This window comes from Streptomyces sp. NBC_00057 (assembly GCF_045041165.1).
GTDB lineage: Bacteria > Actinomycetota > Actinomycetes > Streptomycetales > Streptomycetaceae > Streptomyces.
Genome location: NZ_CP108256.1, coordinates 1,256,533 through 1,717,905, shown reverse-complemented (window position 1 = coordinate 1,717,905; position 461,373 = coordinate 1,256,533). Strand labels below are relative to the sequence as shown.

Here is a 461,373-nt window from a genome sequence, read left to right as displayed (position 1 = left end):
CCGACGACGGCGATGGTGCTGAGCGGGGTGTCCATCACGGGACTCCAGTAAATGAGTGACGACTGTGAGGAGCATGGCGCGCGCTGAAGAGGCGAACTGGCGCAGGGCGTGCGGGAATTGCGTGTCGTGGTGCTCAAGGCCTGGGCGCGATGGGCACGCCCGGACCGGGAAGGGGCGACGGACTCTGTCCCGGAGTCACGTCTCGCAAAGCTGCCGAACCGACAAGCACTCCGGGTGGCTGCGTCACCAGGCCACCCGAGCCGGCGGGGAGTGTGTCCCGCTCACATGAGCTTAACCGGTGAGTAACGAGCACGCCAGCCCCGAGTTGCTGTGGCTCGGCTCACACTCACTGTCATCGCCGATACGCTGACGGTCATGGATGAGGAGTTCCGGTCGCTGACGGACCGGCTGGCGGACGAGGCGGGGGAGTCGGCGGCGTACCGCAGACTGCTCGCCACCGACGACGACGAGGAACTGGCCCAGGTCCTCATGGAACGCGAACGCCCGCTCTGGGCACGGGAGATCGCCGCGTTCAGGCTCGGCTGCGGCGGTGACCGACGGGCCTTCGAGGCGCTGGTCCTGCTGCTCAACCACAGAGACCCGGAGCGTTGCGTCTCCGCCGCCCACGCCCTGGTGCGCCTCGGCGACCCCCGCACGCCCCGGGCCGCCGCCGCCCTGGCAACGAACAGCCTGCGCACCGCGTACGCCCTGCACCCGGTGCGGCTGCTCACCGCGCTTCGGGCCCCGGAGTCCGTACCGGCGCTGATGAGCACCCTGGAGCGGCTCCTGACCCCGGACGATCCGCACTGGCGGGTGGCGCTCGCCTGCGTGGAGGGGCTTGGGCAGCTCGGGGACGAACAGGCCCGCCCGCTCCTGGAGTCGGCGCTGCCGCACCCCAGACTGGGCGGCGCGGCACGGGATGCGCTCAGCCGCCTGCGGGGGGCCTGAGAGCACGGACCTCTGCCGGCCGGTCCGGCGCCGACGCGTTCAAGGGGTGCCGAGGGCGCGCACGTACCGCACCTCGGGCACGAGTACGCCGTCCACCTCGAAGGGCTCCTCGGCGCCGTCGGGGAGGAAACCCGAGAGCTCGTAGAAGCGGCGGGCCGGGGCATTCTCCTTCAGCACCCAGAGCGCCAGGTCCGGGAAGCCGTCCGCAGCGGCGCGGGTGAGCATCTGCGCCATCAGGGCGCGGCCGGCCCCGGTCCCGATCTGCTCGGGCAGCACATAGATCGCGTACAGCTCGCCCCGCGCCGGCCGTCTGCCGTTCTCGCGGTACGGGCCGTAGCAGGCCCAGCCGATCACACCGAGGTCCGCCCGTTCGGCCACCACATTCACGACCGGGTTGCCCTCGGTGAAGAATTCACGGCGCCGTTCCGCGTCCTCGGCGATGTCCATGGCGTCCAGATGTGAGTGCGGCATCAGCCCGGCATACGCGGCCTGCCAGCCGCGCACCCGGACTCTCGCGACCGCCTCGCAGTCGTCGACAGTCATGTCCCGTACGAGCACATCGGGCGTGATCCGTATCGTCATACGGGTCATCCTGACGCATGCGTCAGGATGACCCGTACGGGAATTCGGCCCGGGTTCGTGGGCTGTCAGCCGCGGAAGCCGAGCAGGCCGTGCAGGATGCTGCCCCTGCTGCCGGAACCCGTTCCCCCGGCCGACTCCACCGCCGCCCTGCCGGTCAGCGGTTTCGGGTCGGGAGACTTGGCGCAGACCGCGTCCGCGTCGGCCCCACTGCCTTTGCCGCGCGGGACGGTGCCCTTGTCGAGATAGTCCGCCAGATAGGTGTCCAGGCAGTCGTTGCCGCTCAGTGTGATGCCGTGATTGCCCCCGCCCTGCTCGACCACCAGGCTGGAGTCGCGCAGCTTGCGGTGCAGGATGACTCCGCCCTCGTACGGCGTGGCCGCGTCCTCGGTGGCCTGGAAGAGCAGCGCCGGCGGCAGGCTGTCGTTGGAGACGCGTACCGGGTTCAGCGGCTCCACCGGCCAGTCGACGCACGGGGCGTTGTACCAGGTGTTGTTCCAGGTGAAGAAGCGTGCCTTGTCGTGCACCTTCCAGCTGTCGTCGCGCCAGATGTTCCACCGACGGGGCCACTGGGTGTCGCGGCACTGCACGGCCGAGTAGACCGAGTACCCGTTGTCGGCCTTCGCGTCGACCGCGCCGAACTTCTCGTACGCCTTCACGAGCGCGTCCTGGTCCTGGTCGTTCACATACGCCGCGAACGCATCGGCCAGATAGGGCCAGTAGCCGTTGAAGTAGCCGCCGGGCAGGAAGGTGTCCTCCAGCTCGCTCGCCCCGACCTTCCCGCCCGCGGGGTGCGCCTTGAAGGCGGCACGCATCGCGTACCAGGCATCCTCGACCTTCGCCGGGTCGCTGCCGAGCCGGTACGTGGTGTCGTGCTTCGCGACCCAGGCGGCGAACGCCTTGTGGCGGGCGTCGAAGGCGTAGTTCTGGCCGATGTTGTCGTCGTACCAGACGCCCTCCGGGTCGACGTTCGAGTCGAGGACCAGACGCCGCACCCGCTCCGGGAACAGCTTGGCGTACACCGCGCCGAGGTAGGTCCCGTACGAGTACCCGAAGTAGTTGAGCTGCTGGGAACCGGTTGCCTGCCGGATTACATCGAGGTCCTTGGCGGCGCTGACCGTGTCCATGTAGGGCAGCAGATCCGGGTACTTCTCGCCACATGCCTGCGCGAACGAGCGGGCCCGGTTGCGGTTGGCCTCCTCGACCGCGGGCGAGTTGGGCACCGAGTCGGGGCGCAGTGGATCGAAGTATTTCGGTACGCAGTCCAGCGCGGGCTCGCTCTCGCCGACGCCGCGCGGGTCGAACCCGATCACGTCGTACTGCGCGGCAACCGACTTCGGCAGCGAGGACGCCACGAAGCCGGCCATCGAGAGGCCGCTGCCCCCGGGGCCGCCCGGGTTGACGAGCAGGGGACCCTGGAAGGTCTCCGCGGTGTGCGGGATCCGGGACAGGGCAAGGGTGATCTGCCGACCCGACGGATCGTCATGATCGAGCGGCGTGCTGACCGATGAGCACTGCAGACTCGGGTACGACTCGGTGCCGCAGTCGGTCCATCTGAGCTCGGCTGCGGTGTACTGCGCACCGTTGTCGGCGGTCGCCGGGGACGGTGCGGCGGTCACCAGACCGGCGACCGTCGCACCGACGGCGAACAGAATTCCTGGACGTTTCGTCATATGGCCTCCCGTGGTGGGGGAAAGACGGCTGCGCGTGCCGCAGCCCCCGCCGCATGCTCCCCACATTCGCGCCCGGAAGGACATGTTCTGTTGAGAGTTGACCCGTTTGCCCGCGTTGGATGCGCCAGGCCTGCCCGTGTCGGATCCGCCGGGTCAGAGCAGGGTCAGCTGGGCGGGCTCGGGGCTGTCGAGCGGTGACCGCTGCTCCTGGCGCACGGGGAGCCGGCGGGCCGAGCCGCGGTGCGAGGGGCCGATGCCGAACTCGGTCGCCAGTTCGTGGACATACCGCGTGATGCGCCGCTGGTACCACTTGGGCGCATAGGCCCCCTCGGCGTACAGCCGCTCGTAGCGCCGTACCAGATGGGGGTGGTGCTGCCCGAGCCACCGCATGGTCCCAGCGCATGGACGCCTCCTCGGTAGCACTGGACAGAGAATGGAACACTTGTTCCCTTGATCGTTTTCTCCCCTTCGTCCCGGCCCGGATTTTGAGCGGCGTCCCGGAGGTGGTTGGCTCAGCACACCCCCGAACAACCGAGTGCTGGAGGAACAGCCATGGCGCAGGTCGAGGCAACGACGGAGCGAGTCATCGCGGCGGACGCGGAGACGGTGTTCGACGCGCTGGCCGACTACGAGGAGGTCCGGGGCAAGGTGCTGCCCGGACACTTCAGCGAGTACGAGGTGCGTGAGGGCGGCGACGGCGAGGGCACCCTCGTCCACTGGAAGCTCCAGGCCACCAGCAAGCGGGTGCGCGACTGTCTGCTGGAGGTCACCGAGCCCACCGACGGCCAGCTCGTGGAGAAGGACCGCAACTCCTCGATGGTCACCACCTGGACCGTCACTCCGGCCGGTGAGGGCAAGTCGAAGGCGGTCGTGTCGACCGTCTGGAACGGCGCGGGCGGCATCGGTGGATTCTTCGAGAAGACCTTTGCGCCCAAGGGGCTCGGGCGGATCTACGACGAGCTGCTGCAGAACCTTGCCGCCGAGGTCGAGAAGTAGCTCCAACCTCTCTTGACCGGCCTCACCGGTTCGGGTGGTTTTCTCGGCACGTCGGTTGTGCGCCGTAGTGGCTCCCACCGGCGGCTAAGCCCCCCAAGTGCGCCGTCAGCGCCCCCCGTTGCGTTTGCCCTCCCTTGTCGCGCAATGCGAGAAATGGGCGGCGCAGATGCGACGAGGGGAGCGGCACGTGGTGGGTGGGATCACTCTGTTGGAGGACGAGCCGAGCGGTGCGGGGGCCGCCGAGGCGGCGACCACGCCGCCCTCGCCGCTCCCTGTCGCGAAAGGGACGGAAGGGACGGAAGAAGCCGCAGCCATCGCGCCTTCCGCCGTACCGGAGACCACCCCCCGCCACATCCGGCTGGTCTTCCTCGGGCTGATGCTCACGCTTCTGCTCGCGGCGCTCGACCAGATGATCGTCGCCACCGCACTGCCGAAGATCGTCGGCGAGCTGCACGGCCTGGAGAAGATGTCCTGGGCCGTCACCGCGTACCTCCTCGCCTCCACCATCGGCCTGCCGATCTACGGAAAGCTCGGCGACCTCTTCGGCCGCAAGGGCGTCTTCCAGTTCGCCATCGTCGTCTTCGTCATCGGCTCCGCGCTGGCCGGCTGGTCCCGCACCATGGACGAACTGATCGCCTTCCGTGCCGTCCAGGGCATCGGCGGCGGCGGGCTCATGATCGGTGTCCAGGCGATCATCGCGGATGTCGTACCGCCCCGGGAACGCGGCCGGTTCATGGGGCTCATCGGCGCGGCCTTCGGCCTCGCCTCCGTCGCGGGCCCGCTGCTCGGCGGCTTCTTCACCGACCATGCCTCCTGGCGCTGGTGTTTCTACATCAACGTCCCGTTCGGCCTGATCACCCTCGCCGTCATCACCGTCGTACTGAAACTCCCCAGGCCCACCGTCCGGCCCCGCCTCGACATCCTCGGCGCGCTGCTGCTCGCGGCCGCCTCCACCTGCCTGGTGCTGCTGACCAGCTGGGGCGGTACGGAGTACGCCTGGGGATCGCGCACCATTCTGGGGCTGGCCGCCGGAGCCGCCGGAACGGCCCTGCTGTTCGTCGTCGTCGAGCACCGGGCGGCCGCACCGATCATTCCGCTGCGGCTGTTCCGTGACTCGATCTTCAATGTCACCGCGCTCGTCGGCGCGGTCGTCGGGGTCGCACTGTTCGGCGCCGCCAGCTATCTGCCGACGTTCCTGCAGATGGTCGACGGCGCCACGGCCACCGAATCCGGGCTGCTGATGCTCCCGATGATGGGCGGCATCGTCGGCGCGTCCGTCGTCTCCGGTCAGCTGATCTCCCGCACAGGCCGCTACCGCGTCCATCCGATTCTCGGCGGCGCCGTCTCGGTGGTCGGCATGTGGCTGCTATCCCGGCTCGAAACCGACACCCCGCGGTTCGAATACAGCATCGCGCAGGCCGTGCTCGGCATCGGGATCGGCCTGGTCATGCCGGTACTCGTGCTTGCCGTGCAGAACTCCGTGGAGCCTGCCGACCTCGGCGCCGCCACCAGTGCCAACAACTACTTCCGGCAGATCGGCGGCAGCGTCGGCGCCGCCGTCTTCGGGACGCTCTTCGCGGGGCGCCTCGCGGACGCGCTCGCCGTCCGTCTGCCGTCCGGTGCCGACCTCCCCGACCCCGAGTCGATCACCCCGCAGCTGGTCCATGCCATGGAGCCCGCGCTGCGCGACAGTTACATCCAGGCATACGCCGACGCGATGCCGCGGATCTTCCTCTACCTCGTGCCGGTGCTCGCGCTCGGCCTGTTCTTCGCCTTCTTCCTCAAGGAGAAACCGCTGGTGTCCCATCACAGCCCCGAAACCGCCGCCGAGTCCGCACCGATCCCCGCCGCCCGCACCACCGCCGCTCCGCCGCCGCCCGTGTACCTGTCGGGTGTGCCGGTGTGCGGCAGCGTCCAGCACCCCGACGGTACGAAGGTTCCGCGCGCCGCCCTCACCCTCATCGACGTCCAGGGACAGCAGGTCGGACGGGGCGCGAGCGGGGACGACGGGCGGTACGCGCTGAGCGTGCCCGGCGCCGGCTCGTACGTCCTCATCGCCGCGGCCGGCGGCCACCAGCCGCAGGCCGTCAGCGTCACCGTGGGCGAACGGCCCGTCGAGCTCGATGTGGTGCTCGGCGGTGCGGGACGCCTTGCCGGGACCGTCGTCACCGCCGACGGCATCCCGGTGCGCGACGCCGCCGTCACCCTCACCGATGTACGCGGCGAAGTGGTCGCGTCCACCCGCAGCGGCCGCGAAGGCGGCTATGTGATCACGGAGTTGGTGGCCGGCGAGTACACCCTCGCCGCCAGCGCGCCCGCCTTCCGGCCCGCCGCGCTGCCCGTGAGCGTGCAGGCGGCCAGGGAGACCCGGCAGGACATCGAACTCGCAGGCGGAGCGGTGCTGCGCGGCGTCGTACGGGCCAGCGGTGGCCGGCCCGTCGAGGACGCCCGGGTCACGCTCCTGGACGCGGCGGGCAATGTGGTCGACACGCTCACCACCGGGCCCGACGGCGCATTCCGGTTCGTGGACCTGTCCACCGGTGAGTACACGGTGATCGCGGCCGGGTATCCGCCGGTGGCCACCGTCCTCCAGGTCGCGGGTGGCGGACGGACCGAACGCGACCTCCAACTGGGCCACGAGGACTGACCGTTCCGAGGATCGGGCCGGCCGACGACTTCACCGGCCGGCCCGGCGCCGCAGCGGGGCCGTTCCGGGACGTGCCCGATCGGTACGGCTCCTGGACCACTTTGCGCACCCGGTTCCGGCGCTGGGCCAAGGACGGCACATTCGACGGCGAGTGGCCGACCGGCTTCGGCCTGGCCCGGCGCCACGCGACGAACATGCTGCTCGCTGGCGTCGGTATCGGCTTACTGATGGCGCTGTACGGGACGGTGTGGACTTGCGGCGCGGCCGCTCACCCGGAACGCCGCCGTGAACTCACTTGCCCGCCTCATGTGTTGAGGAACTCCGTACACCGGTAGGGGCCCAGCGCGGCGCCTTCGGACGGCCGCAGGGTGACTTCGACGTCGTCGGTCCTGACCTTCGGGTCGAGTACGGACTGGGCGCGCGCCAGCGTGCACACCAGCTGGCCCGTGCCCTGGTCGCGTCCCGACTCCGCGTAGGGGCCGTCGAGGTGCACCGTGACGCGGGTGCCCGTTCCGGTCACCGAGTAGGCGCCGAGCTGCTGGACGAGAGAGGTGAGCCCGTCGCGCTGCTCGGCGGGCGAAGGCCCTGCGGCGAGCAGCTTCACCACCGCGTTGAGGTCCTTGACCTCCCTGTCGAGCAGGGGCACCCCGCGCAGTCCGCTGTCGGACGCGAAGTACAGCCGCATGCCGCGCGTCAGCCCGGACGCGGGCTCGCCCGCGCCTATCACTCCGGTCGGCTGGACGCCGCAGCCCATGAGGGCGATCCCCAGCGCGGCGACCACGATCCCCTGCCGGACCTTCACTCCGTCCCCTCTCCTGTACGTCGCAGGGGCAGCCGCAGCGTGAACACCGCGCCGCGCTGCGGTCCATCGGCCACGTCGGCCACGTCGATCGTGCCGCCGTGCAGCCGCGCGTTCTCCAGCGCGATCGCCGTGCCGAGACCACTGCCCTGTCCGCTGTCGTCGGCCGCGCCACGCGTGCGGGCCGCGTCCGCCTTGTAGAACCGGTCGAAGACCCGCTCCCGAGCCCCCGGCGGCAGCCCGGGACCGTGGTCGGCGACCTCCAGCGTCACCCACTCCCCGTCCGCATCGAGGGCTGTCTTGAGGGTCACGGTGACCGGCGGGGCTCCGTGCCGCAGCGCGTTGCCCACCAGGTTCGCGACGATCACGTCGATGCGGCGCCGGTCGACCACCGCCCGTACGCCCTCATGGAGGTGTGTCTGCACCCGGTCCGTCCAGCCGCGCAGCGCCAGCGACGCCCGTACGGTGTCGGCGAGGTCCGTCTCGGCCGCGTTCAGCCGTACCGCCTTGGCGTCGAAGCGGGAGATCTCCATCAGGTCCTCGACCAGCCGGGACAGCCGTGCCGTCTCCGCGCCGACGGTACGGGCCGCCCGCGCGGCGTCCGGCGGCAGCTGGTCGGCGTCCTCCTCCAGGACGGTCGCCACCATCGTCATCGCCGCAAGGGGCGTGCGCAGTTCGTGCGACACGTCCGCCACGAAGCGGCGTGCCTTCGCCTCCTGCTCGCGCAGTTCCGCGTCGGAAACCTGGAGCGCGTCGGCGGTCTCGTTGAACGTCGCCGCCAGGTCGGCGAGTTCGTCGTGCCCGGTGACGGCGACCCGGCTGCCGAGGTCTCCGGCCGCGAGCTCGCGGGTGGCCCGGCCCAGCTTCCGTACCGGACGAAGGACCGTCCCCGCGGCCAGCAGCGCCAGGACGGCGGCCAGCAGCACCACCGGCACGATGCCCGTCCGTACGGAGTCCAGCAGGGCAGCGGTGTCGTCGCGCTCGGCCCGCAGATCGGTGATCGCGAAGACCTCCAGATCGGAGGTGCGGTGGTCCCCGTCGGCGTACGTGACAGGCGTGCCGACGACCAGGTAGGGATCGCCGTGCCACTGCACCCGCTGGAACTTGGCGTCGTCGCCGGTCATGACGGCGCTGCGCAGCTCGACGGTGATCCGGCCCTCCGTCTCGGCGAGCGAGTCGGAGACCGCGGTGAGGTCCTGGTAGCGGGCGACCACGATCTTTCCGCCGATGCCCTCCGACACCTTCGCCGCGAACCGGGACAGCGACTGCTGGTCGGGCGGTACGTCGAAGTCGGCGGCCACCGCGCCGACCCGCTCCCGGAAGTCGTTCACGGCCGCGTTCTGGGCGCGCTGGAGGACGGCGGTACGGGCGTCCCGGTAGGCGAGGGCGGTCGAGGTCACCGCGCTGATCAGCGCGACGACGACGAAGGTGACGACGAGCCGGACGCGCAGCCCGCCGACGAGCCGCCGGGAGCGCCGCTTCGAGGCGGCGCCGCGCTTGCCTTCGTCCGTACGGTTCACAGTGGCCCGAAGCGGTAGCCGAAGCCCCGCACCGTCTGTACGTACCGCGGCTTCGCCGGTACGTCCTCGAGCTTGGCCCGCAGCCGTCCGACCGCCGCGTCCACCAGCCGGGAGTCGCCCAGGTAGGTGTGGTCCCAGACGGATTCGAGGAGCTGCTCGCGGCTGAAGACCCGGCCGGGGGAGGCCGACAGCTCCAGCAGCAGCCGCAGTTCGGTGGGCGGCAGCGCGACCGGTGTGCCGTTCTTGGTGACGGTCAGCCCGGCGCGGTCGATACGCAGGCCCCCGAGGTCGGGGGTGCCGTCCGCCTGCCCGGCAGCGGACCCGGACGGCGACGGCTCCGCACGGCGCAGGGCGGCCCGGATGCGGGCCTCCAGGACGGGCGCGGTGACCGGCTTGACGACGTAGTCGTCGGCGCCCGCCTCCAGGCCCGTCACGATGTCCGAGTCGTCGCCGCGTGCGGTCAGCATGATGACCGGCAGGGTCGCCGAGCGGGCGCGGATGCGGCGGCACACCTCGAAGCCGTCCATGCCGGGCAGCATCAGGTCCAGTACGGCCAGCTCGACCCGCGCGCCCCGCTCCCCGGCCAGCAGGGCAAGGGCCTGCTCGCCGGTGGCGGCAGTGTCCACGCCGTACCCGTGACGGCGCAGCACGAGCTCCATTCCGTCCCGTACGGACGCGTCGTCCTCGATGAGCAGTACATGCGGCATGGGGCCGATTATGGGCACACGGGGACCGTTTCCGCCTACTCCGGCTGGGGGCGAACGCGCAGGTCGGGGGCATTGTTACGTTCCCATCATGTGGCCATGGACGGGCCATCATCTGCGGCGGCGAACGTGAAGCGCATGAGCTTCCTCAGGACGAACCCCCGAACCACCGCCCGGCTGCGCATGGCCACCCTTGTGGCCGTGCCCGTACTCGCCTTCTCCGTCGCCTGCGGAGGCGGTGACGGCAGCGCCGGCGGAGCGAAGAAGGACGACGCGATCGCCGACGTACCGGACTCGCCGGCCGCGAGCGCCGCGAAGGGCGAGAGCAAGCCGAACACCCAGCCCGCGGGCAAGAGCGCCTTCTACGACGCCCAGATGAAGTACGTCCAGTGCATGCGCGTCAAGGGCGGCTACAAGGACTTCCCCGACCCCAAGCTCAGCGGGCACCTCGACTGGACGAAGGTCGACGAGATCGGCTCCCAGCCCGGCCGCAACGAGGGCATCAAGGGCGGCAAGGACGGTGTCTGCGTCCCCGAGTTGCAGGCCGCCATGACGGCCGAGCCCAAGCGCGACCAGCAGAAGGACTACGAGTCGATGCTCACGCACGCCAAGTGCATGCGGGACAACGGCGTCTCCACGTTCACCAACCCGACCATGAGCGGCGGCAACGCCCAGCCGGGCGGCGACCCGAACCCGGCGTCCCCGTCCATCGACACGAAGTCGCCGTCGTACAAGCAGGCCCGCGAGGCGTGCAAGTCGAAGCTGCTCGACGGTCTGGACGGCATGCAGTGAAGCGCCGCACCATCCTCGCGCTCGGCGCGGTGACCGTCGCCGCCGCCGTCACCGGGGGAGTCCTGTTCCTCGGCGACGGCGGCGACGCGGGCGTCTCCGGGAGGAGCGGCAACCTGCCGCCCGCCACCGCGACCGTCGTACGCACCGACCTCGTGCAGTCCAAGACGGTCGACGGCAAGCTCGACTTCGCGCAGCGCCGCGCAGTCAAGTCCGCCGTCGAGGGCACCGTCACGGTGGCCGCTTCCGAGGGGAAGACGCTGACTATGGGGCAGGCACTGTACGAGCTGAACGACAAGCCTGTCACCCTCCTCTACGGGCCGGTCCCGATGTTCCGCGAGATGAAGGCGGGCGATCGGGGCAGCGACGTGCTCCAGCTGGAGCGCAATCTGCGCGACCTGGGGTACGGAGCGAATCTCTACGTCGACGCGCGGTACGACGAGGACACCGAGGCCGCCGTCAAGCAGTGGCAGAAGTCGCTGAACCGTGAGACCACCGGCAAGGTCGGCAGGGGAGATGTCGTCTTCCAGCCCGACCGGGTCAAGGTCGTCACCGCGGACGCGGCGCTCGCCGACCAGGTCGGCCCGGACACGTCCGTACTGACGGTCGCCTCGACCACGCCGGTCGTCCGCGCGCAGCTCGACCAGGGCGACGGCGCGCTCACCTCCCGGGGCACCGAGGTCGAGGTCACCCTGCCGAGCGGGAAGACCGCGACCGGCAAGGTGGCCCGGACGGTGCGCCCCGAGGCGTCTGCCGGGGAGAGCGATGCCGCGCAGAACGGCATCACCGTCGAGGTCGTCCTGGACGGCGGGGTGAGCGCCGCGTCCGGCGAGGACGCCAAGGCGTCGGCGAGCGTGAAGTTCGTCAGCGAGGCGCGCAAGGGAGTCCTCGCGGTCCCCGTCGAGGCGGTCGTCGCCCTGCGTGGCGAGAACGGCGGCTACGGCCTCCAAGTGGTCCAGGGCGCCACCTCGAAGATGGTGCGGGTGGAGACGGGCATGACCACCGACGGGCAGATCGAGGTCAGCGGCCCGGACGTGCACGAGGGCATCAAGGTCGGAGTGGCGAAGTCATGACGTCGGCCCCGGTGATCGAACTGCGGGACGCCACCAAGTCCTACCCCGGGGGCGTCCACGCCCTGCGCGGAGTGAACCTCACCGTCGAGGAGGGCGAACTGGTCGCCGTCGTCGGCCCGTCCGGCTCCGGCAAGTCCACGATGCTCAACGTCATGGGCACCCTCGACAAGCCCACCACGGGCACCGTCCGGGTCGCAGGGTACGACGTGTCCGAGCTCTCCGACTCCCGGCTCTCCGTGCTGCGCGCCCGCCACATCGGCTTCGTGTTCCAGCACTTCCACCTGGCGGCGGGGCGTGACGCGGTGGACAACGTCGCCGACGGGCTGCTGTACGCGGGCGTCCCGCTGAGGGAACGGCGCGCGCGTGCGCGGGAAGCGCTCGCCAAGGTGCGACTGGACCACCGCTACTCGCACACGCCGAACGAGCTGTCCGGCGGCGAGAAGCAGCGCGTGGCCATCGCCCGCGCCCTGGTGGGAGACCCACGGCTGCTGCTGGCGGACGAACCGACCGGGGCGCTGGACACCGCGTCCGGCGAGATCGTCATGGAGCTGCTGCACGAGCTGAACGCGTCCGGCACCACCATCTGCGTGATCACCCACGACAACGAGATCGCGGACTCGCTGCCGCGCCGGGTCCGCTTCAAGGACGGCGAGATCGTCTCGGACTCACGTTCCGGCGCGTGCTCCGCCTCCCGTACGGCAGAGGTCGGTTCATGAAAAACGACCTCAAGCCCTCCCGTCTCTCCCCCCGCGACATCCTCCGCGTCGGTGCGGTCGGCCTTCGCGCGCGTCGCGCGCGCGTGGTGCTCTCGGCGCTCGGCATCGCCATCGGTATCGCGACCATGGTCGCGGTCGTCGGCCTGTCCGAGTCGAGCCGCGCGGACCTGATGGCCCAGCTCGACCGCCTCGGCACCAACCTCCTCACCGCCGAGGCGGGTGAGGACGCCATGGGGCAGCCGATCAAGCTCCCCAAGAACGCGGTCGCGATGGTCGAGCGCGTCGGCCCGGTGCAGCACGCCACGGCCACCGCCGACGTCGACGCCCGCATCCGCCGCAGCGACGTGGTACCCGAGGAGCGCACCGCCGGCGTCACCACCCAGGCGGCCCGCATCGACCTGTTGTCCGCGCTCGGCGGCGAGGTCGACAAGGGCGTCTGGCTGAATCCGGTCGGCGAACGCCTCCCGACGACGGTCCTGGGCGCGGTGGCGGCGGACCGCCTCGGCATCACCCGCACCGGCGAGACGATCATGATGAACGACACGCGCGTTGTCGTCGTCGGCATCCTCAAACCGCTCGAACTGGTCCCCAACCTGGACCGGGTTGCCATGGTCGGATTCCCCGCCGCCGAGCGTTACTTCGGCTTCGACGGCCACCCCACCACCATCTTCGAGCGCTCCACGGACGCCTCGGTGGAGGACGTACGGGCCATCCTGGCCCGCACCATCAGCCCCGGCAACGAGGGGAGCGTCAAGGTCTCCCGCCCCTCGGACGCGCTGGCCGCCAAGGCCGCCACCGACGAGGGACTGACGACCCTGATGCTCGGCCTGGGCGCGGTGGCCCTCCTGGTCGGCGGTGTGGGCGTCGCCAACACCATGGTCATCTCCGTCCTGGAGCGCCGCCAGGAGATCGGGCTGCGCCGCTCGCTGGGCGCGACCCGCAATGCGATCCGGCTCCAGTTCCTGACCGAGTCGCTGCTGCTGTCGGCGCTGGGCGGGGCGACGGGCGCGCTGCTCGGCGCGGCGGCGACGTACGGCTTCGCGCGGGTCCAGGGGTGGACGGCGGTGGTCCCGCTCTGGTCCCTGGCGGGCGGCCTGGCCGCCACCCTCCTGATCGGCGTGGTCGCGGGCCTCTATCCGGCGATCCGCGCCTCCCGTCTCCACCCGACGGTGGCTCTGAACGCGACGTGAGGCGGCGGCGTACGGGGTGCCCTCTTGAGGCGGCGCCCCGTACGCCCCACGCCGCCCTTTCCGTCCCCCAGTCGCCGAAGTCGTCAAAGAGCACGGCCCTCTCGTATTCCTCCAGCCGCGTCGCGACCGGTGTGAGGATGGCTGCCATGACATGGACGGCACCCCGCATCGAACGTACGACAGCCGACGGCGACCAGCTGAACGTCCCGAGCACCGCGGACGAGCGAGCCATGCTGGAAGGCTGGCTCCGATGGCACAGGGAGACGCTGCTCACCAAGTGCGCCGGACTCGATCCGGCGCAGCTGGCGCACACCGCCGCCGAACCGTCGAACCTCACTCTCCTCGGCCTGGTACGGCACATGGCGGAGATCGAACGCTGGTGGTTCCGGCGGAGTTTCTCGGGTGAACCGATCGGTGACGTCTTCAGCGGTCCCGATGACGGGGACGAAGGCATCGACGGCGTCGACGCCGCGTACGCGGAACGCGACTTCGCCGCGTACCGCGCCGAGGTCGAGGCGTGCCAGGCCGCCGTTTCGGGGCGCGGTCTCGACGAGACATTCATGTCGACGACCCGTGGCAGGCTCGTCAGCCTTCGCTGGGTGTACCTGGTGATGATCCAGGAGTACGCCCGCCACAACGGCCACGCGGACCTGCTGCGCGAACGGACCGACGGTGCCACGGGCGACTATCCGGCACTGGGCTGAACGCGGTTTCGTACTCCTCGGTGCGAGGAGTACGAAACCGCCCCTCAGCCGTCCGTCTCGGACGGATACACCGCCGCAAAGGCCGAGCGGAACAGGGCGGTGGCCTCCTGGCCGCTGAGCCCCTGAGACCGTGCCTCGTCCAGCCACTGGGCGAGCGAGGCGCGCAACGGGGAGTCGGGGCCCTCCTGGGCCGGGGCGAGGGAACGGGTGATGAAGGTGCCCGCCCCCTGCCGGACCTCGGCCAGGCCCGCGCGTTCCAGCTCGCGGTACGCCTTGAGGGTCGTGTTCGGGTTGACCTTGGTCTCCGCCGCGACCTGCGCGGCCGTGGGCAGCCGGTCGCCCTCCTCCAGGGCACCCATCCGCAGCGCCTGTTCGACCTGTCGCACGATCTGGAGGTACGTCGCCACTCCGCTGCGTCTGTCGATTCGGAATACGACCACCGTCATCACCTCCCTTTGAACTGCCGAAACGATACGTACCTGCGGCGGTTTGTCCTAAAGGGGGCCCCGGGACACCCGCCACAGGGTGAACACGGTGAGCACGGCGGTGGCCGCGAGCAGGATGCCTGCCCCGGTCCACTGCATGGACGGCATCTGGTCGTAACCGAGGTACTCGACGACGTTGTTGACGATGCCGTGCTCCTTGATGCAGGCGTCCGAGGCCGCTTCGGTGGTCTTGGCGCACAGCCCCCAGCCGTAGAGATGGCCGTCGGCGGAGCCGATCCAGCGGTCCAGCTCGTGCGACTCGTTCAGCCGTGCGGGCATGTCGCCGTTGAGCGGGTAGGTGAGCATGCGTGACGGCGCGAGGCGTACGCGCATCTCGCCCCAGACGACCTCGACGATCGCGGCGAAGACGAACGTGACCAACATGGACGCGAGGACTCGGCGCAGCAGCATGCCGATGGTGATGCCGGCGGCGGTCAGGAAGAGGCAGAGCGCGGGGAGTACCGGACCGGTGTTGTCGAAGACCGGCCCCTGCGGCCACAGGCTGGGGAACACCGAACGGTAGGGCTTCCACCACCAGGTGAAGAACGCCGAGAGCACCGTGCCGGACACGACCACGGCCGCGTAGCACCAGACGATCTTTGTCGTCAGCCAGCGACGGCGGGACACGGACTGGGTGGTGACCAGCTGCGCGGTGCCGTGCTCCTGATCGCCCGCGATCAGCGGGGCGCCGAGGAAGACGGCGAGGATCACGGGCAGCGAGCTCAGGGCCGTGACGGTGAGACCGAGTCCCGTCGAGGCGAATGTCGGCTGCGCCAGCTCCTTCTCCGGCCAGCCCGCGGCTTCGAGCGTCTGGCCCATCCGGCCGCGCTGATACGCGATCCAGATCGAGCCGAGGACCGTCGCGGCGAGCACGGTGAGCAGCGCGGCCCGGTGCTGACGTACGACGAGCCAGTTCAGCCCGTGCAGCAGACGGGGTCCGGGCGCCCGTCCGGTTCGGGGCGTCTCGGTCGGAGTGGCGCTCATGAGGTGTGGATCCCTTCGGCCTCGATACGGGCACCGGGTGTGAACAACGGGGGTGCGTCCGACGAGCGGAGATGCGCCAGCAGCACTTCCTCCAGGCTGGGTTCGGCGACCACCCAGTCGCCCGACAGCGGGCCGTTCGGTCGCACCAGCGCGTGGAACTGCCTGCCCTGGACACGGGCTTCGACCACCGTGTGGGGAGCCAGCGAGGCGGCCGGGTCCCCGCCGGTGGCGAGCCCCGTGACCAGCACGTGGGCCGGGACGAGGGCGTCCGCGTCGCCCGCCATCCGGATTCTGCCCTCGGCGAGGACCAGCAGGTAGTCACACATGTCCTCCAGCTCGGACAGCATGTGCGAGGACATCACCACCGTGGTGCCGCGCTCCACGGCCTCCGACATCAGGAGGGTGCTCATGTCGTGGCGGGCCAGCGGATCGAGGTCGGACATCGGCTCGTCGAGCAGCAGCAGGTCGGGCCGCTTGCCGAAGGCGAGCGCGAACGCGACACGGGTGCGCTGACCACCGGAGAGAGTGCCGACACGGGCGTGCATCGGCACCTGGCCCGACCGTACGATCCGCTCCGCCGCGGCCATGTCCCAGCCGGGGTTGAGCTCGCTGCCCAGACGCAGCGTCTCGGCCACGGTGAACCGCTTGAACAGCGGTTTGTCCTGCCCGAGGAAGGCGAATCTCGGCATCATCGCGGGATCGTCCACCGGCACGCCGAAGACGTGGAGTTCACCCTCTGTCGGCTGCACCTGCCGGGTCGCGAGTCCCAACAGGGTGCTCTTCCCAGCCCCGTTGGGGCCGACGAGACCGCAGATCCGCCCGGCCGGCAGCCGGAACGAGCAGTCGCGCAGCGCCCAGCCGCGACGGTAGTGCTTACCCAGGCCGCGGGCCTCCAGCGCCCATGCGCCGGACGCGCCGCCCGGAGTGAATGCGTCTGCCATGCACTTCGCCTCAATTCCATTAGTCAATTAATGGAATCATGGTCTTGGTGAAGGAGGGCTGTCAAGGAGCCGCAAGCGGGCCTGCGCGCCGACCGGGCGCGCGGCGTCCGGAATGCACCGGTTCGGGGTGCGGGACGCGCTCTCTTCGGAGGACTGGACCATTGAACGTATCTGTGGCTCTGGCCTGGCGGTTCTTCGGCGCGTAGCGTGAGCCCGCATGAAGATCCTGATCAGCGCGGACATGGAAGGCGCCACCGGCGTGACGTGGCCGGCCGATGTGCTGCCGGGCACCCCGCAGTGGGAGCGGTGCCGTTCCATGTTCACCTCCGACGTGAACGCGGCGGCGCTCGGTTTCTACGACGGCGGCGCCGACGAGGTGCTCATCAACGAGGCCCACTGGTCCATGCGCAACCTCCTGCTGGAGCAGCTCGACGACCGGGTCCAGATGCTTACCGGCAGGCACAAGTCCCTCTCCATGGTGGAGGGCATTCAGCACGGCGACGTCGATGCCATCGCCTTCGTCGGCTACCACACGGGCGCCGGTGCGGAAGGGGTCCTCGCCCACACGTATCTGGCGAATTCCATCACCGGGGTCTGGCTCAACGGCGCCCGCGCCAGCGAGGGGCTCCTCAACGCGCATGTCGTGGCCGAGTACGGCGTTCCCGTCGTCCTTGTCACCGGCGACGACCTGACCTGCGTGGACGCGGACGGGTACGCCCCCGAGGCCCGCAAGGTCGCCGTGAAGGACTATGTGTCGCGGTACGCGGCGGTGTGCCGCACCCCGGCCCGTACCGCCGCGGACATCCGAGCGGCGGCCAAGGACGCGACCGCGCTCGCCGTGCGGCACACCCCGGTGGAGGGCGGCCCCTTCACCGTCGAGCTGGAGTTCGACGCCGAGCATCTGGCCGCGGCGGCCACCGTGGTCCCCGGCGTGGCGCCCAGCGGTGAACGGCGCGTCGCCTACACCAGCGCGACGATGTACGAAGGTATCCGCACGTTCAAGGCGGTGACGACGATCGTGTCGTCCGCCGTGGAGGAACAGTATGGCTGAGGCGGCCGACCCCCAGGAGAGCGTCGACGACCGGGCGCTCGACGAATCGGTGACGTTCACTTCCGAACTGATCCGGATCGACACCACCAACCGCGGCGGCGGCGACTGCCGGGAACGGCCGGCCGCCGAGTACGTCGCCGAGCGGCTCGCCGCCGCCGGACTGGAACCCACCCTGCTGGAACGCACCCCGGGGCGCACCAATGTGGTGGCCCGGATCGCGGGGACCGACCCGTCCGCCGACGCCCTGCTCGTCCACGGCCACCTCGACGTCGTCCCGGCAGAGGCCGGCGACTGGACCGTGCACCCCTTCTCCGGGGAGGTCCGCGACGGTGTGGTCTGGGGGCGCGGAGCCATCGACATGAAGAACATGGACGCGATGGTCCTGGCCGTCGTCCGGGCCTGGGCGCGGACCGGTGTCCGGCCCCGCCGCGACATCGTGATCGCGTACACCGCCGACGAGGAGGCCAGCGCCGAGGACGGCTCCGGCTTCCTCGCCGACCGGCACGCCGAACTCTTCGAAGGGTGTACGGAGGGCATCAGCGAATCCGGCGCCTTCACCTTCCACGCCGGTCAGGACATGTCGCTCTACCCGATCGCCGCCGGTGAGCGCGGCACCGCCTGGCTGAAACTCACCGCGCACGGCAAGGCGGGGCACGGCTCCAAGGTCAACAAGGCCAACGCGGTCAGCGCACTCGCCGCGGCCGTCGCCCGGATCGGCCAGCACGAATGGCCGGTCCGGCTCACCCCGACCGTGCGCGCCGCGCTCACCGAGATCGCCGCGCTGCACGACATCCGCCCCGACTTCGACGCCCCCGGCTTCGACGTGGACGAACTGCTCGGCAAGCTCGGACCGGCCGCCGCCCTGGTCGAGCCGACCGTCCGCAACAGCTCCAACCCGACCGTGCTGGAGGCCGGGTACAAGGTGAATGTGATTCCGGGCCACGCCACCGCCTTCATCGACGGCCGGATGGTGCCCGGCGGCGAGGACGAGTTCCACACCACCCTGGACCGGCTGACCGGACCCGATGTCGACTGGGAGTTCCACCACCGCGAGGTCCCGCTGCAGGCCCCCGTCGACTCGCCGACCTTCACGAAGCTGCGCGCGGCCGTCGAACGCTTCGACCCGCACGGCCACGTCGTGCCGTACTGCATGTCGGGCGGCACGGACGCCAAGCAGTTCTCCCGGCTCGGCATCACCGGTTACGGCTTCTCACCGCTGAAGCTGCCCGTCGGCTTCGACTACCAGGCGCTGTTCCACGGCGTCGACGAACGCGTCCCCGTCGAGGCACTGCACTTCGGCGTCCGCGTCCTCGATCACTATCTGCGCACGGCCTGACCCGGTACGGGGGGAATTGATCATGATGTCCACAGCGGCCCACGGAACGTGGCCGTCACCGATCGACGCACGACTGGCCGCCTCCAACGACGGCCGTCCGGAATACGTCGGTGTGGTCGGCGACGAGGTGTGGTGGACCGAACCGCGCCCCGCCGAGGCGGGCCGCCGCGCCCTGATCCGCCGCCGGGCGGACGGGACCAGCGCCTCGGTCCTGCCCGCTCCGTGGAACGTACGGAGCCGGGTCATCGAGTACGGCGGACAGCCCTGGGCCGGGGCCGCACGCGCCGAGGGCGGCCCGCTGATCGTCTTCGTCGACTTCGCCGACCAGCGGCTGTACGCATACACCCCCGACGGGCCCGGCGAACCCTGGCCGCTCACCCCGGTCTCGGCCGTCGGCGGCGGACTGCGCTGGGTCGACCCGCAGCTCCACCTCGACCGGGGCGAGCGGGGCGAAGTGTGGTGTGTCCTGGAGGAGTTCACCGGCGAGGCACCCACCGATCTGCGCCGGGTGATCGCCGCCGTACCGCTGGATGGCTCGGCGGCCGACGACCGCTCCGCGGTACGTGAACTCACCGACGACAGCCGCCGCTTCGTCACCGGACCGAAGCTCTCGCCCGACGGGCGACGCGCGGCCTGGATCGCCTGGGACCATCCGCGGATGCCGTGGGACGGCACCGAGGTGATGCTCGCGGACGTCGCCGACGACGGTACGTTCCACCACACCCGCCGTTTCGGCGGCGGCCCCGAAGAATCGGTGCCGCAGATCGAATGGGGCGCCGACGGACAACTCCTCTTCGCCGGCGACCGCAGCGGCTGGTGGAACCTGTACCGCGCCGACCCGCACCGGGGCGCGGTCGCGCTCTGCCCACGGGAGCAGGAGTTCGCCGGACCGCTCTGGAAGATCGGCCTCAGCTGGTTCCGGCCGCTGGAGAACGGCCTGATCGCCTCCGTCCACGGCCGGGGCACCACCACGCTCGGCATACTCGACCCGGAGACCGGCGAACTCGTCGACGTCGCCGGGCCCTGGACCGAATGGGCCGAGTCGCTCGCCGTGCACGGCAGCCGGATCATCGGCATCGCCGCGAGCCCGTACAGCGCCTACGAGGTCGTCGAGCTGGACACCGCGACCGGCCGCACCCGGATCATCGGCACACCCCACGAGGACGCCGTCGACCCCGCCTATTACCCGCAGCCCGAGAACCGCACCTTCACCGGGCCCGACGGCCGGGAGATCCACGCCCACATCTACCCGCCGCGGAACCCCGACCGGACCGGCCCCGACGGCGAACTGCCGCCCTATGTGGTCTGGGCGCACGGCGGCCCCACCGGCCATGCCGCACTCGTCCTCGACCTGGAGATCGCCTACTTCACCTCGCGCGGTATCGGCGTCGCCGAGGTCAACTACGGCGGCTCCACCGGCTACGGCAGGACCTACCGCAACCGGCTGCGCGAACAGTGGGGCGTCGTCGACGTCGAGGACTGCGCGGCCGTCGCCGAAGCGCTGGCCGCCGAGGGCACGGCCGACCGGCAGCGGCTCGCCGTCCGGGGCGGCAGCGCCGGCGGCTGGACCACCGCCGCCTCGCTGACCGGCACCGATGTCTACGCCTGCGGCACGATCATCTACCCGATCCTCGATCTGACCGGCTGGGGCACGGATGAGACCCATGACTTCGAGTCGCAGTATCTGGAGTCCCTGGTGGGCCCGCTCGCCGAAGTCCCGGCGCGCTACCGCGAACGGTCGCCGGTCACCCGCACCGACCATCTGACCACGCCCTTCCTCCTGCTCCAGGGGCTGGACGATCCGATCTGCCCGCCCGTCCAGTGCGAGCGGTTCCTGGCCGAGATCGAGGGGCGCGGAATCCCGCACGCGTATCTCACCTTCGAGGGGGAGGGGCACGGGTTCCGGCGCGCCGACACCATGATCCGCGCCCTGGAGGCCGAACTCTCCCTGTACGGCCAGACTTTCGGCATCGACTGTCCCGACGTACCGCGGCTGGAGCTGAAGAAGTGACCCTCGCCCCCCTGACCCGCCCCGCCCGACTGCGTCCGGGTGCCAGGATCGCCGTCGTGTCACCGAGCGGGCCGGTGCCCGCCGACCGCCTGGAGGCAGGCCTCGACGTACTGCGCGGCTGGGGTCTCGACCCCGTCGAAGCACCCCATGTCCGCGATGTGCACCCGGAGTTGGACTACCTCGCCGGTACGGACGAGGCGCGGGCCCGGGACCTCCAGGAGGCCTGGTGCGATCCGTCCGTCGACGCGGTTATCTGTGCCCGCGGCGGGTACGGCGTGCACCGCATGGTCGACCTGGTCGACTGGGCGGCGATGCGCGCGGCCGGGCCCAAGGTGTTCATCGGCTACAGCGACATCACGGTGCTCCACGAGGCGTTCGCCCAGCGCATGGGGCTTGCCACCCTGCACGGCCCGATGGCCGGCACCGAGACCTTCCTCAAGGACCCGGACACCCAGGAGTCCCTGCGGGCCACCCTGTTCGAGCCCGAGTCGGTACGCACCCTCGGCCTGCCCACGGCGCGGGTGCTGGTCCCCGGCAGGGCCCGCGGCATCACCTACGGCGGCTGTGTGAGCCTGCTCGCCGCCGACATCGGCACCCCGCACGCCCGGACGTCCGCCCGGGGCGGGCTGCTGGTGATCGAGGACACCACCGAGGACCCGTACAACATCGACCGCATCCTCACCCAACTGCTGAGGGCCGGGGCGCTCGACGGGATAGCGGGCGTGGCCTGCGGTTCCTGGGCGGGGTGCGGCCCGTACGAGAAGGTGCGGGCGGTCCTCGCCGACCGGCTCGGCCCGCTGGGCGTACCCGTTGTCGAGGAGCTGGGCTTCGGGCACGGACCGACGGCGCTCACGATTCCGCTCGGCGTGCCTGTCGTGCTGGACGCGCCGGCCGGCGGCGGTCCCGCCACGCTCACCACCGAGGTGCCCGCGTTGGTCTGAACGGCCGTGAATCGCGTAGAAGTTGAGCATCCTTCAGGAAACTCCGCCCCGAGCGTTGACATCACTGTGACGCGTGTCACAGCATGAGCGCGGTCCAGTTACTTACTGGTCGGTAAGGCGCCCTCGGTGTGGAGGTCTTCGTGCCGCGTGCTGTTTCCCGCCCTCGGTCCGGGTCGACGTGGCGCCGGACGGTACGAGGACACTGGTGAACCGGCTCGTCTCCCCGGTGCGCGCACCCGACGTCACCCGCTCGTTCACTGTGCAACTGCCGGGCATCGTCCACCGGTACGAGGCGGGGCACAGGATCGAATTCGTGATCGCGGCGAGCGACAGCGCCTACTCGGGCAACCGCGGCATCAAGCCCGTCACGATCGTCAGCGCCCCTGAGGACACCGGTGTGCTGGAGCTTCCGGTGGTCGGCGGCCGGGTGGAGTGAGGCGCCGAGGGGATGATCGGCCCAGGTCGACACCCCTAGGCTGGCCGGATGTCTGAAACCCACTGTCTGGCCGAGGGGCGGCGCACGGCGATCCGCCCCTACACCCAAGCGGATGCGGAAGAGTTCACCACCCGTGCGAGGGAGAGCAGGGGCATACACAGCCCCTGGCTCTTCCCGCCCGACGACGCCCGCGCGTACGCCGCCTACGCGGGCCGGCTGATCGAAGACCCCACAAAGGCGGGCTTCCTGGTCTGCGAACGAGAGGGCGGCGAGAGCGGGGCCGGCGAGGGTGGGGCCGGTGACAGGATCGCGGGGTTCATCAACATCAACAACATCGTCGGCGGCGGGTTCCGCTGCGGCGCGCTCGGATACGGGGCCTTCGCCCATGCGTCGGGGCGCGGCCTGATGAGCGAAGGGCTGGGACTGGTCCTGAGGTACGCCTTCGGGCCGCTCGGCCTGCACCGTCTCGAAGCCAACATCCAGCCCGGCAACGAGGGTTCGCTCGCCCTCGTCAAACGGGCCGGATTCCGCCTGGAGGGGTTTTCGCCGGACTTCCTCTTCATCGACGGAGCCTGGCGCGACCACGAGCGGTGGGCGATCACGGCCGAGATGCTGAGCCAGGACGGCGTCTAGGACCCGGGCCGGTCCGTACCCACGGTCGCGGACACCACAGCGGCGGGCTCCGGCCCGGCCTGCACGGCCGGGGTTCCGTCCGGTGACCAGATGCCTGAGCAACCCGATGTGAGGGCGTACACCGTTCCTGGGCAGTGAGCAGGCATGAGTCCTGTCTCACCGGCACGCCCCGAACGGTGTTGGGCGCACTGGTCCTCCGCTTTCGCGTCCTGGGCGGCGACGCATATCACGTATGCGGTCCGTCCCAGGTGGGCGGAATCCCTACGACCTGGCCATGTGGGTGTGGCCAAAGGCGACGGGGAGGCCCCGAACCATCACTCCGGTGATACGGGGGCCCCGACTGCTGACACCACACCCGGCGTCCCAGATCGCGTGAAACACGTTACGCACACCCAGTCAGGCACACCCACAGACCGGAACACCGTTCACTCAATCGTGTCCATGTTCGCCAAAACAAGGTACTGGACCAGCAGCTGTGAACCCCACTCGGTCCCGCCGCGGTGGCCAGCACTGGCCAGACACCATGGGCGAGCGCTGCGCGGTAAGTCGTGGCCAGCCTGCAGAGCAGCACAACCTGAGCAGTCGGTCGGGTCCGTCGGACGGAGCGGTCAGCCGGGCCGGTCACCCGGACCGGTTCAGCCGGGGTGGTTCAGCAGTGGCCGGGTCTGGCGTACACGGTGATGCGCGCCTGCGTGACCGTTCGGCTCGCGCACTCCTCGAAGTACGCGTCGAGGGTGGAGCGCTTGACCGCCTCACGCGCGTTCGCGTCCAGCGGCCGGCCCTCCAGGTCGCGCACCGCGATGACGCGTGCGCCGGTCAGGATGCGCTCGCGGATCCGGTCCGGTGGCAACTCCCTGCCGAACAGTGTGCTGGAGGCGACCGGGGGCTGCTCCAGGGCGCGGTCGGACAGGGACCGGAAGTAGCCCGGCCGGGCCGGCGTCCATACGCGTCTGCGTGACTGCATGAACAGCAGCCCGTCTCCCGGCTCGGCGATGTCCTGGACCGCCCGGGCGATCGCGACTGCGCGTCGTGTTGATGGGCAGCCCCCGCAGGCGGTGCCGATCAATTTCATCTGCGCTGCTCAGCGTCGGCGCGCAGCCGCCTCCTCGGAGTCGGCAGCAGCCGAGGAGCAGGGGACGCAGGCGTGCCATACCCGGTGCCGGCTCCGCGTCACCACCCCTGCACCGCCCTGCGTACCTACCCGCTCGCTCCGTCCCGGGCGGCCGCCGTCTGCTCACGCTCCCGGGGCGGTCTCTCGAAGGAGGAATGGCAGGCGCATCTGCCCGATGTGGGGTATCGGACCATCTGCCGACCAGCCGGGTGCACTCCACTGGCCCACCCCGGATTGGGCAAGTCTTTGCCCGTGGCCGATTCGGGCTGCCCGCCGCGCCCGCGGGCCTTTCCCGACGGGCTGCGGAGCGCAGCACCCCGTACAGGGAGGGAAAAGCGGCGGCCGAAAGTATGAGGGGCCGGTCTGCGTCGATGTGACGACCGTGTTGACCGTACGCAATCGCAGGCAGAGGCTCGTTACATAGCTGCTAAATACAACTGGTTCTGCCGGGCCTTCGCTTTCGGCACGCCGCCGGGGGACGGCACCGTGCGTACGACCGCTTTCCCGGCCGGGACCGAATCGGGAGGACGCGTATGTGTGGCATCACCGGCTGGGTCTCCTTCGACCGTGATCTGCGGGCAGCCGAGGACGTCGCGACGCTGGACGCGATGACGGAGACCATGTCCTGCCGGGGCCCCGACGACCGGGGGACCTGGATCGCCGATCACGTGGGGCTCGGACACCGGCGGCTCGCGATCATCGACCTGCCCGGCGGACGCCAGCCCATGACCGTCGGCACACCCGAGGGGGAAGTAGCCCTCGTCTACTCCGGTGAGGCGTACAACTTCACCGAACTCCGTACCGAACTGACCGCCCGCGGGCACCGCTTCATCACCGACTCGGACACCGAGGTCGTACTGCACGGCTATCTGGAGTGGGGCGAGTCCGTCGCCGAACGGCTCAACGGCATGTACGCCTTCGCCCTCTGGGACAGCCGCCACGACAGGCTCGTCATGATCCGCGACCGGATGGGCGTCAAGCCCTTCTACTACTGGCCGACGCCCGACGGAGTGCTCTTCGGCTCGGAACCCAAGGCCATCCTCGCCAATCCCGTGGCCCGGCCCCGGGTGACTCTCGACGGGCTCCGGGAGCTCTTCACCCTCGTCAAGAACCCCGGCCACGCCGTATGGGACGGCATGTACGAGGTGGAGCCCGGCACGGTCGTCACCGTGGACCGCGGCGGCCTGCGCAAGCACGTCTACTGGCAGCTCAGGACCCGTCCGCACCCGGACGACCGGGACACCTCGATCGCCAACGTACGGTCACTGCTCGACGACATCGTGCGCCGCCAACTGGTCTCCGACGTACCCCGCTGCGTCCTGCTCTCCGGCGGCCTCGACTCGTCCGCGGTCACCCTGCTCGCCGCCCGGCAGCTCGCAAAGAGCGGCGAGAAGGTCCGCACCTTCGCCGTCGACTTCGTCGGACGCACCGAGAACTTCGTCGCCGACGAACTGCGCACCACCCCCGACACCCCGTTCGTACACGACGTGGCCGAGCAGGCGGGCACCCTCCACCGTGACATCGTGCTCGACCCGAACACCCTCGCCGACCCCGACGTACGCGCCCGGATGATCCGGGCCCGGGACATCCCCATGGGCCTCGGCGACATGGACGCCTCGCTCTATCTGCTCTTCCGGGCCATCCGCGAACACTCAACCGTCGCGCTGTCCGGCGAGTCGGCCGACGAGGTCTTCGGCGGCTACCTCCAGTTCTTCGACGAGGAGGCCCGCAGCGCCGACACCTTCCCCTGGCTGGTGCGGTTCGCCGAGCACTTCGGCGAGGACGCGGGCATGCTTCGCGACGACGTGAACCAGGCCCTCGGCCTGGAGAGGTACATCCGCGACAGCTACGACTCCGCCGTCGCCGACATCGAACGGCTCGCCGGTGAGAGCGACTTCGAGTACCGCATGCGCAGGATCTGCCATCTCCACCTGACGCGGTTCGTACGCATCCTGCTCGACCGCAAGGACCGCGCCAGCATGGCCGTCGGCCTGGAGGTCCGGGTGCCGTTCTGCGACCACCGGCTCGTCGAGTACGTCTACAACACCCCCTGGGCCCTGAAGTCCTTCGACGGCAGGGAGAAGAGCCTGCTGCGCGAAGCAACCGCGGATCTTCTTCCCCGGTCCGTGTACGAGCGGACCAAGAGCCCCTATCCGTCGACCCAGGACCCCAAGTACGCCGTCGCCCTTCAGGAGCACGCCCACGACCTCCTCGCGCGCCCGGCCCACCGGGTCTTCGACCTCATCGACCGCGCCCGGCTGCAGCGGGTCGCCGACCACGACGCACCCCGGATCACCTCGGCGTCCCGCCGCGGCCTGGAACGCACCCTGGACCTCGCGATGTGGCTGGACATGTACGAGCCGGAGGTGGACCTCGGCTGAGAGCCTGTCGGGTGACCTCTGACCGGGCGGCCACGGCCTGGCACGCACTCCCCCAAGGCCTTAAGGGCCAGGGGGGACCCCCTCCGGCGTTGCCGAAATGCCCTCGCAGCGTTGAAGATCGTGACCAGGTCGCGGATGCGCTTGCGCGCGAGCCACCGGTCCAGCCACTCGCCCACGGTGAGGCTGCCGACGAGGTCCTGGCCGGCCTAGAGACGCCGCCTCGTCTCCTCCACGTCGTGGAGAGGCAGCGCCGTTGGCGGTCGGGAGGGACGTCTCGCGCTCCGCTCACAGTCCGGGTGCCTGGAAGCCGTTCAGGTACCAGAAGGCGGCGGCGTACCAGATCAGGGCAATCGCGGTGACGAGGGTGCCGCCAGCCAGGGGGAGTGCCCAGCCGGGCCAGTGGCGGTGGCGGACCACGATGACCTTGGCGACGAAGGCCCCGTAGAGGAAGCAGCCGGTGAGCGAGTGCAGCGCCAGGCGGGTGTCGGTCAGCTGGACGCCGTAGGCGGTGATGCAGTGCCGGGCGATGGGGAGGGAGAGGAGGAAGGCGGTCAGGCCGATGAGGCGGTGCGTGGTGTGGACCCGATGTGGTGCGGCTCGCAGTGTGGGCAGGCGGCCGTACATCCAGAGGGCGAGCAGTAGCTGAATCAGCGCCAGGCACAGGAGTGCGGAGCCGAGTTGGGCTTTGAGCAGTCTGGCGTCGTTGCCGCGCTGCCCGAAGAGACTGCTCTCGTAGTTGGGGGTGTGTACCCGGCCGTACCAGTAGAGGCCGACCGCCACTGCCACGGGCAGGAGCCACCACAGGACGTCGTGGAGCCGTCGGTGGTTGGCAGGGTGAGCGAGGCGGTCCACGTGATCAACCGCTCCCGCTCTCGATTTTGCCGCCATGGAGCTGGACGGCACACCACGTGGTGCCGAGCGCGGCGGTGGGAGTTCCGGTGGCGCGGGCCGATGGCCGGGAGGCGAGGTGAGGATCGGTGCGGGCGGATGCGACCGCCGGTGCGGGCTGCCGGCTCACGCCGATCGTCGCCCTTCTGCCGCCGGAGCAACCGTTGCGCACCGTGGCACGCATGGCGCCAGCGGCGACCGAGGCGGTCGCGAGGCGAGGGTTTCTCAACAGGTTCTCCAACCGTTGCGGGCCGATCTCGCCAGTACGTCCGAAGAGTCCCTGCCGGGTCCGGTCGGCGCGCCAGCAGGTACGCGAATCGAGAAGAGCGGTTGGGCCGGACGGCCGATGAGAGTGACATGTCGACCCAGGTGAAGGACGGGCCGTGTTCGTAGAGCCATGGGTGACCGGGTGTTCGGATCGCCTACGGCATCGGCCCGGACGACGAGGGCGAGCGGGCGGACATCGCCGAAGTGCGGTTCTTCGCAGGTGCACGACGGCGATCGGAGCGCTTCGAAGCGGGCCCCGGCGCGGACGACCGGGCACCTTCAGGTGCGCCGCCGCACGCCCCTGGCGACGCGGCCATGCTCGTCGCCCGCAGCCTGGTGACCGGTGCGCAGCCCGTCGCGAGCTGCGGGCACCACACGCGCGGATGACGTGGTGCACTGTCTCTTCCGCCAAGCGCTCGATCACATGCCAGGCCCTGCTGCCGGCGATCCGTGCCTCCTCGACCCTGCCTTCGTCCCACAGACCGGCGACGTAGCGCAACCAGAGGCGGGCGGTGTCGATGTGGACCGCCATGCTGCCCACCGCTGCTGCACATGGGGATCACGTGAGTTTCTTGTCCTTGACGGCCAGTGCGTGGCTGCCCTGCCGGTAGTTGACGGTACGGATGCCGAGTGCGTCCTTGAGGCGTCCGGCGGGCAGCACTTGCGGAATGGGGCCGGGGCCCTGGCCGGGTTTGGGAAACGGGTAGCAGGTGGGGGCGGCCGAGTGGAAGGTGATGTTGCCCTCGGTCTTGGTGAACAACTGGTGGACGTGCCCGTTGAGGCACGTGACTGAGGAGAAACGGCGCAGCATCGACAGCACCTGCACCGCATCGTCGGTGCCCCAGCCCCACTTCGGATACATCGCAAACAACGGGATGTGACTGAAGATGACGATTGGGGTGTCCGACGACAGGCCGGCGATGTCCTTGCGGACGAAGTTGATCTGATCGCTGCCCAGGTGGCCGAGTCGCTCAAGGTGCAGGGTGTTGACCAGCGCGATGAAGTGCACACCATGGGTGTCGAAGCTGTACCAGCCGTCGCCGAGGGTGTTTTTCGCGAAAGTTTGCCGGTATGCGCGTCCGTTGTCTCCGATCGAGTCGTGCTCGCCCGGGACGGTGAAGATCCGGTCCGTGCGCAGCTGCGACAACATCTGCTTGACCTGGTCGAACTGGGCGGGGGTGGAAAGGTGTGTCAGGTCGCCGCTGTGCATGACGAAGTCGGGGCGGAATCCGAGTGAGTTGACCTGGTTGAGCGCTGCTGTGAACGTTCCGGTGACATTCATGTTGGGCGGGCCATGGAAGCCGATGTGGCTGTCGGAGACCTGCACGAATTGCAGGTCTGCGCTGCCTGCCGGGGTGGGGTCCGGCGAACCGGCGATATGGCTGATCACTTCTCCCCCGGTGACTGTCAGGACTACGACGCCACCGAACCAGGCGGAGTGCCGCATGAGCTGACGGCGAGTCATTCCGTTCTCGCCGTCGCCGTTCGAGTCGTGTGTGGGCTCGGTCATGGGGTCACCTCCACGGTGGCGGTCATGAACGGGTGGATGGAGCAGTAGTAGGCGTAGGTGCCGGGTTTGGTGAAGGTGTAGCTGTAGGTGGCGTTGGTGGCTAGGCCCGCCGACTTCAGCGGCCCGCCCGATCCTTGCTTGCTGGTGACGGTGTGAGTGTCGGGGTCGGTGTTGGTCCAGGTCACCTTCGTGCCCACCTTGACCGTCAGTTTGGCCGGGGAGAATGCAAAGTTCTTGATCGTCACCGCGTTGGCGGTCGCCGGAGCGGACGGTTGGCCGGTGGTAGGTGAGGTCGAGGGCGTGACTGGTGGTGGGCTGACCGTACCGCCCGTTCCGGAGACACCTGGCGTTCCCGGCAGGGTCTGGCCGGGTCCGGGACTCAGTGCGCCCGCGGGTTTGGGGTGTGACGATCCGCCGCACGCGCTGAGTAGTCCCAGTGCTCCGACAACGGCGACAGCGGCCAGGCACGCCGTACGCGACCGCCGGACCGGCCGAGAGGAGTTCGCATTCATGGGCATCGTTCCTTCTACGCGTCCCCAGCCGCACGGGCGGGTGTGATCCAAGACCGATCCGTGATCGGCCTGTTTCAGGCAGACAGACGACCGCGTTATGCCCCTGCGGGGCATTTGAAGGGGCATAACCCGGTGGGTTACGTTATGTGAGTGGACAGCAGCTTCCATTCAGCGAAACGAATCCCACAGCGAAGTCTTCGTTGTTTCACTGTGACGGCGGGTAGCAGCCCGGACGCCTGGAGCCAGGGGAGTTTTTGCGGTGTCCGTACTGGACCGCAGGCGAAGACGGACAAGCACCGCACTTCGGAGCCGACCGAATACCTGCTGCTCCGTCAACCGAGCCCGCACTGGTGCGTCATGGGCGCCGGAGCCGCGATCGCCTGTCGGTCCGCCGCACCCCGTCCGTAACGGCAACGCCGGTATCCGTCGGACCTGACCGATGCGGGGCTGGCTGAGGCACCGAGACCGGCCGGAGCGAGCGGGCATGAAACAGGAGACTCAGGCTCGCTGGGGCATCGTCGGCTTGCCCATCCCTGCGGGCGGGCGCCCGACGAGCCCGTGAAGCGGCCCGCGGCCGTACGTCACCCGGCAGCCGGCTGTTCCAGCGGCACATCCGGGTCGGCGAGCCTGTCCCGGTCGATCTGCTTGCCGGAGCGGACCAGGTGCTGGATCGCGTCGTTGACGTCCCAGATGTTGACGTTCATGCCGGCCAGCACGCGACCGTCGGCCACCCAGAAGGCGATGAACTCCCGGCTTGCCAGATCGCCGCGCACCACCACGTCGTCGTAACTGCCGGGCTCGGCGTAGCCCGCGTACTCCATGCCCAGGTCGTACTGGTCGGTGAAGAAGTACGGGACGCGGTCGTAGAGCGCACGCTCGCCCAGCATCGATCGCGCGGCCGTCCCAGGCTGGTGAAGGGCGTTGGCCCAGTGGTCCACGCGGATGTGCTTGCCCAGCATCGGGTGAAGGGCGTTGGCCACATCGCCGGCCGCGTAGATGTCCGGGTCGGAGGTCCGCAGGGAGGCGTCGACCACGACGCCGTTGTTGACCTGCAGACCGGATTCGGCGGCCAGTCGGGTGTTGGGAGTGGCGCCGACGCCGACCACGACCGCGTCCGCGTCAATGCGGGTGCCGTCGGCCAACCGAACGCCCGCGACCTTCTCCTTCTCGCCGACGATCTCGGTGAGCCGCGCACCGAGCCGCAGGTCCACGCCGTGCTCACGGTGCAGGTCGGCGAAGACGGGCGCGATCTGCGGGCCCAGGACGCGCATCAGTGGCAGTTCGCCTGCCACCAGCACGGTGGCCTCGATGCCTGCCTCCCGTGCCGCGGCGGCCACCTCCAGGCCGATCCAGCCCCCTCCGACGAGGACGATGCGGGACGCGGAGCGGAAGGTGCGCTGGATGCGCTCGCAGTCGCCGACGCGGCGCAGGTAGAGCACGCTGTCGAGGTCCGCACCCGGTACGGCCAGGCGGTGCGGGGAGGCGCCGGTGACCAGCAGCAGCTTGTCGTAGCCGATCGTCTTGCCACCGGAGACGGTGACTGCCTTCCGGTCGCGGTCGATGGCCGTGACCATGGTGTCCAGCCGCAGGTCGATGCCCTGATCGGCATACCACTGCGACGGGTGGACGAAGATCGTTTCGCGGTCCTGCTTGCCCATGAGGTAGCCCTTGGACAGCGGCGGACGCTCATACGGTGGGTCCGGCTCGTCCCCGATGAGCAGGATCCGGCCGTCGAAGCCGTTCCCGCGTAGCGCTTCAGCGGCCTTGGCTCCGGCCAGGCTCGCCCCGACGATCACGAACGTGGATTGCGCCATCAGACCTTCTCCTTGCTGCGGTCTGTGCGGTGGGACTGGCCGCTGTCGGATCGTGCGGGCTGACCGCGAGTTTCTCAACCAACTCATTCCACCTGGCGCCACAGGTGTCGCGGATACTGCCAACCGGAACCGCGCCGTGCTCGGCGACAGCGTTCAGTGTCGCCTCTGCCATTGGTGCTGACCACGCCCGGGGCGAGCAGGTCCACGACGTACCGCGTGGCGTCGTATGCCGGGGCCTTCACGCCCGTGGACGCCCACAACAGCCGCTGCGGTCTGGCGCCAGCCGCTTCCACCGCTCGGTGGCGAGCATGCGTTCGTAGTGCTCGTACGCGATGCGGGCGTTGGTGACGGCCTCGCGCCCGCGCAGCGCGGCGGGCTGACCGCCGCCCAACCGGTCAAGCCGCCGGTCGGTCTCGGTATCCACCCGCGAGACGATCTCGACGAATCACCATGTGCCTCCTTACCCGGGCACGGGCGTGGCGCTACGTGAAAGGCTCCTTGCCTCAAGGCTCACCCATCAAGCGGGGCGGCGCACGTCGATCGTGTCCCCTGTCGTGGTGTAGGGGATCAAGGTGGTGAGCCTGGGCCGGCGCGCCCTGCAGGTGCTTCCGCTGCTCCGGTTCGTGCCTTCTGAACAGGCAACGGCCATCGTGCAACGCTCCGGGAAAACGGCTAAGTCCAACCCGGGGAGTGCACGATGGCCTTGTCCCAGTCTGACCTGTTGCGGCTGCTGGAGTCACTACGTGCGGCGGATGGAGTCGAGACGATCCGCGCGGTGTGCGAGCGCATTCTGCAGGAACTGATCGAGGCGGAGGCCACCGCCCGGATCGGCGCCGAGTGGAACGAGCACACGGAGTCCCGCACCACCTGGCGCAACGGGCACCGCGAGAAGACGCTGACCACGCAGGCCGGCGATGTGGAGCTGGCGATCCCGAAGATCCGGGCGGGGAGCTTCTTCCCCTCGCTGCTGGAGCGCCGCCGCCGGATCGACCGGGCCTTGTATGCGGTGGTGATGGAGGCATACGTGCTCGGGGTGTCCACCCGCAGCGTCGATGACCTGGTCAAAGCCCTGGGTGCGGACACCGGCATCTCCAAGAGTGAGGTCTCGCGGATCTGTGCCGGGATGGATGCGGAACTGACGGCTTTCCGTACCCGGCCGCTGGATTACACCCGCTTTCCCTATCTGTTCTTGGACGCCACATACGTCAAGGGCCCGGGTGAACCACCAGATCGTCTCGCAGGCCGTGGTGATCGCCACCGGCGTCAGCGAGCAGGGAAACCGCGAGGTGGTCGGGGTGATGGTGGATGACAGCGAGAGCGAGGCGTCCTGGACCGCGTTCTTACGCAGCTTGCGCGAGCGGGGGCTTTGCGGGGTGCGGCTGGTGGTTTCCGACAGCCATTCGGGGCTGGTCAAGGCCATCCGCAAGGTCATGTTCGGAACGCAACACACACTCCACCCCTAGCGGGTTCCGCAGGCCGCGTGCGCGACCGATGGGCTCAAGAACTCATGCCGTACCCTGGCACGGAGTTTGAACGCGTTCAAGTCGTAGTTGTCGGCGGCCACTCTTCGCGAGGCGTGAGGCGGTACGGCAGCGAAGTACCGCAACCACAGTGGCCGATCGCGGTCGGCCGCAAATAGCCCATGGATCACCTTCTTCGCGAACCGCTTCCTGGCCCGGCGCACGCGGCGGTCTCTGCCATCACCACTTGACGCGACGGGCACCGCGACAGGTTGCTGACCACCCAGGGCAGAGAACAGCTGCCCGCCACTACACCACACCAGGGGGCATAACCGGCTGACGAGGCATCATCGGGGGTTCACTTGCGTTCGCCCGTCCGGCCTTCCCCTCGCCCGGTTGCTCCCCCGGACGGAGCGGGGGCCCTTGGGCTTCTTCCCTGGGCGCACCCTCACAAGCGGGACCTGTGAACGCACGCCAGGGCGGGGACTGATCTCGAACACTGATCAGGAACTGCGCATCCGGTCTATAACCGGCCCCCAATCTGCGAGTTCACTCGAAATGCGCGACTTCGTGTCGCACCGATCAACTTCCACTGTTCGTCGGTGAGTTGCCTGCGCGTCGCGATCGTCTTCCCACCGGATCCGGATCTGCAAGATTGATCACGACATCGCACAGGCCCCATTCAGGGGGGCCGACCCCGTTGCCTCGCTCGAGGTCAGCCCTGCTCTGCGGCGCTCACCCGACGCTGCGCCAAAGTGCGTTGCCGATGCAGCCGCAGCCCCGCCTTGGCCATCTCCGCACGGCCTCGCTCAGCGAGATGGTCGGCACCACATCGGTCCGCCAGCTCGATACCCTCGAACAGCAGCTCGGCTACCCTGTCGGTGCGGCCGTCGCGCCTGAGCTCCGCGCCGAGGTCAATCAGCGCCTCAGCGTACGCGTGCCGGTTGGGGGACCGGCTCAGTACCTTCACCGCGCGCTCTCGCTGGGGCAGCGCCTGCCCGTCCTCGTCCACCGCCGCGCCGAAGCACAGCGCCTCACCGATGGCGGTGGGCGTGCCATAGCGCTCTGCCCGACGCAGCATCTCCGCTGCGAGGGCGCGGGCGCCCTGGGGGTCCTCCTCGGCGATGGCGATGGCGAGGTATCCCGCCCAGGGACACCAGGTCGGGTTGAGGATGCCCTTGGCTTCCAGCCGTTTCCCGGCCGCGGCGAGTTGTGCCACGGCCTCCTCGCGCAGACCACGGGCGAGAAGCAGTCGTCCGTAGACGGTTTGGGAGTCGGGAAAGGCCACCGCGTTCGGGTAGGGGGGCGCGAAGTCGTACGTCTCGGCGACGCGAAGCGCCTCCTCGACGCGGCCCCGGGACAGCAGGACGTCCAGCAACAGTCCGACGGCATACCATTGGGCGGGCACCCGGGGGCCCACCCGCTCGGCCAGGCGCACTCCCTCACGCGCGCAGTCCTCTGCTTCGACGAGCATCCCGCGCCGGAACCAGACCAGGCCGAGGAGAGTGAAGCCGAAAGAGAGGTGGGCACCACTCCACCCGACCTGCTCGCACTCTGCGATGGCCGAACTGAACAGTTCTTCCGCGCGGTCGCACTCGTCGGCGTACATGTAGCTGAGCGCGGTCAGGCTCGGGAGTTCGAAACCCCAGTCCGGGTCGGTGTAGCTCAGTCCCAGGGCACGTGCGGCGATGGCCAGCGTGTTCGCGGTCGGCTCCCCGCGCAACATCGCGTCCCAGGTTCGAACGCACAGCAGGGCCCGCTCCTCGATGTCCTTTCCGGGCACGTGCTCGGCAAGCCGTACGAGCCGACGGGAGCGCTCGGACGCCTGCGCCTCGTGCGCGTCGAAGGCCAGCCACAGATAATGCGCTGCCTGCAGGCGCAGCCGCGCTCGAGCGGACTTTGCCTGTGCTGCCTCGGCGCCCGCGACGGCGGCCGCTCTGGCGGGCTGGTCGTTGTGGGCGAATGCCTGAGCCAGCCGGAAGGTGGCGTCCTCCCTCAGCGCGGGGTCCAGGAAGGGCTGCTCCAGGGCTGCCGTGAGGTGATTGACGGTGACGGCCGGGGCAGTGAGCAGGGCAGAGCAGCCGAGTTCGTAGAGCACGCCCGCGCGATCCTCGGGCGCCGGCGGTTCGCGCAGCGCACGTTCCAGACAGCGTCGAGCCGCGTCGGGCGCGCCAAGACGGAGATTCTCGCGCGCGGCAGCGCGCAGTTGAAGGACGGTGTGTGGGTCGTCCTCGGGATGGGTCTCGAGCAGATGCCGAGCGGCGGCTGTGACGCCCAGGCCCGCGTCGGCCACCGCCCAGGCGGCCTGACCGTGCAGCGCGGTGCGGGTGGTCGGCGGGATGGCCTGGTACACAGCGGTGGCGACGAGTGGATGGATGAACTCGAGTGTCCGGCTGCCGGTGAGAATACGGGCGACGCGTAGCCGGTCCACGGCGTCCTGGGCCTCGGCCGGTGGCAGTCCGGCCACTGCTGCGGCCAGCTCCGGGGAGATCTCGGTGCCGAGCACCGCGGCGGCCCAGGCAAGCCGGACAGAGGCGTGGCCGAGCCTCTCCAGCCGCTTGACCAGTCCGGCGCCGCGTGCGCTCGCAGCGAGTTCGCGCAGCAGGGAGGCCGACTCCGCGTTCGGGGCGAGGCTGCGGTCCTGGACCTTGGCGATGAGCTCGACGGCCTCGTAGGGGTTGCCGCCGGTGACCGCCCAACACTCGCGGCAGAAGAGGTCGTCGGCTTCCGCTCCGAGCGAACTTCGCACCAGTTCGCCCACTGCCTCCGGGCTGAGAACGTGCAGGGGGATCGGGCGTCCGCTGCGGCCGTCGATCAGTTCGCGGAACGTCGCGGCCTCGGTGGGCACTTCGTCCGGGCGGTAGCCGAGGACCACCAGCACGGGAAGTTCCTGCGCTCTCACCGCGAACGCGGCGAGCCAGGCGAGTGACTCCAGATCACCCCAATGGGCGTCGTCGAGAACGATGACTATCGGTGCCCGTCGCACGGCCAGCTGGGTGACGACCCAGTCCAGACCGTCCCTGACGCCCTGCGGGTCCGGGGCGGCGGTACCGGTCTGCTGAGCGAACAGACCAACGGCCGGGCCGGCGATCTCGTACCACCCGCCGAATATCTCGCGACGCTCGGCCTCGGTGCAGGAAGCGAGGACGGGCTGCAGCAACTGGCGTACGACATGGAAGGGGACGGTATGCTCCTGCTCGCTGCCTCGGGCAGACAGTACAGTGCAGCCGCGGGCAGTGGCGATGCGCCGGACCTCGGCCAGCACGGTCGTCTTGCCCAGCCCGGCGGCAGCGCTGAAGAACAGCAGCCCACCCTGCTTGCCTTCGCCGTCCCCGCCGCCCGCGCAGATCCCCTCCACCGCATTCCGAGCAGCGACCACCTCGTTTTGGCGCTCGTACAGGGGCTTACCCACCCGATCGCGTCCGTCCACGACGGTGGTCCTCCCGGTGCGGTAACGTTCCGACACTTTGTTCCCCCTGCTCTGCCAGCATGCGGGGAAGCCTAGCGAAACACACATATACACGGCAGAGATGTTGGGGGATTGGATGCGGGCGATCGTGCGGTGGCATCTCGCAACGCCGGCGTGGGGTTCGGCTTCACGGGCCATCGTCGCCGGGGTCTCCCGACTTCATCGGTAGGTAGACACACATGATCGGCGGATTCGTGGGTTGACCTGGGAGAACGGTGTGCGGGACCGTCGGGGGCATGCCCACGGCTCCGACGGCCGTTTTCGTTGTCGTCCGGGTCGAGGCGGAACGTCGTGCGGTACCAGGCGACCCCCTGGCGGGTCCAGTCCCGCGGCAGGTCGACGGGCTGCCACTGGTGTCGGGGAAGCCGGGCAGATACCACCCGGCCCGGTTCTTAGTACATCCACCGGCGTTGAGCGGTCCGCGGACGGGTTCGTCCCCGGTCCCGCCCTGGATGCGCCAGGCAAGCACGGTGGCGTCGCCGTCGAATCCGGCCGCGGTCAGCCAACGGGCCGACTTGAAGGCGTCGTTGGCCCAGGAGGGTGCTCTTCGCGCGCCACCTGTGGGACGTGGTGAGGTCGCAGAGCCGCCAGGACGAGTCGTCGAACCCGGCGTCGGCCTCGGGGTTTTCCGGGGCGTACCGCCAGCCGGTGAAGGGCCGGCAGCAGGACCGGGGGCGGTCCTGCTGCCAGTGCGCTCAGGACGCTTCCCGAGCCGGTCGGGCGGACATCGATCGGTCGCCCGTTCCAAAGCAATTCTGGCTCACAACCGCAGCCCCGCCGTTGCTGGGGGAACGGAGGCCTCGGCGTACCGTGCCGATTCCTGGCTGTATTCGAGAAACCCACGCGCCCATGCGCGGATCCCGTCCACGTACCGGTCAACTGCGGCCTGTTCCTGCACCGTCAGGTTCATGGCGAGGGCGGTGGTCTGCAGACTGACTATTGCGGCAGGCAATTCGATGATTCGCAGGGAGAGTCGGCGGTGCACCTCGTTGACAGCGTCCTGCAGCGTCAAGTGGTGATGGTGCTGCAGTATCACGACGAGGTTGCTGGTTTCGCCGGTGCGTAGTTCTTTGCCGAGGGAGTACAGGTCGTTGGTCCAGCAGATGATGTCGGCGGCGGTATCCCGCAGCTGTCGGCAGGCCGGCGAGGACCACACCAGCTCGGTGAGTTCCGCATCCTGTGCGTATTCGGTGAGGTCGAAGCACCAGCCGACCGCTCCGGAGACCCGGCGCCAGGCGACGTAGGCATGAGGCGTGGGTACGCTGCGTTCCACCCGGCGCCGGATCATGTCCCGGTTGGTGCGTATCCATTCCGCCAGATGCCGGCGGAAGCGATCGCTCCATGCGGGGCTCATCTGATCGGCCAATCGGGGCACGACCTCTGCCAGGACGCGTACGGTCCCCGGCGCCTTTTCGGGCACAACATCCTGTGCGCAGGTGACGATGCGCATCATGGCTTGCAGCTCTGTGTCGACCGCTCCGGAATCGTCCCCGCGGGCGTCACTGCGGTCATCGACGACGAACATCCACAGGGCCAAGCGAGACAGCTCTGCCAGCCGCTCCGGGGGTGCCCATGGCCAGACCCGTCCGGCGAAGGCAATATGACGCTCCCTGCGGGCCTGCTCAGCCGCTTCCGCAGACAGCAGCCCCACTTTCTGCGCCCACGCCGTGACGTGCGGCTCTACGTGGGGAAGGCCGGGGTTGAGCAGCGAGAGGTCCCGGGTTTTGCACTGCAGGGGGGCAAACCATTGCCCGCCGTCCCCTGGGATGGCCCACCCTGCGATCTCGGTGCCTGCGTTTGCAGGCGTTCGTCTCACGAGAACTCCCCTCCAGCCCGCTACAGCACGGGTAAGGACCGCGCCTTGTCATCTTTCCCTACGGACCGGCTTTTACCCGCCCCGCCGGGACACGGCGCCCTCTCTTCATGCATCGCGCCCTCGACGCGAAACCCAACGACGTGACTCTGCTGGTGATGTTGGGCAGATCATACGGTGGCTGAGCACAGAGTGCGGAAGTGCGTGGCCCGGCGTCGTGTTCTGGGTGCGGTGTCGAGTAAGAATCGGCCAGCTTGAATGCGACAGGACAGTGGACGAGAGGGCCCTGCACTCCCGAAGCTGCCGCGAAGTGACAAGTAGCTCTACGTAACCAGCGGAGCTCGGTACTCGGTTCCTGTGGTCGAGCACCGCATTTGTCATGTCAGCACCCTTGCTGCCATCAAGGTTGTTTATGGCTGTTACGGTCCTGCCATGACTCGCCGTGATCGCGCCTTGGAGCTTCTGCGTCAACACTCGGAGCTGGCTGGTGTCGCGGCATTCCCGTTCGACTTCGACCTCGATCGCGCCGACCACGGCGAGGCAGTGCGGCTGGCATCCGGGACGGCTCTGAAGGTGGTGGCTGGAGACGACACCGGTGGGAGCTACTTCGTGTGCTCGAACGGTGAAGTCCTCTATGCCAGCTCCGAGGGCGAGGCCGGCCTGGTCGGCGACAGTGTGGACGAGGCCCTCGAAGTATTGATCGGTCTACCGGGCTGGCGGGACTACACAGACCTCGACCTCCAGGCCGACATTGCTGAGCTGGAGGCTGCTGTTGCCCGCACCGAGGAAAGCATCCGTGGCTCCTACGCCTCGCAGCTCGATCTCGATCGCAGCCGACTCCTGGCCGGGCTTGGACTTCGCCAGCTCCCGCAGCTGGAACTGATTCGGCGGCTGCACCGGTCACTACTTCGCACTGAGCCGGACTTCATACTGCTCAATGCGGACGAGGGGTGCGCCTATGCCCTGCTTGACCGGCTCCCGCGCCGGCCTCTTTGGAAAACCGCCCTCGCTCCAGGGCGAGCAGATCTCGTCATGCTTCGCTCGGACCGCACCCGCTGGGCTGAGGTCGCGGACGATCCGGCACGCCGCGCAACCTTGCTCCGAGCGGCCCAGTACGACCGCCAGACCACCGACCTCCCGTTTCTGCGGGAGGTGCTCCGAGCCGAAGCCCAGCTCGGCCACACCGAAGAGCTACGTCTGGCTGCGGTTCTGGTAGGTCTGCACGGGCACGCCCAGGACTACGAGCTGATTCAGTCGCTCCGTATGGCCAACTCGGACGTCTACTACGGGCTGGGAGGCTTCCCGGAGGCGGCACAGGACTTGAGCGCGTGGGCGACCGCGTTCGATGTCTCCAACCATGGTCAAGACCCGGCGGAAGAGGATGAGCTCGCTTGGGCCGAGTTGGCCCGTCGCCAGGGCCGAACTGAGCTGTCCCGCAGCATCCTGCTACGACTGCTGGATGAGGCGGGACAGCGTGACGCACCGCTCCTCGGGCACCTCGCCGGACAGTTCACGAGGCTCGGGGACTTCATCCAGGCTGCACGCGCGCGGAAGCTGCATGCCTCCCTCCAGGACGACCCGCAGCAACGTGGGGCCTCGATGCTCAGCCTCGCCACGCTGCAACGACGGGCTGGCGATGTCGAAGCGGCCTGGAAGTCGTTGCAGCGTGCCGTCGCGGAGCTCGACGGTCCTCCGCCAACGCCCCCTACCGACCAACTCGCACTGGACCTGAACCTCCATGAGCAGGAGCGCCACACCGTTGCCTGGCGCGGCCTCCAGCTTGGCCATAGGGCTGCTGAGGAGCACTTCCTTGTCGCACGCGCCGCAGCAGCAGCGACGGGGCTGTCCGCAACCGCGCGTGCAGCACTGGCGGCAGGCATTGCCGTACTGGGCACACTCATGCGCCCAACCGATGATCTCCGCGGGCTAGCCAATGCGGTGACAGAGGAGTTGGAGGGCCGGTAGGAACGGCGCAGAAAAATGGCGTTGCCGTTAGGTTCGGCGAGCGGTGATCTGGGCTGTGCGCTACATCCAATGCGTTCCCCTGAGCTCCGCTGAGGGGGCGCGCCACCGGGCCACTGCGTCATGGTTCATCAGATCTTGTACGCGCCCGGTGGTACTCCGTTGGCGGTTCCGTACTCGGTGAGGGCCAGTACCCCTGTTCCGCGCATCGGGACGTCGAAACCGATGGTCAGGGGGCTGAGGCCGATGGCCTGGGCGAGAGCCGGAGCCATATCGAACACGGCCCACTTCCATTCGTCTTCCTCGGCTTCCGAGGCGTGGGCCGCGTCCCATTCGGGAGACAGCCCCAGTCCGACGCGGCGATCCCGCTCGTACGGCAGGGGGTCGCCGATGGTCAGCAGGTGGTCCTCGCCGTCGCCGGTCTCGCTGTAGCGACGGATGACGACACCGTTCTCGGCGACGACCCACGCGGATCCGTCCCCCTGGGCGCCGTAGTAGTACGCCTGTGCTTGGCCGTAACGGGTACTGAGTCTCTCGCACGTCCGGAGTACTTCGTCGGCGCGTTCGTTGTCGATCGGGTCGCACCATCGGCCGGCCACGAAGGTCCAGCCGTCGAGCTCGGGGCTGACGAATACCCGGGCGAAGCACCCGGGGCCATCTGTCGGACCGTCGTGGCTGTCGGCGTCAACGACATCGTTGGCCAGCGCGAAGGTGACTGGTCGCGGCTGGGTCAGGCCGAGGAGATCCATGATCCCCTGCTGATCTCCGGCAGGGACTGCGATCCAGTGGATCCAGCAGCCCGACAGCGGCTCGGGGCGGTCGGCGAGAACCTTGATACGGATCAGACGTTCGACGGCTGCCCGGTCTCGGGCTGACAGGCCGCCCTCGCCGGCAATCTCTGCGAGGACGGTCAAGGCTGCAGCACGCAACCGCCCGGGCCCCGTGCGACGGATCTCCTGCAGCAACGGCACGATGGACTGGCCCCAGGCGGTCAGGACGTACCGAGCCCAACTCCCGGTCCGGACGTCGGGGTCGCTGAGGAGGGGAAGCAGAGCTGTCACGGCCCGGGGATCTCCTGCCCCGTGCGACTGGATGCCGCCCACAGCGTTCCTTCGGACGGTTGCCTCAGAATGGGACAACGAGGCCAGGTGCAGGGCCAACTCATCCGGCTCGGCACCGGACTCGGACTCCTGCTCCTTGCGCGTGTGGGCAGCCGGTTCGTCAGGAATGGCGATCTCCCTCATGGCGGGTCGTACGGGCCTGCGTCTGTGACAAGGCAATGCGACGCCGTGCGAGATCGACATCGATGATCTTCACGGTAAGGGCGTCGCCGACCTCGACGACGTCTCCGGGCGATTCATCCAGCTCGCTGGTGTGCACGAGCCCCTCGAAGCCGTCCTCTCGGTCTTCGATGCGGACGAAGACGCCGAACGGCACGATCTTGGTGACCGGTCCGGTGACCACCTGCCCGATCCGCTGCGCTACCTGCGGCCACGGGTCTTCCTGTACTGCTCGGAGTGACAGCGGTACCCGTTCCCGGATCATATCTACGTCGAGGACTTCGGCTGTGATCTCCTGGCCGACGCTGACGACGTCGGACGGGTGGTTGATCGGACGCCAGGACAGTTCCGGAATGTTGATCATCGCGGTGAAGCCGCCGATGTCCACGAAGGTGACGCCGAAGCCGGCGATGGTCGTCACCGTGCCAGTGACGACCTGGCCGCGCCGAAGGGTTTTCAGGAAGGCCCAGTCCCGGTCGCTGGGCGTCGGCTCGGTCTGCCAGCGTGCGCGGAGAACACCGTCGCTGTCGGGTAGCACGGCGGTGAACAGCGGGTGCCGCTCATCGGTATACAGGGATACGACGCCGACAGCACACGCGCTGGCGAGCTGGGAGGTCACTGCGCCGAACTGGGTCTCGTCCACGACCGTGCTGGGGATCCGCCCGTCCTCGTCCTCCCAGACGATTTCCACCAGGCCCTCGTCGGGCAGAGAGGCCAAGGCTGCATCGACGTCGGTGAGCAGGTCCGGCCAGACTTCCAGCTGGGCGCGAGGTGCCAGCTGGGAGCGCACCGCCTCGATGTTGTCGCGGGTGAGGCGGTGCCACCGGGAGGCGTTCGCGGCGTAGGTCTCCTCCAGGAACGTGGCGCGGTGGGCGCTGACCGCCCAGTGCAGGCGAGCCCAGAAGTCGGCGTCGGCCGGGCGCTGTACGTGCTGGGGGTCGTCGGGGGCGAAGTCGTAAGGCGAGGCGTCCAGGCGTTCGGGGAACAGCTCGAGCGAGCGGGTGCGGGCCAGCGCCGCTTCGCAGGGCTGGCTGCTGCCGACGTAGAGGTACTGGTCCCAGCCGACGTGCACCGCGAATGCTCCCTCCGCCTCCAGACGGCACCAGGCGCCGTTGTCGCGGAGCATGGCCCGAACGAGTTCCAGGCCGACGGCGATCGGCACCAGCGCACCGTCGTGGAACCCGGCGAGGCCAGCAGGGAACAGGTCGGCCAGACCGTAGCCGTCGACCGGTGGCTCCAGACCGAAGTGGACGAAGCCTCCGATCTGCGGCTCGCGGATGGCCAGCTGGTCGATGCCGGTTTCCTCGGCGAGGGCGGCAACGGCCTGCAGGTAGGCGGCTTCGACCGGTCCGTGGTCGCTGGTCGCGGGCTCGGCGCCGGTGTAGTGGCCGTGCTCATCGCGGTCGGCGGGGTCGTACTTGGTGACCTGGTAGACGTAGGGCAGCACGTCACTGCCTGCCGGAAGTCGAAGGTGCCGCTGCACTCTCGTGGCGTTCGAGGACGCGGTAGACCGTGGCGCGGCTGACGGAGAAGAGCTCGGCGAGGTCGGCGATGGTGTGCTCGCCGGACTGGTGCTGCTGGACCAGGCGCGTCTGTTGGCGGGCGGTGAGCTTGGGCTGCTTCCCCTTGAGTTTGCCCTTGGCCCGCGCCACCGCCATGCCCTCGCGGGTGCGCATGCGCAGCAGATCGACCTCGAACTCGGCGAAGGTGGCGAGGATGTCGAAGAACATCTTGCCCATCGGGTCGGCAGGGTCGTAGAGGGTGCCGCCGAGCGAGAGTTTGACGCCGCGGGCGGTGAGCGAGTCGCCGATGTCGCGGGCGTCGGGTACCGAGCGTGCGAGTCGGTCGAGCTTTGGGACGACGAGGGTGTCGCCGGCGCGCACCGCCGCCAGGGCCTGGGCCAGGCCGGGCCGGTCGCGCTTGGTTCCGGTCAGCCCGTGGTCCAGGTAGATCCGGTCCTTCGGGACGTCCAGGCCGAGCAGGATCTCGCGCTGGGCGGTGAGGTCCTGCTTGTCCAGACTGCATCTCGCGTAGCCGACGCGTTCACTCATGCCCGGAGCGTACGGTAAGCCCCCGCTCAGCGTACAGATCACCGGACAGCACGGGTCAGCACCGAACCAGCGCGGTGGACCCGAACGGACGCCAACGGAACCCAGCACCGGGTCAGCACGGGTGTATCTGCGCTTGATACGTCTCACGCGATCCGCGCCTGTGACCTGCATGTTTGTGTGGGAGCGTGTCGCGTGGTAAGCGACGCCCTCCCATTTGGAGACGATCTGGCTGCGCACCGGGCTACGGCGCGAACGGCCGGGGCAGGGGCAGAGATGAAGCCTGCTACGCCTCATGGCCCGCTGGGCTGGTGCGGAGTCAGCGCCAAGTGCTGAGGTTGCTCTACATGCCCGAGAGCAGTGATGACCAAGGTCGCTCGCCCCTGGGTAGTGACAGCAGCTCCATTTCCGTGACCCGGATCTCGATATTCGTGCTCCTGTGGAGTGGCGAGACTTCAGGTGACAAGCGGTCCCTGCGCCACGAGGGCCAGTGCTGCCGGAGGTGTCCAGAGGGCTGCGGAGTCGTTGTTTCCACCTCGATCGCGGTACCCAGAAGCGGGCTGAGCCAGGGACTTTTCAGGGACTTTCAGCTCTTTCAGAGGGACTTTCGCGGGACGATCCGGCGTGCAAACCGGTAAGCCCGTGACAGAGCTGAAAGTAGAGAAATACCTGGTCAGCGCTCCTGTCGCAGCCATCGGCCCGCCGTCACGCCGCCCCTGACGGCCGCCGCCCCTTGTAGTTGATCTTCATGGTGTCCATGTCCGTCGCACTGGACCGGAGTTCGCCATGGCTGTACCCCTGCTCCTTCAGCAGCGTCTCAGCCCGGTCCTCGGCGATCGCGGATGCCATCTCCTCGCCGTCCTCGGCGTCCGACACGACCACGAACCGGAAGCTGAAATGCTTGAGCACGCGGTCGTACGTCAGCGAGCCCTCCTCGGTGAACTGCATCGCGCTCAGGCCGTGCAGGTCCACCTCGGACAGGAGCCGGGCGCGCGCCTCGTCCGTCAGACCGTCCCAGGTACCGCGCACGATCACTCGGTAGGTGTGCTGCGTGCTCATGGTGTTTCCCGCTCCGCATTCCGCTCGTGAACCGTCGAGGGCCAAGGTTACGGCGGTGAGGACGGGGCGCACGGGAATTACCGCGGGGGCGGCGGCCCCGGGTCATTGCCGGGAGGGCGACCCCGGCCGTCGCCTCCGTGGTCTTTTGCCGAAGTCTGACGGCGACGCCCCTGGCCGGGCCGCTGTCCAGCGTGTTCCATGGTCATCGGGGGCGCCCGGACCTGCGGCGGCCCGTGTGAGGGAGCGAGGTTGCCTTGGCCACGACCGTACGACGCGCCGTACTGACTCTGCCTGCCGCACCACTGGGCCCGGAGAACCCGCTGCCCGCACTGCGGCCGCTCGACGAGATGCATGTCGTCGACGACCGCGACCGGGCCGGACTGCCACGTGACATGGCACGCCAGATCGGCTACGAACCACTGGCCACCGTGCTCCCGGTCCGCATCCTCGACGGGTACGGGCGCGAACGCGTCCCCACCGGACTGGACGCGATCATCATCGAGAACGACCGGCTGCGGGCCACCGTCCTGCCCGGGCTCGGCGGCCGCATCCACTCCCTCCACCACAAGCCGACCAGCCGTGAACTCCTCTACACCAACCCCGTCCTGCAGCCCGCCGACTTCGCGCTCAACGGCGCCTGGTTCTCCGGCGGCATCGAATGGAACATCGGTGCCACGGGCCACACCACACTGTCCTGCGCCCCGGTCCACGCCGCCCGGGTGCCCGCACCCGACGGCGGCGAAATGGTCCGCCTCTGGGAGTGGGAGCGGCTGCGCGACCTGCCGTTCCAGGTGGACCTCTGGCTGCCCGAGGACTCCGACTTCCTGCACGTCGGCGTACGGATACGCAACCCGCACGAACACACCGCACCCGTCTACTGGTGGTCCAACATCGCCGTACCCGAGGGCGAGCGCACCCGCGTCCTGGCCCCGGCCGACGAGGCATGGCACTTCGGTTACGAGCGGACCCTGACCCGGGTCCCGGTCCCCGAGACCGGCTCCGTCGACCGTACGTACCCGCTGCGCGGTGACTTCCCCGCCGACTACTTCTACGAGGTGCCCGAAGGCGCCCGCCGCTGGATCGCCTCCCTCGACGAGGACGGCCACGGACTCGTCCAGACGTCGACCGATCTGCTGCGCGGCCGAAAGCTGTTCCTGTGGGGCAGCGGCCCGGGCGGGCGCCGCTGGCAGAAGTGGCTCACCGAGCCCGGCACCGTCGGATACGCCGAGATCCAGGCCGGACTCGCCCGTACCCAGCTGGAACACATCCCCCTCGAACCGGGCGCCGAGTTCAGCTGGCTGGAGTCGTACGGACCGCTGTCCGCGGACCCCCGGGCCGTGCACGGCGACGACTGGGCGGCGGCCCGCGCCGAGACCGAGCGGCGGCTCGCCGAGGCGCTGTCGCGCGCGGATGTCGACGCCGCGTACGCCGCCTGGCGACCCTGCGCCGACAGCGAGCCCGGTGAGCCGCTCGCCACCGGTTCCGGCTGGGGTGCTCTCGAAGTCCGGCGCGGCAAGTACAAGCTTCCCGGCACACCGTTCGCCGAGTCGACCCTGGGTGAACAACAGTCACCCTGGCTGGAGTTGCTGGACCAGGGTGCTTTCCCCGAACCGCCCGGGGCGGTCCCGCCCGGCCCCTCCCTGGTCTCCCCGCACTGGCGCGACATGCTGGAGACGGCCTTGGCCGAACCCCTCACGGAGTATCACCTCGGAGTCGCCCAGTGGCACGCCGGCGACCGCGCCCAGGCGGTCCGCAGCTGGGAACGCGGACTGGCCCTCGCCCCGTCCCGCTGGCCGCTGCTGCGCTGCCTCGCCGTCGCCGCCGAGGAGAGCGGCCAGTGGGACCGGGCGGCCGACCTCTACACCGAGGCGTTCGACGACCTGTGCGCGGAACGTCGCGACGACGGCGACGTCTGGACGTCCGCCACAGCGGCGCTCGGCCGTGAGGCGATGGAGGCGCTGCTGACGGCAGGGCGCCCCGAAGCGGCCCGGACGGTGTGGGCCGGCCTGCGCCCGGCGGTCCGGCAGCGTGGCCGCTTCCGCCTGTTGGAGGCCCGGCTGCTGATCGCCGAGGGCGACCGTGCCGCCGCCCGGGCCGTCTTCGACGAGGGCTTCGAGGTCGCGGATCTGCGCGAGGGCGCGGAAATCCTGGACGAGGTGTGGGCCGAGCTCACCGACGAGCCGCTGCCGGACAGATACAACTACCGGATGCGCCCCAGGACTTGATCGCGAAGGCCGTCCGGCCCGCGCCCACCTCCACCGGCGCGGCCCGGACGGCCGCGGGTCAGACGGTCAGGTTCCGGTCGACGTACTCGAAGACCGAGCCGTCCGGATGCACCGCGATCAGATTGCGGCCCACCGGCGTCGGTACCGGGCCTGCGAGGATGCGGGCGCCGACGCGGGTGAGGGAGGCGTGGGCTTCGTCGACATCCTTGACCGCGATCGTCGCCGTTACCTTGCGCAGGATCTCCAGCTCCGACTCCGGGCCGCTCATCAGCAGAAAGCAGCTGATCGCGGCGACCGAGACTCCGCCGCGCTCGAAGCGCAGCGCAGAACTGGCCGTGAGGTCCTCGTAGAAGGCCACCGCGGCCTCCAGGTCGTCGACGCAGATACGCAGCGTGGTTCCCAGAATGTCCATGCGGACAAGGGTAGTTGGCGGTGATCAGGCCCGGCAGAGCACCTCGCCGTGCGGGACCATGAACCAGGCGTCGCCCTGTGCGCCCCACTCGCGCCAGGCCGCGGCGATCGCGGCCAGCTCCTCGGTGCTCGCGTGGCCGCCGTCCAGGGCCAGCTTCGCGTACACCGAGCCGACCGTACGGTCCGCCCACAGGCCGCTCCACCAGGAACGGCTCTCCGGGGTGGCGAAGCACCAGTTGCCGGCGGTCGGGGCGATGTCGGTGAAGCCGGCCCGGCGGGCCCAGGAGAGCAGCCGACGGCCGGCGTCCGGCTCGCCGCCGTTGGCGCGGGCCACCCGTCCATACAGTTCCTGCCAGGCGTCCATGCCCGGTACCTCCGGGTACCAGGTCATCGCCGCGTAGTCGCTGTCGCGGGCCGCGACGATTCCGCCGGGGCGACAGACGCGCCGCATCTCGCGCAGCGCCTGTACCGGGTCGCCCACGTGCTGGAGCACCTGATGGGCATGGACGACGTCGAAGGAGTCGTCGGGGAAGTCCAGGGCATGGACATCGGCAGTGGTGAACTCGACGTTGTCCAGGCCGCGTTCGGCCGCGACCTCGGCCGCCCGGTCCAGGATCTCCCGAGTGGTGTCGACGGCGGTCACCCGGCCGGGGGCGACCAGCGCGGCCAGATCCGCGGTGATGGTGCCGGGTCCGCAGCCGACGTCCAACACGACCATGCCCGGGCGGAGTTCGTCGACCAGATACGCCGCGGAATTGGCGGCGGTGCGCCAGCGGTGCGAGCGCAGCACCGACTCGTGGTGGCCGTGGGTGTAGACGGCGGTCTCCTTCGGCATGACCGTGGATCCTTTCTCGAAACGCAGAACGCGACATGCGAACCGCGAAGCGCTGATCGGTACGGTCACCGTACGCTCGAATGCCGAATGCTGAGATGTGCGTCTTGATATTTGGACGTCTTTGAGTTGACCGGCGTACGGAAGGGCGGCCAACCGGCAGTCGGCCGACCCTTGTTCGCGCGCGTGGCCGATTCCCGGACGCTCCTCTACACCGGCATCGGGCAGTACACCGTCAGTGCCTCCGGAAGCTTGTCGATCACCAACTCGCTTCGGCTGTACGCCACCTCGCCGTCGTACGCATAAGGTGTGCCGGGCTTCAGAAATAAGCCGGTGTTGCATCCACTGGTTGAACCTGGTCGGTGTAGACGCGGGAGGCGGCGACGGACAGGGCGAGCGGCGCGACTACCGCACCCCAGCCCTTCGATTCGAGGGCGACACCCGTGGCGAAGGCCGCGGCCGACGCGGCGTGCCCGGAAGGGAAGGACGTGGTGAACGGCTGATGCTTGAGCCGGCGGATCACCGGCACGGCGTCCAGCAGCGGACGCTCCCTGCGCACCGAGCCCTTGCCGATGGTGTTGATCGCGGCCGACGCCACGGCCAGCGAGGCGATCCCGCGCAGCGCGGCCCGCCGGGCCCGGGCACTGCCGCCCAGCGCCGCCAGGCCCGCCGCGGCACCGAACCACAGCAGCCCGTGATCGGCGCTGCGGCTCAGTCGTGGCAGCACGGGCTCGGCGCCCGGCCAGTTCCGGTGGGCCAGGCCATGGAACACGGCGAGATCGCGGCGGTGCAGCCAGTCGCACAGTGCGGTGGACGACCGGCCGGTGAACGGGGTACGGCGTGGTGCGGACATGGGACAGCGAATACCCCGCCCGGACGTGCCGAACCAGGAGGCGCGCTCGCGCACCCGTCACGGGCCGGGGAGAGTGGACCCCATGGCATCTGTCCCCACCAGCGAAATTCTCGACCGTCACGGCGAGGCGCTCCGGCTCTTCACGGACCGGGTGCATGCCGTACGCGACGACCAGTGGTCCGCACCGACGCCGTGCACCGAATGGACCGTCCGTGATCTGGTCACCCATCTCGTCTCCGAGCAGCTCTGGGTGCCGCCCCTGCTCACCGAGGGCCGCACCGTCGCCGAGGTCGGTGACGCCTTCGACGGCGATGTGCTGGGCGACGACCCTGTAGCCGTGTGGGACCGGGCGGCGGACGGGGCGCGCCGGGCGTTCGAGGCGCCCGGCGCCCTGGAGCGGACGGTGAACCTGTCGTACGGGAACAGCGCCGCCGACGCCTACTGTGCGCAGATGGTGGCCGACGCGGTGGTGCACGCCTGGGACCTGTCCCGGGCCATCGGCGCCGACGAGCGGCTGCCCGCACCACTGGTCGCGTTCACGCGCCGCGAGGTCGGACCGTATGCGAAGGATCTCTCGCAGAGCGGCCTGTTCGCTCCGCCCGTCGGGACCCCCGCGGACGCCGACCCGCAGACCGAACTGCTCGCGCTCCTCGGCCGACGGGCCTGATCTCACCCGCGGTCACCGGCATTGTCGCGGCAAGTGCCAACCGATTACCCTGTGTTCGTGATTCCGGTCATCGGCCGGAGTGTCGAACGCGAGAGATGGGTGCACGACCATGGGGCGACTCGTCCCCGCGGTGACCAGGGCTCCGGACGTACTCGAGCTCTTCCTCCGCGGCGACCGCGCACTGCACCTCCGTGGGCAAGGTGCTGCTTTCCGCCCTGCCGCCGAGGGAGCTCGACGCGCGGCTCGACGGCCGCGAACTCACCGGGATGACCCCCGACAGCATCACGGACGAAGAGGAGCTGAGGACCGTGCTCGCTTCGGTGCGCGCGGGGAGTCGCGGTGGAGCGCCGTGAGTCCGACCCCGATGTCGGCTGTGTGGCCGCGCCGGTACGGGACCGTACGGGCAGCATCGTCGCCGCGCTCTCCATATCCGTACCCATGATCCGCTGGACCGAGGAGCGCGAGGAGGAACTGGCGGGCCTCGCTGTCGGCGGTGCCGATACGCTCTCCGGCCGGCTCGGACACCATGAGGGGCAGCAGTGACCACCACACGCCTGAATGTAGCCGTACATGAGCATGCCGAGCTCGGCGAGGGACCGACCTGGGATCCCGTCACCGGCCGGCTGATCTGGGTCGACATCGTCTCCGCTCGTGTGCACACCTACGACCCGGTGAGCGGCCGCCGTACGGTGATGGCCACCGAACAGCACATCGGAGCCGCCAAGCCGCGCGCCGGTGGCGGACTTGTGGTCAATCTGCGCGACGGCATCGGCCTGTACGACCCCGACGGCGCCTTCCGCTGGCTGGTCCACGACCCAGAACCCGGACGCCGCGGCAATGACGCAGCGGTCGCTCCGGACGGGGCGCTGTGGGCGGGCACCATGCGATACGACGGCGCGGAGACCGGCGGCAGCCTCGCCCGCGTCGCACCCGACGGTGCGGTCACCCCGGTACTGCCCGTCGTGGCCTGCGGCAACGGCATCGGGTGGAGTCCGGACGGGCGGCTGATGTACTTCATCGACACGCCCACGCGCCGTATCGACGTCTTCGACTTCGACGGTCAACACGCCGTGAACCGGCGCCCGTTCGCCACCGTCGAGCAGGGTGCGGGATTCCCCGACGGGCTGACGGTCGACGCCCGGGGAGCCGTCTGGGTCGCTCTGTGGGACGGCGCTGCGGTGCGCCGCTACACGGCCGACGGCGCCCTGGACCGGATCGTCGAACTCCCCGTACAGCGCCCGACGGCCTGCGCCTTCGGCGGCAGGGACCTGCGCGACCTCTACATCACCTCGGCCCGCACGGGGCTCGCCGCTCCGCATCCGCTGTCCGGTTCGCTGCTGGTGCTGCCGGACGCGGGGCACGGGATGCCCGGGGCGGCCTTCGCGGGCTGAGCCCGCCTCCCTCGGCCGTTACCGACGGCCCGCTGCCGGGCGGGCACCTCGACGGCTCCGCTGGGCGGGCGCGGTCGGCCGAACCCTCGTATAAAGGGCCCTGAGCGTGAGACGACGGGACGGGGCGGCGGCGAAGGAGGCCCGGATGGTGCGGAAGCGGACCGAGCGGACCGAGCGGACCGGACGGGCGGGGCGCAAAGAGAAGGACGGCAGTGGTGCGAGTTCCGTACGGGAGGACCGCGGCCCTGTCCGGTACGGGCCTCCCGCCCCCGATCCCGGTCTGCCCGTCCTGCCCGAGCTGGCCGAGGTGCTCGCCGCCGCGGCCGCCCGCCGTGAACCCGAACCGACCGGCGGCGGCGACGCCCTGCGCGAGGCCGCGACCGCCTACTGGGAGCGGCGTGGACTGCACGGCAGCCCGGAGAACATCGCCGCCGCCCCGGGCGCCTCGCCGCTGCTGCTCGCGCTGATCGCCGCGCACGGCGGCGACGTGCTCATGCCGCGCCCCTGCCCAGCCACCTGGATTCCACAGGCCAGGCTGCTGGGCAGGCCCGCCTATCGTGTGCCGACCCCGGCCGAGTGCGGCGGCGTGCCCGATCCGTACGCGCTGCTGGAGACCGTACGCAGGGTGCGCGCCGAGGGAGGCAGGCCCCGGCTGCTGCTGATCTCCGTCGTCGACGACCCGACCGCCACCGTCGCACCGCCGGAACTCGTGCGCGAGGCGTGCGAGGCGGCGGTCGCCGAAGGGCTGCACATCGTCAGCGACGAGACCTGGCGCGACACCCTGCACCGGCCGCACGACACGGTCCTGCTCAGTCCGGCCGAAATGTGCCCCGACGATGTCACAGTCCTCTGTGATCTCGCCGGTGCGCTGACCCCGTCCGCCTGGCCGGTCGCGGTCGCCCGGTTCCCGGACACCGAGCGGGCGGCGGTGCGCCATGCCCATACCCTCGACAGCCTCACCGCACTGGGCGCGCACGTCGCGGGGCCCGTCGCCATGGCCGCCGCCCACGCGCTGCGCGAACCGGACTCCGTCACGGACCGGGTCCGCCGGGCCGCCGCGCTCCAGGCGCAGGTCGCGGCAGCGGCCCACCGCGCGGTCCTCGCATCGGGCGCGCTGGCCAGACCCCCGCAGGCCGGCCGCCATCTCTACGCCGACCTCGGGCCGCTCAGATCCCGGCTGGCGAACCGAGGTGTCACCGACTCGCTCGAACTGGAGGAGTACCTGACGGAACGCCTCGGCGCACCGGCGCCGGGCGGCCACCGGTTCGGCGATGAACTGGGGGCGCTGCGTGTACGGCTGGGCACCGGGACGCTCCTCGGGTCGACCCCGGAACAGCAGATGGAGTCCCTCACCGCTGTGGCGCCCCTGGAATTGCCGCATGTGGCTCAAGCCCTGAGCATTTTCGGAGCAGCCCTCGACGAACTCCGATGACGAACCGAGATGCCGGACTGACCCAGGACGACTCCGAATCACCCGATGACCCCGGACGACTCCGGTGCCGAACTCCGAGACGGGAGTCTCTCGATGACGGAACAGACCGAGCGCTCCCTCACCGGGACCGCGCACCCGCACCAGGTCTCTCGCGGCGAGGTCGTCGAACCACGTCCACTCGGCGAGCTCCGGGTCTGGCCGAAGACCTTCGCCGACCGGCTCACCGCACCACTCCCGGGTGTCATGGGCATGTCCCGGCTGGCCCGTGACCGTGCCCTGCGGCCCGACACGGAGGGACTGCGTGGCATCCACCGGCTCCCGTACGCCCCCGAACCCCTGCCCGCCATCGCCGCAGGCACCACATCCGTGACCTGGGCCGGGCACGCCAGCTGGATCGTGCGAACCGGCGGGCTGACCGTCCTCACCGACCCCGTCTGGTCCCGTCGCATCCTCGGCACCCCGGCCAGGATCACACCGGTCGGCGTCCGCTGGGAGGACCTGCCGCCCGTCGACGCCGTCGTCATCAGCCACAACCACTACGACCACCTCGACGCCCCCACCCTGCACAGACTGCCCAAGGACACCCCGCTGTTCGTCCCCGCCGGGCTCGGCCGCTGGTGCCGCCGTCGCCGTTTCACCTGCGTCACCGAACTCGACTGGTGGGAATCGGCCCAGCTGAACGGCGTCCGCTTCGATTTCGTGCCCGCCCACCACTGGTCCAAGCGGACCCTCACCGACACCTGCCGCTCCCTGTGGGGCGGCTGGATCATCGGCACCGCCGGCCGCGACGGGCAGCGGATCCACTTCGCCGGGGACACCGGGTACGGGCACTGGTTCGGCGAGATCGGCCGCCGGTACCCCGGCATCGATCTGACCCTGCTGCCGATCGGGGCGTACGAACCGCGCCGGTGGCTCGGTGACGTACACACCGATCCGGAGGAGGCCGTGCAGGCGTACGAGGACCTCGGCGCCCGCGCGATGGCGCCCATGCACTGGGCCACCTTCCTGCTCTCGGCGGAGCCCGTACTCGAACCGCTGGCCCGACTGCGTACCGCCTGGCAGCGGGCCGGACACCCCCGCGAACGGCTCTGGGGCCTGCCGATCGGCGGCTCCCGCGTGCTCGAACCGGAACCCCGCACGATCAGTGGCTGAGGCGGTGGCCCCGCACGATCAGTGGCTGAACCGCGTCCGCATCCGGCGCCACACCGCGGGCGTCCCGCTGATCAGCAGCGTCAGACCCACCGCCGCGACCACACCCTGCCACGGCTCGGGGAAGAGTGAACCCCCCAGAATGCCGATCAGCTGATACGTCGCCGCCCACGCCAGACAGGCCGGCACATCCCCACGGGCGAACCGGTGCAGCGGCATCCGCCCCAGCAGGCAGGCCAGCATCACCGGAATCCGCCCCGCCGGTACCAGTCTCGACAGCACGAGCACCACCGCACCGTGCTCGTCCAGCTTCTGCCGTGCCTGCGCCAGCCGCTCCGGGGCGGCCCGGTCGCTGATCACCTGCAGCCACTTCGAACCGTTCTTCGAGCGCACCCCGCGCTGACCGAGCCAGTACAGACAGATGTCGCCGAGGAATGCCGCGGCCGACGCCACCCCGAAGACGATCAGCAGCGAGAACGGCGACGACTGATGCAGCGCCACCACCGCGGCCGAACTCACCAGCGCACCCGTAGGCACCACGGGCACCAGCGCGCCCAGCGCCACCAGCAGGAAAAGGGACGGATAGCCCACCGCCTGCTGAGTCGACTCCGGGGGCAGCTGTCTCACGACCTCCTGGATCACCTGGCGGCCTCCGGCCGCACATGTTCGCCGTGCGACAGCCGGTGCACCGCCACCTCCGGCGCCAGCAGTGCCGCCTTGCGGACGAACTCGTCACCGGGTGCGTGGAACTCGTGCGGCCTGACTCCGTCCATTCCGATCGGCCAGTACGTGCCGTAGTGCACCGGCACGGCCGACGGCGGCGCCAGCCGGGCCAGCGCCTGCGCGGCCCGGCCCGCGTCCAGATGGCTGTGGCCCAGATACGGACCCCAGCCGCCCACCGGCAGCAGCGCCACATCCACCGGACCGACCGCCCGGGCCATGTCGTCGAAGAGCCCGGTGTCACCGGCGAAATACGTCCGTGCCTCGCCCTCGACCACATAGCCGAGCGCAGGGGAGCGGTGCGGGCCCACGGGAAGGCGCCTGCCGTCGTGGAGTGCGGGAACCGCCCGTACCCGCACCTCGCCGACCCGGACCTCGTCGCCCGGTGCCACCTCGGTGATCCGCAGCCCACGCACCGAACGCAGCACCCGCAGCCCCGGGACGGAGCGCACCGCACCCACCGGCACGATCAGCCGGCTGCCGGGGGCGAGCCGGGCCAGTGACGGCAGATGCAGATGGTCGGAGTGAAGATGCGAGACGAGCACCACATCGGCGACCGTGGCCTCGGGGCCGGGCAGCTCGCCGCGGCGGCGGCGCAGATGCGCGAAGCGCCGTACGAAGAGCGGATCGGTCAGCACACGGACCCCGGAGTCCTCGATCGTGCAGGTGGCATGACCCCACCAGGTGACTTCCACCGGCACGCGGTGCCTCCTTGCTCCCGGGTCCTTGTTGCGGCCCTGGCATCGAGCCTAGTGCCGTGACCGGACCGGGTGACCCGGCTCCGTCCGGTTGTCGCCTCCGGCTGGTCACTCTCAGTCGCTGAGGCCCAGCGCCCCCGCCGCCTGGATGGCCGGCCAGACCTCCGCCAGGGCGCTTGTGGATGCCATGTCGTGATCGGTCGGAGCGTCGAACCGGCGCAGCCGGTAGGCGAGGGTGTTGGGACGGATGTGGAGTGCGGCCGCCGCCGTCTCCGTGCGGCGGTTCCGCTCCATCCACGTGCGGACCGAGACCAGCACCTGCGAGTCATGGGCCTCGTCGTAGCGCAGGACCTCGCCAAGTACATGCTCGACCAGCGCGGTCAGGACCGCAGGTTCGTCGGACAGCCGGCGGCCCCGGGAGTCGTCGCCGTAGCGGACCACGGAACGGCCCGAATCGGCGGCCTTCGAGACCGCCCAGAGCGCCTCGCGCCGCGCCACCCGCAGCGCGGCACCCGGCAGGAACGTGCGGCTCATCCCGGCCGCATCCGGTAGTTCACCGATCTCCACGGCCAGCTGCGGTGCCCCCAGGACATAGCGGTCCGTTCCCCAGGTGAGCAGCAGATGCGGATGGCCCCGGAGGCAGCGCAGCAGCGCTTCGTCCGTGGTCTGCCGCACCACGATCAGCACGGTGTCGCCCTCGCCGAGACCGCCGCCGACACCAGGACGGGGCAGCCGGACGACGAGGACGTGCTGTACGGCCCGCTCAACAACTCCGGCCGGCTCGCCCAGGTCAGCGGCTTCAGCGACCGCCTCCCGGAGCACGCCGAGGTCGAGGCGGGCGGCCACCGGGTCGGCGACAAGGGCTACTTCTACGCCCTGACCGTCGTCTCCGGTCTCCGCCAGGACGACGAGATCGTCCAGAACGAGGTCTTCGGCCCCGTCATGACCGTCCAGTCGTTCACCGACGAGGCCCAGGCGGTCGCGTACGCCAGCGGCGTCGACTACGCCCTCGCCTCCTCCGTACGGACCAAGGACCACGCGCGCGCGATGCGGATGTCCAAGAACCTCGACTTCGGCTGTGTGTGGATCAACACACACATGGCGCTCGTCGCCGAGATGCCGCACGGCGGCTACAAGCAGTCCGGTTACGCCAAGGACCTCTCCGCGTACGGCTTCGAGGACTGCACCCGCATCGAGCACGTCATGACCTCGCTCCGACCCACCCGTCCCATGCGCGCTCCCGCCCCGGCTCCGTCCAGGGGCGGGGGCGCACCGGCGTTCCGTACTCCGCACTCCTCCCGTCCCGACATACGCCTTTTTGTACGGGAGCCGGAGCGGTAGGGTCACCCGTACGCCTAGCACGGGGGGAACGGCCATGGGGGACGCAACGGACGTACGGGTGGCGGCCATCGCCAGTCTCACGCCGCTCGAAGAGCTCGACAGCGATCCGTTCCTCGTGGACACCCGCAGCCAGCACGACATGTGCGCCCGCTGGGCAGCCGACAAGGGATACGTCGTCACCCGGCAGCTGCGCTTCTACGGGCTGCGCCCCGACCACCACGCCCTGTGGACGGATATCGAGAGCGGCGATGTCGAACTCTTCGTCGCCGCCAACGACCGGGTGCTGGCGCGGGCCCTCACCTCGGTGCCGGAGTTCGCCGCGGAGTGCGAGCGGCGCGGCGTACGGCTGGAGATCGCGGGACTGGACGAGCCGCCGTACAACGCCCGTACGAAGGCGAGTGTGCACCGCAGGCTCTCCATGCCCACCGCCGGATACGACGGCTGCTGACCGGCCTCCTGCCCGCTGCCGGCAGTGGCCCGCGGCCGCGCTGTGAAAAGCTGGGGGACAGGACCCGGAACGGCAGGGTTCGGACGTGAGGTGGAGCGGCGTGGGTGACGGGCGATGGCGAACAGCCGGCAGCGCCCTGATGCGAGTGGTTGTGGTGTGGGCGGTCTCGACGCTCACGATGCTGGCACTCGCCGGGATTCTGCCGGACTTCCAGCTCCAGTCGGACGACGGCGACAGCATCACCAAGATCGCGTTCACCGCGGCCTGGGGCGCCGGAGCGTTCGGTCTGCTCTCAGCGCTGGTCTGGCCGGTCCTGGTGCGGGCACTGCTCATCGTGCCCGCACTCGTCCTGGGGATGCTCGTCTTCTTCCTGAACGGCTCGCTGCTGCTGGTCGCCCTGCGACTCATCCCGGACGGGCGCGGCGCCGCCAACCCGGAGACCGCGGTCGTCGTCGCGGCCGTGATGTCCGCCGTCGCCTCCGCAACCTCCACGGCGCTGGCCGTCCGCGACGACAACGCCTACCGGCGCCGGCTCTCACGGCTCGCCGACCGCCGCCGTAGACGCAGCGGTGCGGACAGCAGGCGCAGCGGACCACCGGGCACCGTCTTCATCCAGCTCGACGGCGTCGGCCACGATGTGCTCGCCCGGGCCGCCGACTCCCGCCTGATGCCGACCGTCGCGAACTGGCTCGCCGACAAGAACGGCCACCGGCTCACCCCGTGGCGCACCGACTGGTCCAGCCAGACCGGCGCCAGCCAGCTCGGCATCCTGCACGGCAGCAACCACGACGTCCCCGCCTTCCGCTGGTACGAGAAGGAGACCGGCGACGTCATGGTCTCCAGCCGCCCCGCGAGCGCCATAGAGCTCCAGCGCCGGGCCATCGCACGCACCCAGGACGGCGGGCTGCTCACGCTCGACGGTGCCAGCCGCGGCAACCTCTTCAGCGGCGGCGCCGACCAGCTGGCGCTCGTCCTGTCCATGGCGGCCCGGCTCGGCAGGGGCCGCCGCTCCAGGGCGGGGTACTTCGCCTACTTCTCCGATCCGGCCAACGCCGTGCGTACGGCGCTGTCGTTCGTCGCCGAGGTCTGCCGCGAGATCGGGCAGTCGACCCGGGCGCGGATACGGAAGGACACGCCCCGGATCAAGCGCGGTGGGCTCTACCCCTTCATCCGGGCCTTCGCGACCGTCATCGAACGCGATGTGGTGGTCGCCGCCGTCATCGGGGACATGTTCGCCGGACGCACCGCCGTCTATGCCGACCTGGTCGCGTACGACGAGGTGGCGCACCACTCCGGACCGCACAGCCGTGACGCGGACAAGGTACTGGCGCGCTTGGACCGCTCGCTCGCCCTGATCGTCAAGGTTGCCGAACACACCCCGCGCACCTACCGGATCGTGCTGCTCTCCGACCACGGGCAGAGTCCCGGCGAGACCTTCGCGGGGGCGTACGGGCTGACGCTCAAGGACCTGGTGCGGGCGGGCTGCGGGCTGCCCGTGCCCCGTCGGGCGCAGCGCACCCCCAGCGGTTCGGAGGCGCGTGACGCGGTACGGATCGCCCTGCACCGGCCGGTCGAGGAGGGCGAGGTGGAACACCGCGCGAAGCCTTCCGACCCGGTCGTCCTCGCCTCCGGCAACCTCGGCCTGATCTCCTTCCCCGACATCGAGGGACGCGCCTCGCGCGAACAGCTCGACCGGAGCCGTCCCGCACTGCTCGGCACCCTCGCCAACCACCCCGGCATCGGCTTTCTGCTGGTCCGCAGCGAGCGGCACGGATCGGTGGTGCTGGGCCGTGGCGGCACCGAGGTCCCGGTGTCGGAACTGAAGGACGGGGAAGGGCCGCTGACCCCCTTCGGCCCGGGCGCGGCTGCCGCGGTGCGCCGCACCGACACCTTCCCGCACGTCGCCGACATCATGGTCAACTCGATGCATGACGGGGCCACGGGCTGCGTGCACGCCTTCGAGGAACAGATCGGCTCGCACGGCGGTCTGGGCGGCGAGCAGTCCCGGCCGTTCCTGCTGTGGCCGGCGGATCTGTCCGCGCCGGTGGCGGAGAGCACGGAGCTGGTGGGGGCCGAGCAGGTGCACAAGGTGCTGCGGCGCTGGCTGCGGGAGTGCTCGGGACCGCAGATCCCGCTGGCACCGCCGGGCGCGGTGGGTGGCGCCGACGAGGCGGGCGGGACGGTTCGGGCGGCCGGCTGAGGGGTGTTGTCAGTGGTGGGCGGCAGGATGGGGGCCATGACGAACTCAGCTGTTGTGCTCGCCGATACCGCCGCCTACGCCGCCGCGGTCGAAGAAGCGTCGCAGGCCGCCGCCGCGTACTACGCCACGGGCGAGAGCACGCTCGACGACGATGCGTACGACCGGCTGGTACGGGGGATCGCCGCATACGAGCGGGAGCACCCGCAGGAGGTGCTGGAAGCGTCCCCGACCGGCAAGGTGGCGGGCGGCGCCGCAAGCGGGGACGTGCCGCACACGGTGCCGATGCTGTCCCTGGACAACGTCTTCTCGGCCGAGCAGTTCGCCGCATGGACGGCGTCGCTGGAGCGCCGGATCGGCAGACCCGTCGCCGCGTGGAGCGTGGAGCCGAAGCTCGACGGCCTTGCTGTCGCCGCCCGCTACCGGGCGGGCCGCCTGGAACAGCTGATCACCCGGGGCGACGGCACCGCGGGCGAGGACGTCTCGCATGCGATCGGCACCGTGGTCGGCCTCCCCGAGCAGCTCGCCGAGCCGGTGACGATCGAGATGCGCGGCGAGATCCTCATGACGACCGAGCAGTTCGACCAGGCCAACACCGTGCGCACCGAGCACGGCGGCGCCCCCTTCGCTAACCCGAGGAACGGCGCGGCGGGCACACTCCGCGCCAAGGACCGCGCGTACACGGTGGAGATGACCTTCTTCGCCTACGGTGCGCTGCCGCTGCCCGAGTCCGGAGAGCTGACCGACACCCTCGCCGAACTCCCGCACAGCGAGGTCCTGGAGTACGTCGCAGGGCTCGGCGTGCACACCGCGGCGGACACGGATGTGGAACCGCGCGCCGTCACCACCGTCGAAGGGGTGCAGGCCCGGGTCGAGGAAGTCGCGACCCTGCGTGCCTCGTTGCCGTTCGGCATCGACGGCATCGTGATCAAGGCCGATCTGGCGGCCGACCAGCGCGAGGCCGGTTCGGGGACCAGGGCGCCGCGCTGGGCCATCGCATACAAGCTCCCGGCCGTCGAGAAGGTCACCCGGCTCCTCGGCGTCGAGTGGAACGTCGGCAGGACCGGCATCATCGCGCCGCGCGCCGTGCTGGAACCGGTGGAGATCGACGGCTCGACCGTCAGCTACGCCACACTGCACAACCCGGCCGACATCACCCGCCGCGATCTGCGCCTGGGCGACCGTGTGATGGTCTACAAGGCGGGCGACATCATCCCCCGCATCGAGGCGCCCGTCGCCCATCTGCGGACCGGTGACGAGCAGCCCATAGTCTTCCCCGAGGCATGCCCGCAGTGCGGCTCCGAGATCGACACCAGCGAGCAGCGCTGGCGCTGTGTCCGGGGTCGCGGCTGCCGCCTCGTCGCCTCCATCTCGTACGCGGCGGGCCGCGACCAGCTCGACATCGAGGGCCTCGGCGCCACCCGGGTCGTGCAGCTCGTCGACGCCGGGCTGGTGGCCGACTTCGCAGACCTCTTCACTCTCGGCCGCGAGCAGCTGCTCGGCCTGGAACGGATGGGCGAGACCAGCACCGACAACCTCCTGGCCGCCATCGAAGCGGCACGGACCCAGCCGCTCTCCCGGGTCTTCTGCGCGCTGGGGGTACGCGGCACCGGGCGCTCCATGTCACGGCGGATCGCCCGGTACTTCGCGGACATGGACCGGATCAGGGCCGCCGACGCCGAGGAACTCCAGCGGGTCGACGGCATCGGCAAGGAGAAGGCCGCAGGCGTCGTCGCGGAGCTGGTGGAGCTGGCCCCGCTGATCGAGAAGCTGGTGGCCGCCGGGGTCAACATGACGGAGCCCGGTGCGACGCCGCCGCCGGAGCCGGGCGAGGAGGGCACGGAAGAGACTGCCGCCGCCGACGGGGAGGGGACCGCCGGCCTGCCGCTGGACGGCATGACCGTGGTGGTCACCGGGGCCATGACCGGCGTGCTGGAGAAGCTCTCCCGGAATCAGATGAACGAGCTGATCGAGCGAGCCGGCGGGAAGTCCTCGTCCAGCGTCTCCAAGCGCACCACGCTCCTGGTCGCCGGGGAGAAGGCCGGATCCAAGCGCACCAAGGCCGAGGACCTGGGTGTCCGGATTGCCGCGCCGGACGAGTTCGCCGAACTGATCGCCGGGTTCCTGCCGTCGGAGGTGTGACGCACGACGGAGACCTCGCCGCGCCCGAGCCCTTGGATTTTGCCTGGGAGTAGCTTTCTTTGCCTCCCTATTGCATAGTGAGGGCTCGGCCATGCCTCGCTATCAGCGGGTCAATGGGTGTGTGAACGGCCGCGTCGGCAGGCCGGTGGGAGGGGCGATGCGTTCGCTGCACAACGGACCGCGACCCGGCCGGTCCGTCCGCCAGGAGTACCGGGGCGTCACCCGTGGCCTCGCCCTCGATCTCGGCAGCTCACGGACCCGCGCCTGGATGCCCGGCCACGGCGTCATCGCCGACACCGACGCCTGCAGCGACTTCGGCGCCGGGCCGGGACACGGCCGCCCGGTCCGGCGAGGGCGCATCGTCGACCCCGTGTCCTGCGGCCGCATGCTCGGCCGTATCGCCGACAGCGCCCTGGGCGCGGACCGCACCGACACCGTGATCGTCCTCAGCCATCCCGTCCTCGCCGGGTCCGAACACCGCGCCGCGGCGAGGGAACTGATCGCCGCACTCGGGCCGACGAGCGTCATCGCCCTGGACAGCGCGAGGGCCGCCGCCGCATACGCCGGACCGCAGGACGGCGGCCCGCTGCTCGTCGTCGACATCGGCGCCGAGCTGACCGAGGCGACCCTCCTGGTCGACGGACTGGTCCGCGACGCCCGCCAGGCCGAGACGGGACTGAGCGACCTCGACCCCTCCGAGCCGCCCACCGCCGCCGTCCGCACCGTCCTGGACATGGTGGACGAGATGTGGAAGCAGGACCGGCACGGCGCCGTCCTCGGGGCCCTGCGCAAGGGCCCGTTGCTCGCCGGGGGAGGCGCCGCCCGCCCCGACATCACCGACCGGGTCGCGGTCCGCCTCGGCGTTCCGGTACGTCTCGCCGACGACCCGGCGACCACGGTCGTACGCGGCGCCGGGCTGATACTCAGCTCCGTGCTCCGCCGAGCCGGCGCGACACCGGCCCTGCCCGGCCGAACGAGGTGACCCCCCTCCCGGGGCCGCCCCCGGGGAATGTGCCCCCGAGGGCACGGCCGGACGCCCCGGCGCACCACAGAACCGCACAGGCGGCCCGGAAGGTCTTCGTCGCCCTCCTTCTCGCCGTACTCACCGTCGTCGGCGGCGCCCCCGCAGCCGCCGGATCCGTACTCCCCGCCCGGCCGTTCGCCGGTGTGCCGCCCTCCGCCGCGTACTCACCCGGCGCCCATCAGCCCACCCCGCACACGGACCGGACCGCCCGCACGGGAACCGTCCACGACACCCGGCGCACCCGCACGGCCACGGCGACCGACCGCCACCGGCCGGCGCCGACCGCACCCCGGCCCAGGGCCGGCACCGACCACGCCCGCACCCAGCACCATCTCCCGCCGCACGGCCCCGACTTCCTGCTGCCCGGCGCACCGGGCATTCGCGTACCGCACCACGCCCCCCAGCGGGCCCCCGCCGCACCCTCTCGTGCCACCGACCGCTTCCGCGTCGCGCTCCCCGCCGTACGCGGGCCTCCGAGGACGACCGTTCACCGACCCCCGGTCCTGCCACCGGTCCCGTCCCACAGACCCGCCGGAACGTCCTCGCCGAGGTGAGGGCGTCCGGCGCCCCCTCGGAGGAAACCCATGACTCGCGCCACCACGGTGCGAGCGGTTCTGGCTGCGGCCGTCCTGCTCGTCTCCGTGCTCATCACACTGACCATGTCACCCAGACTCGGCCTCGATCTTCAGGGCGGCACCAGACTGGTGCTCCAGGCCAAGGACTCCGACACCGCGAAAGCGGACCGGGAGAGCACCGACCGCACCCTTGAGGTGCTCCGCCAGCGCATCGACTCCCTCGGCGTCGCCGAACCCACCCTGACCCGCTCCGGCGAGGACCGGATCATCGTCGAACTCCCGGACGTCCAGGACCCGCGCAAGGCCGCCGAAGTCATCGGCAGAACCGCCCAGCTCAGCTTCCACGCGATCCAGGGTCCCGCCGCGCAGAACGACGACAGGGCGGACGCCGAGGCCGGCAACGGGCCGACGCTCCCCGACGAGCAGGGGCGCTCCCTCGACCTCGGCCCGGCCAGGCTCTCCGGCGCGGGCGTCAAGGACGCCACCGCCGTGTTCGACGCCCAGCAGGGCGCCGGCTGGACCGTCTCCCTCGATTTCCACAAGGAGGCGGGCCGGGACTGGACCCGGCTGACCGGTGAGGCCGCCTGCCACCCGGTCCAGGACGACCGGCGCCGCGTCGCCATCGTCCTCGACGAGCAGATCATCTCCTCGCCGGAGGTCTCGCCCTCGGTGGGCTGCAACGTCGGTCTGCCGTCCGGTTCCACCCAGATCACCGGCTCCTTCAGCGCCGACGAGGCCCAGGAACTGGCCCTGCTCATCAAGGGCGGCGCTCTGCCGCTCCCTGTCGAGATCATCGAACAGCGGACCGTCGGCCCGACGCTCGGCGCCGCCGCCATCGACGCGAGCGCCCAGGCGGCACTCATCGGCGCCGCAGCCACCGCGCTCTTCATCACCGTTGTCTACCGGCTCTTCGGCGCGCTCGCCGCCGTCGCGCTCGCCGCCTACGGACTGATCTCCTACGCGGCCCTGGTAGCCCTCGGCGTCACCCTCACCCTGCCCGGCCTCGCCGGATTCGTCCTGGCCATCGGGATGGCGGTCGACGCCAATGTGCTGGTCTTCGAACGGGCCAGAGAGGAACAAGCGCAGTACCCGGGCCGCTCGCTGCGTTCCTCGCTGACCGCCGGATTCCGTAATGCCTGGAGCGCCGTCGCCGACTCCAACGTCACGACGCTGATCGCGGCCGGGCTCCTCTTCTTCCTCGGCTCCGGGCCGGTGAAGGGCTTCGGTGTCACACTCGCCATCGGTGTGCTCGCCTCGATGTTCTCCGCACTCGTCATCGCCCGCGCACTCACCGAGATCGCCGCAAGCTCACGATTCGTCAGCGACTACCGGGCCATCAACGGCATCGCCGCCCCCGGCCGGGTACGCACCTGGCTGACCCGCCGAGACCCCCAGCTGATGCGGTCCCCGCGCCGCTGGCTGCTGATCTCCACGGCACTGATCGCCGTCGCGGTTCTCGGCATCGTCGTACGCGGCGTCAACCTGGGTGTCGAATTCACCGGCGGCCGGCTCGTGGAGTACTCGACCAGCCGGCCCGTCGACGTGGAACGGGCCCGCACCGCCCTGGCCGACGCGGGCTTCGACGACGTCGAGGTCACCACGGCGGGCGAGGGCGACCTCTCCGTACGTACCGGAAAACTCGACAACGACGGCGAACATGCCCTGCGTGCCGCGCTCGCGGAGGAGGGCGGCAAAACCACCAAGGTCCGCGACGAACTCATCGGCCCCAGCCTCGGCGACGAGCTCCGGCGCAACGCCCTGATCGCGCTCGGCATCGCCGTCCTCGTACAACTGGCATATCTGGCGATCCGGTTCCGCTGGACGTTCGCCGCGGCCTCGGTCGGGGCGCTGGTCCACGACGTCATCATTCTGGTCGGTGCCTTCGCCTGGCTCGGACGCCCCATCGACGACACCTTCCTGGCCGCACTCCTCACCGTCATCGGATACTCCGTCAACGACTCGGTGGTCGTCTTCGACCGGGTACGGGAACTGTGGGCGAAGGCCCGTCGCGTACCCCTCGCCACGGTCGCCAACCAGGCCGTTCTCCAGACAGTCCCCAGAACGGTCAACACCGGATTGGGAGCCCTGTTCATCCTCACCGCACTCGCCGTGCTGGGCGGCGACTCCCTCGCAGACTTCGCGCTCGCCCTGCTGATCGGCATCTGCGTCGGCACGTACTCCTCGGTGCTGACCGCCGTACCGGCCGCGCTCCTCCTGGAGCGGAGCAGCAAGGCCCCGCCGCCCGCCCGGAAGCGGGCTCCCGGACGCCGGTCCGGTACGAAGGCGGCGCGCCGGGACCCGCTCGACAACGGGGCGCGCGTATAGCGGCTCCGGAACGCACATCGCCCCCGCCCCGGGAACCCGAGCCTCCTTCCGGGCGGGGGCGATGTGCGTCGGTCGTGGTGTTCCGTGCGCCCGGGGCGGCACAATTCCGACCACTCACCCCGTGATCGGAGCGTGCCCGTGTCCGTGCCCGTCGTGCTGCGTGAGGCATGGTTCACCGTCGTACCGGACATGAACGACCGGCATGGACCGCTGCCGCCCATGATGCTCGCCCTGACCGTCGTCACCGGGCTGGTCGACGCCGTCAGTTACCTGGAACTCGGCCGGGTCTTCGTCGCGAACATGACCGGCAATGTGGTCTTCTCCGGCTTCGCGATCGCCGGAGCCCCCGGATTCTCGTTCGCCGCCTCGCTCGTCGCACTCGCAGCGTTCGCGGTGGGGGCACTGCTCGGCGGCCTGATCGTGCACCGTTCCCTGACGCATCGCGGCCGGATGCTGTTGTACGCGCTCCTCGTCGAAACCGCCTGTGCTCTGGCTGCGTCGATCGTCACTCTGGCCTCCGGCCATCCGTTCGTGGGCGGGAGCCGCTTCGCCCTCATCGCCCTGCTCGGAATCGGCCTCGGTGCGCAGAACGCCGTCTCCCGGGCGCTGGCGGTCCCCGGCCTCACCACCACCGTGCTGACCCTGACCATCACCGGCATCCTCTCCGACAGCCGCTTCGCCGGCGGAGGCGGCAGCAAGGCCGGACGGCGGGTGCTCTCGGCCGCAGCCATGACGACCGGAGCGTCTCTCGGAGCCGTGGCCGTACTGCACGGGCAACCGAGACTTCCCCTGCTGCTCGCCGTGGCGGTCCTGGCTGTCGTGACCACGGCCGCGATCGTCCTGGCGCGGGCCGACGCCCTTGGGTCCGCCCGATCGTCAGGAAGTGAGGGACCGCAGAAGGTCGGCGGTCGCCCGGTCGGCGGGCAGGAACGTCTCGATGGCCAGCTCGGCCACCGTCACATCCATCGGGGTGTTGAACGTCGCGATGGAGGCGACGAACGAGAGCACCTGCCCACCGTGCTCGATACGCAAGGGCAACGCGAAGGGCAGGGGGGACGTGGGGCCGGCTCCCGCGTTCTCCCCGGCAGTGTTTCCGCCGCCCCCGCCGCTTCCCGCGGTCTCTGCATCCTCGGCCCTGTCCGTACGCTCCGGTGCCGGATAACCGGCGACCTCGTCGTACAGCTCGCGCAGCTCCGCAGAGCGGGCCAGGGCGATCTGACGCTCCATCTGGGCCAGCAGATCGGCCCGCCACTCCCGAAGATTACGGATGCGCGGGGCCAGGCCCTCCGGATGGAGAGTGAGTCGCATGGCGTTCAGCGGAGGCGCCAGCAGATGCCCGGCCACACCCTCCAGCAGCATGGTGATGCCCCGATTCGCCGCCACCACGTTGTACATGCCGTCGACGACGAGCGCCGGGTAGGGGTCATAGCCCTGGAGCAATCGCTCCATGCCCTCGCGCAGCGCGCCCAGCGCCGGGTCGTCGAGCGCGGTCTGGGCGTAACGGGGCGCGTAACCGGCCACCACCAGCAGGGCGTTGCGTTCCCTGACCGGGATGTCGAGATGCTCGGCCAGCCGCAGGATCATGTCCTCGCTGGGGCGGGAACGGCCCGTCTCGATGAAGGAAATGTGCCGGGCCGAGGAATCCGCGCGGAGCGCCAGCTCCAGCTGGCTGATCCGACGCTGCTCCCGCCAGCTGCGCAGCAGCGGCCCTACCCCCGTGTCAAGCGCGACAGTTGTCATACCAAGACCGTAACGTCACCGGCACCGCCGACCGGCACCGATCGCTCGTGAGGGAGTCGCAGCATGCCCGCCGCACCATTGTCGCAGAAGGAGATCGAGGACCGTCTGGGTGATCTGCCCGGCTGGTCGCTGGAGGGAGACCGGATCACCTGCACCTACCGGCTCCGCACGCACTTCGCCGCCGTCGGGCTGACCGTGCATGTCGCCCAGATCCAGGACGAACTGAACCACCACTCCGATCTGACCCTCGGTTACAACACCGTCACCCTGTCCGTGAACACCCACGACGCGGGTGGTGTGGTCACCGAGAACGATCTGAACCTGGCCGCGCGGGTGGTGGCGATCGCCGCCGGGCACGGCGTGAGGCAGCCGGATGGGCGGGCACGCCGCTGAACACCGGGCCGGGGGCCGGCGCGGGCGGGCGACGTACAGCCGCGCTGCGGCGCACGCCGCCCCTGCGCGATGGCATGTCACATCGCAGAGTCGAGACGGGGATGCGCGATGGCATGTCACATCGCAGCGCCGAACCGTGGGTGCGCGGCGAGCCATCGCGTATAGCTCTCGCTGCGCTCCACCGCCTCCGCGTACGCCGCCCGGCTGTGCCCGCTCACCGCTCCGGACGCCGCGGCGGCCGCCGCCGAACGCGGATGCCGGCCCAGCAGATGGCGCCGGCCCAGCGGCGAACCGACGAGCGGGCGCGTCACCGGACCCGGGGTCGGCGGGAATGTCGCGCGGCACAGTCCGACCGCCCCACCTGGACGAGCTGGACGACGGACGCCGTGTCCGTCTCGTACACCGAAACCGGACTGAACCCGGCCCGTGCGCAGGGGCACCCGCTGAGCGCGGCACAGAACGTGCGCGAGGGCTATTTCGCCTCACGCCTGAACCTGCCGGGGACGGCGGACGAGCGACTTGCGACCGTACTGACGTCGCTGCCCGAGCCCGACAGGCCGCGAGCAGATCCGCGGTACCGGCTGCTGGCACTGCGCGCGAGAGACTGAGACGGCGACTGCCTGCCCCGAGCGCGTCCGGGGTATCGGCCCGAGGAGTGCCGGTGCGGCGACTTGCCGAACCGGCAAAGAATCTTGCCAGGGTGCCGATGCGTGGTGAGGCTGTCCCCATGAGCCAGCACACCGACCACGGTCACCAGCACGACACCACCCATGGTCATCACCACGGCAGCACACCGGGACACCAGCACGACACCACCGACATCGACTGGGGCGTCATGGGCCCGCGGCTGGAGCAGAACGCCGAGCTCAGCCGCCCGCAGTACGAAGAGGCGGCCCGTTGGATCGCCGGCCTGCCCACGGCCCCGAAGGTGGGCAGGATTCTCGACATCGGCAGCGGACCCGGCGTGATCGCCTGTCTGCTCGCCGAGGTGTTTCCCGAGGCGGAAGTCGTCGCCGTCGACGGCACCCCGGCGCTTCTGGAACGCACCCGGGCCCGCGCGCAGCGGCTCGGTCTCGGTGACCGGGTCCGTACACAGCAGGCCGACATCCCCGACGGCCTCGCCGAGCTGGGGGAGGCGGATCTGATCTGGGTGGGCAACGCCCTGCACCACATGGGTGACCAGCGCGCAGTCCTCGCCGGGTTCGCCGCGCTGCTGCGCCCCGGTGGGACCGTCGCCCTGGTGGAGGGCGGTCTGCCGCCTCGCCAGCTCCCGCGCGACATCGGCATGGGGCGGCCGGGTCTGGAGGCCAGGCTCGACGCGATCACCGCGGACTGGTTCGAGGACATGCGGGCGTCACTGCCCGGCACCAAGCGGGAGACCGAGGACTGGAGCGCCCTGTTCACCGCGGTGGGTCTGGACCCGCAGGGCACCCGCAGCTTCCTGCTGGACCTCCCGGCGCCGCTCTCCGAGCCGGCCCGCGACCATGTCGTCGCCGAATTCGCCCGTCGGCGCGAGATGTTCGAAGAGTCCCTGACGGCCGACGACATCGCCGTACTGGACCGGTTGCTCGACCCCGAGGACCCGGCCGGGCTGCGCCGCCGCCCCGATGTCTTCCTGCTCACGGTCCGTACGGTGCACCTGGCCCGACGGGGGTGACCTGTGCTGACCTGCTAGGTTCCCGGGACACAGCGGAACGGGCAGACCGGTGCGCGGGGACCGGGGAATGGGAGACGAACGCATGGGCGTATCCCTGAACTGGCTGACCCGCCGCCACGAGCTCGGACTGAGCGTACTTGCGGGCCGCAGTGCACTCGACCGCGAAGTGGTGTGGGCGCACAGCATCGAACTGGCCGACCCCACTCCTTGGCTCAGCGGCGGCGAGCTGCTGCTCACCACCGGCCTGAGGCTGCCGGGGACACCCGCGGGGCAACGTGCCTACGTGGCACGGCTGGCCGGTGCCCGCGTGGCCGCCGTCGCGTTCGGCACCGGCCTGTCCCATGCCCAGGTCCCGGCCGCCGTGGTCGAGGCAGCCGAGGAGGCCGGACTGCCGCTGCTCGAAATACCGCTGCCCACGCCCTTCGTCGCGATCACCAAGGCCGTGATGGAACGTCTGGCGGAGCAGAGTTACGAGGGGGTCGTGAACGCCTCCCGGATCCAGCTCCGGATGACCCGTGCCGCGCTGCGCGGCGCCGCCCAGGCGGTCGTGCGTGAACTCGCTGTCTCGACCGGCACCCAGGTGCTGTACATGGACGGGGCGGGAGCCGTGCGGGCGTCTCATCCACCGGGCTCGGCAGGGCCGGAACCGGTCGTTCTGGCGGAGCTGCGTGCCCCTGGAGCGGGTGACGGGGCCTCGGCGGCAGTGAGCACCGGGCCGCAGGGGAGCGTCGCGGCACAGCAGGTACGCGTCGGGCCCCGGGCCCACGGCCGCCTTGTGCTCGTCGCCGGCCGGGAGCTGACCGCCGTGGACCACCTCCTCCTCGGCCACGCGGCGTCGCTCATCGCCCTCCACGAGGAGAAGCCGCTGCGCCTCATGGACGAACAGCACCACGTCAACGGCCTGTTCCTGCGCATGCTTCTGGACGGGACGCTGCCCGCGACCACGGCCCGCGGTCATCTCACGGAGGCCGGGTTCCCCGTGCGGGACGGAATCAGCGTGCTCGTGCTGCGCGGTGGCAGCCCCCGGCGGGCGCTGGACGCGGCGGGCAGCGATCTCGCCGAGCGAGGTCTGCCCCGGTTCGGCACCGTTCGCGACGGGGGCGCGGTGCTGCTTCTGCCGGGCGACGGGTCGGTGCAGGCCCGTGCGCTCACCGACGGTGCGGCGGCCCGGCTGAGGCCGAGGCCCCATGCCGGGCTGAGCGACACGCACGGTCTGGACGCGGTGCCCCAGGCGCTGCGCGAGGCCACCAACGCCGCCGCGTCGGCCGAGGCACGCAGCGTGCACGAACTCGTCCGATTTGCGTCGTTGGCGGGTCAGGTCCTGGTCACCGCGCCCGAGACCCGTGGTCTGCTGCGCGAGCTGTCCGCGGTCCGCATCGCCCCGCTCGCCGACTACGACCGGGAGCACGGCACGGATCTCATCGCATCGCTCCGTGCGTTCCTGGAGCATCACGGCCAGTGGGGCGCGGCCGCGACGTCCCTGGGAGTGCACCGGCATACGCTGCGCAGCCGCGTCGACCGGATCCACGCGCTGCTGGACGTCGATCTCGACTCCGCCCACGTACGGGCCGAGCTGCTGCTGGCACTGTCGGCCTGGCCGGGGGAGAACGCCGATTCGGGCGGGGTGGTCCGCACATCCCGGTCGTGATGCTAAGCCACCAGTGATACCGCGGCACCGCTCTCACACACCGGTGCCGCACTCCTGCGCGATCACCTCACCGAGCAGCCCCAAGCCCTCGTCAAGGAGTGTGTCCGTGATGGACAGCAGCGGCAGGAACCGCAGTACGTTGCCGTAGCTTCCCGCGGTCAGCACCAGCAGGCCCCGGTTGTGGCAGCGTCGCGCGACACGGGCCGTCAGCTCGGGGGCCGGCCGCGCCGCCCCGTCCGGTTCCACCAGCTCGACCGCAGTCACCGCTTCCCGGCCGCGTACGTCCCCGATCTGCGGATGCGCCGCCCGTAGCTTGCCCAGCGCGTCGAGCATGGCGGTGCCGATGTGCCGTGCGCGGGCCGGCAGCCCGTGTCGGCGGCCTGCTCGGCACAGTGCTCGGGGCCGGAGGGCCAGCGGTAGGGGTAGGCCGTCGGAGCCCGGTGCACCTCGGGTGCGAAGGGCCCGAAGCCCTGCCTGTACGGGCGGTTCTTGGCGGTCAGGGACATCGTCAGCAACGTACGCCCGTGAAATGCGTGGTCGAAGACGACGATGCCGGGCCGGCCGGTGGCCGCGCGGGCGATCTCGACGCGACGGCGTTCTCCACCGCCTCCGCGCCGGAGTTGCCGACCGTGGTCACCGCGATACCGCCGCCGAAGTGTGAAGAGTGGGGTGCCGGCGCACAGGGGCGCGGGCTGCCGAGCCGACCAGTCGTCCGGGCGCACCGCCCATGGACGGATTGGAGTGCTCTGCGGCATCGGAGCGGGACATCTCGTCCACTGCGGGGACGTGCGCCGTGTGCCCAAGATATGGCTTCGCGGTCCCGGCCGTCACCGTCCAGGCACTCGGCAAGTCGCCTCGCGCAAGGACGAGTATCGAGAGGAAGGCACATGCAGCAAACCCCAGCCACCGCCCGCGCGGCGGATCCCGCACCGGATCCCGCGCAGCAGACGCCGTTGCTGCGCCACCTCGTGGCCGGGCAGTGGCGGACCGGTGACGGTGCCGAGCTCATCAGCACCGACCCCGCCCGCCCCGAGGAGACGGTCGCGACGGGGCACCTGGCCGGCCACGCCGAGCCGGATTTCCGCACATCAACTCAGAGACTGCCGGGGCCGATCCGCATGCGCCCTTCGGCGGATCACGGCACACCGGTTTCGGCCCGCGCGAACAGGGACGCGCCGCACGGGACTTCTTCACCACCACGACCACGGTGTACGTACGCGGCTCCCGGACGGTGACCCGATGAACACCTCCGTTCCCGGCCCCCTGTCGGGTGTCGTGGTCGCCGACTTCGGGCGGGTGCTGGCCGCCCCGTACGCCACGATGCTCCTCGCGGACCTGGGCGCCGACGTCATCAAGGTGGAGCGTCCGGGCACCGGCGACGACACCCGGGCCTGGGGCCCGCCGCGCGCCCATGACGAGTCCACCTACTTCCTGTCCGTGAACCGCAACAAGCGGTCCTTCGCCGTAGATCTCGGCACGGAGGAAGGACGCCGCGACGCACACGAGCTGGTGCGCCGCGCTGATGTGCTCTTCGAGAACTTCCGCCCCGGCACGATGGACAAGCACGGGCTCTCCTACGAGGAGGCCCACGCGCTCAACCCCGGCATCGTCTACTGCTCGGTGACCGGATTCGGAGCCGGTGAAGGCGCCTCGCTCCCCGGCTACGACCTGCTGCTGCAGGCGGTCGGCGGGCTGATGAGCGTCACCGGGCCCGCACCTGGGCAGCCCGTCAAGACGGGCGTGGCGCTGGTCGATGTACTGACCGGCCTGCACGCGGCCGTGGGGGTCCTGGCGGCGCTGCGCCACCGCGACGCGACCGGCGAAGGCCAGCACGTCGAGGTCAGTCTGCTGTCGTCGCTGCTGTCGAGCATGGTCAACCAGTCGGGCGGGTACACCCTGGCCGGCCAGGTGCCGGGCATCCTCGGCAACCGTCACCCGTCCATCGCCCCGTACGAGGTGTACGCGGCTGCGGACCGGCCGCTGGTCGTCGCCGTCGGCAACGACCGGCAGTTCCGCGCCCTGTGCCGGGGCCTGGGCGCAGACGCGCTCGCCGCCGATCCCAGGTTCGCCTCGAACGCGGACCGGGTCGCGCACGTCGATGCGCTGGCCGAGAAGATCTCCGCACGGCTCGCCCTGCGTACCGCCGCCGAGTGGTTCGACCTGCTCACCCCGCTCGGGGTGCCCTGCGGTCCGGTCAACGACCTCGCAGGCGCCTTCGACCTCGCCGAACGCCTGGGCCTGTCCCCGCGGGTCACACCGGCCGACGCGGACCCCGACGACCCCATGCGCCTGGTGGCCAACCCCATCGGGCTGTCCCGTACCCCGCCGCGTTACGAGCGGCGCCCGCCGCGGCTCGGCGAGCACACCGAGGACCTCAGGCGCTGGCTGGACAGCTGACCGCCCGGCCGGCCCGCCTCCGCACCCCGCACCCATTCCGATCCACACCGGCAGCACATACCGAAGGAGTTCCCCATGCCCCCGGCCAAGCGCCTCAAGGACCCGCTCGATCTGCTGGACATCGCCTCCCTGCTCACCGACGAGGAGCGCGAGATCCAGGGCACGGTCGCCCGATTCCTGACCGAGCGGGTCCGTCCGCACATCGGCCGATGGTTCGAGGACGCACACTTCGCCCGCGAACTGGCGCCCGAACTCGGCAAACTCGGTGTGCTCGGCATGCACCTGGACGGCTACGGCTGCGCGGGCACGGGCGCGGTCAGCTACGGACTCGCCTGCCTGGAGCTGGAGGCGGCCGACTCGGGCCTGCGCAGCTTCGTGTCCGTCCAGGGATCCCTCTCCATGTTCTCGATCCGGCAGTGGGGATCGGAGGAACAGAAGCAGGAGTGGCTGCCGCGGCTCGCTGCAGGCGAGGCGATCGGCTGTTTCGGGCTGACCGAGCCGGACTTCGGCAGCAACCCGGCCGACATGCGTACCCGGGCCGTCCGCGACGGCAGCGACTGGATCCTGAGCGGCTCCAAGATGTGGATCACCAACGGCGGTATCGCCGATGTCGCCACCGTCTGGGCGCAGACCGAGGACGGGGTACGGGGCTTCCTCGTCCCGCGCGGCACCCCCGGCTTCACCACCAGCGACATCAAGCAGAAGATGTCGCTGCGTGCGTCGATCACCTCCGAGCTGCACTTCGAGGACGTCCGCCTGCCCGGCTCGGCCCTCCTGCCCGGGGCCCGGGGACTGCGCGGCCCGCTGTCCTGCCTGAACGAGGCCCGCTTCGGGATTCTTTTCGGCGCGGTCGGCGCCGGGCGCGACTGCCTGCAGGCGACGCTCGACTACGCCGACTCGCGCATCCAGTTCGGCAAGCCGATCAGCGCCTTCCAGCTCACCCAGCGCAAGCTGGCCGACATGGCGCTGTCGCTCGGCAACGCCGCCCTGCTTGCGGTGCATCTGGGACGCCTCAAGGAACGGGAGACGCTGCGGCCCGAGCAGATCAGCGTCGGCAAGCTCAACAACGTACGCGAGGCCCTGGCCATCGCCCGCGAATGCCGGACCGTACTCGGGGCCAACGGCATCTCGCTGGAGTACTCGCCCCTGCGGCACGCCAACAACCTCGAATCGGTCCTGACGTACGAGGGCACCAGCGAGATCCACACCTTGGCAGTCGGTCACGCCCTCACCGGGCAGGCGGCCTACCGCTGACACACGGGGCTCATGACACCCCGTCCGCCCGGCCGCGCTCCGCCGGCCGGGCTTCCCCTCTCCAGCATCCCGGTCAGAGCCGGCCCAGGAACGCGATGAGCCACGAAACGGAACAGCCGGTCGGGACCGTGGAGCTGAGGCAAGGACTGCGGCAAGGCACCTGACGCCGATCGGTATCGGAGGTGTCGTCGGCGCCGGCCTCTTCGTGGGCTCAGGCGTCGTCAATGACATCGGCCCGGCCGCCGTGCTGACCTACGTACTGGCAGGGGCCCTCATCGTCCCGGTGATCCGGATGCTCGGAGAAATGGCGCCCGCGCAGCCGGCGACCGGCTCGTTCGCCAGATCTCCCGACGAACCGGCCCGGGCCGTGGTGAAGGCGGTGACCGTGCTCGCCATCGTCGCGATCCTGGTCTCGATGTACTTCGGCGCCGACAGCCGCTCACAGCTGCTGATGAGCCTCCTGGCCTGGGGCGTCGCGCTGCTCGCGTACGCCGCGGGCCGGGCACTGCGCTCCGGACGGAGGGACGCACCGGATACGGCCGACGTCGCCGTGGAATGAGCGCTCGCCCGCGGCCACCGGGCAGTCGGCGACCCGAGCAGCGCTCTTCGGCGCGCTCCATCGGCGCGTCACTGCAGGTCAGTGCGGGGGTGGGAGTGCGGATGACGGGTATTCAGGGCAGTGGCGTACAGCTCCTGCCCGGGCCGTGTCAACAAAGACACGCTGCCGTCTGGGGTGAGAGGGCATCAGGAAGTCGCCTGGACAGGCTAATGCCACATCAATTCGCCCACAAATAAGGGTGATTGGAAGCTTGTCAGATTATCTGAAAATGGCATTTGGGTGTCTCGTGTACCCCGATCGGCGCTCCGGAGTCGACCTTCCAACGTGTCCGATATGACAGCTATGGGGACCGTAAGTACGTTCAATCTCGGGTCGGCTGTTCGGTCGGCCTCTCTGAGACAGGAGAAGTGACATGGTTACGCGTTCCACTGGCGTTACCGCCGCTCTCGCGGCTGCCGCGGCCCTGGCCGCCACCGGCATCACGTACGCCTCGGCTGCCTCCACGGAGCCGGCCCAAGCTGCCCCGGTCGTCCAGCAGCAGGCCGCCGCCCCCGTGTCGGCCCTCAACGGCGGCGAGTCCGGCAACGGCAACGAGGGCAAGGGCAACGAGGGCAAGGGCAACGAGGGCTACGAGAACAAGGGTGGTGGCTACGAGAACAAGGGTGGTGGCCGCGAGAACAAGGGTCACCGGCACTTCGAGGGCCGGATCCACATCAACGAGCGCACCTACACCGCCGAAGGCGGCGGCTGCATCACGGTGGTCAGCGGTCTCGGTTCCAAGACCCTCAACATCCGCAACGACAGCCGCCGGACCGTCGAGGTCTTCCGTGGCGCGACCTGCGACAACGGCGCCCCGCTGGCGACCGTCGGTCCCTGGAGCTCCAGCGACGGCGTCCACCCGGGCCGTGTCCGGGGCGGCGTGAAGGTCCACAACGGAGTCGTGGGCAGCTTCCGAGTGATCGAGCGCCACCACGGTGGCGGCAAGGGCGGCGGCGACTTCGGTGACGACTTCGGCGACGACTACTGAAACCGGTGATCGAGCACCATCACGACGACTGGTGACCGAGCACCACTACAAAGGCCGGTGATCGATTCACCCGCCTGGCATAGAACCCCGGCCCGCCGGAATCGGGCCGGGGTTCCAGTCTGGATACTTCTGCCACGCCATACTAGTGCCCCTCCCGGCAAGCTTTGCCCCGTCGCGCCGCCCAGCACGCACGCTCGCTGCGTTGGCCAAAAGCCCTGGTAGCTCCGCTACAAGGACTTCTGGCCGCCTTGCGATCGCACGCACTGGACGACGCTCCTTCCGGGCAAACATTGCCGGTCACGGCACTAGAGCCGGACGGCGAGGCGCTGCCAGCCCAGCTGGACAGCCGTGCCGTACGTGGCCTTCGAGCCTTTGGCAGGACCCGGCGACCGGGGCGGCAGAACGTGGCGCCGGCGCGGCAGACGCCGCCCACGTCCCGGCCGCCGGGAGCCTGGCCAGGCATGGGGCCGGATTCCTGAGGGCTTTACCGGGCCTGCGATTCGAATCCGAACGAAACGGCTCAGACCATGGGGGTGTCCGGCACCGGCTCCAACCGCCACCACTGGCCGGGGGAGTCGGTGTCCTCCCATTGCTGGACGCGAGCACCGTCCACCGTGCTGCCATCGGCCACCTCGAGGACGAGCCCGCTGATGAAACTGACCAGGGTCACCACCCCCGGCGCCTCCAGGTGCTGCTCGATCAGCCATTCCTGGGCGCCGTAGTTGTTGGCCCGCCACTGCTGGACCACGGCACCGTTCTCGGTGGAGGCATTGGCGACGTCCAGCCGCTTGCCGCTGTGGACATTGACCAGGTGGTACAGGGCGGCGCCCTCGTGCACGGGCGTCAGCTCCCAGTGCTGGGCCGCCGAACCGCTCTCCTCACCCTGCTGCACCGGGGCGCCTGCGCCCTTGGCGGAGCCGTACACCTCCAGCAGCAGCCCGCTGCCCACATTGCGCAGCCGGTAGCGACCCGCTGCGACAACGGGTGCGGTGTCCCCGCTCATGTTCCGGTTCCTTCCTGGGCAGCAGACCGCCGCCCGGCTCGGCAGCCGGGCGGCGGTCTGCGTACTTCAACGGTGCAGCGGCACGGCTCAGGCGCCGAGATTGAACTCGCCCGGATTCGGGCCGAGACGCTTGCCCTCGTCCAGTGCGGCGAACGCGGCCAGGTCGTCGGCGTCCAGCTCGAAGCCGAACACATCGAGGTTCTCCACGATCCGGGACGGCGTCACGGACTTCGGGATCACCACATTGCCGGTCTGGATGTGCCAGCGGAGCACCACCTGGGCCGGCGTGCGGCCATGCTTCTGGGCGATCGCGACGACCGTCGGGACCTCCAGGAGGCCCTTGCCCTGACCAAGCGGCGACCAGGCCTCGGTCGCGATGCCGTGCTTGGCGTGGAAGGCGCGCGACTCGGACTGCTGGAGCTGCGGGTGGAGCTCGATCTGGTTGATCACCGGGACCACGGAGGTCTCGCCGAGCAGGCGCTCCAGGTGCTCGGGCAGGAAGTTCGACACGCCGATGGCCTTCGCGCGGCCCTCGGAGTAGATCTTCTCGAAGGCCTTGTACGTGTCGATGTACGCGTCCTTGGCCGGCGCCGGCCAGTGGATCAGATACAGATCGACGTAGTCCAGACCCAGCTTGTCGAGCGAGGTGTCGAAGGCGCGCAGGGTGGAGTCGTAGCCCTGGTCGGCGTTCCACAGCTTCGTCGTGACGAAGAGCTCCTCGCGGGCGACACCGGAGGCTGCGACGGCCCTGCCCGTGCCCTCTTCGTTCTCGTAGATCGCGGCGGTGTCGATGCTCCGGTACCCGGACTCGATGGCTGTCGCGACCGCCTTCGCGGCCTCGTCGTCCGGCACCTGCCAGACACCGAAACCGAGCTGCGGCATCTCGACGCCGTTGTTGAGCGTGATGGAGGGGACCTTGCTCACGAGCGGTCGATCCTTACGTCGTCGGTTGGGATTCTCATGGTCAACGATCACGGGGCGCGATGCATTCCCTGCCGACCTGACGTTCAGCGACGCCTTACTGCCCCGCCCGGGATCGACGCGACACCGACTCGATATTGCTCCGACCTTATCCGTCCGGGCCATTGACCGAGCCCCGTCAAGGCGGGTGGAACGCCCACTCGGACGCGGGGCGGCGGGGTGATCCCGTCGCCCCGCCGGGCTGCCCGCGGTCCTCTCAACCCACCTGCAGCTTCCGGGATTTGGGCCCGCGCGGGGCATTGACAGAACGAGCCCCAGGGAATCCTATGCAGTGTTGGTTAGGAACCTTTCCTAACGTCGAACCGGAAGGGATCACCGTGCACCCTGCCGCACCCCCACGCCGCATCGTGGCCGTCTTCGCCGGACTCAGCTGTCTGCTTCTGCCCCTGTTCGCCCACCTCCCGAAGGCCTCAGCCGCCACGGCCGCGTACGAGGCCGAGAACGCGAGCCTGTACCGGGCGGCGGTGGCGACGAACCACACCGGATTCACCGGCACCGGCTTCGTCGACTACACCAATGTCGCCGGCGGCTACATCGAGTGGACCGTCGACGCCGACACCGCAGGCTCCACCACCATCGACCTGCGCTACGCCAACGGCACCACCACCAACCGCCCGCTGGACATCTCCGTGAACGGCGTCACCGTTGCCGCGGGCAAGGCGTTCAACGGCACCGGGTCCTGGGACAGCTGGGCCACCGCCCCGGTCGCCGTCACGCTGAAGGCGGGTGCCAACACCGTCCGGGCCACGGCCACCACGGCGAACGGCGGCCCCAACATCGACTCCCTGACCACCGCTACGACGGCAGCGGGCCCCGGTGCGATGGCCGCGGCCCCGTACGAGTACCTCGGCTGGGGGAACCCGCAGAAGCCGACCGATGTGATGGCGGCGACGGGGGTGAAGTGGTTCACGCTGGCCTTCATCCTCTCGGACGGCACCTGCAACCCGAAGTGGGACGGCGACCGGGCACTGACCGGCGGCTCGGATCAGGCCGCCATCAACTCCATCCGGGCGGCCGGCGGCGACATCGTCATCTCGGCGGGTGGCTGGAGCGGCAACAAGCTCGGTGAGAAGTGTTCCAGCGCCGCCGCGCTCGCCGGGGCGTACCAGAAGGTGATCAACGCGTACCACCTGAAGGCGCTGGACATCGACATCGAGGACACCGAGTTCTCCAACGCCACGGTGCGGCAGCGGGTGGTCGACGCCCTGAAGATCGTCAAGACCGACAACCCGGGCATCGTGACGTACGTGACCATGGGGACCACCCCGACCGGCCCCGACGCCAACGGCAAGGACCTCATCAAGCGGGGAGCGGCAGCGGGCCTCGCCAACGACGGCTGGGTGATCATGCCGTTCGACTTCGGCGGGCACACCGGCACCATGGGCTCGGCCACGGTCGGCGCGCTCGACGGACTGAAGGCCGCGGTCAAGAGCGCATACGGGTACAGCGACGACGCCGCCTACCGGCACATCGGGGTCTCCTCGATGAACGGGAAGACCGACGAATCGGACGAGACCGTCACCACCACCGACTTCAGAACGATCCTCGGCTACGCGCAGCAGCACCACATCGCGCGCTTCGCCTTCTGGTCCGTCAACCGGGACCGCGCCTGCGGCTCCGGCAACGACGCGGACGCCTGCAGCGGGGTTTCCCAGTCCCCGTACGACTTCACCAAGATCGTCGTCCAGTACAAGGGCTGAGGAGATCCGATGCGTACCACCACGAGAATGCGAATCCTCGGCGGGACGGCCCTCGCCGCCGCCGGACTGCTGCTGCCCCTGCCCGCTGCGCCGCCCGCGGCCGCCGCGGCCACCCGTTACGAGGCGGAGGGCGCGACGCTCTCCCAGGCGGCCGTGGCGACGAATCACACCGGCTACTCCGGCACCGGATTCGTCGACTACACCAACGTCGCCGGCTCGTCGGTGGAGTTCACGGTGAACGCCACCGCGGGCAGCACCTCGCTCGCCATCCGCTACGCCAACGGTACGACCGCCAACCGCCCGATGGACATCAGCGTCAACGGCACGGTCGTCGCCCCCGGGGCAGCCTTCGACGGGACCGGCTCCTGGGACACCTGGGCGACGAAGACCATCACCGCCCAGCTCGTCGCCGGAACCAACACGATCCGGGCCACCGCGACCACGGCGAACGGCGGCCCCAACCTCGACTACCTGGACAGCCAAGCCCCCGCCGCCGGTGGTCCCGCAGTGCCCTTCGGCAGCCACCGATTCCCGTACGCCGCAGGGACGCTGAAGCCGTCCGGCTCACAGTCCGCGCTCGACCAGGCCGTGATCAAGACGTACAACGCCTGGAAGTCCGCGTTCGTCAGGAAGAACTGCGGCAACGGCTGGTACGAGGTCATCTCGCCGGACGCCGACCACCCCTACGTCGCCGAGGCCCAGGGCTACGGCATGGTCGTCACCGCGACGATGGCAGGAGCCGACCCGGAGGCGAAGACGGTCTTCGACGGCATGGTGAAGTACATGCTCGCGCACCCCTCGGTCAACAACGCCAACCTTCTCGCCGCCGAGCAGGACACCTCCTGCAAGAGCGTCGACGGCTCCGACTCGGCGACGGACGGGGACCTCGACGTCGCCTACGGGCTGCTCCTCGCCGACAAGCAGTGGGGATCCACGGGCACGTACAACTACAAGGATCTCGCGGTCAAGCACATCAACGCCATCAAGAAGAGCGAGGTCAACCCGACCACCCACCTCATGCTGCTCGGTGACTGGTCGGACTCCGGCGAGTCCCACTACTGGATGACCCGCTCCTCGGACTGGCTGATCGACCACTTCCGCGCCTTCAGGACGGCTACGGGCGACAGCACCTGGGACACCGTGCGCACGGCCCATCAGAATCTGATCAGCACTCAGCAGTCCAAGTACGCTGCGAACACCGGCCTGTTGGCGGACTTCGTGGTCAACACGAACACCACGCCCGAGCCCGCTGCAGGTGAGGTGCTCGAAGGACCCAACGACGGCGACTACTCCTGGAACGCCTGCCGCGACCCGTGGCGCATCGGCGCGGACGCCGTCACCAGCGGGGACGCGGCCTCGCTCGCCTCGGCGCGCAAGCTCAACTCCTGGATCAAGTCCAGGACTGGCGGCGACCCGAACAGGATCGTCACCGGCTACCACCTGAACGGCACGGCGTTCGACAGCGGCGACGACATGGCATTCACCGCCCCGTTCGTCGTGACCGCGCTGACCGACCCCGGCTCCCAGGCCTGGCTCGACGCGCTCTGGAACAAGCTCGCCTCCACCTCGATCGACCCACAGCTCTACTACGGCGGGAGCGTCCAGCTGCAGTCGATGATCGTCGCGTCCGGCAACTACTGGGTTCCCTGACGGAGGTTCAGATGAAGGTCAGCACACTCACCACGTTACGAGGAAGAGTGGCCGCGCTCGCGGTCATGCTGCTCTGTACCGCCCTGGTGCAGGCGGTGCCGCAATCCGCCTCCGCGGCGGCCACCCGGTACGAGGCGGAGTCCGCGACGATCGTCCTGGGCGCCGCCGAGTCCAATCACTCCGGATACTCCGGGACAGGCTTCGTGAACGGCGACAATGTCGTCGGCAGCTATGTGGAGTTCACTGTCACCGCGGCCTCTGCCGGGACCGGTCAGATCGCCGTCCGGTACTCCAACGGCACGACGGCCGGCCGGCCGGCGGACATCGCCGTGGGCGGCACGGTCGTCTCGGCCGCCCGTGCCTTCAACGCCACCGCCGACTGGAACACCTGGGCCACCTCCACCCTGACCACCCCGGTCAAGGCAGGCAGCAACAAGATCCGGCTGACGTCCACGACGGCCAACGGGCTGCCCAACCTCGACTACATCGACTTCACGGTCACCTCATCGGACACGCAAGCACCCACCGCACCCGGCCGGCCCAGCTGCTCGGCGATTTCCGAGGACAGCTTCACGCTGAACTGGGACGCCGCCACCGACAACGTGGGCGTCGCCGCGTACGACATCTACGAACACGGCAACAAGTTCGCGGAGGCGGCAGGCACCGTCACGACGAAGAACCTGACCGGGCTCACCCCCAGTACCACGTACAACATCACATTGTTCGCCCGTGACGCGGCCGGCAATGTTTCGTCGGTCAGCCCGATCGTGGACTGCACCACGCTGCCCAGCTCCGACACCACCGCGCCCTCGGCACCCGGCACCCTGTCCAGCTCGGGCCTCACCGCGAACAGCGTTGTCCTGAACTGGGGCGCGTCGACGGACAACGAGGCCGTCACCGCCTACGAGGTACGCAGTGGCAGCACCGTCTACAAGACCGTGACCGGCACCCCGCCGGCCACCACGACCACCCTCACCGGGCTCGCCTGCGCCAGCCCGTACAGCCTGGACGTCGTTGCCAAGGACGCCGGGGGCAACATCTCGGCGGCGAGCAACACGGTCACCTTCACCACCCCGGCCTGCGCCACCGACGGCGGCGTACCGTCGGGCATCGCCACCGTCTCCACCGGCTGGTCCATCCCCTGGGGCACCTACTGGATGCCCGACGGCAAGACCGCGCTGGTGACCGAAAGGGACAGCTTCAAGGTCTTCAAGGTCACTTCCGGCGGCACCAGGACCCAGGTCGGTGCCGTGCCGGGCGCCGTCACGACCAACGGTGAGGGCGGCCTGCTCGGTGTCGCCGTCGACCCCAAGTGGTCCACCAATCACTACGTGTACTTCATGCACACCGCGTCCGAGGGCAACCGCGTCGCCCGCATGACATACGACGGCACCTCGCTCGGCGGATACACGGTCCTGCTCCAGGGCATCAAGAAGAGCAGGTACCACAACGGCGGACGGCTCGCCTTCGGCCCCGACGGCTACCTGTACGCGTCGACCGGCGAGGCCCAGACCCCCGACCTCGCGCAGGACAAGAACTCGCTCAACGGCAAGATCCTCCGGATGACCACGGACGGCAAGGCCGCCCCGGGCAACCCGTTCGGCAACTACGTCTACAGCTACGGCCACCGAAACCCGCAGGGCCTCGCCTTCGACGACAGAGGACGCCTGTGGGAGGCGGAGTTCGGCGACAGCAAGAAGGACGAGCTCAACCTCATCAAGCCCGGCAAGAACTACGGCTGGCCCGTCTGTGAGGGCAGCTGCTCCACCGCCGGCATGACCAACCCGAAGAAGACCTGGAACGTCTCCGAGGCCTCGCCCAGCGGGATCGCCATCGTCCGCAATGTCATCTACATGGCCGCGCTGAAGGGCGAACGGCTGTGGCGAGTACCGATCACCGGTGACACCGAGAACCTCGGCACGCCGACCGCGTACTACGTCGGTACGTACGGCCGGCTGCGCACGGTCACCAAGGTGCCCGGCCAGGACCAGCTCTGGCTCTCCACCACCAACTGCGACAACAACGGGGGCGAACCGGACGGTGCGGACAAGCTGTTCCGCATCTCGATCACCTAGCAGGCGCTCAACCGCTGAGGCACGGCCGTGCCTCAGCGGTACAGCGCTTCGACCTCCGCCGCGTACGCCGTCTCGATCGCCTTGCGCTTCAGCTTCAGAGACGGGGTGAGCAGACCGTGCTCCTCGCTGAACGGATGCGCCAGAATCCGGAACGTACGGATCGACTCGGCCTGCGACACCGCTGTGTTGGCGGCCACCACCGCGCGCCGGACCTCCATCTCCAGGTCCGGATCCCGCACCAGATCCTCCGGCCTCATGGGCGGGCGCCCCTGCATGGCGAGCCAGTGGTCCACCGACTCCTGGTCGACCGTGACCAGGGCTGCGATGTACGGCCGGTCGTTGCCGACCACGATGCACTGTGCGACCAGCGGGTGTGCCCGCACCCGTTCCTCCAGACCGGCCGGCGACACACTCTTGCCGCCCGACGTCACCAGGATCTCCTTCTTCCGCCCGGTGATCGTCAGATAGCCGTCCTCGTCGAGCGCCCCCAGATCCCCGGTGGCCAGCCAGCCGTCGCGCAGTATGGCGTCGGTGGCCTTCGGGTCGCCGAGATAGCCCGCGAACACATTGCCGCCGTGCACCCACACCTCGCCGTCCTCGGCGATGTGCACGGTGGTGCCGGGGATCGGCTGCCCGACCGTGCCGTACCGGGTGCGCTCCGGCGGATTGGCGGTGGCCGCCGCGGTCGACTCGGTCAGCCCGTACCCCTCGTACACCGTGACGCCGGCGCCTTCGAAGAACAGTCCGAGCTGCCGCTCCATCCCCGAACCGCCGGACATGGCGTGCCGGAGCCGGCCGCCCATCGCCTCGCGCACCTTCTTGTACACGACCTTGTCGAAGAACTGGTGCTGCATCCGCAGCCCGGCGGACGGCCCGGGGCCGGTCCCGAACGCCCGCGCCTCCGACGCCTCGGCGTACCTCACCGCGATGTCCGCGGCCTTGTCGAACGGCCCGACCCGGCCCTCCGCCTCGGCCTTGCGCCGGGCAGCGTTGAAGACCTTCTCGAAGATGTGCGGCACCGCCAGGATGAACGTCGGCCGGAACGACACAAGGTCCGGCATCAGGGCCTTCGCCGACAACTCCGGCTGATGGCCCAGCTTCACCCGGCCGCGGACCGCGGCGAGCTCCACCATCCTGCCGAAGACATGTGCCACGGGCAGGAAGAGCAGGGTCGCCGCCTCGTCGCCCGGCTTGGAGTGGAAGACCGACTCCCAGCGGGCGGCCATGGTGTCCGTCTCGAACATGAAGTTGGCATGCGTGATCACGCAGCCCTTGGGGCGTCCCGTCGTGCCCGAGGTGTAGATGATGGTCGCCACCGACTCGGGCGTCACCGCGCGCCGGTGGCGGTGCACCACCTCGTCCTCGACACGGGCGCCCGCGTCGACGAGCTCGGTCACCGCGTCGGCGTCCAACTGCCAGAGCCGCTTGAGCTGCGGCAGCCGGTCGATCACCGACGCGACCGTCATCGCATGGTCCTCGTGCTCGACCACGATGGCGGACACATCGGCGTCGTGCAGCATCCAGAGGACCTGTTCGGCCGAGGACGTCGGATAGACCGGTACGGACCGGGCGCCGACCGTCCACAGCGCGAAGTCGAGGAGCGTCCACTCGTAGCGCGTACGCGACATCAGGGCCACCCGGTCGCCGAATCTGACGCCGTGCGCGATCAGCCCCTTGGCGAGCGCCAGCACCTCGTCGCGGAACGTTGCCGCAGTGACATCCTGCCAGCGTCCGCTCGCGTCTTTTCGGCCGAGCGCGACCCGGTGCGGATCTTCCTCGGCGTAGTCGAACACCACATCGGCCAGCCCGCCTACGAGGGGCGCGGCCGCCATGGGGGGGACAGTGAACTCGCGCAATGACCTGCTCCTTGTGGCGCTCCGCACAGCGCCGTGACGCTACCCCACCGGGCGGCGCGGCGGGAGGGTCCCGTAACGGCGGACAACGTGGCATATGCACAGGTCAGCCACCGAAATCCGGCCAGATGGGCAAGGCTCGGGCGCGGCTGGGACCGCGGAGTAAGCGGCCGGCGCCGGAATCTCCACCGAATCTGTACGCCGCTGTCACTTCCGTTTCGAGCGGGTACGAGGGCGTTGGTCCGCAGACGGGCCCAGGGACGGGCCCGCACATGCCCGACCCGGCCGGGCCGGGCGCGGAACTGCGGCTGCCGTCCATTCCCCCCCCGTACAGGCGTGCGGTCATGCGCCGTCCCGGCCACTGATCGAACCGATTGTGCCGACACCGCGGATCAGCCGGTCGCCGCCCGCCAGGATCGCCGCCGCCAGGGCGTCCCGATCCAGTCGTCGATCGCCTTCACCTCGATCGCCCGCGGCAATGTGCCCGCGGCGATCTGTGCGGGCAGATGCAGCTGATGGTCTGCGCGGTGATCGCCAAGCGCCGCTCGCGCGATCCGCAGGAGGAGAACCGGGAGAACAGTGCGGTGTCACGGCAGCCCGTCACGGCGAGCTGAAGGTGCCCCCGGAGCCCCGCCCGGGTGCGACCGGCCGACGCAGGGGCGCTCCCCGCCGGCCGGATCCCTGCCCCGAGCGGACGGGCGGGGCGCCTGAGCTCAGCCCTGGCCGACCGTCGCCTCCAGGGCAATGCGGTGCTCACCCGCGTACACGTTCATGGAAGGACCCCGCAGAAAGCCGACCAGGGTCAGTCCGGTCTCGGCCGCCAGATCGACTGCGAGGGACGACGGTGCCGAGACCGCCGCGAGCATCGGGATCCCGGCCATCACCGCCTTCTGGGCCAGCTCGAACGAGGCCCGCCCCGACACCAGCAGAATCGCCCGGGACAGCGGCAGCCGGTGGTCGGTCAGAGCCCGGCCGACCAGCTTGTCGACCGCGTTGTGCCGGCCGACGTCCTCCCGGACGTCGAGCAGCTCACCCGTCTCGGAGAACAGCGCCGCCGCGTGCAGACCCCCGGTCCGGTCGAAGACCCGCTGCGCGGCGCGCAGCCGGTCGGGGAGGGCGGCGAGCAGGGCGGGCTCGACCCGGACGGGGGGAGCGTCGGCGATCGGATGCCGGGTGGTGGTGCGCACCGCGTCGAGGCTCGCCTTGCCGCACAGTCCGCAGGACGACGTGGTGTACACATTGCGTTCGAGTGTGATGTCGGGGACCGGGACGCCGGGGGCGAGCTTCACATCCACGACGTTGTACGTGTTGACGCCGTCCGCCGTGGCCCCGGCGCAGTAGACGATTCCCTGCACCTCGGAGCCGTCACCGATCACGCCCTCGCTCACCAGGAAGCCCGCCGCCAGGGCGAAGTCGTCGCCCGGTGTGCGCATCGTGATGGCGAGCGGCTTGCCGTTCAGCCGGATCTCCAGGGGCTCCTCGGCGACGAGCGTGTCGGGGCGCGTGGATACGGCCCCGTCCCGGATACGGATGGTGCGGCGGCTCTCGGTGACCCGTCCCATAGCGGTTGAATCCGATTCTGTACGTGTTGGAAGCCGAACCGGCCCTTGATGCAGGGGTTGCCGTGGGTCACCGGATTGTCGTGCGGAGAGGTGACCTCGACGAGCTCATTGTCCTGCACATGGAGTGTGACATTGCAGCCGACACCGCAGTACGCACAGATGGTGGTCTCCGTCCGGGCCTGTTCGTCCCAGGTCCCGGCCGCCCGCCTATCGAATTCGGTCTTGAAGGAGAGCGCCCCGGTGGGGCACACCACGATGCAGTCGCCGCAGTGGACACAGGCCGAATCGGTGAGCGGTGCGTCATGCTCGGTGGAGATACGGGCGTCGAAGCCGCGGCCCGCGACGTCGACGCTATTGATGCGGCGTCCCTGGACCAACGGGCCCGACGCCGTACAGGAGTTGGCCTTGAGCCCGAGAACGCATAGTCGACGGGCCCGACCTCCGACGGATCGTCGGTGGCCGAGGGGCGCGCGGTGATGTCTCCGCGAGGGCTGGGGACGCGGACGCCGTCACGGCGCATCGCGGTCGGATGCGGGCCGCGGGCGATGAGGCGGACCCCGGCGCCGATGCGATGGAGCGCGGCCCCGACATGGGCGCCGATGGCACCGGCGCCGACAACTGCGACTTGCGACTTTCGCAGTGCCCTGTCGACAGAACATTGTCTACAGTATGCCTTCTGTCTGGGTAGGGCTGTTGCCAAGCCTCCAATGAGCGGGTGGTAATCCTGTGGGATCACGTGCCCCCGTACCAGGCAGTAGCGACCAAGACTGGATGGTTCCTGCCATACGTAGCGAGGGGATCTTGTACATGACCGGCTCACGTGTCGTGGCGCTCGGCCACTATCAGCCCGCCAAGGTACTCACCAACGACGATCTGGCGGCCATGGTCGACACCAGTGACGAGTGGATCACCAGTCGCGTCGGCATCAAGACCCGCCATGTCGGAGGCCCTGACGAGCCGGTGGACGAGATGGCCGCGCATGCGGGAGCCAAGGCGCTCGCCGCGGCGGGGCTGCAGCCCGTCGAAGTCGATCTGGTTCTTGTCGCGACCTCCACCGCGATCGACCGTTCACCGAGCATGTCGGCCCGGGTCGCCGCCCGGCTCGGCATGGGCTCGCCCGCGGTGATGGACATCAACGTCGTCTGCTCCGGTTTCACGCACGCCCTCGCCACCGCCGACCACGCGATCAGGGCGGGCGCGGCCGAGCGCGTCCTCGTCATCGGCGCCGACAAGATGGCGGACATCGCGGACTGGACCGACCGCAGCACCTGTGTCCTGCTCGGCGACGGAGCCGGTGCGGCGGTCGTCGTCGCGGACCCGGGCAGCGGTGACCGGCCCGGGATCGGCCCCGTGCTGTGGGGTTCGGTGCCGGAGATGGGGAACGCGGTACGGATCGAGGGGACGCCCCCGCGGTTCGCGCAGGAGGGGCAGTCCGTATACCGCTGGGCCACCACACAGCTGCCGCCCATCGCCCGCAAGGTGTGCGAAAAGGCCGGTGTCGCCCCCGAGGATCTGGCCGCGGTGGTACTGCATCAGGCCAATCTGAGGATCATCGAACCGGTCGCCAGGAAGATCGGTGCGGTCAACGCGATCATCGCCCGGGATGTCGTGAATTCCGGCAATACGTCCGCTGCGTCCATCCCGATGGCCCTGTCCAAGCTGGTGGAGCGCGGTGAGGTCCACAGCGGCGCGCCGGTGCTGCTTTTCGGCTTCGGCGGGAATCTCTCGTACGCGGGTCAGGTGATCCGCTGTCCCTGAGGGGCGTCGTGAGACTGTAGACGATAAGCAATTGCTCATCGCCCGGAGGGGGACCGCGATGTTGTCCACAGGACTGCCGCAAGGGGCTGTGCCGAAGCTGGAACGGCCCGGTCCGCTACGCGAGCGCGTGTACGAGGCGCTGCTCGAGCTCATAACGACGCGTGCGCTCCGTCCCGGCCGGCATCTGGTCGAGAGCGAGCTGGCCGGCCGGCTCGGAGTGTCCAGGCAGCCGGTGCGGGAGGCGTTGCAGCGGCTGAACACCGAGGGCTGGGTCGATCTGCGGCCCGCCCAGGGTGCGTTCGTCCATGAGCCCACTGAGGACGAGGCGGACCAGCTGCTCTCGGTCCGCACCCTCCTGGAGGCCGAGGCCGCTCGTCTTGCGGCGGCCAACTCCGGCACGGCCGGGATCGCCGCCCTGGAGGAGCTGTGCGCCGAGGGCGAGCAGGCCGTCGCCGACGACGACGTGGACCTGGCGGTTGCCACCAACGCGGCGTTCCATGCCAAGGTCATGGAGCTGGCGGGCAATGTCGTCCTCTCCGAACTCGCCGGGCAGGTGGACCGCCGGGTGCGCTGGCACTACACCCCGCTGGCCCGCCGGCGCGGCACCCGGTCCTGGATCGAGCACCGCTCGCTCATCGCGGCGATCTCCTCGCGCGACGAGCAACGGGCCACGGAGATCATGCGGGCGCACACGGAACACACGCGCAAGACGTACCACCAGCGCGAAGAGAGCTAGCGCGCGGCCGGACAGGTCGAACGGCGTCGTGAGGGAAGGGCCCGGGCTTTGAGCCCCGGCCCTTTTCCGCGTTCCGCGCCGCCCTGGTTCCTGGCGCCGCCCGGTTTTCTCACACTCGGATGTTCAATCGAACATCGATGTGTTAGAAATGGGTCATGGGTGTCGCCAATCGTCTGGACCTGACCCTGCGATTGGTGCAGGGCTCCGACCGGGTTTCCGTGTCGGAGCTCTCCCATCGCCTGGGGGTCTCCGAAATGACCGTCCGCCGGGATCTCGACGCACTGGAGCGGCAGGGGCTGGTGCGCAGGGTGCACGGCGGTGCGGTCGCCACGCGTGCACGGGAGGAGGGTGCGGGCTTCTCCGCCCGCGAGCCGTGGCAGGCCGCGACGAAGGACCGGCTCGGTGCGGCCGTGGCCGCGATGGTGGAGCCGGGATCGCGGGTGCTTCTCGACGCGGGCACCACCACCGTGCACGTCGCGGAGCACCTGGCCGAACGGGCGCCCCTGACGGTGGCGGTGGTCAGTCTTCAGGCCGCGGTCCGCCTGGCGGACCGGCCCGGGATCGAGCTGCTGATCGTCGGCGGCCGGTCCCGCCCCGGCGAACAGTCGCTGGTCGGCCCGCTGGCCCTGCGCACCATCGAGGCGCTGGCCTTCGACTGCTTCGTACTGTCCATCGGTGGTGTGCACGCCGAGTACGGCTGGTCGGAGTTCTCGCTGGACGACGCGGCCGTCAAGCAGGCCGCGCTCGCGCAATCGGACCGGACCGTCGCCGTTGCCGACGCGACCAAACTCGGGGTGCGCGCCTTCAGTCAGGTCGCCGCCGTGGGCGCGGTGGACGTGTTCGTCACCGACAGCGCGGCACAGGACGCCGCCACCCACCCCAACGGCCCGCTGACGCTGTCCGCCCTGCGTGATGCGGGCGTCCACACCGTCCTGGCCTGAGAACCGGATCCACCGCGAGGAGCGCACATCATGACCGCAGGCCTGGACACCCCCGACCGCCGCGGACGCACCGGTCTGGACCGGCACGGCCGCGACCTGACCGGCAATCCGCGGGTGCGCATCAGTGATGTGGAGGTGCTGTCCTGCGACTGGTATGTCCTGCGCAGGACGACCTTCGACTACCAGCACAGCGACGGCCATTGGAGCCGGGAACAGCGCGAGACCTACGACCGGGGCGACGGAGCCACGATTCTGCTCTACCACCCCGGTCGCCGCACCGTTCTGCTGACCCGTCAGTTCCGGCTGCCCGCCTACGTCAACGGGCACCACGACGGGATGCTGATCGAGACCGCCGCCGGGCTGCTCGACGGCGACAGCCCCGAGGAAGCCATCCGCAGGGAAGCGGCCGAGGAGACCGGACACCTCGTCGGCGCTCCCGAGCGCGTCTTCGACGTCTACATGAGCCCCGGCTCGGTCACCGAACGCCTGCACTTCTTCGCCGCCCCCTACCGTTCGACGGCAGCCACCGCCGGCGCGCACGGGATCGCGGCCGAGGGCGAGGACATCGAGACCGTGGAACTCCCCTTCGAGGAGGCTCTCTCCATGGTCCGCAGCGGGGCCATCGCCGACGCCAAGACCATCATGCTGCTCCAATGGGCGGCCCTGGACGGCCCGTTCCGGCACCGCTGACTTCCGACCGACCCGCCCCGGTGCACGCCCCGAACATCACCCGCGCCGGTGGCCGGACCATGACCCGGCCGAACGGCTTTGTCCTCGGTGTGGAGAAAGTTGTAGCGGATTCCTGCGCAACTTCTTCCCACTCCCGGCAACCGCTGCTACGTTCCCCTCGAAAGCCCGACGGACAGGCCGATGTGGCGGGGAGGGGCGTGTGAGACGTATGACGGCACGACCCGCGAATGCGCATCAGGCGCGACTGCTCCGGCTGTTGCGCGACGGCGGGCCCAACTCACGGGCACAGCTGGGGGACCAGGTCGATCTCTCCCGCTCCAAGCTCGCCGTCGAGGTCGACAGACTGCTGGAGACCGGACTCGTCGTGGCCGATGGACTCGCCGCATCCCGCGGAGGACGTCGCTCGCACAACATCCGGCTCGCCCCGCAGCTACGCTTCCTCGGCGTCGACATCGGTGCCACATCCGTCGATGTGGCCGTCACCAACGCCGAGTTGGAGGTCCTGGGTCACCTCAACCACCCCATGGACGTACGCGAAGGACCCGTCGCCATCTTCGAGCAGGTGCTGTCCATGGCGGCCAAGCTCCGGGCCTCCGGGCTCGCCGAAGGATTCGACGGCGCGGGCATCGGCGTACCCGGACCGGTCCGCTTCCCCGAAGGTGTACCGGTCGCACCGCCGATCATGCCCGGCTGGGACGGTTTCCCGGTCCGCGAGGCGCTCAGCCAGGAAATGGGCTGCCCCGTCATGGTCGACAACGATGTGAACCTGATGGCGATGGGGGAGCAGCACGCGGGCGTCGCGCGCTCCGTGGGCGACTTCCTCTGCGTCAAGATCGGTACGGGTATCGGCTGCGGCATCGTCGTCGGCGGCGAGGTCCACCGCGGTACGACGGGCAGCGCCGGAGACATCGGCCACATCCAGGTCGAACCCGAAGGACGCGCCTGCGCCTGCGGCAACCGGGGCTGCCTGGAAGCCCACTTCAGCGGTGCCGCGCTCGCCCGCGACGCCGAGGACGCGGCGCGCGCCGGGCAGTCGGCGGAACTCTCGGGCCGGCTGGAGGCGGCCGGAAAGCTCACCGCCGCCGATGTGGCCGCCGCCGCGGCCGCCGGTGACGCGACCTCGCTCGACCTGATCCGCGAAGGCGGCAACCGGGTCGGCCAGGTCATCGCGGGACTCGTCAGCTTCTTCAATCCCGGACTGGTGGTGATCGGCGGCGGTGTGACCGGCCTCGGCCACACGCTCCTCGCCAGCGTCCGGACCCAGGTCTACCGGCAGTCGCTGCCGCTGGCCACCGGCAATCTTCCCATCGTGCTGGGCGAGTTGGGACCGGCCGCCGGAGTGATCGGCGCCGCCCGCCTCATCAGCGACCACCTGTTCTCACCGGCCTGACCCTCGGGCCGGCAGCACGGCACGGACCGGAAACACCCGCACCACCGCATCTGGTACAGCCCTGCCCGCTCACCGGCCTTCCCCCAAGCTCTCGGCTGCGCTCGAGCAGGGGAGACCCCACTCGCCGAGGGGATTTGTCATGGCACCGGAACCACCCCTGCTCACCATGGACGGCATCACCAAGTCGTTCCCCGGAGTACGCGCCCTCGACGGCGTGGACCTGGAGGTCCAGGCCGGCGAAGTCCACTGTCTCCTCGGGCAGAACGGCGCCGGCAAGTCCACTCTCATCAAGGTGCTCTCCGGGGCCCATCAGCCCGACGGCGGCGAGATCACCTGGCGCGGCGAACCGGCCGCGCTCAAGTCGCCCATCGCCGCGATGCGCCTGGGCATCGCCACCATCTACCAGGAACTCGACCTGGTCGAGGGCCTGTCGGTCGCCGAGAACGTCTTCCTCGGCCATGAACCCACCACCGCCCGCTTCGTCGTCCGCACCCGCGAGGGCCGCACGGCGGCCGCCGCACTGCTGAAGCGTCTCGGCCACCCGGAGATCGACCCGGCCAGGGCGGTCGGCGAACTGTCCGCCGCCCAGCAGCAGATCGTCTCCATGGCACGGGCGCTCTCCCACGACGTACGGCTCATCGTGATGGATGAGCCGTCCGCCGCACTCGACCCCGACGAGGTCGACAACCTCTTCCGTATCGTCGCCGCCCTCACCGCCGACGGGGTCGCCGTCGTCTACATCTCGCACCGCCTGGAGGAGATCCGCCGGATCGGCGACCGGGTGACCGTGCTCAAGGACGGCCGGGCCGTCGCCGTGGGGCTGCCCGCCAAGTCCACACCGACACGAGACATCGTTGCCATGATGACCGGCCGCAATGTCGAGTACGTCTTCCCGCCGCGCACCACGGGCAGCGCGGGAGCGGCAGTGGCGGAGCCGGTACTGAAGGTCGAAGGACTGGCCAGGACGGGCGAATTCGACCCGTTGGACCTTGAGCTCCGGCCCGGCGAGATCGTCGGCCTGGCCGGACTCGTCGGATCGGGACGCTCCGAGATCCTGGAGACCGTCTACGGCGCCCGCAAACCGAGCGCCGGACGGGTCACCGTGGCCGGCAAACAGCTCCGGCCCGGCAGCGTCCGCGCGGCCGTCGCCGCAGGCATCGGCCTCGCCCCCGAGGAACGCAAGGCACAAGCCCTGCTGATGCTCGAATCCGTCACCCGCAATGTCTCCGTCTCCTCCATGTCCCGCTTCTCCAGGGCAGGTTGGCTCGACCGGGGGGCCGAACGCCGAGCGGCCCGCACCGCCACCCGCGAGCTCTCCCTGCGCCCCGACAACCCGGACACCCCCGTCCGCACGCTCTCCGGCGGCAATCAGCAGAAAGCCGTCCTGGCCCGCTGGCTGCTGCGCGGCTGCCGGGTGCTGCTGCTCGACGAACCGACCCGCGGTGTCGACGTCGGTGCCCGCGCCGAGCTCTACGCCGTGATCCGCCGGCTGGCCGACGCAGGCCTCGCCGTGCTGCTCGTCTCCAGCGAGGTGCCCGAAGTGCTGGGCCTCGCCGACCGGGTGCTGGTGCTCCGCGAGGGCCGCGTCGTGCATGCGGCGGACGCCCGGGAGCTGGACGAGCACCGCGTACTCGACCTGGTAATGGAAGGGAGCCCGACGTCATGACGCAGCCCGTTTCCTCGGCGCAGCAGGGTGGGCCGGACAAGGGGGCCGCCCCCGCCCCGGTCGCCGAACCCCGTAAGAAGGACGGACCTTCGCGCACCTTCGGCCTGCGCGCGGACGTCCGTAACCTCTCGCTCCTCGGCGTTCTCGTCGTACTTGTCGCCGTCGGCGCATTCACCGAGCCCGATGCCTTCCTGGACACCGGGAACCTTCAGCTGATCCTGACCCAGTCGTCCGTCATCGGCGTCGTCACCGTCGGAATGACCTTCGTCATCACCAGCGGCGGTATCGACCTGTCGGTCGGTGCGATGGTCGCGCTCGCCTCCGTCTGGGCGACCACGCTCGCCACCCAGGAGTACGGCTTCGCGGGGATTCTGTTCACCGCCGTGATCGTCGGACTCGGTGCCGGGCTGGTGAACGGGGTGCTCATCGCATACGGCCGGATGGTGCCGTTCATCGCGACGCTGGCCATGCTCGCCTCGGCCCGCGGGCTCGCCCTCCAGATCACCGACGGCAAGACCCAGATCGTCACCGTCAAGTCGGTCCTCGACCTGGGCCTGCCCGACTCGTACGTCCTCGGCATCCCGCCCCTGGTCATGATGTTCGCCGCGGTGACCGTCATCGGCTGGCTGGTGCTGAACCGCACGACCTTCGGACGGCGTACGGTCGCGGTCGGCGGCAACGCGGAAGCGGCCAGGCTGGCCGGTATCGACGTACGACGGCAGAGGCTCTACCTCTATCTGCTCTCCGGGCTGTGCTGCGGCATCGCCGCCTTCATGCTGATCATCCTTTCCGGCTCGGGACAGAATACCAACGGCAATCTGTACGAGCTCGACGCCATCGCCGCAGCGATCATCGGGGGCACCCTGCTCAGCGGCGGACGCGGCACCATCGTCGGCTCCGTGCTCGGCGTCCTCGTCTTCACCACCATCACCAACATCTTCGCTCTCAACAATCTGCAGAGCGACGTCCAGCAGATCGCCAAGGGCGCGATCATCGTCGCCGCCGTCCTGGTCCAGCGCCGCACATCGGCGCACGGGGAGACCTGAGCCGCCGGGCGCACTCCCGGCAACTCAGCTTCTCCATACCGCCCACCGCCCCGTACGCCACATGTGACATGTCACGCACCGGATGAAGGGTTTGACAGCCATGCCAGAAACCAGCCGCAGAGGACTGCTCTTCGGCACCGCAGCCGTCTCCGCGGGCGCCCTCCTCACCGCCTGCACCAGCAACGAGCCCAAGAAGTCGGAGACCGCGCAGAGCAATCAGCCCGCCGCCGACGACAAGCCCGGCAAGCCCGTCACCATCGGCTTCGCGGGCCCGCAGGCCGACCATGGCTGGCTCAACGCCATCAACGAGAACGCCAAGTCGCGAGCGGCGAAGTACTCCGAGGTGACCCTGGAGATCACCGAGGGCTCCAACGACACCGCGGCCCAGATCGGCCAGGTCAAGACCCTCATCAACAAGAAGGTCGACGTCCTCGTCATCCTCCCCGCCGACGGCAAGGCACTCACCCAGGTCGGTCTGGAAGCGATGAAGGCGGGCATCCCCGTCGTCAACCTGGACCGGATCTTCGCCTCGCCGCAGGCGTACCGCTGCTGGGTCGGCGGCGACAACTACGGCATGGGCCTCAACGCCGGTACGTATATCGGCGAGCAGCTCAAGGACAAGGCGAACGCCAAGGTCGTCGAGCTGGCCGGCATCGACAACCTGGAGCTCACCAAGCAGCGCAGCCAGGGCTTCGCCGACGCGCTGAAGAACTACCCCAACATCAAACTGGTGGCCCGTCAGGCCGCCGATTTCACCGTCGAGTCGGGCCAGGCGAAGATGGCCCAACTCCTGCAGGCCCAGAAGAAGTTCGACGCGCTGTGGAACCACGACGACGACCAGGGCGTGGGCGCGCTGCGCGCCATTCAGCAGGCGGGCCGCGACGAGTTCCTGATGGTCGGCGGAGCCGGTGCCAAGTCCGCGATGGATGCCATCAAGGCCGACAACAGCGTGCTGAAGGCCACCGTGCTCTACCCGCCGACGATGGCCGCGTCCGCCATCGACCTGGCCCGCGCCCTCGGACAGGGCAAGGGCATCGGCGGCCTGGCCGAACTGGAGATCCCGACCGGTCTCACCCTCTACTCGGCCGTGGTCACCAAGGAGAACATCGACCAGTACCTGCCGACGGGCTTCAGCTGATCCGCCCCGCAGGAGGGTGCTGACCCTCCTGCCGCACCCATCGAACGACCGACGAGGAGGAAGCCCGGATGGCCCGTAGGGAAGAGACGGATCAGGAGGCCGCAGCGTCGCCGCCGACGTATCGGCCGATGACGAGTGCGCCGACGCTCGGAGTCGGCATGGTCGGATACGCGTTCATGGGCGCCGCCCACTCGCAGGGGTGGCGCACCGCCGGACACGTCTTCGAGCTGCCGATGAAACCGGCTCTCGCCGCGATCTGCGGACGCGACCGGGCAGCGGTCGAGGCGGCGGCCGCCCGCCACGGCTGGGCGGCGGCGGAGACCGACTGGCGGGCCCTCATCGCCCGGGACGATGTGCAGCTCGTCGACATCTGCACCCCCGGCGACAGCCATGCCGAGATCGCCGTCGCCGCCCTGGAGGCGGGCAAACACGTGCTGTGCGAGAAGCCGCTCGCCAACACGGTCGCCGAGGCCGAGGCCATGACCGAGGCGGCGGAGCGCGCGGCGGCCCGAGGTCAGGTGGCGATGGTGGGCTTCAACTACCGCAAGGTGCCCGCGATCGCGTACGCCCGGCATCTGATCGCCGAAGGGAGGATCGGCACCCTGCGGCATGTCCGGGCCACCTACCTCCAGGACTGGCTCGTCGACCCCGATTCCCCGCTCACCTGGCGGCTGAAGCGGGAGCACGCAGGCTCGGGAGCGCTCGGCGACCTGGGAGCGCACATTGTCGACCTGGCCCAGTATCTGGCGGGGGAGCTGCTGGTCGGGGTGTCGGCGGTCAGTGAGACGTTCGTACGGGAACGGCCGCTGCTCGCCGGTTCGTCGGCCGGGCTCTTTGGCGCCGCGGACTCGGCCGCGCGAGGAGCGGTGACCGTCGACGACGCGGCCCTGTTCACCGGTCGGCTCGCCTCCGGGGCGCTGGCCTCGTTCGAGGCGACCCGGATGGCGGCCGGTCGGAAGAACGCGCTGCGACTGGAGATCAACGGGGAGCGCGGCTCGCTCGCCTTCGATCTGGAACGGCTCAACGAGCTGTCCTTCCACGACCACACCGAACCCGCCACCACGGCAGGGTTCCGGCGCATCCTCGTCACCGAACCCCAACACCCCTACCTGGAGGCGTGGTGGCCGCCGGGCCACGCCCTGGGCTACGAGCACACCTTCATCCACCAGGCCCGTGACCTGGTGCGGACGATTGCCGAAGGGACTGCTCCCGCACCGTCGTTCGCCGACGGACTGCAGGTGCAGCGGGTGCTCGCAGCGGTGGAGGAGAGCGCCGCGAAGAACTCCGTACACACCCCCGTAGTTCTCTAGGAGGTCCTGCGCATGCCCCGTCCCTTCACACTCTTCACCGGCCAGTGGGCCGACCTGCCGCTGGAGGAGGTCTGCCGGCTCGCCCGGGACTTCGGGTACGACGGGCTCGAACTCGCCTGCTGGGGCGACCACTTCGAGGTCGACAAGGCTCTGGCCGACCCCGGCTATCTGGACGGGCGGCGGCAGCTGCTCGACAAGTACGGACTGAAGTGCTGGGCGATCTCCAACCACCTCGTCGGCCAGGCCGTCTGCGACAACCCGATCGATGAACGCCACCAGGGGATCCTGCCGGCACGGATCTGGGGCGACGGTGAACCCGAAGGGGTGCGCCGACGTGCCGCCGAGGAGATCAAGAACACCGCCCGCGCAGCCGCCGCCTTCGGGGTGCGTACCGTCATCGGCTTCACCGGCTCCTCGATCTGGCATCTGGTCGCGTTGTTCCCGCCTGTCCCGCCGCGGATGATCGAGCGGGGTTACGAGGACTTCGCCGAGCGCTGGAACCCGATCCTGGACGTCTTCGACGCGGAGGGCGTGCGGTTCGCCCACGAGGTGCACCCCAGCGAGATCGCGTACGACTACTGGACCACGCACCGCGCTCTTGAGGCCGTCGGCCACCGCGCCGCGTTCGGGCTGAACTTCGACCCCAGCCACTTCGTCTGGCAGGACCTGGACCCGGTCAACTTCCTGTACGACTTCCGGGACCGGATCTACCACGTGGACTGCAAGGAGGCCCGCAGGCGGCTGGACGGCCGCAATGGTCGCCTCGGCTCCCATCTGCCGTGGGGCGACCCGCGGCGCGGCTGGGACTTCGTGTCCGCCGGGCACGGTGATGTGCCCTGGGAGGACGTCTTCAGGATGCTCCGGTCCATCGAGTACGAGGGGCCGATCTCCGTCGAGTGGGAGGACGCGGGGATGGACCGGCTGGCGGGTGCGCCGGAAGCGCTTGCCACGCTGAAGCGGTATGACTTCGAGCCGCCGTCGGCGTCGTTCGACGCGGCGTTCGGGGGCGGGGACTGACGGGCCCTTCCGGAGGCGCTGCGGTATACCCACTTCTCAAGTGGCGAAACCAAGCCCGTCCGGCGATTGACGGCAGGGGCCGGGGCGCTCCCCCCTGCCCTCGCCCACTTTGTCCTGACGCAGGAAGAAGTTCAACAAGACCGCTGCGTAAGGGCTTTCCGTCCTGGATGAACAGGTCTAGCGTATCTAACGTGTACATGACATGACCCTGGTCGCGGGCGCCCCACAGGCCCCGAAAGACCTGCGCGGCAGTCCCCGCGCAGAACGGCACGGCAGCACCCGCCCGTACAACCGGCACTCTCCGGAGGACACTCGTGCACAGAACCAGAAGCAGGAGCAGAACGCGGCTCCGCGCCCGTAAATCCCTCGCGCTGCTCACCGGCGGCCTGCTCGCGGCGGCCACCCTCGCCCTGGGCGCCTCGCCCGGAGCGGCCGCGGCGGGACCGTCCTCGCCGGCCGCCGCCGACGCGGCGGCCGAGGAATTCCAGCAGGTGACCCTCGCCAAGGGCGCAGCCGAGACCGGCGAGCCCATGACCCTCGCCGTCCTCCCCGACCGCAGCGTGCTGCACTCCTCGCGCAACGGCGAGCTGCGTCTCACCGACAGCGGCGGAAACACCCGGGTCGTGGGGGCCGTCCCCGTGTACTCGCACGACGAAGAAGGACTCCAGGGCGTCGCCATCGACCCCGACTTCAGCAAGAACCGGGCCATCTACCTCTACTACGCGCCCCCGCTGGACACTCCCTCCGGAGACGCCCCCGAGAACGGCACGGCCGCCGACTTCGCCAAGTTCGACGGGGTGAACCGGCTCTCGCGCTTCGTCCTGAAGGACGACGGCACCCTCGACAACGCCAGCGAGAAGAAGATCCTCGACATTCCGGCCTCGCGCGGCATGTGCTGCCACGTCGGCGGCGACATCGACTTCGACGCCCAGGGCAACCTGTATCTGTCGACCGGTGACGACACCAACCCGTTCGCCTCCGACGGTTACACACCGATCGACCAGCGCCCCGACCGCAACCCGGCGTTCGACGCCAGGCGCAGTGCGGGCAACACCAACGACCTGCGCGGCAAGATTCTCCGGATCAAGGTCGCCGAGGACGGCTCGTACACCGTCCCCGACGGGAACCTCTTCGCACCGGGCACGGACAAGACCCGTCCCGAGATCTACGCGATGGGCTTCCGCAATCCGTTCCGCTTCTCCGTCGACAAGGCCACCGGCATCCTCTATGTCGGCGACTACGGGCCCGACGCGGGCGCGGCCGACCCCAAGCGCGGCCCGTCCGGGCAGGTCGAGTTCGCCCGGGTGACCAAGCCGGGCAACTTCGGCTGGCCGTTCTGCACCGGCAACAACGACGCCTACGTCGACTACGACTTCGCGACGAAGACGTCCGGTGCGTCCTTCGACTGCGACGCCCCGAAGAACACCTCTGTGCACAACACCGGGCTCGTCGACCTTCCGCCCGCCCAGCCCGCCTGGATTCCTTACGACGGCGGATCCGTGCCCGAGTTCGGCACCGGCTCCGAGTCGCCGACGGGCGGACCTGTCTACCACTACGACGCCGGCCTCGACTCACCGGTGAAGTTCCCCGAGTCCTACGACGGGCAGTTCTTCGCCGGAGAGTTCGGCCGGCGCTGGATCAAAGCCATCGAGCAGGATGCCAACGGCACCGTCCAGTCCATCAACCCCGTCCCGTGGACCGGGACACAGGTAATGGACATGGCCTTCGGACCCGACGGGGCGCTGTACGTCCTCGACTACGGCACCAGCTGGTTCGGCGGCGATGCGAACTCCGCCCTCTACCGCATTGAGAACGCCACAGGTGGGCGCTCTCCCAACGCGGTGGCGTCGTCCAACAAGACCTCGGGCACGGCGCCGCTCAAGGTGAGCTTCTCCTCGGAGGGCACCGTAGACCCCGACGGCGACCCCCTGACCTACACCTGGAACTTCGGCGACGGCGGTAGCTCAACGTCCGCCAACCCCACGTACACGTACAAGAAGAACGGCACCTACACGGCGACTGTCACCGCCAAGGACCCGACGGGCCGGACCGCCTCGGCGAGTGCCCATGTCACGGTAGGCAACACGGCGCCGAAGGTGGAGCTGAAGCTCCCCGGTGAGGGGCAGCTGTTCAGCTTCGGCGACGAGATCCCGTTCGAGGTGACCGTCACCGATCCCGAGGACGGCACGATCGACTGCTCCAAGGTCGAGGTCCGCTTCGTCCTCGGCCACGACAGCCACGGCCACCCCATCACCACCGTCAACGGGTGCTCCGGCACGATCAAGACCGCCGTCGACGGCGGGCACGACCCGAACGCCAACATCTTCGGGGTCATCGACGCCTCCTACACCGACGGCGGAGGCGGCGGCCAGGCGTCCCTGTCCGGTCGTGACCAGTCGCAGCTCCAGCCGCGCCACCGCCAGGCCGAGCACTACAGTGCCTCCTACGGCGTCGCACCGCAGAACAAGGCGACCGCCCACGGCGGCAAGACGGTCGGCGACATCCACAACGACGACTGGATCTCCTTCAAGCCGTACCTGATCGGCGATTCCACCAAGCTGACCGCGCGGATCTCCTCCGGCGGTGTGGGGGGCTTCCTCGAAGTGCGGGCGGGCTCGGCAACCGGCAAGATCCTCGGTTCCGCACCCGTACCGGTCACCGGTGCCTGGGACAACTTCCAGGACATCGACGTACCGCTGCGCGACGTCCCGAAGAAGTCCACCGAACTCTTCCTGGTCTTCAAGGGCGGTGCCGGGGCGCTCTTCGACATCGACGACTTCGAGCTCTCCAACAGCGCCCCCGACAAGACCGCCAAGCGGGTCCTGGTCTTCTCGAAGACGGCCGGCTTCCGCCACGACGCGATTCCGGACGGCATCGCCGCACTGAAGGAACTCGGCAAGGACAGCAACATCACCGTCGACGCCACGGAGGCGGCAGGCCAGTTCACGGCCAGCAACCTGGCGCGGTACGACGCCGTTGTCTTCCTCTCGACAACCGGTGATGTGCTCAATGCCGATCAGCAGAAGGCATTCGAGAACTATGTGGCCACCGGCGGTGGTTACATGGGCGTGCATGCCGCTGCGGACACCGAGTACGACTGGGCGTTCTACGGCGGACTCGTCGGCGCGTATTTCTCCGGACACCCCGCGATCCAGCCCGCCACCGTACGCGTCGAGGACCACAACCACCCGGCGACCGCACACCTCGACGACGCCTGGGACCGTACGGACGAGTGGTACAACTACCGCACCAACCCGCGCAGTCAGGCCAAGGTCCTCGCCACACTCGACGAGACGACCTACACCGGCGGCACCATGAAGGGCGATCACCCGATCACCTGGTGCCAGACCTACCAGGGCGGCCGCTCCTTCTACACGGGCCTCGGCCACACCAAGGAGTCGTACGCCGAACCGGCCTTCCGTCAGCTCCTCCTCGGCGGCATGCGGTACGCGGCCGGTCAGGTGAAGGCCGACTGCAAGCCCGACACCGGCTACCGGTCGATCTTCAACGGCAAGACGCTCGAAGGGTGGAAGCAGGCCGGCCCCGGAAAGTTCAACGTCGTCGACGGCGAACTGCGCTCCGAGGGCGGCATGGGTCTGCTCACCTACCAGGCCAAGGAGCTCGGGTCGTACTCGCTCAAGCTCGACTGGAAGATGGAGGGCGACGACAACTCCGGTGTATTCGTCGGCTTCCCGGAGTCCGACGACCCCTGGTCCGCGGTGAACAACGGCTACGAGGTCCAGATCGACGCCACCGACGCGCCCGACCGCACCACGGGCTCCGTCTACACCTTCAAGGCAGCGGACATCAAGGCCCGCGACCAGGTCCTGCGGCCGCCCGGCCAGTGGAACAGCTACGAGATCAAGGTCCAGGGCGAACGTCTCCAGGTCTTCCTCAACGGAGTGAAGATCAACGACTTCACCAACACCGATCCGGTACGGAGCCTGAAGGACGGCTACATCGGCATCCAGAACCACGGTGCCGATGACCATGTGTCCTTCCGCAACATCGAGTTGAAGGAACTGCCCTCGGCGTAGGGCGCACTCCGGCCGACGGCGGGCGGGAAGGAAATCCTCCCCGCCCGCCGTCACCACCCGGTCCCGCCCCCTCGTCGCACAGCACCACTTGCTCTGCCCAGCCAGGACCCCCAGCCAGGGAGGCAGCCCGTGTCAGCACCCGCCGTTCGTACCGGAGTCTGGTTCATCGGAGCACGCGGCTCCGTCGCCACCACCGCCACAGCGGGGTGCGCGGCGGTCGCAGCAGGGCTCCACCCGGCGGCAGGCATGGTCACCGAAACACCACCGTTCTCCGAGAGCGGGCTGCCCACCCTCACCTCACTGGTCTTCGGTGGACACGACACCGTCGGCTGTCCGCTGCCCAAACGGGCCGAGGCACTGGCCGCCGGGGGAGTGCTGCCGCACGGCCTGCCCTCGGCGGTGCGCTCCGAACTCGCCGCCGCCGACGCGGAGATACGGACCGGCGGGCCACTGCCCGGCGACACCCGCAGCGACGAGGAGCTCATCACCGCCTTCGCCGCCGACCTCGCGGACTTCGGGCACCGGAACGACCTGGCCAGAACGGTCGTGATCAATGTCGCCTCCACGGAACCGGTCCCGGCCCCCGGCGAGCGGCGGTTGCCCGCCAGCTCGCTCTATGCCGCGGCAGCGCTCCGGGCAGGCTGCCCGTACATCAACTTCACCCCGTCCACCGGGCTGCGCACCCCCGCCCTCCAGGACGCCGTCGCGGGCTGCGGACTTCCTCACGCGGGCCGCGACGGCAAGACCGGCCAGACGCTGCTCCGCTCCGTCCTCGCCCCGATGTTCGTGCAACGCGCCCTGCCTGTAAGGGCCTGGTCGGGCACCAACCTGCTGGGCGGCGGGGACGGAGCGGCGCTGGCCGAACCGGGCGCGGCCGCGGCCAAGAACGCGGGCAAGGAACGCGTCCTCGCCGACACGCTGGGAACCGCGCCCGAAGGCGAGGTCCACATCGACGACGTACCGGCCCTCGGTGACTGGAAGACGGCCTGGGACCACATCGCGTTCGACGGATTCCTCGGGGCGCGCATGGTGCTCCAGACGACCTGGCAGGGGTGTGACTCCGCACTGGCCGCACCCCTGGTTCTGGACCTGGCCAGACTGGTGGCCCGCGCCCACGAGAAGGGGCTGACCGGCCCCTTGCCCCAGCTCGGCTTCTACTTCAAGGACCCGGACGGCGGCCCTCCCGCACTCTTCGAGCAGTACATGGCGCTGCTCGCTTTCGCTGAAACGCTGCGGGGGGAGAAGTGACGGTACGGGCCTGGGCGGAGCTGCTGCGGGTGTCGGCGCTGTTCACCGTCCCCGGCGACGCACTCGCCGGGGCGGCGGCGACGGGCAGGCGCCCCGACCGCGGCACCGCGCTCGCCGTCGGCGCCTCGCTCTGCCTGTACGAGGCGGGCATGGCGCTCAACGACTGGGCCGACCGCGACGAGGACGCCGTCGACCGCCCGCACCGGCCGATCCCCTCGGGCCGCATCGCTCCCGGCGCGGCCCTCGCGGCGGCGGGCGCACTGACGGCCGCAGGACTGGGCCTTGCCGCACGGGCCGGCCGACCGGCCCTCGCGGTCGCCACGGGGCTGGCGGCGACGGTCTGGGCGTACGACCTCCGCCTCAAGCACACCCCGGCGGGACCGGCGGCGATGGCGGCGGCACGAGGACTGGATCTGTTGCTCGGCGCCACCGCCACCGGTGCGGCGACGAGGGCGGCGGGCCCGGGGGCGCGTACGGGCACGGGGTTGCGCACGGGCACGGGGTCGCGTACGCCCTCGGGTTCGAGTGCGGCTTCGGCTTCCGGTTCGCGCACGGGCTCGGGAGCGGCTTCGGGTTCGCGCGGCTTCGTCTCCGGCGTCCTCCCGGCCGCCGGAGTGCTCGGGGCGCACACCTACGCCGTCACCGCCGTCTCACGGCACGAGGCGCAGGGCGGATCCACCACCGCACCCCTCGCCGCGCTCGCGGTCACTGCCGCACTGGGCGCCGCGGCCCTGCGCGAGCAGCGCGGACCCGGGGACGCGACCCCGGATGCGGGACGCGGCAGGAAGGGGGAGTCGCACCGGCCACCGGCGACCCCCGCCTCCACCGCCCCCCGCCTCCTGCTCACCGCGCTCACGGGCTCCTACTTCCGTACGGCCGCGGTTCCCCTCCTCCACGCCGCCCTCAACCCGTCCCCGCCGCTCACCCAGCGCGCCGTCGGCGGCGGCATCCGGGCGATGATCCCGCTCCAGGCAGCACTCGCCGCCCGCGCCGGAGCAGCAGGTTCGGGGCTCGCCGTCATGGGACTCGTCCCGCTCGCCCGCACCCTCGCCCGGAAGGTGAGCCTCACATGACGATCCGCCTCGGCTACGGCACCAACGGGCTCACCGACCTCCGCCTGGACGACGCCCTCGCACTCCTCGCCGATCTCGGGTACGACGGGGTCGGGCTGACCCTCGACCACATGCACCTCGATCCCCTCGCCCCCGACGTCGCCGCGCGCACCCGCCATGTGGCGTCCAGGCTCCAGGAGCTGGGCCTCGGCGTCACAGTCGAGACCGGGGCCCGTTATGTCCTCGACCCCCGTCGCAAGCACGGGCCGTCGCTCCTCGACCCCGACCCCGAGGCCCGCGCAGCCCGCACCCGGCTGCTCGTCCGGGCCGTCGGCATCGCCGCCGACCTCGGTGCGCACGCCGTGCACTGCTTCAGCGGCATCACCCCACCGGACACCACCCCCGACACCGCCTGGCAGCGGCTCACCGACTCCCTCGCCCCCGTCCTGGACGCCGCCGACCGCTCCGGCATCCCCCTGGCGATCGAGCCCGAGCCCGGACACCTCCTCGCCAACCTCGCCGACTTCCACCACCTGCGCGTTCTCAGCGGCGATCCACCACCGCTCGGACTGACCCTGGACATCGGCCACTGCCAATGCCTGGAGCCCGCCGCGCCCGCCGACTGCGTCCGCGACGCCGCCCCCTGGCTGCGGCACGTCCAGATCGAGGACATGCGCCGGGGCATCCATGAACACCTCCCGTTCGGTGAAGGCGAGATCGACTTCCCGCCCGTACTCCAAGCGCTCGACGCCCTCCCGGACACCGGCTACCGCGGCCTCACCGTCGTCGAACTGCCCCGTCACTCCCACGCCGGACCCGAACTCGCCCGCACCTCCGTCGAGTTCCTCCGCAAGCACAGTCCGTCGAGCCGCTGAAACCGCCGAAGGGAGCAACGCCATGCCGATGACCCCGACGACCACCCCGCTGCTGACCCGCAAAGAACTCGACGCACAGCTCGGCGGAGCCGCGCGCGCCTGGCTCGACGAGGCACTCGCCGAGGCCGAACACGCCGCCTCCCACGAGGACTCCGAACAGCCCGGCGGCCCGTACGCCGTACCGTCGTGGGAACTGCGGTACGCCGCCGCCGGCCGGTACTGCGGACTCGAACACGCCGACTCCGTACGCGCCCTGCTGCTCATCGAAGCCCGCGCCGCACTGCCTGCCCTGACCCGGCTCTATGAGCAGGGCACCGCCGCCGAACGGCGTGCCGTCCTGCTCACCCTGCACCGGCTGGACCTCGGCCCCACCGCCCTTGTGCTCGTCGAGGACGCCCTGCGCACCAACGACACCCGGCTGGTCGCCGCGGCCGTCGGACCGTACGCCGCCGCCCATCTCGACGCGCACAACTGGCGCCACGCCATTCTCAAATGCCTCTTCACCGGTGTCCCCGTAGATGCCGTCGACCAGCTGGCACGGCGCTCGCGCGGCGACGCGGAACTCGCCCGCATGCTCGGCGACTTCGCGGCCGAGCGCCTCGCCGCGGGCCGCAACGTCCCCGCCGACCTCACCCGGGTGCTCGACCTCACCACGCCCGGCCCTGCCGCCCCCACGGAGGAGTCCTGATGCGCATCTTCGACCCCCACATCCATATGACCTCCCGCACCACGGACGACTATCAGGCGATGTACGACGCAGGTGTCCGCGCCCTCGTGGAACCCTCCTTCTGGCTCGGCCAGCCCCGCACCTCGCCCGCCAGCTTCTTCGACTACTTCGACGCCCTGCTCGGCTGGGAACCCTTCCGCGCCGCCCAGTACGGCATCGCCCACCACTGCACGCTCGCCCTCAACCCCAAAGAGGCGAACGACCCCCGCTGCACCCCCGTCCTGGACGCCCTGCCCCGCTATCTCGTCAAGGACTCCGTCGTCGCCGTGGGCGAGATCGGCTACGACTCCATGACCCCGGCCGAGGACACCGCCTTCGCCGCCCAGCTCCAGCTCGCCGCCGACCACGGCCTGCCCGCCCTTGTGCACACCCCGCACCGCGACAAGCTCGCCGGTCTGCACCGCACCCTCGACGTCATCCGCGAATCCCACCTCCCCCCGGAGCGGGTCCTGCTCGATCACCTCAACGAGACGACCGTGAAGGACGCCAGGGACAGCGGCTGCTGGGCCGGCTTCTCCATCTACCCCGACACCAAGATGGACGAGGACCGCATGATCGCGGTCCTCAGGACCCACGGCACCGAGAAGGTCCTGGTCAACTCGGCCGCCGACTGGGGAAGGAGCGACCCGCTCAAGACCCGCAAGGTGGGCGACGCGATGCTCGCCGCCGGGTTCGGCGAGGACGACGTCGACCAGGTGCTCTGGCGCAACCCCGTCGCCTTCTACGGGCAGAGCGGCCGGCTCCAGCTCGACATTGCCGCGCCGGAACCACTCCACGAGGGCAACTCCATCCTGCGCGGCGGGGAGTGAGGCGATGCGCTTCCGCCACCCCGACGGCTCCACCGTCCACCTCTCGTACTGCACCAACGTCCACCCCGCAGAGACACTCGACGGGGTCCGCACCCAACTGCGCGACCACTGCGAACCGGTCCGCAAACGCCTCGGCCGGGACAGGCTCGGCATCGGCCTCTGGCTCGCCAGGGACGCGGCCCGCAGCCTGATCAACGACCCGTCCCAGCTGCGCTCCCTGCGCGCCGAACTGGACCGCCGCGGCCTGGAAGTCGTCACCCTCAACGGCTTCCCGTACGAGGGATTCGGCGCCGACGAGGTCAAGTACCGGGTGTACAAGCCGGACTGGACGGACCCGGAGCGGCTCGCCCACACCACCGACCTCGCCCGGCTGCTGGCCGGTCTGCTCCCCGACGACGTCACCGAAGGGACCATCTCCACCCTCCCGATCGCCTGGCGCACCCCGTTCGACTCCGACGCCGAGGCGGCCGCTCTCGCACACACCGCGCTCACCACCCTCGCAGACCGCCTCGACGTGCTTGCCGAGCTCACCGGCAAGTCCATCCGCATCGGCCTCGAACCCGAGCCGGGCTGCACGGTCGAGACCACCGCCGACGCCATCGCACCGCTCACCGCCGTCGGACACCGGCGCATCGGCATCTGCATCGACACCTGCCACCTGGCCACCTCCTTCGAGGACCCCGACACCGCCGTCGACGCGCTCGACACAGCGGGCATCCCGGTAACCAAGGCCCAGCTCTCCGCCGCACTGCACGCCGAACACCCCCACCTCCCCGAGGTACGCACCGCACTCGCAGCCTTCGCCGAGCCCCGCTTCCTCCACCAGACCCGCACCAGCACCGCCGCCGGGCTGCGCGGCACCGACGACCTCCACGAGGCGGTCACCGGCCGGGCCCTGCCCGACGGCGCCCCGTGGCGCGCCCACTTCCACGTCCCCCTGCACGCACCTCCCGCACCACCGCTCACCTCCACCCTTCCCGTGCTCCGGTCCACGCTGACCCGGCTGGTCGGCGGCGCACGGCCGCTCACCAGGCACCTGGAGGTCGAGACGTACACCTGGCAGGCGCTCCCGGCCGCACTGCGCCCCCGCACCCGCACCCAGCTCGCCGACGGCATCGCTGCCGAACTCACCCTCGCCCGCGACCTCCTGGTCGACCTCGGCCTCAAGGAGCTCCCATGACCGCAGCCGAGCCGGCCACCACTTCCACCACACCCACCCCGCTTCTCGTTCTCGACGTGGTCGGCCTCACCCCACAGCTCCTCGACCACATGCCGCACCTCAAGGCCCTGGGGCAGTCCGGCACCCACGCCCCTCTCGGCACCGTGCTCCCCGCAGTCACCTGCGCGGCCCAGTCCACCTTCCTCACCGGCACCACGCCCGCCGAGCACGGCATCGTCGCCAACGGCTGGTACTTCCGCGAGCTCGGTGACGTCCTGCTCTGGCGCCAGCACAACGGACTGGTCGCCGGGGACAAACTCTGGGACGCCGCCCGCCGCGCCCACCCCGGCTACACCGTCGCCAACATCTGCTGGTGGTACGCGATGGGCGCCGACACCGACATCACCGTCACCCCGCGCCCCGTCTACTACGCCGACGGCCGCAAGGAACCCGACTGCTACACCCGGCCGCCCGCCCTGCACGACGAACTCACCGAAAAACTCGGCACATTCCCCCTCTTCCACTTCTGGGGTCCCGGCGCCGACCTCGTCTCCTCCCAGTGGATCATCGACGCGACCCGGCACATCCTCGACACCCGCCACCCCGACCTGGCCCTGTGCTACCTCCCGCATCTCGATTACGACCTGCAGCGCTACGGCCCCGACGACCCCCGCTCGTACCGGGCCGCGGCCGATCTCGACCGGGCCGTGGCACCCCTCCTGGACGACGCCCGCCGCGAAGGCCGCACCGTCGTCGCCCTCTCCGAGTACGGCATCACCCGCGTCGACCGGCCCATCGACATCAACCGGGCCCTGCGCCGTGCCGGCCTCCTGGAGGTCCACACCCAGGACGGCATGGAATACCTCGACCCGATGGCCTCCCGCGCCTTCGCCGTCGCAGACCACCAGCTCGCCCACATCTACGTACGTCGCCCCGAGGACCTCGAAGCGACCCGCGAAGCCCTCCAGGACCTCCAGGGCATCGAGCAGCTCCTCGACGACGAGGGCAAGAAGGCACACGGCCTGGACCATCCGCGCTCCGGCGAACTGGTCGCCGTCGCGGACCCGGATGCCTGGTTCACGTACTACTACTGGCTCGACGACGCCCGCGCGCCCGACTTCGCGCAGCTCGTCGAGATCCACCGCAAACCCGGCTACGACCCCGTCGAACTCTTCCTGGACCCCCAGGACCCGTACGTCCGGGTCAAGGCCGCCGCGGCCGTCGCCCGGAAGAAGCTCGGCATGCGCTACCGCATGGCGGTCGTACCGCTGGACCCCTCACCCATTCGCGGCAGCCACGGCCGTCTCCCCATGAGCGACGAAGAAGGTCCGCTCATCCTGTGCTCCACCCCCCACGCGTTCACCGGCCCCGTCCGGGCCACCGAGGTGAAGTCCTTGCTCCTCATGCTTGCCGGCCTCGCATGAGATCGGTCCGTGCACAGCGTTTCGAGCATCTTCGAGAAAGAGAGAGACCGTGACCGCGTACAACGACGAATCCGGAACGGACGGCGCCCTGCGCCGCAGCCTCGGCGTCAGTCGCCGCCGCTTTCTGAGCACCTGCACGGCCGCTGCGGCAGCGGCGATCGCCGCGCCCGCCTTCGGCGCGTCGCCGGCCCTCGCCCAGACCGCCTCCGGTAAGGGGCGGGGCGTCGGCCAGGCTCTGGTCCCGGCGGAGCGACGAGGCATCATCCTGTACACGGTGCGCGACGCCACGGGCCGGGATCCGCTCAGCACCGGCCTTCCCTCGGGCTTCCGTGAGGTCTTCAGGGAGCTGGCCCGCTACGGCTACCAGCAGGTCGAGTTCGCCGGGTACGGCCAGCACGCCAACGCACCCGGCGGAAACAACCTCGAATCCGTGGAAGGCGCGAAGCTGCTGCGCTCGTGGCTGGACGACTACGGTCTGCGCGCCCAGGGCAACCACGGCTTCATCCCGTCGTCCTGGCCGCTGAACCAGAGCGACCTGGACCAGTTCAAGCGCCACCTCGAGATAGCGAACATCCTCGGCATGGAACACATGGGCACCGGTGGCGACCCCACCGGCAGCGCCTACCGCGGCGACTGGGACGTGGCCGCCGACAAGTGGAACACGCTGGGACGGATCGCTCAGGGTGCGGGCATCAAGCTGTACACCCACAACCACGACGCGGCCTACGGCTTCCTGCTCGACGGCGGTCCGCTGGACGCACGGGGCCGTCCCACCCGCAGTTCCGGCATCCGTAAGCTTGAATACTTCCTTCAGGTCACCGACCCGAAGTCCGTATGGCTGGAGATGGACATCTTCTGGGCGCACGTCGCTCAGTACAAGTTCCACACCTACACCGCGCACGACGGATCGCAGCAGGAGAACATCTTCGACCCGGCGGCACTGGTTCGCGGCAACACCAAGCGCTACCCGCTGTTCCACGCCAAGGACGGCATCGTCAACACAACCAGCGGCAACGGCTACGACATGGTCCCCTTCGGTACTGGGGCCATCGACTACCGGACGTTCTTCCGCCGCGTCGGGGCGAAGAATTACCACAACCCGATGGTCGAGCAGGACAACGCACCGAGCTCCACCGTCCCCGCGCAGTCCCTGGACCACGCGCGGATCGGCTACGACAACCTGGCGGCGCTGCGCAAGTAGGAGCATCAGCGGCACCGAAGGGGGCGTCCGCGCCTCCCCGATCTCCCTGACGATCGGGGAACAGCTCAAACGCCCGCCCGGTGACGTCAGACACCGTGCGCTCCACGGCCCTCACCCGGAGCGTACGGTGACTGACCAGCACCCCGAACTGTGCGATCAACCCCGGGGCAGGCCGGGTATCCGCCGGTCGTTCTTCCCGATCCGGCGATGGTGAGCGCGCCCTTTCAGTCCCGCGCCCCCACCACCATGCTGCCCGTACCGGAGCCCACCAGCCCGGAGATCAGCTCCTGCGGCGCCGGGTCGGACGGCTTCCCGGCTGATCGGCGGCGCCTCCTGGCGGGGCGCGTTCGCGGGCGGAGAGCTACTGGTACGCGCGGTGACGGACGGCCCGGCGGGGGAGAGGCTGCCGGGGAACTTCCCCGGCTGTCACCTGATGCCCCGACCGTCGGGCAGCACCATGCGTACGCGCACGGCAACAGACCGTACGCGCGACAGGGTGAAGTGCGCCGGATGGCGCCGGCAGCGTCCGGCGCACCGCACTGACCATCGGAAACGCAGGTGAGAGGCACCCCGAACCCCTGGTATTGTTTTCCATGTCGCCGCGGGAAACCGGGGCCGACCACCTGGTCCGGGTGGCGGAATGGCAGACGCGCTAGCTTGAGGTGCTAGTGCCCTTTATCGGGCGTGGGGGTTCAAGTCCCCCCTCGGACACAATTGAACAACCGGCAACCGTCGACAAGACGGGAGTGAGGGCCTCGACCTTGTGGTCGCGGCCCTCGTTGCGTTCTCGTAGACGGTCGCGATGTCGAGGGCTTCGTAGAGCGGCTTCTTCTGCTCGATATCGGCCGTGTGGATGCTCCGGGCGATGTTTCCCGGAGATCCCCTGCACGTCGGCCCCGGCCAGGCGCGATGCGATGATCGGCAAATGCAGGCTCGAATGTGTGTTTCGGAGGTACGGAGCGCGGCTCACTCCGTACCTCCGATCACGCACCACACATCCTGCGCAACCGCTATTGCCGCGCCGTCACAGCTCCGCGACGGTGACGACCTCGTGGCACACCCTGTAGGGGCGATCCGCCTCGACCTGCAGGACCCAGGTCCCCTCGGATGCCGTGAGCTCGGCGATCATGCCGCCCGTACCGTCTGGGAGCAGTGCTACCGGTTCAGCATCCTCGATCCGCCGACCGGGAGCGGCGAGCCGTGCTCGGAACGTTGTTTCCGTGACGGTCGGGCCGATCGCACGGACGCTGAACGGCTCGCCGGCCAGCGCCAGTTCGGGAACCTCGAGGCCGAAGGCGGTATCACCCGAGAGCATCTGGCGTGTCGACGCACTGCTGCGAATCGCAACCAGTTGGTGCCGGAGGGACTCTGCACCAGCCATGCCGGCGTGGCGCTCGCCGTTCCACAAAGCCTCGTCCTCTCTCTCCAACGTCCAGCGAGCGATGCCCGATCCCTTCGGGACCGTGCTGTCTCCGCTCCAGTCGCCTTCGTTGTCGAAGTGAGTGGGGAACTCCAAGGCCCCGTCGACGCCGACCACCACACCGTGCACGGTCGGGTGGCCTGTCCCCACGAAGCAATGGACCTGGTACGGCGGTTTGGTCAGACCGGCCTGGTTGCGCTCCCAGGCGTCGTTGATTTCCTGGTGGAAGGCGAACGCCTCATGGACGAGATGGCTCGGAAGGTCCGGCACCGGCAGGCTGGTCAGCAGGCGCCTGCGGCTGCGGCCCGCTTCCAGGGCGGCCCGGTACACGGGCAGCAGCTGGGCGACGGAGGGAAAGGTCCGCGCGAGATCGGCCAGCCTCGCGTTGACCGACAGCACGCGCTCAACCGCCTTGGTGGTCACCTTTCGGGGCTCCCACGCATGCCCGGTGAGGACACGGATGGCCTTGGCCGCACCTTCGAAGGGTGTGCCCATGGTGACCAATGCTCGCGTGTGTTCCCGGCCTCCGAGGCATTCCAGGTAGTAGCGGGAGATCAGACCGCCCATGGAGTGAGCCATCAGGACGAGCTTGGGCGGATCGTCGTGGGCCTCCGGATAGACCTCGGGCGCGATGTGCCGCCACTCGTCCAAGGCGGCTTCGACCCTCGCCTGAAGACGCCCAGCGGTGAGTCGGTTCGACAGCCGCCAGTCGTAGGGGAACACCAAGTACTGCTTCGGATGCAGTCCCCGGCCGGCCCTGCTCTCGTCGGCCCAGCCGAGAGCGGTCCGGACATCGGGGTATCCGAGGCAGGACAGGAAGCCCGGGAATGCCTCAGGGCCCTTGATCAGATGATCCGCGTTCAGCGCGTAAGGCTCCTCGGGTGCTTCGTTGCCGATGCCCTCCGGGAGCGCCAGGCCTTGCGCCGCCTTGCCCGGGGTCCGGAGGTTCAGCAGCGCCTGTTTCGACTGATTCCAGACGTCCTTGCCGTCGCGGGTCAGGCGAGTGCCGAGAATGCCCGGCACGAAGACCACCAAGTCATGGTTCACGATGTTTCTCACTTTCTTCTGTTCTGACGTGCCTCGGTGGCCGGCGCGCGCCAACCGCGGACCGGGTTCATCCGAGGGCGGCCTCGAGCCGGTCCCGGGGAATCCTGACCTGGTCACACCCTCTGCGACCCTGGAGGAAAAATGTCAGGCCCTGCCGCGGAGAGTGAATGGCATGCGCCGTGTGCACGTCGGTGCCTCGGTAGGGGATCGCCAGCTCCGGGATCCATGCCTCGCCCACCACGTCCCGGACTGCCACCGTCCCGTCTCCACCGAAGGCCAGCAGCAGCGGCCGGGTGGCCGGTCCTGCGAAGGCGAGCGCGGTGGGTGTGCCATGGGGACCGGTGAACTGGCGGGCCACCCATTGGTCTTCGTCGTACTCGACCAGGTGAATGGCGCCCGCCTGGCTCCACGCGATGAGAGGCAGTTCCTCCCCGTCGTCGTGGCGGGCTGTCAGGGCGATGCCGGCCGGATGGTCGGGGGCGGCGGCACGAGACTTGCGGAATGTGAAACCGCCTTCGCCGCTCTCCCACAGGCTCAGCCTGTCGCCCTCGTTCGCCACGACCCAGGTGCGCCCGGAGGCCGCATGCGCGGCAACTTCGGACACCTTGATAGAGGCGACGTGAAAGCGCTGCTGAGGCATCCATGGGCCGTTCTCCCGGGTACAAGGGACCACATGCTTGCCGTCGGGCACGAACAACCAGGGACTGTTCTCGGGACCGGACACCAGGGTGAGGCTGGTGGTCGTGTCCCCCATGTCGCCGCTCAGTTCAACCGGGGCATTCTCGGCCTGCCTGCTCAGATCCTCGTTCAGCTGCCACAGACGGACCTGACGCCCGGCCGCAGCGGCTACGGTCCATTCGCCGGCGTGCCACAGCGCGGACACAGCGGAGACTCCTGCCCCGGTCCGAAGCACAACGTCGGAGCCGACCTGTCCACGCAGCGGGTCGTGCAGGCTGAGCAGTATCTGCTGATCTCCTGCTCGCGCCAGCAGCACAGGGGTTCCGGGCGCACCCGCTGCGACGGCGATCTTCGCCCGGGAATCGCTGCTTCGGGGCCGCTGCGTGGAATCGGTGCCGGGCAGGGCTGCGGTGTCGATCACCCGGACGTCGTCGCCGTCTCCGACAGCCAGCAGGCCGGTGCCTTCGGGGTCGAACGCCAGTCCGCTGCGCTGGCTGGTCAGTTCCAGGACCGCGTGGACCGTGTCGTCGGTAAGACTCCGGATCCGGACCCTGTGGCCTTCGTGCAAGGCGATCAGCGCCAGCTCGCCCCTTCGGCCGAGGGCGATCTCCCTTGCCGGGGAAGCGATGTGAAGTACCTGGGTGATGTGCGGGTCTTCGCGTCGCTCTGCGGTGACCCTCCAGGCCGTAACCTTCGCACTCCCGGTGCCTCCTTCGGCCACCGCGATGAATCCGCTTTCGGTGTCCTCCGGGAGAGCTGCGGCGGCATAGCGTCGGCCCGGCTCAGTGGGCAACGACCAGCTGGCATGTACCAGCGATTGATCACCATAGAGCTTCACCCGCAGTTCGTGCAGGGTCACCGCGTCCGCCGCAGTGAGCAGGAAGCAGCGATCCCGCAGGCTCAGCAGAGCCACTCGTTCAGCGGGCACCGGCAGGACATCGTGGTGTACGTCCTGGTCATCGGCAGTGTGTGTGGGTGACACGGCCCAGCGCCATGCCCACACGCACCTTCCATCAGCCGTCACTATCTGGATGCCGTCGCCGCAGCGAGCGGCGTCCAGGGCGCTGATCCGGCCGTCCCAGGTGTAACTCCTGCGAGGTTGGCGCTCGTCGCGCCACCACAGGTGCAGCGCCCGGCCGTCGTGGGACACGGTCATGCGTCCGCGCCGCGCGGCCGCCTCGCGGATCTCGGCGAACACGGGGCCCGCTCCATCGCCGTGTGTACGTCTGGTGTGGACGTATGCTCCGGTGTCGGTCCGTCGGCTGACGATCTCACCACGGCCCGCGATGGAGAGAGTACCGCTGCCCATGGGGTCCCAGCTCAAGGCGAGAGCACCGCCGAGCGGGGCAGGCAGCGTCAGTTCCGGCGGTTGAGGCTCCGCGTCTGTCCATACCTCGAGCCACGGCTGCGTCGAGAAGCCCGGCCGGCGGCTGAGTTCGTCATAAATCTCTGGATGACCGATGAATGCCTCGGCCCTCAGAATCGCTCTGCGCCGTGCAGGCGAAGTGTGGTCCCGGAACCTCGGACCCACCCGTCGGTACAGTGCGGCACCGTCGCAGGTACCGATCAACTGCCCGGTCAGCGTCAGCATGACGTCCGGGGCCGTGGCGACGAGGAATCCCGGGTCGCGGAAGAGACGCTCGAGCGGGTGTTCCTCTCCCAGCAGTTCCTCGGCGGCCGTCGGGCTCTGGGCCGCGTGCGCACCCAGATAGGTGAGGGTGTAGTCGTCGGCCTGCTCCCAGTCGTCACAGGACCTGTGGAGGGCCTTGAACACGCGCCGGTGCGCTGCTCCTTCGCCCCAGCGGCAACGCTTCAGGAGAGCGGTGCCGTAACTGGCGTGATCGAGCCGGTAGAGCGGCCGCTGCCCCGGCCGCCGCTCGCTCGTCACCAGCACCCCATTGAGCCGGCGGAGCATGGTGTCCAGCATCTCGCGCGTCATCTTCGGGCTGGGTTCTCTGCGCAGCTCGTTGGCCAGGCGGAGCCAGAGGTCCAGGTCGGCCAGACCGGGGCCCTGGACCACGGCGAGCGGCAGCAGCAGTTCGGCGCAGCGGTTGTGGCCCTCGGGGTCGAGCGCGTTCAACTCGTCGGCCATCCGCTCGTGCAGTTCGCCGCCCCCGTCCTGGATGAACGAGTCGAGTTCTTCGGCAGCGAGCGGCTGGGACTGGCGGGCGAGCTCACGGGCCACCAGTTGGGCCACGAGGAACCTGCGACCGCACCGCCGCGACACGCGGGAGGCCGCTTCCTCCCGCAGCGCCTCGACATCGGGGCCGGCGTAGGGGGAGCCCGAGGTTTCGGCCAGGATTGATGTCACGAGTGCGGCGATGTCGCCCTCGGTCTCCCGGTCCCGGTCAAGGTCCAGGTCGGGGGATGAGCGATCCAGGGCATCGAGCAGCGATTCCCCGGTTCCTCCGCCCGCCGTTCGCCGCGGGTGGGCGCGGGTGCCGACGATCAGCTTCACGCCGGGGCACCGGGAGAGGGGATTGAGCAGTCTTCGGGCGATCTCATGCGCCTGCCCGGGCATCGCCTCGTCGAGTCCGTCCACGATCAGGGTGATGCCGCCGACACGTGGCACCGCCCCACCCATCCGGTCCACGGCCTCCTGTGCGGTGATGGGCGCATCGTCCGGAACATCGACTCCCAGCGGGGCCAAGGCTTTCACGAGGGAACGGGCCAGGGAGTGCAGTGACGCACCGTGGCAGGACACCGCACCGTGGATGGAACCGGGCCGCGGCACAGACTGCGATGGCGGCTCGGGGACCAGCGATGTGGTCAGCCGTGGCACGGACAGCAGCGCGAGGCGGGCAAGGAGTGCTGTCTTGCCGGTCCCGGCCGGGCCGGTCACCACGACCATGCCGCGGCTCTGGGAGGCGATCCAGGTGACCAGCCGACTCAGTGGGCGCACCCGGCCGGAGAACTGGTGCATCGGAGTACCGCCGGTGACCGGGCTGAACAACTCGGGTGTGAGCCAGGGGTCGCAGTTCGGCGGCAGGACGGCGGAGTGGTAGACGGCGTCGTTCGAGTCGTAGTAAGGGTTGTGGAGGAACCTCCGGCTCAACGGGTGTATCTGGACAGACGAAGGTCGCTGCTCCGGGTCCTCGAAACCCGCCTTCGAGGCTCGCAGGTCGATGGCTTCCAGCAGGTCCTCCAGATGGAGGAAAGGTGCGGTCGGCTCGAACGGCCTTACTCTGTCATGGAGTGCAAGGCTCTGGTCATCAAGTACTTCCTGGAGCCAGTCGACCCACAGGCTCTCCTCCATCTGGCGGTCGGCACCTGCGGTGGCCAGGACGACGAAGCCTTTCTGGCGCAGGTTGCGGCTGTCTTTCGGGGCATGGGTCTCACGAAGGGGTCCGAGCAGCCTCGAACTCCCGTGCAGGGTGTTCTGCGACTCGCAAGCGTCGATGATCAAGAGCAGATCAGACTTCTTCGCCTTGGAAAGTTCACCGAGAAGCGCGGTGAACGGCATGGCCCGGTAGGGGTCGGGGTGAGGGTGGCCAGGCGTGTAACTGTTGCGACAGGCAAGTACATAACCCTCGTCCGTGGCATGTCCGTGGCCGGTCCAATAGAAGATCTTCCGGGGTGCGTCATCTTCGACGAATCGCCGGATACCGTCGAGAACTTCGCTCTGGGTGCCGTTTCCCTCCAGTTTCTCCGACCGCCCGAATCCGACGCGGTCGCACAACTGTGTGAACCGGGAGCGGGCCTGGAGGACATGCCTGCGGTCCCGCAGCCCGTCGCGCTCCCCGTACTCGGCTATGGCCACCGTGCCGACCAGAGCGGACGACCGCAGCTCCTCACGTCTGATCTCGAACTCGACCGACATCACCGCCCCCTTCGCGCTTATACTGATCGATCAACATGATGCATGTCGCGGGATCGACAACACAGCCTCGAGAAAGGCGCGTTGGTTACTTCCATGGACCGATTCACCGTCGTCGGACGCAAGACCGACTGCCATGTGCTCGAAGGGGACGGGACTCGGCCGATCGCCGAGGAGAACATGCGGGTGAAGTACGTGCCCGAGCCCGTCGAGCTCCCCGAGGAGATTGCCGAGTGGCGCCGTGAGATCGAAGCGGAAGAGGCCCGCAAGGAAGCTGCCGGGGAGCCGCACCGCTGGAACAACCCCCGTTTCGCGGTGCAACGCCTGGTGGTCACCCGCACCCACACGGCCGAGGATCCGGTCGCGACGCTGACCCTGTGCGACGCCTACTACTACGACTTCCTCAGTACGTCCATCAACCTGGACCGCAAGCAGAAGAACGGGCTGACTCTGCGTCAGCAGTACATGGACGGCAAGGACCCTCTCGACGCGCCGCCGTTCATGTTCTGCAGCTTCGGCGTCAACGTCGCGGTCGAGACGGGCAAGGACGGCAAGATGCTGTTCTCCCATCGGAGCGCCCGCGTCGTGGGACCGAACAAGTCCAAGTGGAACTCGTCCGCGAACGAGGGTCTTGCCAGCAACCACGACCTCTCGCCCGACGGACACGTGAGCCTGCATGCCGTAGCTCGCCGAGCGCTGCGCGAAGAGCTGGCCGTCCTGGACTCCGACGAGATCGATCTCGAACTCCTCGGCTTCGGGTTCGATCTCCGCAACAACCAGTGGGCGGCGTTCTTCCGGGCCGTGCTTCCCGACCTGTCCGAAGACGATTTGCGGGTGCGCTGGAGTCGGGGTGTGGAGGACAAGTGGGAGCATGACCGCCACGCCTTCGTCAGTGCGGACCCCGAGACGGTTCTGCGCTTCATCCGTGACGAGCCGGAGGAGAACTGGACGCCCTGCGCCCCTGCCCTCTTCTATCTCGCTCTGGTTCGCGGAGCGGTCCGTGCCCGCGGCGGGGATCCGGACGCTCGGTACGAAGTCGAGGCGATTGAACGCCGGGTGATGGAGGAGGCCGACGACGGGGACGATGTCGCGTAACAGGCGGGGTGTAGCACGGTCGTGCCGACGCCGAGCCGGGGCGGGCCGGGCGGAGGGCAACTGACCAGCTGGCGCCAGGTTGGAAAAGGCCTGTAGCCACTCGTTTCCGGACGGTGATACGGGATGTGCGCTTCCAGGTGGTAGCACGGGAACGTCCCCCGCGGAATGTCACCGCGGGGGACGTTGCCGTAACCGAGCGGGGTCAGGCGTTCTCGCGCTCCTGTACCAGGTCGTTCACCCGGCCGCGGACGACGAACCAGCCGCCGACCAGCGCCGCCGCGATCAGCGGCAGGCACAGCACGGTCGTACGGCCCACTCCGCCGCCCCACCACATCAGGAACACGACACCGGCGAGGAACGCCAGCGTGACGATCTGCGTGTACGGGGCCCAGGGCAGCCGGTACGAGGGGCGGGTGACCCTGCCGTCCTGCGAGCGGTGCCAGAACAGCAGCGAGCAGAGCATGATCATGCCCCAGGTGCCGAGGATGCCGATCGACGCGAAGTTGAGGACGATCTCGAACGCCTGGCCCGGCATGACGTAATTGAGCGCGACGCCGAGTACGCCGAAACCGGCGGTCAGCAGGATGCCGCCGTAGGGCACCTGGCCCTTGTTCATCCGGCCGGTGAATTTGGGCGCGGAGCCCGCCAGCGCCATGGAGCGCAGGATGCGGCCGGTGGAGTACAGACCGGAGTTCAGGCTGGAGAGCGCCGCGGTCAGTACGACCAGGTTCATCACACCGGCCGCGCCCGGGATACCGAGCTTGTCCATGACGGTGACGAAGGGGCTCTGGTCCGCCGAGTACGAGGTGTACGGCAGCAGGAGGGCCAGCAGCACCACCGAACCGACGTAGAAGAGGCCGACGCGCCACATGATCGAGTTGATCGCCTTGGGCATGATCTTCTCGGGGTTCTCCGTCTCGCCCGCGGCGATGCCGCACAGCTCGACGGAGGCGTACGCGAACACGACGCCCTGGATGAGCATCAGCATCGGGAGCATGCCGGTGGGGAAGATGCCGCCGCTGTCGGTGATGGTGGAGATGCCCGGCGTGTGACCGTCCACCGGGTGCTGGGTGACCACCAGGAAGATGCCGATGAGCATGAAGGCAACCAGGGCGGAGACCTTGATGATCGCGAACCAGAACTCCATCTCACCGAAGTACTTCACCGAGATGAGGTTGGCGGTGAGGACGACTGCGAGGGCGATCAGCGCGAGGATCCACTGCGGGATGTCGCTGAACATCGACCAGAAGTGGGCGTAGGTGGCGGCCGCGGTGATGTCGGCGACGGCGGTGGTCGACCAGTTCAGGAAGTACAGCCAGCCGGCCGCGAAGGCGCCCTTCTCGCCCATGAACTCCCGGGCGTACGAGACGAAGGCGCCGGAGGAGGGCCGGTAGAGGACCAGCTCGCCGAGCGCGCGGACGACGAAGAAGGCGAAGACACCGCAGACCGCGTAGGCAACGGCGAGGGAGGGACCCGCACCGGCCAGTCGACCGCCCGCGCCCAGGAACAGGCCGGTACCGATCGCGCCGCCGATGGCGATCATGTTGATGTGACGGGACTTGAGGTCCTTGCTGTAACCGGCATCGCCGGCGTCCCGGTGGGGGGAGCCCGTCGCCGGTGGGGCGGCGGCGAGCGTATGGGCCGCAGTGGTGCGGTCACTCATGGAGGAGATTCGCCTTTGTGAGGGGGAGGTGGGCGGTCCCGGCAATGGCGGCCAGGGAGTCGTCACCGTGGCACCGCTTAATGCCACATCATCCGGGAATCCTGTGATTCTGGCAGTGCCCCACATCACTCAGGAACAAATCCGAGGTAATCCAGAGGTTACGAGCCGGTATGCAAGAGGGGGGCACACGGGGGACAGGTCGACCCGCTTGCCCGTGTCCCCGAACCCGGCGAACACCTTCTCGGCCTGTGCGAGGAGTCCGGGCGGGGGTGTGGCCCACTCCGTTCTCGCGGCGTGAACCGCGCCGCCATGAGCCCCGGCGGGTTTGCGGACGACCGCCGGGCCGAGACCGCTGCCGCCGGTGCGGCGGTTTCTTGCCCCCTCCCGGCCGGCAATTTCGCGTTGCGCCACGCGATCGTGGCTGCCGCCGCCGCGAAGGCGGCCGGAGTCGCAGCCGAAGGAACTGGGCAGGGTCGCCGTGCAGAAGACGGCGCAGGCAGCAGAGGGCAAGAAGGTCGATAGCATGGTGAAGGTGCCGGTTCAAGGTAGTCACCGAGAAGAATGTCGCCGACTTCTCCCGAACAGCGCCTGAGCGGCGTCCGACCTCGGAAAGCAGGATCAATGCACGTCAACGACCACCACCAGTACGACCTGCTGGTTGTGGGCTCGGCCAACGCCGACCTGGTCATCGGTGTCGAACGCCGGCCAGCACCCGGTGAGACCGTGCTCGGTTCCGATCTTGCCGTCCACCCGGGCGGCAAGGGAGGGAACCAGGCGGTGGCCGCCGCCCGCCTCGGGGCCGTCACTGCGCTGCTGGCACGGGTCGGCGACGACGCCCACGGCCGCCTGCTGCTCGAATCGCAGCGGGCGGCCGGGGTGGACACCGAGGGCGTCCTCGTGGGCGGGGCACCGACCGGAGTCGCGCTGATCACCGTGGACCCCTCCGGCGACAACAGCATCGTGGTGTCGCCGGGGGCCAATGGCCGGCTGACCCCGGAGGACATCCGGGCGGCCGGACCCCTGTTCGAGGCGGCGCGGGTCGTGTCCGTACAGCTGGAGATTCCGCTGGAGACGGTTGCCGAGGTGGCCGGTGCCATGTCACCCGGCACCCGGCTGGTCCTGAACCCGTCCCCGCCCGCACCCCTGCCCGATCACGTGCTGGCCGCCTGCGACCCCTTGGTCGTCAATGAGCACGAGGCGCGCTACATGCTGGGGGAAGCTGCCGGCGCCACGCCTCAGGAGTGGGCGCGAGCACTTCTGAAGCTCGGCCCGCAGTCGGTCGTGGTCACGCTGGGTGCGGCGGGCGCGCTCGTCGCCGACGGCCGTACGGGTGACGTCGTACCCGTACCGAGCCCCAAGGTCAAGGCTGTGGACACGACGGGGGCGGGCGACGCGTTCACCGCCGCCCTGGCCTGGCGGCTCGGCTTGGGAGAGCAACTCGCCGAGGCCGCCGCGTTCGCCGTCAGGGTCGGTGCGGCGGCCGTCACCCGGCAGGGCGCGCAGGAGTCCTACCCGAGCGCAGAGGAAGTCTCCGCGCTGTAAAGAAGGCAGGAATCCTCAACCGTCATCTCGCCGGGGCGCCGGCCGAGTTGGGCCATGGTGACGGGGTACTGATCTGCGACGTGGGTACGCCCATCCCGACCAGGCCCCTGTGAATGTCCGCGGTGGCAACCGGTCACGACGTACGGCTGCCGCCCCGGAGCTCATCAGACCGCGGCGACCAGCGGTGCCAGGAACGGGCTCGGCGTCCCGTGCCAGAAGATGTCCAGGCTGTCACGGGCTCCGGCCGCGGTCATGACGCCGGGTCTCCGGCAGGCTCCCGGGCCCACGCCGGGTCGGCGCCGGGCGGACCGGTGCAGTCCGTCGTGCTGGAGCCGCGGACGAGGAGTTCCGGACCGAGTCGTACCGTGCGGCTCGGGCCTGCCTTCTCTCCGGCCAGCCGCCGGTCCAGCAACCGGGCGGCCTCCGCGGCCAGTTCGGCGACGGGTTGGCGGACGGTGGTCACGCCAGGGTCGGTGAGGCTCGCCATGGGGATGTCGTCGAAGCCGGTGACGGCGATCTCGCCCGGGACATCCACTCCCAGCTGTCGCAGTCGTTGCAGCGCACCGATGGCGATGAGGTCGTTGGCGCAGACGATGGCGTCCGGGCGGTGCGCGAGGACCCGGTCCACTGCGGCCCGCCCCCACTCGACGGAGAATTCGCCGAGCTCGACACGTCCGGGCGCCCGTGGGTCCAGTGCGCCGGCGCCGGACTCGTACGCGGCGCGGCGTTCGACCGCCGCCGATGCGGTGCCCGCCGCCCCGATGAAGCACGGACGGCGACGCCCCGCCGCCGCGAGGTGGTCCAGCACGAGCTTTATGCCGGCGGCGTTGTCGACGACCACGGAGTCGGCGACGCCGGGGCCGCAGCCTCGGTCCAGCAGTACCAGCGGCACCCGGGCCGCCGCGTCGGTCACCGCGGCCACGCTGCGTTTCTCGTCGACCGGGACGACCAGCAGGGCGTCGACCTGCCGGGCCAGCAGGGCGTTGATCCGGGCCGCTTCGGTCATCGGGTCGTCGTCGCAGTCGGCGAGGATCACGGCACGGTCGTGGACATGCAGCGCGCGCGTCAGCTCCCGCACGAGAGTGGGGTAGAACGGGTTGGTGATCTGCGGCAGGACGAGGCCGATGGTGCCTGTCGAGCGGCTGCGCAGGGCACGGGCCACGTGGTTGGGCCGGTAGCCGAGACTGTCGGCAGCCGCGCGTACCCGCCGGGCGGTTTCCGCGCCGACCGGGCGGTTGCCGACGAGCACCCGGGACACCGTGGCGATGGAACAGCCCGCCAGGCGAGCCACGTCTCGCAGTGTTACTTCCGCCACTTCGGATCGCCTGCCCTGTTCGTCTGGTCCGGCCGTGTGAAGCGGGCGGATGTCCGCGGGGAGGCGGCAAACGTTATCACCGGCCTTCCCCCGCGCACAGACTGCGATCCGCCACCCCAAACGGGTCACAACGTGAGATAAGACTTCACCCATTGACATCGTGGGCATCGGTGCGCAAAGTCTTCGGAGAACGATTTCCCAGATCGATTTTCCACCGCGTGATCAAGGAAGAGTGCGCGGTACCTGTTCGTCTCGCTGCCCGCCCGCGGGTCGGCGCCACATGCCGGCGCGGACCGTAACGGCGGTAGGGGACCGTACCGGCGCACTCTGTGCAGTAGCCCTTTTGCGGCGCTGGCCGAGATCCATCTCAATTCTGTTCAGCTGAGCAAAGGGGCTCTTCCGATGGCCAGAAAGATCATCCTGGACTGCGACCCAGGGCACGACGACGCGATCGCCATGCTCCTCGCGTACGGGAACCCGGACGTGGATCTGGTCGCCGTGACCACCGTGGTCGGCAACCAGACGCTGGAGAAGGTGACGCGCAACGCGTTGTCCGTGGCGCGTATCGCCGGTATCACCGGGGTTCCCTTCGCCGCGGGATGTCCGCGGCCGCTGGTGCGGACCATCGAGACGGCGCCGGAGATCCACGGGGAGTCGGGACTCGACGGCCCGGTGCTGCCCGAACCGACCCTGGAGCTGGACCGCCGCCACGCCGTGGACCTCATCATCGACACGGTGATGTCCCATGAGCCGGGTGAGATCACCATCGTCCCCACGGCCGGCCTGACCAACATCGCGCTCGCCGTGCGCAAGGAGCCGCGCATCGCCTCCCGCGTCCGCGAGGTCGTGTTGATGGGTGGCGGATACCACGAGGGCAACTGGAGCGCGGTCGCCGAGTTCAACATCATCATCGACCCGGAGGCCGCGCACATCGTCTTCAACGAGAGCTGGCCGGTCACCATGGTGGGTCTCGACCTGACCCACCAGGCGCTCGCGACCCCGGAGGTGCGGAAGAAGATCGCCGCGGTCGGCACCAAGCCGGCCGCGTTCGTGGGCGAGCTGCTCGACTTCTTCGGCGCCACCTACCTGGAGTCGCAGGGCTTCGAGCACCCTCCGGTGCATGACCCGTGCGCCGTCGCCTACGTCATCGACCCGACCGTCATGACGGTGCGCAAGGCCCCGGTGGACATCGAGCTCACCGGCGGGCTGACCCTCGGCATGACCGTGACCGACTTCCGGGCGCCCGCCGCGCCCGACTGCCACACCCAGGTCGCCGTCAAGCTCGACCACGAGCGCTTCTGGGACCTCGTCGTGGACGCCCTGACGCGGATTGGTGACGGCGCCGAATGAACGTCTTCACCAGTACCGAAGCCGTCCCGGGCGGGCCGCCGCCGGTCACCGACCGGCGTCCGGTCCGAGTGGGCGTGCTGGTCGCCGCGCTTCTCATGGCGTGCTTCGCCTTCCAGCTGAACGCCAGCATGCTCAGCCCGGCCTTGAAGAGCATCGAGGACAGCCTGGGCGCTACTTCGGCCGAGATCGGGCTCACCCAGACCGCGTTCTTCACCTCCGCGGCCCTGTTCTCGCTGTTCCTGCCGAGGCTGGGCGATATCATCGGCCGCCGCCGGGTGCTGGTCGCGATGATGGCGCTCATGGCGGTCGGCTGCGTGGTCGCCGCGCTGGCACAGAACGTGCCGATGCTGTTCATCGGCCGCATCATCCAGGGCGTGTCCGGGCCTACGGTGCCGCTGTGCCTGATCATGCTGCGGGTCGAGGTCACCGAGCCGAAGAAGTACGGCACCCTGCTGGGCGTGCTCACCGCTGTCAACGGTGGTATCGCCGGGGTCGACTCCCTTGTCGGCGGGTTCCTCGCCGACAAGCACGGCTTCGCCTCGGTGTTCTGGGTGATGGCCTTGGTGGCGGCGATCGCCACGGTCCTGGTCGCCACCATGACGCCGGAGTCCAAAGCGGCCACCGCGTCCCGGATGGACTGGCCCGGCGTCACACTGCTGGTCGTCTCCGTCGGAGCACTGCTGATCGCGCTGAACGAGGCCGGAAAGCTCGGCGCCGCGAACTGGCCGCTCGTCGCCGTCCTTGTCGTCGTGGCCGCGATCGCCTTCGCCCTGTTCTGGCGGACCGAGGGCAGGAGCGGGCACCCGCTGGTCGCGACCCGGCACCTGCGGCAGCGCGCGACCTGGGCGACGCTGCTGACCACCGTGCTCACCATGACCGGCGTGTTCGCCGTCATGAACGGGCTGATCCCGGCGTTCGCCCAGGACGCACACGCCGGGCTCGGCATGTCCGCCGAACAGTCCGCATGGTGGACGCTCACGCCGTACGCGCTGGCCGGGCTTGTCATGGGTCCCATCGCCGGCCGGCTCGCCGCCGGCTTCGGTTACCGCCGCATCCTGCGTCTGGGCCTGATCGGCGCGGCCGCCTCCGTCGTCCTGATGATCCTCACCCTGGGCGACCAGTCGCGTGCCCTGCTGCTCGTGGCCTCGCTACTGGTCGGCATCACCTACGCGGGCGTGGGCAATATCGTGCTCAACGGCCTCGGCATCGTGCTGTCCCCGCGCGAGAACCCCGGATTCCTGCCCGGGCTGAACGCCGGCGCGTTCAACCTCGGGGCCGGGCTCAGTTTCGCGGTGCTCTACGCGGTCCAGACGGCTGTCCAGCCCGCCGATCCGGCATCAACCGACGGCTATGTCGCCGGCATGATCGCGGGCGTGGTCCTGCTGGGCCTCGCCACCGTGGCGTCCTTCCTGATCCCCAAGCCAGTGGCGGCGGAAGACGGACCCTGACGGCTGCGGCTGCCCCGGCGTGACACCGTCGACGCCGGGGCAGCGGGAACAGCACGGCAGGTGGACCGCTGGAGTTCCCGGGGCTGTTCACGGCACCCTGAGAGGCGGGCGGATCTTCCCGCTCAGGCCGGAAGGCAGGAATCCACAACCGTCATTGTGAATAACGGACGACGGGTCTGCGCGGTGGTCACCGCGGTCTCTGGTGCAATCACCGCACAGTCCGCACGAACTGATGGGCCGCATTCCTCTTCGAGAGGCGGCCCATCACGCGTATGCGCTGATGCAGACGCTGATGATCCCGGTGAACCGTCGACAGTACTGATGGTCCACTCGCCCAACCCATCCCTCTCGTGACCCCGGGTGCACCCGCGGGTCGGCCCGTGCGCCCCACGATGTCGGCCCCTCAAGACAGATCCGTACTCCGTGACCCGGTGGCGGACTCGGTCGGTGCAGTGCCATTCACTCCGTGACCGCGCCCGACGAAGATCTGTTTGGATGAGGGAACGCACCATCAGTAACACCCGGTGGCGGTTGCTTTGGGGCGGGCGTGACGTAGCGTTGCCCTTTTGGTGGTGTTCGGAAGAGCACCGCAAGGCACCGTTGTGCCCTCATCAGGCATGGGGGCACTAGTAGGGGTATTGGGATGAAGCTCTGCTTCCTCGTCGAAGAGCTGTACCGGCATGACGGCATGCCGCTTGACGTGGTCCGACGACTGTTGTCGTGGGGACACCAGGTGGACGTGGTGCGCCCCGGCGGCTCACTACTGCGGATCTCGGAAGAGGTGCGGGCGGGGACCCATGACGCCTGGGTACTCAAGACCGTGTCCGGCGGCCCCGGGCTCACCCTGCTGGAGGCCGCAGCGGCTGTGGGCCTGACCACGGTGAACGATGCGCGGTCGATCCGCGCGGTGCGCGACAAGGTCCTCACATCGGTCATCGCGCGACAGCACGGGCTACCGGTTCCGGTGACCTATTCGGCACCGAGGGCCACGCTGTTCGCGGATGTTTCCGACGAGCTCTTCCCCCTGGTGGTCAAGCCCGCCGACGGCAGCTCGGGACGCGGGGTGCGGCTCGTGTCGGACCCCCGGCGGCTGGCGGAGGTGGAGCAGGCGGGGGAGGGCCAACTCATCGCACAGCCCTACGTGCCCAACACCGGTTCCGACCTGAAGGTCTACTGTCTCGCGGGCGAGTTCCACGCGACCTTGCGCCGCTCCCCGCTCCACCCGGACGGGCCGGTCGACGAGGGAGCCGTCCCCCTGCCCGCCGAGGTGGCCGCAGCGGCGGCGAAGGTGGGAGAGGTCTTCGGCCTCGATCTGTACGGCATCGACGTGGTGCTCGGCCCCGACGGTCCCGTGATCGTCGACATCAACGACTTCCCGAGTTTCCGTCAGGTCCCCGACGCCGTATCCCGGTTGGCCGGAGCCGTCCTCGACCTGGCCAGGACAGGCGGTACAGCCAGGACGGGCTTGCTCGCTCCTGCTCCGCACATTCCCGCGCAGCCGCACATCCCCCAGGGACGGCCTCATCCGCACCCCGTCCCCGGCCCCGGAGCGGACATGCTGGCAGCCGTGCCGGGAGTCGCGCAGATATGAGGGTGTGTCTGCTGACCGACAAGCCGGATCATCCGCTGCTTGCCGCAGCCTCTTCCGCACTGATCGAGGCGAAGCACCGGGTGACGTTCCTGAACCCGGACACCGGAACCGGTTCCCCGTCGGAACTGGTGACCCCGGACGATCTCGCCGACGTCTACCTCCTCAAGGCTCATACCCCCCGGGCACTGGCGCTGGCCCGTTCCCTCGAAGCACACGGCGCCCGGGTGGTGAACTCCGCCGCGGCCACGGAGCTGTGCCAGGACAGGAGCCGGATCGCCGCCGTGGCGGAAGGCGCCGGCCTGCCGATGCCCCGGACAAGGACCCTGGACGCGCTGTCCGAAGCCCTCCACGGAGCGGAGCAGCTGGAGGGTGGCTATCCGCTCATGGTCAAGAGCCGCCACAGCCGGCGCGCGGACCTGGTCGCCCGGGTGGACGGTCCGGCCGAGCTCCGGGACCTTGCCGCCAAGTGGTCCAACGAGCCTGTCGTCCTACAGGAGTTCGTCGCGAACAGCGGCTGGGACCACAAGCTGTGGGTGATCGCGGGAGAGGTGTTCGCGGGGGTGCGCCCCGCACCGGTGGGCGCCCCGCCGGACGGTGCGCAGTCCGCGCCACTGATCCGTGACCTGCCGCAGGCCTGGACCGAACTCGCCCTCCACACGGGAGAGGTCTTCGGCCTGGACGTCTACGGTGTCGACCTGCTGGACCGCGAGGGGGCGCCCGTCGTCGTCGACATCAACGCCTTCCCCGGCATCCGCGGACCGAAGGGCGCCCCTGCGGCGCTGGCAGCCCTGGCGCTGGAACGCCCCAGTCCCGCTACTCCCGCCTACAAGGCCTGACAGACCCCGGCCTCCACCAGGAACTCGCTGGGGGCGCCCGACCACGACACATGCAGCCCGTCCCGGGCCCGCGTGCACGCGACGAACAGCAGACAGCGTTCCGCCAGCAGGTCCGATTCGTGCTGGAGCCGGTCGATGTCGGCCGGGGTCACCGCACGCGGGTACGGCAGCGCACCGTCGCTCGCACCGGTCCTTGGTTCAGCCCTGCAGGAGATCAGGCGCCGGTACCCGGACCGGGGCGCGATCCGGCACGGTGTCGATCCGGGTACTTCCCGCCCGCGGCGCAACCCGGGCCGCCTCCTGCACAACCCGCGCCCGGTGCGTGCTTCCCCGGATGAAGACAGGGGGCCTAGGTCCCCCCTGGAACCGGGGTGGCAGGCCCAATGATTCCGAAGCCGCCTCACAGCAGACTCATCTGCGACGGGATCGAGGGAGCCCGCAGGAGGAGGCCGGAATGAAGAGGGTCGCATCACCCGCACTGTGGCAGCCGCCGTTGCGCGGGCTCGCGCTGGTCGCGCAGAAAGTGCCGCAGGCGGCCCTCTTCGTACTCATGGTGTTCTCGTCGGCCTCTCTGGGCCTCGGCGTGGGCGTCCTGCTTCTCCCCGTCGTCGTGGCGGCCGTCCGCAAGCTGGCCAACCGTTCCCGCAGGCTGGCCCGCGACTGGTCCGGGGTGACGATCGCGCAGCCGTACCGTGAACTGCCCGAGCCGGGGCCCGGCCTCGCGGGACGCTGGGGGCACTGCCTGCGGCTGCTCCAGGACCCGGCCACCGTGCGGGACACGCTCTGGACGATCGTCGACCCCGTGATCGGCACCGTCCTCGCGCTGCTGCCCGCCGCACTGCTGGTGTACGGACTCGAGGGGCTGGTTCTCCCGTTCCTCTGGGACACCCTCGTCTCCGCCGGCTATCACGACCACTACGCCGGGCTGATCGATGTGAGCGGCGAACGAGGTGTACGCGCCTGGCTGATGCCCTTGTTCGGTCTCGGATTCATATGGCTCGGACTCCGGACGGGACCCCTGCTGCTCACCGCCCACGCCCGCTTCACCCGCAAGCTGCTCGGTCCGCGGATCGATGACGAACTCACCGCACGTGTAGGTCACTTGACCCGCACCCGAGGGGCAGTGGTGGACAGTCAAGCCGCCGAACTCCGCAGGATCGAACGCGATCTGCACGACGGCGCACAGGCCAGGCTGGTCGCGATGGGAATGAACCTGGACGCCGTCGGTCAACTGCTGGACACCAACCCCGAAGCCGCCCGCGCACTGCTGCTGGAGACCAGGGAATCATCCTCCAAGGCGCTCGGTGAACTCCGTGACCTGGTACGGGGAATTCATCCGCCGGTTCTCTCCGACCGGGGACTCGGCGATGCCGTACGTGCCCTGGCGCTGGACAGCCCGCTGCCGGTCGATGTCGCCGTTGATCTGCCGGGCCGGCTCGACGCCCCGGTGGAGTCGGCCGCCTACTTCGCGGTCAGTGAACTGCTCACCAACGCGGCGAAGCACGCCCGGGCCGATCACGTCTGGATCGATGTCCGCCACGAACGCGAGGCCCTGCGCATCAGTGTGGGCGATGACGGATGTGGTGGGGCGACGGTATCGGCGGGAACAGGGCTGGGGGGAATCGAGAGCCGAATTGCCGCATTCGACGGAGTGCTTTGCGTCAACAGCCCTCAGGGCGGACCGACCATGACCACGATGGAGATTCCGTGCGCATTGTTCTCGCCGAAGACCTCTTCCTCCTGAGAGAGGGGCTGGTCCGGCTTCTGACGGCCCACGGTTTCGACATCGTCGCCGCAGTGGACAACGGCCCGGAACTCCTCGACGCACTGGTCGAGCACCGGCCGGATGTCGCACTGGTGGATGTGCGGCTCCCGCCCACCTTCACCGACGAGGGACTGCGCGCCGCCATCGAGGCACGGCGCAGGATCCCCGGACTCCCGGTGCTGGTTCTCTCGCAGTACGTCGAGCAGCTTTACGCCCGCGAGTTGCTGGCCGACGGCACGGGCGGGATCGGCTATCTGCTCAAGGACCGGGTCTTCGACAGCGGCCGCTTCGTCGACGCCGTGCGCCGGGTCGCGGCAGGTGGCAGTGCGATGGACCCGGAAGTGGTGGCAAAACTACTCAGGGGCAACGCCCGGGACGAACCGCTCACCCGGCTCACCCCACGGGAGTACGAGGTGCTGGGACTCGTGGCGGAAGGACGTTCCAACGCCGCCATCGCCGGCCGGCTCGGCGTGAGCGAGAAAGTCGTCACCAAACACACGTCGAGCGTCTTCACCAAACTCGATCTGGCGCCGTCGGAAGACGACAACCGCCGGGTCCTTGCCGTACTCGCCTATCTGAACTCCTGACACCCTGCCAGGTCGGCAGCGAAACAAACGCGGTAGTCGCGGCGTCGCGATGCTGTGGCCATGCCATCCGCCGAACAGGCGCTGCACAGCCGTAACGGCTCGCTGCGCCCGATGAGTCATGCCCGCACCGGGCCGGAACACACGGCACATTTCCCACTCATGGACGAGGATTCCCCCATGACAGCACCACGCAAATGGGCCGGCCGGCTCCTGAGACTGCCGAGCGGACGAAAAGGCAAGTGGCTGACGCTGGTTGTCTGGCTGATCGTCGTGGCGGCTGCGGTGCCGCTCGCCGGACAGCTTTCGGAGCTCGAGAAGGACGGTCTCACCGTCGAACTGCCACGTGGAGCCGAGTCCACCGAGGTGGCCGGGCTCGCCGACCGTTTCGACGAGGGCAGGATCTCGCTCGGCATCGTCGTCTACGTCCGTGACAGCGGACTCACCGCACAGGACCGGGCCAAAGTCGCCTCCGACATCGAGGAGTTCGCCACCCTGGCGGCAGGAAACGTCGAACCGGCCCGGCTCTCCGAGGACGGCAAGGCCCTGACCGCGTTGGTCCCCCTCGACAAGCAGGACAGCACCGTGCTGGCGGACAACGCCGAGAAGGTACGCGACCGCGCCACCAGCGACCGGCCCGACGGTCTGAAGGCCGAGCTGACCGGGCCTGCCGGTAACTCCCTGGACGCCGCGGACGCCCGTGCGTCCACCGGTCGGGCGCTCACCCTCATCACTGTCGTGGTGGTTGCCGCGCTGCTGCTCATCACCTACCGCAGCGCGATCCTGTGGCTGCTGCCCCTGCTCGTCGTGGGCGTCTCCTTCCTCACCACCCAGGCGGTCTCCGCCCTGCTCGCCAAGGTGTTCGGTCTGACCGTCGGCGGCGGGAACGAGATCGTCGTCACCGCACTGCTCTTCGGCGTGGGCACCGACTACGCGATGCTGCTGCTCGCCCGCTACCGCGAGGAACTGCGCATCCATGAGGACCGGCACCACGCCATGCGGACCGCCCTGCGCAGGGCGGTACCGGCCATCGCCGCCTCGGCCGCGACCGTATGCATCGGGCTGCTCTGCCTCACCCGGGCCGACGTCGGGTTCAACCACACGCTCGGCCCGGGCGGTGCCGTTGCGATCGCCTGCGGACTTGCCGCGATGACCACGCTGTTCCCGGCCGTGCTCGTCCTGCTCGGCCGATGGGTGTTCTGGCCCCGCGTGCCGCGCGCCGGGGCCACCGCGAAGAACGCCAACCACCTTCTGTGGGACCGGATCGGCGGCCGGATATCCCGGCGCCCGCGTCTGGTGTGGATGGGCTCCGCCCTCGTCCTCACCGTGCTGGCACTCGGCTCCCTGGGCCTGAGGACCGGGCTGGACGACGAGCACCTCGTCATCGGCAGGCCCGGCTCGATCGCCGGCCAGGAACTCCTCGCCGCCCATTACCCGGCCGGGCAGAGCCGGCCCGCCGAGGTGATGAGCAGGGCCGCGGCCGCACCGGCGGTCGCCGAGGCACTGAAGCACATCGACGGGGTCTTTGAGGTCGTGCCCGCCACCATCTCAACCGACGGTGAACTCGCCTACACCAAGGCCGTGTTGAAGGCGGACGCGGACAGCTCGGCCGCCGCCCGCACCGTGGACCGGATCCGCACCGCCGTCCATGACATCCCAGAAGCCGACGCACGGGTCGGCGGTCCCACCGCCATGGCCCAGGAGAAGGCCGAGGCGCAGGCACACGACCGCAGGGTGGTCATCCCACTGGTGCTCGTCGTGGTCTTCGTCATCCTGATCGCACTGCTCAGGGCCGTGGTCGCGCCGCTACTGCTGATGGCGACCGTGGTGCTCTCCTGCTTCGCCGCACTCGGCATCAGTTGGCAGCTGTTCCAGCACGTCCTCGGCTTCCCCGCCGTCGACACCCAGGTCATGCTGATCGGCTTCCTGTTCCTGGTCGCCCTCGGCGTCGACTACAACATCTTCCTCATCCACCGCATCCGTGAGGACGTCGGGCATCACGGCCACCGGAGCGGGGTCCTGTCCGGCCTCACCTCCACCGGCGGGGTCATCACCGGCGCGGGCGCGGTCCTCGCGGCGACGTTCGCCGCCCTCACCAGCGCTCCACAGGTGGCGTTCATCGAGATCGGCATCGTGGTGGCGACCGGCGTACTGATCGACACCTTCCTGGTCCGCTCCGTCCTCGTTCCGGCGCTCGCCCTCGACGTCGGCCCCGCCTTCTGGTGGCCGGGCCGCCCGGTGGGCCGGGACACAGCAGCGCAGACCGTCGACGACGCGCCCAGGGAGGCGGTCGCGGTCGCCGTCAGCTCCGGGCGGCATACACGATGAGGTTGTCCACGGGATGGCCCTGCGCGTCGAAGGCGCCGTCACAGGTGATGAGACGCAGGACGCGCTCGTCGGTGGCCCCGTAGACCCTCTTGGTCGGGAAGGCATTCTTGCTGACGGTCTCCGTGCCGGTGACCCTGAAGTGGAGCTCCGCTCCCCGGTCGTTGCGGATCGCGATGTCCGCACCCTTGCCGATCTTCTTCAGATCGTGGAAGACGGCCTTCCCGAAGCCGGTGTTGTTGTGCCCGATGAGTACCGCGGCGCCACGTTCGCCGGGGACGGCGCCACCGGTGTACCAGCCGACCGTCATGCCCTTCTCGGCGGGCGGGACCTGGACGGTGCCGTCCTCGTTCAGACCGAGCCGCATCAGCGAGCTGTCCACCCCGATCGAAGGGATGCTGACATGGGTGGGGCTCGCCGCGGACCTCGGCTTCCCCGACTTCTCGGGCTTCTGCGTCCCCCCGGGCCCCGTGTCCTTCGGAGAGTTGAGAGAGCCCGAGGCGCTGGATGAATTGCCGCCGGCGTGTGATGCGGCGGACGAGCCATCCACGGCGCCGGAGGAGCAGCCGGTGAGGGCGAGGCAGGCGAGCACCGGAAGTGTGACATGCCAAAGCGGCATGGGCGTACGGGACATGGGGGCTCCAGAACGGGACGGAGATGGGCAGTGGCGCCGCCCGGGACGGGGCGGCGCCACGAGGGGAGGTCAACTGCTGAGCGCGGTCGGTTTTCGAGCGCGGTCAGTTGCCTTGCATGTCAGTGGCCGTGAAGGGACTGACGTGCCGGCAGTTCAGCGGCCCTGCTGTGCGGCGGTGCGGCGGCGCAGCACGAGCGTTCCCGCTCCCGCGACCAGAAGGGCGGCTGCGGCCGACCCGGCAAGGGCGGTGGTGCTGCTGCTCGAGGTCCCGGCCGGTCGCTCGCCCGCGGCGACGCCACCGCGCGGAGCGGCGGCAGCGGGACGCTCGCCCGCGGCCGAAGGCTCGACCACGGCCGGGGCGGGACTGTCGCCTGCGGCGACACCGCCACGGGGCGCAACCGACGGCTCCGAGCCCCGCGGGGGCGCGCCGGTGACACCGGCCGGGGCGGCTGCGGCGGACCGCTCGACGGACGGCTTCGGTGCGGGCGTGCTGTCGGCGAAGGCCGCGGTCGACGGGACGAGTACCGCGCCGGCCGCGACAGCGGCAAGGACGGCGGTACGCAGGGACAGACGGTGGGGCATGGGCATGGCTCCATTCCAGGTCGGCCTCGGTGTGCCCGGAAGCCGGTTAGCACCGGGCGCAAGGCATGCCGACAGGCTGGCGTGAAGTTATGAAGAAACTGTCAGATCGCTGTGGTCATCGCATCAGGCCTGGCCCGCACCGCTTCCACGGCCGCCCACGGCACGTTCGGGTCCGCCCGCGCCGCTCCCGCGCTCGCAGCCGCCTGCCGCGCTCCCCGACACGCCCGTCGAGGCTCCTGGGGACTCGCCCGGCCCACCAGCCTCTCCCCATTCATCCGACCCCGTCTGCGCAGGATCCGCCGGCAGCCGGAGCGTGAACACCGAACCCTGGCCGTCGACGCTCACCGCACTCACCGAGCCGCCGTGCGCCTCGACGAGTTTCCGTACGATCGCCAGGCCCAGCCCGCTGCCGCCGGTGCGGCGGCTGCGGGACTTCTCCGCGCGCCAGAAGCGATCGAAGACATGGGGCAGATCCTCGGCCGAGATGCCGCTGCCCGTATCGGTGACGTCCACCACGACCTGGTCCGCGCACTCGGACGCGTACGCATGCAAGGTGACATTCCCACCCGCCGGGGTGTGACGCACCGCGTTGGAGACCAGGTTGCCGATGGCCTGACGCAGCCGGACCGGATCGGCCATCAGCTCGGGACCGGCAGCGCCGGCCGTCGCCGTGAGGACGGCCAACGTGACTCCAGCCGTCTCCGCTCCTGCTTGGTGGGCCGCGGCGACCTGGCTCAGAACGTCCTCGATGCGTACCGGCTCGGGGTGCAACCGCAGCGCACCCGCGTCGGCCGCGGCCAGATCCTGGAGATCGTCGATGATGTGCTGCAGCTGAACGGCCTCCGTGTGGAGCGAGGAGATGAACGCCGGGTCGGGCTCCGCCAGACCGTCCTGCGCAGCCTCCAGCCAGCCGCGGATATTGCTCAGCGGGGTGCGCAGTTCATGGGCGACGTCGCTGACCATGTCCTTGCGCTGTCCTTCGAGGCGGGCGCGGTGGGCCGACATGTCGTTGAAGGCCGCGGCGAGCCGCCCGATCTCGTTGTCGTCGGTGACCAGCACCGGCGCGGAGTTCTCCCCGTCCCGCATCCGTTGTGCCGCACCGGTGAGGGCGTGCAGCGGCCGTACGAGCCGGGCCCCGGCCAGCATGGTGGCTCCGACGGTGAGCGCCAGGACGAGCGCCGCGGCACCCGCGATCTTCGCGGTGTTCGCCGGGGAGAGGTCGAAGCCGGGCACGGTCGTGCCGCCCTCGTCGCCGATGAACAGCAGTGCGGGCGAGGCGACATAGGAACTGAGCTGCTCACGGCGGGCCGTGCCCACGCAGGATGCGGTGGCCCGGTCGTCGTCGCCGGTGCGGACGCTCGGCGCGGGAGCGGGCGACGGGGTGAAGACACCGGCGCTGGGCATCGGCTCGGGACCGCCGCCCCAGGACAGGTCCAGATTGAGCTGTACACCCGTGCGGCCCTGACGTTTCAGGCAGGCATCGGCGAGCCGATTGAGCGCGCCCAGCGCCTTTCGCTCGGTCGCTGTCGGTTCGTCCAATGTGTCGGATGCGCACCTGGTGCCCTGCATCCGGTCGGGATCGTTGCCCACGACCTCGATGCGCGGGCGCCCACTCGGGCCCCGGACCACATCCGCCGCGACCCCGGACCTATTCAGGCACGCCACACTCCGGTCGGCGGCACGCTGCAACGCCGTACGCTCGACCGCGGGCAGCCGGAACGGACCGACTGCGCGCGGGTCGACACGGTCGGCCGTGACGCCGGCCCGGCCCACCGTCTGGGACAGCGCCGTGTCCACGGACAGCGGATCCACGATCGCCGATGCCTCGGGCGGCAGCGCGGGCGGGGATGGCCGGGTGGCGGAATCGGCGAGTGGCCGGCGCTGCTCGGTGGTGAGGGCGATCCGCCGACCGGACTGCCGCGCCAGGTCGCGCACGGTGCTGTCGACGCCGTCCCAGGTCGGGTGGGTCGCCGCGTATCCGAGCAGGGTGTTGTAGATCCGGGCATCCGCGGTGAGATTCTGACCCTGTTCCTGCTTGATGGCGCCGGAGGTGGTCTGTACGGCAAGCCAGGCCGTGGCGGCCACCGAACACGCCGCCACCAGCGCCGATACCGCCAGCAGACGGCCGAACAGACTCTTGCGGAGCGGCAGCCGCGCCCGCTGCTCACGTCGAAGGGGCACACCACGCACCCGGCTACGACGACGCACGCGAAGCATTCCTCGCCGGGTCCGTCAGCTTGTAGCCGACACCGAAGACGGTGAGCAGCCGGGCCGGCCGACGCGGTGCGGGCTCGATCTTCTTACGCAGGTTCATGATGTGCACGTCAACGGTGCGAAAGCTGATGTACCGGTCGAAGCCGTGCAGCTCCTCCAGGAGCCGCTGCCGGGTGAAGACCCGCTCGGGCTCGGCCGCCATGGCGGCGAGAATCCGGAACTCACCGGGCGTGCACTCCACGAACCGGCCCTCGACCGACACCTCGTGCCGGACCGAATCGACCACGAGCGCACCCACCGTCAGTACCTCATCCGCGGCGGGATCGATACCTGCCGCAACCCGCCGGGTGCGACGAAGCAGCGTCCGTACGCGCGCCATCAACTCACGCGGGCTGTACGGCTTCGTCACATAGTCGTCCGCACCGAGATCCAGACCCAGCAACAGATCGTCCTCTGTGCTGCGGGCCGTCAGCATCAGCACCGGCAGCTCCCGGTGCTCGGCGCGCAGCACACGTACCACGTCCAGACCGTCGGCCCGCGGCATCATCACATCGAGCACCAACAGATCGGGCTCCCGGTGCCGGACCTCGGCGAGGGCCGCCAGGCCGTCCCCGACGACCGTGACCGCGTGGCCCTCGTGTTCCAGATAGCGGCGTACGAGTTCGGCCTGCTTCTCGTCGTCTTCGGCGACTATGACGTTTGCGCACACGTGGTTGATCGTAGATGAGGTGACGCAGACCCCTCGTGGCACCGGACGGCGCCGGACACCGTGTTCCGCCACGGAGCGGATCACCGGGGTCGTCCGGCAGTTCCGGAGTCACGCACAGTTCCCGCTGTCTCCATCGACGGCCCACGTCGGGGTGAACTACTGAGCGCCCGCCCTGCCGTTCCTCGTGGACGGATCGTCGAGGAGGTCGGTGAGGAGATCGTCGAGGACGGACTCCTCCTCGACACGTACCCCCAGTTCGACGAGCGCAGGGCGCAGTCCGGGGTCCCACGGGGAGTCGACAGGCCGGCCGGTGAGCGGGGCGAGCGGCGTGGTGCGGCCCACGGCCGTACGGTATTCGGTGGCCGTGTACCGCCATGGCAGCCAGGCCACATGCCGCAGCAGCGTCGACGCGATCCGCAGTCCACCCCAGTCGAAGTCGCCGTGGTAGAGCAGCGTCGAGCCCTGTGCGTGGAGCGTGCCCAGCAGGGCGAGCGCGGCGGCTGACGGCTGGCCCTGCAGACAGATCAGTGGGGCGCAGCCCGTGCCGTGGGCGTCGGCCGCAGCGGCCACGACCGCCGGGTTTTCGCAGATCCTTACGGTGGTCGGCCGCGTGCGCGGCGATGAGGGGTGACGAGTGAGCTGGCGCAGCGTCAGCACGACGGGTTCACCCGCGTCGGCGTGCAGGTCGAGAGCCGGTGTGCCGCGCACGTTCAGGGCGAGGACCGTCGACGACAACTCGTCTCTGACCAGCCCCGCCGAGGCCCAGGTCTCCCGTCGCCACTGCGCACCGCTGCCCGGTGGCCGGCCGCTGAGCCGTCGCAGGGCGGACAGTACGAGCGTGGCGAGGGCGGTGCCGTCGTCCAGGGCGTGTGCGTTGCCCAGTGCACGCGCCGCGAAAGCCGGGAGGGACATGGCCGGTTCGACGGGCAGGCCGTCCAGGGCGGACGCCGTGTCGGCGAGCAGGGCCGCGGCCAGTCGTGGCTCAGGAGCCAGGCGTCGTACGAGCCCCTCGCCCCGCATCCGGTCAGCCCACTCCGCCAGCTCGGGGCGGCGCGTCACCAGAGCGTCGAGCGGGGCATACGCCTCGGCCCAGGCCCGCGCCTTCTCGTCCCGCTCGGCCCGCACCGGCACTACGGGGCCGGTCAGCGCGCGTATGGCCGCCGCGAGACCGTCGGGGCTGATGCCGGAACGGCGCAGGACGTGGTCCACCGCCTCCAGCCGTACGGAGAGGGACCGACCGCGACGAGGCGCCCTGCCCAGCAGCCGCTCGACCGCACCACGCCCTGCGGCGTCGGGATCGGCGAGGGACACCGAGCCGGTGAGGGGTTCCTCGCGTTCGAGCCGTCGCCGGATCCGCTCGACGAGCCACGCCAGCTCCGGTGCGCCGAGCAGGCGGCGCAGGCGCACGAGGTCGATCGGCGCCGGACCGGGATGCGTACGCCCGTCGTCCCGGGGCCGGTCCCCTGCGTGTGTTGCCCAGCCCGGGTCCGGTGACGCCGCCTCGCCGGGCGGAGGAGTCACTGCCACGCGCAATCCTGGAGAGTCGCGTTCTGCGCACCGGAGGCGGCGTCGACGGCCGGGCCCGCGACCGCCGTACGGGCCGGAGAGTCCGGCGGCCCCGGAGCCGCCGACACCGGCTCGGCTCCGACGCCCACTCCTTCCGCGCCCGCGGGCCCCGGTGCCGCCGTGTCCGGTTCGGCCCGGGTACCGACCGGTCCGCGGTCCGGCTCGAACCCCCGGGCGCGCTCCGTCCCGTCCCATTCCCAGCGGGTCACCAGTACAGCCGCCACCTCGTCGATACGGGACAGCTGAGCGATCGCCACCCCCGGAACCTGGGGATAGCACGCCCACTCCCGTTCGCTCGTCATGACGACGTCCAGGTCGAAAGCGTGCAGCAGCCCGAGGCACTTGGCGCGCGAGTCGTCGTCGACGCCCGCGAACGCCTCGTCCAGGGTGACGAGCCGGGGTGCGTGCGGACTGGCGGCCGTCGCGTAGTGGGAGGAGGCCGCGGCGAACAGCGGTACCGACACCGCGAGCACCCGCTCGCCACCCGAAGCGGGGCCGGTGGCCGACACCCAGCGGCCGTGCTGATGGCGTTCGATCCCGAACTCGTGCCAGGCCCGGTAGTCCAGCGCCGCGGTCAGCTGCTCCAGTCGGCTGCCCGATACGTCGGCCGACTGCCGCAGAGTGATCTGCGACTGCAGGAACTCGCCGACCGCCGCGCGATCCTCCGGTGACCAGGCGTCGGCGGACTGCCGCAGCTCCTCGCGTGCGCGGGCCAGTCCCGTCGGCGCCTTGCGGGACGACCGCCACACCAGGCGCAGCTTCATGCCCGTGGAGGTGGGCCGCTCCTCCAGTTCCGCGTTCATCGCCCGCACCTGACGCTCGGCCGCGCCGATCAGCTCCTGGAGGGTGCCCGCGACCTCCGTGAGCAGATGGGTCTCCAGGATCTCCCGCTCATGAGCGGACAGGATGCGCTGCAACTCGCCGACCTCGGTGGCGAGTGCCTCCGCCAGCTCGGGTACGGCCCGCTCGCGCCCCTGGTAGACGATGTCGACGACCATCCCGTCCTCCACCATCCGGGCCGACGCGGTATGGCCGTGCCGGGACAGTGCGTCCTGCAGGGACTTGAGCTCCTCACTCAGACGACGCTGCACACGCTCCCAGGATCCGTCCGAATCGTCCGCCGCCGACAACTCCGCCTCGATGCCACGGGCGAGCGCGACGGCCGGAGTGACCGCCCACGCGCCGTCGTTCAGCGGCGGTAGCACGAGCTCGGGGACGGCCACCCCGATCAGTCCCGTGGAAGCGAACCGGCGCAGCGCTTCCACCGCATCCGTCCGTGCGGCGGAAGCGGTGTCGAGATCGGACTCCAGCTGTTCGATGCGTCCCTCGGCGTGGCTGGCACGCCGGTCCGCCGCGGCGCGGGCCGCGGCGGACTCCTTCTGCTGGCGGACACAGCGGCCGAGCTCCCCGGCGGTGTCGGCGAGACGCTGTTCCAGCTCGGCCACCGCCGCTCCCACGGTGGAGCGTAGAGTGCGGTGATGTTCGTCGGCCGCGGCTGCCGCGTGGGATGCGGCTTCCGTACGTTCCGTCAGTTCCGTGACCCGGGCCTGCGTCTCCTCGGCATCCGACTGCTCCTCCGCAAGGGCCTGCCCGGCCTCGGTCCGCTCGCGGAGCGCCGGCCAGACCTCGGCGAGGGCCAGCCGGTGATCGGCCAGACCGTCCCGTACGGAGGCCAGCGTGCGGCGCATCGCCGCCGGAGCGAACGCGGGATCCACGGACATCGGCGGCCCGTCCGCCGTGGTTCCGGCCGTAGCCGGCGTCGGCTGCTCGGTCGCCTGCGGGGAGAGACCGACATCCGCAGCGGTCTCCACAAGTTCACGGACGGCCGCACGGTCGCTGTCGGCCGCATGCGCCAGATCCGCCGACCGTTCGTCACGCCTCAGGACGGCCCGACGGGCGGTCTCGCGGGCCGCGACGGCACGCGCGTGTGCCTGCCTGAGCCCGCCGTCGTCGGGGAGCGCGGCGAGCTCCTCGTCGAGCAGCCCTCGCTGCGCCGCAACAGTCGACCGGTCCTCGGCGAGTGCCGCCGACTCCCTTTCGACCGAGGTCAGTTCGTCCCTGAGCGCGGACAGCCTGACCCGCCTCGCCGCTTCCCGGGCGCCCTCACCGACGTACTCCGCGGCCTCCTTCGACCAGCTGCCGGTCAGCGAGCCCACCCGGAAGCGGCCGTCCACGGCCACCCACGTACCGCCGTCGTACCCGAGCGGCCGCTCCGCGCCCAGTCCGACGGAGACCAGCAGCCGGCCCACCGTCTCCTCGCCCACGGCCCGTGCGCGCTCGTCCTCGTGATCCACGGCCGGCCGCAGCGCCTGCGCCAGCGATGTGCCGGCCACCGGCGCCCCCGGAGCGACCAGGACGTCGTGGTTCCCCGCTGCCGGACCGGTCAGTGCCGACACGGCACTTCCGTCCGGGCACACCCAGGCATCCAGCAGCCCCGAGGCCTCCAACGCCGCCTCCAGCAAGGCGCGTTCCCCCTGCGGTACATGATCGTGGAAGTCCACGAGACGCCACAGCGGTGCACCGGTGGCCCGCTCCCGGACCCCCGGCGTTCTCGTGTACGGGACCTGCGGTCCGCGCCCGCCTCCGGCCTCCAGCGCCGCCAACTCCCGCTGTACCGCGTCCCGGCGTTCCGCCAGCGCCGACTGCTGCTGCACCAGCCGGGCGGACAGATCCGCGAGAGCGGCCGACGCGGCACGATGGGCGTCCGCCGCATCCACCTGTGCCGGGCTCGGCCCGTTCAGGTGCGACAGCCAGTCCTGCAACCGGTCCAGCAGGCCCACCGGGTCGGGAAACCGCAACTGACGGCATTCGCGCACGTGTTCACGCACCTGGGCCAGCAGAGCCTCGCCGGCGGCGGTCACCGCTTCGGCCGTCTGAGCCGCCAGTTCCCCGGCCTGCCCCACCTCGCCCTCCGCATCGTCCAGGCGCCGCGCCGCATCCAGCCGGGCGGCGGCTGCCCGCTCGGCCCGGCCGGTCAGGCCCGCCACCAGATCCACCGTGCGCTGCCGGCGCGCCAACGCCTCCTCGACCGAGCGCCGCAGCTCGGGCTCCGGAACGTCCCGGGTATGCAGCTCCGGATCGATCCGCGCTGTCTGCGCCGCCCGGCGGCCCCGCAGCCGCGCCGACACGAGCCGTCCGTCCGCGGCGCTCAACCGGTTCTGCGCCGTGCCGACCCGGAGCACAGCCCGCCGGTGCGCGGCCACGGCGAGGTCGCGGTCCGCCGCGGCGCGGTCGTGGTCGTCGCCGGTCCGCAGGGCCTCCCTCCCGGCCTGTTCCAGCTCGCGCGCACTACGCATCTCCGGCCCCGCCCGCAGTGCGGCGTCCTGGGCCTTCAGCCGGGCCTCGGCCTCCTCCAGCGCCGCACCGCGCTCCTGTGCCGACGCCCGCTCCTCCAGCGCCTTGCCCCGCTCGGCCTGCGCCGCGGAAAGGTCACGCTGCAGCCGCTCGTACCGGGCGTGCTCGGTACGCGGCAGACGCGCACGACGCCGCGAGGCGATCCGCGCGTACCGCCGGTAGTGCTCCAGGAAGGCCGCGGCCGCGCGTTCCGCCTCGCTCGCCGCGCGGAGCTCCTCCTTCTCCTCGTCCAACGAACGGAAAGCCTCGGCCACATCGGCGATCACCGCCTGGTCCATCGGAGGCAGGGCCTCCGTCAGAGCGCGCGAGAGGGCCGCTTCGTTGGGACGCTTCGACAACTGTGGCTGACGCAGCTGGACGAGCAGGTCCACCAATGCCGCGTACCGCTGCTCGCCCAGGCCGAACAGCGCTTCGTCCACCGCCCTGCGGTACGTCCCGGCCTGGTCGTACACCGTGCCGCGCCCGGCGACGGCGTCGGCCAGCCGGTCCCGTGACAGGGCCGTTCCCGTTGCGTCCAGCAGGCTCAGCTCCGGGCCGATCCGCTGGTCGGTGACAGCGAACCAGTGACGGGCGATACCGCGTCCGGACACGGCCTTCAGCCCGCACATGAGCGTACGGAAATGAGCCTGGCCCCGCTCGTCCAGCCGGCCGAACTCCACCCAGGTGTAGCCGAGCCGTTCCGGGTGCGGATGTTCCCCGCCCAGCAGCAGATTCCACTCCATCCGCTTACTCGGATCGGCATCCGGTTCCACCCTTCGTGCCGACAGGTCGCCGTCGAGCAGGAACGGAAGGGTGAGGGCGAGCACCTTGGACTTGCCGGTTCCGTTGTTGCCCCGCAACAGCAGCCGGCCGTCACGGAACCAGAACTCCTCGCGGTCGTAGTAGAAGAGATCGACGAGCCCGATCCGCAGCGGCTGCCACCGGCTGCGCGCAGGAGCGGGAAGGGCGGTTCCGGCCGTCGTCGGGACGCCTCTTCCCGCCGCCTGCTGGGCGGGAACGAGAGGGGCGGTCGCGGGGTCGTCCGGGAGGATGCTCAACGCTTCGGCGCCTTTCGGGTCGTGGACACACCGGGGTCGAGAACGACGGCCTCGCCCACGGCATAGCGGGCGAGTGCCGGGCGCGGTGCGACGCCGTCGGCCGTACGGGACACGAGCCCCAGGGCGGTCAGCCGCTCCACGGCCTGTTCCACCAACTCCGGTTCGGATCCAGGTTCCCGGGCCGCCTTGGACCAGAACCCGCCATGCACCGCGGCAAGTTCACGTATCCACTGCTGGAGCTCGACGAGTGACACCGGGCCCGCGACGGCTGCCAGACGCTCGGTGAGCAGCAGCGTGATGTGACCACGGGTGCCCTGCTCGGGCATCCGGAGGTCGGCGAGGTCGTCGTACGGATCGACCATGGCGATCCCTTCGGCCCGCACCTCCGCCACCAGCCCGGTGATTTCCGTGATACGGGCCGTCAGAAAGCCGCGTTGCCGGGTGAGATAGGCCAGTTCGGTGTCCGTGAGCTCGTCGTAGTAGAGCACCGGATCGTCCAGCAGCCGACGGGTCAGCGAGCGCCGCAAAGCGCGGAAACGCAGGTCGTCGCTGTCCAGTGCCGTTTCGGCGGTGAGCTCGGCCAGCCGCTCGTCGGCACTCTCGGCGGCCACGAGCGACGGCCCCACACGGGTGGCCAGCATTCCGGCCAGTACCCGGCGCTCCACGTCATAGAGAACATCGCCGGACCCGCTCACATAGGCGTCCTCCTCACCGGCCACCCGGCGCAGCACGCCGTACCGGAGCAGCAGCCGTACCACTGCCGCAAGGTCCAGACGCTCGTCGCGCCGCTCAAGGGTGAAGGCGACACCGGCCGCGACGAGTTGCGGATCGGCGGCATCCAGGACCACCTGCTCGGCGAGACGGCCCAGCGCGATCTGATTCTCGCCGCGTTCCAGACAGGCAAGCGCCAGGCACAGAAGCACATAGCGGCGGCGGGTGAACGGCACTGCGGCGCGGCTCGCCTCGCGCGCCGGATGAGAGGCGTCGTCGAGGGTGCCCGGTGTCCGGTACAGCCGGGCGGTCTCCGCATCCACCTGAAGGCGCCAGCCGGTGTTGCGGTCGAACCATTCCCGCAGTTCGGAGGCGTGCTGTCGGACGAGCCGGAACGCATCGGCACTCGGACCGGCGGCCCGCAGCAGCGGCTCCTTCAGGAGGGCGCGCGCCGCCCGCCTCACCTCGGCGGCACGCTGTCCCTCCAGCACCTCGGCGAGAGGGGTGGTCATCCTGCCTCCCGGGGTGTCGTGGCCGCCGCCGTTACCGGCGGGCCGGCCGCCGGCCGTCGGGACACCGGCATGGTCAGATCGGTGATCTCGACGCCGTGGTCGGGCCCGGTGAAGACCCCGTCCGGAGTCTCGATACGGGCCGTCCGGCCGTCACCCAGGGCGGTGAGCCGGATCTCCATGGAGCCGTCGTTGCTGGTCACCGCAGTCGTTGTCATGCCCGGCCGCCACGAGGCAAGAGCATCGCCCAGCAGCTGGAGGAACAACCGGAAGGAGAGCGGGTCCAGCGTACCGAGTCGTGACAGACGGGTTTCACCTCCGGTGGCGAGCAGCGCACGGGCCGTTTCGGTCTCCTGGGTCTGTTTCCTCGCCAGCGCGGCGAGCAACTCCCGGGCCTCGGTCCTGTCCTCGACCTTGCGTGCCTTTCCACGCCTCTCGTAACTGCCGCTGCGCCGAAGCTGCGGACTGATCCGCAGCGGCTCCGCCTCGGCCCAGGGGGTCGAGGCCGGAGTCGGGGATGCCTGGCGCGAGGCGAGGGAATCCGCGTCGATGCTGAGATGACGGGCGGGATAGAGGCCGAAGGCCACACGCCACAACCGGTGCCGTGTCTCGTCGTCGGGCGCTTCGGCGAACCAGCGGGCCAGAGTCCGGAAGTCCGCGGACCGGTCCGAGCGCCCGGCCCGGCGTTCGGTCAGCGAGCGGACCACGGCCAGCAGCTGCGGAATCGCGCCGAGTGCCCGGCCGCGCAGCAGCCGGGCCTGCGACTCGCGGCCGTCCCGGGACAGGAACCAGGAGGCGAGTCCGGACCAGCGGCTCTCCCACTGCCCGAACGCCCGGGCTTCGGCCTGTTCCGTTTCTCCGGGCGAAGCATCGGCGGCCTCTCGGGCGGCGGCCAGCCGCAGCAGCGGTTCGACCCGGTGCTCCAACTCCAGGACGAGCCGGGCGATGCGTGCGCCGAGCGTGATCAGGTCCTGGATGAAGCGTTCCAGATACTGGATCAACTGGTCCTTGTACGCGAGGAACGTCTCGACTTCGACGTCGTGCAGGTCGATGGTGCGCTGCAGGGAGCCCATGAACGCCCGCGCGTTGTCCGCGAGTGCCGCGAAACGGCTGGTCAACGTGAACAGTGCGAGATGTGTCTTGGCCGGGTCCGGCGCGTCGTCCGCTGCGAGGACGAGCAGGGCGCGCAGCTGCGTGATGATGTCACGCAGGGCGACCGCCTGCAGAGCCCCGGGCCGTCCCAGCGATTCGTCGTAGGCGGCGAGCGCCGTCTCGGCCGCCTCGCCGGACGCGGTGAGCTGGTAGATGAACCGCTTGCGGTAGAAGTCCTCGACAGCGGTCACCCGCGCGGTGTCCGGATCGGCCCGCAGATTTCCCCATTCCACCAGCTTGTCCAGGGCCTTCACCACGGTCTCGCTCTCCGGCGGCCGATGCTCGGACGGCAGAGCGGCGTACACGTCTTCGGGACGCAGATGCACCGCAAACCGCTCCTTCGCGGCGAGGAATGCCGCCATCACCTGCCGGTAGAGAGCCGAGTTCGGGGCGGTGAGGTGAGCGAAGGCGCTGTAACGGCTGGGACCCGGGGGAGTGCCGCTCTGATCGGGGGCCGGTGGTGTCGCTGTCATTACCACTCATTCTGGCCTATGAACCGACGGGACCGTCTCCTATGGCCACGTATGAGCGGAGGGTGATGGTGGGGTGGCGACTCGCAGCAGGGCGGGAGGCATGTCCTACGGCCCGTGCGGTGGCCGGACGAAGGGAGCGATCGGGCGCCGCCGCCGATCGCGGATGCCGGTGTGGACGTGGACCGGCCGCTCCAGGACCTGGTGTCGGCTCTGCCGGCCAAGCGTCCGAAGACCGCCCCGCTTCGGCGGCCGAGGTGTACGCCACCCTGTCCCCGTACCTCCCGCTCCCGGAACACACCTTGGCAACCCGCCGTACACCGCCGGAAGATCCGCGCCGTCCGTTCCTTGTCCCACAGAGGCCGCAGCCCCTGAATGTCCGAGGCGGCAGCCGGTCGCGGCGTACGAGCCGGCGCAGCAGCATCGCCACATCCGTGCCCTGCGCCCCGTCGTACGTATGGAACTCGTCGAGCACCACATACGTGAGATCGGCGCCCTCCCACAACGGCCGGTCCTCGGCACGCTGCAGCAGCAGATCCAGCATCTTTTGGTTGGTGATCAGCACATCCGGCGGCGTCCTGGCTGTGTCGTGCGCCTTGTACACGGCGGCCATCCCGCCCTGGCCGACCTGCTCCTCGATGCGGTAACGCCCGCCCGCCAGTGCCACGCCTGTCCGGATCGGTCCGGTCGCCCCCGCCACTTCGTTCTCCCCCGGTGGCCCAGCCACGAGTCACCGGGCGGCGACGAACGGGCCGACCGGCCAACGAGTATATGGGCGCAACCGCTGGAGGTGCGCAAAGGAGCCAGGTGCTTTGCGGCAGGTGCAGATGACGGGTGTCTACATACGTACCTTCCGGGTACCGTCACCCAGACGGCGACGAGGGCGTCGAGCTCGACAGGGGGTTGTGGTCGATGACGCCCGCGGTCCTGGTGCTCCGGCTCTTGTCGCAGGCCCCGCCACCTGGTCTTGTGTACCGCGGGCACCGTGGGTGATCCGTGACGAGGTCCGCGGCCGGGCTGCGCGCATCCGGCGCACAGACGCGGTCGAGGCGGGGAGAAACGTGGAACCAGTGACCGGACACGACGTACGAGGCACGCTGCCCGAGGGGCTCGGCGAGGCGATACGCGCCACCGCCGAGGAGATCGCCGCGGTGCTGCGCGGGGTTGCCGACACAGGTGTTCCGGTGCCCGGCTCGGAGTGGACCCTCGGGCAGGCGGCAGCGCATCTGGCGCAGGCCAACGAGCTGATGGCCGACATCGCGGCCGGGCAGGAACGCAGCTACGGCGACGGAACGCCGCAGAGTCTCGCCGAAGCCAATGAGCGCGCGCTCGCCGGTTTCGGGGAGCGGGACGCCGATCCGCTGGCCGAGTTGATCGTGACGCACGCGGACGCGTACCTCACGGCGGCGGACGGGTGCACGACGGACACGAACGTGGTCACCCCGTTGGGCCCGATGACCAAGGCAGTGCTGGGTTCGTACCTGCTGACACACATGCTCGGCCATGGTTACGACCTCGCCCGTGCGCTGGGCCGCCCGCACATGCTCGACCGCAGGCGCGTCGAGCTGTCGCTGCCCTTCCTCATTACGGCGATGCCCCGGGTGACCGATGCCGCTGCGATCGCCCGGCTGACCGCCCGCTACACGATCCGGCTGTGGAGCGGCGCCCGCTTCGGCGTCACCTTCACCGACGGCGTCGTATCCGTCACCCCTCAGCCGCCCACCCGCCCGGACTGCACCATCCTCATCGAGCCGGTCACCTTCCTCCTGATGGCGCTCGGCCGGTGCAACCCATGGGGAGCCATGGCCCGCGGCCGTGTCCTCGCCTGGGGTCGCAAACCCTGGCTCGCTCCCCGCTTCCCGGAGCTGTTCAAGGCGCCCTGAGGGGCGGGCCGATTTCCGGCGTCGAGCCAGGACGATCACCATTGCCACGTCCAAGGGACAACGACCCGTCTGACGCTCACTCCGATGCGGCGGATCGCCGTACGCCCTGCGCGCCGCGGCGGACCGGCTCTCCGCCCCACACTTCCACCGCGTCAGGCCGCACCGGACAGCGACCCGGTACAAGGGCCCTCATCCGCCCCGGCCCACCCGTGGGACCCATGTCGCCCACGCGACCGGCCACGGATGGTCAACCAGCGCGACCACCGCGCCGACCACGGGGGCGGAGCAGAGCCGACAGGGGGCGATGGAGCGACGCGCATCCGACGGGACGCCCCGGGCGCCACCCCTCACGCAGCCATCGCAACCGCGGCCTTGCTCAGCGAGTCATCGCGCGAGGGGGCCTGCTTCCGGTCGCCGAAGACGACGACCCGCAGCAGCGCGAACCGTCCGATCCCCGCCAGAGTGGAAGCTGACAGATAGACCGTCTGCTCGATCAGGGCCGAGGGCTCGGACCGCACGGCGTACAGACAGAGCAGCGCCCCCGTCGTGAACGCATAGCTCACGGCGACCGTCACCCCGGACTGAAGATGGACCCCCCACCCCTTCCGCTCGCTCCGGAAGGAGACCCGCCGGTGCAACTCGGTCGCGATGACAGTGGAAACGACGGTGACCAGCGCGTTGGCAACAACCATCGGTATCCGGTCGCTGAGCAGGACGAGCGCCCCGCTCGACGCAAGCCCGACACCGCCACCACACACGACGAACCGCACAAAGGCCGCGACGAACGGGTGAAGGGTGCGCGTCTGCCTGCGCGATGGGGCGGTCACCTGGGGCCTCCGTGGGCTGATCTGTCGAGCGGTGGATCGATTCCACCGCAGAACCTACGGAGTCGGCGTCGCCCGGGCGACCGGATAAACCCCGGACTTCAGTGGGGGACAACCCCGAGAGATCCCTGGGTCCGACACCCGAGCACAGAGACAGCAGGGGCGGGCGCCCGGCGGCGTGGGTTCTGGTGTACCAGCGACCGGATCTTGCAGTGCTCGCTATTCGCGGGCAAGCGCATGACGGGGAATCTGCGCAATGGCCGGTGGTTCGTTCAGTCCTTCGTATCCGAGGTGCAGTTCGATACGGGCGCGCGTGGCCAGTACGTAGTAGGCCATGCGCAATGAAGCGGATGTCGGGTCGGTGGCCGCGTCCGAGTGCGTGTCAGGGACCACCACGGTGTCGAAGCCGAGACCTTTGGCGCTCGCTCGGTTCACGATCACAATGCCTGGGCGGCCGAGATCCAGGTTCCTGTACCGGCCCCCGGCCGCCTGCGATGTGTACATCTGCGGCTTGATCCTCGGAGACCGCCGCGTCAGTCGGGTCAGGAGGTCCTGCTGGTCCCGAGTGGAGTTCAGGATGACTCCGACGCCTCGACCCGGGTGCTGTTCGACCATGCCTATCAGCAGGTCGACGAGTGTGCCCGGACGGGACAGCCTGTGCAGACGTGGCGGCGGTCCCTCGCGCTCCGGAAGTTGTGGTGTGTCCGTCCCGACATGGAAGTAGGCGGCCAGTTCGGCGATCTGCCGGGTGTTGCGGTGATTACCGGCAAGGTGGCGCGGTGCTCCGGCGCCGAGCGCCTTCGCGATCTCCGGCAGAGTCGACTGTGTCTCGGTCAGGCGTTGGCACTCGTCCGCGTAGACGGTCGTCCGGGCCCGGAGCACCCGGCAGAAGCGGTAGAAGTCCGGCGGGAGATCCTGTCCTTCGTCGATGACGAAGGAGAAGCCGTGTGCCGTTTCGGCCACGGCGGCCTGTTGAAAGAACTCGCTCCAGTCGAACCAGCCCGAATCTGTTCGGGAGGGATCGGTGCCCGCACACTCGCGGTACCAGCGGGACAGCCAGGAATGAGCGGTTGCGACCACCACTTTGTCCTGTTGCGGGCCGAGTGCGGAAACCAGAGGGGCGATGGACTGCCGCAGCAGGTAGGACCGGGTCAGCAGAACGGTCGGTCCGCCGGTCAGAGCGAGCATCACAGCACGCTGAGCGGCCAGTACGCTCTTGCCGCTGCCGGGCGGCCCATCGACTACATGGTTGCCGTCGAACGGCAGTGCGTCGAGCGACGCCTGCTGGCTCCGGGTGAGATCCACGTACGTAAGAGTCATCGGGGCAGTCGCTCCATGGCTGCGGCCGCGGCCGACAGGGCCTTTGCGACAACGGACTCGAAGTAGCCGGGTACCTGATCGCCGCCCACGACCAGCGCGCGGTCGAGCAGTGTGTTGCCCGTTTCGCAGCTGGTCTCCGGCAGTAGCGCACAGGCGTGGCAGGCAGCACGGTTGAGATTGTCGAAGCCCTGGCCGGTGTGCTCCGCGCACAGCGGGTCGGCCGAGCACCAGGCAGCTGCCTCCGTCATCCGCAGCAGAGTCTCCGAAAACCTGGGCGGTTCGCCCTGCTGGACGAGGCCGCCGAGGGTGCCTTCCGCGTCTCCTGCCGCCGTGTACACCAGAACGCCGTACTGGTCGTGCTCGGGCCGTGCGTACACACGCTCCCGCAGGCTTGCCGTCGAGTAGCCCGACTCGAACGACAGCTGCCGGATGAGGAGATGAGCCATTGTGTGCAGGAGGACGAAGCGCGGGGAGAGTTCGGCGCCCGTTACGGTGCCCAGCCGGTCCCGCTGGAAGGAGCGGTCGAGGTCGGTGCGCATGCCGGCCACCCGTTGGCGTACACGCTCGTCACCTTCCCACTCCGTGAGCGCGTCCTTGTTCAGCGTGAGGAAGAGTCCTTCCCCGAACACCTCGACGGCAGGGAGCCAGCGCAGCCGACGGGCGGTGTCCGCGGGTACGAAGGCCGAGGTGGGGGAGACGCGGCGGAATCCCTGCAAGGCCCGCACCTCGCGCAGCCGGTCGGCCAGGACGACGCGGCCGATGCGGTACCGCAGCGATGCCCAGGGCTCGGCGTTCTCGTGGCCGAGTCCGAGATCGGTCTCGCGGACGGCGAAGTCGCGGGTGGCGGGTGGCGCGGGCGACATGAAGGCCGCCCATTCCTCCCGGCTCAGCTCTGGGGCGGCCGGCTCGTCGGAGGTGTCGGACACATGGGCCGACGGTGGGGGAGTGCTCCCTGTTTCCTCGGCCAGAAGCGTGTCCAGCAGTACGTCATCAGCACCGGTCTCGTCCTTGACCAGGCCACGGAAGGCGTCCTCGGCAGGTCCGCCGTGAGCCCGGCACAGTGGAACCCACATGTCGCTGGAACGCACCCGCTCCGCAAGGGCCTCGTCGGTGAGTGCGGCGGGGGCGTCGCTCTCCGGGATGTCCAGCGCGGAGCTCACCACCGGGTAGTACAGATTGCCCGCCGTGCGCTGCACCACCTGCACGGGCTTGGTACATTCCGCCGCCTCGTTGCGCCGTTGCCAGGGATTCCGTCCGGAGCACCGCATTCCATGGGTGCCGAGAACATCGAGCAGATCGCGGGTGGCCCCGCAGCCCTTCGCGGTGCAGAGGACGGACAGCGCCTCCAGGCCCGTCGCGCGTTCGGACACGTTGAACCGCAGCCGGTCACGCGTGTCGCAGGCCTGCCGGGCGGCAGTATCCAGCCGGGAGTGTGCCCAGAACCACCAGTCGACGTCGCCGAGATGGCCGCCCGCGCAGATCTGCACGAACCGCATCGGTGCGAGCTGGCGTACGGGCGAACAACTCGGGCAGCGCGGCGGGATGCCCGCCTTCTCATCGGCGATACGCCAGCGGATCATGCGGCGGCACGCTCCGCAGAACAGCCACGAGGGGAACCGGATGTACGGGGCACCTGCCGCGTTCTGCCGGTCGAACCGGTCGTCCGTCGCGGGAGGCGCAGCGTAGAACGCGCTCACCCCGAGCCGGGAGGCCAGCCGAAGCGACTCGACCTCCTGACGCTGCTTGGGCCAGTCACCGATGCCCGTCGCCACGAACGACTCGCCCTGGATGTCGAAGACGGCCCCGACCCCGAACGGAAGTACCGTCTGGGCCTGGCGCACCCGCAGTCGCCTGCTCACAGGTCCGCTCCCTTCACCGTCACCTGGCACTCCCGATCGACGTTGCGCATCGAGTGAGGGGTCTCCCAGAGACCCCCGTACTGCTCGAAGTTCTTCAGCAGATTCATCTGTCCTTTGCCCTGACCGCGGTAGTACAGCTCCTTGCCTTCCTTACGGGCATCGAGCGCCTGCTGCTGCCAGGCGGACAGCAGGTCGTCCAGCTCCTCGTGGACGGCCGATGCCGCCCTCGGATCGCCGGCTGCCGCCCGGAGGGCCAGCTCCTCGGCGAGCGCAGCGGCGGCCGGCAGGCGGTCGACAATCTCACCTGCCTGGTTCTCGGCTGACAGGCCGAGGCCATGGCGTACGAGGATCACCAGCGCGGCATGCAGCGCACGACGCCGCGACGGTGTGGACCACGGGGTGACACTGGTCGGCTCGACGTTCCGGTACAGCGCCCGGTGATAGATGTCGAACGTTTCGTAGTGCGAACGGTCCCGGGGGCGGGTGGCGTTGAAGAACGTCACGACCAGGCCGGGCACCGAGTGACGGCCGACGCGGCTGGTCGCCTGGATGTACTCGGCGGTGGTTTTGGGCTGTCCCTGCATCAGCATCAGGGAGAGCCGCTTCACGTCGACACCGACCGACAGCATGTTGGTGCAGGGGAGGAACGACACGGAATCGGAGTCGGTGTACGGCTTCTCCAGCCGGTCGAGCAGCACGGGCTGCTCGGCACGGGGAAGATTGCTTGTCAGCTCCTGCACCTGACGTTCCGTCAGTTCCCTGGTGCCCTGCCCGTTGTCGAGCCCGGCCAGCTGTGCGGGGATGTCGTCGGCCGCTGCTGTGACGGTGCGGCCCAGTTCGCGGAGACTGTGGTGGTAGGCGACGAGTGTCCAGTAGGCGTCACGGCTCTCCTCGGGAAGCTCCCACGCGCCCTGAAGCATGGCGGCAGCCGTGGCGACGGAGGCACGGCCCGCGGTATGGCCCTGCGCCATTACGCCGACGTAGCGGCGTCCCGGACGTGAGGTGTCCGGTTCGGCGAAGTAGGAGTGGCGCGCGTCGAGCCCGGCGGGTGGGAAGAGCTGCACATCACGCCCGTACAGCCCGCGGACCTGTTCGCCGGAGCGGCGGATCGTCGCGGTGGAGGCGACCACCTTCGGGCCGGTACCGTCCCGCGTGCACAGCCCCAGCACCGCCGACTCGTACAGGCCCACCGTCGTACCCAGCGGACCGGTCAGCAGATGCAGCTCGTCCTGGATGATCAAGGAGGGCGGCAGATGGTCGGACCCGGCTCCGAACAGACGCCCCGACCTCGGTTCCCAGGCCAGGCGCGCGAACTTGTCGACCGTACCGAGAACGAACGTCGGCGGCCGGTCGTACAGGTGCTCGTCCACGACGGCCACCGGTAGCTCGTCATGGAAGGCGCACGCGTCGCTCGGACAGTAGAACGCAAACGAATCAGCCTTCGCACGCACTCCGTAGTCGCCGATGTCCGGGGACTTCCTGCCGGGCAGGATGCGTGTGCCGCACCACGGACACCGGTCCAGGGTGAACACATCCTCGGGCCGCGCCGCCGCGCGTACGTCGTCGAAGGCATCGGCCGCCACCTTGTAGGTGTTGGGAGAAGTCGGCTCTCCCACCCACAGACCGATGGAGAACGGCTCGCTGCCGAGCGTCGCCGGATCCCCGCGGCGGAGCTTTTCCAGGGCGCAGACCGTCGTGGCGGCACGCTGGAATTGCTGTGTGGTCAACAGACTCAGCGTGTAACGGCTCAGAACGGCAGTGCCCCCGCCATGCGGATCACGACGGCGCAGGACCATCACGAACGCCGCGAGCAGGAGATACGCCTCCGTCTTGCCACCACCGGTGGGGAACCAGATCAGGTCGGCCACCTCCCGGTCCGGGTGTGAGGGATCGGCGACCCCGTCGAGAGAGAGCAGGAAGAAGGCCAGCTGGAACGGACGCCATGCCGCGTCGGGTGCGGGAGCCGGCTCGAGGGCGGCCGCATCATGGCGAGCCCGGCGCTCACCGGCCTGGTCGGGCGCCGAGTGCCGCATCTGCAGGGCCATGGCGTGGTTGGCTGTACGGAACGCGGCCAGCAGCTCAGGGCGTTGGGGGTCACAGAGGGTCCGTACGCCCGAAGCGATGCGTCCGGCCACTGCTTCGATACGGTCGAGGATGCGATCGGCTGCATCGCGCCCCCAGCCGGGGATATCCGTGTTCCGCTGCTCCGCGTACCACTCGCGGTACCCGTCTGCGAAGGTCATCAACTCGTCGCGCAGCTGAACGGTCGGCACGTCGGGGTCGGCGAGATGGAGCACGCGCAGGACGGGAAGCCCTACAGGGCCTGCGGCCTTTGTGGCAGGCACCTCGGCCTGCGGCATCACCGTGGCTTTCAGGCCGGTGATCCTGTCTTCCTCGCACACTTCGGTGACCGAACAGCCGTGGCCGACCGCATGGGTGCGGACGTGGCGGTACTGGAGCCGGAGTTCCTGCTCCTCCGGGTCGCGGCTGGCGAGACGCACACTCGGGTACTGCAGAACGTCACCGCCCACCGGGCGGGCCTCGAGGCGGACCTGGAACAGCATCCGGTCCCATTGCGTCGGTCGCCCGCGCCCCGGCTCGGCCGCGGCGGCGGTGCCCGTGTGGGCTGTGTTCACCAGGGCCACGGTGACCAGGTGCCCGGCGCCGAACCGGCGGCGCCGCAACCGGATCTCCGCCCGGCCGTCGAGCACGGTCATCCGCTCGGCGTCCGGGGCGAGCGTGACGATCTCGTCGGGGAGCGCGATGCGCCGCCACCGGCGTCCGCGCTCGCCCTGCTCCGTCTCGTAGCGAGCCGCGCCGCAACTGACTTCCACGGTCGGGGCATCGGTGTAGAAGCTGAACCCGAGCGATGACGGAAGCCAGGAATTCGACTCGGGGATCGGGTCGGCCGCCGGGGCGGTGTCCTCGGCGTCGCTCTCCGTGCCGGGGCCGTCCAGCACTTCGGCCGTCTCCGTCAACCGCCGCTGCAGATCAGCATCCTGGGCGTAGAGAGTGCCCATGAGGTACTGCCGGTCGGGTGGCGCGTCGAGCACCTCGTCCGGGCCCTGGGCCGGTCCGACCAGTTGCCGACGCAGATAGTCGACGAGTTCGTCTCGCGGGGTCACTGCTCGGTTCCTCCACATGGTTGTCATAACGAGGGACGTGTTGGTCCGCTCCGGGGCAATCACCCGCGCCGCCACCAGCGGCGGGGGTCGGGCTGCTGAGGGCCGGCCGGAGACGGGGGCGGAGTCGTGTCGTGGACCGGCGCGAGCTGTGCCTCCAGCTCGGCAATACGCGAGCGCGAGGCGTGCTCCACCTCGGCGACGCGCAGCTCCGCCCAGCGCTCGACTGCCCGGACGCGCTCGGTGGCTTCCTGCTCCATCGCCTGTGCAGCGCGGGCGCGTTCGGTGAAGGCCGCCTCGGCCTGCCGCAGCCGGGCCTCCAGCGCAAGGACTTGCCTACGGGCCGTTTCTTCGACACCGCGGGCCCGGCGAGCGATCTCCTCCTCCATGTGACGCAGCGCCCGCTCTTCGCGGTCGGCGGCTGCACGGTCCATCGAGGCCTTGGCCTGCTGTACGCGCTCCTCGGCGGCCATGTCGGCCTCCCGGACGAGCTGTTCGGTCTCGCGGCGGATCCGGGCGATCTGCTGCGCCGCTTCGGTTTGTGATTCCGCCAGGGCCCTGTTCCGCTCCTCCGCCCTGGCGTTCGCGACCTGCTCGGCCACGCTCGTCTCCAGCTTGTGGAAACGCCGCTCGGCCTCGTACGCGTCCACCTGAGCCTGGGCGCGCGCGTGGTTGCGTTCCGCTGCCCTGGCCCGGGCGACTCGGTCCGCCACGTCGGCTTCCAGTTCTCTGAATCGCTGTGCCGCCTCATCGGCGGCAGCCAGAGCCTCGCGGAGCGCGGTGTCGTCAGTGGTGTCCGTGGCTGCCGCAGGGCCGCCGACCGGGTCCTCATCGATTGTTGCCGGACGGGGCTCAGGGCCAGGAGAGAATCCCTTGAGTGCGTCCGTGAGCGCCAGCCGGGCCTCCGGCTTCGTCAGTGGGTAGGCGGCCAGGTATTCGCGGGGCGACCGGCCGAGCAACGCAGGGGACGGGGACTCGAAGAAGTCCTCCGGGCGCGACTCTCCGTCCTTGAGGCCGTCCACCACACGGACGAGTACCTCAAGGGCCTGGCCGACCGGGCGGTCCGGGAGTTTGCCGCCTTCGGCGACCTCGGCCACGGCCCGTGCCTGGTGAAGGCCCAGGATCTCGCTCAGCAGAACGTGCCCGAGAGCGAGATGGACGTAATGCGCCATCCACCGGACACTCCGGTTGAGCGTGATGGAGAGGGCGATGGCCTCTCCCCAGCGCCCTGCGTACCGCTCGGCTGCGGACACTTCAGGCATGGACACTTCAGGTATGGACGCTTCGGAGCCCTCGGCCGGGGTGTCATCGGGTGTGGCTTGATCGTGTCCGGCGGACGGCGGGGTGTGCGTTCCGCTGTCCGCCGGAGCGGACACAGCGACCCTCTCGATTTCTTGCTCCAGGACCGGCGGAGGTTCCGGTGCTGTGTCCGGCGGCGCCAGAGGTTCGAAAGCCGGCGCTGTGTCCCTCACCGCCGGGAGCACCGGCGCTGGACCGGTGGGCAGCACCGGATTCCCGGAAGGCACGGACAGCGCGGTCTCGTCGGCTGCGGCGGCGCCCCCGTCAGGCTGCGCTGTCGGCGCCACCGGCTCCGCTGCTGCGGTTTCGGGCCCGGTCGGCGCGGGAGCGGGAACCGTATCCGTCGCAGGCCGTGCGAGGTGGCGCGGTCCGGTCGCACGGACCGCCCGCCTGAGGGCACGCCGGGGTCGTCTCCGGTCTGCGTCGGGCCTCGGTGCGGCCCACACCATGCCCACGGTGTCCAGGAGGATCCGCCGGTGCGCCGGAAGACCGTGGCCTCCCGCCTGGCCGTCCATGCGCTGCTGGGTCACCCATTTCCCCAGCGCGAATCCATCCTCTACGTGGTTCGGTCCGGGCATGGCGCGTCCTTCCCGGGCTCGGAACGCGGTGAGCGCCCTGATCCCGGCGCGCCAGTCCGGCGTGCCGAGGTCTCTGCTGATCGCGCCCACCGGGTTGTTCGCCGTGCCGTCGCCCCGCGCATCGGCCAGCATGCTCGACAGCGCGGCATGCGGATTCCCGGCCGGATCCTTGAACGCGACCCGCAGTACGGCGAAGACCTGCGATTCCAGCTGCCGCACGCGCTCACGGGTGATGCCGAGTTCGCCGCCGATGACGTCGAGAGTCGCGGGATCTTCGCCGTCGAGGCCAACGCGAAGGGTCACGACGCGTGCGTATCGCTCCGGCAGGAGGGCGACGAGCGCGTGTGCTTCCTCGTCCGCCAGAGCTGCCATGACCGCAACCTCGACGGACGGAAGAGACGTACGAGCCTCCAGCAGCTCTCCCAAGTGTGTGCTGTCCCCGATGATCCGGTCGGTGGAGTCCGTGACCTTGCTGATTCGGCGGATCTCCTCCACCTTGCTGACCGGAAGATCGCAGGACACCGCTACGGCGGCCGCGCTTCGGGACCTTCCCGCTGCCATCAGATCGCGCTCCGCACGACCCACCTTGCGCACCAGCTCGTGCATGTGGACCGGGATGCGGATGGTGCTGCCCTCGTCCGCCAGCGCCCGGGTGATCGACTGCCGCACCCACCAGGTTGCGTAGGTGGAGAACTTGTTGCCGTGACTTGGATCGAACTTTCGGATTGCGCGCAGGATGCCGAGCATCCCGTGCTGGAAGAGATCGTCCTCATCGAGGCCCTGACCCACGTGTGCTCTCACCTGGGACCAGGCGAGGCCCTGATTGTGGAGGGCGAGGCAGTCGCGTGCGCGGCGACGGATGTCCGTCGCCGGAAGGCTCCTCAGTTCCTCGGCGGTCGGCTCGACGGCGATGTACCGGGGACCGCCGCGCAGGAGCACGCTGAGTCCGACCTCTTCCAGTGCCGTGAGGATCCGCTTCTCGGGCCGCTTGGTGCGGCGGTCCTCCTCGATGACGGCCTGCGCTGCGGCAATGGCCGCCGCAAGGTCCCCAGCGAGCGGCGCGGAGTCCCTGGCCGGGGGCGGCGGAGTCGGAGACTCCGGTTCGGGCATCGTCATGTCGGAGGGCCGTGTACGGGCAGCCTGCGGTTCCGCGACGAGCAGCGAGAACCGCGCCGCCGCACCCGCCCGTAGATCCGCTGCCTCCGACGCAGTCAGGCCCGTGAGCCGGGAGACGCCGGTCACGGCCCGCTCGGTCACGGCCCGTTCCGTGGCGTACCGGCCGAGCAACCTCAGCGCTGTGTTCACACGCGGCTGCAGTCGACCTTCCATTTGTGGGTTTTCTGTGCGCGGTCCTACAACCTTCTTCACTTCTCCTGAGTCGTCAGTAGGTGTGGCAGCAACGGAAGTCGTCTCCAGGCGCAGTCCCAGTTCGGACAGTGCTGAGATCAGCCGTGCGCGTGCGGTGCCGTCCAGTGCCAGTGCGGCCGTCTCCGCCTCGAAGGCCGAGAGCGGTACGACGCCCTGTTTCGCGGCCTGCTGGAGATTGCGGTACAGCACTGCGACCGAGGTCTTGAGTTCCACTGCCACCCAACTTTCACGCGGCGCGACCTGACAAATGCGGACGCGGAGCGCGGCTTGCACGCTCTCCTTTGCGGCATCACCATACGCTCGATGCGTTGACGATGTAAACACTTTCATCAACTCGTTCGATGGGTAAGTCTCGTGTACGCTTCGGGGGGTCGGTTGTCCTCTCTGTGAGGATGGACAGCGCGACAGCCGCCATGGGGAGGCGTGTGTCCTGACCGGGCCGCGCGAGGTGCAGGAGGAGAGCCAGTGGATCGGGAGACGGTCGCGGGACGGTTCCGGCTTCGGGGGGCCATTGACTGCGGCAACATGGGCGAGGTGCACCGGGCCGAAGACCTTCAGGTGCCCGAAGGGGCGGTCGGCCGCATGGTCGCCGTCAAGCTGATCCTGCGCCACCGTTCCGGAGCGATCGTGGACACACGGGCCGACGCGAAGGCGGTGGCCCGGTTCGCGCGCGAGGTGCGGATCATGCGCAGGCTCGAGGACGCGAACCTCACCCGGATCATCGACGGCGGCGTGGACGACGCGCAGGCCGGCCGTCCGTATCTCGCGATGGAGCTCCTCGACGGAGACACCCTCGGCGACCTCATCGATGAGGAGAGCCAGCTTCCCATTTCCTGGGCGGCGGCCATCGGCGCCCAGATCGCGAGCGGCCTGTCCGCTGCTCACAGCGCCGAAGTCATCCACCGCGATCTCAAGCCGCGCAATGTGATGCTGACCCGCGGTGGTGTGGTCAAGGTCCTCGACTTCGGCATGGGCCGGATCGCCGACGACCCCGACGAGGCGCGTCTGACCAGCACCGGCGTGGCAGTGGGCACAGCTCGCTACATGGCGCCCGAGCAGTTCAAGGCAGGCCTTGTCACGCCGGCCGCCGACCTCTACGCGCTGGGCTGCGTGCTGTACGAGATGCTCACGGGTGTGCCCCCGTTCGTCGGTGAAGGGGCGTACGAGCTCGGCGAGAAGCACGTCCGCGACGCCCCGACTCCCATCCGCCTGATCCGTCAGGAAGTACCGCAGGAGCTGGCCCGGCTCGTCGACCGCCTGCTGGCCAAGAACCCGGCGGACCGTCCGGCCGACGCGGCCGCCGTCCGCGACGCGCTCCTGCCGCTCGCCGAGTCCGGCGGCGATGCGGCGCAGCTCCCGACCTGGGCCGCCCTTGACCCGGTACACGGCCTCCGGACGCTCCGGGCCGAACAGTCGGCACAGCCCGCCGCTGCCGATGAGGCTCAGCCCGCAACCGACGACTCCCTCCGTACCGCCCCCGCCTCCGGCATGGACGTCTTCGGCGTCCACCGCACCCTCATCAGGGACTACCACTCCTTCACCAAGGGCGGCACGGTCATCCGTGACGGGCGGATCAACGCGTACGTGGAGGACGACCTCAAGGCCAAGTCGCAGTGGCCCGACCCCTGGCTCTCCCTCAACCCGTTCTTCGCGGGTGGCGGAACCGTCCTCGAACTGGCCGGGCAGAAGGTCCTCCATGACGAGTGCGCCAGAATCTTCCAGGCGAAGAAGACGGAAGGCGGGACGGTCTGCGACGGCCGCCCGCTCACCCTGCATCAGCACCAGCGCGAAGCCGTCGAGGCCGCTCGGTCCGGTGCCTCGTACGTGCTCACCACCGGCACCGGCTCCGGTAAGTCGCTTGCCTACATCGTCCCGATCGTCGACAAGGTTCTCAGGGAGCGCGAAGCCGCGGGCCCCAAGGCCGAGAAGCGGGTCCGCGCGATCATCGTCTATCCGATGAACGCCCTGGCCAACAGCCAGCTCAAGGAGCTGGAGAAATACCTGCGCGACGGCTACGGGGAAGGCCGGGAGCCCGTCACCTTCGCCCGCTACACCGGCCAGGAGGATGACGCACGCCGCAAGGAGATCCGCGACAACCCGCCGGACATCCTCCTCACCAACTACGTGATGCTCGAACTCATGCTGACGCGGCCCGCAGACCGCGCCAGCCTCATCAAGATGGCCCGGAACCTTGAGTTCCTGGTCTTCGACGAACTTCACACCTACCGCGGCCGCCAGGGCGCCGACGTCGCCCTTCTCATCCGCCGTGTCCGCGAAGCCTGCCAGGCAACGGATCTCCAGTGCATCGGCACCTCGGCCACCATGTCGACGGAAGGCACCCTGGAGGACCAGAAGAAGGTCGTCGCGGACGTTGCCTCCACCCTCTTCGGTGCGAAGGTGCGCCCCCAGCACGTCATCGGCGAGACCCTGGTCCGCGCCACGGACCCGGCGCCGGAGACCGTTCCCGCCGAGCGTCTCAGGGCATCGGCGGCCCCCCGTGCCTACGCGGATCTTGTCCGCGACCCGCTGGCGCGCTGGATCGAGACCCGCTTCGGGCTCGCCACGGACGAGGAGACCGGCCGCCTGATCCGGCAGCAGCCCGAGAAGATCGAGATAGCGGCGAAGGAACTCGCTGAGCAGTCCGGAGTCGACGAGAGCGTGTGCATCGACGCGATCCGGGCCACACTGGAGACCGGTTCCCAGGCGCTCCACCCCGTCACCGAGCGCCCCCTGTTCGCGTTCCGTCTGCACCAGTTCCTCTCCAAGGGCGACACGGTCTACGTCACCCTGGAGGACAAGGCATCCCGCGAACTCACCCGCTCCTACCAGGTCGAACAGCCGGGCAGCGGGGGCAAGTTGCTGATGCCGCTGGCGTTCTGCCGCGAGTGCGGGCAGGAGTACGTGACGGTCTGGCGCGACGAGAAGAACGGCGACGTCCGGTACGAGGCCCGCCGCGACACCTCCGCGACCGGCGGCAGGCAGGGGGACGGCTACCTCTACATCGACCACGACCGTCCGTGGCCGGCCAACCCGCAGTACGCCGTCGGCGACCGCCGACTGCCCGAGTCCTGGCTGGAGCTGGACGACAAGGGCCAGGAGGTCATCAAGAAGACCTACCGTGACCGCGCGCCGCGCGCCATCACGGTCGACGCCCACGGCTACGAGGGCCGGGGCGAACTGGCGGCCGCGTTCATCCCCTCCCCGTTCCTCTTCTGCCTGCACTGCGGTGTGGCGTACGAGCAGACGCGCGGCAAGGACTTCGCCAAGCTGGCGACGCTCGACCAGGAGGGGCGTTCCTCGGCGACCTCGCTGATCTCGGCCTCCGTGGTCCGCTCCCTGAAGTCGGTGCCCGAGACCGCCCTCGACAAGGAGGCGCGCAAGCTCCTCACCTTCGTCGACAACCGGCAGGACGCCTCCCTCCAGGCAGGCCATTTCAACGACTTCGTCCAGATCACCCAGCTGCGCGGCGCCCTCTACCGGGCCGCACTGGACGCGGGCGAGGACGGTCTTCACCACGAGGAACTGGCCTCCTCCGTCGCCAACGCGATCGCCCTCGACCCGGTCGACTACACCGGGGAGAGCGAACAGCCGCCGTCGCTCGCCCGCGCCGCCGCCAAGACCCTCCGCGACGTGATCGCCTTCCGGCTCTATCTGGACCTGGAACGCGGCTGGCGCATCACCATGCCCAACCTGGAACAGACGGGCCTCCTGGAGATCGACTACGAGGACCTGGCCTGGGTCGCCGACAAGCAGGACCGCTGGGCGACCACCCACCAGGCCCTGCGCGATGCCGACCCCGCCCTGCGCGCCGAGGTCATGAAGGCGCTGCTCAACGAGATGCGACGCGCCCTCGCCGTCGACGTCTCCTACTTCCGCGACGACTTCGACGCACTCCAGCGGGCCAGCGAGGAGCGCCTGATCGACCCGTGGGTGCTCTCCGCCGCGGACAAGGCCAAGGTCGGCACCGCCTACCCGAACCCGTCCCGCCCGGGCCTGGACCGCACAGCCCTGTTCCTGTCGGCGCGCGGCAAGTTCGGCAAGTACCTCAAGCGCACGGACAAGGCATTTCGTGATCTCGACAACGATGATCTCCAACTGGTCATCGAGGAACTGCTGAAGGTTCTCGCCAAGGCCGGTCTGGTGAAGGAGGTCGCCGAGGCCCCGCAGCGTGGTGGGCGCTTCCGCAGGCCTTCGGGACCCGCTGCCACCGGTTACCGGGTGGCAGCGCAGTCCCTCATCTGGCGCGCGGGCAAGGGCAAGACGGGCGCGCACGATCCGCTGACCCGTACGTACCAGAGTGGAGACGGCCCCCGCGTCAACACGTTCTTCCGTGACCTGTACAAGAACGCGGCAGCCGAGCTGGCCGGCCTGTTCGCCCGCGAGCACACGGCGCAGGTGGCCCCGGAGGACAGGGAGAAGCGCGAAGAGGCGTTCCGTAAGGCCGAGTTGAAGCTTCTCTACTGCTCGCCGACGATGGAGCTCGGCGTGGACATCTCCTCGCTCAACGCGGTGATGATGCGCAATGTCCCGCCCACCCCGGCGAACTACGCCCAGCGCTCCGGCCGGGCCGGCCGCAGCGGTCAGCCCGCCCTCGTCACGACGTACTGCGCGACGGGCAACAGCCACGACCAGTACTACTTCCGCCGTTCCGAGCGCATGGTCGCGGGAGCCGTCGCCCCGCCCCGACTGGATCTTGCCAACGAAGACCTGGTCCTCTCCCACCTTCAGGGAATCTGGATCGCGGAGGCCGGACTGAAGCTGGGCCGCGCGATCCCCGAGGTTCTCGACGTGTCATACGCGGAGACCGGCGACCGCCCCACCCCCGCCCTGGAGCTGCAGTCCGAGATCCTCGCGGCGTCCCTCGACACCGATGCTCAGCGGCGCACGGTCGACGCCTCCCTGCGTGTCCTCGCGCCGCTGCTGCCGCAGTTCGCCGAGACCACGTGGTGGCACGACGACTGGATTCGGGACCGGGTCCGCACCGTGCCCGAGCGGTTCGACCGCGCCTTCGACCGCTGGCGCCAGCTGTTCAAGGCCGCGCTCGACGACCAGTACATCCAGAACAAGCGCCGTCTCGACTACAGCCTGACCGAGGGCGACCGGATCCGCGCCAACGCCCGGCGCCGCGAGGCCGAGACCCAGCTGAACCTGCTGATGAACGAGAGCGCGGACAGCAAGTCCGTCCTTTCCGACTTCAACCCGTACCGCTACCTCGCCTCCGAAGGCTTCCTGCCCGGCTACTCCTTCCCGCGCCTCCCGCTGGCCGCGTACATCCCCACGATCGGCCGCCGCCGGGGCGACGGCGACTACCTCCAGCGCCCCCGATTCCTCGCCATCCGCGAGTTCGGCCCCGGCGCGCTGATCTACCACGAGGGCGCCCGCTACCAGGTCACCCGTATCCAGATCCCGCCGGACGCCTCCGGCGATCTCGCCACCACCGAGGCCCGCCGCTGCGCGGGGTGCGGCTACCACCACGACCCGAAACTGCGGGCCGACCGCTGCGAGATGTGCAACGAGCCGCTCGGCTCGGCCACGTACGGCCTGCTGCACCTGCACACCGTGTACACCACCCGCCGCGAGCGGATCTCCTCCGACGAGGAGGAGCGCCGTCGCGCCGGCTTCAAGCTGGAGACGTCGTACCGTTTCCAGGACCACGGCACCCGCAAGGGCCGCCTGGACGCGAAGGTGTCCGACGCATCGGGTGAGCAGATCGCGGACGTGGCGTACGGCGACTCGGCGACGGTCCGCATCACCAATACCGGACGGGTACGCGCCAAGAAGGACGATCCCGACGGATACTGGCTGGACCTCGCCGACGGCCGCTGGATGAACGACCGCGATGCGGCCGACGCATCCGGTGACTCGACCGAGATGCCGGTCATCGACTCCGAGGGCAACGAGAAGCGCCGCAAGAAGCGCGTCATCCCGTATGTCGAGGACCGCCGCAACATCGTCGTCGTCACCCTCGACGAACCGCTGCCCGAGCCGGTCGCCCTGTCCGTCATGTACGCCATGGAGCGGGGCATCGAGGCGGCATTCGAGCTGGAGGACTCCGAGCTCAGCAGCGAACTCCTCCCGCCGGACGACGGTCCCCGCAACCGCATCCTGTTCACCGAGGCCGCAGAGGGCGGCGCGGGTGTGCTGCGCCGCCTCCAGGCAGAACCCGACGCACTGGCGAAGGCAGCACGCAAGGCACTGGAGATCTGCCACTTCGACGAGGCCGGCAACGACCTCGGCGGCCCGCACAAGGACCGCCGGTGCGCCCGCGGCTGCTACGAGTGCCTGCTGACGTACGGCAACCAGATCAACCACACCGACATCGACCGCCACACGGCACGCGAGTTGCTGTTGCGCCTCGCGTCGGCGACCGCGAAGCGGGAAGACCGCGGGGAGTCGCGGACGGAACAGTTCAAGCGGCTGCTGGAACAGGTATCCGAGACGCCGACTGCCACGGAAGCGGCCGTGGAGGCAGCGGTGGAATCGGCTGTGGCGGAAACCGTCGCCCAGGACAATCTCCTCACATGGCTCAAGGCGAAGGGCCTCAACCTTCCCGACGACGGTGAAACGCTCATCACCGAGGCGAACGCCCAGGCGGACTACGTGTACCGACTGCCCAACGTCAACCTCGCGGTGTTCGTGGACCTGCCCGGCACACAGGCGACGGCCCTGCGCGACGAGGACGCGGAGGAGCGGTTGCTCGACGCCCGCTGGGATGTCATCCGCTTCCCGTACGACGCCGACTGGGACGAGATCGCCGCCGCCCACGCCGGCTACTTCGGAACCGCAGCCAACTAACCGCTCACCGCGAGGACTTGAACACTCACATGGCACTCACATACTCCGCCGGTTCCCTGGTGACGGCCCGTGGCCGCGAATGGGTGGTGCTCCCCGAGAGCGCACCCGACATGCTCGTCCTGCGCCCCCTCGGCGGTTCCGACGACGACATCGCCGCCGTGTTCCCCGCCTTCGAGGACATCAAGGGTGCCGAATTCGCCGCCCCGGAGCCCTCCGACCTCGGCGACCAGCGCGCGGCAGGCCTCCTGCGCACCGCCCTGCGCATCGGCTTCCGCTCCGGCGCCGGTCCGTTCCGCTCCCTCGCCGGGATCGCAGTGGAGCCGCGCGCCTACCAGCTGGTGCCACTGCTCATGGCACTGCGCCAGCAGACCGTACGCCTGCTGATCTCCGACGACGTCGGCATCGGCAAGACCGTCGAGGCGGGCCTCATCGCCGGCGAGCTCCTCGCCCAGGGCGAGGCGACGGGCCTCGCCGTCCTGTGCTCACCCGCGCTCGCGGAGCAATGGCAGGGCGAACTGCGCAGCAAGTTCGGCATCGACGCGGAGCTGGTCCTCTCCTCCACGGTCTCGCGCCTGGAGCGCGGCCTGGACCTCGGCCAGTCCCTCTTCGACAAGTACCCGCACGTGATCGTCTCCACGGACTTCATCAAGTCCACCCGCCACCGCGACGACTTCGTACGGCACTGCCCCGACCTGGTCATCGTCGACGAGGCCCACACCTGCGTCGCCGCCGACGACACCTCCACCTCCTCGCAGAACCAGCTCCGCTACGAGCTGCTGCGCCGCGTGTCCGAGGACATGCGCCGGCACCTGCTCCTGGTGACGGCAACCCCGCACAGCGGCAAGGAGTCCGCGTTCCGCAATCTGCTCGGCCTGGTCAAGCCGGAGCTGGCGACGGTCGGCCTGGACTCGGAGCCGGGCCGAAAGCTCCTCGCCCAGCACTTCGTGGCACGCAAGCGGGCCGACGTACGCCAGTACCTCACCAAGGGGGACGGCCTCAGCGACGACAGTCTCGCCGAGAAGACCGCGTTCCCCTCCGACCGGTACTTCAAGGACGAGACGTACAAGCTCTCCCCGGCCTACCGCGCGCTTCTCGACGACGCCATCGCGTACGCGAGCGAGCGGGTGGAAGAAGCCGGCATCCAGGGCAAGCGGGAAGCCCGGATCGCCTGGTGGTCCGCGATCGCGCTGCTCCGCTCGCTCGTCTCCTCCCCGCGCGCCGCCTCCCAGACCCTCACCACCCGCTCGGCCGCCGCGATCGCCGCCTCCGCCGAGGAGGCCGACAAGCTGGGCGCCCCCCTCAACTCCGATTCGGCGGACAGCGACACGATGGAGGGCCAGGACGTGGCCCCCGGTGCCGAGACCTCCGACCACGCAGGCGCACGTCTGAAGGAACTGGCAGCCAGAGCAGCAGAGTTGGAGGGCGTACAGGGCGACCTCAAGCTCAAGGCGCTCATCAAGCACCTCAAGGCGCTCCTCGCCGACGGCTACAACCCGATCGTGTTCTGCCGCTACATCCCGACCGCGGAGTACGTGGCCGAGGAGCTGAGCGACCGGGAGATCGACGGCAAGAAGAAGCGCGGCCCGCTCGGCGCGAAGACCGTCGTCAAGGCGGTCACCGGCACCCTGTCTCCGCAGCAGCGCATCCAGCGCATCGAGGAGCTGGCGGAGGAGGCCGGCGAGGACGGAGCGGCCCGCCGGGTACTGATCGCCACCGACTGCCTCTCCGAGGGCGTCAACCTTCAGCACCACTTCGACGCCGTCGTCCACTACGACCTGGCATGGAACCCCACCCGGCACGACCAGCGCGAGGGGCGCGTCGACCGCTACGGTCAGAAGCGGGACGAGGTGCGGGTCATCACCCTGTACGGCGACGACAACGGTATCGACGGCAAGGTCCTCGAAGTCCTCATCAAGAAGCACCGGCAGATCAAGAAGGACCTCGGCATCTCGGTCTCCGTCCCCGATGAGACCTCCGCGGGTGTCACCGACGCGATCGTCGAATGGCTGCTGATGCGTGGCCATCGGGGCGAACAGGAGGGCCTGTTCGCGGCCGATGAGGTCATGGACACCAAGGCCGCACAGCTGGAGAAGGACTGGAACTCGGCGGCCGACCGGGAGAAGGCGTCCCGCTCCCGGTTCGCGCAGCGCTCTATCCACCCCGAGGAAGTCGCCCGCGAGGTCGGCGCGGTCCGCGAGGCGCTGGGCGGCGCGGGGGAGATCCGCACCTTCGTACGCGAGTCCCTGGGCGCTCTCGGCGGCGTCCTGCGCCCTGCGGGCGACGACTTCACCGCCGAGGTGGGCGGCACGCCCGCCGGCCTGCGGGACGCTCTCGCGCCGGTGGTCGGCGGGGACATCATCGAGAAGGACCGCCCGATCCCCTTCCGGGCGGACCCGGCGGTGGCGCGCGGTGAGGCGGCCCTCGTCCGCACCGACCCGGTGGTCGGCGCGCTGGCGGCGCACGTCCTCGACGCGGCCCTCGACACCCGGGCCGACGGCGTGCGCCCGGCACGCCGCTGCGGCGTCATCACGACGGACGCGGTCGCCACCCGTACGACGTTGCTCCTGGTTCGCTACCGCTTCCACCTCACGCTCCCGTCGCGCAGCGGCGAGAAGCAACTGGTCGCGGAGGACGCCCGGCTCCTGGCCTTCCGCGGTTCCCCGAAGAACGCGGAGTGGCTGACGCAGGAGGAGGCCACGGCCCTGCTCGACGCGACGGCCACCGAGAACACGGACCCGTACTTCGGTGAGCGGACGATGACCCGCATCCTCGGTCAACTCCCCGAGACGACCGCCCACCTGGAGTCGTACGGCGACGAGCTCGCCGCCGACCTGGACGCCTCCCACCGCCGGGTGCGCACCGCGTCGGGCGAGATCGTCCGAGGCCTGTCTGTCACGGCCCAGAAGCCCGCCGACATCCTCGGCGCGTACGTGTACCTGCCCGCCGCGCCCGCCGCTTCCGCTGGAGAGTCCGCCTGATGTCCGCCACGACCCGCAACCAGGTCTTCTCCGCCGTCCAGACGGTCGGCGCACTCCTTCCGGCGGACATGCTGGTCCGCATCAGCGAGGGCAAGGACGTCCCCGGCTCCAAGCCCGCCGACTACGGTCTGCCGACCTCGCGTTCTGTACGCGACGAGGCCGAGCGCAGCTGGGAGTACCTCAAGCCCCTCTGGCGCGACCTGCGCAAGCGCCTGCCGGAGGATGCTGAGACGGGCGCACCGGCCGCCGACCCGACGGGCCTCGCGGCCAGCGACTGGCTGGCCCCGCTCTGGCGCGAGCTGGGCTTCGGCCCGCTCACGGCGGTGGGCCCGGCGGGCATAGCGGCCGACTCGGACGCGGAGAAGAAGTTCCCGGTCTCGCACCGCTGGCACCACGCCCTGATCCACCAGACTGCCTGGAACGCAGAACTCGACAAGCGCGTCGCCGGCCAGGTCCCGCCCCAGTCCATGCTGCAGGAGTGCCTGAACCGGACCGAGGCCCACCTGTGGGGCGTCCTCACCAACGGCCGCCAGGTCCGCCTGCTGCGCGACTCCAGCGCGCTGGCGACGGCCTCGTACGTCGAGTTCGACCTTGAGGCCGTCTTCGACGGCGAGCTGTTCAGCGAATTCGTGCTCCTGTACCGGCTGTTGCACGTCTCCCGCTTCGAGGCGGGGGAGGGGGCGGCGCCGTCGACGTGCCGACTGGAGAAGTGGCGTACGGAGGCGATCGCCTCGGGGACACGGGCGCTGGACCAGCTGCGTAAGGGGGTCCAGGAGGCCATCACCACGCTGGGTACGGGGTTCCTGCGCCACCCGGCCAACGCAGCCCTGCGTGAGGACACCGACGCCAAGGCCCTGCACAACGCCCTGCTGCGCCTCGCCTACCGCCTCCTTTTCGTCTTCGTCGCCGAGGACCGCGACGCGCTGCTGTCACCGGACGCGAGCGAGCAGGCCCGGACCCGGTACGAGACGTACTTCTCGTCGACCCGTCTCCGCACCCATGCCCGCAAGCGGCGCGGCACGGCGCACGGCGACCTGTACCAGGCCCTGCGGATCGTCCTGGACGCCCTCGGCGACGAGAACGGCCGCCCCGAGTTGGGCCTGCCCGGCCTCGGCGGCATCTTCGATGACACGGGTGCCGACGCCCCGCTGCGTGGCCTGTCCCTGTCGAACGAGTACCTGCTGACGGCCGTACGCCACCTCTCCCAGGTCCGGGACGCAGGCACGCGGCGCTGGCGTACGGTCGACTACCGGCACCTGGACGCCGAGGAGCTAGGCTCCGTCTACGAGTCCCTGCTCGAACTCGTCCCGCAGCACAGCGCGGCCGACCGCACCTTCGAACTGGTCGAGCTGGCCGGCAACACCCGCAAGACGACCGGCTCCTACTACACCCCGTCCTCACTGATCGAGTGCCTGCTCGACTCCACCCTCGACCCGGTCCTCGATGATGCGGTCAAGCGGGGCGAGGAAGCCGCCTCGGCGGCGGGCGAGCCCGACCCGTCCGAAGCGATCGTCCGCGAACTGCTCTCCCTAACCGTCTGCGACCCGGCCTGCGGTTCCGGACACTTCCTCGTTGCGGCAGCCCGCCGCATCGCCAAGCGGGTGGCGGCGGTACGGGAACGCAACCCGGAGCCGACACTGGGCGCGGTCCGCCATGCCCTCCACCAGGTCGTTGCCCGCTGTATCTACGGCGTGGACCTCAACCCGATGGCGGTGGAGCTGGCAAAGGTGTCGCTGTGGCTGGAGGCCCTGGAACCGGGCAAGCCGCTGGGGTTCCTGGACGCGCACGTGAAGCACGGCAACGCGCTGATCGGCGCGGTGCCGAGCCTGCTGCGGGGCGGGATCCCGGACGAGGCGTTCAAGCCCATCGAGGGCGACGACAAGAAGTTCGCCAAGGTCCTGGAGAAGCAGAACAAGGCGGAACGCGGCGGTCAGCGGGGCTTGTTCGACCTGACCGACGAGTCGAAGATCGCGAACACGGTCTTCGCTACGGGCCTGCGTCGCATCACCGGTGCTTCCTCGGACACCCTCGCGGAGGTGCGTCGCCAGGAGGCCGCGTACCGGGACTTCGCTGAGTCGACGGAGTACGTACGCGCGCTGCACGTGGCCGACGCCTGGTGCGCCGCCTTCATGTGGCGCAAGGCTGCGGACGCCCCGCTCGCGGTCACAGAGGAGGTCTTCCGCAACCTCCAGGACCCGACCTCGGACGCGGCCCCTCGGTCCACCCACGATGAGATCGTGCGCCTGCGTAGCCAGTATCGGTTCTTCCACTGGCACCTGGAGTTCCCTGAGGTCTTCGGCGTTCCAGAATCGGGGGCGGGAGTCGACGAGGCGACGGGGTGGGCTGGCGGGTTTGGCTGTGTGCTGGGGAACCCGCCGTGGGAGCACCTTGAGCTCAAGGAGCAGGAGTTCTTCTCAGCGCTTGCGCCTCACATCGCGGAGGCGGCCGGGGCAAAGCGAAAGAAGCTGATCGCTGAACTGCCTGCGGAGGATCAGCAATTGTACGAGACGTACGAAGCGGCCAAACGCGAGGTCGACGGACTGCGTCACTTCGCTAGTGATTCCGGGGTATTCCCGCTGTGCGGACGCGGTCGAATCAAAACCGATCCGGTCTTTGCAGAGCAGGGACGCAAGCTGACGGGCTCGCGGGGACGCATGGGTGTGATCGTGCCGACCGGCATTGCGACGGATGCGACAACGCAGTTTTTCTTCAAGGACCTCGTGGTGAATGGGGCGATCGCGGCGCTATACGACTTTGAGAATGCCGCGCCTGTCTTCCCTGACGTTCACCGCTCGTTCAAGTTCAGCATCCTGTCCCTGACGGGCCGCGCACTGCGCGAACCGGCAGCGCGGTTTGCGTTCTTCCTGCATGACCCGGCCGAACTGGATGACCCCGAAAAGGCGTTCACTCTCACTCCTGAGGAAATTGCCCTTCTCAACCCCAATACGGGCACCTGCCCCGTATTCCGCTCCCGCCACGACGGCGACATCTCCTTGCTTGCGGCTAGTAGATTCGGCCCGCTACGACCCACCAACTCGAAGGGCCCCTATGGCCTGACTATCCGTAGGGTCTTCAACATGGGGTTGGCGGAAGTCGATTCGCTGTGCCCGCGGGAGACTGAACCGCGTCTCGGGAACGTGATGATGCTTGAGTCGAAGCTCACACACTCCTACAACCACCGATACGCAACGTACATGGATGAGGTGACAGAAAGGACCCGGTACGCCGAACCTTTCGAACTGGAAGATCCCACGTGGGGGAACCAGGGTCGCCGATCCATCAGTAAACTGGAAGTGGAAGACAAAATTGCCGCGCTATGGAACCGGGAGTGGCTTTTCTCCTGGGCCGATATTGCACGCAATAGCGACGAGCGCACTCTGATTTCACTCATCGGCCCTCGGGTGGCCACTGACTTTACGCTGAGGGTCGGGTTCCCGAAGGAATTCGAGTATGTAGTGGTGCTGGTGGCGGCATTCAATAGTTTTCCGCTGGACTTTCTACTTCGAATCCGGCAAGGAGGGCTCCACGTCTCGGATTACATCTTGGAGCAACTTCCGGTTCCTTCTCCGCAAGACGTCGAACCTCATTGGAGCTTCGTCCTGCGGAGAGTCCTAGAGCTTACCTTCACTGACATCGAAATGATTCCGTTCGCCCGCGATTTCGGCGACAACGGTGCCCCCTTCCGCTGGGACAAGGGTCGTCGTGCCGTCATTCGGGCCGAGCTCGACGCGCTCTTCTTCCACCTCTACGGAATCAACCGCAACGACGTTGACTACATTCTCGACACCTTCCCCATCGTCAAGCGCAAAGACGAGGCGAAGTACGGCACGTACCGGACCAAGGACCTGATCCTCGCCGAATACGACCGCATGGCCGCCGCCGGGCTCACCCTGGAGAACCCCCTCGTCGACGGCGAGAACTACACCTCCACCCTCGCCCCGCCCCCCGGCCACGGCCCCCGCCATCCGGCACGCTGACCACCTCGCCCTCGCCCTGCCGCCCCCACCGCCAAAGCGGCCGGGCGAGGCCGGCCCGTCGTCACCCAGGCACTTCGCCGTCCCCCACTCCCTTCCCGAATGTCCCGGTCCGCCGCATCCCACGGAGCCCGCCCATGCCTGCTGCATCCGTCCCGGACGAGTACGACACGCGCAAGGTCCAGACCGCCGTGGTGGGCGGGGCAGGCTCCGACTCGCCGGTGTTCCTGCCGTTCGACCATGATGGCTTCGATCGGTTCATGCGTGGACGGGGAAGAGACGACTTCTACTGCGGGGAACTGCTCGGCGGCTGCGGCAAGATCCTGACGGTCCGCCGCAGCGAGGTGAAGAAGTGCCACTTCGCCCACCGCCCTCCCGTGCACTGCCGTCGCACGGCAGTCGGTGAGGAGAGCGCCGACCACCTCTACATCGGGCAGGCCCTGCAGCGGTGGCTTCGGAGGCAGGGGCACCGGTCAGCCACAGTCGACTACCTGAACCTTGGTTCCGGACCCGGTGGTGCCATCGAGCTTCGCTTCGACTCGGATCGGCGGATGATCCGTGTCCAGATGGACCGCCTCTCCCTGCGCGATTGGCAGACGGCACGCGAACAATCAACCGTTGCCCGGCCGGCAGTTCATTGGGTGTACGGCTCCGGCAGCGGGCTCGCCCACAATGAGGCAGCCGAGCATGGGCACGCCATCCGGTTCGAGTGCCGCACCGTGGACGACACGAGGGAGGTGTACGTCGGAACCCAGTTCAAGGACCATTCCGTCGAGTGGGTACCACTCGCCGAAGCACACTTGGACGACACCGGAATCGTCACTCCCCGGCTCGCCGAGCAGGCTGACCGGCGAGCCGATGTGACCGAAGTCCCCGTGGCGTTTCCCCTGCTCCCGGGGTCCATCGCGTTCACCGGGACGGAAGAGGTGACAGCCCCGGGCGACGAGAGCCGGCTTTACGACGCCGACGTACAGCCGAAAGGGTCTGTGCTGATCAGAGCTCGGATCTCGCTGCCACACGAGGCTGTACAACCGCAGCCGCACCGCCTTCACGTCATCGACGGCATTGCGCATCTGAGTACGTTCCCCATCTCGGCCGGGGCCGATGCGAGCTCGCTCATCATCCATGCCGACGGATGCTCACCCCTCGCCGAGCGCACGGACCCGCGCTGGCCGGATCTGACGCCTCCGGAGCAGGCACCCGCACTCACCGCGTCGACGGAGGCCGGACCGGAGCCCGCCATCGCCGCACACTCCGAGCCGAAGGCAACTGGTGATGTGCGAATGGTCCAGGCGTTCCGGGCCAAGCTGAGCCAACTGGCCCGCGCACGGGGGATCATCAACTGGGAGACCCTTGTCAGCAACGCCGGGGCGACTCCCGGCGACTTCACGTCCGCCGACCGCGTCCGGCTGCTCGTTGCCATGGACTTCCCTCGCTCCGATGGCAAACCCGTCCTGTCCGCTCTGGTGAAGCTTCGAGGCGATCGGCCTGGTGTTCCGGCATTCTTCGCGGACGTCCTCGCCGGTCTCGGCCGGGATGACGCACGCGACGAGGGGACGCCCGAGGAGATCCACCGGCGCGAGATGCTCAACGCCTATGCCCTGGCGCGTGGCGAGAGTACGGACGAGGTGGAACGCAGCCTGAGAGCTCAGGAGAAGCGCCGATTCGCGGCCGAAAGGGTCCTTCCTGTACCCCGCACGTCCACAGCCGCTCGTAACGGGACCAGCGAGCCTGGGAGGGTCTTTATCCACAAGGCGGCGGTCAAGGCCGTACGCAAGGCATTGACCGATGCCGCTGAGCAACAGAGGTGCGTGGGATGGCAATCTCTGGCTGCTGCCGCAGGCCATGCGCCCGGGGACTTCGCTGTGGGCGACCGCATTGCGATCCTCGTGGACGTGGACCGCAGTAATTCCGCCTCGGGCGTGCTCCTGTCGTCACTGATCATCGGGCCGGGGCACACGCCAGTGCCGTACTTCGACATCATCCTGAAGCATCTCGGCAGACCGCACGGCCTGCGACCCATCGAACTGGGAACGGTGAGGAAGACGGAGCAGGCTCGCGCGTTCGCCACGTACGGCGGGCATCCGGCGCGGAAATCCTGACGCTCTCCCGCACGCGCTTGGGGGCCGGGGCTGCTCACCCCGGCCCCGCAGCAGCGCTCGTGTCGGCGGTCAGTCGTGCGCGACGGAACGCACGAACTGTGCCCACCCGTCACGCCCGATGGACAGGTGCGGGCGCGTCACGTCTTTGGAGTCCCGTACGCAGACAGCCACTTCGGCGATAGCAACTTCGACGCAGCTGTCTCCCTGGGTGCCGCTGTGGCTGGACTTGAACCAGACTTGGTCATTGATGCTCATAGCGCTCCTCGCAGTCGCTCCAGCAGGTCCCGCGAGTCCTTGGGGTTCAGGGCCTGCGAGCGCATGGTGTCATATCGCTGATGGAGCAGGCTCACCTCTTTCGGGTCGGTGATGAGCCGTCCGTTCTGCTGCCCCTCGGAGTACCCGAGGCGTCGCCGCTCCGGGGTTTCTAGCAGCTGCACAGGACCATCCAGGCATGCATGGAACTCAGCATCCATGGGCACGACCTGAAGCGTTACATTGCGCGGCGTGGTGTGCTCCAGCACGTGGTCGAACAAGCCGCGGGTCACCGCCGAACCGCCGAGCCGGCGTCTGAAGACCGACTCCTCCACGATGAAGCTGAACGGCACGCTCGGGCGCCCGCGCAGCATTTCCTGTCGTTCGAGGCGGGAGGCTACCTGAGCCTCCAACTGCTCGTCCGTGAGTAGCGGGATGCTGTTGTCGAACACCGCCCGCGCATACCCTTCCGACTGCAACAACCCCGGCACCAGCCTGCACTCGTACGTACACAGGCTCACCGCCACCTTCTCCAGCCGCGCCCACCTGCGGAACCACGCAGCCAACCCGGGCTCGCCCCGGGTCAGATGGGTCGACGCCTTCCGTAACGCGCCCGTGTTCCCCAGCGCCTGTTCCGCGCGCTCCACGAAGACGTCGTCCGGCATACGGCGCCCCAACTCCACCGACTCCACGGTGTGCTTGGAGAACCTGACCTGCTCGCCGAAGTCGGACCGGCTGAGTCCCGCGTGTACGCGCAGAGCCTGGACGACAGCCCCGAAGGTGCGCAGGCTGTCCGAGGGGTCGGGTTCCCGCTCGTAGTCGCCCATCGTCACGTCTGCGTCGTCGGTCGTCATACGCGGCCACCTCCAGGTGCATGCGCGTGATTTTCCCGCGCTCAATTCACCCAGAATGAGACATCAAGCCGCGTACCGTCCACCAAACGTGCCCGTACGCTGACTGAGCGTACGGAGTCCGACGGCCGGCGTGCAGTCTGGCGCGGATGGTGAACATGCCCAGGGGCCACGGGCCCGGCGGTCAGCGGAACACACTGCCTTGGCACCTTCCCGAGTGGGAATTGTCCGGCATCAGCGATACGGACCCGGCCTGATGTGACGTCCGTACAACGTTCCGCGCCGGGGCCCCGATCTCCGTACCCCTGTCTGCCGTACGGGAGTAATCCCTGGTCGGAGTCGTCTTACGGGGAAATCATGACGAGGTGAATCCATCGAACCAACTGGCCGAACCATCCCGTCCGGCAACCGAGTTCACACTGCGGCTCAGCAGCACCCGCCGTGGTGCACGACTCGCCCGTACCCTTGCCGTTCAGCAGCTGACCGAGTGGCGCGGCGTTCCACACGACTCGGCCGCCGCACAGGCCGTCGCACTTGTCACGGCAGAGCTCGCCTCCAACGCGATCACCCATGGGCGTCTGCCGGGCCGCGACTTCCGGCTGACGCTGCGGTTGTTGCCCGAGGCCGTCCGTATCGAGGTGACCGACACCCGTCCCGAACGCTTCCTCCCGGCTACAGCTCCGAAGCCCTGCGATCCGGTCGACGAGACCGGGCGCGGTCTGCTGCTCGTCGAGGCGTACGCCAGCCGCTGGGGATGCGTGGTTCTCGATGCCTGCACCAAGTGCGTGTGGGCCGAAGTGCTCTGCTGAGGACGGATGCGGGGGGTTGCGCTTGCCCACTAATGGCCGGGTCAGGGGGACTTGAGCATGCCGCGGAGCTCGGCGACGAGACCGTGTACATCGCGTTCGGCGACGGGTGTGGTGACGTGGCCGGTCATCGGGGCCTGGGCCGGGGGTGTGTCCGGCCCTGAAGCGGGCCGGCGGCAGGCGCGGCGGAACGGCCGCCTGCGCCATACGATCGAAGATTCGTTCACATCCTATGAGGGCAGGCGCTGTGTATTGCCCTGTGAGGTTGAGGACGAGACCGTCGATGGATTCTGGCGGGCAGTCAGTCCTAGGATGACCCGCAACGGGCGTACCAGAATGCTCTGTCTCCAGTGGTACGAACGGCCTTCCGTGGCGCGTCAGTGCTACGCCGTCTGGTCCGCTCTCAGTGCCGCCTGCCACCACCACCACACCTACGAACTGCCGCCTACCCCGCCGAAGTACGGGCCTGGCACCAGGACGTGACCGAGCTGCTCGACGTCCTGTCTGACGCCCGGCTCTGAGCCCCGGGGCGGCCCAAAGCCGGAAAAGCGAGGAAACACACGATGGAAACCCGCCGCTACCGCATGGTGGTCACCAGTGGACTCGACTACGTCAAGACTGGTGCCGGCGTCGACGACCAGCTGAGACGCTGGCTGAAGGAGCCGCCCAAGGGGTACGACATCGACGCGTTCGCCGAAGGACGCAACGAGATAGCCCGGGGCGTGACCCTCGACCACGACTCCACCACAGGGACCACCGGTGCTTACGGACGCTGGCGGCTGCGTGAGACGGCCCCCGGCGGCATCTGGCAGACCACGGTGCTCGCGCGGCAGGTCGGAGGCGGTCCGACCTGGGTCCAGCTGGATGTTGAGCATCTCCCGGACGACGCCGACGCCGTACCCGTGCCGGCGAAGACACCACGGCTCGCGAAGAGCCTCCTCGGCGTCCTGGAGGCGCGTGACGGCCTGGCCGACGTGACGCCCATGCCTCAGGTGGTCGAACCCGACGACGTCGACTCCGTCATTGACGAACTCTGCGACGAGAATCGGCGTCTGCCCATTGTGATGGCGAGTGTGCCGTACGGCGTGGACTTCGACACCTGGTTGGAGCGGACGATCGACCCCCTGCTCCGCCCGCTGGCGGGTCTGGCCATCCTCTATGTGCTTGCCCCCGAAGCCGAACCTCGCTTCAACCGGACCCTGGAACATCATCGTGTCTACGGCGGGGGCGTCCGCACGTACCTGCCCGGCGTGGATCCGGCCTGGCCGGCGGACGGTCAGCGGCACCGCGTGATGTCCCGCCGCCTGATCACGGAGAAGCCGCAGCAGGCCCGCCGTATCCTGGCCCAGCTGCCGCAGAGCCTGGCGACCCGCGTGCCGCTCCCCGAGGAACTCGACTCGGTGCCGGTGATGCGGACCCGGGCCAGGGAAGGCGGGGGCAGCTCCGAACTGGAACGGCTGCGCAATGAGAGCAACGCTCTCCTTGAGATCCTTGAGGAAGCCGGACGTGAACAGCGCGTGCGTGCCGACGAGATCCGAGACCTGAAGCACGATCTGCGGAAGGCGGAGGACAACGAGACGCTGCTCATCATCGACTACGACGAGCAGTACCGGGAGCTGTACGAGGCGAAAGCACAGGTACTGACCCTTCAGAAGCGGTTGTTGGTCCTGGGTGCAGCACAGGATGCGTATGCCCCGGTGGAAAACACCGCCGCCGACCCCACATCGTTCGAGGAGATCCTCACCAGGATCGAGCAGATGCCGCGTGTGCACTTCACCGGGCGCACGAAGGACACACTGGAACTCGACGATCAGGCCTACGGCTCGTCATGGGTGCGCATGGCCTGGGAAGCCCTGCAAGCGCTGGAGGGGTTCGCCGACGCGGCATCTGAAGGAAGGATCAACTGTGATTTCAAGCAGTGGTGCACGGACAGACCCAGCGGTGTACACACGATTTCACCGCGAAAGATTGTCCGGGACGAGTCGAAGACCGTGAAGGCGAAGGCCACCTGGCGCAAGCAGCGCACGTTCCCCGTGCCCGAATATGTGAACCCCGACGGGAAGGTCTTCATGGGCGCACACCTGAGGATCGGCGGAGGCAACACGATCGCGCCGCGTCTGCACTACTACGACGCGGCGTGCGCAGATCACGGGATCTTCATCGGATACATAGGCCCCCACCTGACCAACACGCTGACCTGAGTACGCCCTGGATTCCGGCCGGTTGTCCCAGCTCCCTCCACCGACCAATGGGGCAACCGACCGAGCGCCCGCTTTGGTAGCACTCGTATGATCGACAGGCCCGATCTGCCGGTCCCAAGGAGCTCTCGTGCCTCAACTCGCCTTTGCCAACACCTTCTGGGAGAGCTTCGATGCCCTGGAGAAACAGGTCAAGGCGGGTGTACGCAAGGCGATGGCCAAGTTCCAGAAGCTCACCGTCGCCGAACTGCACGCGGACAAGGGGCTCCACCTCGAGTCGGTCGACAAGGCGCGTGATCCTCGGATGCGCACCATCCGGATCAACGACTTCTGGCGGGGTGTCGTCCTCGCCCCTGACGACGGCAGCGACACCTTCCTGCTTCTCAGTGTCGTTCCGCACGACGATGCCTACACCTGGGCCGCAAAGCGCCTCTACACCGTCAACACCGCGACCCGCGCTCTGGAGGTGCGTAACGTCGTCGCCATCGAGCAGCTCACACCGGCCCTCGAAAAGGCCGCGAACGTGGCGCCCGCGCTGCTGTTCGCCGGCTGCTCGGACACGGTGCTGCGGGAACTCGGCATCGACGAGCAGATCCTGAAGGCTGTCCGCACCGTTATCGACCGTCCCCAGCTGGATGCCTTCGGGACCTTGATGCCTGAGGACCAGTTCGAGGTCCTGACCTTTCTCGCCGAGGGCTTCACCCCCGAAGAGGTCTACCGCGACGTCGTCGCCGTCCGGCGGCCGGTTCACGCAGCCCCGGAACCGACCGAGGACCTGGCGACGGCCATTGCCAACACCAGCAGCCGCATCACCCTGATCACCGAACCCGACGAACTCACCGCCATTCTCGAAAAGCCCTTCGCCGCCTGGCGGGTATTCCTCCACCCCTCGCAGCGGCGTCTCGCCTACCGGGTCTCGTACAACGGGTCCGCGCAGATCTCCGGCGGACCGGGCACCGGCAAGACGGTTGTCGCCCTGCACCGCGTCAAGCATCTGCTTTCGCGCTCGCCCGACACCCGCATCCTGCTCACCACCTACACCAACGCGCTCGCGGCGGCGCTGCGGCAGAATCTCTCACTCCTCCTCGACGACGAGGGACAGCTGGCCCGCGTCCATGTGACCACTGTCAATGCCTACGCCCATCGCATCGTGCGTGAACTGGGCGGACGAGCCCCGGCACCCATCGGGGACCAGGAGGAACGGAAGATCTGGCAGAAGGTCGTCAAGCAGCTCGCCCTGCCGTGGACCGAACAGTTCCTTGCTCAGGAGTACCGGCATGTGATCCTTGCGCAGGGTCTACGTACAGCCGATGAGTACCTCGCGGCCACCCGGCGCGGCAGGGGCACAGCTCTTGGACCGCTCAAGCGTGCACAGCTCTGGCGCGGTGTCGACGCCTTCCACTCCGTGCTCGCTGCGAAGGGCAACCGTACGCATCTGCAGGTGTGCGACGAGGCGGCCCGACTGCTGGACGGAGCAGGCCGAGCAGGCCGAGCGGAACACGGCTACACCCACGTCGTCGTGGACGAGGCGCAGGACCTGCACCCGGCGCAGTGGCGGGTCCTGCGGGCAGCCGTCGAGCCCGGTCCCGACGACCTGTTCATCACCGGCGACCCCCACCAGCGGATCTACGACTCGCGGGTTTCGCTGTCCTCCATCGGCATCGCGGTGACCGGCCGCTCCAGTCGCCTTCGGCTCAACTACCGGAGTACCGAAGAGATTCTGTTGTGGTCGACCCGCATCCTCGACGACGTGGCCGTCGGCGATCTGGGCGGTGACGGAGGTGACAGCCTGGCAGGCTATCGATCCCTCCTGCACGGCAGGAGTCCGCATACCGAGGGCTACGCCTCCGAACATGCCGAGGTCTCCGTGCTGGTCCAGCGAATCGAGGAGTGGATCGCACAAGGCGTCCGGCCATCCGAGATCGCCGTGTGCACCCGATTCAACGTCCTCCTGGACAAGGTCAGGGCACGGCTGGAATCGGAGGGTATTCCCGCCGTGAAGGTCAAGGACAATCCGGACGCGGCGACCGACGGTGTGCGGCTGGCGACGATGCACGCCATGAAGGGGCTCGAGTTCCGTTGCGTCGCGGTCATCGGTGTTACGGAGGGCGCGGTTCCGTTCGCCCGCGAAATCACTCCGGAAGACGTCGACCGGATCCAGCACGAATCGGACCTGCTGCGTGAACGGTGTGTGCTGTTCGTGGCATGCACACGCGCCCGCGAAGCGCTCCATGTGTCGTGGAGCGGGAGCGCCAGTCCATTCCTCCCTGCCGGGAGGTAGAGGCGTAGGGCTGCTGCGTCAGGCGGATCTCCGGTTGCGTGTGTCAGGAGTGCTCGGTGGGCGGGGGAAGGAGAGCACCACTGGTGAGACCGGACCGCGCCAACGAAGCCGCACGCTCACTGAGCTCTGTCAGAAGCCTGACATGCTCCTCGAACTCCGACAGAGCCCGGAAGGCGGCGCCGTACCGCCGTTGCTCATCGATGGCCATTTGAGGGATCCGGGAGCCACGGGTGTCGACGCGGAACGTGCCGCTGGCGCTGGTCGAGCGCCGACTGTTGGCGGCGCTTCGAAGGAATCCATTCAGGTAGTCGGTGTCCAGTTGCTCGCTGGTCGACACCGCCGTGTCCTCCGCCGTTTCCACCAGCCCGGCACGTGCCAGCTCCGAGACACTGACGACAGCCCCGTTCCGAAGGCTGCCCGCATCTCCTTCTGACAGTTTCGGCAGTGCGCTGAGCAGCGATTTCAGCTGCTCGTCGATTGCCGCACGTGCCGCTTCGTACTCCGCGGTGAGGTCGGCGTGCCTGGCGGAGACATGCGCTGCGGGAGTCAGGTCGACGACGTCGTTGAGCAGATCGATACGGGCGACATCCGCAGTCCGGCCCTCCGCCGGCTCCAGTGACCCGTCGGGATCGATGGCGGTGAGGTCCGTCATGTGCACGAAGCCAGTGGTGTCGTCCGGACGGCTGGGGCGTCTGAGTACCCACAGGTGCACGGACAGGGCATGCGCAGAGGCCATACCCGGCGGCAGCGCCACGACGTGAGTGAGCAGGCCACGGCGCACGATCTCGGCGCGAATCCGGCGCCCGGCCTTGCGGTAGGCGGCGGACGGCGGCATCACCACGACAACCCTGCCGCCCGGGGCCGTGTGGTGGTAGCAGTGCTGGAGCCAGGCGAGTTCGCTCTCCGCACGGGAGGGCACGCCGAATTCCCAGCGGGGGTCAAGGAGGAGGTCCGCCCGGCCCCAGTCGGCGACGCCGACCGGGGGTTCGCACACAACCAGATCGGCCTTGAGGCCACGCTGCTGATCCGAGCGAAGAGAGTCACCTGTGCTGATGGTGACGTGAGAGACACCAGTCACTCCTGCACGGAGTTGCGCGTAGCGAGCGTTGACCGGATCGATCTCCTGGCCGATCAAGGAACGCGCGTGGGGGGCGAAGGCGAGCAACAAGGAGCCGATGCCGCAGGCCGGATCGAAAACCTCACCATGCTGCTCGCCGACGAAATGCTTGATGGCCCGGATGAGTCGTGGCGAGGTGACACCGTCGGAACCGGCACGGCCCGAAGACTCGACATACCGTGCCGTCAGCCCGGCCAGCAGCTCGGCCGGAGAACGCTCCGTGGCCAGCTCATCGACCAGAGGTCTGAGAGCGGAGCCCTCCTTGCTCCCCACCTGCCCTTCGGGCTGCGAGAGGATTTCCGCGACGGTGGTGAGGCCGCGGATCATGTCGTCGCCGTGCATGCCGCGCAGCTGTTGCCACAGGCGCACCTCGTCGGACATTTCCTGGCCCTTGTGCTGCCTGGCAAGCCAGGCACGTACCTCGGAAAGCGAGAAGAGCGGACTGCTGCTGCTGTCCGTCGCAGGTGCGGGGAAGTCGTCGTAACGTCGACGCCAGTTCGACACGGCGGCACGGGTGACTCCCGCCAATCGCCCGATCTCAGCGGCGGTGACGAGGGAATCTGCCGTGGGGGGCACGCCGTCGCTCTTCATACACCCAAGGTACACGGACGACCTTCGAAAGGACATGTATAGCTCGTTTGCGATGTAAACAAGCCTAGTGTCACCATGTGGTCGCAGAGTGAAAGGAGGATGGGTCCTGGTTGGTGACGACAGGCCGGAACGGCGCTTTGCGCGGTGATATCCAATGGCTGTCGCAACCTGTGCTGCGCAAGCGCGCCGACCGAACCGACAAGGAGCCTCATGTCCGACGAGCGCCCGGTGTTTGAGCTGCGCATGCCCGGCGGGGGCGGGATCGACCGGGCGCGTGGCCCCGCAAGTGAATCGGCCGATGCGTGGCTCGCGGTCGAGCTTCCGCGGTTCCAGCGATGCACATCCCTGCCCTTATGGTCAACAATGCTCCAAAAACGGGCTCAGGTGATCACATAAGTGGCGAGAATGGTCGTGATTGGTGCCGAAGAACTCACTGAATTTCCCTATAGTGAAGCCGCGTTGATCTTCCGACCGCAACGCGCGAAGCCTTCGGCACAGGAGAGTCCGCACGATGACGACGCCCGCATCCGGCGTGCCCGAGTGCTCGTCCGTCCCCGTGTCAGCGCCTGGCGGAGGTTGCCCGGCGAGCGCCGTTGCGTCCGCCGTACGGCTCAGCGGTCCCGAGTTCCACACCGAACCCCATCTCGTCTACCGCACCATGCGAAGCGAACACGGGCCCGTTGTGCCCGTCGAGCTGCCCGGCGGATTTCCTGCCTGGCTGGTCATCGGGTACCGCGAACTCCACCAGGTGACCAGTGACGGCGAGTTGTTCCCCAGGGACGTCGGACTGTGGAATCAGTGGGAGCACATCCCGGAGGACTGGCCGCTGTTGCCGATGATCGGCCGGCCGATGCCATCCATCTACTTCACAGCGGGGGCCGAGCACCGCCGTCACGCCGCGATGGTGGGGCAGGCCCTGGAAGAGGTCGAGCCATTCGAACTCCGGGGAGACTGCGAGCAGTTGGCCGACCGGCTCATCGACGGGTTCTGTGAACGCGGTACGGCCGATCTGATCGCCGATTTCGCCGTACCGCTCCCCGTACTCGTCCTTGCCCGTCTGGTCGGCTTCCCCGATGAGGATGGGACGCGGATCGCCGGCGTGTTGAGGGATCTCGCCGACGGCGGACCGGGTGCGCAGGAGGCTCATCTGCGGTTCGGGGAGCACATGCAGCGGCTGTTGGCGGCCCGGCAGGCCGTGCCGGGGAACGATGTGACCTCCCGGATGCTGGCGTACCCCGGCGAGTTCACCGATGAGGAGTACGTGCTCGACCTGATGGCCATCACGGCCGCGGGTCACCTCACCACCGCCGACTGGATCGGCAACTCGCTGCGGCTGATGCTCACCGACGATCAGTTCGCCGTCGCGCTCTCCGGCGGACGGCACAGTGTCGCCGAGGCCATGAACGAGGTGCTCTGGGAGGAGGGTCCGACGCAGATCCTTGCCGGTCGCTGGGCGGCCCGTGACACCCGGCTGGGCGGCAGGAGCATCCGTGCCGGTGACATGGTGCTGCTCGGTCTGGGCGCAGCCAACACCGATCCGCACATCCGGCAGCATCTCTCGACCACGGCAGGGATCTCCGGCCAGGGAGGCAACAGCGCGCATCTGGCGTTCAGCCACGGCGAATACCGCTGTCCCTTCCCCGCCCAGGAGATCGCAGAGATCACCGCCCGTACCGGCATCGAAGTGCTGCTCGACCGGCTGCCCGACCTGGAGCTGTCCGTGCCGGCGCAGGAGCTCGTCCGGCGACAGTCCGCCTTCCTGCGTGGGATGACTGCGCTGCCCGTCCGGTTCACCCCCGTACGTCCGACAGGAGACTTCGCTTGAACTGCCCGCACGCTGCTGCTCAAGAGGCCACTTTGCGTGGCGGGGTCGTCGTCATCGACCCGCTGGTCCAGGATCTCGACGGTGAGACGGCGCGGCTGCGTGACGCCGGTCCGCTCGCCAGGATCGAATTGCTCGGCGTTCCGGCCTGGACCATCACCCGGCACGCCGTGGCCCGTCAACTGCTCGTCGACCCCCGCCTGGTGAAGGATCTCGACGCCTGGGGGCTCTGGCAGCGCGGGGAGGTCACGCACGCCTGGCCGCTGATCGGCATGATCGATGCCGGGCGTTCCATGTTCACCGTGGACGGGTCGGAGCACCGACGGCTGCGTACCAAGACCTCCCAGGCACTCACACCGCGCCGGCTGGAGGAGATACGCCCGAAGATCGAGAAGTTCACCGAGGAACTGCTCGATGCCCTCGCCGAGCAGAGCGAAAAGAACAAGGGCGGTGCGGTCGACCTCAAGTCCGTGTTCGCGCAGCCGTTGCCGATGCGGGTTGTCGGCATGCTGATGGGGGTGGACGAGGCCGAGCACCCCATGCTGATGAAGCGGTACAAGGCGTTCTTCTCCATGCTCACACCGCAGGAGGAACGCCTGGCACTGCTGGCCGAGTTGGATGTCTTCTACGCCGCCCTCGTACGCGAGAGGACCGCCCGGCCGACCGACGACCTCACCAGCGCGCTCATCCTTGCCGAAGAAGGCGGAGAGCCACTCACCGAGGAAGAGGTGGTGGGCAATCTCAAGGCGATGGTCGCCGCCGGGCACGAGACCACCATCGGGCTGATCCTGAATGCCGTACGGGCCCTGCTCAGCCACCCCGACCAATTGCGCAAGGTTCTCGACGGCGAGATCCCGTGGGAGACGGTCATCGAGGAGACGCTGCGCTGGGACACCCCCACCACCCATCTGCTGATGCGGTTCGCCACCGAGGACATTCAGGTGGGCGACGACGTGATCGCGAAGGGCGAGGGCGTGGTGATCTCCTACCGCGCCATCGGCCGTGACATCGAGCAGCACGGGCCGGACGCCGATGTCTTCGACATCACCCGGCCGGCCCCGATCCGCCACATGACCTTCGGCCACGGCCCCCACATCTGCCCCGGAGCGGCGCTCTCCCGTGTGGAGGCCGGCATTGCCTTGCCCGCACTGTTCCGGCGCTTCCCCGGACTGCGGTCGGCCCTTGCGGACGAGGAGATCCGCAAACTGCCGGTGATGACGCAGAACGACATGGAAGCGTTTCCGGTCCTGCTGCACGGCTGACGCGTATCGAGGAGACACCGAGGGCTGCCCGAACCGTCCGGGCGGCCCTCCGGCCTGTTCGGAGGATCGGGGCAGGACAGGTCACCGCGGCCGCGCCCGCCGGGACGGTCACGCACCAACCCGCCGAGTGCTGTTCGACGGATCGCCACCGTGCCCACACCGCGTCGCTCTTTCGCAGCCCGGCGGACTCTGGAACACTCCAGTCGCTTGCGCCCCCATACCTCCTCACCCCACAGAGGTCCTCACCCATGGCTGAACTCGACCGACGCCGCTTCATGCAACTCGCCGGAGGCACTGCCGCCTTCACCATGCTGTCCAACAGCATCGCCCGCGCTGCGTCCCTCCCGGCCAAGGGCGCCACCGGCACCCTTGAGGACGTCGAGCACATCGTCGTGCTGATGCAGGAGAACCGCTCGTTCGACCACTACTTCGGCACACTCAAGGGTGTACGCGGCTTCGGTGACCCGCGTCCGGTGACCTTGCCCAGCGGAAAACCGGTGTGGCACCAGTCGTCCGGCATCAAGGAAGTGCTGCCGTTCCGGCCCAAGGCCGACAACCTCGGGCTCCAGTTCATCCAGGACCTCAACCACGACTGGGCGGGCAGCCACTGGGCGTTCAACAAGGGCAAGTACGACCAGTGGGTCCCCGCCAAGTCGGCGACGACGATGGCCTACCTCACCCGCGAGGACATTCCGTTCCACTACGCCCTCGCCGACGCGTTCACCGTCTGCGACGCGTACCACTGCTCCTTCATCGGCTCCACGGACCCCAACCGCTACTACATGTGGACGGGATACACCGGAAACGACGGCACCGGCGGCGGCCCCGTGCTCGGGAACGACGAGGCAGGGTACGGGTGGACGACATATCCCGAACGGCTGGAGAAGGCCGGGGTGTCCTGGAAGATCTATCAGGACATCGGCGACGGGCTCGACGCCGCCGGGTCCTGGGGGTGGATCAGCGACGCATACCGCGGGAACTACGGCGACAACTCGCTGCTCTACTTCAACAATTACCGCAATGCCAAGCCCGGCGACCCTCTCTACGACAAGGCGCGCACCGGGACCGACGCCAAGAACGGCGACGGGCTCTTCGACAGGCTCCGGGCCGATGTGAAGGCCGGGGCCCTGCCGAAGATCTCCTGGATCGCCGCCCCGGAAGCCTTCACTGAGCACCCCAACTGGCCCGCGAACTACGGTGCCTGGTACATCGCGCAGGTGCTGGACGCGCTGACGTCCAACCCGGAGGTGTGGGGGAGGACCGCCCTGTTCATCACCTACGACGAGAACGACGGCTTCTTCGACCACATCGTGCCGCCGTACCCGCCGTCCGGGGCCGCGCAGGGGCTGTCCACCGTGGCGACCTCCGCCGACTACTTCGCGGGCAGAATAGGTTACGCCGCAGGCCCGTACGGTCTGGGGCAGCGCGTGCCGATGCTGGTCGTCTCGCCGTGGAGCACCGGAGGGTTCTCCTGCTCCGAGGTCTTCGACCACACCTCGATCATCCGGTTCATGGAACGTCGCTTCGGGGTGAAGGAACCGAACATCTCGCCCTGGCGTCGCGCCATCTGCGGTGATCTCACCTCCGCCTTCGACTTCGGCCGTACGGACACCGCCCCGGTCGCCCTGCCCTCCACGGACGGGTACCTGCCCCCGGACCGCAACCGGCACCCCGACTACGTGCCCGTGCCGCCCGCCGTCGGCAGCATGCCGAAACAGGAACCGGGATCCCGGCCCACCCGGCCGCTTGCGTACGCGCCGTTCGTGGACGGCTCGGCGAACCCGGCCACCGGAAAGTACGGCCTCACCTTCAGCGGTGGCGGCGCTGCCGGGGCGCAGTTCCTGGTGACGTCCGCCAACCGTACCGACGGACCGTGGACGTACACCACCGAGGCGGGCAAGAGCCTCTCCGACGCCTGGAACACGGCCTATTCGAGCGGTGTGACCAACCTCAGCGTGTACGGTCCGAACGGATTCCTCCGCACCTTCAAGGGGCCCGGCCGGACGGCGGGGCCCGAGGTGACCGCCCGCCACAACGCCACCGATGGACATCTCGACCTGACGATGAATCACGCTGGTTCCGGGGACGTCCATTTGACGGTGCGCGACGCATACGCCGGATCCGTCCAGACGTTCACGGTACGCGCGGGCGCGACCGTGACCCACTCGGTGGACCTGCGGGGGAGCAGCCGCTGGTACGACATCTCGGTGGTCTCCGACACGGACACCACATTCCTGCGCCGCTTCGCCGGCCACGTCGAGACGGGCGAGGCGGGTACGAGCGATCCGGCCCTGATCACCGGCTGAGCCGCAGTCCGGGCGGGGCCGGGGCGGGGGCAGACGTCCATGACCCCGCCCCGCCTGTCAGCCCAACGCGTCCGCCAGGGCGCTGTCCGCCGCAGCGCGCGACTCCTGCCACAGCGTGGTGACCGGCACCCACACATGGACACCCCCGGTCATGCCCACGGTGGCCGCACGGAAGGTGACGCCCAGGTGGGAGGGGTCGGCCGAGACGGACAGGCTGCCGACGACATGCCCTTCGGTGGCCGCCGGGTCCGCAGTGCGGACTGTGGCGTATGCTCGCTCGCCCCGCGCGAGGACGTAGGGTCCGCTCTCGGCGGGCGGCACGGCTTCGGCGGAGCCGTCCAGACCCCGGAAGGTGATCGTCGGGATCCGGTCCACGACACAGGCCCGGTCGCCATGGTTGGTGACACTGATACGGGCGACGTTTTGCTGCCCGCCGGGCGAGGCATGCACATCGAGGGCCTTCTCCGGACAGATCCCGGGGAGGCTCACGGCCCGGGTGGCCGCGGTGCCGGTCGTGGCCGACGCCGCGGTGGCGGTCAGCGTCAGGGCGGCTGCGACGCTGAGGGCGGAGACGAGAGCGGAGCGGAGACGCATGGTGTTTCTCCCGTTGGATCGACAGCCTGCGGATGTGGCCGGACGGCCCCGCGGTCGGTGAGGCCGACATCGCCAGTGTGACCGGTGTACCCCGATCCTCGCGACAGAACAGACATATCGGTTCGATATATCTGGCGTTATCTGGCGTCGCCACGCAAAATATCTGGCGTCGCCACGCAAACTCCATTCGCCCGGGCGCCCGCGTGCTGCCCGGAGAACGGGGCGCTGGGCGAAGGTGCGGGAGACCGCCGCGGCCACCCCACCCCGTACCCCGCTACCGCGCCCGGACCGTCGCCATCACTTCGCGGTCCGGCTGCAGCGTCAGCGTCGGTACGGGGTTGACGGTGCCCGGGTCCACCTCCAGTTCGAAACGGCGTGCCAGCACGGCCAGGATCAGCACCGCCTCGACCATCGCGAACCGTGTGCCCAGGCAGACCCGGGGGCCGCCGCCGAACGGGAACCAGGCGTACTCCGCGATGTCGTCGCCCTCCTGTGGATCCCAGCGCTCGGGACGGAATTCCTCCGGCTCGGGAAACCACCGCTCGTCGCGGTGCGTCGCCCACTGACTGGTCCACACCCTGGTGCCCTCCGGCATCGGCACACCGCCGATCCGCGCACCCTCCTTGGCGACGCCGGTGACGAGCCAGATCGTCGGGTAGAGGCGCAGGGTCTCCTTGACCACCGACTGGGTGTACGTCAACCGGGCATAGTCGTCGAACTCCGGCTCACGGTCGCCGAGTACCCGCTCCAGTTCCTCGGTGAGCGCGGCGCGCGTCCGCGGATTGCGGGACAGCAGATACCAGGCCCACACCAGAGTGGAGCTGGTCGTTTCGTGCCCACCGATGTACAGGGTCACCGTCTCGTCGCGTATTTCCTGGTCCGTGAGGTGCGCACCCGTCTCGTCTACCGCGGTCAGCAGCCGGCTCAGCAGATCGGGGCGATCGTCCCCGCCGTCGCGGTGACGGGCGACGACCCGTCCCACCTCGGCGTCGATGACCGCGGCGGCCTTCCTGATCCTGGCCCGGCCAGGTGTCGGAACCCAGTCCGGCAACAGCGCGCCGATACCGGCGAACTCCTTGCCGATCTCCCGCTGCGCCACATCCATCGCCCGGCCCATCGCATCGGCGTCGGCCGGGGTGTCGACGCCGAAGATCGTACGGACCGCGATCTTCTGCGTCAGTGCCGCCATCTCGCGCTTGATGTCGATGCGTTCACCACCGGACCAGGTGTCCGCCAACTCCACCGTGCTGCTCGCCATCGTCGCCGCGTACGAGCGCACCTGCTTGGGGCGTACGGAAGGCTGCACCAGTGAGCGCTTCCGCCGCCAGTCCGTACCGCGGGCGACCACAACGCCGTTTCCCAGCACGGTCCGGAACGCGACACCGAGTACGGGCTGGTCGAAGGTGCGTTCCGTCTCGGTGAGCAGCTCGCCTATGCACTCCGGATCGGCTATGTACACACACGGGTTGGGGCCGAATCGCCAGCCGACCATGTCGCCGTGACCGCGCAGTCGCTCGAAGAAGGCGAGGGGATTCTTTCCGAACTGTGGCAGGTTCCCGAGAAACGGCAGCCCCTTCGGGCCCGGCACGATCGTGTGGCCTCGCGGCTCGGCATCGACGGCCGGCCCGGTCTCCGTGGACATGAAAGTCTCCGCTCCCTTGTGGCGCATCCGACGTGATGCGCAGCGACCTGACTTCAGCAGTACCGCACGGCATGGAAGGTGTCATCGACCTTGTGCAGTACGTGAGTTGTCGAGGGTAGCGGCCGCCGTGCCGAGAACGTACGGGCGGCTGGGCGGTCGACGGGATCTGTCCGCCGTCGCCGGACGGGTCCGGGTTCTGAGCCCGTCCGGCGGTGCGGTCCGGTGGGCTCGTGGTCCGGAGCCCGTTGCGCGATGTGCGGGTCAGACGCCCGGCGGGACCCGGGACGGGCGGCCGCTGCCGCGGGTGAGGGAGTAGCCGAAGACGGCCGCGAGCGCCCCCAGTACTCCGCCGCCGACCGTCCACAGCCAGCGGTCGGTCCACCAGCCGGAGGCCCAGCCGTCCTCGGGCTCGCTGCCGAGTGCGACCTTGGCCGACGCGTCATCGCCACTCGAGGCCGAGGCGTCCGACGCCTGCTCGACGGAGGACACACCAGGGACCAGCGGCTCGGCGAGCGTGCCGTCCACATCCGCGGCGCCGCCCTTGTCAGCCGCCGTGACCTCGACCTCGGTCTGCACCGGAAGGCCGAGGTCCGCCGAGGGCAGATCGACGACCGTGAGGCGTACGTAGTAGCTGCCCGGCAGCGGGTCGTTGGCCCACGGCTCGGACCAGGCGCGGACGGTCCGCAGCACGCAGGTCAGCTCGACGGTCGACGCGTCGGCCGCCGCCTTCCCGGTCTGGCGGCCGTACATGCAGGCCTGGCGGCGCCGCAGCCCGTCGTACACATCGACCTGCCAGGTCGACGCGCCGTGCCGGGTGGCGCTCTCCGGCAGGGTGATCTTCGCCTTGACGGTGGCCCGCTGGCCCGCGTCGGCGGGGAACACCCAGTACAGGTAGTCACCCGTGGACGCCCCGGCGGTGGCGCGCTGGTTCTGCTGGACCGCAGTGGCCGTACGGAAGGTGGTGCCGGCCTCGGTGGGGCCGGACCCGCCGTCCGAGGCGCTCGGGCTCGCCGACGGGTCGTCGGCCGCTGCGGCGCCCGCCGAGGTCAGCAGGGCGAGGCCGGTCAGGAGCGCACCCGCGAGTACACGTGTTGTACGCATCAGTTGGTCCTCCAGACGGCGATGCGCCAGCGCGAGATCCAGCCGGTCAGCAGACCCGCGACCAGTCCGGTGAGAACCAGTACGCCCAGCAGCCACCAGCCGCGGCCGAGACCGAACGCGGCGACATCGGCCGCGTCGTCCGGGGCGTCCACCAGGTCCACGGTCAGTTCGAGGGGCATGCCCGGCGCGGTCTTCACCGAGGCGGGGGCCGAGTAGGAGTTGCTGACCTGGAGGCACACGGTCTCGGCGGCGGGCTTGTCGCCGCTGTCCGTGTCGTCCTGCTCGGGCTTCGGGTAGCGCAGGCCGGAGGAGATCGCATCGGTGCGGCCGGTGCCCGACTCCGAACCCCGGACGATTTCCCGGCCGTGTACGGTCACCGCCCGCAGCAGCACGCCGTAGTCATTGTTCACGGCACGGTCCGCAAAGACGCTCACCGATGCGCGCAGCTCCTGACCGGGCGGCACATCCACCCGGTACCAGCGGTGCTCGCCGAACTTCTCCCGGTCGGTGTACAGGCCCGCCTTGAGCTGTGGTGCCGTGGAGCAGCGGTCCGCGCCCTCGGTCGCCACGGGAGTGACGACGGGCTCGGCGGCCCGGTCGACCAACTGCTTGACGCGGCCGGAGAGTTCATCGGTGTGCTGGACGGCGGTGTAGGTGCCGCCGGTGGCCTCGGCGATACAGGTCAGCTGCTCGCGGATCTTCGTGTTCGGCACCAGGCCCAGCGTGTCGATGACGAGGTGGATACCACGGGCCGCGATGTCACGTGCCACCTCGCACGGGTCGAGCGGGCCGCAGGTGTCCTCGCCGTCGGTGATCAGTACGATCCGGCGGGTGGAGTCGCCGCCTTCGAGGTCGTCGGCGGCGCCCAGCAGGGCCGGGCCGATCGGGGTCCAGCCGGTGGGGGCCAGGGTGGCGACCGCGGTCTTCGCCTCGGTGCGGTCCAGCGGGCCGACCGGGTAGAGCTGCTTGGTGTCCTTGCAGCCGACCTTCCGGTCATTGCCCGGGTAGTCGGCGCCGAGCGTCCGGATACCGAGCTCCACCTCCTCGGGTACCGCGTCCAGGACCTCGTTGAACGCCTGCTTCGCCGCGGCCATCCGGGACTGGCCGTCGATGTCACGGGTCCGCATGGAGCCACTGACGTCGAGCACCAGCTCGACCTTGGGGGAGGCTTGGGCGGGGGCTTCATCGGCTGCGGCGGGGAGCGCCGAGCCGAGCCCGGCGGTCAGGGTGGCGAGCAGGATGCCCACCCCGACCGTCAGCCTTCTTCTTATGATCATCGCCGGATACTATTGAAGATCGCTTCGCACCCCCAAACCGGTCCGGAGGTGGTCGGGGGACCGTTCACCGGGGCCGTCGAGGTGAAGTGACAGCCAGTCAGTACCCCTTGCCGGGTGTGCAGAGGTGTGTGGCGCCGCGCAGGAATGCGGCGCGTGTGGGGTGTACGGGTGTCAGACCCCGCCCAGCAAGGGGCCCGTGGCCCGTTCCAGCACCGTGCCGACCCGCTCCCAGGTGGCCGAGTCCCGCTGGACGGCGGGCAGTTGGGTGTCCTCGCCGGTGTTCCAACCGGTGGCGATCGCGACCGGGTCCTCGCCGGTTGCCGCCGCGGCGGCCAGCGCGGCCGCACCCAGAGCCACCAGTTCGCCGCTCCCGGGCACGATCACCGGCCGGCCGGAGAGCCGCCGTACCGTCTCCACCCAGGTGCGCCCCTGGGCGCCGCCGCCGATCAGGCGCAGCGGCCGGGCCGCCACCTCGGGGTCGGCCGGGTCGAGGCCGCAGGCCCGCAGGAGTTCGTCGAGGGCCCGCAGCACGGTGAAGACCGCGCCTTCGTAGGCGGCGCCCAGGAGTTGCTGCGGGGTGGTGTCGTGCCGCAGCCCGGTGAGCAGGCCGGAGGCGGTGGGCAGATCGGGGGTGCGCTCGCCGTCGAGGTAGGGGAGGAGTACCGCCTCGCCGCCGGGGGCCGCGTCGTCGCGCTCCAGACCGAGCAGTGCGGCGACCTTGTCCACGGCGAGCGTGCAGTTGAGGGTGCAGGCCAGCGGGAGGTACGTACCGTCCGCCGCGGCGAAGCCGGAGAGTGCCGTCGACGCAGGCCGTGTCCGGGAGGCGGCGAAGACCGTTCCCGAGGTGCCGAGGCTGAGGACGGGGTGGTCCAGCAGTCCGGCGCCGCCCAGTCCGAGGCCGACGGCGGCGCTCATGTTGTCCCCGGTGCCCGCGGCCACGGCGATTCCCGCCGGCAGGCCGAGCGCGTCGGCCGCTTCGGCGGTCAGCGAACCGATGCGGGTCGCGCCGGTCTCGGCGACCTCGGGCAGCAACGCGACGTCCAGGCCGAGGAGTTCGAGGAGTTCGGGGTCGTACGCACCGGTCGCGGTGGAGTACCAGCCGGTGCCCGAGGCGTCACCGGGGTCGGTGACGGCGGTGTCTGTGAGGCGTTCGGTGAGGAAGTCGTGGGGGAGACGTACAGCCGCGGCCGCGGCGGTGTTCTCCGGTTCGTTCTCCCGCAACCACTGCCACTTCGTCGCGGTGAGGGAGGCCACCGGCACGGATCCGGTCCGCGCGGTCCAGGCCTCGGCCCCGCCCAGTGTCGCGGTGAGGGCGGCGGCCTGCGGGGCGGAGCGGGTGTCGTTCCACAGCATCGCGGGGCGCAGTGGACGCCCCGTCCGGTCGAGGACGACCAGCCCGTGCTGCTGCCCGGCGACAGCGATACCGATCACGGCGGAGGCGGCGACGCCGGACTCCTTCAGCCCGGCGGCGACGGCGTCGCACAGCGCCTGCCACCACACCTCCGGGTCGCTCTCGCGGGCACCCGCCTCGCCGGTGACGACATGCGGTGCCCGGCCGACGGCGAGCAGCCGGCCGGTTCCGGCGTCGACGAAGGCGGCTTTGGTGGACTGGGTGGAGCTGTCCACACCGATGACGACAGTACGCGGCGGCATGGGTGACCTCATTCCTGTGCTGCGGGGAGATGACCGCGGGGAGACGGATGCGGCGAGATGGCTGCGGGGCATGCATCGCTTCGGGGGGTGGTTGCTGGGATGCCGCCACGGAAATTTGATCGTACGGAAAACAAATTACGCGATCGAGCCTGCCGGGAACAGTGATCTCTCCGGATTTCTGACCAGCAGGGGGTTTACGTGCCGGACGCGCTCGGTGCATGATTAGTCATGCCAGTAAACAAATAGGGTTCGGCCACCTCGACCGGTCATGGAACCCGACAGCACTGAAGGCGGCCAGACGATGACGGAACGCTTCACGCCCACGCCCGACGACAAGTTCACCTTCGGACTGTGGACGGTGGGCTGGCAGGGGCGCGACCCCTTCGGCGATGCGACCCGCACGGCGATCGACCCGGTCGACTCCGTGCGCCGGCTGGCGGAGCTCGGTGCGTACGGTGTGACATTCCACGACGACGACCTGATCCCGTTCGGCTCGACGGACACCGAGCGCGAAGGGATCGTGAAGCGGTTCCGGCAGGCGCTGGACGCGGCCGGACTCGTCGTCCCCATGGCGACGACGAACCTCTTCACCCATCCTGTGTTCAAGGACGGCGCGTTCACCGCCAACGACCGGGACGTACGCCGCTACGCCCTGCGCAAGACGCTGCGCAACATCGACCTCGCCGTCGAGCTCGGCGCCACCACTTATGTGGCCTGGGGTGGCCGCGAGGGCTCCGAGTCCGGCGCCGCCAAGGACATCCGGGTCGCCCTCGACCGTATGAAGGAAGCCTTCGACCTGCTCGGCGACTACGTCACCGAGCAGGGGTACGACCTGAAGTTCGCCATCGAGCCCAAGCCGAACGAGCCGCGCGGCGACATCCTGCTGCCGACCATCGGTCACGCCCTCGCCTTCATCGAGCGTCTGGAGCGCCCGGAGCTGGTCGGCGTCAACCCGGAGACCGGGCACGAGCAGATGGCCGGTCTGAACTTCCCCCACGGCATCGCGCAGGCACTCTGGGCGGGCAAGCTCTTCCACATCGACCTGAACGGTCAGTCCGGCATCAAGTACGACCAGGACCTGCGCTTCGGCGCGGGTGACCTGCGCCAGGCGTTCTGGCTCGTCGACCTGCTGGAGACGGCCGGCTACCAGGGCCCGCGGCACTTCGACTTCAAGCCGCCGCGGACCGAGGACTACGACGGTGTCTGGACCTCGGCCGCGGGCTGCATGCGCAACTACCTGATCCTCAAGGAGCGCGCCGCCGCCTTCCGCGCCGACCCCGCCGTGCAGGAGGCGCTGCGCGCGTCCCGGCTCGACGAGCTGGCCCGCCCCACCGCTGAGGACGGCGTCGCCGGGCTGCTGGCCGACCGGTCGGCGTTCGAGGAGTTCGACGTGAACGCGGCGGCGGAACGAGGCATGGCGTTCGAGGCCCTGGACCAGCTGGCGATGGACCACCTGCTCGGGGTCCGCTGATCCCGGCCCGCAGCGACGCGGGGCCACGGGGGTGGGCCGGACACCAGGTGTCCGGCCCACCCCCTCGCGTTCGCGTGGAGCGGCCGACGCCTGTACCCGGTGGGGGGCAGATCGGCCGGTTGTCCGGTCCGTGCCCGTGCGGGCGGATCAGCCGGTTGCCGGCCCGCTTCCGCGCAGGGGCGGATCAGCCGGTTTCCCGGCCGTCCGCGTACGCCACCGGGTCGGCCAGTACCCTCGTCATCACCAGCGCCGCAGCGCCCCGCGCCGCGTCACCCGCCACGGACGAGGCGCGCAGACGGCCGCTCCCGGGGGTCCAGAGCCCGGACACCACCCGGCCGGTCAGCTCCTCGTCGGCGGGTGGCGACAGCCACGGCATCAGGTTCCGGTAGATCCCGCCGAGGACCACGGCGTCCGGGTCGAGCAGATTCACCGTCCCGGACAGCACCCGCCCCAGCATCCGGCCGGCCTCAGCGACAGCGGCCACCGCCCGCTCGTCCCCGGCCCGGGCGCGCCGTTCCAGCTCGGCCACCCCGGAGCCGCTGCCGGACTCCTGGATCCCGGCGGCCCGCAACAGCGCCGCCTGTCCCGCGTACTGCTCCAGACAGCCGCGCGAGCCGCACCGGCACTGCGGTCCCTCCGCGTCCACCACCACGTGCCCGATCTCCCCGGCGAACCCGTGCGCCCCGCGCAGGAGTTCACCGTCGATGACCACGGCACCACCGACGCCGATCTCGCCCGTCAGATAGAGGAAGCTGCGGACCGTGTCGAGTCCGCCGAACCAGAGTTCGGCGAGCGCCGCCAGATTGGCCTCGTTCTCCGAACTCACCGGCAGCGCCTCGCGACCGGGTTGCTCGGCGGCGAGCGAAGCGGCGAAGAGTTCCTCGGCCGGAACCTGATTCCAGCCCAGGTTGGGCGCCTGGCGCACCGTGCCGCCGGAGACCAGACCGGGCAGCGCGAGCGCCACCCCGACCGGGGACAGTTCCTGCTCGCGCGCCGACTCCAGGGTGCGCGCCGCGATTCCGGCCGCCCGCGCCAGCACCTCCGCGGGCGGCGCGCCGCGGTTGTCGAGGTGCTCGGTGAGCCGTACCCGGCCGGTGCCCGCCAGATCGACGACACATACCGACACATAGTCGATGTTGACCTCCACACCGAGCCCGGCAGGCCCCGTGCGCGCCACTTTGAGCGCGGTCCCGGGGCGCCCCGCCTGCCCGCTGAAGGTCTTGCCGGACTCGGTGAGGAACCCGATGTCGATGAGTTGCTCGACGAGCGAGGACACCGCGGCCCGGGTCAGCCCCACCCGCGCGGCGACGCCGGCCCTGGTCGCCTCGCCCTCGTCACGGACGGCCCGCAGCACCAGACTGAGGTTGCTCCGGCGCACGGTGTCCTTGTCGGCCTTGGGCCCCAGCGGTGTGAGGTTGCTCTTCATGGTGGATCCGAGCCTATGCGATCCCTTGTGCGATCAGTCCTGTGAGCTGGTGAGCTCTTGCGACCGGCAAGTCCTCAGGCCGTTCGCCGTCTCATCGCCGGGGGCGGCCCGTTCGCGGGAGAAGGAACCCGCCACGAACGGGCCGCCGGTGAAGGTGAACCCGTGCACGAGCGCGCACGGGCTGTCGAAACGTACGGCGCTCAAGCCGTCGAACCGCGCTCCTTGAGCATGTCCGCCATGAGTGCGATCTCCGACTGCTGGCCCCGGACCATGCCCGCCGCCAGATTCCTGATCTCATCGGTTCCGGCCGCGGCGGCCGCCGCCTGCGCCATCTCCGCACCGGCACGGTGGTGCGCGGTCATCAACTTCAGGAACAGCACCTCGGCATCCTTGCCCTTCGCCGCCCGCAGCGCGTCGAGTTCGGTGTCGGTCGCCATGCCCGGCATCAGGGAACCGTCGCCCCTGGGCGTGACAGTGTGCCCCATCCACTTCATGGGAGGTGCGCCGGACGACTTCGCCCTGCCCCACATCTCCAGCCAGCCGAGCATCATGCCGCGCTGGTTGGCCTGGGTGTTGATGATGTCGTACGCGAGCCGGCGTACCGCCACGTCGGACGTACGGTCGCGCACGATGAACGACATCTCGACCGCCTGCTGATGGTGGATCGACATGTCGCGCGCGAACCCGACATCGGCGGATGCGTCCGAGGGCGCGGCCGCCGGTGCGGCGGAGCCCGCGGAGGGCGACGGCCGTACGAGCATCAGCGCGACCAGGCCCAGCGCAAGCAGCAGCATCACAACGCCCGCCGTCATCATCGGGCGCGAGGAGCGGACCGCGGACGTCACTGGCCGACCCCGCCGGTGCAGGCTGCGCCCGGCTCCGGGGTCTGCGGACCCTGCACGTACTTGGTGAAGAACTGCGCCACGCGTGCGTCGGTGGCACTCGTCACCGTCACCTGCTTGCCCCAGGCGCTGAGCATGAGCGGGGCGGTCTGGTCCTCGACCGGGCTCATCAGGGAGTAGGGCGTCGCCTCGACCCGCTCGCCCAGTTTCTTGATGTCGGCCGGCTTCGCCTTGCTCGTGTACGTGACCCAGACCGCGCCGTGCTCGATGGAGTGGACGGCGTTCTCCTCCGGTATCGCCTTGGCGTAGACATCGGCGTCGCAGTTCATCCACACCGGGTTGTGATCACCGCCGACCGGCGGGTTCATCGGGTAGTCGACCTTCTTCTCGACGTGGTTCTGGGAGAGCTTGTCCCAGGTCCGCTCGCCCTGCACGGGCGAGGACTTGGCCTCGACCTCGGCCTCTTCCTTGTCATTCGCGGCGGACATCAGGTAGCCGCCGCCCGCGACGAGTGCGGCGATCGCGGCGACGGAGGCGGTGAGGGTGATGATGCGGTTGCGCCGCTCGCGGGCCCGCTCCTTGCGGCGGGCCTCCTCCAGCTTGGCGCGGCGTGCGGCGGTAGGGGTGTTCTGCCTATCGGCGGAAGCCATGGAGTGTCGTCCTTCGGTTCAACAAGACTGATGGAGCTCAGGGCATGCGGGAGAACGTCCTCGGTGTCCCGAGGAACGGGCCCTGCCTCTAGATCCGTTGAACCTGCAGACGCAGATGGTCGACTTCCCGCACGGCGTCGTTGGACGGGCCCCGGATCGCGGCGGCGCCGGTGAGCGGGGCGACGGGGGCTGTGGCGGTCACGCCGGGAAGAGCCACGGGTGTGCTCTGGCCGGGCAGTATGACGGGTTTCGCATGCTCGGAGGTTCCGTGGCAGGCACTGCCCATGCCCCGGTTCTCAGAGGCATCGGCCACTACGGTCCGTACGACCACGGGATGCGCGAGCGTGGCCCGGGCGGCGGCTGCGGTGGGGGAACCGGAGTGGTGCGAGGCCCAGCCCGGGGTTGCCATCCGGTGCGCGGACGAGTCCGCGGCCGCGACCGAACAGCACGAGACCATGGCGAGCAGTACGAACAGCCAGCCGAGAACGGCCGACACGTGGGCGCTCTGCCGCCGTCGGTGCGTCCGCTCGCTCAGCCTGTTCATCCCCGCCATCGTACGTGGTGTGTGAAGTTTCAACGAGGGGTCGCAGGCTGTGGATGTACGGGACGCGGCCTCCGTTGTCGGAGGGGCGGGATAGTGTGCCCCGGTGACAACGCACTCGAACGTATCTGCGGGCTGGTATCCGGATCCGCACGGCGCGCCCCAGCTGCTGCGCTATTGGGACGGTTCCCAGTGGACCGAGCACACCACCCCGGCCGGTGGGCAGCAGCCCCAGGCCGCGGCCCAGGCGCAGGTGCCCGCTCAGCCGCAGGCTCAGGTGCCGCAGCAGCAGGCCGCCCCGCAGCATCAGCAGGTCGCTTCTGCGCAGCAGGCCGCGTACCAGCAGCCCGGGGTGCCGCCGCAGCAGGCGGTCCAGCCCCAGCAGGGGGGCGTTCCCGGCGCCGGCTCGCTCTTCAATCAGCAGGTCCTGGTCGTGAACCAGAAGGCCAAGCTGATCGAGGTGACGAACGAGTACAGCGTCTTCGACCAACACGGCAACACCGTCGGCTCGGTCGTCCAGGTCGGCCAGAGCGCCCTGCGCAAGGTGCTGCGCTTCCTGACCAGCATCGACCAGTACCTGACCCACCGCCTCGAGATCCGTGACGCGTACGGTCAGCCGCAGCTCCTGCTGACCCGCCCGGCGAAGTTCATCAAGTCCAAGGTCATCGTGCAGCGCCCCGACGGGCAGCCGGTCGGCGAGATCGTCCAGCAGAATGCCATCGGCAAGATCAACTTCGCGATCATGGCGGAGGGCCGGCAGATCGGCGCGATCAAGGCGGAGAACTGGCGCGCCTGGAACTTCGCGATCGTCGACCACAACGACGCGGAGATAGCCCGGATCACCAAGACCTGGGAAGGCCTCGCGAAGACGCTGTTCACCACGTCGGACAACTATGTGCTGCAGATCCACTACCAGCTGCCCGAGCCGCTGCTGAGCCTCGTCGTCGCAACGGCGCTGACCGTGGACACCGCCCTCAAGCAGGACGCCCGCGGCTTCGGCTGACGCGGGTACGCGGGAGCCCCCTTGCGCGATCTTCCGCGCAAGGGGGCTCCCGCGTACCACCGGAACCGGTTCCGCCCCGTGCGATGATGCGCCCATGCCGTACTTGGTGCCGCCCCATATCCCTCCGGGGCGCCTCGCGGACTCCGTGCAACCCGCTCTGCCCGTCGCCGACGACCTGCTCCTGCGGCCGTGGCGGTACGCGGACGCACCGGCCGTCCTCGCCGCCTTCGCCGACCCGGTCATCCAGCGCTGGCATCTGCGCCGGGCCGACTCCGAGGACGAGGCGCGCGACTGGATCGACCAGTGGCAGAGCGCCTGGCACTGCGAGACCGGAGCCCACTGGGCCGTCGTCCGCCCCGCAAGCGCGGCTGACGGAGCCGAGGAAGTGCTCGGCCGGGTCGCGCTCCGCTCCCTGACGCCGGCCATCGGTCATGCCGAATGCGCCTACTGGATGCTGCCGGCCGCCCGCGGACGCGGCGTCGCGCCCCGAGCCGTCTCGGTGCTGGCGCGCTGGGCCTTCGACGAGATCGGGTTCGAGCGCCTCGAACTCGCCCACTCCGTGCTGAACGAGGCGTCCTGCCGAGTGGCGGCCAAAGCGGGCTTCGCCCTGGAGGGCACCAGGCGCCGGGGCATTCTGCATGCCGACGGCTGGCACGACATGCACGTCCATGCCCGGATCCGCGGGGACGACGTCCCTCGTTGACCGGTGTGGCGAATGAGCGGCGCCACCGGGCAGCCGACGGCGAGTGCGGTCATCCGCGGTCCAGCGCACGGTCCGTGAGGGCGCCTGCGCAGCCGGTGTACCGGGCGGGTTCGGTCAGGTCGGAAAGATCGAGACCGGCAAGTTCGGGCTCCTCGTCCAGCACATCGCCGAGGACATCGGCCAGATCCGTGGTCTCCGCACGGGCCCGGGCGGCGGCGCTCGCCAGAACCTCCTTGGCGCGCTTGCGGCCGATGCGCTCGGCGAACACGGCGGCCAGTCGCTCCGAGACGATCAGCCCGTCGGTGAGCTGGAGATTCTCCCGCATGGCGTATGGGACTACGCGCAGTTGGTCGGTGAGTTCGGCGGCGTCGTACGCGGCCCCGCCGACGAGCCGCAGCAGTTCGCGCAGCGGCTCCCACTCGGCGTGCCACGACCCGGCCGGCCGCTCGTCCTCGGCTGCGAGCGAGCCGTACAGCGTCGCCGCCAGGCCGGGGGCGCGACGGGCGGCCGCGGCGATCAGCGTGGCGCGCACCGGGTTGGCCTTGTGCGGCATGGTGGACGAACCGCCGCCCTTCCCCTCGGTGACCTCGCCGATCTCGGTACGGGACAGAGTGAGCACATCGGCCGCCAACTTGCCGAGCGCACCTGCCGTGAAGGCGAGCGCGCCCGCCAGATCGGCGATCGGGGTACGCAGACTGAGCCACGGCAGGAGCGGTTCGGCCAGACCGAGTTCGTTCGCGAATGCCTGGAGCACGGTCAGCCCCCGGCCGTCGTCGTCGGCGACTTCGACTTCGGCGATGGGCGCGAAGGTATTGAAGGCGGCCAACGTTCCTGCCGCGCCACCGAGTTGCGCGGGAAGCGATTCCCGTACGGCCGAGAGCCGGTCCCGTGCGTCGAGGATCAGTGCACGCCACCCGGCTGCCTTCAGCCCGAAGGTGGTCGGCACGGCGTGCTGGGTGAGCGTACGGCCGGCCATCGGGGTGTTGCGATGTGCGAGTGCGAGCCGTGCCACCGCCTCCGCGGACCGCGCCAGATCGTCGAGCACCGGTGCCAGGGCCCGGGCGGCGACCAGCATGGCGGCCGTGTCGAGGATGTCCTGGCTGGAGGCGCCCCGATGCACGTACGGCCGGACGTCCTGCTCGACGGCGGCGACCAGGTCGAAGACCAGCGGGGTGACCGGATTGCCGCTCGCACGTGCGCGCAGCGCCACATCCCGCACATCGAATCGGCTCGCGTCGGCCGTCGCCGCGGTCACCGCCCGCCCGGCCTCGGCGGGGGCGAGCCCGCAGAGGGAATGGGCGCGGGTGAGCGCGGCCTCGGCGTCGAGCATCGCCTGCAGAAAGGCGCTGTCGCCGGTGGCCGTCTCGGCGGGTGAGCCGGCCCGCCCGGGGGCGAGCAGTCCGACATCGCTCTCGTACCATCTGCTGAACTCCAGGAAGACCGTTCGCCGTCCCCCTGCAGGCGGATGTCGAACCGGTGGGTACGCGGGTCCGTGGGTGTCGCGATCAGTGTGACCCGGTGCTCGGCGTCCAGCGACTCCAAAAGCGTGTCACCTGCCGGAACGGCGACGCAGAGGTACGGGACACCGCCCTGCGGCAGGGCCCGTACCACCCGATTGCCCGTCGGCGTCCGGCTCCGCCGGATCGGCCCTAGCTCTCGTCGCCCGCCCGGTGGATACCGAACACCGCTCCCTGCGGATCCCGGACCACAGCGATCCGAGGTCCGTCCGGAACGCTCGTCGGGGGCATCAGCAGTTCGCCGCCCGCCCCCTGCGCGGTGGCTGCCGCCGCATCGACGTCCGTCACGGCGAAGTACGGCAGCCAGTTGGGTGGCGCCTCCGGCGGGAACCTGTCGTCCATGACCAGCATGCCGCCGAAGTCCTCGCCGGCCACGCCCCACTGCGTGTAGCTCTCCGAAGCGGTGTTCACCGTCCATCCGAAGACCGCGGGATAGAAAGCGAGCGACTGGTCGGCCTCCCGGGTGACGAGTTCGACCCAGCCGAGTGCGCCCGGGTCGTTCAGCCGCTCGGCGCCGGTGAAGGCGCGGCCCTGCCACAGCGAGAACACCGCACCGGAGGGATCCGCGACCACCGCGAACCTGCCCTGGTCGAACACGTCCATCGGGCCGACCAGGAGCGAGCCGCCCGCCGACTTCACCTTCTCGACCGTGGCGTCCGTGTCCTCGCTGGCGAACGAGACCGTCCAGGCGGGTGGCTGTCCCGGCTGGTAGACCGGACTCAGTGCGGCCACTCGCGCATCTCCGAGGCGCGCCATGGTGTAGCCGCCCGCCTCCTCACGTGGATCGGTCTCGGAGCGCCAGCCGAAGAGCGCCGCGTAGAACGACTTGGCAGCCGGGATGTCGGGGGTACTCAGCTCGATCCAGCAGGGACCGCTGGGCACCGGTTTGGTGAGCTTCATCCGGATTCCTTAGTAGATACATAGACACGTGCCTGTCTGTCCTCGTGCGGTTGAACGCTATGGGTTCGCGGAGGGGGCGGCCATCGGCGCCGCGGTATCGTCATGGAAGAAAGTGTTTTACTGGTGTAATACCTGTTAAAGTGTTTGGGTGAGCGATACAACCACCCGATCCCGGCAGCCTTTGGTCCACAGACTCCCGCTGGTCGCCCCCCTGCGCCTCGCCCGACCCTCGGACATGTGGTTCAAGCCGGCGCTGAGCGTGGTCGTCGCCACCGCCGTACCGGATCTGCTGCTGTTCGCCATCGACCGGCTCGACCTCGTGATGTACACGATGGCCGGCTCGCTCTGCGCGCTGTACGGCCACAACCTGCCGTACGTCCGCCGCGCCCGAGCCGTCGCCGGAGTCGTGGTCTCCATGGTCATCGGCATGGCGATATCCCTCGTCGCGGCCTCGCTCACCGGATCGACCGCCGTGCTGATCGCGGTGGGCGCACTGCTCGCCGCCGGACAGAAGATGCTCTGCGACGCCACTCGCATCGGCCCGCCCGGGCCGGTGATCTTCACGTTCGTCACCTCGGCCGCGCTCTTCGCCCCGCAGCACCTCGGCCAGGTGCCCGGCCACCTCGCGCTGACCCTGGCCGCGGGCGTGTTCTCCTGGCTGGTCACGGTCGGCCCCGCGATGATCCGCAGGGAGGGCCCGGAGCGCCGGGCGACCGCCCGTGCACTCGACGCGGCCGCGGCATACGTCACCGCCCCCGGCCACCGCACCCGGCGCGCAGCGGTCGCGGCCGTGCACGCCGCCTGGCAGGCGCTGCTCGCCGCCGGACGCCCCACGCCCGTACGCCGGGCTCTCGAACGTCTCGTCGTCCACGCCGAGGCCGCCCTTGCCGGGGGTGACCACGGCGCTTCCCCGATTGCTCCCGCCGCTGCCCCCGCTCCCGCCTTTGACCCCGAACGGCTCCGTGCCTGGGCCCGCCGGACCCGTGCCCGCGGACCCGTCCCCACTCCGCCGCCCGCCCCCGGCACGTCCGATGAGTTGTTCGGCATCGACGCCGAACGGGCCGCCCGGCGCACACGAAGCCGCCGCGACGCCCGCCGCGCACTGCTGCGCAGCCTCGCCCCGGGCTCCCCGCTGCTCCCCATCGGCGCCCGTGCGCTCATCGGCTGCGCCCTGGCCGGATATGTCTCCCAGGCGGCCGGTGTCGGCCGGCCCTACTGGGCGATCGTCACGGCCGCCTCCCTGTACCAGGCCAATGTGACATTGTCCTGGAACCGGGCCCTTCAGCGGACCCTCGGCAATCTGCTCGGCGTCCTCGTCTTCGCCGCCGTCCTCCCGGTCAGCCGCACCGGACCGCTGGCCCTCATCGGCTTCTGCCTGTTCTTCGGCTTCGCGGCGGAGGCCCTGATCACCCGCAACTACTGGCTCGGCTCCATCGCCGTCACGCCGATGGCCCTGCTGGTCCTGGAGTTCGGCGGCACCTACCCGGCCGGTGAGCTCATCGGCGACCGGGTCCTGGACACTGTGATCGGCGCCGGGGTGGGCATTCTCGCCGCCATGCTGGTGACCAACCGCCGGGCCGCCGGACGCCTCGAAAAGGCCCTGGCCGCCACCGACCGGGCCCGCGCCCACGCCGTACACGCGCTCGCCGCCCCGCAGCCCACGCCCGCCGCCCTCGACGCCGCGCGCCGCAGGCTGACCGGATCGCTCGTCGAGCTGCGCGAGGCCGAGGACACCGCAGCGGGCGAATGGTGGCAGCGCGCCCTGCCCCAGGAGCAGGTCCTCGCGGCCGAGCAGGCCGGACACCGTACGCTCGCGGCGACAGCAACACGGCAGGGGCTGCTCGCCCCCGCCCAGGAGAACGGAGCGGTGTGACCGACGACATCGTCGCCTCGGTGGTGCGGCAGTGGCAGGCCGTCAACCCGGAGCTGGACACCGGACCGATGGAACTCATCGGCCGTATCAACCGCTGCGCGGCCCTGCTCCAGCAGGCGGAGGACGCCCCGCTGCGCGCCGCCGGCCTGACCCGCGCCGAGTTCGACCTGCTCGGTGCCGTACGCCGTACCGACCGCGAACTCACCCCGGGCGAGCTGGCCAGGGAGACGTTCTCCTCCGGCGCCGCCGTCACAAAGCGTCTGCGGGTGCTCCAGGAGCGTGGGCTTGTCGACCGCCGCAGCGACGCCCGCGACCGCCGCGTCGCCCATGTCCGCCTCACCGAGGAGGGTCGCGACCTGGTCGACCGGCTGCTGCCCCGGCAGCTGGCGTACGAACGCATGGTGCTGTCCGGTCTCGACGAGCAGTCCCGTACCCGGCTCAGCACCCAGCTCAGCGAGTTGCTGGTGCAGCTGGAGGGACGCATCGGCGGCGCCCGGCGCTGAACCGGGGGCCGGGACTCCGCCGGGTCGGCCCGCGGTCGGGACCGGCAGCACCGCACTGCCAGGCACCACCGGAAACAAATCCCGCGCGGACATCGGTACGTCGCTGCTAACGTCCGCCGCATGAAGAAGCGCGCTGCCATGACGACGACGCCGGAGAGTGTCCCGGCGCGCTGACAGCTGTTCAGTCCGAAGCCCCGGGGCGAGTGCCCCGGGGCTTCGCGCTGCGGTCACTCGTCCGACGACCGCGAGGAGACCGTCATGAACGACCACCGCAAGCTCGGCCGTGAGCTGGACCTGTTCGACACCGACCCGCTGATCGGCGCGGGACTGCCGTACTGGCTGCCCGACGGCGCAGTCGTGCGTCACACCCTGGAGGAGTACATCCGCACCGCCGAACGGCGGGCGGGTTACCGGCACGTGTACTCGCCGGTGCTCGGCAAGCGGGAGCTGTACGAGATCTCCGGGCACTGGTCGCACTACAGCGACGACATGTTCCCGCCGATGGACCTGGGTGGGGAGCAGGTCGTGCTGCGGCCCAGCCTGTGTCCGCACCACGCGGTCATCTACCGCTCCCGCTCCCACAGCTACCGCGAACTGCCGCTGCGCATGGCCGAGCTGGGCGGCATGTACCGCTCAGAACTCTCCGGAGTGCTCGGCGGACTGACCCGTGTGAGGGCCATCCAGCTGAACGACGCGCACATCTTCTGCACCCTGGACCAGGTGGCCGAGGAAGCACAGGCCGCGCTGGAGCTGATCCGCCGGGCGTACCGGGCGCTGGGCGTCAGCCCGGCCCGCTACCGGCTCTCCCTTCCGGGACCCGGCGGGAAGTACGTCGCCGCCCCCGAATTGTGGCAGCGGTCCACCGCCCTGCTGACCGAGGTCCTCGACCGCTCCGGCCTGCCCTACGAGGCGGCCGAGGGAGAGGCCGCGTTCTACGGCCCGAAGATCGATGTCCAGGTCACCGACAGTGCGGGCAGGGAGTCCACCCTGTCCACCGTCCAGGTCGACTTCCACCAGCCGGCCCGGTTCGACCTGCATTACATCGGCCCGGACGGTGCGAAACACCGGCCTGTCATGATCCACCGCAGCATCATCGGCAGCGTGGAGCGAGCCGTCGCCCACCTCATCGAGGAACACGGCGGGGCCTTCCCCGCCTGGCTCGCCCCCACCCAGCTGGCGATCCTCCCGGTCTCCGAAGCCGAGCTGCCGAATGCCGAGGCGCTCGCCCGGCGGTGCACCGGTCTCGGGCTGCGGGCCGAGACCGCCGGACCGGAACGCGGCACCCTGGGTGCCCGCATCCGGGAAGCCCGCCTGGTGCCCTACCAAGCCGTCATCGGTGCCAGGGAAGCCGCCGACGACCATGTCGCCCTGCGCCTGCGCGACGGACGCCGGCACGATCCACAGTCCGCCGACGACGTCCTTGCCCGCATCGTCGCCCTGGTGGATGCCCACAGCACCGGCCTCTGGGACTGACGCCCACAGCACCGGACTGGGACCAAGGAGAGGTGCCGGGCCCCGGAGCAGGCCCTCAGGCGGCCTGCTCCGGGCGCCTGCTCACCCGTGACTGCAGGGCCAGGATCAGCACACACCACGGCAGCGGCCGGCACGGGCCGTCGGCCGATGGTGTCGGAGAGCGGCCCGAAAACCAGCAGAGCGGGGACGAGGGCTGCCGGGTACACGGCGTACACCAGGGTCTGCACGGTCGTTACTCCTTGTGCATGCGCGGAGGCGCTGCGTGCAAAAACTCGTGAGTGTATTACCGCGGGGGCGCTCGCGCAGGGGGTTGGGTGAATGTGCCGAAGCACTGTTTCGATCTGACTAAGCTCACGCGCAGCGAAGTCGAGTTGATATGAATTCGAGCGCTTGTTCCCAAGTGTCTTGCAAGCGCCTGTACCTCCCGAATCAACCGCCAGAGGTTTTAGATGGTTCGTGTTGAATCACCGCCGATCGAACGAAAAGCCCGCGTCGTTCGCGCCATGTTGCTGCCCGTGCTCCTGATGGGCGGCGCAACCGCCGCCGCGGTGGCACTGGTTGCCCCGGCCGCGCGGATACCACTCGTCTGGTGCGGCGCACTCGCCACCGTCGTGGTCGCCGCACTCACCGTTCGACTCGCCCGACGGGCACGCGATCTGCGCACCCAGCGTGCGCTGTACGAACGGCGTTTCGTCGACCTGGAGCGGCGCATCGCCACACACGACGACGAGACCGTGCGGATCAGCAAGGAGCTCCTGCCGGCCGCCATCCACCGGCTGCGCGTGGGCAATTCACCCGAAGAGGTGCTCCGGGACGTCGTCGACGCGGACGAGCTGTACCGCGACCTGCCCGGCGCCCAGCGCACCCTCGTCCACACGGTGCTGAACATCATCGACAACGAAGAGGCGATGCGTGACTCCGCGCAGCGCGCCTTCGTCAACGTCGCCCGGCGCGTCCAGGCGATCGTCCACCGCCAGGCGAGTGAACTGCGGGAGATGGAGGAGCACCACGGGCGCAACCCCGACGTCTTCGACGACCTGCTGCGCATCGACCACGGCACCGCGCTGATCGGCCGTCTCGCCGACTCCATCGCGGTACTCGGCGGCGCCCGCCCCAGTCGCCAATGGCCCAAGCCCGTACCGCTGTTCAGCGTGCTGCGCGGTGCCATGTCGCGGATTCTGGAGTACCCGCGCGTCGATCTGCACTCGATCGCCAAGGTCGCCATCATCGGCACGGCCGTCGAACCGCTCATCCATGCCTGCGCCGAACTCCTCGACAACGCCACCCGCTACTCGCCGCCGCAGACCCGGGTGCACGTCACCGCCGTCGAGGTGCAGACGGGCATCGCCATCGAGATCGAGGACGGCGGCGTCTCGCTCAGCGAGGAGGCCCGCGCGCGGGCCGAGAACATGCTCGCCAGGGCCCAGGCCGGCTCCAACATGAACGACCTCGGCGAGTCCCCGCGACTCGGCATGGCAGTCGTCGGACGGCTCTCGCGGATGTACGACCTCCAGGTCTCGCTGCGACAGTCCGCGTACGGCGGTGTCCGCGCCGTGCTCATCGTGCCCCGCGCCATGATCACCACCGGACCCGCTCCCGGCATCGCCCACGGCATCGGCGCCACATCGAGGCCCACCAGCGACATCGACCAGGAGGCCATGAAGCACGTCGTGCCGGCACGCCGCAAGCCCCGCCCCGTGGCCCAGCGCCCCGCCACCGGACCGGTCGCACCCGTCACCCGGCCGGCCCTCCCCGCGGCCGCCATGGAGGACGACGTCCCCGTGGTGACCGAGTGGACCGCGGGCGGTCTCCCGCAACGCCGCAGCCGCGGCCGCGCCCCCCTGGGCTCGCACAACCTCCCCGCACAGGCCGTCGCCCCCACCGCAGGACAGCGCAACGGCCACACCAACGGCCAGGGGAACGACAGCGGCAAGGCGCAGCCCCCCGGACTCTGGCTGGAGGCCTTCACCAACGCCGTCAACGGTGTGCCGCAGAAGCCGAAGACCGACGAAGACTCTGACGATGCCTGGGACAAGGGAGACCTGAAGTGATCCAGCAGCGGGGAAATATGGACTGGATGCTCAAGGAACTCGCAGACGACGTGCCGGACATCCACCAGATCGTGGTGCTCTCCGCCGACGGTCTGCGCATCGCCCGGCACGGCGGCGACCCCGATGTCGCCGACCGCCTCGCGGCGGCCTGCGCGGGGCTGCAGAGCCTGGCCGCCGCCGTCGCCTCCGAAATCCCGTACAGCGACGGCCTCATGCGCCTCGTCGTCATCGAAGTCACCGGCGGATTCTTCTACTTGATGGCCGCCGGAACCGGGGCGTACCTCGCGGTCCTTGCCGGTGAGACGGTCGACGCGGGGCTCGTCGGGTCGCGGATGCGCGACATGGTCGTCAGGATCGGCGCCCACCTGACGAGCCCGCCGCGCCATGACGGGCAGGCCGGATGAATTCTCCCCGACGAGAACGCCGAAAGGCTGATCCGGCACTGAGCGACCCGGAACGGCTGTACGTGATCACTGGCGATCCCGACGGCAGCGAGCGGGCGCCGCTCGACCTGGTCACGATGGTCGTCGCGAAGGCCCAGCCGACGCCGACGGTCCAGCCCGAGCAGGCCGTGATCCTGCGGCTCTGTCAAGCGCCGTTATCCGTCGCCGAGATCTCGGCGTACCTCGGTCTGCCCTTCAGCGTGGTGACATCGCTCCTCACGGAACTCCTCGTGACCGAACTCATCGAATCGCGCGCGCCCATCGTCCGCGCCACTCTCCCGGACAGGTCCCTTCTCGAAGCGGTGATGCATGGACTTCAGAAGCTCTGACACGATCACCGGCCCTCGGCGCGAGGACGTCCTTCCCACCACGGCGACAGCCGCGGTGAAGGTCGTGATCGTCGGGGGGTTCGGGGTCGGCAAGACGACCATGGTCGGATCCGTCAGCGAGATCCGGCCGCTGACCACCGAGGAGACCATGACCCAGGCCGGAGTGGGCGTGGACGACAACTCCGGGGTGGAGAGCAAGACCGCCACCACTGTCGCCATGGACTTCGGCCGGATCTCCATCAGTGAGGAACTGATCCTCTATCTGTTCGGCACCCCGGGCCAGGAACGGTTCTGGTTCCTGTGGAACGGCCTGTTCGAAGGCGCCCTCGGCGCGGTGGTCCTCATCGACACCCGCCGCCTCGAAGTCAGCTTCGACGTCATCGGGCGGCTGGAGGAGCGCGGCGTGCCGTTCGTCGTCGCCGTCAACACCTTCCCCGACGCCCCGAAACACCCCGTCGAGGCGTTGCGTGCCGCTCTGGACCTTTCCGAACAGGTCCCGGTGATCGACTGCGACGCCCGGCTGCGTGCCTCCAGCCGCGACGTACTGATGACGCTGATGCGCTATCTGCACAGTCTGGCCCTCCCGCTCGCCTGACAGCAGTACACACCCCCCGCGCGTCCCATCCGTCTGGTCCTTGGAATCCTGATCCCTGGAGCGATCGTGACAACCCCATTCCACTACGAGCCCGGAGCGGCCCAGGGGCCGGTTCCGCCCCCCGAGTGCCCGGCCCACGGCCTCGGTATCGGCCCCGGCGGACTGCGCCGGCTCTACGGCCCGGAGGCCGAACGGGACCCCCACGGGCTGTACGACAAGCTGCGCGCCGAACACGGCAGCGTGGCCCCCGTACTGCTGCACGGAGACGTACCCGCCTGGCTGGTCCTCGGGCACAGCGAGAACCTGTACATGACCCGTACCCCCTCGCAGTTCTCCCGCGACTCCCGGCGATGGCGGGCCCTTCAGGACGGCACCGTCGCCCCGGACCACCCACTGGCCCCGATCTTCACCTGGCAGCCGGTCTGCGTCTTCGCCGACGGCGCCACCCATGAACGCCAGCGCGGCGCGGTCACCGACAGCATGGGCCGCATCGACACCCGCGGGGTGCGCCGCCACGTCAACCGCTACAGCAACCGGCTCGTCAACGACTTCTGCCAGGAAGGCCGCGTCGACCTGGTCAGCCAGTTCGCCGAGCGACTGCCGATGATGGTGATGTGCGCGATCCTCGGCATGCCCGAGGAGTACAACGACCGGATGGTCCAGGCCGCCCGCGACATGACCCGCGGCACGGCGACCGCGATCGCGAGCAACGCCTACGTCCTCGAGGCGCTGACCCGGCTCGTCCGACGCCGCCGTCGCGAACCCGCGGACGACTTCGCCACCTGGCTCGTCGAGCATCCGGCAGGGATGAACGACCAGGAGGTCAGCGAGCATCTGCGGCTGATTTTCATCACCGCCTACGAGGCGACCGCCAACCTGATCGCCAACGTCCTGCGCATGGTGCTCACCGACCCCCGCTTCCGGGCCAGGCTCAGCGGCGGCCATATGACGGTGCCCGAAGCGGTCGAGCAGAGCCTGTGGGACGAACCGCCGTTCACCGCGGTCTTCGGCCGCTGGGCGGTCGGCGACACCGAACTGGGCGGTCAGCAGATCAGAGCGGGCGACGCCCTGATCGTCGGCATCGCACCGGCCAACACCGATCCGGTGGTGCGGCCCGACCTCAACGCCGACATGGAAGGCAACCGCGCCCACCTGGCATTCAGCGGCGGCCCCCATGAATGCCCGGGGCAGGACATCGGACGCGCCATCGCGGACGTCGGTGTCGACGCCCTGCTCATGCGGCTCCCCGACCTCGAACTCGCCGTCGACGAGAGCGAGCTGAGCTGGATCGGGAACATCCTGGGCCGGCACCTGGTGGAGCTTCCGGCGGACTTTGCCGCGCGTGAGCCGCAGGACGACAAGGAACCGCCGTCCATGGGGAGGCCGAACCTGCCGCGCCAGGACTGGGAGGCGCAGTCCACGGTCCGGCACACCGCCCCCACACCCGGACGCACTCCCGGTGCGGCACCGGGGCCTGCCTCGATGGGGGCGATGGGTGCGCCTGGTGTGACGTCCACCGTGACAGTGACCGACGAGTCCGGGGGCACGTCCGCCGCGGGTCGAATTCCGCAGCAGCGCAGGCAAGCCGCACCCGCCAGGCTGTGGCGGGCCGTTTCGCGCTGGTGGAGCGACAACTGAACCGGCAGGAGTCGAGACGAATCACCGGCCCGGTGGCCGCGGACCCGCAGGTCCGCGGCCACCGGGCCGGATGCTGTCGGCGCCGTTGGAGAGCTGCCGTCCGGAGTCGCCCGGGCCCCGTCCGGGCCCGCCCACGTACCATGCGGAAGCGTGAAGCTGACAATTCTGGGCGGCGGCGGATTCCGGGTTCCACTCGTGTACGGGGCGCTGCTCGCCGATCACGCCGAGGGCCGCGTGACCGCGGTCACCCTCTACGACACCGACGCCGACCGGCTCACCGCCATCGCCCGGGTGCTCGGCGAACAGGCCGCGAACGTCCCGGACGCGCCCGCCGTCACCGCCACCACCGAACTCGACGAGGCGCTGAGCGGCGCCGACTTCGTCTTCTCGGCGATCCGCGTCGGCGGCCTCGAAGGACGGGCCGCCGACGAACGGGTCGCCCTCGACGAAGGAGTACTCGGCCAGGAGACGGTCGGGGCGGGCGGCATCGCGTACGGGCTGCGCACCGTGCCCGTCGCCGTCGAGCTCGCGCAACGCATCGCGCGGCTCGCCCCGAACGCCTGGGTCATCAACTTCACCAACCCGGCCGGCCTGGTCACCGAGGCCATGTCCCGTCACCTGGGCGACCGGGTCATCGGCATCTGCGACTCCCCGGTCGGCCTCGGCCGCCGAATCGCCCGGGTGCTCGGCGCCGACCCCGACCGGGCCCGGATCGACTACGTCGGCCTCAACCACCTGGGCTGGGTCCGCGCACTGCATGTCGACGGCCGCGACGAACTCCCGCGGCTGCTGGCGGACCGGGAACTTCTCGGTTCCTTCGAGGAAGGCAGACTCTTCGGCGTCGACTGGCTGCAGTCGCTGGGCGCCATCCCCAACGAGTATCTGCACTACTACTACTACTACAACCGGGAAGCCGTACGCGCCTACCAGGACGCCGAGCAGACCCGGGGCGCCTTTCTCCGTGAGCAGCAGGAGGGCTTCTACGCCCGGGTGAAGGACCCGGCCGCCCCCGCACTGCCGGCCTGGGACCGCACCCGCGCCGAACGCGAAGCCACCTACATGTCGGAGAACCGGGAGGTCGCCGGGGTCGGCGAGCGGGACGTGAGCGATCTGGAGTCCGGCGGCTACGAGAAGGTGGCGCTCGCCCTCATGCGGGCCGTCGCCCGTAACGAACGGACCTCGCTCATCCTCAACGTCCGCAACCGTACGACGCTTTCCGTGCTCGACGCGGACGCCGTCATCGAGGTGCCGTGCATGGTCGACGCGAACGGCGCCCGTCCCGTCGCCGTCGACCCGCTTCCGTACCACGCCGTCGGACTGGTCACCGCGGTCAAGGCCGTCGAGCGCGCGGTACTGGACGCGGCGGAAAGCGGCTCACGCGCCACCGCCGTGAAGGCCTTCGCGCTGCACCCGCTGGTCGACTCGGTGACCGCGGCCGGACGACTCCTCGACGGATACACGAAGGCCCATCCCGGGCTCGCCTATCTGAACCGGCCCTAGGAGGGTGCCGAAGCGTCCACGAACTCCGGTCGGGAGGACCGGAGTTCGCTGCTGACCAGGAGATGGAGCTGGGCTTCCAACCATGCATCGGAGCGGGCGGCGAGGCCCTCCTCGTTCGGCCCGGCCCCGTTGTCCAGAGCGTCGAGGAAGGCGCGCAACAGGGTCGCGGCACGGGTCAGGCCGGTGCGTGACAGCGCAGTCGCCGCGTCGTCGATACGGGAACGGGCGGGGCTGCTCAGATGGCGCAGTCCGCTGTGCGGCACCGCCGACATGGCGGATATCGCCTCGTCCAGCACCGCCGTCAGCGGATCGGACGGATGGTGCACCGCCGCTGCGTACGCCGTGAACCGTCACCGGGTGCGAGATCGGGCCGTCCGACGACCCGCCCGACCGGTCCTCCGGCACCGGCACCGTATCCGTCGTCCGCACGGTCATGATGCGACGCCCTCCGTCAGCTCCGTCAGGTCGGCCAGCAGTTCGGAGACGGCCACCGGGTCGAGACCGGAGAACCGCAGCGGATAGGTGTGCAGCGGGTGGTGGTCGGTGGGTTGATCGTCGAGCCACACCTTTTCGAGGGTCTGGTCCGGGAACATGTCGACGACCCCGACCGCAATGCCGGTGTCCAGCCCGATCACCAGATAGACGTTGTCGGCGAGCCGCTTGGAGATCCACCGCTCGACCCCGGCGTCCTGCGGCACCCCCCGCTCCCAGCCGCGCCGCTGCAGTCCGAGCACCTTGCCCGTCGGCACCTTGAGCCCCTCGAACCGGGTCAGCCGGTGGCCGCCGGCCTCCTCGTCCGACAGCCGGAACACGGCACGCCCCAACTGCGCGAACGGCTGCAGGATCTCGTAGTCCGCGAACACCTCGGACCAGTCGCCGAGCTCCTCGCCGAGCGCCAGCGGGTGCGCGATCCGCACCGCCGCGCCGTCGGCCGGCTCGAAGGGGTCGTCCTCGACGTTCGCGAGCGTACGGTCCTCCGCCACCCGGAACGCGGTGGTCACCCCGTCGGTCTCGCTCAGCCACACCAGCCGGCGCACCAGGTGCCAGAGCAGCGGGTGGTGGAGGAACAGCTCACGGAACTCCGCCGTCGTCCAGGAACGCTGCGTCACCATCGCGGCCTCCAGCCGCCGCACCTGGTCGGAAGCGACCGTCCGCACGTCCTTCTTCAGCGTCATGAACCGCTTGCGCTCCGCCGGGGCCAGCTCCGCGTCGTCCCGCGCACCCGGCACGGGCAGATCCTTGCGGCGCTTGCCGTCGCCGTCCCGTACGTACGGCCGCAGCTGCTCGTCGAAGCCGACGGTGAAACGGCGGGTGCCGTAGTCGACGACGGTCGACCCCTCGGCGTCCAGTCCGAAGTCCGGCACCAGCCGGTCGGAGAGCTGCTCGCCGGTCAGTCCCAGGCCCGAGGCCACCTCGGCGATCTTCTCCTGCGCCCGTGCCTTGAGCGCCTTGAACTTCACGCGTTGCGAGATGCCGTGCAGATGAAGCAACGCCACATCCGTGCCGATGGCGGCCAGCGCATCGAGACCCTCGACCGCCCTGTGATGTGCGCCCTCGCCCGGCCAGGCCCTGATGACCGGTGTGAGACTCCGTACCGTCCCGTCGTCACCGACCAGCCCGAGCGCGTGCAGCGCCCAGGACTCCTTGGCGGGCATGCCGGACAGCCGCCACTGCTCGAACAGCGCCCAGGCGAACGCGGCGAGCGACTCCGGCTCCGCCGTCTCCCTGAGGACGGCCACCCCCGGATAGGTCTCCCCGGGCCTGGACAGCGCCAGCATCATCAGGGCATGACGGACGGACTCCTCCGGCAGCGCGCCCCCGGCCCTGACCACGATCTGCGGCAGCAGGGCCGGCTCCGCCCACGCGGGCACGACCGGCATCATGGCGGGCAGCGCCCGTTCCAGCGGGTCCGCCGACAGCAGCTCGTCGACCACGCCTGCCGCGCCGGCGCCGTATCCGGCGGCGGCTTCCCGCACCACCGCGTCCCCATGGACCGCGGCGATCTGCAGGAGTGCCTGCTCGGCGGCGCGGCGGCCGGCCCCGGCCGTGCCCACCGCGTCCGGTACCAGATGGGCGGCCGCCGTGGCGCCGTGCCGGGCGAACCAGGAACGGGTCGTCGCCGCAACGGACTTGAGCCGCATCGACCAGTCAGCCATGAGCCGGGCGACCGCAACGTCCACGTACGGCAGGAACAGTGCGGCGAGTGAGCTCGGCTGGTGGGGTGCCGCGCGGAGCAGCACCGGAAGTGCGTCGAGTCCGAAGCGGGCGGCGACCGGCTTGAGCGTCTCCTCGGTGTCCCACAGATCGTCCGGGGCCCATTTGTCGAGCCATGGCCGGACGATCTCCTCGGGGCCGTGCAGGAACATCCAGGCGGGCTGGAGGTCGGTGAGGGCATCCGTCGCCGCGTACGAAGCCGCCTGCTCCTCCCAGTGCTTCGCGTTGCCGTACGTGCGCTCACGCTCGCGGTTGTACCAGGTGCGGCAGGAAGCCCACTTCTCCTTCTCGCCCGGCAGCCAGGCGATGGCCGGCTCCGCCTCGGCCGTCAGCCCGTCGACGACTGTCACGCGGGTGGGCTTGCGCGGGCGGGACCACGGAGGGGAGACCAGTAGTTCCGGCAGCGCTTGCGACGAGGCGTCGGCGATCCGGTCGGCAGGGTTGAGCAGCGGATCGACCACCGCGGCGAGGTCGGCGTCGAGCGTGGGGAGCACCGTCGCCACCAGTTCGCGGTGGGCGCCGATGTGCCCGGCGAGCAGCAGCCGGGGCGCGTCGGCGGAGCCAGGGCCCGAACCGTCGCGCACAGCCGCGGCGATCAGCCTCAGCGCGCGTACCGGATAGCGGTGCGCCGCCTTGAACAGCGCGGCCCGGACGTGCTTCGCGTCCGCATGGGCGAGGAGAAGGCCGAAGGCCTCGTCCGACGGGAGCTCCACCAGAGCGTTCCCGATCAGCTTCAGATAGTCCGTGCTGTAACGGTCACTCATGCAGCCGGCCAGCAGCGGTGCGACCGCGGGTCCGATGCCCTCCGCGACCGTCCCGATCTGCGCGACCGACCAGGTGAAGCCGGGCCGCTCCGCGAGCTCGCCGACCTGCTCGGGAGAGTTGAGCGAACAGAACACCATGGATCGCAAGGTGTGGTCGCTCTCGGCGATGACCTGAGGGTCGGCACAGAGCTCGGCCACCCACTCCGTCTCGCTCGGCACCAGATACGACACGACGATCCGGCGCACGGTGTCGTCGCGCCGGCCGGCGAGCGCGGCGACCGTCGCCCGGTAGGTCTCCTCGTCGGTATGTGCGAGGAGGGCGCGGACCCGGTCGGCGGCCGGCCGGTGCATGCCTGTCCGGTAGCCGTTACGACGTGCTGCCACGGCCTCGAGCCACGGGTCGTACCGCCGCCTGCCCGTCTGGATCCAGTGCGCCTCGACCGTGAAGAGCTCCACAACTGCCCGGGCGGCGAACGGCAGCCCGTACGCCTCGGTCCAGCTGTCGGCCCATGCCGTGTGTGTGAGCGGGTACAGACCGACCACCGCGGCGAGGACCGCAGCCCCGACGGGATCGGGGCTGCCCGCCAGATGCGCCCGGGCGGACTCGACGAGCCCGTTGTCGCTGCGTGGATCCGCCAGGAACTCCCCGATCCACTCGCGCTCCTCGGAGAGCCGGCGCTCCACCGCGTCCAGCGCGTCCTGCGGGGCCTTGCCCACGGAGCGCCGCACGCCCCCGCGTCGCGGGTGCAACTGGCGCCGCCAGGCGCTCGGCAGCTCGAAGGTGTCCTCGTCGGGCAGCGCGCCCTCAGTCACGTCGGCAGCATCGGAAGCCCCGGAGCCCGCGCCGGCAGCCGGTGAGGGCGCCCCGGCCGCCACCGTGGCCCCGCCCACCTCGCGGTAGCCCTTGCGCTCCTTCTCCGCGATCGTCTTGCGGACCTGCGCCGACGCGGCCTCGGCCGACGCGTACTCCTTCGTCTGCGTACGCCCGTCGCTCCCGCACCGCCCGTAGCGCACCGTCACCACGGCACCCTCGGCCTCGGTCTCCCAGAACTTCGAGGCACTGCCCTCGACGTACTCCCAGCGGCGCACAGTCCCGCCCCTTCACACCCGGACAGCCCGCCTGTCGCGGGCTTTTCGATCAGTGGTGCCACAGTAGAACGGACCACTGACAACGCAGCGTGACCGGGGTGTCCGGCGAGTAAGACCGACCGGCAAATGGGGGGTGGGAGAAGGAGCGGGGCTGGGTGCGTGCAGCTGCAAGGCGGAGGAGGGAGGCAACGCGGAGCGTTGTCGACTGACGACAACGCCGCAGATGTGCGTGCCCAGCCCCGTGACGCCGCCCCCCCATTTGCCGGTCGGTCTAAAGCTCCCGGCTGCTCAGGGAGCGGAGACGGCGCGTGCGCCGCCCGACGGCGCCCACGACGGCGTCACACCGGTGACCTGGCACACCATCAGGAAGAGCGGGATGGGCGGGGTGTACGGCGTGCGGTTGTCGGGCTGGTGGATCAGCCGGGGCCGTACTGCCGGAACGCAGGCCCCTTTCGCATAGGCGGCCTGCGTGGGCCAGTCCAGATCGAGGTCGGAGCCCGCAGGCACGATCCACCACCAGCGGTCGGCATCCGCGAAGACGCAACCGGTGCGTGGCAGATGGGACATGAGCCGGAAGCCGTACCGGGACGGCACCCCCACCGCGTCGCAGCCCAGGCTCGCCGACAGCGCGGGCGGCAGCGGCAACTGCACTGTGTCCGTGGCGACGGCTCGCTGGGGCTCACGGGAGCGGCGCGCGCCGAGCAGGTGGGACATTGCGCTCTTCAACATGACCGCTCCGAGCCGTGCGGCAGTTCTGCCCAGACGATGCGGCCCGAGCCGTAGCCCGCGTCGCGGGATCCCCAGGAGCTGCTCATCGCGTCGACGAGCAGCAAGCCGCGTCCGTGCTCGTCATCGGCGGTGCGGCACAGCTGCGGCCCGCCGGGCTGGTGTCCTTGGTCCTGTACGGCTATGCGAAGCCGCCTGTCGAGGCAGTGCAGCTCGCACACGACGCGAGCGCTCTCGGTGTGCACCACCGCGTTGGTGACCAGTTCCGAGACGATCAGGATCGCCGCCTCGCGCGCGTCCTCGTCCAGCCGCCACTCGTCGATTCGAGCCCTCGTCAGCCGCCGTGCACGGGCAACCGACTCGGGGTGCGCAGGCAGCGCGAAGCAGTACCGGAGCGCTTCCGTCCCGGGGCTGAGATCCATGAGCCGGGGGATAAGCGCACTGCCAGGTGCCACAACCGATTCCTCACAGTGGGGGCTGCGTCACACTCCGCGGCCCCACGCAAATGAGGGCGGCCGTGACTGCGTGAACTGGTTCACTCACCAACTCTCCCCCTGTCGAGAACACTTGGCAAGAGGCACTCTGAAAATTTCAGAGTGGCTGTGTCTTGGAAGGCCTGCGCATGGCACACTGCTGGCAAACAGCGCATCGGGAGGTCTGAAGTGAGCGAACCGCGGTCCGCCCCGACCGTGGGTCAGGTCGTTCTCGGCAAACGCCTGCAGGATCTGCGGGAGCGTGTCGGCCTGAGCCGTGACCAGGCTGCCAAGGTACTGCGGGTCGCACCTGCGACGATACGCAGGATGGAGACCGCCGAGGTCGCCCTCAAGATCCCCTACGTCCAGCTGCTGCTGAAGGCGTACGGGATCGCCGACGACGAGGCCGACGCCTTCGTGGAGCTCGCCGAGGAGGCCAATAAACCCGGCTGGTGGCAGCGCTTCCACGATGTGCTGCCCGACTGGTTCAGCATGTACGTCAGCCTGGAGGGCGCCGCGAGCCTCCTGCGCATGTACGAGCCGCACTTCGTCCCCGGACTGCTGCAGACCGAGGACTACGCGCGCTCGGTGATGCGCACCGGAGCCGTCGGCCAGACCAGGCCCGAGGACATCGAGCGCCATGTGGCGCTGCGGATGGAGCGTCAGTCCCTGCTGACCAGGCCGGACTCCCCGAAGCTATGGGTGGTGATGGACGAGACGGTGCTGCGCCGTCCCGTCGGCAGCGTCGACGCCATGCGCGGACAGATCGACCGGTTGCTCGAAGCGACCGAGATGCCGCATGTGACGCTGCAGATCGCGGAATTCTCGACCGGTCACCATCCGGGCACCTACGGCCCCTTCGTCCTCTTCCGCTTCGGCGTCCCTGAACTCCCCGACATGGTTTACAGCGAGTACCTGACCGGAGCCGTCTACTTCGACGCGCGCCCCGAGGTGGCCTCCTACCTCGAAGTCATGGACCGCATGGCGGCTCAGGCCGCAACTGCACAACGCACGAAGGAAATCCTCCGGGACTTCCGCAAGGAGCTGTGATGGAACCCATATACAACGGCATGCCGGCCGCCGAACTCGGCTCCGAGGGCTGGTACAAGCCGTGGAGCGGTGGGAACGGAGGCAATTGCGTCGAAGCCATGAAGCTGTCGGACGGCAGAGTCGCCGTGCGCCAGTCCGCCGATCCCGACGGCCCCGCCCTGATCTACTCCCACCGTGAGATCGCCGCCTTCATCCAGGGGGCCAAGTCCGGCCAGGCGGACTTCCTTCTCACCTGAATCCGCAGCGCCGGAGTCCCTCCCCGCCCCACATTGTTGTTGTTCGCCGACCTATGGACCCATGGAGCGCGCTATGACCGGGCACGAGCCCCAAGCCATCGAGATCGACACCAGCAAGCCGCATCCCGCCCGGATGTACGACTGGTTCCTCGGCGGCAAGGACAACTACCCGGTCGACGAACAGATGGCCCAGCAACTGCTGGCCCTCGACGCCAGAGGGCGCGACATGGCCCGGGTCAACCGGGCCTTCATGCACCGGGCCACCCGGTGGCTGGCCGAGAACGGCATCCGCCAGTTCCTCGACATCGGCACCGGCATCCCCACCGAGCCGAACCTCCACCAGATCGCCCAGCGGACCGCCCCGGCCGCGCGCATCGTCTACTGCGACAACGACCCGATCGTCCTCGCGCACGCGGCGGCCCTGCTGCGCTCCACCCCACAGGGCGCCACCGAGTACATCCAGGCCGACGCCCGCAAGCCGGAAGCCATCCTGGAGCAGGCCGGCAAGGTCCTCGACTTCGACAAGCCGATCGCGCTGTCGCTGCTGGCCCTCCTGCACTTCCTGGACGACGAGGACGGCGCGGCCGAACTCGTCGACCGCCTGGTCGCGCGGCTCCCCTCCGGCAGCTATCTGGTTCTCTCGCACACCACCGGGGACTTCGACCCCGAGAGTGCGGCGCAGGCATCCGCCATGTACAAGGCTCGCGGGATGACACTGCGCCTGCGTTCCCACGCCGAATTCACCACGTTCTTCGACGGACTCGAACTCGTCGACCCGGGTGTCACGCTCTCCGCGGACTGGCATCCGGAGCTCGGCGAGGCCATCGACGTTCCCGGCGACGAGCCCATCCCGGGCTACGCCGGCGTGGCCCGCAAGGCCTGACCGCCCGGCCCCGCGCCGTCACTGACGGCTGACCGACCGGGTGATGCCCGCGGCGATCGTCGTCGCGAGCAGCCACCCGGCCGCGATCAGCAGATACGACAGGTACTGGTACCAGCCCTGCGGGTTGAACGCCTTCTCCTGCCCGAAGTCGATGATCGGCAGCAGCAGATCCAGGGTGTAGAAGAACGCACTGAACGGCGGGGCCTCACCGGCCTTCAGTGGCGGCGGACGGTGCAGTCCGTACGCCAGCGACCCGATGAGCAGCAGCGAGAAGAGCCAGGCCGCCGCCCGCACAGGCCGGAAGCCGTACCCCACGGTGACGTCCTGCAGATACCCCCACACCCTCGCGTATCCCGGCAGCGTGGCGCGGTGGGTGCGCTGTTTGGCGAGCAGCACGGTGCGTGCCGCGTCGTCGTCACCGATCCGCCGGTACGCCGCAGTCAACTGCTCGTACGCGTACGGAACGTATCCTTCCTCCTCGCGTCCGAGCAACGGCAGTCGTTGCTCGGCGGGCAGATGGGGGAGCAGAGCGGTGTACGTCAGCCCGTCGAGGCGCACATCGCGCGGCCAGATCGCCGGGTCGGCGTGGATGAGATCGATCTGCGCGCGGCGCAGATGCACCCTTCCCTCGATGGGGGCCGCCTCGCGAAGCCACAGCTCGCCGACCGTGCAACTGCTGGCACGCACGGCGACACCGCCGGGGTTCGAAAGCCGCGCGTACGCGAAGTTGAGCTGCCCCGGTATCCGGCTGCCGCGCACATTGGTCCGCCCCTCGACCCGGATCCGCATCGCGTGGACATCGGTGCCGACCGTCAGCGTCTCCGCCTGGAGGGCGGTCGCCCCCGGATTCAGCAGCTCGGCGTCGTTCAGCAGGACCTGCCCGGTGACTGCGGCACCGTCGAGCCGGCACTCGCCGTGCACGACGAGTGCCGGCAGCCACATGTCGTCCCCGGCGATCACATGATTGAGCTGGAGCACCGCTTCGTCGTTGTCCGCCGTCGAACCGTCGGCATTCACCCCGATCCGGGTGCGGTCGAAGAACAACGCCTGGGTGATCCTCGAACCGCCGAGCCGGACCGGGCCGGAGATCCGGCAGTCCGTGAGCCTCAGTACGCCGTCGATCCGGACGGTGGCGGCGGCCAGGCCCGGGAGCACCGAATTGCTGAGGTTGAGCTGGCGCAGCTGCGCCCCGTACAGATTCGGCGCCTGTTCGAAGTGACAGCCGGCCAGCAGCACCGCGTACTCGGCCGTCGCGTACCGCACGTTCAGGGAGCCCGAGATGTGTGCGCCCATCACACGCAGCGCGGCCACCTCGCCGTCCTCCTGCCGACCGCTGATCAGCAGGGCCCGCAGCACCTCGCCGCGTACCGTGCGCTCCGGCCCCCAGTCGGCCCCGGTCTCCGGGTCGTCCTCGGCCTCCACGCCCGTACGGAAGTCGACGGGAACGCCGCGCGGGAAGGCATCCCATACGCGGCGCTCGGCGGGGGTCAGCTCGGTGATCTCCATCGGCGGGACTCTGACCCGCGGCCCGTCACAGTGTCAACCCCGCCGGGGCAGCGCCGCGTTCAGCTTCCCAGGGCATGGCCGATCGTCACATCCACATGGCCGGGGACCTCGTCGTGCCGGTCGCCCACCGACGGGGTACCGGACGGCTCGAAGAACAGGACCGAGGCCCCGTCGGCGGCGGACGGCTTGTGCCAGGTCCCGCGCGGAACTACGGGTACGTTCACGCTGGCCGCCGCCGGAGTGCTGGACGGCCGACGGGCCACCACCCACTGGCACTGGGCCGGCGCCTTCACCGCCCGCCACCCGCAGGTCCACCTCGACCCCGATGTGCTGTTCGTCGACGACGGCCGGGTGATTACCGCAGTCGGCAGCGCCGCTGCCCTGGACACCGGTCTCCACATCATCCGCTCCGACCACGGCGCGGAGATCGCGGCCGCTGTGAGCCGCCGTCCGGTCTTCGCGGCCCACCGCGACGGCGGCCGGCGCCAGTTCATCGAGCACCCCCTGCCCGACGTCCCCGACACCTCGCTCGGCCCGCTCCTCGCCTGGGCCGAGGAACACCTCGGCACGGACCTCACCGTGACCGGTCTCGCCGCCCGCGCCGCCGTCAGCCCGGCCACCCTGCACCGTCGCTTCCGCGCCCAGCTCGGCACGACCCCGCTCGGCCGGCTGACCGAACGCCGGATCACCCTCGCCTGCCGCCTGATGGAGCGCGGCGAGGAACGCCCCGACGTGGTCGCCCGCACCAGCGGACTCGGTACGGCGACGAATCTGCGGACCCGGCTCCGCCGCCGCACCGGACTGGCCCCCGGCGAGTACCGTCGCCGCTTCACCCCGGCCGGCTGAACCGACCGGGCCGCAGGTGACAATGGACGCATGTCACGACGCACCACACGACCGAAGCGGTCCGCCACCGCCAAAGCGCGGACACCCGCGATCACCGCGGAGTCGCCGTGCCCGTGCGGCCTGCCCGCCACCTACGCGGACTGCTGCGGCCGCCTGCACGCCGGGACCGTCGCAGCGCCGACCTGCGAGGCGCTGATGCGCTCCCGGTACGCCGCATTCGTCGTCCGGGACGAGGCGTATCTGCTCCGCACCTGGCACCCCGACACCCGGCCGCCCGCCGTCGACTTCGACCCCGGGATGCGCTGGGTGCGCCTGGAGATCCTGGAGACGACGGACGGCAGCGCGTTCCACACCACAGGAACGGTCACCTTCCGCGCGCACTACACCGACAACGGGCGGCCGGACTCGCTCCACGAGAAGAGCCGCTTCGTCCGGTGCGAGGGCGCCTGGGTGTACTCGACGGCGGTCTTCGTCGACTGACCCGGCCGCGCGGTGACCGGGCCCGTTCAGATGGCGGCCTCCACCCGCGGCTTCTCCGGCGAGAGCTCCTGCGTCAGGTCCTCCGCCAGCAACCGCTTGGCGATCACATCCACCGCCGCCCGCAGCTGCCGGTCGTCCGGGCGTGCCCCGTTCTCGTCCAGGCGCTCATTGAGCCACCGCGCCCACGCGTCGTTGATCGCCGCGGCCTCCCGCCTCCCGGCGGCCGTATGCATGAACAGATGACCGTCGCCGGTGAGATAGCCCTCCTCGATCATCCGGTCGAAGACCGGCACCAGCACCTCCGGCGGAACCCGGTGCCGGGTCGCGATCAGGTTCAGACCCGCATGGCCGACCATCCGGGTGAACAGCTCGACCTGCATCACCGCCCAGGCCCCTGCCATGTCCAGCCGGGTGTCCGACTCCGCGACGATCCGCCGTGCGGTGTCCCCACGCGCTCCGTGCAGGATCTTGGCCACGGAGAATTCCAGGAGCTTGGCCGAGTCGCCGGCGCCGGGCTGGGCGAACCCCTCGCCCATGTCCGTCGAGCCGACCCGCGCCGTGTCGCGCAGCTTCACCTGCTTCAGGAAGAGCGCCACGACGAACCCCAGGACCGCGACCGGCACCGTCCACAGGAACACGGTGTGCAGTGTGTCGGCGTATGCCTGGGCCAGTGGCGCGGACTGCGCGGCGGGCAGTCCGTGCAGCCCCTGCGGGCTCTGCGCGGCCTTCGTCAGTACGGCGGGGTCGCCGCCCGCCCGGGCCGCCGCCGCGACGCCGTCGGTCAGATTCGGCTTCAGCGCATTGGCGTAGATCGTGCCGAACACCGCCGTGCCGAAGGAGCTGCCGAGCGTACGGAAGAACGTGACGCCCGACGTCGCCGTACCCAGATCCGAGTAGTCGACCGTGTTCTGCACGGCGATGGTCAGCACCTGCATGGACAGCCCGATGCCGACGCCGAGCACCAGCATGTACAGCGACTCCGGCCACACCCCGCTGTCCGGGCCCATCAGGGAGAGCAGGAACAGCCCGAGCGCCATGACGAGTGAGCCCACGACGGGGAAGATCCGGTACCGGCCCGTCCTGGAGACCATGGTGCCGCTGAAGATCGAGGCGCCGAGCAGCCCGATGACCATCGGCAGCGTCCGTACCCCCGAAATGGTCGCCGAGTCCCCGTCCACGTACTGCAGATACGTCGGCAGGAAGGTCATCGCGCCGAGCATCGCGAAACCCACGATGAAGCTGAGGATCGAGCAGACGGTGAACACCGGATTCCGGAACAGCCGCATCGGCAGCATCGGTTCCTTCGCCCGGAACTCCACGAGGCAGAAGACCGCCAGCGCGACGGCTCCGCCCGTGAAGAGACCGATGACGACGGGCGACCCCCACGCGTACTCGTTGCCGCCCCAGCTCGTCGCGAGGATCAGCGCGCTCGCGCCGACCGTGACCATCGCGATGCCCGGATAGTCGATCACGGGCCGCCCGGCCGTCTTCACCGACGGGATCGTCCGGGCGGCGGCGATGACCACCACGATCGCGATCGGCACATTGACGTAGAACGCCCAGCGCCAGCTCAGATGGTCGGTGAAGAGTCCGCCGAGCAACGGCCCGATCACCGTCGACACCCCGAAGACCGCGCCCATCGCACCCTGGTACTTGCCGCGCTCGCGCAAGGGGATCACATCGGCGATCAGCGCCATCGAGGTGACCATCAGCCCGCCCGCGCCGATGCCCTGCAGTCCGCGCCAGACGATCAGGAGCGTCATGTTGGTCGCGAGTCCGCACAGGAACGAGCCGGTGATGAAGATGATCGCCGACAGCTGGAAGATGATCTTCCGGCCGAACAGGTCGCCGAACTTGCCGGCCAGGACCGTCGCCACCGTCTCGGCGAGCAGATATGCGGTGACCACCCAGGACATGTGGGCGGCGCCGCCGAGATCCGAGACGATCGTCGGCAGTGCGGTGCCGACGATCGTCTGGTCCAGGGCTGCCAGCAGAATCCCCAGCACGATGGTCGCGAAGACGATGTTCCTGCGGCGCGGATCGAGAACGGGCGGCGCGGCGGCACTCTGCGCGGCGGGGGCGGTCTCGCTGGCAGTGGTCACGTCTGCACCCTCACACCGGCCCGCGTCTCCCGCATGCGGGGGACCGCCGGACGGGGCGTCAGGCCAGCAGATCCCGCAGGGAAGCCTTCATACGGGTCACGAATGCCTCCCGTACCGGCTCCGCCACCCGGTTCAGCGAGAGATACGGATTGAGGTCTTCCAGTTCGACGAGCAGCAGATCGCCCTCTGCGGTACGGCAGGCGTCGACCCGCTGGATGCCGTGGTCGAGACTGTTCCACGCCACGAAAATCCGGGCGAATTCCAGATCCGCCGCGCTCGGTGTGTACGGCTCCAGCACCCAACGCCGCTCCGGGTCGGGTGCGTACAGCGCGTACTGGAAGTCGCGGTCGATGAAGTAGAACGACACCTCGTAACGGAAGTCGATCCGTGGCTGGACGAGCAGAGTGCCGTCCTCGTTCTCCGGCAGCGCGGCCTCCCGTATGAACCGCAGCCCTACCGAGTCCGCCCCCAGCTTCGGCTTGACCGCGTACTCCGCGGCCGCGGGCAGCAGCCCCAGATCCGCCGCCCGGTCCACCGTGGGGATCACCGGAAATCCGGCCCGGCTCAGATCGACCAGATACTGCTTGCCCGCCATGTCCCCCCGGCCCTCCAGCGGGTTGTAGACGCGTACGTCCAGCTCCCGCGCCCGCGCGCGGAAGGCGTCATAGGCCTCCTGGTAGTGCAGCACCGGACCGCTGTTGCGTACGACGACCGCGTCGAAGCCGTCCAGCAGTGCGGCGGCGTCCCGGGGGTGACAGAGGGCGACATCGAAGTCCTCGCGCAGCCGCGACGTCAGAAAGATGTCCTCGTCGCAGTAGCGGCGACCGCGGGCTTCGTAGGCGAGGTCGGTGACGAAGAGGACGGACGGGCGCGGGCCGGCGGGCATGGTGTTCTCCCATGGAGTGTGTCGGCGGACGGTGGTTCGACGATCTCGACGGCGTTGCCCGCCTACGACCCGGAGCGGTCGGACAGTCTGCCCCAGTCGACCGCGCCGCACGCGCCGCCACTGTCCGGCATTCTCCCGCCCGATGCGGCGGATCAGAATCCGGCCGGCGATCCGGACGCGACGGCAGTGGGTGCGGTCGGCCCGGGGCTCCGGCCGGAGCGAGGTCAGCCGATGCGCCGGCAGACGTCGTCCGTGGACCCGTGGACCATGCTCAGCGCCTTGTACCCGGTGGGGCTGACGGCAAGGCTGTGGACCCCGTCGATGCGGTACTCGCCGCGCGGCAGATTGGACGCAGAAGGCGGCGACCTTCGGGTCGTCCTCGTCGCCGTAACACTGCGGCACCCACTCGGCCAGCTGGTCCGGCGTGCCGGAGGCGAAGATCCCGGCGGCGGCGAGGGAGGTGCCGAAGAGTGTCATGCCGATTCCCGCGTCGCCCCGGAACAGCTCCTCGTTGGCGATCCGGAGGGGTCGCCGTACATGTCGGCGAGGGATTCGAATCCGTACAGCCCGATCCGTGCGGCTTCCTGGATGACGGGCCACGGAGTCTCCTCCCGTGCGTCCTGCTCGGCGGCTGCGGGGCGGACGACCTGGGCGGCGAAGCCGTGCATCCGGTTGCGCAGATCCTGCTGCTCCTCGGTGAGCGCGAGCGAGAAGTAGCTCACGGGCTCAGGTCTTCAGGATGTCGAAGTAGCGGTCAGCCCCGAGGGCGGGATGGGGAGATGCCGCTGAGTCACCAGGGGTCACCGGGGTGCACCGGCAGCCGGGGGTGGTGGGCGGCGAGGATCTTGTTGGCGCGGGCCAGCTCGGCGAGTGCCAGCTCGCGGTCGGCCTGGTCCTCGACGCAGAGCCGCGGGCCGCGGAACCTGCGCACCTCGCGCGCGGCGCATTCGGCATCGAACTCCGCCTCCACGATGTGCGGCGGGATGCAGGCCCCGATCAGCGCGGCGACCCGGTCCGGGATCGGCACGGGGACGAGGAGGTGCGAGGCGGTCATGGGGCCCTCTCGGATGGTTGGCCAGGAGGCGGTTCTTCGGCGCGGCCGCCAGCGGGCGGCCGACTTCTCCATATGTACGGGACGCACTTCCGGGTTTCTCGTTGAGAACGTCTCCGTGTGGCAACCGTTTGAGAGTGACCGGCTATTTTTCCTTACTCGTAAGTAAGTTGACTCCGCGTGAGGAACGTGCTCGGGTCGGGACCCACGCTGCGCCGATCAGAGCGGTGTGTCGTCGCTGCGGGCACGCAGCTGCATCGCGCGGAGCACGGCCTCGGTCGAGAACCGGGACTCGGGGTCGACGAGTTGCTCGCCGAAGATGGATTCCAGATTGCGCATCCGGTAGCGGACGGTCTGCGGGTGTACGTCGAGCAGCTCGCCCATCTGGGCGGCGGTTCCACGGGTGTTGAGCCAGATCCGCAATGTCTCGATCAGCCGCTCGCGCCGATTGGCGCTGATACCGGCTATCGGAGCGAGTTCACGCCGTGCGAGCTGGTCCAGGAGGGCCGGGTCGGAGAGGAGCCACAGGGTGATGAGGTGGTCTTCGCAGAGGATGACGGGTGCTTCGTCGATGACGCCCGCGTCGACGAGTTCGAGCACGCGACGGGCCCAGCGGATCGATTCCGAGGCCAGGGCGGTGGGAACGGTCAGGCCGATTGCGGCGCGGGCACCCGGGAGCGCGTGATCGAGCATGCGTCTTCGCATCTCGTCGAACGGTCCCGGGACAAGTAAGTGCGGCTGCGGGTCGGTGAAGTCGACGAGGACGTCGCGGTCGGCGCCGAGCCGCCCGAGGTCCGCCGAGTGGCGCACCGCGACGAGAGTCACCTCGTCGGGCAGTACCCAGCCGGTCTGCTCGCAGAGTTCGGTGATGGCGGTACGAGGCACGGGCCGGCCGGCGAGCACCAGATGCAGCAGACGCCGCCGGAGGGTGTCCGTGTGGTCGCCGGAGGCCGCCCGGACCTCCAAGTAGCCCTCGCGGGACAGCGCTTCGAGCTCATCGACGTACGAGAACAGGGCGTCGGCGAAGGTGAGCATCATCGTGGGGGAGAGGTTGTAGCGTCGGCCCACCTTCTTGGCCCGGCGCAGCGCGATCCGGGCGCCCAGACGGTACGCCCCCTGCAACTGGTCCAGGCCGCGCCCCTCGTACGCCTCGAACCTGCCGAACCTGCGGCACATCTCGTCGCGCAGTGCGGAGGGAGCGGACGGCTCGGCGACCTGGTCCACGAAGACGGAGATGCTCTGCTCGACGCCGACCCGGATGCCCTGGCCGTAGGGACCGTCGAGGAGCCGCGCGTACTCGGGGTAGGCGCGCGTCACCTCCAGCCCGATCTCCTTGATCAGGCTGGGGAGTTCGGGCCGCACGATCGCGGCGAACTCCTGCGGCAACGGTCCCAGTGGTTCTCCGAGGTCCGAGGGCTGTACAACTCCCGGCATGCCTGCATCCCTTGCTCTCCGGCGCCCGATGGGGGGTGGGCCGTGGGAGGAGCGCTCCCAAGCCGTCAGGTGCGTACCAACGTGGGCTGCTGAAGATAGTCCAAGCAGGGGCCCGTGGACACCGTCGTGACAGCACGAGATGCAAGGGGCACGTATTGCCGTGCCGGGGCCGGGACGCTCCTGTCCCGGGCCGGCCGGGGTTCCGGCGGCCGGAGCGGGCCCGTATTCAGGTTCGGCACGAGGTGACAAGAAATTTCTGGAGCGCCGGGGATTCCTTGTACGGCCGTAACCTGTCATGGAAAGCGAGTCACGATCGGTATTCCGGTGGTAATTCGACTGTGCGGGCGCGGCGAAGTCAAGGGCGCTCGCTCCGGTGGCCGCGCAGCGCGCCAGTAGGCACTGGCGCCGTTTCGCAGCAGGGGGTGTGACGTGGGGAGTTGCCGGGAGGCCCGGTCGCCGATCGGTCGATGCGGTCGACGCGAGCCGCACCACCACCAGGCCGGAACCACTCACTTCTGGATAAGAATCCGTGAGCCCGTACTCGCCTCGGAACAATTTATTGCCCGACGAGTGCGCTTTCGGAGATTCTTCGTCCCGAGAGTTGCGGAGCAACATTACTCGCCCGTAGCGTCTTCGCCGAACGCAAGTGGTCGCGCAGTCGGTCAGGCCGGACTGCCACTCTCTGTCCTGTGGCCCCGCCCCGGGAGCTCTGCCGAATCCGGCCGGAGGCGAGCCCCGGCGCCGGGTCATACATCCTGAAGGGATACGGATCCGTGAACACCCTTGCACGCAGAGCCGCAGTTGTAACCGCCGCCCTCGGCGCGGCCATCGGAATGACGGTGTCGACGGCCTCGGCCGGTGTCGCCTCGCCGTGGTCGGCCACGCCGTCGGGTGCCTTTACCGCCCATGCCGTCGGCCCGACGCTGGACGTGCCGCTCGCGTCCCTCTACTGCGATTCCTCCGACGCCGGCGGAACCCTTCTGGCGACCGACAGCGACGGCCTCGGGATCGGTGACATCAACACCATCACGTTCAACACGTGCGATGTGGCCGGCATCGCCTTCACCGTCACCATGAAGACGTCGCCATGGAAGATCGACGCCCTGTCGGTCGACTCCGCGAACCCGAACAGGGTCAAGGCCAACGTGAGCTCCATCTCGGCCCACGTCTCGGGGATCGGCTGCAGCGCCGACTTCACGGGAACGGTCCACGGCTACTACGACAACAGCACAGGTGACCTGGTCATCGACGGTACCGGAAACGAGCTCGTCGCCTCGAACGCCAGCTGCCTCGGCCTCATCACCAACGGCGACGTCGCCGGCTTCAACGCGTCTTATCACGTCACCATGACGGCGACGGGCACGTCCCCGGGGATCTCCACTCCGTGATACGTGCCGCGAACACGGGCCGGGCCGTAGGTGCGCAGACTCTGCCGCCTTCGGCCCGGGCCCTTCATTGTCCGCAGCGCCGTGCGCGCGGCGTCGTGCAAGGCAACACGCTGGACGGCAGGAAGTAGAGGACAGGGCCGACATGACCGTAAAGACACCTGTATCCGCCGGCAGGCGGTCCGTACGCATGGCTTCGGTTGCGGCGGTCGCCACGCTTGCGGGGCTGCTGTCCGGTCCCGGGTCGGCTGCGGACGAGTCGGATGCCGTTGCAGCGGTGACATATGACTGTCCACTGCCTTCCGGCCCCGGGCAGGTGTCGATGGAGGTGCGCGCGGACTTTCCGGAATCCGGAGAGGCGGGCGTGGAGATGAGTCCGCAGGACGTGAGTATCACGGTGGAACTGGCGGGCACCGACCTCGCCTCGCTCCTGCCGGCCGACGCCACCGGAGTGGTGAGTTCGGCGACGCTCGATGTCGAGGTGGCGCAGAACGATCAGGCGGCCCAGGCGCAGTGGACGGACTTCGCCTCCCCCGTCACGTCACTCACTGCCGACGAGGACGTCCGGTTGGTCCACTCCGGACAGGTCCCCTCCGTCACTGTCGGTGCTGCGGGCGATGTCACGTTCACGGCGGGGAAGCTGACGCTGGAGCTGAGCGCCGCCGTCGACGGGCAGGGGACCGAGGCCGATCCCGTCGTCCTGCAGTGCGAGAGGGGCGCAGAGGAGTCGGGGCGCCTGGGCGCGATCCCGGTAGTGGGTGAGGAGGCATCGGGAGCACCGCAGACCACGAAGCCGGGCGAGCCCGGAGACGGGAGCGGCGAGAAGAACAACGCCATCACGGTGACGCCGCAGGACGAGCCGGCCGAGGGCCCGGCCAATCCGTGTCCGGTCGACCCTCCCGTGGGGGAGATGGACACCAGTGACGCGCCGAAGCCTGCCCCGGGCGCCGCCCTCGTCGTGCGCGACCTGCCCGGGGTCTACCCCGGTTGTGCGTACGCCGTGGGAATGGCCAATGTCCGCAAGCTCAATGGCGCGATGATCATCAATGATCCGACGAAGAAGCCCGCGCTGATCAGCGTCTACGCGAACAAACGGTCGTCGACCCGTCGGGCAACGCAGGAAGGGGGGTCGTTCACCCAACTCGACTCGATCGGCAATCTCAAGCTTCCCGACGCCGAGTCCACCTTTCTGACTTTCGGGTTCCAGCCGGTCTCCGCCAAGGTGGAGTTCGAGAACGGACCTTTGACGATCTCTACGGGAACCGCGATCCCTCATCCCCCCGTACGGGAGAACTTCGCGGTGGCTTCCTTCATGCAGTCCTTGAGGCTGTACGACGTGAAGGTGAACGGCGTCGCCCTGGACGTGGGGAGCGACTGCCGGACCGCTTCCCCCTTCAAGGTCGTTCTTCGCGGAGATTTCACCAAGGACCCGAAGTACTTGAATGTGCTTCAAGGCGGCTTGATGAGCGGCGTGGTGACCATTCCGGCGTTCTCCGGCTGCGGAACGGGTGGTGAAGACCTTGACTCTCTGTTCACTGCCTCCATCTCTGGTCCAGGAAACGCGATCATCATGAATCAGGGCACCACCTGTATTCCGGTTGAGCCCTCGACCATCTGCCCGGCGACCATGCCGGTGATTCCTGGCACAGAGTCGTGAAGCCTCTGAGGAGGCAAGGCAGAACACAGTCCGCCGATCCGGCGTCGGCGTACTCGTTCCTCAACCGGAGAACGGTGGGATGTCGCGTGGTCGCCATGGACCAGGGGCAGGGAGGGGAAATCGGGTTCATCGACGATCTGCGATTCAATGTCTCCGATGTGGCCGGAGCAGACATCCAGGGGAAGTCACCGGAATAGGTGACCAACATGAAAACTCCGGTGGCTACGGAACATGATCTCGTGGTGAGACCTGTCGTACCGGAGCCTTTGTGGCTGTCCGCGACGACGAAGGACCGTCCAGGAGCAGCGGTCTGCTCAGCTCTCGGCCTCCGTGCGGGTGAATATGTGGAAGCGGCCGATCGGGTTGAAGCCACAGCGGATGTACCAGTTGTGCGGCCAGTCGTCAGGGTCGGCGAGGAGGAAGACCAGGCTGCAGTCCGAAGCGTGCTGCAGAGCGGTGGCGAGGGTGGTCTGTGCGTAGCCGCGTCGGACGTGAGTGTCGGCGGTGACGACGTCCTCGATCTGGGCGATCCCCTGAGCCGCGTCGAGGTAGACGTCGGCCCAGGAACCGACAGTTCCGTTCTCGTCGTGGACGGCGAGGAAACGGACCTGCTCGGCACCGCGGAGGCGGGCTGTTCGGCGGTCGGCGAGCTGGCGGACCACGGCGTCCTCTGCCTGAGGCATCCAGATCCGGAGTTGGCGGACCAGAGCGGGTCGCAGCTCGGCGAGAGTGACCGACTGTGCGGGCGAGTCAGGGACGGCGGCAGAGCCGGAGTACGTCATGACGAGTTCGGTCGTGTGGGCGTATCCGGCTGCGGTGAGGGCGGGTGCACAGACGATACCCGCGTTGTCGTCGAGGATCGTGATCTGGCGGTGGTGCAAGTGGCCAAGAGCGGTCTCGGCCAGAGCGGGGAGTTCGAGGGGAGCCGGCGTTCCTTCGATGACGAGCTGGTTGTGTTCGTACGATGCCGCGTACTCCGGGTCCAGGACCGCCACGCCACCGGAAACCTCCGTCACGACAGCGGCCTGACGTCGGGCGAAGGACAAGCGAAAGGCCGTGATGCGCTGGAGATCCGTTGCTGACATGCGGTCAGTCTATGGATCAATACCACTTGGTCTGATCACCGTTGGGAAAACCTCACTGACTCCGAAGCAGAACATGACGCCGGATTCATAGGCCGCGTCCGCTCTCTCAGGTGGTGTCCAACGGCTGCCGCGGTGACTGATCAGCGGGCCGGGCGTACGGGCGCCGCGATGCGAGCGGTGCGCTGCACGCAGGTGATGTCCGGCGTACCCGGTCGGCTGTGTTCCGATTCGAACGCGCCGGTGCCGCGTCGTGACCGCTCGAAGAATCCACATCGGCGATTCACCGACGACGTCACGCTTCAGGTCTTCCACGGCGCCACGACGTGGCCGACGTCCGACGTCCCTGGCAGCCGGGCCGACGACGGTCGGCCGGGGAGCGCCCGCCCCGCGCAGGAACTGCCCGTCCGCGATGCGCTCGTCCGCGATGCGCTCGTACGCCCCGGTGGGGCCACCTCCGCCAGGAGCGTGACCCCACCGGGGCGTTGGGTACGGCACGGGCGGTGGCTACTGGGCCGCCGAGTGCCAGTACTGCGACAGCAGCTTGCCCGCGTCGGGGGCGACGCTGCCGGGGTTGTTGATCGTCGCGACGTACGTCTGGGCGTTGTTGAGGGTCACGTTGTTGTTGCCCGAGGCGGACGGCAGCCCGGTCTTCAGATTCACCGCCCAGTTGAGCAGGCCCAGCCCGCAGCCACTGGCCCCCGGGACCGCGTACGTCGTGTCGGTCTGGTTGGCGCCCACGAGGCTGATCCGGCCCATGGGACCGGTCGCGTCGGTGCTGCCGTCGCCGGCGAACTGCTGGGTGCCGACGCTCGGACGCGTCAGGTTCTGCGGGCGGAGCAGGATCGGGTCCGAAGCGGAGCCGATGTAGCACGAATTGCCGAGGAAAGGGTTCTCCAGGTGGATACGCACCGGCAGCGTGATGATCGGCTTTCCGGTGGTGGTTCCCGCGAGGAGCTGGAAGTCGCTGGGGTTGTTGACGGACTCGATGGTGGCGGTCACCCGGTTCAGGGTGTTGTCGGTCAGCTGGTTGCAGATGCCGGTGATCACGGGAATGTCGCTCGGGCACATCAGGCCGAGCAGCCCGCCGGGGATCTGCGCGGAGTCGGCGACGAGGGCTCCGCCCGGAGGTGAGACCACGGTTGCTCCGCCTCCCGGATGCGTGACCACCCCGACCTGGAGGTCGCTGGCGCCCACCGGAACCACGGTGTTGCCGAGCTTGATGGAGCCGCTCGCCGAGTGCGAGGAGACGCAGACGGCGGTGTCGGTCGCGCCGTCCGCGGCCAGCATGGCGGGAGCGTCCACGGGACAGCGGGTGAAGGGCGCCCAGTTGCCGTTCAGGGACGTGGCCGCGGTGGCCGACCCCATGGACGCGAAGGCGGCAAGTGCGGTGAAGGAGGCCAACAGCCCCACGCGCGCCCGGTTCGAACCAGATCTCATGTCTTCCCCTTTTTTGAGGCAGCCGTCATCGAGGCGGCCTGGTGAGTCCGGAGTTGCTCGGTCTGCCTGCGGCGCCCCGAAGCCGGCGTGGTTCGGTCATGGCGTGAGGGGTGCGCAGACCATAGGTGTGCGGAATGCGGGTGCCGGGGTCCGCATCGAGCAATGCCGGTCGGACTCCCCATTCACCGAGCCGTGAGGTTACTGGCGAGAAACACTGGCGCACAATCCCGCCGTTTGAGAATCTGCCCGCGAACATGACTTCTCGTCCGCAGGTGAGTACGGCATCAGGCCACCTTGTCACGTCGTGCGTACTGCTCCGGGGCGGGATTCGAAGCGTCGTGGTGCGTGCCCGTAGCGGAATTGATGCTCCCTCTTGTGTGTTCGCGCCGGTCCAGGTGCTCATCGGGCGGCTTGTCGTGATCGTCGAGACCTCGTCACGAGAGCTGCGGGACTTGTCACTCGGCGACAATCCCCCCGGGTCCCCTGCTCAGACAATGCCAAGAAATCGACGGCTCGGCACGGGCTCGCGAAAACTTGGAGAACCGGTATTGCGGGCCAGGTTACCCGGCCGTAACGTCGCCCTCGTCGGCAACTCGTCCGGTGCGTACGGAGATTGCTCACCCGTCAGAAAAGGATTCCCGTCGTGGCCCTCCCACGCCGAGAATCCCTGTCCGGGAGCCCTCGGCCCTGAACCGCCACGCGGGCGGAGCTCTCGTTATGGGATCCCACGGCTCGGGCCCCCTGGGCCGTGGGGCCCCGGCCTGCGCCGACTGTGGTGAGTGCGCAGTTCTGTACAAGGTTCGACCGAAAGTTTGTCACTGGATGACAAGTGGGCCGGTCGTTCACGAATTGGCTGTTCAAGGGCTTGTCCTGGCGGTGTCGGTGAACTTAACGTGCGCCCCTCGGCGCACTTCTGTCACTTCGTGAGCGCATGCAGGAGGTGGGATGGGAATCGAAGTAGTGGTCGAAGGCCTTGCCAAGTCTTTCGGCAAGCAGAACATCTGGCAGGATGTGTCGCTCACGCTCCCCGCCGGTGAGGTCAGTGTCATGCTGGGCCCGTCGGGTACGGGAAAGACCGTCTTCCTCAAATCCATCATCGGCCTGCTGAAGCCCGAACGCGGTCGCGTCCTCATCAATGGCGTCGACATGGTGAACAGTCCTGAGCGGGACATCATGGAGACCCGTAAACTTTTCGGGCTGATGTTCCAGGACGGTGCCCTTTTCGGATCGATGTCGCTGTTCGACAATATTGCCTTCCCCTTGCGCGAGCACACCCGGAAGAAGGAATCCGAGATTCGCCGCATTGTCATGGAGCGGATCGACATCGTCGGACTTCTCGGCGCCGAGGGGAAGCTGCCCGGTGAGATCTCGGGCGGCATGCGCAAACGGGCCGGTCTTGCCCGTGCGCTCGTCCTGGACCCGCAGATCATCCTCTGCGACGAGCCGGACTCGGGGCTCGACCCGGTCCGCACCGCATACCTCTCCCAGCTCCTCATCGATCTGAACGCGCAGATCGACGCCACGATGCTGATCGTCACCCACAACCTCGACATCGCGGCGACCGTCCCCGACAACATGGGGATGCTGTTCTGCCGCAACCTCGTCACCTTCGGGCCGCGTGAGGTGCTGCTCACCAGCGACGTTCCGGTCGTCTCCCAGTTCCTCTCCGGACGTCGCGAAGGTCCCATCGGCATGTCCGAGGAGAAGGACGCCGCCACGCTCGCCGCCGAGCAGCTCAACGGCAGCGGCTACGACCACAGTTCCGGCCCGCGGACTGTCGTACCGCAGCTGGAGCCCTCGCCCGGGATGCCCGTCCGCCAAGCTGCCCTGCGCCGCCGGGAGCGGGTCCTCGGCATGATGGGGCAGCTCCCGGAGGCCGCCCGTACGGCCATCATGAACAGCTACACCCCGGCTGCCGGCGGTGCACGCCCGTGACGGCCGAGATTCCGGTGCGGCCCCCCGAGCCGCCCGTCACCGATGCGGCGCCCCCGCGGCAGGCCCCGGCGCAGAAACGGCCGACGAGGCTGCTCGCACCGCTGCGCGAGACCGGCAAGCTGTTCGCGCTCGCCCTGTCCGTGACCCGCTCGGTCTTCCGAAGACCTTTCCAGGTAAGGGAGTTCATCGAGCAGTTCTGGTTCATCGCCAGCGTCACCATCCTGCCTGCCGCGCTCGTCTCCATCCCGTTCGGCGCGGTCATCGCCCTCCAGGTCGGCTCGCTCACCGAGCAGCTCGGTGCCCAGTCCTTCACCGGCGGCGCCAGCGTCCTCGCCGTCATCCAGCAGGCCAGCCCGCTCATCGTGGCGCTGCTCATCTCCGGAGCGGGCGGATCGGCGATCTGCGCCGACCTCGGGTCGCGGAAGATCCGCGAGGAGCTCGACGCGATGGAGGTCATGGGTGTCTCGCCCATCCAGCGCCTCGTCGTCCCGCGCGTCCTGGCCACCATGTTCGTGGCCGTCCTGCTCAACGGCCTGGTCTCCGTCGTCGGCACCCTGGGCGGCTACTTCTTCAACGTGATCATGCAGCACGGGACCCCCGGCGCGTACCTGGCCAGCTTCTCCGCCCTCGCCCAGCTGCCCGACCTCTACATCAGCGAGTTCAAGGCGCTGATCTTCGGGTTCATCGCGGGCATCGTCGCCGCCTACCGCGGGCTGAACCCGCGCGGCGGTCCCAAGGGCGTCGGCGACGCGGTCAACCAGTCCGTCGTCATCACCTTCATGCTGCTGTTCTTCGTGAACATGGTCCTCACGGCGATCTATCTCCAGATCGTCCCCGCGAAGGGGAGCTGAGAGAAGATGTCCATGCTCGGCTGGCTGGATCGCTCCGGCGATCAACTCACCTTTTACATACGCGCGTTGATCTGGATCCCCCGGACCCTGCGCCGCTACCTCAAAGAGGTGCAGCGACTCCTCGCCGAAGTCGCGTTCGGCAGTGGCGGCCTCGGTGTCATCGGCGGAACCATCGGCGTGATGATCGCGATGACGCTCTTCACGGGGACGGTCGTCGGTCTTCAGGGGTACGCGGCTCTCCACCAGATCGGCACCTCCGCCTTCACCGGCTTCATCTCCGCCTACTTCAACACCCGCGAGATCGCCCCGCTCGTCGCCGGACTCGCTCTCTCCGCCACCGTCGGCGCCGGCTTCACCGCCCAGCTCGGCGCGATGCGGATCAACGAAGAGGTGGACGCCCTCGAAGCGATGGGTGTGCGCTCCATGCCGTACCTCGTCACCACCCGAGTCATCGCGGGAGTCGTCGCGATCATCCCGCTGTACGCCATCGGGCTGCTCTCGTCGTACGTCGCGTCCCGCTACGTCACCGTCCTGTTCAACGGACAGTCGGAGGGCACGTACGACCACTACTTCAACCTCTTCCTCTCCCCGGACGACGTCCTGCTGTCGGTGCTCAAGGTGCTGATCTTCAGCGTGATGGTGATCCTCGCCCACTGCTACTACGGATTCCGGGCCGAGGGCGGGCCCGCCGGGGTCGGTATCGCCGTCGGGCGGTCGGTGCGCAACGCGATCGTGCTCATCAGCGTCACCGACTTCTTCCTCTCGCTCGCCATCTGGGGCGCCACGACGACCGTGAAGGTGGCCGGATGATGAACACGCAGACGGTACGCCGCCGGCTCGCCGGAGTCAGCTTTCTGCTCGTCCCGGCCGTACTCGTGTGGGTGTCGGTCGCGGTGTACAACAAGGACTTCACCCACGACGCCACCGTGACCGTACGGACCGGGACCGTCGGCAACGAGATGCACGACAACGCCGATGTGAAACTGCGCGGCGTCGTCGTCGGCCAGGTCCGCAACATCGCGGCCGAAGGGGACGGGGCCCGGCTCACCCTGGCCATCCAACCCGACAAACTCGACCGGATCCCGGCCGACGTCACCGCCCAGATGCTGCCCACCACCCTGTTCGGGGAACGGTTCGTGGCACTTGTACCGCCGGAGATACCCTCCGCGCGGTCGCTGAAGGCGGGGGCCGTCATCCCGCAGGACCGCTCCAGCAACGCCATCGAGCTGGAACAGGTCCTCGGCAACGTCCTGCCGCTGCTCACCGCCGTACAGCCGCAGAAGCTCTCCGCCACCCTCACCGCTGTCTCCCAGGCACTCGAAGGGCGGGGCGACAAGCTCGGCGAGACCCTCCTCACGCTCGACGCCCACCTGAAGAAGCTCAACCCCCAACTGCCCAAGCTCAACGCCGACATCAAGGAACTCGTCAAGGTGAGCACCGTGTACGCGGATGCGGCGCCGGATGTCCTCGACGCGCTCACCGACTTCACCACCACCAGCGGCACCCTCGCCGAACAGCAGGCCGGGCTCGCCGACCTGTACGGGTCCACGACCGCCTCCGCGCAGGACGCCACCACCTTCCTGCGGAAGAACAAGGACAACCTCATCCGGCTCTCCGCGACAGGCAGGCCGACGCTGGAGACCCTCGCGAAGTACTCGTCGGAGTTCCCCTGCACCCTGCGCACCATGGCCGGGTTCGTCCCGGCCATGGACAAGGCACTCGGCAAGGGCACCGATGAACCCGGTCTGCACGTCACGCTGAAGACCGTGCCCTCCAAGGGGAAGTACGTGGCCGGGAAGGACACTCCCGTCTACGACGCGACCGGCGGACCGCACTGCTACTCCCTGCCCTACGTCGGCAACACCGTGCCGTCCGCGGACGCCCGTGCGGCGGCCGGCCAGGACACTCCACCGGATTCCGCGCCCGGCGCCCCCGAAGAAGTGGCGGCAGCGGACGCGTCCCTCGGCATGCCCAACTCCCCGCAGGAGAGCCGGCTCGTCAACGAGCTGGTGGCTCCCTCACTGAAAGTTCAGCCGCAGGCCCTGCCCGAGTGGAGCAGCGTGCTCATCGGTCCGGCCTTCCGCGGTGCGGAGGTGAAACTCAAGTGAAGCGCAGCTCCCTCGCCGGGCCACTCGCGAAATCCATCGTCTTCATCCTGGTCACGGTCCTGGCCACCACCGTCCTGGCCCTGTCCATCGCCAACACGGGCGTCGGCAGCACCGTCGCGTACAAGGCCCGGTTCACCGATGCGACCGGACTGATCGTCGGCGACAGCGTCCGGATCGCCGGGGTCGAGGTCGGGCAGGTCGAATCCATCGAGGTCGCCGACCGGCGGCTCGCCGAGGTCGGCTTCAGCGTCCAGAAGGGCCGGAAGCTTCCGGCGTCGGTGACCGCGTCCATCAAGTACCTCAACATGGTCGGCCAGCGGTACATCGACCTCGACCAGGGGGCGGGCCCGGTCGGCGAGAGCTTCACCGCCGGCTCGACGATTCCGCTCTCCCGCACCACCCCGGCACTCGACCTCACCCAGCTCTTCAACGGTTTCCAGCCGCTCTTCGAAGGGCTCTCACCGCCGGACGTCAACGAGCTCGCCGGCTCCATCGTCCAAGTGCTCCAGGGCGAGGGCGGCACCGTCGACAGCATCCTGCAGCACGTCGGCTCGCTGACCGGCACCGTCGCCGCCAAGGACAAGGTGATCGGCGAGGTGGTCAAGAACCTCAACACGGTCCTGAAGACCGTCAACGACCGCGAGGCCGGCTTCAACGACCTCGTCGTCACCCTTCAGAAGCTCGTCACCGGCTTCTCCGGCGACCGCAAACCGCTCGGCGAGGCGGTCACCGCGATGGGGGCGCTCACCACCGTCACCGCGGACCTGCTCGACGACGGACGCAAGCCGCTCAAGGACGACATCAAGCAACTCGGGCGCCTCTCCGACCGGTTGGCGGACAACTCGCCGGAGATCGAGAACTTCCTGGAGAAGACCCCGGCCAAGATGGCGGCGATCAGCCGCCTCACCTCGTACGGCTCATGGCTCAACCTCTACCTCTGCGAGGCCAGGATCAGCGGTGTGACGACCAGCGACGGCAGCACACCGCCCACCGGCATCGAGATCACCCAGCCGAGGTGCCTGTCATGAGAATCAAGCCCGTGCGGGAACGCAACCCCGTCGCCGTCAGCATCGTCGGCCTGCTCGTCCTGGCCCTCGTCGGCTTCGCCGCCTACCGCGCCGACTCGCTGCCCTTCATCGGCGGCGGCACGACCTACAGCGCCGACTTCACCGAATCGGCCGGGCTCGCCGACGGCGACGAAGTACGGATCGCCGGAGTGAAGGTCGGTGAGGTCACCGGGATCTCCCTCGACGGCGCCAGGGTGAAGGTCACCTTCCGGGTCAAGGACGCCTGGATCGGCAACTCCAGCACCGTCGGCATCGCCATCAAGACACTGCTCGGCGAGAAGTACCTCGCCGTCGACCCGCTCGGCAACGCCCCGCAGGACCCGCACGAGCGCATCACGGCGAGCCGCACCACATCCCCGTACGACGTCACCCAGGCGTTCAACGGCCTCGGCGAGACCGTCGGGGAGATCGACACCGCACAGCTCGCCAAGAGCTTCGAAACGATCTCCGCCACGTTCAAGGACTCCCCGCCAAACGTGAAGAGCGCCGCGAACGGGCTCTCCGCACTCTCCAGGACCGTCTCCGAGCGCGACGCCCAGCTCGCCACCCTCCTCAAGGGCAGCAAACAGCTCACCAAGACCCTCGCCAACAAGAAGAGCAGCTTCGAAACCCTCCTGGAGGACGGCAACCTGCTCCTCGGCGAGATCCAGGCGCGCCGCGACTCCATCCATCTGCTGCTGACCGGCACCCGCGATCTGGGCACCCAGCTCACCGGGCTCGTCGCCGACAACGACAAGCAGCTGAAGCCCACGCTCAACGCGCTCGGCCGGGTCACCGCGGTCCTGCAGAAGAACCGCAAGAGCCTCGACAAGGTGCTGTCGCTCGCCGGGTCGTACAACAGGCTCGTCGGCAACACCCTCGGCAACGGCCGCTGGTTCGACAACTACGTCTGCGGTGTCGTCCCGAAGAACTACCTGCCCGCCGACACACCGCCGGCGACCGGGTGTATGCCTCCCAAGCAGGAAGGCGGCAGCTGACATGAGACTCACGCGCATCGTCGGCATCGGCGCCGGACTCGCCGTCGTGGCCGTCGCGGCCACCACCGGGGTCATGGCCCTGGACGAAGAAGGAACGACGACCGTCACCGCGTACTTCGACCAGGCCACCGGTGTCTACGCCGGATCGGACCTGCGGATCCTCGGTGTGAAGGCCGGCACCGTCGAATCGGTGAAACCGCGCGGCAAGGAGGTCGAGGTCGTCCTGCGCGTCGACAAGGGCATCAAGGTCCCCAAGGAGGCGCACGCCGTCGTCGTCGCGCCCAGCCTCGTCGCCGACCGGTACATCCAGCTCGCACCCGCCTACAACGGGGGAGCGGTCCTGGCAGACGGTGCCGAGCTGCCCGCCGCGAACAACGCTACGCCGGTGGAGGTGGACCAGTTGTACGAGTCCATCACCGAACTCGCCGGCGCGCTCGGACCGGATGGGGCGAACGCGCAAGGAGCGTTCGCCGGGCTCCTCGACACCGGGGCGAAGAACCTCAAGGGCAACGGCAAGGACATCGGGGACTCCATCGAACAGTTCGGCAAGGCCACGAAGACCCTCGACAAGAGCAGTGGGGACCTCTTCGACACACTGTCCTACCTGCAGACCTTCACCACGATGCTGAAGGAGAACGACGGCGATGTGCGCGCCGCCGAGCAGCAGCTGAACTCCGTGACCGGCTTCCTGGCCGACGACAAGAAGAACCTCGGTGCCGCGCTCAAGGAGCTGGGCACCGCACTCGCTCAGGTCAAGACCTTCATCCAGGACAACCGCGGGGCACTCAAGAAGAACGTGGACGCCCTGGTGCCGCTCACCCAGACCCTCGTCGACCAGCGGGCCTCGCTCGCCGAGTCCCTCGACACACTGCCGCTCTCCGCGGGCAACCTCATCAACGCGTACGACCCGACGAACCGGACCCTCAACGGCCGGACCGACCTCAACGAGCTCAGCATGGGCGGGCCGCTCACCGAATCCACCGTGAGTCTCGACGGACTGTCCCCGGTGACCGCCGAACGGCAGAAGACCCTGCCCTCGCTGCCGCTCCCGGCCGTGGGCACCGTCTACGGCACGCCGGAGGACACCCGGGCAACGAAGAACAACGAGAACAAGGGGGCGAACCGATGAGCCGTATCCTCCGCAGACCCGGAGCCCTCGCGACCACCGGTGCCGCCACCCTGATCGCCTTCGGCCTCTGCTGCGTCCTCGTCGTCAGGGGCTGCGAGGCCCCGCGGTTCAGCGGCATCGAACAGCTTCCGCTGCCCGGCGGCGCGGACCTCGGAGACCACCCTTACGAGATCACCGCCGACTTCGCGGACGTACTCAGCCTCGCCCCGCAGTCCTCGGTGAAGGTCAACGACGTCTCCGTCGGCCGCGTCACCAAGATCTCCCTCGCCCCGGGCAACTGGCAGGCCAGGGTCACCATGCGCGTCAACGGGAAGGTCGAACTGCCCGCCAACGCGTATGCCCACCTGGAACAGTCCAGCCTCCTCGGCGAGAAGTACATCCAGCTCTCACCACCCGCGACCGGCACCGCCCGGGGCACACTCACCGACGGCGCGAAGATCCCGCTCACTCGCACCAACCGGAACCCCGAGGTCGAAGAGGTCCTCGGTGCCCTGTCGATGCTCCTCAACGGCGGTGGTGTCAACCAGCTCAAGACCATCACGACCGAACTCAACAAGGCGCTGGCCGGACAGGAACCACAGATCCGGTCGATGCTCAGCCGCGTCGACACCCTCGTCACCGACCTCGACGACCACAAGAAGGACATCACCGAGGCACTCGACGGTGTAAACCGGCTCTCCACCACCCTCGCCACCCGCAAACAGGACGTGGGCAAGGTCCTCACCGGGCTCAGTCCCGGAATGAAGGTCCTGGAGAAACAGCGCGGCTCGCTCCTCACCATGCTGCGCGCACTCGACACCCTTTCCACCGTCGCCGTCGACACCGTCGACAAGAGCAAGGCGGACACGATCGCCGACCTGAAGGCCATCGCCCCCACCCTGAAGGCGCTCGCCGACTCGGGCAACGATCTGCCGGACTCCCTCCAGGTGCTGCTCACCTACCCGTTCACGGACGAGGTGCTGCGCGGTGTCAAGGGCGACTACCTCAATGTCTACCTGGACATGACGGCCGCCCCCGGGACACAGATCATCCCGCCCTACGACCCGGACGCCGGCACAGCGACCGGAACGCCGGCAACGGCCGGGTCGGCCGGCTCGGGACTGCCGCTGCCGCTTCCCTCGATCACCACGCCGGGAACGACCACGACCACGCCGTCCGGAACGCCTTCCCGGAAGCCGTCCCAGTGGCATTCGGACAAACCGTCGGACATGCCTTCGGCTTCGGAGGGGAGCAACGGATGATCACCCTCGCCATCCGACTGAAGAACATCTCGTTCCTGATCATCGCAGTGCTGGTGCTCGGCTATCTGGGTGTCCGCTACGCCGACCTCGGCCACTACATCGGCATGCGTGACTACTACACCGTCAAGGTCCAACTCACCCGGACCGGCGGGCTGTTCACCCATTCCGACGTCACTTACCGGGGGGTCTCCGTGGGTCGCGTCGGCCCGATCGAACTCACCGACGACGGTGTGGAGGCCGAGCTGCGCATCGACAAGTCCGCACCCCCCATCCCCGACGACCTGAAGGCCGTCGTCGCCAACCTCTCCGCCGTCGGCGAGCAGTACGTCGACCTGCGGCCGACCCGCACCGACGGGCCCTACCTGGAGAACGGCTCGGTCATCGACCAGGCCGACACCACCGTCCCGGCACCGGTGACGAACGTCCTCACCAGCGTCAACGACCTTGCCGGTTCCGTCGACCTGGAGTCGCTGCGGACCGTGGTCGACGAGTTCGGCAGCGCGTTCAGCGGGCGCGGCGACGACCTCCGGATCCTGCTGGACACCGGCAGCGACTTCGTGCAGGCGGCCGACGACGCACTGCCCACCAACACCAAGCTGATGGCCGACGGCGAGACCGTGCTGCGCACCCAGGCCGAACAGGGCGAAGCACTCAAGGGTTTCGCCTCCGGGGCCAAGGAGCTGGCAGCTCAGCTCAAGGGCTCCGACACGGACCTCCGCAAGCTGATCGCTGCCGCGCCCGATGCGACCGAGCAGATCAGCGGAGTGCTGCGCGATCTCGACCCCGGTTTCGGGATCGTCGTCGCGAACCTCCTCACCACGTCCGAGGTCGCCGTCACCCGGCAGCGCGGCATCGAGGAACTCCTCGTGAAACTGCCCGCGGTCGCCGCAGCCGGAGCGAGCGCCGTGGACGAGGACGGCGCCCGGTTCGGTATGTCGGTCACCTTCTTCGAACCGCTGCCCTGCACCGCCGGATACGGCGGCACGACCTATCGCAACGGTCTCGACACGACAACCGGTCCCGAGGTCAACACCAAGGCGCGCTGCACCTCCTCACCCGGCACCGGCATCAACGTGCGCGGCAGCGCCAACGCGCCGAAGGGCCCAGCCGTACGCGAACCCGCCAAACCGGGCTCGATGCTCCTGGGCGCCGACGCGGGAGGCACGCTCCCGGGCGCACTCGGGGCCACGGCGAACACGTCACCCGCCACGAACGGCATGGCCGGGCTGCTGGGACTGGAGGCCGGCGAGTGAACTCCCGTACCAGGGGTCTCATGGGCTGGGCGATCGTGCTCGCCGCCGTACTGATCTGCGCCTTCGGCGCCTGGTCGTACACACAGGCGCGTGGTGACGACACCCTCGCGTACGCGAAGAGCCGCGACGCGGCACTGGCAGCGGGCAAGCACCATCTCGCCCGGCTGAACAGTCTGAACGGCAAGGACGCCACGAGCGTGGACGCGGGGCTGCGGCAGTGGCTCGATGTCTCCACCGGGCCGCTGCACGACCAGCTGAAGCGGACCCGGAGCAAGGATGCGAACGACCTGAAGAAGAGCGGCAGCACGGCCCGCGGCACCGTCACCGACGCGGCGCTCACCGCGCTCGACGAACGCGCGGGTACGGCCGAGCTGATCGCGACCGTCGACGTCCAAGTCACACCGCGCACCGGCGGGGCCGGTAACGAGCGCAAACGGTTCGAGGCCACTCTCGCCCGTACTCCGGACGGCTGGAAGGTCAAAGCACTCACCGCGATTCCGGTGGGTGCCGCGTGAGGCATGGAGGAGGACGACGATGGTGAGCACCGAGGAGAAGATCGAAGCCGAGGTGGAGGAGCCGGAGAGCCCGGAGACCACCGAGGACGAGCCCGACGAGGCCGGGGAGTCCGGGTCCACCCGCCTGCGGCGCACCGCGGTCGTGCTGCTGGTCGTCGCCCTGGCCGTGGCGGGAGCCGGATTCTTCGTCCGGGCCCAGCAGATGAGGGACACTCCCGCCACCGACAATCTGGCGCTCAGCGACACCGAGGCGACGACCCGCGTCGTGGGCGACGTGAGCAGCGCACTGAGCAAGGTCTTCTCGTACGGTCCACAGGACACCGCAGGCACCAAGGAGTCCGCGAAGCAGCTCCTCGGCGGAAGGGCGCTGCGGCAGTACGCGGCTCTGTTCGGCCAGGTCGAGAAGCAGTCCAGGGACCAGAAGCTGACCCTCACCACGCATGTCGTACGCGCCGGGGTCAGCCGGCTCTCCGGCACCGGCGCGCATCTTCTCGTCTTCCTCGACCAGGTCTACGAGCGCCGGGGCAAGCCCGCCACCACGGCGGCCGCCCAGCTCTCCGTCACCGCCGAACTCCGGGACGGCCACTGGAGAATCGTGGACATCACCTCCAGATAGCCAGGGTCGCAGCCACAGCCCATCGGGCATCCACCGCTCAGCTCAGCCGGCAAGGGAGAGACAGCAATGGCACGGGTACGGACGACGAAGAACCCACTGGTGGTGGCGATCGTGCTGACGGCCCTGGCGGCCGGCAGCGCGGCCTGGGGCGGCTGGTCCTGGTACGGGGCCGCGCACGACGAATCGGCCGGCTACGGGCAGACCCGCGACGACGCCCTGGCGGCGGGCGAGCAGGCCGTGCAGAACCTGAACACGCTCGACCATCAGAAGCTGGACCAGGGTCTGGACAGCTGGGAGGACTCCACCACCGGCGATCTGCACCAGCAACTCGTGGACGGACGCAGCGGGTTCGAGAAGCAGATCCAGGAAGCGAAGACCGTGAGCACCGCCAAGGTGCTGTCCGGTGCGGTCACCGAACTCGACGACCGGACCGGGAAGGCATCGGTGATGGTGGCCTTGCGGATCACCGTGACGGCACCGAAAGGAAAGCCCGCGGTGAAGGAGAGCCGGATGCTCGGCCGGCTCACCCGCACGTCCGAGGGGTGGAAGCTCAGTGCCCTCGGTCAGGCGCCGGTCGGGAACACGGCCGGCTGAGGCCACCCGGCCCCATCCGATCCATTCCATCACCGAGAGGAACTCCGGACATGTCGACGACCCGCCACCTCGTGAACCGTCAGCGCCGGTTGGCGACCGTGGCCGCCGCGGAGCGCACGACCGCACCACCGCGAAGGAATGGGCGGACCGGCGAGGACGAGCAGCAGTCCGTGGTCACGCCGGACCTCGAGGAGTCCTCGGATTCCCACGACGCGGAGCAGACGGAGGAAGAGGAGGCGGACGAGGCGCGGGGTGCACAGCAGCGCACGATGCCCCGCCTTTGGATCCGGCTCCCTGTCGTGCTCTGCGCACTCACCGTCCTCCTCGGCGCCTTCGCCGCCTGGTCGTTCACCGCGGCCGACGGGCTGCGCGGCGACGCGAGCCGCCAGAACACCGCGCTCACCGACATCAGCCGGACCAGTGAGGTGAAGGGGCAGATCTCCGAGGCGGTCGGCGCTGTCTTCTCGTACAACTACGCCGCCACCGCCAAGTCCGATCAGGCGGCGCGGACTTACCTGGTCGGCAAGGCCGTTCGGCAGCACAGGGACATGCTCGCGGACGTACGGGCGCAGGCGCCGAAGCAGAAGCTCGTCCTCACCACGACCGTCACCGAGAGCGGTGTGGAACTCCTCGACTCAGACCGGGCCCGGCTGCTGATCTTCGCCGACCAGAGCAACACCCGTACCGGCGCGTCCGAGGAGACGACCTACGCGGCGGCCGTGTTCGCCGTGGACGCTGTTCGCCGCGGCGACACCTGGCGGATCTCCGCCATCGATACGTTCACCCGGTGACTCGGGGGAGAGGGGAGCAGGCATGAGGTTCAACGGCACCATGCGCCGCGGAATCGGCGGTACGGCAGCCGCGGTCGCCGCGATGGCCGCGCTCACCGCGTCCCAGGCACCGGGACTCGTCGGCCATGAACAGACCGCGAAGGAGCGCCAGGAGGCCGACGAGGTCACGTGGTCGCACGTGCTCAACGACGACTCGTACCACACCGAACTGCCGCCGCTGCAGCCGCCGAAGCCGCCGAAGGCAGGTGTGAAGCAGAGCCCGGCCGCCGTCCGGTCCTGGGCCGAGGCGGGCATCCCGGCCACGGTGCTCGCCGCCTACCGCAAGGCGGAGAGCGCGCTCGGCCGCACCGACCCCGGATGCCGTTTGCCGTGGCAGTTACTCGCGGCGATCGGCAAGGTCGAGTCCGGCCAGGCCGGCGGGGGACGGGTCGACGCCCACGGTACGACGCTGAGCCCGATCCTGGGGCCGGTGCTCAACGGCTCGGGCTTCGCCAACATCCCGGACACCGACGGCGGCGCGTACGACGGTGACAGGACGTACGACCGGGCCGTCGGCCCGATGCAGTTCATCCCCTCCACCTGGGCCCATTGGGGCAAGGACGGGAACGGCGACGGCCGCCGCGATCCGAGCAACGTCCACGACGCCGCCCTGGCCGCCGGGTACTACCTCTGTGCCGGACCGCGCGATCTGTCGGTGAAGGCCGATCTGGACCGGGCGATCCTCAGCTACAACCACTCGGACACCTATCTGCGCACCGTGCTGTCCTGGCTGGAGTTCTACCGCAAGGGCATCCACCCGGTGGCCGACGGCCAGGGCCCCGTACCGAAGAGCCCCGGCGCGGGCGGACCGAACAAGCCGACGCACCCGGTGGGCGGCCCCGGTGCCCCGGGCGGCGGCATCATCGTGGGCCCGCAGCCCGGCGGTTCGCCCGGCCCCTCGTCGTCGGCGTCCCCGAAGCCCACCGACTTGCCGACCGGTTCACCGGACCCGAGCGGCTCCCCGGACCCCACCGATCCGGGCGGCTCCCCCGATCCGACCGACAGCGGACCGGCCTCCCCGGACCCCAGTACCTCGGCACCCGACCCGGGCACGGACCCCGGCTGCCCGACGGACTCCGCATCCCCCGACCCGAGCGAATCGGCCGGAGCCACCGAGTCCCCGTCGCCCGACCCGGGAACGAGCGAGGACCCGTGCGCCACGCCGTCGGGCTCAGCGTCCGCCGGCTGACAGCACCTCGGCCAGGTCGTACCGCACCACCTCTTCCAGTTGCGCGTAGGTGCAGCTGTCCGGGGTGCGGTCCGGCCGCCACCGGCGGAACTGGGCGGTGTGCCGGAAACGGTCGCCCTCCATGTGGTCGTACGCCACCTCGCAGACCCGCTCCGGACGCAGCGCCACCCACGACTGGTCCTTCTTCCCGGACCAGCGGCTCGGCGTCCCGGGCAGCCGGGCGGTCTCATGCGCGGTGGCATCGGCCCAGGCCGCCCACGGATGGCCGGCGAATTCGATGCGCAGCGGCTCCAGCTCCGCGACCAACTCCTCGCGCCGCTTCATCGAGAAGGCCGCACAGACTCCGACGTGCTGCAGCACGCGTTCGGAGTCGTACAGGCCGAGCAGCAGCGAGCCGACGACCGGGCCGCTCTTGTGGAAGCGGTATCCCGCCACCACACAGTCGGCGGTCCGCTCGTGCTTGATCTTGTACATCACCCGGATGTCGGGACGGTACGGCAGATCGAGCGGTTTGGCGACCACACCGTCGAGCCCCGCGCCCTCGTACCGTTCGAACCACTCCTGGGCGACTGCCGGGTCCGTGGTCACCGGTGCGAGATGGACGGGGGCCGACGCACCGGACAGGGCCGCCTCCAGAACGGCGCGCCGGTCGGACTGCCCGGTGGAGAGCAGTGAATCGTCGCCCACCGCCAGGATGTCGAAGGCGACCAGACTGGCCGGGGTCTGCTCGGAGAGCAGCCGCACCCGGGAATCGGCGGGGTGGATGCGCTCGCTGAGCCGGTCGAAATCCAGCCGTCCGCCGTACGCGATCACGATCTCGCCGTCGATCACACAGCGCGGCGGAAGATTGCCCCGGACGGCGGTGACCAGCTCGGGGAAGTAGCGGGTGAGCGGCTTTCCGGTGCGGCTGCCGATCACCACCTCGTCGCCGTCGCGGTGCACGATCGCACGGAAGCCGTCCCACTTGGCCTCGTACTGCATACCGGGCGGGATCTTCGAGACGGACTTGGCGAGCATCGGCTTCACAGGCGGCATCACCGGCAGATCCATGGCCCCGATTCTTGCCCATGGGTGGACATACGTCTCCCGATATGCGGCATATGTGAGCCAGGCCTACCGTGACCGTCATGGGTGCAGCGGGAAAAGCAGTGGAGCTGGAAGCCGACGGACGGGCCGTACGGCTGTCCAGTCCGGACAAGGTCTACTTCCCGGAGAAGGGCTACACGAAGAGGGACGTGGCCGAGTACTTCCTGGCCGTGGGCCCCGGCATCACGCGCGCCCTGCGCAACCGGCCGACCACCCTCCAGCGCTTCGTGGACGGTGTCGAAGGCGAGTTCTTCTACCAGAAGCGGGCCCCGAAGAACCTTCCTGACTGGATCCCCACCGCCAGGATCGCGTTCCCGAGCGGCCGTCCCGCCGACGAGATCTGCCCCACCGAGCTCGCCGCCGTCATCTGGGCGGCCAACCTCGGCACGCTCACCTTCCACCCCTGGCCGGTCCGGAGCGCCGACACCGACCATCCGGACGAGCTGCGCATCGACCTCGACCCACAGCCCGGTACGGAGTACGCCGACGCGGTGAGGGCCGCCCATGAGCTGCGGTCCGTGCTCGACGACCACGGTCTGCGCGGCTGGCCCAAGACCTCCGGCGGCCGGGGCATCCATGTCTTCGTCCCCGTCGAGCCGCAGTGGACCTTCACCGAGGTCCGGCGCGCCGCCATCGCCGCCGGGCGCGAACTGGAACGCAGGATGCCGGACCGGGTGACCACCGCCTGGTGGAAGGAGGAGCGCGGCGAGCGGATCTTCGTCGACTACAACCAGACCGCCCGCGACCGCACGATCGCCTCCGCCTACTCCGTACGCCCCTTTCCGCACGCGCCGGTCTCCGCCCCGCTGCGCTGGGAAGAGATCGACGACGCCGAACCGGGCGACTTCGACATCAGGACCATGCCGAAGCGCTACGCGGAGGTCGGCGACGTGCACGCGGACATGGATGAGCACGCCTTCCGGCTCGACGGGCTGCTGGAGCTGGCGGACCGGGACGAGCGGGAGCGCGGCCTCGGCGACATGCCGTACCCGCCGGAGTACCCGAAGATGCCGGGCGAACCGAAACGGGTCCAGCCGAGCAGGGCCCGGAACGACGAGGACGGCGATGCATGAGCGCACCCGACCTGGAGCCCTCCGCACCGCACGGCGCACATGGCCGGCCGCTGAGCCGTGGCCAGAAATGGGCCGAGTACAAGAACTCGCCGTACTTCCCCGCAACCGTCGTGCTGTTCATCGTCGCTGCCGCCGCGGGACTTTTCGCCGGTTCCTACACCTACGCGATGGCCAACCCGACCCCGCACCGGATCCCGACCGCCGTGGTCAGTCAGCCGGAGACGGCGCGCGGCAGGGAGTTCGTCGCCGCCATGGACAAGGCGCTCGGCGCCTCGCTCGTCATCCATGTGTTCGCGACACCGGCACAGGCACGCGCATCACTGGAGGCACAGGAGGTCTTCGCGATCGTACGGTCGAACAACCGTGGTGTCGCACTGGACGTCGCCGGTGCCTCCGGTGCCGCCGTCGCCCAGCTGCTTGCCGAGTCCGCGGTGAAGGTGGGGTCCGAGTTCGGTGTGCCCGTCGCGGTCACGGATGTCAAACCGCTGCAGAAGGGCGACCCGCGGGGTCTCGCCCTCTTCTACATCTCGCTCGCCGCCGTCATCGTCGGCTTCGTCGGCGCGATGCAGTTGAATGTGCACGCCCGTGATCTGATCCCGCTGGAACGGATCGCGTTCACCATCGGCTACGCCGCGCTCGGCGGTTTCGCCATCACCGCGGTGGTGGACTGGTGGCTGGGCGCGGTCGATCTGCCGTTCTTCGAGTCCTGGCTGATCCTGTCGTTCACGATGTTCACCTCGGGCATGGTCTTCACGATGTTCAACACCCTGATGGGGCGCTGGGCCGTGATCCCGACCTGGGGCCTCATGGTGATCCTCGGCAACCCGTCCTCCGGCGGCGCGGTGTCCTGGCCGCTGCTGCCGTCGCTGCTCGGGTACATCGGGCGCTGGCTGCCGCCGGGTGCCTCCGTCAACGCCCAGCACGCCGCGGTCTACTACCAGGGCCACCAGCGGATCTTCCCGTTCCTGGTCCTGGCCGCCTGGGCGCTGGTCTCATGCACGGTGTTCTGGGTATGGCGCCACCGGCACCCGGGTGGCCGTGACCACATGCCTCAGCATGCGGTCACGGCCACCTGATGCCGGCCCGGGCTACAGCTCCTTGATCCGGATGTCGCGGTACGAGACCACGTCCGTGGTGCCGTGGACCTGGAGCCCGATGTAACCGGAGGCGTACCGCCGGCCGTCGGTGCCCGGGTCGTCGCCCCGCGGCGGCTCGAAGACCTGGCCGCGGTTGTTGTCGAACTCGTTCAGCAGGACACCGTTGCGGTAGACCGAGTAGTGCTGGTCCACCACCCGGATCTCGTAGTCGTTCCAGGTGCCCTTGGGTGTGACCCCGGCGCCGGCCAGACCGATCCGGTCGAAGCCGTAGATCGAGCCGGTCTTGTACATGTCGCCGTCCGGACGGTCGAGGATCTGCACCTCATGGCCGTACTTGATGGCGACCCACTCCGGACGCGACTCCTCCGGGTTGTCGTGGACGTTCGGGAAGCGGACGAACACACCGCTGTTGGCGTTGCCCGTGCCTGGGGCGTCGTCGCGCCACTGGAGCTTGAGCGAGAAGTCGCCGTACTGCCGGCCCGGGAACCAGAGCATGCCCATGCCGTCCACGGTGGTGGAGCTGGTGATCGTGCCGTCCGGATTGAGCCCGAACTTGCCGCCACCGACCTGCTGCCACTTGGCGAACGACGTCGCCGTGCCGTCGAAGAGCTTCTTGTAGCCCTCGTCCTGGCCCGGCTTGCCGATCCCCGACTGCTTGGCCGCCCGGTAGATCTTCGTGTGCTCGCGGGCGTCGATCACACCGGCGGCGAGCAGCTTGTCGAGGACGCTGTCGACGTGCTTGAGGAACAGCGCGTGCGACGACCAGTCCTTCTCGTCCTCGATCAGCTCATTGATGGTGCAGCGGTTGCCGGTGATGCGGTTGGGTACCCCGGTGTCGACCGTGCCGACGATGACGGTGAGCCGCTCGTCGAACTCCGGGCAGTTCGGCGCCGGTACGCCCCCGCTCTCCGCGACGGTGAACGACACCTGCTTCGCCACGGAGGTGTTGCCGGCCTTGTCCGTCGCCCGGTGGGCGACGGTGTGGTAGCCGACGCGGTCGACGATGACGGTGGTGGTGTACACGAGGTACGGGCCGCCGTCGAGCGAGTACTCGATCCTGTCCACGCCCGATTCGGCGTCGGTCGCGGTGACCGTCACCTTGGCGCTGGTGATGTAGGCGTTGTCGGAGTTCTTGTCGCCCTCGACCTTGGCCGAGGTCTCCGGCGGTGTCTTGTCCTGCGTCGGCGGTGCGACGACGGTGAAGTCGACCGCCTTCTCGGCCGCCGTGTTGCCCGCCCTGTCGGTGGCCCGGTAGCGGACCTGGTGCGTGCCCGTCTCGTGCACCATCACGGGCGCGGTGTACGGCTGCCAGGCGCCGTCCGCCCCGATGGCGTACTCGATGGTGTTGACGCCGGACCCGGTGTCGGAGGCGGTCACGGTGACCGTCGCCATCCCCAGGTACTGCCCCTGGTCGTCCTTCTCACCGGACACGGTCGCCGAGGTCTCCGGCGGCGTCTTGTCGTCCGTCGGCGGCACGGCGACCGCGAAGTCGACCGCCTTCTCCGCTGTTGTGTTGCCCGCCTTGTCGGTGGCCCGGTACCGGATCGTGTGCGTCCCGACCTCGTTCACCACGATCGGTGTGGTGTACGGCTGCCAGGCGCCGTCCGCCCCGACCGCGTACTCGACGGTGTCGACACCGGAGCTGTCGTCGGTCGCCGAGAGAGTGACCGTCGCCTGACCGATGTACGCGCCGTCGGCGTTCTTGTCGCCGTCGACCTTCGCAGAGGTCTCGGGCGCGGTGGTGTCCGTACCGCCGCCGTCCGTCACGGTGAGAATGCCCTGCATCGCCTCGTGACCCGGCATGGTGCAGTGGTAGAAGTACCGGCCGGGGGAGAGTGTGACCTCGGCGGTGTGCTTGCCGCCCTGGTCGTCGGCCGGGTTGGCCAGGATGTTCAGCGCGACGTCGTTGTTGAACTCCGGGTCCGAGACGCTGAACGTGAGGGTGTGCGGCATCCCCGTGGTGTTGCCGGTCGCCGCGCTGTTCTCGAAGACGATGGTCGCCTTGCCGGCCACCGCGGTCTTCGGAGCGGACAGATAGTGGTCGATGGGGTCGCCCGCCGTCCAGGTGAGGACCTGGTCGGCCGCCGCAGCGGCGGGAGCCGCCGTACGGCCGTACGCCGCCGTCGAGGTCAGTCCCAGCACCATCAGGAACGAACCCAGCAGGGCGAGCCACAACCGGGCGGGCCGGTACCGCTGTCGCGAGAAGATCGAACGGTGTCTCACTGCACTGCCGCCTTCCTGGCCAGATCCTCGGCGGCCGGGGTCGGACCGCCGCCCTTGTACGCCACACGCCACAGCGCGGACTTGGAGTCGGAGGTGAAGAAGCCGCGTCCGTAGTCCAGGACGTACAGCGAACCGTCCGGGGCGAACTTCCAGTCCATCAGGTTGCGGATGCCGTCGGCGCCGACCGGGATGATCTTCTTCAGGGATTCGGCATGCGTGGGCAGACCGCCCTTGCCGACCGTCTTCGGGTCGGTGAGCACGGCGTGCCGCGGCTGGGTGTCGTCGTAGAAGTCACCGACGAACCACTTGCCGTCCCAGTAGGAGGGCCACTTGTCGGCGCTGGTGCTCGCCGCGTCGTACCGGTAGACCGGGCCGTTCATCGTGGCCTGACCGCCGCCCTTGAGCCATGGCAGCAGCTGCTTCTGCTCCTCCACCTTGTAGCTCGGGATGCCGTTCGCGTCGCGCGGGTAGTCCACGCCACCGCCCTGCGGCGAGTACCAGATGGTGTTGGACGTGATCGGCGGCAGGTTCACCAGGCCGTCGTTGTTCGGAGACTCGTTCTTGGGGTGGTCGCAGCCGTACCAGCCGAGCGGCTTGCTCGGGTCGGGCAGATTGCGGTCCCGGTAGGGCTGCTTGTTGCCCATGCAGTACGGCCAGCCGTGGTTGCCCGCCTTGGTGATCGCGGCGAACGTGTCGTACTTGGCCGGACCCCAGGTGGTGCTCGGCGAGCCCGCGTCGGGGCCGACCCAGCCCGCGTACAGCGTGTCGGTGGTCTTGTCGACGGAGATCCGGGCCGGGTTGCGCACCCCCATCACATAGATCTCGCCGCGGGTCTTGCCGCCGCCTTCATCGGGCTCCTTACCGGTGAAGAGATTGCCCTCGGGGAGTGTGTAGGTGCCGTCGTCCTCGGGGTGGATCCGCAGGATCTTCCCGTTGAGGTTGTTCGTGTTTCCCGCGGTGCGCCGGGCATCGGCGAAGGAGACGCCCTTGTAGTTCGGCTGCGGGTTGTTTCCGGAGTAACCGCCGCTGAAACCGGATGAGTTGTTGTCACCGGTCGCGATGTACAGATTGCCCTTGGAATCCCAGGCCATCCCGCCACCCGCATGGCAGCAGCTGTGGATCTGGACCGGCCAGTGCAACAGCACCTTCTCGGAGGACAGATCCAGCTTGTTGGTGGCCGGATCGAGGGTGAAGCGGGAAACCTGACGTACCGCCATCTGCTTGTCGCGGTCGATCTTCGAGTGGGGTGTGTAGTGCAGATACACCCAGCCGTTCTTCTCGAAGTCCGGGTCCAGCTCGATCCCGAGCAGTCCCTCCTCGACCTTGACCAGTTCGTCGCCGCCGCCCTTGTTGCCGAAGACCGTCAGCTCGCCGGCGAGGGTGACCTTCTTGGTCTTCGGGTCGTAGACATGGATCTGCCCCAGACCCTTGCCGATGTCCGGGCTGTTCCAGTCGGTGACGACCGGCTTGCTGCTGTCGGCGCCGCCGCGCCCGATGTACAGCACCCGCCCGTCCGGGGCGACAACCAGGCCGTGCGGCTCGCCGATCTGGTCGTTCTGGCCCGGCTGATTGGGCTGGGTGACGCGCTCCGCCTTGTAGTTGGAGGTGATCGCCGCCTTGCAGTCGGCCTGCGAGATCCGCGTCGTCCAGTCGAGCGCGCCGCGCAGATGGTCGCGGAAGTCGGTCTCCGCGAAGCTGTCGACCGTACCGCCCATCGCCGTGTAGAAGGACCTGCCGCCGTCGTAGTCCCGGCACCAGGAGACCGGGTGGTCCCAGCCGTTGGCGCTCGCGCCCGGCTTGTACGTGATCTCCCGGACTCGCGCCACGGTGTGCACATCACCGGACGGATTCTTCGTCCAGTTGAGCCACTTGTCCGGGCGCTTCCACTCCAGCGGCAGGTCCTTGGTCGCCGGATGTTGCCGGTCTCCGATCTCAACCGTCGCACGCTGTACGTTGGTTGGGCTGCCGACTGCCGGACGGGCTCCGATCAGACCGGTGAACCAGTCCGAGTACGGCTCGGTGCGCGCCGCGTCGTGGATACCGAGGAACCCGCCACCCGCCTCCATGTACGCCTCAAGACCGGCTTCCTGCTCCGGGTCGAGCACATCGCCGCCACCGGTCAGGAAGACGACGGCGTTGTACCTGCCGAGCTGCTTGCCGTTGGTGAAGACGGCCGGGTCGTCCGTGGCGACGGTCCTGAACCGACCGGCCTCCGGCCCGGTGAGCCCGATCCTCTCGATCGCCGCGATCCCGGCGTCGACGGTCGGGGACTCATCGGTGGCGGAGGCATGGAACACCAGCACCTTGACATTGGCGCCGCCCGGCGGCGACGGCAGGGACAACGTTGTCGCAAGGCTGTGCGGCGGTTCCGGATAGGGTCTGGCGCTGGCGGCGTTGCCGCCGAGCAGGGAAGCGGTCAGTGCGCCGGCCGCCAGGGCCGCCGCAAGTCCGCGTCGCGATCTGGACCTGTGATGTGGTGTGCGCTGCATGTGGTCACCCACCCCTCTTTGGTCACTGCAACAGCGGATGAAGCTAGACCTCTTTTCGCGGCTCGCCAATAGCTATGGCGGCAATGGCACAAACTTTGTCCTGGGTGTGGATAAACGAAGATCACCCGGCTACGGTGTGGGCCGTCCGGGCGGCACCTGTGTCCCGCCAACCTCGGCAACCTCTGAAGCAGCCGCAATCCCCGTAATCTCCGCGGTCTACGCAATCTCCGTGAGCTGGGCAAGTTTGCAAAAACTCCGTAAATTCCTTGACGCAGTGGGGAGTTCGAAATGGACAGAAGGAGCTTCAACCGGCGGATTCTGGTCGGCGGTGGGGTGGCGGCCGCGACAGGCGTGACATCGTTGTCGCTCGGTACGGTCGAGGCCAGCTCGGCGGAACCCCCGCCCAGGACGGCCCCGGCCGGAGGCGTGGTCCGCCATCTCAAGCTGTACGCGGAGAAGCTGGCGGACGGTCAGATGGGATACGGCCTGGAGAAGGGCAAGGCGTCGATCCCGGGACCGCTCATCGAGATCAACGAGGGCGACACCCTGCACATCGAGTTCGAGAACACCATGGATGTGCCGGCCAGTCTTCATGTGCACGGCGTCGACTACGACATCGCGAGCGACGGCACCCGGATGAACAAGAGCATCGTCGAACCGGGCGGCACCCGCACGTACACCTGGCGCACGCATGCGCCGGGCCGGCGCAAGGACGGCACATGGCAGCCGGGCAGCGCGGGCTACTGGCACTACCACGACCATGTCGTCGGTACGGATCACGGCACCGGCGGCATCCGGAAGGGGCTGTACGGCCCGGTGATCGTCCGGCGCAAGGACGACATCCTGCCGGACAAGACGATCACGATCGTCTTCAACGACATGACGATCAACAACAAGGCGGCCCACGAAGCCCCCAACTTCCAGGCCACGGTGGGGGACCGGCTCGAAGTGGTCATGATCACGCACGGCGACTACTACCACACGTTCCACATCCACGGTCATCGCTGGGCGGACAACCGGACCGGTCTGCTCACCGGCCCCGACGACCCGAGCCACGTCATCGACACAAAGATCGTCGGCCCGGCGGACTCCTTCGGCTTCCAGGTCGTCGCGGGCGAACACGTCGGCGCCGGTGCCTGGATGTACCACTGCCATGTGCAGAGCCACTCCGACATGGGCATGGCCGGACTGCTGCTGGTCGCCAAGGCGGACGGCACCGTGCCGGGGTACGACCCGCACGAGACCCACGACACGGCCGCGCCGGACAAGGCCGCGCCGGACAAGGCCGCGCCGGACAAGACCGTGCCGGACAAGACCGCTTCGGGTGACACCGCGCCCGGCAAGACGGCGAAGGATTCGGCCGCCCACGACCCGGCGGCGCACAGGTCCTGACCCGGTCAGGTCTCCGACGCCGCTCCGGCCGCTTCGGCCGTTCCAGTGGCGAGGCGCAGCTGTTCCTCTTCGACGATGCGTCGGGCCAGAGCCCCGTCCGACACATCCACGGCGTCCGGCGTCGTCTCGGCGACGTCGCTGCGCCGTGCGTACAGGTCGAACAGCCGCTCCTTGCGGGCCAGGATATTCAGCATCCGCTCGTCGACGCTGTCGGCCGCGAGGAGCCGGTGCACCTGGACGGTCCGTATCTGGCCCATCCGATGGGCGCGGGCCACCGCCTGGTGCTCCATCGTCGGCTTGATCTGCGGTTCGCAGATGATGACGACGGAGGCGGCCTGCATGTTCAGTCCGACACCACCTGCCTGGATCTGGCTCAGCAGGACGGCGTGCCCCTCGACGGCACCGAACCGGTCGATCATCTCCTGGCGCCGGGCAGCCGGGAGGCTCCCCGAGAGCGGCCCGAACACATCCGTCCCCAGGGCCTGTTCGACCGTGAGGAGCACTTCGTGGAAGTACGAGAACACGACGACCTTGAGGCCGTTGTCCGCGGCCTCTGCGACCAGCTCGCGCAGCCGGTTCAGTTTCGCGGACGTGGCGGGCCGGGCGTACGCGGCCCGGCGCATTCGCATGAACTGCCCGGCGCCCACCGCCTCGCGGTAGGCATCGAGATCGTCCTCGCTGAACTTCTCCCACTCATCGACCTGCACCAGCGCCGGGAGTTCGGTCAGCACATCCTCCTGATTGCGCCGCAGATAGGCCGGGGCGACGGCCCTGCGGAACGCGTGCGAACCGGCGGCTCCATGGGTGGTGTGGATCGACGGCGCCAGTTCGGGCTGCAGATGGCGGACGAGGCTGCGGAACTCCTCGACCCGGTTCTCCATCGGCGTACCGGTCAGGAACAGCACCCGTTCGGTGCGTTGCGTCCAGCCGGACACCGCCCGGGAGCGGCGGGTCTCGGGGTTCTTGACATAGTGCGCCTCGTCGACCACCAGCATGCCGGGCCTCATGCCGCAGTCCCGGGCGGCCGGCAGGGTGTGCAGGGCATCGAACGTGGTGAGCGCGACCCCGCCGGTCTCGCGCCACTCGGCGAAGGCGCCCTGTCGCTCGGGGCCGTGCACCGGCAGCGCGCGCAGGGTGGAGCGGGAACGGACCTCGCGCGCCCAGTTGATGAGCACGCTCGCCGGGCAGACCACCAGGAAGTGTGTCTCGCCCCGCGCCGAGAGGTGCGCGAGTGCGGCAATGGCCTGGACGGTCTTGCCGAGCCCCATCTCGTCGCCGAGGATCACCCGCTTCTGCGCGAGCGCGAACCGGGCGCCGAACGACTGGTAGCCGCGCAGGGAGACGCGCAGATGGGCGTCGTCGAGCCGCAGACCGCGCACCCGGTGCGCGATTCCGGACGGGAGGAACCCCTCGGCCGCGTCCTGGTCGGGGCCGGTGCCCGACATCTCGGCGAGCAGGCTGTAGTACTCGGCGGACCGCAGCTCGAAGTCGACCCACGCCGCGACGTCCGACTCCGCGTCCCGCAGCAGATCGACCGACACCTGACCGAACAGCAGGGGAAGCCCACGCGTAGCCGCTTCGGCGACGACGGCCCGAACCGAGGCGACGGCCTCCAGCGCCTGGGCGCGGGCCTGCCGCCGGGTGAACAGCATGCGCAGCCGCCCGCGCGCAGGACCGGCCACGGCGAGCAAGGGCTCAAGACGCCCGATGAGCCGGCCCGCCGCATCGACGGCCCGGCGGACGTCCGGACCGGCCTCGACCAGCCGGTGCAGTGCGGTGACCAGTGCGGTCGTGGATTCGTCCGGGGTGTCCACGTCTATCCGCACCGCGACGGTGTCCCTTACCGCATGGGCGATCTGCCCGGCCGCGGCCAGTGCCTGGTCGGCGGTCTGAGCGCCGACCCCGGGGATCTGGCGGAGCTCGTACCGGTTCGCCTCGTGGACTCGGCCGACGGTCGTGAAGCCGGCCTGCTCGATCGCGCCGAGCCGCAGTCTGCCCTCGGTGACGTCCTTGAGTCTGGAGACCGGAATGGCCGACAGTTCGCTACGGATGAGGGAGTCGAGCAGCGGAGTCAGCGCCGTGTGCACCGCATCGACGGCGCGGGCATGATCGGCCAGCACCGCGCGCGCCGTGTCCAGCAGCCGCCCGGCCTGCGCCAGCAGCTCCCGGGCGTCCCTTCCCGTGGGCGCCCCGGCCACCGTCGGTCCGGCCTCTGTCATGTACGTTCCTCTGTCCGCGCAGCTCGGCTGCCGTCCTGCCCGGCACCTGCCCCGAGCGATTCATATCGTGCCACGCGGCGCCGACAGTGCCTTCGGTTCAGGGCGTGGGCGGTCGGCGTTCCGCCGGGGACAGCAGCAGGACCGCCAGGGCCCGCGCACAGGAGCGGGCCTGCGACAGGAACCACCTGGTGCGCGCTCGCGTGATCACGGACGGCGTGGCCCGGACCGCGAGAGCGAAGCGCGCATACCCGGCGCCGTCCGGCACAGGGACCGCCAGGGTCCGTACTCCGTACGCCGACTCGCCGTCGTTGACACGACATCGTCTACTCCGCCGTCTCCGCCCCGCGCCCCGAACACGGCGGGCTCCTCGTCCCCGAGGGCAGCCCCGTGCGTACGATCGCGGACCTCAAAGGCACCACCGTCCACCTCGCGATCGGCTCCTGGCAGACCCATCCGATCGCCAAGGCGCTCGACGACGCCGGGCTCTGCTGCGCACCGGTGCCATCGCCGCCTGGGTCGCTGCTCCAGCGCCGCAGACCGGGGTGGCTGAGCGGGTCGTTGCCGTACACCCCCTCGTCGAAGTAGCCCACCCACGGATCACCCGACGCATCGGCCAGCAGATGCTCGATGGCGTCGCCCATCCGGAACATCCACGACGGCCGTCCGAGCGCGTCGAAGACCTGCACATGCTGCTCTTCGGCCTTGCTGCGGGCATCCGCGAGCACGAAACCGCCGTCGGGCAGGGCATCCAGTTTGGGCCAGTGCGGCTGGACCGCACCGAGGTGGGTCTCGTACACATGGCCATCGGCCGCGGTGACGACCACGGCGTCGTACGGATCGACCGGTCCCGGCCCGGGCGCGCGCTCGCTGAGCAGCCAGTGTGTGCGGCCGTGGGCATCGACGGTGCTGTCGAACAGGTGCAGTCGCCTCTATGTGCGCGGCATGCGGGCGTACTCGGTCAGACGGACGGACTCCATGGTGCTCCTCGGCAGACTGCGTGAACGGTCGGCTGTGGACATCCGCAGGGACCGGCGGCGCGTTGGCCGAGGGCCGGAGGGAGGGGCGCCTACGCGGCATGAGCCTTTCTGGTGGTCATGAGGGAGATCGTCCATGGGGCCGGTGCTCGTACGCAATGCGGCGGCGGATATTCGCCATCCGTGTGCCGCCCTTGTACGGCGTACGGCAGCGCGGCCCGCCCGTAGGCCGCGTGCTGCGGTTGGCAGTGCCCGGTGCAAGACTCGGAACGTCGGGAAAGGTCCCTGCCACCGCGAGAACGGGCCTCATCGAAGGAGCTCGCCATGCTCACCACCCGTTTTGTCAACGGAGCGCCCAACTGGATCGATCTGGGCACGCCCGACCTCGACGGGGCCATCGCGTTCTACACCGGTCTCTTCGGCTGGGAGTATCTGGCCGGAGGCCCGGAGACCGGCGGCTACGGCATGTTCATGCTGGACGGGAAGACGGCCGGGGGCGCGATGACGGTCACCGAGGAGCAGGCGAAGCCGTCCTGGTCCGTGTACTTCCAGTCGTCGGACGCCGACGCCACGGCGAAAGCGGTCGAGCAGGCCGGCGGCAGGGTGCCGTTCGCCCCGATGGATGTCCTGGACTTCGGCAGGATGGCCGGTTTCAAGGACCGGGCGGGCGCGTTCTTCGGTATCTGGGAGCCGAAGGAGAAACCCGGCCTCGGCGTGGTGGGTGCCGCGGGCTCCCTGTGCTGGGCCGAGCTGTACACCCCGGACGTCCCGGCGGCCGCCGCTTTCTACGACACCGTGTTCGGTTGGGAGACCGCGCAGACGCCGTACCCGGGAGGGGGCGGGTCCTATACGGTGATCCGGACCAAGGGCGGCGGCGAGGGAGCGAGCTTCGGCGGTTTGGTTCCGCTCAACGCCGTTGCGACACGAGCGGTCGCCGGACCACACTGGCTGCCCTACTTCGAGGTCGACGACTGCGAAGCGGCCGTCGCGGACGTGGAACGGCTGGGCGGCAAACTGACGCTGGAGCCGATGGAGATGGAAGGCGTGGGCGAGTTCGCCGACGTCGCCGATCCGGACGGAGCGGAATTCGCTCTGATCAAGAGTGCGCAGACGCCGGAAGGCTGACCGGAAGCCATCGGCGCGCCGCATTGATGAAGCGTTGATCAGTCGTTTATCGCGACCGGGCACTGTGACTTCCATGCTGATCAACACCGCGGCCGAACCCGCGCTCGCCTGGCAGGAGACGGCGCTGTGCGCGCAGGCGGGGCCCGAATTCTTCTTTCCTGCTCCCGGCAGCTCCACCCGTGAGGCCAAGCAGCTCTGCAACGCCTGCGAAGGGCGCGAGGCCTGCCTGGAGTACGCCCTCGCCAACGACGAGCGCTTCGGCGTATGGGGCGGCCTCTCCGAGAAGGAGCGGGACCGGCTGCGCAGAACCGGTCGCGACCGGGCCTGAACTCACCCTGCCCGCACAGCGATCCGGCCTGCCCGGGGGTACCGGCCGCACCCGCACGTCCAGGCCGGAGTCCCACGGCCGGACGGGCCCTGCCGGGCTGGGACGATGTCCGCATGAATGATCACGACAGGGACGCTCTGCTCGCGGCGGCGGTGCGGCTGCGCACCGACGGACGCCCCGAGGAAGCCCGACAGCAGCTGCTGTCCCTCTCCGCCGCCTTCCCCGCCGATGCCGAAGTGGCCTACCAGACCGCCCGGGTCCACGACGTGCTCGGTCTCGAAGCCGAGGCCGTGCCGTTCTACGAACGCTGCCTGGACGGGACGGGGCTGTCGGAGGAGGGCCGCCGGGGAGCGCTGCTCGGCCTCGGAAGCACCCATCGGGTGCTCGGACAGTACGAGAGAGCCGTCAAGGTCCTGCGCAGCGGTGTCGAGCGGTTCCCCGACGACGGGGCACTGCGGACCTTCCTCGCCATGGCGCTCTTCAACACCGGCGAGCACCATGAATCCATGCAGCTGCTGTTGAGACTGCTCGCCGCCACCAGCGAGGACCCGCATGTGCGGCAGTATCGACGGGCGATCGAGCACTACGCGCAGGACTTGCACGAAACGATGTGAGCCCGGCTTCGGGGCGCTGTGCCCCACGGCCCGTCCGGCGGATCAGGGCCGGACGGGCCCTGATCCGCCGGACAGGACTGCGGAGCAGTGGCCCGGCCGACGGCCGATGACAGCCGGGCGGGCCCGTCAGGCCAGGGCGCGTGCTGCCAGCCGCGCCTTGCGGGCCGCCAGCTTCTCGTCGAACTTCGACGCCTCGCTGTTCAGGCCGCCCATGTACAGGCCCAGCTCCTCCTGCGCCTTCAGGCCGTCGGGGCCCAGGCCGTCGATGTCGAGGATCTTCAAGTAGCGCAGCACGGGCTGGATCACGTCGTCGTGGTGGATGCGCATGTTGTAGATCTCGCCGATCGCCATCTGCGCGGCGGCCCGCTCGAAGCCCGGCATGCCGTGACCGGGCATCCGGAAGTTGACGACGACATCGCGCACGGCCTGCATCGTCAGGTCCGGAGCGAGCTCGAAGGCCGCACCGAGAAGGTTGCGGTAGAAGACCATGTGCAGGTTCTCGTCGGTCGCGATCCGCGCCAGCATGCGGTCGCAGACCGGGTCGCCCGACTGGTGGCCGGTGTTGCGGTGCGAGACACGGGTGGCCAGCTCCTGGAAGGCGACGTATGCCACGGAGTGCAGCATCGAGTGACGGTTGTCGGACTCGAAGCCCTCCGCCATGTGCGCCATCCGGAACTGCTCCAGCTTGTCCGGGTCGACGGCGCGCGAGGTGAGCAGATAGTCGCGCATCACGATGCCGTGCCGCCCCTCCTCCGCGGTCCAGCGGTGGACCCAGGTGCCCCACGCGCCGTCGCGGCCGAAGAGGGATGCGATCTCGTGGTGGTAGCTGGGGAGGTTGTCCTCGGTCAGGAGGTTCACGACCAGCGCGATCTTGCCGATGTCGGTGACCTTCGACTGATCGGCCTGCCAGGCCTCACCGTCCTCGAAGATGCCGGGGAAGTTCCGCCCGTCGGAGAACGGCACGTACTCGTGGGGCATCCAGTCCTTGGCGATCTTGAGATGGCGGTTGAGCTCCTTCTCCACCACCTCTTCCAGGGCGTACAGCAGGTGGGCGTCGGTCCACGCCTTCGGGCTGCCGAGGTGGGGAGCGGTGATCGTCACGGGGACTCCTGGGGACGGGAGAATTACCTACGGACACGTAGGTTACGAGACCGTAGGTTAAAGCGGCAGTAAGGCCATCGCCAAGCCGGCCCCCGCGATGCCCGATTACGTAACGTTATGTACGCAGGTCGCGGGGGGTGTGGAGGTCGACAGTCCGCCTGACTGCCAGGTGCACCGATTTCCCTCATATCCACCAATACGGGGCTGTGTCGGGCTCTGGGGATTCGGAAAAGTGCCCTCAAGTCCCGGCGCTGGGGCGCTCCAGACCCGGATCCCGGCGCAGATACTCGGCCGTGAACGATGTGCGATGGTCGGGCAGCGCCGCCGGGGTCCCCTCGAAGACCAGCTCGCCGCCGTTTCTGCCGCCCTCGGGGCCGAGGTCGACCACCCAGTCCGCGTGCTTGAGCACCTCGAGGTTGTGCTTCACGCAGATCACACTGTTGCCCGCGTCGACCAGCCGGTCCAGCAGATCGACGAGCGCTTCCCCAGGGACGGCTGTCGCTGGGACTCCACCCGCACGACTCGGTCACGCGAGTGCGTTTCCAGGGCAATGCCACGAACACCGCAGCGAAAGCATGTGGTTGCTGGCAGCCGCGGTCGATTCGCACGGCGGGGACGGGGGGTTGACCCCCGCGATGACCGCGTCCGGCGGCTGCAAGGCCCGGGCCTTACTTCACCGGTGCCCCCCCGCACCGACCTTGTCCCCCACCGCTCACACTCCCGCGCGTCCCTCCTGGGCCGTGATGTCACCCAATTCCCAACCGGGCAACAGCGCCATCGGCGCCGTACGAAATCGCCTCCCGCCCGACGCGTGGTCAGCAGGCCCCGCCGAGCAGATCGGTCAGGCTCCGGTCGAGATCCAGGAACCGGTGCTCGTCGCCGGCCGGTACCAGTTCCTGCGCCCGCTCGAGAAAGCGGCGGAGCTCCGCAGTGCGGACGTGCACCATCGCGATTCCCTCGGTGGCATGGAACTCCAGGACCGTGCGGTCATATCCGAACGGCCTGATGCGCACGTCCCCGACACCGGCGGCTGAGTCCAACCCCGCCGCGAGCAACTCGCGGGAGAACTCCCAGGAGACATCGGTGCCCTCCAGGGTCGCCGTCGCGGGGAACGCCATGCGTACGGCGAACGGATCCCTCCGGTCGTACTGCAGGGTGGCGGGAAGAGTCTCCATCCGCGGTGCGGATGCGACCATGCGGGCCTGCACGGACTGCTCGATAACGGTGGACAAGACCTGCTCCCTTTCTCGGCCAGATGAACGGTTCCCGGCACTGATGGAGACGACGGAACTCCCTCATCCGTGCATCGGAAGGTGGCGTGAGCTGTATCACCGCACACCGCCGCACCGATCGAGTGCCCACTTACCGCCGGTGCACCCTGGACGGAGTGCAGCTCGTGGGCTAGCTTCCAGCGCCATGAGGGCCAAGGGGAAGACGAGACGACTGATGTCATGGGGGCTCTGTGCGGCGGCGCTGACCGCAACACTGGCCACACCGGCGGCCGCGGCCACACCGGGGGAGCGGCATCGGCCCGGCGAACGGCCGGCCTGGACGCTCACCGAGACCGGGACCGACGCACGCTTCCGCGGCCTCGCCGCCGTCAGCCGTCGTACCGCCTGGGTCGCGGGTTCGAAGGGCACGGTGCTGCGCACCTCGGACGGCGGCCGTCACTGGCGCGATGTGTCACCGCCCGGTGCGGCTCAGGAGGCGCTGGAGTTTCGTGACATCGAGGCATTCGACGCCCGGCGCGCGGTGGCACTGGCCATCGGGGAGGGCGAGGCCTCCAGGGTGTTCCGCACGGACGACGGGGGAGAGACCTGGACGGAGTCGTTCCGTAACACCGATGCCCGCGCCTTCTACGACTGCCTCACCTTCTTCGACAGCCGGCACGGACTTGCGATGAGCGATCCCGTCGACGGGAAGTACCGCATCCTGTCGACCGCTGACGGCGGCCGGAGCTGGCGGGTGCTGCCCAGTGCGGGCATGCCGGATGCCCTGACCGGTGAGGCGGGGTTCGCCGCCAGCGGTCAGTGCCTGGTCGCATCGGGTCCCGAGGACGTCTGGCTGGCGACCGGGGGCGCCGCCACCGCACGGGTGCTGCACTCCGCCGACCGAGGGCTGACCTGGACTGCGACCGAATCCACGATCCCGGCCGGCGACCCGGCACGCGGCGTCTTCGGCCTGGCCTTCCGCGACCGCCACCACGGCATCGCGGTCGGCGGTGACTACCGGGCCGGTCTGCCGTCGCCGAACGCCGCGGCGGTGACGGGCAATGCCGGCCGCAGCTGGCAGCAGTCCGCCACCCCGCCGGCCGCCTACCGCTCGGGCGTCGCCTGGCTCCCGCACAGCAGATCGGGTGCGCTGGCGGTCGGCCCGACCGGCACGGACCTCACCCTGGACGCCGGCCGAACCTGGCGCACGGTCGATACGGGGTCGTACGACACGGTCGACTGCACACCGGACGGCGGCTGCTGGGCCGCGGGCGAGCGTGGACGAGTGGCGCGCGCGGGGTTCTAGGGGGCGCCCGGCGGATCAGGGCCGGGAGGATCGCCGCTCCGGCCCGTCCGGCGATCGAGGAGCGGTACCCGGGTGGCGGATAGCCGCTACCCGGGCAGCTGCTGCCGGTACGGGGCGAGTTCGTCCGAGGTCTTCGTCGCGATGAACTCCGTGATCCGGTACGCGCACACTCCCTGTGCCGTGAACGGATCCTCCGCCGTGATCTTCTCGATCTGCGCGCGGTCGTCCCCGACGGCCAGGATCACCCCGCCGTCGCGCGGGCTCTTGCGGCCCGACGCGATGAACACCCCGGCCGCGTACTGCGTGTCCAGCCAGGCGACATGGTCCTGCAGCAGCGCGTCGATACGCTCGACGGGTGCGGTGTAGGTCAACTCGAGTACGAACATGATCTCCAGGCTACGGGACGAGGGCGCACCGGCCCGGGCCGTGGCCGAAGTCCCGCCCGGCCCGCTGCCGAGCCGCCCGCCGCGCCTGTTGCCTAAACTTGACAGCACTATGACAACGCTCCCGATGCCCGCCGACGAGGCTGAAGCCCGAGCCGTTCAGGATGCCCTGCGCCCCCGGGTGGTGCTCGACGAACCCGGCCCGCCGCCCGGCACCGGCCGGGTCACAGGGGTCGACGTCGCCTACGACGACGAGCGAGATGTCGTCGTGGCGGCAGCGGTCGTCCTCGACGAGGCGACGCTCGACGTGGTCGCCGAGGCCACTGCCGTCGGCCGGGTCACCTTCCCGTACATCCCCGGACTCCTCGCCTTCCGGGAGATCCCGACCGTGCTGGCCGCGCTGGAATCCCTGCCTACCGACCCCGGACTCGTGGTCTGTGACGGCTACGGCCTGGCGCACCCGCGCCGCTTCGGACTCGCCAGTCACCTCGGGGTACTCACCGGACTGCCGGCGATCGGCGTCGCCAAGAACCCGTTCACCTTCTCGTACGAGCAACCGGGCCCCCGCCGGGGTGACTGGTCGCCGCTGCTCGACGGCGAGGAGGAGGTGGGCCGGGCGCTGCGCACCCAGGACGGCATCAAGCCGGTCTTCGTCTCCGTCGGACACCGGACCGGCCTGGACAACGCCTGCGCCCACACCCTGCTGCTGGCCCGCGACTTCCGTCAGCCGGAGACCACCCGCAGGGCTGACGCGCTCTGCCGTCAGGCCCTGCGGGAAGCGACCGCCTGAGTATGTGTACGGATAACGCCCGCCGATCATGACGGGCAGACTGGTACACATGACCGAACATCGAACGTCCACGCGACAAGGAACCGTCTATCTCGCTCAGCGCCGGGTCGCGGTGGGGATGACTCTCGGCATTCTCGCGGGAGCGGTCTGGGCCGTCTCGATGATCTGCACGCTGGTGTCCTGGGCACTCTGACCCGAGAGGGCGCGCCGCCCCGCCGCCGCGGCTACTTGTGCTGGTCCGGGCCCTGGGCGTTGAGCAGCGCGCGCCAGGTGTCCTCGTCCCCGATGCCTGTCACGGGCAGGTTCCGGGATGCCTGGAACTCCTTCAGCGACCGCATGGTCGAGGGGGTGTACGCGCCGGTGGGGAGCGGTCCCACCAACGGGCCGCCGGATTCGGCCCTGCGGTCGGATCTGCCGATACGGGCGTGCCGGTGACCGCCTCCACCGAATCGGTTGCGGCGGACGCCCGATCCGGCGACGCCGTGGGCGCCGGGCGGTTCCTGGCCGGCGGTGCCCCGGCTGCCGCATCGGCCAGGGCGCACGCCCGGACCAGGTCGTCGGCCGGCGCCCGCAGCACCGCGTGCAGCTGCTCGACGATCCTGCGCGGTGCGTTGGAGGCGTGAGCGGGATTCAGATAGCGCGACAGGGTGGTCTGGTCGACCCCCAGCCGTTTCGCGAGGGAATTCTGAGTGGGTTTCTCGCGGCCGCCGCGCGCGGACGACTCCCACCAGTTCCTGCGCGAGGAGCCCAAGCGGCACCGAATCATCGGAAGGAATCCCTCCGCGGCGAACAGTGGTTAGTGTCCGTCGCATGACACATATGAGGAAGATCCAGGCGCGACGGATGACGGTGGCGCTGGTCGGCGCGGCCGCCGCGATGGTGCTGGGTGTGGGCGGGGCGATTGCCGTGGCCGACCAGGACGGCGGAGCGTCCGGCCCGACTCCTGTGTCCGCGGAGACGTCCGATACGGGAAGCGGCGGTCTCGCGGGCGGCGGGGACACCGGCGCTGGGGACAGTGGCTCCGTCAGTGGTTCAGGTGGCACCGACGGCGGCAGCTCCGGCGGTACGGATGCGGGAGGCTCGGGTGGTTCGGATGCGGGCCCGTCCGAGTCCCCATCTCCTACGGACGGACCGACATCGCATCCCACGGCTCCGGCAAGCCTGGACGACCTGGCGGAACGCATCGACGGTCTGGAGAAGAAGGTGGATGAGCTGCCCACCAAGAAAGAGTTGGCCGATGCCCTCCGCGCCTTCGCCGACGCGTTGGAGCAGCAGGACTGAGCCCACGGAACATGCTGCGGCGCACCCAGGGCGAGGCCGTACCGAAGGCTGATCCGGGCGGATCTGCTTCGTCGCGTGCTCGTCGGGGGTTGAGTAGGAACCAAGCAGAGAGTGCAGTTTGGTGTCACATGATTTGACACTCCGTCATCTACTCCCCGTCCTGGTGAACAACCTGCCGGTCAGGAACAGGGGTTCGGTCTTCTCGCCTCAGTGCGGGCATGAGGTCTTTCGATGCGGTGCATGTGTTTGAGCCGGGCCTGGTGGAGGTGGCGGCCTGCGATGAGGAGACGGCGCCGGCCGCGGTCGCGAAGATGGGTGAGCGGTGGGCGACGTCGGGGCCGTCGGAGGTGTGGCGGGTGCCGGGTGAACCGGGGGTGCGGGTACGGACGTACGCGACGGTGCGGCCGGTAAGCTGACACACCGGTGCCCCCGACCAACTGAACCTTGGTCGGGGGCACCATGCTGTCTGCAGCTACTGTCCAACGGCCTCGCGCTGGGCTGCGGCGATGGCCAAAATATAGCCCGCTGGTGCGGGACAGGAGGTCCGATCGGCACTGCTGTCCCGACCGCTGTCCGCGACGAGATCCTGGAACTGCGGGCAGTCGACCGCGTGCCATTCCCGCACGAGGATCTCCCTCTCGACCCTGACAACTTCGGCATGCCAGGGCAGGCAGTCGTCGCACGCCCAGATTTCGTACGGTGTCCCGTCATCCTGGAATGCCGCAAGGTCGACCGACCCCACGGGGGCGGAGTAGGTGACGTTCGACTTGCGCCTCTCGACGTCGGTCATCCGGCCAGTATCCCTGCCGCTTCGGCGGGATCGTTCTCAGGGAAGCGCATAACGTGTTTTAGGGGTGTGGCGCACACATCGCCACACCCTGTGGGCTTCCCGCGCAACACGGCCCAGGAATCCCAGCTCGGACACCAGGGGACAACTAACCGGCCGGTAGCCAGGGCGAATCAGGCGTGCCGTCGCAACGGGCGTGCAGCAACCTGAGGAAACGACCCCGTAGGCCTGGGGATCCCGGGGCCAACACCCAGCGCGTGTTGCGCGGATGTGGCGCACACATCGCCACACCTTGTGGGCTTCCGGCGCAACACCCAGCGTGGCTAGCTTCGCCACATGGAACTGATCTCTCCCTGCCTCACTGCTCTCGCTGCGACCGTGTCGCTGACCATGCTTCTTGCCATCGCTCACCCAGATCCGGAGATCCGGGAGCGGTCCCTGCTCGTGCTCGCGGTCCTCTTTCGATCCCGACAGTGATTACCCACGTCCAGCTTCCCTCATCCTGGACAATGCATGTCAGATCGAACAGGCGCTGAGTGCCCCAGTGGCGAGGTCCTGACTGAGGGGCCTGAGCTGAGGATCGTTTGTGCGAACCTCAACCTGCTGACATGTCTGCTCGCCCTGCGAGACCAGTCCGCGCCCCGTGATCTCTACCAAGTCACAGGCTTCGCCGCTCTCTCGGGTGTATAGGACGACTGGAGACCCGCGGGACATCCAGGGGATTGCGGCCTGATCCCGAGAGCCTGGATGGAGGGATCTGGCCGCAACAACATGCTGATGATGTCGCTGCGGGCCTGCGGCTGGTCGGCCAGCCAGATTCCCAGCTGGTGGCCGGCCCCTGCGAGCCGGAGGGCGGAGAAGTCCGCGCGGGTGGTCAGCGCCGTGCGAAGAAGCTCGGTCACACCCTCGGGGATGACCGCGTCCTGTTCCGGTACGACGAGGAGCGCGCGACCGTCGAATTGTGCGTAGGTGTCCAGGGCCTGACTGTCACGCCAGCTCTCCGGGTGCCGGATCAACTTGGTGAATCCGGCGCCGAAGGGAACGTCCCAGGCGTCCTTCCCATAGATCCCCGGCGCGCAGAGAACGATGGCTGCCACACGCCTGCCGTACAGGTCCACCAGATCGGCGACCGTCTGGCCGCTCATGCTGAATCCGACCAGCACCAGCGGGCGTTTGGAGCCGAATACCTCGTCGATGACGACCGCGGCCTGGTCGCGCCGCCGCCTGAGGCTGAGGTCGACTAGATCTCCGCTGCTCGCCCCGTGACCCGAGAAGTCCAGAGCGACAGCAGGATGCCCATGCGCGGCAAAGTCCTCGGCGAACGGCAGGTGCCGCTCTTTGTCACCGGTGCCGGCTCCATGCATGATGACAACGCCGCAGGCCCCAACGCTCTCGTTCTGCGGTGTCACGGTATAGAGACTGAGTTGTTCACCGTCAGCGTGAATCATTTTATGTATGACGGCACCCATTGCATCTCCCGACGTAGTGGTACAGCAGAAGTCCGACGCTCAGACGGCCACCGTGGGGCGAGGCGCGATGTGCGATCAGGCGTTGCGTCGTAACGGTCAGCAGTACGGTGGCTGGTTGGTCAGGGACGCTGCTACCCGCATCCACACCCCGAACAACCGGTAGAGGCTGGGCAGAGTACCCCGCGCTTGGACGGTCCGCGTGTCCTTCGATGTGACCCCTGGAATTCCCAGGAGGGTGGCGGCCACTGAAGCGGACTGCCAGCGGACGGTGAGGGTGGATGGATCCGAAAGGGGTGCTGTAGCCGTCCGTCGCGTAGAGAGACTGGCGGCGACCTCATCCTCAATTGCCGTGCGTGCCTCCTCGGTCGGGCGCAGATCTGCGGCGAATCGGTCCCGCGCATACTTCACGGCCACGGTGGATACAGAGGCATCCCATTCCTTCATCTCCGCGCAGGCGTAGTCGTCACCGGTGAGGACCACCACCCGAACACCGATGGCTGCCGCGGTCGTGTGAGCCAGACCGATCTCGCCCACCGGTCGGCCGTCCAGCCACATGTCCTCGATCTCGTGGCCCATAAAGCTGTGGCTCAGCACCCCGAGCGCGCCGGCCCGGGAGTGATAGCCGACGCAGACCATGGCATCGTGCTCCGACGTCAGGCCTTCCAGCATGCCCATGTGTTTGGGCTTGCCGCGGATGAGGCGGGCGGCCGGGTGCAGGGTCTCCGGAAGGATGTTGCGCATCGGGCCGTGCGCGTCGTTGACGGTGATGTCGGTGGCGCCGGCCGTGAGGGCGCCCCGGACGGCAGCGTTGACGTCCTGCGCCATCATCAATCGTCCACGTTCGTAGTCCCGGCCGCCGGGCTGGACATCGTCGGCGTCGACGAGCCCGGTGACGCCTTCCATGTCCGCGCTGATGTAGATCTGCACTGTTCAAACTCCTCAAGCTTGATCGCTTGGGAGACGTCAGCCGCACATCTCCGGTTCCTCGTCGGACAGACACCATCCGGCTTCGGTACGGATCCACACAGCAGCCTGATCGCTCAAAGCCACGCCCAGAAATCAGCCGTACCGCTGGAAGAGCGCGAGACAGTGGCCAGCGCGGCGCCGCCATGGCCACCTGAGGATCACATACCGAGGGGCCAGGGTGCTTCTTCCTGGCCCCTCGGTATCCCTCATGCCTTGAGGAGCCGTGGCTTTGTTCGTGAGTTGTGAGAGCGCGTGCCGCTCGGCGGGCGTGCGATAGGTTGCCCGCCATGACTGAGTTTGGACCCGTCGCCTGGCCACCTGCCCCGATAAGGACCGAGCGGCTCGCGCTCCGTGAGCCCGAGGCCCGGGACCGTGCGGCGTTCATCGAGCTGTTCGCCTCGCCAGAGGTGGGTACCTACATCGGTGGCCCTCGACCGCGTGATGAGCTCGAGCGCGCGGTGCCTGAGGTGCCCGGGCGGCGCCCTGGCCTTTTCGTGATCGATCTCGACGGAGCGATGATCGGCATGATCACGCTCGATCGGCGCGACGCAGAGCGTCCGGGGCACGTCCGTCCGGATGCCGGGGAGGCCGAGCTCGGCTACATGTTCCTGCCGGAGGCGTGGGGACGCGGGTACGCCGCCGAGGCGTGCACTGCGGCACTCGACTGGTTCGCCGACGCGCTTCCCAGCGAGCCGGTGGTGCTCTGCACCCAGACTGCCAACGACCGCGCGATGCGCCTCGCGGCGAACCTGGGGTTTACCGAGGTGGAGCGGTTCGAGGAGTACGGCGCCGAGCAGTGGTTCGGCGTGTGGTCCTCGGTCACGCCGTCCGGTTGAACTCGTGCTCGACAGCGCGGATCTCCACGAGGCCACCGATCGGTCGTCGGCCTCGGCGCGCCGCTTGACCTCGTAGGGTGCCAGTCCGCCTCGGGTGTCCAGGGAAGGGGTGATGTGCCGGCAGTCAGGCGTCGATCTCGCGGGGCAGTAGCGGCCGGTCCTTGACCCGCCGACGCGAGAGCGCGGGCAGGCGGCGCACCGCCTTCAGGATGCGCCGCCCGGACGGGGCGCCGCCCGGCGCGTCCGACTCACCCAGCAGGGACAGGAACGGGCGCACGGTGTTGTAGCGCAGGGCCAGCTTCTCCCGCATGGCGGCCTCGGCCGACCCGTCATCCTCGGGCGCCAGGGCCTCGACGGTTGCGACTGCCCCGGCCACCGCCGTATGCGGCAGCGCCTCCTCCACCGCCGCCCACAGCGCCGCGACGTCCAGGTCCGCCTCGTGCTCGGCGACCAGGTCCAGCTCCTCGGTGAGGATCTTCGACGCCTTCGCCAGGATGCGGGCCGCCTTCTCCAGCTGCGGCAGCATCGCCAGCCGCTCCCGGTCCGACGCCCGCCGAGCCGGGCTGATCAGCCGGTTCGCCATCAGCACCGCGAACAGGTCCAGCGCATCGTCGACCGCCTGCGCCTCCAGCTGACGCACCACCGCCGTCAGCAGCGCGGTCCGCCGCGGCTCCGGCGCCCGCTCGATCGTCTGCGCCTTGCTCAGCTGCCCGTACCGGGCCGGTGTGGACAGCCGGTTCACCGGCACCCGTGACAGGTTCACCCGCCCCAGCGCGAACGCGGAGATCTCCTCCACCCGCTCCATGGCCCGCATCATGGCGGTGCCCGTCGACTTCGTCGGCGGGGTACGCAGCCGCTCCAGCTCCGAGACGCGCTTGCCCTCCGGCACCGCCAGCAGCTCAGCCAGCGCCGGCGCGAGCGCGGGATCGGCCCGGTGCGCGGCGCGGGCCACTGCCTCGTACAGGCGCCGCTCCGCCGCCGTGCGGGCCTCCGACACCTGCCGGGCCAGCACGCTCACCCCGGGCAGCAGCACCCGGTTCTTGCGCAGCCACGCCACCGCGTGGTTGAACAGGGCCACCGGTCCCTCGGCGTGCGTCCACGCCCGCCCGTACAGGAAGCCACGGAACTCCCGGCCCCATCGCCGGTCGGTGAAGTCCCGGTACTGGAACCGCTTCTGGATCTCCGCCGCGTGCTCGTACACCGTCGAGCGCCGCTCCGGGTGCCGCTTCACGCATGAGGCATCGGCGATGCCGAGCTGCCCGGCCAGATACTCCACGGCCTCCCAAGGCACCGCGAGCGGGTCCTCGCCCAGGAACCGGCCGATGTGCCGGATCGTGCTTCTCTGCACTAAGTCAAGCGAGGCGATCACGGTTGTCGACCCCGCACCCCCAGCTCTGCCCCAGGGGCAAAGTAACCAACAGGTAACTTTCAGTTGGTCAGGCGCGCCGTTTCCCTCCCCTTGTCGCCTCATTGGGCTGTCCGGGTGAAGCCCGAGGCCGACGAGGAGAGCGAGCGTGCGGGTGGAGTGGTCGCCTATGAATCGCACCGTGCGAGCCCTCGAAGGGGTGCTGGAACTGGTGAAGTCTCACTCAGGTGTCGCTTGCTGACGGGGGCTCGGCGAAGGCGCTGGCGGCTGCGGCGAGGGCGGCGGTTCTGGCCGCATGGCCGGGCAGTTGCGGGTCGGGGGGCGTGCGGAGGAGTACCAGCTGGTGGTACAGCGGCGCGGTGGCGGCGATGAGCAGTCGCCGAGCGTCGGTGTGCGGCAGAAGTTCACCGCGCCGGACCGCTCGGCTGACGATGATCTCGCAGCGGGCGTACCGGTTCTCCCAGAGCCGCTGTTGCGCGTGGGCGGCTTTCTCGGAGCGGAACGAGGCGGCGATCAGAGCCGCGACGATCGGCGGCTGTGCAATCAGGGCTGCCTGGATCTCCTGGTTCAGCGCTGCCAGGTCCCCTTCCAATGAGCCGGTGTCCGGTGGCAGCCAGTCGTCGTCGCTCGCCGCGTCGAGAACGTCGGCGAGCAGGCCGCCGACGTCCCCCAGCGCCGGTACACCGTTGTGCGGTGCACGCCCGCGCGGGCGGCGACGGCGTCCATGCTGAGCCCGTCATAACCGTGTTCGCCGAGTTCCGCGCGGACCGCGTCGAGCATCTGCGTACGAATACGGGCGCTGCGGCCCCCGGGTCGGCGTCGCGTCGGCGTTGGCCGGGTGCCTTCCGGCCCTGGGGCTTCGGGAGTCATCGCTGGTAATCCGTTGCTCAGGGGGACGGCGTTATGGCAGCATCTTAATGCATCAGTTGTCGCACTAGTGGAGTTATCGATGCTCTTCCGAAGCGTTCGCCCGGCCCTGCGGCCCTTGACTGCCGCCTCGTCCTCGAATGCTTTGGAGTCCCCGCATGCCTACACAGATCACCGCGCTCGCCGTCAGCAAGTCCTTCAACGGCAGGCTCGTCCTTGACTCGGTGACCTGCTCGCTCGCCGCGGGCGAGCGCACCGGGATCATCGGTGAGAACGGATCCGGCAAGACCACCTTGCTGCGCCTGCTCGCCGGGCGTGAACGGCCCGATCAGGGCGAGGTCGTCGTCCAGGCCGCTGGTGGCGTCGGCTATCTCGCGCAGGACGAGCGGCTGGCCCCGCAGGCGACCGTCCAGCAGATCATCGACCGGGCCCTGAGCGATCTACGCGCCGTCGAGCAGCGAATGCGCCGTCTGGAGGCCGCGATGGCCGATGGCGACGAGTCGGGCATGGCCGAGTACGGCGAACTGATGACAGTCTTCGAGCTGCGCGGCGGCTACGACGCCGACGCCCGTGTGGAACGTGCCCTGCACAGCCTGGGTCTGGGGCTGGTGAGCCGTGACCGTACCGTGGGCAGTCTGTCCGGCGGAGAACAGGTCCGGTTACGGCTGGCGGCCGTCCTGGCGGCCGCGCCGGAGGTGCTGCTGCTGGACGAGCCGACCAACCATCTCGACGAGGGTGCCCTGAGCTGGCTGGAAGAACACTTGCGCACCCGGCGGGGCACCACGGTGACGGTCTCCCACGACCGCGTCTTCCTCGAACGTGTCGCCACCAGCCTGCTGGAGGTGGACGCCGACCGGCGCCGCGTCGTCCGGTACGGCAACGGCTACACCGGCTACCTCGCCGAGAAGACGGCTGCCCGGCAGCGCTGGGCTCAGGCGTACGACCAGTGGCGGGAGGACGTCGACCGGCTCCGCGAGGCCGCCGCGACCACCGCCCGCCAGGTGGCCCCCGGCCGTCCGATGAAGGACGGCAACAAGATGGCCTACGACCGGGCGGGCGGCCGAGTGCAGCAGTCGCTGGCCAGCCGGGTGCGCAACGCCGAGGAACGGTTGCGCCGCCTGCTTGCCAACCCGGTCCCGCCCCCGCCGGAGCCGCTGTGCTTCACCCCCGTACTGCGGGCCCGCCGCCTGCAGGGCGTCGTGCTCGACACCACAGACATCGCCGTCGCCGACCGGCTCGACAGCACGAGCCTCACCGTCACGGCGGGCGAACGCCTGCTGATCACGGGGCCGAACGGAGCGGGCAAGAGCACCCTGCTCCGTGTCCTGGCCGGGGAAGTCGCCCCCGACAGTGGGTGCGTCACCCGCCGTGGCAGGATCGGCTACCTCCCCCAAGAGCCGCAACCCGGGGAACCGGACGAGACCGTGCTGGCCGCCTTCGCCCGTGGACGGGCGGGGGAGGCCGCCGGGCACACCGAACGGCTGCTGTCCCTCGGCCTGTTCGACCGCGACCAGCTCACGGTGCCGGTCGGTCGGCTGTCCACCGGGCAGCTGCAGCGTCTCGCCCTGGCGCGATTGCTCAGCGAGCCGTCGGACGTCTTGTTGCTCGACGAACCCACCAACCATCTGTCGCCCGCCCTCGTCGAAGAGCTGGAAACCGCTCTGACTGGGTACAACGGCGCCATCGTCATCGTCAGCCATGATCGCCGGCTGCGTCGGCGCTGGCGGGGCGCCCACCTGGCCATGCGCGCGACTTCGACGTCCGCCACCAAGTGCTGAGGTCCTCCAGACCCGCAGACATCCCTTCAGAAAGGAAGCATTCGTGATGCCACCTGTTCCCGCCGACCCGACCGTGGTCCATCCGATGCCCGAGCAGCCGCGGGTGGTACTGCTGAAGCCACTGGTCACCTCGCCGCTGATCGAGGTCGGAGAGTTCTCCTACTACGACGACCCCGATGATCCGACCGCCTTCGAGACTCGCAACGTGCTGTACCACTACGGACCGGAAAAGCTGGTCATCGGGAAGTTCTGCGCGCTGGGAGAGGGCGTGCGGTTCATCATGAACGGCGCCAACCACCGCATGGACGGCCCCTCGACGTTCCCTTTCCCAATCATGGGCGGTTCCTGGTCCGAGCACTTCGACCTCATCACCGGCCTGACCGGACGGGGGGACACCGTGGTGGGCCATGACGTCTGGCTCGGTTACCGGGCCATGGTGATGCCCGGCGTCCGCATCGGGCACGGAGCGATCATCGCTTCCGGCTCCGTCGTCGTCGACGACGTCCCCGACTACGGCATCGTCGGCGGCAACCCCGCCCGTCTCATCCGCCGCCGCTACAGCGATGGGGACGTCAACCGCCTCCTGGCCCTGGCCTGGTGGGACTGGCCGCTCCAACGCATCACCGAACACATCCGCACGATCATGTCCGGCAGCATCGACGACCTGGAGAACGCGGCGGCCGCACAGGCGGCAGAGGTACCTCAAGACCCGCCGCCGGGCCATTGAACGGTCCTGGCAGAGGACGACCGGCCCTGCGAAGGCCGGGCTCCTCTTGGGGAAACGCCACGTGCGGTGAGGCCGAGCGGATTCACCGCCATGTCGCCGAACGCCGATGGACGCCCTATATACGGTGATCCGCTCCCGTATCGGCGATCCCTTCACATTCCAGCACCGAGAATCGAGCTGTCAGCATGCCTGCTTCGTCCCACCACAACCCGTTCGCCGACTGGCTTCGCGCCCATGCCGTCCCGCTCACCCACCTCGACCCCGCGGCGCCGCTCGATGACCTGGAGCCGCTGCGCGACATCGCTGGCGAAGCCCGCGTGGTCGCGATCGGCGAGAGTTCCCACTTCATCAACGAGTTCGCAGCCATGCGCCGGCGCATCCTGCGGTTCCTGGTCGAGCGTTGCGGCTTCACCGTGCTGGCCTTCGAATACGGCTTCAGCGAAGGGTTCCTCCTTGACGCGTGGGCCCAGGGCGAGGGGATGGACGATGACCTGTCGGCCCACCTTGCCGCGGCGATCCCCGTGGGAGTCGATGAGCCGCTGCGCTGGATGCGCCGACGCAACCGCACCGCCTCACCACCGGTGCGTTTCGCCGGCATCGACATCCCGGCGGCCGGTGGGTCCTTGCTTCCCGCCCTGGCCCCGGTCGCTGACTACCTGCGCCACACCGATCCCGAAACCCTGCCGGCGGTCCAGACGGCGATGCGGATCGCCGAATCGTTCGCCGGCGGGTCGGGGGCCGACACCGCGCCCGCGTGGGCACGCCTGTCCACTGCCGAACAGGACGCCCTCAGCGCTACCTTGATGCGGCTGCTCATCCGCTTCCGCTCCGTTGAACCGCTGTACGTCTCCCGCGGCGGCCGGTCGAGCTATGACATCGCCCTGCGACGCCTCGAAGGCGCCTGCCACGCCGACTACACCTTCCGCGCCCTGGCTGACCTCTTCGCCGGCAAAGGGCTGACCGCCGACACCTCGGCCCGGGACATCTACATGGCCGAGTCGGTCCTGTGGCACCTGGAGCGCTTCGAGCCCGGCACCCGAGTCGTTCTGGCGGCTCACAACGCCCACATCCAGAAAACACCGGTCTCCTTCAACGGCCACCTCACGGGGTTCCCGATGGGACAGCACCTGCACCGCGTGCTCGGCGACGAGTACGTCGCCCTCGGCCTGACGAGCACCACCGGACACACCGCGGACATGCCCCGCGACGAGCACGCACGCTTCGGTTTCACCATCGACACCACCGCGCTGGAGCCGCCCGAGCCGGGAAGTGTCGAAGCGGCCTTCGCCGATGCCGGCCTCGGGCTCAGCATGGCCAATCTTCACCGGGCACCCTGCGAGGCCCCCGGCAGCGCCGACCGTGCCCCGGGCCCCGACCGCATCCGGATACAAAGCGCCTACCTGCACACCCCCGTCCTCGACGCGTTCGACGCCATCCTCAACACCCCGACCTCCACCGTGGCCGACAACCTCGAAAACACGTGAGATAGGCCAGTGACCAGGGCGGTGAGGCCGAGAAAGCACACCCGGCTGAGGTCAGAGACAGGAGCCCGGGCAAAGGCAAGTGGATTGGGGGCGAGTGGTCGGGATGCCGAGAGAAACAGGTGCCCGGCGTGTCAGGCGGGCCGCGTCAGCTTGTTTGGTGCGGACGAAGGTCAGGGTCATGTCGATGCCTTCGATCTCGCCGAACCACTGCTCCTCTGTGGTTCGCTTCCGGCGGAGGACCAAGTCCTTCTCGATCTCGGCCAGCCTCGGCAGCATCTTCGGGTTGACCTGCAGCATCGGGCATCGAATGCAAGCGTGTTCGTGCTGACAGGATGATTCATAAGGGCGAGCGCAGTTGCCGAGCTCGACCTTGCGTTTGTCGCAGTACTCCTCAAACTCCGCCCACTCCTCGGGGGTGACATCGACGTACTCGTCCTCGGGAAGCAGGGCTCGGCGGTGGTTCAGGAACTCCTGGTAGTGCTTGACGATGTCCTCGGCGAAGACCGCAACGTAGCCCTGTGTTGTCTGGAGATTCAGGTGTCCGAGGAGAGCCGCCCCGATGTGGATCGGAAGGCCGCCGTTGACGATCTCGGTCGCGAAGAGCCGGCGAGAGTCGTGTGGCGTGAACTTCGTGCCGACGAACGCCGGGGCAGTCTCGGCGATCTCTTCGCAGCTGCGTGCGAGCATGTTGAGGATCGTGTGCGGGGCAATGACGTTGCGAACCGTCCCCAGCTGACGCTGAAACAGAAACGGCATGGGTTCTGACCAGAGCTTTTCGTGTGGGTCGTAGCGGGTCACGAGCGGGATGGCCTGGCCGTTGCGGGTCTGGTGGCGGATGATCTGCGCGACGGCATGGAACAGCTCGGCGGACATCGGGATGACCCGCTCGCGTTCACTCTTCGACGGGGCGACCACCAGGAGAGCGATGACCTCACCGTTGGGCCGCTCGTATTGGCGAATGCTGAGGTGGGTCAGCTCAACGAGCTCTTCCACTCGGATACCGCTGTGCCGCAGGATCTCGACGGCCACCCACTCCCAGAACGCCGACTCCTCCACCATGGTCACGTGGACCATCTCGCCGGTGCCGTGGTCGATGGCCCGGACAGGCGGCTCGACCAGGGTCTTGGCCCGACGGCGGTCCTCGCGGGAATCCGTGCGGCTGTAACGGTGCCCCCGATGCTCGAAGGACTGCCCCAGGGGGACGGGACGGGCAGCCTCCAGCAGGCCCGCCAGGCGCTCGTAGCGATCCTCGACATGCCGGACGAGGACTGGCAACAGGGGCTGGCGAGCGCGGGTGCGGTCGGCCAGAACATCATCGACACGGCGAACGGCAAGAGAGCGCTCACCAGCCCGTGGGGCGACAAGCCCAACCGGCGGGTCGCCCTCGACCCCCGGATGCTGAACGGTCTGCTGAAGCTGCGCACCCGGTACGGCTACCGGCTCTCCGTCTCCGAGATCGTCGGCGGCGACCACAGCGGCAACTCCAGGCACTACGCCGGGATCGCCTTCGACATCACGCACATCAACGGCCGTCACGTCGGCAGCGGCGCCCCGCACAAGCAGCTCATGGCCGACTGCAAGAAGCTCGGTGCGCAGGAGGTACTCGGCCCGGGCAACGCCGGACACAGCCGCCATGTGCACTGCGGCTGGTCCCGCTGACCCCGATCCGCAGAAGGCAGGACAGGTGTCCGGCCACCCCGCCCGGGGCGGCCGGGCACCGGCATGCCGACCGTACCCAGCCCGGCCGGGGGCCGGTCCGCTCAGCGAGCCGCCGCGACCCGGAAACGCAGCCCGGCCGCGCGCAGCCGGTCCAGCAGTGCGTCACCCATCGCGACGGCCGTGGTGACCTGCCCCGATGTCGACGGAAGCTCGTCCAGGGCGAGGCAGAGCGCGGACTCGGCGAGCATCTTCGCCGTTTCGTCGTAGCCGGGGTCGCCGCCCGACACCTCGGTGAAGACCCGGTGCCCGCCGCCTTCGCCGACGAAGCGCACGGTGAACCAGCTGCGCCGCCTACGACCCGCGTCCGGGCCCTCGCCCGGCTTGTACCGGTCCATCAGCCAGGACCGCGCCGCCGGTACCTGCGCGGCACCCAGGAGGGCGCCGATCGCGGCCGTGCCGCCCAGCGCCACGGGCAGATGCTTCACGGAGGCGAAGTGGCGGTAGCGGAAGTCGGGGCCGTACCGGGCGAGCACCCGCGCCGAACGCTCGATGACCTGCGGGTCCAGCGTCGGCAGCGGCAGCGCCCAGGTGCCGGTCTCCGTACTGAAGTGCGGGGCGCCGAGCCGGGCGCGGGCGCGGCGGGCCACCAGGCGGGGTTCATGGAGCCGGCGTTCCTGCGCGGCGCGCAGCATGTGAGGGCCGCGGCCCATCGCGGTGAGCGCGGAGGCGAACGTACCGCCGGAGAAGACGGCGTTGCCGCGGACGAATCCGTCGATCGTCAGCGGCACGTCCTGCGGCAGCTGCTGGACGGTGAAGTACGCCCCGAGGTCGTGCGGTACCGAGTCGAAACCGCAGGCGTGCACGAGCCGGGCCCCCGTCTCGCGGGCCCGCGCGTCGTGCTCCAGATACATCCGGTCCACGAACTCCGCCTCGCCGGTGAGGTCCGCATAGTCCGTCCCGGCCTCGGCACAGGCCGCGACCAACTGCTCGCCGTACCAGACGTAGGGACCGACCGCCGTGGCCACCACATGGGCGGATTCGGCGAGTTCGCGCAGCGAGTGCTCGGCGTCGGCGTCGGCGTGCAGCAGCGGGAGATCCGCGCAGCGCGGGTCGATCGCGGTGAGGTGTTCGCGCAGTTGCTCCAGTTTGGCCCGATTGCGTCCGGCCATGGCCCAGCGGAAGCCGGCGGGTGCGTGGGCGGCGAGATATTCGGCGGTGCGGGCACCCGCGAAGCCCGTGGCACCGAAGAGGGCTACGTCATAGGGGCGTTGTGCCCCGTTCTGCCTGTTCACGAGTGCCTCCGCAGGGGCCGGCGCCGATGTGGCAGGCAGAGGTTAGCGGAGGGGTTCGTGGCGGTGTGCAGTCGGGCGGCGATCGTGGGGGAGGATCCAGGGGAAAGAACTAAGCGCTTGCTCGGCCCAAAGGGTTGTGCGGAGCGCGGTGCGTTCTTAGCATCATCGCTGTTACATCAGTTGTGTCACACCGCTGGGGGTTTGATGGCAACGACAGAGCACGGCCCGCTGGCAGGCGTGCGCGTGGTCGAGCTGGCAGGCATCGGCCCCGGCCCGTTCGCCGCGATGCTTCTGGCCGACCTCGGCGCCGACGTCGTCAGGGTCGACCGGCCCGGCGGCCCCGGGCTCGGCATCGACCCCGCGTACGACCTCACCAACCGCAATAAACGCTCCGTGCTCGTAGACCTCAAGGCTGAGGACGGGGCCGCCAAGGTGCTCGATCTGGTCGAGCGCGCCGACATCCTGATCGAGGGCTACCGGCCGGGCGTCGCCGAACGCCTCGGTGTCGGGCCGGCCGCCGCGCTGGCCCGTAATCCGCAGCTCGTCTACGGACGGATGACCGGCTGGGGCCAGGACGGACCGCTCGCCGAACGAGCCGGGCACGACATCGCCTACATCGCCCTCACCGGCACCCTCTCCATGATCGGCAAGCCCGGTGAGCCGCCCACCGTCCCGGCCAATCTGGTCGGCGACTACGCGGGCGGCTCGCTCTATCTCGTCGTCGGTGTCCTTGCCGCCCTCCAGCACGCCCGCACCCCCGGCGGCCGGGGCCAGGTCGTGGACGCGGCGATCGTCGACGGCGCCGCCCATCTCGCCACGATGATCCACGGCATGCTGGCGGCCGGCGGCTGGCAGGACCGGCGCGGCTCCAACCTCCTGGACGGCGGCTGCCCGTTCTACGGTTCGTACGAGACCGCCGACGGCCAGTACATGGCGGTGGGCCCGCTGGAGCAGCGGTTCTACGACGAGTTCAGCAAGCTCCTCGGTATCGAGGAAGAGGCCCCGGACCGGGCGGACACCGCCCGTTGGGAGGAGTTGCGCACGCTCGTCGCCGACCGGTTCAGGACCCGTACGCGCGCGGAGTGGACCGAGGTGTTCGAGGGCACGGACGCCTGCGTCGCCCCTGTCCTCTCGCTCCGTGAGGCGCCCCGCCATCCGCACATCGCCGCCCGCTCGACCTTCGTCGAGCACGGCGGACTCACCCAGCCCGCCCCCGCACCCCGCTTCTCCGCCACCCCCGCATCCGTACGCAGCGGGCCCGCGAGGCCCGGCACGGACACCGAGGCCGTCGCCGCCGACTGGGACGTACCCAGCATCACGAGGACCCGGAAGGACACCACCGACTGATGGAACTCTCCCTGCCGCTGAACTACGCGGGCGACCCGCGCGAGGCCTGTGACCAGGTCGCCACGCTGGAGCCCGCCGGACTCGACGCCGTCTGGGTCGCGGAGGCGTACGGCTTCGACTCGCCCACGATCATGGGCTATCTGGCCGCCCGTACCGAACGCATGAAGATCGGTGCGGCCATCCTCAACGTCTACTCCCGCACCCCCGCCCTCATCGCCCAGACCGGTGCGGGACTCGACGCGATCTCCGGCGGCCGGGCGCTGCTCGGGCTCGGCGCGTCCGGGCCGCAGGTCGTGGAGGGATGGCACGGCAAGGCGTACGACAAGCCGCTCGGCCGGACCCGCGAGACCGTCGAACTCTGCCGCCGGATCTGGCGCCGCGAGATCATCGATCACCACGGCATCACCGACATGCCGCTGCCGAAGGAAAAGGGCGGCCTGCTCGGCAAGCCGCTGAAGATCCTCACCCGGCCGGTGCGCGAGGAGATCCCGCTCTACATCGCCTCCCTGGGCCCCGCCAATGTCCGGCTGACCGCCGAGATCGCCGACGGCTGGCTGCCGACGCTCTACATCCCGGAGAAGGCCCGGCAGGTGTGGGGCACGGCTCTCGCCGGAGGCGCGGCGAAGCGCGACCCGGCACGAGGCCCCCTCCAGACCGTCGCGGGCGGACTCCTCGCCATCGGCGACGACGCCGCCGCGCTCCGGGATCTGGCACGCCCGCAGATCGCGCTGTACGTCGGCGGCATGGGCGCCAGGGGCAAGAACTTCTACAACGACCTGGCCGTCGCCTACGGATACGAGAAGGAAGCCGCACTCATCCAGGAGCTCTACCTCTCAGGGAAGAAGAAGGAGGCCGAGGCCGCCGTCCCGGACGAATTCTGCGAGCTCATGTCGCTCTGCGGCCCCGAGGGTTACGTACGCGACCGCATCGAGGCCTTCCGTGAGGCCGGCGTGACGATGCTCAACGTCACCCCCGTCGGCCCCGAACCGGCCCGGCTGATCTCCACCGTCAAGAACTGGCTCTAGGAGGCTCGCAGTGCAGCGGCAGATCTTCACCGAAGAGCACGACGCGTTCCGCGAGACCGTCCGCACCTTCCTCACCAAGGAGGTCCTCCCACACTACGAACAGTGGGAGAAGGACGGCATCGTCTCGCGCGAGGCCTGGCTCGCGGCCGGCCGGCAGGGACTGCTCGGCCTCGCCGTACCCGAGGAGTACGGGGGCGGCGGCAACACCGACTACCGCTACAGCGCCGTCCTCGCCGAGGAGTTCACCCGGGCCGGTGCTCCCGGACTGGCACTCGGGCTGCACAACGACATCATCGGCCCCTACCTCACCGGCCTCGGCACCGACGAGCAGAAGCGGCGCTGGCTGCCCGGCTTCTGCAGCGGCGAGATCATCACCGCCATCGCCATGACCGAACCGGGCGCGGGCTCCGACCTCCAGGGGATCCGCACCACCGCCGAGGACAGGGGCGACCACTGGCTGCTCAACGGTTCCAAGACGTTCATCTCCAACGGCATCCTCGCCGACCTGGTGGTCGTCGTGGCGAAGACAACCCCTCAGGGCGGTGCGAAGGGGCTCTCGCTGATCGTCGTCGAACGCGGCGCGGAGGGCTTCGAGCGGGGCCGCAACCTCGACAAGATCGGCCAGAAGTCCCAGGACACCGCCGAGTTGTTCTTCAACGACGTCCGTGTCCCCAAGGAGAATCTGCTCGGCGAGCGCGACGGCGCCTTCATCCATCTGATGACCAACCTGGCGCAGGAGCGGATCGGCATAGCGGTCGCCGGAATCGTCGCCGCCGAACATCTGCTGGAGATCACCACGCAGTACGTCAAGGAGCGCGAGGCCTTCGGACGGCCGCTCTCCAAGCTCCAGCACATCCGGTTCGAGATCGCCGAGATGGCCACCGAGTGCACCGTCACCCGCACCTTCATCGACCGGTGCATCGTCGAACACTCCGACGGTGGGCTCGACGCCGTACACGCCTCGATGGCCAAGTGGTGGGCCACCGAGCTGCAGAAGCGCGTTGCCGACCGCTGCCTCCAACTCCACGGCGGCTACGGCTACATGACGGAATATCCGGTCGCAAAGGCGTTCACCGACGGCCGTATCCAGACCATCTACGGCGGCACGACCGAGATCATGAAGGAGATCATCGGCCGCTCGCTGCTCGCCTGACCCCTGACGCACAACCACCCTCGAAAGGCTGCTGTCTTGAGTACCGAAGCGTTTGTCTACGACGCGATCCGCACCCCGCGCGGCCGCGGCAAGGCCAATGGCGCCCTGCACGGCACCAAGCCGATCGACCTCGTCGTCGGCCTCATCCACGAAATCCGCAGCCGCTTCCCCGGCCTGGACCCGGCAGCCATCGACGACATCGTCCTCGGCGTGGTCAGCCCGCTCGGCGACCAGGGCTCCGACATCGCACGGATCGCCGCCATCGCGGCCGGCCTCCCGGACTCCGTCGCGGGCGTCCAGGAGAACCGCTTCTGCGCCTCGGGCCTGGAGGCCGTCAACCTGGCCGCCGCCAAGGTCCGTTCGGGCTGGGAGGACCTGATCCTCGCGGGTGGCGTCGAGTCGATGTCCCGCGTCCCGATGGGCTCCGACGGCGGTGCCTGGGCGATGGACCCGATGACCAACTTCGACACCGGCTTCGCCCCGCAGGGCGTCGGCGCCGACCTCATCGCCACCATCGAGGGCTTCTCCCGCCGTGACGTCGACGAGTTCGCCGCGCTCTCCCAGGAGCGCGCCGCCGAAGCGTGGAAGGACGGCCGCTTCGCGCGCTCCGTCGTCCCCGTCAAGGACCGCAACGGCCTCGTCGTCCTCGACCACGACGAGCACATGCGGCCGGGCACCACCGCCGACTCGCTCGCCGCGCTCAAGCCGTCCTTCGCCGCGATCGGTGAGATGGGCGGCTTCGACGCGGTCGCGCTGCAGAAGTACCACTGGGTCGAGAAGATCGACCACGTCCACCACGCGGGCAACTCCTCCGGCATCGTCGACGGCGCCGCACTCGTCGCGATCGGCAACAAGGAGATCGGTGAGCGGTACGGACTCACGCCGCGCGCCCGGATCGTCTCCGCCGCCGTCTCCGGCTCCGAGCCCACCATCATGCTGACCGGCCCCGCGCCCGCCACCCGCAAGGCCCTCGCCAAGGCCGGGCTGACCATCGACGACATCGACCTCGTCGAGATCAACGAGGCATTCGCCGGCGTCGTGCTGCGGTTCGCCAGGGACATGGGGCTCTCCCTCGACAAGATCAACGTCAACGGCGGCGCGATCGCGCTCGGCCACCCGCTCGGCGCCACCGGCGCGATGATCCTCGGCACCCTCATCGACGAACTGGAACGGCGCGAGAAGCGATACGGCCTCGCCACCCTCTGCGTCGGCGGCGGCATGGGCATCGCCACCGTCATCGAGCGTCTCTGACCGTCCCCGGCCACCCCTGCTTACGGAGAAGAACAGCAATGACCGAGAGCACGACCATCCGCTGGGAACAGGACGAGACCGGCGTCGTCACCCTCGTACTCGACGACCCGAACCAGTCCGCCAACACGATGAACCAGGCCTTCAAGGACTCCATCGCGGCCATCGCCGACCGTGCCGAGGCCGAGAAGGGCTCCATCCGCGGCATCATCTACACCTCCGCCAAGAAGACCTTCTTCGCGGGCGGCGACCTCAAGGACATGATCAAGGTCGGTCCTGAGAACGCCCAGCAGGCCTTCGACACCGGAACCGCCATCAAGAACTCGCTGCGCCGCATCGAGACCCTCGGTATCCCAGTCGTCGCCGCCATCAACGGCGCGGCGCTCGGCGGCGGTTACGAGATCGCGCTCGCCTCGCACCACCGCGTCGCCCTCGACGCACCCGGCTCCCGGATCGGTCTGCCCGAGGTCACCCTCGGCCTGCTGCCCGCGGGCGGCGGTGTCACCCGCACCGTACGCCTCATGGGCATCGCCGACGCACTGTTGAAGGTCCTCCTTCAGGGCACCCAGTACACCCCGCAGCGCGCACTGGAGAACGGCCTGGTCCACGAGGTCGCCGCCACCCGTGAGGAGATGCTCGACAAGGCGCGCGCCTTCATCGACGCCCACCCCGAATCCCAGCAGCCCTGGGACGTCAAGGGTTACAAGATCCCCGGCGGCACCCCCTCCAACCCGAAGTTCGCCGCGAATCTGCCCGCCTTCCCGGCCAACCTGAAGAAGCAGATCGCGGGCGCCCCGATGCCCGCACCCCGCAACATCCTGGCCGCCGCCGTCGAGGGCTCGCAGGTCGATTTCGAGACCGCGCTGACCATCGAGGCCCGCTACTTCACCGAGCTGGTCACCGGCCAGATCTCGAAGAACATGATCCAGGCGTTCTTCTTCGACCTCCAGGCCGTCAACTCCGGGGCCAGCCGCCCCAAGGGCATCGAGGAGCGCCAGGTCCGCAAGGTCGCCGTCCTCGGCGCCGGGATGATGGGCGCGGGCATCGCGTACTCCTGCGCCCGCGCGGGCATCGACGTCGTCCTCAAGGACATCTCCGCGGAGGCCGCCGCCAAGGGCAAGGCGTACAGCGAGAAGCTCCTCGACAAGGCGCTCTCCCGGGGCCGTACCACCGAGGCCAAGCGCGACGAACTGCTGGCCCGCATCACCCCGACCGGCGACCCGGCCGATCTGGCGGGCTGCGACGCCGTCATCGAGGCGGTCTTCGAGGACACCGCGCTCAAGCACAAGGTGTTCCAGGAGATCCAGGACATCATCGAGCCGGACGCCCTGCTCTGCTCCAACACCTCGACCCTGCCCATCACCGTCCTCGCCGAGGGCGTCTCGCGCCCCGCCGACTTCATCGGGCTGCACTTCTTCTCGCCCGTGGACAAGATGCCGCTGGTCGAGATCATCAAGGGTGAGCAGACCGGCGACGAGGCCCTGGCCCGCGCCTTCGACCTGGTCCGCCGGATCAGGAAGACGCCGATCGTCGTCAACGACTCCCGGGGTTTCTTCACCTCGCGCGTCATCGGCCAGTTCATCAACGAGGGCGTCGCCATGGTCGGCGAGGGCGTCGAGCCCGCATCGGTCGAGCAGGCCGCAGCACAGTCCGGCTACCCGGCCAAGGTGCTCTCCCTGATGGACGAGCTGACCCTCACCCTGCCCCGCAAGATCCGCAACGAGACCAGGCGGGCCGTCGAGGAGGCCGGTGGCACCTGGGCCGGACACCCGGCGGACGCGGTCATCGACCGGATGGTCGACGAGTTCGACCGCCCGGGACGCAGCGGCGGCGCGGGCTTCTACGAGTACGACGAGGCCGGCAAGCGCACCCGCTTGTGGCCCGGGCTGCGTGAGCACTTCACGAGGCCCGACACCGGCATCCCCTTCGTCGACATGAAGGAGCGGATGCTGTTCTCCGAGGCACTGGACAGCGTCCGCTGCCTGGAGGAGAACGTCCTCATCTCCGTCGCCGACGCCAACATCGGCTCCATCATGGGCATCGGCTTCCCGCCGTGGACCGGAGGCGTACTCCAGTACATCAACGGTTACGAGGGCGGCCTGCCCGGCTTCGTGGCACGCGCCCGGGAGCTTGCCGAGAAGTACGGTGACCGCTTCCTGCCGCCCGCGCTGCTCCTGGAGAAGGCCGAGAAGGGCGAGACCTTCCACGACTGACAGCAGCACCCCGGGCCGCGTTCACTCCGCAGTGAACGCGGCCCGCAGCTCTTCCTTCAGCGACCGCTGGAACGCGGTCACCAGCGCCTGGAGCACCATCGGCTGCATGTGGGCCGACAGCGACTTCATCGCCGCCACATGCTCCGGGTCCGACTCCCGCTCCCGGTACGGATTCCACACCTCGTCCCGGAACAGCCGGGTCAGCTCCTGCGCGGCGGACCGGGAGTGCTCCAGCAGGACCGTGCGCGCGGCCAGAATCGTCTCGTGCGCGATCGGTACACCGAGCAGCTCGACCCCGAGCCGCAGCAGCCCCGGGTCCACCCGGTAGCTGCCGTCGGCCGGCTCCGCACGCTCCAGCACCCCCATGGCTGCCAACCGTGCTATGTCCTGTTCGGTCAGCGCCCGCCCCGCACGCCGCTCCAGCTCCGCCCGCGTCGCATCTTCCGCCGAATCCGGCGCCCAGGACGCCACCAGCGCCCGGTGGATCGCCAGATCGTGTGCGCTCAGATCCGGTGGCAGCTGCTCCAGATAGCGTTCGATCGCGGCCAGCGTCATGCCCTGGTGCTGGAGCTCCTCGATGAGCGCGAGCCGGGACAGATGCTCATGCCCGTAGTGCCCGACGCGACGCGGCCCGATCACCGGAGGCGGCAGCAGACCCCGAGTGCTGTAGAAACGCACGGTGCGTACGGTGACACCGGCGCGTGCCGCCAGCTCGTCGACGGTGAGCGTCGGGTCCTCGGTCCCGGTCGCCATGTCTGCTCCTCGCGTTCCGACCCAGCGGCGAACTGCTGCGTCTGCACCAATCAGGTTCAACAGTATTGCTGTCTCACCACTGTTGTGAAAGTGTCCGGCAGCATCCAAGCGCAGTCCCACTCCGGAACGGACCCGCACGGTCCGGCCGATGGTGACAGGAGGCGGCCGTGACCACGATCCTGCGACTCCCCGCGGAACCCGGGCAACTCACCCTGCCCGCTCTGCTCCTGCGCAACGCCGAGGACCACGGCGACCGTCCGGCGCTCTCCTGGCGGGCCGGCGGCGACAGAACGGAATGGACGACCCTCACCTGGCAGGAGGTACGGCGCAGGACCGCCGTACTCGCCACCGGGTACAGCGCACTCGGTGTGGAGCGCGGCGAACAGGTCCTCATGATGATGGGCAACAGGCCCGAACACTGGCTGTCCGACCTGGCCCTCACCCACCTGGGGGCAGTCCCCGTCAGCGTGTACGGCACCGCGGCCCCCGAACAGATCGCACACATCGCCCGGCACAGCCGCGCCCGGTTCGCGATCGTCGAGGGCAGCCGCGAACTGGAGCGCTGGGAGCCGCTGCTCGCGGAGGACACCGTACGGCTGGAGAAGCTGGTCGTCGTGGAGGCGGCCGAGGCCGGACCCCACCGTGCGTACGGATCACTGCTGGCCACGGGCGCCCGCCTGCACCGGCCCGACGTGTTCGAGAAGGCCTGGCGGGAGTCCTGCGCCGAGGACCTGCTCACCGTCGTCTACACGTCCGGCACGACCGGCGATCCCAAGGCCGTCCCGGTCACCCACCGCAGCATGGTCCTCAATGCCCTCGCACTGGACCGGGTCGTCGAGCTCCCCGACCACGTCGAGCACATCTGCTACCTTCCCTTCGCCCATATCGCGGAGCGGATGCTCGGCATCTATCTGCCGGTCTTCCGCGCCTCGCACGTCCACCTCTGCTCCGACCCGGCAGCCGTCGCGGCCACGGCACGAGCCCTGCACCCGGCCCAGTTCTTCGGCGTACCGAGAGTCTGGGAGAAGTTCGCAGCCTCCCTGCAGGCCGCCCTCGCCGCCCTGCCGGAGGAGCAGCGTGCGGCGGTCGACGCGGCGGGCGGGACGGCCCGGCAGCATGTTGCGTACCGGGAGCGCGGCGAACAGCCACCGGCGGCGCTCGAAGCCGCGTACCAGCAGGCCAAGTCCACGATCCTGGACCCGCTGCTGGCGCCGGCCGGATTGGACCGGCTGGCGTGGGCGGCGAGCGCATCCGCACCGATGCCACTCGACGTGGTCCGCTTCTGGACCGGCTTCGGCATCGTGATCATGGATGCGTGGGGGCTGACCGAGACGGTCGGGGTCTGCACCTGCAACAGCCCGTCCGCCTTCCGGCTCGGCTCGGTGGGGCGGCCCCTGGAAGGCCTGGAACTGAAGATCGCGCAGGACGGCGAGATCCTGGTGCGCGGGCAGACGGTCTTCACGGGCTATCTGCGTGCCGACGGGACGGTGGACGACGCCCGCGACAAGAACGGCTGGTTCGCGACCGGGGACATCGGCCGGATCGACGAGGACGGCTATCTCTGGCTCAAGGACCGCAAGAAGGAAATGATCGTCACCTCGACGGGCAAGAACGTCTCGCCGGCCCTGGTCGAGAACACCCTCAAGGAACATCCCCTGATCGGCCAGGCCCTCGTCCACGGCGACGGCCGCTCCTACCTGGTCGCGCTGTTGGTCCTGGACTCCGAAACGGCGCCTGCCTGGGCGGCGGCCCACGGCATCGACGCCGACCCGTCCGCGCAGGCCGGCCATCCGGCCGTACGGGAGGAGATCGCCCGAGCGGTCGAGGCGGCCAATGCCCGGCTCAACAGCACGGAACAGATCAAGCGCTACCGGCTGCTCTCGGAGGAATGGAGCCCCGAGACAGGCGAACTGACCCCCTCGCTGAAACTGCGCCGACGGGTGATCCGCGACAAGTACGGCGCGTTGATCGACGCGCTGTACGGGGAGGGCGGCCGGGACTGACCGGGCCCGGGGCACTTGTCAGTGGTGGCTCCTACGCTGGTGTCATGTCAGGGATCACGTATGTAGGGGGAGACGCCACCGCCCCGCAGGGCAAGGGCGTCAAGCTGATCGCGCATGTCTGCAACGACCTGGGCGGCTGGGGCAAGGGCTTCGTCCTGGCCGTCTCGCGCCGCTGGCCCGAACCGGAGACGGCCTACCGCCACTGGCACCGGGAGCGCGCGGGCAACGACTTCGCCCTGGGGGCGACGCAGTTCGTCCAGGTGAGTCCGTACCTCTGGGTGGCGAACATGGTGGGCCAGCGGGGGATGCGCACGGGCAGCAAGGGGGTGCCCGTGCGCTACGAGGCGATCGACACGGCGTTGGGGACCGTGGCCGACCGGGCCGTCGAGCTGGGGGCTTCGGTCCACATGCCGCGGATCGGCTGCGGGTTGGCGGGCGGCAAGTGGTCCCGGATCGAGCCGCTGATAGAGAAGCGGCTGCTGAGCCGGGGAATAGCGGTGACGGTGTACGACTTCGACTAGCGCACTGCCGCTGGTGCACTGCCATCCGGAGCAGAGGTTCGCGACGGTCCGCAGGTTCGCTGCTGCGTGGCGGGCCGCGAGCCGGCCCGGGATCCGAACCATGTGGGGCGACCCCGGGGGACACCCGGCGGCAGCCGGTGTGCACGTGTCTTCGTTCGCGCCGGGCGCCCCCTGCGGAGCGTAGCTCCCGGAGGGCGAGCCTGGGCAGCCTTCAGCGGGAAGGGCCTTGGAGCGGGGGGGAGTTGCAGAGAAACGGGGCAGGTCACTGTGTATCGGCTTCTATGGTGGGGTGGAAGCGGCGGAACGGGGAGGGCCCATGGCGGCACGGAGAACGAGCGAGACGCTGCTGGCCCGGGCGCTCAGCGAGACGCCGCCGTCCGACGCGCTGAGCGAGCAGATCCTCGACGCCGCGCGTGAGCAGTTCATGACCTTCGGGCTGCGCCGTTCTACCGTCGATGACGTCGCCAAACGCGCCAGGGTCTCGCGGGTCACCGTGTACCGGCGGATCGGCAACAAGGACAGCCTGGTCTCGGCCTGTCTGCTGCGCGAGTACCGGCGCTTCGTCGTGGAAGTGGACGATGCGGTCGCCGCACTGCCCACGACGGAGGACCGGCTCGTCGAGGGTTTCGCCGCCGTCCTCGGGCACATTCGTGAACATCCTCTCATCGGAGGGCTGTTGAGACTGGAGCCCGAGACCATGTTTCCCTTTCTGACCTTGGAGAGCGGGCCGGCCTTCCTCGCCATCCGTGAGTACCTGGCCGACCGGCTGCGCCATGCCCGGCGTGCGGAAGGCCGGCCGGTGAGCGATCCGACACCGGTCGCCGAGCTGATGGTGCGGATCACGGTCTCCTTCCTCCTCAACCCCGTCAGCTGTTTCGAGCTCGACGACGACGCGCAGGTGCGGGCGTTCGCACGCCGATATCTGGTGCCGCTGCTTGCCGCGGGCTAGGCCGCTCCGGCTGGATAGCAGCCGGAACCGGCTGATCACGTGGCGCCTTGTCCCTGCGGTTCCGTCGAGATGGAGTACTCGGGTGACGACCGTGTCACCAGCGGGTTCATGTGCGACACAGGTATCGGCCGGTACGACGACCGCCTCCGGGTCGACCGCCGAGCGGGTCTCGGCGGCTTCACGCGTCCGTCGTCGGCCGGGCTCTCGGATGATCCGAAAGAATCGCCCTGGAGCCGTCGGCGGTGGGGAAGGGGCCCGTCTCGTCGGGCAGGGGCTCCAGAGGACGGCTGCGCGCCCAGTGCGGGCCGAGGTCGTCGAGCCGCCAGCCGAAAGGGTACGAACGAGGCTGGGGGCGCGAGGGCAGCCAGTGCGGCCGGGCCGGCAGCCACCGTACGCAACGCGCACGCAGCCGCAGAGCTCCCACCGCCGACGACCGCGCCCAGTGCGGTTGCGGACGGAAGCCCAGCGCCACGAGCAGCCGCTCGTCCAGCACAGCGAGCGAGAACCGTGCCACGAGGGGGCGCAACGGCCGCGGATACCAGCTGGCCATGATCCGGAACGTGGCGTTCGCAACCCGCCGGTTGGCCGGGTCGTACGCGAACATCCGCTCCTCGTACGAGTCGAGGAGCCGCTCGAACCCCTCGTACGACTCAGGAGCCCCCTCGATGCCCATCATCGCCGCCATCTTCCGGCCGACCTCCGCCAGCGCCTGGACCTCCTGCGCGCACAGCGGGCGCCAGCCGAACCGGTCGATCCAGCGTTTCGGGCCCACGACCGTTGTCGCGAGGACGTAGAGGAAGTCCTCGTTCGGGATGCGGTACTTGCCGTGGATCCGATTGAGATGACGCGCCGCGGCCCGGCCGCGCTCCGAGTCGAAGCCGTCCGCGGCCATCTCGTACCCGAACAGCACCGTGTCGTCGTACCGCTTCTGCCCAGACCGCTCGAACTCCTGAGTGCGGTCGAGGAGCACGGAGATCCGGGGGACTCCGTAGTCGCGGAGGAACGCAACGCTCACGCCCTGCCGGTAGTCCCAGGGGAACTCGTACTGCGAGATCAGTCGGAGGATCTCGGCGTAATCGCGCGTGGGATCCATCCGGCGGATCTCGCGCAGACGACTGTAACGGCCCATGGTGTGCCCTCCTGTCCGTGTGCCGAGTTCGTGCGAGCCCTGCTTCTTTCGTCTCCTCTTTTGCCCAACTCCGTTGATTTTCAAGAGATCTGACGGATCGTCGAATCCAAGGAGTCAAAGATACAAATACTATCGACTTGTTTCATCGGTCGAGTCAACACCGTCGACGCGCAAGCGCCGGAGAAGGCATCCCAGGGGCCCGTGCGCACCGGCCCGGAAGCGATCGCATACTGGATCGCACAAGGGTCGGGCGCCGAGCCGCACGCCCCGCCGACCGCCCGGGAGCACCGCATGAACACCGAAGCAGCCAGAGGTGACACTCCCGTCCCGCCGCCGCCCGGCGGTGTGCTCTGGAGCCTCTCCGGCGACATCCGCGCCCTCCTGATGCTGCCCGCCGCCCTCACTCTCCAGGTCGCCCACCCGGCGGTCGGTGCGGGCGTCGACGAACACTCCGTCTTCCGTACGGACCCGTGGGGGCGCGGCGAGAGGTCGCTGCGATCGCTCCAGCTGTGGGTGTACGGGGGCGAGGCGGCAGCCGAGGAAGGCCGCAGGCTCCGCAAGCTGCACCGGACCATCCAGGGCACCGACACCCGGGGGCGCCGTTACCATGCGTTGTCCCCCGCGAACTATGCGTGGGTGCACGCCACGGGCTTCCCCGTCTACCAGCACGCCGCGCGTTATCTCGTCCGACCACTCACCGACGCACAGGAACGGGCCCTGTACCGGGAGTGGCTCCAGGTAGGCAGGATTCTCGGCATTCACGATCGGGACATGCCGCAGACGATCGAGGAGTTCTGGCCGTACTTCCGAAAGGTGCTCGCCGACGAGATCGAGCTGACCGTCGTCGTCGAGGACCTGATCGCCACCGACCGCCACGTACCGCCGCCGGACCGTGGGCCGCTGCCGGTCCGGCTGCTGCTGAAAGGGCTGTGGCCGGTGCTGCTCCCGCCGCTGGCCCGGTTCCGCCGCTTCGTGACCATCGGGCTGATGCCGCCGGACGCACGGGCGGCGATCGGGCTCGAGTGGACGGATGCGCAGGAGCGGAAGCTGCGGCGGTTCTGCGGGGTGGTGCGGCGCGTCGTGCCCGTGCTGCCCGAGCGGCTGCGCTATCTGCCGTGCGCCCGCAGGGCGCGGGCGGCGCATCGCGAGGCCGTCAGGGGCGACGGAAAGCTCAGGCGGAAGCCCGGTGCACCAGCTGGGTCGGCGTGATTACCGATTCGAGCTCGTCACCCTCGCCGTCGCCGTTCAGCCGCCGCACCATCAACCTGCCCATTTCTTCGACGTCCTGACGGACCGTCGTCAGCGGGGGATCGGGCCGGAGACGGCCGGGGCCGTCCCGGGCAGCACCGACTCCATCAGCTCAACCGTCCGCCCCGGCCGTCCGCCGGGCACCGTCGCCCCGCAGGAGAACGGGGCGACGGTGCCCGGAGCCGATCCGTGGACCGTCAGCGGTGGTCGTGAACCGTGTTCGTGGCCGCGATCTGCTTCCAAGAAGCGGGCTGCGCGGGCTGCGCGGGCTGCGTGGTTGCGCGCAAAGAGCGCGCCGCGGCCGTCGCCGGGCCCTGAGGCCGCGTCGGCTGGTACAGCCAGGTGTCGAAGAAGTCGGCGAGCGGCCGGCCCGAGACCCGTTCCGCGTACGTCACAAAGTCCCCCACGCTCGCGTTCCCGTAAGCATGCTCGGCCGGCCAGCCCTTCAGCAGCTCGAAGAACGTCTCGTCGCCCACCTTGTTGCGCAGCGCCTGGATCGCCAGCGCACCCCGGTCGTAGACGGCCGCGTCGAACTGGTTGTCGGGGCCCGGGTCGCCCGGCTTCACCGTCCAGAAGGCGTCGTCCGCCGGATGCTGGGCGTAGGTGTAGTCCGCCAGCTCCTGCGCGGTGCCCTCGCCCTCCTTCTCCGACCACAACCACTGGCTGTAGCGGGCAAAGCCCTCGTTGATCCAGATGTCCTTCCAGCCCTTGACGGACACGCTGTCGCCGTACCACTGGTGCGCCAGCTCATGGACGACGACCGAGACGTTCGCACCGTTCGCGAACTGCTTCGGGCTGTAGAAGGGCCTGGTCTGCGTCTCCAGCGCGAACCCGCTCTTCACGTTGGGGGAGTAACCGCCGAGCGCATCGAAGGGATACGGTCCGAAGACCTCCGTCAGCCACTCGGCGACCTCGGTGGTCCGCTCGATGCTGGCGCGTGCCGCACCGCCGTTGGCGCCGAGGTCCTTGCTGTACGCGTTGACGACCGGCAGCCCGTCCGACGTGGTGTCCGTGGTGATGTCGAACTTGCCGATCGCCAGCGTCGTCAGATACGTCGCCTGCGGCTTGCTGGACCGCCAGTTGAAGCGGGTCCAGCCGAGCTTCGAACTCTGCGACTGGAGCACGCCGTTGCTGATCGCCTGGGTTCCGTCGGGCACGGACACCGAGATGTCGTACGTGGCCTTGTCGAGCGGATGGTCATTGCTGGGGAACCACCACACGGCCGAGTCCGGCTCCTGCGCGGCCACCGCGCCGTCCGGGGTACGGGCCCAGGAGGTCCAGCCGTTGATCTTCAGCTCCGACGGCTTCCCGGCGTACCGCACGACCACCGAGACGGCCTTGCCCTTCGCCAGGGCCGCAGCCGGGGTGATCTCCAGTTCCTGGTCGCCGCTCCTGGCGTAACCGGCCTTCTTGCCATTCACCCGCACCTCGGAGACGTCCAGCCCGAAGTCGAGGTCGAAACGGGAGAGTTCCTGGGTGGTCGTGGCGAGGATCGTCGCCGTGCCCTCCAGCAGGTCGGTCGCGGGCTGATACTTCAGCCGCAGGTCGTAGTGGGAAACGTCGTAGCCGCCATTGCCGCTGGCCGGGTAATAGGGGTCGCCGATGCCCGGGGCGCCCGCGGTGCCTTCGGCGGCCGAGGCCGGGATCGCCAGCAGCAGGGAGGCCGCGAGTGCGCTCGGGACGATGAATCTGCGGTGCACGAATGCTCCAAGTCGTCGGGGCGAATGATCTTTCGAACCGTCACGTCGACACTATTCAGCGACTGTCACATCAGTCGTGTCCATGGCCACAGCTGTCACACGATCGTCATCCGGCCGACATGGCACACGGTAGCGATACGTCATGGGCACGTAATATTCACCGCTGATCGCCCCCTGTTGCCCAGGAGTTGACCGGGGTACCTTCCGCCCATGCCGATACGTGCGCGGGGCACCCGCTTGACGTACAGATCGCTGGTGGTGGCGGCCGTCGCCGCCCTGATGACCGTCCTGCTCTCACCGGCAGGCGCACAGGGCGCCGCACAGACCCCGGAGAACAGCGCCCAGCAGTCCAGACCCCTGGAGAGCAGGCCCGTCCACTCGTACGAGAACGCCGTCCGCGAATCCGTCTGGGTCGACACCGGGCTGGACGGCGACGGAAACGGGAAGAGCGACCGCGTCGCCGTCGACATCGTCCGGCCGCGCGAACCCGCCCGACAGGGCCGGAAGATCCCCGTGATCATGGATGCCAGCCCGTACTACTCCTGCTGCGGCCGCGGCAACGAGAGCCAGCTCAAGACGTACGACACCGACGGCCGGCCCGTCCGGTTCCCCCTCTACTACGACAACTACTTCGTGCCGCGCGGCTACGCCTTCGTCGCCGTCGATCTGGCCGGTACCAATCGCTCCGACGGCTGTATCGATGTAGGCGGCCGCTCCGATGTGCAGTCCGCCAAGGCCGTCATCGACTGGCTGAACGGCCGAGCCCGCGGCTACACCACGCGTACCGGCGGCGACCGCGCCACGGCCGGCTGGTCCAACGGCCGCACCGGAATGATCGGCAAGAGCTATGACGGCACCATCGCCAACGGTGTCGCGGCGACCGGAGTGGACGGGCTGCGGACCATCGTGCCGATCAGCGCCATCTCCTCCTGGTACGACTACTACTTCGCCCAGGGCGCCCCTCTCTACAACAGCGGCCCCGACTGGCTCTCCGGCTATGTGGAGAGCCCCGAGGCGCGCGGGCGCTGCGCCGCCGTCCAGCAGCAGCTCGTCGACGAGGCGCCGCGCACCGGCGACCTGACGAAGCTGTGGAGCGACCGCGACTACGTGAAGGACGCCCGCAAGGTGCGGGCCAGCGTCTTCGCCGTACACGGCATGCAGGACCTCAACGTCCGCACCAAGCACCTCGGCCAGTGGTGGGACGCCCTCGCGGACCAGGGCGTGGAGCGCAAGGTCTGGCTCTCGCAGACCGGACACGTCGACCCGTTCGACTACCGGCGCGCCGAGTGGGTCGACACGCTGCACCGCTGGTTCGACCACTACCTCCTCGGTTACGACAACGGCATCGACCGTGAACCGATGGCCGACATCGAACGTCACCCCGACCAATGGTCCACCGACAAGGTCTGGCCGCCCCGCACCACACACACCACCACCGTGCGCCCCGGCTCCGGCAGCGCGCCCGGCGTCGGCACCCTCGCCCTGAAGGCCGCCCGCCCCGGCGCCACCGAGACGTTCACCGACGATCCGGCGCAGAGCGAGACGGAGTGGGCCGCCGACCTGGACCGGACCACGGGCGCCAAGGCCGGATTCCGCACCGCGCCGCTCACCCGGGACCTTCGGCTCTCCGGATCGTCCACGGTGACCGTCACCGCCACCCCGACCACATCGACCGCCCATCTCTCCGCGGTCCTCGTGGACATCGGACCCGATACCGTCCGCGACTACGGATCGTCCGGCGAAGGCATCACCACCCTCGACGACCGCACCTGCTGGGGCGCGAGCACGGCCGGGGACAGTTCCTGCTTCAAGGACACCCGGGCCGACACGGTCACGGTCGACCGGACCGTCATCAGCCGCGGCTGGGCAGACCTCGGCACCTACGCCTCCGCCGGACACGGCCGCCCCCTCACCCCCGGCAGGGCCCACACGATCACCGTCGACCTGGCGGCCACCGACCATGTCGTCCCGGCCGGACACCGCCTCGCCCTGATCGTCGCCGGCACCGACCGGGACCTCATCGACCCGCCGGACTCCAAGCCCACGCTCACGCTCGACCTGGCCCGTACGTCCGCGAAGCTGCCGTTCGTCGGCGGCGCCGGAGCCTTCGTACGTGCCACCGCGGGTTCCGCACCCGCGACAGCCACCCCCCGCGCAGTCCACTCCGAGGGCGTGGCGCCGCCGCGTCCCGCCCATCGCATCCCGGGAGGCAGCCGCTCATGACACCCCGTATCCCGACCGCCCGCCGGCCCGTCCGCCGCAACCTGGTCCTGACGGCCGTGGCCGCCGTCCTGGCCGTACCCCTGGTCACCGTGCCCGCCGAGGCCGCGCACACCCAGCCCCGTACAGGCTTCGAAGTCAGCAACGGGGCCCGCTGGACCGGCCAGCCGGAGGAACAGTCCTTCCTGGCAGCAGTCGACCGGGGCAGCGACAAGGTCTCCATCGACCGGATCGGCACGACGAAGCAGGGCCGCCCGCTCCAGCTCGTCCGCATCGGCAACCACCGACCCACCGCCGACACGATGCTGCTGATCTGCAGTCAGCACGGCAACGAACCGTCCGGCCGCGAAGCGTGTCTGACGACCATTCGCGATCTGGCCTACGCCCAGGACCGGTCGACCCGGGCGTTCCTCTCCCGTACCAATGTCCTCGTCGTGCCCACCGCCAACCCTGACGGGCGCGCCGCGAACACCCGCGGTAACTCCGACGGCGTCGACATCAATCGCGACCACATCGCGCTGCAGACCGCCGAGGCCCGTGCCATGGCGGCGGTCATCCGCGACCGGAAGCCCGATGTGATCTACGACCTGCACGAGTACGGGGCCACTCCGCCGTACTACGACAAGGACCTCTTCGTCCTGTGGCCCCGGAACCTCAACGCCTCCGACCGGGTGCACGGTGAATCGCAGACCCTCGCCGAAAGGTATGTACGCCCCACCGTCAAGGAGGCCGGATACAGCAGCGGCCTCTACGGCATCTGGACCGACCCGGTCACCGGCGACCCGATCAAACAGACCGCGGGCGACGGACAGGAGCGCATCCTGCGCAACACCTCCGGTATCAAGCACGCCGTCGGCCTGCTCATAGAATCCCGCGTCGACGCGCTCACCGACGCCGAGAAGGCCGACCCGGCACTCAACAGCCGACGTCGCGTGAACTCACAACTCGTCGCACTGGACGGCCTGTTCACCTTCAACGACGAGCGGCGCGGCCGGATCGAGGCCGCCACCGCCGCATCCCGCGCCGCGGGGCTCAAGGACCGCGGCCCCATCTATCTCGGCGGCGCCGACAACGAGTCACCCCAAGCCGGTCAGGTCCTTCAGGACCCGCCGTGCGGATACCGGCTCACCAAGGACCGGTTCGACGACATCAAGGACGAACTCGCCCTGCACGGCGTCACCTCCCGGCCCGACGGTGACGGAGCGTACGTACCGCTGCGGCAGTCGGCCCGGAATCTGATTCCGCTCCTCCTGGACGAGCGGGCGACATATCACCTCACAAACGGTCAAGCCGATACCGCTTGTTGATCCCATGAGATGAGCGCCGCGTGTGGTAGTGCCTACGGAGAGCGAAATCACAGCTTCCGTGAAAGGTGCCATTCGTGTCGCAGGACGAACAGAGAACGGGTGGCCGGGGGGATCTGCCGGTGACGGCGGACCTCCCCGGTGAACCGAACCGGGACCGGCACGCCACGACCGACCGGGTGGTGTTCTCGGTCACCGCCGTCCTCACTCTCGCCTTCGTGGTCTGGGGAGCCACCGCCACCGAAACGCTGGAGGACGTCTCCAGCTCCATGCTCAACGCTCTGATCCACAATGGTGGTTGGGCCTTCATGCTCGCCGCGTCCGGCTTCGTGGTCTTCGCCCTGTGGCTCGCCATCAGCCGCTACGGGAAGATCGCACTCGGGCAGGAAGGGGAGGAGCCCGAATTCCACACCGTGTCCTGGGTCGCCATGATGTTCAGCGCCGGTATGGGCATCGGCCTGATGTTCTACGGAGTCAGCGAGCCGCTCGCCCACTTCACCAGCCCGCCGCCCGGCACCCACCCCGCCGACGCCGCCGAGGCGATGCAGACGGCGATGGCCACCACCCTGTTCCACTGGACGCTCCACCCCTGGGCGATCTACGCAGTGGTCGGCCTGGCCATCGCGTACAGCAGCTTCCGACGCCGCAGAAGGCAGACGATCAGCGCCGTCTTCGAGCCGCTCATCGGTTCCCGGCACGCCCATGGCGGTCTCGGCCGGCTGATCGACATCCTCGCCATCTTCGCCACCCTCTTCGGCTCCGCCACATCACTGGGTCTCGGCGCCCTCCAGATCGGCAGCGGTTTCCATGAGCTGCACTGGAAGGAGAAGACCGGCACCGGACTCCTGGTGCTGATCATCGGGGCGCTGACCGTCGCCTTCGTGGCCTCGGCGATCTCCGGCGTGGAGAAGGGCATCCAGTGGCTCTCCAACACCAATATGGTGCTCGCCCTGACCCTTGCCGTCTTCGTCTTCATCGCGGGCCCCACGATCATCGTGCTCGACCTGCTGCCCACTTCGATCGCCGCCTACTTCGGCAATCTGGCCCAGCTCGCCGGGCGTACCGAGGCGACCGGCAAGGGCGAGGTGGCCGAGTGGCTCGGCAACTGGACCGTCTTCTACTGGGCCTGGTGGATCTCCTGGACGCCCTTCGTGGGCATGTTCATCGCCCGCATCAGCCGCGGCCGCACCATCCGCCAGTTCATCGGCGGAGTCATCCTGGTGCCCAGCGCCGTCAGCCTGGTCTGGTTCGCGATCTTCGGCGGTACGGCGATCAACCTGCAGGAGGCCGGCAGGCTCGGCACCGCCGTCACACAGGAGGCCCAGCTCTTCGGAGTGCTCCAGCAGTTCCCGATCGCAACGGCGATGAGCCTGCTGGTCATGATCCTGGTCGGCATCTTCTTCGTCTCGGGCGCGGATGCCGCATCCATCGTGATGGGCACGCTCTCCCAGAAGGGCGTCCTTGAGCCGGCCAAGTGGATCGTCGTCTTCTGGGGCGTGGTCACCGGAGCGGTGGCGGCGATCATGCTGCTCATCGGCAACGGCGAGGGTGACGCGCTCGCCGGACTCCAGAACCTGACGATCCTGGTGGCCGCGCCGTTCACCTTCGTGATGATCGGTATGTGCGTGGCGCTGATGCGGGACCTGCGTCAGGATCCGCAGATCGTACGACGTGAGTTCGGCGTGGAAGCCGTCGAATCAGCGGTCATCGAAGGGCATGCGAAGTATGCCGGCGACTTCGAGATCCGGATCGGTCCGGGCGGCAGCCGGATCACCACCGGGCTCCACGAGGACCAGGGCCCGGAACCGGGCCCCGCCGGCCCACCGAGCCCGCAGGGCGACTGACGACTCCCGCCGCCCGACCAGCAGCCCGGCGGTCCGGTCTCCCCGCCCCCACCATCCGCGCCCGCACCTGCACCTGCAACTGCTCTGCGAACCGTGACCGGCCGGGCTGCTCAGCCCTGCCCGGCCGCCGATTAGGATCGACACCCTGATGACTGCCACTCTCGTCGCCAAAGACCTCGCCGCCGGACACGGCGACCGCACACTCTTCGCCGGACTCGACCTCGTCGTCGCGCCCGGTGATGTGATCGGTCTCGTCGGTGTCAACGGCGCCGGTAAATCGTCCCTGCTCCGGCTGCTCGCCGGACTCGACCGGCCGGAGGAGGGCGAGCTGCGGCTCTCCCCGCCCACCGCCACCGTCGGCCACCTCCCGCAGGAGCCGGAGCGGCGTCCGCAGGAGACCGTGCGGGAGTTCCTGGCCCGCCGCACCGGCGTCGCCGACGCCCAGACCGCGATGGACGAGGCGACGCAGGCCCTCGTCGACGGGGCGCCGGGCGCGGACGACGCGTACCCCGAGACGCTGGAACGCTGGCTGGCTCTCGGCGGGGCGGACCTGGACGAGCGTGCCGAGGAGGTTGCCGCCGACCTCGGACTGGCCGTCGGCCTCGACCTGCCGATGACCGCACTCTCCGGGGGCCAGGCAGCCCGTGCGGGCCTGGCTTCCCTCCTGCTCTCCCGCTATGACGTCTTCCTGCTCGACGAGCCCACCAACGACCTCGACCTGGACGGCCTGGAGCGGCTGGAGCGCTACGTCTCCGGGCTGCGCGCAGGCACGGTCGTCATCAGCCACGACCGCGAATTCCTGATGCGTACGGTCACCAAGGTCCTCGAACTGGACCTGGCCCAGCAGCAGATCAACCTGTACGGCGGCGGATACGCGGCCTACCTGGAGGAGCGCGAGCGGGCTCGCAGGCATGCCCGTGAGGATTTCGAGGAGTACGCCGACAAGCGCTCCGCCCTCGAAGGCCGCGCACAGATGCAGCGCGGCTGGATGGACAAGGGCGTCAAGAACGCTCGCCGCAAGGCCACCGACAACGACAAGGTCGGCCGCAAGTTCCGCAGCGAATCGAGCGAGAAGCAGGCCGCGAAGGCCAGGCAGACCCAGCGCATGATCGAACGGCTCGATGTCGTCGACGAGCCGCGCAAGGAGTGGGAACTGCGGATGGAGATCGCCGCCGCACCCCGCTCCGGCTCGGTCGTGGCAACTCTCCGCGAAGCGCAGGTCGTACGCGGCGACTTCAGCTTCGGCCCGGCATCCCTGCAGATCGACTGGGCGGACCGGGTCGCCATCACCGGTGCCAACGGAGCGGGCAAGTCCACCCTCCTCGCCGCACTTCTGGGCCGCCTCCCGCTGGATGCCGGGCACGCGACGCTCGGCTCGGGAGTGGTGGTGGGAGAGGTCGACCAGGCGCGCAAGCTGTTCCATGGCTCGGAGTCGCTCCTGGAGGCGTTCTGTGCGGCCGTCCCCGACACCGAACCGGCTGAAGTCCGTACGCTGCTCGCCAAGTTCGGCCTGCGCGCGGACCATGTGATGCGTCCCGCGACGACACTCTCACCGGGCGAACGCACGAGGGCGGCGCTCGCCCTGCTCCAGGGCAGGGGCGTCAACCTCCTCGTCCTCGACGAGCCGACGAACCACCTCGATCTGCCCGCGATCGAGCAGCTGGAATCGGCGCTGGAGTCATACACAGGGACGCTGCTGCTGGTCACGCACGACCGCCGAATGCTGGAAGCGGTACGGACGACGCGGCGCGTCGAGGTGATGGACGGCAGGGTGAAGGAGCTGTGAGGGGCTCCTCGGGCATGTTCAGCCTGTCCGGCGTTTGAGGACATCTTTTGAGCCCCTCCATTGAGGAGCGAGGTCCGGGGGCAGAGCCCCCACACGGCGCAGCCGCATATCGATACTGCCGGGAAGGGGAGGGGAGGGGAGGGCCCCGTGCAGCGGACCGAACCCCACCCCCACCCCTGACGTCAGCCCCTCTTACCGCCCTGCTTCGGATCCGCCAGCCCGGCCCGCCGCAACGCATCCGCCATCGCGCTGTTCACCGGCGCCGGCGCCGGACGGGCAGAGCCGCCACCACCGCCACCGCGCCGGTCGCGGTCCTGACCGCCCTGCCCCTGCCGCTGCCGTGGCGGCCGACCACCCTGTCCACCATTCTGGCCGCTTCGCTCGCCCCGCTCACGCCTGGGCCCGCCGCCCTGGGACGCGCTCCCCGCCGACGCCTCGTCGTCCAGCCGCAGTGTCAGCGAGATCCGCTTCCGCGGAATGTCGACATCCATGACCTTGACCTTCACGATGTCGCCCGGCTTCACGACGTCCCTCGGGTCCTTCACGAAGGTGCGCGACATCGCCGACACATGCACCAGGCCGTCCTGATGCACACCGATGTCCACGAACGCACCGAACGCCGCGACATTGGTCACGACGCCCTCCAGTACCATCCCGGACGCCAGATCACCGATCTTCTCGACGCCCTCCTTGAAGGTGGCCGTCTTGAACGCGGGGCGTGGGTCACGCCCCGGCTTCTCCAGCTCCGTCAGGATGTCGGTGACGGTCGGCAGACCGAACTTGTCGTCCACGAAGTCGTCGGCCCGCAGTGACCGCAGCACACTCGTGTTACCGATCAGCGAGGCGACGTCACTGCCTGTCCGCTTCACCATCGCCCGCACCACCGGGTACGCCTCCGGGTGCACGCTCGACGCGTCCAGAGGATCGTCGCCCCGGATGCGCAGGAAGCCCGCGCACTGCTCGTACGCCTTCGGGCCCAGCCGCGCCACATCCTTGAGCGCCTTGCGTGACCGGAACGGCCCGTTCGCATCACGGTGCGCGACGATGTTCTCGGCGAGCCCCGAGCCGATTCCCGAGACCCGCGAAAGCAGCGGCGCCGACGCGGTGTTGACGTCGACACCGACACCGTTCACGCAGTCCTCGACGACCGCGTCCAGCGAGCGCGACAGCTTCACCTCGGACAGGTCGTGCTGGTACTGGCCGACACCGATCGACTTCGGGTCGATCTTCACCAGCTCTGCGAGAGGGTCCTGCAGCCGCCGCGCGATCGAGACGGCGCCGCGCAACGACACGTCCATGTCGGGGAGCTCCTGCGAGGCGAAGGCCGAGGCCGAGTACACCGACGCGCCCGCCTCCGACACCATCACCTTCGTGAGCTTCAACTCGGGGTGCTTGTCGATGAGTTCACCGGCCAGCTTGTCGGTCTCGCGGGACGCCGTACCATTGCCGATCGCGATCAGGTCGACGGAGTGGGCCTTCGCCAGCTGCTCCAGCTTGGCCAGCGACTGGTCCCACTTGTTCGCCGGGACGTGCGGGTGGATGACATCCGTCGCGACGACCTTGCCGGTCGCGTCGACGACGGCGACCTTCACGCCCGTGCGGAAGCCGGGGTCGAGCCCCAGCGTGGCCCGAGTCCCCGCCGGCGCGGCAAGCAGCAGATCGCGCAGGTTCGATGCGAAGACGCGTACCGCCTCGTCCTCCGCCGCCGTACGCAGCCGCAGCCGCAGATCGATACCGAGGTGCACCAGGATCCTGGTCCGCCAGGCCCAGCGCACGGTGTCGCCGAGCCACTTGTCGCCCGGGCGGCCGCGGTCGCTGACCCCGAAGCGCCGGGCAACCATGTTCTCGTACGTCGAAGGGCCGGGCGTCTCGGAGGGCTCTTCCGGCTCCATGACCAGGTCGAGCACGTCCTCCTTCTCGCCCCGCAGCATCGCGAGCACCCGGTGCGAGGGCAGCGCGGTGAACGGCTCCGCGAAGTCGAAGTAGTCGGCGAACTTCGCCCCCGCCTCCTCCTTGCCGTCCCGCACCTTGGCGGCCAGCCGCCCGCGCGACCACATGCGCTCACGCAGCTCACCGATCAGATCGGCGTCCTCCGAGAACCGCTCGGTGAGGATGGCGCGGGCCCCCTCCAGCGCGGCCGCACCGTCCGCGACGCCCTTGTCGGCGTCGACGAAGGCGGCTGCGGCGGCGAGCGGTTCCGCCGACGGGTCGCCGAGCAGGCCGTCGGCGAGCGGTTCGAGCCCCGCCTCCCTGGCGATCTGCGCCTTCGTACGCCGCTTGGGCTTGAACGGCAGGTAGATGTCCTCAAGGCGCGCCTTGGTGTCGGCGGCCCGGATCTGCGCCTCCAGCGCCTGGTCCAGCTTGCCCTGTTCGCGTACCGAGTCGAGGATCGCCGTACGGCGGTCCTCCAGCTCCCGCAGATACCGCAGCCGCTCCTCGAGCGTGCGCAGCTGCGCATCGTCGAGCATCTCGGTCGCTTCCTTGCGGTAGCGCGCGATGAACGGCACGGTCGACCCGCCGTCGAGCAGCTCGACGGCCGCCTTCACCTGCCGCTCGCGTACGCCGAGCTCCTCGGCGATCCTGCCTTCGATGGACGTCGTCACGGTTCTACCGACTCGCCTTCTCGTACTGGCTGTGCTTACCGGGGCGGGGCCCCTTCGCCTGCATTGTGCCGGGTGGCCGGGCGCCGTGTCGCCCGACCACCCCACTTGTCCGCCGGTCGGCGGCTCAGCCCTTGCCGATCAGATCGGCCGGGAACGCGCCCGCAGAGGCCGCCGTGAACAGGAAACCGCGCGCCAACTCGGTCAGCCGCGCCACACCCTCCTCGCCCAGATGCTCGTACGGGGCCTGGTCCATCCGGTCCGTGGCGTTCTCCAGATCCGCCCGCAGCGCGACGCCCGCCTCCGTCAACTCGCCCTCGCCGTCCAGGAGGCCACGCCCGCGCAGCCGCTCGGACGCCTCCTCCCAGTCGCTGCGGCGCCAGCCGCGCGTGGCGAGGACCCAGCGCGGGGACATTCCCTTGCCGGTCGCCGTGTGGCTGACCAGGGCCTCCACCGGGTCGAGCCCGGCCGTGAGGAGAGCTGCGAGATGGCCGTCGCCGCGGTGTTCGCGCAGCAGCGTCCCGGCGTGCCAGTACGCCAGATGCGGCTGCTCGGGCACCGGAAGATCGGCATGGGCGGCGTAGAGCGGCCGGGCGTGTCGGGTGCACGCCTCGGCGGCGCGGAGCGCCAGTCCGGCCGCCTCGGCCAGTTCGGGGGAGGCGATGATCTCCTCGCCCAGCAGTCGGCGCAGCGTGGAGTCGGCGGCGCGCAGCCGGGCGTCCAGGACCGCCTGCGGCGAGGCGACGGACCACACGGCGGGCAGGTGCCGGGCGACGAGGTCGTGGTTGAAGTTGTAGAAGGCCGCGGTGACCGTGCCGGGGCCGACGGCGCCCAGCGCCGCCCCGCGCGCGGCGAAGTAGGCGGCGTTCGAGTCGTCGATGCCGAGCTCTCCGAGCTCCTTGCCGAGGTCGGGGGAGAAGTAGACCGTCGAGTGCAACGGGTTGATGGCGTTGTGGCAGCGGCGTCCGGCGCGCGGCGGCAGAGTACTCATACGAGCACGTTACCGACTGGTCGGTACGTGCCGTAACCCCCGGGTGGCGCCCAATCCGCGCGAGCCCCGACATGGCAGAAAAGGTGGGCCTTTCGTCATTGCGGCCATGCTCCCGGTTGCCCAGGATGGCAGTCATGACGCAGCGATCCGTACTTGTCGTCCTCTTCGACGGCGTCCAGAGCCTGGATGTGACCGGCCCGGTGGAGGTCTTTGCCGGGGCCTCCCACTTCCCCGGGGCCGGGTATGAACTGCGCACCGCCTCCCTCGACGGCGCCCCGGTCCGTACCTGCAGCGGCCTGACCCTCGTCCCGGACGGCGGCCTCGCCGACGCCGAACCGCCGCACACCCTCCTCGTCCCGGGCGGCCAGGGCACCCGAACCCCCGACCCGGCGCTCGTCGACTGGCTGCGGGACCACGCCCCGCACGCCGAACGGCTCGTCTCCGTCTGCACCGGTGCGCTGCTGCTCGCCGCGGCCGGACTGCTGGACGGGCACCGGGTGACAACGCACTGGACGGTCTGCGATCACCTCGCCCGCAGCTACCCGGCCGTCGAAGTCGACCCGGACCCGATCTTCGTACGCGACGGCAGGCTGGCCACATCCGCCGGAGTCACTGCCGGTATCGACCTCGCCCTCGCACTCGTCGAGGAGGACCACGGCAGGGACATCGCGCTCACCGTCGCCCGCCACCTGGTGGTCTTTCTGCGCAGACCCGGGAACCAGGCCCAGTTCAGCGCCCAGCTCACCGCCCAGACCGCCCGGCGCGAACCGCTGCGGGAGGTCCAGCACTGGATCAACGAGCACCCCGGCGACGATCTCTCCGTCGAGGCGCTCGCCGCCCGCGCCCGCCTCTCGCCCCGCCACTTCGCCCGGGCCTTCCAGGCCGAGACGGGCCTCACACCGGGCCGTTACGTCGACCGGGTACGCCTCGAACACGCCCGTCGGCTGCTGGAGGACACCACCGACGGCGTAACCGGCATCTCACGCGCCTGCGGCTACGGCACTCCGGAGGCCATGCGCCGCGCGTTCACCAAGGCCCTCGGCACGGCACCCGCCGAATACCGCCGACGCTTCCGGACCCAGCCCGCCATCGACTGACCGAACGAAAGGAACCCCGTGCAGATCGCCATCGTCCTCTTCGACCGCTTCACATCGCTCGACGCCGTGGGCCCCTACGAAATGCTTGCCCGCACCCCCGGAGCCGAGACCGTGTTCGTCGCCGAACGGACCGGACCCGTGCGCAACGACAACGGCAGCCTCGCGCTCGTCGCCGACAAGACCTTCGCCGACGTACCTGCACCGGATGTGGTGGTCGTCCCCGGCGGCCCCGGCCAGAGCGACCAGATGGAGAACGAGGCGCTCCTCGGCTGGCTGCGCACGGCCGACGCCACCAGCACCTGGACCACCTCCGTCTGCACCGGTTCGCTGCTGCTCGCCGCAGCCGGACTGCTGAAGGGCCGCCGCGCCACATCGCACTGGCTCGCTCTGGACATTTTGAAAGGCTTCGGCACCGACGTGACCGGCGAACGCGTTGTCTTCGACGGCAAGTACGTCACGGCAGCGGGCGTCTCCTCCGGCATCGATATGGGGCTCACCCTGCTCGGCCGGATCGCGAACGACGAGCACGCCATGGCCGTACAGCTGGTGACCGAGTACGACCCGCAGCCGCCTTACGACGCGGGCTCACCGGCGAAGGCCCCGGCGGCACTGGTCGAGGAGTTCCGCGCCAAGAGCCGCTTCATCCTTGAGCAGTAGCTGCGGGGGCGTCACGACCCCGTCGTCCAGGTGAAGCGCGGCGCGCGTCGCTCCAGGAACGCGGCGACGCCCTCCGCGGTGTCGCCGCTGTGCCGCGCCTGCTCCGCCCAGTACGCGTCGCGGTCCTCGCGCCCGGTGGCGAACTCCTTCGCCGCCGCCTGTGTCAGCCGCGAGCGCGCTGCCAGGGTGCGTACGTACGAGTCGACCCGCTTGTCCAGCTCGCCGGCCGGCAGCACCTCGTCCACCAGGCCGGTCCGCAGCGCCCGTGCGGTGTCGATCAGCTCGCCGGAGAACAGCAGATGCTTCGCGGCGGCCGGGCCGATCAGCGCCACCAGCCGCCGGGTCGACGACGCGGCGTACACGATCCCGAGCTTGGCCGGTGTCACGCCGAACGACGCACCCTCCTCGGCGAACCGCAGATCGCAGGCGGCCGCGAGCTGGCTGCCGCCGCCCACGCAGTAGCCGCGGACCGCCGCCAGCGTCGGCCCGGGGAACGCGGCCAGCGCCTCCTCGGCCGCCACGGCGAGCGCCTGCGGATCGCCCACCGGATCCCGCAGCGAGGAGATGTCCGCACCGGCACAGAAGGTGTCCCCGGCGCCCGTCAGCACCAGCACCCGGACCGCGGGGTCGGCGGCCAGCCGCTCCAGCAGACCGGGCAGCGTGCTCCACATCGCGGCCGTCATCGCATTGCGTTTGGCGGGGTTGCTGATGACGACAGTGGCGACACCGCCCGCGACGGTGTGCTCCAATCGGGGTTCCGTACGGTCCATGCGCGGGATGCTATCCCTACGGTTCGAACCTATGATCAAGAAGGGGTCGCCGGACAGGCACGCACCGTGAGGAGCTTCCCGTGGCCGATCCCGCAGTCGAGGGCAAGAAGCTGAGCCGCAGTTTCGGCTGGCTGGCGCTGCTCGGCACCCTTCTCGTCGTGGCCGGTCTGGTCGGTCTCGTCTACACCGGCGTCGCGACGCTCACCTCGATGCTCCTCTTCGGCTGGCTGCTGCTGATCGGCGGCCTCGTCGGGCTGCTCCACGCCATCCAGTCCCGCGGCACCAACTACTTCTGGCTGGGCGTCGTGGTGGCCGCGCTGAACATCGCCGCCGGAGTCGTCGTCATCCGTCATCCGCACGGTACGGCCGAGGCGCTGACCATGTTCGCCGCGCTGCTCTTCCTGACCGGTGGGGTGTTCCGGCTGGTGGGCAGCGTCGTGGTGCGTGGTCCGCAGTTCGGCTGGACGCTGCTGCAAGGAGCTTTCGGCCTGCTGCTGGGGCTGCTGGTGCTTTTCGACTGGCCGCACAGCAGCCTCTACGTGCTCGGCCTCTTCTTCTCGCTGGCGCTGCTCTTCGACGGGCTCGGCCTGATCGCGATCGGGGTCGGCGGCCGCCATATCGTCTCCATGGTCTCGGATCAACAGGTAGCCGGAGAGCTGCCGGACGCGCCCACCGGCGAGGATCAGGACCGGTCCAGGAGCTGATGGTTTCGAGCTCGTCCGGTCAAAACCTGTCGATAGAAGTCGACTTTTGTTCAGTGGCACGGTCCGGGCCAACTGCGCCCCGCACTCTGTACTCGACGTGCAGTCACCATCGAGTCGAGAGCGGGTACCGGACTATGGAGAGCCGCGGGAGTGTCCCCGCCCGGCCCGTGTCGTACGAGGGAGTCTGGCGGTTCACCGCCCCGGCCGTGGACGTCTCCGTACCGCAGGCCAGGCACGCTGTACGCGATCTGCTGAACCGCCAGAACGTGCCGATGGACGGCGACATCGCCGAGGGCCTGCTGCTCATCGTCTCCGAGCTGGTCACCAATGCCGTGAAGCATGCCGCGCTGCTCTCGCCGGAGCTCGCCGTCGAGGTGGCCGTCGGCGCGGAATGGGTCAGAGTGTCCGTCGAGGACAACCATCCCTACCGTCCGACGGCTCTGGAGACGGACTACGCGCAGACCGGCGGGCGCGGCCTGCTCCTGGTCCGGGAGATCACCCGGGAAGCGGGCGGCGCCTGCGATGTGGAACACACCGCAGGCGGCGGAAAGATCATCTGGGCGGCACTGCCGCTGCGCCCGCAGTTCTGACCACCCGCATTCGCTGCGGCAACACGGTGCCCTCCGCCCGCTACCAGCCGGCGGACGGTCCGGTCAGCTCCCTGATCGCCGGCCGTGCGGCATCCAGCACCGTCATGAACCAGGCCGAGAACGGCGCCCGGGCATGCTGCTCGGTCAGCTCATCGGCTGTCACGAACGCGGTCTCGCCGACTTCCTCCGGGTCCGGGTGCAACTGGTCCTGCGCCATTCCCACGAAGAGATGGTTGAACTCCTGCTCCACCAGGCCGGAGGCCGGGTCGGGGTGGTTGTAGCGGACCGTGCCCGCCTCCGCCAGCAGGGAGGGCGAGACCCCCAGCTCCTCGTACGTACGCCGGGCGGCGGCGGCGAAGGGCGCCTCACCCGGGTAGGGGTGGCCGCAGCAGGTGTTCGACCAGACACCGGGGGAGTGGTACTTGCCGAGCGCGCGGCGCTGCAGCAGCAGCCTGCCCTGCTCGTCGAAGAGGAACACGGAGAAGGCCCGGTGCAGTTGACCGGGCGGCTGATGGGCAGCGAGCTTCTCCGCCGTACCGATGGTGGTGCCGTTCTCATCGACCAGTTCGAGCATGATCGCTTCTGCTGTGCCGTTCGACGAGCTGTTCGCCGCGGTGGCTGGTGTGGTCGGCATACCCATCCTTCGCTATGGTCCCGGCCCCGTGCGCCGGTCCCGTCGAGTCCGCTCAAGTCTGCCGTACAAAAGCCGCTTGTCCGTACTTCGGGTCCTGGCATGTCCGGCCCCACCGCACCGTGGGGCACGGCGGGGCCGGACGGCACGTCAGACGCCGAAAGCCGCCGGGTAACGGATCGTGCCCTGCGGCACCGGCACGGAGTCGTCGAGCACCGGGGCCATCATCGCTTCGTCCGGGACGTCGAAGCCCGGCCGGATCCCGTACCGGGACGCCGGTACGAAACCGAACTTCGGGTAGTACTCGGGATGACCGAGTACCAGGACGAGCGGCTCGCCCCGCAGCCGGGCCGCGTCGAGCGCGGCCCGCACCACGGCCTGTCCGGCACCCTGCCGCTGACGGTCCGGGGCCGTCGCCACCGGGGCCAGCGCGAGCGCCGGCGCGTCCCCGACCCGGCACCGGGTCAGCAGCGCGTACGCCGCGATGTCGCCGTCCGGGCCGTCCGGCGCGACGTACCCGAGGCCGGGCAGCCAGGCCGCCGGATCGGTGCGCAGCGCGTCGACGAGAGCGGCTTCGTCCGGCGTCGGGAACGCGGCGGCGTTGACCGCGTGCACGGCCTCGATGTCCGCCACCGTCTCCGGCCGGGTCGTCCAGCGTGGGTCGGCGGGGCGCAGTACGTAGCAGGCGTAGCCGTACTCCGTACCATGGTCGCGCCGCATGGCCAGCTCCTCGCGGCTCGCCGCGAGCGCCCACTCCATACCGGGAGCCGACGTGTCGGCGGCCTCGACACGCTCGGCGAGCGGAACGTAGTACTCGTCCCAGTCGCTGTCGGGCTGCACCCGCACCCCGAGGACGTGGTAACCGGCCGCCACGGCTGCCGCGGTGTTGGCCGCCACGGGGCGCAGCGAGGCCTCCTGCTCCCAGAAGGCGCGGGCTTCGTCCGTCGGCGCGTCCGTCGTCCAGACGCACTCGCTGACGACGAGGGAGCCGCCCGGGGCGAGCAGCCGCTTCCAGTCACGCAGAGCGGTGTCGAAACCGATGATGTACGCGGACCCCTCGGCCCAGACGAGATCGAACGACCCGTCCGGGAAGTCGGGACCGGAGAGCTCGGCCATGTCGGCCCGGACCGTATGGATACGGTCGCCGAGCCCACGGGCTTCGGCCGCCTCGCGCAATTCGTCGAGGAACGGCTCGTGGAGATCGACGGCGGTCACCTCGGCGCCCGCCTCGGCGGCGAGCAGCAGTGCGGCGCGGCCGGGCCCGCAGCCCAGATCCAGGACGCGCGGACGGCGCGGCAACGGGCCGGTGAGCCCCAGCAGCCGCCGGGTGGTGGCATCGGAGCCGGGACTCTGCCGGGGCAGCTTGTGGTGCAGGGAGAAGAACGCCTCGGAACGGACGGCGTGATCACTGTCGGTCAACGTGGGAAACCCTTGTGTGCGAGGGCTCCGGCCAACGTGTCGACCCGGTGAGAGTCGGGCGCTAGCCGAGAACCCGGGAGATGGAGAGGGGCCGGATGCTGCGCCGGGCAGGCGCCGTCGCGACGGTCATCAACCTCAGCTCCTCTCTCGGACACGGGGAGGCCCACACGCGCCGCCGAATACTCTACACGGCCCCGCTGAACGGCAGTTCAGTGGCAGAGCTTGGCCTCGTGCTCGGCATGGCCGCTCGGCTCCAGCTGGAATGTGCAGTGCTCCACGTCGAAGTGGACACCGAGGCAGCCCTGCAGTTCATGGAGGAGCTTCTCGTGACCGATCGAATCGAGCATGTCCTGGTGCACCACCACATGGGCGGAGAGCACCGGCATCCCCGACGTGATCGTCCAGGCATGCAGGTCATGGACGTCCAGCACTCCTGGCAGGGCGGTGATGTGGGCCCGTACCTCAGCCATGTCGACGCCCTTGGGTGCCGCCTCCAGCAGCACATTGAGCGTCTCTCTGAGCAGCTTCACCGTACGGGGGACGATCATCAGACCGATCACCAGAGAGGCAATCGGGTCGGCGGCCTGCCAGCCCGTGGCCAGGATGATTCCTGCCGAGATCAGCACGGCGAACGAGCCGAGCGTGTCCGCGAGCACCTCCAGATAGGCGCCGCGCACATTGATGCTGTTCTTCTGGCCCCGGAGCAGCAGCGACAGGGAGACCATGTTGGCGACCATGCCGACCAGGGCGAAGACGATCGTCAGTCCGCCCCTGGTCTCGGCCGGGGTGATGAAGCGCTGGATCGCCTCGAAGAGCAGAAAGCCACCCACACCGAGCAGCAGCAGACAGTTGGCCAGGGCGGCGAGGATCTCGGCGCGGGCGAAGCCGAAGGTGCGGTTGAGCCCGGCCGGCCGGTTGGCGAAGTGGATCGCCAGCAGCGCCATGCCCAGACCCAGGGCGTCGGTCGCCATGTGGGCCGCGTCGGCGATCAGGGCGAGCGAGTCGGAGAGCAGCCCCCCGGCGATCTCCATGACCATCACGGTGAGCGTGATGTACAGCGCGATCCGCAGCCGTCCCTTGTATGCGGCAGCTGCCGTGCCGGTGGGCGGTGGCCCGCCGTGTGTGTGCCCGTGGTCGTGCCCTGCCCCCATGGGGACGCCTCCCGGTCGTCTCGCGGACTCGGACGTGATCTGCCCGAGCACTGCCAGTGAACTACGGGTGGGGGGTATCGGGCAACACGGCACTGAACACCGTTGTCATATGCCCTGACCTGCGGAAATGGCTGCAGGTCAGGACTGTGGGGCGGTCGCCGCCGGCTCAGTTGCCGCGTGCCTCGGGGTGCCGCAGGCACCAACCCTGCCAGGCCGACTCGACCATCTCGCGTACCCCGCGCCGGGCCGTCCAGCCGAGCTCCTCGGACATCCGGACGGCGGACGCGACGGCCTTTGCCGCATCGCCGGGGCGGCGCGCCTCGATCTTCGGCTTCTCCGGCCGGCCGCTGACCTCGCCCACCAGATCGGCGAGCTCACGCACCGAGACGCCCTCGCCGCGGCCGATGTTCACGGTGAGGTCCCCGGCGTCCTGCTCGGCCAGCCTCCGGGCGACGGCGAGATGTGCGTCGGCGAGGTCCGCGACATGGATGTAGTCGCGGATGCAGGTGCCGTCGGGTGTCGAATAGTCGTCACCGAAGATCCGGGGGGCCTCGCCGCGGGTCAGCCGGTCGAAGAACATCGGAATCACATTGAAGACACCGGTGTCCGACAGTTCCGGCGTGGCCGCTCCGGCCACGTTGAAGTAGCGCAGACAGCCGGTGGACAGGGAGTGCGCCCTTCCGGTCGCCCGGACCAGCCACTCCCCGGCGAGCTTCGTCTCACCGTACGGATTGATCGGAACACAGGGAGTGTCCTCGGTGATGAGTTCCACATCCGGTACGCCGTACACCGCGGCCGAGGACGAGAACAGGAAGCGCCGCACACCGGCGGCGACGACGGCCTCCAGGAGGACGGTCAGCCCGGCCACGTTCTCCCGGTAGTACAGCAGCGGCTTCTCGACGGACTCGCCGACCTGCTTCTTGGCTGCGAGATGCACCACACCGGTCACGTCGTACCGAGCCAGTATCCGGTCGAGCAGCGCACGGTCGGCGGTCGAGCCCCGGACCAGCGGAACATCTGCCGGGAGCCGCTCGACGACACCGGTCGAAAGGTCGTCGAGGACGACCACCCGCTCACCGGCGCCCACCATGGACCGCACTACATGTGCACCGATATATCCCGCTCCGCCTGTGATCAGCCATGTCATGCGGGTCAGCCTAGGTGCATGCCATCGCGTTTTGTCAGGTGAGGCGGGGATCGACGATGATGATCGCGGACGGCGCCGCATGATGCCGCTCCACCCCGAACGGAGCACAAACGGGCAATGAACTCCCGCTTCCGTTCATCCGATAGCCTCTGCCGACGTGCCGCCGGCCCGCTTCCGGGCCGCACTGTCGCGCGCCGACCCCGTCAGCACCAAGGAGTGAGTTCGTCTGTCGACCGCCATCCTCACCGGTGCACCGGTACCCGGATCATCGCTCGTGGACGATCTGCGGTCACTGGGCTTCGACGTACAGATCGCCGCCGATGTGACCGAGGCCGCACGGCTGCTCTCGGCCGTCCCCGCCGACCGCCGTGTCGCACTGGTCGACCCCCGTTTCGTCGGCCATGTCCATGCCCTCCGGCTCGGGCTGACCGACCCGCGCTTCCCCGCCGCCACCGTGCCCGGTGCGCTCACCGCGCAGCCGGAGGCGCGCCCCGCGCTCGTCCGTGCCCTGAGCACCACCGCCGCGGCCGTCGGCGCGGGCGTCCCGACCGGCCCGGGCGCGACCACGACGACGGTCACCGACCGCACCGCGCCGGGCCGCCTCGCCTTCACCATGGACGCCGAAGGCACTGCTGTGCAGCGCCCCGAGCTCGGCTCGCTGGTGGCCGCCGTCCCGGTCGACGAGTCCGCGCGCACCACCGCGCAGAGCGCCGTCGCCGCGGTCGACGACGAGGCGGTACGGCTGCGCAGCGCCGTGAAGGCCCACGACGGCTTCTTCACCACGTTCTTCATCAGCCCGTACTCCCGCTACATCGCCCGCTGGTGCGCCCGCCGCGGCCTCACCCCGAACCAGGTCACCACCGCGTCCCTGCTCACCGCGCTGATCGCGGCGGGCAGCGCGGCGACCGGCACCCGCGGCGGCTACATCGCCGCCGGACTGCTGCTGCTCTTCTCCTTCGTCCTGGACTGCACCGACGGGCAGCTCGCCCGCTACTCGCTGCAGTACTCGACGATGGGTGCCTGGCTGGACGCCACCTTCGACCGGGCCAAGGAGTACGCGTACTACGCGGGCCTCGCGCTCGGCGCCGCCCGCGGCGGTGACGACGTATGGGCACTGGCTCTCGGCGCGATGGTGCTCCAGGCCTGCCGCCATGTCATCGACTTCTCGTTCAACGAAGCGAACCATGACGCGGTGGCCAATTCGAGCCCCACGGCAGCCCTCTCCGACAGACTCGACAGCGTCGGCTGGACAGTCTGGCTGCGCCGAATGATAGTGCTGCCTATTGGCGAGCGCTGGGCGATGATCGCGGTACTGACAGCGGTGACCACGCCCCGGATCGTCTTCTACGCCCTGCTCATCGGCTGCGCCTTCGCGGCCTGCTACACCACAGCAGGCCGCCTGCTGCGCTCGCTGACCCGCAAGGCGGAGCGCACCGACCGCGCCGCCCGGGCACTCGCCGACCTGGCCGACTCCGGTCCCATTGCCCAGATCGTGGCGGTACGGGGTCCCCGGATCGGGGGCGCCTGGAGCGCACCGGTGATCGCGCTCGTCGGCGCGGGGGCACTGATCGCCGCCGCTCTGCAGCAGCCGTTCGGCAGCAAGCAGATGATCTTCGCCGCGGTGTTCTATGCGATCTGCTCGGGCGTAGCCGTGGCCCGCCCCCTCAAGGGCGCCCTCGACTGGCTCGTACCCCCGATATTCAGGGCGGCGGAGTACTGCACCGTCCTCGTTCTCGCCGCCCGCAGCGATGTCCCGGGAGCCCTTCCCGCAGCCTTCGGGCTGGTCTCGGCCGTCGCCTACCATCACTACGACACCGTGTACCGCATTCGCGGCGGTACCGGCGCGCCGCCCCAATGGCTGGTACGCACGATCGGTGGGCACGAGGGCCGCACCCTGGTGGTGGCCGTACTCGCCGCCGTACTCACTCAGCATTCAGCGTTCACCGTGGCACTCACCGCTCTCGCGGTGGCTGTGGCACTGGTGGTGCTCGTGGAGTCCATCCGCTTCTGGGTGTCCTCCGGAGCACCCGCCGTACACGACGAAGGAGAACCCGCATGATCGGCCTCGTACTGGCAGCCGGTGCAGGACGGCGTCTGCGCCCCTACACCGACACGCTTCCGAAGGCTCTCGTGCCTGTGGGCCCTGAACGGGACGGCGCTGCGAAGACGGTCCTGGACCTGACGCTGGCCAACTTCGCGGAGATCGGCCTCACCGAGGTCGCCGTCGTCGTCGGCTACCGCAAGGAAGCCGTGTACGACCGCAAGGCCGACCTTGAGGCGAAGTACGGCGTGACCCTCACCCTGATCGACAACGACAAGGCCGAGGAGTGGAACAACGCCTACTCCCTGTGGTGCGCCCGTGACGTCCTGACGCGCGGCGTCATCCTGGCCAACGGCGACACCGTCCACCCGGTCTCCGTCGAGAAGACCCTGCTCGCCGCCCGCGGTAACGGCCAGAAGATCATCCTCGCCCTCGACACGGTGAAGCACCTCGCCGACGAGGAGATGAAGGTCATCACCGAGGGCGGCAAGGGTGTGCGACGCATCACCAAGCTGATGGACCCGGCCACCGCGACCGGCGAGTACATCGGCGTCACCCTCATCGAGCCGGAGGCCGCCGCGGAGCTCGCCGACGCCCTGAAGGCGACGTATCTGCGCGACCCCGACCTCTACTACGAGGACGGCTACCAGGAGCTCGTGAACCGCGGCTTCACCATCGACGTGGCCCCCATCGGCGAAGTGACGTGGGTGGAGATCGACAACCACGACGACCTCGCGAAGGGCCGTGAGATCGCGTGCCAGTACTGACCCGGCTCATCCCGTCCCCGGTCGTCGTCGACATCCGCCGCGGCGCCCTGGACGATCTGGCCGGTCTCCTCGCCGACCAGCGGATCTCCGCCTCCGGCAAGCTCGCCGTCGCGATCAGCGACGGTTCGGGGCGCGCCCTGCGCGAGCGGCTGGCCCCCGCGCTGCCCGGCGCCCACTGGTACCCGGTCACCGACGGCACCCTCGACTCGGCCGTCAAGCTCGCCGACGACATCAAGGGCAACCGGTACGACGCCGTGGTCGGCCTCGGCGGCGGCAAGATCGTCGACGTGGCGAAGTACGCCGCGGCGCGCGTCGGCCTGCCCCTGGTCGCGGTGGCGACGAACCTCGCCCACGACGGTCTCTGCTCGCCGGTCGCGACACTGGACAACGACAACGGCCGGGGCTCCTACGGAGTACCCACCCCGATCGCCGTCGTCATCGACCTCGACATCGTCCGCGAGGCACCGGCCCGCTTCGTGCGCTCCGGCATCGGCGACGCGGTCTCCAACATCTCCTGCGTGGCCGACTGGGAACTCGCCCACGAGGTCAACGGCGAGGAGATCGACGGACTCGCCGCGGCCATGGCCCGGCAGGCCGGCGAGGCGGTGCTGCGCCACCCCGGCGGGATCGGCGACGACGCCTTCCTCAAGGTGCTGGCCGAGGGCCTCGTGCTGACCGGCATCTCGATGTCGGTCGCCGGGGACTCCCGGCCGGCCTCGGGCGCCTGCCACGAGATCAACCACGCCTTCGATCTGCTGTACCCCAAGCGTGCGGCGAGCCACGGAGAGCAGGTCGGCCTCGGCGCCTGCTTCGCCATGCATCTGCGCGGTGCGCGCGAGGACTCGCTGCTCATGGCGGTCACCCTGCGCCGCCACGGACTGCCCGTCCTGCCCGAAGACATCGGTTTCACCGCCGACGAGTTCGTCCAGGCCGTCGACTACGCCCCGCAGACCCGCCCGGGACGCTTCACGATCCTGGAACACCTCAACCTGTCCACCGACCAGATCAGGGACGCGTACGACGACTATGCAAAAGCCATCCATAGCTGAACTCCGTCCGGTCGTGCACCCTCCCGGCGTGAAGGACCGGCGCAGCGGCGAGCACTGGGCGGGTCGTCTCTACATGCGCGAGATCTCCCTGCGCGTGGACCGGCATCTGGTGAACACCAAGGTCACTCCCAACCAGCTGACCTACCTGATGACCGTCGCGGGCGTGCTCTCGGCGCCCGCCCTGCTCGTTCCGGGCATTCCCGGGGCGCTGCTCGGCGTCCTGATGGTCCAGCTCTACCTGCTGCTCGATTGCGTCGACGGCGAGGTGGCCCGCTGGAAGAAGCAGTTCTCGCTGGGCGGGGTCTACCTGGACCGGGTCGGTGCGTATCTGTGCGACGCCGCCGTACTCGTCGGCTTCGGCCTGCGCGCCGCCGACCTGTGGGGCTCCGGACGGATCGACTGGCTGTGGGCCTTCCTGGGCACGCTCGCGGCACTCGGCGCCATCCTGATCAAGGCCGAGACCGACCTCGTCGGCGTCGCACGCCACCAAGGCGGTCTGCCGCCGGTCAAGGAGGCAGCCTCCGAGCCGCGCTCGTCCGGCATGGCGCTCGCCCGCCGGGCCGCTGCCGCGCTCAAGTTCCACCGGCTGATCCTCGGCGTCGAGGCGTCACTGGTCATCCTGGTGGCCGCGATCCTCGATGTGGTCCACGGCGATCTGTTCTTCAGTCGCCTCGGCATCGCGATCCTGGCCGGCATCGCCATCGTCCAGACCCTCCTGCACCTCGTGTCGATCCTGGCGTCGAGCAGGCTGAAGTGAGTACCCCCATGAAGCTCGGCGCGGTCATCATCACGATGGGCAACCGTCCCGAGGAACTGCGCGCCCTCCTCGATTCGGTCGCCAAGCAGGACGGCGACCGGATCGAAGTGGTGGTCGTCGGCAACGGCGCCCCCGTACCGGACGTCCCCGCGGGTGTACGCACCGTCGAGCTGCCCGAGAACCTCGGCATCCCGGGCGGTCGCAACGTCGGGATCGACGCATTCGGCCCGTCCGGCGCCGATGTGGACGCTCTGCTCTTCCTCGACGACGACGGACTGCTGCCGCTCACCGACACCGCGGAGCTGTGCCGGCAGGCGTTCGAGGCCGATCCCGAGCTGGGCATCATCAGCTTCCGTATCGCCGACCCCGACACCGGCGTCACCCAGCGCCGCCACGTGCCGCGGCTGCGTGCCGCCGATCCGATGCGCTCCTCGCGCGTGACGACCTTCCTCGGTGGCGCCAACGCCGTACGCAGCAAGGTCATCGCCGAGGTCGGGCCGCTGCCCGGCGAGTTCTTCTACGCGCATGAGGAGACCGATCTCGCCTGGCGGGCACTGGACGCCGGCTGGATGATCGACTACCGCGCGGACATGGTTCTGAACCACCCGACGACCGCCCCGTCGCGGCACGCGGTGTACCACCGCATGGTGGCCCGCAACCGGGTCTGGCTGGCCCGGCGCAATCTGCCCGCGCCGCTGGTCCCCGTCTACCTCGGCGTGTGGCTGCTGCTGACCCTGCTGCGCAAGCCCTCCGGCCCGGCCCTCAAGGCATGGTTCGGCGGCTTCCGGGAAGGCTGGTCCACGCCGTGCGGAACCCGCCGTCCGATGAGGTGGCGCACGGTATGGCGGCTGACCAGGCTCGGCCGACCTCCTGTGATCTGAGAGGCTCTCCTCTGAGAGCATGAGTTGTACGTTTTCTCCACGGGACCTGCCCGCTCCGAGCCGCGCCCGCGACTGGCTGCGCATCTTGAATACGAGAGTTTCATCTGGTGAGTGACACAACCCATGATGGTGCGGTCGCACTGAGCACCCCACCATCCGCCGACGACGGCCTGAGCGCGGCCGAGATGGCCACCAAGTACGGCCTGACGGTGAGCGGCGCCCGGCCAGGGCTCTTCGAGTACATCCGGCAGCTCTGGGGCCGCCGCCACTTCATCATGGCGTTCTCCAGGGCGAAGCTGACCGCCCAGTACAGTCAGGCGAAGCTCGGCCAGCTGTGGCAGGTGGCCACACCGCTGCTCAACGCCCTGGTCTATTACCTGATCTTCGGGCTCATTCTGGGCACCAGGAAGGGAATGACCCAGGAGGTCTTCATCCCGTTCCTGGTGACCGGCGTCTTTGTCTTCACCTTCACCCAAAGTTCGGTGATGGCGGGTGTGCGGGCCATCTCCGGCAACCTCGGACTGGTCCGCGCGCTGCACTTCCCGCGCGCCTCGCTGCCCATCTCGTTCTCGCTGCAGCAGCTCCAGCAGCTGCTGTTCTCGATGATCGTGCTCGCGGTCGTGGCCGTCGCCTTCGGCAGCTATCCGGGTCCCTCCTGGCTGCTGATCATCCCGGCGCTGATGATGCAGTTCCTCTTCAACACCGGCCTGGCGATGATCATGGCCAGGCTCGGCAGCAAGACCCCCGACCTCGCCCAGCTGATGCCGTTCGTCATGCGGACCTGGATGTACGCGTCGGGCGTCATGTTCTCGATCCCGGTGATGCTCAAGGACAAGCCGGACTGGATCGCCAACGTGCTCCAGTACAACCCGGCGGCCATCTACATGGACCTGATCCGCTTCGCACTGATCGACGGCTACGGCTCGGAGAACCTGCCGTCGCACGTCTGGGTCGTGGCGCTCGGCTGGGCGGTCCTCGTCGGCGTCGTGGGCTTTGTGTACTTCTGGAAGGCAGAGGAACGGTACGGCCGTGGCTGACGACAACACTTCGGGGCGCGTCCCCACCGTCATCGCCGACGATGTGCACATCGTGTACCGGGTCAATGGCGCGGCCGGAGGCAAGGGCAGCGCCACTGCGGCGCTGAGCCGGATATTGCGCCGCGGCAAGGGCGAGTCGCGCGGTGTGCGGAAGGTGCACGCCGTCCGCGGCGTCTCCTTCACCGCCTACCGCGGCGAGGCCATCGGCCTCATCGGGACCAACGGCTCCGGCAAGTCGACCCTGCTGCGGGCCATCGCCGGTCTGCTGCCGACCGAGCACGGCAAGGTGTACACGGACGGCCAGCCGTCGCTGCTCGGCGTGAACGCGGCGTTGATGAGCGATCTGACCGGCGAGCGCAACGTGGTGCTCGGCGGTCTCGCGATGGGTATGTCGCGCGAGGAGATCCGCGAGCGCTACCAGGGCATCGTCGACTTCTCCGGCATCAACGAGAAGGGCGACTTCATCACCCTTCCGATGCGGACGTACTCCTCCGGCATGGCCGCCCGGCTGCGCTTCTCCATCGCCGCCGCGAAGAACCACGACGTCCTCATGATCGACGAGGCGCTGGCAACCGGTGACCGCAAGTTCCAGATCCGCTCCGAGAAGCGCATCAGGGAACTCCGCAAGGAAGCGGGCACCGTCTTCCTGGTCAGCCACAGCAACAAGTCCATCAGGGACACCTGCGACCGGGTGCTGTGGCTGGAAAAGGGCGAGCTGCTGATGGACGGACCGACGGACGAGGTCCTCAAGGCGTACGAGCGCGAGACCGGGAAATAGCTGCTCCCGGGTCCCGTGACACCGAGTCGGCCTCCTCCGGAACTCTCCGGCGGAGGCCGACTCGGTGTCCGGATCGTGGACTCCCAGCGGCGCCCACCACCCCCGGCGGTAAGCCCTGCACGAGATCTCCTCCCGTCGGATGACGTCAATTTCCTTGCGCATGGGGAAGGTTGGCGGGGCAGGACGCGTTGTTCTTCTGCGCGTAGCACCCCGACGTATCGATGAGCGTTGTACAACGTAAGCTGTGGTGGTGCTGATTCGTTGCAAGTGGGGCGATAGTGCCTGGCCATACGGCCTGGCGGCGTGCTCCGCACTCGGTAGAGCGGGCGGCGTGTCCGGAATGGGATGTTTTAGGTCAGCAGTGTAGAACGGGAGATGTGACGGCTATGACGGAAAATCTCCAGCTCCGAGGTGCTCACGCCGTCCCAGCGCCGGGCGGTCGGTGGTGACCCGTACCCAGCAGGCGCGCCCCGATGCCGCCGTGCCCAGCACCCTCGACAAGGCCGCGGACGAGAATTTTCCCGTAGCCCCCTTCTTTCTGCCGCGCGCCTGGCGCGACGACCTGATGGCCGTCTACGGCTACGCCCGTCTCGTCGACGACATCGGCGACGGCGATCTCGCCCCCGGCGGCGCGGACGCCCGTCATCTCGGGCTCGACCCGGCGCAGACCGAGGACCGGCTGGCCATGCTCGATGCCTTCGAGGCCGATCTGTACCGGGTCTTCGACACCGCGGGCGACGGCCCGCGCCACCCCCTGCTGCGTGCCCTGCGCCCCACTGTGCGGCGCTGCGCGCTCACTCCCGATCCCTTCCTCGGCCTCATCGAGGCGAACCGGCAGGACCAGAAGGTCCGCCGCTACGGGACGTACGAGGACCTCGTCTCCTACTGCGAGCTCTCCGCCAATCCCGTGGGCCGACTTGTCCTGCAGATCACCGGAACCGCCAGCCCCGAACGCATCCGCCGCTCCGACGCCGTCTGTACGGCCCTGCAGATCGTCGAGCACCTCCAGGACGTCACCGAGGACCTCGGCCGCGACCGGATCTATCTGCCCGCGGACGACATGGCCCGGTTCCATGTCCGCGAAACCGATCTGGCCACCCTGTCGGGGGGCGCATCGGTGCGTTCACTGGTTGCGTACGAAGCAGAACGCGCTCGGGAACTGCTGAATGAAGGCACCCCCCTGGTGGGTAGCGTCCACGGCAGGCTCAAGCTGCTTCTCGCCGGATTCGTGGGAGGGGGGCGTGCCGCCCTCACCGCGATCGCGGCCGCCGGGTTCGACGTACTGCCCGGACCGCCCAAGCCCACCAAGCCCAGCCTGCTGCGCGAAGTGGGAGTTGTCTTGCGAAGAGCGCGTAGAGAGGGGTGAGCCGGACCGTGGAGGGACAGACGACGTATATGTCGGCACCGGTACAGGCCGCATACAGTTACTGCGAGGCGGTCACCGGACAGCAGGCGCGTAACTTCGCGTATGGCATCAGGCTGCTGCCGGCCGAGAAGCGACAGGCCATGTCGGCTCTGTACGCCTTCTCCCGTCGTGTCGACGACATCGGTGACGGCGAGCTGGAGCCGGAGACCAAGCGGACCCGCCTGGAGGGCACCCGCACGCTGCTGGACCGGATCCGCGACGGCGTGATCGACGAGGACGACACCGACCCGGTGGCCGTCGCGCTCGCCGACGCCGCGCGCAGATTCCCGCTCCCGCTCGGCGGGCTCGACGAACTCATCGACGGCGTGCTGATGGATGTGCGCGGTGCGACGTATGAGACCTGGGACGATCTCAAGGTCTACTGCCGCTGTGTCGCGGGAGCCATCGGCCGCCTCAGCCTGGGTGTCTTCGGTACGGAACCGGGCGCTCCCGGCGCCGACCGGGCCGCGGAGTACGCCGACACGCTCGGCCTCGCGCTCCAGCTGACCAACATCCTGCGCGACGTACGCGAGGACGCGGGCAACGGGCGTACGTACCTGCCCGCCGACGACCTCGCCAAGTTCGGCTGCTCGGCCGGCTTCCACCGGGCCACCCCGCCGCCCGGCGCCGACTTCGCGGGCCTGGTCCACTTCGAGGTACGGCGCGCCCGCGCCCTGTTCGCCGAGGGATACCGGCTGCTGCCGATGCTGGACCGGCGCAGCGGCGCCTGTGTCGCGGCCATGGCGGGCATCTACCGGCGGCTGCTCGACCGGATCGAGCGCGACCCCGAGGCGGTGCTGCGCGGCCGGGTCTCGCTGCCCGGCCACGAGAAGGCGTATGTCGCGGTGCGCGGACTGTCGGGCCTCGATGCGCGATACATCTCCCGCCGCACGGCCAGGGGGCGTGTCTGATGCGCCGTACGGACATCTCGCGCAACACGTGCGTCACGGTGAGTCGCTTCGATCAGTGGTCAACCCTCTGGTGTACTGACGCGTCCCTGACTGAAGTGAACCGGCGAAAGGAGGACGCATGACGGACGACGCCCCGCGTTCCCCCCGCGCGGTCGTGATCGGCGGAGGACTCGCCGGCATCACCGCGGCCCTGCGTCTTGCCGACGCCGGGCTTGACGTGACCCTGCTCGAAGGGCGGCCCAGGCTCGGCGGACTCGCCTTCTCCTTCCGGCGCGGCGAACTGACGGTCGACAACGGACAGCATGTCTATCTGCGCTGCTGCACCGCCTACCGCTGGTTCCTCGACCGCGTCGATGGGACGCGGCTGGCACCACTGCAAAACCGTTTGGACGTGCCTGTTCTCGATGTCGGGCGCCCCTCCGGCCCCCGGCTGGGACGGCTGCGCCGCAACGCACTGCCGGTGCCGTTCCACCTCGCCGCCGGACTCGTCGGCTATCCGCATCTCTCGCTCGCCGAGCGGGCGAGCGTCGGACGCGCCGCACTGGCGCTGGGCCGACTGGACCCGGACGACCCCGCGCTCGACGCCATCGACTTCGGCAGCTGGCTCGCCCGTCACGGGCAGTCACCACGCACCATCGAGGCCCTCTGGGACCTGGTAGGCGTCGCCACACTCAACGCCACCGCGCCGAACTCTTCGCTGGCCCTTGCCGCGAAGGTCTTCAAGACCGGACTCCTCTCCGAACCCGGCGCCGCGGACATCGGCTGGGCGAGCGTGCCGCTCGGCGAGGTGCACGACACACTGGCCCGCAAGGCCCTCGACTCCGCCGGGGTACGCACCGAGCTGCGTGCGAAGGTGTCCTCCATCACCCGCACGGAGGACGGCTGCTGGATCGTCGAGACCGGCAGTGAACGGATCGAGGCGGACACCGTCGTCCTCGCCGTCCCGCAGCGCGAGACCCACGACCTGCTGCCCGAGGGCGCACTCGACGAGCCGGAGCGGCTGCTCGACATCGGCACATCGCCGATCCTCAATGTGCATGTGGTCTACGACCGCAAGGTGCTGCGCCGCCCGTTCTTCGCCGCGCTCGGCTCCCCGGTCCAGTGGGTCTTCGACCGCACGGATGCCTCGGGTCTCACCGGACCCGGCCAGTACCTCGCGGTGTCCCAGTCCGCCGCCGACGAGGAGATCGACCTCCCCGTCGCCGAGCTGCGAAAGCGCTACCTGCCCGAGCTGGAGCGGCTCCTTCCGGCCGCCCGTGGGGCCGGGATCAGGGATTTCTTCGTCACCCGGGAGCGCACGGCGACCTTCGCCCCCGCCCCCGGCGTCGGCCGACTGCGGCCCGGGGCCCGCACCCGTACCCCCGGCCTCAGTCTGGCCGGAGCTTGGACGGCCACCGGCTGGCCCGCGACGATGGAGGGTGCCGTCCGCAGCGGGTTCAGCGCAGCGGACGCCGCGCTCCGGACGCTCGGCCGCACCCATGAACGTCCGCTGCAGGAGGCGGCATGAGCAGTACCACCGGAACAAGAGGAGAGTCAGTGACCCCGGCGAATCCGGCTTTCGACACCGTGGCCGACACCACGGACGTCACCGCGCTTCTGGAGCGCGGACGGGCCCTTTCCACGCCGGTGCTCCGGGCCGCCGTTGACCGGCTCGCACCACCCATGGACACCGTCGCCGCTTACCACTTCGGCTGGATCGACGCCCAGGGACGGCGCTCCGACGGCGACGGCGGCAAGGCCGTGCGCCCGGCGCTCGCCCTGCTGTCCGCGGAGGCGGCCGGCGCCGCCGCCGAGGCCGGCATCCCTGGCGCCGTGGCCGTCGAACTCGTGCACAACTTCTCGCTGCTGCACGACGACCTGATGGACGGCGACGAACAGCGCCGCCACCGCGACACCGTCTGGAAGGTGCACGGCCCCGCCCAGGCGATCCTGGTCGGCGACGCGCTCTTCGCGCTCGCCAACGAGATCCTGCTGGAGCTCGGCACCGTCGAGGCGGGCCGCGCGGCCCGTCGGCTGACCGTCGCCACCCGCAAGCTCATCGACGGGCAGGCCCAGGACATCTCCTACGAGCACCGCGAGCGAGTCACCGTCGAGGAGTGCCTGGAGATGGAGGGCAACAAGACCGGCGCCCTGCTCGCCTGCGCCTGCTCCATCGGTGCGGTTCTCGGCGGCGCCGACGACCGGACCGCCGACACCCTGGAGGCATACGGCTACCACCTCGGCCTCGCCTTCCAGGCTGTCGACGATCTGCTCGGCATCTGGGGCGACCCCGAGTCCACCGGCAAGCAGACCTGGAGCGATCTGCGCCAGCGCAAGAAGTCCCTGCCGGTCGTCGCCGCGCTCGCAGCGGGCGGACCGGCCTCGGAGCGCCTCGGCGAACTGCTCGCCGCCGACGCCAAGAGCAGTGATTTCGACAGCTTCTCCGAAGAGGAGTTCGCCGCCCGTGCGGCGCTCATCGAGGAGGCGGGCGGCCGCGAATGGACCGCCCAGGAGGCCCGTCGACAGCATGCGGTCGCCATCGAGGCACTGCACCGGGTCGACATGCCGCAAACCGTGCGGGCGCAGCTCACAGCGCTCGCGGACTTCGTCGTCGTACGAAAGAGATGATGACCATCTGCTCCATATGACTCGCAGTCGCCGGCCGGTGCCCGTCCCGGGCACCGGCCGACGGAGACCCCAGCACAGCAGAGGAACAACTGCACGAAGGGGAAGCCATGACAGCGACGACCGACGGAAGCACCGGGGCTGTGAGCCCCCGCGCAGCCTCGGCCAGTAATCCGACCGATACGACCATCGCCGCGGACGACGTACTCGCCGCCGCGCGGCGGGCCGCGGAACGCTCGGTGGAGCATCTCCTCGGCAGGCAGGACGAGCAGGGCTGGTGGAAGGGTGACCTCGCCACCAACGTCACCATGGACGCCGAAGACCTGCTGCTCCGCCAATTCCTCGGCATTCAGGACCAGGCCACCGTTCAGGCGGCCGGCCGTTTCATCCGCGGCGAACAGCGCGGCGACGGCACCTGGGCCACCTTCCACGGCGGCCCAGGCGAACTCTCCACCACCATCGAGGCGTACGTGGCACTGCGGCTGGCCGGAGACCGGCCGGACGAACCGCATATGGCCCGCGCTTCGGGATGGATCAGGGAACAGGGCGGAATCGCGGCGAGCCGCGTCTTCACCCGGATCTGGCTCGCCCTCTTCGGCTGGTGGAAATGGGACGACCTGCCGGAACTCCCGCCCGAGCTGATGTTCTTTCCCAAATGGGTTCCGCTCAACATCTATGACTTCGGCTGCTGGGCCCGCCAGACCATCGTGCCGCTCACCATCGTCTCGGCCAAGCGGCCGGTACGCCCGGCCCCCTTCGCCCTCGACGAGCTGCACACCGACCCACGCGACCCGAACCCGCCCAGGCCCGCCGTTCCGGCGGCGAGCTGGGACAGAGTCTTCCAGCGCCTGGACAAGGCGCTGCACGCGTACCACCGGATCGCACCTCGCAAGCTGCGCCGGACCGCCATGAACGCCGCGGCCCGCTGGATCATCGAACGCCAGGAGAACGACGGCTGCTGGGGAGGCATCCAGCCGCCCGCCGTGTACTCCGTCATCGCCCTGCACCTGCTCGGCTACGACCTGGACCACCCGGTGATGCGGGCCGGACTTGCCTCGCTCGACCGCTTCGCTGTCTGGCGCGAGGACGGCGCCCGGATGATCGAGGCCTGTCAGTCCCCGGTCTGGGACACCTGCCTCGCCACCATCGCCCTCGCCGACGCCGGGGTCAGCCCCGACCACCCGGCGCTCGTGAAGGCCGCGGACTGGATGCTCGGCGAGGAGATCGTGCGGCCCGGCGACTGGTCCGTGCGCCGTCCCCGGCTCAACCCGGGCGGCTGGGCGTTCGAGTTCCACAACGACAACTACCCGGACATCGACGACACCGCGGAGGTGGTTCTCGCGCTGCGCCGGGTCCGTCACCCCGACAAGGCACGCGTCGAGGCCGCCATCAGGCGCGGAGTGCGCTGGAACCTCGGCATGCAGTCCCGCAACGGGGCCTGGGGTGCGTTCGACGCGGACAACACCAGCGCGTTTCCCAACCGGCTGCCCTTCTGCGACTTCGGTGAGGTCATCGACCCGCCGTCCGCCGATGTCACCGGGCACGTGGTCGAGATGCTCGCCGTCGAGGGGCGGTCCGGGCACCCCGCCACCCGGCGCGGTATCGAGTGGCTGCTTGCCGAACAGGACGCGAGCGGCGGCTGGTTCGGCCGCTGGGGCGTCAACTACGTATACGGCACAGGGTCGGTGGTGCCCGCGCTGGTGGCCGCCGGACTGCCCGTCACGCATCCGGCGATCCGCCGCGCGGTCGGCTGGCTGGAGTCCGTACAGAACGGCGACGGCGGCTGGGGCGAGGACCTGCGCTCGTACCAGGAGGACAAGTGGATCGGGCACGGCGCCTCGACCGCCTCCCAGACCGCGTGGGCGCTGCTCGCACTGCTTGCCGCAGGACGGCGGGACAGCAGGGCCGTGCAGCGGGGAGTGTCCTGGCTCAGCGAGACGCAGCAGGTCGACGGATCCTGGGACGAGCCGTACTTCACCGGAACCGGCTTCCCCTGGGACTTCTCCATCAACTACCACCTCTACCGGCAGGTTTTTCCGCTCACCGCACTCGGACGGTACGTGTACGGCGAACCGTTCGCCGACCGCACGGTCACCCGCAAGGGGGCCTGATGGGCGATGGTCCGGGGCCGGCCGGCCCCGCGGTGCCACTGCTGATCGCCTGTGCGCTCGGCATCGAGCAATTCGCCCTGCGCAGCGGCAGAGGCAGGGCCGGTGACGCGCCGGGCCCGGTGACCGTACTCCGTACGGGCATGGGCCCCAAGGCCGCCGAGGCGGCCGTGTCACGGGCGCTCGGTCAGGACCGGGCGCCCGGCACGGCGGTGCTCGCCTCCGGATTCTGCGCCGGGCTGTCACCCGGCATGCACCCCGGGGACCTGGTGGTCGCTGCCGAGACCAGGGAATCCGGGGACTCGACGGTCTGCACCGGCACGGGCCTGCTCGCCGAGGCCCTCGCCGGTGCGGTGCCCGGCCGTACCGTCCACACCGGTCCGCTGACCGGCTCCGCCCATGTCGTACGCGGACATGAGCGGGCCGAGCTGCGGGCCACCGGAGCGATCGCGGTGGACATGGAGTCCGCCGCCACTCTCCGCGCTGCCCTGCGGTCCGGGCCACGCCCGGTTGCCGCCGTACGGGTGGTCGTGGACGCTCCCGAGCATGAGCTCGTCCGCATCGGCACGATACGCGGTGGAATATCGGCTTTCCGTGTTCTCCGTGCCGTCCTACCGGCTTTCTACGAATGGCACCGATCTCTGCTGCTCCCCAGGAGGTGAGCTAGATGGCCATGCCGCTCCGCCAGACCATCAAGGTTGCGACGTACCTCATTGAACAGAAGCTCCGCAAGCGGGACAAGTTCCCGCTCATTGTCGAGCTGGAGCCTTTGTTCGCCTGCAATCTGGCGTGCGAGGGCTGCGGAAAGATCCAGCATCCGGCCGGAGTTCTGAAGCAGCGCATGCCGGTGGCCCAGGCCGTCGGCGCGGTACTGGAATCGGGCGCCCCGATGGTTTCCATCGCGGGTGGCGAACCCCTGATGCACCCGCAGATCGACGAAATCGTGCGGCAGTTGGTGGAAAAGAAGAAGTACGTCTTTCTCTGCACCAATGCGATGCTGCTACGTAAGAAGATCGAGAAATTCACCCCGTCGCCGTTCTTCGCCTTCGCCGTGCACATCGACGGGCTGCGCGAACGGCACGATGAATCGGTCGCCAAGGAAGGCGTGTTCGACGAGGCGGTGGCGGCGATCAAGGAGGCCAAGCGCCGCGGCTTCCGGGTCACCACGAACTCCACCTTCTTCAACACCGACACCCCGCAGACCGTCATCGAGGTCCTGAACTACCTCAATGACGATCTGAAGGTCGACGAGATGATGATCTCGCCCGCCTACGCGTACGAGAAGGCACCCGACCAGGAGCACTTCCTCGGCGTCGAGCAGACCCGAGAACTTTTCAAGAAGTCGTTCGCGGGCGGCAACCGGTCCCGCTGGCGACTGAACCACTCGCCGCTGTTCCTGGACTTCCTGGAAGGCAAGGCGGACTTCCCGTGCACCGCGTGGGCGATCCCGAACTACTCGCTCTTCGGCTGGCAGCGGCCCTGCTATCTGATGAGTGACGGGTACGTTCCGACGTACCGCGAACTCATCGAGGAGACCGACTGGGACAAGTACGGCCGGGGCAAGGACCCGCGCTGCGCCAACTGCATGGCGCACTGCGGATACGAGCCCACCGCCGTCCTCGCCACCATGGGATCGCTGAAGGAATCCCTGCGCGCCATGCGCGAGACCGTCTCCGGGAACGGGTGACGTCATGACCCCTGGAGAACCGGTCGCACTGGGTCTCCCCGAGTTGCCGGCCCGGCCGCTCGCGATGCGCCGCCACTCGCGGCGCATTCAGGTCGGGTCGGTTGCGGTCGGCGGGGATGCGCCGGTGTCGGTGCAGTCGATGACCACGACGCGTACGTCGGACATCGGTGCGACGTTGCAGCAGATCGCGGAGCTGACGGCGTCGGGCTGTCAGATCGTGCGGGTGGCGTGTCCGACGCAGGACGATGCGGACGCGCTGGCGACGATCGCGAAGAAGTCGCAGATCCCGGTGATCGCGGACATTCATTTCCAGCCGAAGTATGTGTTCGCTGCGATTGATGCGGGCTGTGCGGCGGTGCGGGTGAATCCGGGGAACATCAAGCAGTTCGACGACAAGGTGAAGGAGATCGCGCGGGCCGCGAAGGATGCGGGTACGCCGATCCGGATCGGTGTGAATGCCGGTTCGCTGGATGCGCGGCTGCTGAAGAAGTACGGGAAGGCGACTCCGGAGGCGTTGGTGGAGTCGGCGTTGTGGGAGGCGTCGCTCTTCGAGGAGCACGGTTTCCGGGACATCAAGATCTCGGTGAAGCACAACGATCCGGTGGTGATGGTCAATGCGTACCGTCAGCTGGCGGCGCAGTGCGACTATCCGCTGCATCTGGGTGTGACGGAGGCGGGGCCGGCGTTCCAGGGCACGATCAAGTCGGCGGTGGCGTTCGGTGCGCTGCTGAGCGAGGGGATCGGGGACACGATCCGGGTGTCGCTGTCGGCGCCGCCGGCCGAGGAGGTCAAGGTCGGGCTGCAGATTCTGGAGTCGCTGAATCTGAAGCAGCGGCGGCTGGAGATCGTGTCGTGTCCGTCGTGCGGTCGGGCGCAGGTGGATGTGTACAAGCTGGCGGATGAGGTCAGTGCGGGTCTTGAGGGCATGGAGGTGCCCTTGCGGGTGGCCGTGATGGGCTGCGTCGTCAACGGTCCGGGTGAGGCCCGTGAGGCGGACCTGGGTGTCGCTTCCGGGAACGGCAAGGGGCAGATCTTCGTGAAGGGCGAGGTCATCAAGACCGTGCCCGAATCGAAGATCGTCGAGACGCTGGTCGAAGAAGCCCTGAAGGTCGCCGAGGGCATGGACGACGCAGGGACACCGTCGGGGGTTCCCGCCGTCACCGTGAGCTGAAACAGAACCAGAGAGGGGGCCCGAGCGTGACGATTCTGGAGAACATCCGGGGGCCGCACGATCTCAAGGCGCTGAGCGAAGCACAACTCGACGAACTCACCGAGGAAATCAGACAGTTCCTCGTCCGGGCGGTGGCGAGGACCGGCGGTCATCTGGGGCCCAACCTGGGGGTGGTGGAGCTCTCCATCGCCCTGCACCGGGCCTTCGACTCGCCCGTGGACCGCATCCTGTGGGACACCGGGCACCAGAGCTACGTGCACAAACTGCTCACCGGGCGGCAGGACTTCTCCAAGCTGCGCGGCAAGGGGGGCCTTTCCGGCTACCCCTCCCGCGAGGAGTCCGAGCACGACGTCATCGAGAACTCGCATGCCTCGACCGTCCTCGGCTGGGCCGACGGCATCGCCAAGGCCCATCAGGTGCTGGGGCGGAGCGACCATGTCGTGGCCGTCATCGGCGACGGGGCCCTCACCGGCGGGATGGCCTGGGAGGCGCTCAACAACATCGCGGCCGCGAGGGACCGGCCGCTGGTCATCGTGGTCAACGACAACGAACGCTCCTACGGCCCCACGATCGGCGGTCTTGCCAACCACCTCGCCACCCTCCGTACCACCGACGGATACGAACGCTTCCTCGCCTGGGGCAAGGGCGTGCTCCAGCAGACGCCCGTCATCGGACAGCCGTTGTACGAGTCGCTCCACGGCGCGAAGAAGGGGTTCAAGGACGCCTTTGCCCCGCAGGGCATGTTCGAGGACCTCGGGCTCAAGTACGTCGGGCCGATCGACGGTCATGACATCGCGGCCGTCGAATCCGCACTGCACCGGGCGAAACGCTTCCACGGCCCGGTGCTGGTGCACTGCCTCACCGAGAAGGGCCGCGGCTACCCGCCCGCGCTCCGGGACGAGGCCGACCGCTTCCACACCGTGGGCGCGATGGACCCGCTGACCTGCGCACCGCTCGCCCCGTCCGGAGCGCCCTCCTGGACCTCGGTGTTCGGGGACGAGATCGCCGCGATCGGCGCGGAGCGGCCGGATGTCGTGGCCATCACCGCGGCGATGCTGCACCCCGTCGGACTGACGAAGTTCGCCGAGGCGTTCCCCGACCGGGTCTGGGACGTCGGGATCGCCGAGCAGCACGCGGCGGTCTGCGCAGCGGGACTCGCCACCGCCGGACTGCATCCGGTCGTCGCCGTCTACGCCACCTTCCTCAACCGGGCCTTCGACCAACTGCTGATGGATGTCGCGCTGCACAAGTGCGGGGTGACCTTCGTCCTCGACCGGGCCGGAGTCACCGGTCCCGACGGGCCCTCGCACAACGGCATGTGGGACATGTCCATGCTGCAGGTGGTCCCCGGGCTGCGGATCGCCGCCCCGCGCGACGCCGACGAACTGCGCGCCGAGCTCCGCGAGGCCGTCGACATCGACGACGTACCCACCGTGATCCGGTTCCCCAAGGAGTCGGTGGGGGAGCCGATCCCGGCCATCGACCGGATCGGCGGAATGGACGTACTGCACCGGGCGGACGACCCCGATGTGCTGCTCGTGGCCGTCGGTGTGCTCGCCCCGGTCTGTCTGAAGGCCGTAGACCTGCTGGCGGGCGGCGGCATCCGCTGCACCGTCGTCGACCCGCGCTGGGTCAAGCCGGTCGACGAACAGCTGGCCCCGCTCGCCGAACGGCACCGGCTGGTCGCCGTCGTCGAGGACAACAGCCGGGCAGGGGGCGTTGGTTCGGCGGTCGGGCAGGCGTTGCGGGATGCCGGGGTCGACGTACCGCTGCGGACGTTCGGCATCCCCGATCAGTTCCTCGCCCACGGCAAGCGCGCCGAGGTGCTGGCCGACATCGGGCTCACCCCTGTCGAGATCGCGGGGCGCATCAGCGCCGTACTGGCCGCCAAGGAAGCAGCGACAAGGACCGAGGAGAGCGGGGCATGAAGGACGACGGGCCCAAGGGCTTCGACCTGGCACAGCTCCTCGCGGAGCGCGGCGGCGAGCGCTACGAGCTGCACACGAAATACCTCAACCACCAGCTGCCCCGCATGCTGCACACCATCGGCTTCGACAAGGTCTACGAACGGGCCGAGGGTGCGCACTTCTGGGATGCGGACGGCAACGACTACCTCGACATGCTCGCCGGGTTCGGCGTGATGGGCCTCGGCCGGCACCACCCCGTCGTACGCAAGGCCCTGCACGACGTCCTGGACGCCTCGCTCGCCGATCTCACCCGCTTCGACTGCCAACCGCTGCCCGGGCTGCTGGCCGAGAAGCTGCTCACGCACAGCCCGCACCTGGACCGGGTCTTCTTCGGCAACAGCGGTACGGAGGCTGTCGAGACCGCCCTGAAGTTCGCACGGTACGCCACCGGCAGGCCCAGGATTCTCTACTGCACCCACGCATTCCACGGGCTGACGACCGGCTCGCTCTCGGTCAACGGGGAGAGCGGCTTCCGGGACGGCTTCGCACCGCTGCTGCCGGACACCGCCATCGAGCTCGGGGATCTCGACGCACTGCGCAGTGAACTGAAGCGCGGTGATGTGGCGGCACTGGTTGTCGAGCCGATCCAGGGCAAGGGCGTCCACGCCGCGCCGCCCGGCTTCCTGCGGGACGCGCAGGAACTGCTGCACAAGCACAAGGCACTGCTCATTGCCGACGAGGTGCAGACCGGCCTCGGCAGGACCGGCGACTTCTACGCGTACCAGCACGAGGAGGGTGTCGAGCCCGATCTGGTCTGTGTCGCCAAGGCTCTGTCCGGTGGCTATGTGCCGGTCGGGGCGACCCTCGGCAAGGACTGGATCTTCAGACGCGTCTACTCGACGATGGACCGGGTCCTGGTCCACTCCGCGAGCTTCGGCTCCAACGCCCAGGCGATGGCGGCCGGGCTCGCGGTCCTCACGGTGATGGAGGACGAGGAGACCGTCGCGGGTGCGCGCCGCACCGGTGATCTGCTGCGCGAGCGGCTGGCCGCACTGGTCGACCGCTATGAGCTGCTGTACGAGGTGCGCGGGCGCGGGCTGATGATCGGCATCGAGTTCGGCCGGCCGTCGTCACTGAAGCTGCGCAGCCGCTGGACCATGCTGCAGGCGGCCCGCAAGGGCCTCTTCGCGCAGATGGTGGTGGTGCCCCTGCTGCAGAAGCACCGCATCCTCACCCAGGTCTCGGGCGATCATCTGGAAGTGATCAAGCTGATTCCGCCGCTGGTGATCGGGGAGCCGGACGTCGACCGGTTCGTCGCGGCGTTCACCGCGGTGATGGACGACGCTCACAGTGGCGGCGGGCTTATGTGGGACTTCGGCAGGACCCTGGTGAAACAGGCCGTCGCCAACCGCTGACCCCGCGGGCCCGGCAAGGCTTACCTCGTTTGCCTCCTAGGTAAGAAATTTGCCTAGGAGGAAAGTTCCTGGCCCAATGGGTACATGAACACTCCAGACGGAGGGGTGGCCGACGAGCTGCCCGGGGTCGCGCCACGCCTGCGCGATCTGCGCCGCAGCCGTGGTCTCACCCTGGAGACCGCCGCTCAGCGGGCGGGGCTCTCACCCGCCCATCTCTCCCGGCTCGAAACGGGCCGTCGGCAGCCTTCGCTGCCGATGCTCCTCGGTCTTGCCAGGATCTACGGTACGACAGTCTCCGAACTGCTCGGCGAGACGCCCCCGGAACGGGAGGCGATCATCCGCGGCGGGAAGTTCGAGGGGGCCGAGGCCGACGGCTGGATGTACCAGCGGGCCGGCGGTTCAGGCCGGGCGATGCAGGCGCTCCGCGTGCGGGTTCCGTACGGCGTACAGGGCGATCTCGTGCGTGTCCATCCCGGCGAGGAGTGGCTGTATGTGCTCGTCGGTCACCTTCGAGTGACGCTCGGGGACACCGTGCACGATCTCGCTCCCGGTGACAGTGCGCACTTCGACTCGCTCACCCCGCACCGGATCGGGGCCGTCGATCGCGACGGTGCCGAGCTGCTCTTCGTCCACACCCTGCTGCAGAGCCCCGCCGCCGAGCTGTGTCTCGGTGGCGGCATCCACCATCGCTGAGACCGGTCCGTCCGGTCACCAGAGAGGACTGTCATGTCCGATTCAGAGAACTTCGACCCGCTGGGGTCCAAGAAGAACTACGAAGCCCAGGAGCGGAAGTTTCCGCGCGGCGTGGTGATCCGGCTGTTTGCCTATCTCATTGCCGGACACATCTTCGCGGCCTTCCTCTACCTGCTCTTCGCGGTGGCCGGCAAGGGCTGACCACCGCCGCCGAGCGGGTCCGTCTATGCCTCGTCGAGGAGCCGGTCGCGCAGCCGCCCACGGGTCTCGGGGGCGAGTTTCAGCCCCTCGGAGAGATAGCGGTCCGTGCTGCCCCAGGTCTCCTCGATGGTGGCGAAGGCCGCTGCGAGGTAGTCGGCGTGGGCGCCGAAAAGGGGATTGAGCAGTTCCATCACCTCGGCCGACATACCGTCCGCCGAGGTGTCGCTGCGGCGCACCTTGTAGCGGCGGTGGGCGTCGTTCGACTTCAGGTAGTCGGCCTCGATGGCGTCGCGCTCGACACCGACCGCGAGCAGTGACACCGCGATCGACAGACCGGCCCGGTCCTTGCCCGCCGCGCAGTGCATCAATGCGGGAACGCTGTCCTCGGCCAGGGCGTGCAGAACCCGGCTGTGCTCGGCGGTACGGTCCCGGATGATCGCGCGGTACGAGGCGATCATCCGGTTCGCCCCCTTGCCGTCGGCCAGGATCGAGCGCAGCTGGCCGAGGTCCCCGTCGCGGACCATCCGCCAGAACTCGGTGCCGTCGGCGGGGTCGGAAAGCGGGATGCTCACATTCCGTACGCCCGGCAGCTCCACATCCAGGCCGTCGAGCCGGTGGTCGGCCGCATTGCGGAAGTCGAAGACCGTGTGCAGACCGAGACCGCCCAGGAAGGCGGCGTCCTCGGCGGTGGCGTGCGCGAGGTGACCACTGCGGAAGAGTCGTCCGAACCGCACCCGCCGGCCGTCCACGGTGGGCAGTCCGCCCACATCGCGGAAGTTGCGGACACCCGCCAGCTCGGGTTCCGTCGACGGGATCTGCGGCAACTGCTGCGTCACAGTGACTCCTGGAGTGTCTGGCGCCGGCGCGAGTCGCCGACAAGGCCACTCTCGCGACGATACGACATTGATTCCTCAGGCAATCATCTTGGTCATTGCTTGTCGATACTTCCGCGAACCCCGGTACTCCTGCGGCGAATTCGCCCGGTGAATTCCTTGCAAGGCCGTTGCCCACCCACCGGCGATGGTCGATGATGTGCGGAACTGTTGGAATGTGGGGATGCGATGATCGAGACTGGCGACAAGGGCCGGACCTGGCTGCTCACCGGGGCGAGCAGCAGCTACGCACTGCGAATCACCGAGCGGGACGAGCTGGTCCATCTGCACTGGGGGCCGCGGATCCCCCTTGCCGCGGCCGAGGCCCTGGCCGCAGCGCCGGAGCCACCCTTCAGGGGCTTCGAGTCCCAGCTCGACGGCCGCGAGGAGTACCCCGTGGAGGGCGGCCCCCGGTTCGTCCGCCCGGCCCTCTCGGTACGCACCCCTGAGGTCCGCGGCACCGAGTGGGCCTTTGCCGACGCCACGGTCGACGGAGACGAACTCCGTATCGGATTCGCCGACTCCGTGCACCGGCTCGTCCTCACCCTGCACTACCGGATGCGGGACGACTCCGATGTGATCGAGCGCTGGGCCACCGTCGCCCACGCCGGGCCGGACGGTCCGCCGCTGGAACTGCTGCGCGCCGACGCGGCAGCCTGGGCGCTGCCCGCCCGCGACGGCTGGCGGCTGAGCCGGCTGCACGGACGCTGGGCGGCGGAGTCGCAGCTTGCACGGGCGGAGCTGACGTACGGCGAGAGCGTCATCTCCAGCAGGCGCGGCCACACCGGGCACCAGTACCTGCCGTGGGTCGCACTCGACGCCGACGGTGCGGCGACCGAGGAGAGCGGCGAGGTGTACGGCTGTGCGCTCGGCTGGTCCGGGTCGTGGCGGATTTCCGTACAGCAACTCCCCGATGGGCTCGTACAGATCACCGGCGGCGCCGGCTACGACGACTCGGGGCTGCTGCTGCTCGCGCCGGGGGAGTCGTACAGCACCCCCGTCTTCGCCGGTCTGTGGAGTGCGGAGGGGTTCGGCGGGGCGAGCCGGGCCTGGCACGCCTGGCAGCTGGCCCATGTGATCCCGGACGCACAGAGCCTGCGGCCGGTGCTCTACAACTCCTGGGAGGCGACCGGCTTCGACATCTCGCAGGAGCAGCAGCGCGCCCTCGCCGAGCGCGCCGCCGCGATGGGCGCCGAGCTGTTCGTCGTGGACGACGCGTGGTTCGGGCAGCGCACCAGCGACCGGGCCGGGCTCGGCGACTGGACGCCGAATCCGGACCGCTTTCCCGGCGGACTGAAGCCGCTCGCCGACGAAGTGCACGGACTCGGCATGCAGTTCGGTATCTGGGTCGAGCCGGAAATGGTCAATGCCGACAGCGATCTCTATCGCGCGCACCCCGACTGGGTGCAGCATTTCCCCGGGCGGGCGCGGACCGAGTTCCGCAATCAACTGGTGCTCAATCTGGCCCGCACCGATGTGCAGAACTATCTGTGGGAGCAACTGGACACACTGCTCTCCAGTACGCCCGTCGACTATGTGAAATGGGACTTCAACCGCAGCTTCACCGACGCGGGCTGGCCGGGTGAGGAGTATCAGCAGAAGCTCTGGATCGAGCACGTGGACGCCCTGTACGCGCTGATCGACCGGCTCCGGGCCGCGCACCCCTCCGTCGCCTTCGAGTCCTGCTCGGGCGGCGGCGGCAGGATCGACCTGGGGATTCTGTCCCGTACGGACCAGGTGTGGACCTCCGACAACACCGACCCGCTCGACCGCCTCACCATCCAGGAGGGCTTCGGCCAGATCCATCCGGCCCGGGTGATGGCCGCCTGGGTCACCGACAGCCCGAATGTCCAGCTCAACGACAGGGTCAGCTCACTGCGGTTCCGTTTCGTGAGCGCGATGGCCGGTGTGCTCGGGGTCGGTGGGGACCTCACCGAGTGGAGCGAGGAGGAGCTGGCCGAGGCGCGGACCTGGGTGGATCTCTACAAGGAGATCCGGCCGGTGGTGCAGCACGGCGCGCTGTACCGGCTGCGCGCCCCGCGCGGCGGACTCAGTGCGGTCCAGTACGTCCACGGGGACGAGACCGTGGTCCTGATGTGGCTCGAGGCGCAGAGGTACGGGGAGCGGCCCCCGGCCCTGCGGTTGCGCGGGATCGACCCCGCGGCGACGTACACCTGCCTGGACACGGGGGCCGTGCACCACGGTTCGGTACTGCTGCATCAGGGGCTGCACACCGGGCTTCGGGGGGATCTCGATGCGCGGGTGCTGAGGCTGCGACGCGAATGATGGGCATGACATGTCCGTAATCTGTGCATTTAGCTCAATACACCCCGCTTGCGCGGGAGATGGTGGCTCCCTCGTGAGCGGAGTCATATCCGTGACGGTGTGTGCTGGCGAGGCGGTCGGGTATTCCGTGCGCGGCGCGGAAAGCCAAGATCCTTAATCCACGGAGTGTGACCGGAATTCCGCGCCGATTTCCGAGCGCGGATTCCGGTGCGGAATCAGTGGCTTGTTATCGCCGTCCCGACTCGCTTACGGTCACCGTCAATCCGGACGGACCGCCTAATCCTGCCGCCGCCCGGAATTCGCACCCACTCATCGTGTGGCAGGAGCGGGGGAACCAGGTAGGCCGCCGATCGGAGAAATCCGGCCGGCTAGGGGTGAAGTCGCGCTCGGCGCGGCCGGGCATCTCCAGCCCGAACCCGACAGCTCACCTCGCAGGCGCCGGAGAGGAAGCACGTCATGTCCATATCGGGTAAGCACCGTCGTACGAAGTCCAGCACCATCGCCCGTGGCATCGCCGCCGCAGGCGCCGGTGGTGCCGTCATCGCACTGCCGCTGCTCGGCGCCACCGGTGCCCACGCCGCGCCGCAGTCGGCCCCGGCCGCCGCGCCGCAGTCGGCCTCCGCCGCCGCCACGCACGCCGCCCCGGCCAAGCCGGTCGCGCAGAAGCAGGCCGCCACCACGACGTACTCCGTCGTCTCCGGCGACTACCTGTCGAAGATCGCCACCGAGCACAACGTCAAGGGCGGCTGGCAGAAGCTGTACCAGGACAACCGCAAGGTCGTCGGTGAAGACCCCGGCCTGATCTTCCCGGGCATGAAGCTGACGCTCGGCGGCAAGGAGCCGGGCCACGCCGCGTCCACCGGCGCCGGCGCGGGCGCGGCCCTCCCGTCGAAGGCCCCCTCGGTGCCCTCGTCGGTCGTGGAGAAGTCCGCCCCGGCCAAGTCCGCCCCGGTCAAGGCCTCGACGGTCACGGAGTCCAAGACCTCCGCCCCGGCAGGCCGGAGCAACAGCTCCGGCTACACCCACCCGGTCCCCGGCAACCACACCACCGGATACCGCGCCTCCGGCTCCAACTGGTCCAGCGGCAGCCACACCGGCATCGACTTCCCCGTCTTCACCGGCACCGGCGTGAAGACCATCACCTCCGGCACCGTCGTCACCGCCGGCTGGGGCGGCGCGTACGGCAACCAGGTCGTCATCAAGCACGCCGACGGCCACTACTCGCAGTACGGCCACCTGTCCTCGATCTCCGTCTCCGCGGGCCAGACCGTGAGCACCGGTCAGCAGATCGGCCTCTCCGGCGCCACCGGCAACGCCACCGGCCCGCACCTGCACTTCGAGGTTCGCACGGGCCCGGCGTACGGCTCGGACATCGACCCGATCGCCTACCTGGCTTCGCACGGCATCTACGTCTGAGCCGAACGGCCGGGCAGTTGAGCGACAAGGCATGACCTGAGCAACACAGAAGGGGCAGTGCGCGACGGCGCACCGCCCCTTCTGCTTATTCCCCCTTTACCAAAACCTGACCTGGTGGTCTATCTCGCCACCCGTCAACCCCTTATTACGGTCGCGTAGGTCACATTCAGCGGTGCAGGATGAGCGTTTGTGGCAGACGATTCGAGAAAAAATCAACGTGGCGTCATCAACCGACATGGCGTCATCGGGTCGTACGCAGCGATTGGCGACAGCTTCACCGAGGGAGTCGGCGACCCCGGCCCGGACGGAACCTTCGTCGGCTGGGCGGACCGTTTCGCGGTACTTCTCGCGGACCAGCTCCCGGACCCCGATGCGGGGACGGGCACCGAAGGCTCCGCTCACGGGAATTTCAGGTACGCCAATCTCGCCGTACGCGGACGCCTCCTCGACCAGATCGTCGAGGAGCAGGTGCCGCGCGCCAAGGAGCTCGCACCCGACCTGGTGAGCTTCTGCGCGGGCGGCAACGACATCATCAGGCCCGGCACCGACCCCGACGACGTGGCCGAGCGCTTCGAGCGCGCGGTCGCCGAGCTGGCCGAATCGGTCGGAACCGTCCTGGTCACCACCGGCTTCGACACCCGAGGCGTTCCCGTGCTGCGCCATCTGCGCGGCAAGATCGCCACCTACACCGCCCATGTGCGGTCCATCGCCGACCGCTACGACTGCCCGGTCCTCGACCTGTGGTCGCTGCGGTCCGTCCAGGACAGGCGCGCCTGGGACGACGACCGGCTCCATCTGTCGCCCGAGGGACACACCAGGGTCGCGCTGCGCGCCGCCCAGGTCCTCGGCATCGATGTGCCGGTCGACCCCGACCAGGAATGGCCCCCGCAGGCACAGCGCGGCACGCTCGAAGTACGGCGCGACGACATCCACTGGGCCCGCGAGTACCTGGTCCCGTGGATCGGCCGGCGGCTGCGCGGCGAGTCCTCCGGCGACCATGTCGAGGCGAAGCGGCCGGACCTCCTGCCGCTCTAGAAGATTGCTGAAAATGTTGGGTTCTGGCCTCGCTCCGGGTGGAGTGGGGTCAGTCTTGTGTCCATGCAGGGGGAATGGGCTGGGGAGAGCGTCGGCGAGGACGTGTGGGAGACGTGCCGGGAGTTGATCCCGGTCGGGAGCGTGTTCGCGTTTCTGGCCGAGCATCGCGAGGCCCTCTTCCCCGGTGCCATGTTCGCGGACATGTATCCCTCGACGAACGGGCGTCCCTCGCTGCCGCCGCAGGTCCTGGCCGCCACGGTTGTGCTGCAGAGCCTGCACGGGCTCTCGGATTTCGAGACGGTGCAGGAACTGCGCTGCGACCTGCGGTGGAAGGCCGCGTGCGGACTCGGGTTGTACGACACTGCCTTCGATCCGTCGCTGTTGACGTATTTCCGCCGTCGGCTGCAGCGTTCCGGTGACCCGAACCGGTTGTTCGCCAAGGTCAGAGAGGTCGTCGCGGCCACCGGTGTGCTCAAGGGCAGGCAGCGCAGGGCGCTGGACTCCACCGTGCTGGACGACGCGGTCGCCACCCAGGACACCGTTACCCAGCTGGTCGCCGCGATCCGCCGGGTGATCCGTGTGGTCCCCGGCGCCCAGCAGGTCGCCGACCAGTGGTGCACCGCCCACGACTACACCGACCCGGGTAAACCGAAGATCGCCTGGAACGACGAGCATGCCCGCGCCGCTTTGATCGACGCCCTGGTCACCGACGCACTGAACCTGCTCGGCCGGCTGCCCGACCAGGAGCTGGGAGAGGCAGCGGCGCACGCGGTCGGCCTGCTCGCCCTGGTTGCCGGGCAGGACGTGGAACCCGCCGACGGCTCCGACGGGCGGGACGGCCGGTGGCGCATCGCCCGGCGCACCGTCTATGACCGCACCGTGTCCACGGTCGATCCCGAGGCCCGGCATATCCACAAGAACCGCTCCCGCCACCAGGAGGGCTTCCGTGCCCACGTGGCCTTCGAGCCCGAGGAAGGCCTGTTCACCGAGGTCGCCCTGACCGCCGGCAGCGGGGCCCATAACCACGAGGCGGCCGTCGCCCGGGATCTCCTCGCCGATGAGGAAGCACCGGTCACCGTCCTGGGCGACACCGCTTACGGCACCGGCGAGTTACGCGAACACCTGCAAGAACAGGGACACGACCTGGTTCTCAAGCCACCACCGCTGCGGCCGGCCGTCCCCGGCGGTTTCACCGCCGACGATTTCGACGTCGACACCACGAACGGCCAGGTCACCTGTCCGGCCGGACACACCGTCCCCCTCGGTCAGAGGCGCCAGGGCGGGGAACGCCAGGCCCAGTTCAAGAAACTGTGCACCGGCTGTCCACTGCGGGAACACTGCACGAAGTCCAAGACCGGCCGGGTCTTCACCGTCCACGTCAAGTACGACCTGCTCAAGGCCGCCCGCGATCACGCCGCCAACAGCCCCGGCTGGCAGGCCGAGTACCGCCGCTGGCGGCCACCGGTCGAACGGGCCATTGCCTGGCTCGTCGCCCGTGGCAACCGCAGAGTGCCCTACCGAGGCGTTCTGAAGAACGACACCTGGCTCCACCACCGCGCAGCAGCCCTCAACCTCCGCCGACTGATCCACCTCGGACTCACCAGGACCGGCGACACCTGGCACCTCATCCCGTCCACCGCATAGCGAAAGGGCCGCCCGGCCTGCGGCCGGACAGCCCCCACACAAGATTTTCAGCAGCTTTCTAGGCCCGGACTTCGCGGGTCGTTGATTCGTATGGTGTGACCGGCTCGGGGGTGTCCCCGAGCCGGGGTGTGGCGTTGGGTGGGGTGTGTCGATGTCTTCCCGGTCCCCGCGGCCACGGTCCCAGCGTCAGCGCTTTGAAGTAGCGGTGACGTCCGTGGTGGAGAAGCGTCTGGGCGCTCTGCCTGTCGCTGCCGAGTTTCTGCGCCGGCTGGATGTCGCCGGGATTGTCGACGAGGTCTGTCCCGGTGGCGCGAGTGCGCTGGTGACGCACGGGCAGGTGATCGAGGCGCTGGTGGCCAACCGGCTGACCTCGCCCGCGCCGCTGGTGCGGGTGGAGGACTGGGCCAGGTGCTGGGCGGTGGAGGAGGTCTTCGGGATCGAGCCTGGGCTGCTGAACGACGACCGTCTGGCTCGTGCTCTGGACGCGATCGCTCCGGAGCTGGAGAAGATCGCGGGCACGGTCGGGGCGCGGGCGATCGGTGAGTTCGGGATCGATGTGTCCCGGATGCACTGGGACATGACCAGCATGTCCGTGCACGGGGCCTTCCCGGTCCAGGGCCAGGACGAGGACTTCCCCGTCATCAACTACGGGCATCCCAAGGACCGGCGGGTGGACTTGAAGCAGGTCCAGGCCGGACTCGCGGTGTCGGCCGATGGTGGCATTCCGCTCCATGCCCGGGTCTTCGGCGGGGCGGCGGCCGAGGTCAGCCAGGTCGTCGGGGCGATGAAGGACCTGCGGGCCATGGCCGACGAGCAGGAGTTCCTGATGGTTGCCGACTCCAAACTGGTATCCTACACCAACATCTCCGCCCTGCTGGCGGCCGGGGTGCAGTTCATTGCCCCGGCCCCGGCCGCGCAGGTCAAGGACGACGTCTACGCCGCACTCGACTTCTCGCAGGCCACCGTCGTGGACTGGACACCGGACCGGGACGCGGACAAGCCGGCCGAACAGCGCGAGTTCTACCGTGTGCTGGAGGACACCCACACCCTGAACGGGCCCCGCAAGAGCGATCCGCCGCTCACCGTGCGGCGGATCCTGGTCCACTCCACCGCGAACGCCGCGGGCCAGCAGGCCGCCCGGGCCAAACGCCTGGCCAAGGCCGCCGAGGAACTCGGCAAGCTCACCGCCGCAGCCGGCGGACGGCACTACAAGACCGCCGAGAAGATCACCGCCCGCGTCGGGGTGATCGCCGCCAAGCGCCGTGTCACCTCCTGCCTGCGCTTCACCGTTACCGAGAACGAGCACGGCATCCCGGCCCTGGCCTGGCACTTCGACACCGGCGTCCTGGACACCGAAGCCGCCGTCGATGGCTGGTACGCCTTGCTGACATCCACCCCGGCCGAGCAGGCCGACCCGGACCAGGTCCTGATCCACTACAAGGGTCAGGGCGCGGTCGAGCGCCGCTACCACGACTTCAAGGGCCCCCTCGCGGTCGCGCCCGTCTTCGTCCAGCACAACCGGCGTGTCGCCGCCCTGATCCAGGTCATCTGCCTGGCCCTGCTCGTCTTCTGTCTGATCGAGCGGCAGGTCAGACGCGCACTCGGCCCCGAACAGACCATGATCGGCCTCTACCCCGACAACCGCCGGGTCCGCCCCACCGGCCGCATGATCTTCTACCATCTCGGCGAACTCACCCTGCGGATCGGCCACATCACCGATCCGCCCACCGTCCAGATCACCCGTGGCGTCCAACTCCACCTCCTCGATCTCCTCGACACCGACATCGGACAAACCCGCTGGCCACAAACCTGAAACAGCGACCCGCGAAGTCCGGGTCTAGGCGGTGTCCGCCACCGTGGTGCCCTCGCTCGCCGGACGGGCTGGAGGTTCAGGCCCGTCCGGCGAGGGGCGACAACGGGGATGCCGGTATCCGTTCCAGCACACCGCCCGCGAAGACGTCGTACAGCGGCAGCGTCTCCAGATGCACGTAGCCGATGTGGCAGTCGCAGACAGCCAGCGGACAGGCCCGCGGGCCGAGAGAGCGCCGGTAGCTCCCGTCGTAGAGGTTGCCGAGCTCTGCCGGGACGAAATGGCAGCGCCGCACAGTGCCGTCGCCGTCCACCGAGATGACCGACTCGCCCGTCCGGCAGGGCAGTCCGGCCGACCGGTGCGGATGTCGGCTGTACGGGAAGAGCGGGTCGAGGCCCGTCCACCGATCCGCTTCCTCGTCCGTATAGGTGTGCCCCTCCGCGGCGTTCACCCAGAGATAGACCTCGTCCGGCAGGGCGGCCCGCAACCGCCGCGCCTCGTCGAGATGGTCGTCGAGACCGACGACACCGACGCTGTGGCGGATGCCGAGCGCGGTCAGCTCCCGGCACTTGGTGAGGAACCGCTCGTACGGCGTCTGCCCCGGGTGGTACGTACACCAGAGCGCGATCTTCTCGCGGCCGGCGTCCCCCGCCTCGGCCAGCCACCCCGTACGGGTGCTGAGATTGGTCTGGATCGCGACCCGGCCGATGTGCTGCAGCTGCGCCAGCTCGACCAGCGCACGCCGGTAACAGGAGCGGACCAGACCCTCGCCCCACGGGGTGAACAGGACCGAGATACGGTCGCCGGTCTGCGCCGCGGCCCACGCTGTGAACCGCTCCAGCGCGGCGCGGTCGGCGCGCAGCTGCTCCCGGCTGTCGCGCCGCTTGGCGAACGGGCAGTACGGGCAGTCGTAGTCGCAGGACGCGAGCGGACCCCGGTAGAGAATGGTCAGGTCCATGGGCGCGCTCACTTCAGTTCGTACGCGGCCATCGCGGCCCGTACGCCGGGGGAGAAGAGTTCGGGGCCCAGCGCGTCGGAGTGGGCCAGGCCCTCGGGGGAGAGCCGCAGCGGGCCGGACGCCCCGGCCGTCGCGTCGAGCCAGCCGCGTGCCTCGAACCGGGCCAGTTCAGCGGGGAAGTCGTCGGCCGGGGAGGTGCCGAACCGCTTCCGGTAGTCGGCGGGTTGCAGCCCCTCGGCCTGGAGGACGGACTGCAGGACGTGGCGGCGACGCGCCTCGTCGCCGTCGACGTACCGTCCGACCTCGGCGCGCGAGAAGTCCTCGGTCGCGGTGTAGCCGTCGATGATCGCCCGCACCTCACGCATCTCCACCGCGTAGTCGAAGGAGTAGTGCAGCTTCGAGGTGTACGAACGGGCGCCGCACCCCAGGCCGATCATGCCGTCGGTCTGGCAGGCATAGTCGTCGGGGCCGTCCGTCCGCGGGGCGTCGGCGCGGCGGAACATCCGCATGGACACCTGCTGGTAGCCGTGGGCGAGGAGATGGTCCCGGCCCGTGCGGTACAGCCGCAGCCGCTGTTCGTCCCAGGCGGCGCCCGCGGCTGCCTCGCCGTCGGCGCCGAGCCGCCCGAGACCGGTCAGCGGGCGGACATACAGCGGATAGAGATACAGCTCCTCCGGCTGCCAGCCGAGCGCCGCGTCCAGCGAGGTGCGCCAGCTGTCCTCGGTCTGCCCGTCGATGCCGTAGATCAGGTCGATGTTCAGGATCGGGATGCGGGCATCACGTATCCGGTCCAGCGCCGCCTCCACATCCGCGCGGCGCTGCGGTCGCACGGCGGCACGTGCCTCGGCTTCGACGAAGCTCTGCACGCCGATGCTGATCCTCGTCGTCCCGCGGTCGGCGAGGACAGCCAGCCGGTCGGCTGTCGCGGTCGACGGCGATGTCTCGACCGACAGCGGAACGGACCGCAGATCGGCGCCCATCCGCTTCTCCGCGATGTCGCAGAGCCGCTCCAGCTCCGCCGCGGTCAGGAACGTGGGAGTGCCCCCGCCGAACGCCGCCGCTGCGAAACGCACCGGCTCGGCGTCCCCCAGCGCGTCGCGGACGGCGGTGGCCTGCCGGTCCAGAGCATCGAGATACCGGGTCGTCAGCTCGTCGGGAGCGCCGATCCGGGTGAAGAGATTGCAGAAGCCGCAGCGGACCTCGCAGAAGGGTATGTGGAGATAGAGCGAGAGCGCATCCTTGCGTTCGGCCGCCCACAGCTCGCGCAACGCCGGCCGGTCGGCCAGGGGACGATAGGCGGTCTTGTGCGGATAGGCGTAGACATAGCTCTGGTACGGGCGGGTGATCTGCGAGACGGTCGTGGTGCGGCTCATGGTGCGGTGGCCCCCGGTTCCAGGAAGAAGTGCGCGTACGGAACGGTCCATACGGACTCGTGACCGAGCCGGTGACCGGTGTAGCCGTCATCCCCGTACGCCGTTCCGTGGTCGGAGCAGACGATGGCGAAACAGCGGCGACGGCTGCTCGCGGCGGCGAAGAGCCGGCCGATGTGGGCGTCGACGTACTCCAGGGCGGCGGCATGGGTGGCGCGGGAATCGCCCGCCTCGCGTGTGGCCCCCGGCTGGTGGAACCAGTTGGGCTGGTGCATGGCGGCCACATTGACGAAGAGGAACAGCCGCTGCTCGGCGGGGAGTTCGGCGACGACCTGCTCGGCACGGGCCACCTGCGCCTCGAAGGAAGTGGGCGACGCGACGCCGAACTCCGGTTCCCAGTGGCTCTCCTGGAACATGCCGGGCAGTACGGAGCCGAGCGGCCCCTGCCGGTTGAAGAAGCCGACGCCGCCGATGCACACCGTGCGGTAGCCCGCATCGGCGAGGCCGGACAGCAGATCGGGGGTGTCGAAGACAAAGGTGCCCGAAGCGGTGGACTCACTGCCCGCGAAACGCGCAGCGAACAGCCGGGGGTGCGGCCCCTGGCCGGCCGGTGTCGGCAGGAATCCCGCGAAGATCGCCTGGTGGGAGGCGTAGGTGAAGCTGCCGGGCGCATGCCGCTTCTCCCAGACACCGTCAGGCAGATGGCGCGCGAGATGAGGGATGCGTCCGGCGGCGGCGAGCTCCGCCGCCACGTCGTAGCGCAGTGTGTCCAGGGTGATGAGCAGCAGGTCGTGGCTGCCCACGATCTCGCTCATGTCGGGGTTCCGGGCGTCCGCGAGGGCGGGCACGGTGTCAGCAAGTGGCGGTTGCACGGTGGTTCCTTGCTCTGTTCAGTACGGCGGCGACCTGCGCCGCATAGGTGTCCAGGCCCTCGGCACCGCTGCCGGCAAGGCCGGTCAGCCCTGGCAGCAGATCGCCGAAGGCGTTGACCTCGCCGACGGCGAAGCGCCGCCAGCCGGTAGCGGGCAGCAGATCGACGCCCACACACAGCGTGTCCGGGAAACATGCCGCTGCCCGTTCGCACACGGCGAGGGCCTCGACCCAGCTGCTGCCCGCGGCCTCGACGGCCGCACGGACGTCGTCGAGACTTCCGCGCTCGCCGCCGAGGTGAAGATTGGTCATGGGGGAGTGGCTGGTGCGCACGACGGCATGGGTGGCGCGGCCGGCCACCACCACGACCCGCAGGTCCGCCGCGCGGCCGCGCTGGGTGGCCTTGGGCAGCCAGCGCTCGATGTGCAGCCCGTCCGGTGCGAGTGCGTCGACGATCGACGCGACCTCCCGCTCCGTCGTACAGCGGCGCACCCGCAGCGAGTTGAAGAGCCGGCCGGCCGTGTCGCGCTCCACCGATGTGGTCGCCCTGACCCGGCCGGGTCCGGCCGTCTCCACGGCCAGCACCCCCGAGGCGGACGAACCGTGCGCCGGCTTCACAAAGGCCCGGGGCATGCCATGGGCCGCCATCCGCTCGCGTACGTCCGCCCAGTCGCGCACGACGGGGGCCGCGGCTCCCGAGGTCGGCGACGCGGGTACGGGCACTCCGGCACCGTCCAGCACCGCATGGCAGAGCCGCTTGTCGAACAGCACCGCGACGTCGTCGGGGTCGTCGAGCAGAACGGCACCGGAAGCGGCTGCCGCCCGCGCCACTGCCCGTACAGCCGAGGTGAACCGGGCGTACCACAGGGCGGTCCCCTCGACCCTGGCCGGATCGTCGACCGCCCTGAGCAGCCGCTCCACCTCGGCGTCCTCACCGGGCGAGTCCATCCGTACGGTCTCGCCCGGCCGGAAGGCGGCCTCGCCGCGCAGGACGTCCAGCCAGGGCACGACCCGCGCGGGCGGCAGCCCGGCGGCGCGCACGGCGTCCTGGAAGAGCGCGACCCGGCGGTTGCCGGGATTGCAGACGACCGCGAAGCGCGGCATGAGGCTATTCGTCGACGGAGACATAGCGGGGCTCGTCGTCCTCGGGATCCCAGTAGTCCGCTTCGTCGAGATCGACGTGGACACCCTGGGGCGGGAGCAGGTCCTGAATACGGGAGATCAGCGCATCGGTGATGTAGTGGTGATGCAGATCCAGCGATGTCAGATGGGTCAGCGGCTGGCCGTCCAGGAGCGCCTGGGCGCCCGTGTCACTGAGGGTTCCCATCGCGAGCGAGAGCGACTCCAGTTGGGCGACCACCGGGGCGGAGGCCACAGCTGCGGCGATCTCATCCTGGATCTCGCTGTTCTGCAGTCCCAGATGGCGCAGTTTCGGGAATCGGCCGCCCGACAGCAGCGGTGCGAGATCGGCAACCGTCGTATCGCCGCCGTAGAACGAGACACCGAGCCAGAGTTCGAGGCGTTCCAGCGCGGGCAGCTCCGACGCGCCGATCGCGCGCACGACATCCGCGGCCAGACCGCCCGACTCGAACCTGAGAGATTTCAGCGACTCGTGCCGCACCGGCCGCAGGGCCAGACGCTCCTGGTCCTGCATGTATTCGCCGCACCCGCGTACCGTCAACTCCTCCAGCTGCGGGAACGCCTCGATCACCGGGGTGATGTCGGCCATCTCCAGCCACGACAGCTCGCACTCCTCGCTGACGACATCGGCGAGGAAGATCGCCCTCAGGGCCGGAAAGCGGTCCACGTGGGCGGACAGCAGCTCGACGACTGGCGCAAAGGGCTCGTACTCGTCCTGCCACCAGGGACCGATCAACAGAGCCTGAACACCAGCCGTGTCGACCGTGTCGAGGAAGTGCTGCCACAGCGCGGCGAACGTCAGACCGTCCCGCCAGGCGCTCTCCAGCCGCCACGCGACCGCGTCGGCCGCCGGGAGCGGCGCGGTGCTCGACTCGGCCGGCCCCGGCAGAGTCAGCACCGGCAGGCTGTGAAAGACCTCCGGGTGTTCGATGTCAGTCATCGCGCATCACTCCGAGATCGCGGTGTAGCGGCCTTCGGCACCGCGACCGCCCCAGGGCTCCTCGCGCTCCGACACATCGACCTGCACCCCATGGGGTTCCAGCGCCTGCATGATCCGGCGCTCCATCGGCTCGGTCATGAAGTGGTGGTGCAGATCCAGCCGTTCGAGATGGGTGAGCGGCTGGCCGTCCAGCAGCGCCGCCGCGCCCTCGTCACCCAGCGTGCCGTGCGACAGGTCGAGGGTACGGAGCTGGGCGACGACCGGGGCACCCGCGACGGCCGCCGCGATCTCGTTCTGCACCTCGCTGTTGCGCAGACCGAGGTGGTGGAGGCGGGGGAAGCGGGAGCCGGAGAGCAGGGGGGCCAGGTCCGCCACATCGGTGTCGCCCCCGTACGCGGAGACGCCGAGCCAGAGGTCGAGCCGCTCCAGCGCGGGCAGTTCGCTGTCCAGGATGCCGCGGATCACTCCGACCGGCAGGCCGCCGGTCTCGATGGTCAGCGAACGCAGCCGCTCGTGCTTCGTGGGGGAGAAGACCAGATCCGTGCCGCCCCGCACGCCCAGCTCCAGCAGGCCGGGGAACGCGGCCAGCAGTGCGGTGACATCGGACTGCTCGATCCAGGAGATCTCGTTCTCCTCCGGGGTGATGTCGCCGACGAAGACGGCCTCCAGCGAGGTCAGCCGGTCGGCCGCGGCGATGACCAGATCGATCGGGTAGGACGAGGTCTCCTCGTACGACTCGCCCCACTGACCGATGATGAGCGCCCGCACACCGGCCGGGTCGACCGCCGTCAGAAACGCCTGGAACGCCGCCTCCCAGGTCATCTCACACTCGTCGTCGTACGGATCGACCGAGATGCGCCAGGCCGCCGCATCGGCTGCCTGCACCGGCGTTTCCTTCGTCGCGTGCTGGAAGTCGACGGCGGGAAGGCCGAGCAACTCGTGCAGATGGTCCACACCGGACATGACCCTGAGCTCCTGGTACTGGGGGACGGCTGATGTCCGCAAGGTTTATCAAGCCGCACTGACAACCGCGCGACCGGGGACCGTCCGTGACATGTCCACCGGCACCCGTGGGAGCCGGTCGCCGGTCGATTGTCAGACCCTCCCCTTAGCGTTTTCCTCGTGGCCGGCACAGCGGGTGCGGCCATCGAGGGGAGACGTCTGTGTACCGGCAGGGCGATGTACTGATCGTGTCGTTGGAGGATTCGGCGGTGCCCGCACATCTTGTGGACGCGCCGGGTGAACCGAGGGACGGCCGGGGGCGGATGATCCTCGCGCTGGGCGAGGTCACCGGCCACGCCCATGCGGTTCAGGGGCCGGGCCGGCTGATGCGTGAGGCGGGTGCCTTCGGGCCGATGCTGCTCCATCTCCCCGAAGGCGGGCGGGTGGTTCACGAGGAGCACGCGGCGATACCGCTGTCGAAGGGCTGGTACCGAGTGGTGCGCCAGCGGGAGTACGCCCCGGGGGCGGTTCGCATCGTCGCGGACTGACGCCGCCGGGCCCCCAGGGCAGCAGCGGATCCGCGTGCCGGATCACAGGTCCGGGGCACGCAGACAAAGAATACTGAACGACACGGAATCAGGGGACGGGGAAGACCGATGCAGTACGTGGACTCATGGCGGGCCGTGGCAGCGGCGACCGGCGCGGCGGACCGGGCCGCGGCCGAGGACGGGCTGCGGCTCGCCTATCGCAGCGCAGGACTTGCCGAGCCGGAGCGGATCGTCTGGGTCGACTCGCCCAGGGCCGCCGTGGAGGCCGTCGAGAAGCTCGTCGATGCCGGACGCTCGGTGCGGGACGAGGTGCGGACCCGGCCCTGGGCTCAGGAGCGGCGCCGGATGTACGACGAGCTGGGCCCGGCGGGCTGGTCCGCCCTGTGGTCAGCCACGGGGGCACAGCTCTGGGAGACCACGGCGGCGCTCGCCGAGCGGATCAGGGCCGGTGTCGTCGCGGACCTCACGGAACGCCCCGAGGACGAGTCCGATGTCCGGCTCGTGCTGCTCGACGCGGTCCTGGGCCAGCACGATGCGGCCTGGCTCGCCGCGTTCGACGGCCGGGGTGAGCGGCTTGACGGTTTGGCAGAGGTCGCGAGGCACGCGGGCTGGTGGTGGCCGTACGAGCGTGTCGTGGTGATCAGCGAGCGCCCCGAGGCGCTCCACCGGGACGAGGCGGGCCGGCTCGACCGCGGGGACGGCCCGGCACTCGCCTACCGCGACGGCTTCGCGCTCCACGCCTGGCGGGGCATGCCCGTACCCGCCGAATTCCTCGCGGAACTGAACTCCCTGACCCCCGAGCGGATACGTGAGGAGGAGAACGCGGAACTGCGCCGCGTGATGCTGGAGTTCTACGGTTACGACCGCTACCTCACCGAGTCCGGCGCCGAGCCGGTTCATCGGGACGAGACGGGCATCCTCTGGCGGATCGCGCTGGACGGCGACGAGGACGTGGTGATGGTCGAGGTCGTCAACTCCACCCCGGAGCCGGACGGAACCCACCGCACCTACTGGCTCCGGGTGCCGCCCGGCACGAGGACCGCAAAGGAGGGTGTGGCCTGGACCTTCGGACTTCAGGGGGATGCGTACGCACCCCTGCGCCAGACCTGACCTTCGTCGGCCGAGCAGGCGGAGCGCCTTTCAGATCCCGGCGTCGAGGTGGGCGCCGATCCCTATGAAGGCCTGGACCAGCGGCGCCGGGGGGACCGAGGGTGACATGACCTGGGAGGCGAAGTGCGCGATGACCAGGTCCAGTTCGGGGGAGATGAACAGGCGCTGCCCGTGGATGGCGTTGGCCATAGCCAGTGCTTTCGGCGCGGCCTGGGCCCTCTCCCTCAGCCAGGCCTGGCTCCCCGTCCATCTGAGAACAGAGCTGGAGATGACGCCCGCCCGCGCGGCCACCACCATCAGCGTCATCTCCGCCTTCAGCCTCGTCCTCCTGCTGCCCCTCTCCCCGCTCGTCGATGCCCTGAGATCGCGCGGCGTGTCCAGCCGCTGGTCCAGCGGCGCCCTGCAAGGCCCTGCCGTGGTCGTCGCAGGCACCGCGATGGCCGTCTTCCCCTTCGTCGATGCGTCCGGTCCGCGCCTCGTGCTGATCGGGGTGACCTTCGGCGGACACGCCATCGCCATCCCCCTGCACTACATGACCACCGCGGATGTCGTGCCCACCTGCCAATGAGGAGCGCTCTTCGGCATCGTCGCGGCCACCGGCACGCTGTCCGGCCTCGTCGCACCCTTCCTCACTGGCCGCATCATCGACAACGCAGGCTCGGAATCGGCCGGTTACCTCGTGGCCTTCCTCATCGCCGCCGCGGTCATGCTCGCCGCCGGAGTCTTCGCCATCGCCGCCATCCGGCCCGAACGCGACGCCGTACGGCTCGGCATCCCCCGCCCGGACCGCCGGGAAGCCGGCACACCGGGTGATCCACCAAGGGAAAGCGCGTTTCAGGCCGTCAGTGCCGCACGGTCGATGCCGAGTTCACGGGCGAGGGCCTCGTCGGTCCAGGCCAGCATCGTGGCCCGGGAGAGCGGACCCGCGTACGACGTCATCTGTACAGCCAGGCCGTCCAGCAGGGCGGTCAGCCGCCAGGCCACGGACATCGGGTCGTCACAGTGGAACTCACCGGCGGCGGCGCCCTCTTCGATGACCTCGGCCAGCTCCGCCTTCCACTGCTGGTCGAGATCGCCGGCCACATTGCGCAGCGCAGGGTCGCGCAGCGAGGCCGCCCAGCCCTCGATCCACAGCCGCCAGCCCTTGGCCTGGCCCGTCGGGGCGTACCAGCGGACGGCGGCGCGCAGCCGCCGTACCGCACTGGTGCGGCGGCTCAGAAGCTTGCGCAGATGGGCGAGGTCGGCCTCGGCGGCATGCGCGAAGGCGGCCGCGACCAGCTTCTCCTTGGTCGAGAAGTGGTAGAGCACGAGCGCATTGCTCACACCGAGCACGGCGGCCACGTCGGCGATCCGTACCGCTGCGACCCCCCGCACCTCGATCTGTTCGACGGCAGCGCGCAGGAGCTCCTCACGCCGTTCCGCCACGCTCAACCGCACTCTTGCCACGGCGTCACCCTAACGAATGCGCGGGGCGCGGGCAGGCAGGGGGCGGAGCCGCGTACGGCCCCGCCCCTGTTCATCCGACGCCCGGGGCGCCGGCCTGCACCGTCAGCACCAGATGTCGGCGCAGCCGGAGTTGTACGCGTCGATCAGGGTCTCCGTCAGCGAAGCACCGGAGGTGTCCGTGACGGTGGACCTCAGATCGACCTTGGCGGTCCCGAGGGCCGGCACGGTGACCTTCCAACGGCCGTCCGCCCCGCGAGCCGCCGCGGCCTGCTTCCAGTCGGTGCCGTCCGTTGCGTACCAGACCTTCAGTGAGGCGATGGGAAGCGCCTTCCGGCTGCCCTGCGCGGAGAGACCGACCGTGTAGTCGAGCGGTTTCGCGGGGTCGGCCGCGTTCTCGCCGGTGAGCGGCAGCCGGTAGTCGAGGTCCAGTAGCCGGGCCGGTGCGGCCGCCTTCTCGTGCCCGGAGCGAAGACGCCACTCGCTGGTGACCCTGGTCCCGAACATCCAGGTCACCGGATCCGGCGACGTACGCGTGGCATCGACGGTCAGTCGGTACCAGCTCTCCTTGCGCGGCAGGTCGAATGTGGCGCGTCCCGGTGCGGCATTGCGGGCCAGCACCTTTCCGCTGTCGTCCGTCAGGACCGTGCTCCCGCTGTCCGCACCCGGTGCCGTCTCGGCCCGGTGCCCGGCCGCGTCGGAGAACATCGGGAGCGCCACCCTCAGCTTGTCACCCTCCCTGGTGACCTGAGCGGCACCGGCCTGCTTGCCGAGCGCCGGGTTGAAGGGGGCGGACATCCAGTCGTCCCGGTGGTCGCCGTCCTTGCGGTACACGGTGGGTGCGCTGACCAGCGTGCCCAGCGGGTAGACCCGGTGGCCGACGTCGTACTGGTAGTGGAAGGTCGCCGTCGTCCACGCCACGTCCGGGGTGAAGTACAGCGTCTGCTCCGACGGCGGACGGTAGAGAGCGGCCTGCTGATACAGCGTCAGCCCGTGCCAGGTCGTCCAGGCGTACATGCCCTTGGGGTCTGACGGGTAGCCGTGGGTGCGCTGTGTCGTCCGCACCTGGGCCAGCTCGGACCGTCGGTCGAACCAGTCGGCCCCGGCCGGGACCCGGCCGTCGACCGAGTGGTGCAGATAGTAGACGTCCGCCCCGGTGCTGACGCCGTCGAGCGTCAGTGTCAATGGGCCCTCGGCCAGCCGGTCCCGCAGCGCGGGCAGGCTGGCCCGGTCCAGCCGGAGCACCGGTGTCGGCTTGTAGACGGAGAGTCCGTAGCCGACGTACATGATGGCGGCCGTGCCCGCGTCGGACAGTTTCTGGTAGAGGGCGTTGTTGATCGGGGTCTGGCTGGTCGCGGGCGTCCACAGCACGATCTTGCCCTTGAGGTCCATCGCCGCCGGGTCGGTGTCCGCCCCGGTGCCGATGTCGACGACCTCACCGGTCGCTGTGCCCAGCCAGCGGTAGATGCTGTACTGCGACAACAGCAGCTTCAGCGCGTTCACCGAGGAGCCGGGCTCGTGCGCGTCGACCTCACGCTGCTGCCAGCTCAGCCCGCCGAAGAAGGTGAGCCCGTCCAGCGCGCCGCCGGTGGTGGGTACGGCCTCGACCCGGTACTGACCGGCGGAACTCGGTGCGATCAGACCGTTGTCCACGGCGCCGGAACCGGTGTCGATCCGCGAGGCGATTCCGGTTGTCGACTGGAGGGCCACCCGGGCGGACCCGTCGTCCACCCCGACCCGTACCGGCTTCGCGCCCTTGGTGTCCAGCGTGGCCGAGGTGTCCTGATCCACCGTCACCCGTCGGGCGAAGTGAATCGCCGTGCTGCCGACGACGGTGTTGTCCACCTTGTCGTACTCCCAGGTGTGCCCGAGGACGCGGTAACTGCCGCGCGGCAGCGTCACCTTCCTCGGCGTGGTGCCCGTCAGCCCGATCATCTGGGACGCACCGGTCTTCTCGTTCTGCAGCACCACACCCGTCGAGGTGGCCTCGCTGCCCTCACGCGGCGCGGGACCGGTCAGGGTGAGGGTGTACGTCTCCGGATCGGCCTGGATCGAGACGGGTACGGTCGCCCGTCCGCCTCCTGGCCAGGTCGCGGTCACGGCACCGCCGTACGTCGTGCCCGCCTCGACCCGCGACGGTTCGAGGGTGACCTTCGAGACGGCGGAGGAACGCGCCGGCACGGTCAGCGTCTGCGCGTCGAGGCGTACCGCCGAGCCCTGCCCCGCGGAGAGCCGCAGTCTCACCGGCTTGTCGGTGGTGTTCGTCCACGTCAGCTCGCGGCTCTGCGGCTCGGCGGAGGCGTTCGGGTACGTGGTGTGGGCGGCCAGCGTGGCGGGTTCGGCGACCACCGCGGTGGCCAGCGCGGCCGGTACGTCGGCGAGACCCGAACCGGTGTCGGAGACCGTCGCACCGTCCACCGGCGCGGCGCTGCCGATCAGTGCCGCCTTCAGCCGGGCGCCGGACCAGTCGGGGTGCCGCTGCGCCAGCAGGGCCGCGGCGCCCGCCACATGCGGGCTCGCCATCGACGTACCGGAGAGCGAGGCGTACCGCTCGGTGACGGCGGCGTCGTCAAGTGTGCCGGCGGCACGCGCGGCGACGATGTCGCTGCCGGGGGCGGAGATCTCCGGTTTGACGGCGGGCCGGCCCTGACGCGGTCCGCGTGAGGAGAACGCCGACATCTCACCGGACTTGGTGACCGAGCCGACCGTCAGAGCGGCGTCGGCGGCACCGGGTGCGCTGATCGTCCGGTCGCCGCTGTTGCCCGCGGCGATCACGAAGAGCGTGCCGTGCTCGGCGGAGAGCTTGTCGACGGCGGCCGACAACGGGTCGGTGCCGTCGGACGCCACGCTCGAGCCGAGGCTCATGTTGACGACCTTGACATCCTGGTCGACGGCCCACTGCATGCCCGCCAGGATCCAGGAGGTGTAGCCGTAACCGTCGTTGTTGAGCACCTTGCCCTCGACGAGCTCGGCGCCCGGTGCCACACCCGCGTACCGGCCCTCGGAGGCGGCCCCGGAACCGGCGATGATCGAGGACACATGGGTGCCGTGGCCCTGCATGTCCTGCACGTCGCCGTCATCGGTGAAGTCCTGCGAGGCGACGACGGCGCTCTTCAGATCGGGGTGGTCCCGGTCGTAGCCGGTGTCGAGAACGGCAACTCTGGTGCCCTTCCCGGTGATCCCGGCACGATGCGCCCGGTCGGCGCCGATCTGCGGTACGGACCTGTCGAGCGTGGCCCGCACCCTGCCGTCGAGCCAGACCTTGCCGATGCCCTCGGTGCGGGCCCGCGATTCCGTGCCGAGCCGCTTCCAGACGGTGTCGGCCGACTTCTTCGGCACCTTCAGCGCGGTGGTCTGCGCGGTCGGGAAGGCCGCGGCGACCCGTGCGCCCTTCGGGGCGCGGGGGCTCCCGGACGACGATGCGGCACCGCCGACGAGGATGCGCAGCGAGTCCGTATCGGCATCCGAGTAGCCCGAGGCGACGAGCTCGGTCACATCGAACAGCCGCTGGTCCACACGGCCCCGGGAGATCCGGCCCATGGCGTCGATCGGTACCGCGTATTCGTGGCCCCCGGCCCGGAAGCGGGTGAAGCCCATGCCCTCGCGGCCGGTTGCCGGCACGATCGAGCTGATCTGTACGCCGTCCCCACGGCCGGAGTACGTCACCACATCGCCGGTCAGCAGGGTGACGGTGCTGCTCGCGCCGCCTGTTCCCGGGGATGTGGACGGGGCGGCGAAGGCGGGTGTGTTGTCGGCGGCGGCGGGCAGTGTTCCACCGGCAAGGGCGGCGGCAAGCGCGGTGGCGCAGACCGCCGCCCATCTGGTCCGTCTCGTTCTCACCTCGTGAACTCGTGTGTTTTCAGGGGGTGGTGAGGTGAGAGTGTCAGGAGCATGGCGGATTGGAGCTGGGTCGGAGCTGGCGGATAGCTGCCATGGCAGCTATCCGCCGGACGGTCGGCAGGAACAGCCTTGACCGGCAGTGCAGTTGGGCTCAGCGGTACCAGCCGAACCGCTGCGCCATCACCGGCAGCCGGTCGGCGACGATGGCATGGGCGGCGGCCCGCGGGGTGCAGTCGTCGGCCTCGGCGCGGGCCAGCATCAGGTCGATCAGGGCCCGCATCGAGCGGCGGATGTGTCCGAACGCCTCGTCGTCGTCAGCACCGATGTCACCGAACAGCGTCCACCACCACCAGGCGTTCGTACCGGAGTTGACGACCACATCCGGCAACACCGTGACTCCGCGCGCCGCGAGCAGTGCCTCCGCCTCCGCGAGCACCGGCATGTTCGCCGCCTCGACGACCCAACGAGCCCGAATCCGCACCTGGTTGGCAGCATCGATCGCGTACGAAACGGCTGCCGGTACCAGTATCTCGGCCTCCTGCTCCAGCCATGCGTCCGCGGGCAGCTCCCGGTCCCCGTCCCGGAGCGCGCCGCGGTCCACCGTCCCGTACCCGTCCCTGGCGGCCAGCAGCGCCTCGACATCCAGGCCGGCCGGATTGGCGATCGTGCCCTTGACGTCGGCCACGGCGACCACCGTCAGCCCGGCCCGCGCCAGGAACCGCGCCGTCGCACCGCCCATGGTGCCGAGCCCCTGTACGGAGACCCTGGCCTCCCGGTACGGGACGCCCGCCCGGTCCAGCGCCGCGAGCGCCGACTCGGCGACACCGCAGCCGCCGACCAGCTCGTCGAGCCCGATGCCGTCCACCTCGACGGCGAACGCGTCGGCGAGACGCTGCCGGGCCGCCGTCTCGTCGTCGAGCAGGGGATAGACGGCCTGGATCGAGGAGACGAGCCCGGCCTCGGCCGCCGCCCGGTCCACGATGTCCTGGGTGAGCCCCAGGTCCTCGCCCGTCGTCCACACGTTCTCGATGTACGGGCGCACGGCCCGTAGATAGCGCACCAGAACGCCGTAGGCCTCCGGGTCGCGCGGGTCGCAGTCGATGCCGCCCTTCGCGCCGCCGAGCGGTATGTAGCGGGCCCCCGTGTCATCTGCGTCGAAGTGGAGGGCCTCCTTCATCGTCATGCCGCGGGCCAGCCCCGCGACCTCGTCGAGCGTGCAGCCCGCCCGCATCCGCAGCCCGCCGCTGGACACGCCGCGCACCAGCCGGTCGACGACCAGGTGCCCCTGGCGGCCGGTGACGTGGTCGGTCCAGGTGAGCGAGATCAGGGGGGCGGACGGGGCGGTGGGGCGGGACACCGCAGGTGTCGTCATCGGGGGGTCTCCTCGGTCACAGTGATCACGGTGGGCCCGGGGGTGGTCAGGGCCAGGGACAGGGCGCGGGCGAGCGCCTCAGGGGTGTCGGCGCGGGTGCCGTGACCGCCGTACGCCCGCGCCAGCGCGGGCAGGTCGACGGACGGCAGATCGACGCCCGTGGGGGTGTCGCCGCGCGCGGTCATTTCGTCGCGGATCTCCCCGTAGCCCCCGTTGTCGAACACCACGACGGGCAGCGGCAGCCGCAGCTGGGCGGCCGTGGCGAGCTCCTGCACGGAGAACTGCAGCCCGCCGTCCCCGCTGAGTGCCACGACCTGCCGGTGCGGGTACGCGGTCTTCGCGCCGATCGCCGCGGGCAGCGCGTAGCCGAGGGTGCCGAAGCCGGTCGGGTGCAGATAGCGCCCGCGCGGGCCGACGGGCAGGTGGGGCAGGGCGCCGTAGTAGCAGCACTGCGCACTGTCCGAGGTCCAGATCGCGTCGGCGTCCAGCACCGCCCGTGCAGCCCGCAGATACGGCACCCAGCGGGCGTCGCGCTCCGCGGTCTCGGCATCCCGCGCGGCGCGCAGCGCCCGCACCGCGGCGGCACCGTCCCGCGCGCCCGATTCCCCGGTTGCCTCCTCCAGCGCCTCCCGCAGCGCCTCCAGCGTGGGGCGCGCCGCGCCGACCAGCGCCAGATCGGCGGGCGGTCCCGCGTACATCTGAGCGGGGTCGATGTCGACCCGGATCAGCGTGCCGCCCAGCGGCGGCGGTGCGGACCACAGATCGGACTCGGCCAGCTCGGTGCCGACCGCGAGCACCGCATCGCAGTCGGCCAGCCACTTCTGTACGGACGGGCTGTGCAGCGACACTCCGAGCGACAGCGGATGCGTCTCGTCGACGATCCCCTTGCCGTTGGCGGTGGTGACGACCGGGGCGGCGAGCGCCTCGGCGAGCGCCAGGCACCCGGCGGACGCGGACCGGGCCCCTCCGCCGAGGACCACGGCGGGCCGCCGGGCCGAGCGCAGGACCCGGGCCGCGTCCCGGAGCGCGGGCCCGACCGGGCCCGGGGCGGACAGCGGTGGCGCGAGCCGCACCGGTCCCACGGGCTGCGCCGTCTCCAGCAGATCCAGCGGCACCTCGATATGGACCGGGCGCGGCCGCCGGGTACGGAACAGGGTGAACGCACGCGCCACCGCCGAGCCGATCTCCTCGACCGTCGACACCCGGTGGCTGAACGCCGCGACCGCACGCAGTGCCTCGGTCTGGCTGCGCATCTCGTGCAGCAGACCGGTCGGCTGCCGCGGGTGGTCCAACGGCATCCCGGGCGACACGACCAGCAGCGGCACGCTGTCCGAATACGCCTGACCGACCGCTGTCGTGATGTTGAGCAGGGCCGGCCCGGTGGTGGTGATCGCCACCCCGGGCCGCTCGGTGACCCGTGCGTACGCATCCGCCGCGTATCCCGCGCCCTGTTCGTGCCGGGGCGTGACATGTGCGATGCCGTACGGGGCCAGATGCCGGTAGATCTCCAGGTTGTGCGTTCCCGGAATCCCGAACGCCCTGGTGACCCCATGCGCCGCCAGGGCGCGGACCACGGCTTCACCGCCGGTCACGGACGCGCTCCTCGTCTGTTCGGGCACGCCGGCTCCCTCCACTGACAGGTCGATTTACTGAATCGCCGGTCAGTATCGGGAGGTGGGAGCGCCTCTGTCAATGCGGCCACTGCTGAATCGTCGTTCAGTTGCTGGATCGCATGTTCTCCACCGCGACCATGGTCGTGAGCACGACGAGCGGCGCCTCGCCGAGCGTGGTCCGCAGTCGCTCCACCAACTCGTCCCCGACCTCGGGCGGGGTGAGTCTCATCGCCTCCGCGTACGCCATGACGTCACGCTCCAGTGGGGTGTACGCCTCGCTCTCGCGCCACACCCGTACATCGCGCAGCTTGCGGGGGTCCATGCCATGGCGGAGGCTCTCCCAGTAGCCGAAGTCCATACACCAGTTGCAGCCGACGATGGCCGCGGACGTCATGACGGCCGGCGCCTTGAGCTGCGGGTCCAGCTTCCTCCAGCGGCCCACCGCCAACTCGAAGCGGAGTCCCGTCGGGCGGACATGGCCGGTTCTCCTCCGGTTCGGCTCGGATGCCGTCCGGCGGCGCCGCGGGACGCCGCCACCGGGCTGCGGTCACGGGTGTGGCGGACGGGGCCCCGGACGTGACACGGGAGTGCCCGAATGCGGAATCCTGTGGCGGGCACGGACGTTGGATTCGGCATGACAGGATTCGATGCACAGCAGGAAGCGCTGCTCGGGCTGCTCGGCGAGGAGAGCGGCGGCGTACTCGTGACGCTCAAGCGGGACGGCAGGCCCCAGCTGTCCAATGTCAATCACTTCTACTATCCCGACGAGCGCATCGTCCGTGTGTCGATCACCGAGGACCGGGCGAAGACGAAGAACCTCCGCCGTGACCCGCGGGCGAGCTACCACGTCACCAGCGCGGACCGCTGGTCGTGGACGGTCGTGGACGGCACGGCCGAGCTGACACCCGTCGCCGCCGATCCGCACGACGCGACGGTGGAGGAGCTGATCACGCTCTACCGCGACGTCCAGGGCGAACACCCCGACTGGGACGACTACCGCAGTGTGATGGTCCGGGACCGCCGCGTCGTGCTGCGGCTGCGCATCGAGCACGCGTACGGGCAGCCGCGTGGCTGATGGAGCCCGGTCCGGCGATCAGCCCGTCGGCCGTTCCGCTCTCGCACTGTCGTAGCCCCCGCCCATAATGAGACGACACCGACTCCCTCAGGAGATGCTGTGACCGGCGCTGACCCCTTGCCTCCGCTCCGCACCCGGCTGCGTTCGCTGCGCCCCGCCGCATTCGGCGCAGATCCGGGCGGTGCCCGCATGGAGCGCATCCGCCGCTCGCCCAACTTCGCCGACGGCGTCTTCCAGAACCCGGTGGGGGCACGGACCCGGCCGTCCGGATCCACCCTGGAGTTCGCGAAGGTCTATTTCCGCAAGGAGGAGCGGGCGCGCAGGGCGCCGTTCGGCACCATGCCCGTCCACGCCACCACCTACGCCGACCTCGCCGAGCCGCCCGCCACCGGGCTGCGGCTCACCTGGATGGGCCATTCCAGTGTGCTCGCCGAGATCGACGGCCGGCGGGTGCTCTTCGACCCGGTGTGGGGCGAGCGCTGTTCGCCCTTCGCCTTTGCCGGGCCCAAGCGGCTGCACCCCGTGCCGCTGCCGCTCGCCGCGCTCGGGCCCGTCGACGCGGTGGTGATCTCCCACGACCATTACGACCACCTCGATCTGCCGACGATCCGCGCCCTCGCGGGCACGGACACGGTCTTCGCCGTCCCGCTCGGCGTCGGCGCCCATCTGGAGCGGTGGGGCGTGTCCGCCGACCGGACGCGCGAACTGGACTGGAACGAAACCACGAAGATCGCCGGGATCAGCCTGACTGCCACCCCGGCCCGGCACTTCTGCGGCCGCGGTCTGCGCAACCAGCAGCACACGCTCTGGGCTTCCTGGGCCGTCGCGGGGCCCGAGCACCGGATCTACCACAGCGGTGACACCGGCTATTTCCCCGGCTTCAAGGACATCGGCGCCGGACACGGCCCGTTCGACGCGACGATGATCCAGATCGGCGCGTACTCCGAGTACTGGCCCAAGAACCACACGGACTGTACCCCCCTCCCCGGTGGGTGGCCCGACATACATATGACGCCCGCTCAGGGGATCCAGGCGCACCTTGACCTGCAAGGGGGCAAGCCGCACGGCGTCATGATGCCCATCCACTGGGGCACCTTCACCCTCGCCATGCACCCGTGGGCAGAGCCCGGCGAGTGGACTAAGGACGCCGCCGAGGAAGCCGAGCAGCCAGCCGCATTTCCCCGGCCGGGCGAGCCCTTCGAACCCGCGGGAACGCTTCCCCTCGATCCCTGGTGGCGGTCCGTGGCTGCTCCGATTGCACACCCCTGGCGCCGCAGCGAGGCAACGGACGTTGCTCAGGGTCAGGACGATCGCGATCTTGATCTTGCGGGTGAGCGGTGACTCGGGGCAGGGGTGAAAGCCTGAACGCAGTGACGCAGTCGTTCGCCAAGTTGACGGAGGCCGAACAAAAGCAGGTGATGGCGCTCGACGGTCCCCTTCGACGGGGGAGGGCTGCTGAGGCACGGCAGTACATCCCACTGCCCACTTCACGAAAGCCATCCGGCATCCAAGTCGAGACGCGGATCGTCAAGTCCTGACACCGAGGCCCCGCCCTTCCGGCCAAAACGGCGGGGTGGGGATTCCGTATTTCTGACTTGATCCTTAACCTGTGCGGCGTGGACGCGGGGTTGTTGACTTCGTCCGTCGTTTTGCGGGGCCCGGTTTGCCGACTGTGTGCACGTCATAGCGTGGAGCGGGCCGGGTGTTCTTGCGACCGGATGGCCGGCCTGGGCCGGGGCGGGAGGATTTCGGTGCTCCGGCAGGACAGGCCGCCTTCGGGCGGAGGTGCCGGAAATCGCGGCGGACTCGGGCGGGAGTGAGCTTGTCGGACGGGCTCGGTCTCTCTCAGGGCCATCGCCTGGGTGATCAGGTACTGGACGGCCTTCACGGTGGCGCCCACGGCGCCGGGATTGATGGCCGGCCAGCCACCGCCCAGGTCCACGCCCCGGGCGGCGAGGTACGACACCGGGTTGACCGTGGAACCCAGCCCTCCGCTGTGGGTCTCGAAGTGGAGGTGGGGGCCGGTCGCATTGCCCGTGGTGCCCATGTCGGCGACGCGCTGCCCTGCGGCGACCTTGGCGTTGAGCGGGACCCGGAACGCGCTGAGGTGCCCGTAGTAGGTGTACCGCCCGCCGCCGTGCGAGATGACCAGGCCGTTCCCGGTGCGCCCCGACAGGACGCCGGTGCCGCGGCGTACCACGGTGCCGGCGGCCGCGGCGTAGACGGCCGTACCCGTCGAGTTGGTGACGTCCTGGCCCGCGTGCGGGTAGGGGCCGCGCGGGGCCCCGTAGTAACCGCCTGCGGGGAAGTGACCCCGGGCGGGGTTGCACCACCGGCCGTCCTTGAGCGTCGCCGCCGAGGCCGACGAGGTCAGCGCCGGTACACCCGTCAACGCCACCCCGAGCCCGGCGCCGACGCCGAGCAGCAGCTTTCTGCGTGACGGGCCCGCCGGTCGGAGATCCTGTGGTTCTTCAGCGGCGCTGTCGGCCGGACCGCACTGCTCACACGTGTCCCGTCCTCCTTGAGTTCCACTCGTTCTACGCCGTTGCTTGGCGAGAGCATGTTAAAGAGAAGGGCGGCACTCCAGACGGGGTACTGCGAGGGCGGATACCCCGCCGAGGGCAACCACCGTGATCGGGCCGCTACTTCACGTGCGGTCGGGGACCAGTCGGACAGGCCCCCGGGCGTATCGGACGAGGAGCGGCACCTTGTCCGATCACATGGCCAGATCACCCGCGCTGCGACTGCTTGATCTCGCGCGCCGTCAGACATTCCTCCAGGAACGCCAGAGCACGCAGGTGGTACGAGCGGGCCGCCCAGCCGAGACTGATGTTGTGGCCTGCCTCCGGCTGGCGTTCGACGGTGAAGCGCGGGGCGGCCTCGAAGGCGGCCGTCAGCTCGGCGAGCGCGTCCGGGTCGTGCCGCCACCACGCCTCGTGCTCCGCGAAGGTCAAGCGCACGGGTACGCGGACGCGTGGCGCCAGGTCGTGGAAGTAGCCGGGCCAGCGGGCGGCCTCTGCTCCCTCCTGCGGAGGCATGGTCTCGACGGGGGCACCGCCCACGTGGAAGGTTCCTGGCGGGTAGAGCCGCAAGGGGCCCCAGTTACGCCGCCAGCCACCGCGCCGGATGAAGTCGAACGGGTCCCCCTGGTCGGTCCGATAAGCATGGCCGATTCCCGAGAGGTCCAGGCCGAGCAGGCTCTCTTCGTCGAGGTCGGCCGCGGCGGCGAGGGCCACCTTGCCGCCGAAGGAGTGCGCCAGCAGCAGAATGCCCGCGCCGGTCGCCCAGCGGTCGGACAGGCCCCGCAGTGCCGCACGTACGGCTACGGCCTGGTCCGCCACCCGTCGGCCCTGCGGCACGTGGGCGGCGGACAGGCCGTAGCCCGGGCGATCGAGCGCTAGCACCGTGTACCCGAGGGCCGGCCCGAGTTCCAGGAGCGACAGCCCCGGCCGAGTCCGGGTGTCGAAGTACCCGGAGTTCATTCCGCCGCCGTGGAGGGCCACCACGAACGCGTGCGCAGGACCGTGTTCCGGTTCGGCGAGCAGTCCCGACAGGGACATTCCACCGGCGTCCACGGTGACCCTGCGGACCCGAGGGAGGGCGCCGGGGCGTGTCGGCGCAGTCATCGGCACGAATACCGGTCACATCGGCGGGGCTTGTCGGACATGGCTGCTCCTGCAGGGTGAGGGACGGTCGGAGGACGCCTCGTGGAGAGGTGGAGAGGTGGAGAACAAGAACACGCCGCCGTTGGGTGAGCCCGACGACGATCGACGTTCTGCAGGGTCAGTAGCGGTAGTGGTCGGGCTTGTACGGGCCTTCGACCTCGACGCCGATGTAGGCCGCCTGCTCGGGGCGGAGCGTCGTGAGCTTCACGCCGAGCGCGGCGAGGTGGAGGCGGGCGACCTTCTCGTCGAGGTGCTTGGGCAGCACGTAGACGTCGGTCGGGTACTCCTCGGGCTTGGTGAAAAGCTCGATCTGGGCCAGGGTCTGGTCCGCGAACGAGTTGGACATGACGAACGAGGGGTGGCCTGTGGCGTTGCCCAGGTTCAGCAGGCGGCCCTCGGACAGCACGATGAGGACCTTGCCGTCGGGGAACGTCCAGGTGTGGACCTGCGGCTTGACTTCGTCCTTGACGATGCCGTCGATCTTCGCCAGGCCGGCCATGTCGATCTCGTTGTCGAAGTGGCCGATGTTCCCGACGATGGCCTGGTGCTTCATCTTGGCCATGTCGGCGGCCATGATGATGTCCTTGTTGCCCGTCGTGGTGACGAAGATGGCGGCCTGGGCCACGACGTCGTCGAGCGTGGTGACCTGGTAGCCGTCCATCGCCGCCTGCAGCGCGCAGATGGGGTCGATCTCGGTGATGATGACGCGGGCGCCCTGGCCGCGCAGGGACTCCGCACAGCCCTTGCCCACGTCGCCGTAGCCGCAGACGACGGCGGTCTTGCCGCCGATGAGCACGTCGGTGGCACGGTTGATGCCGTCGATCAGGGAGTGGCGGCAGCCGTACTTGTTGTCGAACTTGGACTTGGTGACGGCGTCGTTGACGTTGATCGCCGGGAAGAGGAGGGTGCCGTCGCGGTGCATCTCGTACAGCCGGTGCACACCGGTCGTGGTCTCTTCGGTGACGCCGCGGATCTCGGACGCCAGCTGAGTCCACTTCTGCGGGGACTCGCCGAGGGTGCGGTTCAGCAGGGTGAGGATGTGGGCGTACTCCTCGCTGTCCGCAGTCGACGGGTCCGGGGCCGCGCCGGCCTTCTCGAACTCGACGCCCTTGTGGACGAGGAGGGTGGCGTCACCACCGTCGTCGAGGATCATGTTCGGGCCGCCGGTGGGGGTGTTCGGCCAGGTCAGTGCCTGCTCCGTGCACCACCAGTACTCTTCGAGCGTCTCGCCCTTCCAGGCGAAGACCGGGACGCCCGCGGGGGCGTCCGGGGTGCCGTTCGGGCCGACGGCGATGGCCGCGGCGGCGTGGTCCTGGGTGGAGAAAATGTTGCAGGAGGCCCAGCGGACCTCTGCGCCGAGGGCGACCAGGGTCTCGATCAGCACGGCCGTCTGCACGGTCATGTGCAGCGAACCGGTGATGCGGGCGCCGGCCAGCGGCTGCGCGGCGGCGTACTCCTTGCGGATCGACATCAGGCCGGGCATCTCATGCTCGGCGAGTGTGATCTCCTTGCGGCCGAACACCGCGAGGGAAAGATCGGCGACCTTGAAATCCGCGAAATCAGTGGACACTGGCGCTCCTTGAGTTAACGACATTGTGGTGGATATCGAGAGCGGCGGCGGCGCGGTTAAGGGTGATGCAGTGCAGTCCCGGCGCGCCCTCGGCGAGGAGACGTTCCGACATGGCGGTGGCGTGCTCCACCCCGATGCGATACCCCTCGGCCGGGTCGTCGCGGGCCGCTTCGAGACGGCGGGCAAGGTCCGGGGGGAAGGTGGCACCCGACAGCTCGGCGAAGCGGCTGATCTGACGTGGGTCGGTGGCGGGCATGATCTCCGGGATGATCGGTATGTCGCAGCCCGCGGCCGAGACCCTGTCACGCAGCCGTAGGTAGTCCTCGGCGCTGAAGAACATCTGCGTGATGGCGTAGTCGGCACCTGCCCGGCACTTCGCCACGAAGTGCCGGACATCCCACTCCCAGTTCGGCGAGCGCGGATGCATCTCGGGGAAGGCGGCCACGCCAATGGTGAAGTCGCCCAGGGACCGCACCAGTTCGACAAGTTCGCTCGCGTACGTCAGACCCTGAGGATGTGGCACCCAACTGCCTCTGGGGTCGCCGGGCGGGTCGCCCCGCAGGACCAGTAGGTCGCGCGCACCGGCATCCGCGTACCTCCCGATGATCTGGCGCAGCTCGGCAACCGAGTGGCCGACCGCGGTGAGGTGGGCGACGGGACGCAGTGTGGTCTCGGCCGCGATGCGCCGGACGATGTCGATCGTCCGGTCGCGGGAGGATCCCCCCGCCCCGTAAGTGACGGAGATGAAGCGGGGATTCAGGCTCTCCAGGCGGCGAATGACGTCCCAGAGGGCACGTTCGCCGGCCGGAGTGCGCGGCGGGAAGACCTCGAACGAGATAGGCGTCATGCAGCGCCCCTTGCATTGAAGTACTTGGCTTCGGGGTGGTGGATGACGATCGCGTCGGTGGACTGCTCCGGGTGCAGCTGGAACTCCTCCGAGAGATGCACACCGATCCGCTCGGGCTGGAGCAGCTCGGCGATCTTCGCCCGGTCCTCCAGGTCGGGGCAGGCGCCGTAGCCGAGCGAGAAGCGCGCGCCCCGGTACTTCAGGGCGAACATGTCCTCGACATCGGCGGGGTCCTCACTGCCGAAGCCGAGTTCGGAGCGGACCCGGGCGTGCCAGTACTCGGCGAGGGCCTCGGCCAGCTGTACGGACAGGCCGTGCAGCTCCAGGTAGTCGCGGTAGGAGTTGGCCTCGAAGAGCTTCGCGGTCTCGCCGCCGATCTTCGAGCCGACGGTGACGACCTGGAGGCCGATCACATCCGTCTCGCCGGATTCCTCGGGGCGGAAGAAGTCCGCGAGGCAGAGGTGGCGGCCGCGGCGCTGGCGCGGGAAGGTGAAGCGGGTGCGCTCGGAGCCGTCCTCGTGGAGCAGGATCAGGTCGTCGCCCTTGGAGACGCAGGGGAAGTAGCCGTAGACGACGGCGGCTTCCAGCAGGTTCTCGGTGTGGAGCTTGTCGAGCCAGCCGCGCAGGTGCGGGCGGCCCTCGGTCTCGACCAGCTCCTCGTACGTCGGTCCGTCACCGGCGCGGGCCTGCTTGAGGCCCCACTGGCCCTTGAAGAGCGCGCCCTCGTCCAGCCAGGACGCGTACTCCTTGAGCTGGATGCCCTTGACGACGCGGGTGCCCCAGAACGGCGGTGCGGGGACCGGGTTGTCGACGGCGACGTCGGAGCGGACGCCCTCCTCGGGCTCGTCGACCTCCAGGACCGCCGTGTCTCGCTTGGGGACGCGGCGCTGCTTGAGTTCGGGGAGGGTGGCGCCGGGTACGCCCCGCTTGACCGCGATGAGGGCGTCCATCAGGCGCAGCCCTTCGAACGCGTCGCGGGCGTAGCGGACCTCGCCCTCGTAGATCTCGTGGAGGTCCTGTTCGACGTAGGCCCGGGTGAGGGCCGCGCCGCCGAGGATGACCGGGAAGTCGGCGGCCAGCTTGCGCTGGTTCAGCTCCTCCAGGTTCTCCTTCATGATCACGGTGGACTTCACCAGGAGGCCGGACATGCCGATGACGTCGGCGCGGTGCTCCTCTGCGGCCTCCAGGATCGCGGAGACGGGCTGCTTGATGCCGAGGTTCACGACGTTGTAGCCGTTGTTGGACAGGATGATGTCGACGAGGTTCTTGCCGATGTCATGGACGTCGCCGCGGACCGTGGCCAGGACGATGGTGCCCTTGCCCTCGGCATCGGACTTCTCCATGTGCGGTTCCAGATAGGCGACCGCGGTCTTCATGACCTCGGCGGACTGGAGCACGAACGGCAGCTGCATCTGGCCGGAGCCGAAGAGCTCACCGACGACCTTCATGCCTTCGAGCAGCGTGTCGTTGACGATGTCGAGGGCCGGTCGGGTCTGCAGGGCCTCGTCGAGGTCGGTCTCCAGGCCGTTCTTCTCACCGTCGATGATGCGGCGCTGGAGGCGCTCGTCGAGCGGCAGGGCGAGGAGTTCCTCGGCCTTGCCCGCCTTCATGGACTTCATGTTGACGCCCTCGAAGAGCTCCATGAGCTTCTGGAGGGGGTCGTAGCCCTCTGCGCGGCGGTCGTGGATGAGGTCGAGCGCGACCTTGACCTGCTCCTCCTCGAGGCGTGCGATCGGCAGGATCTTGGAGGCGTGCACGATCGCCGAGTCGAGTCCGGCCTTGACGCACTCGTCGAGGAAGACGGAGTTCAGCACGACCCGAGCGGCCGGGTTGAGACCGAAGGAGATGTTCGACAGGCCCAGCGTGGTCTGGACATCGGGGTGGCGCTTCTTCAGTTCGCGGATGGCCCCGATGGTGGCGATGCCGTCGCCCCGGGACTCCTCCTGACCGGTGCAGATGGTGAAGGTCAGGGTGTCGATGAGGATGTCCGACTCCTTGATGCCCCAGTTGCCGGTCAGGTCCTCGATGAGCCGCTCGGCGACGGCGACCTTGTGCTCGACGGTACGGGCCTGGCCCTCCTCGTCGATGGTCAGGGCGATCAGCGCGGCGCCGTGCTCGGCTGCCAGCGCGGTGACCTTGGCGAAGCGGGACTCGGGTCCGTCGCCGTCCTCGTAGTTGACGGAATTCAGGACGGCACGGCCGCCGAGCTTCTCCAGACCGGCCCGCAGGACGGGCAGTTCGGTGGAGTCGAGCACGATCGGGAGGGTGGAGGCGGTGGCGAAGCGGCCGGCCAGCTCCTCCATGTCCGCCACACCGTCGCGGCCCACGTAGTCGACGCAGAGGTCGAGCATGTGGGCGCCCTCGCGGATCTGCTCACGGGCCATCTCCACGCAGTCGTCCCAGCGGGCCTCCAGCATGGCCTCGCGGAACTTCTTCGACCCGTTGGCGTTCGTACGCTCCCCGATCGCGAGGTACGAGGTGTCCTGGCGGAACGGGACGGTCTGGTACAGGGACGCGGCGCCCGGCTCGGGGTGCGGATCGCGAGTAGTGGGCACGGTGCCCCGAACCCGCTCCACAACCTGCCGCAGATGCTCCGGAGTCGTACCGCAACAGCCGCCCACCAACGACAGCCCGTACTCCCGGACGAACGTCTCCTGCGCGTCCGCGAGTTCCCCCGGCGAGAGCGGGTAGTGCGCGCCGTCCTTGCCCAGCACAGGCAGTCCCGCATTCGGCATGCAGGACAGCGGGATACGGGAATGGTGGGCGAGATAGCGCAGGTGCTCCCTCATTTCGGCCGGACCCGTGGCGCAGTTGAGGCCGATCATGTCGATGCCGAGGGGTTCAAGCGCGGTCAGTGCGGCACCGATCTCCGAGCCGAGCAGCATGGTCCCGGTCGTCTCGACGGTGACGGAGCAGACGATCGGCAGGTCCGCACCTGTCGCCCGAAGGGCCCGCCGGGCACCGATGACTGATGCCTTGGACTGCAGCAGGTCCTGGGTGGTCTCGACCAGCAGGGCGTCGGCGCCGCCGGCGATCATGCCCTCGGCGTTCTGCTGGTAGGCGTCGCGGAGCTTGGTGTACGGGGCGTGACCCAGCGTCGGCAGCTTCGTACCCGGGCCCATCGAGCCGAGCACCCACCGCTGCTGTCCCGTCGATTCGGTGAACTCGTCGGCAACCTCGCGGGCGATCCGCGCACCGGCCTCCGAAAGCTCGAAGACCCGCTCGGGAATGTCGTACTCACCCAGGGCCGCCAGGTTGGCGCCGAAGGTGTTCGTCTCGACGCAGTCCACCCCCACCGCGAAGTACTCCTCGTGCACCGAACGCACGATGTCCGGGCGGGTGACGTTCAGGATCTCGTTGCAGCCTTCGAGGTTCTCGAAGTCCTCAAGGGTCGGGTCCTGCGCCTGGAGCATGGTGCCCATGGCACCGTCGGCCACCACCACCCGGGAGGCGAGCGCCTCGCACAGGGCCGAGGAACGGGTCCCGGTCATCCCGTGCCCATCCCTCGCGCCGCGATCTCCTGCGCCGCCGCCGGCCCGTACGCGTCCGCGATCCGGGTCGAGAACTCGGTGGGCACCAGCTTGTACTCCTGGGTTCCGACCGTTTCCAGAACGGTGGTCGCCAGGGCGCAGCCCACCTGCGCCGAGCGTTCCGGCGACAGGCTGCGGCCCAGGCCGGCCAGGTAGCCGGCCCGGAAAGCGTCGCCGCCGCCCGTCGGGTCGGCGACGTGCTCCGTCGGCACGGCGGGGACGGTGAGGACCGGGGCCCCTGCCGACTTGATGGACGTGCCGGAGCCACCACGGGTGACGACCCAGGTGCCGACACGGCCCAGGACTTGCCTCTCCGTCCAGCCCGTACGTTCCTGGAGCAGTGCGGCTTCGTACTCGTTGGTGAACAACAGCTGTGCTCCGTCGACGAGTTGCCTCGCCTCCTCGGCACCGAGCCGGGCAAGTTGCTGTGAGGGGTCGGCGGCCCTGGCGATGCCCAGCCGTCGGCTCTCGGCGGTGTGCCGCGCCATGGCTTCGGGATCGTCGGGGGCCACCACCACCAGGTCGAGTCCGCCCACGCGGGCCACGACCTCGGAAAGCGCGATGTCGCGGGCTTCGGCCATCGCTCCCGCGTAGAAGACAGCGATCTGGTTCTGGTCCGCGTCCGTCGTGCACATGAAGCGGGCCGTGTGACGTGTCCGGCTCACCTTCACCGAGTCGGTGTCGACGCCGTGCTCGCGCAGCCAAGCGCCGTACTCCGCGAAGTCGGTACCCGCCGCGCCCACCAGCACGGGGGCGGAACCGAGCACGCCCAGGCCGAAGGAGATGTTCGCCGCGACGCCTCCTCGGCGTACCTCCAGGTCGTCGACGAGGAATGACAGCGATACGGTGTCCAGCCGCTCGGGGATGAGCTGATCGGTGAAACGACCGGGGAACACGGTCAGATGGTCCGTGGCGATGGATCCGGTGACGGCTGTCCGCATCTCAGACCCCTGCGGCCTTGCGCAGGGCCGCCACGCGGTCGGTCTGCTCCCAGGTGAACTCGGGCAGCGCGCGGCCGAAGTGACCGTACGCCGCGGTCTGTGCGTAGATCGGCCTGAGCAGGTCGAGGTCGCGGATGATCGCGGCCGGGCGGAGGTCGAACACCTCGCTGATGGCGGCCTCGATCCGGGTCATGGCAACGGTGTTCGTGCCGAACGCCTCCACGAAGAGACCGACCGGCTCGGCCTTGCCGATCGCGTAGGCGACCTGGACCTCGCAGCGGGTCGCGAGCCCGGCGGCGACGACGTTCTTGGCGACCCAGCGCGTTGCGTACGCTGCGGACCGGTCGACCTTGGAGGGGTCCTTGCCGGAGAAGGCACCGCCGCCGTGGCGGGCGTAGCCGCCGTAGGTGTCCATGATGATCTTGCGGCCGGTCAGGCCGGCGTCGCCCATCGGGCCGCCGATCTCGAAGCGGCCGGTCGGGTTGACCAGCAGCCGGTAGTCATCGCACTCCAGCTTGATGCCGTCGTCGACGAGCGCCTTGAGGACGGGCTCGACGACGAATGTCCGGATGTCGGGGGTGAGCAGGGAGTCCAGATCGATACCCGGGGCGTGCTGGGAGGAGACGACGACCGTGTCGAGGCGGACGGCGCGGTCCCCGTCGTACTCGATGGTGACCTGGGTCTTTCCGTCGGGGCGCAGGTAGGGGAGGGCGCCGCTCCTGCGCACCTCCGAAAGACGATGGGAGAGTCGGTGCGCGAGGTGGATCGGGAGCGGCATGAGCTCCGGTGTCTCGTCGCACGCGTAACCGAACATCAGGCCCTGGTCGCCCGCGCCCTGATTGTCCAGCTCGTCTCCGCCGTCCCCGTCCCCGTCGGAGGACAGGGTTGCGACGCGCTTCTCGTACGCCGTGTCCACGCCCTGCGCGATGTCCGGCGACTGGGCACCGATCGAGACCGACACCCCGCACGAGGCACCGTCGAAGCCCTTGGCCGAGGAGTCGTAGCCGATCTCCAGGATCTTTTCGCGCACGAGCCGCGCGATGGGGGCGTACGCCCTGGTCGTGACCTCGCCGGCCACATGGACCAGCCCGGTCGTGATCAGGGTCTCCACGGCGACGCGGGAGCTCGGGTCCTCTGCCAGCAGCGCGTCGAGGATCGTGTCACTGATCTGGTCGGCGATCTTGTCGGGGTGGCCCGCGGTGACGGACTCCGAGGTGAAGAGGCGCAGCCCCTTGCTCCGGTGAGGTCGTGCGCCGGTCATCGTTCGTTCCTCTCGTCGGGGTCGACCGCCGTCGCCTGGATCAGGGCCTCCGCCCAGGGAGCCTCCGGTCCGAACTCGGGCATCTGTGTGTCGGTGATACGGAAGCCTGCGCGGTCCAGCAGCGCCGTCAGTTCGCCGAGGGTGCGTTCCTGGCCGCCGAGCACGACCAGCATCTGCAGGTCGGAGAACTTGCCCGGGTGGAATCCGGCGACGTCGGGGATGACCTTGTCGATGAGGACCAGCTGCGCGCCGGGCGGCATCGCCTCGCGTACGGTGCGCAGGATCCGCAACGCGTCCTCGTCGTTCCAGTCGTGGATGACGCGGGACAGGATGTAGCTGTCGCCACCGGTAGGAACGGAGTCGAAGAAGCTCCCTCCCTTGATCTCCGCCCGGTCGAGCACCCCGCAGGAGGCCAGGAGTCCGGGAGCCTGGGCGACGCCCTCGGGTGTGTCCAGGAGGATCCCCTTGAGCTGCGGGTACCGCTCCAGGACGTGGGCCAGGAGTCCGCCGGCGCCGCCGCCGACGTCCACGACGACCTGGTCCTTGCCGAAGTCGCAGCGGTCGACCGTCTGTGTCGGCGCGCCCGTTCTGGCCATGGCGTTGAAGGAGGTGCTGGCTGCCGATTCCTGTGCCAGGTACGCGAAGTGCGACATTCCGTAGACGTGGTCGAAGGCGGCTTCGCCGGTGCGGACGGTGTGCATCACGTCGGCCCAGGCGCGGAAGCTCTCCTCGCCGTTGACGATGATGAAGTGGCGCAGGCCGCGCGGGGCGTCGGAGCGCAGGGCGGCGCCCATGGGTGTCGTCCCGAAGACACGGTCGGGGTACTCGTGCAGGACTCCGAGGGCCGCCAGGGCGCGGCAGAAGCGGTAGAGCGCGCCGGGGTGCGTGCCGGTCTCCTCGGCGAGGTCGTCGCTGGGCCTGGGGCCCTGCCGGAGCGCGTCCGCGAGGCCGAGTTTCGCTGCGACGTACAGACTCTGGAAGGCCCACGGGGCGGTGGTCACGACCAGTTCGTTGAGTGCCACGGCGTCCGGGGGGCCGTCGGACACGGCCTGCCCCGGAAGGCCGGTCTTGTGCGGGTCGCCGCTCATTGTGTGCCTTTCTCATGACGTCGGTCGGGTAGTGAGGCGTAGGGATGGGCCGCGGCGTACCACCACCCCAGGTAGAGGAGGCCCGCAACGGCGGCGCACCAGAACCGGTACGCGACGGGCGCCTCCGGCGGCACCGGGTAGCCGATGCCGAACGGATCCCACAGGGAGTAGGTCCTTCGCCGCCCGGCGACCGGGCGCGTCGGCTCAGGCATCGCGTTCCCAGCGGTAGAACTCGCGGGCCATGGCGTCCTTGGGTTCACGCCAGGTCTCGGGGTCGTACGCCGAGACGAAGGGGCCGAGTTCCTCGCTGATGCGCCGGAACTCCGGGTGCTTGCGGGAACGGGTGACGGCTTCCTCCACCGGTGCGTCGCCCTCCACGAGGTGGAGATAGACCTCCCCGAACTGGAAGAGGCTGCGCGAGCGGACGCCGATGGTCTGCGGAAGGTCGGAGTCGCGGTCGGAGCGTCCGAAGATGTCGGCGATGTCCGGGGCGGCCCCGGGGAGCATGCGGGCAACGATCAGGCTGCGGTGCATCTGTTCTGTCTCCTGGTTCGGTGGCGGGGAGGGAACTGCCGGCGCGGGTCAGATGAGGAAGTCGGGGACCTCCTGGTCGAGCAGGACCGAGCCGACGCGACGCTGTGCCTCCAGGCCGAAGGCGATGTGCTGTGCGGCGGTCTGGACATCGCGGAAGTAGCGCTGGAGGGGGGCCCGGTCGTAGAGCTGGCTGGCGCCACAGGCGCGCATGGCGGAGTCGGCGACATCGAGAGTGGCCCGCATGGCGTGCTGGACCGCGCCGGTCAGCCGCGCGCGTGACCGCGGTGAGGCGATGCCGTCCTGGGTCTCCGCCCACACCTGCGCGATGGCCTCGTGGACGAAGGCGCGGGCCGCGCCGACCGTCGCCTCGCAACGGGCGATCTCCGCCTGCACGATGGGGGTCTCCGCGAGCAGCGTCCGCTCGGTGTTGCGCTTGCCGAGGACGATGCCGCGGTACTCGTCCACGATGCGCCGGGCGGCGCCGAGGGGGAATCCGGCCATCGCGACGAGCAGATAGCTCATGTACGGAAGCCGGTACAGCGGGCCTTCCTCGCGCGCCGGGCCGTACGGGTCGAAGGTGAACCGGTGCGGGACCAGCACGTCGGTGGCCTCGATGTCGTGGCTTCCCGTGCCGCGCAGCCCGGCGACGCGCCAGGTGTCGTGGACGGTGACGGCGGCACGGGGCAGCAGGGCGAATCGCGGCGGCCCTTCGGCCGGACGGTATCCGGCCACGAGGTGGTCGGAGAGCCCGCAGCCACTGGTGTACGGCCAGCGGCCGTTGATCCGTATGCCGTCCTCACCGGTGTCGACGGCCGTGCCGAGGGGTGCCATCGAACCGGTGATCAGCGGGGACGGGGTGCTGCTGACGATCTCCTGGGCCGCGCTCGGGTCCAGCCAGGCCAGGTAGCCGGCGCCCTGGCCGATCAGCACGGTCCATCCGGTGGCGGCGTCGCCCCGGGTCAGTTCCTCCACGACCCTGACGATCGTGATCGGATCGGTTTCGAGCCCGCCGAGCGAGGCCGGCGTCATGAGGCCGAACAGGCCCGCCTCGCGCAGCTCACCCACCAGGTCGGCCGGAACGGTCCGGCCGGCTTCCACTTCCAACGCCCGGTCCGGCAGGGTAGCCGCCAGGCGGACGGCCTCCTCGACCGGTGAGCTCTCCAGTGTGGTGACGGACATAGTCTCTGCCTCACTTGTTCTCGGTTGCGGCTGGGTGGGGCCTTTCACACGCCGAAGAACGCGGGCGCGGTCTGCAGGCCGAGCCGGGCGTTGGCGATGCGTTTGCGGGAGTCGAAGGAGAAGGCCACGTGCTGGGACCCCGCGACGAGGTCACGCATACAGCGCTGGAGCGGGTTGGTGTCGAGTGCGGCGGCCGTTCCCCCGAGCCGGAAGAGTCCCTGCACCAGTTCCCGGCCGACGTCGTAGGCGTTGATGACCGAGGCGGCCAGGCGGGCCCGTTCCGCGTAGTCGAGCGTGTCGTGGGCGAGCGCCTCCAGGAGCTCGTCCAGGGTGTCCAGGACGTGCCGGCGGGCCGCGTCGAGGGCGGTTTCGTGGGTGAGTATCGCCACCTGGACGGCGGGGTCCTCGATGTACGTCTTGCCGGCGCTCTGGAGCTTGCGCTCGGCGAGCTGGCTGCGGGTCTCGTCGAGCGCGCGGCGTGCGACGCCGAGGGGGAAGCCCGCCATGACGGTGAGCAGGAGGTTGTAGGCCGTGAGCCGGTAGAGCGGGTCGTCGTACGTGGCGCGTTCGAAGTAGGGGACGGAGGTGTGGGCGAGCGGGAGATCGATGCCCTTCGCGAGGATGTCGTGGCTTCCGGTGCCCTGGAGGCCGGCGACGTGCCAGGTGTCGTCGATCTCGGCCTGGTCCGCCGGGAAGTAGGCCACGCCCATGACGGGAGCGCCCCAGTCGTTCATCTTGGGCCTGCCGTCCTCCATGACGATGAACCCGCCCATGTACCAGTGGGCATGCAGGCTGCCGCTGCCGAACGGCCAACGCCCGGCGAGGGTGTACCCGGTGCCGTCCGCCTTGGGCACGGCCTGGCCGAGCGGGGCCTGGCCTCCCGCCACGATCATGTCGGGGGTGTCGGCCAGGATGCGTTGGGCGACCTCGGGTTCCAGCCAGGCGAGGAACGCGTTGCCGATGTTCCCGATGAGCAGCGACCAGCCGGTCGCGCCGTCCCCCCGGGACACCTCTTCGATGATCTCGACGATGGTGCGGGGCGCGGCCCCGGTGCCGCCGAGCGCCACCGGCATGGCGAGGCGGAAGAGGTCGTGCTGGGCGAACTCCTTGACCAGGTCGGCGGGGAGGGTGCCCGACGACTCGATGTCGAGGGAGCGGGCCGGGAGGCCGGCCGCGATCCGGCGCGCGGACTCCAGCAGGGCGCTGTCCGCTCCGTCTTCGGTGGTGGTGATGCCGTTGGTCATGAGCGCGTCTCCTCGGTTCGGGCGTCGTTCTCCACGGCGCGTGCCTCGACGAGCCGGCGGATTCGATCCATCTGCACGGCGCTGTTGCGGTTGATGTTGTCGGTCATCCAGGCGTCGTCCACGGGCGCCTCGGGCTTCATCGCGAAGTCCTGCGTCCACTCCATGCGGACGCCGCCGGGAACCTCGGTGTAGGCCCAGTGGATGTTCATGTAGGTGAAGTTGCCCGTCTCGACGCGGTGCGCCCTGACGGTGCGCGTCTCGGGGTCGGCCTCGCGCTGGGAGACCCAGCTCCACGTCCGGCCCTGTTCGTCCGGGTGCATGGTCAGCCGGAAGACGACCCGGTTGCCGTCGCGCTCCAGGATGTCGGCAGACGCGTACTCGCTGAACAACTGCGGCCAGTTCTTGACGTCGTTGGTCATGTCCCAGACGAGGTCGAGGGGTGCGGCGATGACGACGGAATTGCTGGTGCTTCCGGGCATGTCAGGCCGCCGATCGCAGGAGAGCGTTGGCCGTGCCGAGCAGCTCGTCCGGGGACGAGCTCTGCTCGGCGTCCGGGCCGAGCTGGATGCCGAGCATCTGCTCCAGTTCGGCGACGATGCCGAGCAGGCCGAGGGAGTCGACCCCCAGTTCGGCGAAGGTGGGCTGTGCGGTCCGGAGCATGGCGGCGTTGGTGGTGGCTCCGGCGCACCGGCTGATCACCTCGGCGAGCGTCTCGTGGCTGAGGGCCGTGTATGCGGACATGCTTCTCCTCCAGAGTGGATGCGGGAGCCCGGACGGAACCGGGTCAGGCCGGGATGGTGCGCAGGACCAGTGCGGAGTTGCCGCCCGAAAGGCCGCGGGCGAGGACGAGCGCGGCGCCCGTCGTGGTGGGGCGGGGCGCACCGGTCACCAGGTCGATGCCGAGGTGGGTGCCGTCGGCGTACGGGGTGGGCGGGACGAGGCCGTGGCGCAGGGTGAGTGTGGCGAGCGCCACGTCGAGGGCGGCCGCCCCCGCGTAGGCGCGCCCGTAGCCGGACTTGGGAACGGTGATGGGAACGGAGTCGAGAGCGGGGCCGAAGACCTCCCGCAGCGCGGCCGCCTCAGCCCGGTCGGCTGCGAGAACGCCGAGCCCGTCGGCGAAGACCACGCCGATGTCCCGCGGGGCGCACTCCGCCTCGTCGAGGGCGGCGACGATCGCCTTCGTGAGTCCCTCGGCGCTCTCCTCGTGGTTCAGGGCGCCGGTATGGGTGGTGCCGTGGCCCGCGACGCTCACCTGGGGCCTGGCTGCCGTGGGGCGTGCGGTGCCTGGGCGTGCCTCCTTCTCCTCCAGTACGAGCATGGCGCCCCCCTCCGCGGGGGTGAAGCCACGTGCCCGGGTGCTGAAGGGCAGGTAGGCGTGGTCCGGTTCCTGTGCGTCGCTGAGCAGTCCGTGCCCGTACTGGCAGGCCATGGAGAACGGTGCGAACGGTGCCTCGGCCCCGCCCACGAGCATGGCGGTGGTGCCGTAGCGGATGTCCCGGGCGGCGTGCGCGATCGCGTCCAGACCACCCGACTCGTCGGCGACGAGGACGCCGCACGGGCCCTTGAGCCCGTGCCGGATCGACAGCTGCCCGGTGCTCGCGGCGTAGAACCAGGCGATGGACTGGTACGGACCGACGTGCGCGGGCCCCTTGCTCCACAGCCGTTCGATCTCGCGCTGGCCGAACTCGACCCCGCCGGCGGCGCTGGCGGTGACCGCCCCGAAGGAATAGGGCGGCAGGTCGTCGGGACGCAGCTCCGCATCCTCCAGGGCGAGGTCGGCGGCGGCGAGCGCGAACTGGGTGAAGCGGTCGGTCTGCACGGTGATGCGTGAGTCGATGGAGCCGGCCGGGTCGTAGTCGAGCACTTCGCCCGCGACCGTGAGGGGATACCCGTCGGAGGGGTATCGGGAGAGCCGGCCCAGCGAGCCACGGCCCTCCAGCGCGGAGCGCCAGAACGCGTCGACGCCTACGCCGGAGGGAGCGATCACCCCCATGCCGGTGATGACGGTCCGTCGTGTCATCGCGCGTGCTCCCCCGGGGTGAGAACGACGGCGGACTGGAATCCGCCGAAGCCGCTGCCGACCGACAGGATGTTGCGCAGCCGGGCCTCGCGTGCCTGGATCGGCACGTAGTCGAGGTCGCAGTCGGGGTCCGGGACCTCCAGGTTGGCCGTCGGCGGTACCACGGAGTGTTCCATGGCCAGGACGCAGGCGGCGAGCTCGATGGCCCCGATGGCACCGAGCGAGTGACCGACCATCGACTTGATGGAGCTGACGAGCGTGTTGTGGGCGTGGGCGCCGAGCGCCCTCTTCACGGCCGCGGTCTCATGACGGTCGTTCTGCTGGGTGCCGGAACCGTGGGCGTTGACGTAGTCGACGTCGGAGGGGTCCACGCGGGCGTGCCACAGGGCTTGGTCGATGGCCTCGGCCATCTCCAGGCCCTCCCGGGTCAGGCCGGTCATGTGGTACGCGTTGCCCCGGGTGGCGAAGCCGCTGACCTGGCAGCGGGCGTGTGCCCCTCGTCGCCTGGCGTGTCCGGCCTCCTCCAGCACGAGAACGGCGGCCCCTTCCCCCAGCACGAACCCGTCGCGGGTGAGGTCGAAGGGCCGGGAGGCGTGGGCGGGGTCGTCGTTGCGGGTGGAAGTGGCCCGGATGGCGTCGAAGCACGCCACCGTGATCGGTGAGACGGGCGATTCGGCCCCGCCGGCGATCACGACGTCGGCCTTGCCCTCCTCGATGAGCCGCAGACCGTAGCCGATCGCGTCGAGGCCGGAGGTGCAGCCGGTGGACACGGTGTGCACGCCCCCTCGGGCGCCGACGGATCCGGCGACCTCCCCGGCCAGCGGGGCGGGCGAGAACACCCTGAACAGGTCGCTGGACACCTTCCGGTGGTCGATCGTCCAGGCCGCGCCCCGGGCGCTGGCCTCGACGTACTCGGCCTCCAGTTGGGTGGTGCCACCGACCGCGCTGCCCATCGAGACGGCGGTGCGCCAGGAGAGCTCCTCGTCGACGCCGAGGCCGGACTCGGCGAGTGCCTCCTGAGCCGCGGCGACACCGAACTGCACATAGCGGTCCATGCGAGAGGTCTGTTCCGGAGTGAGTACGGCCCCGGCGTCGAAGTCACACTCGGCGGCTATCCGGGAGCGGAAGCCCGCCGGGTCGAAGAGGGTGATCCCGCGGGTGGCGGTGCGGCCCGAGGAGAGCATGTCCCAGAAAGCCTTCGTGCCGGTGGCCCCCGGGGCCACGACTCCGACGCCGGTCACGACCGCGCGACGGTTCACGACAAACCTTCGGTGTCGACGTGGCCCAGCTCGGGCCGGGGTGCGAGAGGACCGAGGTGGAAGACGATCCGCGCCTCCTCGTCGCCGGTGTTGCGGACGCGGTGGCGGACGCCGATCGGGACGAGGAGGCCCTGGCCGGCGTGCGCCTCGTGGGGCACGCCGTCGAGGTCGAGGGTGACCGCGCCGTCGGTCAGGTACAGGAACTCCTCGGAGTACGGGTGGTAGTGCTCCACCACCCGCTCTCCGGGCTTGAGGATCACCACGCCCATGAAGCCCGAGGTGGAACCGACCGTGCCGGGGCTGAGCAGGGTGCGCATGTCGCCGCCGCGCTTGCGGTTGGCGGGTACGTCGTCGATGCCGATGATCGGGATGGTGGGCCTGCTGGTGGTCACGGATACTCCAAGCGGGACGTGAAGGATGAGGTGAGTGGCACGGCGGTCAGGCGCCGGCCGGGACAGGGCGTGGCAGCCCCGCGCCGAACAGCGCGCGGGCGTTGCCCTCGCGGACGGCCTGCCTGTCCGTTTCGGGGATGTCGAGGCGGTCGACGAGCCGGAGTCCTGCGTGGACCGAACCGCCCGGAAGGGGTGGGGAGTCGGTGCCGTAGAGCACCTTGTCCCGGCCGAAGACGCGCAGGGCGAGCTCCACGGCGGCGGTGCTCGGGGTCGCGGTGTCCACCCAGAGACGGTCGAGGTAGCTGCTGGGCGGCTGGGGAAGCGGAGGCGTGGCGGGCCCGGGCTGCGGGCCGCCGCCGCCCCGCTGCCAGTGCTCCGGTGACCAGGCCCGGTCGAGCTTCTCCGCGAGCAGGGCGAGTGCGCCGCCCGCGCCCTGGCCGATGAGCCGCAGGCGGGGATGACGCTCCAGCCAGCCGCCGAGGACGCAGCAGGCGAGGCCGATGGTGACGTCGGCGAACCGGCCGAGCTGTTCCACGGTCATCAGGTCTGCCAGTCCGGTGCCCGCGGCGGGCGACGCGGGTGCGTGCAGAAGCACGGGAACCTCGGTCTCGGCCGCGAGGGCGAAGAAGTCGGCGGCGTCCGGATGGTCGAGGTAGCGGCCCGCCACACTGGTGTTGGCGATGAGTCCGACGAACTCGTCCCTTTTCAGCCTGGCCCGGACCGCCGCCAGGTGCGCGTCGCCCCCGAAGGGGTTCACGTACACATAGGCGCGCAGGTGGTCCGGGTACCGGGCGACCAGCTCACCGAGCCAGTCGTGGAACCGGGCCAGTTCCTCTTCCGTCTGCGCGTAGTTGTCCACCCCCGGTACGGGGACCATGGCGCCGGCGCCCACGGGGCTGCCGATGACGGTCAGGTCGACCCCGGCGGCGAGTTTGGTCTCGATCATCGCCTCGGCGTCACCGAGCGAGCGGGGCATGGGAAACCTGCGCAACGACTCCGGCGGGCTGAGATGACCGTGTACGTCGATGGTCACGGCCGGGTCCCCTTCCCGCCGGGCGCGGTGATGGTACGGCCGACGGCGGCGCAGTCCAGGTCTCCGTCGCCGCGGCGGACGGCCTCCTCGTGGGTGGCCAGGGCGCTCGTGACGAGGGGAAGGTGGAGACCGGTGCGGTCCGCCTCGGACATCGCCAGCCCGAGGTCCTTGGCCATGAGCCGGAGCCGGAAGTCGGGCTGGTCGTAGCGGTCGGCGGCGAGCCGCCGGGCCTTGAATCCCATGACCGGGGTGGCGAATCCGCTGACCGTGATGGCGTCGAGGACGGCCTGGCGCCGGAGCCCGACCGACTCGCCGAGGGCGGTGGCCTCGGCCATGGCCTGCACCTGAATGCCCATCAGGGTGTTCATGAGCAGCTTCAGCCGCATGCCGTCGCCCGGCCCACCGACGTGCACCACCTGTTTGGCGATGAGGTCGAGGATGTCCTGGGCCCGGGACAGGTCCTTGTCCGTTCCTCCGACGTAGACCCGCAGTTCACCGCTCTTCGCGTGGTGTCCGTTGCCGAGCAGTCCCAGGTCGAGGACCGTGGGCGTGCGCTCGCGGACGACGCGCAGGAGGTCCGGCGAGATGGTGCTCGCCGAGGCGAGGACTCCCTCGACGGGGCCGTCGGCGAGGATGCCGTCCGGGCCCAGCAGTACCTGTTCGGTGGCCTCGCCGTCAGCGAGGGAGACGAGGACGACATCGGCGCGGCGGGCCGCCTCGGCGGGCGTCCGTGCCACGGTCGCACCGAGTTCGCCGAGTGCCTCGGCGGGCCCGGGGGAGCGGTTCCAGACGGTCAGCCGGACGCCTCGGTCCAGGAGGCGGCGGGCGATGCCGCCTCCCATGACGCCCAGTCCGACGACCGCCGCGGTCGTGGTACTCATGCCGGTGCTCCGATCCGGCGGTCCGTGAGCAGGCGCACGGAGATCCGCTCCAGGAAGGCCCGGAAGCCGGCCGTGTCGTGGAGGTTCTCGTCGGCCTCGACCAGTTCGGCCAGCTTGTCGGCGCCGCCGTGACGGGTGGCGGCCTCGGCGATCCGGTCGAGGGCCTCGTCCGTGTCGCCCTGCACCTCGGCCAGGCGCAGGACCAGGTCGCCACGCCGGAAAATCGTGGTGCGGGCGAGGGTGGTCGGGGTGGTCGGGCGCAGGACCCGGGTGCCGGCGAGGAGTTGGGCGAGATCGCCGCCCCGCCCGGTGCGGGCCGGGTAGACCAGGCCGACGCGGTTCCCGGGGTGCCCGCCGGGGCCGTCGGGCAGCAGGTGTCCGGGGGTGTGCCGGTCATGGACGACCGGGAGGAGGCAACGGTGCAGGAAGCTGCGGACCCCATCGGCCCCGGACAGGTCCCGGGCCTCCTCCAGGTGGGGGTCGAGCGCCTCCTCGACCGCCCTGATCATGGGCTGCTCCCCGAGGTGCGCCATGACGTCGCTGAGCCTGCCGTCGATGTCGACCACCCGGATCACCCGGTTCCCGGCGAGGAACACCGAGGTGCGGCGCAGCAGCGGGGGGCCGCCAGGGCCTCGTCCCGCGGCCGGGCGGCCGTAGCCGGACAGGATGCGGGCGACATCGGGTTCGCTCCCCGGTTTCACGGTGAAGGTGAGTGCGTAACGCTTCATCAGGCGCTCCTGGCGGCGGTGGATGCCGGACCCAGACCCAGTCGGCTGAGCCATTCGGCCTCGGTGGTGGCGTGGAAACGGCGGTCGCGCAGGGCGACCTGCTCGGGGTCCCGTTCGTGGTGGAGGCGTCCCAGGTGCCATGCGGCCTGGGCGACTCCGGCGGTCACCGGGAAGCGCTGTGCCTCGAACTGGTGCAGGCGCCCGGCCAGGCCGTGGTGGTCCCGCAGGTCGGCGCCGCGCAGTACGTTCCCGACGGCGACGGAGTCCAGAAGTGCCTGGCCGCCGCCCTGGCCGGTGGTGGGCAGCATGGGATGGGCCGCGTCTCCCACGAGCAGGGTGCGTGCGGTGGACCAGCCCGCCTGGGGCGGCCGGTCGAGGATCGGGGTACGGACGACCCGGTCCGACGCGGTCGCCTCGACCAGCTCGGCGGCCGGTGACCGTGCCGTCCGGAAGGCATCCGCGAGGCGGGCGTGCTCCTCGGGCGTGTGCGGGGATCCCTCCGGGCGGCGGGTGAGGCCCGCCGCCTCCTGCTCCTCGTCGGCCAGCGTCGCGACCCAGTAGGTGTGTCCGCCCGGCAGCGGCCAGGATCCGAAGGTGGCTCCGGCACCGAGCACCTGACGGGCCGTCGGAACCGGGTCGCTCTCGATGACCTTGTCGCTGACCGCTCTCCAGGCGGTGAAGCCTGCCGGGCGCAGCGGGGTGTCGCCGTGCATCTGGCGGCGGACCGCCGAGCGCAGTCCGTCGGCGCCGATGAGCAGGTGGCCGCTCTCGCGGGTCCCGTCGGAGAGCAGGAGCTCGACGCCGTCGCCGGTCTCCCGGTATCCGGCCGCGGTGGCTCCGCGGCGCAGTTGCCCGTCGGGGAAGGCGGCGTGGAGGGCCTGGTGGAGGCGGGCGCGCGGCACCGTGATGCTCGGTGCTCCGAACGCCTCGGAGACCTTGGTCTGCGGCCAGCCCCCGATGCGCCGGCCGTCCCAGTCCAGCAGTTCCCAGCGATCGACCTCGGCGCCGCCCTCGACGACCGGGCCGTCGATGCCGAGGGACCGCAGGGCCAGGACCGCTGCCGGGTGCAGACCGAGCGCGGAGCCGGCGGCGCCCAAGGGGTCGTCGGCGCGCTCGAACACGGTCACGTCGAAGTCGGCGTCCCGGAGCGCGATGGCGGTGGCAAGGCCCGCGATGCCGGCGCCGGCGACCAGAACACGCCCCTGGCCGCTCATCGGACGCCCGCCTTCCGGCGCGTCTCGCGCCGCACGGTGAAGCGCAGGGAGCGGCGGCTCGTGGTCTCCGCGACGAGCGGCATCGCCAGTTCGCGGTGTCCCTCGCCCGACTCCCAGGAAAGGAAGTCCTCGGTGCTGCGCCACTCGCTCGTGATGACCCATTCACCGGGGTCGGTGAGCGACTGGCACACCTGGTCCATGAGGTGTCCGGGGACATCGGCCACATCGGCGCAGATGCGGTCGTAGGCGTCGAGGAAGCGGCCCTGTGCCTCTTCCTCGACGGTCAGGAAGAACATCACTCGCAGGTGCCCGCTCGGCACCGTGGGGGCTTGCTCGCTCACACTTCCTCCCAGCGTCGGGTCGTATGGCTGCGCTTGACGGCGTCGACGATGCGGGCGACATGCCAGCCGTCCTCAAGAGTCGGATGGTTCTGCGGGGCGCCGGTGCGGATGGCCGCGAGGAAGGAGGTGGTCAGCCTCTCCCACCGCTGCAGACCCACTTCGTGACGTGTGCTGGATCCGGAGCCGGACATCCCGTCCACGGTGAGGGACTCCGGGGCTCCGCCCAGCGGCCGGAACGTCAGGCCGTCCGCGCCGCTCCAGGTCAGGGCGCCCTCGTCGCCCGTGACCGTGATCTCCTCCTCCGCGGGTCCGGTGAGGTGGGTGGACTCCCACAGGCGCGCCCGCACCCCGGTGCTCAGCTCAGCGAGGATGTCGTAGCCCACGTCGGCGGTGACCGGAGCGGTCGGCATCGTGCCGAGTTCGCGCCCCTGGTTGTCCCGGGCCCAGGCGAAGGCGTCCAGCGTGTTGTGGAAGGCGGGACCCACCGGGGCGGTCCGCACATCGTGCAGGAGCCGTCCGCTCAGCGCCGTGAACTCCGCGTCCAGCAGCCAGCGCAGACGGTCGATCACATGGGTGCCGTGCTGCATGAGCCCGCCGCCGCCGGCCGACTCGTCGTAGATCCAGTTCATGGCCATGCGGGGTGCGCCCAGCGCGCAGGTGCTGTGGACCTCGCGCACCTGGCCGACGCGTCCGGCACGCAGGAGGTCCCGCATCCGGGACAGCCCGGGATCGCCGCGCCAGATGAAGCCGGTGGCGTGCTGGACGCCCTGCTTGGTGGCGGCCGCGAGCATGTCCTGCGCCTCCGCGGCCGTCATCGCGACGGGCTTGTCGCACAGCACGTGGCAGCCCGCCTCGACGGCTTCCAGTACCTGCTGGTGGTGGGCCGGCGGCGGCGAGGCGATGGACACCACGTCGGGGCGGGCCTCGCGCAGGAGGTCGGCGAGGCTGTCGGCGACCATGGGCACTTCGTACCTGACGGCGAGGTCCTCGGCCCGGCTCCGGGTGCGGCTGAAGACACCGGCCAGTTCGGCGCCCGCGCGCCGGAACCCTTCCAGGTGCAGTCCGCCGGCCCATCCTGCGCCGACCACTGCCACTCGTAATTTCGCGTTCATCGGAGCCTCTCGCCTCTGTGGTGGGTGGGAGCTCGGGGGTTTCACACGCGCCGTGAGTCCGCGGCGGTGAGGGTCCCCGCAGGGCTCGCTGGTGTGCCGGACGCCCAGAGGCCGTGTACGGACGGGAGGCCGGCAGGGGCGTACTGCCTGGTCATCCGGGCGATCCTGCCGCCCACGAAACGTGCCGCCTCGATCTGGTCCGCGGTCAGCCGGCCCGAGTCCGGTGCCGTCAGGGACAGGCCGTACGGATTGCCGCCGATCCTGCGCAGTACGGGGTGGGTGTATCCGGTGGGGACGATCAGCGAGCCCCAGTGGAACATCGTGTGGTACAGCGCGAGCAGCGCGGCCTCCTGGCCTCCGTTGGGCAGTGAGGCGCTGGTGAAGCCGGTGACGGGCTTGTCCGCGAGCCGGCCGTGCAGCGCCAGCGGACTCGTGGTGTCCAGGAACGCCTTCAGCGGAGCCGCGATGTTCCCGAACCAGGTCGGTGTGCCGAACAGCAGTCCGTCGGCCCAGTCGAGATCGTCGAGCGTCGGCTCGGCCGGCCCGGTGGCCGTCGGAGTGGAATCGGGGCCGGGGGACTCGCTCTTCGCGCCCAGGGCCCGTACGCGGACCTCCGCGTTCCGTGCCATGGCCCCTTCCGCCAGATGCTCGGCGACCTGAGAGATCACCCCGCTCGAACTGAAGTAGATGATGGCGATTCGGGGTTGCATGTCCTGCTGCCCTTCCTCTCCCCTGCGGGGGCGGCTCCGCGGCCGCCCTTCGTGAGCAATCGTCCGGCGAAGGGGCGCGCGGGGGCGTCAGAGCTGTACCGTCACAATCTCCGTCACCCCGTGCCTCAAACGTCGTCACGCAGTGCAGCGACAGTGTCCGGGCATGCAAAAAGACCGGGGTTCCGCCCGACTGCATCGGACGGAACCCCGGTCAGGGGTGTGGCGCGTCAGGGACCGACGTGGGGGGCGCGCGCGGCGGACGAACCGTCCCGGACCACCTCGCCCGTGAGGTTCCCGTTGGCTCCCGAGCCGAGGAAGAGCACCAGCTTGGCGACATCGTCCGAGTCGGAGAGACGGCGCGTGGGCGTGCCGGCGGCGAGCTTGTCGGTGATGAACGTGGGAATGGGCGGGCGGCTGTCGGTGAGGGTGAAGCCGGGGGCGACCACGTTGACGAGGACGCCGTCCCGGCCGGCCTCCCAGGCGAGGCTGCGCGCGAGGCCGTAGAGGCCGGACTTGGCCGTTCCGTACGGACCGGGGCCAGGCAGGCCCTCCTCGGCGACGCTGGAGGAGATCAGCACGATCCGGCCCCAGCCGCGCGAGCGCATGCTCGGCAGGACGGCGCGCACCTGGGCGGCGGCTCCGATCAGGTTGGCGCTGATCATGGCCTGCCACTCCTCCAGCGGCACGTCCTCGAACCGGATGCTCGGGTCCGGGGGGCCGTCTCCGCCCCAGCGCACGGCGTTGGCGACGAGCACATCGATCCCGCCCCACTGCTCGATGACGGTGTTGGCGGCCTCCTCGACTGTACGCAGGTCCTCCAGGTCGAGCCGGACCACGAGCGCCTTTCCGCCGGCGCTCTCGATCTCGGAGGCGACCTTCTCGGCCTTCTCCGGGCTGTCGCGGTAGGTGATGGCGACCCGGGCGCCCTCCTGGCCGAACGCGCGAGCGGTCGCGGCGCCGATTCCCTTCGAAGCGCCGGTGACCAGGACCACACGGTCCTTGAGTGCGGTGTCCATCGTGCGGGATGTCCTCTCTTACTGAAGTGCGTGGAGTGACGACGAGTGGCGGGGGTCCCGCCCGGCCCAAAGGCCTCAGTCGGCGGGGGCCTCGGCGGGGAGCCGGGCAGCCAGTGCCTTGACCGCGTCCAGTGCGGCGGCCCGGGACGTGTCGTGGACATCGCGGAAGTCCGCGAGGAAGGGCATGACGGGTGCGTGGGTGAGTTCCGTGTGCACGAACTCGATGTTCTCCAGCTTGAGTGCCGCGAAGTAGGCACGCAGGTAGGGCTCCTGGAAGTCGAACTGCTCCCGGGGGGTGCCGGGACCGTAGGCGCCGCCGCGGGCGCTGAGGATCACGGCGGCCTTGTCCGCGAGCGGGAGCCACGGCAGGGTCACCCGGTCCATCCAGGTCTTGAGGGAACCCGGGACGGAGAAGTTGTACATCGGTGTGCCGATGACCAGGACGTCCGCGGCGAGGAGCTGCTCGATGAGCGGACGGGTCACCGCCCATGCCTCGGCCAGCTCGGGCGCGGCGGCTACGGCGTCCATGGCCGCGAGGTCCTGCACGCCGTTCAGGGAGGACTGGGTGGCCAGCCGCACGCGCGCCTCGTCGATGGGCTCCACCGGCTCCGCCACCAGGTCACGGTAGGTGTACGTGCCATCCGGGTGGGCGGCCTTCCAGTGGTCGACGAAGGCGGCACCGAGCTCTCTTGAGAAAGAGTCACTCCGGGCACTGGCGTCGAGATGCAGCAGTTGCGGCACAACAATCCCTTCCAAGCAAGATGATCCGAAGTCGAGACCAGACTATGCCAAGATAATCTCAAGTCAAGACGATTTTGGCCCTTTGGTATTCTGCTGACATGTCCCTCACCACTCCCCCCGACGACCAGGCGTCGGGCAGCCTGCTCCGCAGCGATCTCCACTGGCTGTTCGCCCGGCTCAAGCAGGGGCTCGCCACCGCGGAGACCTCGGCCGTGCGCAAGCACGGCATGACCCTGTGGGGCTACACGGTGCTGATGGCAATCGTCGACGCGCCCACAAGGAGCCAGCTCGCCCTCGCCCAGGCCGTCTCGGTCGACAAGAGCAAGCTCGTCCTCGTCCTCGATGAACTGGAGGCGGCCGGGCTGGTCCGGCGCCGCCCCGACCCCGCCGACCGGCGGGCCCGCATCGTCGAGGCGACCGATACGGGCCGGCGCGTCCTCGACGATGCACGCGACGACGTCGAGGCGATCGAGAACAGCCTGCTCGCCGACCTGGACCCGGCCGCCCAGAACGCACTGCGCACCGTCCTGGGACGGCTCGCCGGCGCACCGGTCGTGCGCATCGAGAACGGCCGGCAGCAGGACAACGCCTGCGCCCCGCCCCAGCCCTGACCGCCGACCGGATGCCGGGCGTCGGCCGTGCCGGCGCCGGCTCATGCCGGGAGCACGCCGCCCAGCTCGGAACGGCTCTGGATGCCAAGCTTGCGGTAGGCCCTGGTCAGATGCGTCTCGACGGTACGTCTGGTCACGAAGAGCTCCCGGGCGATCGAGCCGTTGGTCCGGCCGACAGCGGCGAGCTGGGCCACCCGGTACTCGCTGGCAGTGAGGGCCTTGGCACCGAAGTGCTCGCACCGTCTGGGCAGACCGCCGGCGGCGAGCAGTTCCGCGTGGACGCGCGAGGCCAGGCGCACCGCGCCGAGCTGCTGAGCGCGTGCCAAGGCACGCCGGAGCGACTCCCGTGCCGCACGTCTGTTGTTCCCGCGTCGCTGCACGATTCCGAGACCTGCCGCGGCGTACGCCTCCTCCAGGCGGGCCGGCCCGGATCCCAGCAGCTCCACCGCCTCGGCCAGCGCGGCCGTCCCTTCCGGGCCGCCGAGAATGAGGCCCTTGGCCCGCAGGGCCACGCCGATGGTGCGCGTGGTGCCCCACAGGCGGGCCACGCGTAGTTCCTCCTCCACCAGGCTCAGTGCGCCGATGACGTCTCCCAGCTGGTTCCGCATGAACGCCGCTTCGGAGCGCCACCGTGAGACGGCGGGATTGACCGTCCCCCACGCCTCCATCCGGCGGCCGCTCTCCATCAGGTCCTCCAGGGCGCCCTCGATGTCGCCCTGGGCTCCCCTCAGCCGCCCGCGCGCCTCCAGAACCATGGTGTGCGGCCAGAGATCCGGGAGCTCTCCCGCGCAGCCACGGGCCTCCAGCAGGGTCATGGCCTCATCGGTGCGGTCGAGTTCGGTGAGCACCTTCAGCAGCGGGGCGAGCACCAGGGACTGCACCGGGTCCGCGCCACCCTGCTCGCCGAGGAGGTCCAGCGCCTGCCGGGCGTCGCGTTCCGCTCCCTCCAGCCGCCCGGACTCCAGCCGCGAGGAGGACCGCAGAGCCAGCGCGACAACGGTGGTGGACAGGCTGCCCGTCCCCCTCCCGGTCAGCATCGCGTCGCACCACTGGTCGACACATTCCAGCTGTTCGGCCCAGAGGAGGGTGAACGCCGTGTACGGCATCGACAGCGGTTCCTGGCCGGTGCGCAGGTGGGCCGCGAGCGCCTCGTCCAGGGCGCTGGTAACCGCCTTGGCCGAGGTCCGCACGTCGATGGCGGCCCGCAGACTCTCCAAGGACATCCGGTGCAGTCGGCTGCAGCTCCCCCAGTCGGGGAGCTTCGCGAGCAGGTCGGTGATCTGTGCCGCGGCGGACGAGCCGAACAGCGCCGTCATCGCCTCGGCGCTGTCGATCTGACGCAGCAGTGCCTCCCGCTGTCTGGAGGGCGGCAGGGCGGCGATGCCGGCGCGACACTCCTCAAGGGTGTCCGCGGACTCCTCGACCTGATGCGTCCGCAGGAGTCCCTGGGCGTAGGCGAGGACGGTACGCACCCGGGTGTGGGGGGGCAGCGGTATGGCCAGGCGCGCCCGGAGCCGGGGCAGCAGACCGTACGGATCCGTGATCAGTTCGACGCAGTCGAGGGCGGCCTGGATCTCGTCGCGCAGCTCGTCCGGCAGTGTCTCCTCCAGTGCGCGCCGCAGGAGTGCGTGGGCCCGGGCGGGGTCGCGTTCGTTCACTGCCTCCGTGGCCGCGGCACGCAGCTGTTCGGGAGCCCATTCGGTCCCCGTCGGCCCTGTACGGAGCAGATGCCGGGCCACCTCGGCCGACGGGGCGCCGCGCCGGTGCAGGGCCTCGGCCGCGCGGCGGCGCACGTACTCCGGTTCGACGGCCTCGGGCAGTCGCCGCAGCGACTTGCCCACGACGGGGTGGATGTAGGTGGGCCGGGCGGCGTCGGTCAGCAGCCCCATGCCGGTCAGCACGGCCAAGCCCCCGGCTTCTTTGCCCTCCGGCAGACCGGCGGCCTCGGCGGTGAGCGCGGCGTCGACCTCTCCCTCCAGGAGGGCCAGGGTCTCCGCGACTCTCGGCACCTCGGCGGGCAGGTGCGAGAGCCGGGACCTGATGGTGAGTCCGACGAGGGTCTCCAGCATGCCCGGGGACCGGTCGATCCCCACGGATTCCCGGTGCGGGCCGAGGAAGGCCCTGAGCACCGTGTCGAGAAGCATGGGGTTGCCCCCGGTCAGTTCGTGCACCTCCTCCACCACCGAGACGGGCGTGCGGCCGAGGGTGCCGTCGACCAGTTCCCTGGTGCCGGCTGCGGTCAGTGGGGCCGGGTGCAGCACAGTCCACTCACCAGCCTCCTGAAGTGCCGCCAGCATGGCCGGAGCGGCGACCGGCTCACCGTGCCGGCGGGTGCCCACGATCGCGACCGGCCATCCCTTCAGGCGCCGGGCGGCGTAGGCGAGGACGTGCAGGGAGGGTGCGTCACAGAAGTTCAGGTCGTCGACGGCCAGCACGACCGGAGCCCGTTCGGCGAGGCTCCGGATGGCCCCGAGCATCGCGTTGAGGACGTGGACGTCGTTCACGCCCTCGTCGGAATCCATGGTCCGCAGCAGCTCGGCGGCGGAACGCGCCGCTTCGGAGTCTCCCACCGCCAGGGTGGACAGGTGCGGTTCCAGGAGCTGGTGCATCACTCCGAAGGGAAAATCGGCCTCCATCGTGCTGCACCGCGCCGTGCAGACGGCCAACTGGCGTGCGGAGGCGATCTTTTCGAGTTCCAGCAACAGGGCGGTGCGGCCGATGCCGCAGCCCCCTTCGATCATGAAGAGGTCGCCGGTCCCCTGGCACAGGGTGTCGACGGTGCGATTGAGAACCAGTAACTCCGACCAACGTTCTACCAAGATGTGTTGCACGACTCTCCCGGACGTTAGTTCCTGTCACCCCGGCCGCACGGGTGGCCGGCCCCGCCTGGGCCGGCCACCGCGGGAAGTCAGCTGATGCTTTGCGCGAACCGGAAGAAGTTGTTCGGGTCGTAGTGCTTCTTCACTTCCCTCAGCCGGGTCAGGTTCTCCTTGTAGTAGGCGTCCGCCCAGTCGGGCAGCACGCGGTCGAGGTAGTTGACGTAACTCTCGCCGTTCGAGTGGGGATTGACCGCGTTGAACACCTTGCCGGCCCAGTTCCGCGCGACGGTCCGATCGGCCTCGGGCGGCGCTCCCGTGGGCAGACCCGTGGCGATGCTCATGATGAATTCGGAGTCGCGGTGGACGTACGCGGTGTCGGTGCGGCCGGGATCGTTCGCGCGGCCGCCGAGGACGATGGTGCGTATGAACCGGGAGTGTCCGGCAGCCCGGTCCGCGTCGAAGGCGGTGAGCAGGGCATCGATGCCCGAGGCGGGTATGGCATCACTGAAGAGGCGGCTGCGGTCGAACGACCAGCCGAAGCGGGGGACCTGTCCCTCTCCCGAGGTGCCCGGCAGGTGACACTGCGGCACCGTCAGGTTGGCGCAGCCGTACAGGGCCAGCATTCCGTCGGTGTAGCTGGAGTCGTCCACGGTGCGGGCCGTCGGGGCGTGCCCCACCTCCCCGACCAGGGTGTCCAGGTGCGACGCCAGGCCGTCGGGAGCGCCCAGCCAGACACCGGACACACCCACCGTGGGGGTGTTGCCGGACGCGGCGTCGAAGAGCGCGAGGACCGGCCCGGAACTGAGCTGCCGCGGGCCCGCGATGGCCCATTGCTGCCAGGCCGTCAGGACGTCGGCGGCCTGGTCCCAGGACCAGCTGAGGCTGAACCGCGAGAGGGCGGGCACGGCGGTCGCTTCCGCCCGGTACATGGTGACGATCCCGAAGTTGCCGCCGCCACCCCCGCGCAACGCCCAGAAGAGATCGGCGTTCTGGGTCGGCGAGGCCATGACCACGCTGCCGTCGGCCAGCACGACGCGGGCGCATTCGAGGGTGTCGGAGGCCATGCCGAGCAACCGCGTCTGCCATCCGAGTCCACCACCTTGGATGAAGCCGCCGGCGCCCACGGTCGGGAAGAGACCGCCGGGCAGTGCGAGTCCCGTACCGGACAGGCTGCTGACCGTATCGATCTGGAGCGCTCCGCCGCCCATGGTCACCTTGTTGCCGGCGGCCGTGACGCTGTTGAGCCGGGACACGTCGATGACGAGCCCCGTGGTCAGCGAGAAGCCCATGAAGCTGTGTCCGCCGCTGCGTGCTGTCGCGGGAATCCCGTTGGCCTGGGCGAACTTCAGACAGGCGCTCACATCGGCGTCCGACTGGCAGTAGGCGACAGCCGCCGGCCGCATGGTGTCGTACTCGGTCCACGAGAGCTGCTTCGCGGCGGCGTACGCCGCGTCGGAGGGCAGCACGAGAGTGCCGCTCAGACGCTTCTGGAGCAGCGCCCAGCTGGGTTCGCCTGCGGCGTGGGCGAAGACAGCGGGCAGTGCGGTCGTCATGCCCACGGCCGCAAGCGTCGCCGTCGCCCCCGTGCGGATGAATGCTCGTCGGGAAACCATGTGAATGCCTCTTCTCCGGTACATGTCCAGTTGTGCGGATGGAAATGGGCGCGGCGGACGAGGGCCGCGGGGGGCTCCGCCGGGTCAGCGCCGGACGGCCTCGACCAGGGCGTGGACGAGGGTGTCGCCGGCGTTCTCGGCCTGGACGGCCTGGGTCATCCGGAAGCCCGCTGTGTCGAGGAGTTCGCGCCAGTCCTGCTCGGTGCGCTCCTTGCCGCCGAGGATGACCATCATGAAGAGATCGGCGAGCACGCTGGGGTGCAGGCCGCCCCCCTCACGGACAATGCTGTCGACGACGATGAGCTTGGCGTGCGGCGGCATCGCTTCGTGGATGCGGCCGAGGATCTTCAGGCAGTCCTCGTCACTCCAGTTGTGCAGCACCCGGGAGAGCACATAGGCGTCCGCGCCGGGCACGACCGAGTCGAAGAAGCTTCCACTGACCACCTCGACACGGTCCTGGACGCCCTCTTCGGCGAGGTGGCCGGGTGCTTCGGCGGTCACGGTCGCGAGATCCTGCACGACCCCTGTCATCTCGGGGTTCAGCTTGAGGACGGCGGCCAGCAGGGTGCCGACGCCACCACCGACGTCGACAACGCTCTTGATGCCGGTGAAGTCGTACCGATTGAGGGCGGCGATGGCCGGAGCCAGGGAGGTGACGCCCATGGTGCGGTTGAACAGCTCGTTCTCCGCCGGGTTGGCTTCGAGGTAGTCGTAGTACGCGGCGCCGTGCACCTTGTCGAAGGCCGGCTTGCCGGTGCGGACCGTGTGCATCACCTCGGTCCAGGCGCGGAAGCAGGCACCGCTCTGGAGCATGACCCCGTAGCGGAAGCCGCCGGGCGCATCACTGCGCAGAATGGCACCCGCCTCGGTGAGCGAGAAGTGCTTGTCGGGGTGGGCGTGCAGGACGCCCATGGCGGAGAGGACGCGGCAGAACCGGTACAGCACGTCCTCGTTCGCCTCGGTGACGGTGGCGAGTTCGGCGACCGGCTTCGGTTCCGACCCCAGATGGTCGGCAAGCCCGAGCTCGGCGGCGACGTACATCGTCTGCCCGATCCAGGGACCTCCCATGTGGTACAGCTGCATGAGATCCGGATCCTGAGACGGCGTGAGTGCAGGCACGATCTTTCTCCTTAAGCGGGGCTTTGGGTAGGAATCACGTGTTCTGACATGAATGCACGGAGCATGCGAACGAAACACCGGCTGACCGGACGGCGTCGTCCGGGAGAATGGCCTGCTCCGAGGCGGCCGAACAGGGTCGATTCACCGGGCAATCAAGGGCCTGGGCAGGCCGAATCGCCCACAGGGAACGACAGTTCGGAACACTGCGAAAGATACCGGCGCCGATCCGGGATTGACGCCCGGTTCACTTATTGCGCATGCCGATCAGAGTTCCCGCTCGACGCCGAATGACACCACTCGCGTCTCGGCAGTTTACTGTCACAGGGAAAAGAACCCCTGGAAGCCCCCGTATACAGCACTACGCCCCCCGTTGCTGAATCTTCCGACCGAAACAGACAATCACATACGAGAACGCTATTCACCCGGTATCCGGACGGGCCTACTTTTTCAACGCCCCCGTCGGCCAACGAGTGAAGCATCGCGTTCGATTTCACGCCACCCCCATGGCCGAGTGTCAGCCACATATGGCCGAAATCACGATGCGCGGCGCGGCCACCTCGGACAAGCCGCTCGACGCGATCCGTGCGGCAGTGCGTATGCGCCACCTGTGCACAGCGCGGCAGACCACCCACACGCCAGGCCAACCTGCCTATGGACAGGGATGTGACAGCGTCGGCGGTCCGCCGGACGGGCTGCGGCGCCGCCGGGGTCCGAGATGCGCGCCGGCGGACCGGGGGACCCCGATCCGGCCTCCGTGGCCCGAATATGAAGCGGAGAATGCATGTCATCCGTGGACCACCGAAACAAACACCGAAACACTTGCGGAATCAGAATTATCTTGCCCGATCGGAAGTCCGGTTGCTAATGTTCCCCGAGACGCTCGGCCGATCAGCCGAAGCCGCATGCCCAGAGCAAATGGGGGCGGCCGTGGTCGAAATATTCTGGCCGGCACTTCTGACACATCGGGACGGAGAAGCGCATGTCTCATGCAGAAATCACTGCCGCCGAACAAGTCGGAACACTGTACGACCAAATGGCGGGCTTTGAGTCGGACAATTTCAGCGGCGACCACAACCTGCACTTCGGGTATTGGGACAATCCCGCGGACGCCTGGTCGCTGGAACGCGCCGAAGAGCGTTTCACGGAGCTCATGATCGAGAAGCTCGGGGCCCTTCGGGGAAATCGGGTACTCGATGTCGGATGCGGAATGGGAACGCCTGCGATGCGCCTCGCAAAGGCAACCGGAAGCACCGTGATCGGCATTACGGTCAGTCATGAGCAAGTGAAACGAGCCGGTGTTCGCGCGGCCTCGGCGGGGCTGGCCGACCGTGTCTCGTTCCAGTATGCGGACGCGGCGGCCCTGCCCTTCGAGGACGGTTCCTTCGACGCCGTATGGGCGCTGGAGTCGATCATCCACATGCCCGACCGCCTCCAGGTGCTGCGGGAAATATCCCGGGTGCTCCGGCCCGGCGGCCGGATCGTGCTGACCGACTTCTTCGAGCGCGCCCCCATTCCGGAGCGGAAGCAGACGGCCGTGGAGAAGTTCTACAAGAACTGGGTCATGGGTCCCATGGTGACCATCGACGACTACCCGCAGCTCGTGCGCGAAGCCGGCCTGCGTCTCGTCGAGGCCTCCGACATCAGCGAGCAAGTGATGAAGCGGACCCTCGAAGGAATCGCCCGGCGCATCAATCACGACAAGGACCACATCGACGACACGCTCGGCTCCGAAATGGCCGACGATCTCGACCTGTCGGACCTCATCGAGGTGTGGGAACTCGGCTACCTCGTGGTGGTCGCCGAACTCCCCGGGAACGACGCCTGAAGCCCGATTCGAGCGACGCGGCCGGAGGACGCCGGCTCGCGAGGCGGAACAGCGCAACGCCAGGACAGCAGTCGGCTCCATTGGAGGAAAGCATGCCTACCGATACCCGAGAAGGCCCGGATCTCCGGGAGATGTACCACGCATCCGGCCCGTGGATAGGCCAGACGCTCTATGTGGCCGCGCACTTGGGCCTCGCGGATCTGCTGGGCGACGAGCCCATGGGTGTCGGGGAGATCGCGAAGGCGACCAACAGCGACGAGGACGCCCTCTATCGCTTCTGCCGGGCACTCACGGCGCTCGGCATGCTGGCGGAACACCCCGGGAAGTCCTTCACCCTGCAGCCTTCCGGCAAGGCCCTCGAACAGGACGCCGCCGACGGGTTCCGCGACGGGGTGCTCCTGCAGAGCGGCGCCGTCTTCCGTGCCTGGGCGGACGTGCTGCACACCGTCAGGACCGGGCGCCCCGCCTTCGACAAGGCACTCGGCATGAACTACTTCGAATTCCTCGCTGCCAACCCCGAGGAAGCGCGCGTCTTCAACCGCGCCATGGGCGCCACCATGCCGGCCGCTGTCGCGGCACTGGAGCTCTACGAGTTCGGTGACTGCGGGACGGTCGTCGATGTCGGCGGTGGCGACGGAAGGCTGATCGCATCGGTGCTCACCCGCCACCCGGAGATGAACGGCGTACTCCAGGACCTGCCCGAGACCGTCCAGCAGGCCGAGGAGAACCTGGCCGATGTGACCGACCGGTGCGCTCTGGTCGGGGCGAGCTTCTTCGACACGGTCGCCACCGGCGGAGACGTGTACATTCTGTCCCGGGTGCTGCACGACTGGGACGACGAGAACGCCACGAAAATCCTGCGGAGAGTACGGGCGTCCATGCCCGCGCACGGACGGCTCATCCTGGTCGAGAGCATCCTGCGGCCCGCCGAGGGCGACCTGCGGAGCGTGCTGGGAGACCTCCTCATGCTGGTTGTCCTCGGGGGCAGGGAACGCACGGAGAGCGAGTGGACCGAGCTGCTGGAATCGTCGGGGTTCAAGATCCGGCGCGTGTGGGACGACCCGGGCATGGCCACCACGCGCGGGCACAGCGTCATCGAGGCGGTCGCCCAGTAGGAAGTCGTCGCAATGCCCGGCCGGCCACAGGCCGACCGGGCACGCCGCCAGGGCGGCCCTTCCGTCAGGGGGATGCCCTGGGGGCTCATCAGAACGTGCGTCAAATGAACGTCCGGAGCGTCATTTCAGCGTCAAGATATCGCCCGTAACGCCCACACCGCCCATCTGGTAGGGCCCATCCCATGCCCCTGCTTGCCTCCGGCGGCAAAGGTGGACAGGGAGGGCCGGTGCGGCGACCGCAGGTCCTACCGCGAAATCCACAGATCACACCCGCGGTCCGAGTGTGCGATGCAGCCCTCCTTGAGCAGCCCGCGGCCGGCGGCTGTCTTCAGCGCGTCGACGCCGACAACAGCCTCGCCCGTAAGACGCTCGGCGACTGGACCGACACCGCGCTCGTGGAAGGACTGCGGCACACCGCGGCCTGGGCCCGAGAGCACGGACCTCTGGACCCCACGACGTCCCTCAGTATCGAACACGATGGCGCAGACAAGCCCGAGTGGTTCACCTGGGCCTCCGGACGGGTGGTTACGTCATGACGGCTCGCACCCTCGCCATTGATGTCGGCGGAGTCCTCCACTACGACGAACCCTTCGATCTCGCCTGGCTCCAGGACGTCTGGGAGCTCGCGCAGGCGGACGATCCCGACCTCACCGTGGACGCCTTCCATCAAGCGATGCGCGACTTCTACCAGAACCGCGAGCCAGGCTCGCCGCCGCCCAGCCTCTTCCTGCCGAACGGCACGAACCGCTGGCAGCGAGTCCGCGAGCGCTGGACCTCGCTCGTCCAGCCCATCCGTGGTGCCGTCGACGCATTCACCCATCTCACCGGGGAGTACGAGGTGTGCCTCGTTGCCAACCAGCCTCCGGAACGCCTCACCGCCCTGCGCGACCTCGGCATCGAGCACCAGGTCCAACTCGTCCTGCTCGACTCCCTCGTCGGCTATGCCAAACCCGACCCCCGCCTCTTCCAGTGGGCACTGGACCAGCTGGGCTGGAGGCCGGAACACACTGTGGTCATCGGCGACCGGCCCGATCACGACGCCACTCCAGCCCTCGCCCTGGGCTGCTCGGCAAGGATCGTAGACGTGGACAGCGGCTGGAGCACGCCCACCGGCACCGCTCCCGAGATCGTGGACGCTTACCGCCAATTGCGAGCCCAGCGCAGCCACAGAGGGAGGAGCGCGGGGCACTGGGCGATCGCCGGCCTCGGAGACCTGGCCCACGTGCTGCGTGGGTGCAATCGCCCGCGCCACTCCGACGATGGGCCCCCGGGACCGCCTCCTGATCATCGCGGACATGCCCGCGCAGCACCTGCCCACGCTGACCCACGACGCCTGGCCTTCTCCGTCACGTCTCCGCGTGATCTGCAACGAGACGAACCAAGGGCTCGCCCACAGTCGCAACAAGGCCATGAAGGAGGCGACGACGCGGCACATCATCTTCCTCGACGACGACATCACCCCAACGGCCTACGCCCTGAAGGAGATGCGCGACGCTCTGACCGCCGGGGCACACATCACCGGAACCCGGATCACTGCCCACCTCCAGGGGCACCACCGCCCGTGGTCCGTCGCCACGACGCTCGCGGAGCATGCGGTGGACGTTGTCCACGACCACTCCGACGGGGTGATGCTCCCGCCATACCTCGCGCTCCCCACTGTTGGTACGCACCACCTCACCGGGGTCCCGGCCGTGCCCGTCAACTGCATCTACGTCTCCGAAGCCCAGCACCGACAAGCAGGCTCCTCACACGCACCGGTGATCAGGCTTCCGGTCGATGCCGACCACTGCGAGTTCAGCATCGCGAAGCAGGACTACCTGCTGTACATCGGCAGGGTCTCTCGCCACAAGGGAGTACACGAGGCAGCCGCGTTCGCCGCCGCAGCCGGGCTGCCGCTGAGGATCGCCGGGCCGGCGTGGGAGAAGGACTACTTCAACATCCTGGTCGGCCAGTACCCTCACACCGTCGACTGCATAGGGGAAGTCGGTCCGCAGCAGCGCGCCCAACTGATCGCAGATGCCCGGGCCCTTCTCGTGCTGTCCCAGCCAGCACAGGGGCCGTTCGGTACCGAGTGACAGAGTGACGGACACCGCGTCCGCGCTGACACTCGATCAAGCTCTTGGGGGCAGATCAGTGCGGGCGCTTACCTGCAGCGATGCGCTGGCGGGCCGCCTCGTAGAGCACGACGGTGGCGGCGTTCGAAGCGTTCAGGGAGCTGGCTGAGCCCGTCATCGGAATGCTGATCACGTGGTCGCAGAGCTCACGCCATGCCGCGCTCAGCCCCGCCGTCTCATTGCCGATCAATAGCAGAATCGGCTGGGTCATGTCGAACTCCGAGACATCGGCATCACCGTGCTCGTCCGTGCCGACGACGGCCACCGGCCGCCCCTGGGCGCGCTCCTTCTCCAGCCACTCCATGACCTCGAGGTGCGACTGGCTTCGGACCACGGGCACGGCGAAGAAAGACCCTGTGGAGGCACGTACAGACTTGGGGTCGTACGGGTCCGCCGCGTGTCCCGTCACAATGAGCCCGTCGGCGCCGAAGGCGTCGGCCGAACGCACGATGCTGCCGATGTTGCCGGGCTGCGTCGGCCGGTCGAAGACGAGACCGAGGAATTCGTTATGGACCTTGATCCGCGACAGGTGGTCCGGCGCCATCTCGACCACGGCCAGGACTTCCGCAGCTCCGTCGGCCTTTTCGCTGAGTTCCGCGAGCAGCTGCGGAGCCATCGCGACGCGCTCGGTGCGGTTTCCGCGCAGCAGATCCTCAGCCCAGCGTGAGAGCGGGCGGCCGGCGTCGTAGAGCAGGGAACGAATGGTCCAGCCATGCTCCATGGCCATCGTGATCGGCCGTACGCCTTGGACCAGGAACTCCTTCGCGCGCCCTCGCTTGTTGCGGTTGCCGAGCAGCGTCTGCAGTTGCTGGAAACGGGCATTGCGGGTCGTGATCCGCTGTACTGCCACCCGTCCTCCAAGCCGAAGATGATCGTCGCGTTCCTGTTGGCTCAGGTGGAACACTGCACCGGGGCACCAGCAGGTTACACGGACCCGCGCCATGGCCGTGCGTGTGCGCCATGTCCTGTCGGAATCGGCCGAACTGCCCCTGGTCGTCGGCGTCTCCGCCGCCAACACCCATGACAGGCAAGGTCTGAAACCCATGGTGGCCGGTCTCCGATCGAGACACGACCCCCACCGCGGCTGGAACCATAAACCCGGCAAGCTCCATGCCGACAAGGCGTGCCGCACACCGCGCGGATGGCGCGGGTCGGGCACCGCGGCCACCCACTTCAGCAGGCCGGGAACCTTGCCGGGCTCGGCCTCGGGATGCTCGCGCAGTTGGTCAAGCGCGGACGGGATCGGCGATGATGCGTCGGCAGGCGCGGTCTTCCACCGAGGTCACGGGGCGTCGAGAACTCGTGATCTCGGAAGCCTGTGCCTGCTCTTGCTCCCGGAACCCAGCCGACCTGGCACTTCGTCATGAACCGGATGCCAGGCGACTATGCCGAAGCCCTGATTGCCGCCCTGCAAGGCGTGAGCTGTGGCGCAGCGCGCCCAAGCGGGAAGGGGGCCATGGCTGTTCATGCCCGGCCAGCACTTCCACCGAAGCGGATCGAAGATACGATCTTCAGACAACCTCTTGTGCGGGAGTGGTTCCTCTCATGAAGACGATGACGAACCGGGGCGATGCCGACAGGTCGCCCGGGTCTGCGGACCCCCGTGCTGCCACCCGCCCGGTCCTCCCCCCACCGCACATCGCTTGATGTCCGACGCCTGGCTTCCACCAGACATCGACTTATTGCCGAATCAAAGGTTTTCCATGGCCCGTTCCCCCGCGTCCATTGTCAAACCCCTTAGGAGCAACGGCCTTTGGGTGGCGTCTCTCGTACTCACACTCCTTGCCTTCTCAGGAGCCGTGGTGCCCATCGCAGGCGTCGGCGTGACCGCGACCGTGGCATACGTCGTGGCTTTTCTGCTGGTCTTCGCCTGCCTCGTGCACCTGCGCAGGCAGCACCGAGCGAGCGTGGCCGAAGCCACCCGCCTGGGTGCCGAGATACGTGAGCGTGAGGCGGAAACCGCACGCCGTGATGCTGACTGGCACACATATGTACGTACGCAGTCCGAAGCGACGCTCCAGGAGGCGGAGTTCCTCCTGGAAGAGCGGTTACCTGCCGCTCTCGGCAGGAGCGGGATTCCCGCATCGCGGGACAGTTCAGAGCCACTCGTCCGGGAGCTCTCCAAGCGCTTCGACCGGCTGCTCACGGATGTGTCCGATGCGATCGACAACCGCGAGGAGTCGCAGCGCATCGCGTTGGTCGAGCTGGCGAGCAGAGTCCAGACCTCGGCACACCGAATTCAGGCGACGATCACGGGTGTGGCGGAGCGTCACCCGGGCGACGCAGACCTGCTCGAGGCCACCATGCATGTGGACCACGCGGCAACTCAGCAGGCGCGACACGCCCAGAGTCTCAAGGTGCTGTGCGGGGAGTGGCCCGGCCAGCAGTGGCAGAAGCCGCTGGCGCTGGTCGATGTGGTGCGGGCCGCCTCGGGCCGGATCGTCTCGTTCAAGCGTGTCGAGGTCACCGGTGACCCGGATGTCGGCATCGCCGCATCGGTGGTCGAACCACTGATCCATCTCATCGCGGAGCTGCTTGCCAACGCGACCGAGTACTCACCGCCGAGGACCAGCGTGCCCGTCACGGTGCGGACCGTGCAGCGTGGTGCGGTCATCGAGGTGGATGACGGCGGCCTAGGCCTGGATGAGCACCGGCTGGCCGAAGCACGTGACATCGTCTCGGGCCGCCGCCTTCTCGGCGTCGGTGATGTCGGCGAGATCCCGCAGACCGGCTTCGCGGTCGTCGGCCGCTTCGCCCACCGGCACGGTCTCAGCGTCGATCTGGGTCCGTCGCCGTACGGAGGTGTCCGCGCGGTGATCCTCGTGCCGCTGGAGCTCCTGAAGACCCTCGCGCCCGCCGGAGCGCCCGGCGGGCGGGTGCTTCCCACGCCGCCGCCCGCTCCGCCGTCACCATCACCGGCCGTGCCCTCCGCCGACGTCACCCCGGCCGCCCCCGACCGCACCGTTCCTGCGCAAGCCCCGGCTCCGGCGTCCGAACCCGCCCCGTCGCCCGAGCCGCCCCGGGAGGCGGACCGGTCCGGTTCGCTCCCGCCTGCCACCGATGGTCCGGCCGCACGTCACCACCGGTTGCCCCAGCGCAGGTCTCGACGTGACGGATACGTCCCCGCGGTGGAGGAGGCGCCGACCGCTGTCATTCCGCCGGGTTCGCCCGAGGACGCCGGCGACTGGATGGGGCAATTCTTCGAAGGCGGCCGGACCACGTCCCCCGCATCCGGCTCCGCTCCCGGTCACGACCCCCCGTACGACTCCTCCGCCACCCCCGGTTCCTCGGAAGGACAGATGTGAGCATGAATTACGTGGAGAACCCGGAGCAGCGTGGCTGGATGATCTCCGAAGTCGCCGCAGTGCCCGGCGTACGGCTGGCGATCGTCTTCAGTTCCGACGGTCTGCTGTTGGCCAACTCGGAGGGCATGGACCGCGACTCCGCCGACCGGTTGTCGGCGAGCTGCTCGGGTCTTCAGTCCCTCGGCCGCGGTCTCGGACGGGAGTTCGGCGAGGACGGCGGCGCCGTGCACCAGCAGATGGTGGAGTTCGACGGCGGTTTCCTGTTTATGCGCAGTGCCGACGGAGCACATCTCGCCGTCGTGACGGGCCCCGTGATCGACCCGAAGCTCGTCGCCCGGCAGATGCAGGCGCAGGTGATGAAGATCGGGGCGCGCAATCTCAGCAGCCCGCCGCGCCAGGGCCCCGCGTGAGCGGGCCGGGAGAGGGGTTCTCGGACGGTGCGTTACGCCCGTACGTGATCACGAAGGGGCGCTCCCGGCCAACCCGTAACACGATCGGCGTCGAGACGCTCCTCGTGGCGGTGGACCCCCTACGGGCCCTCCCTGTTTCCGCGACCAGGGAAGAGATCGCCCTCGTGCGCATGTGCGCGCAGCTGCTGTCCCTCGTGGAGGCCGCCGCTCATCTCGGGCTGCCGGTCAGCCTGGTGAGGGTGCTGGCGTCCGACCTCGTCGACAGCGGGCATCTGTCCGCACGCTCCGGTGTTCCACGGGCCGCCCTGCCCGATAAGCAACTGCTACAGGAGGTACTGGATGGTCTCCGTCGGTTCCGCTGACCGCTACTTGCCCGACACGGTGCAGCAGGCCGTCAAGATCCTCGTCGTGGGCGCGTTCGGCGTAGGCAAGACCACGCTCGTCGGATCCGTCAGCGAGATCGAACCGCTGCGCACCGAGGAGGTGATGACGGCGGCGAGCGTGGGGGTCGACGAACTGGCCGGTCTGAGCGACAAGACGACCACCACCGTCGCCATGGACTTCGGCCGTGTCACGCTCAGCTCGCGACTGGTCCTCTATCTGTTCGGTACGCCTGGACAGCGGCGGTTCTGGAATCTGTGGGAAGGGCTGGCCGAGGGCGCCCTCGGTGTGCTCGTGCTGATCGATACCCGCAGACTGGAGGAGAGTTTCGACGTACTGGAGCAATTGGAGATCCGCGGGCTCCCGTTCGCGGTCGCGATCAATCAGTTCCCGGACAGCGAGCGCTACACCGACGAGGAACTGCGCGGTGCGCTCGATCTGCTGCCCGAGACACCCATAGTGACCTGCGACGCGCGCGACCGCGCCGCATCGGTCGATTCCCTGATCAGGTTGGTGGAACACGTATCGGGCACCCATGCGGCGCGCACCCTGGAGACGGCCTCATGAGCACTCTGCCGCCGCCGGGGTGCCCGGCGCACGCACAGCACGGCACCGGACTGCTTCCGCTGTCCGCAGTCGTCGGCTCGTCCGACCCACGTGCGGTCTACCGCAGGCTCCGCGAGGAGTGGGGCAGCGTCGCGAAGGTCGAGCTGGAGCCGGGAGTGCCTGCCTGGCTGGTGATGGGCTACCGGGAACTGCTGGTCATCACCCGGCAGGAGCAGCTCTACTCCCGCGACGCCCGTAACTGGCGCGACCTGAACGAGGGGGTCGTCTCACCGCATTCGGGGCTCCTCCCGATGATGGGATGGCGTGCCAATGTCATCGGAGCCGACGGCCCCGAACACCGGCGGCTGCGCAAGCCTCTCGACGACGGGATCGCGCGGATAGACCAGCGCAGGGTGCGTCGTGAGGTGGAGGCGTTGTGCACGGATCTGATCGCGACGTTCTCCGAGCGTGGCAGCGCTGATCTGGTCAACGAATACGCCACGATCGTGCCGATGCTGTCGCTTGCTTCGTTGTTCGGCCTGGACAGCGAAGAGGGCCGGGAACTGCTCGACGCGCTCATCGCTCTGTTCGGCAGCGCGGTGGACTCCCAGGCCGGCAACCGCAACTTCGAGCAGATCCTCCTCGATACGGTGCGCGAGCGGCGGAGCAATCCGACCGACGACATGACGACGGTCTTCATCAACCACCCCAACCTGCGCAACGAGGCGGAGCGCCTGCAGTCCATCGTCGTGATGATCTCCGCAGGAAACGAGACGGTCACCGCCTGGATCTCGCACACGCTCCGGCTCATGCTCACCGATCCGCGTTTCGCCGCCCGCCTGCGCGGCGGGAGGCTCGGAGTGGATGACGCGCTCGACGAGGCGCTGTGGCGCGATCCCCCCATGAACAACATGCCCGCCCGGTACGCGCTTCACGACACCGAGCTGGGAGGCCAGTACATCCAACGCGGCGACTGCCTCATCCTCGGGCACGCAGCCGCCAACGACGATCCCGAGGTCCGGCCGGACGATGCGGACGAAGGCTGGGGAAACCGCTCGCATCTGGCCTTTTCGGCCGGCCCGCATGTGTGTCCTGCACAGGTGCCCGCTCGGCTGATCACTCGTACCGCGGTGCAGACCGCTCTGCATCTGCTGCCGGACATGAGACTCGGCATTCCGGCGGACGAGGTGGCCTGGCGTCCCTCTCCCTGGACGAGGGTGCCGGTCGCGCTGCCCGCGGAGTTCTCCGCGGCCCGTATACCGGCCCGTATCCCTACCAGGACGGGTCGATGAACCCTCGTATCCGACAGGACCACCGCAAGGCGGGGCCTGAGATTGGGAGCAGTTCGGCATGACGCCACATATACCTGTCATCGCTCTGGATCCTCATGGCGCGGACCATCATGGCGAGGCGGCCAAGCTCCGTGAACTCGGCCCCGTGGTGCGGGTCCAGCTGCCCGGCGACGTGATGGCCTGGTCCGTGACGGATCACACCTTGCTGAATGAGATGATCAACGACCCCCGCTTCAGCAAGGACTGGCGCAACTGGAACGCCATCATCCGAGGCGAGATTTCGGACGGCTGGCCCCTCATCGGCATGGTGAAAGTCACCAACATGGTGACCTCGGACGGCCAGGAACACCGCCGCCTGCGCAAACTCGTCACCCAGACCTTCACACCGCGCCGCGTCCAGGAACTGCGTCCCCGTATCCAGCAGATCGTGGACGAGCTGCTGGATGACCTGCCTTCGCATGCCGCCGCCGACGGCAGTGTCGACCTCCGCCGTCACTTCGCGCACCCTGTGCCCATGCAGGTCATCTGCGAGCTGTTCGGTGTTCCGGCCGACGAGCGTCCCCGCCTGCAGGAGCTGATGGACAACATCTTCCGCTCCGATCTGCTGCCCGAGGAGGTCAGCGCCAGCCAGATCGAGCAGTACGAACTGCTGGCGCGGGTGGTCGAAGGCCGCAGGCGTGAGCCGGGAAGCGACCTCACCAGCGCGTTGATCGCGGCCCGTGCCGGGAACCCCGACGCGCTCAGCGAGGAGGAGCTGGTCGGCACTCTGCTGCTCATGCTGTCGGCAGGGCAGGAGACCACCCTGAGCCTGATCACCAATGCGGTGCGCGCGCTGCTGACCCATCCCGACCAGCGGGAGATTGCCGTACGGGGCGACGCGGACACCTGGGCGAACGTGGTGGAGGAGACGCTGCGCTGGGACGCCCCGATTGGGAACTTCCCCTTCCGCTATCCCCTTGAGGACGTCGAGATCGCCGGGGTGCGCATCCCGAAGGGGGACGCGATCATGGCTCCGTTCAGCGCTGTGGGGCGTGACACGGCCCAGCACGGCGAGGATGCCGACCGGTTCGACATCACCCGGAAACAGCGCAAGCACCTGGCCTTCAGTAACGGCCCGCACTTCTGCCTCGGTGCGCCGCTGGCGCGGCTGGAGGCTGCGTTGGCCCTGCCCGCAGTGTTCGAGCGGTACCCGGATCTCGCGATGGCAGTCGATCCGGACGCCCTCATCGCGGTGCCGTCCCTCTTCTCGAACAGTTCCTCGACCCTGCCCGTACGGCTCGGTATCTGAGTCGTCGTCGGCCGCCTCGGCCAGGTATGGCGTGGCCGAGGCCAGATGCGGGCAGCGCGCCGGGGAGACGGCAAGGTACACAACGCCCCCGGCGACGCTCCGTCACCACCGAAAGCGAGACAGGGCCGTTCGTTCGACAGAACCCGAGCTGCGCCGACCGGAGTTCGTGTCGAGCCTGCTGGTGTCTGCGCCCGGACGCCAGGTGGCTCCGGGCGCAGACCTGTGCTGCTAGCGGTTGGACGACGCCGCCGGTCCAGTCTGCCCTCCCCGTCCTCTGCTGTGTGTCGGGTCTCCTGGAGCACAACGATGCCTCCGAGCAGTCGACTTGAGGATCCAGGAGAACAAAGATTTCCTAGGTTGCAGGAACCAAGAACGCTTTTCGTCTACCGGTGGTGAAGGGCGTTCACGCCGACCGGGTCTCGCGCGCCCCGCATGAACGCCGTCAGCTCTCCGGTCCGTCGCCGGTCCGCCGGAGGGCGGCCTGTGCCGAGGTGAGGCGTTCGGATTCGTTGCGGCCCGTGGTCCTGTCGCCCGCGACGTCGTCGGCCCAGCCCAGCAGCCGGTGCAGCTGTGGGTCGGTCGAGGACGCGGCGATGCGGGGCTTGCCGACGACGACCTCTCCGCCCGTTCCGTCAACGGCGATGAGGGTGCCTTCGGGCAGGGTGCGTCCGCCTGCCCGGACGCAGCCGTCGGCGGCGTCGACGGTGAGGTTCGCGGCACCCACGACGGCGGGTTTCCCCATCGACCGCGCCACCACGGCCGCATGACTCGTCGGGCCGCCGCGAGCGGTGACCACCCCGGCGGCGGCGGCCAGGCCGTGCATGTCGAGCGGGGAGGTTTCGGGGCGCAGCAGGACGACCGGCCCTCCCGCGGCGAGCCGGGCCGCGCTGTCGGCGGTGGTTGCCACTTGGCCGACAGCGACTCCCGGGGAGGCGCCCAGCCCTCGGGTGAACAGGTCGCGGGGTTCGATCGCCGTGATCCGAGGTGTACGTACGTGGGTGAGGTGCTGTGGTGAAACGCGGAGCAGCGCCTCGTCGCGCCCGATCGTTCCCGCGTCGGCCAGGTCGACCGCGACCCGGACTGCGGCGCGCCCGACGAACCGCCCGCGGCGCACCTGCAGGATCCACAGTTCGCCCGCCTCGAAGGTGAACTCGACGTAGCACGCGTCGCGGCAGTTCTCCTCGAGCCGGGTCAGGGCGGACAGCAGGCGGGTCCACACCTCGGGTTCCCGGTCGGCCAGTTCGCTCAGGGGCTCGGTCGGTGACGAGCCCGAGACGACGTCTTCGCCTTGGCGGCCGAACAGGGCCTCACCGAAGGGGACACGCTCGCCGGTGTTGGGATCACGGCTGAACGCGACGCCCGTCCCGCTGCGTTGGTCTCGATTGCCGAACACCATCGCCTGTACGGTCACGGCGGTGCCGAGGTCGTGCGGGATGCCGTGCAGTTCGCGGTAGGTCTTCGCGCGCGGTGTGTTCCACGACGAGAACACGGCCTCGACGGCGAGCTCCAACTGGCGGGTGGCGTCCTCGGGCACGCTCTCGCCGCTGCGTTCTGCGATGAGCTGCTCGACGTCCTGGATCGCCTCGGCGAGGCGGCTCGTGTCGGTATCCTGTCGTGCGAGCGCACGGTCGATGCCCGCCACGCTCTCCGGGCCCACGCCGGCGACCTCGGAGGCGAAGCTGGTCAGAAACCTCAGCCGCGAGTCGAGTGCGAACCGCAGGTCGCCCGTCTCGTCGGCCAGGGTGGTGGTCGCCTCGGTGGTGAGCCCGAGGTTGAGGACGGTGCTCATCATGCCGGGCATCGACACGCTGCCGCCGGAGCGGACGGACACCGCAAGCGGCCGCCGTGGACCGCCGAGCCTGCGGTGCGTGGCGGCTTCGAGGCCGGCGACGGCGGCCGCCAGTTCGGCGTCGAGGCCGCTGGGCAGCCGTCCGGTACGGAGGAAGGCGCGGCACGCCTCCGTGCTGATGACGAAGCCCGGCGGCACAGGCAGTCCCAGACGGCGGAGCACGACAAGACCGTGTGCCTTGCCACCGAGGACTTCCGCCGTCTCCTCGACGTCGGCCGAAAGCGGGTGAATCCAGGTCATCGCGTTGTCATCTCTGCGTCGCCTTGCTGGTTCGGCTGCGGGTCTCGCGGAATGCGCGGGATGGCGGGCGGCGGGTTCAGTGGCGCGGGATGCCGAGGGTGGCCAGCAGATCCTCGTGCAGCTGGAACCACACGGTGTGATACGAGGACGTGCTGTCCGTCACGTACTCCAGAGAGCCGGCCCTCGCCCGGGCGAGGGCGTCGGCGAGCCGGACGGGGTAGCGCTGGAGGCGGAGCAGCGCCGCGGACAGCTCGGCGCAGAGGGGCTCGGCACGCTGGTGGAACTCCGTGAACCGGTCGAGCACCCGGGCGTCGTAGGAGGGGTCGCTGTGGTCGTTCATCGTCATGGTGCCGTCTACGGTGCGGGTCTGCCATGCTGTGCAGAGATCGAGCAGCTCGGGGTTGAGCACCAGGAACCGATCGAATGCCGCGGTCAGTCGGGCCCGGCCTCCGGCTTCCTCCAACTCGTCGGCGATCCGCTCGGCGTCCGCGGCTCGGCCGTCCTCCGTAAGGCCCCATCCGCCGAAGTCGCCCGCGGCATGGGTGACGAGTCCGGCCACGGCGAGGTCGATCAGTTCCGATTCGACGTCGGACTCGGGGAGTCCTGACGCCCTGGCCACCCCGGAGAGGCCGGAGAAGCCGATGCAGCGGAGGGTGTGAAGCACCAGCAGGTCGGTGCTGGTCGCGTGGGACGAAACGGGCTGGGTCATGGTGCGGCCCCATCAGGTGTGGTGTGGGAGACATCTGCGGTCGTGAGATCGAAGGTGGCCGCTCCATGGGCGGCACCGCGTCCTTGGGCTCGGGCGACGATCGTGCCGTGCTGCACGCGTACCGCGTACTCGGTGGCGTCGTCGGCATCCGGTACGCCGACGGCCGACGCCAGCAGACCGCGCTCGTCCAGGACGAGGCGGAGACGTGGCCACGCGCCGGGTTCGAACACGCGCCGCAGGCACCGGGCAAAGTCACCGGCCCTCAGCTGTACGAGGCGGCCGGTCTCGGCCGGGTCCGCCGTCGTGACGACCACGGTGATCCGGTCGCCGGTCCGTGCGGCGCGGACAGCCTCCTCGGCGGCTTTCAGGCGGTTGGTGCCGAGGAGCGTGATCACCCCGTCCTCGGCGAAGCCGACGGGGCGGTGTGTGATGAGATCCTGCAGCTCCTGCGGCGGGGACCAGGGGTCCAGGCAGGCTCGGGCCGGCGGGACGTAGGGCAGGTGCGGAGGGTTCCAGGTGTCGGCGAGGGCGAGCCCGCCCAGATGCGCGCAGGCCTGAACGATGTCGAAGGGGTCGCCGAAGCCGAGCGCCGGATCCGCCGAGGCACCCGGGCCCTCCAGCAGCCTCAGGACCAGCTGGGCCCGCCGGACTTGACGCTCGGACGGGGCGTCGGCGGGCGCGTGCGACTCGAGCGCGAGTGCCAGCAGCAGAGCCTCGAGGTGGGTCACCTGTCCGAACGCGTCGCGGATCGGTTCGTCGTCGAGAACCCCGGCCGGTGAGCGGAGATGCACCCGGCCGAAGGAGGGGGTGCCGTCGGCCAGGGGCATTCGTTCGAGCCAGGTCCGGGCGAATGCGCCCAACGCGTCGGCGATGGATCCCGCAGACGGTGTCGGAGGCTGCGGGACCGCGCTGGTGGTGTCAGACTCCGCGATGGCGTTCTGCTCCGTCGTGCCGCTCCGCTCCGCGGTGCCGCAGTGCTCAGCCGTGGCGGCACGTTCGACCATGTCGACCAGCACCGCCAGATAGAGAGCGCGTTTGCTCGGGAAGTTCGAGTACACCGCGCCACGGGTCAGCTCTGCCCGCTCGGCGATCTCGTCCACCTTTGCCGCCGCGTAGCCGCGCTCGGTGAACTCCGCCTTCGCCGCGGCGAGTACGGCCGCGCGCGTGCGCTCCTGCTGCTGAGCCCGGGTCAGACGCACCATCCGCGACACCTCCCTGTCCGTTCGGCGCCGTTCACAGCAAAAGATACACGGAACATCCTGATGATTGGACCATCCGAGTCCGGAGCGACGCGAAGCGGGACGGCTGTCGGCCGACCGGTTCAGGCTGCCGGTCGCTCAGGCCCGTAGGGGCCGGCCGGCCGGGCGCGCCGTCAGAAAGCGCCGACCGGGCCGGTCCATTGTGCGGTCGCCGTATTTCTCTATCGATCAGAAACTCAATGGGTTCTCGTTGAGGGTGTAGCGGACGTGGGGGCCGTGGAAGCAGCGGCGGACGATGTGGGGCCGGCGCCGGCGCCGGCGTCTGCGGAAGAACCGGCGGGTCTCGGCGGCGAGTTCAGCCTGGTTCCGGGCCCGGTGGCCTTTGGGCAAGCTGTGCTTGAGGTCGGCGTTGACCACGCATGTGGCGTACACCCTGTCGTTTCGGTCCGGACGGCAGATGAGCGGCGTCGGCTCGCATGCTTGAATCGGTGAGTGATCGAGTGGCAGTTGCCGAGGTACGGGCGCGGACCGTACGACGAGGTTCCGCCCGTTCTTGAGCGGGTTCTGCGATCGCCGTCCAGCGACGAGGAGGCGTGGCGGGAGCTCTGGCACCTCCTGGCTACCGAAGGGCTTACCGTCTGTGCGGCGAGTTTCGCCGCGCTGCCGTACCTGCGGGACATCGTCCGTGCAGGCGAGTCGGCTGCCGTGGACCGGGCGCTGGAACTGGCCGGGGCGATCGTGGCGGGCGTCCACCAGGATCACGGCGCCGACGAGCTCGTGCGGGAAGTGGCTCCCGTTATTGCCGAGCTCCGGCGGATGGTCGCCCTGCGCATCGACGGCGGCGGCCTTTCACCGGCGAGCGCGATGGCTCTCTTCAGGGCGGATCTCGCTTTCGCCGGCGCGAGTGGCTGGAGCTTGGCCGAGTACGACTTCGAAGACGGCTTCTACACCGTGAGCTGCCCCCACTGCGACCTGCCCGTCACCCTCGCGATCGGCGATTACGGCCAGTACTCGGCCCATCGGGACTGGGGCGAAGGAGATGTCCGCCGCCCTCTCCACCCGTCCCCCGCTGATGAACTCAGCAGCCTGGGCAAGCGGATGTACGACACGGCCCGCGCCCTTGGCCTTGCCGAGATGGCCGAGGGTCTCACGTACCTCTTCGGCCGTGCCGAGTGCCCAGACTGCGCCAGCACCTTCATCGTTGCTGATCAGTACGCAGCCGACAACGAACCTCATCACTCATCTGACGGACCTGTGCCGGCGGGTGGCTGGTGACGAGACGAGGAAGGAGTCATTCGCGCCAGCCAGCCGGTTCTGATCAATGTCCTCGTGTGGCGTGCGCGTAGCGGCGACCCGCGGGCGCCACACGGGCATCAAGGCAAGCGGGTGCCGACTTCGCGAAGCGCATCCGGCATCCGTGTCGAGACCCGGATCGTGAAGTCCTGACACCGAAGCCCCACTCCTTCGGCTCAACGTCGGGGGTGGGGTCCCTTGTGCCCGGACCCGCGTCGTGATCCGCGTCGTACAGGTGGACAGATTCCCAGGCTGCGCCAGGCTTACCGAGATCCGACAATGCGGCGAAATCGGTCTCTCGTGCGAGAGGTCATACCAGAGCGGGACGGATGGCGGGCAAGTTCGACAACTGCCCGTCGCACCTGCGTGATCGGCGACTACTGTGTGTGTCCGGTGATCAACGGTGGGCTCATATCTTTCGAGCCTGCCCGACCGATGAACCGAGCCTGACCAACCACCGTAGGTGCCACCCCATGAACGCCGATTCCTGGTGCCCCACGTACCGAGGACACTGATGTCTCAACTTCGCGCACCCGAAGCGCGACCGGAACGCCGAGAGGGCGGACGGCACGGCCGACCGGGTGCCCGTTCCCACTCGGCCACGGCCAGGCCGCGTGCCGCCCAGCCATCCGCCGAGGCGCGTATACGCCCCCAACTCCTGCGCACCGCGGTGCTGCCGACCGTCGCCGCGGTGCTGAGCGGAGCCGCAGCGGTCATCTTCACCGTCCGCTCCACCGGAGCCCGGCCGTCCACCGAACTGTGGACCGCACTGGGCGGGGCCGGTGCACTGGCCGTCGCCGCCGTGCTGGCCGCGTACTTGGCCGCCAACCGAGTCGCCACCACCGTCTTCGGTCGCTGCCTGGCGCTTCGCCGCGCCAGCGCACAGGGCCAGGCCGAACTTCAGCGGGTGGTGGAACAGCTCCGCAACGGCGAACCCGTGCCCGCACGCAGGCCCGCGCAGCCTGCCGCACCGGGCAGCGACGCCTTCGAGCTGCTCGCGCAGGAACTCGGCCGCCAGCAGGAAGTCGCCGTGGCCGCGGTCATGCAGGCGTCCCGGCTCTCCGACCACACCGGCGAGGACCAGAAAGTCGAGGTGTTCGTCAATCTTGCCCGCCGGCTGCAGTCGCTCGTACACCGCGAGATCCAGCTGCTCGACGAGCTGGAGCACGAGGTCGAGGACCCGGATCTGCTCAAGGGCCTCTTCCACGTCGACCATCTCGCCACCCGCATCCGCAGGCATGCCGAGAACCTAGCCGTCCTCGGTGGCGCCGTCTCCCGGCGCCAGTGGAGCAACCCGGTCACCATGACGGAGGTGCTGCGCTCGGCGATCGCCGAGGTGGAGCAGTACCCGCGGGTCAAACTGGTACCGCCGATCGACGGCACGCTGCGCGGACACGCCGTGGCCGATGTGATCCATCTGCTGGCCGAACTCGTGGAGAACGCCACCGTGTTCTCCGCCCCTCACACCCAAGTGCTGCTCCGTGCCCAGCAGGTCACCGCCGGACTGGCCCTGGAGGTCGAGGACCGGGGCCTGGGCATGCCGGGCACCGAGCAGAAGCGGATGAACGCCCTGCTCGCCGACCCCGACCAGGTCAATGTGTCCCATCTCCTGCAGGACGGCCGGATCGGCCTGTTCGTCGTCGCGTCACTCGCCCGACGGCACGGCATCGCGGTCAGGCTGCAGAGCAACATCTATGGAGGCACGCAGGCCGTACTCGTCCTCCCGCAGTCCCTGCTGGGCGCGGACGGGGACGCTCCGGCCGAGGCCGACGCGGCTCCGGTCCCGCCCCCGGGGCCCGTACACCGTCCGCCGGCCGAGGACGACAGCGGAAGCCACCACAAGCCGAACCTGAGCCTGAATCCCGGACCGGGCGCCGGTCCGGGCCCGTCACCGGCCCCGCAGGCGAGCGCCAACCGGCAGCCGTACGTACCCACTCAACCGCTCCGCCTGCATCAACCACCCCAGCAGGCGAGACGCGAGGGCGAAGCCCCACCGCTCCCACTGCGCGCCGAGCGCCTCGACCGACCCACGCCGGCCGAGACGCGCCCCGGAATCCGGCGCACGGACGAAACCGCTACAGCGCTCCACTCCGAGCCCGGAGTCGTACGCGGCACCATGGGCAGGCCCCAACTCCCCCGGCGCGCCCACCAGGAGCACCTGGTTCCGCAGCTCAGGGAGGCACCGGTCCCGCGCACCGAGGACGAACAAGCCCTGCACGACCCGGGACTCATGGCAGCTTTCCGGCGGGGCATCGAACTCGCGGAGGCCCGTAGCGAATCCGAGGCGGACACCGAACGGGGCCCGGACACGAGCCTCGAAACGGCGGCCCCGCAGACCTGGCAGGCCCAGACCCCGCCCGGACCGCTGCCGGTCCGAGGACTCATCGCGACCGTCGCATCGCACCACCCGTCCCCGGCCCCCGATCATTCCCTGGATCAGGACGCGGCCCCAGTCACCGATCCCCTCGAAGCGAATACTTCCAAGGAGTAGATGCACCATGGCGACCGATATGCCGTCCGGTCAGGTCTCGGACCTCGACTGGCTGCTGAGCGGACTGGTCCAGCGCGTGCCGTACACACGCAGCGCAGTCCTCCTCTCCGCCGACGGGCTGGTGAAATCCCTCCACGGCATGGACGCCGACAGCGCCGACCACATGGCGGCGCTGGCCGCCGGCCTGTACTCGCTCGGCCGCAGTGCCGGCGCGCGCTTCGGCGACAGCGGCGACGTAAGACAGGTGGTGGTCGAACTCGACTCGACGCTGCTGTTCGTCTCCACCGCCGGGTCGGGCACCTGCCTCGCCGTTCTCGCCGGCCGCGAGGCGGACGCGGCGGTGCTCGGCTACGAGATGACCATGCTGGTCAAGAGCGTCCGGCCCTATCTGATGACTCCGGCGAGACAAGCGGCCGGGGCACCGAGCGCCACGGGGTTGTGAGGGTGTCGGTTTCGCAGGACGGGCCGATGCTCGACGACGCGGCAGGCCGGCTCATCCGCCCGTACGCCGTGAGTAACGGCCGTACCCGTCCGACGACCGTGCTCGACCTGCTCTCCCTGGTGATGGCCACCGGGACCGAGCCGCAGATCCATCTCGGTCCCGAGCACTCCGTCGCGCTGGGGCTGTGCGGCGGCCCCACCTCGGTGGCCGAGATCGCCGCCCATCTGCGGTTGCCCGCAGTCGTCACCAAGGTGCTCGTCTCCGACCTCGTGGACTGCGGGGCAGTCACCGCGCACCCGCCCGCCTTCCATGACATGCCCACCGACCGATCTCTGCTGGAGGCAGTGCTCGATGGCTTACGACGACAGCTCTGACGGCTTCGGCAGCTCTGCCGCGTACGAGAACAGCGCAAGCTCCGAAGGCTTCGGAAGCCACGCAAGCCACGCAAGGCATGGCTATCCGCAAGGCTACGGCGACCCCCGTGGCGCCTATTACTCCGGCGACACCCATGGCTCCGGTGGCAGTCATGACGCCGGTGGCTCCGAAGGCTTTCCCGTCGCGCTCAAAGTGCTGGTTGCAGGCGGGTTCGGCGTCGGCAAGACGACCTTCGTCGGCGCGGTCAGCGAAATCGCACCGCTGAGCACGGAAGAGCTGCTGACCCAGGTCAGCGCCGCCACCGACAGCCTCGACGGCATCGAGTCCAAGACCTCCACCACCGTGGCGATGGACTTCGGCCGCATCACGCTCGACCAGCAGCACGTGCTCTATCTGTTCGGCACCCCCGGCCAGGAACGCTTCTGGTTCATGTGGGACGAGCTCTCCCAGGGGGCGCTGGGGGCGGTCGTGATCGCGGACACCCGCAGACTCGCGGAGTGCTTTGCCGCCGTCGACTTCTTCGAGCGGCGAGGCATCGGATTCATCGTCGCGGTGAACGAGTTCGACGGTGCCTACCGCTACGCGCCCGAGGAGGTACGGGCCGCGCTCGACCTGGGGCCGGACGTGCCGGTCGTGCTCTGCGACGCCCGGATCGCCAGCTCCGGCACCGGGGCACTGGTCACACTGGTCCAGCACCTGATCAACGCCACCTCCGCACCGGCCCCGTTGTCCGGCTTCGGAGCACACCCGTGACCCTGCATGCCGGCGGCCGGATGCTGCTCACGCCTGTCGACCGCGACGCCCTCGTCCGTACCCAGCGGCTACGGACCCTGGGCCTCGGGGAAAGTGCCGATGCCTCGTTCGACAACTTCGACGCCTTCGCCGACCGGGTGGCCGAAGTGACCGAAGTGCCCTTCTCGATGGTCAACTTCATCGACGGGAACCGGCAGTTCTACGCCGGACTGCACACACCGGCCGGCACGCACAGGGGCTTTGACCTGGGCGCCACGGCCGCGGGCAGCGGCCATGGCGGCCGGTATGTGGCCCTCGACCGCGGCTATTGCCCGCATGTCGTCGTACGGCGCAAGGCGCTCGTCCTGGAGGACGTCTGCGACTACCCACGGTTCGCCGGAAATCCGGTAGTCGACGAAATAGGCATCCGTTCCTACCTCGGCGCGCCCCTCATCGATCGCACGGGCATCGCCCTGGGCGCCGTCTGCGCGGTCGACACCGTGCCCCGCCCGTGGGGCAGGGCAGGGCTCGACATGATCAAGTCCCTGGCGCAGGAACTCGTCGGCCACCTCCATCGGCGGGAGGACAACAGCATCGGGATCTGACCGGGCGGGCCCCGGCGGCCCGGTCCGCGAACAGACTCCGGCCGCGGTCAGACCTTCACCACGACGTGACCTCGACCGTCTTCAGACCTCGACCGTCGTACCGTCCAGGGACGTCAGCACCACCGAGTCCGCACCCGCTCGTACCCGCACCGAGTCGCGCAGTGCCTCCGGATGAACGGTGTCCTGGGAGAGAGCGACCAGCGATACATGGATGCTCCGCCCGCCCGGGTGCGGTCGGCTGCGCAGATACGGGATCGCGGAACGAGGCCCATACGCATTGGACTGGACGTCGCGCGCCACAGCGGCTCCTTCGGCACCACCGTCCCAGCCGTACAGCGCGATCAGGGCGCTGCTCAGACCGTCGGCCGTACGGGCGAGCGCCCAGTCGGGCCCCGACAGGGCGAACGGGCTCTCCGCATGAGCTACCGCATGACCGCCCTCCCGTACCACCGCACCTTCGGGCGCTTCGACCCGGTGCACCCGGATCTCCCACGGGCCGTGCAGCACACTCGTCGTCTCGATCCGGTACGGATGGTCGTCACCGGGCAGCCGGGCCGCGTACTCGGTACCCGCGCCCCAGAAGTTCACCGCGGTCAGTCCCGCCCGGCGCACCTCCACGGCCTGCGCGGTGGCATCGTTGGCTCCTGATGACGGCCCTGTTCACGATGCTCTTCAACGCGGGCATCATCCCGAACTTCCTGCTGGTGATCGAGATCTGGAACAACTCCTCTTCCACGACAGCCGACTTCGATGTCGTCACCGACGACGCGACGGTCCACGTCAGCGGGAAGGCGCTGCGCCCGACAGTCCTGAATCTGGACAGCCGGACCCGCACGGTGAAGATCGTGACCTCCGGGACGGGGCGCGTGGCAGTCTCCCAGGTGCTCGTCCACCCGTAGTGGTCCGCCCTCCGCCGCCGGGCGAATCACGATGGAGGGCACCTCGGCACCCGAACGCCGCCGGTCACCCGACCGGCGGCGTTCCCGTGCTCGCCCGCACCACGACCTCTCCCGCCACCCGCACCACCCGGGCCCGCCGCCCCGCGGACGGCTCCCGCAGCGCCAGCGCGATCACGTCCTCGCCCATCGAGGTCAGCGGCAGCGCCACCGTGGTGAGCGCCGGCGACAACTCCCTTACCAGCGGAATGTCGTCGAACCCGGCGAGCGAGACATCCTCCGGCACCCGCAGCCCCTCCTCCCGCAGCGCGGCGAGCGCACCGACCGCCATCACATCGGTGACCGCGAACACACAGGTCGGCCGCGGCCGGCCGAAGGCCAGCAACCGCCGGGCCGCCGCATACCCGCCGTCGCGAGTGAACGCGCCCTCCACGACCCGGTCGAGCCCGATTCCCGACTCCGCGAGCCCTTCCCGGAAGCCCGTGAGCCGGTCGGAGACAGTGGTCAGCGCGGGCGGGCCGGTGAGCACCGCGAACGTGCGGTGCCCGAGCCCCACCAGCGTCCGGGCGAGCGCGGCCGCCCCCGCCCGGTTCTCCGGCTGTACGGTGTCCACCCGAAGGCTGCGGTGCCTGCTGACGACGGCCACTCGCCCCCCGCCCCGTACGTAAGGCTCCAGTTCGGCATCCAGGGCCCGCTCCCACGCCCGGTCCTGGAAGCCGGAGCCGATGAGCAGGATCGCCCGGGCACGCTGAGCCCGCAGCATCGAGACGTAGGCGATCTCCCGGGCGGGTTCCCGGAAGGTGGAGGCCAGCATCACCAGCAGATCCTGCTCGGCCGCGGCGCGCATCACGCCACTCGACACTGCGGCGAAGTAGGGATCACTGACGTCATGACAGATGACGCCCACCGTACGGTTGTTGGTCGAATTCGCGAGTGCCTGCGCATGGGCGTTGGGGATGTAATCGAGCCGGTCCGCCGCCGCCCGTACCCGCTCTCGCAGATCGTCGCGTACCCGGGTCGTGCCGTTGAGGGCGCGCGAGGCGGTGGCGGGGGATACCCCGGCCTCCCGGGCCACGGCGTCGAGCGTCACATGCGCCGCTGCGGGAAGGCCGCCGCGCGGCTCCGGGCGGTGCGGTGTTCCCCGTTCACTCAACTCGACCCCCAAGGGCGCGGTGGTGGAAGGTCCCGAAACTTGTCGACGACCTATTGACCGTGCGTACAGGCAGTCATTAGCGTGGCGAAAACCCTATCAGAAAGCGCTTTCTGAAAGCGCCTTCTCGTCATCGCAGGATCGCACAGCTCTCCACAACTGCACCCGAAGCGCAGGGAGTTCACAGTGAGCCAGAGCGCGTTGACCAAAAGTCCCCCTGAAGCGGAGGGAGTTGTCCGGCGGGCCGGACCCTCGGCGGGGGAGCGGTTCGCGCGGGCGGCCGAGCAGAGCTGGCGGCCCGTCGCCCTGCTGCTTGCCTGTTTCGCCGCCTGGTGGGTGATCTCGGCGGCGGAGCTGGTGAAGCCGTATCTCGTACCGTCACCCGGGGCGACCCTCGATGTCCTTACCGGCAAGGCCGGTTATCTCTGGCAGCACACCTGGGTGACGACATACGAAACGCTGCTCGGCTTCCTGATCGCCGTGGCCGTCGGTGTACTGGCGGCAGTCGTCATGGTGTACTCCTCGACCGTCGAACGCACGCTCTATCCCATTCTGCTGTTCGCCCAGGTCGTACCGAAGATCGCGATCGCGCCGCTGTTCGTCGTCTGGCTCGGCTTCGGCATCGAGCCGAAGATTCTCATCGCCGTGCTCATCGCCTTCTTCCCCGTCGTGATCTCCATGGTCACCGGCCTCAAGGCGGTTGACCCGGAGATGCTCCAACTGTCGGCGACCATGGGCGCGGGGCCCTGGCAGACCCTCCTCAAGATCCGCTTTCCGGCCTCGCTCCCGCATCTCTTCTCCGGGCTCAAGGTCGCGGTCACCCTGGCGGTCACCGGTGCGGTCGTCGGCGAGTTCGTCGGCGCCAACGAGGGCCTGGGCTATGTGATCCTCCAGGCCAACGGCAACCTCGACACCCCGATGCTCTTCGCCGGGCTGTTCGTGATGTCACTCATCGGCGTCGTGCTCTTCGTCGCCGTGGAGATCGCCGAAATGCTGCTGCTCCCGTGGCACGCCAGCCGCCGGGATACCTCCGCCACCACCACGTACTGACTCCGTCGTACCGACTTCGTCGCGAGAAGGGCCAGCCCATGTATGCGCGCAGACTCCTGATCGGTGTCGTACCTTTTGTCCTGGTGGCTACGGCCTGCGGTGGCAACGACGCGTCGACCACCACGAGCGACTCGGGCAAGAAGCTGGACAAGGTCACGCTGACGCTCAACTGGTATCCGTACGGCGAACACGCGCCGTTCTACTACGGCAAGCAGCAGAAGATCTTCGAGAAGCACGGCATCGACCTGAACATCCAGGCGGGTCAGGGCTCACAGAAGACGGTGCAGGCGACCGCCGCGGGCCAGACCGACTTCGGCTGGGCCGACACCCCGGCACTGCTCGCGGGCGTCGACCAGGGCGTCCAGGTGAAGAGCCTCGGAGTCTTCCTCCAGACCACCCCGGCGTCGGTGCAGTCCTTCGACGCCGAGGGCATCGAGTCGCCTGCGGATCTCAAGGGAAAGACCATTGCGGGGACCGCCGGTGACGCGCTCTCCAAGACCTTCCCGATCTTCCTGAAGAAGAACAACCTCGACGCTTCGGACGTCAAGGTCCAGAACACCGACCCGGCGGGCAAGATCGCCGCGGTGATCTCCGGGAAGACCGACGGACTCCTCGGCTACGCCAGCGACCAAGGCCCCACCATGCAGGACAAGGCCAAGAAGCAGGTCTCGTATCTGCGATTCTCCGAGAGCGGGCTGAACTTCTACTCCAACGGTCTGCTCGCCGGACAGAAAACCCTCGCCACGAAGTCCGAACTCGCCGGACGCATGGTTCAGGCGGTCAGCGAGTCGTGGGCGGCCGCCGAGAAGGCCCCCGGGCCGGCGGTCGCGGCGATGGACGGAGCCTCGGAGCAGCTGCCGCCGACCACGGTCCTGGCCGAGCAGTTCAAGACGACGCTCACTCTGCTGCACACCTCGTCGACCGAGGGGAAGGCACCCGGAGTGAACAACGAGGCCGACTGGCAGCAGACCATCGACGTCTTCGCCGAGGCGGGCATGGTCAGCAAGCCGAAGGCCGTCGCGGACTACTGGGACGAGAAGACGGCGCTGAAGGGATGACGATGCCGAAGCGGTACACGACCCGGGCCATGGCACCGGTTCCTGCCGCGGCCGCGGTCGGACTGTCCGATGTGGCGGTCCGGTTCCGCAGCAGGAAGCGCGATGTCACCGCGCTGCGCGAGGTCTCGTTCGATGTGGCGCCCGGTGAGTTCGTGGCGATCGTCGGACCGTCCGGATGCGGCAAGTCGACCCTGCTCAAGCTGGTCGCCGGACTGCTGAAGCCGTCCTCGGGCGAGGTCCGGCTCGGCGGCGAGCAGGTCGACGGGGTGCGGCACGACATCGGTTACGTGTTCCAGCGCGCTGCCCTCCTGGAGTGGCGCTCGGCGCGCCGCAACATCCTGCTCCAGGCCGAGATCCGGAAGATGCCTCCGGCGCAGGCCCGCGGCCGGACCGACGAGCTGATCCGGATGACGGGCCTGGCCGGCTTCGAGGACGCGTATCCGCATGAGCTGTCCGGCGGAATGCAGCAGCGTGTGGCGTTGTGCCGGGCGCTGCTGCACGAACCCCCGGTGCTCTTGATGGACGAGCCGTTCGGCGCGCTCGACGCGCTCACCCGCGAGCAGATGAACATGGAGCTGAACCGCATCTGGCAGGAGACCCGTACCACCGTCCTGCTGGTCACCCACTCCATCTCGGAAGCCGTCTATCTGGCCGACCGCGTGGTGGTGATGAGCCCGCGCCCCGGCACGATCTCCGAGATCATCGAGGTGGGGCTGGACGCGGAACGGGAGTACGGCGAGACGCTGGGCCGCCCGGAGTTCCGGGACGCGGCCGCCCACATCCGTGACCTGCTGGGTGCGGCTTCCGCGTACGACTGACAGTGTCCTCGGCCGCCGGACGGGCTTGAAGACCGAGCCCGTCCGGGGCGATTGAGGACAGGACGGCCGTTCTGCTCACTCCAGCCCGAACGCGTCCGCCAGCATCTCCGTCTGCGCGCCCAGCAACGTGGCGCCGCTGTGGCCCATGCCCACGAACTGCCCCGCGGCCTCCAGTCCCACAGAACCGTGCAGCTGTGCCCATGCCAGCACCGCACCCGCCAACGCCTGTGCCGACTTCCCGGTGTCCCCGGCCGCAGTCGGTGCGTACTCGGCCACCCACGCGCCCACAGCCTCGTCCGCGCCCAGCCACGCCGTCATCTCTGCCACCACCGCCGACCTGGGCTCCCGGTGTCCCGTCGGCGAAGACAGCCAGGAAAGGCCCGAGAACGGCACGGGCCCGGTCCAGCGTGTCGTCCGGAGCGACATAGCCCGGCACGGGTGCGCCCTGGATCAGCAGATAACGGTGCGGCTCCTCGACCGCCCAGGCCCGATAAGCATCGGCAAGCGTAGCTGTTCCCTGAATCCCACATTGATGACCCGGTCCGGATGGGCCTGCGCGGCCCGGTCGAAGCCGTCCCGGCTGATCTCGGCCGGCACCAGCGCGAGGCGGGGGTCCTCGTCCAGCAGCTGTGAGGTGGTCGAAGCGGTCACGCATCGTGTCCATGTGAAGTGTCCCTCTCCGGTTTCGTTGATTCTGTCTCTTCGGTTTTCGCCCGGTGTGTTCAGTTCTTGGGGTCGACACGCACGACCACGGCCCGCGGCCGCCCAGGGCGTGGCGCCGTGAAGGCCGCGTACAACGCTTCGTGGTCCCGTCCGTCGACGGAGTCGACCGACCGGCCCGCAGCCTCGAACCGGGCCGCGATGCCACCGGGCCGGCCGTAGGACGCCGACGCGTTGTCGATCACCACGGTGTGCAGCTGTTCCAGCCCTGCCGGGCCCGCGTAGGCGAGGAGGTCGCGGCAGGGCCGTGCTTCTCGTCCCCGGTCATCAGGCTCATCAGCCTGTTCATCTCGTGGTAGTCGCCTGTAGGCGCAGCAGTCGTGTTCGTCATGGATCCAGCGTTGAACATCAAGTTTGGTTGAGGTCAAGCCGGAAAGGCGTTCGTGACCACCCGTCGAAGTGCGGTATTGTTCTCATGCGCGTTCGGCCAGGGGGAAACCCCAGGTCAGGCGGGTATCGGGACGTGGCGCAGCTTGGTAGCGCACTTGACTGGGGGTCAAGGGGTCGCAGGTTCAAATCCTGTCGTCCCGACTCGAAGGAGTCGCAGGTCAGGGGCTGTTTCGGAGGAATCCGAAACAGCCCCTTGGCCATTCCTGGGGACCAGTTGGGGACCAGGCACCTTGACCGCGTCAGGTTGCGGCGGCGATCTGCACTGGTAGCGAACGCGGGGCCTGCAGCACGCTGAGGTGAGCGGAGAGCGCGGCGCCGGCGGCGGTGATGGGGTTGCCCCACGGCCGGGCGGGGGTTGCTCCACCCGGCCGGGCGCGGTTCAGGCGCCGCGCTGGTGGAGCTCCAGGTCAGCGACCACGGGGCGGTGGTCCGAAGCGTCCGTCGCGACGTCCTGCGCACTGACCACGGTGATGTCGGGGGAGGCGGTCACAAAGTCGATGCGCTTGAACGGATTGACAGCCGGATACGTCTTGCCGCCGTTCGGGGCGGCGTCCTGCAGCTCCTGCCACAGCGGCGCCAACTCCGGGGCACTGGCCTCGGCGTTGAAGTCACCGACCAGGACCTTCGGACCGGAATCCTCGGCAAGCACATTGAGCATGTCCGTGACCTGCGCGCTGCGGACCGACGGGTTGGCCCGGTAGTCCAGGTGCGTGGAGTAGACGTGCACGTGCGAGCCGTTGACGTTGACCGTCACCTCGGCGAAGCCGGGCGCCGGGGCGGGCACCGGGTTGGGCGTCTGGGTGGAGAGCCGGGTGATGTCGTGGTTCTCGGCCTCGAGCACCGGGTAGCGGCTCAGCACGGCGACGCCGTACTGCTGCCGGTCCCCGCCCTCGGTGGCGGGGTCATTGTCATAGATCGGTGCGAAGAACACCTTCATGTCCAGCTTGTCGGCCAGCTCCTCGGCCTCGTCAACGAAGTTGCTACGGGAGCTCCAGTGCACATCGACCTCCTGGAGGCCGATCACGTCGGCGTTCAGATCACGGATCGCCGCCGCAGTGCGGTCCAGGTCGAAGACGTTGTCCTCGCCGGCCCCGGCGTGGATGTTGTAGGTCGCGACCCGCAGCGGCACCGCCGGGGCCTTCGCCCCGGGGACGTCGGTGGTCGCGGCGCTCACGGGCGCCGCACTGGCGAGCACGGCGGTGACGGCGAGCACCGCAGCGGCCGCGTGGCTGCCGCGGGCGGGACGTCGGGATATGAGCTTCATGAATTTCTCCGGATCAGATGGTGAGGCCGGCACCGAACGGGAACAGGGCCGTTCCCGGGTTGGCCGGATCAGGGATGGTCACGGGAAGGCGTCCGGCCGGCTTGATCGCTCCGGTCAGCACCCCGGCGAGGGAGCGCATCGCCACCTCGTTGAACGCATACGTGGTGAGGTAGGTGGGCGCCTCGGGGAAGCGCATCACGTCGTACGGATCGCGCACGGCCACCGTGACGACCCGCGCACCGGACGCCAGCAGCGCCTGGACCAGCTGCTGCTGACCGGAATCGCCGGCCGCGCGGTTGGTGAGCACCACCGTGGTGTCATGCGACAGCGCGGCCGCAACGGCGGCGTCGATGCGTGCGCGGGACGGCTTCGCCCCCGTGCTCAGGACGTCCACCGTCAGGCCCCGGTCGGTGAGCGCCCGGCCCAGCGCCGCGGTGGTCATCGGCGCCGCCGGGTCGTCCCATCCGGTGACCAGCACCTGGCCCGTCGGCCCCAGCGGGAGTGCGCCCGGCTCGTCGCGCAGTAGCGTCGTGGTGCGGTCGGTGATCCGCTGGGCGACGGCGAGGTGGTCCGGGCTGCCGACCGTGCCTGCGATGTCCGCAGTGTCGGCGAAGGGCGAGCGGACGATTCCGCGGTGCCACTTCAGCCGCAGTATTCGGGTCACCGACTCATCGATGCGGCGCTCGGTGAGCTCACCGTTGCGGACCGCAGCCAGAACCGCGTCACAGGCGATGCGCATCACCGGCGGGTTGACGAGCACATCGACGCCCGCCTTGAGCGCAAGCACCGGCACCCGCTCGTCGCCGTACTTCTGCCGCACGCCGGCCATACCGAGCGAGTCGGTCACCACGACGCCGTCGTAACCGAGTTCCTTGCGCAGCAGCCCGGTGAGGATCGGGTAGGACAGGGTGGCGGGATCGCCGGACGGGTCGAGCGCCGGCACGACGATGTGGGCGGTCATCACCGAATCGGCGCCCGCGGCAATGGCGACCCGGAACGGGGGCAGGTCGATCCGGTCCAGCTCCGCACGGGAGTGGCTGATGACCGGGAGTCCGCTGTGGCTGTCGACCGCTGTGTCGCCGTGGCCGGGGAAGTGCTTGATGGTCGCGGCCACACCGGCGTCCTGGTAGGCGCGCAACTGCGCGACCACCATCTCGGCGGCCATCTCGGGAGATTCGCCGAAGGACCGCACCCCGATCACCGGGTTGGCCGGGTTGACATTGACGTCGGCCACCGGCGCCAGGTTCTGGTTGACACCGACGGACCGCAGCTCCTGCCCGGTTCCGCGGACTGCCGAACGCACAGCGACAGCAGCCCGAGGGCAGCCTTCCGGTCGATCAGGTTCACGCCGAGAACCACGTCGCCTGTACGCAGCTCGAGCTCGCCGTCCGGCTCAGCGATCACCACATCGCCCACCGGGACCGAAGCCCTGTCGGGGGCGCCTGCCCCTGACAGCACCGACGGTCCCACGGCGTCGACAAGTCGCTGGAGACTGATCACGGGCCACCACCTGCTCGCCTCATCCGGTTCATCATCGTGCACCGCCTGACGTCCGGTTCCGAAGACCCATAGCGGGGCCGCCGGGAGCGGCGGCGTTCGTACGGCCCGGCCTGGACGGCACGTATGGGCGACCCGGCCGCACGACGGCCTCGAGCGCGTTCATCGGCGAGCGGGGGTCCGGCAGGGCAACCGCCTCGTCGATGGCTCCCTCGACGCAGCAACGTACGGGTATCTGACAACAGGGCAGCAGTTCCAATGTAGGGACCAGTTGGGGACCACACGCCCCGCGCGATACCGAACGATGGGCGCGCCAGCACACAACTTTCGTCCTACATGGGTCCGTTATGTGCAAGAAATTTCCTTGACCCTCACTCCTGGGGGTAAAGGTACGAAGGGGCGGATGCACTTGATGGTGTTCACCGAGACCTTCGACGCGAAGGTCATGTGCCGTTTCCTCGACAGGCTACTCGGTCATTTCGACCGCAAGATCCACCTCGTGGTGGACGGCCACTGCGCACACCGATCCCGCAAGGTCCGTGCGTGGCCGGTCAACCACGCCGACCGGATCGAGCTGCACTTCCTGCCCTCGTACTCGCCCGAGCTGAACCCCGACGAGCTCGTCGACGCCGACCTCAAACGCAGCCTGCCCATGAGCAGCCGGGCCCGCGACCAGGCTCAACTCGCCGCCGAGATCCGCAGGTTCTTCCACCGCCGCCAACGCCGGCCCCACATCGTCCGCGGCTGCTTCGGCGGCCCCCACGTCCGCTACACCCTCGAAGAGAACCATTTGAGTTTCTGATCAATAGGTCGCTGGGCACACCTGGCCGGGGCAGTCGTCCCGGCCAGGTGTTTTTGCATGTTCAGGGGATTTCGAGCCGCCGGGCGTCTGCATGATTCGACATTCGTCGGGCTGGCGCTGGGATCATCCCGACTTTCGACCGATGACGGAGCTGTGCCGTCGGCCATAAAGTCCGCGCAAACCTGTCATCCGGCAGAAGGGACGGACAAAGTGCACCGTTTCCTGTCGAACCCCTGGTGTCCCCGAGCGCCACCTCGGGGCTGGAAAGTGCCGACCTCGTCCGGTTGATCCAGCTTCCGGAAGCACGGTAATGAACATATTCTCGCGTTTCGTTATCGCATGAGGAGTGGCGAGGGTCACGATTCGTGAGCACGTGCTGGAACCTGCCGTGGACTATGGCGGCGACGGAGAGACCGAAATGATCGCGGCCGAAAACATCCGGCCGAAAAGCTCCCCGTGATCACGGACCCCATTCCGTACTAAAGCACGCTGGGCCGCGGAAACGAGTCGCAGCTGAAGAAGTACGGCTGAGCCGAGATCTGCCTGATGAGGAATTCACGATTCGGGTTTGCATGCACCCAGTAGGAGAGGTGTACATGTCTCATCCCCATGTCGCGAGACCATCCCGCCGCAGGTCGCGTCAGGTCGCGTTAAACACGACCGTCGGACGCGTCTGCGCGCTGATCGTGGCGCTCGCCGTCACCGCACTCACGGTGATCGCTGTGCCGACCGCGGCCTCCGCCTCCACCACCACCGCCTCCGCTACCTCCGCCAATAATCCTGTCCCGACCACGAAGGCCGCCGCCTCGCCTGGCCGGCATCCCACCAATCAGGTGTGCGCCAAGCCGTCAAAAGCCGGTGAGATGTCGTGCTTCGCCATGGTCCGCACCGATGTCGTCGCGGCGAAGGGTCTCCAGGCTGATGTCGCTCCGGCCGGTTTCGGTCCGGCCGACCTGCAGAGCGCGTACAACCTGCCCTCTGCCGGATCCACTGAGACGGTCGCCATCGTGGCTGCGTACGACAGCCCGAACGCAGAGGCGGACCTGGCCGTCTACCGTCAGCAGTACGGGCTGCCGCCGTGCACCACGGCCAACGGTTGCTTCAAGAAGATCGACCAGCGCGGCGCCACCAGCTATCCGCCGGCGAACTCCGGGTGGGCCGCGGAGATCGCGCTGGACCTCGACATGGTCAGCGCGACCTGCCCGACCTGCAAGATCCTGCTGGTCGAGGCCGACAACAACAGCCTGGACAACCTCGGCCCGGCCGTGAACCAGGCGGTCGCCCAGGGCGCCAAGTACGTCTCCAACAGCTGGGGCGGTTGGGAACTTTCCAGGAACCAGAGCGACGACGAAGCCTTCTTCAACCACCCCGGTGTCGCGATCACCTCTGCCAGCGGTGACAGCGGTTACCGCGTCGCATACCCGGCCTCGTCGCAGTACGTGACGGCGGTCGGTGGCACCTCGCTGGTCAAGGACACCTCCACCACCCGCGGCTGGACCGAGAGCGCATGGAGTGGTTCGGGCAGCGGCTGCTCGAAGTACCAGCCCAAGCCGTCGTTCCAGCAGGACACCGAGTGCGCGCGCCGTACGATCGTGGATGTGTCCGGGGTCGCCGACCCGAGCACCGGTGTGGCGGTCTACAACGGTGGATGGCAGGTCTTCGGCGGCACCAGCGCGGCCGCCCCGATCATCGCGTCGGTCTACGCGATGGCGGGGACGCCGGCGGCGGGTTCGGCGCCCAACTCCTACCCGTATGCCCAGCCCTCCGCGCTGAATGATGTGACGTCCGGAAGCAACGGAAGTTGCACGGCTGCGTACCTCTGCAACGCAGGGCCGGGATATGACGGGCCGACCGGGCTCGGCACCCCGAACGGGCTCGCGGCGTTCCGCCCCGTGCCCTCCGGGCCGCGCGGCACTGTCGCGGGTACGGTGACCGACGGCAGCGCTCCGCTGGCGGCGGCCAAGATCACCGTGGGTGACGTCACGGCGACGACGGACAAGCAGGGGCGCTACACCTTGACCGCGCCACCGGGAACGTATGACGTCAGCGCGAGCAAGTTCGGGTACGCCGGCAAGACCGTTTCGGGTGTCGCGATCGCCGACGGGCAGAAGGTGACCGAGGACTTCGCGCTGACCGCGAAGCCGAGCGTCAACGTCACCGGTACGGTCCATGACGGTTCCGGTCACGGCTGGCCGCTGTATGCGACAGTGCGGGTCAAGGGCGAGCCGACGGCGGTTGCCTACACCGACCCCAAGACGGGCAAGTACACGCTGAGTGTGCCCGTCTCCGACACCTACACCCTGCAGGTCGACCCGGTGTATCCGGGATACAAGCGGGATTCTCGGGATGTGCAGGTGGGTTCGGCGGATGTGACGCATGACGTCAACGCGCCGGTCGACCAGATGACCTGCACTGCCGCCGGGTACGGCTTCCACTACAACGTCACCACCGAGTCGTTCGACGGCACCACCGCGCCGGCGGGATGGACGGTCGACGACAAGGTCGGAAACGGCCAGACCTGGGTGTTCAAGGACCCCCGCAATCGCCCCAACAGGACCGGCGGGTCCGGCGGCTTCGCCATCATCGACAGCGATTACTACGGTCGCGACAGTTCACAGGACAGCTCGCTGATCAGTCCGGTCATGGACTTCAGCCAGCGAGCCCAACCGGTCCTGACCTTCCGCACCGACTACAACGGCATAGGTAACCAGACCGGGGACGTCGATCTCAGCGTCGACGGCGGCCAGACGTGGAAAACCGTCTGGCACCACGCCAACGACAGAGCCTGGGGGCCGCGGACCGAGCTCGTGGACCTGTCCCGGGCCGGCGGCAAGGCCGGCGTCCAGGTGAGGTTCCACTTCACCGCCGATTGGGGCCTGTGGTGGCAGGTCGACGACGTCTCCCTCGGCGACCGCACGTGCGATCCGGTACCGGGCGGCCTGGTCGTCGGCCGGGTGACGGACAAGAACACCGGGGCCGGGATCAACGGTGCCACGGTGACCTCGGCCGACAAGCCCGCGGAGAAGACGACCTCGGTGGCGACGCTGAACGACCCGAACCTGGGCGACGGCCTCTACTGGATGTTCTCCTCGCTCACCGGGGAGCACAACTTCTCCGCCACGGCGGCGAACTCCTACAGCGCACAGGACATCACCGTCAACGTGGCCCCGGACCAGGCATCTGACGGTACGTTCGCCCTGCCCGCACCCCGGATCGAGGTCCTGGCCCAGCTCAGCAAGACCGTCGACTGGCAGGGCCAGGGCAGCTCCACCATGACCTTGAAGAACACCGGAACCGCCCCGGTGACCGCCAAGATCAGTGAGTGGCCGGGCGGCAACCAGCCCGCCGCGGCGCAGAAGGGCGCTCCACTGCAGGAGGTGAAGGGAGACTACAGCCCCGTGCCGTTCCGGCCCGGCAAGACCGGACGGGCGGCGGCCGCCAAGCCGTCGGCGACGCCGTACGCGGCGCCGTGGACGACGGTGGCCGACTACCCCGTAACGGTCATGGACAACGCTGTGGCGACCATCAATGGCAAGGTCTACTCGGTCGGCGGATTCGACGGCACGAACTTCCTCGACAAGGCCTATGTCTACGACCCGGTGGCCCAGGCGTGGAGTGCTCTGCCGAACCTGAGCGTCGCCCGGGAGGCGCCGCAGGCCGCCGCCTACGGTGGCAAGCTCTACGTCTTCGGCGGCTGGGACACACACGGGCAGCCGCTGGCCAAGACCGAGATCTACGACCCGGCGACCGGCGCCTGGTCCACGGGCGCCGACATGCCGATACCGTACGCCGGCGGCGCCGTGACCGTACTCAACGGCAAGATCTACATCGTCGGCGGCTGCTCGGCCGGGTCCGAGTGTGGCAAGAAGGATGTGCAGGTCTACGATCCGGCGGCGAACTCCTGGAGTTCGGGCGCGGCGTATCCAGTGCCGACCTCCTGGCTCGGCTGCGGTGCCATCGCGGACAAGCTGTACTGCGCGGGCGGGTTCGGCGTCGGCAGCGAGCACGCCTACAGCTACGACCCGGCATCCGCCACATGGACTCGCGTCGCCGACCTGCCGATCGACCTGTGGGGGATGGGCTACTCGGTGTCGGCCGGCAAGCTCCTCGTGTCCGGCGGCGTGACCAACCGCTCCACCACGCTCACCAACCAGGGCTTCGCCTACGACCCGGGTTCCGATACCTGGGCCGCGCTGCCCAACTCCAACAACGCTGTCTTCCGCGGCGGCTCCGCCTGCGGCTTCTACAAGATCGGAGGCTCCACCGGACGCTTCTACGGTTCTGAGAAATCGGAGCTGTTGCCCGGCCATGACCTGTGCGCCAAGGCCGATGCCCCCTGGCTCTCAATGGACAAGACCGAGGTGACGATCCAGCCGGGCGAGAGCGTTGACGTCAATGCGAGTTTCAACGCGAACGTCGCCGAGATCACACAGCCCGGCACCTTCGCCGCGGAGCTCACGGTCAGCGCGAAGACCCCGTACGGGGCGATCCCCTCGGTGCCGGTGGCGCTCACGGTGAACCCGCCCAAGACCTGGGGAAAGATCACCGGAACGGTCACCGGAGTCGGCTGCACCGGCACGTCGGCGCCGCTGACCGGAGCGACCGTGCAGATCACCTCGAAGACGGCGAGCTACACACTGAAGACCGACCGGAACGGTCAGTACGTGCTCTGGCTCGACGTCAGCAACAACCCGCTCACGGTGATCGCGGCCAAGGACGGCTGGGTGACGCAGACCCGATCGGTCGAGATCAAGGCGGGGAAGGCGACCACGGCCGACTTCCCCCTCAATCAAACCTGCAGCTGATCTGACGCTTCGTGCGGGCCGGGCCCGGCCCCGGCCCGCACGGACAGGCCGCGGTCCCCGCCACCGATCCGATGGCGGGGCCGCGACCCTTCTCGGCCGTCCCCGGTCTGCAGCAGGCGGGAATGAGCACGGCAGCCGGTACCTTTTCGCCGCCCGGCCGGACGTCGACCAGGCGTACGGCCACGTGGTAGGCGCCATGCCGAGCTGGCCGGGGCCATAGGTCGCTGGGAACACCTGGCCGGGGCAGTCGTCCCGGCCAGGTGTTTTTGCATGTTCAGGGGATGTCGGGCCGCCGGCGTCTGCATGATTCGACATTCGTCGGGCCGGCGCTGGGATCGTCCCGACTTTCGACCGATGACGGAGCTGTGCCGCCGGCCATAAAGTCCGCGCCAACCTGTCATCCGGCAGAAGGGACGAACAAAGTCTCGTGCACCGTGTCCTGTCGAACCCCTCGTGGTCATGGACGCCAGTCCGTACTACGGCACGCTGCGCCGCGGAACGAGTCGCAGCTGAAGAAGTGAGCCGAGATCTGCCTGATTTAGGAATTCACGATTCGGGTTTGCATCCCTGTAGGAGAGGTGTACATGTCTTATCCCCCCTCCGTGCGGCCATCCCTCTATAGGTCGCGTCCGCTCACGTTGATCACGACGGTCGGCCGCGTCTGCGTGCTGAACGTGGTGCTTGCCGTCGCCGCAGAGGAGCTTTGATGCGAGTGATTGCATGTACCCGGCGCACCCTCAGGTGCGCGGCCGCGGTCACCGTCGCGGCCCTGGCGCTTGGCGTCGGTCCGGCGCTGCCCGCGACGGCGGCGAGCCAGGCCGAAGGCACGATCGAGAACGCTGGTGCGCCCGGTGCCATCAAGGATCGGTACATCGTGATCCTCGGCAAGGGAGCCGACGCCGACTCGCGCAAGGGCAAGGCGCTGGCCGCCAAGTACGGTGCCAAGGTCAAGAGGACCTACGACACGGCGCTCAACGGCTACGCCATCGAGCTGACGGAGAAGCAGGCCAAGCGGTTCGCCGCCGACCCGGCCGTGGAGTCCGTCGTGCAGGACGCGACCGTCAAGGCGACCGGCACCGGCCCGAGCGGCACTCAGCCCGATCCGCCCTCATGGGGGTTGGACCGGATCGACCAGCGAGCCCTGCCGCTCGACAGCAGCTACACCTACGCGGGTACGGCGGGCGACGGAGTCACGGCCTACATCATCGACACCGGTGTGCGCATCAGCCACCAGGACTTCGGCGGCCGCGCCAGCTACGGGTACGACTTCGTGGACGGCGACGACATCGCCGAGGACGGCCACGGCCACGGCACGCACGTCGCCGGTACGGTCGCGGGCTCGTCCTACGGTGTGGCCAAGGAGGCCGAGATCGTCGGGGTACGCGTGCTCGACGACAACGGCTCCGGCCCCATCTCCGGCGTCGTCGCGGGCGTGGACTGGGTGACCGCCAACGCCGTCAAGCCCGCGGTGGCCAACATGAGCCTCGGTGGCGATGCCAACACGGCGCTGGACACCGCTGTCCGCAACTCCATAGCCTCCGGGGTCACCTACGCCGTGGCAGCGGGCAACGAGAACACCGATGCCGCCACCAAGTCCCCGGCCCGCGTGACCGAGGCCCTCACCGTCGGCTCCACCACCGACGGCGACGCCCGCTCCGGCTTCTCCAACTTCGGCAGCACGGTGGATGTCTTCGCGCCCGGGTCATCCATCAAGTCGGCGTGGTACACCGGGGACACCGCCACCAACACCATCTCCGGCACGTCGATGGCGTCCCCGCACGTGGCCGGAGCAGCAGCGCTCTACCTGGCGGACAACCCCGCCGCCACCCCCTCGCAGGTCGCAGAAGCGGTGACCTCCTCAGCCACCACCGGAGTGGTGACCGCCCCGGGCACCGGTTCCCCCAACCTGCTGTTGAACGTCGAGGCGTTCCGTTCCGGGCCGCGCGGCATCGTCACGGGTGCCGTCACCGACGGCACCGCTCCGCTGGCAGCGGCCAAGGTCACCGTCGGCGACGTCACGGCGACGACGGACAAGCAGGGGCACTACACCCTGATCGCTCCACCGGGAACCTACGACATCAGCGCGAGCAAGTTCGGGTACGCCACCAAGACCGTTTCGGGTGTCGCGATCGCCGACGGCCAGACGGTGACCGAGAACTTCGCGCTGACCGCGAAGCCGAGCGTGAACGTCTCCGGTGTGGTCCGTGACGGTTCCGGTCACGGCTGGCCGCTGTATGCGGCCGTGCGGGTCAAGGATGAGCCGACGGCGGTCGCCTACACCGACCCCAGGACGGGCAAGTACACCCTGAGTGTGCCCGTCTCCGACACCTACACCCTGCAGGTCGACCCGTTGGATCCGGGCTACAAGCGGGACTCTCAGGATGTGCAGGTGGGTTCGGCGGATGTGACGCATGACGTCAACGCGCCGGTCGACCAGATGACCTGCACTGCCGCCGGGTACGGCCCCCACCACGACGGCACCACCGAGTCGTTCGACGGCACCACCGTGCCGGCGGGCTGGACCGTCGACGACAAGCTCGGCAACGGCCAGACCTGGGTGTTCAACGACCCCGGCCGGCGCGGCAACGAGACCGGCGGGTCCGGTGGCTTCGCCATCATCGACAGCCAGCGATACGGCCTCGACAAGTCGCAGGACAGCTCGCTGATCAGCCCGGTGATGGACTTCAGCCGGCGAACGCACCTGGCCCTGACGTTCCGCACCGACTACAACAGCGTCCCGGGCCAGACCGGGGACGTCGATCTCAGCGTCGACGGCGGTCAGACGTGGAACACCGTCTGGCACCACACCAACGACAGCGTCCGGGGGCCGCGGACCGAGGTCGTGGACCTGTCCCGGGCCGCCGGCAAGGCCAACGTCAAGGTGAGGTTCCACTTCATCGCCCGCAGCGGCATGTGGTGGCAGGTCGACGACGTCTTCCTCGGCGACCGCACGTGTGACCCGGTACCGGGCGGCCTGGTCGTCGGCCGGGTGACGGACAAGAACACCGGGTCCGGGATCAACGGCGCCTCGGTGACGTCGGCCGACAAGCCCGCGGAGAAGACGACCTCGGTGGCGACGCCGAACGACCCGAACCTGGGCAACGGCTTCTACTGGATGTTCTCCTCGCTCACCGGGGAGCACACGTTCAACGCCACAGCGGCGAACTCCTACAGCCCACAGGACATCACCGTCAACGTGGTCCCGGACCAGGCATCTGACGGTACGTTCGCCCTGCCCGCACCCCGGATCGCGGTCCCTGCCCAGGTCGGCCGGACCGTCGACTGGCAGGGCCAGGGCAGCTCCACCATGACCTTGAAGAACACCGGAACCGCCCCGGTGACCGCCCGGATCGGTAAGCAGCCGGGCGGCTACCAGCCCGCCGCGGCGCAGAAGGGTGCTCCGCTGCAGGAGGTGAAGGGACACTACAGCCCCCTGCGATTCCGGCCCGGCAAGACCGCGCAGACGGCAGCCGTCAAGCCCTCTGCGACGCCGTACGCGGCGCCGTGGACGACGGTGGCCGACTACCCCATGCCGATCATGGACAACGGCGTGGCCACCCTCGACGGCAAGGTCTACTCCGTCGGTGGATTCAACGGCACGATCGCCGTCAACAAGGCCTACGTCTACGACCCAGGTACCCAGGCGTGGAGTGCCCTGCCGAACCTGAGCATCGCCCGTTCGGCGCCGCAGGCGGCCGCCTACGGTGGCAAGCTCTACGTCTTCGGCGGCTGGGACACATCCGGGAGGCCGGTGGCCAAGACCGAGATCTACGACCCGGCGACCGGCGCCTGGTCCACCGGCGCCGACACCCCGAAACCGTACGCCGGCGGCGCCGTGACCGTGTTCAACGGCAAGATCTACATCGTCGGCGGCTGCACGGACGACGCCTGCGGCAAGACGGATGTGCAGGCGTACGATCCGGTGTCGGACTCCTGGAGTTCGGGCGCGGCGTATCCGGAGCCGGTCTCCTGGCTCGGCTGCAGTGCCATCGCGAACAAGCTCTACTGCGCGGGCGGGGCGACCCCGGTCAGCGCCACCAAGCACGCCTACAGCTACGATCCGTCGTCCCACAGCTGGACCGCCGTTGCCGACCTGCCGATCGACCTGTGGGGGATGGGCTACTCGGCGGCAGACGGCAAGCTCCTCGTGTCCGGCGGCGTGACCAACGGCTTCACCACGATCACCAACCAGGGCTTCGCCTACGACCCGGGTTCCAACGCCTGGACCGCGCTGCCCAACTCCAACAACGCCGTCTACCGCGGCGGCTCCGCCTGCGGCTTCTACAAGATCGGAGGTTCCCCCGCAGGGGGGGACGCGGCCAAGAATTCCGAGCTGCTGCCCGGCTATGGCCAGTGCGTCGCAGTCCCCTGGCTCTCGGTGGGCAAGACCGAGGTGACGATCCAGCCGGGCGAGAGCGTTGACGTCGATGTGAGTTTCAACGCGAACGTCGTCGAGATCACCCAGCCGGGCACGTTCACCGCGGAGCTCACGGTCAGCGCGAAGACCCCGTACGAGATCGCGTCGGTGCCGGTGGCGCTCACGGTGAACCCGCCCAAGACCTGGGGAAAGATCACCGGGACGGTCACCGGCGTCGGCTGTACCGGCACGTCGGCGCCGCTGACCGGAGCGACCGTGCAGATCACTTCGAAGACGGCGAGCTACACCCTGAGGACTGACCGGAACGGTCAGTACGTGTTCTGGCTCGACGTCAGCAACAACCCGCTCACGGTGACCGCGTCCAAGGACGGTTGGGAGCCGCAGACCCGATCGGTCAGGATTACGAAGGGCATGGCGACCATGGCCGACTTCTTTCTCAAACCCGACCGCACCTGCACCTGATGTGACGCTTCGTGCGGGGCCGGGCCCGGGCCCGCACGGACAGGTCGCGGCCCCGCCACCGATCCGATGGCGGGGCCGCGACCCTTCTCGGCCGCCCCGGTCCGCAGCGGGCGGGGGTGAGCACGGCAGCCGGTACCTTTTCGCCGCCCGGCCGGACGTCGACCAGGCGTACGGCCACGTGGTAGGCGCCATGCCGAGTTGGCCGGGGCCGTAGGTCGCTGGGAACACCTGGCCGGGGCAGTCGTCCCGGCCAGGTGTTTTTGCATGTTCAGGGGATGTCGGGCCGCCGGGCTTCTGCGTGATTCGACATTCGTCGGGCCGGCGGTGGGATCGTCCCGACTTTCGACCGATGACGGAGCTGTGCCGCCGGCCATAAAGTCCGCGCAAACCTGTCATCCGGCAGAAGGGACGAACAAAGTCTCGTGCACCGTGTCCTGTCGAACCCTCGTGTCCCCGAGCACCACCTCGGGGCTGGAAAGTGCCGACCCCGTCCGGTTGAACAGCTGAAGAAGTGAGCCGAGATCTGCCTGATTTAAGAATTCACGATGTGGTTTTGCATCCCTCTAGGAGAGAGCTGGACATGTCTTATCCCCCCTCCGTGCGACCATCCCTCTTTAGGCCGCCTCCGCTCGTGTTGATCACGACGGTCGGACGCCTCTGCGCGCTGAACGTGGCGCTCGCCATCGCCGCAGAGGAGCTTTGATGCGAGTGATTGCACGTACCCGGCGCACCCTCAGAGGCGTGGCCGCGGTCACTGTCGCGGCCCTGGCGCTCGGTGTCGGTCCGGCGCTGCCCGCGGCAGCGGCGAGTCAGCCCGAAGGCACGATCGAGAATGCGGGCGCGTCCGGTGCCATCAAGGATCGGTACATCGTGATCCTCGGCAAGGGTGCCGATGCCGATTCGAGCCAGGGCAAGGCGCTGGCCGCCAAGTACGGTGCCAAGGTCAAGAGGACCTACGGCACGGCGCTCAACGGCTATGCCATCGAGCTGACGGAGAAGCAGGCCAAGCGGTTCGCCGCCGATCCGGCCGTGAAGTCCGTCATTCAGGACGCGGCCGTCAAGGCGACCGACACCGATCCGACCGCCACTCAGCCCTCCCCGCCCTCGTGGGGGTTGGACCGGATCGACCAGCGAGCCCTGCCGCTCGACACCAGCTACACCTACGCGGGTACGGCGGGCGCCGGAGTCACGGCCTACATCATCGACACCGGTGTGCGCATCAGCCACCAGGACTTCGGCGGCCGTGCCAGCTACGGGTACGACGCCGTGGACGACGACAACACCGCCGGGGACGGTGCCGGCCATGGCACGCACGTCGCCGGCACGGTCGCGGGCTCGTCGTACGGTGTGGCCAAGGCGGCCAAGATCGTCGCGGTACGCGTGCTCGACAACAACGGCAACGGATCCATCTCCGGCGTCGTCGCGGGTGTGGACTGGGTGACCGCCAACGCCGTCAAGCCGGCGGTGGCCAACATGAGTCTCGGTGGTGCTGCCAACACGGCGCTGGACACCGCCGTCCGTAACTCCATAGCCTCCGGGGTCACCTACGCCGTGGCGGCGGGCAACGAGAACGTCAATGCCGACAGCAATTCCCCGGCGCGCGTGGCCGAGGCCCTTACTGCCGGCTCCACCACCAGCGGCGACGCGCGCTCCGGCTTCTCCAACTACGGCAGCAAGGTGGATGTCTTCGCGCCCGGGTCGGAAATCACGTCGGCGTGGTACACCGGGGACACGGACACCAACACCATCTCCGGCACCTCGATGGCATCCCCGCACGTGGCCGGAGCAGCGGCGCTCTACCTGGCGGACAACCCCTCCGCCACCCCCTCGCAGGTCGCGGAAGCGGTGACTGCTTCAGCCACCCCCGGAGTAGTGACCGGCCCCGGCACCGGTTCCCCCAACCTGCTGATGAACGTACAGGCGTTCCGTTCCGGGCCTCGCGGCATCGTCACGGGCACGATCACCGACGGCACCGCTCCGCTGGCAGCGGCCAGGGTCACCGTCGGTGACGTCTCGGCGACGACGGACAAGCAGGGGCGCTACAGCTTGACCGCGTCGGCGGGAACGCACGACGTCATTGCGAGCAGGTTCGGGTACGAGGCCAAGACCGTTTCGGGTGTCGTCATCGGCGACGGTCAGACGGTGACCGAGAACTTCGCGCTGACCGCGAAGCCGAGCGTGAACGTCTCCGGTGTGGTCCGTGACAATTCCGGTCAAGGCTGGCCGTTGTATGCGACGGTGCGGGTCAAGGGCGACCCGACGGCGGCGGTCGCCTATACCGACCCCAAGACGGGCAAGTACACGCTGAGCGTGCCCGTCTCCGGCACCTACACGTTGCAGGTCGACCCGGTGTATCCGGGTTACAAGCGGGATTCTCAGGACGTGCAGGTGGGTTCGGCGGATGTGACGCATGACGTCAACTCGCTGGTCGACGAGGCGATCTGCAACGTGGCGGGATACGGCCGCCACTACGACGGCGCCACGGAGTCGTTCGACGGCGCCACCGTGCCGTCGGGCTGGACCGTCGACGACAAGGTCGGCAACGGCCAGACCTGGGTGTTCAACGACCCCGGCCAGCGCGGCAACAACACCGGCGCGTCCGGCGGCTTCGCCACCATCGACAGCGCGAAATACGGTTTCGGAAACAGGCAGGACAGCTCGCTGATCAGCCCGGTCATGGACTTCAGCCGGCAAACCCACCCGATCGTGTCCTTCCGCACCGACTACCGCTTCTTCAACAACCAGACCGGGGACGTCGATCTCAGCGTCGACGGCGGTCAGACGTGGAACACCGTCTGGCACCACACCACCGACAACGCCCGGGGGCCGCGGACCGAGGTCGTGGAACTGCCCCAGGCCGCCGGCAAGGCCAATGTCCAGGTGAGGTTCCACTTCACCGCCAGCCTTGGGTGGTGGTGGCAGGTCGACGACGTCTTCCTCGGCGACCGCACGTGTGACCCGGCACCGGGCGGCCTGGTCGTCGGCCAGGTGACCGACAAGAACACCGGGGCCGGCATCAAGGGCGCCACGGTGACGTCGGCCGACAAGCCCGCGGAGAAGACGACCGCGGTGGCGACGCCGAACGACCCGAATCTGGGCGACGGCTTCTACTGGATGTTCTCCTCGCTCACCGGGGAGCACACGTTCACCGCCACGGGGAGGATCTACTACAGCGCCTACAGCGCACAGGACATCACCGTCAACGTGGCCCCGAACCAGGCAACGGACGGCACGTTCGCCCTGGCCGCGCCCCGGATCGAGGTCAGCTCGGCCCAGCTCAGCAAGACCGTCGACTGGCAGGGCCAGGCCAGCTCCACCATGACCTTGAAGAACACCGGAACCGCCCCGGTGACCGCCCAGATCGGTGAGTCGCCGGGGGGCTACCAGCCGGCCGCGGCGCAGAAGGGTGCTCCGCTGCACGAAGTGAAGGGAGACTACCGGCCCGTACCGTTCCGGCCCGGCAAGACCACGCAGACGGCGGGGGCCAAGTCGTCGGTGACGCCGTACGGGGAGTCGTGGACGACGGTGGCCGACTACCCCATGCCGGTCATGGACAACGCCGTGGTGACCCTCGACGGCAAGGTTTACTCGTTCGCCGGACACGATGGAACCACGCCGGGCTCGAACAAGGCGTATGTCTACGACCCAATCGCCCAGGCGTGGAGTGCCCTGCCGAACATGAAAGTCGCCCGTTTGAGGGCGCAGGCGGCCGCCTACGGTGGCAAGATCTACGTCTTCGGTGGCTACGATGCGTACAACACGGTGGCCAAGACCGAGATCTACGACCCGGTGAGCCGGACCTGGTCCACCGGCGCCGACATGCCGAAACCGTATGCCGCCGCTGCCGTGACCGTGCTGGGCGGCAAGATCTACAACATCGGCGGATGCAACCAGGGTGGCGGCTGCTACCACACGGATGTCCAGGTGTACGACCCGGCGTCGGGCTCCTGGAGTTCGGCCACGCCCTACCCTGAACCGATCGGCTATCTCGGCTGCGGCGCCATCGCGAACAAGCTGTACTGCGCGGGCGGGTCGACCCAGACCAGCGCCACCAAGCACGCCTACAGCTACGACCCGGCATCCGCCAAATGGACGCGTGTCGCTGACCTGCCGATCGACCTGTGGGGGATGGGCTACTCGGCGGCAGACGGCAAGTTCCTCGTGTCCGGCGGCGTGACCAACGGCTTCACCACGATCACCAACCGGGGCTTCGCCTACGACCCGGGTTCCGATACCTGGACCGGGCTGCCCAATTCCAACAACACCGTCTACCTCGGCGGCTCCGCCTGCGGCTTCTACAAGATCGGAGGTTCGGACGGTAGGACCGGACAGTGGTCCGCGACCAAGAACTCGGAGCTGCTGCCCGGCTATTGCGCGACCGATGTCCCCTGGCTCTCGGTGGACAAGACCGAGGTGACGATCCAGCCGGGCCAGAGCGTTGACGTCATCGTGAGCTTCAACGCGAACGAGATCACCCAGCCGGGCACGTTCGCCGCGCAGCTCACGGTCAAGGGGAAGACCCCGTACGAGAGCGTGCCGATGCCGGTGACGCTCACGGTAAACCCGCCGAAGACCTGGGGAAAGATCACCGGGACGGTCACCGGGGTCGGCTGCGACGGCAGGTCGGCGCCGCTGACCGGAGCGACCGTGCAGATCACTTCGAAGACGGCGAGCTACACCCTGAGGACCGACCGGAACGGCAAGTACGTGTTCTGGCTCGACGACAGGAACAACCCGTTCACGGTGACCGCGTCCAAGGACGGTTGGGAGCCGCAGACCCGATCGGTCAAGATCAAGGCGGGTCAGGCGACCACGGCCGACTTCTCTCTCAAACAAACCTGCACCTGATCTGACGCTTCGTGCGGGGCCGGGCCCGGGCCCGCACGGACAGGTCGCGGCCCCGCCACCGATCCGATGGCGGGGCCGCGACCCTTCTCGGCCGCCCCGGTCCGCAGCGGGCGGGGATGAGCACGGCAGCCGGTCCCTTTTCGCCGCCCAGCCGGACGTCGACCAGGCGTACGGCCACGTGGTAGGCGCCATGCCGAGTTGGCCGGGGCCATAGGTCGCTGGGCACACCTGGCCGGGGCAGTCGTCCCGGCCAGGTGTTTTTGCATGTTCAGGGGGATGTCGAGCCGCCGGCGTCTGCATGATTCGACATTCGTCGGGCCGGCGTTGGGATCGTCCCGACTTTCGACCGATGACGGAGCTGTGCCGCCGGCCATAAAGTCCGCGCAAACCTGTCATCCGGCAGAAGGAACGAACAAAGTCTCGTGCACCGTGTCCTGTCGAACCCCTCGTGTCCCCGAGCACCACCTCGGGGCTGGAAAGTGCCGACCCCGTCCGGTTGAACAGCTGAAGAAGTGAGCCGAGATCTGCCTGATTTAAGAATTCACGATGTGGTTTTGCATCCCTCTAGGAGAGAGCTGGACATGTCTTATCCCCCCTCCGTGCGACCATCCCTCTTTAGGCCGCCTCCGCTCGTGTTGATCACGACGGTCGGACGCCTCTGCGCGCTGAACGTGGCGCTCGCCATCGCCGCAGAGGAGCTTTGATGCGAGTGATTGCACGTACCCGGCGCACCCTCAGAGGCGTGGCCGCGGTCACTGTCGCGGCCCTGGCGCTCGGTGTCGGTCCCGCGTTGCCCGCGGCAGCGGCGAGTCAGCCCGAAGGCACGATCGAGAATGCGGGCGCGTCCGGTGCCATCAAGGATCGGTACATCGTGATCCTCGGCAAGGGTGCCGATGCCGATTCGAGCCAGGGCAAGGCGCTGGCCGCCAAGTACGGTGCCAAGGTCAAGAGGACCTACGGCACGGCGCTCAACGGCTACGCCATCGAGCTGACGGAGAAGCAGGCCAAGCGGTTCGCCGCCGATCCGGCCGTGAAGTCCGTCGTGCAGGACGCGACCGTCAAGGCGACCGACACCGGCCCGACCGCCACTCAGCCCTCCCCGCCCTCGTGGGGGTTGGACCGGATCGACCAGCGAGCCCTGCCGCTCGACACCAGCTACACCTACGCGGGTACGGCGGGCGCCGGAGTCACGGCCTACATCATCGACACCGGTGTGCGCATCAGCCACCAGGACTTCGGCGGCCGCGCCAGCTACGGGTACGACGCGGTGGACGGTGACGACGTCGCCGCGGACGGTGCCGGCCACGGTACGCACGTCGCGGGCACGGTCGCGGGCTCGTCGCACGGTGTGGCCAAGGCAGCCAAGATCGTCGCGGTACGCGTGCTCGACAACAACGGCGAAGGCACCCTCGCCGGCGTCATCGCGGGCGTGGACTGGGTGACCGCCAACGCCGTCAAGCCGGCGGTGGCCAACATGAGCCTCGGTGGCGAAGCCAACACGGCGCTGGACACCGCCGTCCGCAACTCCATAGCCTCCGGAGTCACTTACACAGTGTCGGCGGGCAACGCGAACATCGATGCCGGCACCGATTCCCCGGCGCGCGTGGCCGAGGCCCTCACCGTCGGCTCCACCACCAGCGGCGACGCCCGCTCCAGCTTCTCCAACTACGGCAGTACAGTGGATGTCTTCGCGCCCGGCTCATCCATCAAGTCGACGTGGTACACCAGCGACACCGCCACCAACACCCTCAACGGCACCTCGATGGCGTCCCCGCACGTGGCCGGAGCAGCAGCGCTCTACCTGGCGGACAACCCCTCCGCCACCCCCTCGCAGGTCGCGGAAGCGGTGACTGCTTCAGCCACCACCGGAGTGGTGACCAGCCCGGGCACCGGTTCCCCCAACCTGCTGATGAACGTCGAGGCGTTCCGCTCCGGGCCGCACGGCACCGTCACGGGCACGGTCACCGACGGCACCGCTCCGCTGGCCGGGGCCAAGGTCACCGTCGGTGACGTCTCGGTGATGACGGACAAGCAGGGGCGCTACAGCTTGATCGCGTCGGCGGGAACGTATGACGTCAGCGCGAGCAGGTTCGGATACGCGACCAAGACCGTGACGGGTGTCGTCATCGGCGACCGGCAGACGGTGACCGAGAACTTCGCGCTCACCGCGAAGCCGAGCGTCGACATCTCCGGTGTGGTCCGTGACGGTTCCGGTCACGGCTGGCCGCTGTATGCGACGGTGCGGGTCAAGGACGACCCGACGACGGCGGTCGCCTACACCGACCCCAAGACGGGCAGGTACACCCTGAGCGTGCCCGCGTCCGACACCTACACGTTGCAGGTCGACCCGGTGTATCCGGGCTACAAGCGGGATTCTCAGGACGTTCAGGTGGGCTCGGCGGATGTGACGCATGACGTCAACGCGCCGGTCGACCAGGCGATCTGCAACGTGGCCGGGTACGGCCGCCACTACGACGGCATCACCGAGTCGTTCGACGGCACCACCGTGCCGTCGGGCTGGACCGTCGACGACAAGGTCGGCAATGGTCAGACCTGGGTGTTCAACGACCCCGGCCAGCGCGGCAACAAGACCGGCGCGTCCGGCGGCTTCGCCACCCTCGACAGCCAGCGATACGGTTTCGGAAACAGCCAGGACAGCTCGCTGATCAGCCCGGTCATGGACTTCAGCCGGCAAACCCACCCGATCGTGTCCTTCCGCACCGACTACAACCACACCTTGAGCCAGACCGGGGACGTCGATCTCAGCGTCGACGGCGGTCAGACCTGGAACACCGTCTGGCACCGCGCCACCGACGCGCGGGGGCCGCGGACCGAGGTCGTGGAAATGCCCCAGGCCGCCGGCAAGGCCAATGTCCAGGTGAGGTTCCACTTCACCGCCCGCAGTGGCATGTGGTGGCAGGTCGACGACGTCTTCCTCGGCGACCGCACGTGCGACCCGGTACCGGGCGGCCTGGTCGTCGGCCGGGTGACGGACAAGAACACAGGGTCCGGGATCAACGGTGCCTCGGTGACGTCGGCCGACAAGCCCGCGGAGAAGACGACCTCGGTGGCGACGCCGAACGACCCGGACCTGGGCGACGGCTTCTACTGGATGTTCTCCTCGCTCACCGGGGAGCACACGTTCAACGCCACGGCGGCGAACTCCTACAGCCCACAGGACATCACCGTCGACGTGGCCCCGGACCAGGCATCCGACGGTGCGGTCGCTCTGCCCGCACCCCGGATCGCGGTCCCTGCCCAGGTCAGCCGGACCGTCGACTGGCAGGGCCAGGGCAGCTCCACCATGACCTTGAAGAACACCGGAACCGCCCCGGTGACCGCCCGGATCGGTAAGCAGCCGGGCGGCTACCAGCCCGCCGCGGCGCAGAAGGGTGCTCCGCTGCAGGAGATGAAGGGACAGTACAGCCCCCTGAGATTGCGGCCCGGCAAGACCACGCGGACGGCAGCCGCCGAGCCCTCGGTGACGCCGTACGCGGAGCCGTGGACGACAGTGGCCGACTACCCCGTACCGGTCATGGACAACGCCGTGGCCACCCTCGACGGCAAGGTCTACTCGGTCGGCGGAACCGGCGGCGGCGTTGACGGCGAAACGTACAACAAGGCCTACGTCTACGACCCATGGGCCCAGGAGTGGACTGCCCTGCCGAACCTGAGCATCCGCCGTTCGGCGCCGCAGGCAGCCGCCTACGGTGGCAAGCTCTACGTCTTCGGCGGCTGGGACATATGGGGGTGGCCGGTGTCCAAGACCGAGATCTACGACCCGGCGACCGGCGCCTGGTCCACCGGCGCCGACATTCCGAAACCGTACGCCGGCGCCGGCGTGGCCGTGCTGGGCGGCAAGATCTACAACATCGGCGGCTGCACGTACGACGACTGCAGCGGGAAGGACGTGCAGGCGTACGATCCGGTGTCGGACTCCTGGAGTTCGGGCGCGGCGTATCCGGAGCCGGTCTCCTGGCTCGGCTGCGGTGCCATCGCGAACAAGCTGTACTGCGCCGGCGGGGCGACCCTGGGCAGCGCCAGCAAGCACGCCTACAGCTACGATCCGTCGTCCCGCAACTGGACCGCCGTTGCCGACCTGCCGGCCGACCTGTGGGGGATGGGCTACTCGGCGGCAGACGGCAAGTTCCTCGTGTCCGGCGGCGTGACCGACGGCTTCACCACGATCACCAACCGGGGCTTCGCCTACGACCCGGGTTCCGATACCTGGACCGGGCTGCCCAACTCCAACAACACCGTCTACCGCGGCGGATCCGCCTGCGGCCTCTACAAGATCGGAGGTTCCCCCGCAGGGTGGGACCCGGTCAGGAGTTCCGAGCTGCTGCCCGGCCATGGCCAGTGCGTCGCAGTCCCCTGGCTCTCGGTGGACAAGACCGAGGTGACGATCCAGCCGGGCGAGAGCGCTGACGTCAACGTGAGTTTCAACGCGAACGTCGCCGAGATCACCCAGCCGGGCACGTTCACCGCGGAGCTCACGGTCAGCGCGAAGACCCCGTACGAGACTGTGCCGGCGCCGGTGGCGCTCACGGTGAACCCGCCCAAGAGCTGGGGAAAGATCACCGGGACGGTCACCGGAGTCGGCTGCGACAGCACGCCCGCGCCACTGAGGGGAGCGACCGTGCAGATCGCCTCGAAGACGGCGAGCTACACGCTGAGGACCGACCGGAACGGCAAGTACGTGCTCTGGCTCGACGTCAGCAACAACCCGCTCACGGTGATCGCGGCCAAGGACGGCTGGGCGACGCAGACCCGATCGGTCAAGATTACGAAGGGCATGGCGACCACGGCCGACTTCTCTCTCAAACCCGACCGCACCTGCACCTGATGTGACGCTTCGTGCGGGCCGAGCCCGGCTCCGGCCCGCACGGACAGGCCGCGGCCCCGCCATCGATCCGATGGCGGGGCCGTTGCCCTTCTCCGCCGCCCGTCTGCAGCGCGGGGCGTCGCCGGACTGCGGGTTCAGCAGGCAGGCCGGTAGCGGCCGGTGAATCGCGCGAGTTTCAGTCCGAGGTGCAGGCAGAGACGTTCGTTGCCGTCTTTGAGGTCGGCGCCTGCCAAGTGCTCAAAACGCTGAATCCGGTAGTACAGCGACGTACGATGCAGCTTCAGGCGTTTGGAGGCCGCGAGTGCGTTCCCGGAGAGATCAAGATAGGTCTCCAGCGTCTGAAGCAGAGGCAGCGCCTCCGGATCGGTGAAGAGCCGCTCGAGCCCGGGATGAAGCACAAGCTTGCCGAGGTCTTGACTGAACAGCTGCGCGAGTACCCGGTAGATGCCGAGCTGGGACCATCGGGCAATCCGGCTGACGTCGGGCATGGAAGCAGCGATACGAGCAGCTTGGTCGGCCTCGAGATAGGAGCCCCGCGCCTGCGCCAACTCCGACCGTGGCTGTCCGACGCCGATCACGGATGACGACACCTGCTCGAGTCCGGACATCGCGGTCTGCAAGGCGTGGTCGAGGTGGGACGCATAGCGGTCCACCGTCAGCTCGTCGACCTCCCCCTCCGTGCCGAAGAGAAGCAACCCGTCGCTGTGAGAGACAAGGTGGACGGCGTGTCTTGCGGGCAGCCGGTGGCGGGTATTGACGAGTGCATGTTCGAGAGCGAGCCGCACTTGGGCATCCGGCTCGGCATCGGGGGCGAGCACCGGCCGGGCCACCAGCACGACGACACCGAGGGAGGGGTCGAAGTGCCTGCCGTCGATGAGGGTGCGAGCCGCATAGGACTGGACATCGCTGCCGCAAAGCAGCAGGTTCCTGATCGCCTCTGTCTCCCGGTTTTGCGCGAGCTCGCCAGCCAGCACCTCACGATACAGCGCAAGAGCGAAGTCTTGGGCGGCGGTTTCGGCCAGCGCGATCTGCTCCGAGCTCATCGACTCGTCGGCATCGATGAGCCATAGATACCCCAGGAGAAGGTCGTGGTGCCGGATCGGTATGCATATCCGCGGCAGCATGCCGAGCGAGACGTTGCGGGGAATGCAGACCGGGTGTCGCGCCTTGGCCAGCTCGAACTGTCGCAGCCATGCCAGCACCTCGCCAGATACGCAGCGCTGCAGAATCGAAGCATGGCGAACCGCGTCGGGCAGATCGCTGTGCCGGCTGTAGACCACCAGCCGCTGGCTGCGGTCCTCGACGGTTGCGGGGCGTGACAGCTTGATCGCCATTGAGTCAACGAGGTACTGGAGCTCCGGGTACATTGAACACCTCCGGGCGGTACAGCCCGTGCTGGTCCGAGCGCGCTCGATGCCACGGGCGTGGCAACGCTTCCTACGCTTGTCAAAGCCTCCGGATCGGTTGTGATCCTCATCGCGTGCATGACAGATAATTGGCCTGGGGGCGAACCGGGGCAACTGATTGACAGTGGCGGATTTCTTCCATGACGCAAACCCGCCACAATAATCGACCAGAGGCCTGGACCCGCAGGAACTGGCGCCAGGTCGGCCCCGCACCGGGGCTGCGCCGTGGTAGGGGGCCGAGGCCGGCGCTGCGCAGGATGCGGCGGATGGTCGAGGCGCCGACCCGGTGTCCGAGGCGCCGCAACTCGCCCTGGATGCGGGTGTAGCACCAGGTGGGGTTGTCGTGGGCCAGGTGCAGGATGAGGGCGGTGAGTTCCTCGGAGATGGGCGGGCGTCCCGTGCGCGTAGGCTTCCGCTTCCTGCGGAGCAGGCAGTGGTGCCAGGTCAGCAGGGTGCCGGGGGTGACCAGGCTGCGCCGGCAACTGACCCCGCGCCTTCGACGGCCCCGCCCGCGTACGGGCGAGGCCGTCGAAGGTTCTACCGGGGCGGCGTCCCGCGGGGCACCGCGCTCGGCGCCGGGGCGTGACCGGTGGCCCTGGTGGTGAACGTTCCCCGGCCCTGGGTCCGGCTGCGCAGCCGGGTCGCATAGCCGAACAACTCCGCCAGCGGCACGGTCGCGGTGATCACCGACGTGCCGACCCGCGCGGTCGAGCCCGAGACCCGGCCGCGCCGCGCCGCCAGGTCACCGAGCACCCCGCCCACGGCGTCGTCGGGCACGGTGACCGTGACCTCCACCACCGGTTCCAGCAGCACCATCACGCTGTTGCGCAGCGCCTCACGGAGCGCGAGCCGGCCGGCCGTCCGGAACGCCATCTCCGATGAGTCCTTGGAGTGGGTGGCCCCGTCGGCCAGCGTGACCCGCAGTCCGGTCACCGGGTGACCGCCGAGGGGGCCCTCGGCCAGAGCGTCCCGGCAACCGGCCTCCACCGCCCGGACGTACTCCTGCGGCACCCGGCCACCGACGACGGTCGACCGGAACACGAAGTCCACTGCACTGCCACTGCCGTTGTCACCAGCGGCTTCCAGCGGTTCCACATCGAGGACGACGTGAGCGAACTGGCCGGCACCTCCGTCCTGTTTGATGTGCCGGTACACCAGTCCGGATACGCCGCGGACGACCGTCTCCCGGTAGGCCACCTGCGGCCGGCCGACGCCGATCTCCAGCCCGTGAGCACGACGGATCTTCTCCACCGCGACCTCAAGATGCAGTTCCCCCATTCCGGACAGCACCGTCTGACCGGTCTCGGGGTCGGTCCGGACCGTCAGCGAAGGATCCTCCTCGACCAATCGCGCCAGCGCCGAAACCAAGCGTTCGGTGTCGATGCGTCTGCGGGCCTCGACCGCCACGGAGACGACCGGATCGGCAACGGAGGGCGGTTCGAGAACCAATGGCGCCGCGGGTGTGCACAGGGTCGCCCCGGCACGGGCGGCTTTCAGCCCGATCACCGCGACGATGTCCCCGGCCACCGCCTGGTCCACGTCCGAGTGCTGTCCGGCCTGTACCCGCAGGATCCGGCCGATTCGCTCATTGCGTCGCGCGCCCACGTCCAGCACCGCGTCCCCCTTCCGGATCGTTCCCGAATACACGCGCAGATAAGTCAGCCGCCCCGTGGCGGTCGAGTTCACCTTGAACACCAGCGCGGCGAACGGTGCCGCCGGGTCGGCGGACCGCTCCTGCACCGCGCCGTCCAGGGTGCCGCGTACCGCCGGCACATCCAGCGGCGAGGGCAGGTAGGCCACGACAGCCTCCAGCAGTGGCTCGATCCCTCGGTTGCGGTAGGCCGAACCGCACAACACCACGACGCCCTCACCGGTACGGGTCAGGTCGCGCAGCGCGGCGGACAGAGTCTGTGCGGAGACCGTCGACTCCGCACAGAACTCCTCCAACGCGACCGGATGGAGTTCCGCCACCGTCTCCTCGAGCAGCCGGCGGCGCCGATGTGCCTCTTCCCGCAGAGCATCCGGTACCTGGCCCTCCTCGAACGTGCCGCGGCCGTCGGCCCAGACCAGCGAACGCATACGCAGCAGATCCACCACTCCGGTGAACCCGTCCTCCTTCCCGATCGGCAGCTGCACCACCAGCGGTACCGTGTGCAGCCGCGCCCTCATCGACGCGACCGCCGCGTCGAGGTCGGCACCGGCACGGTCCAGCTTGTTGACGAAGGCGATTCGCGGCACCCCGTGCCGATCGGCCTGCCGCCACACCGACTCGCTCTGCGGTTCGACCCCGGCGACAGCATCGAACACCGCGACCGCGCCGTCGAGCACCCGCAGCGAGCGCTCCACCTCGTCGGAGAAGTCGACGTGGCCCGGGGTGTCGATCAGATTGATCCGATGGCCGTCCCAGACGCAACTCACCGCAGCGGCGAAGATGGTGATCCCACGGTCGCGTTCCTGGGAATCGAAGTCGGTGACTGTCGTCCCGTCATGGACCTCGCCCCGCTTGTGGGTGGTGCCGGTGAGGTAGAGGATCCGTTCGGTGACGGTGGTCTTGCCGGCATCGACGTGGGCGAGGATGCCCAGATTACGAACGCCGGTCAGTGGACTGGTGAGATGACGGTGCAGGTCGGTACGCACGGCCCATGGCCTTTCGGGGTGATCCGGATCGGGTCGGCGCAATTCCCGGACGAACCGGCCTGTGGTCAGGCCCCGCAGAAACCCCTGATGCGGCGCACCACATCGGTGCACAGCCGCCGGGGCGGCTCAACATCGTTAAGACAGGGGTCAGTTGTTCGTCGCGGACGTCCGGTGCCGGCCGCGCAGCAGGCACCGGGCACACGAGGACACCAGGATCACCTCGTACCGCGACTGGGGGACAACAACAGCGGTGCGGTAACGCACGGCCGGTCTCCCCTCACTCGTCACGGCGCGCGCTGCGATGTCGTTGCAGCGTGCGATCGGTGGCCAGTGTAGTGAACCCGGTGCCGGCGGTTCACCGGATTTTTCTGCCTGACGCCGTATCCACGCCCTCACCCGGCGCACCCGGCTGAGCGAGGTCCATGCGGCCTGTGTCACCGCCTTCGCCGGGGCCCGCGAGCGGGCCCCGGCGAAGATCGGGCAGGCCTGGCGGCGAGCGACGGACGACCCGTTCCCCTCGTTCGTCTATCGGGTGCCCTGCGCCCCCATGTGACGTGCCCCGATCGGGCGTTGAAGGCCACAGCGAATGATGAAACGATCCCGAGGAGCCGCCAGGGCAACGGAAGGACGCATATCGATGGACGAAGACCACGGCCTCCCGGCCGCGCAGGTATTCGATGCTCTGGGTGCCGAGTACGAGCGGGCGTTCGCCGACTCGGCCACCCACCACGCCTCGCTCAACCGGCTGTTGGAGCACATCGCACCGCACAGCCGGGTCCTGGACGTGGGCTGCGGAACAGGCCGGCCGACCGCGCAGACCCTGGTCGACGCCGGTCATGATGTGCTGGGTGTCGATGTCTCGCCCGTCATGGTGGACGTGGCGGCCCGGCAAGTGCCCGGTGCGTCGTTCGAATGTGCCGATATTCGTGAACTTCCCCTGGACGAGGGGAGTTTCGATGCGGTCTGCGTGTACTTCTCGTTGCTGCAGATGTCCCGCGACGAGCAGTCCCGACTCCTGGGGAAGCTGGGGCGACTGCTGGTCCCCGGAGGCCACCTGGTCGTCGCGACGGTGCCGCTGGACGTCGAGGACGTCAGCGTCGTCTTCATGGGACAGAAGGTGCAGGCGACCAGCTTCGGTGCCGATGAATTCACCGAGCTGGTCGCCGGGGCCGGATTCACGGTCCTGTGGGAGCACAGCAGCCTGTTCACCCCGTCCTACGAAGCAGCGGTGGCCGAGCCCCAGTTGTTCCTGCACTGCCGACGGGCCTGACATACCGCGGGCCCACCCGGAGGACAAGCCCGCGGTATGTCAGTGCTCGCGCAGAAGCAACCCGGGCCGTCGTGGGCGTACCCCGGGGCACCGCTGCACAAGAGCGCCCGGGCGCTTGCAGGCGTTCAGCGGACCCTTCCACCTGCGAAGCGCATGCCTGCCGCATCTGCGCCATTGTGCGGGCGAGATGGGTGCAGGCTGCCCACCCCTGGTGACCATCGCGTTGACCGGCGTCATCGGATCCGTCGCCATGGTCTTGGCCAGCAGCACGCCGATCACCAGCGGGGCCAAGGTCACGGCCAGGGCCGTACCGGCGGTGGCGACGTGCTGCATGCGGGGGCGGGGCGGTGCGTCGGGAGCCATGGGTGTCATTCGATCAGCGATGGCCCGGTGAGGAATCGGACGACATACTCAGTCCGGTTGTCCTTTCGTACTCACCGGTGTACGGCGCCCGCCCCGCCGGCGGATCATCCGCCGCGCTCCTAGGCGGTGGTGCCGGGACCGGAGCCCGTTCCCGATGCGGCCTTGATGCCCTTGGTGATGTCGTCCATGACGGAGAGCTCCGGCGCCTTGGTGTTGATGTCGAAGCCGGAACGGACGACCATCAGTGTGTCCTTGGAGCGGGGGGACGGGAACGCCAGCGACTGGACGTACCCGTCGTCGCCGCTCTTCGTCACCACTTTCCAGCGCACCAGATAGCCCTGCTCGCCGGCCACGGTGACCGGTCCCGACTTGAGCTCCTGATGCGAGGTGATGCCTCCGTAGATCTTCTCGCCATAGGAATCCGTAGCGTTGGCGGAGATGTCCTTCGTCGCCGTGGCCTTCGCCGTTGTGGTGTCGAGCTTCAGGGCCTTCGCCGGCATGGAGAACACCCCGCCGCGCACGCACTCCTGAGACGTGTCGCCGGGACAGGCGTACTGGCCCGTGGTCACTTCCGCGCCCGCGATCCCCGACTTGCCCGTCCAGCCGTCGGGTACCGGGAGGCTGATTCCGCCGGCCAGGTCCGTGGCGTAGCCGTCCTCGGGCTGCGGCACCTGCTGCTCGGGTGCCTGGTTCTCGCCGCCGCCTCCGGGTGCACCCGGCCCCCGGCCGGGCGCATCGGAAGGTGGGGTGGACGGGGCAGTGGCCGCGCTGTCCTTCGAATCGCCGGAATCGTCCGACAGCAGAAAGAGGCCGCCCCCGATGGCCGCGAGCACCACCACACCTGCGGTGATGCCGATACGCATCCGGCGGCGCCGGATGCGGGCGGGCGGCACGCGGAGATGGTCGGTCCACTGGTTGCCGTCCCACCAGCGTTCGTGAACGGGGCCAATTCCTGTATACCCGGGGTCTGGATGCCAGCCGGGCGGGCTCGTCTGGGTCACGCAGTCCACCGTAGAACGGTTGCGTGAGAATCGGATGAGTCCACTGGACCAGATGAACCGGGCAAATCGGGTGAACGTGGCGAATCGCGCGAATCAGGTGAGGAAGCGCTCCGCCCACAGCCGCAGCATCTCGTCCCCGAACGCCGGGTCCTCGCGCAGCACGCTGGTGAGCGCCGGCCCCCGGTGCAGGACCAGCAGCGATTCGCAGAGTATGGCGAAATCGTCGCGCGCCGCGACCTCCGGCCCGAAGATGCCTGAGATCACGGCGCGCTGAGCGGCGCCCACCTTCCGTTCCGCGGGCAGCAGGGCCGCCTTGAGACCGGGATCGGTGCGGGCCGCGAGCCACAGCTCCAGGCCCGCGAGAAAATTCGGGGGCGCCTACGACGGCGCACTGGGTGAAGCCATCCTGCGCGAACATGTACGCGCCCGGCCGGCCGGGTACAAGGTTCCGAAGACCGTGCACTTCGTGGAAACCATTCCGTACTCCCCGGTCGGCAAGATCCTCCGCCGGGCACTGCGCGATCCCCTGTGGGAGGGCGAACGATGGGCGAGAAACCTGCGGTACGAATCGAGCGCGGCGGCCCCGTGTTCACGGTGATCCTCAGCCGGCCCGAGGTCCGTAACGCCGTGGACGGCCCGACGGCGGACCAACTGGCCGATGCCTTCCGTCAGTTCGAGGCCGACCCGGAAGCAGCCGTCGCCGTGCTGTGGGGCGAGGGCGGCACGTTCTGTGCCGGTGCCGATCTGAAGGGCATCGGTACGGAACGCGGCAACAAGGTCCTGGCCGAGGGTGACGGGCCGATGGGCCCGACCCGTATGCGCCTGAGCAAGCCGGTCATTGCCGCGGTCGCGGGGCATGCGGTGGCCGGAGGGCTGGAGCTGGCCGTCTGGTGCGATCTGCGGGTGGCCGAGGACGATGCGGTGTTCGGGGTGTTCTGCCGCCGCTGGGGAGTGCCGCTGGTGGACGGCGGAACCGTACGGCTGCCGCGTCTGATCGGTGAGAGCCGGGCCATGGACATGATCCTCACCGGGCGACCGGTCCCGGCCTCCGAGGCGTACGCCATCGGGCTCGCCAACCGGATCGTCCCGCCGGGTGAGGCCCGCCGTGCGGCGGAGCAACTCGCTCGGGAGATCGCCGCGTTCCCGCAGCTGTGTCTGCGCCACGACCGGCTCTCGGTGCGCGAGCAGCACGGTCTTGGCGAGCCGGACGCCCTGGCCTCGGAGTACCGGCACGGCATGGTGCCGCTGACTGCGGGGGAGACGCAGGCCGGTGCCGACCGCTTCGGGGGCGGCGCGGGCCGCCACGGGTCCTTCGCCGAATGAACGACGGGCCGCCCGGCGCCACCGGGGCGGTCCGCGTGACCAGCACGCGGACCGGTCCCGACAGCAGGAGAAGGGAGCCATCGGCATCCGCCACCGGGGCAGGGGCGGGCTCTCGGCTTCGCTCCTCGGCCGGTCAGCAACGCTGATGCCGGTCAGCAAACGGACCCCGGCGGAAAATTCGACGGACCCCGGGTATCTCGGCACATACGCTCATCGGATGTCGACATACCTGTACCCCACCAAGCCCCGGCCCGGCGATCGCGTCGCCGTGCTGTCCCCGTCATCCGGTCTCCCCGGCATCCTGCCCCTGCCCCATGAGCTGGGACTGCGCAGACTGCGGGAGGAGTTCGGGCTCGAACCGGTGGAGTACGCGGCGACTCGAAAGATGGGCTCCACCCCGCAGGAGCGGGCCGCCGACATTCATGCCGCCTTCGCCGACCCCGACATCAAGGCCGTGATCTCCAGTATCGGCGGCGACGACCAGATCACCGTGCTGCCGCACCTGGACCGCGACCTCCTGCGCGCCAACCCCAAGCCCTTCTTCGGGTACAGCGACTGCACCAACCTGCTGGTGTTCCTGGGAAACCTGGGCGTCGTCGGCTACCACGGCGGAACAGTGATGGTCGAGATGGGGCGTCCCGGTGCGATGCACCCCCTGACCGCCGACTCCCTGCGTGCGGCGCTCTTCACCCGCGGTGCCTTTGAACTCACCTCGTCCAAGGAGACCAACGGGGCCGGCGGCCGCTGGGAGGAGCCGCGTACCTTCGACTCCGAACCCGAGATGCGGCCCTGCGACGGCTGGATCTGGCACAACGCCGACGGCCGGGCCGTCCAGGGCGCGAGTTGGGGCGGCAGCCTGGAGATCCTGTCCTGGCTGCTGATGGCCGACCGTGAGATCCAGCCGGTCGCCGCCTATGCGGGCCGGGTGCTCTTCCTCGAAACGTCCGAGGAGATGCCGTCCGCCGACGAGGTCTACCGGATTCTGCGGAACATGGGGGAGCGTGGGCTGCTGCGACAATTCCCCGCCCTGCTCATGGGGCGGGCCAAGAACTGGTCCTTCGGCCAACCGCTCGCCGTCGAGGAGGGGGAGCGCTACCGGGAGGAGCAACGCAAGGCGGTCCTGCGGGCGTTGAGCGAATACGCACCCGAGACCATGGCCGTCTTCGACGTCGACCTCGGCCACACCGACCCGCAGCAGATCATCCCGTTCGGCGGGAACATCGAGGTGGACGGAGTGGACCGCCGCATCGTCGTCACATACTGAGACCGGACGCGTCGTGACGGCCTTCGGCAGCGGGTCCCGCACGACTCGCCTTTGGTCCGACCATACGTGATGTGTGACATAGTTGGAGATCGGGCAGCAGACACGAGGGCAACCGGACGATTCCGGCCGAGGCAGGGGGTGACGGATGTCCGTCGAGTGGCAACCCGTGCGGCAGTCCCGTACGCATGAACTCGTTCTCCAAAGCATTGAGCAGCGGGTGTTCGCCGGTGAGCTCAGAGCCGGCGACCGGCTGCCGCCCGAGCGTGAGCTCGCGCCGGTTCTCGGGGTCAGCCGGTCCGCGTTGCGTGAGGCGCTGAGGGTGCTGGAGACCATCGGCGTGCTGGTCGCCCAGCCGGGCCGGGGGCCGGATGCCGGGGCGCGGATCGTACGCAACCCGGACGATGCCCTCGGCCGGCTGCTGCGTCTGCACTTCGCCCTCGGCAGCTACAGCCTCCATGATGTCCTGGAGGCGCGCGTCGTGCTGGAGAGGTCGAGCTTCGAGGCGGCCGCGCGGCACGCCTCGAAGGAGGACCTCGACGAGGCGGAGGCCCTGGTCGTACGGATGGGGGAGTCGGATGTCGAGGTTCCCGAGTTCAACGACCTGGACACCCGGTTCCATGTGCACATCGCCCGCAGTTCCGGCAATGAGCTGACCTCCACGCTCACCTCCGCTGTACGCGAGTCGGTGCGCCCGCTGATCCTGCGAGCCCTGGAGGAGGCCGAGGACTGGTCGGCCACGGCTGCCGCACTCAACGCAGAACACATCGAACTCCTGCGGCTGGTGCGCGCAGGCAAGGGTGCGAGCGCCGCCGACCTGGTCGAACAGCACATCCGCAGCCTCCACGGCACGCTGGTCGACGAGAACTCCGAGCGGCTGTAAGAGCGGTGATCGACGACCGGTGCGTCGGCCGTCGATAAAGAATTGTCAGGGGCATGACAGTGTTCCGGCCGCTCCGGGCGCGCCGCACCCTTCACGCTCCGGACCGAGGCTAGTATGGTCGGACCATAAAAATTGGAGAATCGATCGGAGAGACCCCATGCGCATCGGACTCTTCGCCACCTGTCTGGGAGACACGCTCTTCCCCGAGGCGGTGAAATCGACCGCGGTCCTGCTCGCCCGCCTGGGCCATGACGTGGTGTTCCCGCCGGGGCAGACCTGCTGCGGTCAGATGCACGTCAACACCGGATACCAGCGCGAACCCGTGCCCCTGGTACGGAATTTCGCCGAGCAGTTCGGTGACGCGTCGATCGACGCCGTCGTCATGCCGTCCGGATCGTGCGCGGGCTCGGTCCGCCATCAGCACGAGATCGTCGCCGAGCGGTACGGGGACGCGGCGCTGCGCGCGAGCGTCGCCACAGTCAAGGCCAAGACGTACGAGCTGTCGGAATTCCTCGTCGACGTCCTGGACGTCACCCAGGTCGGGGCATACTTCCCGCACCGGGTGACGTACCACCCCACCTGCCACTCCCTGCGCATGCTCCGGGTCGGCGAGAAGCCGCTGAAACTGCTCCGCGCCGTCGACTCCATCGACCTCGTCGAGCTCCCCGAAGCCGACTCCTGCTGCGGATTCGGCGGCACATTCGCCGTCAAGAACGCCGAGACGTCGACGGCGATGCTCCAGGACAAGATGCGCAACATCGCCGCCACCGGAGCCGATGTGTGCACCGCGGGCGACTCGTCCTGTCTGATGCACATCGGCGGCGGACTCTCCCGTATCGCCTCGGGCACCCGCACTCTGCACCTCGCACAGATCCTCTCCTCCACCCGCACCTCGCCGTACGTTCCGACGGAGGCCGTCCGATGAGCAGCACCTTCCTCGGTATGCCCGCGACCCCGCCCCGTTCCCCGTACGGAACGGGAAATCTGCGTGGCGACCGGACGTTCCCCGCGGCCGCCCACGACGAACTGCGCAATGAACAACTGCGCCGCAATCTCGGCAGGGCCACCCACACGATCCGCGCCAAACGCCTGAATGTCACCGGTGAACTGCCCGACTGGGAAGAACTGCGCGACGCCGGTTCGGCCATCAAGACCGACACCATGAACCGGCTCCCCGAACTCCTGGAACAACTGGAGCGCAAGGTCACCGAGCGCGGCGGCACCGTCCACTGGGCGCGCGACGGAGTCGAGGCCAACGAGATCGTCGCCCGGCTGGTCAAAGCGACGGGCAGCAGCGACGTCATCAAGGTCAAGTCGATGGCCACCCAGGAGATCGGCCTCAACGAGCACCTCGAATCGGTCGGCATCACCCCGTACGAGACGGATCTCGCCGAACTGATCGTCCAGCTCGCGCACGACAAGCCGTCACACATCCTGGTGCCCGCGATCCACCGCAACCGCGACGAGATCCGGCAGATCTTCCTCAAGGAGATTCCGGGCGTCGACCCGGACCTCGACAACGTACCCG

Annotated in this window: 362 protein-coding genes, 2 tRNA genes, 30 pseudogenes and 1 riboswitch (2 of these 395 cut by a window edge); of the genes and pseudogenes, 217 read left to right on the top strand and 177 right to left on the bottom strand. The window is 69.4% G+C overall.

The annotated features are described in order from the left end of the window. Positions 1-35 carry the start of a 3-hydroxyacyl-CoA dehydrogenase family protein gene (locus OG953_RS08080; protein ID WP_405683249.1) on the bottom strand. It extends 1,747 nt beyond the left edge of the window, so the window shows 35 of its 1,782 coding nt (coding positions 1-35); its start codon is at positions 33-35; its stop codon lies beyond the left edge, outside the window. Between the two features lie 340 nt (positions 36-375). Here OG953_RS08080 and OG953_RS08075 point away from each other — a divergent pair, with 340 nt between their 5' ends. Then, the gene (locus OG953_RS08075) at positions 376-948 is read left to right on the top strand and encodes an adenylosuccinate lyase (RefSeq protein WP_405683248.1); all 573 of its coding nucleotides are present in this window, start codon (positions 376-378) and stop codon (positions 946-948) included. 39 nt (positions 949-987) lie between these two features. Here OG953_RS08075 and OG953_RS08070 read toward each other — a convergent pair whose 3' ends face one another. The 3 genes and pseudogenes from OG953_RS08070 to OG953_RS08060 all read right to left on the bottom strand — a co-directional run. Then, positions 988-1,530 carry a GNAT family N-acetyltransferase gene (locus tag OG953_RS08070; RefSeq protein WP_405683247.1) on the bottom strand — a complete coding sequence of 181 codons (543 nt, stop codon included), beginning with the start codon at positions 1,528-1,530 and terminating at the stop codon, positions 988-990. Between the two features lie 65 nt (positions 1,531-1,595). After that, positions 1,596-3,200 (bottom strand): alpha/beta hydrolase, encoded by a 1,605-nt coding sequence (locus tag OG953_RS08065; RefSeq protein WP_405683246.1) that lies wholly within the window; start codon positions 3,198-3,200, stop codon positions 1,596-1,598. 153 nt (positions 3,201-3,353) lie between these two features. Beyond that, positions 3,354-3,590 (bottom strand): annotated as a pseudogene (locus tag OG953_RS08060) (radical SAM protein); the annotation flags it as partial. Between the two features lie 162 nt (positions 3,591-3,752). Between OG953_RS08060 and OG953_RS08055 the strand changes: the two are divergent. The 3 genes from OG953_RS08055 to OG953_RS08045 all read left to right on the top strand — a co-directional run bounded on the left by OG953_RS08055 (position 3,753) and on the right by OG953_RS08045 (position 7,178). Beyond that, positions 3,753-4,196, top strand: a complete 444-nt coding sequence (locus OG953_RS08055; protein WP_405683245.1) for an SRPBCC family protein — start codon at positions 3,753-3,755, stop codon at positions 4,194-4,196. Between the two features lie 187 nt (positions 4,197-4,383). Next, complete coding sequence (locus OG953_RS08050; RefSeq protein WP_405683244.1) at positions 4,384-6,843, top strand: MFS transporter; 2,460 nt, start codon at positions 4,384-4,386, stop codon at positions 6,841-6,843. A 71-nt stretch (positions 6,844-6,914) separates the two neighbouring features. Next, a complete protein-coding gene (locus OG953_RS08045; RefSeq protein ID WP_405683243.1) occupies positions 6,915-7,178 on the top strand; it encodes a hypothetical protein in 264 nt (87 codons plus the stop codon). On the opposite strand, the gene OG953_RS08040 is transcribed toward OG953_RS08045, so the two are convergent. The 3 genes from OG953_RS08040 to OG953_RS08030 are packed head-to-tail and all read right to left on the bottom strand — an operon-like array spanning position 7,148 to position 9,869. Further along, complete coding sequence (locus tag OG953_RS08040) at positions 7,148-7,597, bottom strand: hypothetical protein (protein WP_405691713.1); 450 nt, start codon at positions 7,595-7,597, stop codon at positions 7,148-7,150. The two genes, OG953_RS08045 and OG953_RS08040, sit on opposite strands and share 31 nt — an antisense overlap. Positions 7,598-7,641: 44 nt before the next feature. Continuing rightward, positions 7,642-9,162 carry an ATP-binding protein gene (locus tag OG953_RS08035; RefSeq protein WP_405683242.1) on the bottom strand — a complete coding sequence of 507 codons (1,521 nt, stop codon included), beginning with the start codon at positions 9,160-9,162 and terminating at the stop codon, positions 7,642-7,644. After that, positions 9,159-9,869 carry a response regulator gene (locus tag OG953_RS08030; RefSeq protein ID WP_405683241.1) on the bottom strand — a complete coding sequence of 237 codons (711 nt, stop codon included), beginning with the start codon at positions 9,867-9,869 and terminating at the stop codon, positions 9,159-9,161. Before OG953_RS08030 ends, OG953_RS08035 begins: the two co-directional genes overlap by 4 nt. A 135-nt stretch (positions 9,870-10,004) precedes the next feature. Between OG953_RS08030 and OG953_RS08025 the strand changes: the two genes are divergently transcribed. From OG953_RS08025 to OG953_RS08005, 5 genes are all read left to right on the top strand, one after another. Next, entirely contained in the window at positions 10,005-10,658 is a 654-nt protein-coding gene (locus tag OG953_RS08025) for a hypothetical protein (RefSeq protein WP_405683240.1), read from the top strand. Next, a complete protein-coding gene (locus OG953_RS08020) occupies positions 10,655-11,728 on the top strand; it encodes a peptidoglycan-binding protein (protein ID WP_405683239.1) in 1,074 nt (357 codons plus the stop codon). Before OG953_RS08025 ends, OG953_RS08020 begins: the two co-directional genes overlap by 4 nt. Continuing rightward, positions 11,725-12,444, top strand: coding sequence for an ABC transporter ATP-binding protein (locus OG953_RS08015; RefSeq protein ID WP_405683238.1), 720 nt, complete (start codon positions 11,725-11,727; stop codon positions 12,442-12,444). Before OG953_RS08020 ends, OG953_RS08015 begins: the two co-directional genes overlap by 4 nt. After that, positions 12,441-13,634: an ABC transporter permease gene (locus tag OG953_RS08010; RefSeq protein ID WP_405683237.1), complete on the top strand. Its 1,194-nt coding sequence runs from the start codon at positions 12,441-12,443 to the stop codon at positions 13,632-13,634. Before OG953_RS08015 ends, OG953_RS08010 begins: the two co-directional genes overlap by 4 nt. Positions 13,635-13,780: 146 nt before the next feature. Then, positions 13,781-14,338: a DinB family protein gene (locus OG953_RS08005; protein WP_405683236.1), complete on the top strand. Its 558-nt coding sequence runs from the start codon at positions 13,781-13,783 to the stop codon at positions 14,336-14,338. A gap of 44 nt (positions 14,339-14,382) precedes the next feature. On the opposite strand, the gene OG953_RS08000 is transcribed toward OG953_RS08005, so the two are convergent. The 3 genes from OG953_RS08000 to OG953_RS07990 are packed head-to-tail and all read right to left on the bottom strand — an operon-like array spanning position 14,383 to position 16,748. After that, on the bottom strand, positions 14,383-14,784 hold the full coding sequence (locus OG953_RS08000) for a GntR family transcriptional regulator (protein ID WP_405683235.1): 402 nt from the start codon (positions 14,782-14,784) through the stop codon (positions 14,383-14,385). 48 nt (positions 14,785-14,832) lie between these two features. Then, positions 14,833-15,807: an ABC transporter permease subunit gene (locus tag OG953_RS07995; RefSeq protein WP_405683234.1), complete on the bottom strand. Its 975-nt coding sequence runs from the start codon at positions 15,805-15,807 to the stop codon at positions 14,833-14,835. Beyond that, a complete protein-coding gene (locus OG953_RS07990; protein WP_405683233.1) occupies positions 15,804-16,748 on the bottom strand; it encodes an ABC transporter ATP-binding protein in 945 nt (314 codons plus the stop codon). The genes OG953_RS07995 and OG953_RS07990 overlap by 4 nt, the downstream gene beginning before the upstream one ends. 217 nt (positions 16,749-16,965) lie before the next feature. Between OG953_RS07990 and OG953_RS07985 the strand changes: the two genes are divergently transcribed. The 6 genes and pseudogenes from OG953_RS07985 to OG953_RS07960 all read left to right on the top strand — a co-directional run bounded on the left by OG953_RS07985 (position 16,966) and on the right by OG953_RS07960 (position 23,156). Next, on the top strand, positions 16,966-17,799 hold the full coding sequence (locus OG953_RS07985) for a M55 family metallopeptidase (protein ID WP_405683232.1): 834 nt from the start codon (positions 16,966-16,968) through the stop codon (positions 17,797-17,799). After that, complete coding sequence (locus tag OG953_RS07980) at positions 17,792-19,135, top strand: M20/M25/M40 family metallo-hydrolase (protein ID WP_405683231.1); 1,344 nt, start codon at positions 17,792-17,794, stop codon at positions 19,133-19,135. Before OG953_RS07985 ends, OG953_RS07980 begins: the two co-directional genes overlap by 8 nt. 22 nt (positions 19,136-19,157) lie before the next feature. Further along, on the top strand, positions 19,158-21,146 hold the full coding sequence (locus OG953_RS07975; RefSeq protein ID WP_405683230.1) for a prolyl oligopeptidase family serine peptidase: 1,989 nt from the start codon (positions 19,158-19,160) through the stop codon (positions 21,144-21,146). Next, positions 21,143-22,087: an LD-carboxypeptidase gene (locus tag OG953_RS07970; protein WP_405683229.1), complete on the top strand. Its 945-nt coding sequence runs from the start codon at positions 21,143-21,145 to the stop codon at positions 22,085-22,087. Before OG953_RS07975 ends, OG953_RS07970 begins: the two co-directional genes overlap by 4 nt. Before the next feature lie 175 nt (positions 22,088-22,262). Next, positions 22,263-22,523, top strand: a pseudogene (locus tag OG953_RS07965) (peptidase S15); the annotation flags it as partial. Between the two features lie 48 nt (positions 22,524-22,571). Continuing rightward, entirely contained in the window at positions 22,572-23,156 is a 585-nt protein-coding gene (locus tag OG953_RS07960) for a GNAT family N-acetyltransferase (protein ID WP_405683228.1), read from the top strand. Positions 23,157-23,805: 649 nt separating this feature from the next. Here OG953_RS07960 and OG953_RS07955 read toward each other — a convergent pair. After that, positions 23,806-24,228 carry a hypothetical protein gene (locus OG953_RS07955; protein WP_405683227.1) on the bottom strand — a complete coding sequence of 141 codons (423 nt, stop codon included), beginning with the start codon at positions 24,226-24,228 and terminating at the stop codon, positions 23,806-23,808. 572 nt (positions 24,229-24,800) lie between these two features. Between OG953_RS07955 and asnB the strand changes: the two genes are divergently transcribed. Then, positions 24,801-26,648 carry an asparagine synthase (glutamine-hydrolyzing) gene (gene asnB, locus OG953_RS07950; protein WP_405683226.1) on the top strand — a complete coding sequence of 616 codons (1,848 nt, stop codon included), beginning with the start codon at positions 24,801-24,803 and terminating at the stop codon, positions 26,646-26,648. 285 nt (positions 26,649-26,933) lie between these two features. Here the strand turns inward: asnB and OG953_RS07945 are convergent, their stop codons facing one another. The 6 genes from OG953_RS07945 to OG953_RS07920 all read right to left on the bottom strand — a co-directional run bounded on the left by OG953_RS07945 (position 26,934) and on the right by OG953_RS07920 (position 32,063). Continuing rightward, a complete protein-coding gene (locus tag OG953_RS07945; protein WP_405683225.1) occupies positions 26,934-27,500 on the bottom strand; it encodes a DUF6529 family protein in 567 nt (188 codons plus the stop codon). A gap of 4 nt (positions 27,501-27,504) precedes the next feature. Next, positions 27,505-27,765 (bottom strand): hypothetical protein, encoded by a 261-nt coding sequence (locus tag OG953_RS07940; RefSeq protein ID WP_405683224.1) that lies wholly within the window; start codon positions 27,763-27,765, stop codon positions 27,505-27,507. Between the two features lie 597 nt (positions 27,766-28,362). Then, the gene (locus OG953_RS07935; protein WP_405683223.1) at positions 28,363-29,313 is read right to left on the bottom strand and encodes a metallophosphoesterase family protein; all 951 of its coding nucleotides are present in this window, start codon (positions 29,311-29,313) and stop codon (positions 28,363-28,365) included. Further along, positions 29,310-29,825: a cupredoxin family copper-binding protein gene (locus OG953_RS07930; protein ID WP_405683222.1), complete on the bottom strand. Its 516-nt coding sequence runs from the start codon at positions 29,823-29,825 to the stop codon at positions 29,310-29,312. Before OG953_RS07930 ends, OG953_RS07935 begins: the two co-directional genes overlap by 4 nt. A gap of 581 nt (positions 29,826-30,406) precedes the next feature. After that, entirely contained in the window at positions 30,407-31,642 is a 1,236-nt protein-coding gene (locus OG953_RS07925; protein ID WP_405691711.1) for an NAD(P)/FAD-dependent oxidoreductase, read from the bottom strand. A 235-nt stretch (positions 31,643-31,877) separates the two neighbouring features. Next, complete coding sequence (locus tag OG953_RS07920; RefSeq protein ID WP_405683221.1) at positions 31,878-32,063, bottom strand: hypothetical protein; 186 nt, start codon at positions 32,061-32,063, stop codon at positions 31,878-31,880. A 273-nt stretch (positions 32,064-32,336) separates the two neighbouring features. Between OG953_RS07920 and OG953_RS07915 the strand changes: the two are divergent. Next, a pseudogene (locus OG953_RS07915) lies at positions 32,337-33,078 on the top strand (IS256 family transposase); the annotation flags it as partial. Positions 33,079-33,814: 736 nt separating this feature from the next. Here the strand turns inward: OG953_RS07915 and OG953_RS07910 are convergent. Beyond that, positions 33,815-36,529 (bottom strand): ATP-binding protein, encoded by a 2,715-nt coding sequence (locus tag OG953_RS07910; RefSeq protein ID WP_405683220.1) that lies wholly within the window; start codon positions 36,527-36,529, stop codon positions 33,815-33,817. Positions 36,530-37,328: 799 nt separating this feature from the next. Continuing rightward, positions 37,329-38,384, bottom strand: coding sequence for a hypothetical protein (locus OG953_RS07905; protein ID WP_405683219.1), 1,056 nt, complete (start codon positions 38,382-38,384; stop codon positions 37,329-37,331). Positions 38,385-38,813: 429 nt separating this feature from the next. Between OG953_RS07905 and OG953_RS07900 the strand changes: the two genes are divergently transcribed. Next, positions 38,814-40,346 (top strand): hypothetical protein, encoded by a 1,533-nt coding sequence (locus OG953_RS07900; RefSeq protein ID WP_405683218.1) that lies wholly within the window; start codon positions 38,814-38,816, stop codon positions 40,344-40,346. A 128-nt stretch (positions 40,347-40,474) separates the two neighbouring features. On the opposite strand, the gene OG953_RS07895 is transcribed toward OG953_RS07900, so the two are convergent. From OG953_RS07895 to OG953_RS07880, 4 genes are all read right to left on the bottom strand, one after another. Then, positions 40,475-41,404, bottom strand: coding sequence for a hypothetical protein (locus OG953_RS07895; RefSeq protein WP_405683217.1), 930 nt, complete (start codon positions 41,402-41,404; stop codon positions 40,475-40,477). A 160-nt stretch (positions 41,405-41,564) separates the two neighbouring features. After that, positions 41,565-43,070, bottom strand: coding sequence for a S1 RNA-binding domain-containing protein (locus tag OG953_RS07890; protein ID WP_405683216.1), 1,506 nt, complete (start codon positions 43,068-43,070; stop codon positions 41,565-41,567). A 1-nt stretch (position 43,071) separates the two neighbouring features. Further along, positions 43,072-43,674, bottom strand: a complete 603-nt coding sequence (locus OG953_RS07885; protein ID WP_405683215.1) for a recombinase family protein — start codon at positions 43,672-43,674, stop codon at positions 43,072-43,074. A gap of 702 nt (positions 43,675-44,376) precedes the next feature. Further along, entirely contained in the window at positions 44,377-44,730 is a 354-nt protein-coding gene (locus OG953_RS07880; RefSeq protein ID WP_405683214.1) for a DUF6204 family protein, read from the bottom strand. A gap of 254 nt (positions 44,731-44,984) precedes the next feature. On the opposite strand from OG953_RS07880, the gene OG953_RS07875 reads away from it, so the two are divergent. Continuing rightward, complete coding sequence (locus OG953_RS07875; RefSeq protein ID WP_405683213.1) at positions 44,985-46,955, top strand: DUF5107 domain-containing protein; 1,971 nt, start codon at positions 44,985-44,987, stop codon at positions 46,953-46,955. 58 nt (positions 46,956-47,013) lie between these two features. On the opposite strand, the gene OG953_RS07870 is transcribed toward OG953_RS07875, so the two are convergent. The 3 genes and pseudogenes from OG953_RS07870 to OG953_RS07860 form a co-directional block, all read right to left on the bottom strand. Next, entirely contained in the window at positions 47,014-47,367 is a 354-nt protein-coding gene (locus OG953_RS07870; RefSeq protein ID WP_327271833.1) for a VOC family protein, read from the bottom strand. A gap of 24 nt (positions 47,368-47,391) precedes the next feature. Continuing rightward, entirely contained in the window at positions 47,392-48,201 is an 810-nt protein-coding gene (locus tag OG953_RS07865) for a class I SAM-dependent methyltransferase (RefSeq protein WP_405683212.1), read from the bottom strand. A gap of 337 nt (positions 48,202-48,538) precedes the next feature. Further along, a pseudogene (locus OG953_RS07860) lies at positions 48,539-49,051 on the bottom strand (phosphatase PAP2 family protein); the annotation flags it as partial. Between the two features lie 82 nt (positions 49,052-49,133). Between OG953_RS07860 and OG953_RS07855 the strand changes: the two are divergent. The 5 genes and pseudogenes from OG953_RS07855 to OG953_RS07835 all read left to right on the top strand — a co-directional run bounded on the left by OG953_RS07855 (position 49,134) and on the right by OG953_RS07835 (position 53,693). Next, a complete protein-coding gene (locus tag OG953_RS07855; protein WP_405683211.1) occupies positions 49,134-49,718 on the top strand; it encodes a TIGR03086 family metal-binding protein in 585 nt (194 codons plus the stop codon). A 173-nt stretch (positions 49,719-49,891) separates the two neighbouring features. Beyond that, positions 49,892-50,261, top strand: a pseudogene (locus tag OG953_RS07850) (IclR family transcriptional regulator); the annotation flags it as partial. Beyond that, entirely contained in the window at positions 50,258-51,109 is an 852-nt protein-coding gene (locus OG953_RS07845; protein WP_405683210.1) for an SMP-30/gluconolactonase/LRE family protein, read from the top strand. The pseudogene OG953_RS07850 and the gene OG953_RS07845, both read left to right, overlap by 4 nt. A gap of 145 nt (positions 51,110-51,254) precedes the next feature. Further along, the gene (locus OG953_RS07840; protein ID WP_405683209.1) at positions 51,255-52,541 is read left to right on the top strand and encodes an aminotransferase class I/II-fold pyridoxal phosphate-dependent enzyme; all 1,287 of its coding nucleotides are present in this window, start codon (positions 51,255-51,257) and stop codon (positions 52,539-52,541) included. 93 nt (positions 52,542-52,634) lie between these two features. Then, the gene (locus OG953_RS07835; RefSeq protein WP_405683208.1) at positions 52,635-53,693 is read left to right on the top strand and encodes an MBL fold metallo-hydrolase; all 1,059 of its coding nucleotides are present in this window, start codon (positions 52,635-52,637) and stop codon (positions 53,691-53,693) included. 18 nt (positions 53,694-53,711) lie between these two features. Here the strand turns inward: OG953_RS07835 and OG953_RS07830 are convergent, their stop codons facing one another. The 3 genes from OG953_RS07830 to OG953_RS07820 all read right to left on the bottom strand — a co-directional run bounded on the left by OG953_RS07830 (position 53,712) and on the right by OG953_RS07820 (position 55,783). Continuing rightward, a complete protein-coding gene (locus tag OG953_RS07830; protein ID WP_405683207.1) occupies positions 53,712-54,332 on the bottom strand; it encodes a DedA family protein in 621 nt (206 codons plus the stop codon). Further along, a complete protein-coding gene (locus OG953_RS07825) occupies positions 54,329-55,111 on the bottom strand; it encodes an MBL fold metallo-hydrolase (RefSeq protein ID WP_405683206.1) in 783 nt (260 codons plus the stop codon). Before OG953_RS07825 ends, OG953_RS07830 begins: the two co-directional genes overlap by 4 nt. 111 nt (positions 55,112-55,222) lie before the next feature. Then, complete coding sequence (locus OG953_RS07820) at positions 55,223-55,783, bottom strand: helix-turn-helix domain-containing protein (RefSeq protein WP_405691709.1); 561 nt, start codon at positions 55,781-55,783, stop codon at positions 55,223-55,225. On the opposite strand from OG953_RS07820, the pseudogene OG953_RS07815 reads away from it, so the two are divergent. From OG953_RS07815 to OG953_RS07780, 8 genes and pseudogenes are all read left to right on the top strand, one after another. Beyond that, positions 55,784-56,323, top strand: a pseudogene (locus OG953_RS07815) (aldehyde dehydrogenase family protein); the annotation flags it as partial. A gap of 160 nt (positions 56,324-56,483) precedes the next feature. Beyond that, a complete protein-coding gene (locus OG953_RS07810) occupies positions 56,484-56,897 on the top strand; it encodes a hypothetical protein (protein ID WP_383975626.1) in 414 nt (137 codons plus the stop codon). Between the two features lie 100 nt (positions 56,898-56,997). Further along, complete coding sequence (locus OG953_RS07805) at positions 56,998-59,097, top strand: alkaline phosphatase family protein (protein WP_405683205.1); 2,100 nt, start codon at positions 56,998-57,000, stop codon at positions 59,095-59,097. A 27-nt stretch (positions 59,098-59,124) separates the two neighbouring features. Then, on the top strand, positions 59,125-61,236 hold the full coding sequence (ligA, locus tag OG953_RS07800; RefSeq protein ID WP_405683204.1) for an NAD-dependent DNA ligase LigA: 2,112 nt from the start codon (positions 59,125-59,127) through the stop codon (positions 61,234-61,236). 157 nt (positions 61,237-61,393) lie between these two features. Continuing rightward, a complete protein-coding gene (locus OG953_RS07795) occupies positions 61,394-62,218 on the top strand; it encodes a rod shape-determining protein MreC (protein ID WP_405683203.1) in 825 nt (274 codons plus the stop codon). A 29-nt stretch (positions 62,219-62,247) separates the two neighbouring features. Next, complete coding sequence (locus OG953_RS07790) at positions 62,248-62,814, top strand: hypothetical protein (protein WP_405683202.1); 567 nt, start codon at positions 62,248-62,250, stop codon at positions 62,812-62,814. Positions 62,815-62,844: 30 nt separating this feature from the next. Beyond that, complete coding sequence (gene secD, locus OG953_RS07785; protein WP_405683201.1) at positions 62,845-65,160, top strand: protein translocase subunit SecD; 2,316 nt, start codon at positions 62,845-62,847, stop codon at positions 65,158-65,160. A gap of 189 nt (positions 65,161-65,349) precedes the next feature. Then, a pseudogene (locus OG953_RS07780) lies at positions 65,350-65,925 on the top strand (YoaK family protein); the annotation flags it as partial. 111 nt (positions 65,926-66,036) lie between these two features. Here the strand turns inward: OG953_RS07780 and OG953_RS07775 are convergent. Then, positions 66,037-66,900 (bottom strand): helix-turn-helix domain-containing protein, encoded by an 864-nt coding sequence (locus OG953_RS07775; RefSeq protein WP_405683200.1) that lies wholly within the window; start codon positions 66,898-66,900, stop codon positions 66,037-66,039. 63 nt (positions 66,901-66,963) lie between these two features. Here OG953_RS07775 and OG953_RS07770 point away from each other — a divergent pair, with 63 nt between their 5' ends. Then, on the top strand, positions 66,964-67,293 hold the full coding sequence (locus OG953_RS07770) for a 4a-hydroxytetrahydrobiopterin dehydratase (RefSeq protein WP_405683199.1): 330 nt from the start codon (positions 66,964-66,966) through the stop codon (positions 67,291-67,293). 116 nt (positions 67,294-67,409) lie between these two features. Here the strand turns inward: OG953_RS07770 and OG953_RS07765 are convergent. After that, positions 67,410-67,726: pseudogene (locus OG953_RS07765) on the bottom strand (LysR family transcriptional regulator); the annotation flags it as partial. Between OG953_RS07765 and OG953_RS07760 the strand changes: the two are divergent. From OG953_RS07760 to OG953_RS07750, 3 genes are all read left to right on the top strand, one after another. Continuing rightward, positions 67,680-67,901, top strand: coding sequence for a hypothetical protein (locus OG953_RS07760; RefSeq protein ID WP_405683198.1), 222 nt, complete (start codon positions 67,680-67,682; stop codon positions 67,899-67,901). The pseudogene OG953_RS07765 and the gene OG953_RS07760 sit on opposite strands and share 47 nt — an antisense overlap. Positions 67,902-68,020: 119 nt before the next feature. Next, a complete protein-coding gene (locus tag OG953_RS07755) occupies positions 68,021-68,950 on the top strand; it encodes a class I SAM-dependent methyltransferase (protein WP_405683197.1) in 930 nt (309 codons plus the stop codon). Between the two features lie 82 nt (positions 68,951-69,032). Next, positions 69,033-70,598, top strand: a complete 1,566-nt coding sequence (locus OG953_RS07750) for a PucR family transcriptional regulator (RefSeq protein WP_405683196.1) — start codon at positions 69,033-69,035, stop codon at positions 70,596-70,598. Between the two features lie 33 nt (positions 70,599-70,631). Here OG953_RS07750 and OG953_RS07745 read toward each other — a convergent pair. Next, positions 70,632-71,220 (bottom strand): annotated as a pseudogene (locus tag OG953_RS07745) (aminotransferase class III-fold pyridoxal phosphate-dependent enzyme); the annotation flags it as partial. 465 nt (positions 71,221-71,685) lie between these two features. Between OG953_RS07745 and OG953_RS07740 the strand changes: the two are divergent. The 5 genes from OG953_RS07740 to OG953_RS07720 all read left to right on the top strand — a co-directional run bounded on the left by OG953_RS07740 (position 71,686) and on the right by OG953_RS07720 (position 75,835). Beyond that, the gene (locus tag OG953_RS07740; RefSeq protein WP_405691707.1) at positions 71,686-71,841 is read left to right on the top strand and encodes a hypothetical protein; all 156 of its coding nucleotides are present in this window, start codon (positions 71,686-71,688) and stop codon (positions 71,839-71,841) included. Beyond that, on the top strand, positions 71,838-72,995 hold the full coding sequence (locus tag OG953_RS07735; RefSeq protein WP_405683195.1) for a CaiB/BaiF CoA transferase family protein: 1,158 nt from the start codon (positions 71,838-71,840) through the stop codon (positions 72,993-72,995). Before OG953_RS07740 ends, OG953_RS07735 begins: the two co-directional genes overlap by 4 nt. A gap of 75 nt (positions 72,996-73,070) precedes the next feature. After that, on the top strand, positions 73,071-74,249 hold the full coding sequence (locus OG953_RS07730; RefSeq protein WP_405683194.1) for an acyl-CoA dehydrogenase family protein: 1,179 nt from the start codon (positions 73,071-73,073) through the stop codon (positions 74,247-74,249). A 160-nt stretch (positions 74,250-74,409) separates the two neighbouring features. Next, entirely contained in the window at positions 74,410-74,808 is a 399-nt protein-coding gene (locus OG953_RS07725) for a hypothetical protein (RefSeq protein ID WP_405691705.1), read from the top strand. 412 nt (positions 74,809-75,220) lie between these two features. Next, positions 75,221-75,835, top strand: coding sequence for a hypothetical protein (locus OG953_RS07720; RefSeq protein WP_405683193.1), 615 nt, complete (start codon positions 75,221-75,223; stop codon positions 75,833-75,835). 520 nt (positions 75,836-76,355) lie between these two features. Here the strand turns inward: OG953_RS07720 and OG953_RS07715 are convergent. Continuing rightward, the gene (locus tag OG953_RS07715) at positions 76,356-76,838 is read right to left on the bottom strand and encodes an RICIN domain-containing protein (protein ID WP_405683192.1); all 483 of its coding nucleotides are present in this window, start codon (positions 76,836-76,838) and stop codon (positions 76,356-76,358) included. 87 nt (positions 76,839-76,925) lie between these two features. Further along, positions 76,926-77,762, bottom strand: a complete 837-nt coding sequence (locus tag OG953_RS07710; RefSeq protein WP_405683191.1) for an aldo/keto reductase — start codon at positions 77,760-77,762, stop codon at positions 76,926-76,928. A gap of 374 nt (positions 77,763-78,136) precedes the next feature. Between OG953_RS07710 and OG953_RS07705 the strand changes: the two genes are divergently transcribed. From OG953_RS07705 to OG953_RS07695, 3 genes are read left to right on the top strand one after another with little or no spacing between them, the layout of a single operon-like run. After that, on the top strand, positions 78,137-79,519 hold the full coding sequence (locus OG953_RS07705; RefSeq protein ID WP_405683190.1) for a carbohydrate-binding protein: 1,383 nt from the start codon (positions 78,137-78,139) through the stop codon (positions 79,517-79,519). Positions 79,520-79,528: 9 nt separating this feature from the next. After that, entirely contained in the window at positions 79,529-81,169 is a 1,641-nt protein-coding gene (locus OG953_RS07700) for a glycosyl hydrolase family 8 (protein WP_405683189.1), read from the top strand. Between the two features lie 11 nt (positions 81,170-81,180). After that, positions 81,181-83,244 (top strand): PQQ-dependent sugar dehydrogenase, encoded by a 2,064-nt coding sequence (locus tag OG953_RS07695; protein WP_405683188.1) that lies wholly within the window; start codon positions 81,181-81,183, stop codon positions 83,242-83,244. Between the two features lie 32 nt (positions 83,245-83,276). On the opposite strand, the gene OG953_RS07690 is transcribed toward OG953_RS07695, so the two are convergent. From OG953_RS07690 to OG953_RS07675, 4 genes and pseudogenes are all read right to left on the bottom strand, one after another. Then, the gene (locus tag OG953_RS07690; RefSeq protein ID WP_405683187.1) at positions 83,277-85,076 is read right to left on the bottom strand and encodes an AMP-dependent synthetase/ligase; all 1,800 of its coding nucleotides are present in this window, start codon (positions 85,074-85,076) and stop codon (positions 83,277-83,279) included. Positions 85,077-85,810: 734 nt separating this feature from the next. Further along, positions 85,811-86,659: a formate dehydrogenase accessory sulfurtransferase FdhD gene (gene fdhD / locus OG953_RS07685; RefSeq protein ID WP_405683186.1), complete on the bottom strand. Its 849-nt coding sequence runs from the start codon at positions 86,657-86,659 to the stop codon at positions 85,811-85,813. 11 nt (positions 86,660-86,670) lie between these two features. Continuing rightward, a pseudogene (locus tag OG953_RS07680) lies at positions 86,671-87,012 on the bottom strand (4Fe-4S dicluster domain-containing protein); the annotation flags it as partial. Positions 87,013-87,027: 15 nt separating this feature from the next. Beyond that, positions 87,028-87,299 (bottom strand): annotated as a pseudogene (locus OG953_RS07675) (ketopantoate reductase family protein); the annotation flags it as partial. 167 nt (positions 87,300-87,466) lie between these two features. On the opposite strand from OG953_RS07675, the gene OG953_RS07670 reads away from it, so the two are divergent. The 20 genes from OG953_RS07670 (at position 87,467) to OG953_RS07575 (ending at position 111,594) form a co-directional block, all read left to right on the top strand. Then, on the top strand, positions 87,467-88,417 hold the full coding sequence (locus tag OG953_RS07670; RefSeq protein WP_405683185.1) for a beta-ketoacyl-ACP synthase III: 951 nt from the start codon (positions 87,467-87,469) through the stop codon (positions 88,415-88,417). 58 nt (positions 88,418-88,475) lie between these two features. After that, complete coding sequence (locus OG953_RS07665; protein WP_405683184.1) at positions 88,476-89,153, top strand: GntR family transcriptional regulator; 678 nt, start codon at positions 88,476-88,478, stop codon at positions 89,151-89,153. Positions 89,154-89,308: 155 nt separating this feature from the next. Beyond that, complete coding sequence (locus OG953_RS07660) at positions 89,309-90,094, top strand: DeoR/GlpR family DNA-binding transcription regulator (protein ID WP_405683183.1); 786 nt, start codon at positions 89,309-89,311, stop codon at positions 90,092-90,094. A gap of 30 nt (positions 90,095-90,124) precedes the next feature. Then, the gene (locus OG953_RS07655; RefSeq protein ID WP_405683182.1) at positions 90,125-90,784 is read left to right on the top strand and encodes an NUDIX domain-containing protein; all 660 of its coding nucleotides are present in this window, start codon (positions 90,125-90,127) and stop codon (positions 90,782-90,784) included. A gap of 208 nt (positions 90,785-90,992) precedes the next feature. Continuing rightward, a complete protein-coding gene (locus OG953_RS07650; protein ID WP_405683181.1) occupies positions 90,993-92,174 on the top strand; it encodes an ROK family protein in 1,182 nt (393 codons plus the stop codon). A 139-nt stretch (positions 92,175-92,313) separates the two neighbouring features. After that, entirely contained in the window at positions 92,314-93,840 is a 1,527-nt protein-coding gene (locus OG953_RS07645; RefSeq protein WP_405683180.1) for a sugar ABC transporter ATP-binding protein, read from the top strand. Further along, on the top strand, positions 93,837-94,886 hold the full coding sequence (locus tag OG953_RS07640; protein WP_405683179.1) for an ABC transporter permease: 1,050 nt from the start codon (positions 93,837-93,839) through the stop codon (positions 94,884-94,886). The genes OG953_RS07645 and OG953_RS07640 overlap by 4 nt, the downstream gene beginning before the upstream one ends. 100 nt (positions 94,887-94,986) lie before the next feature. After that, positions 94,987-96,024 carry a substrate-binding domain-containing protein gene (locus OG953_RS07635; RefSeq protein ID WP_405683178.1) on the top strand — a complete coding sequence of 346 codons (1,038 nt, stop codon included), beginning with the start codon at positions 94,987-94,989 and terminating at the stop codon, positions 96,022-96,024. 68 nt (positions 96,025-96,092) lie between these two features. Beyond that, positions 96,093-97,334 carry a Gfo/Idh/MocA family protein gene (locus tag OG953_RS07630; RefSeq protein ID WP_405683177.1) on the top strand — a complete coding sequence of 414 codons (1,242 nt, stop codon included), beginning with the start codon at positions 96,093-96,095 and terminating at the stop codon, positions 97,332-97,334. A 12-nt stretch (positions 97,335-97,346) separates the two neighbouring features. Then, positions 97,347-98,351, top strand: a complete 1,005-nt coding sequence (locus tag OG953_RS07625; RefSeq protein WP_405683176.1) for a sugar phosphate isomerase/epimerase family protein — start codon at positions 97,347-97,349, stop codon at positions 98,349-98,351. Positions 98,352-98,665: 314 nt separating this feature from the next. Then, positions 98,666-102,388, top strand: a complete 3,723-nt coding sequence (locus OG953_RS07620) for a ThuA domain-containing protein (protein ID WP_405683175.1) — start codon at positions 98,666-98,668, stop codon at positions 102,386-102,388. A gap of 129 nt (positions 102,389-102,517) precedes the next feature. Continuing rightward, positions 102,518-103,636 (top strand): inositol-3-phosphate synthase, encoded by a 1,119-nt coding sequence (locus OG953_RS07615; RefSeq protein WP_405683174.1) that lies wholly within the window; start codon positions 102,518-102,520, stop codon positions 103,634-103,636. Then, positions 103,633-104,709, top strand: a complete 1,077-nt coding sequence (locus tag OG953_RS07610; RefSeq protein WP_405683173.1) for an SCO3242 family prenyltransferase — start codon at positions 103,633-103,635, stop codon at positions 104,707-104,709. The genes OG953_RS07615 and OG953_RS07610 overlap by 4 nt, the downstream gene beginning before the upstream one ends. Continuing rightward, positions 104,706-105,563, top strand: coding sequence for a sugar phosphate isomerase/epimerase family protein (locus OG953_RS07605; protein ID WP_405683172.1), 858 nt, complete (start codon positions 104,706-104,708; stop codon positions 105,561-105,563). The genes OG953_RS07610 and OG953_RS07605 overlap by 4 nt, the downstream gene beginning before the upstream one ends. Before the next feature lie 28 nt (positions 105,564-105,591). After that, complete coding sequence (locus tag OG953_RS07600) at positions 105,592-106,251, top strand: EboA domain-containing protein (RefSeq protein WP_405691703.1); 660 nt, start codon at positions 105,592-105,594, stop codon at positions 106,249-106,251. Beyond that, positions 106,251-107,099 (top strand): TatD family hydrolase, encoded by an 849-nt coding sequence (locus OG953_RS07595; protein WP_405683171.1) that lies wholly within the window; start codon positions 106,251-106,253, stop codon positions 107,097-107,099. Before OG953_RS07600 ends, OG953_RS07595 begins: the two co-directional genes overlap by 1 nt. A gap of 4 nt (positions 107,100-107,103) precedes the next feature. Then, complete coding sequence (eboE, locus tag OG953_RS07590; protein WP_405683170.1) at positions 107,104-108,279, top strand: metabolite traffic protein EboE; 1,176 nt, start codon at positions 107,104-107,106, stop codon at positions 108,277-108,279. Further along, positions 108,276-109,682, top strand: coding sequence for a nucleotide pyrophosphatase/phosphodiesterase family protein (locus OG953_RS07585; RefSeq protein WP_405683169.1), 1,407 nt, complete (start codon positions 108,276-108,278; stop codon positions 109,680-109,682). Before eboE ends, OG953_RS07585 begins: the two co-directional genes overlap by 4 nt. A 49-nt stretch (positions 109,683-109,731) precedes the next feature. Then, positions 109,732-110,883: a sugar phosphate isomerase/epimerase family protein gene (locus OG953_RS07580; RefSeq protein ID WP_405683168.1), complete on the top strand. Its 1,152-nt coding sequence runs from the start codon at positions 109,732-109,734 to the stop codon at positions 110,881-110,883. Positions 110,884-111,509: 626 nt separating this feature from the next. After that, positions 111,510-111,594: transfer RNA gene (locus OG953_RS07575), tRNA-Leu, on the top strand. A 313-nt stretch (positions 111,595-111,907) separates the two neighbouring features. On the opposite strand, the gene OG953_RS07570 is transcribed toward OG953_RS07575, so the two are convergent. Both OG953_RS07570 and OG953_RS07565 read right to left on the bottom strand, forming a co-directional pair. Continuing rightward, on the bottom strand, positions 111,908-113,350 hold the full coding sequence (locus tag OG953_RS07570; protein ID WP_405683167.1) for an esterase/lipase family protein: 1,443 nt from the start codon (positions 113,348-113,350) through the stop codon (positions 111,908-111,910). Between the two features lie 67 nt (positions 113,351-113,417). Beyond that, entirely contained in the window at positions 113,418-117,848 is a 4,431-nt protein-coding gene (locus tag OG953_RS07565; RefSeq protein WP_405683166.1) for an AAA family ATPase, read from the bottom strand. Positions 117,849-117,941: 93 nt separating this feature from the next. On the opposite strand from OG953_RS07565, the gene OG953_RS07560 reads away from it, so the two are divergent. Then, positions 117,942-118,940 carry a translation initiation factor 2 gene (locus tag OG953_RS07560; protein ID WP_405683165.1) on the top strand — a complete coding sequence of 333 codons (999 nt, stop codon included), beginning with the start codon at positions 117,942-117,944 and terminating at the stop codon, positions 118,938-118,940. Between the two features lie 202 nt (positions 118,941-119,142). Here OG953_RS07560 and OG953_RS07555 read toward each other — a convergent pair whose 3' ends face one another. Next, on the bottom strand, positions 119,143-120,603 hold the full coding sequence (locus OG953_RS07555; RefSeq protein WP_405683164.1) for an amino acid permease: 1,461 nt from the start codon (positions 120,601-120,603) through the stop codon (positions 119,143-119,145). 621 nt (positions 120,604-121,224) lie between these two features. On the opposite strand from OG953_RS07555, the gene OG953_RS07550 reads away from it, so the two are divergent. Then, a complete protein-coding gene (locus tag OG953_RS07550) occupies positions 121,225-122,145 on the top strand; it encodes a ribokinase (RefSeq protein ID WP_405683163.1) in 921 nt (306 codons plus the stop codon). Positions 122,146-122,156: 11 nt separating this feature from the next. After that, positions 122,157-122,252: pseudogene (locus OG953_RS07545) on the top strand (RbsD/FucU domain-containing protein); the annotation flags it as partial. 143 nt (positions 122,253-122,395) lie between these two features. Here the strand turns inward: OG953_RS07545 and OG953_RS07540 are convergent. Further along, positions 122,396-123,436 (bottom strand): LacI family DNA-binding transcriptional regulator, encoded by a 1,041-nt coding sequence (locus OG953_RS07540; RefSeq protein WP_405683162.1) that lies wholly within the window; start codon positions 123,434-123,436, stop codon positions 122,396-122,398. A gap of 426 nt (positions 123,437-123,862) precedes the next feature. On the opposite strand from OG953_RS07540, the gene OG953_RS07535 reads away from it, so the two are divergent. From OG953_RS07535 to OG953_RS07520, 4 genes are all read left to right on the top strand, one after another. Continuing rightward, entirely contained in the window at positions 123,863-124,810 is a 948-nt protein-coding gene (locus OG953_RS07535) for a nucleoside hydrolase (protein WP_405683161.1), read from the top strand. Continuing rightward, complete coding sequence (locus tag OG953_RS07530) at positions 124,807-126,258, top strand: MFS transporter (protein WP_405683160.1); 1,452 nt, start codon at positions 124,807-124,809, stop codon at positions 126,256-126,258. The genes OG953_RS07535 and OG953_RS07530 overlap by 4 nt, the downstream gene beginning before the upstream one ends. A 643-nt stretch (positions 126,259-126,901) precedes the next feature. After that, positions 126,902-127,849 carry a RimK family alpha-L-glutamate ligase gene (locus OG953_RS07525; protein ID WP_405683159.1) on the top strand — a complete coding sequence of 316 codons (948 nt, stop codon included), beginning with the start codon at positions 126,902-126,904 and terminating at the stop codon, positions 127,847-127,849. Next, entirely contained in the window at positions 127,846-128,685 is an 840-nt protein-coding gene (locus OG953_RS07520) for a RimK family alpha-L-glutamate ligase (protein ID WP_405683158.1), read from the top strand. The genes OG953_RS07525 and OG953_RS07520 overlap by 4 nt, the downstream gene beginning before the upstream one ends. Here the strand turns inward: OG953_RS07520 and OG953_RS07515 are convergent. Beyond that, a pseudogene (locus OG953_RS07515) lies at positions 128,673-128,873 on the bottom strand (hypothetical protein); the annotation flags it as partial. The gene OG953_RS07520 and the pseudogene OG953_RS07515 sit on opposite strands and share 13 nt — an antisense overlap. Before the next feature lie 266 nt (positions 128,874-129,139). Between OG953_RS07515 and OG953_RS07510 the strand changes: the two are divergent. The 3 genes from OG953_RS07510 to OG953_RS07500 are packed head-to-tail and all read left to right on the top strand — an operon-like array spanning position 129,140 to position 133,362. After that, positions 129,140-130,429 carry a sensor histidine kinase gene (locus OG953_RS07510; protein ID WP_405683157.1) on the top strand — a complete coding sequence of 430 codons (1,290 nt, stop codon included), beginning with the start codon at positions 129,140-129,142 and terminating at the stop codon, positions 130,427-130,429. Beyond that, the gene (locus OG953_RS07505; protein ID WP_405683156.1) at positions 130,393-131,037 is read left to right on the top strand and encodes a response regulator; all 645 of its coding nucleotides are present in this window, start codon (positions 130,393-130,395) and stop codon (positions 131,035-131,037) included. Before OG953_RS07510 ends, OG953_RS07505 begins: the two co-directional genes overlap by 37 nt. A gap of 60 nt (positions 131,038-131,097) precedes the next feature. Next, positions 131,098-133,362 (top strand): MMPL family transporter, encoded by a 2,265-nt coding sequence (locus OG953_RS07500; protein ID WP_405683155.1) that lies wholly within the window; start codon positions 131,098-131,100, stop codon positions 133,360-133,362. On the opposite strand, the gene OG953_RS07495 is transcribed toward OG953_RS07500, so the two are convergent. The 9 genes from OG953_RS07495 to OG953_RS07455 form a co-directional block, all read right to left on the bottom strand. Beyond that, positions 133,337-133,993, bottom strand: a complete 657-nt coding sequence (locus OG953_RS07495; protein WP_405683154.1) for a class F sortase — start codon at positions 133,991-133,993, stop codon at positions 133,337-133,339. The genes OG953_RS07500 and OG953_RS07495 overlap by 26 nt on opposite strands. A gap of 153 nt (positions 133,994-134,146) precedes the next feature. Continuing rightward, on the bottom strand, positions 134,147-134,575 hold the full coding sequence (locus OG953_RS07490) for a hypothetical protein (RefSeq protein WP_405683153.1): 429 nt from the start codon (positions 134,573-134,575) through the stop codon (positions 134,147-134,149). A gap of 123 nt (positions 134,576-134,698) precedes the next feature. Continuing rightward, the gene (locus OG953_RS07485) at positions 134,699-136,792 is read right to left on the bottom strand and encodes a sensor histidine kinase (RefSeq protein ID WP_405683152.1); all 2,094 of its coding nucleotides are present in this window, start codon (positions 136,790-136,792) and stop codon (positions 134,699-134,701) included. Then, positions 136,770-137,498: a response regulator transcription factor gene (locus OG953_RS07480; protein WP_405683151.1), complete on the bottom strand. Its 729-nt coding sequence runs from the start codon at positions 137,496-137,498 to the stop codon at positions 136,770-136,772. Before OG953_RS07480 ends, OG953_RS07485 begins: the two co-directional genes overlap by 23 nt. Before the next feature lie 156 nt (positions 137,499-137,654). Continuing rightward, positions 137,655-139,025, bottom strand: coding sequence for a TIGR02679 family protein (locus tag OG953_RS07475; RefSeq protein ID WP_405683150.1), 1,371 nt, complete (start codon positions 139,023-139,025; stop codon positions 137,655-137,657). Then, positions 139,016-143,455, bottom strand: a complete 4,440-nt coding sequence (locus OG953_RS07470; RefSeq protein ID WP_405683149.1) for a TIGR02680 family protein — start codon at positions 143,453-143,455, stop codon at positions 139,016-139,018. The genes OG953_RS07475 and OG953_RS07470 overlap by 10 nt, the downstream gene beginning before the upstream one ends. After that, on the bottom strand, positions 143,452-144,678 hold the full coding sequence (locus tag OG953_RS07465) for a TIGR02678 family protein (RefSeq protein WP_405683148.1): 1,227 nt from the start codon (positions 144,676-144,678) through the stop codon (positions 143,452-143,454). Before OG953_RS07465 ends, OG953_RS07470 begins: the two co-directional genes overlap by 4 nt. Next, entirely contained in the window at positions 144,675-146,300 is a 1,626-nt protein-coding gene (locus OG953_RS07460; protein ID WP_405683147.1) for a TIGR02677 family protein, read from the bottom strand. Before OG953_RS07460 ends, OG953_RS07465 begins: the two co-directional genes overlap by 4 nt. Positions 146,301-146,316: 16 nt before the next feature. After that, a complete protein-coding gene (locus OG953_RS07455; RefSeq protein ID WP_405692453.1) occupies positions 146,317-146,997 on the bottom strand; it encodes a hypothetical protein in 681 nt (226 codons plus the stop codon). A gap of 361 nt (positions 146,998-147,358) precedes the next feature. Here OG953_RS07455 and OG953_RS07450 point away from each other — a divergent pair, with 361 nt between their 5' ends. After that, positions 147,359-148,180 carry a maleylpyruvate isomerase family mycothiol-dependent enzyme gene (locus OG953_RS07450; RefSeq protein WP_405683146.1) on the top strand — a complete coding sequence of 274 codons (822 nt, stop codon included), beginning with the start codon at positions 147,359-147,361 and terminating at the stop codon, positions 148,178-148,180. A 347-nt stretch (positions 148,181-148,527) separates the two neighbouring features. Here the strand turns inward: OG953_RS07450 and OG953_RS07445 are convergent, their stop codons facing one another. The 5 genes from OG953_RS07445 to OG953_RS07425 form a co-directional block, all read right to left on the bottom strand. Continuing rightward, positions 148,528-149,007 (bottom strand): hypothetical protein, encoded by a 480-nt coding sequence (locus tag OG953_RS07445; RefSeq protein ID WP_405683145.1) that lies wholly within the window; start codon positions 149,005-149,007, stop codon positions 148,528-148,530. Positions 149,008-149,223: 216 nt separating this feature from the next. Continuing rightward, the gene (locus tag OG953_RS07440; RefSeq protein ID WP_405683144.1) at positions 149,224-150,324 is read right to left on the bottom strand and encodes a DNA helicase; all 1,101 of its coding nucleotides are present in this window, start codon (positions 150,322-150,324) and stop codon (positions 149,224-149,226) included. Continuing rightward, positions 150,321-152,183 carry a DrmB family protein gene (gene drmB / locus OG953_RS07435; RefSeq protein WP_405683143.1) on the bottom strand — a complete coding sequence of 621 codons (1,863 nt, stop codon included), beginning with the start codon at positions 152,181-152,183 and terminating at the stop codon, positions 150,321-150,323. Before drmB ends, OG953_RS07440 begins: the two co-directional genes overlap by 4 nt. Further along, positions 152,180-155,308 (bottom strand): helicase-related protein, encoded by a 3,129-nt coding sequence (locus OG953_RS07430; RefSeq protein ID WP_405683142.1) that lies wholly within the window; start codon positions 155,306-155,308, stop codon positions 152,180-152,182. The genes drmB and OG953_RS07430 overlap by 4 nt, the downstream gene beginning before the upstream one ends. Before the next feature lie 59 nt (positions 155,309-155,367). Continuing rightward, complete coding sequence (locus tag OG953_RS07425; RefSeq protein WP_405683141.1) at positions 155,368-158,769, bottom strand: sigma-70 family RNA polymerase sigma factor; 3,402 nt, start codon at positions 158,767-158,769, stop codon at positions 155,368-155,370. A gap of 306 nt (positions 158,770-159,075) precedes the next feature. Between OG953_RS07425 and OG953_RS07420 the strand changes: the two genes are divergently transcribed. The 4 genes from OG953_RS07420 to OG953_RS07405 all read left to right on the top strand — a co-directional run bounded on the left by OG953_RS07420 (position 159,076) and on the right by OG953_RS07405 (position 174,399). Continuing rightward, entirely contained in the window at positions 159,076-165,345 is a 6,270-nt protein-coding gene (locus OG953_RS07420; RefSeq protein ID WP_405691701.1) for a protein kinase domain-containing protein, read from the top strand. Between the two features lie 29 nt (positions 165,346-165,374). Further along, on the top strand, positions 165,375-168,323 hold the full coding sequence (locus OG953_RS07415) for a helicase-related protein (RefSeq protein WP_405683140.1): 2,949 nt from the start codon (positions 165,375-165,377) through the stop codon (positions 168,321-168,323). After that, positions 168,323-172,300 carry an Eco57I restriction-modification methylase domain-containing protein gene (locus tag OG953_RS07410; protein WP_405683139.1) on the top strand — a complete coding sequence of 1,326 codons (3,978 nt, stop codon included), beginning with the start codon at positions 168,323-168,325 and terminating at the stop codon, positions 172,298-172,300. Before OG953_RS07415 ends, OG953_RS07410 begins: the two co-directional genes overlap by 1 nt. 134 nt (positions 172,301-172,434) lie before the next feature. Next, positions 172,435-174,399 (top strand): competence protein CoiA family protein, encoded by a 1,965-nt coding sequence (locus tag OG953_RS07405; RefSeq protein WP_405683138.1) that lies wholly within the window; start codon positions 172,435-172,437, stop codon positions 174,397-174,399. A 69-nt stretch (positions 174,400-174,468) separates the two neighbouring features. Here OG953_RS07405 and OG953_RS07400 read toward each other — a convergent pair whose 3' ends face one another. Both OG953_RS07400 and OG953_RS07395 read right to left on the bottom strand, forming a co-directional pair. Beyond that, positions 174,469-174,654, bottom strand: coding sequence for a DUF397 domain-containing protein (locus OG953_RS07400; RefSeq protein ID WP_405683137.1), 186 nt, complete (start codon positions 174,652-174,654; stop codon positions 174,469-174,471). Beyond that, on the bottom strand, positions 174,651-175,505 hold the full coding sequence (locus OG953_RS07395; protein WP_405683136.1) for a Scr1 family TA system antitoxin-like transcriptional regulator: 855 nt from the start codon (positions 175,503-175,505) through the stop codon (positions 174,651-174,653). The genes OG953_RS07400 and OG953_RS07395 overlap by 4 nt, the downstream gene beginning before the upstream one ends. Before the next feature lie 362 nt (positions 175,506-175,867). Between OG953_RS07395 and OG953_RS07390 the strand changes: the two genes are divergently transcribed. After that, positions 175,868-176,311, top strand: a complete 444-nt coding sequence (locus OG953_RS07390) for an ATP-binding protein (RefSeq protein ID WP_405683135.1) — start codon at positions 175,868-175,870, stop codon at positions 176,309-176,311. A 41-nt stretch (positions 176,312-176,352) separates the two neighbouring features. Here OG953_RS07390 and OG953_RS07385 read toward each other — a convergent pair whose 3' ends face one another. Then, positions 176,353-176,535: a hypothetical protein gene (locus OG953_RS07385; RefSeq protein WP_405683134.1), complete on the bottom strand. Its 183-nt coding sequence runs from the start codon at positions 176,533-176,535 to the stop codon at positions 176,353-176,355. A 336-nt stretch (positions 176,536-176,871) separates the two neighbouring features. On the opposite strand from OG953_RS07385, the gene OG953_RS07380 reads away from it, so the two are divergent. Together OG953_RS07380 and OG953_RS07375 are read left to right on the top strand one after the other, a co-directional pair. Continuing rightward, a complete protein-coding gene (locus tag OG953_RS07380; RefSeq protein ID WP_405683133.1) occupies positions 176,872-178,509 on the top strand; it encodes a hypothetical protein in 1,638 nt (545 codons plus the stop codon). A 127-nt stretch (positions 178,510-178,636) separates the two neighbouring features. Then, positions 178,637-180,787 carry a UvrD-helicase domain-containing protein gene (locus OG953_RS07375; RefSeq protein WP_405683132.1) on the top strand — a complete coding sequence of 717 codons (2,151 nt, stop codon included), beginning with the start codon at positions 178,637-178,639 and terminating at the stop codon, positions 180,785-180,787. A gap of 43 nt (positions 180,788-180,830) precedes the next feature. Here the strand turns inward: OG953_RS07375 and OG953_RS07370 are convergent, their stop codons facing one another. Next, positions 180,831-182,495, bottom strand: a complete 1,665-nt coding sequence (locus tag OG953_RS07370; protein WP_405683131.1) for a class I SAM-dependent DNA methyltransferase — start codon at positions 182,493-182,495, stop codon at positions 180,831-180,833. A 511-nt stretch (positions 182,496-183,006) separates the two neighbouring features. Here OG953_RS07370 and OG953_RS07365 point away from each other — a divergent pair. From OG953_RS07365 to OG953_RS07355, 3 genes are all read left to right on the top strand, one after another. Then, positions 183,007-184,320, top strand: coding sequence for a cytochrome P450 (locus OG953_RS07365; protein WP_405683130.1), 1,314 nt, complete (start codon positions 183,007-183,009; stop codon positions 184,318-184,320). After that, the gene (locus OG953_RS07360) at positions 184,317-185,579 is read left to right on the top strand and encodes a cytochrome P450 (RefSeq protein ID WP_405683129.1); all 1,263 of its coding nucleotides are present in this window, start codon (positions 184,317-184,319) and stop codon (positions 185,577-185,579) included. The genes OG953_RS07365 and OG953_RS07360 overlap by 4 nt, the downstream gene beginning before the upstream one ends. A 248-nt stretch (positions 185,580-185,827) precedes the next feature. Further along, the gene (locus OG953_RS07355; protein WP_405683128.1) at positions 185,828-187,885 is read left to right on the top strand and encodes a phosphocholine-specific phospholipase C; all 2,058 of its coding nucleotides are present in this window, start codon (positions 185,828-185,830) and stop codon (positions 187,883-187,885) included. A gap of 57 nt (positions 187,886-187,942) precedes the next feature. On the opposite strand, the gene OG953_RS07350 is transcribed toward OG953_RS07355, so the two are convergent. From OG953_RS07350 to xylB, 5 genes are all read right to left on the bottom strand, one after another. After that, positions 187,943-188,479, bottom strand: coding sequence for a DUF4232 domain-containing protein (locus OG953_RS07350; protein WP_405683127.1), 537 nt, complete (start codon positions 188,477-188,479; stop codon positions 187,943-187,945). Between the two features lie 274 nt (positions 188,480-188,753). Then, positions 188,754-190,121: a cytochrome P450 gene (locus OG953_RS07345; protein ID WP_405683126.1), complete on the bottom strand. Its 1,368-nt coding sequence runs from the start codon at positions 190,119-190,121 to the stop codon at positions 188,754-188,756. A gap of 261 nt (positions 190,122-190,382) precedes the next feature. Beyond that, on the bottom strand, positions 190,383-191,222 hold the full coding sequence (locus OG953_RS07340) for a hypothetical protein (protein ID WP_405683125.1): 840 nt from the start codon (positions 191,220-191,222) through the stop codon (positions 190,383-190,385). Continuing rightward, positions 191,222-192,499: a VWA domain-containing protein gene (locus OG953_RS07335; RefSeq protein WP_405683124.1), complete on the bottom strand. Its 1,278-nt coding sequence runs from the start codon at positions 192,497-192,499 to the stop codon at positions 191,222-191,224. The genes OG953_RS07340 and OG953_RS07335 overlap by 1 nt, the downstream gene beginning before the upstream one ends. 171 nt (positions 192,500-192,670) lie before the next feature. Beyond that, entirely contained in the window at positions 192,671-194,152 is a 1,482-nt protein-coding gene (xylB, locus tag OG953_RS07330; RefSeq protein ID WP_405683123.1) for a xylulokinase, read from the bottom strand. A gap of 301 nt (positions 194,153-194,453) precedes the next feature. Between xylB and xylA the strand changes: the two genes are divergently transcribed. Then, positions 194,454-195,623: a xylose isomerase gene (xylA, locus tag OG953_RS07325; RefSeq protein WP_405683122.1), complete on the top strand. Its 1,170-nt coding sequence runs from the start codon at positions 194,454-194,456 to the stop codon at positions 195,621-195,623. 184 nt (positions 195,624-195,807) lie between these two features. Here xylA and OG953_RS07320 read toward each other — a convergent pair whose 3' ends face one another. The 5 genes from OG953_RS07320 to OG953_RS07300 form a co-directional block, all read right to left on the bottom strand. Then, on the bottom strand, positions 195,808-197,049 hold the full coding sequence (locus tag OG953_RS07320) for an ROK family protein (protein ID WP_405683121.1): 1,242 nt from the start codon (positions 197,047-197,049) through the stop codon (positions 195,808-195,810). 33 nt (positions 197,050-197,082) lie between these two features. Further along, on the bottom strand, positions 197,083-197,253 hold the full coding sequence (locus OG953_RS07315) for a hypothetical protein (RefSeq protein WP_405683120.1): 171 nt from the start codon (positions 197,251-197,253) through the stop codon (positions 197,083-197,085). Beyond that, a complete protein-coding gene (locus tag OG953_RS07310) occupies positions 197,250-197,894 on the bottom strand; it encodes a DUF305 domain-containing protein (protein WP_405683119.1) in 645 nt (214 codons plus the stop codon). Before OG953_RS07310 ends, OG953_RS07315 begins: the two co-directional genes overlap by 4 nt. Continuing rightward, positions 197,891-198,541 carry a DUF3105 domain-containing protein gene (locus OG953_RS07305; RefSeq protein ID WP_405683118.1) on the bottom strand — a complete coding sequence of 217 codons (651 nt, stop codon included), beginning with the start codon at positions 198,539-198,541 and terminating at the stop codon, positions 197,891-197,893. The genes OG953_RS07310 and OG953_RS07305 overlap by 4 nt, the downstream gene beginning before the upstream one ends. 88 nt (positions 198,542-198,629) lie before the next feature. Then, positions 198,630-199,085 carry a hypothetical protein gene (locus tag OG953_RS07300; protein WP_405683117.1) on the bottom strand — a complete coding sequence of 152 codons (456 nt, stop codon included), beginning with the start codon at positions 199,083-199,085 and terminating at the stop codon, positions 198,630-198,632. A 103-nt stretch (positions 199,086-199,188) separates the two neighbouring features. Here OG953_RS07300 and OG953_RS07295 point away from each other — a divergent pair, with 103 nt between their 5' ends. Beyond that, positions 199,189-200,085: a phospholipid scramblase-related protein gene (locus OG953_RS07295; protein ID WP_405683116.1), complete on the top strand. Its 897-nt coding sequence runs from the start codon at positions 199,189-199,191 to the stop codon at positions 200,083-200,085. 94 nt (positions 200,086-200,179) lie between these two features. Beyond that, positions 200,180-200,788 (top strand): GNAT family N-acetyltransferase, encoded by a 609-nt coding sequence (locus OG953_RS07290; protein WP_266355980.1) that lies wholly within the window; start codon positions 200,180-200,182, stop codon positions 200,786-200,788. Positions 200,789-200,837: 49 nt separating this feature from the next. Here OG953_RS07290 and pcaB read toward each other — a convergent pair whose 3' ends face one another. Further along, positions 200,838-202,118 (bottom strand): 3-carboxy-cis,cis-muconate cycloisomerase, encoded by a 1,281-nt coding sequence (gene pcaB / locus OG953_RS07285; RefSeq protein WP_405683115.1) that lies wholly within the window; start codon positions 202,116-202,118, stop codon positions 200,838-200,840. A gap of 319 nt (positions 202,119-202,437) precedes the next feature. Next, positions 202,438-203,205: a VOC family protein gene (locus tag OG953_RS07280; RefSeq protein WP_405683114.1), complete on the bottom strand. Its 768-nt coding sequence runs from the start codon at positions 203,203-203,205 to the stop codon at positions 202,438-202,440. A gap of 148 nt (positions 203,206-203,353) precedes the next feature. Between OG953_RS07280 and OG953_RS07275 the strand changes: the two genes are divergently transcribed. From OG953_RS07275 to OG953_RS07235, 9 genes are all read left to right on the top strand, one after another. Further along, positions 203,354-205,078, top strand: a complete 1,725-nt coding sequence (locus tag OG953_RS07275) for an FUSC family protein (RefSeq protein WP_405683113.1) — start codon at positions 203,354-203,356, stop codon at positions 205,076-205,078. Next, positions 205,075-205,581 (top strand): MarR family winged helix-turn-helix transcriptional regulator, encoded by a 507-nt coding sequence (locus OG953_RS07270; RefSeq protein WP_383053569.1) that lies wholly within the window; start codon positions 205,075-205,077, stop codon positions 205,579-205,581. The genes OG953_RS07275 and OG953_RS07270 overlap by 4 nt, the downstream gene beginning before the upstream one ends. 258 nt (positions 205,582-205,839) lie before the next feature. Next, positions 205,840-207,054, top strand: a complete 1,215-nt coding sequence (gene thrS / locus OG953_RS07265) for a threonine--tRNA ligase (RefSeq protein WP_405683112.1) — start codon at positions 205,840-205,842, stop codon at positions 207,052-207,054. Between the two features lie 449 nt (positions 207,055-207,503). After that, positions 207,504-209,105: a sensor histidine kinase gene (locus tag OG953_RS07260; RefSeq protein WP_405683111.1), complete on the top strand. Its 1,602-nt coding sequence runs from the start codon at positions 207,504-207,506 to the stop codon at positions 209,103-209,105. Further along, the gene (locus OG953_RS07255) at positions 209,102-209,509 is read left to right on the top strand and encodes a roadblock/LC7 domain-containing protein (protein ID WP_093896207.1); all 408 of its coding nucleotides are present in this window, start codon (positions 209,102-209,104) and stop codon (positions 209,507-209,509) included. Before OG953_RS07260 ends, OG953_RS07255 begins: the two co-directional genes overlap by 4 nt. After that, positions 209,506-209,877 (top strand): DUF742 domain-containing protein, encoded by a 372-nt coding sequence (locus tag OG953_RS07250; RefSeq protein ID WP_405683110.1) that lies wholly within the window; start codon positions 209,506-209,508, stop codon positions 209,875-209,877. Before OG953_RS07255 ends, OG953_RS07250 begins: the two co-directional genes overlap by 4 nt. After that, the gene (locus tag OG953_RS07245) at positions 209,858-210,472 is read left to right on the top strand and encodes a GTP-binding protein (RefSeq protein ID WP_405683109.1); all 615 of its coding nucleotides are present in this window, start codon (positions 209,858-209,860) and stop codon (positions 210,470-210,472) included. The genes OG953_RS07250 and OG953_RS07245 overlap by 20 nt, the downstream gene beginning before the upstream one ends. A gap of 66 nt (positions 210,473-210,538) precedes the next feature. Beyond that, positions 210,539-212,110, top strand: coding sequence for a cytochrome P450 (locus tag OG953_RS07240; protein ID WP_405683108.1), 1,572 nt, complete (start codon positions 210,539-210,541; stop codon positions 212,108-212,110). Positions 212,111-212,260: 150 nt separating this feature from the next. Next, positions 212,261-213,610 (top strand): 6-phospho-beta-glucosidase, encoded by a 1,350-nt coding sequence (locus OG953_RS07235; protein ID WP_405683107.1) that lies wholly within the window; start codon positions 212,261-212,263, stop codon positions 213,608-213,610. Here the strand turns inward: OG953_RS07235 and OG953_RS07230 are convergent. The 4 genes from OG953_RS07230 to OG953_RS07215 all read right to left on the bottom strand — a co-directional run bounded on the left by OG953_RS07230 (position 213,607) and on the right by OG953_RS07215 (position 218,858). Then, a complete protein-coding gene (locus OG953_RS07230; RefSeq protein ID WP_405683106.1) occupies positions 213,607-213,936 on the bottom strand; it encodes a hypothetical protein in 330 nt (109 codons plus the stop codon). The genes OG953_RS07235 and OG953_RS07230 overlap by 4 nt on opposite strands. Positions 213,937-214,041: 105 nt before the next feature. Continuing rightward, complete coding sequence (locus OG953_RS07225) at positions 214,042-217,677, bottom strand: DUF4132 domain-containing protein (protein ID WP_405683105.1); 3,636 nt, start codon at positions 217,675-217,677, stop codon at positions 214,042-214,044. A 288-nt stretch (positions 217,678-217,965) separates the two neighbouring features. After that, positions 217,966-218,406 (bottom strand): hypothetical protein, encoded by a 441-nt coding sequence (locus OG953_RS07220; RefSeq protein WP_405683104.1) that lies wholly within the window; start codon positions 218,404-218,406, stop codon positions 217,966-217,968. Continuing rightward, positions 218,400-218,858 carry an ATP-binding protein gene (locus OG953_RS07215; RefSeq protein ID WP_405683103.1) on the bottom strand — a complete coding sequence of 153 codons (459 nt, stop codon included), beginning with the start codon at positions 218,856-218,858 and terminating at the stop codon, positions 218,400-218,402. The genes OG953_RS07220 and OG953_RS07215 overlap by 7 nt, the downstream gene beginning before the upstream one ends. A 207-nt stretch (positions 218,859-219,065) precedes the next feature. Between OG953_RS07215 and OG953_RS07210 the strand changes: the two genes are divergently transcribed. From OG953_RS07210 to OG953_RS07200, 3 genes are all read left to right on the top strand, one after another. Then, complete coding sequence (locus OG953_RS07210; protein WP_327271674.1) at positions 219,066-219,926, top strand: helix-turn-helix transcriptional regulator; 861 nt, start codon at positions 219,066-219,068, stop codon at positions 219,924-219,926. Beyond that, a complete protein-coding gene (locus tag OG953_RS07205; protein ID WP_093896218.1) occupies positions 219,926-220,162 on the top strand; it encodes a DUF397 domain-containing protein in 237 nt (78 codons plus the stop codon). Before OG953_RS07210 ends, OG953_RS07205 begins: the two co-directional genes overlap by 1 nt. A gap of 73 nt (positions 220,163-220,235) precedes the next feature. Then, entirely contained in the window at positions 220,236-221,045 is an 810-nt protein-coding gene (locus OG953_RS07200; RefSeq protein ID WP_405683102.1) for an SAM-dependent methyltransferase, read from the top strand. Positions 221,046-221,063: 18 nt separating this feature from the next. Here the strand turns inward: OG953_RS07200 and OG953_RS07195 are convergent, their stop codons facing one another. Both OG953_RS07195 and OG953_RS07190 read right to left on the bottom strand, forming a co-directional pair. Next, positions 221,064-222,551 carry a membrane-associated oxidoreductase gene (locus OG953_RS07195; RefSeq protein WP_405683101.1) on the bottom strand — a complete coding sequence of 496 codons (1,488 nt, stop codon included), beginning with the start codon at positions 222,549-222,551 and terminating at the stop codon, positions 221,064-221,066. A gap of 59 nt (positions 222,552-222,610) precedes the next feature. Further along, positions 222,611-222,760, bottom strand: a pseudogene (locus OG953_RS07190) (cupin); the annotation flags it as partial. A 1-nt stretch (position 222,761) separates the two neighbouring features. Here OG953_RS07190 and OG953_RS07185 point away from each other — a divergent pair. Beyond that, positions 222,762-223,397 (top strand): annotated as a pseudogene (locus OG953_RS07185) (GlxA family transcriptional regulator); the annotation flags it as partial. Between the two features lie 30 nt (positions 223,398-223,427). Next, positions 223,428-223,877 (top strand): YchJ family protein, encoded by a 450-nt coding sequence (locus OG953_RS07180; RefSeq protein WP_405683100.1) that lies wholly within the window; start codon positions 223,428-223,430, stop codon positions 223,875-223,877. A gap of 26 nt (positions 223,878-223,903) precedes the next feature. Here the strand turns inward: OG953_RS07180 and OG953_RS07175 are convergent, their stop codons facing one another. From OG953_RS07175 to OG953_RS07155, 5 genes and pseudogenes are all read right to left on the bottom strand, one after another. Then, complete coding sequence (locus OG953_RS07175; protein ID WP_405683099.1) at positions 223,904-225,979, bottom strand: MDR family MFS transporter; 2,076 nt, start codon at positions 225,977-225,979, stop codon at positions 223,904-223,906. Positions 225,980-226,037: 58 nt separating this feature from the next. After that, positions 226,038-226,865: a hypothetical protein gene (locus OG953_RS07170; RefSeq protein WP_405691699.1), complete on the bottom strand. Its 828-nt coding sequence runs from the start codon at positions 226,863-226,865 to the stop codon at positions 226,038-226,040. Between the two features lie 348 nt (positions 226,866-227,213). After that, positions 227,214-227,587, bottom strand: a pseudogene (locus OG953_RS07165) (acyl-CoA dehydrogenase family protein); the annotation flags it as partial. Positions 227,588-227,655: 68 nt separating this feature from the next. Next, the gene (locus OG953_RS07160) at positions 227,656-227,919 is read right to left on the bottom strand and encodes a hypothetical protein (protein WP_405683098.1); all 264 of its coding nucleotides are present in this window, start codon (positions 227,917-227,919) and stop codon (positions 227,656-227,658) included. Between the two features lie 216 nt (positions 227,920-228,135). Further along, the gene (locus OG953_RS07155; protein ID WP_405683097.1) at positions 228,136-229,350 is read right to left on the bottom strand and encodes a helix-turn-helix domain-containing protein; all 1,215 of its coding nucleotides are present in this window, start codon (positions 229,348-229,350) and stop codon (positions 228,136-228,138) included. 773 nt (positions 229,351-230,123) lie between these two features. Here OG953_RS07155 and OG953_RS07150 point away from each other — a divergent pair. Both OG953_RS07150 and OG953_RS07145 read left to right on the top strand, forming a co-directional pair. After that, the gene (locus tag OG953_RS07150; protein WP_405683096.1) at positions 230,124-230,738 is read left to right on the top strand and encodes a hypothetical protein; all 615 of its coding nucleotides are present in this window, start codon (positions 230,124-230,126) and stop codon (positions 230,736-230,738) included. Between the two features lie 142 nt (positions 230,739-230,880). After that, on the top strand, positions 230,881-232,392 hold the full coding sequence (locus OG953_RS07145; protein ID WP_405683095.1) for a DUF6801 domain-containing protein: 1,512 nt from the start codon (positions 230,881-230,883) through the stop codon (positions 232,390-232,392). Positions 232,393-232,706: 314 nt separating this feature from the next. On the opposite strand, the gene OG953_RS07140 is transcribed toward OG953_RS07145, so the two are convergent. Further along, a complete protein-coding gene (locus OG953_RS07140) occupies positions 232,707-233,477 on the bottom strand; it encodes a GNAT family N-acetyltransferase (RefSeq protein WP_405683094.1) in 771 nt (256 codons plus the stop codon). 504 nt (positions 233,478-233,981) lie between these two features. Then, the gene (locus OG953_RS07135; RefSeq protein ID WP_405683093.1) at positions 233,982-234,914 is read right to left on the bottom strand and encodes a hypothetical protein; all 933 of its coding nucleotides are present in this window, start codon (positions 234,912-234,914) and stop codon (positions 233,982-233,984) included. A gap of 945 nt (positions 234,915-235,859) precedes the next feature. Between OG953_RS07135 and OG953_RS07130 the strand changes: the two genes are divergently transcribed. From OG953_RS07130 to OG953_RS07065, 14 genes are all read left to right on the top strand, one after another. Continuing rightward, positions 235,860-236,849 carry an ABC transporter ATP-binding protein gene (locus OG953_RS07130; RefSeq protein WP_405683092.1) on the top strand — a complete coding sequence of 330 codons (990 nt, stop codon included), beginning with the start codon at positions 235,860-235,862 and terminating at the stop codon, positions 236,847-236,849. Beyond that, entirely contained in the window at positions 236,846-237,700 is an 855-nt protein-coding gene (locus tag OG953_RS07125) for an MlaE family ABC transporter permease (protein ID WP_405683091.1), read from the top strand. Before OG953_RS07130 ends, OG953_RS07125 begins: the two co-directional genes overlap by 4 nt. A gap of 6 nt (positions 237,701-237,706) precedes the next feature. Further along, positions 237,707-238,510 carry an MlaE family ABC transporter permease gene (locus OG953_RS07120; RefSeq protein ID WP_405683090.1) on the top strand — a complete coding sequence of 268 codons (804 nt, stop codon included), beginning with the start codon at positions 237,707-237,709 and terminating at the stop codon, positions 238,508-238,510. After that, on the top strand, positions 238,507-239,808 hold the full coding sequence (locus tag OG953_RS07115; protein ID WP_405683089.1) for an MCE family protein: 1,302 nt from the start codon (positions 238,507-238,509) through the stop codon (positions 239,806-239,808). Before OG953_RS07120 ends, OG953_RS07115 begins: the two co-directional genes overlap by 4 nt. Beyond that, the gene (locus OG953_RS07110) at positions 239,805-240,836 is read left to right on the top strand and encodes an MCE family protein (protein WP_405683088.1); all 1,032 of its coding nucleotides are present in this window, start codon (positions 239,805-239,807) and stop codon (positions 240,834-240,836) included. The genes OG953_RS07115 and OG953_RS07110 overlap by 4 nt, the downstream gene beginning before the upstream one ends. Next, positions 240,833-241,852, top strand: coding sequence for an MCE family protein (locus tag OG953_RS07105; protein ID WP_405683087.1), 1,020 nt, complete (start codon positions 240,833-240,835; stop codon positions 241,850-241,852). The genes OG953_RS07110 and OG953_RS07105 overlap by 4 nt, the downstream gene beginning before the upstream one ends. Position 241,853: 1 nt before the next feature. Continuing rightward, positions 241,854-242,981 carry an MCE family protein gene (locus OG953_RS07100; protein WP_405683086.1) on the top strand — a complete coding sequence of 376 codons (1,128 nt, stop codon included), beginning with the start codon at positions 241,854-241,856 and terminating at the stop codon, positions 242,979-242,981. After that, complete coding sequence (locus OG953_RS07095) at positions 242,978-244,222, top strand: MCE family protein (RefSeq protein ID WP_405683085.1); 1,245 nt, start codon at positions 242,978-242,980, stop codon at positions 244,220-244,222. The genes OG953_RS07100 and OG953_RS07095 overlap by 4 nt, the downstream gene beginning before the upstream one ends. Next, complete coding sequence (locus OG953_RS07090) at positions 244,219-245,475, top strand: MCE family protein (RefSeq protein WP_405683084.1); 1,257 nt, start codon at positions 244,219-244,221, stop codon at positions 245,473-245,475. Before OG953_RS07095 ends, OG953_RS07090 begins: the two co-directional genes overlap by 4 nt. Next, positions 245,472-245,990 carry a hypothetical protein gene (locus OG953_RS07085; protein WP_405683083.1) on the top strand — a complete coding sequence of 173 codons (519 nt, stop codon included), beginning with the start codon at positions 245,472-245,474 and terminating at the stop codon, positions 245,988-245,990. The genes OG953_RS07090 and OG953_RS07085 overlap by 4 nt, the downstream gene beginning before the upstream one ends. A 19-nt stretch (positions 245,991-246,009) precedes the next feature. Then, on the top strand, positions 246,010-246,606 hold the full coding sequence (locus OG953_RS07080) for a hypothetical protein (RefSeq protein WP_405683082.1): 597 nt from the start codon (positions 246,010-246,012) through the stop codon (positions 246,604-246,606). 66 nt (positions 246,607-246,672) lie between these two features. After that, positions 246,673-247,200, top strand: coding sequence for a hypothetical protein (locus OG953_RS07075; protein WP_405683081.1), 528 nt, complete (start codon positions 246,673-246,675; stop codon positions 247,198-247,200). A 50-nt stretch (positions 247,201-247,250) separates the two neighbouring features. Further along, complete coding sequence (locus OG953_RS07070; protein WP_405683080.1) at positions 247,251-247,991, top strand: hypothetical protein; 741 nt, start codon at positions 247,251-247,253, stop codon at positions 247,989-247,991. Between the two features lie 22 nt (positions 247,992-248,013). After that, on the top strand, positions 248,014-249,219 hold the full coding sequence (locus OG953_RS07065) for a lytic murein transglycosylase (RefSeq protein WP_405683079.1): 1,206 nt from the start codon (positions 248,014-248,016) through the stop codon (positions 249,217-249,219). Here the strand turns inward: OG953_RS07065 and OG953_RS07060 are convergent. Continuing rightward, positions 249,202-250,269, bottom strand: coding sequence for an ATP-dependent DNA ligase (locus OG953_RS07060; protein WP_405683078.1), 1,068 nt, complete (start codon positions 250,267-250,269; stop codon positions 249,202-249,204). The two genes, OG953_RS07065 and OG953_RS07060, sit on opposite strands and share 18 nt — an antisense overlap. Positions 250,270-250,367: 98 nt before the next feature. On the opposite strand from OG953_RS07060, the gene ligD reads away from it, so the two are divergent. Further along, positions 250,368-251,378 (top strand): non-homologous end-joining DNA ligase, encoded by a 1,011-nt coding sequence (ligD, locus tag OG953_RS07055; RefSeq protein WP_405691697.1) that lies wholly within the window; start codon positions 250,368-250,370, stop codon positions 251,376-251,378. Then, positions 251,375-252,454: an ABC transporter permease gene (locus OG953_RS07050; protein WP_405683077.1), complete on the top strand. Its 1,080-nt coding sequence runs from the start codon at positions 251,375-251,377 to the stop codon at positions 252,452-252,454. The genes ligD and OG953_RS07050 overlap by 4 nt, the downstream gene beginning before the upstream one ends. Positions 252,455-252,466: 12 nt before the next feature. Here OG953_RS07050 and OG953_RS07045 read toward each other — a convergent pair whose 3' ends face one another. Both OG953_RS07045 and OG953_RS07040 read right to left on the bottom strand, forming a co-directional pair. Next, on the bottom strand, positions 252,467-254,620 hold the full coding sequence (locus OG953_RS07045; protein WP_405691695.1) for an OmpL47-type beta-barrel domain-containing protein: 2,154 nt from the start codon (positions 254,618-254,620) through the stop codon (positions 252,467-252,469). 74 nt (positions 254,621-254,694) lie between these two features. Further along, a complete protein-coding gene (locus OG953_RS07040; RefSeq protein ID WP_405683076.1) occupies positions 254,695-257,187 on the bottom strand; it encodes a ThuA domain-containing protein in 2,493 nt (830 codons plus the stop codon). 288 nt (positions 257,188-257,475) lie between these two features. Between OG953_RS07040 and OG953_RS07035 the strand changes: the two genes are divergently transcribed. Beyond that, positions 257,476-258,579 carry a multicopper oxidase domain-containing protein gene (locus tag OG953_RS07035; protein ID WP_405683075.1) on the top strand — a complete coding sequence of 368 codons (1,104 nt, stop codon included), beginning with the start codon at positions 257,476-257,478 and terminating at the stop codon, positions 258,577-258,579. A gap of 5 nt (positions 258,580-258,584) precedes the next feature. Here OG953_RS07035 and OG953_RS07030 read toward each other — a convergent pair whose 3' ends face one another. The 3 genes and pseudogenes from OG953_RS07030 to OG953_RS07020 all read right to left on the bottom strand — a co-directional run bounded on the left by OG953_RS07030 (position 258,585) and on the right by OG953_RS07020 (position 261,622). After that, complete coding sequence (locus tag OG953_RS07030; RefSeq protein ID WP_405683074.1) at positions 258,585-260,798, bottom strand: DEAD/DEAH box helicase; 2,214 nt, start codon at positions 260,796-260,798, stop codon at positions 258,585-258,587. A 97-nt stretch (positions 260,799-260,895) separates the two neighbouring features. Next, positions 260,896-261,111, bottom strand: a pseudogene (locus OG953_RS07025) (IclR family transcriptional regulator C-terminal domain-containing protein); the annotation flags it as partial. A 10-nt stretch (positions 261,112-261,121) separates the two neighbouring features. Continuing rightward, a complete protein-coding gene (locus OG953_RS07020; RefSeq protein WP_405683073.1) occupies positions 261,122-261,622 on the bottom strand; it encodes a hypothetical protein in 501 nt (166 codons plus the stop codon). Between the two features lie 474 nt (positions 261,623-262,096). On the opposite strand from OG953_RS07020, the gene OG953_RS07015 reads away from it, so the two are divergent. The 3 genes from OG953_RS07015 to OG953_RS07005 all read left to right on the top strand — a co-directional run bounded on the left by OG953_RS07015 (position 262,097) and on the right by OG953_RS07005 (position 263,839). Beyond that, positions 262,097-262,897 (top strand): VOC family protein, encoded by an 801-nt coding sequence (locus OG953_RS07015; RefSeq protein ID WP_405683072.1) that lies wholly within the window; start codon positions 262,097-262,099, stop codon positions 262,895-262,897. Between the two features lie 73 nt (positions 262,898-262,970). Further along, a complete protein-coding gene (locus OG953_RS07010) occupies positions 262,971-263,225 on the top strand; it encodes a WhiB family transcriptional regulator (protein ID WP_405683071.1) in 255 nt (84 codons plus the stop codon). A gap of 113 nt (positions 263,226-263,338) precedes the next feature. Continuing rightward, positions 263,339-263,839 (top strand): tetratricopeptide repeat protein, encoded by a 501-nt coding sequence (locus tag OG953_RS07005; protein ID WP_405683070.1) that lies wholly within the window; start codon positions 263,339-263,341, stop codon positions 263,837-263,839. Positions 263,840-263,965: 126 nt separating this feature from the next. Here OG953_RS07005 and OG953_RS07000 read toward each other — a convergent pair whose 3' ends face one another. From OG953_RS07000 to OG953_RS06990, 3 genes and pseudogenes are all read right to left on the bottom strand, one after another. Next, entirely contained in the window at positions 263,966-264,940 is a 975-nt protein-coding gene (locus OG953_RS07000; RefSeq protein ID WP_405683069.1) for an acyl-ACP desaturase, read from the bottom strand. A gap of 238 nt (positions 264,941-265,178) precedes the next feature. Further along, positions 265,179-265,418, bottom strand: a pseudogene (locus tag OG953_RS06995) (excinuclease ABC subunit UvrA); the annotation flags it as partial. 337 nt (positions 265,419-265,755) lie between these two features. Next, positions 265,756-266,172, bottom strand: a complete 417-nt coding sequence (locus OG953_RS06990; protein WP_405683068.1) for an SsgA family sporulation/cell division regulator — start codon at positions 266,170-266,172, stop codon at positions 265,756-265,758. Positions 266,173-266,386: 214 nt separating this feature from the next. Here OG953_RS06990 and OG953_RS06985 point away from each other — a divergent pair, with 214 nt between their 5' ends. After that, the gene (locus OG953_RS06985) at positions 266,387-267,457 is read left to right on the top strand and encodes a WD40/YVTN/BNR-like repeat-containing protein (protein ID WP_405683067.1); all 1,071 of its coding nucleotides are present in this window, start codon (positions 266,387-266,389) and stop codon (positions 267,455-267,457) included. Positions 267,458-267,543: 86 nt separating this feature from the next. Here the strand turns inward: OG953_RS06985 and OG953_RS06980 are convergent, their stop codons facing one another. Continuing rightward, complete coding sequence (locus tag OG953_RS06980) at positions 267,544-267,843, bottom strand: YciI family protein (protein WP_405683066.1); 300 nt, start codon at positions 267,841-267,843, stop codon at positions 267,544-267,546. A gap of 109 nt (positions 267,844-267,952) precedes the next feature. Here OG953_RS06980 and OG953_RS06975 point away from each other — a divergent pair, with 109 nt between their 5' ends. Then, complete coding sequence (locus OG953_RS06975) at positions 267,953-268,630, top strand: endonuclease V (protein ID WP_405683065.1); 678 nt, start codon at positions 267,953-267,955, stop codon at positions 268,628-268,630. A gap of 49 nt (positions 268,631-268,679) precedes the next feature. Further along, entirely contained in the window at positions 268,680-268,823 is a 144-nt protein-coding gene (gene mmpA, locus OG953_RS06970; protein WP_405683064.1) for a morphogenic membrane protein MmpA, read from the top strand. 31 nt (positions 268,824-268,854) lie between these two features. Here mmpA and OG953_RS06965 read toward each other — a convergent pair whose 3' ends face one another. Beyond that, positions 268,855-269,007, bottom strand: coding sequence for a peptidoglycan-binding domain-containing protein (locus OG953_RS06965; RefSeq protein ID WP_405691693.1), 153 nt, complete (start codon positions 269,005-269,007; stop codon positions 268,855-268,857). Between the two features lie 54 nt (positions 269,008-269,061). On the opposite strand from OG953_RS06965, the gene OG953_RS06960 reads away from it, so the two are divergent. The 3 genes from OG953_RS06960 (at position 269,062) to OG953_RS06950 (ending at position 270,327) form a co-directional block, all read left to right on the top strand. Further along, positions 269,062-269,253 carry a hypothetical protein gene (locus OG953_RS06960; RefSeq protein WP_405692451.1) on the top strand — a complete coding sequence of 64 codons (192 nt, stop codon included), beginning with the start codon at positions 269,062-269,064 and terminating at the stop codon, positions 269,251-269,253. Between the two features lie 187 nt (positions 269,254-269,440). Continuing rightward, entirely contained in the window at positions 269,441-269,911 is a 471-nt protein-coding gene (locus OG953_RS06955) for a hypothetical protein (protein ID WP_266355875.1), read from the top strand. Positions 269,912-270,129: 218 nt separating this feature from the next. Beyond that, a complete protein-coding gene (locus tag OG953_RS06950) occupies positions 270,130-270,327 on the top strand; it encodes a DUF6207 family protein (protein WP_405683063.1) in 198 nt (65 codons plus the stop codon). Between the two features lie 56 nt (positions 270,328-270,383). Here the strand turns inward: OG953_RS06950 and OG953_RS06945 are convergent, their stop codons facing one another. The 3 genes from OG953_RS06945 to OG953_RS06935 form a co-directional block, all read right to left on the bottom strand. Further along, positions 270,384-270,701, bottom strand: coding sequence for a hypothetical protein (locus tag OG953_RS06945; protein ID WP_405683062.1), 318 nt, complete (start codon positions 270,699-270,701; stop codon positions 270,384-270,386). Positions 270,702-271,348: 647 nt separating this feature from the next. Next, positions 271,349-272,167: an alpha/beta hydrolase gene (locus tag OG953_RS06940; protein ID WP_405683061.1), complete on the bottom strand. Its 819-nt coding sequence runs from the start codon at positions 272,165-272,167 to the stop codon at positions 271,349-271,351. A gap of 96 nt (positions 272,168-272,263) precedes the next feature. Further along, entirely contained in the window at positions 272,264-273,094 is an 831-nt protein-coding gene (locus OG953_RS06935; RefSeq protein ID WP_398635306.1) for a M55 family metallopeptidase, read from the bottom strand. A 326-nt stretch (positions 273,095-273,420) separates the two neighbouring features. On the opposite strand from OG953_RS06935, the gene OG953_RS06930 reads away from it, so the two are divergent. Beyond that, the gene (locus OG953_RS06930; protein ID WP_405683060.1) at positions 273,421-273,969 is read left to right on the top strand and encodes a GNAT family N-acetyltransferase; all 549 of its coding nucleotides are present in this window, start codon (positions 273,421-273,423) and stop codon (positions 273,967-273,969) included. Between the two features lie 130 nt (positions 273,970-274,099). On the opposite strand, the pseudogene OG953_RS06925 reads toward OG953_RS06930, so the two are convergent. Together OG953_RS06925 and OG953_RS06920 are read right to left on the bottom strand one after the other, a co-directional pair. Further along, positions 274,100-275,317: pseudogene (locus tag OG953_RS06925) on the bottom strand (DUF4158 domain-containing protein); the annotation flags it as partial. A gap of 241 nt (positions 275,318-275,558) precedes the next feature. Further along, a pseudogene (locus tag OG953_RS06920) lies at positions 275,559-276,205 on the bottom strand (TetR/AcrR family transcriptional regulator). A 155-nt stretch (positions 276,206-276,360) separates the two neighbouring features. Between OG953_RS06920 and abc-f the strand changes: the two are divergent. The 3 genes from abc-f to OG953_RS06905 all read left to right on the top strand — a co-directional run bounded on the left by abc-f (position 276,361) and on the right by OG953_RS06905 (position 280,191). After that, complete coding sequence (abc-f, locus tag OG953_RS06915) at positions 276,361-277,980, top strand: ribosomal protection-like ABC-F family protein (RefSeq protein WP_405683059.1); 1,620 nt, start codon at positions 276,361-276,363, stop codon at positions 277,978-277,980. Between the two features lie 46 nt (positions 277,981-278,026). Next, entirely contained in the window at positions 278,027-278,707 is a 681-nt protein-coding gene (locus OG953_RS06910; protein ID WP_405691691.1) for a CatB-related O-acetyltransferase, read from the top strand. Between the two features lie 185 nt (positions 278,708-278,892). Then, entirely contained in the window at positions 278,893-280,191 is a 1,299-nt protein-coding gene (locus OG953_RS06905) for an erythromycin esterase family protein (RefSeq protein WP_405683058.1), read from the top strand. Positions 280,192-280,242: 51 nt separating this feature from the next. Here the strand turns inward: OG953_RS06905 and OG953_RS06900 are convergent, their stop codons facing one another. After that, positions 280,243-281,250, bottom strand: coding sequence for a tyrosine-type recombinase/integrase (locus OG953_RS06900; RefSeq protein WP_405691689.1), 1,008 nt, complete (start codon positions 281,248-281,250; stop codon positions 280,243-280,245). Positions 281,251-281,256: 6 nt separating this feature from the next. Here OG953_RS06900 and OG953_RS06895 point away from each other — a divergent pair, with 6 nt between their 5' ends. After that, on the top strand, positions 281,257-281,850 hold the full coding sequence (locus tag OG953_RS06895) for a hypothetical protein (protein ID WP_405683057.1): 594 nt from the start codon (positions 281,257-281,259) through the stop codon (positions 281,848-281,850). A gap of 101 nt (positions 281,851-281,951) precedes the next feature. Here the strand turns inward: OG953_RS06895 and OG953_RS06890 are convergent, their stop codons facing one another. Beyond that, entirely contained in the window at positions 281,952-283,142 is a 1,191-nt protein-coding gene (locus tag OG953_RS06890) for a saccharopine dehydrogenase family protein (protein WP_405683056.1), read from the bottom strand. Between the two features lie 204 nt (positions 283,143-283,346). Here OG953_RS06890 and OG953_RS06885 point away from each other — a divergent pair, with 204 nt between their 5' ends. Genes OG953_RS06885 through OG953_RS06865 form a run of 5 tightly spaced genes read left to right on the top strand, consistent with a single transcriptional unit; the run spans position 283,347 to position 290,128 of the window. Further along, complete coding sequence (locus OG953_RS06885) at positions 283,347-284,489, top strand: CaiB/BaiF CoA transferase family protein (RefSeq protein ID WP_405683055.1); 1,143 nt, start codon at positions 283,347-283,349, stop codon at positions 284,487-284,489. Continuing rightward, on the top strand, positions 284,489-285,514 hold the full coding sequence (locus OG953_RS06880) for an LLM class F420-dependent oxidoreductase (RefSeq protein ID WP_405683054.1): 1,026 nt from the start codon (positions 284,489-284,491) through the stop codon (positions 285,512-285,514). The genes OG953_RS06885 and OG953_RS06880 overlap by 1 nt, the downstream gene beginning before the upstream one ends. A gap of 10 nt (positions 285,515-285,524) precedes the next feature. Next, the gene (locus OG953_RS06875) at positions 285,525-286,667 is read left to right on the top strand and encodes an acyl-CoA dehydrogenase family protein (RefSeq protein WP_405683053.1); all 1,143 of its coding nucleotides are present in this window, start codon (positions 285,525-285,527) and stop codon (positions 286,665-286,667) included. A gap of 36 nt (positions 286,668-286,703) precedes the next feature. After that, the gene (locus OG953_RS06870; protein WP_114247810.1) at positions 286,704-287,918 is read left to right on the top strand and encodes an acetyl-CoA C-acetyltransferase; all 1,215 of its coding nucleotides are present in this window, start codon (positions 286,704-286,706) and stop codon (positions 287,916-287,918) included. 38 nt (positions 287,919-287,956) lie between these two features. Beyond that, positions 287,957-290,128: a 3-hydroxyacyl-CoA dehydrogenase NAD-binding domain-containing protein gene (locus OG953_RS06865; RefSeq protein ID WP_405683052.1), complete on the top strand. Its 2,172-nt coding sequence runs from the start codon at positions 287,957-287,959 to the stop codon at positions 290,126-290,128. A 21-nt stretch (positions 290,129-290,149) separates the two neighbouring features. Here OG953_RS06865 and OG953_RS06860 read toward each other — a convergent pair whose 3' ends face one another. Then, positions 290,150-290,881: a MerR family transcriptional regulator gene (locus OG953_RS06860; protein WP_405683051.1), complete on the bottom strand. Its 732-nt coding sequence runs from the start codon at positions 290,879-290,881 to the stop codon at positions 290,150-290,152. A 167-nt stretch (positions 290,882-291,048) separates the two neighbouring features. Here OG953_RS06860 and OG953_RS06855 point away from each other — a divergent pair, with 167 nt between their 5' ends. The 3 genes from OG953_RS06855 (at position 291,049) to OG953_RS06845 (ending at position 294,354) form a co-directional block, all read left to right on the top strand. Then, entirely contained in the window at positions 291,049-292,884 is a 1,836-nt protein-coding gene (locus tag OG953_RS06855; protein ID WP_405683050.1) for an AMP-dependent synthetase/ligase, read from the top strand. A 44-nt stretch (positions 292,885-292,928) separates the two neighbouring features. Then, complete coding sequence (locus OG953_RS06850) at positions 292,929-293,405, top strand: macro domain-containing protein (protein WP_405683049.1); 477 nt, start codon at positions 292,929-292,931, stop codon at positions 293,403-293,405. Positions 293,406-293,721: 316 nt separating this feature from the next. Next, complete coding sequence (locus OG953_RS06845; protein ID WP_405683048.1) at positions 293,722-294,354, top strand: TetR/AcrR family transcriptional regulator; 633 nt, start codon at positions 293,722-293,724, stop codon at positions 294,352-294,354. Positions 294,355-294,532: 178 nt separating this feature from the next. Here the strand turns inward: OG953_RS06845 and OG953_RS06840 are convergent, their stop codons facing one another. Then, on the bottom strand, positions 294,533-295,483 hold the full coding sequence (locus OG953_RS06840) for an oxygenase MpaB family protein (RefSeq protein ID WP_405683047.1): 951 nt from the start codon (positions 295,481-295,483) through the stop codon (positions 294,533-294,535). 291 nt (positions 295,484-295,774) lie between these two features. On the opposite strand from OG953_RS06840, the gene OG953_RS06835 reads away from it, so the two are divergent. Then, complete coding sequence (locus OG953_RS06835; RefSeq protein ID WP_405683046.1) at positions 295,775-296,692, top strand: oxygenase MpaB family protein; 918 nt, start codon at positions 295,775-295,777, stop codon at positions 296,690-296,692. Here the strand turns inward: OG953_RS06835 and OG953_RS06830 are convergent. Together OG953_RS06830 and OG953_RS06825 are read right to left on the bottom strand one after the other, a co-directional pair. Next, positions 296,655-296,795, bottom strand: a pseudogene (locus OG953_RS06830) (substrate-binding domain-containing protein); the annotation flags it as partial. The gene OG953_RS06835 and the pseudogene OG953_RS06830 sit on opposite strands and share 38 nt — an antisense overlap. A gap of 133 nt (positions 296,796-296,928) precedes the next feature. Further along, positions 296,929-298,431 carry a M1 family metallopeptidase gene (locus OG953_RS06825; protein ID WP_405683045.1) on the bottom strand — a complete coding sequence of 501 codons (1,503 nt, stop codon included), beginning with the start codon at positions 298,429-298,431 and terminating at the stop codon, positions 296,929-296,931. 210 nt (positions 298,432-298,641) lie between these two features. Here OG953_RS06825 and OG953_RS06820 point away from each other — a divergent pair, with 210 nt between their 5' ends. From OG953_RS06820 to OG953_RS06805, 4 genes are all read left to right on the top strand, one after another. After that, complete coding sequence (locus OG953_RS06820) at positions 298,642-300,654, top strand: Xaa-Pro dipeptidyl-peptidase (RefSeq protein WP_405683044.1); 2,013 nt, start codon at positions 298,642-298,644, stop codon at positions 300,652-300,654. After that, entirely contained in the window at positions 300,651-301,958 is a 1,308-nt protein-coding gene (locus OG953_RS06815; protein ID WP_405683043.1) for a M14 family metallocarboxypeptidase, read from the top strand. Before OG953_RS06820 ends, OG953_RS06815 begins: the two co-directional genes overlap by 4 nt. Before the next feature lie 74 nt (positions 301,959-302,032). Next, complete coding sequence (locus OG953_RS06810; protein ID WP_405683042.1) at positions 302,033-303,799, top strand: BCCT family transporter; 1,767 nt, start codon at positions 302,033-302,035, stop codon at positions 303,797-303,799. Between the two features lie 148 nt (positions 303,800-303,947). Further along, the gene (locus OG953_RS06805) at positions 303,948-305,585 is read left to right on the top strand and encodes an ABC-F family ATP-binding cassette domain-containing protein (protein ID WP_405683041.1); all 1,638 of its coding nucleotides are present in this window, start codon (positions 303,948-303,950) and stop codon (positions 305,583-305,585) included. 182 nt (positions 305,586-305,767) lie between these two features. Here the strand turns inward: OG953_RS06805 and OG953_RS06800 are convergent, their stop codons facing one another. Both OG953_RS06800 and OG953_RS06795 read right to left on the bottom strand, forming a co-directional pair. Then, a complete protein-coding gene (locus OG953_RS06800; protein ID WP_405683040.1) occupies positions 305,768-308,188 on the bottom strand; it encodes a Tex family protein in 2,421 nt (806 codons plus the stop codon). Between the two features lie 124 nt (positions 308,189-308,312). After that, complete coding sequence (locus tag OG953_RS06795) at positions 308,313-309,176, bottom strand: SCO6745 family protein (RefSeq protein WP_405683039.1); 864 nt, start codon at positions 309,174-309,176, stop codon at positions 308,313-308,315. Between the two features lie 134 nt (positions 309,177-309,310). Here OG953_RS06795 and OG953_RS06790 point away from each other — a divergent pair, with 134 nt between their 5' ends. Then, complete coding sequence (locus tag OG953_RS06790) at positions 309,311-310,273, top strand: GlxA family transcriptional regulator (protein ID WP_405683038.1); 963 nt, start codon at positions 309,311-309,313, stop codon at positions 310,271-310,273. Positions 310,274-310,291: 18 nt separating this feature from the next. Beyond that, positions 310,292-310,930, top strand: coding sequence for a DJ-1/PfpI family protein (locus OG953_RS06785; RefSeq protein WP_405683037.1), 639 nt, complete (start codon positions 310,292-310,294; stop codon positions 310,928-310,930). 11 nt (positions 310,931-310,941) lie between these two features. Here OG953_RS06785 and OG953_RS06780 read toward each other — a convergent pair whose 3' ends face one another. Next, the gene (locus OG953_RS06780) at positions 310,942-311,700 is read right to left on the bottom strand and encodes an enoyl-CoA hydratase/isomerase family protein (protein WP_405683036.1); all 759 of its coding nucleotides are present in this window, start codon (positions 311,698-311,700) and stop codon (positions 310,942-310,944) included. Positions 311,701-311,780: 80 nt separating this feature from the next. On the opposite strand from OG953_RS06780, the gene OG953_RS06775 reads away from it, so the two are divergent. After that, on the top strand, positions 311,781-312,404 hold the full coding sequence (locus OG953_RS06775) for an HdeD family acid-resistance protein (RefSeq protein WP_405683035.1): 624 nt from the start codon (positions 311,781-311,783) through the stop codon (positions 312,402-312,404). Positions 312,405-312,538: 134 nt separating this feature from the next. Then, positions 312,539-312,994 (top strand): ATP-binding protein, encoded by a 456-nt coding sequence (locus OG953_RS06770; RefSeq protein WP_405683034.1) that lies wholly within the window; start codon positions 312,539-312,541, stop codon positions 312,992-312,994. A gap of 40 nt (positions 312,995-313,034) precedes the next feature. On the opposite strand, the gene idi is transcribed toward OG953_RS06770, so the two are convergent. The 4 genes from idi to galE form a co-directional block, all read right to left on the bottom strand. Next, entirely contained in the window at positions 313,035-313,628 is a 594-nt protein-coding gene (gene idi / locus OG953_RS06765; protein WP_327271596.1) for an isopentenyl-diphosphate Delta-isomerase, read from the bottom strand. A gap of 147 nt (positions 313,629-313,775) precedes the next feature. Next, the gene (locus OG953_RS06760; protein ID WP_405683033.1) at positions 313,776-315,044 is read right to left on the bottom strand and encodes a bifunctional class I SAM-dependent methyltransferase/N-acetyltransferase; all 1,269 of its coding nucleotides are present in this window, start codon (positions 315,042-315,044) and stop codon (positions 313,776-313,778) included. 209 nt (positions 315,045-315,253) lie between these two features. Then, positions 315,254-316,195, bottom strand: a complete 942-nt coding sequence (locus tag OG953_RS06755) for a cation diffusion facilitator family transporter (protein WP_405683032.1) — start codon at positions 316,193-316,195, stop codon at positions 315,254-315,256. 166 nt (positions 316,196-316,361) lie between these two features. After that, on the bottom strand, positions 316,362-317,342 hold the full coding sequence (gene galE, locus OG953_RS06750; RefSeq protein WP_405683031.1) for a UDP-glucose 4-epimerase GalE: 981 nt from the start codon (positions 317,340-317,342) through the stop codon (positions 316,362-316,364). 274 nt (positions 317,343-317,616) lie between these two features. On the opposite strand from galE, the gene OG953_RS06745 reads away from it, so the two are divergent. From OG953_RS06745 to OG953_RS06655, 19 genes are all read left to right on the top strand, one after another. Then, positions 317,617-319,401, top strand: coding sequence for a DUF5941 domain-containing protein (locus OG953_RS06745; RefSeq protein ID WP_405683030.1), 1,785 nt, complete (start codon positions 317,617-317,619; stop codon positions 319,399-319,401). Further along, on the top strand, positions 319,398-320,150 hold the full coding sequence (locus tag OG953_RS06740; protein ID WP_405683029.1) for a sugar phosphate nucleotidyltransferase: 753 nt from the start codon (positions 319,398-319,400) through the stop codon (positions 320,148-320,150). The genes OG953_RS06745 and OG953_RS06740 overlap by 4 nt, the downstream gene beginning before the upstream one ends. After that, the gene (locus OG953_RS06735) at positions 320,138-321,199 is read left to right on the top strand and encodes an iron-containing alcohol dehydrogenase family protein (RefSeq protein ID WP_405683028.1); all 1,062 of its coding nucleotides are present in this window, start codon (positions 320,138-320,140) and stop codon (positions 321,197-321,199) included. Before OG953_RS06740 ends, OG953_RS06735 begins: the two co-directional genes overlap by 13 nt. Then, positions 321,177-321,956 (top strand): CDP-alcohol phosphatidyltransferase family protein, encoded by a 780-nt coding sequence (locus OG953_RS06730; protein ID WP_405683027.1) that lies wholly within the window; start codon positions 321,177-321,179, stop codon positions 321,954-321,956. Before OG953_RS06735 ends, OG953_RS06730 begins: the two co-directional genes overlap by 23 nt. 8 nt (positions 321,957-321,964) lie before the next feature. Beyond that, positions 321,965-322,837: a glycosyltransferase family 2 protein gene (locus OG953_RS06725; protein ID WP_405691687.1), complete on the top strand. Its 873-nt coding sequence runs from the start codon at positions 321,965-321,967 to the stop codon at positions 322,835-322,837. A gap of 107 nt (positions 322,838-322,944) precedes the next feature. Beyond that, entirely contained in the window at positions 322,945-323,874 is a 930-nt protein-coding gene (locus OG953_RS06720; RefSeq protein WP_405683026.1) for an ABC transporter permease, read from the top strand. After that, on the top strand, positions 323,867-324,652 hold the full coding sequence (locus tag OG953_RS06715) for an ABC transporter ATP-binding protein (protein WP_405683025.1): 786 nt from the start codon (positions 323,867-323,869) through the stop codon (positions 324,650-324,652). Before OG953_RS06720 ends, OG953_RS06715 begins: the two co-directional genes overlap by 8 nt. Positions 324,653-325,097: 445 nt before the next feature. Continuing rightward, positions 325,098-326,018, top strand: coding sequence for a squalene synthase HpnC (gene hpnC, locus OG953_RS06710; protein WP_405683024.1), 921 nt, complete (start codon positions 325,098-325,100; stop codon positions 326,016-326,018). A 29-nt stretch (positions 326,019-326,047) separates the two neighbouring features. Further along, positions 326,048-326,968 (top strand): presqualene diphosphate synthase HpnD, encoded by a 921-nt coding sequence (hpnD, locus tag OG953_RS06705; protein ID WP_405683023.1) that lies wholly within the window; start codon positions 326,048-326,050, stop codon positions 326,966-326,968. Positions 326,969-327,086: 118 nt separating this feature from the next. Then, positions 327,087-328,475 carry a hydroxysqualene dehydroxylase HpnE gene (hpnE, locus tag OG953_RS06700; RefSeq protein ID WP_405683022.1) on the top strand — a complete coding sequence of 463 codons (1,389 nt, stop codon included), beginning with the start codon at positions 327,087-327,089 and terminating at the stop codon, positions 328,473-328,475. After that, on the top strand, positions 328,472-329,575 hold the full coding sequence (locus OG953_RS06695; protein ID WP_405683021.1) for a polyprenyl synthetase family protein: 1,104 nt from the start codon (positions 328,472-328,474) through the stop codon (positions 329,573-329,575). The genes hpnE and OG953_RS06695 overlap by 4 nt, the downstream gene beginning before the upstream one ends. 107 nt (positions 329,576-329,682) lie before the next feature. Continuing rightward, positions 329,683-331,683, top strand: coding sequence for a squalene--hopene cyclase (gene shc, locus OG953_RS06690; protein WP_405683020.1), 2,001 nt, complete (start codon positions 329,683-329,685; stop codon positions 331,681-331,683). Next, positions 331,683-332,342, top strand: coding sequence for a 1-hydroxy-2-methyl-2-butenyl 4-diphosphate reductase (locus OG953_RS06685; RefSeq protein ID WP_405683019.1), 660 nt, complete (start codon positions 331,683-331,685; stop codon positions 332,340-332,342). Before shc ends, OG953_RS06685 begins: the two co-directional genes overlap by 1 nt. 5 nt (positions 332,343-332,347) lie before the next feature. Continuing rightward, the gene (gene hpnH, locus OG953_RS06680; protein WP_327271580.1) at positions 332,348-333,367 is read left to right on the top strand and encodes an adenosyl-hopene transferase HpnH; all 1,020 of its coding nucleotides are present in this window, start codon (positions 332,348-332,350) and stop codon (positions 333,365-333,367) included. Positions 333,368-333,371: 4 nt separating this feature from the next. After that, on the top strand, positions 333,372-334,538 hold the full coding sequence (gene ispG / locus OG953_RS06675) for a flavodoxin-dependent (E)-4-hydroxy-3-methylbut-2-enyl-diphosphate synthase (RefSeq protein ID WP_405683018.1): 1,167 nt from the start codon (positions 333,372-333,374) through the stop codon (positions 334,536-334,538). 26 nt (positions 334,539-334,564) lie between these two features. Then, positions 334,565-336,466, top strand: coding sequence for a 1-deoxy-D-xylulose-5-phosphate synthase (dxs, locus tag OG953_RS06670; protein ID WP_405683017.1), 1,902 nt, complete (start codon positions 334,565-334,567; stop codon positions 336,464-336,466). After that, positions 336,463-337,860, top strand: a complete 1,398-nt coding sequence (locus OG953_RS06665; protein WP_405683016.1) for an aspartate aminotransferase family protein — start codon at positions 336,463-336,465, stop codon at positions 337,858-337,860. The genes dxs and OG953_RS06665 overlap by 4 nt, the downstream gene beginning before the upstream one ends. 84 nt (positions 337,861-337,944) lie before the next feature. After that, entirely contained in the window at positions 337,945-338,553 is a 609-nt protein-coding gene (locus tag OG953_RS06660; protein ID WP_405683015.1) for a helix-turn-helix domain-containing protein, read from the top strand. 33 nt (positions 338,554-338,586) lie between these two features. Continuing rightward, on the top strand, positions 338,587-338,754 hold the full coding sequence (locus tag OG953_RS06655) for a DUF6126 family protein (protein ID WP_164495316.1): 168 nt from the start codon (positions 338,587-338,589) through the stop codon (positions 338,752-338,754). Between the two features lie 23 nt (positions 338,755-338,777). Here OG953_RS06655 and OG953_RS06650 read toward each other — a convergent pair whose 3' ends face one another. Next, positions 338,778-339,590, bottom strand: coding sequence for a tyrosine-protein phosphatase (locus tag OG953_RS06650; RefSeq protein ID WP_405683014.1), 813 nt, complete (start codon positions 339,588-339,590; stop codon positions 338,778-338,780). A gap of 225 nt (positions 339,591-339,815) precedes the next feature. Between OG953_RS06650 and OG953_RS06645 the strand changes: the two genes are divergently transcribed. The 5 genes from OG953_RS06645 to OG953_RS06625 all read left to right on the top strand — a co-directional run bounded on the left by OG953_RS06645 (position 339,816) and on the right by OG953_RS06625 (position 347,820). Beyond that, positions 339,816-341,912 (top strand): alpha-galactosidase, encoded by a 2,097-nt coding sequence (locus OG953_RS06645; protein ID WP_405683013.1) that lies wholly within the window; start codon positions 339,816-339,818, stop codon positions 341,910-341,912. Between the two features lie 292 nt (positions 341,913-342,204). After that, a riboswitch (cyclic di-AMP (ydaO/yuaA leader) is annotated at positions 342,205-342,363 on the top strand. A 5-nt stretch (positions 342,364-342,368) separates the two neighbouring features. After that, entirely contained in the window at positions 342,369-343,328 is a 960-nt protein-coding gene (locus OG953_RS06640; protein ID WP_405683012.1) for a peptidoglycan DD-metalloendopeptidase family protein, read from the top strand. 189 nt (positions 343,329-343,517) lie between these two features. Further along, a complete protein-coding gene (locus tag OG953_RS06635) occupies positions 343,518-344,363 on the top strand; it encodes an SGNH/GDSL hydrolase family protein (protein WP_405683011.1) in 846 nt (281 codons plus the stop codon). 63 nt (positions 344,364-344,426) lie between these two features. After that, a complete protein-coding gene (locus OG953_RS06630; RefSeq protein ID WP_405683010.1) occupies positions 344,427-346,007 on the top strand; it encodes an IS1182 family transposase in 1,581 nt (526 codons plus the stop codon). Between the two features lie 214 nt (positions 346,008-346,221). Then, positions 346,222-347,820 carry an IS1634 family transposase gene (locus OG953_RS06625; protein ID WP_405682397.1) on the top strand — a complete coding sequence of 533 codons (1,599 nt, stop codon included), beginning with the start codon at positions 346,222-346,224 and terminating at the stop codon, positions 347,818-347,820. Between the two features lie 76 nt (positions 347,821-347,896). Here the strand turns inward: OG953_RS06625 and OG953_RS06620 are convergent, their stop codons facing one another. Genes OG953_RS06620 through OG953_RS06595 form a run of 6 tightly spaced genes read right to left on the bottom strand, consistent with a single transcriptional unit; the run spans position 347,897 to position 354,058 of the window. Then, complete coding sequence (locus OG953_RS06620) at positions 347,897-348,775, bottom strand: STM4011 family radical SAM protein (RefSeq protein WP_405683009.1); 879 nt, start codon at positions 348,773-348,775, stop codon at positions 347,897-347,899. 8 nt (positions 348,776-348,783) lie between these two features. Then, the gene (locus OG953_RS06615; RefSeq protein ID WP_405683008.1) at positions 348,784-350,148 is read right to left on the bottom strand and encodes an STM4012 family radical SAM protein; all 1,365 of its coding nucleotides are present in this window, start codon (positions 350,146-350,148) and stop codon (positions 348,784-348,786) included. Next, positions 350,145-350,960 carry an STM4013/SEN3800 family hydrolase gene (locus OG953_RS06610; RefSeq protein ID WP_405691685.1) on the bottom strand — a complete coding sequence of 272 codons (816 nt, stop codon included), beginning with the start codon at positions 350,958-350,960 and terminating at the stop codon, positions 350,145-350,147. Before OG953_RS06610 ends, OG953_RS06615 begins: the two co-directional genes overlap by 4 nt. Before the next feature lie 37 nt (positions 350,961-350,997). Next, positions 350,998-352,119, bottom strand: coding sequence for an STM4014 family protein (locus OG953_RS06605; protein WP_405683007.1), 1,122 nt, complete (start codon positions 352,117-352,119; stop codon positions 350,998-351,000). A 4-nt stretch (positions 352,120-352,123) separates the two neighbouring features. After that, positions 352,124-353,095 (bottom strand): STM4015 family protein, encoded by a 972-nt coding sequence (locus tag OG953_RS06600; protein WP_405683006.1) that lies wholly within the window; start codon positions 353,093-353,095, stop codon positions 352,124-352,126. A 6-nt stretch (positions 353,096-353,101) separates the two neighbouring features. After that, positions 353,102-354,058 (bottom strand): STM4015 family protein, encoded by a 957-nt coding sequence (locus OG953_RS06595; protein ID WP_405683005.1) that lies wholly within the window; start codon positions 354,056-354,058, stop codon positions 353,102-353,104. Between the two features lie 200 nt (positions 354,059-354,258). Between OG953_RS06595 and OG953_RS06590 the strand changes: the two genes are divergently transcribed. Both OG953_RS06590 and OG953_RS06585 read left to right on the top strand, forming a co-directional pair. Continuing rightward, positions 354,259-354,585, top strand: coding sequence for a hypothetical protein (locus OG953_RS06590; protein WP_405683004.1), 327 nt, complete (start codon positions 354,259-354,261; stop codon positions 354,583-354,585). A 108-nt stretch (positions 354,586-354,693) separates the two neighbouring features. Next, positions 354,694-355,695, top strand: coding sequence for a DUF6745 domain-containing protein (locus OG953_RS06585; protein WP_405683003.1), 1,002 nt, complete (start codon positions 354,694-354,696; stop codon positions 355,693-355,695). Between the two features lie 30 nt (positions 355,696-355,725). Here the strand turns inward: OG953_RS06585 and OG953_RS06580 are convergent, their stop codons facing one another. After that, complete coding sequence (locus OG953_RS06580) at positions 355,726-355,884, bottom strand: hypothetical protein (protein WP_405683002.1); 159 nt, start codon at positions 355,882-355,884, stop codon at positions 355,726-355,728. Between OG953_RS06580 and OG953_RS06575 the strand changes: the two genes are divergently transcribed. Continuing rightward, positions 355,871-356,263, top strand: coding sequence for a hypothetical protein (locus OG953_RS06575; RefSeq protein WP_405683001.1), 393 nt, complete (start codon positions 355,871-355,873; stop codon positions 356,261-356,263). The genes OG953_RS06580 and OG953_RS06575 overlap by 14 nt on opposite strands. A gap of 266 nt (positions 356,264-356,529) precedes the next feature. Here the strand turns inward: OG953_RS06575 and OG953_RS06570 are convergent, their stop codons facing one another. The 5 genes from OG953_RS06570 to OG953_RS06550 form a co-directional block, all read right to left on the bottom strand. Next, the gene (locus tag OG953_RS06570) at positions 356,530-357,141 is read right to left on the bottom strand and encodes a TetR/AcrR family transcriptional regulator (RefSeq protein ID WP_351262012.1); all 612 of its coding nucleotides are present in this window, start codon (positions 357,139-357,141) and stop codon (positions 356,530-356,532) included. Positions 357,142-357,243: 102 nt separating this feature from the next. Then, positions 357,244-360,978: a S8 family peptidase gene (locus tag OG953_RS06565; RefSeq protein ID WP_405683000.1), complete on the bottom strand. Its 3,735-nt coding sequence runs from the start codon at positions 360,976-360,978 to the stop codon at positions 357,244-357,246. 151 nt (positions 360,979-361,129) lie between these two features. Continuing rightward, complete coding sequence (locus tag OG953_RS06560; protein ID WP_405682999.1) at positions 361,130-362,350, bottom strand: Glu/Leu/Phe/Val dehydrogenase dimerization domain-containing protein; 1,221 nt, start codon at positions 362,348-362,350, stop codon at positions 361,130-361,132. Then, entirely contained in the window at positions 362,347-363,942 is a 1,596-nt protein-coding gene (locus OG953_RS06555) for a 5-guanidino-2-oxopentanoate decarboxylase (RefSeq protein WP_405682998.1), read from the bottom strand. Before OG953_RS06555 ends, OG953_RS06560 begins: the two co-directional genes overlap by 4 nt. A 124-nt stretch (positions 363,943-364,066) precedes the next feature. Continuing rightward, on the bottom strand, positions 364,067-364,405 hold the full coding sequence (locus tag OG953_RS06550) for a carboxymuconolactone decarboxylase family protein (RefSeq protein WP_405682997.1): 339 nt from the start codon (positions 364,403-364,405) through the stop codon (positions 364,067-364,069). A gap of 192 nt (positions 364,406-364,597) precedes the next feature. On the opposite strand from OG953_RS06550, the gene OG953_RS06545 reads away from it, so the two are divergent. Further along, on the top strand, positions 364,598-365,038 hold the full coding sequence (locus OG953_RS06545) for a PPOX class F420-dependent oxidoreductase (protein WP_405682996.1): 441 nt from the start codon (positions 364,598-364,600) through the stop codon (positions 365,036-365,038). A gap of 99 nt (positions 365,039-365,137) precedes the next feature. After that, positions 365,138-366,379, top strand: a complete 1,242-nt coding sequence (locus tag OG953_RS06540) for an MBL fold metallo-hydrolase (RefSeq protein ID WP_405682995.1) — start codon at positions 365,138-365,140, stop codon at positions 366,377-366,379. A 261-nt stretch (positions 366,380-366,640) separates the two neighbouring features. Here OG953_RS06540 and OG953_RS06535 read toward each other — a convergent pair. From OG953_RS06535 to OG953_RS06405, 27 genes and pseudogenes are all read right to left on the bottom strand, one after another. After that, positions 366,641-366,883, bottom strand: a pseudogene (locus OG953_RS06535) (transposase); the annotation flags it as partial. Between the two features lie 13 nt (positions 366,884-366,896). Next, a pseudogene (locus OG953_RS06530) lies at positions 366,897-367,436 on the bottom strand (M23 family metallopeptidase); the annotation flags it as partial. 331 nt (positions 367,437-367,767) lie between these two features. Then, on the bottom strand, positions 367,768-368,664 hold the full coding sequence (locus tag OG953_RS06525; protein ID WP_405682994.1) for an alpha/beta hydrolase: 897 nt from the start codon (positions 368,662-368,664) through the stop codon (positions 367,768-367,770). Between the two features lie 157 nt (positions 368,665-368,821). Continuing rightward, positions 368,822-370,297, bottom strand: coding sequence for an adenosylhomocysteinase (ahcY, locus tag OG953_RS06520; RefSeq protein WP_405682993.1), 1,476 nt, complete (start codon positions 370,295-370,297; stop codon positions 368,822-368,824). Next, positions 370,263-371,120 (bottom strand): methylenetetrahydrofolate reductase [NAD(P)H], encoded by an 858-nt coding sequence (metF, locus tag OG953_RS06515; protein ID WP_405682992.1) that lies wholly within the window; start codon positions 371,118-371,120, stop codon positions 370,263-370,265. Before metF ends, ahcY begins: the two co-directional genes overlap by 35 nt. Then, positions 371,117-374,611, bottom strand: a complete 3,495-nt coding sequence (gene metH / locus OG953_RS06510; protein WP_405682991.1) for a methionine synthase — start codon at positions 374,609-374,611, stop codon at positions 371,117-371,119. Before metH ends, metF begins: the two co-directional genes overlap by 4 nt. Beyond that, positions 374,608-375,591, bottom strand: coding sequence for a carbohydrate kinase family protein (locus OG953_RS06505; protein WP_405682990.1), 984 nt, complete (start codon positions 375,589-375,591; stop codon positions 374,608-374,610). The genes metH and OG953_RS06505 overlap by 4 nt, the downstream gene beginning before the upstream one ends. A gap of 1 nt (position 375,592) precedes the next feature. Beyond that, entirely contained in the window at positions 375,593-376,852 is a 1,260-nt protein-coding gene (gene metK / locus OG953_RS06500) for a methionine adenosyltransferase (protein WP_405682989.1), read from the bottom strand. Continuing rightward, positions 376,849-377,940, bottom strand: a complete 1,092-nt coding sequence (locus OG953_RS06495) for a methyltransferase (protein WP_405682988.1) — start codon at positions 377,938-377,940, stop codon at positions 376,849-376,851. Before OG953_RS06495 ends, metK begins: the two co-directional genes overlap by 4 nt. Then, on the bottom strand, positions 377,937-378,152 hold the full coding sequence (locus OG953_RS06490; RefSeq protein WP_405682987.1) for a hypothetical protein: 216 nt from the start codon (positions 378,150-378,152) through the stop codon (positions 377,937-377,939). Before OG953_RS06490 ends, OG953_RS06495 begins: the two co-directional genes overlap by 4 nt. Then, positions 378,145-378,474 (bottom strand): TcmI family type II polyketide cyclase, encoded by a 330-nt coding sequence (locus tag OG953_RS06485; protein ID WP_405682986.1) that lies wholly within the window; start codon positions 378,472-378,474, stop codon positions 378,145-378,147. Before OG953_RS06485 ends, OG953_RS06490 begins: the two co-directional genes overlap by 8 nt. Before the next feature lie 48 nt (positions 378,475-378,522). After that, on the bottom strand, positions 378,523-379,653 hold the full coding sequence (locus OG953_RS06480) for an acyl-CoA dehydrogenase family protein (RefSeq protein WP_405682985.1): 1,131 nt from the start codon (positions 379,651-379,653) through the stop codon (positions 378,523-378,525). Positions 379,654-379,697: 44 nt separating this feature from the next. Further along, positions 379,698-380,897, bottom strand: a complete 1,200-nt coding sequence (locus OG953_RS06475; RefSeq protein WP_405682984.1) for an acyl-CoA dehydrogenase family protein — start codon at positions 380,895-380,897, stop codon at positions 379,698-379,700. Next, the gene (locus tag OG953_RS06470; RefSeq protein ID WP_405682983.1) at positions 380,894-381,376 is read right to left on the bottom strand and encodes an SRPBCC family protein; all 483 of its coding nucleotides are present in this window, start codon (positions 381,374-381,376) and stop codon (positions 380,894-380,896) included. Before OG953_RS06470 ends, OG953_RS06475 begins: the two co-directional genes overlap by 4 nt. Position 381,377: 1 nt before the next feature. Then, complete coding sequence (locus OG953_RS06465; RefSeq protein ID WP_405682982.1) at positions 381,378-381,638, bottom strand: acyl carrier protein; 261 nt, start codon at positions 381,636-381,638, stop codon at positions 381,378-381,380. Positions 381,639-381,681: 43 nt separating this feature from the next. Next, complete coding sequence (locus OG953_RS06460; RefSeq protein ID WP_405682981.1) at positions 381,682-382,917, bottom strand: beta-ketoacyl synthase N-terminal-like domain-containing protein; 1,236 nt, start codon at positions 382,915-382,917, stop codon at positions 381,682-381,684. After that, the gene (locus tag OG953_RS06455) at positions 382,914-384,176 is read right to left on the bottom strand and encodes a beta-ketoacyl-[acyl-carrier-protein] synthase family protein (RefSeq protein WP_405682980.1); all 1,263 of its coding nucleotides are present in this window, start codon (positions 384,174-384,176) and stop codon (positions 382,914-382,916) included. The genes OG953_RS06460 and OG953_RS06455 overlap by 4 nt, the downstream gene beginning before the upstream one ends. Continuing rightward, entirely contained in the window at positions 384,173-384,568 is a 396-nt protein-coding gene (locus OG953_RS06450) for a cupin domain-containing protein (protein ID WP_405682979.1), read from the bottom strand. Before OG953_RS06450 ends, OG953_RS06455 begins: the two co-directional genes overlap by 4 nt. A 46-nt stretch (positions 384,569-384,614) precedes the next feature. Continuing rightward, positions 384,615-385,601 (bottom strand): amidohydrolase family protein, encoded by a 987-nt coding sequence (locus OG953_RS06445; protein ID WP_405682978.1) that lies wholly within the window; start codon positions 385,599-385,601, stop codon positions 384,615-384,617. Further along, positions 385,598-386,482, bottom strand: coding sequence for an NAD(P)-dependent oxidoreductase (locus tag OG953_RS06440; RefSeq protein ID WP_405682977.1), 885 nt, complete (start codon positions 386,480-386,482; stop codon positions 385,598-385,600). The genes OG953_RS06445 and OG953_RS06440 overlap by 4 nt, the downstream gene beginning before the upstream one ends. Then, positions 386,479-387,210 (bottom strand): SchA/CurD-like domain-containing protein, encoded by a 732-nt coding sequence (locus OG953_RS06435; protein ID WP_405682976.1) that lies wholly within the window; start codon positions 387,208-387,210, stop codon positions 386,479-386,481. Before OG953_RS06435 ends, OG953_RS06440 begins: the two co-directional genes overlap by 4 nt. After that, entirely contained in the window at positions 387,210-388,424 is a 1,215-nt protein-coding gene (locus OG953_RS06430; protein WP_405682975.1) for an FAD-dependent oxidoreductase, read from the bottom strand. The genes OG953_RS06435 and OG953_RS06430 overlap by 1 nt, the downstream gene beginning before the upstream one ends. Continuing rightward, entirely contained in the window at positions 388,421-388,765 is a 345-nt protein-coding gene (locus OG953_RS06425) for an antibiotic biosynthesis monooxygenase family protein (protein ID WP_405682974.1), read from the bottom strand. Before OG953_RS06425 ends, OG953_RS06430 begins: the two co-directional genes overlap by 4 nt. Continuing rightward, on the bottom strand, positions 388,762-389,877 hold the full coding sequence (locus OG953_RS06420; protein ID WP_405682973.1) for a Gfo/Idh/MocA family protein: 1,116 nt from the start codon (positions 389,875-389,877) through the stop codon (positions 388,762-388,764). The genes OG953_RS06425 and OG953_RS06420 overlap by 4 nt, the downstream gene beginning before the upstream one ends. A 41-nt stretch (positions 389,878-389,918) precedes the next feature. Next, entirely contained in the window at positions 389,919-390,587 is a 669-nt protein-coding gene (locus OG953_RS06415) for a flavodoxin family protein (protein ID WP_405682972.1), read from the bottom strand. A gap of 227 nt (positions 390,588-390,814) precedes the next feature. Continuing rightward, positions 390,815-391,603, bottom strand: coding sequence for an SDR family NAD(P)-dependent oxidoreductase (locus OG953_RS06410; protein WP_405682971.1), 789 nt, complete (start codon positions 391,601-391,603; stop codon positions 390,815-390,817). Positions 391,604-391,678: 75 nt separating this feature from the next. After that, positions 391,679-392,344: an FMN-dependent NADH-azoreductase gene (locus OG953_RS06405; protein WP_405682970.1), complete on the bottom strand. Its 666-nt coding sequence runs from the start codon at positions 392,342-392,344 to the stop codon at positions 391,679-391,681. A gap of 98 nt (positions 392,345-392,442) precedes the next feature. Between OG953_RS06405 and OG953_RS06400 the strand changes: the two genes are divergently transcribed. Beyond that, on the top strand, positions 392,443-392,955 hold the full coding sequence (locus OG953_RS06400; protein WP_405682969.1) for a MarR family winged helix-turn-helix transcriptional regulator: 513 nt from the start codon (positions 392,443-392,445) through the stop codon (positions 392,953-392,955). A gap of 41 nt (positions 392,956-392,996) precedes the next feature. Here the strand turns inward: OG953_RS06400 and OG953_RS06395 are convergent, their stop codons facing one another. The 3 genes from OG953_RS06395 to OG953_RS06385 all read right to left on the bottom strand — a co-directional run bounded on the left by OG953_RS06395 (position 392,997) and on the right by OG953_RS06385 (position 398,506). Next, on the bottom strand, positions 392,997-395,786 hold the full coding sequence (locus OG953_RS06395) for a LuxR C-terminal-related transcriptional regulator (RefSeq protein ID WP_405682968.1): 2,790 nt from the start codon (positions 395,784-395,786) through the stop codon (positions 392,997-392,999). A 77-nt stretch (positions 395,787-395,863) separates the two neighbouring features. Continuing rightward, positions 395,864-397,387: an FAD-binding oxidoreductase gene (locus tag OG953_RS06390; RefSeq protein WP_405682967.1), complete on the bottom strand. Its 1,524-nt coding sequence runs from the start codon at positions 397,385-397,387 to the stop codon at positions 395,864-395,866. Positions 397,388-397,471: 84 nt separating this feature from the next. Continuing rightward, positions 397,472-398,506, bottom strand: a complete 1,035-nt coding sequence (locus tag OG953_RS06385) for a methyltransferase (RefSeq protein WP_405682966.1) — start codon at positions 398,504-398,506, stop codon at positions 397,472-397,474. A 979-nt stretch (positions 398,507-399,485) separates the two neighbouring features. Between OG953_RS06385 and OG953_RS06380 the strand changes: the two genes are divergently transcribed. From OG953_RS06380 to OG953_RS06365, 4 genes and pseudogenes are all read left to right on the top strand, one after another. Then, complete coding sequence (locus OG953_RS06380) at positions 399,486-400,331, top strand: methyltransferase domain-containing protein (RefSeq protein WP_405682965.1); 846 nt, start codon at positions 399,486-399,488, stop codon at positions 400,329-400,331. A 92-nt stretch (positions 400,332-400,423) separates the two neighbouring features. After that, a complete protein-coding gene (locus OG953_RS06375) occupies positions 400,424-401,446 on the top strand; it encodes a methyltransferase (RefSeq protein WP_405682964.1) in 1,023 nt (340 codons plus the stop codon). 532 nt (positions 401,447-401,978) lie between these two features. Beyond that, positions 401,979-402,482, top strand: a pseudogene (locus OG953_RS06370) (HAD family hydrolase); the annotation flags it as partial. A gap of 223 nt (positions 402,483-402,705) precedes the next feature. Continuing rightward, positions 402,706-403,521, top strand: a complete 816-nt coding sequence (locus OG953_RS06365; protein ID WP_405691683.1) for a glycosyltransferase — start codon at positions 402,706-402,708, stop codon at positions 403,519-403,521. A gap of 55 nt (positions 403,522-403,576) precedes the next feature. Here the strand turns inward: OG953_RS06365 and OG953_RS06360 are convergent, their stop codons facing one another. Then, positions 403,577-404,410 carry an RNA methyltransferase gene (locus OG953_RS06360; protein WP_405691681.1) on the bottom strand — a complete coding sequence of 278 codons (834 nt, stop codon included), beginning with the start codon at positions 404,408-404,410 and terminating at the stop codon, positions 403,577-403,579. Between the two features lie 853 nt (positions 404,411-405,263). Here OG953_RS06360 and OG953_RS06355 point away from each other — a divergent pair. From OG953_RS06355 to OG953_RS06330, 6 genes are read left to right on the top strand one after another with little or no spacing between them, the layout of a single operon-like run. After that, positions 405,264-406,865 carry an ATP-binding protein gene (locus tag OG953_RS06355; protein ID WP_405682963.1) on the top strand — a complete coding sequence of 534 codons (1,602 nt, stop codon included), beginning with the start codon at positions 405,264-405,266 and terminating at the stop codon, positions 406,863-406,865. Between the two features lie 2 nt (positions 406,866-406,867). Further along, positions 406,868-407,275 carry a roadblock/LC7 domain-containing protein gene (locus tag OG953_RS06350; RefSeq protein ID WP_405682962.1) on the top strand — a complete coding sequence of 136 codons (408 nt, stop codon included), beginning with the start codon at positions 406,868-406,870 and terminating at the stop codon, positions 407,273-407,275. Then, on the top strand, positions 407,272-407,637 hold the full coding sequence (locus OG953_RS06345; RefSeq protein ID WP_389999628.1) for a DUF742 domain-containing protein: 366 nt from the start codon (positions 407,272-407,274) through the stop codon (positions 407,635-407,637). Before OG953_RS06350 ends, OG953_RS06345 begins: the two co-directional genes overlap by 4 nt. Beyond that, complete coding sequence (locus OG953_RS06340; RefSeq protein WP_405682961.1) at positions 407,615-408,223, top strand: GTP-binding protein; 609 nt, start codon at positions 407,615-407,617, stop codon at positions 408,221-408,223. The genes OG953_RS06345 and OG953_RS06340 overlap by 23 nt, the downstream gene beginning before the upstream one ends. Beyond that, complete coding sequence (locus OG953_RS06335) at positions 408,220-409,494, top strand: cytochrome P450 (RefSeq protein WP_405682960.1); 1,275 nt, start codon at positions 408,220-408,222, stop codon at positions 409,492-409,494. Before OG953_RS06340 ends, OG953_RS06335 begins: the two co-directional genes overlap by 4 nt. Before the next feature lie 58 nt (positions 409,495-409,552). Beyond that, a complete protein-coding gene (locus OG953_RS06330) occupies positions 409,553-410,782 on the top strand; it encodes a cytochrome P450 (RefSeq protein WP_405682959.1) in 1,230 nt (409 codons plus the stop codon). 442 nt (positions 410,783-411,224) lie between these two features. On the opposite strand, the gene OG953_RS06325 is transcribed toward OG953_RS06330, so the two are convergent. From OG953_RS06325 to OG953_RS06310, 4 genes are all read right to left on the bottom strand, one after another. Then, a complete protein-coding gene (locus tag OG953_RS06325) occupies positions 411,225-412,871 on the bottom strand; it encodes a pyruvate, phosphate dikinase (protein WP_405682958.1) in 1,647 nt (548 codons plus the stop codon). A gap of 76 nt (positions 412,872-412,947) precedes the next feature. After that, positions 412,948-413,580 carry a transcriptional regulator gene (locus OG953_RS06320; protein WP_405682957.1) on the bottom strand — a complete coding sequence of 211 codons (633 nt, stop codon included), beginning with the start codon at positions 413,578-413,580 and terminating at the stop codon, positions 412,948-412,950. After that, positions 413,577-414,782 (bottom strand): helix-turn-helix domain-containing protein, encoded by a 1,206-nt coding sequence (locus tag OG953_RS06315; RefSeq protein ID WP_405682956.1) that lies wholly within the window; start codon positions 414,780-414,782, stop codon positions 413,577-413,579. Before OG953_RS06315 ends, OG953_RS06320 begins: the two co-directional genes overlap by 4 nt. Positions 414,783-415,007: 225 nt before the next feature. Beyond that, positions 415,008-415,196: a hypothetical protein gene (locus tag OG953_RS06310; RefSeq protein ID WP_405682955.1), complete on the bottom strand. Its 189-nt coding sequence runs from the start codon at positions 415,194-415,196 to the stop codon at positions 415,008-415,010. A 75-nt stretch (positions 415,197-415,271) separates the two neighbouring features. On the opposite strand from OG953_RS06310, the gene OG953_RS06305 reads away from it, so the two are divergent. From OG953_RS06305 to OG953_RS06280, 6 genes are all read left to right on the top strand, one after another. Then, a complete protein-coding gene (locus OG953_RS06305) occupies positions 415,272-416,054 on the top strand; it encodes a hypothetical protein (RefSeq protein WP_405682954.1) in 783 nt (260 codons plus the stop codon). A 532-nt stretch (positions 416,055-416,586) separates the two neighbouring features. Beyond that, positions 416,587-418,563, top strand: coding sequence for a sensor histidine kinase (locus OG953_RS06300; RefSeq protein WP_405682953.1), 1,977 nt, complete (start codon positions 416,587-416,589; stop codon positions 418,561-418,563). A gap of 7 nt (positions 418,564-418,570) precedes the next feature. Further along, entirely contained in the window at positions 418,571-419,005 is a 435-nt protein-coding gene (locus OG953_RS06295; RefSeq protein ID WP_405682952.1) for a roadblock/LC7 domain-containing protein, read from the top strand. A 2-nt stretch (positions 419,006-419,007) separates the two neighbouring features. Beyond that, positions 419,008-419,379 (top strand): DUF742 domain-containing protein, encoded by a 372-nt coding sequence (locus OG953_RS06290; protein WP_405682951.1) that lies wholly within the window; start codon positions 419,008-419,010, stop codon positions 419,377-419,379. Beyond that, a complete protein-coding gene (locus tag OG953_RS06285; protein ID WP_405682950.1) occupies positions 419,357-420,133 on the top strand; it encodes a GTP-binding protein in 777 nt (258 codons plus the stop codon). The genes OG953_RS06290 and OG953_RS06285 overlap by 23 nt, the downstream gene beginning before the upstream one ends. Further along, a complete protein-coding gene (locus OG953_RS06280; protein ID WP_405682949.1) occupies positions 420,130-420,717 on the top strand; it encodes a GAF domain-containing protein in 588 nt (195 codons plus the stop codon). Before OG953_RS06285 ends, OG953_RS06280 begins: the two co-directional genes overlap by 4 nt. 81 nt (positions 420,718-420,798) lie before the next feature. Here OG953_RS06280 and OG953_RS06275 read toward each other — a convergent pair whose 3' ends face one another. Then, positions 420,799-421,335, bottom strand: coding sequence for a hypothetical protein (locus tag OG953_RS06275; RefSeq protein WP_405682948.1), 537 nt, complete (start codon positions 421,333-421,335; stop codon positions 420,799-420,801). 29 nt (positions 421,336-421,364) lie between these two features. On the opposite strand from OG953_RS06275, the gene OG953_RS06270 reads away from it, so the two are divergent. Further along, on the top strand, positions 421,365-421,616 hold the full coding sequence (locus tag OG953_RS06270; RefSeq protein ID WP_405682947.1) for a hypothetical protein: 252 nt from the start codon (positions 421,365-421,367) through the stop codon (positions 421,614-421,616). A 64-nt stretch (positions 421,617-421,680) separates the two neighbouring features. Here the strand turns inward: OG953_RS06270 and OG953_RS06265 are convergent, their stop codons facing one another. Then, on the bottom strand, positions 421,681-422,703 hold the full coding sequence (locus OG953_RS06265) for a LacI family DNA-binding transcriptional regulator (RefSeq protein WP_405691679.1): 1,023 nt from the start codon (positions 422,701-422,703) through the stop codon (positions 421,681-421,683). A gap of 246 nt (positions 422,704-422,949) precedes the next feature. Here OG953_RS06265 and OG953_RS06260 point away from each other — a divergent pair, with 246 nt between their 5' ends. From OG953_RS06260 to OG953_RS06250, 3 genes are read left to right on the top strand one after another with little or no spacing between them, the layout of a single operon-like run. Next, positions 422,950-423,813, top strand: a complete 864-nt coding sequence (locus tag OG953_RS06260; RefSeq protein WP_405682946.1) for an ABC transporter permease — start codon at positions 422,950-422,952, stop codon at positions 423,811-423,813. Between the two features lie 38 nt (positions 423,814-423,851). Continuing rightward, complete coding sequence (locus OG953_RS06255) at positions 423,852-424,871, top strand: ABC transporter substrate-binding protein (protein WP_405682945.1); 1,020 nt, start codon at positions 423,852-423,854, stop codon at positions 424,869-424,871. Further along, on the top strand, positions 424,868-425,689 hold the full coding sequence (locus OG953_RS06250; protein WP_405682944.1) for an ABC transporter ATP-binding protein: 822 nt from the start codon (positions 424,868-424,870) through the stop codon (positions 425,687-425,689). The genes OG953_RS06255 and OG953_RS06250 overlap by 4 nt, the downstream gene beginning before the upstream one ends. 75 nt (positions 425,690-425,764) lie before the next feature. Here the strand turns inward: OG953_RS06250 and OG953_RS06245 are convergent, their stop codons facing one another. From OG953_RS06245 to OG953_RS06230, 4 genes and pseudogenes are all read right to left on the bottom strand, one after another. Beyond that, positions 425,765-426,007: a WHG domain-containing protein gene (locus OG953_RS06245; RefSeq protein WP_405691677.1), complete on the bottom strand. Its 243-nt coding sequence runs from the start codon at positions 426,005-426,007 to the stop codon at positions 425,765-425,767. 144 nt (positions 426,008-426,151) lie between these two features. Continuing rightward, positions 426,152-426,353, bottom strand: a pseudogene (locus OG953_RS06240) (transketolase); the annotation flags it as partial. A gap of 58 nt (positions 426,354-426,411) precedes the next feature. Beyond that, positions 426,412-426,645, bottom strand: a pseudogene (locus OG953_RS06235) (transketolase); the annotation flags it as partial. Continuing rightward, entirely contained in the window at positions 426,591-426,740 is a 150-nt protein-coding gene (locus OG953_RS06230) for a hypothetical protein (protein ID WP_405692449.1), read from the bottom strand. The gene OG953_RS06230 and the pseudogene OG953_RS06235, both read right to left, overlap by 55 nt. A 126-nt stretch (positions 426,741-426,866) precedes the next feature. Between OG953_RS06230 and OG953_RS06225 the strand changes: the two genes are divergently transcribed. Then, positions 426,867-426,940: transfer RNA gene (locus tag OG953_RS06225), tRNA-Pro, on the top strand. A 238-nt stretch (positions 426,941-427,178) separates the two neighbouring features. On the opposite strand, the gene OG953_RS06220 is transcribed toward OG953_RS06225, so the two are convergent. Together OG953_RS06220 and OG953_RS06215 are read right to left on the bottom strand one after the other, a co-directional pair. After that, entirely contained in the window at positions 427,179-428,063 is an 885-nt protein-coding gene (locus OG953_RS06220; protein ID WP_405682943.1) for an endonuclease/exonuclease/phosphatase family protein, read from the bottom strand. A gap of 13 nt (positions 428,064-428,076) precedes the next feature. After that, positions 428,077-429,366 (bottom strand): glycoside hydrolase family 3 protein, encoded by a 1,290-nt coding sequence (locus OG953_RS06215; protein WP_405682942.1) that lies wholly within the window; start codon positions 429,364-429,366, stop codon positions 428,077-428,079. Between the two features lie 585 nt (positions 429,367-429,951). Between OG953_RS06215 and OG953_RS06210 the strand changes: the two are divergent. From OG953_RS06210 to OG953_RS06175, 8 genes and pseudogenes are all read left to right on the top strand, one after another. Beyond that, positions 429,952-430,362: pseudogene (locus OG953_RS06210) on the top strand (transposase); the annotation flags it as partial. 596 nt (positions 430,363-430,958) lie between these two features. After that, the gene (locus tag OG953_RS06205; protein WP_405682941.1) at positions 430,959-435,167 is read left to right on the top strand and encodes a carboxypeptidase regulatory-like domain-containing protein; all 4,209 of its coding nucleotides are present in this window, start codon (positions 430,959-430,961) and stop codon (positions 435,165-435,167) included. 706 nt (positions 435,168-435,873) lie between these two features. After that, a pseudogene (locus tag OG953_RS06200) lies at positions 435,874-437,406 on the top strand (S8 family serine peptidase); the annotation flags it as partial. Between the two features lie 198 nt (positions 437,407-437,604). After that, the gene (locus tag OG953_RS06195; RefSeq protein WP_405691675.1) at positions 437,605-440,007 is read left to right on the top strand and encodes a kelch repeat-containing protein; all 2,403 of its coding nucleotides are present in this window, start codon (positions 437,605-437,607) and stop codon (positions 440,005-440,007) included. Positions 440,008-440,709: 702 nt separating this feature from the next. After that, positions 440,710-442,362, top strand: a pseudogene (locus OG953_RS06190) (S8 family serine peptidase); the annotation flags it as partial. Beyond that, positions 442,357-444,855, top strand: a complete 2,499-nt coding sequence (locus OG953_RS06185) for a kelch repeat-containing protein (RefSeq protein ID WP_405691673.1) — start codon at positions 442,357-442,359, stop codon at positions 444,853-444,855. The pseudogene OG953_RS06190 and the gene OG953_RS06185, both read left to right, overlap by 6 nt. Positions 444,856-445,558: 703 nt before the next feature. Continuing rightward, positions 445,559-447,010: pseudogene (locus OG953_RS06180) on the top strand (S8 family serine peptidase); the annotation flags it as partial. Beyond that, positions 446,999-449,701 (top strand): carboxypeptidase regulatory-like domain-containing protein, encoded by a 2,703-nt coding sequence (locus OG953_RS06175; RefSeq protein WP_405691671.1) that lies wholly within the window; start codon positions 446,999-447,001, stop codon positions 449,699-449,701. The pseudogene OG953_RS06180 and the gene OG953_RS06175, both read left to right, overlap by 12 nt. 134 nt (positions 449,702-449,835) lie before the next feature. On the opposite strand, the gene OG953_RS06170 is transcribed toward OG953_RS06175, so the two are convergent. The 3 genes from OG953_RS06170 to fusA form a co-directional block, all read right to left on the bottom strand. Next, the gene (locus OG953_RS06170; RefSeq protein ID WP_405682940.1) at positions 449,836-451,035 is read right to left on the bottom strand and encodes a PucR family transcriptional regulator; all 1,200 of its coding nucleotides are present in this window, start codon (positions 451,033-451,035) and stop codon (positions 449,836-449,838) included. Between the two features lie 139 nt (positions 451,036-451,174). After that, positions 451,175-451,492, bottom strand: coding sequence for an IS3 family transposase (locus OG953_RS06165; RefSeq protein WP_405691669.1), 318 nt, complete (start codon positions 451,490-451,492; stop codon positions 451,175-451,177). Between the two features lie 152 nt (positions 451,493-451,644). Next, entirely contained in the window at positions 451,645-453,744 is a 2,100-nt protein-coding gene (gene fusA, locus OG953_RS06160) for an elongation factor G (protein WP_405682939.1), read from the bottom strand. A 637-nt stretch (positions 453,745-454,381) separates the two neighbouring features. On the opposite strand from fusA, the gene OG953_RS06155 reads away from it, so the two are divergent. Next, a complete protein-coding gene (locus tag OG953_RS06155) occupies positions 454,382-455,014 on the top strand; it encodes a class I SAM-dependent methyltransferase (protein WP_405682938.1) in 633 nt (210 codons plus the stop codon). Positions 455,015-455,053: 39 nt separating this feature from the next. Here the strand turns inward: OG953_RS06155 and OG953_RS06150 are convergent, their stop codons facing one another. From OG953_RS06150 to OG953_RS06140, 3 genes are all read right to left on the bottom strand, one after another. Beyond that, positions 455,054-455,377, bottom strand: coding sequence for a hypothetical protein (locus OG953_RS06150; RefSeq protein ID WP_405682937.1), 324 nt, complete (start codon positions 455,375-455,377; stop codon positions 455,054-455,056). A gap of 119 nt (positions 455,378-455,496) precedes the next feature. Beyond that, entirely contained in the window at positions 455,497-456,378 is an 882-nt protein-coding gene (locus tag OG953_RS06145) for a DUF2510 domain-containing protein (protein ID WP_405682936.1), read from the bottom strand. A gap of 93 nt (positions 456,379-456,471) precedes the next feature. Further along, a complete protein-coding gene (locus OG953_RS06140) occupies positions 456,472-456,663 on the bottom strand; it encodes a hypothetical protein (protein WP_405682935.1) in 192 nt (63 codons plus the stop codon). Positions 456,664-456,921: 258 nt separating this feature from the next. On the opposite strand from OG953_RS06140, the gene OG953_RS06135 reads away from it, so the two are divergent. The 5 genes from OG953_RS06135 to OG953_RS06115 form a co-directional block, all read left to right on the top strand. Next, entirely contained in the window at positions 456,922-457,701 is a 780-nt protein-coding gene (locus OG953_RS06135; protein ID WP_405682934.1) for a crotonase/enoyl-CoA hydratase family protein, read from the top strand. 217 nt (positions 457,702-457,918) lie between these two features. Beyond that, on the top strand, positions 457,919-458,965 hold the full coding sequence (locus OG953_RS06130; protein ID WP_405682933.1) for a S66 peptidase family protein: 1,047 nt from the start codon (positions 457,919-457,921) through the stop codon (positions 458,963-458,965). A gap of 145 nt (positions 458,966-459,110) precedes the next feature. Then, a complete protein-coding gene (locus OG953_RS06125) occupies positions 459,111-459,845 on the top strand; it encodes a FadR/GntR family transcriptional regulator (protein WP_405682932.1) in 735 nt (244 codons plus the stop codon). 157 nt (positions 459,846-460,002) lie between these two features. Beyond that, a complete protein-coding gene (locus OG953_RS06120; protein WP_405682931.1) occupies positions 460,003-460,770 on the top strand; it encodes a (Fe-S)-binding protein in 768 nt (255 codons plus the stop codon). Further along, on the top strand, positions 460,767-461,373 hold the 5' end (the start) of the coding sequence (locus OG953_RS06115) for a LutB/LldF family L-lactate oxidation iron-sulfur protein (RefSeq protein WP_405682930.1). It continues 935 nt past the right edge of the window; 607 of the gene's 1,542 nt are visible here — the first part of the coding sequence; it begins with the start codon at positions 460,767-460,769; its stop codon lies beyond the right edge, outside the window. Before OG953_RS06120 ends, OG953_RS06115 begins: the two co-directional genes overlap by 4 nt.

Bases quoted from the DNA above. Each gene is read 5' to 3' on its own strand.
- OG953_RS07130 (WP_405683092.1), top strand. From the start codon at position 235,860: ATGGGAATCGAAGTAGTGGTCGAAGGCCTTGCCAAGTCTTTCGGCAAG.
- metH (WP_405682991.1), bottom strand. From the start codon at position 374,611: ATGACCGGGACCCGTTCCTCGGCCCTGTGCGAGGCGCTCGCCTCCCGG.
- OG953_RS08010 (WP_405683237.1), top strand. From the start codon at position 12,441: ATGAAAAACGACCTCAAGCCCTCCCGTCTCTCCCCCCGCGACATCCTC.
- OG953_RS07795 (WP_405683203.1), top strand. From the start codon at position 61,394: ATGCGTTCGCTGCACAACGGACCGCGACCCGGCCGGTCCGTCCGCCAG.
- OG953_RS06695 (WP_405683021.1), top strand. From the start codon at position 328,472: ATGAGCAGTACCACCGGAACAAGAGGAGAGTCAGTGACCCCGGCGAAT.
- OG953_RS08065 (WP_405683246.1), bottom strand. From the start codon at position 3,200: ATGACGAAACGTCCAGGAATTCTGTTCGCCGTCGGTGCGACGGTCGCC.
- OG953_RS07835 (WP_405683208.1), top strand. From the start codon at position 52,635: ATGACGGAACAGACCGAGCGCTCCCTCACCGGGACCGCGCACCCGCAC.
- OG953_RS06950 (WP_405683063.1), top strand. From the start codon at position 270,130: ATGAGGTCTTTCGATGCGGTGCATGTGTTTGAGCCGGGCCTGGTGGAG.
- OG953_RS06975 (WP_405683065.1), top strand. From the start codon at position 267,953: ATGACAACGCTCCCGATGCCCGCCGACGAGGCTGAAGCCCGAGCCGTT.
- OG953_RS06155 (WP_405682938.1), top strand. From the start codon at position 454,382: ATGGACGAAGACCACGGCCTCCCGGCCGCGCAGGTATTCGATGCTCTG.
- OG953_RS07755 (WP_405683197.1), top strand. From the start codon at position 68,021: ATGAGCCAGCACACCGACCACGGTCACCAGCACGACACCACCCATGGT.
- OG953_RS06230 (WP_405692449.1), bottom strand. From the start codon at position 426,740: ATGACGAACACGACTGCTGCGCCTACAGGCGACTACCACGAGATGAAC.
- OG953_RS07690 (WP_405683187.1), bottom strand. From the start codon at position 85,076: ATGGCGGCCGCGCCCCTCGTAGGCGGGCTGGCCGATGTGGTGTTCGAC.
- OG953_RS07100 (WP_405683086.1), top strand. From the start codon at position 241,854: ATGAGACTCACGCGCATCGTCGGCATCGGCGCCGGACTCGCCGTCGTG.
- OG953_RS06495 (WP_405682988.1), bottom strand. From the start codon at position 377,940: ATGAGCGGCGACCCGCACAAGACCGGCCTTCCGGGGCAGGCCGTGTCC.
- OG953_RS08005 (WP_405683236.1), top strand. From the start codon at position 13,781: ATGACATGGACGGCACCCCGCATCGAACGTACGACAGCCGACGGCGAC.
- OG953_RS07655 (WP_405683182.1), top strand. From the start codon at position 90,125: ATGACCGCAGGCCTGGACACCCCCGACCGCCGCGGACGCACCGGTCTG.
- OG953_RS07300 (WP_405683117.1), bottom strand. From the start codon at position 199,085: ATGAACAGGCTGAGCGAGCGGACGCACCGACGGCGGCAGAGCGCCCAC.
- OG953_RS06805 (WP_405683041.1), top strand. From the start codon at position 303,948: ATGACTGCCACTCTCGTCGCCAAAGACCTCGCCGCCGGACACGGCGAC.
- OG953_RS06125 (WP_405682932.1), top strand. From the start codon at position 459,111: ATGTCCGTCGAGTGGCAACCCGTGCGGCAGTCCCGTACGCATGAACTC.
- OG953_RS06300 (WP_405682953.1), top strand. From the start codon at position 416,587: ATGTCTCAACTTCGCGCACCCGAAGCGCGACCGGAACGCCGAGAGGGC.
- OG953_RS07415 (WP_405683140.1), top strand. From the start codon at position 165,375: ATGGCACTCACATACTCCGCCGGTTCCCTGGTGACGGCCCGTGGCCGC.
- OG953_RS06170 (WP_405682940.1), bottom strand. From the start codon at position 451,035: ATGGCGATCAAGCTGTCACGCCCCGCAACCGTCGAGGACCGCAGCCAG.
- OG953_RS06840 (WP_405683047.1), bottom strand. From the start codon at position 295,483: ATGGGCCGTTACAGTCGTCTGCGCGAGATCCGCCGGATGGATCCCACG.
- OG953_RS06130 (WP_405682933.1), top strand. From the start codon at position 457,919: ATGTCGACATACCTGTACCCCACCAAGCCCCGGCCCGGCGATCGCGTC.
- ligA (WP_405683204.1), top strand. From the start codon at position 59,125: ATGGGGGCCATGACGAACTCAGCTGTTGTGCTCGCCGATACCGCCGCC.
- OG953_RS06835 (WP_405683046.1), top strand. From the start codon at position 295,775: ATGAACACCGAAGCAGCCAGAGGTGACACTCCCGTCCCGCCGCCGCCC.
- OG953_RS07355 (WP_405683128.1), top strand. From the start codon at position 185,828: ATGGCTGAACTCGACCGACGCCGCTTCATGCAACTCGCCGGAGGCACT.
- OG953_RS06465 (WP_405682982.1), bottom strand. From the start codon at position 381,638: ATGTCCGCATACACGGCCCTCAGCCACGAGACGCTCGCCGAGGTGATC.
- OG953_RS07935 (WP_405683223.1), bottom strand. From the start codon at position 29,313: ATGACCGAGCCCACACACGACTCGAACGGCGACGGCGAGAACGGAATG.
- OG953_RS07260 (WP_405683111.1), top strand. From the start codon at position 207,504: ATGGTTCGTGTTGAATCACCGCCGATCGAACGAAAAGCCCGCGTCGTT.
- OG953_RS06600 (WP_405683006.1), bottom strand. From the start codon at position 353,095: ATGACTGACATCGAACACCCGGAGGTCTTTCACAGCCTGCCGGTGCTG.
- OG953_RS06325 (WP_405682958.1), bottom strand. From the start codon at position 412,871: ATGACCTGGATTCACCCGCTTTCGGCCGACGTCGAGGAGACGGCGGAA.
- hpnE (WP_405683022.1), top strand. From the start codon at position 327,087: ATGACGGACGACGCCCCGCGTTCCCCCCGCGCGGTCGTGATCGGCGGA.
- OG953_RS06655 (WP_164495316.1), top strand. From the start codon at position 338,587: ATGTCCGATTCAGAGAACTTCGACCCGCTGGGGTCCAAGAAGAACTAC.
- OG953_RS06910 (WP_405691691.1), top strand. From the start codon at position 278,027: ATGCCACCTGTTCCCGCCGACCCGACCGTGGTCCATCCGATGCCCGAG.
- OG953_RS06740 (WP_405683029.1), top strand. From the start codon at position 319,398: ATGATCGGCCTCGTACTGGCAGCCGGTGCAGGACGGCGTCTGCGCCCC.
- OG953_RS06205 (WP_405682941.1), top strand. From the start codon at position 430,959: ATGTCTCATCCCCATGTCGCGAGACCATCCCGCCGCAGGTCGCGTCAG.
- OG953_RS06885 (WP_405683055.1), top strand. From the start codon at position 283,347: ATGGCAACGACAGAGCACGGCCCGCTGGCAGGCGTGCGCGTGGTCGAG.
- OG953_RS07985 (WP_405683232.1), top strand. From the start codon at position 16,966: ATGAAGATCCTGATCAGCGCGGACATGGAAGGCGCCACCGGCGTGACG.
- OG953_RS07715 (WP_405683192.1), bottom strand. From the start codon at position 76,838: ATGAGCGGGGACACCGCACCCGTTGTCGCAGCGGGTCGCTACCGGCTG.
- OG953_RS07510 (WP_405683157.1), top strand. From the start codon at position 129,140: ATGAAGAGGGTCGCATCACCCGCACTGTGGCAGCCGCCGTTGCGCGGG.
- OG953_RS07555 (WP_405683164.1), bottom strand. From the start codon at position 120,603: ATGAGTGACCGCACCACTGCGGCCCATACGCTCGCCGCCGCCCCACCG.
- OG953_RS06410 (WP_405682971.1), bottom strand. From the start codon at position 391,603: ATGGACACCGCACTCAAGGACCGTGTGGTCCTGGTCACCGGCGCTTCG.
- OG953_RS06945 (WP_405683062.1), bottom strand. From the start codon at position 270,701: ATGACCGACGTCGAGAGGCGCAAGTCGAACGTCACCTACTCCGCCCCC.
- OG953_RS07625 (WP_405683176.1), top strand. From the start codon at position 97,347: ATGCCCCGTCCCTTCACACTCTTCACCGGCCAGTGGGCCGACCTGCCG.
- OG953_RS06820 (WP_405683044.1), top strand. From the start codon at position 298,642: ATGCCGATACGTGCGCGGGGCACCCGCTTGACGTACAGATCGCTGGTG.
- OG953_RS07885 (WP_405683215.1), bottom strand. From the start codon at position 43,674: ATGAGTGAACGCGTCGGCTACGCGAGATGCAGTCTGGACAAGCAGGAC.
- OG953_RS07565 (WP_405683166.1), bottom strand. From the start codon at position 117,848: ATGTCGGTCGAGTTCGAGATCAGACGTGAGGAGCTGCGGTCGTCCGCT.
- OG953_RS06770 (WP_405683034.1), top strand. From the start codon at position 312,539: ATGGAGAGCCGCGGGAGTGTCCCCGCCCGGCCCGTGTCGTACGAGGGA.
- OG953_RS06250 (WP_405682944.1), top strand. From the start codon at position 424,868: ATGACGATGCCGAAGCGGTACACGACCCGGGCCATGGCACCGGTTCCT.
- OG953_RS07305 (WP_405683118.1), bottom strand. From the start codon at position 198,541: ATGGCTTCCGCCGATAGGCAGAACACCCCTACCGCCGCACGCCGCGCC.
- OG953_RS08030 (WP_405683241.1), bottom strand. From the start codon at position 9,869: ATGCCGCATGTACTGCTCATCGAGGACGACGCGTCCGTACGGGACGGA.
- OG953_RS07010 (WP_405683071.1), top strand. From the start codon at position 262,971: ATGCTGATCAACACCGCGGCCGAACCCGCGCTCGCCTGGCAGGAGACG.
- hpnD (WP_405683023.1), top strand. From the start codon at position 326,048: ATGTCGGCACCGGTACAGGCCGCATACAGTTACTGCGAGGCGGTCACC.
- OG953_RS07640 (WP_405683179.1), top strand. From the start codon at position 93,837: ATGACGCAGCCCGTTTCCTCGGCGCAGCAGGGTGGGCCGGACAAGGGG.
- OG953_RS07050 (WP_405683077.1), top strand. From the start codon at position 251,375: ATGAGCGCACCCGACCTGGAGCCCTCCGCACCGCACGGCGCACATGGC.
- OG953_RS07855 (WP_405683211.1), top strand. From the start codon at position 49,134: ATGGCATCTGTCCCCACCAGCGAAATTCTCGACCGTCACGGCGAGGCG.
- OG953_RS07635 (WP_405683178.1), top strand. From the start codon at position 94,987: ATGCCAGAAACCAGCCGCAGAGGACTGCTCTTCGGCACCGCAGCCGTC.
- OG953_RS06930 (WP_405683060.1), top strand. From the start codon at position 273,421: ATGACTGAGTTTGGACCCGTCGCCTGGCCACCTGCCCCGATAAGGACC.
- OG953_RS06900 (WP_405691689.1), bottom strand. From the start codon at position 281,250: ATGGTGGAGGAGTCGGCGTTCTGGGAGTGGGTGGCCGTCGAGATCCTG.
- OG953_RS06400 (WP_405682969.1), top strand. From the start codon at position 392,443: ATGTCCCTCACCACTCCCCCCGACGACCAGGCGTCGGGCAGCCTGCTC.
- OG953_RS06630 (WP_405683010.1), top strand. From the start codon at position 344,427: ATGCAGGGGGAATGGGCTGGGGAGAGCGTCGGCGAGGACGTGTGGGAG.
- OG953_RS06245 (WP_405691677.1), bottom strand. From the start codon at position 426,007: ATGACGGCGTGGCTGGGCGCGGACGAGGCTGTGGGCGCGTGGGTGGCC.
- OG953_RS06135 (WP_405682934.1), top strand. From the start codon at position 456,922: ATGGGCGAGAAACCTGCGGTACGAATCGAGCGCGGCGGCCCCGTGTTC.
- OG953_RS07095 (WP_405683085.1), top strand. From the start codon at position 242,978: ATGAGCCGTATCCTCCGCAGACCCGGAGCCCTCGCGACCACCGGTGCC.
- OG953_RS07660 (WP_405683183.1), top strand. From the start codon at position 89,309: ATGGGTGTCGCCAATCGTCTGGACCTGACCCTGCGATTGGTGCAGGGC.
- OG953_RS06350 (WP_405682962.1), top strand. From the start codon at position 406,868: ATGAATTACGTGGAGAACCCGGAGCAGCGTGGCTGGATGATCTCCGAA.
- OG953_RS07550 (WP_405683163.1), top strand. From the start codon at position 121,225: ATGCACGTCAACGACCACCACCAGTACGACCTGCTGGTTGTGGGCTCG.
- OG953_RS06605 (WP_405683007.1), bottom strand. From the start codon at position 352,119: ATGCCGCGCTTCGCGGTCGTCTGCAATCCCGGCAACCGCCGGGTCGCG.
- OG953_RS07380 (WP_405683133.1), top strand. From the start codon at position 176,872: ATGGAAACCCGCCGCTACCGCATGGTGGTCACCAGTGGACTCGACTAC.
- OG953_RS07840 (WP_405683209.1), top strand. From the start codon at position 51,255: ATGGTGCGGAAGCGGACCGAGCGGACCGAGCGGACCGGACGGGCGGGG.
- OG953_RS06865 (WP_405683052.1), top strand. From the start codon at position 287,957: ATGACCGAGAGCACGACCATCCGCTGGGAACAGGACGAGACCGGCGTC.
- OG953_RS06580 (WP_405683002.1), bottom strand. From the start codon at position 355,884: ATGGCCAACGCCATCCACGGGCAGCGCCTGTTCATCTCCCCCGAACTG.
- OG953_RS07140 (WP_405683094.1), bottom strand. From the start codon at position 233,477: ATGTCAGCAACGGATCTCCAGCGCATCACGGCCTTTCGCTTGTCCTTC.
- OG953_RS07220 (WP_405683104.1), bottom strand. From the start codon at position 218,406: ATGTTGAAGAGCGCAATGTCCCACCTGCTCGGCGCGCGCCGCTCCCGT.
- OG953_RS07560 (WP_405683165.1), top strand. From the start codon at position 117,942: ATGGACCGATTCACCGTCGTCGGACGCAAGACCGACTGCCATGTGCTC.
- OG953_RS06420 (WP_405682973.1), bottom strand. From the start codon at position 389,877: ATGAACGCGAAATTACGAGTGGCAGTGGTCGGCGCAGGATGGGCCGGC.
- OG953_RS08040 (WP_405691713.1), bottom strand. From the start codon at position 7,597: ATGGGCTGCGGCGTCCAGCCGACCGGAGTGATAGGCGCGGGCGAGCCC.
- OG953_RS07170 (WP_405691699.1), bottom strand. From the start codon at position 226,865: ATGCCCGCCGGCCCGCGCCCGTCCGTCCTCTTCGTCACCGACCTCGCC.
- OG953_RS07200 (WP_405683102.1), top strand. From the start codon at position 220,236: ATGACCGGGCACGAGCCCCAAGCCATCGAGATCGACACCAGCAAGCCG.
- OG953_RS07370 (WP_405683131.1), bottom strand. From the start codon at position 182,495: ATGAAGAGCGACGGCGTGCCCCCCACGGCAGATTCCCTCGTCACCGCC.
- ahcY (WP_405682993.1), bottom strand. From the start codon at position 370,297: ATGTCGTTAACTCAAGGAGCGCCAGTGTCCACTGATTTCGCGGATTTC.
- abc-f (WP_405683059.1), top strand. From the start codon at position 276,361: ATGCCTACACAGATCACCGCGCTCGCCGTCAGCAAGTCCTTCAACGGC.
- OG953_RS07105 (WP_405683087.1), top strand. From the start codon at position 240,833: ATGAGAATCAAGCCCGTGCGGGAACGCAACCCCGTCGCCGTCAGCATC.
- idi (WP_327271596.1), bottom strand. From the start codon at position 313,628: ATGCCGACCACACCAGCCACCGCGGCGAACAGCTCGTCGAACGGCACA.
- OG953_RS07670 (WP_405683185.1), top strand. From the start codon at position 87,467: ATGACCGGCTCACGTGTCGTGGCGCTCGGCCACTATCAGCCCGCCAAG.
- thrS (WP_405683112.1), top strand. From the start codon at position 205,840: ATGAACGACCACCGCAAGCTCGGCCGTGAGCTGGACCTGTTCGACACC.
- OG953_RS07990 (WP_405683233.1), bottom strand. From the start codon at position 16,748: ATGGCAGACGCATTCACTCCGGGCGGCGCGTCCGGCGCATGGGCGCTG.
- OG953_RS07065 (WP_405683079.1), top strand. From the start codon at position 248,014: ATGAGGTTCAACGGCACCATGCGCCGCGGAATCGGCGGTACGGCAGCC.
- OG953_RS07135 (WP_405683093.1), bottom strand. From the start codon at position 234,914: ATGAGATCTGGTTCGAACCGGGCGCGCGTGGGGCTGTTGGCCTCCTTC.
- OG953_RS07960 (WP_405683228.1), top strand. From the start codon at position 22,572: ATGTCTGAAACCCACTGTCTGGCCGAGGGGCGGCGCACGGCGATCCGC.
- OG953_RS06505 (WP_405682990.1), bottom strand. From the start codon at position 375,591: ATGCGGACAGCCGTCACCGGATCCATCGCCACGGACCATCTGACCGTG.
- metK (WP_405682989.1), bottom strand. From the start codon at position 376,852: ATGACCGGCGCACGACCTCACCGGAGCAAGGGGCTGCGCCTCTTCACC.
- OG953_RS06330 (WP_405682959.1), top strand. From the start codon at position 409,553: ATGACGCCACATATACCTGTCATCGCTCTGGATCCTCATGGCGCGGAC.
- OG953_RS07535 (WP_405683161.1), top strand. From the start codon at position 123,863: ATGGCCAGAAAGATCATCCTGGACTGCGACCCAGGGCACGACGACGCG.
- OG953_RS07880 (WP_405683214.1), bottom strand. From the start codon at position 44,730: ATGAGCACGCAGCACACCTACCGAGTGATCGTGCGCGGTACCTGGGAC.
- OG953_RS06380 (WP_405682965.1), top strand. From the start codon at position 399,486: ATGTCTCATGCAGAAATCACTGCCGCCGAACAAGTCGGAACACTGTAC.
- OG953_RS07520 (WP_405683158.1), top strand. From the start codon at position 127,846: ATGAGGGTGTGTCTGCTGACCGACAAGCCGGATCATCCGCTGCTTGCC.
- OG953_RS07750 (WP_405683196.1), top strand. From the start codon at position 69,033: ATGGGCGTATCCCTGAACTGGCTGACCCGCCGCCACGAGCTCGGACTG.
- OG953_RS06440 (WP_405682977.1), bottom strand. From the start codon at position 386,482: ATGAGTACCACGACCGCGGCGGTCGTCGGACTGGGCGTCATGGGAGGC.
- OG953_RS07030 (WP_405683074.1), bottom strand. From the start codon at position 260,798: ATGACAGAGGCCGGACCGACGGTGGCCGGGGCGCCCACGGGAAGGGAC.
- OG953_RS07155 (WP_405683097.1), bottom strand. From the start codon at position 229,350: ATGCCGGGAGTTGTACAGCCCTCGGACCTCGGAGAACCACTGGGACCG.
- asnB (WP_405683226.1), top strand. From the start codon at position 24,801: ATGTGTGGCATCACCGGCTGGGTCTCCTTCGACCGTGATCTGCGGGCA.
- OG953_RS07195 (WP_405683101.1), bottom strand. From the start codon at position 222,551: ATGGAGATCACCGAGCTGACCCCCGCCGAGCGCCGCGTATGGGATGCC.
- OG953_RS06955 (WP_266355875.1), top strand. From the start codon at position 269,441: ATGACACATATGAGGAAGATCCAGGCGCGACGGATGACGGTGGCGCTG.
- OG953_RS06460 (WP_405682981.1), bottom strand. From the start codon at position 382,917: ATGACACGACGGACCGTCATCACCGGCATGGGGGTGATCGCTCCCTCC.
- OG953_RS06560 (WP_405682999.1), bottom strand. From the start codon at position 362,350: ATGACGACACCTGCGGTGTCCCGCCCCACCGCCCCGTCCGCCCCCCTG.
- OG953_RS07060 (WP_405683078.1), bottom strand. From the start codon at position 250,269: ATGGATCTGCCGGTGATGCCGCCTGTGAAGCCGATGCTCGCCAAGTCC.
- OG953_RS07650 (WP_405683181.1), top strand. From the start codon at position 90,993: ATGACGGCACGACCCGCGAATGCGCATCAGGCGCGACTGCTCCGGCTG.
- OG953_RS07120 (WP_405683090.1), top strand. From the start codon at position 237,707: ATGTCCATGCTCGGCTGGCTGGATCGCTCCGGCGATCAACTCACCTTT.
- OG953_RS06490 (WP_405682987.1), bottom strand. From the start codon at position 378,152: ATGCCTGAGCCGACGCGCCCGGTCGCCGGGCGGCGAAGGACCTACTCC.
- OG953_RS06415 (WP_405682972.1), bottom strand. From the start codon at position 390,587: ATGCAACCCCGAATCGCCATCATCTACTTCAGTTCGAGCGGGGTGATC.
- OG953_RS08070 (WP_405683247.1), bottom strand. From the start codon at position 1,530: ATGACGATACGGATCACGCCCGATGTGCTCGTACGGGACATGACTGTC.
- OG953_RS06940 (WP_405683061.1), bottom strand. From the start codon at position 272,167: ATGGGTGCCGTCATACATAAAATGATTCACGCTGACGGTGAACAACTC.
- OG953_RS07695 (WP_405683188.1), top strand. From the start codon at position 81,181: ATGAAGGTCAGCACACTCACCACGTTACGAGGAAGAGTGGCCGCGCTC.
- OG953_RS08055 (WP_405683245.1), top strand. From the start codon at position 3,753: ATGGCGCAGGTCGAGGCAACGACGGAGCGAGTCATCGCGGCGGACGCG.
- OG953_RS07345 (WP_405683126.1), bottom strand. From the start codon at position 190,121: ATGTCCACGGAGACCGGGCCGGCCGTCGATGCCGAGCCGCGAGGCCAC.
- OG953_RS06860 (WP_405683051.1), bottom strand. From the start codon at position 290,881: ATGGCGACCGGGACCGAGGACCCGACGCTCACCGTCGACGAGCTGGCG.
- OG953_RS06435 (WP_405682976.1), bottom strand. From the start codon at position 387,210: ATGAAGCGTTACGCACTCACCTTCACCGTGAAACCGGGGAGCGAACCC.
- OG953_RS06285 (WP_405682950.1), top strand. From the start codon at position 419,357: ATGGCTTACGACGACAGCTCTGACGGCTTCGGCAGCTCTGCCGCGTAC.
- OG953_RS06585 (WP_405683003.1), top strand. From the start codon at position 354,694: ATGCAGTACGTGGACTCATGGCGGGCCGTGGCAGCGGCGACCGGCGCG.
- eboE (WP_405683170.1), top strand. From the start codon at position 107,104: ATGCGCTTCCGCCACCCCGACGGCTCCACCGTCCACCTCTCGTACTGC.
- OG953_RS06665 (WP_405683016.1), top strand. From the start codon at position 336,463: ATGAAGGACGACGGGCCCAAGGGCTTCGACCTGGCACAGCTCCTCGCG.
- OG953_RS07115 (WP_405683089.1), top strand. From the start codon at position 238,507: ATGATGAACACGCAGACGGTACGCCGCCGGCTCGCCGGAGTCAGCTTT.
- OG953_RS07395 (WP_405683136.1), bottom strand. From the start codon at position 175,505: ATGACGACCGACGACGCAGACGTGACGATGGGCGACTACGAGCGGGAA.
- OG953_RS07490 (WP_405683153.1), bottom strand. From the start codon at position 134,575: ATGCCCCACCGTCTGTCCCTGCGTACCGCCGTCCTTGCCGCTGTCGCG.
- OG953_RS07405 (WP_405683138.1), top strand. From the start codon at position 172,435: ATGCCTGCTGCATCCGTCCCGGACGAGTACGACACGCGCAAGGTCCAG.
- fdhD (WP_405683186.1), bottom strand. From the start codon at position 86,659: ATGGGACGGGTCACCGAGAGCCGCCGCACCATCCGTATCCGGGACGGG.
- hpnH (WP_327271580.1), top strand. From the start codon at position 332,348: ATGGCCATGCCGCTCCGCCAGACCATCAAGGTTGCGACGTACCTCATT.
- OG953_RS06365 (WP_405691683.1), top strand. From the start codon at position 402,706: ATGGGCCCCCGGGACCGCCTCCTGATCATCGCGGACATGCCCGCGCAG.
- OG953_RS06850 (WP_405683049.1), top strand. From the start codon at position 292,929: ATGTCAGGGATCACGTATGTAGGGGGAGACGCCACCGCCCCGCAGGGC.
- OG953_RS06320 (WP_405682957.1), bottom strand. From the start codon at position 413,580: ATGACCCAGCCCGTTTCGTCCCACGCGACCAGCACCGACCTGCTGGTG.
- OG953_RS07810 (WP_383975626.1), top strand. From the start codon at position 56,484: ATGGGGGACGCAACGGACGTACGGGTGGCGGCCATCGCCAGTCTCACG.
- pcaB (WP_405683115.1), bottom strand. From the start codon at position 202,118: ATGCTCGACGCCGAGGCCGCGCTCACCCGCGCCCATTCCCTCTGCGGG.
- OG953_RS07320 (WP_405683121.1), bottom strand. From the start codon at position 197,049: ATGAAGAGCAACCTCACACCGCTGGGGCCCAAGGCCGACAAGGACACC.
- mmpA (WP_405683064.1), top strand. From the start codon at position 268,680: ATGACCGAACATCGAACGTCCACGCGACAAGGAACCGTCTATCTCGCT.
- OG953_RS06475 (WP_405682984.1), bottom strand. From the start codon at position 380,897: ATGACCAACGGCATCACCACCACCGAAGACGGAGCGGACAGCGCCCTG.
- OG953_RS07250 (WP_405683110.1), top strand. From the start codon at position 209,506: ATGAATTCTCCCCGACGAGAACGCCGAAAGGCTGATCCGGCACTGAGC.
- OG953_RS07775 (WP_405683200.1), bottom strand. From the start codon at position 66,900: ATGACAACTGTCGCGCTTGACACGGGGGTAGGGCCGCTGCTGCGCAGC.
- OG953_RS06980 (WP_405683066.1), bottom strand. From the start codon at position 267,843: ATGTTCGTACTCGAGTTGACCTACACCGCACCCGTCGAGCGTATCGAC.
- OG953_RS06575 (WP_405683001.1), top strand. From the start codon at position 355,871: ATGGCGTTGGCCATAGCCAGTGCTTTCGGCGCGGCCTGGGCCCTCTCC.
- OG953_RS07400 (WP_405683137.1), bottom strand. From the start codon at position 174,654: ATGAGCATCAATGACCAAGTCTGGTTCAAGTCCAGCCACAGCGGCACC.
- OG953_RS08015 (WP_405683238.1), top strand. From the start codon at position 11,725: ATGACGTCGGCCCCGGTGATCGAACTGCGGGACGCCACCAAGTCCTAC.
- OG953_RS07015 (WP_405683072.1), top strand. From the start codon at position 262,097: ATGCTCACCACCCGTTTTGTCAACGGAGCGCCCAACTGGATCGATCTG.
- OG953_RS07605 (WP_405683172.1), top strand. From the start codon at position 104,706: ATGACGATCCGCCTCGGCTACGGCACCAACGGGCTCACCGACCTCCGC.
- OG953_RS07930 (WP_405683222.1), bottom strand. From the start codon at position 29,825: ATGAATGCGAACTCCTCTCGGCCGGTCCGGCGGTCGCGTACGGCGTGC.
- OG953_RS06195 (WP_405691675.1), top strand. From the start codon at position 437,605: ATGACCTGCACTGCCGCCGGGTACGGCCCCCACCACGACGGCACCACC.
- OG953_RS07595 (WP_405683171.1), top strand. From the start codon at position 106,251: ATGCGCATCTTCGACCCCCACATCCATATGACCTCCCGCACCACGGAC.
- OG953_RS06730 (WP_405683027.1), top strand. From the start codon at position 321,177: ATGCAAAAGCCATCCATAGCTGAACTCCGTCCGGTCGTGCACCCTCCC.
- OG953_RS07865 (WP_405683212.1), bottom strand. From the start codon at position 48,201: ATGCCGAAGGAGACCGCCGTCTACACCCACGGCCACCACGAGTCGGTG.
- OG953_RS06485 (WP_405682986.1), bottom strand. From the start codon at position 378,474: ATGCACCGCAGCCTGATCGTTGCCCGCATGCTCCCCGGGGCCGCCCCG.
- OG953_RS06545 (WP_405682996.1), top strand. From the start codon at position 364,598: ATGACAGGATTCGATGCACAGCAGGAAGCGCTGCTCGGGCTGCTCGGC.
- OG953_RS06790 (WP_405683038.1), top strand. From the start codon at position 309,311: ATGACGCAGCGATCCGTACTTGTCGTCCTCTTCGACGGCGTCCAGAGC.
- OG953_RS06985 (WP_405683067.1), top strand. From the start codon at position 266,387: ATGTCATGGGGGCTCTGTGCGGCGGCGCTGACCGCAACACTGGCCACA.
- OG953_RS06795 (WP_405683039.1), bottom strand. From the start codon at position 309,176: ATGAGTACTCTGCCGCCGCGCGCCGGACGCCGCTGCCACAACGCCATC.
- OG953_RS06755 (WP_405683032.1), bottom strand. From the start codon at position 316,195: ATGGGGGCAGGGCACGACCACGGGCACACACACGGCGGGCCACCGCCC.
- OG953_RS07630 (WP_405683177.1), top strand. From the start codon at position 96,093: ATGGCCCGTAGGGAAGAGACGGATCAGGAGGCCGCAGCGTCGCCGCCG.
- ispG (WP_405683018.1), top strand. From the start codon at position 333,372: ATGACCCCTGGAGAACCGGTCGCACTGGGTCTCCCCGAGTTGCCGGCC.
- OG953_RS06335 (WP_405682960.1), top strand. From the start codon at position 408,220: ATGAGCACTCTGCCGCCGCCGGGGTGCCCGGCGCACGCACAGCACGGC.
- OG953_RS07460 (WP_405683147.1), bottom strand. From the start codon at position 146,300: ATGACAGCGACACCACCGGCCCCCGATCAGAGCGGCACTCCCCCGGGT.
- OG953_RS06660 (WP_405683015.1), top strand. From the start codon at position 337,945: ATGAACACTCCAGACGGAGGGGTGGCCGACGAGCTGCCCGGGGTCGCG.
- OG953_RS06390 (WP_405682967.1), bottom strand. From the start codon at position 397,387: ATGGTTTCCCGACGAGCATTCATCCGCACGGGGGCGACGGCGACGCTT.
- OG953_RS06430 (WP_405682975.1), bottom strand. From the start codon at position 388,424: ATGAGCGGCCAGGGGCGTGTTCTGGTCGCCGGCGCCGGCATCGCGGGC.
- OG953_RS06780 (WP_405683036.1), bottom strand. From the start codon at position 311,700: ATGGACCGTACGGAACCCCGATTGGAGCACACCGTCGCGGGCGGTGTC.
- OG953_RS08025 (WP_405683240.1), top strand. From the start codon at position 10,005: ATGAGCTTCCTCAGGACGAACCCCCGAACCACCGCCCGGCTGCGCATG.
- OG953_RS07420 (WP_405691701.1), top strand. From the start codon at position 159,076: ATGGGCGAGGTGCACCGGGCCGAAGACCTTCAGGTGCCCGAAGGGGCG.
- OG953_RS07005 (WP_405683070.1), top strand. From the start codon at position 263,339: ATGAATGATCACGACAGGGACGCTCTGCTCGCGGCGGCGGTGCGGCTG.
- OG953_RS06340 (WP_405682961.1), top strand. From the start codon at position 407,615: ATGGTCTCCGTCGGTTCCGCTGACCGCTACTTGCCCGACACGGTGCAG.
- OG953_RS06640 (WP_405683012.1), top strand. From the start codon at position 342,369: ATGTCCATATCGGGTAAGCACCGTCGTACGAAGTCCAGCACCATCGCC.
- OG953_RS06470 (WP_405682983.1), bottom strand. From the start codon at position 381,376: ATGCCCGGAAGCACCAGCAATTCCGTCGTCATCGCCGCACCCCTCGAC.
- OG953_RS06525 (WP_405682994.1), bottom strand. From the start codon at position 368,664: ATGACTGCGCCGACACGCCCCGGCGCCCTCCCTCGGGTCCGCAGGGTC.
- OG953_RS07900 (WP_405683218.1), top strand. From the start codon at position 38,814: ATGACTCGCCGTGATCGCGCCTTGGAGCTTCTGCGTCAACACTCGGAG.
- OG953_RS07365 (WP_405683130.1), top strand. From the start codon at position 183,007: ATGACGACGCCCGCATCCGGCGTGCCCGAGTGCTCGTCCGTCCCCGTG.
- OG953_RS06480 (WP_405682985.1), bottom strand. From the start codon at position 379,653: ATGTCCGTCACCACACTGGAGAGCTCACCGGTCGAGGAGGCCGTCCGC.
- OG953_RS07180 (WP_405683100.1), top strand. From the start codon at position 223,428: ATGTCACGACGCACCACACGACCGAAGCGGTCCGCCACCGCCAAAGCG.
- OG953_RS07730 (WP_405683194.1), top strand. From the start codon at position 73,071: ATGCCCCCGGCCAAGCGCCTCAAGGACCCGCTCGATCTGCTGGACATC.
- OG953_RS06375 (WP_405682964.1), top strand. From the start codon at position 400,424: ATGCCTACCGATACCCGAGAAGGCCCGGATCTCCGGGAGATGTACCAC.
- OG953_RS07075 (WP_405683081.1), top strand. From the start codon at position 246,673: ATGGCACGGGTACGGACGACGAAGAACCCACTGGTGGTGGCGATCGTG.
- OG953_RS07160 (WP_405683098.1), bottom strand. From the start codon at position 227,919: ATGACCGCCTCGCACCTCCTCGTCCCCGTGCCGATCCCGGACCGGGTC.
- galE (WP_405683031.1), bottom strand. From the start codon at position 317,342: ATGACATGGCTGATCACAGGCGGAGCGGGATATATCGGTGCACATGTA.
- OG953_RS06645 (WP_405683013.1), top strand. From the start codon at position 339,816: ATGATCGAGACTGGCGACAAGGGCCGGACCTGGCTGCTCACCGGGGCG.
- OG953_RS07205 (WP_093896218.1), top strand. From the start codon at position 219,926: ATGGAACCCATATACAACGGCATGCCGGCCGCCGAACTCGGCTCCGAG.
- xylA (WP_405683122.1), top strand. From the start codon at position 194,454: ATGACGGAACGCTTCACGCCCACGCCCGACGACAAGTTCACCTTCGGA.
- OG953_RS06845 (WP_405683048.1), top strand. From the start codon at position 293,722: ATGGCGGCACGGAGAACGAGCGAGACGCTGCTGGCCCGGGCGCTCAGC.
- OG953_RS07720 (WP_405683193.1), top strand. From the start codon at position 75,221: ATGGTTACGCGTTCCACTGGCGTTACCGCCGCTCTCGCGGCTGCCGCG.
- OG953_RS07975 (WP_405683230.1), top strand. From the start codon at position 19,158: ATGATGTCCACAGCGGCCCACGGAACGTGGCCGTCACCGATCGACGCA.
- OG953_RS06620 (WP_405683009.1), bottom strand. From the start codon at position 348,775: ATGGACCTGACCATTCTCTACCGGGGTCCGCTCGCGTCCTGCGACTAC.
- OG953_RS07335 (WP_405683124.1), bottom strand. From the start codon at position 192,499: ATGATCATAAGAAGAAGGCTGACGGTCGGGGTGGGCATCCTGCTCGCC.
- OG953_RS07955 (WP_405683227.1), bottom strand. From the start codon at position 24,228: ATGAAATTGATCGGCACCGCCTGCGGGGGCTGCCCATCAACACGACGC.
- xylB (WP_405683123.1), bottom strand. From the start codon at position 194,152: ATGCCGCCGCGTACTGTCGTCATCGGTGTGGACAGCTCCACCCAGTCC.
- OG953_RS07980 (WP_405683231.1), top strand. From the start codon at position 17,792: ATGGCTGAGGCGGCCGACCCCCAGGAGAGCGTCGACGACCGGGCGCTC.
- OG953_RS07410 (WP_405683139.1), top strand. From the start codon at position 168,323: ATGTCCGCCACGACCCGCAACCAGGTCTTCTCCGCCGTCCAGACGGTC.
- OG953_RS07485 (WP_405683152.1), bottom strand. From the start codon at position 136,792: ATGCTTCGCGTGCGTCGTCGTAGCCGGGTGCGTGGTGTGCCCCTTCGA.
- OG953_RS07070 (WP_405683080.1), top strand. From the start codon at position 247,251: ATGTCGACGACCCGCCACCTCGTGAACCGTCAGCGCCGGTTGGCGACC.
- OG953_RS06880 (WP_405683054.1), top strand. From the start codon at position 284,489: ATGGAACTCTCCCTGCCGCTGAACTACGCGGGCGACCCGCGCGAGGCC.
- OG953_RS07665 (WP_405683184.1), top strand. From the start codon at position 88,476: ATGTTGTCCACAGGACTGCCGCAAGGGGCTGTGCCGAAGCTGGAACGG.
- OG953_RS08000 (WP_405683235.1), bottom strand. From the start codon at position 14,784: ATGACGGTGGTCGTATTCCGAATCGACAGACGCAGCGGAGTGGCGACG.
- OG953_RS06595 (WP_405683005.1), bottom strand. From the start codon at position 354,058: ATGTCCGGTGTGGACCATCTGCACGAGTTGCTCGGCCTTCCCGCCGTC.
- OG953_RS06905 (WP_405683058.1), top strand. From the start codon at position 278,893: ATGCCTGCTTCGTCCCACCACAACCCGTTCGCCGACTGGCTTCGCGCC.
- OG953_RS06315 (WP_405682956.1), bottom strand. From the start codon at position 414,782: ATGGTGCGTCTGACCCGGGCTCAGCAGCAGGAGCGCACGCGCGCGGCC.
- OG953_RS08075 (WP_405683248.1), top strand. From the start codon at position 376: ATGGATGAGGAGTTCCGGTCGCTGACGGACCGGCTGGCGGACGAGGCG.
- OG953_RS07770 (WP_405683199.1), top strand. From the start codon at position 66,964: ATGCCCGCCGCACCATTGTCGCAGAAGGAGATCGAGGACCGTCTGGGT.
- OG953_RS07090 (WP_405683084.1), top strand. From the start codon at position 244,219: ATGATCACCCTCGCCATCCGACTGAAGAACATCTCGTTCCTGATCATC.
- OG953_RS06355 (WP_405682963.1), top strand. From the start codon at position 405,264: ATGGCCCGTTCCCCCGCGTCCATTGTCAAACCCCTTAGGAGCAACGGC.
- OG953_RS07290 (WP_266355980.1), top strand. From the start codon at position 200,180: ATGCCGTACTTGGTGCCGCCCCATATCCCTCCGGGGCGCCTCGCGGAC.
- OG953_RS06120 (WP_405682931.1), top strand. From the start codon at position 460,003: ATGCGCATCGGACTCTTCGCCACCTGTCTGGGAGACACGCTCTTCCCC.
- OG953_RS06255 (WP_405682945.1), top strand. From the start codon at position 423,852: ATGTATGCGCGCAGACTCCTGATCGGTGTCGTACCTTTTGTCCTGGTG.
- OG953_RS07995 (WP_405683234.1), bottom strand. From the start codon at position 15,807: ATGAGCGCCACTCCGACCGAGACGCCCCGAACCGGACGGGCGCCCGGA.
- OG953_RS06270 (WP_405682947.1), top strand. From the start codon at position 421,365: ATGACGGCCCTGTTCACGATGCTCTTCAACGCGGGCATCATCCCGAAC.
- OG953_RS07525 (WP_405683159.1), top strand. From the start codon at position 126,902: ATGAAGCTCTGCTTCCTCGTCGAAGAGCTGTACCGGCATGACGGCATG.
- OG953_RS06150 (WP_405682937.1), bottom strand. From the start codon at position 455,377: ATGGCTCCCGACGCACCGCCCCGCCCCCGCATGCAGCACGTCGCCACC.
- OG953_RS07500 (WP_405683155.1), top strand. From the start codon at position 131,098: ATGCCATCCGCCGAACAGGCGCTGCACAGCCGTAACGGCTCGCTGCGC.
- OG953_RS07600 (WP_405691703.1), top strand. From the start codon at position 105,592: ATGACCCCGACGACCACCCCGCTGCTGACCCGCAAAGAACTCGACGCA.
- metF (WP_405682992.1), bottom strand. From the start codon at position 371,120: ATGACGCCTATCTCGTTCGAGGTCTTCCCGCCGCGCACTCCGGCCGGC.
- OG953_RS07530 (WP_405683160.1), top strand. From the start codon at position 124,807: ATGAACGTCTTCACCAGTACCGAAGCCGTCCCGGGCGGGCCGCCGCCG.
- OG953_RS06295 (WP_405682952.1), top strand. From the start codon at position 418,571: ATGGCGACCGATATGCCGTCCGGTCAGGTCTCGGACCTCGACTGGCTG.
- OG953_RS06685 (WP_405683019.1), top strand. From the start codon at position 331,683: ATGGGCGATGGTCCGGGGCCGGCCGGCCCCGCGGTGCCACTGCTGATC.
- OG953_RS06815 (WP_405683043.1), top strand. From the start codon at position 300,651: ATGACACCCCGTATCCCGACCGCCCGCCGGCCCGTCCGCCGCAACCTG.
- OG953_RS07350 (WP_405683127.1), bottom strand. From the start codon at position 188,479: ATGCGTCTCCGCTCCGCTCTCGTCTCCGCCCTCAGCGTCGCAGCCGCC.
- OG953_RS07645 (WP_405683180.1), top strand. From the start codon at position 92,314: ATGGCACCGGAACCACCCCTGCTCACCATGGACGGCATCACCAAGTCG.
- OG953_RS07700 (WP_405683189.1), top strand. From the start codon at position 79,529: ATGCGTACCACCACGAGAATGCGAATCCTCGGCGGGACGGCCCTCGCC.
- OG953_RS07465 (WP_405683148.1), bottom strand. From the start codon at position 144,678: ATGACCACCCCTCTCGCCGAGGTGCTGGAGGGACAGCGTGCCGCCGAG.
- OG953_RS07585 (WP_405683169.1), top strand. From the start codon at position 108,276: ATGACCGCAGCCGAGCCGGCCACCACTTCCACCACACCCACCCCGCTT.
- OG953_RS06725 (WP_405691687.1), top strand. From the start codon at position 321,965: ATGAAGCTCGGCGCGGTCATCATCACGATGGGCAACCGTCCCGAGGAA.
- OG953_RS07735 (WP_405683195.1), top strand. From the start codon at position 71,838: ATGAACACCTCCGTTCCCGGCCCCCTGTCGGGTGTCGTGGTCGCCGAC.
- secD (WP_405683201.1), top strand. From the start codon at position 62,845: ATGACTCGCGCCACCACGGTGCGAGCGGTTCTGGCTGCGGCCGTCCTG.
- OG953_RS07145 (WP_405683095.1), top strand. From the start codon at position 230,881: ATGACCGTAAAGACACCTGTATCCGCCGGCAGGCGGTCCGTACGCATG.
- OG953_RS07870 (WP_327271833.1), bottom strand. From the start codon at position 47,367: ATGGACATTCTGGGAACCACGCTGCGTATCTGCGTCGACGACCTGGAG.
- OG953_RS06615 (WP_405683008.1), bottom strand. From the start codon at position 350,148: ATGAGCCGCACCACGACCGTCTCGCAGATCACCCGCCCGTACCAGAGC.
- OG953_RS07280 (WP_405683114.1), bottom strand. From the start codon at position 203,205: ATGAAGCTCACCAAACCGGTGCCCAGCGGTCCCTGCTGGATCGAGCTG.
- OG953_RS06610 (WP_405691685.1), bottom strand. From the start codon at position 350,960: ATGAGCGAGATCGTGGGCAGCCACGACCTGCTGCTCATCACCCTGGAC.
- OG953_RS07045 (WP_405691695.1), bottom strand. From the start codon at position 254,620: ATGGTGCTGGGACTGACCTCGACGGCGGCGTACGGCCGTACGGCGGCT.
- OG953_RS07035 (WP_405683075.1), top strand. From the start codon at position 257,476: ATGGACAGAAGGAGCTTCAACCGGCGGATTCTGGTCGGCGGTGGGGTG.
- shc (WP_405683020.1), top strand. From the start codon at position 329,683: ATGACAGCGACGACCGACGGAAGCACCGGGGCTGTGAGCCCCCGCGCA.
- OG953_RS06220 (WP_405682943.1), bottom strand. From the start codon at position 428,063: ATGAAGCTCATATCCCGACGTCCCGCCCGCGGCAGCCACGCGGCCGCT.
- OG953_RS07340 (WP_405683125.1), bottom strand. From the start codon at position 191,222: ATGCGTACAACACGTGTACTCGCGGGTGCGCTCCTGACCGGCCTCGCC.
- OG953_RS07440 (WP_405683144.1), bottom strand. From the start codon at position 150,324: ATGACTCTTACGTACGTGGATCTCACCCGGAGCCAGCAGGCGTCGCTC.
- OG953_RS07245 (WP_405683109.1), top strand. From the start codon at position 209,858: ATGGACTTCAGAAGCTCTGACACGATCACCGGCCCTCGGCGCGAGGAC.
- OG953_RS07080 (WP_405683082.1), top strand. From the start codon at position 246,010: ATGGTGAGCACCGAGGAGAAGATCGAAGCCGAGGTGGAGGAGCCGGAG.
- OG953_RS07495 (WP_405683154.1), bottom strand. From the start codon at position 133,993: ATGTCCCGTACGCCCATGCCGCTTTGGCATGTCACACTTCCGGTGCTC.
- OG953_RS07040 (WP_405683076.1), bottom strand. From the start codon at position 257,187: ATGCAGCGCACACCACATCACAGGTCCAGATCGCGACGCGGACTTGCG.